The 400771-nt window shown below is 42.3% G+C and carries 364 protein-coding genes and 3 tRNA genes; 141 read left to right on the plus strand and 226 right to left on the minus strand.

Features of this window, described 5'->3' with window-relative positions:
* Positions 1–160 precede the first annotated feature (160 nt).
* The gene (locus ACFQZX_RS01480) at positions 161–697 is read left to right on the plus strand and encodes a pyridoxamine 5'-phosphate oxidase family protein (RefSeq protein ID WP_377110973.1); all 537 of its coding nucleotides are present in this window, start codon (positions 161–163) and stop codon (positions 695–697) included.
* 119 nt (positions 698–816) lie between these two features.
* On the opposite strand, the gene pyrF (ACFQZX_RS01485) is transcribed toward ACFQZX_RS01480, so the two are convergent.
* Positions 817–1650, minus strand: coding sequence for an orotidine-5'-phosphate decarboxylase (gene pyrF / locus ACFQZX_RS01485; protein ID WP_377110974.1), 834 nt, complete (start codon positions 1648–1650; stop codon positions 817–819).
* 247 nt (positions 1651–1897) lie between these two features.
* Between pyrF (ACFQZX_RS01485) and rho (ACFQZX_RS01490) the strand changes: the two genes are divergently transcribed.
* The 3 genes from rho (ACFQZX_RS01490) to purS (ACFQZX_RS01500) all read left to right on the plus strand — a co-directional run bounded on the left by rho (ACFQZX_RS01490) (position 1898) and on the right by purS (ACFQZX_RS01500) (position 4617).
* Entirely contained in the window at positions 1898–3505 is a 1608-nt protein-coding gene (rho, locus tag ACFQZX_RS01490) for a transcription termination factor Rho (RefSeq protein WP_377110975.1), read from the plus strand.
* Positions 3506–3596: 91 nt separating this feature from the next.
* A complete protein-coding gene (pssA, locus tag ACFQZX_RS01495; RefSeq protein WP_377110976.1) occupies positions 3597–4331 on the plus strand; it encodes a CDP-diacylglycerol--serine O-phosphatidyltransferase in 735 nt (244 codons plus the stop codon).
* A gap of 28 nt (positions 4332–4359) precedes the next feature.
* On the plus strand, positions 4360–4617 hold the full coding sequence (gene purS, locus ACFQZX_RS01500) for a phosphoribosylformylglycinamidine synthase subunit PurS (RefSeq protein WP_377110977.1): 258 nt from the start codon (positions 4360–4362) through the stop codon (positions 4615–4617).
* 188 nt (positions 4618–4805) lie between these two features.
* Here purS (ACFQZX_RS01500) and ACFQZX_RS01505 read toward each other — a convergent pair whose 3' ends face one another.
* A complete protein-coding gene (locus ACFQZX_RS01505) occupies positions 4806–5183 on the minus strand; it encodes an Hpt domain-containing protein (protein WP_377110978.1) in 378 nt (125 codons plus the stop codon).
* A 19-nt stretch (positions 5184–5202) separates the two neighbouring features.
* On the minus strand, positions 5203–5688 hold the full coding sequence (gene folK / locus ACFQZX_RS01510; RefSeq protein WP_377110979.1) for a 2-amino-4-hydroxy-6-hydroxymethyldihydropteridine diphosphokinase: 486 nt from the start codon (positions 5686–5688) through the stop codon (positions 5203–5205).
* Positions 5689–5768: 80 nt separating this feature from the next.
* Between folK (ACFQZX_RS01510) and sppA (ACFQZX_RS01515) the strand changes: the two genes are divergently transcribed.
* The 8 genes from sppA (ACFQZX_RS01515) to ACFQZX_RS01550 all read left to right on the plus strand — a co-directional run bounded on the left by sppA (ACFQZX_RS01515) (position 5769) and on the right by ACFQZX_RS01550 (position 13721).
* Positions 5769–7544 carry a signal peptide peptidase SppA gene (gene sppA / locus ACFQZX_RS01515; RefSeq protein ID WP_377110980.1) on the plus strand — a complete coding sequence of 592 codons (1776 nt, stop codon included), beginning with the start codon at positions 5769–5771 and terminating at the stop codon, positions 7542–7544.
* Positions 7545–7691: 147 nt separating this feature from the next.
* Positions 7692–9374 (plus strand): helix-hairpin-helix domain-containing protein, encoded by a 1683-nt coding sequence (locus ACFQZX_RS01520; protein ID WP_377110981.1) that lies wholly within the window; start codon positions 7692–7694, stop codon positions 9372–9374.
* 57 nt (positions 9375–9431) lie between these two features.
* The gene (gene rfaE1 / locus ACFQZX_RS01525; protein WP_377110982.1) at positions 9432–10412 is read left to right on the plus strand and encodes a D-glycero-beta-D-manno-heptose-7-phosphate kinase; all 981 of its coding nucleotides are present in this window, start codon (positions 9432–9434) and stop codon (positions 10410–10412) included.
* Between the two features lie 45 nt (positions 10413–10457).
* The gene (gmhA, locus tag ACFQZX_RS01530; RefSeq protein WP_377110983.1) at positions 10458–11012 is read left to right on the plus strand and encodes a D-sedoheptulose 7-phosphate isomerase; all 555 of its coding nucleotides are present in this window, start codon (positions 10458–10460) and stop codon (positions 11010–11012) included.
* Between the two features lie 13 nt (positions 11013–11025).
* Positions 11026–11529 carry a D-glycero-beta-D-manno-heptose 1-phosphate adenylyltransferase gene (rfaE2, locus tag ACFQZX_RS01535; protein WP_377110984.1) on the plus strand — a complete coding sequence of 168 codons (504 nt, stop codon included), beginning with the start codon at positions 11026–11028 and terminating at the stop codon, positions 11527–11529.
* A 1-nt stretch (position 11530) separates the two neighbouring features.
* Positions 11531–12496, plus strand: a complete 966-nt coding sequence (locus ACFQZX_RS01540; RefSeq protein WP_377110985.1) for a glycosyltransferase family 9 protein — start codon at positions 11531–11533, stop codon at positions 12494–12496.
* A gap of 53 nt (positions 12497–12549) precedes the next feature.
* Positions 12550–13179, plus strand: coding sequence for a porin family protein (locus tag ACFQZX_RS01545; RefSeq protein WP_377110986.1), 630 nt, complete (start codon positions 12550–12552; stop codon positions 13177–13179).
* 62 nt (positions 13180–13241) lie between these two features.
* The gene (locus tag ACFQZX_RS01550; protein WP_377110987.1) at positions 13242–13721 is read left to right on the plus strand and encodes a SixA phosphatase family protein; all 480 of its coding nucleotides are present in this window, start codon (positions 13242–13244) and stop codon (positions 13719–13721) included.
* On the opposite strand, the gene dprA (ACFQZX_RS01555) is transcribed toward ACFQZX_RS01550, so the two are convergent.
* The gene (dprA, locus tag ACFQZX_RS01555) at positions 13714–14814 is read right to left on the minus strand and encodes a DNA-processing protein DprA (RefSeq protein WP_377110988.1); all 1101 of its coding nucleotides are present in this window, start codon (positions 14812–14814) and stop codon (positions 13714–13716) included. The two genes, ACFQZX_RS01550 and dprA (ACFQZX_RS01555), sit on opposite strands and share 8 nt — an antisense overlap.
* A gap of 125 nt (positions 14815–14939) precedes the next feature.
* Here dprA (ACFQZX_RS01555) and ACFQZX_RS01560 point away from each other — a divergent pair, with 125 nt between their 5' ends.
* Together ACFQZX_RS01560 and ACFQZX_RS01565 are read left to right on the plus strand one after the other, a co-directional pair.
* The gene (locus ACFQZX_RS01560) at positions 14940–15317 is read left to right on the plus strand and encodes a BlaI/MecI/CopY family transcriptional regulator (RefSeq protein WP_377110989.1); all 378 of its coding nucleotides are present in this window, start codon (positions 14940–14942) and stop codon (positions 15315–15317) included.
* A complete protein-coding gene (locus ACFQZX_RS01565) occupies positions 15314–17578 on the plus strand; it encodes a M56 family metallopeptidase (protein ID WP_377110990.1) in 2265 nt (754 codons plus the stop codon). Before ACFQZX_RS01560 ends, ACFQZX_RS01565 begins: the two co-directional genes overlap by 4 nt.
* 8 nt (positions 17579–17586) lie before the next feature.
* On the opposite strand, the gene rsmG (ACFQZX_RS01570) is transcribed toward ACFQZX_RS01565, so the two are convergent.
* The 3 genes from rsmG (ACFQZX_RS01570) to ACFQZX_RS01580 are packed head-to-tail and all read right to left on the minus strand — an operon-like array spanning position 17587 to position 19917.
* Positions 17587–18213, minus strand: a complete 627-nt coding sequence (gene rsmG / locus ACFQZX_RS01570; protein ID WP_377110991.1) for a 16S rRNA (guanine(527)-N(7))-methyltransferase RsmG — start codon at positions 18211–18213, stop codon at positions 17587–17589.
* The gene (locus ACFQZX_RS01575; RefSeq protein ID WP_377110992.1) at positions 18203–18808 is read right to left on the minus strand and encodes an RNA polymerase sigma factor; all 606 of its coding nucleotides are present in this window, start codon (positions 18806–18808) and stop codon (positions 18203–18205) included. Before ACFQZX_RS01575 ends, rsmG (ACFQZX_RS01570) begins: the two co-directional genes overlap by 11 nt.
* Positions 18799–19917 carry a glycosyltransferase gene (locus ACFQZX_RS01580; protein ID WP_377110993.1) on the minus strand — a complete coding sequence of 373 codons (1119 nt, stop codon included), beginning with the start codon at positions 19915–19917 and terminating at the stop codon, positions 18799–18801. Before ACFQZX_RS01580 ends, ACFQZX_RS01575 begins: the two co-directional genes overlap by 10 nt.
* 170 nt (positions 19918–20087) lie before the next feature.
* Here ACFQZX_RS01580 and tgt (ACFQZX_RS01585) point away from each other — a divergent pair, with 170 nt between their 5' ends.
* The 4 genes from tgt (ACFQZX_RS01585) to ACFQZX_RS01600 all read left to right on the plus strand — a co-directional run bounded on the left by tgt (ACFQZX_RS01585) (position 20088) and on the right by ACFQZX_RS01600 (position 24345).
* A complete protein-coding gene (tgt, locus tag ACFQZX_RS01585; protein WP_377110994.1) occupies positions 20088–21218 on the plus strand; it encodes a tRNA guanosine(34) transglycosylase Tgt in 1131 nt (376 codons plus the stop codon).
* The gene (locus ACFQZX_RS01590) at positions 21219–22334 is read left to right on the plus strand and encodes an LptF/LptG family permease (RefSeq protein WP_377110995.1); all 1116 of its coding nucleotides are present in this window, start codon (positions 21219–21221) and stop codon (positions 22332–22334) included. It abuts the gene before it with no gap.
* Entirely contained in the window at positions 22334–23236 is a 903-nt protein-coding gene (locus tag ACFQZX_RS01595; protein WP_377110996.1) for a DMT family transporter, read from the plus strand. The genes ACFQZX_RS01590 and ACFQZX_RS01595 overlap by 1 nt, the downstream gene beginning before the upstream one ends.
* 830 nt (positions 23237–24066) lie before the next feature.
* Positions 24067–24345: a hypothetical protein gene (locus ACFQZX_RS01600; protein WP_377110997.1), complete on the plus strand. Its 279-nt coding sequence runs from the start codon at positions 24067–24069 to the stop codon at positions 24343–24345.
* Between the two features lie 205 nt (positions 24346–24550).
* Here the strand turns inward: ACFQZX_RS01600 and ispE (ACFQZX_RS01605) are convergent, their stop codons facing one another.
* Positions 24551–25357: a 4-(cytidine 5'-diphospho)-2-C-methyl-D-erythritol kinase gene (gene ispE / locus ACFQZX_RS01605; RefSeq protein WP_377110998.1), complete on the minus strand. Its 807-nt coding sequence runs from the start codon at positions 25355–25357 to the stop codon at positions 24551–24553.
* Between the two features lie 162 nt (positions 25358–25519).
* Between ispE (ACFQZX_RS01605) and ACFQZX_RS01610 the strand changes: the two genes are divergently transcribed.
* The 7 genes from ACFQZX_RS01610 to ACFQZX_RS01640 all read left to right on the plus strand — a co-directional run bounded on the left by ACFQZX_RS01610 (position 25520) and on the right by ACFQZX_RS01640 (position 32833).
* The gene (locus ACFQZX_RS01610; protein ID WP_377110999.1) at positions 25520–26341 is read left to right on the plus strand and encodes a thymidylate synthase; all 822 of its coding nucleotides are present in this window, start codon (positions 25520–25522) and stop codon (positions 26339–26341) included.
* 25 nt (positions 26342–26366) lie between these two features.
* On the plus strand, positions 26367–26555 hold the full coding sequence (locus tag ACFQZX_RS01615) for a hypothetical protein (RefSeq protein ID WP_377111000.1): 189 nt from the start codon (positions 26367–26369) through the stop codon (positions 26553–26555).
* Positions 26552–26923 carry a type II toxin-antitoxin system death-on-curing family toxin gene (locus ACFQZX_RS01620; protein ID WP_377111001.1) on the plus strand — a complete coding sequence of 124 codons (372 nt, stop codon included), beginning with the start codon at positions 26552–26554 and terminating at the stop codon, positions 26921–26923. Before ACFQZX_RS01615 ends, ACFQZX_RS01620 begins: the two co-directional genes overlap by 4 nt.
* Positions 26924–26927: 4 nt before the next feature.
* Entirely contained in the window at positions 26928–27410 is a 483-nt protein-coding gene (locus ACFQZX_RS01625; protein WP_377111002.1) for a dihydrofolate reductase, read from the plus strand.
* 116 nt (positions 27411–27526) lie between these two features.
* Positions 27527–30499 (plus strand): protein translocase subunit SecDF, encoded by a 2973-nt coding sequence (secDF, locus tag ACFQZX_RS01630; RefSeq protein WP_377111003.1) that lies wholly within the window; start codon positions 27527–27529, stop codon positions 30497–30499.
* Between the two features lie 162 nt (positions 30500–30661).
* Positions 30662–31975 carry an NAD(P)/FAD-dependent oxidoreductase gene (locus ACFQZX_RS01635; RefSeq protein ID WP_377111004.1) on the plus strand — a complete coding sequence of 438 codons (1314 nt, stop codon included), beginning with the start codon at positions 30662–30664 and terminating at the stop codon, positions 31973–31975.
* Positions 31976–32833, plus strand: coding sequence for a hydroxymethylglutaryl-CoA lyase (locus ACFQZX_RS01640; protein ID WP_377111005.1), 858 nt, complete (start codon positions 31976–31978; stop codon positions 32831–32833).
* Positions 32834–32835: 2 nt separating this feature from the next.
* Here ACFQZX_RS01640 and ACFQZX_RS01645 read toward each other — a convergent pair whose 3' ends face one another.
* The 4 genes from ACFQZX_RS01645 to fbaA (ACFQZX_RS01660) all read right to left on the minus strand — a co-directional run bounded on the left by ACFQZX_RS01645 (position 32836) and on the right by fbaA (ACFQZX_RS01660) (position 37355).
* Positions 32836–35214, minus strand: coding sequence for an ABC transporter permease (locus tag ACFQZX_RS01645; protein ID WP_377111006.1), 2379 nt, complete (start codon positions 35212–35214; stop codon positions 32836–32838).
* An 81-nt stretch (positions 35215–35295) separates the two neighbouring features.
* On the minus strand, positions 35296–35721 hold the full coding sequence (locus tag ACFQZX_RS01650; protein ID WP_377111007.1) for a GNAT family N-acetyltransferase: 426 nt from the start codon (positions 35719–35721) through the stop codon (positions 35296–35298).
* Positions 35687–36190 (minus strand): low affinity iron permease family protein, encoded by a 504-nt coding sequence (locus ACFQZX_RS01655; protein WP_377111008.1) that lies wholly within the window; start codon positions 36188–36190, stop codon positions 35687–35689. The genes ACFQZX_RS01650 and ACFQZX_RS01655 overlap by 35 nt, the downstream gene beginning before the upstream one ends.
* A gap of 85 nt (positions 36191–36275) precedes the next feature.
* On the minus strand, positions 36276–37355 hold the full coding sequence (fbaA, locus tag ACFQZX_RS01660) for a class II fructose-bisphosphate aldolase (protein ID WP_377111009.1): 1080 nt from the start codon (positions 37353–37355) through the stop codon (positions 36276–36278).
* A 233-nt stretch (positions 37356–37588) separates the two neighbouring features.
* Between fbaA (ACFQZX_RS01660) and accD (ACFQZX_RS01665) the strand changes: the two genes are divergently transcribed.
* Positions 37589–38488, plus strand: a complete 900-nt coding sequence (accD, locus tag ACFQZX_RS01665) for an acetyl-CoA carboxylase, carboxyltransferase subunit beta (RefSeq protein WP_377111277.1) — start codon at positions 37589–37591, stop codon at positions 38486–38488.
* Between the two features lie 131 nt (positions 38489–38619).
* Here accD (ACFQZX_RS01665) and ACFQZX_RS01670 read toward each other — a convergent pair whose 3' ends face one another.
* From ACFQZX_RS01670 to glmM (ACFQZX_RS01680), 3 genes are all read right to left on the minus strand, one after another.
* Positions 38620–39219, minus strand: a complete 600-nt coding sequence (locus ACFQZX_RS01670) for a hypothetical protein (RefSeq protein ID WP_377111010.1) — start codon at positions 39217–39219, stop codon at positions 38620–38622.
* Positions 39220–39290: 71 nt separating this feature from the next.
* Positions 39291–40427, minus strand: a complete 1137-nt coding sequence (locus tag ACFQZX_RS01675; protein WP_377111011.1) for a cysteine desulfurase family protein — start codon at positions 40425–40427, stop codon at positions 39291–39293.
* Positions 40428–40549: 122 nt separating this feature from the next.
* Positions 40550–41938, minus strand: a complete 1389-nt coding sequence (gene glmM / locus ACFQZX_RS01680; RefSeq protein WP_377111012.1) for a phosphoglucosamine mutase — start codon at positions 41936–41938, stop codon at positions 40550–40552.
* A 105-nt stretch (positions 41939–42043) separates the two neighbouring features.
* On the opposite strand from glmM (ACFQZX_RS01680), the gene ACFQZX_RS01685 reads away from it, so the two are divergent.
* Positions 42044–42613, plus strand: a complete 570-nt coding sequence (locus tag ACFQZX_RS01685; protein WP_377111013.1) for a phosphatase PAP2 family protein — start codon at positions 42044–42046, stop codon at positions 42611–42613.
* Between the two features lie 185 nt (positions 42614–42798).
* Here ACFQZX_RS01685 and ACFQZX_RS01690 read toward each other — a convergent pair whose 3' ends face one another.
* The 9 genes from ACFQZX_RS01690 to ACFQZX_RS01730 all read right to left on the minus strand — a co-directional run bounded on the left by ACFQZX_RS01690 (position 42799) and on the right by ACFQZX_RS01730 (position 48944).
* Positions 42799–43287, minus strand: coding sequence for a MarR family winged helix-turn-helix transcriptional regulator (locus tag ACFQZX_RS01690; protein ID WP_377111014.1), 489 nt, complete (start codon positions 43285–43287; stop codon positions 42799–42801).
* Between the two features lie 29 nt (positions 43288–43316).
* Positions 43317–43478 (minus strand): DUF5522 domain-containing protein, encoded by a 162-nt coding sequence (locus ACFQZX_RS01695; RefSeq protein WP_377111015.1) that lies wholly within the window; start codon positions 43476–43478, stop codon positions 43317–43319.
* Positions 43478–44416 carry an MBL fold metallo-hydrolase gene (locus ACFQZX_RS01700; RefSeq protein WP_377111016.1) on the minus strand — a complete coding sequence of 313 codons (939 nt, stop codon included), beginning with the start codon at positions 44414–44416 and terminating at the stop codon, positions 43478–43480. Before ACFQZX_RS01700 ends, ACFQZX_RS01695 begins: the two co-directional genes overlap by 1 nt.
* Complete coding sequence (coaE, locus tag ACFQZX_RS01705; RefSeq protein ID WP_377111017.1) at positions 44413–45012, minus strand: dephospho-CoA kinase; 600 nt, start codon at positions 45010–45012, stop codon at positions 44413–44415. Before coaE (ACFQZX_RS01705) ends, ACFQZX_RS01700 begins: the two co-directional genes overlap by 4 nt.
* Positions 45012–45959 carry a CdaR family protein gene (locus ACFQZX_RS01710; protein WP_377111018.1) on the minus strand — a complete coding sequence of 316 codons (948 nt, stop codon included), beginning with the start codon at positions 45957–45959 and terminating at the stop codon, positions 45012–45014. The genes coaE (ACFQZX_RS01705) and ACFQZX_RS01710 overlap by 1 nt, the downstream gene beginning before the upstream one ends.
* A 108-nt stretch (positions 45960–46067) precedes the next feature.
* A complete protein-coding gene (gene yajC / locus ACFQZX_RS01715; RefSeq protein ID WP_377111019.1) occupies positions 46068–46388 on the minus strand; it encodes a preprotein translocase subunit YajC in 321 nt (106 codons plus the stop codon).
* A 14-nt stretch (positions 46389–46402) separates the two neighbouring features.
* Complete coding sequence (locus ACFQZX_RS01720; RefSeq protein WP_377111020.1) at positions 46403–46837, minus strand: DUF1573 domain-containing protein; 435 nt, start codon at positions 46835–46837, stop codon at positions 46403–46405.
* Between the two features lie 4 nt (positions 46838–46841).
* Positions 46842–47789 carry a transcription antitermination factor NusB gene (gene nusB, locus ACFQZX_RS01725; protein ID WP_377111021.1) on the minus strand — a complete coding sequence of 316 codons (948 nt, stop codon included), beginning with the start codon at positions 47787–47789 and terminating at the stop codon, positions 46842–46844.
* A gap of 69 nt (positions 47790–47858) precedes the next feature.
* The gene (locus ACFQZX_RS01730) at positions 47859–48944 is read right to left on the minus strand and encodes a Glu/Leu/Phe/Val family dehydrogenase (protein ID WP_377111022.1); all 1086 of its coding nucleotides are present in this window, start codon (positions 48942–48944) and stop codon (positions 47859–47861) included.
* Positions 48945–49162: 218 nt separating this feature from the next.
* Here ACFQZX_RS01730 and ACFQZX_RS01735 point away from each other — a divergent pair, with 218 nt between their 5' ends.
* Both ACFQZX_RS01735 and ACFQZX_RS01740 read left to right on the plus strand, forming a co-directional pair.
* Positions 49163–50950: an ABC transporter ATP-binding protein gene (locus ACFQZX_RS01735; protein ID WP_377111023.1), complete on the plus strand. Its 1788-nt coding sequence runs from the start codon at positions 49163–49165 to the stop codon at positions 50948–50950.
* Between the two features lie 120 nt (positions 50951–51070).
* Complete coding sequence (locus ACFQZX_RS01740; RefSeq protein ID WP_377111024.1) at positions 51071–51394, plus strand: DUF3276 family protein; 324 nt, start codon at positions 51071–51073, stop codon at positions 51392–51394.
* Between the two features lie 59 nt (positions 51395–51453).
* On the opposite strand, the gene mgtE (ACFQZX_RS01745) is transcribed toward ACFQZX_RS01740, so the two are convergent.
* Entirely contained in the window at positions 51454–52824 is a 1371-nt protein-coding gene (mgtE, locus tag ACFQZX_RS01745) for a magnesium transporter (RefSeq protein WP_377111025.1), read from the minus strand.
* 216 nt (positions 52825–53040) lie between these two features.
* On the opposite strand from mgtE (ACFQZX_RS01745), the gene ychF (ACFQZX_RS01750) reads away from it, so the two are divergent.
* A complete protein-coding gene (ychF, locus tag ACFQZX_RS01750; protein ID WP_377111026.1) occupies positions 53041–54144 on the plus strand; it encodes a redox-regulated ATPase YchF in 1104 nt (367 codons plus the stop codon).
* 130 nt (positions 54145–54274) lie between these two features.
* Here the strand turns inward: ychF (ACFQZX_RS01750) and ACFQZX_RS01755 are convergent, their stop codons facing one another.
* Positions 54275–55129: an oxidoreductase gene (locus tag ACFQZX_RS01755; RefSeq protein WP_377111027.1), complete on the minus strand. Its 855-nt coding sequence runs from the start codon at positions 55127–55129 to the stop codon at positions 54275–54277.
* Between the two features lie 166 nt (positions 55130–55295).
* Here ACFQZX_RS01755 and msrA (ACFQZX_RS01760) point away from each other — a divergent pair, with 166 nt between their 5' ends.
* Positions 55296–55925: a peptide-methionine (S)-S-oxide reductase MsrA gene (gene msrA, locus ACFQZX_RS01760; protein ID WP_377111028.1), complete on the plus strand. Its 630-nt coding sequence runs from the start codon at positions 55296–55298 to the stop codon at positions 55923–55925.
* A complete protein-coding gene (gene msrB, locus ACFQZX_RS01765) occupies positions 55922–56440 on the plus strand; it encodes a peptide-methionine (R)-S-oxide reductase MsrB (RefSeq protein WP_377111029.1) in 519 nt (172 codons plus the stop codon). Before msrA (ACFQZX_RS01760) ends, msrB (ACFQZX_RS01765) begins: the two co-directional genes overlap by 4 nt.
* 102 nt (positions 56441–56542) lie before the next feature.
* Here msrB (ACFQZX_RS01765) and ACFQZX_RS01770 read toward each other — a convergent pair whose 3' ends face one another.
* The 3 genes from ACFQZX_RS01770 to ACFQZX_RS01780 form a co-directional block, all read right to left on the minus strand.
* A complete protein-coding gene (locus tag ACFQZX_RS01770) occupies positions 56543–56938 on the minus strand; it encodes a VOC family protein (protein ID WP_377111030.1) in 396 nt (131 codons plus the stop codon).
* A 153-nt stretch (positions 56939–57091) separates the two neighbouring features.
* Entirely contained in the window at positions 57092–59485 is a 2394-nt protein-coding gene (locus tag ACFQZX_RS01775; protein WP_377111031.1) for a M1 family metallopeptidase, read from the minus strand.
* Positions 59486–59514: 29 nt separating this feature from the next.
* The gene (locus ACFQZX_RS01780; RefSeq protein ID WP_377111032.1) at positions 59515–60093 is read right to left on the minus strand and encodes a HupE/UreJ family protein; all 579 of its coding nucleotides are present in this window, start codon (positions 60091–60093) and stop codon (positions 59515–59517) included.
* Positions 60094–60157: 64 nt separating this feature from the next.
* Between ACFQZX_RS01780 and ACFQZX_RS01785 the strand changes: the two genes are divergently transcribed.
* A complete protein-coding gene (locus ACFQZX_RS01785; RefSeq protein ID WP_377111033.1) occupies positions 60158–60670 on the plus strand; it encodes a DUF6702 family protein in 513 nt (170 codons plus the stop codon).
* A gap of 256 nt (positions 60671–60926) precedes the next feature.
* Here the strand turns inward: ACFQZX_RS01785 and ACFQZX_RS01790 are convergent, their stop codons facing one another.
* Both ACFQZX_RS01790 and ACFQZX_RS01795 read right to left on the minus strand, forming a co-directional pair.
* Positions 60927–62177, minus strand: a complete 1251-nt coding sequence (locus ACFQZX_RS01790; RefSeq protein ID WP_377111034.1) for a sensor histidine kinase — start codon at positions 62175–62177, stop codon at positions 60927–60929.
* A complete protein-coding gene (locus ACFQZX_RS01795) occupies positions 62174–62851 on the minus strand; it encodes a response regulator transcription factor (protein WP_377111035.1) in 678 nt (225 codons plus the stop codon). Before ACFQZX_RS01795 ends, ACFQZX_RS01790 begins: the two co-directional genes overlap by 4 nt.
* Before the next feature lie 115 nt (positions 62852–62966).
* On the opposite strand from ACFQZX_RS01795, the gene ACFQZX_RS01800 reads away from it, so the two are divergent.
* Positions 62967–63629 (plus strand): cytochrome b/b6 domain-containing protein, encoded by a 663-nt coding sequence (locus ACFQZX_RS01800; RefSeq protein ID WP_377111036.1) that lies wholly within the window; start codon positions 62967–62969, stop codon positions 63627–63629.
* A 4-nt stretch (positions 63630–63633) separates the two neighbouring features.
* Here ACFQZX_RS01800 and ACFQZX_RS01805 read toward each other — a convergent pair whose 3' ends face one another.
* The 15 genes from ACFQZX_RS01805 to eat (ACFQZX_RS01875) form a co-directional block, all read right to left on the minus strand.
* Positions 63634–64323, minus strand: coding sequence for a VIT1/CCC1 transporter family protein (locus ACFQZX_RS01805; RefSeq protein ID WP_377111037.1), 690 nt, complete (start codon positions 64321–64323; stop codon positions 63634–63636).
* A gap of 7 nt (positions 64324–64330) precedes the next feature.
* Positions 64331–65590: a DUF3570 domain-containing protein gene (locus tag ACFQZX_RS01810; protein WP_377111038.1), complete on the minus strand. Its 1260-nt coding sequence runs from the start codon at positions 65588–65590 to the stop codon at positions 64331–64333.
* Positions 65591–65612: 22 nt separating this feature from the next.
* Positions 65613–65837: a DUF4266 domain-containing protein gene (locus ACFQZX_RS01815; RefSeq protein ID WP_377111039.1), complete on the minus strand. Its 225-nt coding sequence runs from the start codon at positions 65835–65837 to the stop codon at positions 65613–65615.
* Between the two features lie 5 nt (positions 65838–65842).
* On the minus strand, positions 65843–66793 hold the full coding sequence (locus ACFQZX_RS01820; protein ID WP_377111040.1) for an FAD:protein FMN transferase: 951 nt from the start codon (positions 66791–66793) through the stop codon (positions 65843–65845).
* Positions 66780–67214: a thioredoxin family protein gene (locus tag ACFQZX_RS01825; RefSeq protein ID WP_377111041.1), complete on the minus strand. Its 435-nt coding sequence runs from the start codon at positions 67212–67214 to the stop codon at positions 66780–66782. Before ACFQZX_RS01825 ends, ACFQZX_RS01820 begins: the two co-directional genes overlap by 14 nt.
* Positions 67215–67418: 204 nt before the next feature.
* Positions 67419–67490: transfer RNA gene (locus tag ACFQZX_RS01830), tRNA-Arg, on the minus strand.
* A 236-nt stretch (positions 67491–67726) separates the two neighbouring features.
* Positions 67727–68170 carry a carboxymuconolactone decarboxylase family protein gene (locus ACFQZX_RS01835; RefSeq protein WP_377111042.1) on the minus strand — a complete coding sequence of 148 codons (444 nt, stop codon included), beginning with the start codon at positions 68168–68170 and terminating at the stop codon, positions 67727–67729.
* 159 nt (positions 68171–68329) lie between these two features.
* Complete coding sequence (locus ACFQZX_RS01840; protein WP_377111043.1) at positions 68330–68902, minus strand: Crp/Fnr family transcriptional regulator; 573 nt, start codon at positions 68900–68902, stop codon at positions 68330–68332.
* Positions 68902–69294 carry a hypothetical protein gene (locus ACFQZX_RS01845; protein ID WP_377111044.1) on the minus strand — a complete coding sequence of 131 codons (393 nt, stop codon included), beginning with the start codon at positions 69292–69294 and terminating at the stop codon, positions 68902–68904. The genes ACFQZX_RS01840 and ACFQZX_RS01845 overlap by 1 nt, the downstream gene beginning before the upstream one ends.
* An 82-nt stretch (positions 69295–69376) precedes the next feature.
* Positions 69377–70315, minus strand: a complete 939-nt coding sequence (locus ACFQZX_RS01850; protein WP_377111045.1) for a sugar phosphate isomerase/epimerase family protein — start codon at positions 70313–70315, stop codon at positions 69377–69379.
* 76 nt (positions 70316–70391) lie between these two features.
* Positions 70392–71594, minus strand: coding sequence for a GAF domain-containing sensor histidine kinase (locus ACFQZX_RS01855; protein ID WP_377111046.1), 1203 nt, complete (start codon positions 71592–71594; stop codon positions 70392–70394).
* Between the two features lie 123 nt (positions 71595–71717).
* Positions 71718–72479 (minus strand): ethanolamine ammonia-lyase subunit EutC, encoded by a 762-nt coding sequence (gene eutC / locus ACFQZX_RS01860; RefSeq protein WP_377111047.1) that lies wholly within the window; start codon positions 72477–72479, stop codon positions 71718–71720.
* Positions 72467–73855 (minus strand): ethanolamine ammonia-lyase subunit EutB, encoded by a 1389-nt coding sequence (locus ACFQZX_RS01865; protein ID WP_377111048.1) that lies wholly within the window; start codon positions 73853–73855, stop codon positions 72467–72469. The genes eutC (ACFQZX_RS01860) and ACFQZX_RS01865 overlap by 13 nt, the downstream gene beginning before the upstream one ends.
* A 134-nt stretch (positions 73856–73989) precedes the next feature.
* Positions 73990–74373, minus strand: coding sequence for a cupredoxin domain-containing protein (locus tag ACFQZX_RS01870; RefSeq protein ID WP_377111049.1), 384 nt, complete (start codon positions 74371–74373; stop codon positions 73990–73992).
* Positions 74374–74448: 75 nt separating this feature from the next.
* The gene (gene eat / locus ACFQZX_RS01875) at positions 74449–75828 is read right to left on the minus strand and encodes an ethanolamine permease (RefSeq protein ID WP_377111050.1); all 1380 of its coding nucleotides are present in this window, start codon (positions 75826–75828) and stop codon (positions 74449–74451) included.
* A 183-nt stretch (positions 75829–76011) separates the two neighbouring features.
* On the opposite strand from eat (ACFQZX_RS01875), the gene ACFQZX_RS01880 reads away from it, so the two are divergent.
* On the plus strand, positions 76012–76671 hold the full coding sequence (locus tag ACFQZX_RS01880; protein WP_377111051.1) for a phosphatase PAP2-related protein: 660 nt from the start codon (positions 76012–76014) through the stop codon (positions 76669–76671).
* Positions 76672–76782: 111 nt separating this feature from the next.
* Positions 76783–78342: an alpha,alpha-trehalase TreF gene (gene treF / locus ACFQZX_RS01885; RefSeq protein ID WP_377111052.1), complete on the plus strand. Its 1560-nt coding sequence runs from the start codon at positions 76783–76785 to the stop codon at positions 78340–78342.
* Positions 78343–78355: 13 nt separating this feature from the next.
* Here the strand turns inward: treF (ACFQZX_RS01885) and ACFQZX_RS01890 are convergent, their stop codons facing one another.
* The 4 genes from ACFQZX_RS01890 to ACFQZX_RS01905 all read right to left on the minus strand — a co-directional run bounded on the left by ACFQZX_RS01890 (position 78356) and on the right by ACFQZX_RS01905 (position 84104).
* A complete protein-coding gene (locus ACFQZX_RS01890; protein WP_377111053.1) occupies positions 78356–79702 on the minus strand; it encodes a M28 family metallopeptidase in 1347 nt (448 codons plus the stop codon).
* Positions 79703–79949: 247 nt separating this feature from the next.
* Positions 79950–80534, minus strand: coding sequence for a DUF416 family protein (locus ACFQZX_RS01895; protein ID WP_377111054.1), 585 nt, complete (start codon positions 80532–80534; stop codon positions 79950–79952).
* A 229-nt stretch (positions 80535–80763) separates the two neighbouring features.
* Positions 80764–82797, minus strand: coding sequence for a glycoside hydrolase family 65 protein (locus ACFQZX_RS01900; protein WP_377111055.1), 2034 nt, complete (start codon positions 82795–82797; stop codon positions 80764–80766).
* A gap of 11 nt (positions 82798–82808) precedes the next feature.
* Positions 82809–84104: a vanadium-dependent haloperoxidase gene (locus ACFQZX_RS01905; protein ID WP_377111056.1), complete on the minus strand. Its 1296-nt coding sequence runs from the start codon at positions 84102–84104 to the stop codon at positions 82809–82811.
* Between the two features lie 227 nt (positions 84105–84331).
* On the opposite strand from ACFQZX_RS01905, the gene ACFQZX_RS01910 reads away from it, so the two are divergent.
* Positions 84332–85267 carry a hypothetical protein gene (locus ACFQZX_RS01910; RefSeq protein ID WP_377111057.1) on the plus strand — a complete coding sequence of 312 codons (936 nt, stop codon included), beginning with the start codon at positions 84332–84334 and terminating at the stop codon, positions 85265–85267.
* Here ACFQZX_RS01910 and ACFQZX_RS01915 read toward each other — a convergent pair whose 3' ends face one another.
* The 8 genes from ACFQZX_RS01915 to ACFQZX_RS01950 all read right to left on the minus strand — a co-directional run bounded on the left by ACFQZX_RS01915 (position 85268) and on the right by ACFQZX_RS01950 (position 102874).
* Positions 85268–88624 carry an FG-GAP repeat domain-containing protein gene (locus ACFQZX_RS01915; RefSeq protein WP_377111058.1) on the minus strand — a complete coding sequence of 1119 codons (3357 nt, stop codon included), beginning with the start codon at positions 88622–88624 and terminating at the stop codon, positions 85268–85270.
* 4 nt (positions 88625–88628) lie between these two features.
* Positions 88629–91925 (minus strand): VCBS repeat-containing protein, encoded by a 3297-nt coding sequence (locus tag ACFQZX_RS01920; protein ID WP_377111059.1) that lies wholly within the window; start codon positions 91923–91925, stop codon positions 88629–88631.
* A gap of 88 nt (positions 91926–92013) precedes the next feature.
* Positions 92014–93588, minus strand: coding sequence for a RagB/SusD family nutrient uptake outer membrane protein (locus ACFQZX_RS01925; RefSeq protein WP_377111060.1), 1575 nt, complete (start codon positions 93586–93588; stop codon positions 92014–92016).
* Between the two features lie 11 nt (positions 93589–93599).
* Entirely contained in the window at positions 93600–96578 is a 2979-nt protein-coding gene (locus ACFQZX_RS01930; protein WP_377111061.1) for a SusC/RagA family TonB-linked outer membrane protein, read from the minus strand.
* A 451-nt stretch (positions 96579–97029) separates the two neighbouring features.
* Positions 97030–98649, minus strand: coding sequence for a DUF6377 domain-containing protein (locus ACFQZX_RS01935; protein WP_377111062.1), 1620 nt, complete (start codon positions 98647–98649; stop codon positions 97030–97032).
* Positions 98650–98835: 186 nt separating this feature from the next.
* Positions 98836–101298: a glycoside hydrolase family 31 protein gene (locus ACFQZX_RS01940; protein ID WP_377111063.1), complete on the minus strand. Its 2463-nt coding sequence runs from the start codon at positions 101296–101298 to the stop codon at positions 98836–98838.
* Between the two features lie 224 nt (positions 101299–101522).
* Entirely contained in the window at positions 101523–102050 is a 528-nt protein-coding gene (locus tag ACFQZX_RS01945; RefSeq protein WP_377111064.1) for an adenine phosphoribosyltransferase, read from the minus strand.
* Entirely contained in the window at positions 102047–102874 is an 828-nt protein-coding gene (locus ACFQZX_RS01950) for a ComEA family DNA-binding protein (RefSeq protein WP_377111065.1), read from the minus strand. The genes ACFQZX_RS01945 and ACFQZX_RS01950 overlap by 4 nt, the downstream gene beginning before the upstream one ends.
* 58 nt (positions 102875–102932) lie before the next feature.
* Here ACFQZX_RS01950 and ACFQZX_RS01955 point away from each other — a divergent pair, with 58 nt between their 5' ends.
* Positions 102933–104687: a lysophospholipid acyltransferase family protein gene (locus tag ACFQZX_RS01955; RefSeq protein ID WP_377111066.1), complete on the plus strand. Its 1755-nt coding sequence runs from the start codon at positions 102933–102935 to the stop codon at positions 104685–104687.
* Positions 104688–104980: 293 nt separating this feature from the next.
* Here ACFQZX_RS01955 and ACFQZX_RS01960 read toward each other — a convergent pair whose 3' ends face one another.
* Positions 104981–105160 (minus strand): hypothetical protein, encoded by a 180-nt coding sequence (locus ACFQZX_RS01960; RefSeq protein ID WP_377111067.1) that lies wholly within the window; start codon positions 105158–105160, stop codon positions 104981–104983.
* Between the two features lie 320 nt (positions 105161–105480).
* Between ACFQZX_RS01960 and ACFQZX_RS01965 the strand changes: the two genes are divergently transcribed.
* The 6 genes from ACFQZX_RS01965 (at position 105481) to ACFQZX_RS01990 (ending at position 111405) form a co-directional block, all read left to right on the plus strand.
* On the plus strand, positions 105481–105717 hold the full coding sequence (locus ACFQZX_RS01965) for a hypothetical protein (protein ID WP_377111068.1): 237 nt from the start codon (positions 105481–105483) through the stop codon (positions 105715–105717).
* A 157-nt stretch (positions 105718–105874) separates the two neighbouring features.
* Positions 105875–108274, plus strand: coding sequence for a phenylalanine--tRNA ligase subunit beta (gene pheT / locus ACFQZX_RS01970; protein WP_377111069.1), 2400 nt, complete (start codon positions 105875–105877; stop codon positions 108272–108274).
* 81 nt (positions 108275–108355) lie between these two features.
* Positions 108356–108646, plus strand: coding sequence for a hypothetical protein (locus tag ACFQZX_RS01975; RefSeq protein WP_377111070.1), 291 nt, complete (start codon positions 108356–108358; stop codon positions 108644–108646).
* Positions 108647–108667: 21 nt separating this feature from the next.
* Positions 108668–108961, plus strand: a complete 294-nt coding sequence (locus ACFQZX_RS01980) for a cell division protein ZapA (RefSeq protein ID WP_377111071.1) — start codon at positions 108668–108670, stop codon at positions 108959–108961.
* Positions 108962–109252: 291 nt separating this feature from the next.
* The gene (rny, locus tag ACFQZX_RS01985; protein ID WP_377111072.1) at positions 109253–110818 is read left to right on the plus strand and encodes a ribonuclease Y; all 1566 of its coding nucleotides are present in this window, start codon (positions 109253–109255) and stop codon (positions 110816–110818) included.
* Positions 110819–110874: 56 nt separating this feature from the next.
* A complete protein-coding gene (locus tag ACFQZX_RS01990) occupies positions 110875–111405 on the plus strand; it encodes an Mpo1 family 2-hydroxy fatty acid dioxygenase (RefSeq protein WP_377111073.1) in 531 nt (176 codons plus the stop codon).
* Positions 111406–111794: 389 nt separating this feature from the next.
* Here the strand turns inward: ACFQZX_RS01990 and radC (ACFQZX_RS01995) are convergent, their stop codons facing one another.
* A complete protein-coding gene (gene radC, locus ACFQZX_RS01995; protein ID WP_377111074.1) occupies positions 111795–112580 on the minus strand; it encodes a RadC family protein in 786 nt (261 codons plus the stop codon).
* A gap of 102 nt (positions 112581–112682) precedes the next feature.
* Positions 112683–112937, minus strand: coding sequence for a 30S ribosomal protein S20 (gene rpsT, locus ACFQZX_RS02000; protein WP_095703802.1), 255 nt, complete (start codon positions 112935–112937; stop codon positions 112683–112685).
* Positions 112938–113060: 123 nt separating this feature from the next.
* On the opposite strand from rpsT (ACFQZX_RS02000), the gene ACFQZX_RS02005 reads away from it, so the two are divergent.
* Together ACFQZX_RS02005 and ACFQZX_RS02010 are read left to right on the plus strand one after the other, a co-directional pair.
* Positions 113061–114035, plus strand: coding sequence for a zinc dependent phospholipase C family protein (locus ACFQZX_RS02005; RefSeq protein ID WP_377111075.1), 975 nt, complete (start codon positions 113061–113063; stop codon positions 114033–114035).
* Positions 114032–114445, plus strand: a complete 414-nt coding sequence (locus tag ACFQZX_RS02010; RefSeq protein ID WP_377111076.1) for a hypothetical protein — start codon at positions 114032–114034, stop codon at positions 114443–114445. Before ACFQZX_RS02005 ends, ACFQZX_RS02010 begins: the two co-directional genes overlap by 4 nt.
* 6 nt (positions 114446–114451) lie before the next feature.
* Here the strand turns inward: ACFQZX_RS02010 and ACFQZX_RS02015 are convergent, their stop codons facing one another.
* The 7 genes from ACFQZX_RS02015 to ACFQZX_RS02045 all read right to left on the minus strand — a co-directional run bounded on the left by ACFQZX_RS02015 (position 114452) and on the right by ACFQZX_RS02045 (position 122005).
* Entirely contained in the window at positions 114452–115114 is a 663-nt protein-coding gene (locus ACFQZX_RS02015; protein ID WP_377111077.1) for a DedA family protein, read from the minus strand.
* Positions 115115–115163: 49 nt separating this feature from the next.
* Positions 115164–115910 carry a DUF4397 domain-containing protein gene (locus ACFQZX_RS02020; RefSeq protein WP_377111078.1) on the minus strand — a complete coding sequence of 249 codons (747 nt, stop codon included), beginning with the start codon at positions 115908–115910 and terminating at the stop codon, positions 115164–115166.
* Positions 115911–115918: 8 nt separating this feature from the next.
* The gene (locus ACFQZX_RS02025) at positions 115919–116584 is read right to left on the minus strand and encodes a DUF4397 domain-containing protein (protein ID WP_377111079.1); all 666 of its coding nucleotides are present in this window, start codon (positions 116582–116584) and stop codon (positions 115919–115921) included.
* Between the two features lie 174 nt (positions 116585–116758).
* Positions 116759–117883 carry a DNA polymerase III subunit beta gene (gene dnaN / locus ACFQZX_RS02030; RefSeq protein ID WP_377111080.1) on the minus strand — a complete coding sequence of 375 codons (1125 nt, stop codon included), beginning with the start codon at positions 117881–117883 and terminating at the stop codon, positions 116759–116761.
* A gap of 35 nt (positions 117884–117918) precedes the next feature.
* Positions 117919–120327: a gliding motility-associated ABC transporter substrate-binding protein GldG gene (gene gldG / locus ACFQZX_RS02035; RefSeq protein ID WP_377111081.1), complete on the minus strand. Its 2409-nt coding sequence runs from the start codon at positions 120325–120327 to the stop codon at positions 117919–117921.
* Positions 120328–120465: 138 nt separating this feature from the next.
* On the minus strand, positions 120466–121011 hold the full coding sequence (locus ACFQZX_RS02040; protein WP_377111082.1) for an outer membrane beta-barrel protein: 546 nt from the start codon (positions 121009–121011) through the stop codon (positions 120466–120468).
* A 286-nt stretch (positions 121012–121297) separates the two neighbouring features.
* The gene (locus tag ACFQZX_RS02045; RefSeq protein WP_377111083.1) at positions 121298–122005 is read right to left on the minus strand and encodes an ATP-binding cassette domain-containing protein; all 708 of its coding nucleotides are present in this window, start codon (positions 122003–122005) and stop codon (positions 121298–121300) included.
* A 155-nt stretch (positions 122006–122160) separates the two neighbouring features.
* Between ACFQZX_RS02045 and ACFQZX_RS02050 the strand changes: the two genes are divergently transcribed.
* From ACFQZX_RS02050 to ACFQZX_RS02060, 3 genes are all read left to right on the plus strand, one after another.
* Positions 122161–123639, plus strand: a complete 1479-nt coding sequence (locus ACFQZX_RS02050; protein WP_377111084.1) for a glycine--tRNA ligase — start codon at positions 122161–122163, stop codon at positions 123637–123639.
* 164 nt (positions 123640–123803) lie between these two features.
* Entirely contained in the window at positions 123804–125930 is a 2127-nt protein-coding gene (locus tag ACFQZX_RS02055) for a tetratricopeptide repeat-containing sensor histidine kinase (protein WP_377111085.1), read from the plus strand.
* Between the two features lie 59 nt (positions 125931–125989).
* Positions 125990–127111: an AI-2E family transporter gene (locus tag ACFQZX_RS02060; protein WP_377111086.1), complete on the plus strand. Its 1122-nt coding sequence runs from the start codon at positions 125990–125992 to the stop codon at positions 127109–127111.
* A 135-nt stretch (positions 127112–127246) separates the two neighbouring features.
* Here the strand turns inward: ACFQZX_RS02060 and ACFQZX_RS02065 are convergent, their stop codons facing one another.
* The 5 genes from ACFQZX_RS02065 to namA (ACFQZX_RS02085) all read right to left on the minus strand — a co-directional run bounded on the left by ACFQZX_RS02065 (position 127247) and on the right by namA (ACFQZX_RS02085) (position 132291).
* Entirely contained in the window at positions 127247–128581 is a 1335-nt protein-coding gene (locus ACFQZX_RS02065) for a M16 family metallopeptidase (RefSeq protein WP_377111087.1), read from the minus strand.
* 14 nt (positions 128582–128595) lie between these two features.
* The gene (locus ACFQZX_RS02070) at positions 128596–129978 is read right to left on the minus strand and encodes a M16 family metallopeptidase (RefSeq protein ID WP_377111088.1); all 1383 of its coding nucleotides are present in this window, start codon (positions 129976–129978) and stop codon (positions 128596–128598) included.
* A 66-nt stretch (positions 129979–130044) separates the two neighbouring features.
* Complete coding sequence (locus ACFQZX_RS02075) at positions 130045–130635, minus strand: DUF4230 domain-containing protein (protein ID WP_377111089.1); 591 nt, start codon at positions 130633–130635, stop codon at positions 130045–130047.
* 75 nt (positions 130636–130710) lie between these two features.
* The gene (locus ACFQZX_RS02080) at positions 130711–131130 is read right to left on the minus strand and encodes an OsmC family protein (protein ID WP_377111090.1); all 420 of its coding nucleotides are present in this window, start codon (positions 131128–131130) and stop codon (positions 130711–130713) included.
* 93 nt (positions 131131–131223) lie between these two features.
* Positions 131224–132291 (minus strand): NADPH dehydrogenase NamA, encoded by a 1068-nt coding sequence (namA, locus tag ACFQZX_RS02085; protein WP_377111091.1) that lies wholly within the window; start codon positions 132289–132291, stop codon positions 131224–131226.
* A 147-nt stretch (positions 132292–132438) separates the two neighbouring features.
* On the opposite strand from namA (ACFQZX_RS02085), the gene ACFQZX_RS02090 reads away from it, so the two are divergent.
* Complete coding sequence (locus ACFQZX_RS02090) at positions 132439–133632, plus strand: cation:proton antiporter domain-containing protein (protein WP_377111092.1); 1194 nt, start codon at positions 132439–132441, stop codon at positions 133630–133632.
* On the opposite strand, the gene ACFQZX_RS02095 is transcribed toward ACFQZX_RS02090, so the two are convergent.
* The 5 genes from ACFQZX_RS02095 to ACFQZX_RS02115 all read right to left on the minus strand — a co-directional run bounded on the left by ACFQZX_RS02095 (position 133629) and on the right by ACFQZX_RS02115 (position 137819).
* Positions 133629–134333: an SDR family NAD(P)-dependent oxidoreductase gene (locus tag ACFQZX_RS02095; RefSeq protein ID WP_377111093.1), complete on the minus strand. Its 705-nt coding sequence runs from the start codon at positions 134331–134333 to the stop codon at positions 133629–133631. The genes ACFQZX_RS02090 and ACFQZX_RS02095 overlap by 4 nt on opposite strands.
* Positions 134330–134692: a type II toxin-antitoxin system VapC family toxin gene (locus ACFQZX_RS02100; RefSeq protein WP_377111094.1), complete on the minus strand. Its 363-nt coding sequence runs from the start codon at positions 134690–134692 to the stop codon at positions 134330–134332. Before ACFQZX_RS02100 ends, ACFQZX_RS02095 begins: the two co-directional genes overlap by 4 nt.
* On the minus strand, positions 134682–134930 hold the full coding sequence (locus ACFQZX_RS02105) for a hypothetical protein (RefSeq protein WP_377111095.1): 249 nt from the start codon (positions 134928–134930) through the stop codon (positions 134682–134684). Before ACFQZX_RS02105 ends, ACFQZX_RS02100 begins: the two co-directional genes overlap by 11 nt.
* Before the next feature lie 23 nt (positions 134931–134953).
* Positions 134954–136729, minus strand: coding sequence for an aromatic amino acid hydroxylase (locus ACFQZX_RS02110; RefSeq protein WP_377111096.1), 1776 nt, complete (start codon positions 136727–136729; stop codon positions 134954–134956).
* Positions 136730–136859: 130 nt separating this feature from the next.
* Positions 136860–137819, minus strand: a complete 960-nt coding sequence (locus ACFQZX_RS02115; protein ID WP_377111097.1) for a lysylphosphatidylglycerol synthase transmembrane domain-containing protein — start codon at positions 137817–137819, stop codon at positions 136860–136862.
* Between the two features lie 182 nt (positions 137820–138001).
* On the opposite strand from ACFQZX_RS02115, the gene ACFQZX_RS02120 reads away from it, so the two are divergent.
* On the plus strand, positions 138002–138871 hold the full coding sequence (locus ACFQZX_RS02120; protein ID WP_377111099.1) for a carbon-nitrogen hydrolase: 870 nt from the start codon (positions 138002–138004) through the stop codon (positions 138869–138871).
* Positions 138872–139280: 409 nt separating this feature from the next.
* Positions 139281–139817, plus strand: coding sequence for a pyridoxamine 5'-phosphate oxidase family protein (locus ACFQZX_RS02125; protein WP_377110973.1), 537 nt, complete (start codon positions 139281–139283; stop codon positions 139815–139817).
* 119 nt (positions 139818–139936) lie between these two features.
* On the opposite strand, the gene pyrF (ACFQZX_RS02130) is transcribed toward ACFQZX_RS02125, so the two are convergent.
* Positions 139937–140770, minus strand: a complete 834-nt coding sequence (pyrF, locus tag ACFQZX_RS02130) for an orotidine-5'-phosphate decarboxylase (protein WP_377110974.1) — start codon at positions 140768–140770, stop codon at positions 139937–139939.
* A 247-nt stretch (positions 140771–141017) separates the two neighbouring features.
* On the opposite strand from pyrF (ACFQZX_RS02130), the gene rho (ACFQZX_RS02135) reads away from it, so the two are divergent.
* The 3 genes from rho (ACFQZX_RS02135) to purS (ACFQZX_RS02145) all read left to right on the plus strand — a co-directional run bounded on the left by rho (ACFQZX_RS02135) (position 141018) and on the right by purS (ACFQZX_RS02145) (position 143737).
* Positions 141018–142625, plus strand: coding sequence for a transcription termination factor Rho (gene rho / locus ACFQZX_RS02135; protein ID WP_377110975.1), 1608 nt, complete (start codon positions 141018–141020; stop codon positions 142623–142625).
* 91 nt (positions 142626–142716) lie between these two features.
* Complete coding sequence (gene pssA / locus ACFQZX_RS02140; protein WP_377110976.1) at positions 142717–143451, plus strand: CDP-diacylglycerol--serine O-phosphatidyltransferase; 735 nt, start codon at positions 142717–142719, stop codon at positions 143449–143451.
* A gap of 28 nt (positions 143452–143479) precedes the next feature.
* On the plus strand, positions 143480–143737 hold the full coding sequence (gene purS / locus ACFQZX_RS02145; RefSeq protein ID WP_377110977.1) for a phosphoribosylformylglycinamidine synthase subunit PurS: 258 nt from the start codon (positions 143480–143482) through the stop codon (positions 143735–143737).
* A 188-nt stretch (positions 143738–143925) separates the two neighbouring features.
* On the opposite strand, the gene ACFQZX_RS02150 is transcribed toward purS (ACFQZX_RS02145), so the two are convergent.
* A complete protein-coding gene (locus ACFQZX_RS02150; RefSeq protein WP_377110978.1) occupies positions 143926–144303 on the minus strand; it encodes an Hpt domain-containing protein in 378 nt (125 codons plus the stop codon).
* A gap of 19 nt (positions 144304–144322) precedes the next feature.
* Positions 144323–144808: a 2-amino-4-hydroxy-6-hydroxymethyldihydropteridine diphosphokinase gene (gene folK, locus ACFQZX_RS02155; protein ID WP_377110979.1), complete on the minus strand. Its 486-nt coding sequence runs from the start codon at positions 144806–144808 to the stop codon at positions 144323–144325.
* Positions 144809–144888: 80 nt separating this feature from the next.
* Here folK (ACFQZX_RS02155) and sppA (ACFQZX_RS02160) point away from each other — a divergent pair, with 80 nt between their 5' ends.
* From sppA (ACFQZX_RS02160) to ACFQZX_RS02195, 8 genes are all read left to right on the plus strand, one after another.
* Positions 144889–146664: a signal peptide peptidase SppA gene (gene sppA, locus ACFQZX_RS02160; protein ID WP_377110980.1), complete on the plus strand. Its 1776-nt coding sequence runs from the start codon at positions 144889–144891 to the stop codon at positions 146662–146664.
* Between the two features lie 147 nt (positions 146665–146811).
* Complete coding sequence (locus ACFQZX_RS02165) at positions 146812–148494, plus strand: helix-hairpin-helix domain-containing protein (protein WP_377110981.1); 1683 nt, start codon at positions 146812–146814, stop codon at positions 148492–148494.
* Positions 148495–148551: 57 nt separating this feature from the next.
* Positions 148552–149532: a D-glycero-beta-D-manno-heptose-7-phosphate kinase gene (rfaE1, locus tag ACFQZX_RS02170; protein ID WP_377110982.1), complete on the plus strand. Its 981-nt coding sequence runs from the start codon at positions 148552–148554 to the stop codon at positions 149530–149532.
* Positions 149533–149577: 45 nt separating this feature from the next.
* A complete protein-coding gene (gene gmhA / locus ACFQZX_RS02175; protein ID WP_377110983.1) occupies positions 149578–150132 on the plus strand; it encodes a D-sedoheptulose 7-phosphate isomerase in 555 nt (184 codons plus the stop codon).
* Positions 150133–150145: 13 nt separating this feature from the next.
* Positions 150146–150649: a D-glycero-beta-D-manno-heptose 1-phosphate adenylyltransferase gene (rfaE2, locus tag ACFQZX_RS02180; protein ID WP_377110984.1), complete on the plus strand. Its 504-nt coding sequence runs from the start codon at positions 150146–150148 to the stop codon at positions 150647–150649.
* 1 nt (position 150650) lies between these two features.
* Positions 150651–151616 (plus strand): glycosyltransferase family 9 protein, encoded by a 966-nt coding sequence (locus tag ACFQZX_RS02185; RefSeq protein ID WP_377110985.1) that lies wholly within the window; start codon positions 150651–150653, stop codon positions 151614–151616.
* A gap of 53 nt (positions 151617–151669) precedes the next feature.
* On the plus strand, positions 151670–152299 hold the full coding sequence (locus ACFQZX_RS02190) for a porin family protein (protein ID WP_377110986.1): 630 nt from the start codon (positions 151670–151672) through the stop codon (positions 152297–152299).
* 62 nt (positions 152300–152361) lie between these two features.
* Positions 152362–152841, plus strand: coding sequence for a SixA phosphatase family protein (locus tag ACFQZX_RS02195; RefSeq protein WP_377110987.1), 480 nt, complete (start codon positions 152362–152364; stop codon positions 152839–152841).
* Here the strand turns inward: ACFQZX_RS02195 and dprA (ACFQZX_RS02200) are convergent.
* Positions 152834–153934: a DNA-processing protein DprA gene (dprA, locus tag ACFQZX_RS02200; protein ID WP_377110988.1), complete on the minus strand. Its 1101-nt coding sequence runs from the start codon at positions 153932–153934 to the stop codon at positions 152834–152836. The two genes, ACFQZX_RS02195 and dprA (ACFQZX_RS02200), sit on opposite strands and share 8 nt — an antisense overlap.
* Positions 153935–154059: 125 nt before the next feature.
* On the opposite strand from dprA (ACFQZX_RS02200), the gene ACFQZX_RS02205 reads away from it, so the two are divergent.
* Both ACFQZX_RS02205 and ACFQZX_RS02210 read left to right on the plus strand, forming a co-directional pair.
* A complete protein-coding gene (locus ACFQZX_RS02205) occupies positions 154060–154437 on the plus strand; it encodes a BlaI/MecI/CopY family transcriptional regulator (protein ID WP_377110989.1) in 378 nt (125 codons plus the stop codon).
* Entirely contained in the window at positions 154434–156698 is a 2265-nt protein-coding gene (locus tag ACFQZX_RS02210; RefSeq protein ID WP_377110990.1) for a M56 family metallopeptidase, read from the plus strand. The genes ACFQZX_RS02205 and ACFQZX_RS02210 overlap by 4 nt, the downstream gene beginning before the upstream one ends.
* Positions 156699–156706: 8 nt before the next feature.
* Here the strand turns inward: ACFQZX_RS02210 and rsmG (ACFQZX_RS02215) are convergent, their stop codons facing one another.
* Genes rsmG (ACFQZX_RS02215) through ACFQZX_RS02225 form a run of 3 tightly spaced genes read right to left on the minus strand, consistent with a single transcriptional unit; the run spans position 156707 to position 159037 of the window.
* Positions 156707–157333, minus strand: coding sequence for a 16S rRNA (guanine(527)-N(7))-methyltransferase RsmG (gene rsmG, locus ACFQZX_RS02215; protein ID WP_377110991.1), 627 nt, complete (start codon positions 157331–157333; stop codon positions 156707–156709).
* Positions 157323–157928 carry an RNA polymerase sigma factor gene (locus ACFQZX_RS02220; RefSeq protein ID WP_377110992.1) on the minus strand — a complete coding sequence of 202 codons (606 nt, stop codon included), beginning with the start codon at positions 157926–157928 and terminating at the stop codon, positions 157323–157325. Before ACFQZX_RS02220 ends, rsmG (ACFQZX_RS02215) begins: the two co-directional genes overlap by 11 nt.
* Positions 157919–159037 (minus strand): glycosyltransferase, encoded by a 1119-nt coding sequence (locus tag ACFQZX_RS02225; protein WP_377110993.1) that lies wholly within the window; start codon positions 159035–159037, stop codon positions 157919–157921. The genes ACFQZX_RS02220 and ACFQZX_RS02225 overlap by 10 nt, the downstream gene beginning before the upstream one ends.
* 170 nt (positions 159038–159207) lie before the next feature.
* Between ACFQZX_RS02225 and tgt (ACFQZX_RS02230) the strand changes: the two genes are divergently transcribed.
* The 4 genes from tgt (ACFQZX_RS02230) to ACFQZX_RS02245 all read left to right on the plus strand — a co-directional run bounded on the left by tgt (ACFQZX_RS02230) (position 159208) and on the right by ACFQZX_RS02245 (position 163465).
* Positions 159208–160338: a tRNA guanosine(34) transglycosylase Tgt gene (tgt, locus tag ACFQZX_RS02230; protein ID WP_377110994.1), complete on the plus strand. Its 1131-nt coding sequence runs from the start codon at positions 159208–159210 to the stop codon at positions 160336–160338.
* On the plus strand, positions 160339–161454 hold the full coding sequence (locus tag ACFQZX_RS02235) for an LptF/LptG family permease (RefSeq protein ID WP_377110995.1): 1116 nt from the start codon (positions 160339–160341) through the stop codon (positions 161452–161454).
* Positions 161454–162356 (plus strand): DMT family transporter, encoded by a 903-nt coding sequence (locus ACFQZX_RS02240; protein ID WP_377110996.1) that lies wholly within the window; start codon positions 161454–161456, stop codon positions 162354–162356. The genes ACFQZX_RS02235 and ACFQZX_RS02240 overlap by 1 nt, the downstream gene beginning before the upstream one ends.
* An 830-nt stretch (positions 162357–163186) precedes the next feature.
* Positions 163187–163465 carry a hypothetical protein gene (locus ACFQZX_RS02245; protein WP_377110997.1) on the plus strand — a complete coding sequence of 93 codons (279 nt, stop codon included), beginning with the start codon at positions 163187–163189 and terminating at the stop codon, positions 163463–163465.
* Positions 163466–163670: 205 nt separating this feature from the next.
* Here the strand turns inward: ACFQZX_RS02245 and ispE (ACFQZX_RS02250) are convergent, their stop codons facing one another.
* Complete coding sequence (gene ispE / locus ACFQZX_RS02250) at positions 163671–164477, minus strand: 4-(cytidine 5'-diphospho)-2-C-methyl-D-erythritol kinase (RefSeq protein WP_377110998.1); 807 nt, start codon at positions 164475–164477, stop codon at positions 163671–163673.
* 162 nt (positions 164478–164639) lie between these two features.
* On the opposite strand from ispE (ACFQZX_RS02250), the gene ACFQZX_RS02255 reads away from it, so the two are divergent.
* The 7 genes from ACFQZX_RS02255 (at position 164640) to ACFQZX_RS02285 (ending at position 171953) form a co-directional block, all read left to right on the plus strand.
* On the plus strand, positions 164640–165461 hold the full coding sequence (locus ACFQZX_RS02255; RefSeq protein WP_377110999.1) for a thymidylate synthase: 822 nt from the start codon (positions 164640–164642) through the stop codon (positions 165459–165461).
* Between the two features lie 25 nt (positions 165462–165486).
* Complete coding sequence (locus ACFQZX_RS02260) at positions 165487–165675, plus strand: hypothetical protein (protein ID WP_377111000.1); 189 nt, start codon at positions 165487–165489, stop codon at positions 165673–165675.
* Positions 165672–166043, plus strand: coding sequence for a type II toxin-antitoxin system death-on-curing family toxin (locus tag ACFQZX_RS02265; protein ID WP_377111001.1), 372 nt, complete (start codon positions 165672–165674; stop codon positions 166041–166043). The genes ACFQZX_RS02260 and ACFQZX_RS02265 overlap by 4 nt, the downstream gene beginning before the upstream one ends.
* Before the next feature lie 4 nt (positions 166044–166047).
* Positions 166048–166530 carry a dihydrofolate reductase gene (locus ACFQZX_RS02270; RefSeq protein ID WP_377111002.1) on the plus strand — a complete coding sequence of 161 codons (483 nt, stop codon included), beginning with the start codon at positions 166048–166050 and terminating at the stop codon, positions 166528–166530.
* Positions 166531–166646: 116 nt separating this feature from the next.
* Positions 166647–169619 carry a protein translocase subunit SecDF gene (gene secDF, locus ACFQZX_RS02275; protein WP_377111003.1) on the plus strand — a complete coding sequence of 991 codons (2973 nt, stop codon included), beginning with the start codon at positions 166647–166649 and terminating at the stop codon, positions 169617–169619.
* Positions 169620–169781: 162 nt separating this feature from the next.
* Positions 169782–171095 carry an NAD(P)/FAD-dependent oxidoreductase gene (locus ACFQZX_RS02280; protein ID WP_377111004.1) on the plus strand — a complete coding sequence of 438 codons (1314 nt, stop codon included), beginning with the start codon at positions 169782–169784 and terminating at the stop codon, positions 171093–171095.
* Positions 171096–171953, plus strand: coding sequence for a hydroxymethylglutaryl-CoA lyase (locus ACFQZX_RS02285; RefSeq protein ID WP_377111005.1), 858 nt, complete (start codon positions 171096–171098; stop codon positions 171951–171953).
* A 2-nt stretch (positions 171954–171955) separates the two neighbouring features.
* On the opposite strand, the gene ACFQZX_RS02290 is transcribed toward ACFQZX_RS02285, so the two are convergent.
* From ACFQZX_RS02290 to fbaA (ACFQZX_RS02305), 4 genes are all read right to left on the minus strand, one after another.
* Positions 171956–174334: an ABC transporter permease gene (locus ACFQZX_RS02290; RefSeq protein ID WP_377111006.1), complete on the minus strand. Its 2379-nt coding sequence runs from the start codon at positions 174332–174334 to the stop codon at positions 171956–171958.
* Positions 174335–174415: 81 nt separating this feature from the next.
* Complete coding sequence (locus tag ACFQZX_RS02295) at positions 174416–174841, minus strand: GNAT family N-acetyltransferase (RefSeq protein WP_377111007.1); 426 nt, start codon at positions 174839–174841, stop codon at positions 174416–174418.
* Entirely contained in the window at positions 174807–175310 is a 504-nt protein-coding gene (locus ACFQZX_RS02300) for a low affinity iron permease family protein (protein ID WP_377111008.1), read from the minus strand. Before ACFQZX_RS02300 ends, ACFQZX_RS02295 begins: the two co-directional genes overlap by 35 nt.
* A gap of 85 nt (positions 175311–175395) precedes the next feature.
* Entirely contained in the window at positions 175396–176475 is a 1080-nt protein-coding gene (gene fbaA, locus ACFQZX_RS02305; protein WP_377111009.1) for a class II fructose-bisphosphate aldolase, read from the minus strand.
* Positions 176476–176708: 233 nt separating this feature from the next.
* On the opposite strand from fbaA (ACFQZX_RS02305), the gene accD (ACFQZX_RS02310) reads away from it, so the two are divergent.
* The gene (gene accD / locus ACFQZX_RS02310) at positions 176709–177608 is read left to right on the plus strand and encodes an acetyl-CoA carboxylase, carboxyltransferase subunit beta (RefSeq protein WP_377111277.1); all 900 of its coding nucleotides are present in this window, start codon (positions 176709–176711) and stop codon (positions 177606–177608) included.
* Between the two features lie 131 nt (positions 177609–177739).
* Here the strand turns inward: accD (ACFQZX_RS02310) and ACFQZX_RS02315 are convergent, their stop codons facing one another.
* From ACFQZX_RS02315 to glmM (ACFQZX_RS02325), 3 genes are all read right to left on the minus strand, one after another.
* Complete coding sequence (locus tag ACFQZX_RS02315) at positions 177740–178339, minus strand: hypothetical protein (protein WP_377111010.1); 600 nt, start codon at positions 178337–178339, stop codon at positions 177740–177742.
* Positions 178340–178410: 71 nt separating this feature from the next.
* Positions 178411–179547: a cysteine desulfurase family protein gene (locus tag ACFQZX_RS02320; RefSeq protein WP_377111011.1), complete on the minus strand. Its 1137-nt coding sequence runs from the start codon at positions 179545–179547 to the stop codon at positions 178411–178413.
* Between the two features lie 122 nt (positions 179548–179669).
* On the minus strand, positions 179670–181058 hold the full coding sequence (gene glmM, locus ACFQZX_RS02325) for a phosphoglucosamine mutase (protein ID WP_377111012.1): 1389 nt from the start codon (positions 181056–181058) through the stop codon (positions 179670–179672).
* A gap of 105 nt (positions 181059–181163) precedes the next feature.
* Here glmM (ACFQZX_RS02325) and ACFQZX_RS02330 point away from each other — a divergent pair, with 105 nt between their 5' ends.
* Positions 181164–181733: a phosphatase PAP2 family protein gene (locus tag ACFQZX_RS02330; RefSeq protein WP_377111013.1), complete on the plus strand. Its 570-nt coding sequence runs from the start codon at positions 181164–181166 to the stop codon at positions 181731–181733.
* 185 nt (positions 181734–181918) lie between these two features.
* Here the strand turns inward: ACFQZX_RS02330 and ACFQZX_RS02335 are convergent, their stop codons facing one another.
* The 9 genes from ACFQZX_RS02335 to ACFQZX_RS02375 form a co-directional block, all read right to left on the minus strand.
* A complete protein-coding gene (locus ACFQZX_RS02335) occupies positions 181919–182407 on the minus strand; it encodes a MarR family winged helix-turn-helix transcriptional regulator (RefSeq protein WP_377111014.1) in 489 nt (162 codons plus the stop codon).
* Between the two features lie 29 nt (positions 182408–182436).
* A complete protein-coding gene (locus ACFQZX_RS02340; protein WP_377111015.1) occupies positions 182437–182598 on the minus strand; it encodes a DUF5522 domain-containing protein in 162 nt (53 codons plus the stop codon).
* Positions 182598–183536, minus strand: a complete 939-nt coding sequence (locus ACFQZX_RS02345; protein ID WP_377111016.1) for an MBL fold metallo-hydrolase — start codon at positions 183534–183536, stop codon at positions 182598–182600. Before ACFQZX_RS02345 ends, ACFQZX_RS02340 begins: the two co-directional genes overlap by 1 nt.
* Positions 183533–184132, minus strand: a complete 600-nt coding sequence (gene coaE / locus ACFQZX_RS02350; protein WP_377111017.1) for a dephospho-CoA kinase — start codon at positions 184130–184132, stop codon at positions 183533–183535. The genes ACFQZX_RS02345 and coaE (ACFQZX_RS02350) overlap by 4 nt, the downstream gene beginning before the upstream one ends.
* The gene (locus ACFQZX_RS02355; RefSeq protein WP_377111018.1) at positions 184132–185079 is read right to left on the minus strand and encodes a CdaR family protein; all 948 of its coding nucleotides are present in this window, start codon (positions 185077–185079) and stop codon (positions 184132–184134) included. The genes coaE (ACFQZX_RS02350) and ACFQZX_RS02355 overlap by 1 nt, the downstream gene beginning before the upstream one ends.
* A gap of 108 nt (positions 185080–185187) precedes the next feature.
* Positions 185188–185508 carry a preprotein translocase subunit YajC gene (gene yajC / locus ACFQZX_RS02360; RefSeq protein WP_377111019.1) on the minus strand — a complete coding sequence of 107 codons (321 nt, stop codon included), beginning with the start codon at positions 185506–185508 and terminating at the stop codon, positions 185188–185190.
* 14 nt (positions 185509–185522) lie between these two features.
* Positions 185523–185957, minus strand: coding sequence for a DUF1573 domain-containing protein (locus ACFQZX_RS02365; RefSeq protein ID WP_377111020.1), 435 nt, complete (start codon positions 185955–185957; stop codon positions 185523–185525).
* A 4-nt stretch (positions 185958–185961) separates the two neighbouring features.
* Positions 185962–186909 carry a transcription antitermination factor NusB gene (gene nusB / locus ACFQZX_RS02370; RefSeq protein WP_377111021.1) on the minus strand — a complete coding sequence of 316 codons (948 nt, stop codon included), beginning with the start codon at positions 186907–186909 and terminating at the stop codon, positions 185962–185964.
* Between the two features lie 69 nt (positions 186910–186978).
* Positions 186979–188064, minus strand: a complete 1086-nt coding sequence (locus ACFQZX_RS02375; protein WP_377111022.1) for a Glu/Leu/Phe/Val family dehydrogenase — start codon at positions 188062–188064, stop codon at positions 186979–186981.
* A 218-nt stretch (positions 188065–188282) separates the two neighbouring features.
* On the opposite strand from ACFQZX_RS02375, the gene ACFQZX_RS02380 reads away from it, so the two are divergent.
* Complete coding sequence (locus ACFQZX_RS02380) at positions 188283–190070, plus strand: ABC transporter ATP-binding protein (protein WP_377111023.1); 1788 nt, start codon at positions 188283–188285, stop codon at positions 190068–190070.
* A 120-nt stretch (positions 190071–190190) separates the two neighbouring features.
* A complete protein-coding gene (locus ACFQZX_RS02385; RefSeq protein WP_377111024.1) occupies positions 190191–190514 on the plus strand; it encodes a DUF3276 family protein in 324 nt (107 codons plus the stop codon).
* Positions 190515–190573: 59 nt separating this feature from the next.
* Here ACFQZX_RS02385 and mgtE (ACFQZX_RS02390) read toward each other — a convergent pair whose 3' ends face one another.
* Positions 190574–191944 (minus strand): magnesium transporter, encoded by a 1371-nt coding sequence (gene mgtE / locus ACFQZX_RS02390; RefSeq protein ID WP_377111025.1) that lies wholly within the window; start codon positions 191942–191944, stop codon positions 190574–190576.
* 216 nt (positions 191945–192160) lie between these two features.
* Between mgtE (ACFQZX_RS02390) and ychF (ACFQZX_RS02395) the strand changes: the two genes are divergently transcribed.
* Positions 192161–193264, plus strand: coding sequence for a redox-regulated ATPase YchF (gene ychF, locus ACFQZX_RS02395; RefSeq protein ID WP_377111026.1), 1104 nt, complete (start codon positions 192161–192163; stop codon positions 193262–193264).
* 130 nt (positions 193265–193394) lie between these two features.
* Here ychF (ACFQZX_RS02395) and ACFQZX_RS02400 read toward each other — a convergent pair whose 3' ends face one another.
* On the minus strand, positions 193395–194249 hold the full coding sequence (locus ACFQZX_RS02400) for an oxidoreductase (protein ID WP_377111027.1): 855 nt from the start codon (positions 194247–194249) through the stop codon (positions 193395–193397).
* Between the two features lie 166 nt (positions 194250–194415).
* On the opposite strand from ACFQZX_RS02400, the gene msrA (ACFQZX_RS02405) reads away from it, so the two are divergent.
* Both msrA (ACFQZX_RS02405) and msrB (ACFQZX_RS02410) read left to right on the plus strand, forming a co-directional pair.
* Positions 194416–195045 carry a peptide-methionine (S)-S-oxide reductase MsrA gene (msrA, locus tag ACFQZX_RS02405; RefSeq protein WP_377111028.1) on the plus strand — a complete coding sequence of 210 codons (630 nt, stop codon included), beginning with the start codon at positions 194416–194418 and terminating at the stop codon, positions 195043–195045.
* Positions 195042–195560 (plus strand): peptide-methionine (R)-S-oxide reductase MsrB, encoded by a 519-nt coding sequence (gene msrB / locus ACFQZX_RS02410; protein WP_377111029.1) that lies wholly within the window; start codon positions 195042–195044, stop codon positions 195558–195560. The genes msrA (ACFQZX_RS02405) and msrB (ACFQZX_RS02410) overlap by 4 nt, the downstream gene beginning before the upstream one ends.
* Positions 195561–195662: 102 nt before the next feature.
* Here the strand turns inward: msrB (ACFQZX_RS02410) and ACFQZX_RS02415 are convergent, their stop codons facing one another.
* The 3 genes from ACFQZX_RS02415 to ACFQZX_RS02425 form a co-directional block, all read right to left on the minus strand.
* Positions 195663–196058 carry a VOC family protein gene (locus ACFQZX_RS02415; RefSeq protein WP_377111030.1) on the minus strand — a complete coding sequence of 132 codons (396 nt, stop codon included), beginning with the start codon at positions 196056–196058 and terminating at the stop codon, positions 195663–195665.
* Between the two features lie 153 nt (positions 196059–196211).
* Entirely contained in the window at positions 196212–198605 is a 2394-nt protein-coding gene (locus tag ACFQZX_RS02420) for a M1 family metallopeptidase (RefSeq protein ID WP_377111031.1), read from the minus strand.
* A gap of 29 nt (positions 198606–198634) precedes the next feature.
* A complete protein-coding gene (locus ACFQZX_RS02425; protein WP_377111032.1) occupies positions 198635–199213 on the minus strand; it encodes a HupE/UreJ family protein in 579 nt (192 codons plus the stop codon).
* A 64-nt stretch (positions 199214–199277) separates the two neighbouring features.
* Between ACFQZX_RS02425 and ACFQZX_RS02430 the strand changes: the two genes are divergently transcribed.
* Positions 199278–199790: a DUF6702 family protein gene (locus ACFQZX_RS02430; protein WP_377111033.1), complete on the plus strand. Its 513-nt coding sequence runs from the start codon at positions 199278–199280 to the stop codon at positions 199788–199790.
* A 256-nt stretch (positions 199791–200046) separates the two neighbouring features.
* On the opposite strand, the gene ACFQZX_RS02435 is transcribed toward ACFQZX_RS02430, so the two are convergent.
* Both ACFQZX_RS02435 and ACFQZX_RS02440 read right to left on the minus strand, forming a co-directional pair.
* Positions 200047–201297, minus strand: coding sequence for a sensor histidine kinase (locus tag ACFQZX_RS02435; protein WP_377111034.1), 1251 nt, complete (start codon positions 201295–201297; stop codon positions 200047–200049).
* Complete coding sequence (locus ACFQZX_RS02440; protein ID WP_377111035.1) at positions 201294–201971, minus strand: response regulator transcription factor; 678 nt, start codon at positions 201969–201971, stop codon at positions 201294–201296. The genes ACFQZX_RS02435 and ACFQZX_RS02440 overlap by 4 nt, the downstream gene beginning before the upstream one ends.
* 115 nt (positions 201972–202086) lie before the next feature.
* Between ACFQZX_RS02440 and ACFQZX_RS02445 the strand changes: the two genes are divergently transcribed.
* Entirely contained in the window at positions 202087–202749 is a 663-nt protein-coding gene (locus ACFQZX_RS02445) for a cytochrome b/b6 domain-containing protein (protein WP_377111036.1), read from the plus strand.
* Positions 202750–202753: 4 nt separating this feature from the next.
* Here ACFQZX_RS02445 and ACFQZX_RS02450 read toward each other — a convergent pair whose 3' ends face one another.
* The 15 genes from ACFQZX_RS02450 to eat (ACFQZX_RS02520) form a co-directional block, all read right to left on the minus strand.
* Positions 202754–203443: a VIT1/CCC1 transporter family protein gene (locus ACFQZX_RS02450; protein ID WP_377111037.1), complete on the minus strand. Its 690-nt coding sequence runs from the start codon at positions 203441–203443 to the stop codon at positions 202754–202756.
* A 7-nt stretch (positions 203444–203450) separates the two neighbouring features.
* Positions 203451–204710 (minus strand): DUF3570 domain-containing protein, encoded by a 1260-nt coding sequence (locus ACFQZX_RS02455; protein ID WP_377111038.1) that lies wholly within the window; start codon positions 204708–204710, stop codon positions 203451–203453.
* A gap of 22 nt (positions 204711–204732) precedes the next feature.
* Entirely contained in the window at positions 204733–204957 is a 225-nt protein-coding gene (locus ACFQZX_RS02460) for a DUF4266 domain-containing protein (protein WP_377111039.1), read from the minus strand.
* A gap of 5 nt (positions 204958–204962) precedes the next feature.
* Positions 204963–205913 carry an FAD:protein FMN transferase gene (locus tag ACFQZX_RS02465; protein WP_377111040.1) on the minus strand — a complete coding sequence of 317 codons (951 nt, stop codon included), beginning with the start codon at positions 205911–205913 and terminating at the stop codon, positions 204963–204965.
* Complete coding sequence (locus ACFQZX_RS02470) at positions 205900–206334, minus strand: thioredoxin family protein (protein WP_377111041.1); 435 nt, start codon at positions 206332–206334, stop codon at positions 205900–205902. Before ACFQZX_RS02470 ends, ACFQZX_RS02465 begins: the two co-directional genes overlap by 14 nt.
* Before the next feature lie 204 nt (positions 206335–206538).
* A tRNA-Arg gene (locus ACFQZX_RS02475) sits at positions 206539–206610 on the minus strand.
* Between the two features lie 236 nt (positions 206611–206846).
* Entirely contained in the window at positions 206847–207290 is a 444-nt protein-coding gene (locus tag ACFQZX_RS02480) for a carboxymuconolactone decarboxylase family protein (protein ID WP_377111042.1), read from the minus strand.
* Positions 207291–207449: 159 nt separating this feature from the next.
* Complete coding sequence (locus ACFQZX_RS02485) at positions 207450–208022, minus strand: Crp/Fnr family transcriptional regulator (protein WP_377111043.1); 573 nt, start codon at positions 208020–208022, stop codon at positions 207450–207452.
* Positions 208022–208414: a hypothetical protein gene (locus tag ACFQZX_RS02490; protein WP_377111044.1), complete on the minus strand. Its 393-nt coding sequence runs from the start codon at positions 208412–208414 to the stop codon at positions 208022–208024. The genes ACFQZX_RS02485 and ACFQZX_RS02490 overlap by 1 nt, the downstream gene beginning before the upstream one ends.
* A gap of 82 nt (positions 208415–208496) precedes the next feature.
* Positions 208497–209435: a sugar phosphate isomerase/epimerase family protein gene (locus ACFQZX_RS02495; RefSeq protein WP_377111045.1), complete on the minus strand. Its 939-nt coding sequence runs from the start codon at positions 209433–209435 to the stop codon at positions 208497–208499.
* A 76-nt stretch (positions 209436–209511) separates the two neighbouring features.
* Complete coding sequence (locus ACFQZX_RS02500; RefSeq protein WP_377111046.1) at positions 209512–210714, minus strand: GAF domain-containing sensor histidine kinase; 1203 nt, start codon at positions 210712–210714, stop codon at positions 209512–209514.
* A 123-nt stretch (positions 210715–210837) separates the two neighbouring features.
* Positions 210838–211599 (minus strand): ethanolamine ammonia-lyase subunit EutC, encoded by a 762-nt coding sequence (gene eutC, locus ACFQZX_RS02505; RefSeq protein ID WP_377111047.1) that lies wholly within the window; start codon positions 211597–211599, stop codon positions 210838–210840.
* The gene (locus ACFQZX_RS02510) at positions 211587–212975 is read right to left on the minus strand and encodes an ethanolamine ammonia-lyase subunit EutB (protein ID WP_377111048.1); all 1389 of its coding nucleotides are present in this window, start codon (positions 212973–212975) and stop codon (positions 211587–211589) included. The genes eutC (ACFQZX_RS02505) and ACFQZX_RS02510 overlap by 13 nt, the downstream gene beginning before the upstream one ends.
* Before the next feature lie 134 nt (positions 212976–213109).
* Complete coding sequence (locus ACFQZX_RS02515) at positions 213110–213493, minus strand: cupredoxin domain-containing protein (RefSeq protein ID WP_377111049.1); 384 nt, start codon at positions 213491–213493, stop codon at positions 213110–213112.
* A 75-nt stretch (positions 213494–213568) separates the two neighbouring features.
* The gene (gene eat / locus ACFQZX_RS02520; RefSeq protein WP_377111050.1) at positions 213569–214948 is read right to left on the minus strand and encodes an ethanolamine permease; all 1380 of its coding nucleotides are present in this window, start codon (positions 214946–214948) and stop codon (positions 213569–213571) included.
* A gap of 183 nt (positions 214949–215131) precedes the next feature.
* Here eat (ACFQZX_RS02520) and ACFQZX_RS02525 point away from each other — a divergent pair, with 183 nt between their 5' ends.
* Positions 215132–215791, plus strand: coding sequence for a phosphatase PAP2-related protein (locus ACFQZX_RS02525; protein WP_377111051.1), 660 nt, complete (start codon positions 215132–215134; stop codon positions 215789–215791).
* Positions 215792–215902: 111 nt separating this feature from the next.
* Positions 215903–217462: an alpha,alpha-trehalase TreF gene (gene treF, locus ACFQZX_RS02530; protein WP_377111052.1), complete on the plus strand. Its 1560-nt coding sequence runs from the start codon at positions 215903–215905 to the stop codon at positions 217460–217462.
* A gap of 13 nt (positions 217463–217475) precedes the next feature.
* On the opposite strand, the gene ACFQZX_RS02535 is transcribed toward treF (ACFQZX_RS02530), so the two are convergent.
* From ACFQZX_RS02535 to ACFQZX_RS02550, 4 genes are all read right to left on the minus strand, one after another.
* Complete coding sequence (locus tag ACFQZX_RS02535; protein ID WP_377111053.1) at positions 217476–218822, minus strand: M28 family metallopeptidase; 1347 nt, start codon at positions 218820–218822, stop codon at positions 217476–217478.
* Between the two features lie 247 nt (positions 218823–219069).
* Positions 219070–219654, minus strand: coding sequence for a DUF416 family protein (locus ACFQZX_RS02540; RefSeq protein ID WP_377111054.1), 585 nt, complete (start codon positions 219652–219654; stop codon positions 219070–219072).
* Positions 219655–219883: 229 nt separating this feature from the next.
* Entirely contained in the window at positions 219884–221917 is a 2034-nt protein-coding gene (locus ACFQZX_RS02545; protein WP_377111055.1) for a glycoside hydrolase family 65 protein, read from the minus strand.
* 11 nt (positions 221918–221928) lie between these two features.
* Positions 221929–223224, minus strand: coding sequence for a vanadium-dependent haloperoxidase (locus ACFQZX_RS02550; RefSeq protein ID WP_377111056.1), 1296 nt, complete (start codon positions 223222–223224; stop codon positions 221929–221931).
* A gap of 227 nt (positions 223225–223451) precedes the next feature.
* Here ACFQZX_RS02550 and ACFQZX_RS02555 point away from each other — a divergent pair, with 227 nt between their 5' ends.
* Positions 223452–224387 carry a hypothetical protein gene (locus ACFQZX_RS02555; RefSeq protein ID WP_377111057.1) on the plus strand — a complete coding sequence of 312 codons (936 nt, stop codon included), beginning with the start codon at positions 223452–223454 and terminating at the stop codon, positions 224385–224387.
* Here the strand turns inward: ACFQZX_RS02555 and ACFQZX_RS02560 are convergent, their stop codons facing one another.
* From ACFQZX_RS02560 to ACFQZX_RS02595, 8 genes are all read right to left on the minus strand, one after another.
* Complete coding sequence (locus ACFQZX_RS02560) at positions 224388–227744, minus strand: FG-GAP repeat domain-containing protein (RefSeq protein WP_377111058.1); 3357 nt, start codon at positions 227742–227744, stop codon at positions 224388–224390.
* 4 nt (positions 227745–227748) lie between these two features.
* Positions 227749–231045 carry a VCBS repeat-containing protein gene (locus ACFQZX_RS02565; protein ID WP_377111059.1) on the minus strand — a complete coding sequence of 1099 codons (3297 nt, stop codon included), beginning with the start codon at positions 231043–231045 and terminating at the stop codon, positions 227749–227751.
* A gap of 88 nt (positions 231046–231133) precedes the next feature.
* Positions 231134–232708 (minus strand): RagB/SusD family nutrient uptake outer membrane protein, encoded by a 1575-nt coding sequence (locus tag ACFQZX_RS02570; protein WP_377111060.1) that lies wholly within the window; start codon positions 232706–232708, stop codon positions 231134–231136.
* A gap of 11 nt (positions 232709–232719) precedes the next feature.
* Entirely contained in the window at positions 232720–235698 is a 2979-nt protein-coding gene (locus tag ACFQZX_RS02575; protein WP_377111061.1) for a SusC/RagA family TonB-linked outer membrane protein, read from the minus strand.
* 451 nt (positions 235699–236149) lie between these two features.
* A complete protein-coding gene (locus ACFQZX_RS02580; RefSeq protein WP_377111062.1) occupies positions 236150–237769 on the minus strand; it encodes a DUF6377 domain-containing protein in 1620 nt (539 codons plus the stop codon).
* 186 nt (positions 237770–237955) lie between these two features.
* Positions 237956–240418, minus strand: coding sequence for a glycoside hydrolase family 31 protein (locus tag ACFQZX_RS02585; protein WP_377111063.1), 2463 nt, complete (start codon positions 240416–240418; stop codon positions 237956–237958).
* A gap of 224 nt (positions 240419–240642) precedes the next feature.
* The gene (locus ACFQZX_RS02590; protein ID WP_377111064.1) at positions 240643–241170 is read right to left on the minus strand and encodes an adenine phosphoribosyltransferase; all 528 of its coding nucleotides are present in this window, start codon (positions 241168–241170) and stop codon (positions 240643–240645) included.
* Positions 241167–241994 carry a ComEA family DNA-binding protein gene (locus ACFQZX_RS02595; RefSeq protein ID WP_377111065.1) on the minus strand — a complete coding sequence of 276 codons (828 nt, stop codon included), beginning with the start codon at positions 241992–241994 and terminating at the stop codon, positions 241167–241169. Before ACFQZX_RS02595 ends, ACFQZX_RS02590 begins: the two co-directional genes overlap by 4 nt.
* A gap of 58 nt (positions 241995–242052) precedes the next feature.
* On the opposite strand from ACFQZX_RS02595, the gene ACFQZX_RS02600 reads away from it, so the two are divergent.
* The gene (locus tag ACFQZX_RS02600) at positions 242053–243807 is read left to right on the plus strand and encodes a lysophospholipid acyltransferase family protein (RefSeq protein ID WP_377111066.1); all 1755 of its coding nucleotides are present in this window, start codon (positions 242053–242055) and stop codon (positions 243805–243807) included.
* Between the two features lie 293 nt (positions 243808–244100).
* Here the strand turns inward: ACFQZX_RS02600 and ACFQZX_RS02605 are convergent, their stop codons facing one another.
* Positions 244101–244280 carry a hypothetical protein gene (locus ACFQZX_RS02605; RefSeq protein ID WP_377111067.1) on the minus strand — a complete coding sequence of 60 codons (180 nt, stop codon included), beginning with the start codon at positions 244278–244280 and terminating at the stop codon, positions 244101–244103.
* A 320-nt stretch (positions 244281–244600) separates the two neighbouring features.
* Between ACFQZX_RS02605 and ACFQZX_RS02610 the strand changes: the two genes are divergently transcribed.
* The 6 genes from ACFQZX_RS02610 (at position 244601) to ACFQZX_RS02635 (ending at position 250525) form a co-directional block, all read left to right on the plus strand.
* Positions 244601–244837 carry a hypothetical protein gene (locus ACFQZX_RS02610; protein WP_377111068.1) on the plus strand — a complete coding sequence of 79 codons (237 nt, stop codon included), beginning with the start codon at positions 244601–244603 and terminating at the stop codon, positions 244835–244837.
* 157 nt (positions 244838–244994) lie between these two features.
* On the plus strand, positions 244995–247394 hold the full coding sequence (gene pheT, locus ACFQZX_RS02615) for a phenylalanine--tRNA ligase subunit beta (RefSeq protein ID WP_377111069.1): 2400 nt from the start codon (positions 244995–244997) through the stop codon (positions 247392–247394).
* 81 nt (positions 247395–247475) lie between these two features.
* Positions 247476–247766 carry a hypothetical protein gene (locus tag ACFQZX_RS02620; RefSeq protein WP_377111070.1) on the plus strand — a complete coding sequence of 97 codons (291 nt, stop codon included), beginning with the start codon at positions 247476–247478 and terminating at the stop codon, positions 247764–247766.
* A gap of 21 nt (positions 247767–247787) precedes the next feature.
* Positions 247788–248081, plus strand: coding sequence for a cell division protein ZapA (locus ACFQZX_RS02625; protein ID WP_377111071.1), 294 nt, complete (start codon positions 247788–247790; stop codon positions 248079–248081).
* Positions 248082–248372: 291 nt separating this feature from the next.
* Positions 248373–249938, plus strand: a complete 1566-nt coding sequence (rny, locus tag ACFQZX_RS02630) for a ribonuclease Y (protein WP_377111072.1) — start codon at positions 248373–248375, stop codon at positions 249936–249938.
* Positions 249939–249994: 56 nt separating this feature from the next.
* Entirely contained in the window at positions 249995–250525 is a 531-nt protein-coding gene (locus tag ACFQZX_RS02635; protein WP_377111073.1) for an Mpo1 family 2-hydroxy fatty acid dioxygenase, read from the plus strand.
* Between the two features lie 389 nt (positions 250526–250914).
* On the opposite strand, the gene radC (ACFQZX_RS02640) is transcribed toward ACFQZX_RS02635, so the two are convergent.
* On the minus strand, positions 250915–251700 hold the full coding sequence (gene radC, locus ACFQZX_RS02640; protein WP_377111074.1) for a RadC family protein: 786 nt from the start codon (positions 251698–251700) through the stop codon (positions 250915–250917).
* Positions 251701–251802: 102 nt separating this feature from the next.
* Positions 251803–252057 (minus strand): 30S ribosomal protein S20, encoded by a 255-nt coding sequence (gene rpsT / locus ACFQZX_RS02645; RefSeq protein WP_095703802.1) that lies wholly within the window; start codon positions 252055–252057, stop codon positions 251803–251805.
* Between the two features lie 123 nt (positions 252058–252180).
* Between rpsT (ACFQZX_RS02645) and ACFQZX_RS02650 the strand changes: the two genes are divergently transcribed.
* Complete coding sequence (locus tag ACFQZX_RS02650; protein WP_377111075.1) at positions 252181–253155, plus strand: zinc dependent phospholipase C family protein; 975 nt, start codon at positions 252181–252183, stop codon at positions 253153–253155.
* Complete coding sequence (locus ACFQZX_RS02655; RefSeq protein WP_377111076.1) at positions 253152–253565, plus strand: hypothetical protein; 414 nt, start codon at positions 253152–253154, stop codon at positions 253563–253565. Before ACFQZX_RS02650 ends, ACFQZX_RS02655 begins: the two co-directional genes overlap by 4 nt.
* Positions 253566–253571: 6 nt before the next feature.
* Here the strand turns inward: ACFQZX_RS02655 and ACFQZX_RS02660 are convergent, their stop codons facing one another.
* The 7 genes from ACFQZX_RS02660 to ACFQZX_RS02690 form a co-directional block, all read right to left on the minus strand.
* On the minus strand, positions 253572–254234 hold the full coding sequence (locus ACFQZX_RS02660; RefSeq protein ID WP_377111077.1) for a DedA family protein: 663 nt from the start codon (positions 254232–254234) through the stop codon (positions 253572–253574).
* Positions 254235–254283: 49 nt separating this feature from the next.
* Positions 254284–255030 (minus strand): DUF4397 domain-containing protein, encoded by a 747-nt coding sequence (locus ACFQZX_RS02665; protein ID WP_377111078.1) that lies wholly within the window; start codon positions 255028–255030, stop codon positions 254284–254286.
* 8 nt (positions 255031–255038) lie between these two features.
* Positions 255039–255704 (minus strand): DUF4397 domain-containing protein, encoded by a 666-nt coding sequence (locus ACFQZX_RS02670; protein ID WP_377111079.1) that lies wholly within the window; start codon positions 255702–255704, stop codon positions 255039–255041.
* 174 nt (positions 255705–255878) lie between these two features.
* Entirely contained in the window at positions 255879–257003 is a 1125-nt protein-coding gene (gene dnaN, locus ACFQZX_RS02675) for a DNA polymerase III subunit beta (protein WP_377111080.1), read from the minus strand.
* 35 nt (positions 257004–257038) lie between these two features.
* Positions 257039–259447: a gliding motility-associated ABC transporter substrate-binding protein GldG gene (gene gldG / locus ACFQZX_RS02680; protein WP_377111081.1), complete on the minus strand. Its 2409-nt coding sequence runs from the start codon at positions 259445–259447 to the stop codon at positions 257039–257041.
* Between the two features lie 138 nt (positions 259448–259585).
* Entirely contained in the window at positions 259586–260131 is a 546-nt protein-coding gene (locus ACFQZX_RS02685) for an outer membrane beta-barrel protein (RefSeq protein WP_377111082.1), read from the minus strand.
* A gap of 286 nt (positions 260132–260417) precedes the next feature.
* Positions 260418–261125 (minus strand): ATP-binding cassette domain-containing protein, encoded by a 708-nt coding sequence (locus tag ACFQZX_RS02690; RefSeq protein WP_377111083.1) that lies wholly within the window; start codon positions 261123–261125, stop codon positions 260418–260420.
* Between the two features lie 155 nt (positions 261126–261280).
* Between ACFQZX_RS02690 and ACFQZX_RS02695 the strand changes: the two genes are divergently transcribed.
* The 3 genes from ACFQZX_RS02695 (at position 261281) to ACFQZX_RS02705 (ending at position 266231) form a co-directional block, all read left to right on the plus strand.
* Positions 261281–262759 carry a glycine--tRNA ligase gene (locus ACFQZX_RS02695; protein ID WP_377111084.1) on the plus strand — a complete coding sequence of 493 codons (1479 nt, stop codon included), beginning with the start codon at positions 261281–261283 and terminating at the stop codon, positions 262757–262759.
* A gap of 164 nt (positions 262760–262923) precedes the next feature.
* Entirely contained in the window at positions 262924–265050 is a 2127-nt protein-coding gene (locus ACFQZX_RS02700; RefSeq protein ID WP_377111085.1) for a tetratricopeptide repeat-containing sensor histidine kinase, read from the plus strand.
* A gap of 59 nt (positions 265051–265109) precedes the next feature.
* Positions 265110–266231 carry an AI-2E family transporter gene (locus tag ACFQZX_RS02705; RefSeq protein ID WP_377111086.1) on the plus strand — a complete coding sequence of 374 codons (1122 nt, stop codon included), beginning with the start codon at positions 265110–265112 and terminating at the stop codon, positions 266229–266231.
* Between the two features lie 135 nt (positions 266232–266366).
* Here ACFQZX_RS02705 and ACFQZX_RS02710 read toward each other — a convergent pair whose 3' ends face one another.
* The 5 genes from ACFQZX_RS02710 to namA (ACFQZX_RS02730) form a co-directional block, all read right to left on the minus strand.
* Complete coding sequence (locus tag ACFQZX_RS02710) at positions 266367–267701, minus strand: M16 family metallopeptidase (protein ID WP_377111087.1); 1335 nt, start codon at positions 267699–267701, stop codon at positions 266367–266369.
* A gap of 14 nt (positions 267702–267715) precedes the next feature.
* Entirely contained in the window at positions 267716–269098 is a 1383-nt protein-coding gene (locus tag ACFQZX_RS02715) for a M16 family metallopeptidase (protein WP_377111088.1), read from the minus strand.
* A gap of 66 nt (positions 269099–269164) precedes the next feature.
* Entirely contained in the window at positions 269165–269755 is a 591-nt protein-coding gene (locus ACFQZX_RS02720; RefSeq protein WP_377111089.1) for a DUF4230 domain-containing protein, read from the minus strand.
* A gap of 75 nt (positions 269756–269830) precedes the next feature.
* Complete coding sequence (locus ACFQZX_RS02725) at positions 269831–270250, minus strand: OsmC family protein (RefSeq protein WP_377111090.1); 420 nt, start codon at positions 270248–270250, stop codon at positions 269831–269833.
* Between the two features lie 93 nt (positions 270251–270343).
* Entirely contained in the window at positions 270344–271411 is a 1068-nt protein-coding gene (gene namA, locus ACFQZX_RS02730) for an NADPH dehydrogenase NamA (protein ID WP_377111091.1), read from the minus strand.
* Between the two features lie 147 nt (positions 271412–271558).
* Between namA (ACFQZX_RS02730) and ACFQZX_RS02735 the strand changes: the two genes are divergently transcribed.
* On the plus strand, positions 271559–272752 hold the full coding sequence (locus ACFQZX_RS02735; RefSeq protein ID WP_377111092.1) for a cation:proton antiporter domain-containing protein: 1194 nt from the start codon (positions 271559–271561) through the stop codon (positions 272750–272752).
* On the opposite strand, the gene ACFQZX_RS02740 is transcribed toward ACFQZX_RS02735, so the two are convergent.
* The 5 genes from ACFQZX_RS02740 to ACFQZX_RS02760 all read right to left on the minus strand — a co-directional run bounded on the left by ACFQZX_RS02740 (position 272749) and on the right by ACFQZX_RS02760 (position 276939).
* Positions 272749–273453 carry an SDR family NAD(P)-dependent oxidoreductase gene (locus ACFQZX_RS02740; protein ID WP_377111093.1) on the minus strand — a complete coding sequence of 235 codons (705 nt, stop codon included), beginning with the start codon at positions 273451–273453 and terminating at the stop codon, positions 272749–272751. The two genes, ACFQZX_RS02735 and ACFQZX_RS02740, sit on opposite strands and share 4 nt — an antisense overlap.
* Positions 273450–273812, minus strand: coding sequence for a type II toxin-antitoxin system VapC family toxin (locus ACFQZX_RS02745; protein ID WP_377111094.1), 363 nt, complete (start codon positions 273810–273812; stop codon positions 273450–273452). The genes ACFQZX_RS02740 and ACFQZX_RS02745 overlap by 4 nt, the downstream gene beginning before the upstream one ends.
* Positions 273802–274050 (minus strand): hypothetical protein, encoded by a 249-nt coding sequence (locus ACFQZX_RS02750; protein ID WP_377111095.1) that lies wholly within the window; start codon positions 274048–274050, stop codon positions 273802–273804. The genes ACFQZX_RS02745 and ACFQZX_RS02750 overlap by 11 nt, the downstream gene beginning before the upstream one ends.
* Positions 274051–274073: 23 nt before the next feature.
* A complete protein-coding gene (locus tag ACFQZX_RS02755) occupies positions 274074–275849 on the minus strand; it encodes an aromatic amino acid hydroxylase (protein ID WP_377111096.1) in 1776 nt (591 codons plus the stop codon).
* Positions 275850–275979: 130 nt separating this feature from the next.
* Complete coding sequence (locus ACFQZX_RS02760) at positions 275980–276939, minus strand: lysylphosphatidylglycerol synthase transmembrane domain-containing protein (protein ID WP_377111097.1); 960 nt, start codon at positions 276937–276939, stop codon at positions 275980–275982.
* A 182-nt stretch (positions 276940–277121) separates the two neighbouring features.
* Here ACFQZX_RS02760 and ACFQZX_RS02765 point away from each other — a divergent pair, with 182 nt between their 5' ends.
* From ACFQZX_RS02765 to ACFQZX_RS02790, 6 genes are all read left to right on the plus strand, one after another.
* Positions 277122–277991: a carbon-nitrogen hydrolase gene (locus tag ACFQZX_RS02765; protein WP_377111099.1), complete on the plus strand. Its 870-nt coding sequence runs from the start codon at positions 277122–277124 to the stop codon at positions 277989–277991.
* Positions 277992–278113: 122 nt separating this feature from the next.
* On the plus strand, positions 278114–279169 hold the full coding sequence (locus ACFQZX_RS02770) for an agmatine deiminase family protein (RefSeq protein WP_377111103.1): 1056 nt from the start codon (positions 278114–278116) through the stop codon (positions 279167–279169).
* 129 nt (positions 279170–279298) lie between these two features.
* Positions 279299–280129 (plus strand): LiaF transmembrane domain-containing protein, encoded by an 831-nt coding sequence (locus ACFQZX_RS02775; RefSeq protein WP_377111104.1) that lies wholly within the window; start codon positions 279299–279301, stop codon positions 280127–280129.
* A gap of 32 nt (positions 280130–280161) precedes the next feature.
* Entirely contained in the window at positions 280162–280497 is a 336-nt protein-coding gene (locus ACFQZX_RS02780; RefSeq protein WP_377111106.1) for a DUF4288 domain-containing protein, read from the plus strand.
* Between the two features lie 26 nt (positions 280498–280523).
* Complete coding sequence (locus ACFQZX_RS02785; RefSeq protein ID WP_377111108.1) at positions 280524–281558, plus strand: sensor histidine kinase; 1035 nt, start codon at positions 280524–280526, stop codon at positions 281556–281558.
* The gene (locus ACFQZX_RS02790; RefSeq protein ID WP_377111109.1) at positions 281555–282301 is read left to right on the plus strand and encodes a LytR/AlgR family response regulator transcription factor; all 747 of its coding nucleotides are present in this window, start codon (positions 281555–281557) and stop codon (positions 282299–282301) included. The genes ACFQZX_RS02785 and ACFQZX_RS02790 overlap by 4 nt, the downstream gene beginning before the upstream one ends.
* Before the next feature lie 4 nt (positions 282302–282305).
* Here ACFQZX_RS02790 and ACFQZX_RS02795 read toward each other — a convergent pair whose 3' ends face one another.
* From ACFQZX_RS02795 to ACFQZX_RS02810, 4 genes are all read right to left on the minus strand, one after another.
* Positions 282306–283031, minus strand: a complete 726-nt coding sequence (locus tag ACFQZX_RS02795) for a DUF3891 family protein (protein ID WP_377111111.1) — start codon at positions 283029–283031, stop codon at positions 282306–282308.
* 39 nt (positions 283032–283070) lie between these two features.
* Positions 283071–284405, minus strand: coding sequence for an MBL fold metallo-hydrolase (locus ACFQZX_RS02800; protein ID WP_377111113.1), 1335 nt, complete (start codon positions 284403–284405; stop codon positions 283071–283073).
* A 118-nt stretch (positions 284406–284523) separates the two neighbouring features.
* Positions 284524–285210, minus strand: a complete 687-nt coding sequence (locus tag ACFQZX_RS02805; RefSeq protein WP_377111115.1) for an OmpW/AlkL family protein — start codon at positions 285208–285210, stop codon at positions 284524–284526.
* A 144-nt stretch (positions 285211–285354) separates the two neighbouring features.
* Entirely contained in the window at positions 285355–287424 is a 2070-nt protein-coding gene (locus tag ACFQZX_RS02810; RefSeq protein WP_377111117.1) for a M13 family metallopeptidase, read from the minus strand.
* 310 nt (positions 287425–287734) lie between these two features.
* Here ACFQZX_RS02810 and ACFQZX_RS02815 point away from each other — a divergent pair, with 310 nt between their 5' ends.
* On the plus strand, positions 287735–290422 hold the full coding sequence (locus ACFQZX_RS02815) for a valine--tRNA ligase (protein ID WP_377111119.1): 2688 nt from the start codon (positions 287735–287737) through the stop codon (positions 290420–290422).
* Between the two features lie 98 nt (positions 290423–290520).
* Positions 290521–292359 carry an ATP-binding protein gene (locus tag ACFQZX_RS02820; protein ID WP_377111121.1) on the plus strand — a complete coding sequence of 613 codons (1839 nt, stop codon included), beginning with the start codon at positions 290521–290523 and terminating at the stop codon, positions 292357–292359.
* On the opposite strand, the gene ACFQZX_RS02825 is transcribed toward ACFQZX_RS02820, so the two are convergent.
* Positions 292352–292804 carry a type I restriction enzyme HsdR N-terminal domain-containing protein gene (locus ACFQZX_RS02825; RefSeq protein ID WP_377111123.1) on the minus strand — a complete coding sequence of 151 codons (453 nt, stop codon included), beginning with the start codon at positions 292802–292804 and terminating at the stop codon, positions 292352–292354. The two genes, ACFQZX_RS02820 and ACFQZX_RS02825, sit on opposite strands and share 8 nt — an antisense overlap.
* A gap of 117 nt (positions 292805–292921) precedes the next feature.
* Here ACFQZX_RS02825 and holA point away from each other — a divergent pair, with 117 nt between their 5' ends.
* A complete protein-coding gene (gene holA, locus ACFQZX_RS02830; protein WP_377111125.1) occupies positions 292922–293938 on the plus strand; it encodes a DNA polymerase III subunit delta in 1017 nt (338 codons plus the stop codon).
* Here the strand turns inward: holA and ACFQZX_RS02835 are convergent.
* Positions 293935–294894 carry a PAS domain S-box protein gene (locus ACFQZX_RS02835; protein ID WP_377111127.1) on the minus strand — a complete coding sequence of 320 codons (960 nt, stop codon included), beginning with the start codon at positions 294892–294894 and terminating at the stop codon, positions 293935–293937. The genes holA and ACFQZX_RS02835 overlap by 4 nt on opposite strands.
* Positions 294895–295039: 145 nt before the next feature.
* On the opposite strand from ACFQZX_RS02835, the gene ACFQZX_RS02840 reads away from it, so the two are divergent.
* On the plus strand, positions 295040–295447 hold the full coding sequence (locus ACFQZX_RS02840; protein WP_377111128.1) for an EVE domain-containing protein: 408 nt from the start codon (positions 295040–295042) through the stop codon (positions 295445–295447).
* On the opposite strand, the gene ACFQZX_RS02845 is transcribed toward ACFQZX_RS02840, so the two are convergent.
* The 4 genes from ACFQZX_RS02845 to abc-f are packed head-to-tail and all read right to left on the minus strand — an operon-like array spanning position 295436 to position 299834.
* A complete protein-coding gene (locus ACFQZX_RS02845; protein WP_377111130.1) occupies positions 295436–295954 on the minus strand; it encodes an O-acetyl-ADP-ribose deacetylase in 519 nt (172 codons plus the stop codon). The genes ACFQZX_RS02840 and ACFQZX_RS02845 overlap by 12 nt on opposite strands.
* A gap of 38 nt (positions 295955–295992) precedes the next feature.
* A complete protein-coding gene (locus ACFQZX_RS02850; RefSeq protein WP_377111132.1) occupies positions 295993–296517 on the minus strand; it encodes an acyl-CoA thioesterase in 525 nt (174 codons plus the stop codon).
* A 30-nt stretch (positions 296518–296547) separates the two neighbouring features.
* Positions 296548–297921, minus strand: a complete 1374-nt coding sequence (locus ACFQZX_RS02855; protein ID WP_377111134.1) for a type IX secretion system plug protein — start codon at positions 297919–297921, stop codon at positions 296548–296550.
* The gene (abc-f, locus tag ACFQZX_RS02860) at positions 297921–299834 is read right to left on the minus strand and encodes a ribosomal protection-like ABC-F family protein (protein ID WP_377111136.1); all 1914 of its coding nucleotides are present in this window, start codon (positions 299832–299834) and stop codon (positions 297921–297923) included. Before abc-f ends, ACFQZX_RS02855 begins: the two co-directional genes overlap by 1 nt.
* 160 nt (positions 299835–299994) lie before the next feature.
* On the opposite strand from abc-f, the gene ACFQZX_RS02865 reads away from it, so the two are divergent.
* Together ACFQZX_RS02865 and ACFQZX_RS02870 are read left to right on the plus strand one after the other, a co-directional pair.
* Positions 299995–301035 (plus strand): quinone-dependent dihydroorotate dehydrogenase, encoded by a 1041-nt coding sequence (locus tag ACFQZX_RS02865; RefSeq protein ID WP_377111137.1) that lies wholly within the window; start codon positions 299995–299997, stop codon positions 301033–301035.
* Positions 301035–301385 (plus strand): hypothetical protein, encoded by a 351-nt coding sequence (locus ACFQZX_RS02870; protein WP_377111139.1) that lies wholly within the window; start codon positions 301035–301037, stop codon positions 301383–301385. Before ACFQZX_RS02865 ends, ACFQZX_RS02870 begins: the two co-directional genes overlap by 1 nt.
* Positions 301386–301454: 69 nt before the next feature.
* On the opposite strand, the gene ACFQZX_RS02875 is transcribed toward ACFQZX_RS02870, so the two are convergent.
* The 3 genes from ACFQZX_RS02875 to ACFQZX_RS02885 form a co-directional block, all read right to left on the minus strand.
* Positions 301455–301631 carry a spore protein gene (locus ACFQZX_RS02875; protein ID WP_377111141.1) on the minus strand — a complete coding sequence of 59 codons (177 nt, stop codon included), beginning with the start codon at positions 301629–301631 and terminating at the stop codon, positions 301455–301457.
* Positions 301632–301661: 30 nt separating this feature from the next.
* Positions 301662–301732, minus strand: a tRNA-Cys gene (locus ACFQZX_RS02880).
* A 46-nt stretch (positions 301733–301778) separates the two neighbouring features.
* Entirely contained in the window at positions 301779–302528 is a 750-nt protein-coding gene (locus ACFQZX_RS02885; RefSeq protein WP_377111143.1) for a TrmH family RNA methyltransferase, read from the minus strand.
* On the opposite strand from ACFQZX_RS02885, the gene tamL reads away from it, so the two are divergent.
* On the plus strand, positions 302519–304867 hold the full coding sequence (gene tamL, locus ACFQZX_RS02890; RefSeq protein WP_377111144.1) for a translocation and assembly module lipoprotein TamL: 2349 nt from the start codon (positions 302519–302521) through the stop codon (positions 304865–304867). The genes ACFQZX_RS02885 and tamL overlap by 10 nt on opposite strands.
* A 152-nt stretch (positions 304868–305019) precedes the next feature.
* On the opposite strand, the gene ACFQZX_RS02895 is transcribed toward tamL, so the two are convergent.
* From ACFQZX_RS02895 to ACFQZX_RS02910, 4 genes are all read right to left on the minus strand, one after another.
* Positions 305020–305562 (minus strand): hypothetical protein, encoded by a 543-nt coding sequence (locus tag ACFQZX_RS02895; RefSeq protein ID WP_377111146.1) that lies wholly within the window; start codon positions 305560–305562, stop codon positions 305020–305022.
* Between the two features lie 50 nt (positions 305563–305612).
* Entirely contained in the window at positions 305613–306110 is a 498-nt protein-coding gene (locus tag ACFQZX_RS02900) for a TspO/MBR family protein (RefSeq protein WP_377111148.1), read from the minus strand.
* 128 nt (positions 306111–306238) lie between these two features.
* Positions 306239–307363 carry a 4-hydroxyphenylpyruvate dioxygenase gene (gene hppD / locus ACFQZX_RS02905; RefSeq protein WP_377111150.1) on the minus strand — a complete coding sequence of 375 codons (1125 nt, stop codon included), beginning with the start codon at positions 307361–307363 and terminating at the stop codon, positions 306239–306241.
* An 89-nt stretch (positions 307364–307452) separates the two neighbouring features.
* Positions 307453–308610 (minus strand): homogentisate 1,2-dioxygenase, encoded by a 1158-nt coding sequence (locus tag ACFQZX_RS02910; protein ID WP_377111151.1) that lies wholly within the window; start codon positions 308608–308610, stop codon positions 307453–307455.
* A gap of 293 nt (positions 308611–308903) precedes the next feature.
* Between ACFQZX_RS02910 and ACFQZX_RS02915 the strand changes: the two genes are divergently transcribed.
* A complete protein-coding gene (locus tag ACFQZX_RS02915) occupies positions 308904–309899 on the plus strand; it encodes a fumarylacetoacetate hydrolase family protein (protein ID WP_377111152.1) in 996 nt (331 codons plus the stop codon).
* A gap of 11 nt (positions 309900–309910) precedes the next feature.
* On the opposite strand, the gene ACFQZX_RS02920 is transcribed toward ACFQZX_RS02915, so the two are convergent.
* Positions 309911–310465, minus strand: coding sequence for an arylesterase (locus ACFQZX_RS02920; RefSeq protein ID WP_377111154.1), 555 nt, complete (start codon positions 310463–310465; stop codon positions 309911–309913).
* 1 nt (position 310466) lies between these two features.
* On the minus strand, positions 310467–310811 hold the full coding sequence (locus tag ACFQZX_RS02925) for a hypothetical protein (protein WP_377111156.1): 345 nt from the start codon (positions 310809–310811) through the stop codon (positions 310467–310469).
* An 87-nt stretch (positions 310812–310898) separates the two neighbouring features.
* Between ACFQZX_RS02925 and ACFQZX_RS02930 the strand changes: the two genes are divergently transcribed.
* Complete coding sequence (locus tag ACFQZX_RS02930; RefSeq protein ID WP_377111157.1) at positions 310899–311177, plus strand: hypothetical protein; 279 nt, start codon at positions 310899–310901, stop codon at positions 311175–311177.
* Between the two features lie 118 nt (positions 311178–311295).
* On the opposite strand, the gene ACFQZX_RS02935 is transcribed toward ACFQZX_RS02930, so the two are convergent.
* From ACFQZX_RS02935 to ACFQZX_RS02945, 3 genes are all read right to left on the minus strand, one after another.
* Complete coding sequence (locus tag ACFQZX_RS02935; protein ID WP_377111159.1) at positions 311296–312810, minus strand: hypothetical protein; 1515 nt, start codon at positions 312808–312810, stop codon at positions 311296–311298.
* Between the two features lie 74 nt (positions 312811–312884).
* Entirely contained in the window at positions 312885–315662 is a 2778-nt protein-coding gene (locus ACFQZX_RS02940) for a TonB-dependent receptor (RefSeq protein ID WP_377111161.1), read from the minus strand.
* Positions 315663–315779: 117 nt separating this feature from the next.
* Positions 315780–316142: a helix-turn-helix domain-containing protein gene (locus ACFQZX_RS02945; protein ID WP_377111163.1), complete on the minus strand. Its 363-nt coding sequence runs from the start codon at positions 316140–316142 to the stop codon at positions 315780–315782.
* Between the two features lie 506 nt (positions 316143–316648).
* On the opposite strand from ACFQZX_RS02945, the gene pruA reads away from it, so the two are divergent.
* From pruA to ACFQZX_RS02960, 3 genes are all read left to right on the plus strand, one after another.
* The gene (pruA, locus tag ACFQZX_RS02950) at positions 316649–318280 is read left to right on the plus strand and encodes an L-glutamate gamma-semialdehyde dehydrogenase (protein ID WP_377111164.1); all 1632 of its coding nucleotides are present in this window, start codon (positions 316649–316651) and stop codon (positions 318278–318280) included.
* Positions 318281–318415: 135 nt separating this feature from the next.
* Positions 318416–319435 carry an LLM class flavin-dependent oxidoreductase gene (locus tag ACFQZX_RS02955; RefSeq protein WP_377111165.1) on the plus strand — a complete coding sequence of 340 codons (1020 nt, stop codon included), beginning with the start codon at positions 318416–318418 and terminating at the stop codon, positions 319433–319435.
* A 104-nt stretch (positions 319436–319539) separates the two neighbouring features.
* Positions 319540–320082, plus strand: a complete 543-nt coding sequence (locus ACFQZX_RS02960; RefSeq protein WP_377111166.1) for a hypothetical protein — start codon at positions 319540–319542, stop codon at positions 320080–320082.
* Positions 320083–320231: 149 nt separating this feature from the next.
* Here the strand turns inward: ACFQZX_RS02960 and ACFQZX_RS02965 are convergent, their stop codons facing one another.
* The 6 genes from ACFQZX_RS02965 to ACFQZX_RS02990 form a co-directional block, all read right to left on the minus strand.
* A complete protein-coding gene (locus tag ACFQZX_RS02965) occupies positions 320232–320582 on the minus strand; it encodes a HopJ type III effector protein (RefSeq protein WP_377111167.1) in 351 nt (116 codons plus the stop codon).
* 179 nt (positions 320583–320761) lie between these two features.
* Entirely contained in the window at positions 320762–321433 is a 672-nt protein-coding gene (gene can / locus ACFQZX_RS02970) for a carbonate dehydratase (RefSeq protein ID WP_377111169.1), read from the minus strand.
* Positions 321434–321610: 177 nt separating this feature from the next.
* The gene (locus tag ACFQZX_RS02975; protein ID WP_377111170.1) at positions 321611–321778 is read right to left on the minus strand and encodes a hypothetical protein; all 168 of its coding nucleotides are present in this window, start codon (positions 321776–321778) and stop codon (positions 321611–321613) included.
* A gap of 98 nt (positions 321779–321876) precedes the next feature.
* Positions 321877–322593, minus strand: coding sequence for a carbonate dehydratase (gene can / locus ACFQZX_RS02980; protein WP_377111172.1), 717 nt, complete (start codon positions 322591–322593; stop codon positions 321877–321879).
* Positions 322594–322605: 12 nt separating this feature from the next.
* Complete coding sequence (locus ACFQZX_RS02985) at positions 322606–324210, minus strand: SulP family inorganic anion transporter (RefSeq protein WP_377111173.1); 1605 nt, start codon at positions 324208–324210, stop codon at positions 322606–322608.
* 135 nt (positions 324211–324345) lie between these two features.
* On the minus strand, positions 324346–324678 hold the full coding sequence (locus ACFQZX_RS02990; protein ID WP_377111174.1) for a hypothetical protein: 333 nt from the start codon (positions 324676–324678) through the stop codon (positions 324346–324348).
* Between the two features lie 105 nt (positions 324679–324783).
* On the opposite strand from ACFQZX_RS02990, the gene ACFQZX_RS02995 reads away from it, so the two are divergent.
* The 6 genes from ACFQZX_RS02995 (at position 324784) to ACFQZX_RS03020 (ending at position 330814) form a co-directional block, all read left to right on the plus strand.
* A complete protein-coding gene (locus ACFQZX_RS02995; protein WP_377111175.1) occupies positions 324784–326325 on the plus strand; it encodes an acyl-CoA carboxylase subunit beta in 1542 nt (513 codons plus the stop codon).
* Between the two features lie 215 nt (positions 326326–326540).
* Positions 326541–326966, plus strand: coding sequence for an endonuclease domain-containing protein (locus tag ACFQZX_RS03000; RefSeq protein ID WP_377111176.1), 426 nt, complete (start codon positions 326541–326543; stop codon positions 326964–326966).
* A 278-nt stretch (positions 326967–327244) separates the two neighbouring features.
* Positions 327245–327658, plus strand: coding sequence for a GNAT family N-acetyltransferase (locus tag ACFQZX_RS03005; RefSeq protein ID WP_377111178.1), 414 nt, complete (start codon positions 327245–327247; stop codon positions 327656–327658).
* Between the two features lie 224 nt (positions 327659–327882).
* Positions 327883–329001: a M42 family metallopeptidase gene (locus tag ACFQZX_RS03010; protein ID WP_377111180.1), complete on the plus strand. Its 1119-nt coding sequence runs from the start codon at positions 327883–327885 to the stop codon at positions 328999–329001.
* Positions 329002–329057: 56 nt separating this feature from the next.
* A complete protein-coding gene (locus ACFQZX_RS03015; RefSeq protein WP_377111181.1) occupies positions 329058–329960 on the plus strand; it encodes a nucleotidyltransferase family protein in 903 nt (300 codons plus the stop codon).
* Positions 329961–330448: 488 nt separating this feature from the next.
* Positions 330449–330814, plus strand: a complete 366-nt coding sequence (locus tag ACFQZX_RS03020; protein ID WP_377111182.1) for a response regulator — start codon at positions 330449–330451, stop codon at positions 330812–330814.
* Here ACFQZX_RS03020 and ACFQZX_RS03025 read toward each other — a convergent pair.
* Complete coding sequence (locus ACFQZX_RS03025) at positions 330811–331917, minus strand: DUF922 domain-containing protein (protein WP_377111184.1); 1107 nt, start codon at positions 331915–331917, stop codon at positions 330811–330813. The genes ACFQZX_RS03020 and ACFQZX_RS03025 overlap by 4 nt on opposite strands.
* A gap of 244 nt (positions 331918–332161) precedes the next feature.
* On the opposite strand from ACFQZX_RS03025, the gene ACFQZX_RS03030 reads away from it, so the two are divergent.
* From ACFQZX_RS03030 to ACFQZX_RS03060, 7 genes are all read left to right on the plus strand, one after another.
* Positions 332162–335293, plus strand: a complete 3132-nt coding sequence (locus tag ACFQZX_RS03030; protein WP_377111185.1) for a tetratricopeptide repeat protein — start codon at positions 332162–332164, stop codon at positions 335291–335293.
* A gap of 17 nt (positions 335294–335310) precedes the next feature.
* Entirely contained in the window at positions 335311–337125 is a 1815-nt protein-coding gene (locus tag ACFQZX_RS03035) for a hypothetical protein (protein WP_377111187.1), read from the plus strand.
* A gap of 36 nt (positions 337126–337161) precedes the next feature.
* The gene (locus tag ACFQZX_RS03040; RefSeq protein WP_377111189.1) at positions 337162–338253 is read left to right on the plus strand and encodes an HU domain-containing protein; all 1092 of its coding nucleotides are present in this window, start codon (positions 337162–337164) and stop codon (positions 338251–338253) included.
* The gene (locus ACFQZX_RS03045; RefSeq protein ID WP_377111190.1) at positions 338250–338963 is read left to right on the plus strand and encodes a MotA/TolQ/ExbB proton channel family protein; all 714 of its coding nucleotides are present in this window, start codon (positions 338250–338252) and stop codon (positions 338961–338963) included. The genes ACFQZX_RS03040 and ACFQZX_RS03045 overlap by 4 nt, the downstream gene beginning before the upstream one ends.
* A complete protein-coding gene (locus tag ACFQZX_RS03050) occupies positions 338960–339364 on the plus strand; it encodes an ExbD/TolR family protein (RefSeq protein WP_377111192.1) in 405 nt (134 codons plus the stop codon). The genes ACFQZX_RS03045 and ACFQZX_RS03050 overlap by 4 nt, the downstream gene beginning before the upstream one ends.
* A 71-nt stretch (positions 339365–339435) precedes the next feature.
* A complete protein-coding gene (locus tag ACFQZX_RS03055; protein WP_377111193.1) occupies positions 339436–340242 on the plus strand; it encodes an energy transducer TonB in 807 nt (268 codons plus the stop codon).
* Positions 340243–340512: 270 nt separating this feature from the next.
* Positions 340513–341787, plus strand: coding sequence for a bifunctional folylpolyglutamate synthase/dihydrofolate synthase (locus ACFQZX_RS03060; RefSeq protein ID WP_377111194.1), 1275 nt, complete (start codon positions 340513–340515; stop codon positions 341785–341787).
* A 2-nt stretch (positions 341788–341789) separates the two neighbouring features.
* On the opposite strand, the gene ACFQZX_RS03065 is transcribed toward ACFQZX_RS03060, so the two are convergent.
* From ACFQZX_RS03065 to guaA, 3 genes are read right to left on the minus strand one after another with little or no spacing between them, the layout of a single operon-like run.
* Positions 341790–342977: an RsmB/NOP family class I SAM-dependent RNA methyltransferase gene (locus ACFQZX_RS03065; protein ID WP_377111195.1), complete on the minus strand. Its 1188-nt coding sequence runs from the start codon at positions 342975–342977 to the stop codon at positions 341790–341792.
* Positions 342974–344236 (minus strand): ABC transporter substrate-binding protein, encoded by a 1263-nt coding sequence (locus tag ACFQZX_RS03070; protein ID WP_377111196.1) that lies wholly within the window; start codon positions 344234–344236, stop codon positions 342974–342976. The genes ACFQZX_RS03065 and ACFQZX_RS03070 overlap by 4 nt, the downstream gene beginning before the upstream one ends.
* Positions 344193–345722: a glutamine-hydrolyzing GMP synthase gene (gene guaA, locus ACFQZX_RS03075; protein ID WP_377111198.1), complete on the minus strand. Its 1530-nt coding sequence runs from the start codon at positions 345720–345722 to the stop codon at positions 344193–344195. Before guaA ends, ACFQZX_RS03070 begins: the two co-directional genes overlap by 44 nt.
* A 94-nt stretch (positions 345723–345816) precedes the next feature.
* On the opposite strand from guaA, the gene ACFQZX_RS03080 reads away from it, so the two are divergent.
* The gene (locus ACFQZX_RS03080) at positions 345817–346596 is read left to right on the plus strand and encodes a hypothetical protein (protein WP_377111200.1); all 780 of its coding nucleotides are present in this window, start codon (positions 345817–345819) and stop codon (positions 346594–346596) included.
* Between the two features lie 17 nt (positions 346597–346613).
* Here ACFQZX_RS03080 and ACFQZX_RS03085 read toward each other — a convergent pair whose 3' ends face one another.
* A complete protein-coding gene (locus tag ACFQZX_RS03085) occupies positions 346614–349073 on the minus strand; it encodes a DUF5686 and carboxypeptidase regulatory-like domain-containing protein (RefSeq protein ID WP_377111201.1) in 2460 nt (819 codons plus the stop codon).
* A 125-nt stretch (positions 349074–349198) separates the two neighbouring features.
* A complete protein-coding gene (gene mgrA, locus ACFQZX_RS03090; RefSeq protein WP_377111203.1) occupies positions 349199–350188 on the minus strand; it encodes an L-glyceraldehyde 3-phosphate reductase in 990 nt (329 codons plus the stop codon).
* 146 nt (positions 350189–350334) lie between these two features.
* On the opposite strand from mgrA, the gene ACFQZX_RS03095 reads away from it, so the two are divergent.
* Complete coding sequence (locus ACFQZX_RS03095; protein WP_377111205.1) at positions 350335–352740, plus strand: ABC transporter permease; 2406 nt, start codon at positions 350335–350337, stop codon at positions 352738–352740.
* A gap of 88 nt (positions 352741–352828) precedes the next feature.
* Here the strand turns inward: ACFQZX_RS03095 and ACFQZX_RS03100 are convergent, their stop codons facing one another.
* The 12 genes from ACFQZX_RS03100 to fabG all read right to left on the minus strand — a co-directional run bounded on the left by ACFQZX_RS03100 (position 352829) and on the right by fabG (position 365807).
* Positions 352829–353398 carry a MarC family protein gene (locus tag ACFQZX_RS03100; protein WP_377111206.1) on the minus strand — a complete coding sequence of 190 codons (570 nt, stop codon included), beginning with the start codon at positions 353396–353398 and terminating at the stop codon, positions 352829–352831.
* Between the two features lie 3 nt (positions 353399–353401).
* On the minus strand, positions 353402–354571 hold the full coding sequence (locus ACFQZX_RS03105; protein WP_377111208.1) for an MFS transporter: 1170 nt from the start codon (positions 354569–354571) through the stop codon (positions 353402–353404).
* A gap of 72 nt (positions 354572–354643) precedes the next feature.
* A complete protein-coding gene (locus ACFQZX_RS03110) occupies positions 354644–356164 on the minus strand; it encodes an amino acid permease (protein WP_377111210.1) in 1521 nt (506 codons plus the stop codon).
* Between the two features lie 164 nt (positions 356165–356328).
* Positions 356329–356595, minus strand: a complete 267-nt coding sequence (locus tag ACFQZX_RS03115; protein ID WP_377111211.1) for a hypothetical protein — start codon at positions 356593–356595, stop codon at positions 356329–356331.
* Between the two features lie 4 nt (positions 356596–356599).
* Complete coding sequence (locus tag ACFQZX_RS03120) at positions 356600–357109, minus strand: hypothetical protein (RefSeq protein WP_377111213.1); 510 nt, start codon at positions 357107–357109, stop codon at positions 356600–356602.
* 33 nt (positions 357110–357142) lie between these two features.
* Entirely contained in the window at positions 357143–358117 is a 975-nt protein-coding gene (locus ACFQZX_RS03125) for a Gfo/Idh/MocA family protein (protein WP_377111215.1), read from the minus strand.
* 12 nt (positions 358118–358129) lie between these two features.
* Entirely contained in the window at positions 358130–360145 is a 2016-nt protein-coding gene (gene ligA / locus ACFQZX_RS03130; RefSeq protein WP_377111217.1) for an NAD-dependent DNA ligase LigA, read from the minus strand.
* Between the two features lie 117 nt (positions 360146–360262).
* Positions 360263–361108 (minus strand): endonuclease/exonuclease/phosphatase family protein, encoded by an 846-nt coding sequence (locus ACFQZX_RS03135; RefSeq protein WP_377111219.1) that lies wholly within the window; start codon positions 361106–361108, stop codon positions 360263–360265.
* Positions 361109–361179: 71 nt separating this feature from the next.
* The gene (locus ACFQZX_RS03140; protein WP_377111221.1) at positions 361180–363252 is read right to left on the minus strand and encodes a hypothetical protein; all 2073 of its coding nucleotides are present in this window, start codon (positions 363250–363252) and stop codon (positions 361180–361182) included.
* Between the two features lie 68 nt (positions 363253–363320).
* Positions 363321–363578, minus strand: a complete 258-nt coding sequence (locus ACFQZX_RS03145; RefSeq protein WP_377111222.1) for a DUF3253 domain-containing protein — start codon at positions 363576–363578, stop codon at positions 363321–363323.
* Positions 363579–364384: 806 nt separating this feature from the next.
* Complete coding sequence (locus ACFQZX_RS03150; RefSeq protein WP_377111224.1) at positions 364385–364726, minus strand: hypothetical protein; 342 nt, start codon at positions 364724–364726, stop codon at positions 364385–364387.
* A 337-nt stretch (positions 364727–365063) separates the two neighbouring features.
* Positions 365064–365807, minus strand: coding sequence for a 3-oxoacyl-[acyl-carrier-protein] reductase (gene fabG, locus ACFQZX_RS03155; protein ID WP_377111226.1), 744 nt, complete (start codon positions 365805–365807; stop codon positions 365064–365066).
* A gap of 150 nt (positions 365808–365957) precedes the next feature.
* On the opposite strand from fabG, the gene ACFQZX_RS03160 reads away from it, so the two are divergent.
* Positions 365958–366401, plus strand: coding sequence for a hypothetical protein (locus ACFQZX_RS03160; protein WP_377111227.1), 444 nt, complete (start codon positions 365958–365960; stop codon positions 366399–366401).
* A gap of 82 nt (positions 366402–366483) precedes the next feature.
* On the opposite strand, the gene ACFQZX_RS03165 is transcribed toward ACFQZX_RS03160, so the two are convergent.
* The 8 genes from ACFQZX_RS03165 to ACFQZX_RS03200 form a co-directional block, all read right to left on the minus strand.
* Positions 366484–366825 (minus strand): type II toxin-antitoxin system RelE/ParE family toxin, encoded by a 342-nt coding sequence (locus ACFQZX_RS03165; RefSeq protein ID WP_377111228.1) that lies wholly within the window; start codon positions 366823–366825, stop codon positions 366484–366486.
* Positions 366815–367027 carry a hypothetical protein gene (locus ACFQZX_RS03170; protein ID WP_377111230.1) on the minus strand — a complete coding sequence of 71 codons (213 nt, stop codon included), beginning with the start codon at positions 367025–367027 and terminating at the stop codon, positions 366815–366817. The genes ACFQZX_RS03165 and ACFQZX_RS03170 overlap by 11 nt, the downstream gene beginning before the upstream one ends.
* A 58-nt stretch (positions 367028–367085) precedes the next feature.
* The gene (locus ACFQZX_RS03175) at positions 367086–367292 is read right to left on the minus strand and encodes a cysteine-rich CWC family protein (RefSeq protein ID WP_377111232.1); all 207 of its coding nucleotides are present in this window, start codon (positions 367290–367292) and stop codon (positions 367086–367088) included.
* Between the two features lie 160 nt (positions 367293–367452).
* Positions 367453–369825 carry a ribonucleoside-diphosphate reductase subunit alpha gene (locus tag ACFQZX_RS03180; protein WP_377111234.1) on the minus strand — a complete coding sequence of 791 codons (2373 nt, stop codon included), beginning with the start codon at positions 369823–369825 and terminating at the stop codon, positions 367453–367455.
* 131 nt (positions 369826–369956) lie between these two features.
* On the minus strand, positions 369957–370928 hold the full coding sequence (locus tag ACFQZX_RS03185) for a ribonucleoside-diphosphate reductase small subunit (RefSeq protein WP_377111236.1): 972 nt from the start codon (positions 370926–370928) through the stop codon (positions 369957–369959).
* A 645-nt stretch (positions 370929–371573) separates the two neighbouring features.
* A complete protein-coding gene (locus ACFQZX_RS03190) occupies positions 371574–371948 on the minus strand; it encodes a methionine-R-sulfoxide reductase (protein ID WP_377111237.1) in 375 nt (124 codons plus the stop codon).
* A gap of 332 nt (positions 371949–372280) precedes the next feature.
* On the minus strand, positions 372281–373159 hold the full coding sequence (dapA, locus tag ACFQZX_RS03195) for a 4-hydroxy-tetrahydrodipicolinate synthase (protein ID WP_377111238.1): 879 nt from the start codon (positions 373157–373159) through the stop codon (positions 372281–372283).
* 135 nt (positions 373160–373294) lie between these two features.
* The gene (locus ACFQZX_RS03200) at positions 373295–375133 is read right to left on the minus strand and encodes a UbiD family decarboxylase (RefSeq protein ID WP_377111240.1); all 1839 of its coding nucleotides are present in this window, start codon (positions 375131–375133) and stop codon (positions 373295–373297) included.
* Positions 375134–375278: 145 nt separating this feature from the next.
* Here ACFQZX_RS03200 and ACFQZX_RS03205 point away from each other — a divergent pair, with 145 nt between their 5' ends.
* A complete protein-coding gene (locus ACFQZX_RS03205) occupies positions 375279–376118 on the plus strand; it encodes a sulfite exporter TauE/SafE family protein (RefSeq protein ID WP_377111241.1) in 840 nt (279 codons plus the stop codon).
* 168 nt (positions 376119–376286) lie between these two features.
* Positions 376287–377513 (plus strand): C4-dicarboxylate transporter DctA, encoded by a 1227-nt coding sequence (gene dctA, locus ACFQZX_RS03210; RefSeq protein WP_377111243.1) that lies wholly within the window; start codon positions 376287–376289, stop codon positions 377511–377513.
* 203 nt (positions 377514–377716) lie between these two features.
* Here dctA and ACFQZX_RS03215 read toward each other — a convergent pair whose 3' ends face one another.
* Entirely contained in the window at positions 377717–378442 is a 726-nt protein-coding gene (locus ACFQZX_RS03215; protein WP_377111245.1) for a carboxypeptidase-like regulatory domain-containing protein, read from the minus strand.
* 256 nt (positions 378443–378698) lie between these two features.
* Here ACFQZX_RS03215 and sucD point away from each other — a divergent pair, with 256 nt between their 5' ends.
* Positions 378699–379577 (plus strand): succinate--CoA ligase subunit alpha, encoded by an 879-nt coding sequence (gene sucD / locus ACFQZX_RS03220; protein WP_377111246.1) that lies wholly within the window; start codon positions 378699–378701, stop codon positions 379575–379577.
* Positions 379578–379733: 156 nt separating this feature from the next.
* Here the strand turns inward: sucD and ACFQZX_RS03225 are convergent, their stop codons facing one another.
* The 15 genes from ACFQZX_RS03225 to mraZ all read right to left on the minus strand — a co-directional run bounded on the left by ACFQZX_RS03225 (position 379734) and on the right by mraZ (position 397657).
* On the minus strand, positions 379734–379913 hold the full coding sequence (locus ACFQZX_RS03225; RefSeq protein ID WP_377111247.1) for a histone H1: 180 nt from the start codon (positions 379911–379913) through the stop codon (positions 379734–379736).
* A gap of 342 nt (positions 379914–380255) precedes the next feature.
* Positions 380256–381494: an aminotransferase class I/II-fold pyridoxal phosphate-dependent enzyme gene (locus tag ACFQZX_RS03230; RefSeq protein WP_377111249.1), complete on the minus strand. Its 1239-nt coding sequence runs from the start codon at positions 381492–381494 to the stop codon at positions 380256–380258.
* A gap of 114 nt (positions 381495–381608) precedes the next feature.
* Entirely contained in the window at positions 381609–383216 is a 1608-nt protein-coding gene (gene ftsZ / locus ACFQZX_RS03235) for a cell division protein FtsZ (RefSeq protein ID WP_377111250.1), read from the minus strand.
* 201 nt (positions 383217–383417) lie between these two features.
* Positions 383418–384767: a cell division protein FtsA gene (gene ftsA, locus ACFQZX_RS03240; RefSeq protein WP_377111252.1), complete on the minus strand. Its 1350-nt coding sequence runs from the start codon at positions 384765–384767 to the stop codon at positions 383418–383420.
* Between the two features lie 6 nt (positions 384768–384773).
* Positions 384774–385697 (minus strand): cell division protein FtsQ/DivIB, encoded by a 924-nt coding sequence (locus ACFQZX_RS03245; RefSeq protein WP_377111254.1) that lies wholly within the window; start codon positions 385695–385697, stop codon positions 384774–384776.
* Positions 385690–387045: a UDP-N-acetylmuramate--L-alanine ligase gene (gene murC, locus ACFQZX_RS03250; RefSeq protein WP_377111256.1), complete on the minus strand. Its 1356-nt coding sequence runs from the start codon at positions 387043–387045 to the stop codon at positions 385690–385692. The genes ACFQZX_RS03245 and murC overlap by 8 nt, the downstream gene beginning before the upstream one ends.
* A 169-nt stretch (positions 387046–387214) precedes the next feature.
* Positions 387215–388318, minus strand: a complete 1104-nt coding sequence (gene murG, locus ACFQZX_RS03255; protein ID WP_377111258.1) for an undecaprenyldiphospho-muramoylpentapeptide beta-N-acetylglucosaminyltransferase — start codon at positions 388316–388318, stop codon at positions 387215–387217.
* A gap of 91 nt (positions 388319–388409) precedes the next feature.
* Positions 388410–389561, minus strand: a complete 1152-nt coding sequence (locus tag ACFQZX_RS03260; protein WP_377111260.1) for an FtsW/RodA/SpoVE family cell cycle protein — start codon at positions 389559–389561, stop codon at positions 388410–388412.
* 100 nt (positions 389562–389661) lie between these two features.
* Entirely contained in the window at positions 389662–391005 is a 1344-nt protein-coding gene (gene murD, locus ACFQZX_RS03265) for a UDP-N-acetylmuramoyl-L-alanine--D-glutamate ligase (RefSeq protein ID WP_377111279.1), read from the minus strand.
* An 87-nt stretch (positions 391006–391092) separates the two neighbouring features.
* Entirely contained in the window at positions 391093–392334 is a 1242-nt protein-coding gene (gene mraY, locus ACFQZX_RS03270; protein WP_377111261.1) for a phospho-N-acetylmuramoyl-pentapeptide-transferase, read from the minus strand.
* Positions 392335–392343: 9 nt separating this feature from the next.
* A complete protein-coding gene (locus tag ACFQZX_RS03275) occupies positions 392344–393804 on the minus strand; it encodes a UDP-N-acetylmuramoyl-L-alanyl-D-glutamate--2,6-diaminopimelate ligase (RefSeq protein WP_377111263.1) in 1461 nt (486 codons plus the stop codon).
* The gene (locus tag ACFQZX_RS03280) at positions 393801–395891 is read right to left on the minus strand and encodes a penicillin-binding protein (RefSeq protein ID WP_377111264.1); all 2091 of its coding nucleotides are present in this window, start codon (positions 395889–395891) and stop codon (positions 393801–393803) included. The genes ACFQZX_RS03275 and ACFQZX_RS03280 overlap by 4 nt, the downstream gene beginning before the upstream one ends.
* A complete protein-coding gene (locus ACFQZX_RS03285; protein WP_377111266.1) occupies positions 395891–396301 on the minus strand; it encodes an FtsL-like putative cell division protein in 411 nt (136 codons plus the stop codon). The genes ACFQZX_RS03280 and ACFQZX_RS03285 overlap by 1 nt, the downstream gene beginning before the upstream one ends.
* Positions 396298–397200 carry a 16S rRNA (cytosine(1402)-N(4))-methyltransferase RsmH gene (gene rsmH / locus ACFQZX_RS03290; protein ID WP_377111268.1) on the minus strand — a complete coding sequence of 301 codons (903 nt, stop codon included), beginning with the start codon at positions 397198–397200 and terminating at the stop codon, positions 396298–396300. The genes ACFQZX_RS03285 and rsmH overlap by 4 nt, the downstream gene beginning before the upstream one ends.
* On the minus strand, positions 397193–397657 hold the full coding sequence (gene mraZ, locus ACFQZX_RS03295) for a division/cell wall cluster transcriptional repressor MraZ (RefSeq protein WP_377111269.1): 465 nt from the start codon (positions 397655–397657) through the stop codon (positions 397193–397195). The genes rsmH and mraZ overlap by 8 nt, the downstream gene beginning before the upstream one ends.
* A 322-nt stretch (positions 397658–397979) precedes the next feature.
* Between mraZ and ACFQZX_RS03300 the strand changes: the two genes are divergently transcribed.
* From ACFQZX_RS03300 to purU, 3 genes are read left to right on the plus strand one after another with little or no spacing between them, the layout of a single operon-like run.
* Positions 397980–398645: a DUF1349 domain-containing protein gene (locus ACFQZX_RS03300; RefSeq protein ID WP_377111270.1), complete on the plus strand. Its 666-nt coding sequence runs from the start codon at positions 397980–397982 to the stop codon at positions 398643–398645.
* Between the two features lie 24 nt (positions 398646–398669).
* Complete coding sequence (locus ACFQZX_RS03305; protein WP_377111271.1) at positions 398670–399764, plus strand: acyltransferase family protein; 1095 nt, start codon at positions 398670–398672, stop codon at positions 399762–399764.
* Between the two features lie 11 nt (positions 399765–399775).
* Positions 399776–400600 carry a formyltetrahydrofolate deformylase gene (purU, locus tag ACFQZX_RS03310; protein WP_377111272.1) on the plus strand — a complete coding sequence of 275 codons (825 nt, stop codon included), beginning with the start codon at positions 399776–399778 and terminating at the stop codon, positions 400598–400600.
* Positions 400601–400771: the final 171 nt, after the last annotated feature.

The following is a 400771-nucleotide window of genomic DNA, read 5'->3' on the forward strand; positions in this document are numbered from 1 at the left end:
TTCAGACTGACACATCAAAGAGTGTCATGGTGAGCCTGTCGAACCATTAGTAAAGCGTACACCTCATATTGACAACAATTTACTAATACAGCATTCTTATCCAAACAATTAATTTTCATCAAGGTTAATATCTTATCATTTAACTTATTGAAATATTACAATGGATAGCATTAATCAACAACAACCAGAAGATAACTTTCAGAACCTGCAAGGTAACGAGGCATGGAAAAAAATGAAGGAACTGGCAGAAGCCGCCTCAAGCTGCTTTTTCTGCAGCAACATTAAAACAGGCCTGCCTTTTTCTACCCGCCCTATGTCGCCGCAAAAAATTGACGACAATGGTGACCTTTGGTTTTTAAGCGCAGACGACAGCCACAAAAATAACGAAATAAGCCACGACCCATTCGTGCAACTGCTATTTCAGGGTTCTGCACACTCGGATTTTTTGAATATCTATGGTACGGCAGAGATCAGCAAAGACAAAGCTAAAATTGATGAACTTTGGGAGCCTATCTTAAAAACCTGGTTCACCGAAGGTAAAGACGATCCACGCATTACCGTTATAAAGGTATCTCCAACCCAGGGCTACTATTGGGATAATAAACACGGCAATGCCATCGCCTTTGTTAAACAACTGGTAGGCTCGGCCATAGGCCAAACGCTTGACGATTCTATCGAGGGAAAACTTGAAGCATAAATAAGACCTTGGATTCAAGAGTCAAGATTAAAGAATCAGGAATCAGGATTACTCCTGGCTCCTGGTTCTTGGCTCATGCTTCTTGCTTCTTGCTTCTTGACTCTTGACTCTTGACTCTCTTAAATAACTCCCGCTTTCTCCAGTTCCTGCTGCATTTGTTGTTGCAGTTTCAGGGCTTCAGCACGTGCGGCTTCGGCAAAATCCTCGCCGTTGCTGGCGTAAATAATGCCCCGCGAAGAGTTGACGATCAGCCCGCAATCTTTGGTCATACCATATTTACAAACATCTTCCAGGCTGCCACCCTGTGCTCCTACGCCCGGTACCAGTAAAAAGTTATCCGGTGCATGTTTGCGTATATCGGTAAACTCGGTGCTTTTAGTAGCGCCCACTACAAACATCAGCCTATCTGCGCCAGCCCAGGTGTTTGCCTTTTTAATTACTGTTTCATATAAAAAGCCCTCGCCTGTGTTAAGGTACTGAAAATCTTTGCTGCCTGCAGATGAGGTGAGCGCTAAGATAATTACCCATTTATCATCATACTTTAAATAAGGCGTAACACTATCATTACCCATATATGGTGTAACGGTTATGGCATCGAAATCCATACCTGAATTTTGCTGATCAAAAAAAGCACGGGCATAGTTATCTGATGTATTCCCTATATCGCCTCTTTTAGCGTCAATAATGTTCAGGCAATCTTTTGGCAGGTATTGCTGTGTGGCAATCAGGCTCAGAAGTCCCTTAACACCCCGCGCCTCATAAAAAGCGGCATTGGGCTTATAAGCGATACAAAGATCGCGGGTGGCATCAATTATTCGCTTGTTGAATTCAAAAACCGGATCAGGATATTCTTTCAAAAAGGCCGGTATCTTATCAATATCAGTGTCAAGGCCTATACACAGGAACGTTCTTTTTTGCTTTATCTGTTCAATCAGCTGGCTTCGCGATAGCATTTAACGGAATTTTAAGTAAGTAGGCAAAACTAAAAATTAATATACAACTCTTATTTTTTTTAATAAATTTGCAATTCGATATATTTTCAGTAAAATTGCAACGTTTCCTGATTTATTTCTTGTACTAAAGAAACAATTTTGATCTCCACGTTATTATTTATCTAATACTTACCTGGGCTTGATATTGCATAATCAGGGTTTCACAACAATCTTTCAATATAATTCCAATTGAACTATAATTCATAACATGTCTGAGACAACCGAATTGAACGACAAACTCGTATCTGAGTTGCGCGAAATTGCCAAAAGTTTAGGTATTGCAGAAGCCGACGACTACAGAAAAGCACAGCTGATAACTGCTATTGTTGAGCAGCAAAACCTGATAGAAACTGCACGCAACCAACAACAAATAACCAACAACAACTATACAGAAAAAACGGCCGCCCCCGCGGCAGCCGAGTCAACCGATAAGCCACGCAAGCGTACACGCACAATTAAAAGCAAAGAGCCACGTGTTGAAGTCCCTTTGGACGATACAAATTTATTTGATCAGCCCGACGAATCACAAACAGAAGCAGAAGAAGTAACAGCCGCAGCACCGGCTGCAGAGCAAAGCGCCCCTACCGAGCAGCAAAGCGCTCAGCCGGAAGCACCCGTTGCTGAAACGCGCCCGCAAAAGTTTGACCGCCGTAATAACCAGCAACAGCAAAAATCACAGGAACCTGCTATCAACCTTGATTTTGATAACGTTATTGTAAACGAGGGTGTGCTTGAAATTATGCCTGATGGTTACGGTTTCCTTCGCTCGTCTGATTATAATTACCTTACCTCGCCCGATGATATTTATGTTTCGCAATCGCAAATTAAATTATTCGGGTTAAAAACCGGTGATACCGTGCGTGGCAGCATACGCCCGCCAAAAGAGGGTGAAAAATACTTCCCGCTGGTAAGGGTTGAGGCCATTAACGGCCGTATACCTGCCGAGGTGCGAGACCGTGTACCTTTTGACCACCTTACACCACTTTTCCCGTCAGAAAAATTAAGCCTGTTTACCGATCCGGGTAACTACTCAACCCGTATCATGGACCTTTTTTCGCCCATTGGAAAAGGGCAGCGCGGGTTAATTGTAGCGCAGCCAAAAACGGGTAAAACCATGCTGCTTAAAGATGTGGCTAATGCTATAGCTAAAAACCACCCCGAGGTTTACCTTATCATCTTGTTGATAGATGAGCGCCCGGAGGAGGTTACCGATATGGCACGCAGCGTACGTGCCGAGGTAGTATCATCAACATTTGATGAGCCGGCCGAACGCCACGTAAAAATTGCGAACATCGTACTGGAAAAAGCAAAACGCATGGTTGAGTGCGGCCATGATGTAGTTATCCTGCTGGACTCGATAACCCGCCTGGCCCGTGCCTATAATACTGTAGCCCCTGCATCCGGCAAAATATTATCGGGCGGTGTTGATGCCAATGCATTGCACAAGCCTAAACGCTTTTTTGGCGCCGCGCGTAACATTGAGGATGGCGGCTCATTAACCATTATTGCTACGGCCCTTACAGAAACCGGCTCTAAAATGGACGAGGTGATCTTTGAAGAATTTAAAGGTACCGGTAACATGGAGCTTCAGCTGGATCGTAAGCTATCAAACAAACGCATTTTCCCTGCTATAGATATAACCGCATCAAGCACCCGCCGCGACGACCTGTTGCTTGACCGCGATACCCTGCAGCGTATATGGATATTGCGCAACCACCTTGCCGACATGAACTCGCAAGAATCGATGGAGTTTTTGCAGGCGCAGATACGCGGTACAAAAACTAACGAAGAGTTCTTAATATCAATGAATTCATAATATTTGCATACAAAAAGGAGTTATAGGTAACATAAGGTTAATTATAACTCCCTTTGCGTTTTTGTAAATTTTGTGATACCTTCATCATATTATGAGTCGACGGGTAAGAAAACATGTTCCGAATGCAATAACATGCGCAAACTTGTTCAGCGGATGCATCGGGATTGTTTTTACTTTTCAGGATAACTTAGTATTTGCCGCTTATGCCATCTTTCTGGCGGCCATATTTGATTTTTTTGACGGCTTTGCATCCCGTGTGCTTCAGTCCTTTTCGGGCATCGGTAAAGATCTGGATTCGTTGGCAGATATGGTAAGTTTTGGTGTGTTGCCTTCGGCAATTATGTATATGCTGATGCTGCAGGCGCCCCAGATACCGCATGTAAGTGAGTGGCTTAACTTCATTGCATTTCTTATACCGGTTTTCTCGGCATTAAGGCTGGCCAAATTCAACACAGATACCCGCCAGGCCGAAAGTTTTATTGGGTTGCCTACCCCGGCAAACGCTATATTAATTGCTTCGATACCTTTAATACTTATACAATACACCGGGGTTGCCAAGTATGTGCTTAACCCTTACCTGTTGTCGGTATTTATTATTGTGATGTGTGTATTACTGGTTGCAGAAATTCCGCTGATGTCATTAAAATTTAAAAACCGCGATTTCAATAAAAATTTTTACCGCTATTTGTTACTGCTGTTTTCGGCAATACTCATACTATTTTTTAAATTTGCGGCGGTTCCGGTGGTTATAGTAATGTATATCACCTTATCATTAATTCAACTTAAATTTGCTGATGATACAGTAATAAGCGGTTCAAAAAAATAGCTATGTACTGTATTTATATTAATTAAAAATGAAAAAATACCTGGCCGAAATTGATGTAATGCCGAAAAAAGAGATTCTTGACCCACAAGGGAAAGCCGTTACCGGCAGCATGAAAAACCTTGGATTATCTGAGATACAAAATATCAGGATAGGCAAGCACATTTCATTGGAAATTGAGGCCGACAGCGAAGCTACCGCAAGTGCAAAAGTGGATGAAGCCTGCAAAAACCTATTAGCCAACCTAATCATGGAAAGCTACAGCTTTAAACTGGAAGAAGTAGCTTAAGTAAGCGGAAAGACTAAAACTCAGAGAGTAAAGCTGATGGACTAAAGGTCTAAAGCTTTTAAATATTACCGTATAAAAAAAATAAGCAAGCCAATTGGCTTGCTTATTTTTTTTATAATCAGTTTGATGTTGCCTCATTTTCAGGCTATCTTATACTTTCAGCTTTAGCCTTTTTGCTTTCACCTCTATTACAGATTCGCTTCCTTTTCTGTCTTGATTTTTTTTAGCTCGGCCAGGTTGGCGGTAACTGTAGCTTTTACCCGGTTAAACTTCTCAATAACTTCTTCCGGGTTTGGCGCGCCTGCTTTGCAGGCCAGTTCAACCTCTTGTATGGTTGCCTGGCTTACAGGCATACCAAAAAAGCCAAGGTTGGGTTTTAACTTGTGCGATACGGCAGATGCCGTTTCCCAATCCTGTGCGTTTATAGCGTTGGTAATGGTTTCAAGCAACTGAGGGGTTTGTTCAAGAAACATACCTATCGAATCTACTATGAATTCATCGCTGCCATCAGCAATTTCGTACAAAAAAGAAAGGTCAAGGTCCTGGTTAGGTAATAAATCGGCCATTTATATTGGTTTATATAAATCAAAAATATAATTTTTTCACTATCAAGTTATCAGTCAGTTCATTTTTTAACTGTTTAATTGATTTATTTAATTGTGGGTGAGCAAGATCAGGTGCAAGCTCAAAAAGCGGCTCAATAGTAAACCTGCGGTTGTGTAATTGCGGATGAGGTACAATCAGATCTTTTTCATTGATGATCTCATCTCCGTAAAATAATATATCAATATCAATCACCCGCGATCCCCATTTTTCCTCGCGCACCCTTCCAAGCGCTGCTTCGATGCTTAACACCTTTTGTAAAACCTGTTGCGCGGATAAACGGGTTTGAAGCAACACTACCTGGTTAAGGTAGTCGGGCAGATCTGTTTTACCCCAGGATTGCGTTTCATAAACCGATGATAGTTGAATAACAGGCGCAATATCCCGCTCAATAAGCCTAATTGCCTTTCGCAAAAACAGTTGCCTATCCCCCAGATTACTTCCTAATAGTAAAAAAACATCAATCATGTTGTAACAAATATCAACGGTTTAGCTCTTAATACCATGCAATTGCTAAGTTTGCATAGATAAATGATTTATAATAGTTAATGAAACAATTCTTAAAATTTGTATTGGCTACCGTTGTTGGTATTACACTTGTTTTTATTGTTGGTTTTTTGATTTTGCTGGGTATTATTGGTGTTGCGGGCAGCGATAAAACGATCGAGGTCGATTCAAATTCTGTACTTTATATCAAATTTGATTATGCAATAACCGAACGTACTCCTAATAATCCTTTAAATAACCTGCCATTTTTAGGGTTGGATAAACCGCGCGATCTTGGGCTCAACGATATACTGGCGAGTATCAGAAAAGCTAAAAACGACGACCATATAAAGGGTATCTTTTTAGACGAAAGCTACATGATGAATGGCCAGGCAACTACCGAAGAGATACGCAACGCGCTGATAGATTTTAAAAAATCCGGCAAGTTCCTGGTTGCTTACTCTGAAATTTATACACAGGGTTTTTATTATCTGGCATCTGTAGCAGATAAAGTTTACATCAACCCCAAAGGTATATTTGAGTTCAGGGGTTTCAGTTCGGAAATTACCTTTTTAAAAGGGGCGCTTGATAAACTGGGCATCGAGGCCCAGGTAATCAAAGTAGGCACTTATAAAAGCGCTGTTGAGCCATTTGTACTCACCAAAATGAGCGATGCTAACCGTATGCAGGTTACCTCGTACCTCAATTCCATGTACGATCATTTTTTGACCGGTATCAGCAACGCGCGTCATATCAATAAGGATTCGCTATTTAACTACGCCAATACCGCACGTATTCAACAGCCCGAAGATGCGGTTAAATATGGCCTTGTTGATGGTTTAAAGTATAAAGATGAGATCATAGCCGATCTGAAACACCGAACAGGTGTTGATAAGAAAGATGACCTGGCCGGGGTTGAGATGGATGCTTATCTGAAAAGCAACACGCCTGAATCTGGTGACACCAAACAAACGGGCTCCAAAAACCGCATTGCCATAGTTTACGCCTCGGGCGAAATATCCGGCGGTGAGGGGGACGATAACAACATTGGCTCGGAAACCATATCAAAAGCGCTGCGTAAGGTACGTACAGATGATAAAGTTAAAGCTGTAGTGCTGCGGGTAAATTCTCCGGGCGGCAGTTCGCTGGCGTCTGATGTGATATGGCGCGAGGTGATGCTTACTAAAAAAGTAAAACCTATTATCGTATCCATGGGCGATGTTGCCGCTTCTGGCGGGTATTATATTGCTTGCGCGGCCGACTCGATCATAGCCGAACCCAATACCATTACAGGCTCGATAGGCATTTTCGCAGTATTGCCTAACATGCAAAAACTGTTTAATGATAAGCTGGGCGTTACCTTTGATGGTGTAAAAACCGGTAAGTATGCCGACTTGGGAGATGTTAGTCGCCCGTTAACGCCTGAAGAAAGGCTAATTTTACAAAACAGCGTAAACCGAGGGTACGACGATTTTACCAAAGCCGTTGCCCAAGGGCGTGGCAAAACCCAGGAATACATCAACAGCATTGGCCAGGGCCGGGTATGGACAGGCACCCAGGCCTTAAAGATAGGCTTGGTTGACAGGTTGGGAAATGTTAAAGACGCGGTAAGATCGGCCGCTAAGAAAGCCGGACTAAAAGATTATAAACTGGTAAGCTACCCGGAGCAAAAAAGCACCCTCGACAGATTTGGCGAAGGCCTTACATCTGAGGTAAAAGCGCATTTTGTAAAAGCCGAGCTTGGCGAAAACTACGGTATATATCAACAGATAAAAGGCGTTACCAAAATGATGCGCACCCCGCAAATGCGCATGCCTTATGATGTGGTTATAAAATAAGTTCCTGTGATACAAAGTTTTGGAGCCACCCCTTATGGGTGGCTTTTGTATTTACCTGTTAAAACATCTGTTTAGGTTAGCTGTTCAAGCATAAATGTATTTCGTACAGCAAGGCCAATTTTCTATTTTTACCGACTGATAAACTTTATGGAGAACAAGCAAATAGCCCGCACCTTCAGGCTGCTGTCGCAGTTGATGGAATTGCATGAGGTTAATCCTTTTAAGATAAAATCTATAGCTAACGCGGCTTTCAAAATAGATAAGCTGCCTTTTAATATAGATGGTAAGACACAGGATGAGCTTGAAAAAACAGAAGGAATTGGCAAAAGTACAGCAGCAAAAATTATAGAATTACTGCAAACAGGTACCATTACCGAGCTGGAGGATATGATTGCCAAAACCCCCGAGGGAATTGTTGAAATGATGGGCATTAAAGGTATCGGCCCAAAAAAAATAGCGATCATATGGAAGGAACTCGGCATAGAAAACCTTGGCGAACTTTATTATGCCTGTAATGAAAACCGACTGATAGAAGCAAAAGGCTTCGGTTTAAAAACGCAGGAGGAGATAAAAAAAGTCATTGAGTTCCGGATGGCCGGTAACGGCAAATTCCTGTATGCCCAGGTAGAGGAAGAAGCGCATGAGCTGATGGAAGAGATCCGCGCGGTATTTCCGGACGCCCTTAAACATTTTGCCGGGGAATTCCGTCGCCTTAGCGAGGTGATCAGCGAACTGGTGATCGTTATTGGCAGCATAGATCAGCAAATTGCCTATAACGCGCTGGTAAATTCTGATATTTTAAGTAACGTAAGCCTCAACGGCACCCATGTTTCGGGCGAGCTTAAGAGCGGGTTACTGGTTGATATTATATGTGTGCAAAGGTCGCAGTATTATAAAGAGTTGTTTATAAATACCGGCAGCGAAGAGCATGTGGATGCAGTTATGAAACGCATCAGTAACGAGCTTGAATCGCCCGCCAGTGAAGAACTTATTTACGAAAAGGCCAACCTGACCTGGATACAGCCCGAATTGCGCGAAGGCACTACCTTCATACAAAAAGCAAACAATAACCAACTGCCCACACTCATTACCTACCACGACCTGAAAGGCGCACTGCATAATCACAGTACCTGGAGCGATGGTGTAAATACGCTTGAAGAAATGGCTCTATACTGCCGCGACGAATTAAAGCTGCAATATTTGGGCATTTGCGACCACAGCAAGAGTGCTTTCTACGCTAAAGGGCTGAGCATTGAAAGGGTATTGCAGCAGCAGGAAGAAATTGACCACCTGAATAAAAGGCTCGAAGGCTTTCATATTTTCAAAGGCATCGAGTCGGATATTTTGAATGACGGCGCGCTTGACTACCCTGAAGAGATACTTCAGCGGTTTGATTTTATAGTAGCATCGGTACACTCCAACCTTAAAATGGATAAGGAAAAGGCTACTGCTCGTATCATTAAAGCTATTGAAAACCCTTATACTACCATTTTAGGCCACCCTACCGGCAGGCTTTTGCTTAGCCGCAGGGGGTACGAAATTGACTATGAAAAAGTGATCGACGCATGCGCAGCCAACAATGTCGTCATCGAGATAAATGCTAATCCGCTTAGGCTCGACCTCGACTGGCGATGGCACCACTACGCGCTTGAGAAGGGCGTAATGTTATCTATCAACCCCGATGCACATCGCACCAGCAGGCTGCAGGACATGAAATACGGTGTCTATATTGCCCGAAAAGGTGGTATAACTAAAGAACAATGCCTAAATGCATTACCTTTGGACGAAATAAAAAAGGTGTTTGAGAAGAAAAAAGCGGCCATGGTGTAGCAATTCGCTGCAAAACACAGTAATCAAAAACAACCCTATATCCGCCCAGTAACATTTATGTTATCACAAAAAGTACGCGAAAAACAACAAGCCGGCCTCAAGCCAAATATCCTGGTGATAGGCGATCTGATGATTGACCATTATATTATAGGTGATGCAAACCGGTTATCGCCCGAAGCACCCGTCCCCATAGTTAATGTGAACCGCGAATTTATAACACCCGGAGGCGCTGCCAATGTAGCCCAGAACCTGCTTGCACTTGGCGCCGAAATCACCCTCGGCGGTGTAACCGGAGATGATGCAGACGCGGTAAGACTGACCGAAGTACTGGAAAATGAAGGCGTTAATGCACAGGGAATATTTAAAGACAGCTCCCGCCCTACTACCATAAAAACACGTGTTATGGCAGGCAGCCATCAACTCGTACGGGTAGACCGTGAAGTTGCTACGCCGCTACCGTCGCATCTTCAACAAAGCTTTATTGATAATATCAAACAATACATTGCAAAGGCTGATGTAATTATATTATCAGATTATAATAAAGGCTTATTTTCGCCAGATTTGACTCAACAACTTATTGATGAGGCCAATGCCCAGGGTAAAAAAGTAATTATTGACCCCAAAGGCTTAAATTATTTAAAATACAAAGGGGCGTATATCATTAAGCCTAATCGTAAAGAACTTGCCGAGGCCGCCAAAGTGGAAAAAATAGGCAGCATTGAAGAAGTGCAGCAGGCAGCACAGATCATACTGAAACAGACTGGTGCCGAATATATTGTGGTTACCTTATCTGAACAGGGCATGGCCATTATAAGCCCGCTGGCTTATAAACTGTTGCCGGTAAAAGCTACCTCGGTGTTTGATGTTACCGGCGCTGGTGATACCGTAATAGCCACCATGGCCTACTTTATGGCCCAGGGCTTTAACATAGAAGAAGCGTGCGAACTGGCCAACCATGCAGCGGCTATCGTAATTAGGCAACCGGGCAGTGCAGTGACTACCGTAAATGAGATACTGCATGATATGGAAATCCGTTAACAACTATAAATTAAGGCAGCAATGCCCATCTGACGATACATTGAAATGGTAATTGAAGAATTATACGAACACCAAAACACCATACAAAAGGTAATTGAAACCCTTACCGGCGATATTGAATATGCCTGTAAGCTAATTACCGATGCCATAAACAACGGCAACAAGGTGCTTATAGCCGGTAACGGCGGCAGTGCTGCGGACGCCCAGCATATAGCAGCCGAGCTTAGCGGACGCTTTGTAAAAGAACGCCGCGCTTTGCCGGGCATTGCTTTAACGGTTGATACATCCGCGCTTACCGCAATAGCTAATGATTATGGCTATGAGCATGTGTTTTCGCGGCAGGTTGAGGCGCTGGCGCAACCAGGCGATCTGTTCATTGGTATATCCACCAGTGGTAACAGCCAGGGGATATTGAATGCTTTTAAGTCGGCAAGCCAGTTAGGGTGCAAAACCCTGGGCCTATCCGGCAGGGATGGCGGGAAAATGAATGGGATATGCGATTTAAACCTTGTAGTACCATCAAACATAACTGCCCGTATACAGGAAATGCACATACTTATAGGCCATATTTTGTGTAAGGCCGTTGACGAATTATTTTAATTTAACACCTTTTATGCGCCCTAATCTTGAACAAACACTGCTTGATAAGATCATATCCCTGCCTGCCCTTACAACTCAGATAGCCAACTGGAAGAAAGAGGATAAGCGGGTAGTTTTTACCAACGGCGTTTTTGATCTGCTGCATTTAGGGCATATTACTTACCTATCCAAGGCCGCAGAGTTAGGTGATAAACTGATCATCGGCCTTAACACGGATGCATCTGTTAAGCGGTTAAAGGGCGAAAGCCGACCGGTGAACGACCAAAATAACCGTGCGGCCTTATTGGCAGCCTTGTTTTTTGTGGATGCGGTTATCTTATTTGAAGATGATACCCCGCGCGACCTTATAGCGCACCTGCTGCCAGATATACTGGTTAAGGGAGCCGATTATACCGTTGACCAGATAGCCGGCGCTAAGGAAGTATTGGCCAATGGCGGCGAAGTAAAAACCATCAACCTGGTTGAGGGATATTCATCAACATCTATCATCAATAAAATAAGGGCGCAAACCACATAGCATGAAGGTACTGGTTATCCGTTTCAGCTCGATGGGTGATATAATTTATACTACACCCGTGGTACGCTGCCTTAAAAAGCAACTGCCCGATGCCGAAATACACTTTATAACCAAGCCCGCCTTTAAATATATATATGATAATAACCCCTATGTAGATAAGCTGCTGTTGTTAAAGCCAATATTGAATGAAACCATAGCCGAAATTAAATCTGAGCGATACGATTACCTCATCGACCTGCATAACAACCTTCGTACGGCTATCATCAAGATAAGGACAGGCATCAGATCATCTACCTACAGCAAACAGACTATCAGAAAATGGCTTAGTTTAAAGTTGCGTAAAAACCTTGTACCGCCATTGCACCTGGTGGACCGTTACATGAAAGCTGTACAGTTTTTAGGGGTAACAAATGACGGCCAACCTATTGATTATTATATCAAAGAAAACCACCAGCTGGCCAGTTTGCTGCCAGCATCGCACCAAAGTGGATATGTGGCGTTTGTAATAGGCGCAACGCACTTTACCAAGCGGATGCCTAATAAAAAAATCAGCAGCATTTGCGGTGATATTAATTTACCTATAGTATTACTGGGCGGCAACGATGTGACAGCAAACGGAGATGAAATTGCAGCGGCTGCAGGTGAAAAAGTATATAACTCATGCGGCAAAACCACTTTGGATGAATCGGTTTTTTTAGTTTCGCAGGCTAAAAGTGTTATAGGCTTTGATACCGGCCTTACCCATATTGCCGAAGCCTTTAAAAAGCCAATTGTATCTATCTGGGGCGGCACCATACCTGATCTGCTTGGTGTTCAACCCTATATGGTAAAAGAGTCATTGGTTTCGGGGATAGATCTGTATTGCCGCCCATGTTCTAAATTCGGGTTGGAAAAGTGCCCGCTCGGGCATTTTAAATGTATGTGGGATATGCCCGAGGCGCCTATTACAGATTTTGTAAACAGGTAGCTAATCTTCCGAAAAACTCTTTACCTTCGCCGCTCAAGCTAAATCAAAGCACAATGAAAAAAATTTTACTCTCAATTTGCTGCGCATTCGCAGTATCTGCAACTTTTGCACAAACCCCAACAGTGGGAATTAAAGGTGGTTTAAACCTTGCTTCGTTAACCAGTTCTTCTAACACCTCGTCCAGTAGCATTACTACCGGAACACTTACCTCTTTTTCTGCAGGTATTTTTGTTGACTTTAAAGCCGGGAGCAATTGGTCTGTACAGCCTGCATTACTTTACACGGGTAAGGGCGCTAAAGAGTCTGGCGAATTTGACGAAACCAATATCACTATTAAGGCAAAAATCAACTATCTGCAACTTCCATTAAACTTTGTTTACAATGTTAATTCAGTAGCAGGTACGTTTTACATCGGCGCCGGTCCGTATCTTGGATATGGTTTATCAGCAAAACTTGAAGGTAACAGCAATGGACAAAGTGAATCTGATGATATTGGATTTGGTGATGGCGAAGACCAATACAAAAGAATTGATGCTGGCGCTACAGCTCTTATTGGCTATAAATTTAAGCAAGGTGTATTATTGAATCTTAATTACGATTTGGGTTTAACAGATATATCAAACCAATCATCATCATCAACAAAAACGCGTGTCTTTGGCATTTCGGTAGGCTATGCTTTTTAATGCTAAGTTTTTTTAACAACTAAAGCGGGGCATTTGCTCCGCTTTTTTTATTTTTATAAACCATGAAAAAGCTGCTACTGATACGCCATGCCAAAGCCACCCACGAAAGCGGCTTCATAGATTTTGAGCGCCCACTGACAGATAAAGGTTTCCACCAGGCGGAGTTGATGGTTTCCAGATTAAATGCTGATCATATTAAACCGCAGATATTAATAGCAAGCCCTGCATTGCGAACACTCTCAACCGCAAACGTCTTTAGCCAGGCATTGGGCTTACCACAGGCTATCACCAACAGTAACATATATGATGCAAGCGAAAGCATGCTGTTAAAGGTGATTTATAACCTGCCTGATGAGCATGATTTTATTGCTTTGGTTGGGCACAACCCCGGTATAAGCCAGGTACTTTATTACCTGAGTAATGAAATTAAAGATGTGCCTACCTGTGCGATAGCACTAATAGAATTTGAAGTACAAAGCTGGATGGAACTATATGAGGGCGCCGGTAAACTTAGTTATTACAATACGCCAAAAATTAATTGATAGCATAGGTTTTCCCCGGTAGGGAGCGGATAAATCCCTGTAATTCCATATCAAGGAGTGTCATGGCTAACTGGCTTACAGGCATATCCGCCCTGAGAGAAAGATCATCTATTGCGAGCGGAGCTTTATTTAACTGAATTATTTCAAATACTTTACGCTCCTCTTCAGACAGATCTATAGGCAGTGTCAACTGATCGGGCATGCCTTTAGCTTCTGAATTCCTTTCCCACCCCAGGCTATAAGGCAGATCGGCGGTACAGGTTAATAATCCAGCCTTGTTATTGCGGATGAGGAAGTTACAGCCTTCAGAATATTCATCTCCCAGCCTTCCGGGGAAAGCAAACACATCGCGGTTATAACTATTGGCTATCTCGGCCGTTATCAAAGCACCACCTTTTATACTTGCCTCAACAACTATTGTGGCATCTGCCATGCCCGCTACAATGCGGTTGCGCTGCGGAAAATTATCTTTAGTAGGCACCGTTTCTGATGGGTACTCGGTAAGCAAACCACCATTTTGCTGCATCTTTTCGGCCAGCGAGCGGTTACCTGCCGGGTACATCCTGTCAAAGCCATGGCCCAATACGCCAACGGTAGGAATGTTTAACCGCAGGCTTTCCCTGTGCGCTGCCGTGTCTACACCTAAAGCCAGGCCGCTAACTACGAGTACATTATATTCCTGCAACTCTTCAATCAACTGCCTGCATAGGTTTCGGCCATAGTCGGTAGCATTACGGGTGCCAACAACGCTGATAACGCGCTGATTATTAAGATTGGCATTACCTTTTGAGTATAAAAGAAGGGGTGAGTCGTGGCAGCTTTTTAGCTTGCGCGGATAACGCGCATCCGTATAATATATAACATCTATGTTATTGCGCTCAATAAAATCCAGCTCACGTTCCGCCCGTTTCAGCGCTTCATCAAAATCAGTACTTACTAACGTTTTTGCCCCTACCCCTCTGGCTTTGGTCAGCGCATCTTTTGAAAGTTTAAATACCTGCTCGGCGCTCCCAAACTGGCTAATCATTGATTTTGCCAGCACAGGACCAATTTTTTTGAGAAAAGTTAAAGCTATTTGATGGTGTAACGACATAAGATTTAAGCGAGCACCAATATAACGCTTTAGCCTAAAATTATTAGCAAAAAATAAAACTACAAAAATAGTTTGCAAACTATAAAAATAGTTTTACCTTAGCCTAACTATAAAAATAGTTTGCAATGAAACACAAGGAACTCACCAAAGCCGAGGAACAGATTATGCAGATACTATGGCAGTTAAACGAAGCTATAGTAAAAGACATATTGGAGCAAATGCCCGACCCCAAACCAGCATACAATACCGTATCAACCGTAGTGCGGGTATTAGAAGGCAAAGGGTTTATTGATCATAAAGCCTATGGCAATTCACATGTGTATTTCCCGCTTATCAGCGAAGCTGAATATAAAAAGTATACCATTGATAAGCTGATGACCAACTACTTTGATAACTCTTATAAAAGCCTGGTATCCTTTATTGCCGATGAAAAAAAGCTTGGTGTTAAGGAGCTGGACGAATTAAGTGAACTGATTGAAAAACTTAAATCGCAAAAAAAATGAGCTGGCTACATTACCTTATAGAAGCGAATATATACCTGGGGGTATTTTATTTATGCTACCGCTTGCTGCTTGATAACAATACCCACTATACACTTGGCCGGGTGTATCTGATCTCAGCATGCATTTTGGCTTTTATAATTCCGCTTACACAGGTAAGTGCCTTAAAATCAGCACCTGCTCAAAGTATACAAACGGTTTCTGTGCGTACCTCTTATGTACCATTCACAAACATAGAGCAGCATACCGCTAAAACTGCACCATCTATTCAAATAACCCTTAATGATATATTGGCATACATTTATGCCGCCGGTGTATTAGTTGCATTTATTGTTTTCGTTATCAGGCTATGGCGTTTATATAATTTAACAAAAGCCGGTAAATCACAAGAAACCTCAGAATACCAACTTGTTAAGCTGACTGAAAGCCATACGGCCTTTTCATTTTTTAATTACCTGTATATAGGTACAGATCTGCAACAGCCCCATACCATTATAGCCCATGAAATGGTACATATCCGCCAAAAACACTCTGTAGACATCCTGTTTCTGGAGATTTTGAAAGTGGTCAACTGGTTCAGTCCTATAGTATATATGTTTCAGCAAAGCCTGAAAACGGTGCATGAATATATAGCCGACGAGCAAACCGCGGCCCTTGAAAATGACACGCTGGCTTATTCATCTTTCCTGCTTAGCAGCGCTTATGGACTGCCAGGTGCCTCCGTTACTCATTCATTTTTTAATAACAATCTTTTAAAAAGGAGAATAATCATGTTAAATCAAAAACGGTCGGGTAAGTTAGCAAGGCTAAAATACCTGGCAGCAGTACCACTTTGTGTGGGGATGCTTGGCGCATCAACACTGGTGTTTAGTAAGGATTACGGGCTAATAGATCTGTCTCCACGAAAGGCAATGCCTGTAGCTGCAAAAGCAGACAGCGCAAAATATACCCTTAAATTAACAGATATTGCCGCTAACATTTCTGGAATATCAGATAAGGTGGTTGTAGACAAAGAGGACGGTTTTAAGAGAGAGTACACTGTAGCAACACTAACCAAAGAGCAACAAACAGAAGCCAAGCAACATGGTTACCTAATAGAAATTGTACCGCGCGAATCACTCAAAGCCGATACTACGTTTGCTACGAAGCCACCTGCCATTATAAAAAACGGTAATATCATACAGGAAAGGGGCTATTTAATAGATGATAAAACCGAGTATTTTACTGTAACAGTTACAGATAACAATGGCAACGAAAAAACCTATAACAGTACAGATGCTACCGATGCCGAGCGCAAAATGCTGGCGGAAAAATACGGATACAAGTTTTTTAATTACGACATGAAAGGGTATCTGAAAAAGGTAAACGCCCCTGCATCCGTACAGCAAAAACAACGTAACCTTCCGCCTCCACCACCGCCGCCGACTGTAGTTAAGTCGCCTTTTGAAACGTTCGTAGACTACCTTTCTGCTACTGTAAAATATCCTGCGGAAGCTGTTAAAAGTAAACGAAGCGGAGGTACATTATTAAATTTCCATGTAGATGAAGGAGGGAATGTAACCAACGCGAATGTAATGGGCAAAGCCGGGCTTGGTTTGAATGAAGCCTTATTGCAATCGGTAAAAAGCTTTAAAGGCAAAATAAAATCCCCGGCAGGCGATTATAAACTGGGTATTAATTTCATGATGCTTGGAGATAATAATGTAAAGTTTCCGCCTCCGGTTGCTACTAAAGATGAAAACTACATAGGCGTAATTAACATTGTGGGGATGACAGATGCTCAGCAAAAAGGTCTAAAGAATATCCCGCCGCCACCGCCACCGGTTGTTAAAAAAAATGCAGCAGTTGCGCCACCAACAGCAGCCCAGATAAGCAAAAGGCCGCCGCCACCACCACCATTTGATGCCGCTTATAAAGATCTTATTACTTACCTGAAAAAACATACCCGTTATCCCACTGTGGCTTTTCAAAACAAAGTTAACGGGCATGTATTGTTATCTCTTGATATAAATAAAGACCACAAAGTAACAGGTGTAAAAGTTGATAAAGGATTTGATCCTGCGTGCGATGCCGAAGCTGCACGGGCCTTAAGTACTTACAGCCAAACTATTAATAAGGCACCCGGTACCTATAAACTGGCAGTTACTTTTATGCTGACCAACAGTGATGAATCACAGTATTATGCGCCAAAGCCATTAACTAATGATGTTATCAATCAAAAAAACTTTATAGGACAGGCAACGCTTATTTTCTCTACTAACTAAACCACACGCTATGCTTTTACATAGATAACCTGCTTGGTTTCAAAGAAATCCTCATCAAAATAATCCTTGAGGTAGAATTGCTGCACGGCTAAACCCGCGTCGGCAATTTCTTGCGTTAAGTCCCCTCCTTTTAAATAGAGTATCCCGTTAGCCAGTTTATTTTTTGATTGCTTATTGAATTTTCCCTTTACCCATGGGTAAAAATCTTTAAGCTGGGTTACCGCGCGCGACACCACAAAGTCGAATTTCTCCCTGATATCCTCGGCCCTTGAGTGTGATGCACGCAGGTTTTGAAGCCCTAAGGCCTGTGCGACTTCAGTTACTACCTTTACTTTTTTTCCTATGCTATCAACCAGGTGAAACTGTGTTTGCGGAAACATAATAGCCAATGGTATGCCGGGAAAGCCCCCGCCTGTACCTACATCAAGTACTGTTTCGCCGGGTAAAAAAGGCATTACTTTGGCTATGCCCAACGAGTGCAGCACGTGGCGCTCATACAACAGATCAATATCCTTACGCGATATCACATTGATCTGGTTGTTCCAAAAAGTATAAAGTTCCTGCAGGCGGCCAAATTGCTCCTGCTGCTGCGCAGTAATATCAGGAAAGTATTTCAACAGGATATCAGATGTCATCCTTTTTATAACGGTTTATGATGTTACCCAATAAATACCTGCCCCTAAATAGCTGAGCTTTGACCGTCCCCAAAGGTAAATCAAGCTGTTGGGCAATTTCTTCATATGACAGTTCATCGAAGTAACGTAAAATAATCAGGTTACGGTAACGCGGGGGCAAACTTTCTATTAGTAATTTTAATTCGGTAGTTTGTTGCTTTTTGATGGATGACTCTTCAGGGTTCAGCGAATCTGCCTTTATTTGCAGCGGTTTTTCATCACCCTCATCATCCAGCATTCCGTGTATAGATTGTGTATTTAATTTCTTTTTGCGGATAAAATCAATACAGTTATTGGTAGCCACCCTGAATAACCATGTACTAAAAGCAAATTCAGGTTGATATTTATCTAATTTTTCAAATGCTTTGGCAAAGGTTTCCACAGTCAGATCCATAGCATCCTCTTTATTATTTACCATCTTAAGCACCATAAAATAAATGGAATCCTTGTAACGGTGCATCAGGTCGGCATAAGCTCTTTGGTTGCCCTCCCTTGCTTTCACAACAAGATGAAAATCGTTTTTAGCGTTCTCTGTAAAGTTCTTATTTACTTCCATCGCGTTGTTTTAATAAAGGTACCAATCAATCCAAACACATTTAAATATATGTAATATACTATATCTAAAAAGGGTAACCACCATATCAGATCGCCGCACTGCAATTTGTTAAATATCTTTCGATAGATAAAAAACTGCAATATCGCCCTGAATATTAGAACACCCGCTGCAAATAATGGTTCAAAATTTAAAATAATGAACAAAATAAACAGAACATAAAACAGAAAACCGCTTACGGCATCCAGGCTAAGCATGCGCCGATGCTGGTTTTTATACAATTTCCCAACGCCCATGTGCCTCTTCTTTTGCCGGAACCAACCGCCTAATGTAGTTTTCGCGTCACTGTAAGTAAATGTATCCGGGTGTATCTCTATAGCCGTATTTGTTGCGTTTGCGTTTTGGTTGACAAACAGATCATCATCCCCGCTCATAACATGCATGTGCGAAGCGAAGCCTTTTGCCCCAAAAAACAGGCTTCTGGTGTAGGCCAGATTGCGTCCTATGCCCATATAAGCGTCACCTATAAGTGCTGCAGATAAGTAGTTAATAGCCGTTTTAAGCGTTTCAAAACGTATAAAAGGGCTCAGAAAATTAGTGGTTTTAGTATAGGGCGAGTACCCTAATACAATTTGTGTTGATGCATTGAAGTTAGCGGCCATACGGGTTACCCAATGCAGGGTAGCCGGTTTGCAATCGGCATCGGTAAATAAAAAATGGTTGTTTTTTGCTGCTTTTATACCCAGGGTAAGCGCAAATTTTTTGCCGGTTTTATACCGCTCGTGCTCGGTAACTGTTACAATTTTAAGGTGTGGAAATTCGCTTTGAATATCCATCAATATCACATCAGATCCGTCGGTAGAACAATCGTTTACCACCACTACCTCATAATCCGGGTATTTTTGCTGCAATATATAAGGCAGGTTTTGCCTTAAGTTATCAGCCTCGTTACGTGCACTTATAATAACTGAAACCGGCAGGTTAGTCTCCGGCAGCTCGGTACGAGGGTTATAACTTGCAAGCCTGCTGTGGTTAGCTAACAGATAATACAGTTGAACGATAAAACAAAGCTGAAATAAAATGAATAATGCCTCTTGAATATAAGCTTCCAAACCCTATATAATAAACAGCAAATTTGTTAAAAATCGCCGAGAAAACCGACTATTCTTTTAAGCTGATTATTAGCTGTATAATTCTGCATACCTATCAATCGCAACAATCTAACAATGCAGCAATTAAGCAACGGGCAATACAAACGGTTTTCGTAATTTTGCCAGAATAAATGAAATTCACTTTACAAGCACAAGATCCTCTTTCTAAAGCCCGGGCGGGCGAGTTGGTTACCGACCATGGTGTAATACAAACGCCTATTTTTATGCCTGTGGGCACAGCAGGTACGGTAAAAGCTGTACATCAGCGTGAGCTTAAAGATGATATTAAGGCGCAGATCATATTAGGCAATACCTACCATCTATATTTAAGGCCAGGTTTAAGCACGCTGGAACAAGCAGGCGGCCTGCATAAATTTAACGGCTGGGATGGCCCTATACTTACCGATAGCGGCGGTTACCAGGTGTATTCGCTTACCGAGGTACGCAAGATAAAGGAAGAAGGGGTAACATTCCGCTCTCATGTGGACGGCTCAAAACACCTTTTTACTCCCGAAAACGTGATGGATATTCAGCGCATCATAGGCGCGGATATCATTATGGCTTTTGATGAATGCACCCCCTATCCATGCGAGTATAACTATGCTAAACGCTCGATAGAGATGACCCATCGCTGGCTTAAACGCTGCTGCGACAGGTTTGATAATACCGAGCCGAAATATGGTTACAGCCAAACACTTTTTCCTATAGTTCAGGGGTCGGTTTACAAGGATCTGCGGGTGCGTTCCGCGGAAGTTATCGCCTCTTTTGAACGCGAAGGGAACGCCATTGGAGGCCTTTCTGTAGGTGAACCGGCAGAAGAAATGTATGCTATGACGGAGGTGGTTTGCGATATATTACCACAGCATAAACCCCGGTATTTAATGGGCGTAGGTACTCCTGTCAACATACTTGAAAACATTGCGCTGGGCATTGATATGTTTGATTGCGTTATGCCTACGCGTAACGCGCGCAACGGTATGCTTTTTACTAAAGATGGCATCATCAATATCAAGAACGAAAAGTGGAAAAACGACTTTTCGCCGATTGAAGCAGACAGTGATCTGTTTGCCGATAAGGTTTATACCAAAGCTTACCTGCGCCATTTGATACATAGCGGCGAAATGCTTGGCGCACAGATAGCCACCCTGCATAACCTGCACTTTTATTTGTGGCTGGTAACCCAGGCACGCAATAAAATCATCGCCGGAGAGTTTTACGACTGGAAGAACAAAATGGTGAACCGCTTAGGTACAAGACTATAAATGAAGGCTTTTTTTCGTAAATATCTCACTGTTATCGATAGGTACATCATGGGGAAATACCTGGGCACATTCGTGTTTACGCTCGGGATATTCCTGGTGATCTCCGTTATATTTGATGTATCTGAACATTTGGATAACTTTTTAAATAAAAAGTCATCTTTAAATGATATCATATTTAAGTATTACGCTGGTTTTATACCCTTTTATCTGATGCTTTTATCGCCGCTTATCAACTTCTTAGCGGTGATATTTTTTACGGCTAAAATGGCCAATCAAACAGAAATTGTTCCCATTTTAACAAGCAGGGCCAGCTTTTATCGTTTTTTGCGTCCTTACACGCTATCTGCAGCATTAATATTCGTGGTATCGCTTTTATTGAATTTGTACGTTATTCCGTATACAAACAAGCTAAAAGTTGACTTTGAAAGCGCCAATTTCTTTGCAAACGATGATCCATCCAAGAGTGAGGTACATATTCAATTGGATAAACACACCTATGTTTACCTTCAATCGTACGACCCTGATATGAAGACGGGATACCAGTTTATGATGGAAAAATTTGATGGCGATGTGCTTAAAGAAAAACTTACAGCCACCAGTATCAAGTATGATTCGGTTAAAAACCACTGGATAATTAACAACCCATATATTAGGTATGTAGATGGTTTAAAAGAAACTATCAGAAAGAATATACCATCTATAGATACGGTTTTGGATATGCGCCCGATAGACTTTGAAGCCCATGATAATGTGGTAAGCAATATTTACGGGGCCATGTCTTTAGCCACTTTAAACCAGGGTATCGAGAAGGAAAAAATACGCAGTACAGGCGCCGTTATAGATATGCAATTTGAAAAATATCGCCGCTTTGTAGAGCCTTTATCATCATTTGTACTGACTTGTATAGGCGTTGCCATAGCATCCAGAAAGGTACGCGGAGGGGTTGGATTACCCCTGGGCATCGGTATTTTTATATGTTTTACGTACATCGTGGTCAATAAATTTGCCTTTGTTTTTTCGATAAAAGGCGGCTTTAGCCCTATTATTTCAGTCTTTATCCCTAACGTTTTGTTCGGCATTCTGGGGTATGTCCTTATTGTTAAAGCACCAAAATAATGCTTCAAAACACCAACAATTCCGGCTTAAATAAGAACCTTTTACTACTGCATTTCACAGTTTTTATATGGGGTTTTACCGGAATTTTAGGTCAGCTGATATCAATTTCTGCCGTAAATTTGGTTTGGTACCGTGTGCTTATTGCGAGTGTTTCGCTGTTTTTATACTTTAAATTCAGCAAAAAAGCGTTTAAGATAAGCCCTAAAACGATGCTGAATTTCGCCCTTACCGGCGCGTTAGTAGGCGGGCACTGGATACTTTTTTTCGCTTCCATCAAGCTTTCAACTGTGCCGGTAACGCTGGTTTGCCTCTCATCCATCACACTTTTTACAGCGGTTTTTGAGCCGCTTATCAACAAAAAACGCATCTCTAAACTGGAGATCATCAGCGGTATTTTTATCATTATCGGCATATTTCTAATATTCAAATTTGAAACACAATACACTAAGGGCATCATAGCCGGGTTGGCAAGCGCTGTACTGGCAAGCCTTTTTGCTATCATAAACGGGCGCCATGTTAAAATATATGAAGCACCTGTTATAGCGTTTTATGAGTTATCAGGAGCGTTTATATGGATAACAATTTACCTTTTTATAACTGCAGGAAGCACTGGTTTTATTGTGCCTAAACCAACTGATATTGGTTACTTGGTGCTGCTTGGAACCGTTTGTACATCGCTTGCCTATGTAGCCGGCGTATCAGTTATGCGCGAACTTTCGGCTTTCAGGGTAGCACTTATAACCAACCTGGAGCCAGTTTATGGCATCATCATGTCTTTCCTTTTTTTCACAAATACCAGTACCATGACTACTGGTTTTTGGATAGGCGCCGCAATTATTTTATCTACTATTTTCCTGTTTCCTGTCGCCCAAAAACAAGTGGCCAGGCGCCGGAGCATCTAACCTTTTTCTTAAACTTTTCACTGCAATTTACGCCCTAACTAATGCAGGGTAGGGGAAAAGCGCGCTTAAATTTAAAGCCCTTTTTAGCCCATTTAAGACACTTTAATTTTTTGAGGCATTATTCCCGTTCCTTAGCAATTCGTTTAAACAGAGGCAAAATCAACTTTTAGATTAGTGTAATAAGTTCCAATTAACCCAAATCGGGCTGAATAAACTACATTATATCTTATTTCATCTTTAACAACTGTATTCTAAATTAATATTATCAACATAAATAAATAATAATCAATTATTTATTGAGATCAACTATTTTGATACATCAATTAAATAACTTATTATAACATCCCAATTACTAATATTTTTAGCAACACCATCTTTAATAAGTGATTTTTACATTTAATAAACTGATAATGAGTATAAATTAGTTATTTATTTAAATATATACTTACATCAAATAAAATTCGATTAAAGTGATGTTAAAGTGTATTGAGGTTATAATTACAACTTTGATAAAAACTGATTAGGTAACTCCTGCTTGTATACAGGAATCAATTTTGGTTGAAAATTCTTCAGAAAAAATCGTGTATTTGTAAGGCTGTTAAATTACTGTTGCATTTAAGCCAACGCCCCAAGGTGGAAATTTTAATTAGTAACGGATACATACTGCTTCGACTTTAAATAGCAAACTGATAAAAGTCTCAATTCTGTAAGTAGCAAATTTCAGAAAGGCCACAATTTAATATGCCAAATAGAGTATGCACAGTAGTGCGAGTCTGTTTCAAATTCAGGATAAAATCTGCATATTGTATAAACTTTATTTGCAACGAACCATGAGCATCAAAAATATCATTGCCCTTATTATTGTTGTACTGCTTACAGTAGTGATCATGCAAAATACCGACCAGGTAAAATTTACTGTTTTGTTCAGCACCATGTACATATCAAAGGTACCTATGCTAACTGCCGTATCTGTTGTGGCTTTTATTTTGGGGGTACTGGTTGGCCGCCCAAAAAACAAAAAGTATAATATCAGCGAGCATTACGACGACATCCATGGAAAAGAAGACTCCAATACACTAAGTGATGAAGATCGGGATTATATTAGTTGAGTGGTGAATGGTGAGTAGAGAGTAGTAAATGGAAATACGGAGGTAGTGGTAGACGAGTGGGGATGCAATAAGTGAAAAGCGCAGAACAATGAATCCGAAAGCAAAGGCCTCTAAAATATCATCGACAAAAATGCCGGTACTGCAAGCTACATCTTGACTTCAGACTCTCGACTTCCGACTTCCGACTCTTCACTCCCTGTCCACATCACATATTATAAAAAACTTGGCAGGTTTCCTCAAGATGCTGCAGAATTGGCGTTGATTCAAATATACCAAACACCGATGCGCCAGACCCGCTCATACTGGCGTATAAAGCGCCGCGCTCGTACAGTTCGGCTTTTACGCCACGTATAACCGGATGATCGTTGAATATATGGGCTTCAAAGTCATTCCGAATTTGCCTTTTCCAGGCCGTTACAGGCATTTTTACCAGGTCATATACAGTTTCATTAACCTGAGCTGGTTTAACGCCCCTGTAAGCCTCTGCAGTTGATACATGGGCATCAGGCATCACCAGTACGATAGCATAGGCAGAAAGGTCTAAATTTACCGGTTCAAACTCGTCGCCTTTTTCAAAAGCATACACCGGCTTGTTGTTAATAAAGAAAGCACAGTCGGCCCCGAGTTTGCGGGCATAGCCCATCATCGCTTCTTCATCAAGCCCAAGCTTAAATTGCTGGTTCATTAGTTTAATAAAAAACGCAGCATCGGCAGAGCCTCCTCCAAGCCCTGCTCCTATCGGAATATTTTTATGCAGGTGAATTTTTACCGGAGGCAGGTTGGGGAAATCGCGCTTCAGCAAATGATATCCTTTTATGCAAAGGTTATCCTCTTCCCTTCCGGGTATGCCAAGTCCGCTCGCCTCAAAGCTTAACTCCGTTGACTCTACAGCTTCCAGCACATCATAAATTTTCACCGGGTAGAAAACGGTTTCCAGATCATGATAACCGTCGGGGCGACGGGCGGTAATATTAAGTCCGATATTTATTTTGGCGTTGGGAAAAACGATCATTGAAAATTGATTAACACGGTTGCTATTTTTGCACAACCATAGGATACCAAAATTAGTTTATTTTTATTTGTGGTGGAATTGTTCAGTGGTTCATCAGTCCAATAGTTCATTGGTACCATTAAACCACTCACTTAATCAACCACTCACCCAATCAACCATAATATGAGACAGTACCTCGATTTGATGCGACACGTGATGGAAACCGGGGCGCAAAAGCATGACCGCACCGGGACAGGGACCCTTAGCGTGTTTGGATACCAGATGCGCTTTGATCTGAAAGAAGGCTTTCCGCTGATTACAACAAAAAAGCTGCACCTCAAATCCATCATCCATGAGCTGATCTGGTTTTTGAGCGGAGATACCAACATCAAATATCTTAAGGATAACGGCGTGCGCATTTGGGATGAATGGGCCGATGCCGAGGGCAACCTGGGGCCGGTATATGGTTACCAATGGCGTAGCTGGCCCACACCCGACGGTAAGCACATCGACCAGATAAGCCAGTTGGTAAACATGATCAAAAACAACCCCGATTCGCGCCGGCTGATCGTATCGGCCTGGAACGTGGCGGATGTTAACCAGATGGCGCTTCCGCCCTGCCATACGCTGTTCCAGTTTTATGTTGAGCCAGCCGACCCTTCAAAAGGTGAAACCAGAGGTAAACTATCCTGCCAGTTGTACCAGCGTAGTGCCGACATTTTTTTAGGCGTACCATTCAATATTGCTTCATACGCTTTGCTTACCATGATGGTGGCGCAGGTATGCGACCTGGATTACGGCGACTTTATCCACACCTTTGGCGACGCGCATATCTACAACAACCACCTGGAGCAGGCAGAGCTACAATTGAGCCGCGACCCAAGGCCTCTGCCAACCATGAAGATCAACCCGGAGGTTAAGGACATCTTCGGTTTTAAATTTGAAGATTTTACCCTGGAAAACTATGATCCGCATCCGCACATCAAAGGGGTAGTTGCGGTTTAGGCTGATTGTTTGTAAATTTGGTATTATGACCGTAATAGAAATCAAGGACGAGATCAAAAAGGTGCTTGACGAGGTGCCGGAAGAGAACCTACCCGATGTTTTAGTTCTTTTAAAAGAATTACAGTCGACTGCTACTGACAAGGCTAAACGCATTGCTCTTTTTCAAAAAATAGTTGAGGAGGACAAAGAGGTGTTTCAAAGACTTGCACAATGATCGATGTAAAAGAGGTAGAATACTATCACAACATTTTGATTGAACAATTTGGTGGTAGTAAAGGTATCCGTGATATGGCCGGATTACAAGCAGCACTGGCAAGGCCATACATGACTTTCGATAATCAAGATCTTTATCCTACCGCTGTTGAAAAGGCTACAGCCATATTTGAAAGCCTCATCATCAATCATCCATTTATTGATGGCAACAAAAGGATAGCTTATGCCTTACTTCGAATTATTTTAGCCGAAGCTGGCCTTACCATCAATGCCTCTCAAGAAGACAAGTATGAGATGGCGATATCTGCAAGCATGGGAACTATTAAATTTGACCAAATCAAAGATTGGGTCGCCTCAAAAATTATTTGACCCAATGACAATTTCTATCATAGTAGCCATCGCCGAAAATTACGCGATAGGCAAAAACAACCAGTTGCTTTGGCACATGCCGAATGACCTGAAGCATTTCAAAGAGATAACATCAGGCCGTACCATCATCATGGGTCGAAAAACTTTTGACTCTGTTGGAAAGCCTTTGCCCAAAAGGCGCAATATTGTGGTAACCCGGCAGGACATATCCTTACCAGGATGCGAAGTTGTAAAATCCATAGACGAAGGCCTGGCCCTCTGTGCTGGCGAGGATGAAGTATTTATTGGTGGCGGTGCGGAAATATACCGCCAGGCAATGGATATTACCGACAGGATTTACCTGACCATCATTCATCATGATTTTGATGCGGATACCTTTTTCCCGGAAATAGATTATCAGAGATGGAATGAAGTGAGCCGTGAATACCATGATGCAGACGAAAAAAATCCTTATCCCTACTCATTCATTACACTCAACCGGCGGTAACAAAAACAGATAATATTTTGTTTCAATTAAAAATTTCATGCTTGTGAAATTTTATTAGATTTGCCGTCTTATTTAAAAAAGCTTATAAACTAATTCAATACATATTATAATTCGCGATGCAAGGTAAAGGGGTTATTAAATTTTTCGCCATTCTGCTGGCTGTGGTATGTTTATACCAGCTATCATTTACGTGGGTGGCCCGTAAAGTTGAGAATGATGCGAAAGCATACGCCAAGGGTAATGCCGAAAAAGAAAGAGCGTATCTTGATTCTATTTCTACACAACCGGTATACCCGGTGCTTGGCCATACTTACCAGTATTGTGTTGACAGGGAGCTTGCCCTGGGTCTGGACTTAAAGGGCGGCATGAACGTTACCATGCAGATATCCCTGCGCGAACTGGTGACAGCCTTGTCAAACAACAATAAAGATGTTGTATTTAACCAGGCTTTGGCCAATGCGCAAACCAGGAGCGTAACCGAGCAAAAAGATTACATTACCCTTTTTGTTGATGAATACGAAAAGCTGAACCCTAATGGAAAGCTGGCCGCTATTTTTGCAAACAACAGCAACCAGGATAAATTAAAGTTCAACTCATCAAACAGCGATGTTGAAGCTTATTTGAAAGATCAGGCTAATACTGCAGTACAGCAATCATACACTGTACTGCACACCCGTATCGACCAGTTTGGCGTAACCCAGCCAAACATACAGCTGCAAAAAAGCACCAACCGTATACTGATTGAGCTGCCAGGTGTAAAAGAGCCTGAGCGTGTACGTAAATTATTATCTGGTACTGCCAAGCTGGAGTTTTATGAAACTTTTGACAATACCGAAGTATACGGCCTGTTAAACAACATTAACAGCATACTGGCTGCAAAAAGCAAAACAGTTAAGGATACCGCGAAAGCGGATACAGCAAAGGCTGCAGCTACAGCTAAAGCTGCTACCGCAAAAGATTCTGCGGCATCACTGTTAAGCAAATTAAAGAACAATCCCAATAAAGATTCGGCAAGCCTGACCAATAAAACACAGGCCGCAGCAAACCCGTTATTCGCTATCATGATGCCGGGTATATACCAGGGTCCGGATGGCCAGCCTCAGTTGGCTCCAGGCCCGGTGGTAGGTCGCGCTCAACAAAAAGATACCGCTAAAGTAAACAGCTATCTGCGAAGTGCGGATGTTAAAGCCGTATTGCCTCAAAACATCAAATTTTTATGGGGTGTAAAACCAGAGAAGGATACAAAAGTATTTGACCTGTATGCAATAAAACTTAGCGGTGCCGAAAACGGCCCCGTACTTTCGGGCGATGTTATTACCAACGCTAAAGATGATGTTGACCCTGTTAAAGGTGGCTATGAGGTTACCATGTACATGAACTCTCAGGGCGCCCAGAAATGGAAAAACATCACTGCCGAAGCATCTGCAGGGGTTAACAAAAAAGCTATTGCCATTGTGCTTGATGATAATGTTTACTCTGCCCCTAACGTTCAGAATGAGATCTCTGGCGGTGTATCATCAATATCAGGCGGTAACTTTAGCCAGGAAGATACCAAAGACTTGGCCAACGTGTTAAAAGCGGGCCGCCTGCCTGCACCGGCACGTATCATTGGCGAAGCGGTTGTTGGCCCGTCATTAGGCCAGGAAGCTATCAGCGCAGGTTTATTATCATGTGTTTTAGGCTTGGTGGTGATTTTGATATTCATGATCGCCTACTATAACCGTGCCGGTACGGTTGCAGTTATAGCAGTATTAGTGAACGTTTTCTTCCTGATGGGTGTATTGGTAAGTTTACGCGCCGTACTTACCCTGCCAGGTATCGCCGGTATATTACTAACGTTGGGTGTAGCTGTTGACGCTAACGTACTGGTTTATGAGCGTGTGCGCGAAGAGCTTGGCTTAGGCAAATCTATCCGCATAGCAATTGTGGATGGTTTTAAACATGCATTGCCTTCTATATTAGATGCTAACATCAGTACTTTCTTAACCGGTGTTATCCTCTTTGTATTTGGCTCGGGCCCAATACAAGGTTTCGCAACAACCTTAATGATCGGTATTATCACTACCCTGTTCTGCTCATTACTGATATCAAGGTTGATATTTGAGTTTATGCTTGAAAAAGGCTGGGATATCAAGTTTTCACGCCCATGGAGCTCACATACCTTTAAAAACGCTAATTATGCGTTCGTTAAAAACCGCTTTAAATTCTATGCTTTCTCTGGCATATTCATTATCGCGGGTTTAATATCCATGTTTACCCGTGGTTTTAACTACGGTGTTGACTTTGGCGGCGGGCGTACCTATGTAGTGAAATTCAACCCATCGGTTACTACCGAAGATGTACATAACGTGGTTGACCCTGTGCTTGGCCGTGGTACCGAAGTAAAAACTTACGGCTCTGATAAGATCAGCATTACTACCAACTACCTGATCAATGACAATGCAGAGAGCACTGATGCGAAGGTAGAGGCTACCTTAATTAAGGCTTTAGCTGCTAATCCGGCTACTACAATTACTTCTAAACAGATCCTTAGCCACCAAAAGGTTGAGGCTACTGTTGCCAACGAGGTTAAATCTTCGGCAAAATGGACCATCATTATTGCTATCATTGTAATCTCGGCTTATATCTTGATCCGTTTCCGTAAATGGCAATTCAGCCTTGGGGCGATGGTTGCAACAGCGCATGACTCATTACTGGTGCTTTCGTTCTTCTCATTGTTCAAAGGTGTTTTACCATTCTCTTTGGATATCGACCAGGCATTCATCGCAGCGCTGTTAACGGTAATAGGTTATTCCATCAACGATACGGTTGTGGTATTTGACCGTATCCGCGAGTTTCTTAATCATCATCACGCAAAAACAGACGATCCACAGGTAGTTATCAACGAGGCTATTAACAGTACCTTAAGCCGTACCATAATTACCGCCCTTACCGTGGTATTAATTCTGGTGGTATTATTCCTGTTTGGTGGCGATGTTATCCGTGGCTTTGCATTCGCATTGTTGATTGGTGTACTTTTCGGTACTTATTCATCAATTTGTGTGGCATCGCCGGTTATCGTCGACTTTGGAAAGAAAGATCTGAAATAATTAAATTGTGACATTATTTTGAAAGGCTCCAAAGAACATTTGGAGCCTTTTTTGTTTTACAACTATAAGCTTCTCCCACACCCTTCCCTAAAGGAAGGGCTTTATAAGTTTCTCCGTTACAGGAAGAGACAGAGGGGCTTTTAAAATTAAAATATTTGCTTCATGAACGGCACTGATCAATCAAAATTCCCGACAGTAGTTATAATAGGCGGCGGCTTTGGCGGCATACAGGTTGCCAAACAGCTAAAAGATAAACCTGTTGAGATTATTCTTATAGATAAACACAACTATCATACTTTTCAGCCATTATTATACCAGGTAGCAACAGGCAGCCTTGAAGCTGAATCAATCGCCTTTTCGCTGCGTAAAAATTTCGACGAGCAGAAGAATTTACGGTTCCGTAATACCGAAGTGCTGGGTATAAGCGCCGAAACTAACACTGTGCATACAGCTATTGGTGATATTGCTTATGATTACCTGGTAATTGCAACGGGGTCTACAACCAATTTCTTTGGCAATAAAGAGATTGAGCATTATGCTATGCCGATGAAATCTATACCAGAAGCCATGAACCTGCGCTACCTGGTATTACAAAACCTTGAGGAAGCCGTTTTAAAGCCCTCCAGGGAAGAAAGGGTTCCGTACCTGTCGTTTGTACTGGTAGGTGCCGGCCCTACCGGTGTAGAGCTTGCAGGGGCATTGGCAGAGTTGCGCAACCATGTACTTAATAAGGATTACCCCGAACTGGCCAAAGAAGAAATGAAAGTTTACCTGGTAGACTTTTTACCAAAAGTATTGGGCCCGTTCTCTGACGAAGGCTCCAAAGCCGCCGAAGGTTATTTGAAAGATATGGGCGTAGAGGTATTACTGGGCGTAAAGGTAGAAAGTTATGATGGCAACCAAATAAAGTTTGAAGGCGGTAAAAGCATACAAACTAAAAATGTGATATGGTCTGCCGGGGTAATGGGCGTGGTACCTGAAGGGGTTTCAAAAGATGTTATTGAACGTGGCAACCGTATTAAAGTTGATAATATATGCCGTGTGGTAGGTTCATCAAATATTTTTGCCATTGGCGATGTGGCAGCCATGATTACGCCCGAAACGCCTAAAGGCCATCCGGGTGTGGCGCAGGTAGCCATACAAATGGGCCAAACTACCGGTAAAAACATTTATAAAATTATAAAAGGCGAACAACCCGAGCCGTTTAAATATAACGACAAAGGATCATTAGCTACTATAGGCCGCAATAAAGCCATTGCAGATTTGGGCAAACTCAAGTTTCAGGGATTTTTTGCCTGGCTGATATGGATGTTTGTGCACCTGATATCCTTAATGGGCGGCCGCAATAAGGTGATTGTATTTATTAACTGGATAGCAAGCTATGTAACCTACAATGGAGGCAGCAGGCTGATCATCCGTAATTTTAAACGTGAAGAGCTGGTTGAAAAAGATGAACAAATATCTAAGCCAGACTAAATGACCGATCACATCAAAATCACCGAGTGCCCGCGCGATGCCATGCAGGGATTGCATGATTTCGTACCGACTAATATTAAAGCTGAATATATCAACCTGCTGTTGAAAGTTGGTTTTGATACCATAGATTTCGGAAGCTTTGTTTCTCCGAAAGCCATCCCGCAGATGCGCGACACAGCAGAGGTGTTAAGCCGGCTTGATATGGATAATACACGCTCAAAGCTTTTAGCCATTACAGCTAATTACAGGGGCGCAGAGCAAGCCGCAACTTTTGATGAGATAAGTTACCTCGGTTATCCTTTTTCTGTGTCTGAGACCTTTCAGTTGCGTAATACCAACACAACTATGGAGCAGGCCTTTGATGAGATAAAACGCATTAACGAATTATGTACCGCCCGGAAAAAAGATCTGCTAATTTATTTATCAATGGGATTTGGCAACCCTTATGAAGATAAATGGAGTGAGGAGATTGTGCTGCATTGGGCACAAATGATGATTAATGAGGGTATTGGCTATATTGCCCTGTCAGATACTATAGGTGTTGCACAGCCAGAGCAAATTAGCAGCCTGTATCCCGTCTTAAAAAAACTTTCGGATATTACTGAATTTGGGGTTCACCTGCACTCTACACCAGATACATGGCAGGAAAAAATCGCTGCAGCCTATGAAGCCGGCTGCAGCAAATTTGACGTTGCCCTTAAAGGGTACGGCGGCTGCCCTATGGCCAAAGACGACCTTACAGGTAACATTGCTACCGAAAATCTTGTGGCTTTTCTGTTACACCAGAATGTACCGCTTGACCTTGACCTGGATAAGCTGACTGAAGCGATGGAGTTTTCAGGCAAAGTGTTTGGTTAATATCAAACCTTTAACTTGGCTGCCGGATTAAACCTTACCGCTCTTACAACCTGTAAACAAACTGTAACGGTTACTATCAGTAATGATATTACCAGTGCCATTACAAATGGAAATATGGAGAGGTGTATACGGTAGGCAAAGGTTGCTAACCACTTATTTGCTATAATAAAAGATAACGGCCAGGCAATAATATTTGCAATGATTACAGTGTAAAAAAATGGCTTGCTTAAGGTGATCATCAATTGCCGGCCCATCGCGCCAAATACTTTCCGTATAGCTATTTCCTTCATACGAATGCGTATAGTATTAGCAGCCGAAGCAAAGATGCCTAACGATGCGATAAACACCGCTAACATTGAAAAAAAGAACAGCACACTCTGCAGTTGCTCCTGCTTTACAAAAAGCTGCCCGTAAAGCTCATCCAGAAAATGGTAGCTAAAAGTATCGCCATCAAGTTTATTGATATCACCCCATTGTCGGTTCAGAGTACTGAGCATGGCTGGTATGGCCTTACTTTCGGCACTTATCATGATCTGCAATTTAGTTAAACCGCAATGGTCGTTCATTACATAAACGGTTGGCTGTATGTTTTCTTCAAACCCGTAAGCTTTAACATCATTAGTAACACCAATTATCTTATATCTACCGCCGCAACCGCTAATAGTTGTGCCGATGGGATTTTTCAGGTTAATTGCTTTTGCCGCTGCCTGGTTGACAACAATACTTAAAGAGTCGGTGGAAAAGGATGGGTTAAACACCCTCCCCTGTTGCACACCGATATTTAAAGCCTCAAAATACTCATAATCTACCCCAATGGTGTTCATGGTAACCGCTTTGCTTTGCACAGTGTATTCGTTAGATACGGGCTTAATGCCACCCGGAACATTGGTAGCCACCGTTACATTTTTAACACCAGGTATGGCCTTTATACGGTTGCGTACAGGCTCAAACTTACCTGGACTGTTAAATATGGCAATGTTATCTACATAAACTACCTGCTTAGCGGTAAACCCGGCATCTTCGGTACGCATGAATTTAACTTGCTGGTTGATAACGACAAGGGTGATAACAAACACGATAGCGAAGGTAAACTGTAAAACAATCAGCGAATTTTTTACCCATGAGAGGTTTCCTCCGGTTGCAAGCTGATCGCCCCGTAAAACCACCGCCGGCTTAAAGCCTGCCATAACTAATGACGGATACAAACCAGCCAATAAAGTAAGCGTTATAAGCATACCTATAATTTGCGCTACTATAGTAAAGTTGATGCCTGAGATCAAAAGATCCGCCTTTAATAACTGATTAAAATAAGGCAAGCCGATAACAACCAGCACAAATGAAATAACCAGAGCAACAAGGCATTGAAAAAATATCTCCAGCATAAACTGAACAGCTATTTTACTTTTCTTTATCCCGTTTACCTTTTTAACCCCTACCTCTTTTGAACGTTTATTGGCCTGGGTTATATACAGATTGGTGAAATTAACACCGGTAACAATAAGTATGATAATAGCAAGCACAACCAGGCCACGTATGATCTGGTCGTTAACATGCGAGCCATAATGTGGCCTTAGGTGCAGGTTTTTTAAAGGATCTAAATATATAGCTGATGTGGAAGGACTTATCGATTCCCTTGCGGCCTGACTTGTATCGGCCAACGCTGCTTTTTTATATATTCCGTCTATCTTTTTTGACAGAAGGTTGATATCCGTATTTGGCTTTACCATTATATAAGTCTGAAATATCCGGCTGGCATAGCTTTGGTCTTTTCCCGAGGCGATATCAGCGGAAAAACCTATACAGTCAAATTTGAAATTGGTATTGCCGGGTATATCATCTACTACCCCAGCTACTGTAAAAGGCATGCCCGATCTGGACATCATGTTAACCGTTTTATTGATGATAGTGCTATGGCCAGGAAAAAGCACACGGGAGGTTTCCTTTGATAGCAGTGTAGTGGGCGTTTCGCTGTTTGGGTTGAGTTGGAAACCTTTGGGCTTAATGCCTAATATCTTGGCAATGGAGTAATCGGCACCGGCCCATTTATTTATTAAAAACCTACCGGACGATGTATAAAAAGGAATCTGAAACAGGGCTGTGTTGGTTCGGCCTGTTTCTTCCACCTCGGGGCACTGGCTTTTAATTGCAGCAGCTAAAGGTGCAGGGGTATAAGGCGATGGGCCGTTGGGCAGCTCCCTTTCAACCAAATAAACCCTGTCATAGTTTTTGTTCCAGGTATCGTAACTGGTTTCATGGTCAACGTAAAGTGTTACAAAAATAAATGCTGCCAGGCCAAGTGAAAGCCCTGTAATGTTTAAAACGTTATACCATTTAGCTTTTAAAAAGGTACGAAGGGCAATTTTAAAATCTAACCTATTCATGAATTAATGTTTTCGCCAAAATATTATTTTGATTTTAAACATCAAAATAAAATAATATTTTATCAAAACATTTATCACAAATCAGCTTTTCACCATCTTATAGTGCTGTATACCGGCTTCTTCAAACTGAGGGCCAGTCTTTTCAAAGCCAAATTTTCCGTACAAACCAACTGCTTGTATCTGCGCATGCAGGTAAACATAATTTGCTTCTGCAGGAAGATCAGCTAAAACAGCTTTTACAAGAGCTTGCGCTACCCCATGCCCTCTGAATTTTGAAAGTACGGCAAAACGCTCCAGTTTATAACCTTTATCTGTTTTGCGCCAGCGTGCCGCACCGGCAGGCTCGCCGTCAACTGTAGCTAAAAAATGGTTCGATTCATCTTCAAACTCCCATTCCAATTCGGGCGGGCAGTTTTGTTCGCCAACAAATACTTCGCGTCTTACGGCAAATACCTTTTCTAATTCAGCAGGGTCAGTTACTTTTTTTATTTCTGTTTTTAATGGCATCCTGGTAGTGCTTTTTTGACTTGAAGCCTGTTTGTTTGGTGTTATGATTTTCATTTGCAGCATCGATGGAATGCGTACAGGTGATATCATCTTCCTGCTCGGCTAATTTAGATAATCTTACATAAAATTTACTCAACTGGTCAAGTTCCTTTTCGGTCAGGTCTTCAATATTTACCATACGGTTACTTGCGCCCTGGTGCGATGCCAATAACTCATTCAGTTTCAGATGCACCGCTTTCGAATCCTTATTCTGGGATTTTTGTATCAGGAAAACCATTAAAAAGGTAACAATAGTGGTGCCTGTATTAATAACAAGCTGCCACGTATCAGAATAATGAAATAGAGGGCCGGATACTACCCAAATAATGATGACACTGGTAGCAGTGATAAATGCAGCTGAGCTTCCGGTTGCAATAGTGGCCCAGTTTGCAAACTTCTCAAACAGGTTCTTTTTTTTTGAGTTAGCCATGGATTCGGATTTTAATAAATGTTACAACTAAAAAAAAGCGCCAATGTTTAAAACACCGGCGCTTTTTACTCTTAACAGCTATATTTTACAACTTGCTATTTACATCCAGGCAATTTAAATCGCCAAATGCAGTAGTTAAGCGTTTAACAAAAGTTTCTTCGCCTTTGCGTAACCATACGCGTGGGTCGTAATATTTTTTGTTTGGAGAATCTTCACCCTCAGGGTTACCAATCTGCTCCTGCAGGTAAGCTTCTTTCGCCTTGTAATAATCTTTAATACCTTCCCAGAAAGCCCACTGCATATCGGTATCAATATTCATTTTAATGGCGCCGTAAGAGATAGCCTCGCGAATTTCCTCCTGGCTGGAACCTGAACCGCCGTGGAATACAAAATTGATGGGTTTCTCGGCATCCAAGTTATGTTTCTTTTTCAGGAACTCCTGAGAGTTGTGCAATATAACCGGCTGCAATTTTACATTACCTGGTTTGTAAACACCATGCACGTTACCAAATGCAGCAGCAATAGTAAAGCGATGGCTAACTTTAGATAATTCTTCGTAAGCGTAAGCCACTTCTTCAGGCTGGGTATATAAACGAGAGCTGTCTACGTCAGAGTTATCAACACCGTCTTCTTCGCCGCCGGTTACACCAAGCTCAATTTCAACGGTCATGTCCATTTTTGACATGCGCTCCAGGTATTTTGCAGATATCTCGATATTTTCTTCGATAGGCTCCTCAGAAAGGTCAAGCATGTGCGATGAAAACAACGGTTTGCCGGTTTCAGCATAAAACTTTTCGCCATGTTCCAATAAACCGTCTATCCATGGCAGCAATTTTTTTGCAGCATGGTCGGTATGTAATATAACTGCTACGCCGTAGTGCTCTGCCAGCAGATGCACGTGTTTGGCGGCAGATACAGCACCTAAAATGCAGGCCTGTAATTTTGAGTTATCTAACGATTTGCCCGCGTAAAACTGCGCGCCGCCATTTGATAACTGAATGATAACAGGAGAATTTACCGCCTTGGCAGTTTCCATTACAGCATTGATAGAGTTTGTGCCGATTACGTTGACCGCAGGCAATGCAAACTGATGCTTTTTTGCTGCTTCAAATAGTTCCTGCACTTGATCGCCGTGCAGAACACCTTTATAATTTTTTAAATCCATGAGCATTTGTTTGGCCCCGAAGTTATAAAATTTTAACGTTTTGGCTAATAATTATATCTAATTTTAAGCTTAAACCATTGAAAATCTTAATCAACCACACTGAGCAACAAGTTTCATACTGGCAGTCTCATCTTTGCAGTAAATTTCAATTGATGGTTAAGATATAGTTAACATTTAGAAACTTGTTATAATATTTTTCGTTTCTTTGCAGTACTTTGAAATATTTAGAAGATATGGCTTGGTTTAAGCGAGAAAGTAAAGGCATTATCACAACAACTGAAGAGAAGAAGGAAGCACCAGACGGGATATGGAATAAATGCCCCAATTGTAAGAAACCGCTTCATTATTCAGAACAAGTTGAAAATCAATATGTTTGCCACTACTGCGGTTTTCATTTGCGTATAGGGTCAAAAGAATACTTCTCGGTATTATTTGATGACAATCAGTTTACCGAGCTTTTTGGCAGTTTACACTCAGGCGATCCCCTGCATTTCACAGACAGTAAAAAATACAGTGACAGGCTTAAGGAAACAATCAACAAAACCGGCCTTACTGATGCTATACGCTCCGCTCATGGTAAAATGAATGGTGTTGATATAGTTATCGCCTGTATGGATTTTAACTTTATAGGTGGCTCAATGGGTTCTGTGGTAGGCGAAAAGATAGCACGATCTATAGATTATAGCATTGAGCATAAGGTGCCTTTTCTGATGATCTCAAAATCTGGCGGGGCGCGCATGATGGAAGCTGCATTCTCGCTGATGCAGATGGCTAAAACATCGGCCAAACTGGCGTTGTTAAGCCAGGCGAAGGTACCGTACATTTCTTTACTTACCGACCCGACTACGGGTGGTGTTACCGCATCATACGCCATGCTGGGCGATATCAATATTGCCGAACCGGGTGCGCTGATCGGCTTTGCCGGCCCAAGGGTAATTAAAGAAACCATCAAAAAAGACCTCCCTAAAGGCTTCCAGACCGCGGAGTTTGTTCAGGAACATGGTTTCCTTGATTTTATTGTAGACCGCCGCGAAATGAAAGAGAAACTTTCATCATTCCTTAAAATGCTGGCCCCTTATGGTGAAGCACCAAAAGCCATTAACGGTACAGCGATACTTAATGAGGAGAAATGATTTATAATATTGAGTATACAAAACAAAAAAGCAGCATTTAAAAATGCTGCTTTTTTGTTAAATGAACCCTATTGCGAATGAGACTTGCACTTCATCATTCATAATTCAGCGTTCAATATTTCATGTTAGGATTATATTCCTTCGGTACCCGGCTCGTGGCCTAACATACGGCCGGTTGTACGGCCAAGGTCCCGGCTGGCAAAGTCTGTTTTCGTAGCTGCACCTTCAGAAGGAAATTCATGCCTTTCCGGAGGAGTTACGTCAATTTGCTCGCTGAATGATGTATCAGCACCTTCACGTTGCTGGCTTTGTTCATCCTGTTGACTGTAACCTGTCCCCTCATTATCAGATTCGCCTTCCTCAGGTATTTCATTTTCATCGTAACCGGCATCAAGGTTGCCGCTATAGCTACCGTTTGCAGTACCGTCTAAATCGGTATCTTCTTCGAGGTCGGCATCAAGTTCTTCATCATCATCCAGATCGTCGTCTGCAAGTTCTTCGTCTTCAGGAATATCATCACCCGTTGCAAAATCGCTGTCGCCGCCACCTACACTATTAGGGCCGTTAAAACCTTCGTTAGAGGAGTAGCTCCCTGGTATGTTGCCACCGCCTTCAGTATCATCAAGTTTGCTTTCGTCTATACCGGTATTGGTGCTTCCGAACGAATTTGATCCGTAGCCTTGGTTCTGATCCAAATCATTATTCCAGGCATTTTCATTATTAGCTATCATAGGTTTTTGTTTTGATGTAACCTAAGAGTAGCAATATGCTTGCCAAATTTCTGCAAAAGAAATATTTTTAATTAAGCATTTACCATGCAAAGTTCGCGCAGCTTGGCCACGGTGTAGTCAACCTCGTCTTTGGTATTATATTTCGAAAATGAGAATCTAACAGAAGGCCTGTCAGGATTAGCGCCTATGGCTGTTAACACATGCGAGCCGATATCTGTACCCGAACTGCAGGCACTGCCACCCGATGCAGAGATACCTGCAATATCCAGGTTAAACAACAACATATCGGCCATTTCCATCTCCGGGAACGATACATTAAGCACTGTATACAGGCTTTTTGCGGAGTCGGTTTTACCATTGAATTTAACACCCGGAATGTCCTGCTCTAATTTAGCCTTCATGTACGATTTAATGTCCTGAATATAGGCCTGGTGACTATCCATTTCGGCATACGCCAGCTCAAGCGCTTTTGCTAAACCGGCAATACCATAAACATTTTCCGTACCGCCGCGCATATTACGCTCCTGAGAGCCTCCATAGATCATGGGGTTAATCTTGACCTTATGATTGATATGCAAAAAGCCCACTCCTTTTGGCCCGTGCAGTTTGTGCGCTGCGCAAACCATAAAGTGTAATTTAAGCTTACTAAGGTCGTGCTTGTAATGGCCAACAGTTTGTACCGTATCGCTGTGATAGAGCGCGTTATAGGCTTCGCACAGGTCACCAACACGCTCCAGATCGGTAATAGTACCCAGCTCATTATTGGCATGCATTAACGATACAAAGCTGCGTTCGTTATTTTGAAGTAATTTTTCCAGATGATCGTAATCTACCGTGCCCTTATCATCTACATCTGCATAGCTTAACTTAATTGAGCCTGCTTTTTCCATGGCTTGCAGGGTATGCAATACAGCATGATGCTCCAATTTCGTGGTAATGGCATGGGTAAGCTTATGGTCAATTATTCCGCATCGAATAGCGGTATTATCGGCCTCGGTACCGCCGCTTGTGAAAAATATCTCTGCAGGCGATGTATGCAATAGGTTAGCTATTGTTTTACGCGCCTTCTCGATAACTGTGCGTACCTCCCGGCCATGTGCATGAATAGAAGACGGATTGCCATACTGGCCTTCCATTACTTTATACATTTCCTTTAAAACCTCAGGATCAAGCGCGGTAGTAGCAGCATTATCAAAATAAACTCGCATGGTAATAATTTTGAAGGAGTGTTTTAAATTATCGAGTTATTGAATTAATGGATTATTAAGAGACGCAAAGTGTTGATTATGCCCTATTCAATAATTCATACCTTCAATAAGGTACTAACCCCTTAATTAAGTTGTAATATTTCTTTTATATCTGTAATAATCTTGTTGGCCAGGTTATCCGCAATGGTTTCAGAGTTCCCTTCAGAATAAATGCGGATAATCGGCTCCGTGTTTGACCGGCGCAGGTGAACCCACTCCTTATCAAACTCTATTTTTAACCCATCAATGGTTGAATGTGGCTGTTTTTGATATTTATCCTTAACCTTTGCCAGTAAGCCATCAATATCCATCTCGGGTGTAAGCGTTATTTTATTTTTAGAGATAAAATAATTTGGATAAGAGCCCCTGAGCACTGAAACAGATTTGCCAAACTTTGCCAGATGAGTAAGAAATAAAGCGATACCTACCAGCGCATCGCGGCCGTAATGCAATTCTGGGTAGATCACTCCGCCATTACCTTCGCCGCCTATAATTGCATTTACTTCTTTCATTTTGTTCACCACGTTTACCTCTCCCACCGCAGCAGCATGATACTCTGCACCTTGCTTTTCGGTAACATCGCGCAGGGCACGGGTTGATGACAGGTTAGATACCGTATTGCCTTTGGTATTGCTCAGTACATAATCGGCCACGGCAACCAGCGTATATTCTTCTCCAAACATGCTGCCATCCTCGCAAACAAAGCAAAGGCGATCAACATCCGGGTCTACCGCGATACCAATATCTGATTTTGTTTTTAACACTTCCTTTGACAGCGCTACCAGATTTTCTGGTAAAGGCTCGGGGTTGTGCGGAAAATGGCCATCAGGTTCGCAATATAATTCATGTACGGTTTGTACACCAAGCGCTTTTAGCAAGGCTGGTACAAATATCCCGCCTGTAGAGTTTACGCAATCTATAGCAATCTTAAAATCAGCCTTTTTTATGGCTTCAACATCTACCAGCGGTAATGCTAATACTTTATCTATATGCTTTTGCAGATAGCTGTCATCATGTATATGCTTCCCTAAATCGTTAACATCCGCGTAAATAAAATCGCTTCTTTCGGCTATATCAAGTACTTCTTTGCCGTCCGTATCATTTATAAATTCACCATTTTCATTTAGCAGTTTAAGGGCATTCCATTGTTTAGGATTATGGCTTGCCGTAAGGATGATACCACCTGCCGCCTGCTCATCGGGCACAGCTACTTCTACCGTTGGGGTTGTTGAAAGGCCAAGATCAATTACATCTATACCCAGGCCCTGCAAGGTACCAATAACCAGGTTGTTTACCATACTGCCCGAAATACGCGCATCACGGCCAACAACAATTTTTTTGATACCTGTTCTTTTTACTGCCCAACTGCCGTAGGCAGACGTGAACTTAACAATGTCTAAAGGGGTAAGGCCATTACCTGCTGCACCGCCTATAGTCCCCCTGATACCCGATATTGATTTTATTAGTGTCAAAACGTTTAGATGTTAAGCCGCAAAAATAGGAATATTTAAAAGATAGCGGTGTAAAAATGCTATATATTTGGCCTGTTAATCTGCGCATTTACATTACTAAGACCAATGCATGATTTTTTTCTTAACCTTGACCGGCATTTATTCTATCTGATTAATCACGAATGGGGGAACGCCGTTTTTGATGTGGTAATGCCGGTAATGCGCAATGCCAGGTTTTGGATACCTTTTTATGTTTTTTTAATCATATTCATAATCTGGCGGTATAAAAAGCATGGTGCTATACTGATTGTGTTTTTAGCCCTTTCTGCAGGCTTTGCCGATTATACCAGTGCCAGCATCATTAAACCTGCAGTGCAGCGCCTGCGCCCCTGCCGCGATCCTATTACTGCCAATACCGACATAAGCCGCGCTCCGTGCGGCACAGGTTACAGTTTTCCGTCAACCCATGCTACCGACCATTTTGCAATGGCTGTATTTTTAAGCTGTTTATTTTATAAATACGGGAAATGGATTGCACCTGCATTATTAATTTGGGCAGCAGTGATATGCTATGCACAAGTTTACGTTGGGGTACATTTCCCCATAGATGTTACCATTGGCGCCCTTTACGGTAGTTTGGTTGGATGGTTGTTTTCCTTAGCATTCAGGAAAACAGTGCATGGATTCAGCGTGTAGATTAACTCATGAGGACTTTTAGTATTCTCTTTCGCTTGTGAATTATTCTACTCACCCCGACTATGCTTCGCTGGTCGACCCTCTCTGCTGCGCAAAGAGGGTATGAAAAAACAACTTTTTTAATAACCCTCTTTTCGCTTGCGAAGCGAGGGTGGTCGAGCGGTAGTGATGACCGGGTGAGTCAGCTATTCGCAGCCATCTGAACCGCAGCTATCCGAAATGCAGCGGCCACGCATTTTGTCGAGCAGGTCGCTCAGTTGCCCTGCTTCTTCTTCAGTCAGATTTTGTTTAAACAGATCCCTGGTTTTGAAATCAACATCCATTTTTTTCAGGATGCTTAAGCCTTCCTCACTGATGCGGATGTCTACCGCGCGCCGGTCGCGGGAGTTGGTACAGCGCGATACCAGTCCTTTTTGCACCAGGCGGTCAACAATGCGCGATGCATCAGACATTTTATCGATCATCCTCTCCTTAAGCAGGTTTACAGTAGCCGGTTTTGGAAATTGCCCGCGTAAAATACGAAGTATGTTAAACTGTTGTTGAGTAAGATTGTGTTTTTCAAACTCGGGGCGCAGATAATTATTTATCCACCCGGAAGTATATGCAAGGTTAATTACCGCTTTATGGTAATTATCCTCAAAATTGGTACTCTTAATATCTTCCTCTATTCCCATAACTAAAAGAAAATGACTGCAAATATAACCTATTTATTGACAGATTGTTCTGCGGATTTAGAGCTGCCATAATGCCACGGACAATGGAGGCACTTATTTTTACAGCAATGCCCGCGCTTTAAATGGTACTCTTTTGTAAACACAAAATTTCCATCTTTATTGATGTAATAATCAACGTTTTCCTGCAGCATCAACTCAATATTTTTACAAAAATACGTTGATCATAGTAAGCTTTCAAGTGCCGTCCATCACCGTGCAGTGTCCATATCTGCTGCGGCTGCACCTGTTCTACGGTCTCTAATATATCATTCCAATCCACATGATCTGATATAAAAAGCGTGTCCTGGGCATTAGCCTGCAGATTGGCCCAGCCCGATGCAAAAAGTCTTTTTACACCCGTTGCACGCAAATAGCTGTCAAAGGTAAACGGTGGAACAATGTAGACATACTCTTTTTGTTCTTTCATTAGCTTACGGTTATATACCTGATGCTCGCCCAAATCGTATCCCAGCTTTTTATAAACCGCGTTAACAGGCATAATACGATGATGAACCAATACTGTTTTTTGCGGGGCATACCGGTTGATCATACTGATCAAACGCTGGCTTTTACCCAGGCTGTAGGCACCAAGTAAAATATTGATCTTTATATCGTTCAGCTTTTTTATTTCTTCTACTGGGTCGGGGTGTTGGGTATCAGGGTCGGCAAAAGTGCTTTCTGTTATCAGTACATCCGCCTTTACCCACTCTATTGGTTCGCAGGTATAGTCGGGCTGTAATTTATAATCACCGGTGTAAAGGTAACGTATGCCTTTGTATTCCATTAGAACCTGTGCCGACCCGGGCATATGGCCAGCCGGTATAAAGTTAAGCTGTACATCCCCTATGTTGAAAGGTTGGTTGTAGGGTATGGTGTAAGCTATCTTCGCGTAATTTTTTGCATAACGCAGCTGCATAAAAGCAAGCGTAGCTTCGGTGGCATACACATTTTTATTGCCGCTAACCGCGTGGTCTGCATGGGCGTGGGATATTATGGCATTAGTAACCGGTTGCTGAGGATCAAGGTAAAAATCGGCATAACGGCAATAAAGGCCATTGGCATTAAAAGCAATAAAATCGTCTAAGATCATTTATCTGCGGCAATAGAAAGATACAGTTTATGCAGCCTTAGCACCTGCGGAATAACAAGCTGTGTATCGTCATTTATAATTACGTCATCGGCCATTGTCAGCTTTTTTTCCTCACTCAACTGGCGGCTATCGCGGTTAATTACCTCTTGTGCCGTTACACCGTCGCGCTGCATAACACGCTGCACACGGTTTTCCAAAGGCGCTGAAACCAGTATGTTCCGGTCGCACATTTTGTAAGAACCACTCTCGAACAATATGGCAGTTTCCTTTAGCACATAAGGCGTATTTTTTTGTTGAATTACCCATTTATCAAACGCGCGGAAAACCGCGGGATGCACCAGGGCATTCAATTTTTCAAGTTGTTGCTGATTATTAAATACAATATCTGCAATGTGCTTTCGGTTAAGGCTTTGGTCAGCGGCATACGCCTCGTTACCGAACGCCTGCTTTATTCCGGCCACCAATTCTTTATCTTCAACCATTACAAGCTTAGCGTGCAGATCAGAATAAAACACAGGAATACCAAGCACCTCAAATACTTTGCACACGGTAGTTTTACCGCTACCTATATTACCCGTTATCCCTATCTTAAACATTATTTTTTTATAATAAAATCAATTACACCGGGTTGTATTTTAGTCACTTTACTATAGGAAGGCAGGCGGGTTACCTTTACGGGTAAGGCATTGTAACCGTTTTGCCGCCAAAGGTCAAGATCTGCCACGGCCTCAAAATCATCTTCGTTTATCTCTGGGTACCTGCTTAACGACGTAGTAAATGTCACCTTTACCTTTTGCGGAAAAACCTTTACCCTGTCGTAATTACGGTTGTTGATGATCTTAACCGGTATTTCCAGCGTTTTTTCTGTAAATTCATCAATAGGGATATTCACCGATACAGCCTTGGGTATAATATTTAAATTACCCTCTTTAGGTGGGCGTAAAGCTATCCGGCCATTATAATCTGTATTAATGTCGGCTGCGCGGATTGAGTCAGTTTTCCAGGTTTTGATTTTTGCAAGGATCTCAGCCGGGCCGCTAATCGTAACGTAGCGGGGCTTTATCAAAATATCATCAGATTGCGCGAATTGTTTTTGATACTTTATATCAGTAACTAACTCAACTGGTACCTTCTTAATAATTCGGTTACTAAAATCAAAATATAGCGTATCCGGGTTTACAGCAATTATTTCATGATCAATATCCTTACGGGCATTTATTTGCTTTAACTGACTGCCTATAACCACATAGTTTTTACTCTCCAGGGTGTGGAGGTCAATACTTATTGATTTTTTACTATAATCCATTTTAGAAAAAATCATTTGCCAGCCGGTGCCTTGTACAATAGCATTAACAGTATCAGACTGAAGCGGATAAAAAGCCCTTTTTTGTGGTAGGTTACGGAAAGTTACCACCTGCTTTACAGAAAATTTATAAGTGTTAGACAATGATGTAAACAACCATGCAAAGGCAGCAAAAATCAGGCAGGTTACAAAAACCGATAACCGCCGGCGCTCTATTGCAGATAGTTTTATTATTGCCATACTCTTGTTTAAAGCAGAAAGCGAAAAGCATAAAGCTATGCTGCTTTAAGTTTTCGCTCTGTTATAATTATTCATAAGCTTTTGGCTTATGTGCCTTTAGCTTTTTGCTTATTTTGTAGTAGCAGGAGGCGTGTTTAATGCTTTTGATGCTTCTAAAGATACGGCCGATTTATCGAAACGTATACGCGCGCCATTCTCAACTTCAATTAAAAAGGTAGTTTCGGCTACTTCATATATTCGGCCATGTATGCCTGCTGTTGTAACTACTTTATCGCCTTTTTTAAGCTCCTCTACGTACTTTTTTTGATCCTTTTGCTTTTTAACCTGCGGACGAATCATAAAGAAATAAAACACTACGGCAATTAAGCCAAACATGATCAATGGCTGTAAGCCCTGCCCCCCAACTTGTAATAAAACTGTTGCTATCATCTATATTAAATTAATTATTTGGTTGTTACTTCGCCAATAAGGTGCACCATTGTTTGCGGTGGGTTGGTATTGGCTGTAACGGTTATTTGCTTATCCTGTAAACCCATTTTTGCAGCGCTGTTAAACGTTACCTTAATTTCGCCATCGGCACCGGGCTGTATAGGTGTATTTGGCCATTCGGGTTTGGTACATCCGCAGGTAGCTACGGCATCTTTAATTATCAGCGGGGATTTACCGGTATTAGTAAACTTAAAAGCATAAGTAACCTTTTCGCCCTCCTTTATTTTCCCGAAATCATGCGTATCTTTTTCAAATTTCATTACCGGCGCGTTAGTAGCGCTTACGCTGGCAGTATCGGCAACGGCTGTTTTTGCCGATCCCTGGCTGGATTGGTTGCATGCGCTGAATAATAACCCCGCAGCAATTACACTTAAAAAAATATTTTTCATTTGATTACTCAATTAGTCCACGGCCTGTTTTACGTACTTTATTCTGTGCCTTAAGCTCAGCTAAAATCTTATCTAAGATACCGTTAATAAACGAATTACTTTTAGGCGTACTAAACTCCTTCGAGATCTCCAGGTATTCGTTTATAGTAACTTTGACCGGTATCGATGTAAAGTTAACAAATTCTACAATAGCCATCTTCATTAATAAAGTATCCATCATGGCTATACGGTCCGGCTCCCAGTTTTGGGTCTTTTCGGCAATAAGTTCCTGATATTGCGAGTCAAACCTGATGGTTTGCTCAAAAAGATTGATAATAAACTCGCGGTCCTCCACCCAGTTGGCACTTATATCAGCCAGTTGATTTTCTGCAAAGTTTTCTGAGGAAAAGTTTTTAAATGTTTTGGCAATAAGCGCCTGCAAGACCTCTTTATCAGTTGGCCAGTAAATAAACTTATCTTCAAAAACCTGCTCGGCTAATGACGATTTCAGGATAACTTTTTTGAAAATGAATTTAATGATATCCTTATCTGTCTGGATAGTATCATCTGTCTTAGCCAGGTATTCGGCGTATTCAGGAGAAGCTTTCAGGGTATTGAAAAGCGATTTGGCCAGTTCAGGATCAAAGGTCCAGTTAACTTTATATTTTCTTATACCGTTCAGGTAATCCTTATTATCTAATAAAGAAAGATAAAACCTGTTAGTAAGTATTTTTTGATTTACGTTAAGATCTTCTGCCGTTGGACGGTGCTTGTTGGCCCTTTCTTCTGCATCCCTTGAAGTATACTCTATAACTTCATTAATGAGCGATAGCATCCATATATACATTTCAAAAACCTGATCGATACTGTTTAACAGGTTTTTTTCATGCGATTTAATATCTTTTGTATTTGACTGATGAAACGCGTAAAGCGATTGTAACACTTTTACCCTAAGGTGCCTTCTGTTTAGCATTTTGTAAGAACGATTATAGTACCCTTTTTATGCGTACTGTTATGATAACTTTAATAGGTTGATTTTACTTTAATAGGTTGATTTTACTTTTTTTATATCTGCAATACGTTTTTCGGCAATTTTGTTTGCCGCTTCAATAGTAGAAATGTTTTCGAGCTTAGAAAGTTTTAAAACATTACGTGTGGCCTCATAAATATTTTCGGTAAGCTGCAATGTCCGTTTTTTGCTAAAGCCCATCAGTTCCGAATAGCAATTGATTATACCACCCGCATTAATTACATAGTCCGGCGCAAATAATATGCCTTTCTCCAGCAACATTTTACCATGCTCCTGCTCGTTACGCAACTGGTTATTGGCCGATCCGGCGATGATGCCGCATTTTAACTTCCCAATGGTTTCGGTATTAATGGTAGCACCTAATGCACATGGCGAATAAATATCAGCATCAATATCAAATATCGAGTTATTGGATACAGCTTCGGCGCCGTATTTTTTTGATACCTGGCGTGTGCGCTCGTCATTAATATCACTGATGTAAACCTTTGCGTTTTCATCGCGCAGCAGTTTCACCAGGTTTTCGCCTACATGGCCTATCCCTTGTACAATTACAGACCGTCCGGTGATATTATCGTTGCCATAAAGTTCTTTTACAGCTGCTTTTATACCCATAAACACGCCCTTTGCTGCCACGGGTGATGGGTCGCCGCTGCCGCCAAGGCTTTCAGGTATGCCGGTAACATGCTGTGTTTCCATACGGATGTACTCCATATCCCTGGGGTTAGTGCCTACATCCTCAGAGGTAATAAACTCACCGTTCAGGTTTTTTACATACCGCCCAAACTTGCGCATCATGGCTTCCGTCTTATCCCGGCGCGAATCGCCGATGATGACAGAGTAACCGCCCCCCATGTTAAGGCCTGCAATAGCACACTTATAGGTCATGCTTTTAGAAAGCCGCAGAACATCCTCAAGTGCATCCTGCTCCGAGCGGTAAGCCCACATCCTTGTACTGCCAAAAGCCGGCCCAAGCGTAGTATCATGTATAGCGATAATCGCCTTTAAACCAGTGTCCGGGTCGCCGCAAAAAACAACTTTTTGGTGCCCAAATGCATCAAGCTGATTAAATATACTATCGGTAGTTTGTTGTACGGGCATTTATTAGAAGTAAAATTACTCGGCACTGCAAAAGTATGTGTTTTTTTTATAGTGACAAGTATGTAAATTAAAGCTCTCCTAATCCTTTCCAACGGAGAGGCCTTTTATTAGCATCCTCTCTCCGCAGGATGGAAAGAGGGACGGCCCGAGGTAACGATGCCGGGGTGAGTAATCATGGTTGCTTTTAAATATAGCATACCGTACTTTTGGGCATTGCCATGAAAGAACTTGCCTACCTCAATAAATTTTTTTACAAATATAGCTGGCGATTAGTACCGGGTATATTGTTTGTAATAATATCCAACATTTTTGGGGTGCTGCCAGCACAGGTTATAAGGGTTGCTTTTGACCTGGTTACCGAAAATATAGGTGTTTATCAACTGTTTGCAGGTTTTAACAGGCAAAGCATGATCTATGATGTTTTTGGCTCAAGCTTACTATTATTCGGGATTTTAGTTTTGGTACTCGCCTTATTGCGCGGCCTGTTCCTGTTTTTTATGAGGCAAACTATTATCCTGATGTCTCGCCATATCGAGTTTGATCTTAAGAATGAGATCTACGCGCATTACCAGCTTCTTTCGCTTGCCTTTTACCGCCGCCACAACACCGGCGACCTGATGAACCGCGTAACCGAAGATGTAAGCCGTGTGCGCATGTATCTTGGGCCGGGCATTATGTATACCATTAACACGGTAATACTTTTTATTTTAGTGATATATGCCATGCTAACCGTTAATGTAAGGCTGGCTATATTTTCTGTTTTACCACTGCCGGTATTAGCGCTTATCATATTTTATGTAAACAACATTATTGAACACCGGAGCGAAAAGATCCAGCAGCGCTTATCCGGCCTTTCCAGTTTTGTACAGGAAAACTTTTCGGGCATCAGGGTAATCAGGTCTTACGTGCGCGAGGGCTTTGTGCGCAAAAAATTTGCAAACGAGAGCGACGATTATAAAACACAGAGCATGGCATTGGCCAGGGTACAGGCTGTATTTTTTCCGTCGATGCTTTTACTTATAGGGCTCAGCAACGTTATAACGCTTTATATTGGCGGCGTTGAAGTTATGAAAGGCAATATTACACCAGGTAACATCGCCGAGTTTATTGTTTACCTTAATATGCTTGCTTTCCCTGTAATATCGTTGGGCTGGGTAACATCTCTTATCCAGCGCGCCGCTGCTTCGCAAAAGCGCATTAACGAGTTTTTGCATCAAAAACCTGAGATCATATCACCCGTTGCACCAAACCATAAAGTTAATGGTAAAATTGCATTTGAGAACGTAACCTTTAAATACCCGGACACCGGTATCACCGCGTTAAAAAATGTATCTTTTTCTGTTAATCCGGGGGAAATGCTGGCCATCATAGGGCGCACAGGTTCGGGAAAATCAACCATCGCTAATTTAATTATGCGTATGTATGATGTAACCGGCGGGCAAATACTGGTTGATGATAAAACCATTCCATCTCTTAACCTGGATAATTATCGCTCACAAATTGGTTTTGTGCCCCAGGAAGTTTTCCTGTTTTCTGATAAAATATCACACAATATCGCGTTCAGCGCCGATGTACTGGATATGCCGCGCGTAGAACAAGCAGCTAAAGATGCCGCGGTTTACAATAACATCATTGAACTGGAAAATGGCTTTGATACCTTTATAGGTGAGAGAGGAGTAACCTTATCGGGCGGGCAAAAACAACGTGTAAGCATAGCAAGGGCTATAGTGAAACAACCACAGGTATTGATTTTTGACGACTGCCTTTCGGCAGTAGACACCCGTACTGAAGAGGAAATATTAAGTAACCTTGGCCGCATTATGTATGGAAAAACCAGTATCATAATTTCTCACAGGATATCTACTATCAAAAATGCCGATCAGATTTTAGTGCTTGATGAGGGCCAAATAATTGAACAGGGCACCCATGATAACCTGATGGATCTGAAGGGCGCTTATTATGACCTGTATGAAAAGCAACTGCTTGAAGAAGAGCAACAAATGTAACCACATACAACAATTACGCGTAAAAGTTTGAATAAAAGTTTAATTATTGCTAATAAATGCTTGCAATTGAAACACTTTTATATATATTTATGCCACCAAAACTATTACATCAGCAATTTTATGGGAGATTTTGATAACAGAGAGCGCGAAGAAGTTTACTCCAAGAAGGTTAGGGCCGGGAAGAGAACTTATTTTTTTGATGTTAAGGCTACCAGATCTAACGACTACTATGTGACTATCACAGAGAGTAAAAAGCGTTTGGAGGATGGCGTTTTCATTAAACACAAAATATTTTTATACAAAGAGGATTTTGAAAAATTTGCCGAAGGACTGAAAGACACGGTGGATTATATAAAAGAGCATCAGGATGTGGTTGAAAAGCGTTACGAGTTAACAGAAAGCGCTGATATTTCTACCAAGGCCGATGAAGATTTCTCTTTTTAATAAACAGATACACAACCTAAATTATACCTTATACCCGGCCTATCAGCCGGGTATTTTTTTTAAATCATTATATCTTTCAGCAGCACCATAGCTACGCTGAAATAAATGATAAGGCCGGTAACATCTACAAGCGTTGCCACAAACGGCGCTGAAGAAGCCGCAGGGTCGGCCCCCAGCTTTTTTAACACTAATGGCAACATAGAACCTGCCAGCGACCCCCAAAGCACCACCCCTACCAATGATATGCCTATGGTTATCCCTACCATCAGCCAGTGTATACCATAAATAGTAGTAAACATGCTGAACACAGCTATCCGCAAAAAACCGATTATGCCAAGTGTAACCCCAAGCATAAGGCCCGATATGATTTCCCGCCGCATTACCCGCCACCAATCGGCAATAGTTACTTCTCCCATTGCCATCGCCTGTATGATCAGGGTTGACGCCTGTGAGCCGCTGTTACCACCGCTTGAAATAATTAGTGGTATAAACAAGGCCAGTACAACCGCTTTCTCTATAGCATGCTCAAAAAAGCCCATGGCTGTTGCAGTAAGCATTTCCCCTAAAAATAATATGATCAGCCAGCCTACACGTTTTTTTACCAGCCTGAAAAGGTTGATATCCAGATAAGGCTCGTCTAAAGCCTCGGTACCCCCTATCTTCTGGATGTCCTCGGTATATTCTTCATTTGCCAACCAAAGTATATCATCTACTGTTACAATGCCCAGTAGTATATTTTCGCCATCAACTACCGGCAAAGCGGTACGGTTATTCATCCTGAAAACGTTTATCGCTTCCTCCTGAGGGTCATTAACATCCAGCGCTATCAGGCGGCCATCCATCAATTGGCTAACTTTAGTATCAGGGTCTACCAGTAATATATCTCGTATACGAATATCATCCAGCAACACACCATTGTCGCCAATTACGTAAATAACATCAATGGTTTCAGAGTTTTTGCCATACCTGCGAATATGAGACAGTACCCGGCTCACATCCCAGCTTTTACGAACGGTTACGTAATCGGGCGTCATCAAACGGCCTACGCTGTCTTCCTCATAACCTAATAACACCAATGCCTCTTTACGGTCGGCAGGTGATAAGTGAAGTATCAGCGTTTTAACAGCATCGCCATGCAGTTCGCTAAAAAAAGATGTGCGGTCGTCGGGTGGTAAACCAATTACTATCTCGCGTACCCGCTGGCCTGAAAGCTTTTTGATAATACGCTCCTGCGTAGGGAAATCAAGTATCCTGAAAACGTTTACGGCACGGTTAACAGAAAGGGTTTCTAAAAACAAAGGGCCATGTTCCGGAAGTTCGTCTATCAGTTCTTCAACGTCCGATATATTCAGGTTGTTCAAATATTCCTGCAACTGTTTGGGGTCATTCTGTTCCAGTAATAGTTCTATCTGCTCAACCATCTCTTCCATAAGCCTAAATGTTTACATGTTAATACTTGTTTTATGTGCGGATTTTCCGCTGGCAAAAGTCGTTTATTTTTTCAAATTACAAGGATTTTTTTGTGTTATCTTTGCGGCTTGAAAAAGACAGGTTGATTGAGTGCGTAGTTGATTGAGTGAATGGTTAAATTCATATATCAACATAACAACCGCCCTCCAGTCAGCTTAATCAACTAATAGCAAAACATGGGTTTACAATGTGGTATAGTGGGTTTGCCAAACGTAGGCAAGTCTACACTTTTTAACTGTTTATCAAATGCTAAGGCACAGGCGGCTAACTTCCCGTTTTGTACTATAGAGCCAAATGTAGGTGTAATTACCGTTCCGGATGAGCGCCTGACCAAACTTACCGAGATAGTAAATCCTAAAAACGTTGTACCGAACACTATTGAGATTGTTGACATTGCCGGTTTGGTAAAAGGTGCCAGCAAAGGCGAAGGCCTGGGTAACCAGTTTCTGGGAAACATCCGTGCTACAAATGCTATTATCCACGTACTGCGCTGCTTTGATAACGATAACGTGATACACGTTGATGGTTCTGTAGACCCGATACGCGACAAAGAGATCATCGACACCGAATTACAACTGAAAGATCTTGAATCGATAGATAAAAAGATACAGAAGGTTGAAAAGATGGCTAAAACCGGCGGTGATAAAGAAGCTAAAAAAGCTTATGAAATTGCACTCGTGTATAAAAACCATCTGTTAGCGGGCAAATCGGCACGTACTGCACCTGTTGCCGAAGAGGATAAAGAATATATAGCCGACCTGTACCTGCTTACCGCTAAACCGGTATTGTACGTATGTAACGTAGACGAAGCATCTGTTAACACAGGCAATGCTTATGTAGAAAAGGTGCGTGAGGCGGTTAAGGAAGAAAACGCAGAGGTTTTGATCATCTCCGCACAGATAGAGTCGGAAATATCACAGCTGGAAACTTACGAGGAGCGCCAGATGTTCCTGGATGATTTAGGCCTGACCGAATCGGGCGTTAACAAGCTGATTAAAGCCGCTTACAAATTGTTAAACCTGGCTACTTACTTCACAGCAGGTGTACAGGAAGTACGCGCGTGGACCATTACACAGGGCTTTACCGCACCGCAGGCAGCCGGCGTTATCCATACCGATTTTGAGAAAGGGTTTATCCGCGCTGAAGTAATTAAATACGAAGATTTTGTTAAGTATAACGGCTCTGAAGCTGCTATTAAAGAAGCCGGTAAAATGGGGGTAGAAGGTAAAACCTATGTGGTAGAAGATGGGGACATTATGCACTTTAGGTTTAATGTTTAATAACTTTATAATTAAAAATCGAATTATGAACGTCTAATTACAAATATTGAACAGAAAACCCTTCAAAATTTTACATTCGGGATTCATCATTCAATATTACATAAGAAAAGCCCCGATTGGGGCTTTTCTTTTATCGTTCATTTTCCGGGAAGTCTGCCCCGAAGGTCAAATCCTTATATTCTTCAAAATTTTGCTTAAGCATATCCAGCTTCTCGTTGGCCATATTGTAAGCCATCTCGCCAAGTAGCAACCTGAGTTTTGTATCACCAGATTCTACGGCATCAATTATAGCCTGTGAGCCGCGTACAGGGTCGCCAACCTGTTTACCGCTGCTTTCTAAACTGGCTGCCATGCGTTTGCCAATAGTTTCTTTATAATCATCTAACTGAGTCTCTGTCCGCGCGGTTGAACGGCCCGCCCAGTCGGTACGGAAAGGCCCGGGCTCTACTATCAGCACCTTAATACCTAAAGACGCCACTTCCTGCGATAGCGACTCGGATAGTCCCTCAACAGCAAATTTTGTAGCATGATAAAAACCGGTAGCCATAAAAGCGCGCAGCCCGCCAATGGATGAGAAATTAACAATGTGCCCCTTGCGGTTTTTGCGCATACCTGGCAGCACAGCCTGTGTCATAGCCACCAAACCAAAAAAGTTGGTTTCAAACTGTGCACGAATTTTCTCTTCCTCTCCCTCCTCTATACTGGTAAAATAGCCGTAGCCTGCGTTGTTTACCAGTACATCTATTTTACCAAACTTTTCCTCTGTCCGTTTAACAGCATCAGCTACTTGCGCTTTATCTGTAACGTCAAGTTGCAATACCAGGGAGTTGTCTTCATTTCCCTTTGCAAGGTCTTTGATCTTTTCTGTATCGCGGGCCGTGATAACTACATTATAATTTTTATCTAACAGCAGTTTAACCAGTTCGCGCCCAAACCCGGTAGAACATCCGGTTATAAACCAAACTGGTGTATTTGTATTTTCCATTTGTATTAACTTAGTGTTATCATAAAACCAGTTTTGCAATATAGAGTTTGCTTTTATCTGGTATGTTTTGTCAACCAAGTATCATAAACCCTATTATGTTATAACTTGTAAATTCTTTATGGCCTAAATCTCGTTAGTTATATATAAATCAAGGATATTAATAATCATGATAAGAAAATCAGTAACGTTTATATTAGGTGTAATTCTTTCTTTTTCGGCATTTGCCGGTACCGGGATAAAAGCATCAACCAAGCCTGCCAAGCTCGATACGGCAACATTTGCTACCGGTTGCTTTTGGTGTACCGAAGCCAAATTTCAGCAATTAAAAGGTGTTAAAAGTGTTACTTCCGGCTTTACGGGCGGTAATGTCGCCAACCCGTCTTACAGGTTGGTTTGCACAGGTACTACCGGCCATGCCGAGGCATGTAACATTGTCTACGATCCAGCAGTGATTAGCTATGACGAACTATTGGAAGCCTTTTTTGTGGCCCATGATCCTACTCAGCTTAACCGCCAGGGCAATGATGTTGGCACACAGTACCGCTCGGCCATATTTTATCATAACGCTACACAAAAGCAGAAAGCCGACTACTATATCAGTAAGTTAAACGCCGAAAAGGTCTACAAAAACAAAATAGTTACTCAGGTGGCACCCTTCAAGGTATTTTATAAGGCCGAAGATTACCACCAAAACTACTTTAACCAAAACGGCAGCCAACCCTATTGTAAATATGTAATACAACCCGAGCTGGAAAAATTTAAAAAAGTATTCAAGAACAAAATAAAAACTAAATGAAAAAGATAACACTGGTTGTTTCTTTAATTTTTGCGGTTACTACGGCATTTTCGCAGCAATTGAAGACAAATAAAGGCCATGCTAATAATCCATATTACTCCAATACAGATACCCGGCATTTGAATGTATCTAATGCAGAGTGGAAAAAGATTTTACCACCGGCTTTATATGCCACCGCACGCGAGCAGGCTACCGAGCGCCCTTTTACAGGGAAATTTTGGAATGCCAATGCAAAGGGTACTTATTACTGTGCTGTTTGCGGTAACAAGCTATTTCGCTCTGACGCTAAATTTGCAAGTGATTGTGGCTGGCCAAGCTTTTTTGAACCATCACGCAAAAATGCTGTGTTGTACAAGCAAGACCATTCTGTAGGGATGGATCGTATTGAAGTGATTTGCGCCCGTTGCGACTCGCACCTGGGACATATTTTTGACGATGGCCCGCCGCCTACAGGTAAAAGATATTGCATGAATTCCGTTTCGCTGGATTTTCAGCCGGATGGCTTTGGGAAATAACCAGTACTGAAAGGAAGGATTTTTTAATAACCCCTCTCCACCCTCTTTGCGTGTGCGGTAAGAGGGTGGTTTAGTGGAGGGAAGACCGGGTGAGTCAGTAAACTACATTTCTGTATCCGTTTCTTCTTTTGGCTCCCAAAGCTCTATCATGTTGCCTTCCGGATCAAGCACGTGTATGAATTTGCCATAATCATAATCCGCTATCTCATCAACAATGGTCACGTTTTCTTTTTTAAGCTCATCAACCAGTGCAGAAAGATTTTCCACACGGTAATTGATCATAAAAGGCTTGGTTGAAGGATTAAAGTATTTGGTATCCTGCGGGAATGTGCTCCAGGTTGTTGATCCTTTTCGCGACGGATTATCGGCTTCCCTCCACTCAAACGTTGTCCCATAATCGCTGGTTGGCAGCCCAAGGTTTTTAGCGTACCATTCGTTCATTGCTTTCGGGTTATCGCATTTAAAAAAAATGCCACCAAGGCCGGTTACCTTTTTCATATTTAATATTGTTGTAAGTTGAGATTGAAGTTATATAAATTAAATCATTATAAATGCCAGTTGCGATAGCATTTAAAATATTTTTTAGCTTTTCACTGGTACCAAATAAAAACGGCCGCAATTGCGGCCGTTTTTATTTGGGTTATATTTAAATTATTTAGAGGCTGAAACCTGCATTGGGTTAATACCACTTGACTGGCCACGCACCGGCCCGCCTGTTTTTTGTTTAAACAGTTGGAATTTTGATGGTTCGGGCATTTTACCCCAGTAATTGTTACTCTCATCAATATCGGCGGTCTCGCGCATTGGGTCGAGTTTGATAGAAGCTACTTCCTTATCGTGGATATAGAATTTTGAAGCTGTCTTCTCATTCAATCTCCATATCTGTACAGGTATACGGTCTACCCACTTGGTTCCGTCTTTAAAAGTAAACTCAACTATAATAGGCATCACCAAACCACCTTTGTTGGTAAAGTTCAACTCGTAAAAATATTTACTGTTATATTTAGCTTTATCGGCATCGTTCAATGGCTCTACATAAGCATCAGGTGCCGGCTGAGCTTTAACCATAGCTTCGAATTTAGCTGTATCTACCTTAACCATGCCCCTGTCATACTTCCAGTAAAAATCATGAGTTGCGGTATCAAGATCTGTTTCAAACCTGATATTTTTATCAGTACGGTTACGTACTTTAGATATATCCTCAAAATCGTTAACCGCAGGTGGTGCAACCTTAGCAGCGCCACGTTGCCTCATTGCAGGTAGTTTAGCGTCAACGTCAGCTTTGGCATATTTAACAGAGTCCAGAGAAATATCAACAGGGTCGGTACCGTAGAACCATCCTCTCCAGAACCAATCCAGGTCCTCACCACTGGCATCTTCCATAGTACGGAAAAGGTCGGCAGGTGTGGGATGTTTAAATGCCCAGCGGCGTGCATACTCTTTAAAGGCATAATCAAACAGTTTGCGGCCCATAATGGTCTCGCGCAGGATGTTTAAAGCTGTAGCAGGTTTAGAGTATGCGTTAGGGCCAAAGCGAACTATATTCTCAGAATTGGTCATGGTTGGCTCCAATTCGTTTTTTGGCAATTTCATATAGTCAACAATGGTATAGGCCGCTCCTTTTTTGCTTGGGAATTTGTTATCCCAACGCTCTTCGGTTAGGTATTCAACAAACGAGTTAAGGCCTTCGTCCATCCATGTCCACTGGCGTTCGTCGCTGTTAACAATCATCGGGAAGAAGTTGTGGCCAACTTCATGAATGATTACGCCGATCATACCATTTTTAGTGCTTTCACTGTAAGTCCCGTCCTTTTCGGTACGGCCGTAGTTAAAGCATATCATAGGATACTCCATACCGTTTGATGCCTCTACAGACTGTGCAACAGGGTATGGATAAGGGATAGAAAAATCTGAATAAGTTTTGATGGTATGCGCTACCAGGCGGGTTGAGTATTTGCTATACAGGTTATAAGCCTCTTTACCATAGTAACTCATACACATAGTATTGTGGCCGCCTACCTTTACGCCCATCGCATCCCAAACAAATTTACGGGATGATCCCCATGCAAAATCGCGAACATTGTTAGCCTGAAAAACCCAGGTTTTTTTAGCGGTAGCCGGTGCTTTTTCTGCCGCTTTGGCTTCTGCAAGGGTAACAATCTCAACCGGCGTTGCAGATGTTTTTGCTTTAGTATAGCGGGCCAGCTTTGCAGGGCTCAGCACAGCGCTGTAATTGATACATTCGCCGGTAGCGCCAACAACGTGGTCTGCAGGAACGGTCATTTGTACATGGAAGTTACCAAAGGTTAAGGCAAACTCTCCACGGCCTGTAAACTGATGGTTTTGCCACCCCTGAAAATCGCTGTAAACGCAAAGACGAGGGTACCATTGTGTCATGGTGAACAGGTAGTTACCATCCTCCGGGAAAAACTCATACCCTCCGCGACCGCCAACGGTCATACGGTCGGTTATTTTATAGTTCCAGTCAACATTAAATACAAACTGGGCACCTGGTTTTAATGGCGCAGGCAAATCTATACGCATCATGGTTTTGTTGATGGTATAGCTCAGTTTTTTACCAGTTGCATCGGTAAGACGGGTTATCACATCACCAAGGCCATTATCTGCATCTCCGTTACGGGCAGCATTTCTGTCTACATTTTGGGTGGTTGTGGCCCGAGGCATACCAGAGCTGCTTTGGTAACCGGAGTTATTAATGCTGCTATGCTCGTTCTCATCCAACTGCAGCCAGATATAGGTTAACGGGTCTGGCGAGTTATTATAGTAAGTAATTGTTTCAGAGCCGGTAAGCTTCAGGTTTTTTTCATCAAGTTCGCACTTGATGTTATAATCGGCACGTTGCTGCCAGTATTTAGCACCTGGGGCGCCGCTCGCAGTCCGCTGTTCATTGGGCGTACTTAAAATTGTGCCTAACTGCTCAAACTTGTTACCGTGGTTACTGCCCGGATTGTTTTGTATATTTTGTGCCAGGGCCGCACTACATATACTTGCTGAAAGAAGAAAGCTGGTAAAAATTCGCTTCATTTATATGTGGTTTAAAAATCAAATTTAAATTAATTTGGCAACCTTTCAAGCGCCATTTGTACAGATAACGCAAAAACACCTGCCGAAATAAAAAACACCCAATCGCGACGGGTTACACGCAGCATATTATTAAACAGCGAGGCCAGTAATAATACAATGGCAACTACTACAATCTGCCCTGCTTCGAGCCCCAGGTTAAAGCCAAAAAGCCCCCAGCCTATGGTTTGGTCTTGCGCTAACATGATACGTATACTGTTGGCAAACCCCATTCCGTGTATCAACCCAAAAAACAGGGCCAGCCAGTAATTTACATTTACGCCGCCGTTTTTTTCATTTACCCGCCAAAGGTTATTTATTGCCGTTATAAATATGGTGCATGGTATTAAAAATTCTACCCATTTGCCTGGAAACCTGATCACATCCAACACGCTTAAAGCCAGGGTAAGCGAGTGGCCAATGGTAAAGGCTGTTATCAATATCAACACCTGTTTAACATTTTTAAGTGTATAAACCGATGCAAGCGCGAGTATGAACAATTGATGGTCTAAAGCATCGGTACTGATAATGTGTTTCCATCCCAGTCCGAAATAAAAACCAATATCAGACATAATATTTATTTAATGAAAGCGTAAATTTAACAGCTTTTAGCTATAAATAAATTGTACAGCCGCTATGACTGCTTTTTTAAGTAAATCTCTATTATATTGTTACATTATTACCGGCCTTTTTACTGTAAAGCCTGTATTCCATCCTTTGCATGTCAGTACTACCGATGTAAGCTTTAACAGCAGCGACAAACAAATGGAAGTAATATGCACAATTTTTACTGATGATTTTGAAGATGCGCTTGAAAAACAATTTCATACCAAAGTTGATCTAAGCCGAGAGGATATGCACAAAGCAATGGATGTACTTGTAAAAAACTATATTAACAGCCACTTACAATTAAAAGCTAATACTGCCGCGCTGCCCTTGAATTACCTGGGTTTCGAGATCAACAGGGAGGCGGTTAATATTTATCTGGAATCGGCAAAAATAAATACACCCAAGAGCATTGATGCGCAGGTTACCTTACTACAGAGCCTTTATGCCGATCAATTGAACATTGTACACATGACGGTTAACGGCACCCGTAAAAGCACCCGGCTTGACGCCCCTGCAAAACAGGTTACTCAGAGTTTTTGATGCCTTAAACCTAAATTCAAATTATCGGCTTAATAATCCCTTAGACGTGCTGATTATTAATACCGCCTGAGATTACACCTGCAAAGTAATGCGCCTACTTTAAACAAGGGAACAACAAATTTTACCCGCCACCATAAAGCAGGTACCTGGCTTACGTCTGGACCCACGCGCTGTACTTACGGTAATACAAACCGGCACCGCATATTAAAGGTGGCATTAATTTAAAGGCAAAAAACAGTTTACGATTTTGAAAATTTCAATTGAACATTACTGAAAAAACATGCGTGTCAATTTCATATTCATAATTGACTGAATAACCGTAGTAGCTACAAATTTTACGTACCATGGCCAAACCCAGGCCGGTACCCTGTGATCCGCTCCCTTTTTTGAACCGCTCAAATAACTGTCGTTCATTAAGGTTTCCGCGTGGGCCGCTGTTCTTAATAATCAGATAATCCTTTGTAAGCTTAATAACTATATGACCATGAGCATGGTTATGGCGAATAGCGTTGCTTAAAAGGTTGTTCAGCATGATATCGATAAGATATTTACTGGCAATGATCTCGCAGTAAACCAGTTCATGTTGCAAACTGAGTTGCTTACTCTGCATAAGCTCCTGAAACTGGCTGATTTTCTGAAAAATCAGGGCTTCAAGATCAATTGACTCCTGCTCATTGATAAGCTGGTTTTCTAACTTGATCAATAATAAAAGAGATTGGTTAAGCCTTGCCGACCGGCTGATGGAGGTATAAATATCATTTATCTGTTCCAGTTGCACCGCGTTTAACGATTCGTCCTGTATCAGGATATCCAATTTGGTGGTCGCTACGGCAAGCGGGGTCATTAATTCATGTGAGGCGTTCTCGGTAAATTGTTTTAGGCTTTGGTAATCTTCTTTTACCCGTGCGGCCATTTCATAAATAGCCCGGTTAAGTTCGGCAAACTCATCTACTTTACTATCAATAATCTCGAAACGGGGCACTTCAGATACATTGAACATCTTTACTTGTTGCAACGTTTGAAAGAATGGACGCCATAAACCGGTAAGCACATATTTGTTGATCACAAAAAGGCTTATCACAAGGCAGGTAATCAATATCAACGTAATAATGCCGATGACACCAATCAATTCGTGCGTGCCTTCACGTGAATTTGTAATAGTAACCAGGTAATTTTGCCCGTTAACTTTAATGATATCCTGTACAGACCTTGCCGGCTCTGGCCTTTTTTCATACAGATTAAAATAGACCGTATCATAGTATCGCCTGGCAAACACAGCCTGGCCGGTACTTTCGAAAATAACGTGGTCTTTATCCTCATCATATTGCTGTGGAGATACGCCTGATCGTGCATACTCTTCGGCTTCATAAAGGGCTTGAGTAAGACTTTTATCCAGTTGTCTAACAGCTATATATTGAATTGCAAAGTAATAGATCACTCCCCCTATAAAAAGCACCATCAAACTGGTTAGTATACCAGCTTTATTATAATGTGCAGACAGTTTCATTTAGCGGTGAATTTGTAGCCTATACCGTAAACAGACCGCAGATAATCGTGGCAACTCGCATCTAAAAGTTTTTTACGCAGATTTTTGATATGGGTATAAATAAACTCATAATTATCATGCATATCCATTTCATCACCCCACAAGTGTTCAGCTATTGCGCCCTTAGAAATCACCCTGTCTTTGTTGGCTATAAAGTATAAAAGCATGTCAAATTCCTTTTTGGTTAGTATAACCACATTTTCATTAACGGCTACAGTGCGTGCCATCAGGTCTATACTTATTTCATTAAATGTCAACTGGTTATGGGTACTCATTAACTTTCTTCTGAAAACTGCCATTAAACGCGCTTTCATCTCCGCCAGATGAAAGGGTTTAGTAAGGTAATCGTCTGCTCCAAAGTTCAGCCCATTGATCTTATCATCCAGAGAATTACGCGCGGAAATGATAATTACCGATTCTTTTTTATTGTGTTTCTTCAGATAATCTAAAATTTCAAAACCTTCCCCATCTGGCAGGCCGATATCCAGCAGGATGCAGTCGTACTCGTAATTAGCCAGTTTATCTGTAGCGGCAGAAAGGTTGTTACTGCTCTCACAAATATTACCGTCCACATTTAAATAACCCGTGATATTTTCACGCAGTCCTTTTTCATCTTCAATTACCAGGATTTTCAACGGTGCTTTTTATCAAATATAACCATCAAATTTGAAGATAGTCTGTAGTAAAATAGGTGCTTCAGTTTTTCTTCAATATTACTGTATAACTTAGGTTTCAAATAGCATTCTGATTATGACCCTGATCGAGCCTATACGCCAAAACCCGCAGCATACCAAAAAATACTCTTCGCCGTTGCGTTTATGGCATTGGGGCAATGCCCTGGTTATTTGCGGATCGCTGATCACGGTGTTGATTAATTCTACGTTATCTGATCGCATTAACATTACGAAAGTAGTACAAAATGAGTTGAACCATGGCGGAATTACTGTTTCGGCCAAACAGGCCGGTTCAATTAGCCATACGCTGAGCGGCCAGGTTTGGAAAATACACGCTTATTTTGGCTATGCACTTGCCGGCTTGTTATTATTAAGGTTGGTAATGGAATTTTTCCAGCAGGCAGATCAAAAGTTGATACGCAAAATAAAAGCAGCTTATTACCATTATAAAGCAACAAAAGCAAACCGTAAACTTTACCAACACGAGCTAACGGTTAAAACAATCTATGCAGTATTTTACTTGCTGCTTATCATAATGGCAATTACCGGCTTGTTTCTGGCTTTTGAGGACTTACTGGCACCGTATAAGGCTATCCGCCATACTGTAAAAGAAATACATGGTTTTTGCATGTACTTCATCATCGCCTTTATTGTGATACACCTCATAGGTGTTTACCTGGCAGAACGAAGAGGCAGCGCTGGCATTGTATCAGACATGATCAACGGCGGTAAAGCCTGAACAGTTATTTACCGTTAATAAGTTTAGCCATTGTAAATGCCGCCCCGGCAGCCAAAGCACCAATAACCACTACTTTTAAGGCACCCGCAAATGCAGGCTGCCCCGTCATTCGGCTCTTAAAATAGCCAAAAATAAACAGGCAAAGCACCGTAACTATACATGAATATCCTAATGCAGTTTGCGCATTGCTGATGAAAAGGTAAGGAGATAGCGGAATAATGCCACCAATTATATAAGAAACGCCAATTGTAAACGCACTTCTGGTAGCACGGTTGGGGTTTGGCTCTTCAAGCCCTAATTCGTAGCGCATCATAAAATCTACCCACTGCTTTTTGTCCTTTGCCAGTTCGTCTGCTATCTGGTTTTGTAAATGTTCAGACAAACCAAAACCGGCAAATACCTCTCTCACTTCAATTTTCTCCTGCTCAGGCACACGCTCTATCTCTTCATACTCCCGCTTTAACTCCGACCGGTAATGGTCGGCCTCGGTTTTACCGGCCAGGTATCCGCCTAAACCCATAGCTATTGAGCCGGCAACAATCTCCGCAATACCAGCGGTTACAACCAGGCCTGAAGAACTGATGGCGCCGCTCAATCCCGCTGCCAACGCGAATGGGACGGTCAACCCATCAGACATACCGATAACGATATCTCTGATGATTTCTGAGCCGGTAACATGATGCTCAAGGTGCATATTCCAATTATTTAATTTTCATAGCTAAGGTAACAATATTGGAGTTTAACCCGTTAGACCTGGTATAGTGCCCCGCCCTTATTTCGAGCGAACTGAAATGCTGCCAGCCAAAAACGCCTTTAGGCGGCGAAAGCCGAATATTAGCACCAAAGAAATTACTGGAAAGGCTGGAAAGGTCGTAATCGCTTGTGTAATATTTTTCTTCTGGACTGTGCTGCCCGTAAGGCGCAAAATAGCGTGTTCCCTGCTGATCTGTAAACCTGTAGTAAGGGCTGACAGATACAAATGAGGTTAGTTTTACGGGCACTTCCAATTCGGCGGTGTTTGCCCTGATACCCCAGTTATCTGTATAATAACGGTAAAAAGCACGAATGATGAACCGATCATCAAGAAAGTAATTTAATCTTACCGCTATAGGCAATTTATAACGGCTGCCTGGCAAGATTTCTACCCGCTCATTAAAAATGTTGTTGGCTGGCCCTACACCGGTAGCAAAATTGCTGTTAAAATATACCCGCTGATATTGTGTAGCCAATAAACCCTTTTGGTACGAAGGCTCAATAATAATGGCGGCCTGCAGCCGTGTGCTAATTACCTGTGATAAAGAAAACAAAGTACTAAAGGAGTTCCGTGGCTTATGATTGATTGTACCGCTACCCCTGTCATCGCTTTCAGAGCCCGAGCCGTAATCTGCCGGCCGTAATTCAACAGGCAGAATCACTTTCCATGTATCAAAAAAAGCCTGCGCCTTAAAATCAAATTGGGTATTTTTATCTTTGGATAAACGTGTTAAGTTTATCGCAGCACCAAACGACTGGTAATCATATTCCCGCGAATACGAACCGGTTAGCCCGAAAGCATTTCCGGTTTTATCATTTGACATTGTCCAGTTGAACGACGGGTATATACGGGTATCCTGCATGGAAGCGGAGGATACGGTATAAGGGTCAATTTTATCGGAAGAGGCTGAGGTGTAGTGGTCTACTCCCAATTCAAATAAAAAGGTATGCTTTTTACCGCTTGCACCGTACTTAGACATTTGCAGGTCGAAGGTATTGGCAAAGTCCGTGAGCTTTTCGGTTCCTATTCCACCGGTAACGGCAGAGTTATTCCCATCCTGATGATAATACGCCGATACCACATTAATTTCGTCTAACTTTAGTTTACGGGCTTCGTAATTACTGCTATCTTTAAAAGTAGCTTGTGGCCGGGTTTGCGCATGCGATACCACTATGCCTAAATACAAAGCGGCGATGCATAAATACATTTTCCTCATGTTGCTCTCTTAATTAGTTACAACCACAGCCACCGCCACTTTTGCCACCATTGGCACCTGATGCGCCTTCGCGGTACAACTGGAAACTTTGCTCAAACTTTTGCGACTTACGGGCCGTAAGATCCATCTCTGTATCATTTAGGCGGTTCTTCTGATAAGCCTTAACAGACGTGCAGGAGGGCAGGATCAAAGCCAGGCCTAAAGCAGTGAGCAATGTCCTTATAGTGGGGTATTTCATCGTAATTATTTAATGTTAATATTTTTTGAACAGAAGGCCTGGTTATTATCATTTATGATAACGCAGCCCATATGTGGCAATTGATCAATAAGGTTGAGGCCCACCTTTACCCCCATAACCATAACCGGTGTTGCCATCGCATCGGCCAGTTCGGCACTGGGGCATATAATGGTTACGCTTTTGATACCGGTAACAGGTAATCCTGTTTTAGGATCTATCGTATGCGAATATTTCTTTCCGTTTATTACAGCATACTTTTCGTAATTGCCCGAGGTAGCTACCGCCATGTTGCTGATATTTAAAGTAGAGAATGGAGATTGGGTTTGATCAGGGTCTGCAATGCCGATGGTCCATTGACGGCTATTAGGCGGTGTGCCCCAGGTAACCAGGTCACCTGCAGCGTTAACAATGCCGCTAATTACACCCCGCTGCTGCAAAACCGCACGAGCCCTGTCGGCAGCATAGCCTTTCCCAATTCCGCCGAAACCAATACGCATACCCTTCTCTTTCAAGTAAACGGTACAATTGGCTGCATCCAGTAAAACGTTGTTATAATTGATCAGCTTAACCGAGCTTTTGGCGGTTTCCGTATCCGGCAAAGCCTTCATGTTTACATCAAAGTTCCACAGGCTCTTATCAATAGAACCATAGGTGATATCAAAAGCGCCCTGGGTAAGTTTTGATAATTTTAAGGAACGGCTGATCAGGTCAAACACCTCCTGGTCAATCTTAACAGGTGCAATGCCGGCATTCCGGTTGATAGCCTGGGTTTGGCTATATTCATTAAAAGTGGTCAGTAGCTTTTCAATCCGGCTTATTTCGGCAACGGCAGCATCTATATGATCGTTCGCTGCATTTTCATCATTATCAACCACGCTGATGCCGAAACGGTTGCCCATTAACTTTAAGCTGCACTGATAAAGCCTCCCATCCAGTGGTTTTTCAATGTTGTGCATGGATGAATGGATCTATCTGCGCAATAAAATTTGCGGTTGATACATTAGGGAAGCCGTCCCATTCTTTCAATACCCTGCCATTCTCATCAACCAACAATGTATAGGGGAATTTTCCATCGGCGTTATACTTATCGGCCAGTGCTTCGTTTCGTTTTACCTGAGCCTTATCTAACTGGTTTTTCTTTTGACGCGGAAAATCGGCACGTACCAATACAAGGTGCTCGGTCGCGTACTGATCAAATTCCGGGGTTTCCAATATCTCCTTACGCAAACGGATACATGGCCCGCACCAGTCGGATCCGGAAAAATTGATCAAAATGAGCTTATGCTCTTTTGCAGCCTGCGCTTTGGCAGCATTAAAATCTCCCAGCCAGCCTATATTTGCAAATGCAGCTAAAAGGATAAATGCTAATATTTTCATCTTTATATGATTAACTTTCACTGTCCTACCTGTAGAACGAAGACAAGTTAAAGCTCAAAACTGTATTAAAACTGAAGTTGAAGAGTTCTACCAAGTTTGCAAGCACTCATTAAAAGCTTACGTAGTGGTAGCTATCGTTAAGACTGTGAGGCGAAAACTTATATGATTCAAAACAAAAAAGGCTGCGAATACAGCCTTTGAAAGTGTTCCCGACGAGATTCGAACTCATATCAGCTGAACCGGAATCAGCCATTCTATCCATTGAACTACGGGAACTTTAGACAGCAAATATAAAGGAATTTCCAATGTGTCAATCTGTATTATGATAATAAGTTAATACAAACCGGACCCATAAACTAAAATTCGGGTATTCGGCTGCAGCTATCCTTTAACACAGCAATGACCGCCTTTTGTTATATGTTCAATCTCGGGAACACACGTATAAATAAAAACTGCCTGAATTAATATCAGGCGGTTTTATTTATGAGACTGATGATAAATCGCGAATAATATTACTTCTGCAATGCAGGCTGCAAGTGCGTAGTTATGGCGATGCGGTTCCAGCCGTTGATGGTGATGATAGCCATAAGCACTTGCCCCAGATAGTTTGCTCCCAACACATCTAAAGCCCTGTTATAAGTGTCATCACTTACGCCGCCTTTACTTATCAGGGTAGCTTCTTCGGTGAGCGCTAAAATGGCCTGTTCCTTTTCATCAAAAAAAGGCGTATCCCTCCAGGCGCTAATGGTGTATAGGCGTTGTTCAGTTTCGCCTAATTTGCGGGCGTCTCGGTTATGCATATCCAGGCAATAGGCACAGCCGTTTATTTGTGATGTACGGATCTTGATCAATTCTTTATGTACGGGCGCAAGTTCGGTGCTGTTAACATAAGCTTCAAGCGCGGCCATTGCTTTGTATGCTTCAGGTTGGGTCTGTAATAAATTAACTCTTTTCATGATGTTGTTTGTTTATTTGATATCACAAAATTGCATACAAACATCCCCTCAAAAAATGAACTGAGTTTAAGAAAAGTCCGGAAGTTCTTAGTCGGAAGTCCGAAGTCAAAGACTGACAATTAAACTCCAGATTTTGACTTAAGACCTGGAACTTGCTACTTACACCTTCTTTCCTCTTATCCTGCTTAAAAACTGCGGGGTAAAGCCCAGGTAAGAGGCCAGCATGTATTGGGGCACACGCTGTACAAAATCAGGAAACATGGCGGTAAAATAGCGATAGCGCTCTTCATCTGTTTGATTGAAGATAAAGCCAATGCGCCGCTGGGCCGCTACGTAGGCACGTTGCATCATTATCCTGAAGTAAGTTTCCAGTTTGGGAACCTGCTTTAACAAAGCATCCTTGTATTTTGCATGCAGCAACAGTACTTCAGAGGCTTCGATGGTTTGAATATAAGTAGTTGCCGGCACCTGATTGGCCAAACTGTCCTGATCGGCAATCCACCAGCTTTCAAGGGCAAACTGCACAATTTGCTCGTTCAGTTTGGCGTTAACATAATACTGCCGTAAAAGCCCTGTTAAAACAAAGTATTCCCCTTTGCAGTGTTTACCCGGCTCCAGTATGATTTCCTTCTTTTTGAATCTTTTAAACTCCATCGCGTCGCAAACAACTGTTTGCTCATCGGGCGTTAGCTGCACATGGCGCTGTATATGGTCAATAAGCTGATTATACATCAGGGCAGTTTAAATTTAAAACTGAAATGCACCTTTTTACCGGTTTGCGTTTGATCGGTAATCGTCTCGCCATCTACCTTGACATAAGTATGCAATTTACTTTGTGGCGTAGTTTGCGGCAGCTTCACATCTACAGTAAAAGTTAGCTCCTTGTCGCCTGGCATGGTATATAGTTTATTAAGCGTGCCGGTATATTTTTCCTCTATAAACTTATTGTTGGGGCCCATATACGTTATTTTTGCAGTAGTACCCACAGGCACCTCGGTTACATATTCAACCTGGTAACTATCTTTTTTGGGTTTTTGCAACAACCCACGGTTCATGTTATAAACGGTATAACTGCAACTGCTTAAAATAAATGCGATAAAAGGCAGGTAAAGAATCTTCTTCATGCAACTAAAGTATAAAAGCAGGGGCATTAAACAAACTGTAAAAAAATAACACCTGCTTTTTTAGGCAGGTGTTAAATACTTCTTACTTTAATGCCTCGGCTGCATAAGCCCGGCATTTTTTTACTTCTGCTACAGCGTCCGAGCCGCCGGGTATATTGTACTCTAACTCTATAGTTGCCGGAAACTTGTACCTGTTCTTTTTCATCAACTGCAGTACTTCTTTTATCGGTGTATCACCTTCGCCCCATGGCGCGTTAGGCCCGTCATGAAACTTACGGTCTTTAATGTGCATACTGGTGATACGGTCATGATATTTTTCAATAAAAGGAACAGGGCTGCTGCTTGTACCTGATGCGTAATGGCCAATATCCAGGTTAATGCCATTGTATTTTGATTGACTGAGCGCGGTGTCCCACAAAGTAGGGGTTGCCTGTGTATGCGCATGGTAACCCACCATCATTTTATGTTTTGCAGCCAGGTCACCCAGTCGCTTGGTTTGCGCTTCATCCGGCAATTCAACTGTTACATGGCTGCAGCCAAGCGCTTTGCCGGCATTAAAGGCGTACTCAATCTCGGCATCGGTATTTTTGGCGCCAAGCGCATTTGGTTTCCATGCATAAATGGTTACGCCCGCCTCGTTAAACATTTTGCGCAGTTGTTTAAATTTATCCATCGATACAGAGCCGCGCCATTCGGCCAGCTTAGGCGCAAATTCTGCCCATGCCTGGCTTCCCTCGCGTTTAGGAGCACCAGCGTAAGCTTCTGCAGGATCGCCCATCAACTCTATGGCATTAATATTACACTCAAGGCAGTATTTAAGCAGATCTTCAACCGTACCCGGCATACTACGAAACGAGTAAGTGATTACCCCTATTTGTACACCATTGATCAGCGAATTTGGTTTATCTGCATTATTGAAAAATGAAGATGCTACTGAGGCCTTTGATGCCAGCAACAAACCGGCAGAAGCTGCAGCGCTTATTCCAATAAACCTGCGCCTGGTTAAGTAGTGCTTTTCCATAAGTTATTTTGATTAATGAATTGGTTAAACCAAAGTTATCAAAATAACCTTCGTTACCAAGTGCCTATCAAAAGTGTTACTTATTCTGCTGCGGCAAGGTTACTTCAAAATTGGCACCGTTGCCCGGCTGTGAATATATAAGCAGGGTACCGTTTAACGAGTCGACCAGGTGTTTCACAAGGGCCAGGCCAAAACCATATCCCTGCTCGCCCGCCGTGCCGCCGGTTGTATTTGCTTTGCCGCTTAAAATAGCGTCTATAGTTGCCTTATCAAGCCCAACCCCGGTATCTGTTATGTTGATCTGCAAGGTATTGTGGCTCTCTTCTATTTTCAAACTCAGGTCTGCTGTAACCTTACCACCTGCAGGTGTAAATTTAATGGCATTTGAAATCAGATTACCCGTTATCTGCAATAGCTTATTTTTAGAAAAAGGTATAGTAGCCGAATTTACTGACGTATTTACAACAAAGTCGATGCTCTTATTACGGGCTTGCGGCAAATAAAGCTTTTCAAGTTTATCTTTTAAAACCAAAAGGTTAAACTCATCAGTCTTCAGTTCGTGTTTTGGCGCTTCAACACTTAGTATTTCATCAGCAAGTTCAAGTAACGACCGCCCGCTGCGTTGTATCAGATTGATAAACTCCAGCACCTCATCTATTTCATTTTCGTGCCCCTGCTCGCTTATTACCTGGGCAAGGCCAATAATACCGCCAAGCGGACCCCTTATATCATGTGCAACTCTTTTCTTGGTGTCGTCGGCTTCCTTTAACTTATTTTTAAGGCTGCCAATCAACTTATGAGCATTTAAACGGTTTATAATTTCATTGCCTATGATCTTCAATAACTCTACTTTTTCGGGCGATAGTGTTTTGATATCCTTATCAAGCACACATAAAGCACCTATATTATGGCCTTCCTGGGTTTTAAGGGGTACTCCCCAGTAATATCTAACATTCGGGTTGCCGGTTACATAAAATTTATCTTTAAAGCGCTCGTCGCTGGTCAGGTCACTTATTTCAAACGGCTGGTCGCCTGCAATGGTAAACTGGCAAACCGACTCCTCGCGCGGCATTTGCTCAATATCCAGCCCATGGTTAGTTATGCTCCATTGTGTAAATGAGTCGATCAAATTAACAAGAGATATTGAGGTACCGGCAACTTTCGCTGCCAATTTAGCCAGGTCCTTAAAGCTATCCTGGAAGCTGGTATAATCAAGGTCGTAATCAGAAAGGTTAATTACCCTTTCCATTTCATTATCAGGGATCGGATTGATATTCATATCGTAAAAGTAATAGTTTACAATCTCTGCTATAATGCAAACAAACTTAATTTTAACTAAAATTTATGGGTATGGTTTTGATATTCAAACAACCTTAAGTTGTCAAAATGTTTACTACACCGATTAGGGCAATAATAAACCTTCGTTATCCTTTAACGCGACACCTGATATCTGATGCCTGAATGCTTCCTGAATAAGGTAAAATATTTTTGTTGCTGCTGCGGCAAGAGATAAGCCGCCCAAACGGATATTTGATATGCAATTCCGGCTGTCATCCGTAAGGCCCGGGCGGGGGTTATAGGTCAGGTAAGCACCCATACTGTCTGCTGCGCTAAGACCGGGGCGTTCGCCAATAAATACGATACATAACCTTGCATTAAGCTCATAAGCAATATCATCACCTATGGCTACCCTACCCTGCTGTACCAGGCATACAGGCGAAAGCGTTAAGCCTGAATTGATAACCTTGGGAACAAGCAATTGTAAAAGCGGAATTACATTTTGATTGATAGCTATGGCCGATAAACCATCTGCAATGATAATGGCTATATCTCCGCCGCTTATCTGGTCTGCAAGCCGGTTCAGCGAGGCCTCGTCAGGTTTCCTGCCCCAATCCGGGCGCTGCAGATATTCGGCCCGGTTAGCCGCCCGGCTATGCAACTGCAAAACCGGGCGGTGAAATTGCGCTAATTCCTCTTCCAGCCTTTCTGTGTCCATAACCGCGTATACAGCATCGCGGGCGTGCGCATGTGCCATCTTAAATGCCAGCGAATGCCCGGTAGGTATGGCTGTACCTACGCTGCCTATACCAATACGGGCAGGTGTAAAATCACCCGGCCTGTTAATATGCGCTTCGTTACCATCAAATAACTTTAGCTTATCCATGCATTGCTCATTTTTTTTAGCAGATTATCCGCTTTTACCAGCCTGCGGCTGCCGTTCTCGTTAAATAACTCCTGTTTAATAAGCCAGGCTTCAAACTCCGGCGAAGGCCTTAAGCCAAGCACTTTTCGTAGATATAAGGCGTCATGAAAAGAGGTTGACTGGTAGTTCAGCATAATATCATCGCTCCCTGGTACGCCCATTATAAAATTACAACCGGCAACGCCAAGCAGGGTAAGCAGGTTATCCATATCATCCTGATCCGCCTCGGCATGATTAGTGTAACATACATCCATGCCCATGGGCAAGCCCATCAATTTCGCACAAAAATGGTCTTCCAGCGCGGCCCTAATGATCTGTTTACCATCGTACAGATATTCGGGGCCGATAAACCCTACCACTGAGTTAACTAAAAGCGGACTGAACTTTTTGGCAACAGCATAAGCCCTTGCCTCGCATGTTTGCTGATCGACGCCATGATGTGCGTTTGCAGATAGTGCGCTGCCCTGTCCGGTTTCAAAATACATCACATTACAGCCTACTGTACCTCTCTTTAGTGAAAGTGTGGCTTCATAAGCTTCCTGTAATAAACTCATGCTGATACCGAAACTTGTATTGGCTTTTTGAGTGCCCGCGACAGATTGAAAGCAAAGATCTACAGGTGCGCCCTCATTTATCAACTGCAAGGTAGTAGTAACATGGCTAAGTACGCATGATTGTGCCGGGATCTCGAATTGCTGCCTTAAATTGTCTATAAGCGTTAAAGCTTTTAACACAGCGGCCGGATTATCGGTGGCCGGGTTTACACCAATAACTGCATCGCCGCCCCCATAAAGCAAACCTTCGATCATGCTTGCCGCTATGCCAAGCGGATCATCTGTTGGGTGGTTTGGCTGCAAGCGGGTAGAGAAACGTCCCCTTAAGCCTATAGTATTACGAAAGCGGGTTACTACAAGGCATTTTTTTGCAACGGCAATCAAATCCTGGTTACGCATAATTTTTGAAACAGCTGCCAGCATCTCGGGCATCAATGCGGATGAAACGCTTTGAAGTACGGCTGTATCAGTTTCTTCCAGTAAGAGCCAGTCGCGCAGCTGGCCTATGGTAAAATGGCTTATCTGCTTAAAGCCATCGGCATCATGACCATCAATGATCAGGCGTGTAACCTCATCTTCTTCGTATGGAATAATGACCTCATTCAGAAAGTTTTTTAGTGGGACATCGGCAAGAGTTATCTGGGCGGCAACGCGCTCCTCATAGGTTTCGGCGCTGAGCCCTGCAAGCGCATCGCCTGTACGAAAAGGCGCGGCTTTGGCCAATAAGTCCTTTAAGGTGTTAAAACGGTAAGTCTTAGAGCCGATAATGTGCTGGTAAGGCATGCCGAAATTGTTTTATGTGCCTAAGATAGCTAAATATCGGCTTAAATGAAGCTTTGGTTTGTTTAAGCTTATGTTAAAAAAAACGGCCACCTTAGCAGGAGGCCGTTTGATCGCATTTATATATAACCCTAAACCTAATTAGTGACTACTACTTTAGCGTTAACCATATTACTATGAAAAGTGCAATGGTAAGTGTAGGTGCCTGCCGTTGTAAAGGCATGCTTGTAAGTGGCAGAAGTTGCCAGGCTTCCGCTGTCAAAAGCACCGCCATCATCAGTAGCTGTATGCGGTGCTGAATCGGCATTGGTCCAGGTTACGCTTTTACCGGCCTTTATAGTAACCGTAGCAGGAGAAAAGGCAAAGTTTTTAATCTCAACAGTAGCATCGCCGCCGGCAGTATTGCCCGGGTTATCAGGTTTTTGGGGTTCGGGAGAATCGCTGCCAGATTTTGAGCACGCTGCAAACGTAATTACAACAATCGCTATGATAAGCGAGATACCTAAAAAATACTTTTTCATATCAAAATGTTTGTGTGTCTTTTGATATGGTTACGCCACAACTATAGCTAATGGTTGCCCCGTAGTAAAATTATTTTAGATAAGCTCACTTATCCCGCCCGCTGTTTCATCAAGCAACGCATCATTTGTTATTTTAACTTTATGCTTGCCCAACATTACAAATATGGCTGCGGCCAGTATTAAGCCGGCAAAGAATATGAGGCTAATGGTAAAATTGTAATAGACGATGGCCACCATGCATACTACAGCAATAACCAAGGCTACCGCCGGAAACACCGGATAAAAAATTGCCGGAAAAGGCCGCTGCATTAACGGCTCTTTTTTACGCAGCACAAACAAGCTTATCATAGCCATTACATACATTACTACAGCACCTAATACCGATAAAATAATTATCTGACCGGTTGTACCTGTAAAAAGCGCAATAAAGCTGATAACCCCGCCTGCTAAGATTGCCCAATGGGGCGTTTTGAATTTTTTATTTACCGTTGATAACCCTTTAGGAAGATAACCTGCCCTGGCCATGGCAAATACCTGCCTTGATGATGCCAATATGGTACCATGAAAAGAGGCTATCAGCCCGAACAGCCCTATGCTGGCAAATACTTTTGTTAACCCGCTGGCCTTACCCAATACTATGCCAATTGCCTCTGGCAGCGGGTAATCTATACTGGTAAGCTTGCGCCAGTCGGTAATGCCGCCTGTTAATATCATTACACTTAAAGCAAGCAGTACAAGCGTTATCAACGCAGAAATATATCCTCTCGGGATGTTCTTTTTAGGATCTTTAACTTCCTCGGCCACCATGGCTACACCTTCTATAGCCAGGTAGAACCAAACTGCAAAAGGCAGGCCCGCAAATACACCGCTCCAGCCAAAAGGCATTGGGTTGGCTGTAAAGTTGTCTATTTTGAACGAGGGGCCAATAATGCCTATGTAAACCAACAATTCAAATACGGCCAAAATGGTAATAAATACAGAGAAGTTGGCCGATTCCTTTACTCCTGAAATATTGAGTATAATAAATACAACGTTAAAAAAAAGAGCTGAAGGCAATACCCCTATCTGCGGATGCAAAAAGTGCAGATAAGCGCCCAAAGAAAACGCGATAGCAGGGGTAGCAAACAAAAAATCTATCAGGGTGGCGTAACCGGCTATCAACCCTGCAAAGGGCCCCATTGCGCGGTATGCATAAGCAAATGCCCCCCCGGCATGGGGTATAGATGTGGTTAATTCTGTATAGCTGAAAATAAAGGTTACATACATTACGGTTACCAGTAACGTAGCGATCAGGAAGCCGATGGTACCTGCCGCCCCCCAGCCCAGGTTCCAGCCAAAATATTCGCCGGATATAACAAGCCCTACAGCAATTGCCCAAAGGTGCACCGGCTTTAAAACCTTTTTTAACTGCTGGCCGGCAGCGCCGTTTTCTGATATTTCCTGCGATTTTTCCATCGCTTTAAATTACTTATTAAAAATTCAGAAACTAAAACTTCTAAATTAAATCAAATTGATAAATAAGCATATAAAGCTTAACAGCATTATACATCATCTGCATTTCATAAAAATTTTAACTTTTATTAGCTATTACTTAATGTGAGCGGTTTTCGTATTTTTGCGCTCCTTTTAATTTATATAGTGACGGCTAAACGTAAACCATCTGTTAAACAAGTATGGGTAGCTGCTTTGCAGTCGCCCAAAAAGCGTGATAAACTGCTGATAGGCTCATTTATTATCACCATCATGCTTTCGGGGATGCCGTTCTTCTTTAATTATATCCAAAACAGGCAGGGTATTGTGTTGAACGACTGGCTGCTGGCCAAAATACCTCCGTACGATGTATCTATTGTTATTTTCGCACTTATATGGGGTATGGGGCTGCTTATACTGGCGCGCGCGTTATACAATCCGGTCATTTATATCAACTACGTATGGTCGCTTATTTTTGTTAATCTTGCCCGGATAATAAGCATACTTACTTTCTCACTCGACCCACCTAAAGGGCTTATTCATCTGATAGATCCTATTACAGGTGTTTTTTATGGCAATGTGGTCATCACCCGCGACCTGTTTTTCTCGGGCCACACATCAACTATGGTGCTTATTTTTTTATGCCTCGAAAAGCGTAACGATAAGATACTCGCCTTTATCAGCGCTATTGCTGTAATGGCGCTGCTATTGGTTCAGCATATACATTATACCATTGATGTTATTGCTGCCCCGCCTATGGTTTACCTGATATATGTTTTGGTTCGCCGGGCTTTAAAGCTTGATAAGCTTAAAAATAACGAGAACTGATCATCCTCGATTAAACCAAGCCGGTTTAAAGTAAGTCATATATATTATATTTATTAAAAAAAAGCATACTTGTAAACCGTTATGGCAGCATTTATGCTATGTTAGGTTACTGTGAAGATACTACAAAAAACACCACGTCAGCTATTCCCCGGATTGTTCGAGTCGGTACAGTCGTCGAACATATTTCCGGATAATAAGACCTTTGTTGATTGCGCGCCTAAACACAGCCCGGATGAAATAATGAAAGCTTATAACGAGCATTTCATTAGTCCTGATTTTGATTTAAAGGCATTTGTGCATGATCATTTTGAAGTACCCGAGGCACATACCATATTTCATACCCATTCAGGCAATAGCATCCGCAAACATATAGACATACTTTGGGGCGTTCTTCAGCGCAAACATGATATTGTTATCAGACCGTCCTCGCTGGCAGCGCTGCCACATCCGTATATAGTACCCGGCGGGCGATTTAGGGAGATATACTACTGGGATAGTTATTTCACCATGCTTGGCCTGCAGGAAGACAAGCAGTTTAAGGTTATTGAAAACATGGTGAATAACTTTGCTTATTTGATAGACACTTACGGTTTTATACCAAATGGTAACCGCTCATATTATCTTACCCGCTCGCAACCACCTTTTTTTGCGCTGATGGTCAACTTATTATCGCAAAGCCATGGCGAGGATGTTTTTATAAGATACCTGCCCCAGTTGCAAAAAGAATACGACTACTGGATGGATGGAAGCGAACAACTGGAACCCAACCAGGCAGCATGCTGTGTGGCGCGGATGGAAGACGGCGCCTTACTGAACCGGTATTGGGACGGCAGCGACCAGCCCCGCGAGGAAGCATATATTAAAGATATTGATGAGGCCGTAAACACTAAACAATCCCTCCCGGACTTTTTCAGGAACATACGGGCGGCTGCAGCATCGGGCTGGGACTTTAGCAGCCGGTGGTTTGATGGTTCAATGTCATTATGCCAAACACGCACAACAGATTACCTGCCGGTAGATTTGAACTGCCTGATGTACTACATGGAGTTATCCATTGCCCGGGGTTACCGTTTAAAGGGCGACGAAGATAAAAGCAATGAGTACCAGGACAAGGCCGGCATCCGCAAAAAGGCTATATTGAAATACTTTTGGGATGATAAAACCAATTGGTTTTACGATTATAATCGGGCAACTTTAAAACTATCGGGCGTGCAAACACTTGCTGCCGTGTATCCGCTTGATTTTAAAATAGCTACTGCCGACCAGGCAAAGCACATTGCGAACGGCCTTCAGGAAAAGTTTCTAAAGGCGGGTGGTTTGCTTACCAGCCTTAACTTTAGCGGGCAGCAATGGGATGCGCCAAACGGTTGGGCACCGCTGCAGTACATGGCCGTTACCGGGCTTGAGCAGTACGGCCATAGCGAACTTGCTAAAGCAATTGCCGACCGCTGGATACATCTCAATATTTGTGTTTTTGAACAAACAGGCAAACTGCTCGAAAAATACAATGTAATTGATCCTACTGCGACGGCAGGCGGCGGAGAATACGCGTTACAGGATGGTTTTGGCTGGACAAACGGCGTTTTATTGAAGCTGATGAACAAATACAATTACGATGGCAAGCCCGACGAAGCTGCCAAATGCGAGTTTCAAGTACCAGAAACAGTATAAGCGTTTGCATTAACTACCTTGCGGGTTTTGGAAAAACAGGCAGGCTTTCATGGCCATCGGCATCAACAGACTGCACGGCAAACAGGTAGTTATCCTTAGAGTACGCGATATCGGCACTGGTGCCGGTAACATAAAATTTCTTTTCCCAGTAAGGGCTGATGGTTTCGCGCATCAGCACGTAATAGCCAACCGGCGGTTTACCTGTTTTAGGCGCCTCCCATTTTAGTTGGGTTTTATTAGTAAGACCACTGGTTATGATGCCTACATTTTGTGGTTGCGCAGGCGCAAGGGCCAAATTAGCCAATACAGAAAGGTTCATGCGGGCTACTTTTTGCGTATAATTATAATCGGCAAAATCAGGCAGATCGCCGTAGTTTATACCATTTTCGGTACGTATATCCTGGTGCTGGCGGTTAAAATCCTCATTCATCTCGGTAATACGTATGGCCGTATACCCTTCTTTCGAAAACGGTGTATGATCACCGCCACGCAGGTACCTGTCGCGACGGTAAATCAGTTTTACATCCAGTTGATCTACGTACCGTTCGGCAACTTCTTTGGTGTAGCGGGCCAGCTCCCGTGCAGGGCTATCATTTTCGCCACCTACCGCATTGCGTATGGCAGCATCCTTCTCTGTTTCGGCAGCAGGTACGCCCTCACTGAATACACGCACGCTGCGGTTATCTTTCAGCCCGGTTTCCATGGCGTAAGTGTTGCCAACGATATCGTTATTCAGCATGGCGTCTATCTGCCAGCCTTCGGCTTTTGCGCGTTTGGCTACGTTTGCAGAGCCGTATAGCCCCTGCTCCTCGCCTACAACGGCCATAAAAATTATTGTCGACGGGAAAGATCGTTTGGCCATTACCCTTGCCAGCTCCATGGATACGGCCGTACCAGAGGCATCATCTACAGCACCCGGCGCGAATGATTTGATATTCATTACATCAGTAACCCTCGAGTCGTAATGCCCTGACACCATGTAAATGCGTTTATCTGCCGTGTCGGTACCTTTTAATATCGCCAGTACATTTTTCATGGGTGTCGGTTTATCAATCCTGCTACCCTTAGGCTGTATAAATTCGTCGAATATTACCTTCATTCTTCCGTTAGATGCCGCGGCGTATCTTTCATATTCGGCCTTTATCCAGTTACGGGCAGCGCCTATGCCTTCGGTTTTGCTTGTGGTATCACTAAGGGTATGCCGTGTTTTAAAGCTAACCAGTTTGCGTACAATGGCTTCAATATTTTTGGAAGACACCTCATCTACCATTTGCTTAACCACGGCGTCTTGCTTTATAGTAGTTTGTGCCGATACAGAACCAGCTAAAAACAGCAAGGAAAGAAGGAAGATGTATTTCATAAAGCAATTTATGAAATTGCCGGGTACAAGTAATTGATTGAGCTATTTTGTTACATAGAAAAGCCAGTATCGCTGCCGAGATATCCGCTGCGCTAATCTCTCGACATAGCATTATTCAAGCTTTCATCTTGCGTCAGCTGGAAGCTGACCTTAGATGTGGCACGAGCTTAAGCTCGCGCCAGCAATTGACGTTACCGTTATTTAAAAGATGTATTGTCGATTTCATTTTAGGAGATATTAAGATAATTTATTTCGCGCTATCATTGTTTTGCTGCAATGAGAGTAAGTGATAGATCTCCACGTTGGTAATTGCAGAAGCCTGTGTTAAATAGCTTATGATCTGCTTTTGTAGATTTAATTCCTTTTGCATCAGCGGATGATTTGAAATTGCTAACTCAAATTCTTCCCTGTTATGATAGTTATAATTCAAGTCTATCACATCCTGTACAAACATGTCAACCGTGTCAGTAGCAAGTGTCGAAACCGCAATTACTCTGTCAGGAGATTCATTTTCTATAAATTCAAGCGATTCGGCAATTGCCACACACGTATCCAAAGCGGCTGAACCCCACAGGTCGGGGAAATCTTCTGTGTGAGGCGCAATGTCTTCTACCACTGCAAGTAGTTTTTTTGCATTTTCATGATCAACCGATTTCAATCCTATTTGATCACGTATAAACGCAACCACATGTTTCAATAAGGTCGGATTGCCCCAGTTATGCTGTTCATAAAAGGTCTCATAGTTAGGCAGCAGTCGTTCGCAAATTAAGTAGCAAAATGTTAACTGTTTCTCAAATGCCAGGTTCTTTAATGTATCGAGTTCAATTTGCATTTTAATGTCAGATAAAATAACCCCCAATATATGCTTCTATCATACCTTTATAGACCTTAGATGCGGCACGAGCTTAAAGCTCGCGCCAGCAAATTAAGATTCAAATATCTCTTTGCTGTCGCGAGATTAACGTAGTATATCTCGTGACACGGCACGGTTCAAGCTTTCAGCTTGAACCAGCTGAAAGCTGACCTTATGCATGAAATGAGATATCGCGTCTCTACATTTATTATTTTACAGTATAGGTGACTTTATTTAGTCCCACACCGGTTATCTTCAACGATTTCCAGTTGGGCGGAAGCGTGCTCTTGATCTGAGTAATGCCGGTTGGCGTAATATCCAGCCCGCCGAAGCCCATCAGCATACTTTGTAAAATACCACCTGCGCCTGTGGCGAAATATGGATTGGTACCGCCTTTTGTTTCGGCAATCACCCTGAATGGCGGGTTTAAATTTGGTTCATAGGCATCCTTAAACCAGTGATATGCTTTTTGCCCGTTACCCAAACGTGCGTAAAGCAAAGCAAATACGCCTTGTGTCATGGCCGGGGTGCCTTCGTTAGGTACACGCGTTTCGTAATATTCCAAATCCTTTTTTATCTGCGCAGGGTCGGTTATGGTTTTAAGCGGATAGGCAAGCAGGTTTACATCTGCTTGTTTAATACCTTCGCCTTTATATTGTGCATGTTCCTGTGTAACACCGTTACTCATTTTAAGTATAGGTATGTTATTGGCTACATGCACCCAATCGGTGTCGGCCTGCATGCCTAATAATTGGGCCGCTGCAGTGGCGTTCATTAAATTGGCTTTTGCCGCGGCATTGGTAAAGGCATTATTATCAATATTTTCGGCCCACTCATCAGCAGCAACAACATTCTTGATATCATAATGACCCGGTCCGTTACGCTCTACCCTGCTCGCCCAAAAGTCGGCCGTGGCTGAGAGTATAGGCCAGCCTTTATCGCGCAGCCATTGTTTATCCTGCGTTACGCAGTAATAAGCCCAGGCAGCATTGGCAACATCGGCACTGATATGATGTTCAAACGGGCCACTTAGCGCCCAAACAGGGGTTTCCTCAACACCGCTGTCTGCACTTTCCCAGGGGTACATCGCCCCTTTATAGCCATGCGAAAAAGCGTTCTTACGGGCATTATCCAAACGCTCATACCGGTACTCTATCATTGATTTCGCAATCTCGGGGTGCAGCACCAACATCGCCGGGAACATCCATAGGTCTGTATCCCAAAAAACGTGTCCATTATACCCTAATCCCGATAACCCCATTGGCGATGGGGATAAAGCTGTTCCTGCACGGGAGAATGAATACAAGTGGTACAACATGCTATGCACATCCTGCTGCGCCTGTGCGTCGCCTTCTATTTGTATATCACTTTTCCAAAGCTCATCCCAAGCTTTGTTATGGAATTGTATTAGCCTGTCTTTCCCTTCCAGCTTGGCGAAAATGGTAAGGCGCTCGGCCTCGTTCAACGGGTCAGCATGATGTGCAGAGGTGATAGAAGAGCCTGTAACGCCATATTTATAAGTTTGCCCTGCTGAAATGCTTTTACTGAACTTCATGAGGTGCATATTATTGTCCCACATCTCGTGTATTACTCGTGGCTCTTTGCCATGCTCCTCGTTAAATAAAAAAGATGTCGACGCGCAAAGCTGCAGTTTCCCGGTAGGCGATTTCGCGGTTGATGTAAGCAGGCTGATGGTTACGTGCGGCCTGTCTATCTCGTTGTAGTAATTTTGTACCTCCTTTAAAGCATCGGGCGCTTCCATTACGCTTGCCGCAGTAATATTGATGGCCTTCTTTGCAGTCACGGTTACATCCATTAAAACGGTAAATGGCAACTGCCTTAATGAATAATAAGTATAGCTGATAGTTGCTTTGTCGCCATAGTCAAAGGTTGTGGTCATGGCAGCGTGCTGCATATCCAGTTGCTGGCGGTAGTTGCTTACCATTTTACCATCCAGGCGCCTGCCATCCACCTCCAGGTACATATTCAGCAAATTGAAGCTGTTAAGAAAATTGCTTACCCGGCCGCGGCCATACAAGTCATAAGCCCCGGCCAATACTACATTTTTAACTTTGAAAGGCTCGGGCGAAGAAACTATGCCTATCATACCATTAGCTACGGTAATGCCGTAATAGTTGTTAGGATCTATTTTGTCGGCTTTAATCACCCAGGGGCTAACGCCTTGCGCCCATGCGCCGGTTACTGTAACAATACTAAACAGTAAAGCAACTATATTTCTCATTAACGCTCGGGTTATTTGATTTTTAATTGTAATTTCTGGTTTACCAGGTCGCCAATTTTGCGGCCGGTTTGATTGCCAATGTCGCAGGCAATTTTATAATGTATACCACCATAAACCCGCGATATGGCGGCTTCCAGGGCGGCAGCCCTAAAAGATTTGAAAGAGCGGGGAGGTATGCCAAATTCTGCTTCGGACGAGTCGGTATACGCTTTGTTATCGCCAAAGCTTTTGGTAAGCGTTTCTGCCGCGGCTGCAGAAATTACCGCATGCCCGCTGATGTACTCGGGGAATGGGGGCGTTTGGATGTGCGTTTTCCAATCAGGATCAATAAATTTATTGATCACCGTTTCCGGCCTTACACTATTGGCTTTGTATTTTACATACCAGCAGTTAATAAAAGCATCAAACAACGCGATAGAGGCGGTAGTATAGGCCGCTACGGTTGTATTAAAATCTGCCTTGTTCATTTTAGAGCCAATGCCTGCAATATTCATCCAGTGCCCTGCAGGACCAAATTTTTTGGTAGCGAATGAGGCATGACCAATTACATTAAGTTTAAATGCGTTATCATCCCAAAAATCGGCCATGTGGGTTTGATCTTTGGTAAGGCTGTCAACCATGTTTTTCACCTGCATTACACTTTTATAAAACACACTGTTTTTATCGGTCATGTTATAGGGCGGCGGCTCGGGCGCGGGTATTTGCGATGCAGAATCTAATACCATTGGCCTTATTTCGCCCCAGTGAGGTTCAAGCGCCTGCGCATACATAGGTGGTGTAGGTATCCAGCGGCCATCCGTACGCGTTACAGTATACTTGCTTGCCGAGCGGGTTTGCGCGTAATTATCTTTCTTGCTCCATTTCAAGATATGCTTGGCAACAGTATCAGCATAGGCCACCGAGTTTTCAAATACATCTGACGGCATTCCGGCTGCTTTTGCTTTTTCTTTCAACTCGTCAACATACAATGACATACTTCCTTCCGGAAAGGTAACGGCATTTCCTACATGGCAAAAAGACAATAGTGAAGCAAACTGAAAATCGATATTTTTTTGTTTATCGGGCTGAGGGACGGCAGGCAGGTGCTTTATCTGGCCAGCCAAAGAGCGGTAATGTTTTGAGTCGCCGGCGGCAATTACTTCGTACGCCGCGATATTGGCGTAAACATAATTGCGTGATGCAATAACCGGCGGGAAATTATTTTCAAGGACGATATCGTTAAGCCGTTTAACAGTAACGCGGTAAAGTTCAGGGTCGTTAGTAACTTTTTTGTAATCGGCATTTTTGCATGATGCAAATAGTAACATTGCACATGCTAAACGTAACAGAACGCGGTTCATAGCTTAAATTATTGGTACAAAACCAAACCACATAAGCAGGATGGTTTATATTGGCTTTCTTGTATTTACAGGCTAAATATAAGCGTTTTTTGTTGATTAAACGAGCACTTTAAAGTTTGATTTTTAATGCCGTAAATAGTTACTTTTACGCCCTGATTGGTTAACCAGCCATATAAACCATTACTATTGCTTACATGAAAAAACCTGCTTTAATAATTCTGGGTATTTTACTTTTGGCTTTCATCAGCATCTATTTTATTATCCCTCAAAAAATACAAAAAACAAATATCATTGAAATTGATGCTAACGATATAAACGTAGCTAAATTCCTGGTTAATAAAAGAGCGTGGCCAAAATGGTGGCCCGGGAAATCCAACAGGTCCGATAGTAATAACTATGAATTTAACAATGCGGTTTATCAACTAAAAAACAACACCAACATTGATATATACATGCAGGTGAAGCACGAGAAGCTGTTGATTAACGATAAAGCTTCCTATCGTATAAGCGGCGACGGCGCCTGTAAAGTGATATGGGAAAGCGAGGTACAAAGCAGTATTAACCCTGTTAAGCGGATTGAAGAGTTTATATCGATGAACAGGCATTCAAATGATATCGACAACATTTTAATACACTTTAAAAAATTTATGCAGACAGATACCAATGTATATGGGATGACCATTAAGCTGACAAAGGTTAAAAACCCTATAGTACTGGCTGGCACCATCAATACTGCCGAATATCCTAAACCTGCGCCTATTTACCGGTTAATTAATGATCTGAAGAAGCAGATAAAGGCAGAAGGCGCCATACAATTAGATTCGCCGATGCTGAATGTCAATCCTGTTGATAAGGGCTACGAATCCATGGTTGCAATAACTATTAACAAGGATATTAAACCTGGCCAAAACATGGTGATCAACCACCTGGTTAAAAATGCCAACCTTTTAGGGGTACAGGTAAAAGGCGGCAAAAACACTATCTTAAACGCGTTTGAACAGTTAAAGCGCTATCAAAACGATCACAGGCTGATATCTCCGGCCATGCCCTATGAGGTACTAATCACCAATCGTTTAACCCAACCGGATACATCAAAATGGGTTACTAATATATATTGGCCTATATTTTAATCAGCGGGTAATCATTATCAGTTTGCCGTTATAGGTAGCGGCTATAAAACTATTACCAGTGGCTGTTTTGTATGGGTACAGGTGTGTTATCTGCTGCGAATTCAACAAGCTATTTATCCAGTATTCTGGCATCGAAAACTGTTTGGTTTGCTTGTTGTAATGTGTAGCAACCAAACCCAGCGCATCATACTTACCTTCATAAGGTACAACACCCCAAAAATTACCGCTCAGTAAAATATCGTGCTGCGCATTATTTATAGGCAGCATTTGAGTTATTGGCGCCTGCTGATATAAATATGGCAAAGTTACAATGTCTTTTGCCCCGGATACATTGCTTATAAACATACTGCTGAACTGATTGGCTTTCAGGCGGCCATTAGTGGTAATATTATTCTTAAATATCTCGTCGGTTGTTTTGTCTGCCATTTTCTGGAAACTTAAAAACTCCTTTTTCAGATAAGGTAATTCCTGCTCCAGATCGTTTTTCGGCCTGAAGGGATAATATTTACCGTCAACAAAGTAAGATAAGATCAGGTCGTTCTTTCCGTCTTTGTCAACATCGTTGTTATAAGCATAAAGCGGTTGTTTATCTGTAACGTTGTATTTATTGTTTAAACCCCAGTTGCCTGCAAGCAGGTCGGGTTTGCCATCGCCATCGGCATCTGTTATAAGGGCAGACTGCCACCAGCCTTTTTCATTATCCAGCACTGCCGACGATAGCTTCACCAGCTTTTTGTTTTTATTGAGAAATACCTGCACCGGCTGCCATTCAGCGCTTAGAATTATATCGGCTGAACCGTCGCTATCGGCATCGGCTACTGATATGTCGGTGATATGCTTTATTGAGGTAAACTCCTTATAAACATCATTGCCTGCTATTGAAAAATCACCGTTGCCTCTATTTAACATCATTAAAGATCCGGCTTCAGCAGTATAATCTTTAAATGATACAGAACCAGCTAAAAACAAATCCTGCAAACCATCGCCATTAAAATCATACATCAGTACCTTTCCTGGCAATGCCGTTATTTTGGGCAGTGCTTTACGCTCAAATTTAAAATCGCCTTTATTGATGTATAAGCGTGGTTGATTACGGTTTTCCGGCTCAATAAAAGGGTGACTTGCGCTCAGCACAATCAAATCAGGCAGGCCGTCGTTGTTAACATCCCCCCATGTGGCGTTCACATCGGCCATTTCTTTATCAGGCGAAAAAGCTTCCACCTTGATTTTGGCAAACGTACCCTGCCTGCTACCTGCAAATATATATTTTTCTTCTCCGGCTACTCCGCCAACATATATATCTTCAATTCCATCTTTGTTAACATCAGCTACGGCAACGGCAGGGGTATGCGGCTGGTAAGTATGCGGAATAAGATTATAATAGTTAAAATCCGGCGTTTCAAAAGGCGCAACAGTGGCCAATACGCTTGCCTTTACCGGGGCGTATGTAAATTGTTCTTTGTTGCTGATAAACCCATTAATCAATGCAGTTACATCATCCGCAGCCTGAGTTTTTTCTTTGTGGTACTTTATTACTGTTTTTTTATTCAGCGAAAAGCTTTTGATGACCTGGTAACTATTATCCGGCCATAGTACCAACAATTTTTCAGGTTTATCGCCTGGTAAAAATGTGAAAGTAGCACTGCTGCCCTGGGTGCTGGCATAAGCCGTGCTGGTTTGTATTTCCTGGTGATCTGCCTCTTTATCGGAGAGCAAAAATAACTTTGTGCCTATACCATTGCGGTTGCCTGTTGTGTAGTCGACAGAAACATTTAAATACGACTTTTTTTTATCCTTGCTGTTCTCCATCGTCATGTTCTGATAGATGTAAGCAGGCTCATCCATATTGTTTGTGATAAGCTCAAGGTCGCCGTCGTTATCAAGGTCGACAGCTACCGCGCCGGACGACATAGACGGGTCATTCATATCATTACCGGCTGATATATCATTAAATTTAAGCTTATCGCCGCCATGATACAGGTAATTATGAACGTGCCCATCAGGCATCAGGTTTATTTTTTCTTTATCAAAAAAACGACTGGTCTTAAAGTCTTTAATCACATTCGGATCGCCCAGGTATTTAAGGTAATCCATGTCATTCAAACGCTTTTTGATACCGTTTGAAAAAAACATGTCCTTACGGCCATCCATATCAAAATCCTGCACCAGTGGCGACCATGTCCAATCTGTAGCCGAAAGGCCCGAATAAAGTGCTATGTCTATGAATTTCTTTCCGTTTCCAACATTCAATTGCAAACAGTTTTTTGAATACTGATAGTAATATCCCGCGCTTACCTCCTGGTTATAAATATCAAGCGGTTCATCGTTGATTGTCGATTTAAGCGCCTTCATTTCACCCGGAAGCATATCCGTGCTGATCACATCCAGATAACCGTCCTTATTAACATCGCTGAGCGTGTTACCCATAGAGAAAAGGCTGGTATGCCCAAAGGCATTTTTCATTTCCTCTTTAAAAGTGCCGTTGTGTTGGTTAAGGTAATAGTAGTCCTGCTCAAAAAAATCGTTGCTTACATAAATATCATCCCAACCATCATTGTTCAAATCTCCAACGCTTACACCAAGCCCATATCCTATTGGCGCCGAATATATGCCCGAGCCATCAGTTACATCAACAAATTTATTATTATCGTTTCTGAACAGATGGTCGCCGGCATCATGACTTTTTCTGAAGCGCAGTGTAGAGTCTCCATAAGTATCATTGCTGTGTACCGAAGAAGTAAGCAAAAACATATCCAGATCCCCATCCTTGTCATAATCAAAGAATGATGCCTGGGTGGAAAATCCTGCAAAATCCAACCCATATTTAGCTGCCGACTCTGTGAAAGTTAAATCACCGTTATTAATGTAAAGCTGATTTTTGCCTTTAAAAGTTTTGAAATCAGATACCACACAAACGTAGATGTCCTTATAGCCATCGCCGTTGATGTCAACTACGGTTACGCCGGTTTTCCAGCTGCCGGTACCAGTAAGGCCTGCTTTTGAAGTTATATCCTCAAACTTTAAACCGCCTTTGTTAAGGTATAATTTGTTAGTGCCCTGGTTGGATATAAAATAAATATCCTCTAATCCATCGTTATTAAAATCGGCTGTGGCAACGCCTGCCCCGTTATAAAAGTAAAGGTAGTCAAGTATATTAACAGAATCTGTCGGGGAGTTTTTATTTACAAAATCGATGTTGGTTTGACTGGCCTTGAGCAGTTTAAATATTCCATCGCCACTTCTTTTAGGCTTGCAAGACGAATAAATAATTATGCCCATTACTATTATTGCACAAACAATAATAATCTGCCTGAATAATGGCTTCGATCCTTGCTTTTTTACCTTAGCTTTTGGCATTTTATTAACGTAATTTGTAGGCTTTAAGCTTATCGTCGTTTAACCCGAACATGAAGTATTTTTGTGCATTTGCATTTTTTAACACCACCGATGAGCGCACCTGTCCGCTAATTTTAATACCGCTTTTTGAAGGCGGATAATAAATGAACCCGTTATTTGTATACTTATATACTGTTCCGTAACTGGCATCTAACCGGCCTACCTCGGGCTTAAAGCCATAAAAATTACCGGCTAAAATTAAGTAAGGTGTGCCGCTGTTGTCAATGTCATCACAAATTATAGTGTTTACCGACGACAACTGGGCGTTATAGGGCAATTGCTTGCAATTGAACGTGCCATTACCCTGGTTTATAAATACGGCTGATGCAAGATAATTCATTTCATGCACTTCTGCACCCTGCAGCATTTCGTCGATAAATACCTCGTTAAAGCGTTTACCGGCAAAGTCGGTGTAATGCAGGTATTGTTTTTTTAGTATGGGCATCTGCCCTACCAGATCCGGTTTCATATGAAATACATAGGGCTCATGCTCGCGGTAAACAGATGTTATACACTCTTTGGTACCATTGCCATCAAAGTCTTTCACATATATCCGCATTGGCTCCTTTGAGGTAGCATGGAATTTAGAGTTCAGGCCGATGTTTCCCGCTACTATATCCATCTTACCATCGCCGTTGATGTCGGCAACCTGCAAACTGCTCCACCAGCCTTTGTATTTATCTAACTGGGGGTCATAGGTAAAATTACCTTTATAGTTCTTGTAGATTTTAATACCCATCCAGTTACCTGCAATAATTAAATCAGGGTAGCCATTGCCATCGATATCCGCCCATTGGGCGGCGGTTACCATACCGGGGTGAATATCGCCCAATACACGAGCGGAAACATCTGTGAAATTACCTTTGCCATCATTATGCAATATGTATGATTTTGGCGATACCGCATAAGTACCCGGCACACTGCGGCCACCTATAAACAGGTCTAAGGCACCATCCTTATCATAATCGCAAGCCATAATTACCGATGCATTTACTGCCGCATGAATTGCTTTTTGAGCATTACGATGCAGATTACCTTTTCCGTCATTTTCATAAAAGCGGGGATAGTAAATATTGGTACCGGCCTCGTCTGCATTACCACCTACGCCAATAATCAGGTCCTGGTCGCCATCGCCGTCAAAGTCGCCAAAGGCGGCGCCCGCATTTTCCAAATAAACCTGCCTTTCCAGGTCAGGCGGAACATAACGTTTAAAACGACCGTTTTTTTGCTGCACATAGATAGCTGCAGGGTTGTCTTTTGAGCTGCCAAAGTAAAAATCATCAAGGCCATCATTATTGATATCGCCTTTGGCCATATAAGGGTTCTCGGTAGATAACATTTGGAGCATTAAACGCTCATTATCAAAGTCGATAAAACCATCTTCGGTATGTTTAGGAACCGAATCAAACAACGTTTTTTCGGTTTCGGTAAACAAAGTTTTAACGGGTGGTTTAGCAAATTTATATACACCTGTAGCAGCCGATGCATTATAAGTATATGTTTTATTAACGGCCAGGTTTTTAACTGTTTGATATTTACCACCAGGCCAGATGATCTGCAGGGAATCAATTTTTTTGATTTTGCCTAAACCCAGGGTGATCTGGTTAGGCGAAGTACAGCTTTCAAAGCCACGCGTTGGCTGGTGGTAATGCAAAATTGATGTACCCTGTGCAAATACCTTTACCGTAGCGCCCACTCCAAAGCGGTTAAGTCCATCTCCGCGCAAACGCAGGTTCAAATAATTATTATGCAGTGTTTCGGTATTGTTTTTATACACAAACAGCGGCATGTTTACATTATTCACCACCAGGTCGTTATCACCGTCATTATCCAGATCGCCGTAGGCAGCGCCGTTGCTGAAAGAGAGCTGATCTAAGCCATACTCATGCGCTTTATTGGTAAATGTAAGGTCACGATTATTTTTAAAAGCATAGCTGCTAACAGGTGTTGATACCATTTTATCAGCAAAGTCTTTGTAATCAAAATTTCTTTTCTCGGCAATCTTCTCCATATTTTCACGGTTGCCTAAAAATTCGATATAATCCTGATCGGTGAGGTCCTTATAAATGCCATTTGATACAAAGATGTCTTTCCACCCATCATTATCCATATCAAAAAATAAGGCGCCCCAGCTCCAGTCTGTAGCGCTTACGCCCGCGTTAAATGCAATTTCAGAGAAAGTACCGTCGCCATTGTTTAACTGCAGGCAGTTTTGCATAAACTGGTTATAATACCCGTCATGCTGTTTTAGCTTGATCACATCAAACGATTCAAAAGAAGTTATCCGTTTTAGGCGTTTATCTCCTTCCGGAAGCATCTCTGTAGTAAAAATATCCAAATTACCATCGTTGTTGATATCAGCTACATCTGATCCCATTGAGGCCAGGCTAAGATGACCCGCTTCGTTTTGGACATCCTCTTTAAAAGTTCCGTTCTTTTGATTGATATACAGATAATCGCGTTCAAAAAAGTCGTTAGATACATAAAGGTCCGGGTATCCATCATTATTCACATCCGCTACAGATACACCCAAGCCAAAGCCAATATCGCTTGAAAATATTCCTGCCTGCCTGGTTATATTGGTAAAGTGCCCGCCATCGTTGCGGTACAGGTGCGCACCACCCAGGTCATCAACAACCTCACGTAAGTTCTTGCTAAAATCAAAAGAGCCGATAGGCCTGAATGAATTGTTGAGGATAAAACAATCCAGATCACCATCGTTATCCATATCAAAAAATACCGACTGGGTGGAAAGGCCCTTATCAGTCAGGCCATATTTTTCGGCCTCTTCTTTAAACGTGCCGTCGTGTTGATTAATAAAAAGCTCGTTCCCTTTTTTATCAATGATATTGCCGCTGTGGCAAACGTAAATATCCAGCCAGCCATCGCCGTTTACATCGGCCATAGTTACTCCGGTACTCCAGTATTTGGTGCCTTTAACGCCTGCCTTATCAGTTACATCCTCAAACTTCCAGTTACCTTTGTTGATATAGAGCTTATTATTACCCTGGTTGGCCGTAAGGTATATATCATTAAGGCCATCGTTATTAACATCGCCAATGGCTACTCCACCACCGTTATAGTAATTACGAAAGGTAAAGATGTTTGTTTCCTTATGGTCGGTAAGCTGATTGGTAAAATTTATGCCCAGATTATCGTTCTGCTGAATAGAAAACAGCGGGTTATCAACACCATTTTTATGACATGATAAACAAACGGCAGCAATAAAAACCAGGGGGAAAAGGGTTCTTTTTCTTAGCATCACAAGCACAAAAAACAAACGTAGCGAATTTCTTCGCTACGTTGTAAATCAAATATAACTAATTGGAAATTGCTTTTCAACTAATTTATTAATAACCCGGATTTTGTTTCAGGTTAGGGTTGGTGTCAACCGCACGTTGTGGTATCGGATACAAAGTGCGTGTTTTATCAGAAGCGTTAGGGCGCTGATCAACAGGATCGTTAAACTTACCGAAACGGATCAGGTCGTTTCTTCTCCAACCTTCCCAATAAAGCTCGTGGCCACGTTCCATAAGCATATCAGCTTCGTTCACTGCAGTAAGCGGCGCAATGCCACGAGGAGCTCGCACGCTGTTTACCAATGATAATGCAGTTGCACCTTCCGGATCTGTACCGCCTCGCATTATAGCTTCTGCTTTCATCAATACAACATCCGCATAACGTAAAATTACATAATCGTTAGGGTTGTGGTCTTCGTCTGTTTTCCAGATGTTATCCTTGTCATTATGAACAGGTTTTGGAAAGTATTTAAACACCCTGATACCTTGAGCTTCAGTAGAAAAGTTAAGATTTACGTTTTCAGTAAAAATCAATGGCTGGCCACCTCTTTGTTTCAAGTCAACCAAACCACCACCTACTTTAGGCCCTTTTTGCTGACCAACTGCAAAACCGGTTCTTATACCTATCAGTTCTGTTAAACCCGGATATGCTATACCGCGACGTTCGTCTTTTTCATCAAATGATTTGTAAAAATCAGCTAAAGTAGTAAAACCGTTCCATCCGTCAGGAGTCTGGTTATAGTGTGCACCCATTCTCCAGCGGTTGTTGGCATTTGCTACCACTCTTGTTTCAGAGTTTGCTATACCAAATATATTTTCGGTTGATTTTTCTGTATTGTCCCAGGCAAAATCCTGAAAATACTTATTTGCACCTTCAATAGTATAACCGGCAGCCTCTACAATGTTACAGTTTTCAATAACCTTATCCATGTCTGCTTTTTCAAAAGTAAACGGCCCACCAACCTGTGCTGCTGTATAAACAGCTTTGTTAAGGTAAACCTTAGCTAAAAGGGCTGCTGCAGCCGCTTTGCTTGCTATGCCTATGTTTGCAGATGCACCAAGGTTAGCCTTAGCAAACTCAAGATCCTGGATAATAAAATCGGTTGCTTCAGCACGGTTATAAACTTTTGGCAGATCATCAGGAGATGAAGCCGGATCGCGGAAAGGCGCCTGGCCGTACAAGTCAACAATCTGGAACATAAAGTAGGCCCTTAAAAAGCTCGCTTGTCCTTTTATTGAATTGTCAGTAGCGGTACTGATAACCTGTGTAGCACGGAAAACCCCGATATTTAACTGATCCCAGGTATCATTTATCTGGTTGTGCGTAGCATCCCAGCTATGGGTATGCAGCTTTCTCCAGGTACCAAAGTCGCCCCAGTCGGTACCGCGGGTTGGCCCCATCATCTCATCTGTTGAATGCTCTTGCAAAGCGTATGTGTTAGCTTGATCTGTCTGGCCGTTCAACTGCGCGTAAACACCATTTAAATCTGATGCTGATGCTGGCTTGGTAGCATCATATGCAGTCTTGGAACCATATAATTGTTCGTTAAGCTTGGTACAACTTAAAGCTGATACCGCTAGTAAGGTGCAAGCTGCTATGTTGATCTTTATATGTAATCTTTTCATATTATTATTTATTAAAAACCTGCGTTTAATCCTAAAGTAAATGTGCGTGCACTTGGGTAAGCTGTGTAATCTATACCACGTGACGGAACTTCGTTTCTGGCTTTATTGGTGTTGATCTCCGGATCAATACCGCTGTAGCCTGTGATAAGGGCAAGGTTCTGGCCTGCAAGGCTAACTCTTAAACTCTTAATAGCACTGTTAGCGCCCATGTTGAAGGTATAACCCAACGATACGTTAGATACTCTTAAGAAATCACCTTTTTCAAGGAAGCGGGTTGATACATCTCCAGAGTTTAATGGATTTTCGTTGCTGTTTGCTACTTCTCTTGTTACGTTACGACCGCTTAATAGGTTGCCTTTCAGAAAATAAGCGTTTGCAGTGTTGTTGTAAATATAGAAACCGGTCTGAGCATTTAGGAACACGCTTAAATTCCAGTTACCGTAGCTAAAATTATTGGTTAAACCAGCTGTAAATGTTGGTAACGCGCTACCTACTATAACTGTTTTATCAATAGCCGTAGGGTTGTTGTTGAAACCGTTTTCATCAAGGCCGGTGTAAGTACCTACTTTGAATGAGAATAATGGCTGATTGTTGGTTATAACCTGTGAATAAGCACCTGATAAACCCTGGCCATCAATGTTACCGGTAATTACGTTACCGTTGCCAAACTTAGTCATTCTGTTTTTCAGCAGGGTCATGTTATAGGCAACATTCCAGTTGAATTTGTTACCTCTGATAGCTTCGAAATTTAAACCAAGCTCAACACCGGTATTTTTTACGATACCTGGCAGGTTAACCCATCTTCTGGAAAATGCAGCAGGTTGCGCATAATCCTGGAAGAACAGAAGGTCTTTGGTAGATTTATTAAAGTAATCAATTGTACCACTTAACCTTCCATCAAGTACAGCGAAGTCTACACCCGCGCCATAAGCCGTTGTGGTTTCCCATCTTAAATTGGGGCTTGGCGGGTTAATAATAACTGTTGAGTTGTTATACTGTAACTGCTGAACTGCTATTGAAGCATAAGCAGGGAACTCCTGGTTACCGGTTTTACCCCAGTTTAAGCGAAGGCTCAGGTCACTGAAAATTCCTTTAGGCGCAAAGCTTTCATTCATTATTTTCCACTTGAATGAGGCTGCTGGGAAAGTAGCGTATTTGTTATTAGCACCAAATTTTGATGAACCGTCCCTACGTACGGTAACTGTGAACAAATATTTGTCTTTGAAAGAGTAAAATACACGCCCAAAGAATGACTGTAATTCAGTTTTTGTACTATCACCGGTTGGGTATGGCAAGCGCTCTGCAAAAGAATTAATATCTTTTACATATTTATCATTTACCAGGCCCCATGCTATATCATTAACACCATAGTTTCTGTAGCTATAGTATGAGTAACCTGCCAATGCAGTCAACTGACTATTGTCGCTCCACTTTTTATCATAGTTTAATGTGTGCTCAATGGTGAAGTTCTTTAATTTCTGGTCCTGATAGATAGCGCGACCATTACCTAATACGGCAGAAATCGTCTGGTTACGGTAGCCTGAGCTTCCGGTATAGCCCGGCAAATTAGGATCAAAGAATGTTTTTCTTTCACCTTTTGAATAGTCGTATCCGGCTGAAGCCTTGTAAGACAGGTTTTTTGTCAGGTTAAAGGTTGCAGTAAGATTAGTTAAATAACGATTGATATTATCTCTGTCGTCGATACCTTCAATTAAAGCAACAGGGTTACGGTATGATGATGAGAAACCGGCATTCCAACTACCGTCTTCATTGTAAACCGGCAAAGTAGGGTTAGCTTGCAAGGTTGCGCCTATCAAGCTACCCTCAAAACCTGCGTTGTTAGTTATCTGAGCGTATTTGTTTTTAACGTTTGATGCCAAGAAGTTCAGATCAAGCCTGATGAAATTGTTAAATAACGATTGGTTGGCATTTAAACGGCCGGTTAAACGCTTTAAGCCCGACTCCTTAATAGTACCATTTTGATTATCATAACCAACAGACGCGCGGTAGCTTGATTTATCGGTACCGCCGCCTAAGGCAACGTTATAGCTTTGGCTGATACCTGTACGGAAAATCTGATCCTGCCAGTTAGTATTTGCACCAGCATCTACTGCAGTAGCATCTGCACCTGTAGCAGCTACACCGGCTAAGAATTGATCGCGGTTTAACAAATCGTAACGTTTGGCTACATTAGATACACTTGTGTTGGCAGTGAACTGAATGCCCTGACCCTTGCGGCCTTTACGGGTAGTAATTAAAACTACACCATTAGCACCACGTGAACCATATATTGCCTGAGAAGACGCGTCTTTTAATACGCTGATATTTTCGATATCATTAGGGTTTAAGAAGGCCAGCGGGTTACGTGCGCTTGATGAACCTGCACCAGCGTCAAAACCGCCCGAAGTACCACTGTTATCCAATGGCACACCATCAATAACATAAAGCGGATCTGTACCTGCCCTGATAGAACTGGTACCACGAATGTTAATTGTTGCTGCTGCGCCTGGTTCGCCACTTGCCGAGCTTACCTGTACACCAGCGATACGCCCCTGTAGCAACTGGTCTGGAGTAGCAATAACCCCTCTGTTGAAATCTTTAGAACTTAAAGATGATACCGAACCGGTTGCATCCTTAACCCGTTGGGTACCATAACCTACCACAACAACTTCGCTAAGACTGGTACTTGCAGTTTGCAAACTTACATTAAGTGTTGTTTGGCCATTTAAAGGTACGGTTAGGGCATTGTACCCGATGTAAGAAAAATTAAGGCTGGTAACGCTTGCCGGTACAGACAGCCTGAATGTACCGTCAGCACCGGTTAGGGTACCAATGCCCCCGGCTGCGCCTACTGATACGCCAACAAGCGGCGAATTGTCTTTTTTGTCGGTTACCTTACCTGTAATTACTTTGTTCTGTGCCAGTACCGGCTGAACAAACAGGGAGGCCAAAGCAAAAAAACATAGGGTGAGTAAGTGTTTAAATTGCATAGTTTGTGGTTTAATTGATGAATTGGTTATATAAGGTCTTGTATAAAATTATAAAATACACGCATAACAAAGCTGTATTGCAAATCACATAAGTAACGCACTTACAGCCTCCACCCGGAACAACTTTCCGGAAAAATTTTAACTATATATTGGTCTTTATTGGTTTATAATGCTCTTATCAGGAGCTAAAATTAAATGTCTAAAAAGTAATCAACTTATTAAAACACCTTTTCTTTATACAAATATGTATGTCTTGAGTGTCATTAACTACTACTTTGCCTTATTTATTTAAAAATATAAGCTTTATAAATATTAAATAGCTACAAATCAGACACTTAAATATCAATCGTTATCTAAAAATATAAAGGCTTTACAAGCTTTTTTAACCCTTTTTTCTAAAAAATATATCTTAAATAGTTTTTAAAAAAATATAGGGTGATGTCAAATGATTTTATTCAATTATATCAACCGCTTTTATATCCATTATTCTTTGTTCAAAAATTTCCGGATTTTTCGCTTTTGCTTTTATCCGCATTTTGTATACATAAATAGTGTTTACAGAGTATTCCAGTATCTTAGCAATGGTTTCATTATCATTGATACCCATTCTTATTAAAGCAAAGATCCGAAGATCGGTATTTAACACCTCGTGCTCATGAGGCCATATCTGGTCTTTTTCTTCAAACTGTGAGTTGAATACCGAAATGAAATTGGGAAAGATCTTTAAAAAAATATGATCAAAGCTATGGTATAAAATTTCACGTTCCTTTTTAATATTGATCTCATTGATCATTACACGGATGTCATCATACTTTTTTATAGATAGCTTGGTGTCTACAGACATTTTCAGTTTTTCCAGCTTCAAAATATAGCCCGAAATGATCTTGAAAAACTGGCCGATATACTCTTCTTTAATGGTAGCATCTTCAACCAGTTTGTAATTAATATCCTTTAGCTGGATGTTTTTTTCTTCGATGATACGTTCCTTATGCTTTAACTTACCTAATTGCTTATATATCATTACCAGAAATATAATAACCAATGATGCAAGGGCTGTTATTGCGGCAAGGTAAATGAGTATCGTATTTTTTTCTTTTTCAGAATGGTTCAATTCTTCGGCGGCTACAGCGGGCAAAATAGCACCTATTTGTATTTTCCGCTGCCTGGCGCCATAAAAGTCGGCATCGGCTTTTGCCATTTGTATAAATGTGTACGCATCTTTAACATTACCTGTTTTATATAGCTGCTCGGCAAGCGTAAACATGGCTACGGTTTCTTTAGTGGACGATTTAATATCTGCAATAGCCGAATTGATAAGCAGGTTTATGCCCTGCCGCTGTGTGCCGCTGCTGATGTATATTTGCCCGAGCGAACAGGTTATCATGGCCCGTAAATGCATAGATACCGGCGCATCTGATGATATAAGCTTACCAAGCTCTTCAGATCCCTTTTGCAGATCGTTATTCCCGATATGTTTTAACCCTGTGTAATAAATATGTTCTACAGAGCCAGCCTGGGTCAGGCTGATAGCCGAGTCGATATACGCATTGCCCGCTTTAATATAGTCAGGTGTAAAATACCTATCATTATTGTACCTGGCCAGGTCGCTGTTACAGCGGTACATAATAAAATAGTATTCCTTCCGCATCGAGTCGTTCAGTACTTTTGGGTTAATCATACGCATACTGTCAAAGGTTTCTTTGAACATTCCGGATGACAGTAAAATAAACCCAAGCTTAATCTGGCTGTAATAAGCCCGGGACATGTCGTTCATTACAACGCTAAGGTCTTTCAGCTTATTAACATATACGTAGGCCGAATCATACTGGTAAGACTTGTACTCGTCATACAGCTTAACACATAGTTCATATTGCTTTGTATAATCGTTTGCAGGGGTAAGCTGTTGTTTGTTTTTTAACTGACGGATACGCGCCTGCTTTGCATTATCATAAACATGCTTGCGGTTAATTTCGTTTTTTAAAGCTGCTAATAAACTGTCTGTATCGTTACTATGTGATATACCCGGATAAATAACAAGTAGTGTAAACAGTACCCGCAACAACAGTTTCATATAATTGGTCTAAACAGGGGATGGTTAACAATTGCTGCCTGAGCTGCAATTTTCCCGAACGTAATATTAGCAATTATCCGCCGAATTAAACCCGTATCCATGTTTTTTATAAAAAACCTAATAAAAAAGCCTGCATCTTATAAAAAAGACACAGGCTTAAGTATACAGCAATAAAATTTTTAAACCTTAATAAGCTATACTTAGCTGGCTGCTGCTGTTTTTAAAAACAAGGCTTTTGATTTTTTCACCTTCTACAGGGTTTGATAATCCCGTAGGGTCAAAACGCGAAATGGGCACCATTAGCGCCTGGAAATCGTTTACAGCCTGCATCGCTTTGTTATTTACTTTGACACTTAGGCCTGCTTCGCCGAAACCATGCAGCATCAGTTTAATGTTACTGAATTTTGATTTGGCCGATCCGTCTACACTACTTAAGATGATCGTTTTTTTTGCGGGATTATAAGTAATTGTACGTTTGTAATAACCCCCTTTCTCATAATCAAAGCTTGCACCATCATCTTCGTAGTAAACAAATTTATTATTTACATCTCCTTTATAAACATGCAGGTACAAAGTATCAGCAGGGGTTTCTGTGGTGTTTTGTATCTGCGATTGCATAGGTATTATGCTACTTTCTTTAACATATACCGGCAATTTAGAAGTATACAGGTCGATGCCGGTTTTTTGGTTGCCCTGCTGTACGGCACCGGTATATAAATCATACCACTTACCTGCAGGAAAATACAACTTACCAAAGTTGGTTACACCATCAAACGGAAATACCAGGAAAGCTTTACCGAACATGTACTGATTATCATACTGCCCGCTATAAATATTTTCGTCATGCGTATAATCAATAGCCAGCGAGCGCATTATAGGGCTGCCGGTTTGTGTGGCTTCATAAAAGCTTGAGTATATGTATGGCAGCAAGCGGTAACGCAGGTTAATGTAATTACGGGTAATTTCCATTACCTCTTCGCCATAGGCCCATGGCTCAGATGCTTTTGAGTTGATACCGGAGTGGTTACGGAAATACGGGTTAAAGGCACCTATCTGCATCCAGCGTGCATAAAGCGACGGTGACGCGCCACCCGTAAAGCCCCCAACATCCATACCCGCAAAAGGCACACCGCTAAGGCCAAGGCTATTCATTAAACGCACGCCCAGCAGCATATGGTCATTTTCAGCACGGTTATCGCCTGTCCAGATGGCAGCATAACGCTGTAGGCCTGCGTAGCCGGAGCGGGTCAGGATAAAAGGGCGCTTGTTTTCACGCGCGGCCTTGTAGCCCTCATAACTGGCGCGTATCATCTCTAAACCATAAACGTTATGCACCTGCGGGTGTGCGGCCCCCTTACCCTCATAACTGAACAGGATATTATCCGGCACTTTCTGGCCCCAGGTGCTAAACTCATTCATATCATTCCAGATACCGCTAATACCTTCGGCCGCGTACTTTTTCAGCTCGTTACCCCAAAAAGCCCTACCCTTTGGATCTGTAAAATCCGGAAAGTGGCACCATCCCGGCCATACCTGCCCGGTATAGTATGTACCATCGGGGTATTTGGCAAAAATATCATCTTTAACACCGCGCTCATAGGTACCGTAACCTTTCTCAACCTTAATACCGGGGTCAACTATCAGTGTTACTTTAAAGCCCATGTCACCCAGTTTTTTGGTCATTCCGGCAGGGTCCGGGAAGCGGTCTGCATCCCAGGTAAATACTTTGTACTTATCCATGTAATGGATATCCAGGGTGATGCCGTCTGCCGGAATTCTTTTTTCGCGCAGGGTTTGTGCTATCCGGAACACCTCTGTTTGCGGATAGTAACTATAACGGTTTTGCTGGTAACCCAGGCTCCACAGGGGCGGTAACTTCATTAACCCGGTAAGGGAGGTGTATGATTTAATGATATCGGCAATATGCGTGTGATAAATAAAATAATAATTCATTTCGCCGCCCTTTGCGCCAAAGGAAGAGAAACGGTTATTGCTGGCACCGAAGTTAAAATCGCTTTGCCAGGTGTTATCAAAAAATATCCCGTAGTTAACGTTATGATGCACACCAATATAAAAAGGTATGGTAGAGTAGATAGGGTCCTGATTGGTGGTATAAGCGTAGGTATCGCTGTTCCAGTGGGTGTAAGCATTGCCTTTTCTGTCCAACGGCCCTGTCTTCTCGCCTAATCCTATAAAATGCTCGTTATCCTGCATGTGTTTATAGGTAGTGACCGATTCATTGACCCACGAGGTTGTTAAACCCGGCTCGTCTGCATTGATCACTTCACCATTTAGCGTGCTGAAAGTAACCTGGTATGGATTCTTTCTGATGTTAACTTTGAGCGAATCTGTGACAAGATTGATCTCATCATTGTTTTGCGTTACAGTTACCTTTGTTTTTACCGGTTTACCTATAACCGCATAAGAAAAATCGTCGGCCAGCTTTTGCTTATCCATACGCACCCTTACAATGTTAGGGCTATATACCGCAAGCTTTACAAAAGCATTTTGCGTAGTGATATCTATTTCCTGATCGTTTATGGTTGTAGCAGTTACGTTACCAGCCTGCTTTACTCCGTTTTGAGCATGTAAAAATCCGCTGCAGAGGGTGAAAAGCACTGCAAGGGCGAAGGCACTATTAAGTTTCATGGCGTTATTAAAAGGTTTATAAATGGTTGACCGGCGTGCTATGAGCTAACCCTTTTTCCGGGGGATGAAATTAAAACACATCAGCCGCTTAACCTATCAATATAAAGCCAATCGAATTTTTTATAACGCAAAAACCCTCTGATTTTAGTGTTCAGAGGGTTTTTAAGCGTTTACCGGGGTAAAAATATAAGATGAAATATCAACGCGAGGAGAAAAATTTGATGTCAATAATTGGCAAGGACCGTAATGTTATCGCTTATGGGTGATATTTTTTCACGACCGTTTAAAAAGCTTAATCCTACTACAAAGCTAAACCCGGACACGATACCACCCATTTCCTGTATAAGCTGGCTTGCGGCCGTTACGGTGCCCCCTGTAGCAAGCAGGTCGTCATGAATAAGGATATGATCTCCCGGTTTAAAAGCATCTGTATGTATCTCGATTGTGGCCGAGCCATATTCAAGCTCATAAATTTTCTGTTTTACTGTGTGTGGCAACTTCCCAGCTTTGCGTACCGGTATAAACGGTACTCCTAATTTAGTGGCCAGTGTTAACCCAAATAAAAAACCCCGGCTTTCTACACCGGCTACACCATCTATTTGTAAACCTTGCAATCTTGCAATAAAAACATCTATGATACTTTCGCATAACCCGGGGCTTTGCAATATCGGGGTGATATCTTTAAATACGATACCTGGTTTCGGAAAATCCGGTATATCACGAATGACTGTCTTTATCTGCTGCTCTATCATTTAAAAATTAAATAAGGTTCAATTTTACGCAAAATCTGCTCATCTATAATGGCAATATTTTTTAAGTCATCAACAGAGGTATAGCTGCCGTGCTGGTTACGGTATTCAATAACTGCATTCACCTGCTTATAGTTCAAATAAGGCATTAGCCTTAACTTATCAAAAGTAATGGTATTTATATCCAGCCGCCTGATCAGCCTGGGGTTTACCTTAACCTGGCCTTTGATTTCATCATATTTCAGCTCATCAAGCCCAAAAACTTCTTTCAATTGCTCTTTTGAAACAAAGCCACCTAACCTTTGCCGGTAGTAAATAATCCGTTTGGCAAACGCCGGGCCTACACCTTGTATCCTGGTAAGCGTAGCAGAATCAGCCGTGTTGATTTCAATAACTTCAACAACGGCTGGCTTATGATCCGGGATAATCATAAATGGCGCTAAACGTACATAATCTATCTTTGTCAAACCATAAATTTTCTGCAGATCTTCAGCTTTGCGGAATCTGCCACCCTTTGATACATAATTTTTGATTGTGGCAGCCTGCTTCGCGGTCAATCCCATTTTTTGCCAATCGGCAGTTGATGCGGTATTAGGGTTAAATTTATTAAGCTTGGCCGGTGCAATGTCTTTACCTGGCAAATTCGCCTTTTCCAACTCGGCAACGGCTTTATTAAATTCGTTAATATTAACTACTGTATCATCCTTGTATACCAAATTATGTAGGTAGGGCAACGTTAGTGTTAATGCTATAAGTGCCGACAGTACTACAAGACCGTTCCATTCTCTTTTTGTGATAGCCAGGTGCTCTTTTAATTGCGGTTTCAAATTAGAATGGATTTAAAAAGGGGTTAATTTAGTAAATTTGTGAACGTTATACACAGTTATGGAAATAATAAGCACCGAAGAGTTTGCTAAAGCAACCAAACTTGATAAGCTAAGAATGCCTGGCCTCGCTTCCCTGTTGATGGAACTAATGAAAATCAATCAGGTTAATAAGCTTTTTGCCCAGGCACAGCCAAAAGTGGGCCCCGAGTTTGTTGACGCCATACTTGAGGGCTGCGGAATAACCATTGATTTTGATGAGCAGGAACTTAAAAACCTACCCAAAGACGGTGCATTCATAGCCATAGCAAACCACCCGTACGGAGGCATAGAAGGCATGGTGCTGTTAAAGATACTGACCATGGCCCGGGACGATGCGAAGTTAATGGCCAACTTCATATTAAAAAAAATACCTAACCTGGCCGATTACTTCATTGCCGTAAACCCTTTTGAAAATGTTGAGCATTCCTCAAGCATAAGCGGGCTTAAAACCACATTGGAACTATTGGCAAACGGAACGCCTATAGGTATATTCCCGGCCGGAGAGGTTTCTACTTTTAAGGTAGAGAAACGTGAAATTACTGATCGCCTTTGGCACCCCGTGGTAGGTAAAATCATTGCAAAGGCAAAGGTGCCGGTGGTACCCATCTATTTTCATGGAAACAACGGGTTGTTGTTCAATCTGCTTAGCCTTATCCACCCAACATTGCGCACGGCTAAACTGCCCTCAGAGCTGTTTAACAAACATGGCCATACCATTAAGCTGCGCATTGGCAAGCCCATTAAGTTTGCTGATATACCTGACAATAATAACAGCGGAAAAATACTCAACTATCTGCGCGCTAAAACTTATGCTTTGGGAGCCGGGCTGGATGAAGAAAAAAGGCTTTTTAATCCACGCAATCTTTTTAAAATTAAAAAGCTCCCTACAGCCATAGTGCCCCAAACACCTGCGGATAGACTGGAAAAAGAGGTTGTGCCCCTGCGCGACAGCTACCGGGTTTGGGTAGAAAAAAATTATGAAGTTTTTATAACGCCAAGCTCAAAAATCCCATGTATCATACGCGAGATCGGCCGGCTGCGCGAATTGACCTTTCGAGAGGTGGGCGAAGGCACCAACAAGGAGATCGATTTGGACGAGTATGATATATATTATCACCACTTATTTATTTGGGATATGGAAGCCAAAGCCATTGTAGGCGCCTACCGCATAGGCCTGGGCGACGAGATATTTTACAGCGTAGGCAAAAAGGGATTTTACATTAATGAACTGTTTAAGCTTAAAGAACAGTTTACCCCTATCTTAAAGAAAAGCCTTGAGCTGGGCCGCTCCTGGATACGCAAGGAATATCAGCAAAAGCCATTGCCGCTATTTTTGTTATGGAAAGGTATTTTAAAATATGTTATTGATAACCCCCGCTACCGTTACCTGATAGGGCCTGTGAGTATCAGCAACTCTTTTTCCAAATTCAGCAAATCATTGATAGTGGATTATATCAACAGGAATCACTTTGACCACGAGTTGGCCCAATATGTTAAGCCGCGTAAAAAATTCAAGGTTAATTTTGAGAATATTGATACCGATGCCCTGCTTGCTGCCGGCGACTCTTTTAAAGGACTTGACGCGCTGATATCTGAGGTGGAAACGCATAGCATGAAGATACCTGTATTGCTGCGCCAATATATAGGCCTTAACGCCAAAATAATCAGCTTTAACATAGATCCCAAATTCGCCGATTGCCTCGATGGTTTCCTGGTGCTCGATCTGCAGAAGGTTCCGCAGGATATGCTGGAGAAACTGGGTAAGAACTTATAACCCGAAACGTCCTTTCGAGTAACGAAGCAATCTGCCAATGCCGCATTTTAGGAAGGTGGCGTTGGGTTCTTCAGGCTTGTTTTGTTTGAATTTAATACGCTCAACTATTATCCAAGAGCGGTGGGCCGACGAAAAACCGGGGCCGATGGGTGAGGCTGTGCGGAGGTAGGATTTTTTTGTCTTGAATTATTCGCTACGCTCATGAGAACGCTTCGCTTAGTCTTGCTTCCTTTTGTATCAAGACAAAAGAAGTAGCCCCCGCGGCAATGAGCGGACTAACGTTAACCAAAGCATTAACGATAACATTCGTGCTCCGTTAGGAATGGATGTGCTGTATCATCGTTGGTGGATGTTCTTTTTCTTTTGCCGGAAAAGAAAAAGAACGAAAAAGAAACCTCGCGGCCGCGCCAGCTTGCTTTGTAAGGCAGTAGTATGGCAGTGCCAGTGCTACCCGCAATCTGCCAATGCCGCATTTTAGAAGGGTGACGTTGGGTTCATCAGGCTTGCTTTGCTTTAATTTTTAATACGCTGAATTATTATTGAAGAGCGTTGGGCCGACGAAAAACCGGGGCCGATGGGCGAGGCTGTGCGGAGGTAGGATTTTTTCGTCTTGATTTTTTGCTTCCTTTTGTATCAAGACAAAAGAAGTAGCCGCCCGCGGCAATGAGCGGACTAACGTTAATCAAAGCATAAGCCATTGAGCTTATCGGCCCTTAATTTGAGAAGCTAATCAAACAACATTTATAACCCTGATGTTATAATCTTAAATCGTAACTCTAAAATCTAACTTAAAATGATAACTCCACCAGAAGAACAGGATGATATGCTGCAACAGGATGATCAGCTTGGCCAAACTGAAAACGAAGAACAAATGAGCCAGCAGGACTTACACAGTAACGGGTTCGATGATACCAATGAGGATATCGGCGAAACTGACGAAACACCTCAGGCTAACCAGGCCTATGACGCTGCAGAACCATCATACACGCTTAACCTTGATGAGGATAACCAAGCGCAGGAAAACGAGTAATATGCGCATCATTTAAAGGGATGAAGCAATCTTTTAGCAGGCTAAGGCATACAAGTTAAAAGATTGCTTCATTCTTTGATCGTAATTCTAAAATCGTACCTCGTAAATCCAAAGCTCCTTTCAGCTTTCCCCCTCAAATCATATCTTTGCCGTTGCAATGAAAATATCTTACAACTGGCTTAAAGAGTTTATTGATACCAACAAATCTCCAGAGGAGATATCACAAATACTTACAGGTACCGGCCTCGAGGTAGAGAGCCTTGAAAAAGTTCAGGCTATTCCCGGCGGGCTGGAAGGCCTTGTTATTGGCTACGTAAAAGAAACCACCCAGCATCCCAATGCCGATAGATTGAAAGTTACAAAGGTAGATGTGGGCGGCGGCGAGGACCTGCAGATTGTTTGCGGTGCCGCCAATGTTGTAGCAGGCCAAAAGGTTGTTGTAGCAACAGTAGGTACTATGGTGCACCCTACCACAGGAGAGCCTTTCAAGATCAACAAATCAAAAATTCGCGGCGAGGTATCTGAAGGTATGATCTGTGCCGAAGACGAAATAGGCCTTGGCCATAGCCACGAGGGTATAATGGTGCTGGATGCCGATGTACCCGTAGGTAAGCTGGCAAAGGAGCATTTTGAACTTAACGACGATTATCTGTACGAGATTGGCCTTACGCCAAACCGGGCTGATGCGGCCTCCCATCTGGGTACCGCCCGTGATGTTGCCGCTTTTTTAAAGCTCGCCGTTAATAAGCCTGACGTAAGCGCTTTTAAGGTTGATAGTAACGATAGCCCTATACAGGTAGTGGTTGAAAATGAAGATGCTGCGCCAAGATATTCGGGTTTAACCATCACTGATATAACGGTTGGCGAGTCGCCAAAGTGGTTAAAAGAACGTTTGGCGGTAATAGGTGTGCGCAGCATTAACAATGTGGTTGATATTACCAACTATGTATTACATGAGTTAGGCCAGCCCCTGCACGCGTTTGACGCCGATGCGATCACAGGTAATAAGGTGATTGTAAAAAACGTGGCTGAAGTCACCGTGTTTAAAACGCTGGACGAGGTAGATCGCAAACTAAGCGCTGCCGACCTGATGATATGCAATGCCGAGGAACCTATGTGTATCGCCGGTGTATTTGGCGGGGCAAAATCAGGTGTAACAGCTTCTACAAAAAGTATCTTCCTGGAAAGCGCTTATTTCAATTCGGTATCCGTACGTAAAACATCAAAAAGGCATGGCCTTAAAACGGATGCCTCTTTTCGTTTTGAGCGTGGTACCGACCCCGACATGACCGTGTTTGCACTAAAACGCGCTGCATTGCTGATACAGCAGGTTGCAGGTGGCAAGGTGTCGTCAGAGATATTTGACCATTACCCCAACCCGGTAGCGCCTTTTGATGTTGATGTTACCTATAAAAATATTGACAGGCTGATTGGTAAGGCTATCGGTAACGATACCATCAAAAGCATACTGACATCGCTTGATATCAGCATAGTTAATGAGACCGAAGAAGGCTTGTCGCTAAAAGTGCCGCCATACCGGGTTGATGTAACCCGCGAGGTAGACGTTATTGAGGAGATACTGCGTTTGTACGGTTATAACAACATTGAGATACCTACACAGATACGTGCATCACTTAATACATCCCAACGGCCGGAGAAGGATACGGTGCAGAATACCATATCAGATCTGCTTAGCGCTAATGGTTTCAACGAGATCATGGGCAACTCGCTTACTAAGCTGGCTTACTCGGACAATCCTGATGCAGCCGTAAAAATAGTAAACCCTTTGAGCAGCGACCTGGATGCCATGCGCCAAACCCTGTTGTACTCTGGCCTGGAGGCTATAGCTTATAACCAGAACCGCAGGAACGCCGACATCAAGTTTTATGAATTTGGTAAGGTTTACAGTACCAAAGAGGATAAGTACATCGAAACGCAGCGCTTCTCGATATTTATTACCGGCAACAATACGGATGAACAATGGAACCAAAAGCAACAACCGGTATCGTTTTATAACATCAAGGCTATTGTTGATGGCATTTTGCAGCGCCTTAATATAACCGATTTTGCAACTGAAGACAGCACCTGCAAAAAACTTGCTTACGGTTTACAGTATATGCTGAATGACAAGCAACTGGTGAAGTTTGGGCAGGTAGGTAAAAATGCCTTGAAAAAAGTGGACCTGGACAAAGAGGTATTTTATGCCGATTTTGATTTTGACCTGGTGTTGAAACAGGTGCGTAAAAATGTGATCGTGTACCAGGAAGTATCTAAGTTCCCGGCAGTACGCCGCGATTTAAGTATGCTGGTTGATACGGCCGTTACTTTCGGTCAGCTTAAGCAGATTGCCGCACGGGCGGATAAGAAGCTGTTAAAGGATGTAAATGTGTTTGATGTTTACCAGGGTGATAAGCTGCCTGCCGGTAAAAAGTCATACGCGCTAAGCTTTATATTGCAGGATACTGAAAAAACGCTTACCGATAAGGCGATAGACGCCATCATGCAAAAAATTATTTATAATTTAGGCAAAGAAGCAGGAGCCGAGATAAGAAAGTAATATAGTGAGTGGTTGACTGGGTGAGTAGTTAATAGTTAGATGAAACCCATTCACCCAATCAACACAATCAATAACCAAATAATGCCTTCAGTAGCAGAACAGTTAAGTAAAGTAGTAGAAAAAACGGAAAGGCTGATTGAGCTTTGCGCTGCTTTGCAGGAAGAGAACGACCTGCTTAAGCTGGAGAGCGAGGCTTTGAACGTGGCTTTAAAAGCCAGCACAAACAAGACAAAAGACCTGGAAGAAAAGCTTCGTGTATTGAAGTTGGCTAAGTCGTTTTCAGAAACAAATGAAAAAAGTGTTGACATTAAGCAAAAAATTAACGACTTTGTGCAGGAAATAGATAAGTGTATTGTATTGCTTAAAAAGTAATACAGAAAGTGAAAAGCTCAAATGGGAGAAATCTCAATAAAAATAAATATTGCTGACAGAGTTTACCCCTTAAAGGTAAACATGGAAGAAGAGGAAATAATAAGAAGGGCGGCAAAACTGATCAATGACCGTATAAAGGAATATCAGGAAAATTATGCGGTTAGAGATAAGCAGGATCTGTTATCAATGTGTGTGCTGCACTACGCAACATCATCACTAAAAGCAGATAAAAAGGTAAGCACCGAGGATAACGAGGTAGCCGACCGGGTTTATCAGTTAGATCATTTGCTGAACGATTTTTTTTCTAAACAATAACGTTCTTTAAAATAAGCGAAAAGCCGAAGCTAAAAGCAAAAAGCCATCCATAGCTTTCTGTTTTGGCCTTTTAGCTTTTAGCTGAATGAGCATTTTAAGATTTAACCGCAGTTAAATTTTAAGTTTCACTATTAAAAACTTAACGCTTCGATATCTCCGGGTCAAAATGGAGGCATGCGTTGATCGTGTATTTAACGGTAAGCCGTGATCCGATTAATCCCCGAATGGAAGTTTTAACAATACATGAACACTTAAAAATTAGTTGCGGTTTTTTTATTATATAACCTAAAAATGAACACTGTATTATACATCATCATCGGGCTGCTTGCCGGTGTCCCGACGGGAATAGTCATAGGGCGTTTCCTGCTCCGTAAATTATTTAAAGATCAGGAAATAGCAGCCCAAACTAAAGTAAAAAAGATTCTTAAGGACGCTGAAAATAACGCCGAAATACTTAAAAAGAATCGTTTGTTAGAGGCAAAAGAGAAGTTTTTGCAATTAAAGGCCGAGCACGAGCAGGAAGTAAATGCAAAAAACAACACTTTAAATCAGCGCGAAAACGGTATCAAGCAAAAGGAGCAATCCTATAATCAAAAGCTTGAGAATTTAAATCGCAAAGAGAACGAAATTGACGGCCTGCGTAAAAAACTGGAAGCCCAGCATGAAGTAGTAAACCGTAAGCAGGAAGAGGTTGAACACCTTAAAAGTCAGCATATTGCACAATTGGAAACCATTGCAGGTATTTCGGCGGAAGAAGCTAAAAACCAACTGGTGGATAACCTGCGCGAAGAAGCCCGAAGCAAAGCCATGGCCCAGATCAAGGATATTGTTGACGAGGCCAAGCTTACAGCTAACAAAGAGGCTAAAAAGATTGTTATACAAACCATACAGCGTACTGCTACAGAGGCAGCTATAGAAAATACAGTATCTATTTTTAATATAGAGAACGACGAGATAAAGGGCCGCATAATTGGCCGCGAGGGGCGTAACATACGTGCCCTGGAAGCTGCTACAGGTATAGAGATCATTGTAGATGATACCCCGGAGGCTATTATTCTTTCAGGCTTCGATCCTGTACGGCGTGAGATCGCACGATTAGCCATGCACCGTTTGGTGACAGACGGCCGTATACACCCTGCACGTATTGAGGAAGTGGTTGCCAAAACCAAAAAGCAGATAGAGGAAGAGATTGTTGAGATTGGTGAGCGTACTGTTATAGATTTGGGTATCAATGGGCTTCACCCTGAACTGATACGTATGGTTGGCCGTATGCGTTACCGTTCATCATACGGGCAAAACCTGTTGCAGCACTCGCGCGAGGTGGCTAACTTTTGCGCTACTATGGCCGCAGAACTTGGCCTTAACGTAAAGCTGGCCAAGCGTGCGGGCTTACTACATGATATTGGTAAAGTACCAGACGATAACCCTGAGCTGCCACACGCCATTTTGGGTATGCAGCTTGCAGAGAAATACAAGGAGCACCCTGAAGTTTGCAACGCCATTGGCGCACACCACGACGAGATAGAAATGACATCGATGCTATCGCCGATCATTCAGGTATGCGACGCTATTTCAGGCGCAAGGCCGGGCGCACGCCGCGAGGTGGTAGAAAGTTACATCAAACGCTTAAAAGAGCTTGAGGAGCTTGCTTTATCGTATCCTGGTGTAGAAAAAACTTTTGCTATACAGGCCGGCCGCGAGCTGCGCGTTGTAGTAGAAAGCGAAAAGATATCAGATGCGCAAAGTGAAGTGCTTGCAGCTGATATATCTAACCGTATACAAACTGAAATGACCTACCCGGGCCAGATAAAAGTTACCGTTATACGCGAAACCCGCTCGGTAGCGTTCGCAAAATAATTTAAGAGCCTCACCCAAACCCTCTCCTTAACCGGGGAGGGCTTTTTTATTTTCTGATGGGTAAAAAACATTTTAATACAACCACAAGCAAAAAAGAAGAACTTCGCCCTGTTGAGGTTTATTTTGCACGGCTTGATGCCAGTCATCAAAATCCCGCCAACAGGCTGCTGCATTACATCTGCGTGCCGCTGATGGTATTGGGTTTGCTGGGCATGGTTTGGGCCATTCCCTTTCCGCAAATAGGTTTTTTGAAGGCTTACCAGGGCTATTTCAACTGGGCATCGTTCCTGATCGCTATCACTATCTATTATTACCTTAAATTGTCTCCTTTGTTATCATATTTCATGCTGTTCCTGATGTTTGGGTTCAGCTACCTGATCATGCAGTTTGAAGTATGGGAAAAAGCCGGTGGCCCGCAATTGAGTGCTGTAAGTGTGGGTATATTGGTACTATCACTTTTAGGGCAGTACATTGGCGGTAAACTGGAGGGTAAAGAAGCATCATTTAATGATGATACCAGGCTTGTGCACCTAACGCCGCTTTGGGTGATCTACAGGCTTACACGCAGGCTAAAGCTAAGGTATTAACGAAGAAGCCTGACAAACCCAACGATGGTATTCTTAAATGCATTGGCAGATGATTGCGGGTAGCACGAACACTGCTAAAGCACTACCTTTCAAAGCAAGCTTGCGCAGTCGCAAAGTTTTCTTTGATTACTTTCTTTTGCGAAAAAAGAACGTAACATCTACTGACATTAATAAAGCACAGCCATTGCTAACTAAAAACTTTTGAGCGTTTGCTTCGTATCGCGAAGACAATGGTTTGTTACCTTCCTCAAAATTGGCAGTGACAGTGTTATGTCACCTGTATTTTCAGAGTTCTTATTATCAGCTATTTAGCTATGTTCACGATGTTCACCTGTGTGTTCGTGAACATAAGAGGATCGGGACTGCCTAATTCCCCGTGACGATGCCCTTTAAAGCAAGCCCTCATCCCCAAAGCTAAAGTAACCGTTATCAGTAATGATCAGATGATCAAGCACGTTGATATCCAGTAGCCTGCCTGCATCTGCAATTTTTTTTGTTAAGGTAAGGTCTTCCCGGCTTGGTTTCAAATTACCTGACGGATGGTTATGCACCATTATGATGGCGCTTGCCTGGTGCTGTAAGGCCATATTAAAGATTATTTTGGGGTCGGCCACGGTACCGCTAAGTCCACCCTTACTAACCAGTTCCTTGGCGATAACTTTTGACGAACGGCCAATCAGCATCAGCCAGAACTCCTCGTGATTTAGATCCATCAGGTGGCGGCGCATAATATTATAGCCGTCTTTGCTGCACTTTACTTCATCAGGCACTTTAGCCTCAATATCCCCGCGTCTGCGGCCAATTTCAAGGGCGGCTATGATAGAGATAGCTTTGGCTTCGCCTATGCCTTTAAACCTGCTCAATTCGCTTATAGAGGCTTTGCCCAACTTGTTGAGGTCATTATCATAATGATGCAGTATGCGCTTGCTTAATTCAACGGCGGTTTCGGTACGGCTGCCGCTGCCTATCAGTATGGCAATCAGTTCGGCATCCGTAAGTGCACGCCTGCCCTGCCCGCTTAATTTCTCTCTCGGGCGGTCTTCTTCGGCCCAGGCTTTTATGCTTATTTTGGTTTGATAGTGCTCCAATTGGTTAGGGATTATAGGGCCTAAAATACTGGAAAATCCGAATAAAATGCAATTGGCTCTGGAAACGCCTCTCCCAACTTTTTCCAAAGTAGAGGACTTGATAAGCGATAGCGTGAGTTAATCCGTGCGCAATAAAAAAGGGATAATGCAAAAGCACTATCCCTTTCATGAATATTATTGATCAAGCTGTTAGCTTAAGCCGTTAACAAATTTAGTAAGCTTCGATTTATTGTTAGAAGCTTTGTTTTTGTGAATAACGTTCTTTTTAGCTAAACGATCAAGCATAGAAATCACTTTAGCCAATAAAGGAGTAGCATCAGCTTTAGTAGTTGCACTTCTTAATTTTTTAACAGCGTTTCTGGTTGTTTTAGCCTGATACCTGTTACGCAGACGCTTCGCAGCATTTGCCCTGATTCTTTTGATTGATGATTTATGATTTGCCATTGTAGCTTGTTATTCTATTTTTAAGGCTGCAAATATAGTTACATAATTTTTATTGTGCAATAGTATAGCCCGAAATTTTATGCCGTAGATTAGATTTACTGAATATTTAAGCATATTTACCTCATGAAACGCCGCCTTATCATTCTTTTATCAGGGATGCTTGTGCTTGTAGTTTGCTCTTCCTGGGGATTTTTTGCACATTACCGCATCAACCGGCTGGCTGTTTTTACGCTCCCTAAGGGAATGTCGGACTTTTACAGGGCAAATATCGATTTCATTACAGAACATGCCGTAAGCGCCGACAAGAAGCGGTATGTTGACTCATCAGAGATCCCTCATCACTTTTTTGATGCCGACCACTACGGCAAGCAGCCATTCAAAGCAATGCCGCAACACTGGATTGATGCTGCTGCCAAATACTCGTCGGATACGTTAAACAAGTACGGCACTGTGCCCTGGGCAATCACCAGCAATTATTACTGGCTGGTAAAAGCTTTTAAAGCGCATGATACAACGGGCATTCTGATCACTTCGGCTAACCTGGCGCATTATATATCTGATGCACATACACCCTTACATTTAACCGAAAACTATGATGGGCAACTCACCAACCAAACCGGCGTACATGCCCTATGGGAAAGCCGCCTGCCCGAGCTATTCAGCAATAGCTATAATTATAACGTTGGCAAGGCAAAGTATATCAGCAATCCATTAGCTGAAGCTTTCAGGATATGTGCCAATTCCTATCAAAAAGTTGATACCGTTTTACGAATAGAAAGAGCGCTGAACAAAACTTTCCCGCCATTGCAAAAGTATGCCATGGAACAACGCGGCAGCCGAAAGGTTAAGGTATATTCTGTGGCTTACAGCAGAGCCTATCACAAATTACTAAGGGGTATGGTCAAACGGCAAATGCGCGCTTCTTTGCTTAGTGTTGGCAGTTTTTGGTTTTCGGCATGGGTAGATGCCGGGCAGCCTGACTTAAACAAACTTATATCAAAGCCATTACCAAAAGGTAAAAAGCAACAGATAGATCGTGAAGAAGCATTATATAAGGCAGGCAAAATAGTTATACAGAATTCAAATCAACACTTATGAAATACGTGGCTTTCCTGATTGTATCATTCATCTTCATACCAGTATTTACTTATTGTCAAGGTAAAGCTGCAATTAACAAAGTCGCTTCATTACCTGAAGTAAAAGAATTCATGCAACAGGCAGTAAAGTCTCATCCTAAAATGATGATTGCCCGTGAACCAGATAAAGATTTCCATTACTACTGGGTTAAAGTTGGCTTAGGAAACTTGGATATGTTTAGGACAAACTATGATTTTTATGTTGATTTAAAAACTAATAATGTTTTTTATACAGACTTTTATACCGAAAGCGTTGAACAGAAGTTGACCTTGAGTCAATGGAGACGGTGGCGGGTTTTACCAGGCTGGCAAAAATTACACTGCTATCATCGCGACAAAAAAAGGCTTTCTTTCCAGGCTTGCAAACTTTGATAAAGTTTACTCAACATTCACATCTTCCTTTTTAGTCATCCGGCTTTTAACATAGGCAAATATAGGCGGCAACAGTGATACAAGTATGATCACGATAGCCACCAGCGAAAAGTTCTTTTGTATGATAGGTACATTACCAAAAAGATAGCCGCCGTATAAAAAGATAATTATCCATGATAGCCCTCCTAAAACGTTATACAAGGTATAACGGCCTAAAGGCATGTGCCCTACCCCGGCTACAAAAGGAGCTATAGTACGTATAATTGGTACAAAACGGCTAAAGATAACCGCCTTGCCACCATGCTTATCAAAAAAAGCTTTGGTTTTTAAATAGTAGCTTAGTTTAAGTATTTTGTTTTCTTCTTTAAACACCTTATCGCCAAGGAATTTACCCAACAAATAATTCACAGTATTACCCAAAACGGCTGAAACCAGTAATATAATGAAGAGCAAATTAACATCCATTCCTGTAGCACCTCCGGCTATTAAAGCGCCGGCTGCAAATAACAGTGAATCGCCCGGTAAAAACGGCGTTACCACAAAGCCTGTTTCGGCAAAAATAATAATAAAAAGTATGAGGTAAGTCCAGCTTTGATATTGGCTGATTATCTGCGACAGGTGTTTATCAATGTGCAGAATAAAGTCGATAAGGCTATGTACTACTTCCAAAATTAATGAGTTTTTGCAAAGGTAACAAGATAATTACGACAGGCAACAGTTAATATGTTGTATTTGGGGGCAGCGTGTTGAGTATTATGCCCGAGCCATAACGGGCACTATCAGCCCTGTTAGAAAGGCCATAGGCATATATGGTATACAGCTTTCCGTCAAGTATGTTATAATTGGGGATACTCGTAAGCACAGTAGTAGGGGCGTTGGCAGCGGTAATATTTATATTATAACTACCTGCAGTTACTTCTATATAATCTGTAACAGATTTGTATGCCACATTTTTAAATGCCACAGTATCATTAAATGTAATCCTGAGGCCAGAGCTGCCGGGCATACCATTCACCAATCTTACCTTTCCACGACCTATCGCGGGTATAGCCCCTGTATCAACTGTTAATACCGATGTAAGGCTGCTGTCTGCTTTTAAACCGGTTATAAATAAAGTGTAAGGCACACGTGGCCTAATCGTATCTTCTATAGTTACCAGGTTGGTAGGATTAAGATCTGTTGCAGATTGCACATTTCTTATCTGAAAGGGCACATTAACAGTATTAAGTAAAAAATATCCTGAAGCGTTTGGATAAGTATATGTATTTGTGCTTACCCTTACATATTTAGCCAATAAATTAACAGGCTGTATATCAGGGCTAAGGTTTACTATCTGCAGCCTTGCATTTAATCCACTTGAGCTGATACTATCCTTGCTGCATGATGCCAGCACCGGGATGATCATCACTCCCATAACCAGCAACAAGAGGTAAAACAATACGCCGTTATGATATTTATTAACCATGTTTAAAATTATTTATTAATAACCAGCCCCGTGCCCGACGTTGTCCCGCCATCAGCGCTTAAACCGCTTTTAGTGAATAAAGTATAAGCCCTGTTAATTATTAGGGTACGTGTTTCATCACTAAGCAATTGTGTGGTGCATCCGGCTTTGTAAATCCTAATCCGTTTAATACCGGGCCGTATATGCATAAATTGTGACGTAGACTTGTAAGCCATGCCGTTAAATTTAACGGTATCTCCTACCCAAACATCTACGTTACCAGCATTTGGCGAAGTATGCACAAACCGTATAAGCGTGAGCGTATCCACTCCTTTCAAGGTATCCACATCAGTAAATACATTGTCAGGCGAATTACCGGTAAGATAAAAAGAGTATACATTATCTTCTTTTAAAGGCATCTGCAAACTGAACAATACATTTGGGTTACCGTATTTTTTCACCTGATAATTTTGTTCACCAATCGGTGTATTTAAGTAACCCGATGAACCCAGCGGATAAATGCTGTTGGTAATGTTTATGCGGCTTCCGTTAGCGTATACGTTTAAGGTATCGCCGGTTGTGTTAATATAATTAACACTTGTAGTTTGCGTCTCAGTAACACCATCAACTCCCTTTTTACAGGAAGATATAGCTATAATAGCCAGGCAAATAAATCCGAACGTTTTAAACTTCATTATCAGTAAGCAGATGCTATACAACTCAAATATGGATACAAATATTATATGGCGCATAAAAAAGTCCGGCTTTTATGCGCCGGACTTTTTTATGTAAAGGTTAAATAGTGAGTGGCTGATTGGTGAGTAGTTACATAAGGCACTATTCACCACCTAACAACTCACCGCTCACTATTACGCGTAGCTGTTAAGCATAACCGGCATAACCAGCATCAGTATATCTTCATTTTCGTCGCCGCCTTGTGGTAATAACAAACCGGCACGGTTAGGGGTCGACATTTCAAGTGATACTTCCTCGCAATTAAGGTTTTTAAGCATCTCTATTAAAAAGCGTGCGTTAAAACCAATCTCCAGATCGTCGCCCTCATACTGGCAACTTAAACGCTCATGAGCTTCATTAGAGAAATCAATATCTTCTGAGGAGATGTTCAGTTCGCTTCCGCTTATTTTTAACCTTACCTGGTGGGTGGTTTTGTTGGCATAAATAGCCACACGGTTTAACGAACCCAAAAACGCCTGGCGGTCAATAGCTAATTTATTAGGGTTTTCTTTCGGAATTACAGCTTCGTAATCCGGGTAACGTTCGTCAATTAAACGGCAAACCAGGTTGATGTTTCCAAATTTAAAGAAAGCGCTGGTGCTGTTATATTCTACAGAAACGTTTACATCATCAGAAGGTAATGCCGATTTTAAAAGTGTAAGCGCTTTTTTAGGCAAGATAAAAGAAGTAGTACCTTCTGCCCTTGCATCCTTACGGCGGTAACGTACCAGTTTATGCGCATCAGTAGCTACAAACGTTAACGACTGCGTAGTTAACTGGCAAAAAACACCTGTCATGGCAGGGCGAAGTTCATCATTACTTACCGCAAATATGGTTTTATTGATAGCCTCGGCTAAAACAGACGCCGGTACATTTACTGATGACGCATTTTCAACCACCGGGATCTTAGGGAAATCCTCGCCGTTCTCGCCGCTTAGTTTGTATTTACCGTCGCCGGCGCTTATTTCAATAGCAAAGGTATTGTCGTCTACAGAAAAGGCAACCGGTTGCTCTGGCAGCGATTTAAGTGTATCTAATAAAATGCGCGATGGTATTGCAATACGGCCATTCTCTTTAGCCTCTACTGCAAGCGACGTAGTCATGCTGGTTTGCAGGTCGGTAGCAGAAATGGTTAAGTTGCCGTCTTTAATCTCAAACAAAAAGTTTTCCAGTATCGGCAATACCGTGCTGTTGCTTAAGGCACCACTTACCGATTGTAACTGCTTTAACAGTGTTGATGTGGAAACAATAAATCTCATGATATATTAACGTTTATCTACCAAAAGTATAAAATTTAATGAGCATACTTTCGCTTACGGATATAATGTTGAAAAATAGCGAATATTAACACTATGCCAATAGGTACAATAGTATTTACAAGCTGCCAGAACAACTTTTCCTGCCGTATGCGCGCACGGTTGAGCAGGCGCATCTGTATCTCTTTAGACCGTAGCGATATAAGACCGGAGTCGTCTGTAAGATAATCGGCCATGTTAAGCAGCAGGTTTTTATTGCCGTAACTTTGGCGGGTATAACGGTCATACCCTAACGGGAACGGCGACCCATCGGCCCCTACCTGGTTACGCAAAATATCTCCATCGCTCAGCACTATCATTTTTGTTGGTTTTCCTTGCGCCAATACGTTAATTTTCTGATCAAAGCCTTCTGGTACCGGGCGGTTTTGAAAGTCAGACGTAAAATTACCCTCCAGCAATACACCGGTTATTTTAGGTGCGCTTTGAAATTCGCGCGGATCGGGCTCCTGCTCCAGGGCCTGCAGCGAGAGCATATAAGGGGTGCTTATTTTTTTGTTGTATGGCGATGTAGTAAGCAATACGGTTTCCCTTACATTTTTCACATTCAGCATATCAATACTACTGGCAAACTGGCTGCTGATGCCATCGAGGTTTTTAACCACCGGATGTTTTGAAAAAGGCAGATAAACAGGGTAAAACAACCATGGCAGCATTTGTATCTGCGCCTGCCCGCCTGCATCACCTGTGGTTACAGGTATTTGGGAGCAATTCATATCAGCGATCAAATCGTAATTAATGCGTACACCGTACCTGAAAAGCTGATCGTCCAAATTTAGTTGTTTATTAAAGGCGAGTTGCTGCCCCCCTTTACCTCGCAGACTGTCAAGCTCGGCGCTTACCTGGTCAATCGCCCAAAGCATTCGTCCGCCCCGCATAATGTATTGATCGAGCTTGAATTTCTCCAATTCAGTAAAGGCCTTATCGGGTTTGGGTACTATCAGCAAGCTTATTTTGGTAAGGCTGTCAAAAGGGATAGTAGCCAGGTTAACCCGCCCAACCAAGTAGCCGTCGCTAAGACTGCGCATGGCATCACTAAGCTGCAGATCGTTAAGTTCGTTATGGCCTTCTGTAAAACCTATGCGCTGCTTACCCCCACTGCTTGCTTTTTTTATGGCCGATGTAAATGCATACTCCAGGTTTTGTATAGAATTGTTCAGTACCTCATCGGGCGAAAGGTTAATATTGCTTTGGGTTTGCAACAATTTTACGGCTATATCCTTACCCTGATAGGTAACCAGCGCAAAGGGAAAAATGATTTTTTGAGATACGCCGTCGTCGGTTTTTACACTGAGATTTTGCGCTTCTATGCCTTTAGCTTCCAGGTCTGCATATTGTTGCTTTTGCTGTTCCTGCGAAAGGCCCTTTAATGGGTCGGTAAATTTAAATTGCAGTTCATCGTTATAAGCCTGCAAATCTGCCAGCAAATCTTTTACAGAGGTTTGCAAGCGTTTCATCCCTCCAGGAAAGTTATCCCCCTCAAGGTACACGGTAACTGTTACCGGCTTTTGCAAACCCTGCATAATGCTTCGGCTCACCGGGGAGATGGTGAAACGCTTCTCTTTTGTAAAATCAAACCGGGTAAAAATTTTGCCGGAGAGCACGGTAACAGCCAGCAACGAAAAAATAATACCTAACGAGCTCAAAAATGTAGTGCCAGCAAGCTTACGCCCCTGCTGTTTATGCAAAACATATAGGGTGAGCCAGATAAACAATGCATCTGCAACTAAAAAGTAAAACAGATCGCGCGTATCAAGCACTCCTCTGCTGATAGACTCATAATGCTCGGTGATCCCCAGGTTTTGCAGACCTAACGCCTGCAGTGAAAGAATTGAGCTTAACGAATTGAAGCCAGTGTAAAAAAAGAAACACAAAAAAACAGCTATAGTGAATGCAATAACCTGCGTTTTACTTACCGATGAAGCAAACAAACCAATAGCAGCAAAAACCGACCCCAGTAAAAATAAGCCTATGTAAGAGCCGATTACAGCGCCGGTATCTATATTACCCTGCGGGGTGCCTAAAGTTGATATGCTGAAATAATATACCAACGTAGGGATTAATGCAAAGAGTACTATTAAAACACTGGCAAGGTATTTACCTGAAACAATTTGCAAATTGGTTAAGGGGCGGGTGAGCAGCAATTCAAAAGTACCATCTTTACGCTCTTCGGCAAGTGAGCGCATGGTTACCGCAGGCACCAGGAACATAAACAGATACGGAGCGGTGCTAAAAAGGCTTTCCAAACCGGCATAGCCATAAGCTAATATACTGGTATCCGGAAACACCCACAAAAACAGCCCAAGTACCAACAAAAAAACACCAATGGTTATATACGCTACCAGCGAACTGAGATAAGTTACTATTTCTTTTTTTAGAATACTGATCACTTTATAGGCTTTGCTGTCAAAGAATGTAAAATTACAATTTGCCGAAATAACGCGGTGCGTTATTTGCAAATTTAAAGAAAAGCAAAAAACCCGCTGATTGCTCAGCGGGCTTTCCCCTTAATTAATGCTTAACTATTATTAGAATTTGTAAGCCAAACGAACACCAAGCTGACCAAGCGTGCCATTATTTGACCATCCTTCGTAACGTAAGCCCCCCTCAAAATTGTTGCTGAAGTTATAACCTACACCCGGAGAGTAAATAAATGACGTACCGCCGCCGCTTTGAGTATTGATCCCGGCACCTAATTGTGCCTCACCAAAAATCTTTTCGGCAAAGTAATATTTAGCGCCTACTTTGATTGGAATAATACCGAATGAGCCGCCGCCAAGACCATCAGTATCTATGCCAAGGTCTTCCAGATCTTCCATATCCTCGTCACTAAGCCCTGTATCAACGCTTTTCATCTTCACCCTTGAGTAACCAATTGAGCCGGTAAGGAACAAACCTTCCTGAATTGGATGCTCATACTTAAGCGAACCGCCGATGATAAAAGAATAACCTGAAGTTGTTGGAAGACCGGCCTCTAAACCGATACTGAATCTGCCGACTGCGTCGGATGTTTGTGCGAAAGTGGTAAGCGCTGCACTACAGAGCACCACCATTACAAGTGCGATTTTTTTCATTGTGATAATTGTTTAAGGTTAAGTACCGCAAATATATATTTAAAATATTATAAATCAATATCAAAATATTAACATTTGAGCACATACCTTGTAAGGCAACGAGTTAACAGATATCAAATATTATAATATTAAGATAATTGCGCCGGGTACACACAACGCTGTTATCCGGGTTTATAGACGGGTTAATAAATACTTACGTTACACACGATATTTGAATTATTTACAACCTGTTGTAAGCGAGCCGGTTATTTGTAAAACAAACAGGGCTTAACATAAAGTAATGCTTTTAGTTATTGGTTAATCCAATAAATATCTGCTCAAGCGACTGGTTATTGTTGCCAGAGCGCAGATTATTTAATGAATCGTTAGCTACTATATTGCCCTTGTTAATTATTATTACATGATTGCAAACCGCTTCAACCTCTTGCATAATATGCGTAGATAATATCACTGTTTTTGATTTGCCAAGGTTTGTTATCAATTGCCTGATACCAATAAGCTGATTAGGATCCAGGCCGGATGTAGGTTCATCAAGTATCAGCACCTCGGGGTTATGCAGAATGGCCTGCGCTAAGCCCACTCGCTGCCGGTATCCTTTGGATAGCTGCCCGATCTTTTTATGTTGCTCGGGCCCTAAACCGGTTTGTTCTATTACCTCTGCAATTCGTTTTACAGGCTCATGTATACCATGTAGGCCCGCTATAAATGCCAGCGCCTCTTTTACATACATATCCGTATACAGCGGGTTACTCTCCGGCAAATAACCAATGCTGCGCTTAACATCCAGCGGCTGCTTAATAATATCAAACCCGCAAACCGTAGCGGAGCCTGTAGTAGGTGGTAAAAAGCCGGTAAGCATTTTCATGGTAGTGCTTTTGCCTGCACCATTTGGGCCCAAAAAGCCAAGCACACCTTGCCCGGTATTAAAACTGATACCGTTTACTGCGTTTTGGTGCCCGTATAGCTTGGTTAAACCCTCTACCTGTATGCTCATGCGGTAAAGTTATTGATTAAGTAGGATGTCTGGAAGTCAGAAGTTCGAAAGTTAGAAACAAAGGCTTCAAAAATTTTTCGGTTTAAGCTTATCTTCCGGACTTACGGTCTACCGACTTTCGACTTTCACCTCTAAAAACTATCTTTGCTGTTACTATGAGCAAATCCACCGACGAACAATTTAAAAATGTAATATCACACGCCAAAGAATATGGCTTTGTTTTCCCGTCAAGCGAGATCTACGACGGGCTTAGTGCTGTTTATGATTACGGGCAAAACGGCTCGGAACTAAAAAACAACATCAAAACCTACTGGTGGAAAGCCATGGTGCAGATGAACGAAAATATTGTTGGTATTGATTCTGCTATATTTATGCACCCAACCATCTGGAAAGCCAGCGGCCACGTAGACGGCTTCAGCGACCCGATGATAGACAATAAAGACAGTAAAAAACGCTATCGTGCAGATCAGCTACTGGAAGACCGCATAGCCAAATACGATGAGGAAGGCAAAACCAGCGAGGCTGAAGAATTGCAGATAGAGATGGATAACGCCCTTAAAGCCGAAGACCTTCCGCGTTTACGGGAGCTCATCATTGAACATGATATCAAATGCCCTGTCAGCGGTACCGCGAACTGGACAGAAGTTCGCCAGTTTAACCTGATGTTCAGCACGCAAATAGGCGCCGTTGCTGATGATGCCGATGTGGTTTACCTGCGCCCCGAAACCGCACAGGGTATATTTGTAAACTACCTTAACGTGCAAAAATCCGGCAGGATGAAAATCCCTTTTGGTATAGCTCAAATTGGTAAAGCATTCCGTAACGAAGTCATTGCACGTCAGTTCATCATCCGCATGCGCGAGTTTGAGCAAATGGAAATGCAGTTTTTTGTACGCCCCGGCACGCAAAAAGAATGGTTTGATAAATGGAAAGAAACACGCCTTAAATGGCACCTGGCCTTAGGGACCGCACCTGAAAAATATCGTTACCACGAGCATACCAAGCTGGCCCACTATGCAGATGCTGCTTATGATATTGAGTATGAATTTCCGTTTGGATTTAAAGAGGTGGAAGGTATACACAGCCGTACCGATTTTGACCTGAGCCAGCATGAGAAGTTTTCCCGCAAGAAGATGCAGTATTTTGACCCGGAAGTTGACCCGGAAACAGGCAAGCCTTTTGGAAACTATATCCCTTACGTTATTGAAACCTCTATCGGTTTAGACAGGATGTTCCTGCTTACGCTGATCAATGCCTATGAGGAAGAAGACCTGAGCACTGACGAAAAACAGGATAGCCGTACCGTATTGCGCCTGCACCCTGTATTGGCGCCGGTTAAAGCCGCCATCTTCCCGCTTACCAAAAAAGATGGCCTGCCAGAGAAAGCACGCGAAATAATGGATAAACTTAAGCTTGATTTCAACCTGCAGTACGAGGAGAAGGACGCTATTGGCAAACGCTACCGCCGTCAGGATGCCATTGGTACTCCTTTCTGTATCACTGTTGACCATCAAACGTTGGAAGATAATACTGTAACCATACGCCACCGAGATACGATGGCCCAGGAGCGCGTAAACGCTGATGATCTTGACCGCATTATCGGCAACCTGGTTAGCTGGAAAAATGTGTTATAAGCAATATAACAACTATAAAACTGCTGCACCTGCCATTTGGGGGGCGTAGCAGTTTTATTAAATTATTATTACTCAAATTTCATCCGGTTAATCTTAATATCAATAACTTTATAGGCTGTATATACTTATCCTAATTGAAGCCTTTTTTACTATTAGTATTTTGTTTGTTTCTTATAACTCCCTTGCAGGCTATTCCATTGGTTAAGGAAACGGATAGCTTAAAGCGGCTTATATTTACATCAAAAGGCAATTTAAAAACAACTGACACTGCTACAATAAACCATTTAAATAAACTTGCTGAAAGTTACTACGAGTCAGCGCCAGATAGTACTGTATATTTTGCCAGTCTTGCTAAAAAGTCGTCACAAGCACTGGGTTATAAAACGGGTATTGCAGATGCAGATATCCAGCTGGGTGATGTACACTCATTTAAGGGTGAGTACCTTGAGGCTAATCTTAATTATACAGCCGCCCTAAACTTATACCAGGTAACCAAAAAAGATTTAGGCATAAGCAACGCCCTTATGGGACTTGGCCGTGTACAGGATTTTGTCGGAAATTACGCCAAAGCCATCTCTTATTTCCAAAAAGCGTTAAATATCCGTAAAAGGCTTAACAATCAGATTGAAATTGCTAATTGCCACGCTATTATAGGTATCACTTATGATAATATGGGCGACTTTAACAATGCGCTTGATCATTATTTTAAATCATTACTTATTGATATAAAACTGAATGACCAATTAGCAGCGGCAGACAACTACTGCAATATTGGTGTAGTTATGCAGCACCTTGAGCTTTACTCAAAAGCAATTGAATATTTTAACAAGGCGAATAAACTTTGGTTGAAGCTTGATGATAAGCAAGGCATCAGTACTATTTATCAGAATATTGGAGAAGTTTATTTAGCACAAAAGAAACTTAAGCAGGCTTTTGATAACTTTAAACAAGCTTCTGTTATGTATCATCAGTTAGGCGATGAGGAGGGGATCAGCCTGATATATTATAATTTTGGTTTATACTATAATCAAACAGGGCAAATTGATTCGGCTATTTATTATTTGAATAAATCTTTGGTATCTGCTACTCAAAATCAAATTCAATATAATAAGGCTTGTGCCCAAACCGGCCTCGCGTTGGTTTACAACACTGAAAAGAAATATTTCAAGGCTTTAAAATATGCTACACTTGCATTAAAAACTGCAGGTAACCTACAAAGCATCAATCTTAAGGCCGATGCCACTGAACAATTAAGTAAAGCATATGCCGGTCTTAAAGATTATCAAAGGGCATTTACTGCACATTTACGCTTTGTTAACCTTAAAGACAGCCTTAACCACAGTGAAAGCCTGCAAAAGCTGACCTCGTATAACACGGCATTACAATTTGAAAATGCACAACAAGCAGCCAGTAAAAAAGAGGCGCAGTTATTTAAAAAGCTTCAACAACAGCGGCGTGCAAGTATTATTTATACTGCTATAATTGTAGTGATAAGCCTTATGCTGTTATTTTATTATAACGCCAAACGAAAGCAACTTAAGGCTAATTCGCTCTTAAAAGACAGAAATAAAAAAATTGAACTACAGACAGAGAAACTTAACGAACTTAACCATTTAAAAGACAGGCTTATAAGCATACTTGCGCATGACCTGAGAGCCCCGCTTAGCACCTTGAGAGGAGCGTTTACTTTAATAATGGATGATGATATATCTCACGCCGAATTCATAAAAATGGTGCCGGTTGTATTTAGTAAACTTGAGCACACATCCGATTTTTTAGATACCCTTCTTTTTTGGATTAACAGCCAGGTAGATAATATTGAAGAGACTACGAAAAGCTTTTGTTTGCATGATGTAGTAAACGAGGAGCTTTATATACTTAATGAACAGTTTAAGCGAAAACGTATAACAGCGACAAATAAGGTAGATCCTGAATATATTGTATTGGGAGATCCGAAATCAATACGTATAGTTATACATAATTTTTTGACAAATGCTATAAAGTTTTCACATCCCGACAATAGTGTTGATATCACCGCAGTAAAAGTTAATGGCAGAATAAATTTTAGTATCACAGATCATGGCATTGGAATGAGCCCTGATCAATTAAACAGTCTTTTTATAGGAAAAGTAACCAGCCGAAGTGGCACGATGAATGAAAGCGGTACCGGTATGGGACTGATTTTTTGCAAAGACCTTATAGAAAAATATAATGGTAAAATATGGGCTAAGAGCCAGCCAGGCCAATATACAGAATTTGGATTTAGCCTTGAAGCAGGTATACACACCTAAATATTTATTAAACAAACAATTTGGGTCAACACTCCTTGTGCATATAGTAAGCTATCTGCATGTCAATTAAAATTAAAGACCAACCTTTTTATATACAGGCTACTGCCATTTTATTTGGCTTGATATTGCTTGTATATGTACTCAATATACTGGCGGATATTCTGGTGCCGCTGGCATTTGCCGCTTTTTTGGCTATCCTGCTTAACCCGCTTTGCAACCGCCTGCAGCGTAAAGGCGTTCCAAAGTTCCTCTCCATTATTATCGCAATGCTGATAATGATTATAGCAGTCACACTGGTTTTTTACTTCCTGTCTACGCAAATAGTACAGTTTGGTGATGCTATGCCGATGCTGCAAAAGAAATTTGAAAGTATAACTGCCGAACTTAAAAATTGGATACAAACCACCTTTGGTGTAGCGGTAACCAAACAGGAGCAGATGATTAAAGACGCTTTGAATAACAGCCAGGCTGTGGTTGGCAGGACACTTAACGGCGTGTTAGGGGTATTATCTGTTGTATTCCTGTTACCGGTTTACATTTTTCTGATGCTATTTTATAAAACATTGATCCTTAATTTCCTTTACGAGGTGTTTGCAGAGGAAAATTCTAAAAAGGTAAGTGAAGTACTCAGCGAAACAAAAACCGCTATACAAAGCTATATCGTAGGACTGCTGATAGAGATGATCATAGTAGCTGCTATGAATTCAACAGCGCTTGTGCTTTTAGGCGTTAAATATGGGATACTTATTGGTTGCATTGGTGCCATACTTAACCTGATACCATACCTGGGCGGAATTATAGCGATTGCCTTACCGGTGCTAATGGCCACAGTAACTAAAGACGGATACTCCACACAATTGGGTGTAATAGCTGCCTACATCGTCATACAGTTTATAGATAATAATATTCTGGTTCCACGCATCGTATCATCCAAGGTTCAGATCAATGCATTAATGTCTATTATCGTTGTATTATTAGGCAATCAGCTTTGGGGAATATCCGGGATGTTTTTATCTATCCCTTTTGTAGCGGTCATCAAAATAGTGTTCGACCGTATAGAGCCGCTTAAACCATGGGGTAAATTACTTGGTGATAACATCCCTACGCAGCAGATGGTAGATATCTGGCGTAACCGCCGCAAGCGTCGGGCAGTATTGCCCAAGAGGGAGGATAGTATTTAGTTCATAGTCGATAGTTCATAGATCATAATCGATAATTGAATAAAAGGCCCGGAACTTAATGTTCCGGACCTTTGCTTAATTGTTTGATATACAAACAAAAATACTATGGACTATCGACTACTATCTATTGACTTATCAATGCGTTACCGGGTTATCTGCATTATGCAATGTACCGTTGGTATATAGTATCGGGTTAACTTTTTTCTTATCTCCCTGGTACACCCAAACAATGTTGCCAATATACTTGCGGAAAGCATCGCTAACCTGGTTAGGGGTAAGTTTTTTCACATCCTCTGCCAGGGTTAAAGAGCGCCTCCAGTTGTTATGCAAAACTTCGTTAGACACGATGGATGCCGCCTGAGCGGTATTGGTTTCATTTTTATAATAAAACCCGGTAAGGTAAGTAACTTTCATATCTGCAACATCAGCAGCGCTAAACCCATCTTTCTTTAAACGATCAACCAGTTTATCAAATACGGCTATATATTTATCAGGTTCAGTTGTTGAAACAGAAAACTTGGCTACCGAAGTAGAGCCAACGCTGAACCAGGCCTGCGGCGCGTATGATAAGCCATTGTTTGTACGAACATCCAGGAAATGCTTATCAGCAAAAATACGCATAGCAACGTTAAATGCATCAAAATCAGGCGCGCCAGGGGCTGGTCCGCTGGTCACACCTTCAACATAGTTGGTAGCCAGCTCGCGGCCTTCTGCAGAGAAAGTATTTTTATAGGCTCTAAAAAAAGATTTTTTCAATTCAAACGGAGCGCCTTTTTTTATTGTGCCCAGCAAACCCTTTACTTTGGTTTCAATTTCTGCACGGTCAAGATCGGCCACTACAACAACCAACAAACGCGACTTGGTTAATACCGATTCGTAATATTTCTTCGTTTCTTCGGCAGTAAGGGCTTTCACAGTTTGGGGTGTACCGGCAGGGTTCTTTGCGTAATCGCGCCCGGCAAAGGCAAGGCTGTCTGCAAATTTGTCTATTGCATAGTCCGGGTTTGAGTCTTGTGATTTTAAGCCGGTCAACCTGTCCTGCTTAATACGATCAAACTCCTTTGCATCAAACTTAGGCATGGTAATAGCTTCAACATACAGCGGCCAGGCTACATCCAGGTCGCTTTTTATACAATTAAGCTTTATTACCGAATAGTTTTTTGTAGCACCGCCGTAAACTCCGGCGCTTATTTTATCCAGCTGATTTTTGAAACTATTCTTATCGTGCTTAAGGGTACCACACTCGGTAAGGGCCGTCATGGCCATTGCCTCAATCCCTTGTTTATTGGCCGGGTAGTTTTGCACGCCCCCCTTTATTACAGTTTGTATCTCCACAATATCGTTACCGCTTGGCTGTACAATCACTTTTACGCCATCAACCATCATTTCGTAGGCTTCCTTTTGTGCAAAAGCAGGTTTAGCGCCTGTTGTTGCCGCCGCAAGCAGCAGCAGGTATATATATTTTTTCATTTTTGATTCAGGTTTTAGTTTTTAGCTACAAAAAACGACGCTACATTAGCTGCCTTACTTGCCTCGGGTGTTAAAATTATGCCCGAAACCATTGGCTTGCCTACTACATAAGTATTAATGAATTTGGCAATATCGGCGCGTGTTACCTTTTGATAATTGTTGGTCAGATCAGTATAATAATCAAGCGAAGTGCTGCACCACTGATAGCTTAACTGCGAAGGTATAGATGATGGCTTTTCCATTTCGCGGCTATGGTTACGCAGCAGGATAGCCTTTGCATCGGCCAGTTGCTCATCGGTATAATAATCCGGCTTACCCCACTGGCTCATCTGGTTCTGGATCTCATCATAGCACTCCTTCAGTTTAGTAGGGTTAGGCATAACAAATAATGATACCGGGCCGATATAGTGGCTGGTATTATAGCTGAAGCCCACTGATGAAGCCAGGCCTTTATCAACGAGCGCCTGTTGCAATTTAGATGAATTAAGGTCCAATATAGTTGAGAAAACGTCTGCAGCAACGGTAGATGCTGAATCGGTCATGTAGGCAGGTCCTTGCCAGTCGAACATCATCATTGGAGTACGGGCGATTGACATTTCCTTTACTACAGCGACATTTTTTTCGACCGGCTTAAATGCAGGTATAGGGTATTTTTCATGCGGATTAAAGCCGCTGCTTTGCCAGTCGCCAAATATAGCTTCGGCTTTTTTAAAGCCATCTTCATGCTTTACGTCGCCACAGATGATCAGCAAGCTGTTATTAGGAAAGTAATATTTGTTTTTGATGACCATCATTTTTTCTGGCGTTGCCGAGTTGATCACCTCGTGGATACCAATAGGCATTTTACGAGTGATAAGGTCGCCCCAAAGCTTTTCGTTAATTGCATAATATAACTGAAAGCCAGGGCTGCTTTCGTTACGCTGAAATTCGCCGTCAACTACAGGTCGTTCCTTTTTCATATCCTCTTCGCGATAGATAGGAAACCGGACAGAAGCATTCATCAGTTTTAAACCGGCATCCAAGCTATCCTTGCCAATGGTAAAGTAATAGTTAACACGCTCTACGCTGGTTGTCCCGTTCCAGATAGCGCCAAGTTCCTGTGTACGCTTTAAGAATTTCTCTTGGGTAGGGTAATCTTTGTTAGCTTTAAAAAACATGTGCTCAAATAAGTGTGAAAGGCCGCTAAATTCAGGCCCTTCGGTATATGCACCGTTCTTTACAGCAATCTCAATAGTAGTTAATGGTACTTTGCTGTTTTCAATAACAACAACTTCCAGCCCATTGGGAAGTTTCTTCCAGAAATAACCTTCCGGAAGCCTTGGCTGGGCAACTGCACACAAAGAGCCAATAAGGCCGGCGGCAGTAAGGGTTAATAGTTTTGTAATTTTAAGGGTCATAGTATTAATTAGATTACAGACCCTTAAATATATTACATATAATTAAAACTTTAGTTAAAAGAAATCTTATTTAAATGTTATTACTACTTTTTTACCAGATACACTTTCTAAAAAAGGTTTAAATATGGTTTGGGCGTTTTCCCTGGCCTTACCAACAACATTTAACTGTTTGGCAGAAGCAAGCATTTTTTGCTCGGCAATTTTGTAAACATCCTCTACCATTTGCTTGCTTTTGTTGGCAAACCACACGCCCGAAACATCATACACTTTTGATTGCTGATGATCCAGCTTTACGTAGCATATCTCGGGTTGCGGCAGTGCAACAGTTACGCTATCGCCGCTTTGCAAAATATCGTCCTTTCTAACTTTAGTTAAGTCGATGCAGGCAGTCACCTCGCCTACCGCCACAAACAACACGCGTGAGTCGGGCAGTAACATGTGCAGTTCCTTTTTCTCTATCACATCTTTCATCGCATACTTAACCAATTCAAGTTTACCCATACTTACAATGCGCGAAACCATAATATCATCATTTACCTCGGAGTGTGTAGTGTTAAACTCATGCTTGATGTAAAAAAACAGGAATATTAAAAAGCCGGTAATAACCAGGGCAAAAGCTAAGGTCAGCGAAAAGCGCGAACGTAATGAATTAAACATACATAAGTTTAAAGTACCTACAAATTAAAACAGCGATGGTTTGGCCATCGCTGTCTATCATTAAGTGCTTATTAATTAAGCATATGTTACATTCAGCGTAATTGGCACGCTTAGAGCTTTAGATACAATGCAATTTGCTTTTGCGCCCTCAGCTACCTCTGTAAATTTTGCTTCGTCAACACCATCAATAACGGTTGCTTTAAGCTCCAGGTGGATGCCTTTAATTTCAAGCGCCTGCATATCCAGGTCAAGTATGGCATCTGTTGTTAAATCGCCCGGGGTTATGCCCTGCTGTGTAAGTGCGGCGCCAACCGCCATAGTAAAACATCCTGCATGTGCAGCAGCGATAAGTTCTTCGGGGTTTGTGCCAACTCCTTCGGCAAAACGGGTCTTAAATGAGTATTGCGTTTTGTTTAAAGTAGTACTTTGGGTTGTAATTTCGCCTTTACCTTCTTGTAAAGTGCCGTTCCAATGTGCATTTGCGGTACGTTTCATAGTTATATGGTTTGTGAGTTTATGCTAATTTAAGTGTTGTGTATGATTTCTAAAATAATAGAAGGTTATCATTGTGCACATAATTTTATATGATTACCATTTTGCACGCTCATACTGTACAGGCCAATTGATATCATGGCCTAACTCATGTGCTGCACGCAGCGGGAAATGGGTATCGCGCAGCATTTCGCGTGCAAGCAACACAACATCTGCCTGGCCGGTTTTAATTATTTCGTTAGCTTGTTTTGCAGTTGTTATCAGGCCAACGGCGCCGGTAAGTATATCACCGCTCTCCTTAACGGCTTCAGCAAACTCCACCTGGTAGCCCGGTTTAAGCGGTATACGAACACCTGCAACATTACCACCGCTGGAACAATCTATCAGATCGACACCTTTTTCTTTAAGCAATTTGGCCAGAGCTATAGAATCTTCAACTGTCCATCCGCCTTCAATCCATTCAGACGCAGATATCCTTACGAACAACGGCAGATCATCCGGCCACACCTCATTTACCGCGTCAACTATTTCTAAAGCAAACCTTACCCTGTTATCAAATGAACCGCCGTATTCATCCGTGCGTTTATTGCTTAAAGGCGATAAAAACTGATTGATAAGGTACCCATGCGCACCATGCAGTTCAATAACTTTAAAACCTGCCGCTAAAGCCCTTACAGCAGCGACTTTAAAATCGGCGATTATTTTATGTATGCCGGCTTTATCAAGCTCGTGGGGTGCTATTTCTGCATCGCTAAAAGGCACGGCGCTTGGCGCAACAGTATCCCATCCGTTTGCATCATCCGGCGGTATTTGTTTACCGCCATTCCAGGGTTCTGCATGGCTGGCTTTACGGCCCGCGTGGGCCAATTGCATACCGGGAATAGCGCCCTGTTGCTCAATAAAAGTGGTTATTTCTTTAAGTTTTTCAATATGCTCATCCTTCCAGATGCCCAGATCGGCAAATGATATGCGGCCTTCCGGAGATACCGCCGTTGCTTCTGTTATCAGTAAGGCAGCACCTCCAATGGCCATACTTCCTAAGTGTACCAAGTGCCAGTTATTCGCAAAACCATCCGTACTGGAGTATTGGCACATAGGCGATACCACAATCCGGTTTTTTAACTCGATGCTTTTTATTTTAAGAGGCGAAAATAAATGTGCCATAATTATTTGTTTGATGCAAATATGTATAAGTAACCGGCATTTACTACCATGGTTTTGTAAAATACCCACTAGCTCCTGCTTGTTTACCTTAATATGAACAATTAGTAGTATTTTGTGTTGCACCTGAAGCTATTTAAAACTATTAATTTGAGCACATACGCAACCCTGATCGTTTTGAGTGGGCTGGTAATATTTAGTTACCTGTTTGACCTGATAGCAGGCAAAACAAAAATCCCTTCTGTTATTTTATTGCTATTGCTTGGCATTGGTATACGATTAGGTGTTGACTATTTTCAGTTACCAATTATTAACCTCGGCAAAATATTACCTGCCCTGGGTACTTTAGGTTTAATACTTATTGTGTTTGAAGGCGCACTGGAGCTTAAGTATAGCCAAGATAAAAATACTGTCATCAAAAAATCGTTCGTTTCGGCGCTTTGTATTTTATTATTAACATCCTGCCTTATAACAGCAGCTTTTGTTTATATAAGCGGGCAAAGCATTTACCATTGCTTTATAAATGCTATTCCGTTTTGCGTTGTAAGCTCCGCCATTGCCATTCCATCGGCATCACACATCAGTAAAGACAAAAAAGAATTTATTATTTACGAGTCCTCTTTTTCGGATATACTCACAGTAGTACTTTTTAATTTCATGATAAGCAATAAACATATCTATGTGTCGTCATTTGCAAGGCTTGGCGCCGAATTGATATTGATATTGCTGGTAGCGTGTGGCTCCTGCCTGTTGCTATTATATTTAATAGGCAGGTTAACACATCATATCAAATCTTTCCTTATCATCTCCATACTGATCTTAGTTTACAGTATTGGCCAATCTTACCACTTGTCTTCATTAATAATTGTATTAGCCTTAGGCTTATTTTTAAATAATGCCGGCCAGATAAAAATAACGTGGTTTCGTAAAGTGTTTATTTACCCAACGCTTGGGCACGACATTAAACAACTATTCCAACTATCTGCAGAAAGCGCATTTATTATGCGTACGTTCTTTTTTATAGTATTTGGTTTCAGTATAAACATTTACCAGTTGGAGGATATTGCCACACTGGTAAACGGCGCTTTTGTGCTGATGTTGATTTACCTGGTAAGATTTGCATACCTTAAGCTGGTACTTAAAGGAAGCCTGATGCCAGAGTTGGTTATTATTCCGCGCGGATTGATAAGTGTATTGCTCTTTTACAATTTACCTGAAGACCTTAAAATACCCCAGGTTGGAACCGGTTTGTTGTTTTTGGTGATATTGGGTACCAGCGTTATCATGAGCCTGGGGCTGTTAAGTACTAAAAAACAAGCAAACCAGGAATTTAAGGATGTTTAAGGCGTAGTCAGCGCTACCGGAAGTATCCTGCCATTAAAAAACTTATGACCAGTTAAGGCAAAATCGGCAATGTATTTACCCATTTCAAAGGCCATAACCGGCGACTCATAACCCGGAAAAGCAGCCTCCAGCATTTCTGTTTGTGCAGAGCCAAGCGCCAGGCAGTTTACTTTTATGCCTTGTTCGTTCAGCTCCTGCGCAAGGCATTCTGTAAGCGTATGTAATGCCGCTTTACTTGCTGAGTAAGCCGATAAGCCAGGAAATTTAGCGCTTCCCTGGAAACCGCCCATACTACCTATGTTAACAATGTGTGATCCGCTCATCATAAATTGCAACAGGTTCTGAATAATGCGTACATGGCCCAGGTAGTTACTTTGCAGCATCTCTACAAAGTCCATTTCCTGTAACTTCATAAATGGCTTATTAACTAAAACGCCTGCATTATTGATCAGTACATCTACCCTGCCGTCCAAATTGGCATCGATGAATTGCTGTAAGCCGGTATAGTCATCATGAACAATATCAAACGCTATGGCGTACAGGATACAATCTGGGTTAAGGCTCTTAGATATTTCAAGCAGCTTCTCGAGTTTGGCTTGGGAGCGTGCCAGAGCTATTACCTTGTGTTTTCCGGAAGATGTCAATTCGATAACTGCCTCGAATCCTACGCCGCTGCTGGCGCCTGTTATTATAATGTTCATAAAGTAAACGGATCAATCAATTTCACTTTATCGCCAAGAGCTTTAAAGTCGGCAATATTGTTAGTTAAAAGCGGTTGATTTTGAACCAATGCAGTTGCATAAATGATTGCATCAGGAAGTTTAATGCGGTTATTCTTTCTTATTTCGATTGTTGTTGCAGCTATGTCGTCAGACAATGATAAAATGCTAAGTTCATTGCATAAATCAATAAGCAATTGTTGCTCTGCTTGATTTTTAAATGCATAGCCTAACGCTTCAATTTTAGTGATAACCGAAATTGATGCATGTTCTAAAAAAACTCTTTTTGGTGATAAAATGTATTTTGAAAGATAAATCAGGACATTCGTATCAAAAATCACGATCCCATTCCTTTCTTATCTCGCGTTGCCATTTGGATGGGTCTTTAATCTCATTAAACAAATTTTGTCCTTTTGCTTTATCCAAAATAGCAGTTATACGCTCATATTGAGTAGATGGCTCTTTAAAAAAAGTAGACTCATTTTCTTCCTCAACCTCGTGCACATACGGAATTTCACTCAGTATTCTTTTGAGTGATTCTGTACGTTCGTCATCAACTTTTACAATCAGCGTTGTCATAGCTCTAAATTAGCAAACAAATATCAAACCACCAATTTCTCTTCTACCGGATGCTTTATAAGGTACAAACCATCGTCTATCAGCTTTTTATACAGAAGCTCTTTTGCGGCTTTGTTTTCCAAAAACTGCCTTATTTCTTTTGCCAGTTCCGGTTCAGCGTTTTCATGCTCTAATATTTCAAGTATTTCCAGCGCACACAACCAATCATCATGGTGATGTTTTTGGAGCACCATCCATACATTACCTAAAAAACCAAAGTCGCCCTTATTTTGCCTGCGGTTACGTACCTGTTGGTACAATTGGTGCAACTCCTTGGTACGAGGATCATAATCGGGATGGTGCGTATTTGTGTTTGATTTTAAGGATATTTCTAAAAACGCGTCCTTATCTGCAGCACCGCAATATACAGAAACAATGCGTTCACCCACTGCCATATCATAAACGCCCCAGGATGGGTCAAAAAGCGTATGCTGTTGCTTATCTGTTACCGTACAATTTATAAAGCTGATAAGCTGGATCCTATCATCCATTAATGCAATACTTTTTACTTCACCTGATACAGTAATGCCCGAAGCAAACTCAAGCAGCGCGAGCTTACCTGCTTCTATGCCAGCATTTTGCAAATCTTCACTGGTATAATCTTCCAATGCTTTTTTACCGCTTCTTAATCTTCCTACCGGAGAACTGAACCCATCTTTATGATAATCTTTACCATGCCCGCTAAGCTGTTTATTGTTAAAAGCCAGCGCGGTCGGTCCGGTGGTTTTTACAAATACCGCATTGCCTTCATGCCCCTCAAACCCTGTAAATACGCCTGAAACCTGCAAACCGGAACTATAAACCGCTGTACAAACATTTTTACTGCCTACAGCCTTTTGCAGCCCATAAACTCCACCGCGCCGAAAGGCCATGGTATCTGCAAATTGCTCCAATACATCAATAAGGCTTTGAAAAGTTGGCGTTACAAAAAGCTGCGGCTGGGGCTTGGTGATATCATAAGGGTAGTTGACCGCATCAATCGTATAAGGTAACTTTTTTACATCAGGCTTCATACAACTGGCGCTTTCGCCAATAGACGATAGTAAACCCGCGCCATAAATTTTGGGATCTTCCGGCGTACCTATCAGGCCGTACTCCACCGTCCACCAGTGCAGGCGGCTCAGCAAGGCCATTTCTGATGGCTCACCCATGTTAGCTTGCTGCCAATCAACCCTATCTTCTGCTTTTTTGATAACAGCCTCATCTGCATCAGGCATTTCCTTTAAAATAGATAGCTGTCGTATAGCCTCATAAAGCTCAAAATCTTCTGCACTAAACATCGCTTTTGACCCTATTGAGCCAAAGTAGCTTAGGTACTCATGATAATCCTTATCAGCAATTATAGGCGCATGCCCGGCCGACTCATGTATGATATCCGGCGCAGGGGTATATTCTATATGATTAAGCTGGCGGATATCTGCCGCTATCACCAGCACGCGGTATGCCTGGTACTCCATAAACGCTGCAGGCGGTATAAAACCATCAACGGTTACAGCTCCCCAACCTATTTTACCCAAAGCATCATTCATTTCCTGCAGGTCGGGTATTTTTTCTATGGTGAGGCCGGCCTTCTGTAATCCCGGGATGTAAGGGTAATAGGCTACATCCTTTAAATAGCTGTAATTTTGCCGCATCACATACCGCCACACAGCCTGATCTACCGGCGTGTAATGCTCGTAGTGTTGATCTACAATAAATTGTTTTAAATGGCATGGCAACGCAGCAACCTGCGGATTGTTAAAATCATTGAATCGGCTCATTACGGTTTGTTGGTTTATAACAAAACGTAAAATTATTTATATTGGTTCATTATACCTGATAACAAGGTATGTTTAACATTTTATTAATCAATATTTTGTTAAACAAAATTTTTCAATATCTAATTCCGGTTTATAACTTGTTTTCAGAATTAAAATCGCCTTTATTTAAACCTTCTTCTAAGCGGCTGGGGCGTATTACATAGTACAAGCCCAACAAGGCAACCATTATGGAGATGATATAAAAAGTGCCTGGTAAAAAAACCGCCAGGCTTTTTTCCATCGGAAAAAATTTGGTAAGATAAGTAAAAACGGTTTCGCGCACGCCGGCACCGCCTATGCTTATAGGTATAACCGTTGCCAGGGCTGATACCAGGAAAGACAGCAGGTAGGGTGAAAATTTACCTGTGAAGTTTTGCCCTAACAGAATGCACACAATGGCAAGCACCTGTAAACCCTGCACCGCAACTGCCTTGGCATGCGCGGCAAAAAAATGACGGGTATACTCCCTGAAAAATTTATAGGCAACAAAGTAATAAATGATTGAACCGCCAATAAATATGGATAACGGAATACCAATATGTATATCTATCTGCGGTATCAGAAATATCAGCGCGACTATAATGAGCCCAATAGCCCAAAGCCCGCTAAGCCTGTCAAACATAATTGCCCAAAACACCTTTTTGGCCGGCAGCTTATAGTTTTTGTTCAGCAGGTAGATCTTGTATCCATCGCCCCCAATACCCCCCGGAAGCAGAAAGTTATAGAAAAGGCCAAGCAGGTATAGCCTGAAGTTAAATCGCGGATCGAGCTTAAGATCAATGGATTTGAAAAAGCTGGACAGCCGCCAGGAAGATATTACTATGGAGAAAAAGAAGCACAGTAAAGCGGCAAACATCCACCAGTAATTGGCATTGATAAGCCGTTCCTTTACCTCATTAAAATCAACCTTGCGGAACACAAAGTACAAAAGCACCGAGGTGACCGCAAACTTAAGCACTACTTTGGTTACGTTCCATAAAGTGTCTTTCCAGGTTTTAGGCTTCAGCGCCTTCTCCGTTTCTTCAACTTCGGTTTCTGCAATGTCTTTCATGCGGTTGCAAAGCTATGCATTTTTAATTGATGTTATAGTTCAGCTACTTTTTAACTGTATTAGGGCAGATTTGTTATATAAGATGAGTGTAATTTTAAGATCAATTCAATAAAATCAGGGTATTTAAATCGCTGTAATCCTCACAATAATTGCGTACTTTTGCGCCAAATTTTATAAACGCTATGGGTAAGGTAAAAGTAGGTTTAGTGCAGATGAGCTGCACTGCTAATAAGCAGGAAAATCTGGATAAAGCTATAGGCAAAGTGCGTGAGGCAGCTGCCAAAGGCGCCCAGATTATATGCTTGCAGGAGCTTTTTACATCACTTTATTTTTGCGATGTTGAGAATTACGACAATTTTAAACTGGCCGAGCCTATCCCCGGCCCGTCTACAGATGCTTTGTCGGCCGTTGCAGCCGAGCTGGGTGTTGTAATCATCGCCTCTTTGTTTGAGAAACGCGCGCAGGGCGTTTACCATAATACCACTGCTGTATTAGATGCAGATGGCGCTTACCTGGGTAAGTACCGCAAAATGCATATTCCTGACGACCCGGGCTTTTATGAAAAATTTTACTTTACCCCGGGCGATCTGGGCTATAAGGTTTTCAAAACCAAATTTGCTACAATAGGTGTATTGATCTGCTGGGACCAGTGGTATCCCGAAGCTGCCCGTATTACCGGGTTAATGGGTGCCGAAATTTTGTTTTACCCAACCGCCATAGGCTGGGCATCTACCCAGGATGATATCACCAACACAGAGCAATACAACGCATGGCAAACTATACAGCGCTCACACGCTATTGCAAATGGTGTGCATGTGGTAAGCGTTAACCGCTCTGGCGAAGAAGCCGGTTTACGTTTCTGGGGCGGTTCGTTTGTGTCTAATCCCTTTGGGACGGTAATGTATCAGGCGCCTCACCACGAAGAAGCCATCGAGGTGTTGGAACTGGATACTGATAAAAGCGACTACTACCGAAGTCACTGGCCGTTCCTGCGCGACAGACGCATTGACAGCTATCAGCCGATAACGAAACGCCTTTTAGATAACGATTAATAATAATATCATTACCCATGTCATTGCGAGCGATAGCGAAGCAATCTCATACGCATGCTTATCATATCTGCTGAGATTGCTTCGTCGTACCTCCTCGCAATGACATAATATATACTCGCATCATGAGCCAACCATCGACTATTGACTTACCTGCTTCAGCAGGGTTTACCTTCCNTCAGACTGACACATCAAAGAGTGTCATGGTGAGCCTGTCGAACCATTAGTAAAGCGTACAAGTCTTCGACAAGCTTCAGACTGACACATCAAAGAGTGTCATGGTGAGCCTGTCGAACCATTAGTAAAGCGTACACCTCATATTGACAACAATTTACTAATACAGCATTCTTATCCAAACAATTAATTTTCATCAAGGTTAATATCTTATCATTTAACTTATTGAAATATTACAATGGATAGCATTAATCAACAACAACCAGAAGATAACTTTCAGAACCTGCAAGGTAACGAGGCATGGAAAAAAATGAAGGAACTGGCAGAAGCCGCCTCAAGCTGCTTTTTCTGCAGCAACATTAAAACAGGCCTGCCTTTTTCTACCCGCCCTATGTCGCCGCAAAAAATTGACGACAATGGTGACCTTTGGTTTTTAAGCGCAGACGACAGCCACAAAAATAACGAAATAAGCCACGACCCATTCGTGCAACTGCTATTTCAGGGTTCTGCACACTCGGATTTTTTGAATATCTATGGTACGGCAGAGATCAGCAAAGACAAAGCTAAAATTGATGAACTTTGGGAGCCTATCTTAAAAACCTGGTTCACCGAAGGTAAAGACGATCCACGCATTACCGTTATAAAGGTATCTCCAACCCAGGGCTACTATTGGGATAATAAACACGGCAATGCCATCGCCTTTGTTAAACAACTGGTAGGCTCGGCCATAGGCCAAACGCTTGACGATTCTATCGAGGGAAAACTTGAAGCATAAATAAGACCTTGGATTCAAGAGTCAAGATTAAAGAATCAGGAATCAGGATTACTCCTGGCTCCTGGTTCTTGGCTCATGCTTCTTGCTTCTTGCTTCTTGACTCTTGACTCTTGACTCTCTTAAATAACTCCCGCTTTCTCCAGTTCCTGCTGCATTTGTTGTTGCAGTTTCAGGGCTTCAGCACGTGCGGCTTCGGCAAAATCCTCGCCGTTGCTGGCGTAAATAATGCCCCGCGAAGAGTTGACGATCAGCCCGCAATCTTTGGTCATACCATATTTACAAACATCTTCCAGGCTGCCACCCTGTGCTCCTACGCCCGGTACCAGTAAAAAGTTATCCGGTGCATGTTTGCGTATATCGGTAAACTCGGTGCTTTTAGTAGCGCCCACTACAAACATCAGCCTATCTGCGCCAGCCCAGGTGTTTGCCTTTTTAATTACTGTTTCATATAAAAAGCCCTCGCCTGTGTTAAGGTACTGAAAATCTTTGCTGCCTGCAGATGAGGTGAGCGCTAAGATAATTACCCATTTATCATCATACTTTAAATAAGGCGTAACACTATCATTACCCATATATGGTGTAACGGTTATGGCATCGAAATCCATACCTGAATTTTGCTGATCAAAAAAAGCACGGGCATAGTTATCTGATGTATTCCCTATATCGCCTCTTTTAGCGTCAATAATGTTCAGGCAATCTTTTGGCAGGTATTGCTGTGTGGCAATCAGGCTCAGAAGTCCCTTAACACCCCGCGCCTCATAAAAAGCGGCATTGGGCTTATAAGCGATACAAAGATCGCGGGTGGCATCAATTATTCGCTTGTTGAATTCAAAAACCGGATCAGGATATTCTTTCAAAAAGGCCGGTATCTTATCAATATCAGTGTCAAGGCCTATACACAGGAACGTTCTTTTTTGCTTTATCTGTTCAATCAGCTGGCTTCGCGATAGCATTTAACGGAATTTTAAGTAAGTAGGCAAAACTAAAAATTAATATACAACTCTTATTTTTTTTAATAAATTTGCAATTCGATATATTTTCAGTAAAATTGCAACGTTTCCTGATTTATTTCTTGTACTAAAGAAACAATTTTGATCTCCACGTTATTATTTATCTAATACTTACCTGGGCTTGATATTGCATAATCAGGGTTTCACAACAATCTTTCAATATAATTCCAATTGAACTATAATTCATAACATGTCTGAGACAACCGAATTGAACGACAAACTCGTATCTGAGTTGCGCGAAATTGCCAAAAGTTTAGGTATTGCAGAAGCCGACGACTACAGAAAAGCACAGCTGATAACTGCTATTGTTGAGCAGCAAAACCTGATAGAAACTGCACGCAACCAACAACAAATAACCAACAACAACTATACAGAAAAAACGGCCGCCCCCGCGGCAGCCGAGTCAACCGATAAGCCACGCAAGCGTACACGCACAATTAAAAGCAAAGAGCCACGTGTTGAAGTCCCTTTGGACGATACAAATTTATTTGATCAGCCCGACGAATCACAAACAGAAGCAGAAGAAGTAACAGCCGCAGCACCGGCTGCAGAGCAAAGCGCCCCTACCGAGCAGCAAAGCGCTCAGCCGGAAGCACCCGTTGCTGAAACGCGCCCGCAAAAGTTTGACCGCCGTAATAACCAGCAACAGCAAAAATCACAGGAACCTGCTATCAACCTTGATTTTGATAACGTTATTGTAAACGAGGGTGTGCTTGAAATTATGCCTGATGGTTACGGTTTCCTTCGCTCGTCTGATTATAATTACCTTACCTCGCCCGATGATATTTATGTTTCGCAATCGCAAATTAAATTATTCGGGTTAAAAACCGGTGATACCGTGCGTGGCAGCATACGCCCGCCAAAAGAGGGTGAAAAATACTTCCCGCTGGTAAGGGTTGAGGCCATTAACGGCCGTATACCTGCCGAGGTGCGAGACCGTGTACCTTTTGACCACCTTACACCACTTTTCCCGTCAGAAAAATTAAGCCTGTTTACCGATCCGGGTAACTACTCAACCCGTATCATGGACCTTTTTTCGCCCATTGGAAAAGGGCAGCGCGGGTTAATTGTAGCGCAGCCAAAAACGGGTAAAACCATGCTGCTTAAAGATGTGGCTAATGCTATAGCTAAAAACCACCCCGAGGTTTACCTTATCATCTTGTTGATAGATGAGCGCCCGGAGGAGGTTACCGATATGGCACGCAGCGTACGTGCCGAGGTAGTATCATCAACATTTGATGAGCCGGCCGAACGCCACGTAAAAATTGCGAACATCGTACTGGAAAAAGCAAAACGCATGGTTGAGTGCGGCCATGATGTAGTTATCCTGCTGGACTCGATAACCCGCCTGGCCCGTGCCTATAATACTGTAGCCCCTGCATCCGGCAAAATATTATCGGGCGGTGTTGATGCCAATGCATTGCACAAGCCTAAACGCTTTTTTGGCGCCGCGCGTAACATTGAGGATGGCGGCTCATTAACCATTATTGCTACGGCCCTTACAGAAACCGGCTCTAAAATGGACGAGGTGATCTTTGAAGAATTTAAAGGTACCGGTAACATGGAGCTTCAGCTGGATCGTAAGCTATCAAACAAACGCATTTTCCCTGCTATAGATATAACCGCATCAAGCACCCGCCGCGACGACCTGTTGCTTGACCGCGATACCCTGCAGCGTATATGGATATTGCGCAACCACCTTGCCGACATGAACTCGCAAGAATCGATGGAGTTTTTGCAGGCGCAGATACGCGGTACAAAAACTAACGAAGAGTTCTTAATATCAATGAATTCATAATATTTGCATACAAAAAGGAGTTATAGGTAACATAAGGTTAATTATAACTCCCTTTGCGTTTTTGTAAATTTTGTGATACCTTCATCATATTATGAGTCGACGGGTAAGAAAACATGTTCCGAATGCAATAACATGCGCAAACTTGTTCAGCGGATGCATCGGGATTGTTTTTACTTTTCAGGATAACTTAGTATTTGCCGCTTATGCCATCTTTCTGGCGGCCATATTTGATTTTTTTGACGGCTTTGCATCCCGTGTGCTTCAGTCCTTTTCGGGCATCGGTAAAGATCTGGATTCGTTGGCAGATATGGTAAGTTTTGGTGTGTTGCCTTCGGCAATTATGTATATGCTGATGCTGCAGGCGCCCCAGATACCGCATGTAAGTGAGTGGCTTAACTTCATTGCATTTCTTATACCGGTTTTCTCGGCATTAAGGCTGGCCAAATTCAACACAGATACCCGCCAGGCCGAAAGTTTTATTGGGTTGCCTACCCCGGCAAACGCTATATTAATTGCTTCGATACCTTTAATACTTATACAATACACCGGGGTTGCCAAGTATGTGCTTAACCCTTACCTGTTGTCGGTATTTATTATTGTGATGTGTGTATTACTGGTTGCAGAAATTCCGCTGATGTCATTAAAATTTAAAAACCGCGATTTCAATAAAAATTTTTACCGCTATTTGTTACTGCTGTTTTCGGCAATACTCATACTATTTTTTAAATTTGCGGCGGTTCCGGTGGTTATAGTAATGTATATCACCTTATCATTAATTCAACTTAAATTTGCTGATGATACAGTAATAAGCGGTTCAAAAAAATAGCTATGTACTGTATTTATATTAATTAAAAATGAAAAAATACCTGGCCGAAATTGATGTAATGCCGAAAAAAGAGATTCTTGACCCACAAGGGAAAGCCGTTACCGGCAGCATGAAAAACCTTGGATTATCTGAGATACAAAATATCAGGATAGGCAAGCACATTTCATTGGAAATTGAGGCCGACAGCGAAGCTACCGCAAGTGCAAAAGTGGATGAAGCCTGCAAAAACCTATTAGCCAACCTAATCATGGAAAGCTACAGCTTTAAACTGGAAGAAGTAGCTTAAGTAAGCGGAAAGACTAAAACTCAGAGAGTAAAGCTGATGGACTAAAGGTCTAAAGCTTTTAAATATTACCGTATAAAAAAAATAAGCAAGCCAATTGGCTTGCTTATTTTTTTTATAATCAGTTTGATGTTGCCTCATTTTCAGGCTATCTTATACTTTCAGCTTTAGCCTTTTTGCTTTCACCTCTATTACAGATTCGCTTCCTTTTCTGTCTTGATTTTTTTTAGCTCGGCCAGGTTGGCGGTAACTGTAGCTTTTACCCGGTTAAACTTCTCAATAACTTCTTCCGGGTTTGGCGCGCCTGCTTTGCAGGCCAGTTCAACCTCTTGTATGGTTGCCTGGCTTACAGGCATACCAAAAAAGCCAAGGTTGGGTTTTAACTTGTGCGATACGGCAGATGCCGTTTCCCAATCCTGTGCGTTTATAGCGTTGGTAATGGTTTCAAGCAACTGAGGGGTTTGTTCAAGAAACATACCTATCGAATCTACTATGAATTCATCGCTGCCATCAGCAATTTCGTACAAAAAAGAAAGGTCAAGGTCCTGGTTAGGTAATAAATCGGCCATTTATATTGGTTTATATAAATCAAAAATATAATTTTTTCACTATCAAGTTATCAGTCAGTTCATTTTTTAACTGTTTAATTGATTTATTTAATTGTGGGTGAGCAAGATCAGGTGCAAGCTCAAAAAGCGGCTCAATAGTAAACCTGCGGTTGTGTAATTGCGGATGAGGTACAATCAGATCTTTTTCATTGATGATCTCATCTCCGTAAAATAATATATCAATATCAATCACCCGCGATCCCCATTTTTCCTCGCGCACCCTTCCAAGCGCTGCTTCGATGCTTAACACCTTTTGTAAAACCTGTTGCGCGGATAAACGGGTTTGAAGCAACACTACCTGGTTAAGGTAGTCGGGCAGATCTGTTTTACCCCAGGATTGCGTTTCATAAACCGATGATAGTTGAATAACAGGCGCAATATCCCGCTCAATAAGCCTAATTGCCTTTCGCAAAAACAGTTGCCTATCCCCCAGATTACTTCCTAATAGTAAAAAAACATCAATCATGTTGTAACAAATATCAACGGTTTAGCTCTTAATACCATGCAATTGCTAAGTTTGCATAGATAAATGATTTATAATAGTTAATGAAACAATTCTTAAAATTTGTATTGGCTACCGTTGTTGGTATTACACTTGTTTTTATTGTTGGTTTTTTGATTTTGCTGGGTATTATTGGTGTTGCGGGCAGCGATAAAACGATCGAGGTCGATTCAAATTCTGTACTTTATATCAAATTTGATTATGCAATAACCGAACGTACTCCTAATAATCCTTTAAATAACCTGCCATTTTTAGGGTTGGATAAACCGCGCGATCTTGGGCTCAACGATATACTGGCGAGTATCAGAAAAGCTAAAAACGACGACCATATAAAGGGTATCTTTTTAGACGAAAGCTACATGATGAATGGCCAGGCAACTACCGAAGAGATACGCAACGCGCTGATAGATTTTAAAAAATCCGGCAAGTTCCTGGTTGCTTACTCTGAAATTTATACACAGGGTTTTTATTATCTGGCATCTGTAGCAGATAAAGTTTACATCAACCCCAAAGGTATATTTGAGTTCAGGGGTTTCAGTTCGGAAATTACCTTTTTAAAAGGGGCGCTTGATAAACTGGGCATCGAGGCCCAGGTAATCAAAGTAGGCACTTATAAAAGCGCTGTTGAGCCATTTGTACTCACCAAAATGAGCGATGCTAACCGTATGCAGGTTACCTCGTACCTCAATTCCATGTACGATCATTTTTTGACCGGTATCAGCAACGCGCGTCATATCAATAAGGATTCGCTATTTAACTACGCCAATACCGCACGTATTCAACAGCCCGAAGATGCGGTTAAATATGGCCTTGTTGATGGTTTAAAGTATAAAGATGAGATCATAGCCGATCTGAAACACCGAACAGGTGTTGATAAGAAAGATGACCTGGCCGGGGTTGAGATGGATGCTTATCTGAAAAGCAACACGCCTGAATCTGGTGACACCAAACAAACGGGCTCCAAAAACCGCATTGCCATAGTTTACGCCTCGGGCGAAATATCCGGCGGTGAGGGGGACGATAACAACATTGGCTCGGAAACCATATCAAAAGCGCTGCGTAAGGTACGTACAGATGATAAAGTTAAAGCTGTAGTGCTGCGGGTAAATTCTCCGGGCGGCAGTTCGCTGGCGTCTGATGTGATATGGCGCGAGGTGATGCTTACTAAAAAAGTAAAACCTATTATCGTATCCATGGGCGATGTTGCCGCTTCTGGCGGGTATTATATTGCTTGCGCGGCCGACTCGATCATAGCCGAACCCAATACCATTACAGGCTCGATAGGCATTTTCGCAGTATTGCCTAACATGCAAAAACTGTTTAATGATAAGCTGGGCGTTACCTTTGATGGTGTAAAAACCGGTAAGTATGCCGACTTGGGAGATGTTAGTCGCCCGTTAACGCCTGAAGAAAGGCTAATTTTACAAAACAGCGTAAACCGAGGGTACGACGATTTTACCAAAGCCGTTGCCCAAGGGCGTGGCAAAACCCAGGAATACATCAACAGCATTGGCCAGGGCCGGGTATGGACAGGCACCCAGGCCTTAAAGATAGGCTTGGTTGACAGGTTGGGAAATGTTAAAGACGCGGTAAGATCGGCCGCTAAGAAAGCCGGACTAAAAGATTATAAACTGGTAAGCTACCCGGAGCAAAAAAGCACCCTCGACAGATTTGGCGAAGGCCTTACATCTGAGGTAAAAGCGCATTTTGTAAAAGCCGAGCTTGGCGAAAACTACGGTATATATCAACAGATAAAAGGCGTTACCAAAATGATGCGCACCCCGCAAATGCGCATGCCTTATGATGTGGTTATAAAATAAGTTCCTGTGATACAAAGTTTTGGAGCCACCCCTTATGGGTGGCTTTTGTATTTACCTGTTAAAACATCTGTTTAGGTTAGCTGTTCAAGCATAAATGTATTTCGTACAGCAAGGCCAATTTTCTATTTTTACCGACTGATAAACTTTATGGAGAACAAGCAAATAGCCCGCACCTTCAGGCTGCTGTCGCAGTTGATGGAATTGCATGAGGTTAATCCTTTTAAGATAAAATCTATAGCTAACGCGGCTTTCAAAATAGATAAGCTGCCTTTTAATATAGATGGTAAGACACAGGATGAGCTTGAAAAAACAGAAGGAATTGGCAAAAGTACAGCAGCAAAAATTATAGAATTACTGCAAACAGGTACCATTACCGAGCTGGAGGATATGATTGCCAAAACCCCCGAGGGAATTGTTGAAATGATGGGCATTAAAGGTATCGGCCCAAAAAAAATAGCGATCATATGGAAGGAACTCGGCATAGAAAACCTTGGCGAACTTTATTATGCCTGTAATGAAAACCGACTGATAGAAGCAAAAGGCTTCGGTTTAAAAACGCAGGAGGAGATAAAAAAAGTCATTGAGTTCCGGATGGCCGGTAACGGCAAATTCCTGTATGCCCAGGTAGAGGAAGAAGCGCATGAGCTGATGGAAGAGATCCGCGCGGTATTTCCGGACGCCCTTAAACATTTTGCCGGGGAATTCCGTCGCCTTAGCGAGGTGATCAGCGAACTGGTGATCGTTATTGGCAGCATAGATCAGCAAATTGCCTATAACGCGCTGGTAAATTCTGATATTTTAAGTAACGTAAGCCTCAACGGCACCCATGTTTCGGGCGAGCTTAAGAGCGGGTTACTGGTTGATATTATATGTGTGCAAAGGTCGCAGTATTATAAAGAGTTGTTTATAAATACCGGCAGCGAAGAGCATGTGGATGCAGTTATGAAACGCATCAGTAACGAGCTTGAATCGCCCGCCAGTGAAGAACTTATTTACGAAAAGGCCAACCTGACCTGGATACAGCCCGAATTGCGCGAAGGCACTACCTTCATACAAAAAGCAAACAATAACCAACTGCCCACACTCATTACCTACCACGACCTGAAAGGCGCACTGCATAATCACAGTACCTGGAGCGATGGTGTAAATACGCTTGAAGAAATGGCTCTATACTGCCGCGACGAATTAAAGCTGCAATATTTGGGCATTTGCGACCACAGCAAGAGTGCTTTCTACGCTAAAGGGCTGAGCATTGAAAGGGTATTGCAGCAGCAGGAAGAAATTGACCACCTGAATAAAAGGCTCGAAGGCTTTCATATTTTCAAAGGCATCGAGTCGGATATTTTGAATGACGGCGCGCTTGACTACCCTGAAGAGATACTTCAGCGGTTTGATTTTATAGTAGCATCGGTACACTCCAACCTTAAAATGGATAAGGAAAAGGCTACTGCTCGTATCATTAAAGCTATTGAAAACCCTTATACTACCATTTTAGGCCACCCTACCGGCAGGCTTTTGCTTAGCCGCAGGGGGTACGAAATTGACTATGAAAAAGTGATCGACGCATGCGCAGCCAACAATGTCGTCATCGAGATAAATGCTAATCCGCTTAGGCTCGACCTCGACTGGCGATGGCACCACTACGCGCTTGAGAAGGGCGTAATGTTATCTATCAACCCCGATGCACATCGCACCAGCAGGCTGCAGGACATGAAATACGGTGTCTATATTGCCCGAAAAGGTGGTATAACTAAAGAACAATGCCTAAATGCATTACCTTTGGACGAAATAAAAAAGGTGTTTGAGAAGAAAAAAGCGGCCATGGTGTAGCAATTCGCTGCAAAACACAGTAATCAAAAACAACCCTATATCCGCCCAGTAACATTTATGTTATCACAAAAAGTACGCGAAAAACAACAAGCCGGCCTCAAGCCAAATATCCTGGTGATAGGCGATCTGATGATTGACCATTATATTATAGGTGATGCAAACCGGTTATCGCCCGAAGCACCCGTCCCCATAGTTAATGTGAACCGCGAATTTATAACACCCGGAGGCGCTGCCAATGTAGCCCAGAACCTGCTTGCACTTGGCGCCGAAATCACCCTCGGCGGTGTAACCGGAGATGATGCAGACGCGGTAAGACTGACCGAAGTACTGGAAAATGAAGGCGTTAATGCACAGGGAATATTTAAAGACAGCTCCCGCCCTACTACCATAAAAACACGTGTTATGGCAGGCAGCCATCAACTCGTACGGGTAGACCGTGAAGTTGCTACGCCGCTACCGTCGCATCTTCAACAAAGCTTTATTGATAATATCAAACAATACATTGCAAAGGCTGATGTAATTATATTATCAGATTATAATAAAGGCTTATTTTCGCCAGATTTGACTCAACAACTTATTGATGAGGCCAATGCCCAGGGTAAAAAAGTAATTATTGACCCCAAAGGCTTAAATTATTTAAAATACAAAGGGGCGTATATCATTAAGCCTAATCGTAAAGAACTTGCCGAGGCCGCCAAAGTGGAAAAAATAGGCAGCATTGAAGAAGTGCAGCAGGCAGCACAGATCATACTGAAACAGACTGGTGCCGAATATATTGTGGTTACCTTATCTGAACAGGGCATGGCCATTATAAGCCCGCTGGCTTATAAACTGTTGCCGGTAAAAGCTACCTCGGTGTTTGATGTTACCGGCGCTGGTGATACCGTAATAGCCACCATGGCCTACTTTATGGCCCAGGGCTTTAACATAGAAGAAGCGTGCGAACTGGCCAACCATGCAGCGGCTATCGTAATTAGGCAACCGGGCAGTGCAGTGACTACCGTAAATGAGATACTGCATGATATGGAAATCCGTTAACAACTATAAATTAAGGCAGCAATGCCCATCTGACGATACATTGAAATGGTAATTGAAGAATTATACGAACACCAAAACACCATACAAAAGGTAATTGAAACCCTTACCGGCGATATTGAATATGCCTGTAAGCTAATTACCGATGCCATAAACAACGGCAACAAGGTGCTTATAGCCGGTAACGGCGGCAGTGCTGCGGACGCCCAGCATATAGCAGCCGAGCTTAGCGGACGCTTTGTAAAAGAACGCCGCGCTTTGCCGGGCATTGCTTTAACGGTTGATACATCCGCGCTTACCGCAATAGCTAATGATTATGGCTATGAGCATGTGTTTTCGCGGCAGGTTGAGGCGCTGGCGCAACCAGGCGATCTGTTCATTGGTATATCCACCAGTGGTAACAGCCAGGGGATATTGAATGCTTTTAAGTCGGCAAGCCAGTTAGGGTGCAAAACCCTGGGCCTATCCGGCAGGGATGGCGGGAAAATGAATGGGATATGCGATTTAAACCTTGTAGTACCATCAAACATAACTGCCCGTATACAGGAAATGCACATACTTATAGGCCATATTTTGTGTAAGGCCGTTGACGAATTATTTTAATTTAACACCTTTTATGCGCCCTAATCTTGAACAAACACTGCTTGATAAGATCATATCCCTGCCTGCCCTTACAACTCAGATAGCCAACTGGAAGAAAGAGGATAAGCGGGTAGTTTTTACCAACGGCGTTTTTGATCTGCTGCATTTAGGGCATATTACTTACCTATCCAAGGCCGCAGAGTTAGGTGATAAACTGATCATCGGCCTTAACACGGATGCATCTGTTAAGCGGTTAAAGGGCGAAAGCCGACCGGTGAACGACCAAAATAACCGTGCGGCCTTATTGGCAGCCTTGTTTTTTGTGGATGCGGTTATCTTATTTGAAGATGATACCCCGCGCGACCTTATAGCGCACCTGCTGCCAGATATACTGGTTAAGGGAGCCGATTATACCGTTGACCAGATAGCCGGCGCTAAGGAAGTATTGGCCAATGGCGGCGAAGTAAAAACCATCAACCTGGTTGAGGGATATTCATCAACATCTATCATCAATAAAATAAGGGCGCAAACCACATAGCATGAAGGTACTGGTTATCCGTTTCAGCTCGATGGGTGATATAATTTATACTACACCCGTGGTACGCTGCCTTAAAAAGCAACTGCCCGATGCCGAAATACACTTTATAACCAAGCCCGCCTTTAAATATATATATGATAATAACCCCTATGTAGATAAGCTGCTGTTGTTAAAGCCAATATTGAATGAAACCATAGCCGAAATTAAATCTGAGCGATACGATTACCTCATCGACCTGCATAACAACCTTCGTACGGCTATCATCAAGATAAGGACAGGCATCAGATCATCTACCTACAGCAAACAGACTATCAGAAAATGGCTTAGTTTAAAGTTGCGTAAAAACCTTGTACCGCCATTGCACCTGGTGGACCGTTACATGAAAGCTGTACAGTTTTTAGGGGTAACAAATGACGGCCAACCTATTGATTATTATATCAAAGAAAACCACCAGCTGGCCAGTTTGCTGCCAGCATCGCACCAAAGTGGATATGTGGCGTTTGTAATAGGCGCAACGCACTTTACCAAGCGGATGCCTAATAAAAAAATCAGCAGCATTTGCGGTGATATTAATTTACCTATAGTATTACTGGGCGGCAACGATGTGACAGCAAACGGAGATGAAATTGCAGCGGCTGCAGGTGAAAAAGTATATAACTCATGCGGCAAAACCACTTTGGATGAATCGGTTTTTTTAGTTTCGCAGGCTAAAAGTGTTATAGGCTTTGATACCGGCCTTACCCATATTGCCGAAGCCTTTAAAAAGCCAATTGTATCTATCTGGGGCGGCACCATACCTGATCTGCTTGGTGTTCAACCCTATATGGTAAAAGAGTCATTGGTTTCGGGGATAGATCTGTATTGCCGCCCATGTTCTAAATTCGGGTTGGAAAAGTGCCCGCTCGGGCATTTTAAATGTATGTGGGATATGCCCGAGGCGCCTATTACAGATTTTGTAAACAGGTAGCTAATCTTCCGAAAAACTCTTTACCTTCGCCGCTCAAGCTAAATCAAAGCACAATGAAAAAAATTTTACTCTCAATTTGCTGCGCATTCGCAGTATCTGCAACTTTTGCACAAACCCCAACAGTGGGAATTAAAGGTGGTTTAAACCTTGCTTCGTTAACCAGTTCTTCTAACACCTCGTCCAGTAGCATTACTACCGGAACACTTACCTCTTTTTCTGCAGGTATTTTTGTTGACTTTAAAGCCGGGAGCAATTGGTCTGTACAGCCTGCATTACTTTACACGGGTAAGGGCGCTAAAGAGTCTGGCGAATTTGACGAAACCAATATCACTATTAAGGCAAAAATCAACTATCTGCAACTTCCATTAAACTTTGTTTACAATGTTAATTCAGTAGCAGGTACGTTTTACATCGGCGCCGGTCCGTATCTTGGATATGGTTTATCAGCAAAACTTGAAGGTAACAGCAATGGACAAAGTGAATCTGATGATATTGGATTTGGTGATGGCGAAGACCAATACAAAAGAATTGATGCTGGCGCTACAGCTCTTATTGGCTATAAATTTAAGCAAGGTGTATTATTGAATCTTAATTACGATTTGGGTTTAACAGATATATCAAACCAATCATCATCATCAACAAAAACGCGTGTCTTTGGCATTTCGGTAGGCTATGCTTTTTAATGCTAAGTTTTTTTAACAACTAAAGCGGGGCATTTGCTCCGCTTTTTTTATTTTTATAAACCATGAAAAAGCTGCTACTGATACGCCATGCCAAAGCCACCCACGAAAGCGGCTTCATAGATTTTGAGCGCCCACTGACAGATAAAGGTTTCCACCAGGCGGAGTTGATGGTTTCCAGATTAAATGCTGATCATATTAAACCGCAGATATTAATAGCAAGCCCTGCATTGCGAACACTCTCAACCGCAAACGTCTTTAGCCAGGCATTGGGCTTACCACAGGCTATCACCAACAGTAACATATATGATGCAAGCGAAAGCATGCTGTTAAAGGTGATTTATAACCTGCCTGATGAGCATGATTTTATTGCTTTGGTTGGGCACAACCCCGGTATAAGCCAGGTACTTTATTACCTGAGTAATGAAATTAAAGATGTGCCTACCTGTGCGATAGCACTAATAGAATTTGAAGTACAAAGCTGGATGGAACTATATGAGGGCGCCGGTAAACTTAGTTATTACAATACGCCAAAAATTAATTGATAGCATAGGTTTTCCCCGGTAGGGAGCGGATAAATCCCTGTAATTCCATATCAAGGAGTGTCATGGCTAACTGGCTTACAGGCATATCCGCCCTGAGAGAAAGATCATCTATTGCGAGCGGAGCTTTATTTAACTGAATTATTTCAAATACTTTACGCTCCTCTTCAGACAGATCTATAGGCAGTGTCAACTGATCGGGCATGCCTTTAGCTTCTGAATTCCTTTCCCACCCCAGGCTATAAGGCAGATCGGCGGTACAGGTTAATAATCCAGCCTTGTTATTGCGGATGAGGAAGTTACAGCCTTCAGAATATTCATCTCCCAGCCTTCCGGGGAAAGCAAACACATCGCGGTTATAACTATTGGCTATCTCGGCCGTTATCAAAGCACCACCTTTTATACTTGCCTCAACAACTATTGTGGCATCTGCCATGCCCGCTACAATGCGGTTGCGCTGCGGAAAATTATCTTTAGTAGGCACCGTTTCTGATGGGTACTCGGTAAGCAAACCACCATTTTGCTGCATCTTTTCGGCCAGCGAGCGGTTACCTGCCGGGTACATCCTGTCAAAGCCATGGCCCAATACGCCAACGGTAGGAATGTTTAACCGCAGGCTTTCCCTGTGCGCTGCCGTGTCTACACCTAAAGCCAGGCCGCTAACTACGAGTACATTATATTCCTGCAACTCTTCAATCAACTGCCTGCATAGGTTTCGGCCATAGTCGGTAGCATTACGGGTGCCAACAACGCTGATAACGCGCTGATTATTAAGATTGGCATTACCTTTTGAGTATAAAAGAAGGGGTGAGTCGTGGCAGCTTTTTAGCTTGCGCGGATAACGCGCATCCGTATAATATATAACATCTATGTTATTGCGCTCAATAAAATCCAGCTCACGTTCCGCCCGTTTCAGCGCTTCATCAAAATCAGTACTTACTAACGTTTTTGCCCCTACCCCTCTGGCTTTGGTCAGCGCATCTTTTGAAAGTTTAAATACCTGCTCGGCGCTCCCAAACTGGCTAATCATTGATTTTGCCAGCACAGGACCAATTTTTTTGAGAAAAGTTAAAGCTATTTGATGGTGTAACGACATAAGATTTAAGCGAGCACCAATATAACGCTTTAGCCTAAAATTATTAGCAAAAAATAAAACTACAAAAATAGTTTGCAAACTATAAAAATAGTTTTACCTTAGCCTAACTATAAAAATAGTTTGCAATGAAACACAAGGAACTCACCAAAGCCGAGGAACAGATTATGCAGATACTATGGCAGTTAAACGAAGCTATAGTAAAAGACATATTGGAGCAAATGCCCGACCCCAAACCAGCATACAATACCGTATCAACCGTAGTGCGGGTATTAGAAGGCAAAGGGTTTATTGATCATAAAGCCTATGGCAATTCACATGTGTATTTCCCGCTTATCAGCGAAGCTGAATATAAAAAGTATACCATTGATAAGCTGATGACCAACTACTTTGATAACTCTTATAAAAGCCTGGTATCCTTTATTGCCGATGAAAAAAAGCTTGGTGTTAAGGAGCTGGACGAATTAAGTGAACTGATTGAAAAACTTAAATCGCAAAAAAAATGAGCTGGCTACATTACCTTATAGAAGCGAATATATACCTGGGGGTATTTTATTTATGCTACCGCTTGCTGCTTGATAACAATACCCACTATACACTTGGCCGGGTGTATCTGATCTCAGCATGCATTTTGGCTTTTATAATTCCGCTTACACAGGTAAGTGCCTTAAAATCAGCACCTGCTCAAAGTATACAAACGGTTTCTGTGCGTACCTCTTATGTACCATTCACAAACATAGAGCAGCATACCGCTAAAACTGCACCATCTATTCAAATAACCCTTAATGATATATTGGCATACATTTATGCCGCCGGTGTATTAGTTGCATTTATTGTTTTCGTTATCAGGCTATGGCGTTTATATAATTTAACAAAAGCCGGTAAATCACAAGAAACCTCAGAATACCAACTTGTTAAGCTGACTGAAAGCCATACGGCCTTTTCATTTTTTAATTACCTGTATATAGGTACAGATCTGCAACAGCCCCATACCATTATAGCCCATGAAATGGTACATATCCGCCAAAAACACTCTGTAGACATCCTGTTTCTGGAGATTTTGAAAGTGGTCAACTGGTTCAGTCCTATAGTATATATGTTTCAGCAAAGCCTGAAAACGGTGCATGAATATATAGCCGACGAGCAAACCGCGGCCCTTGAAAATGACACGCTGGCTTATTCATCTTTCCTGCTTAGCAGCGCTTATGGACTGCCAGGTGCCTCCGTTACTCATTCATTTTTTAATAACAATCTTTTAAAAAGGAGAATAATCATGTTAAATCAAAAACGGTCGGGTAAGTTAGCAAGGCTAAAATACCTGGCAGCAGTACCACTTTGTGTGGGGATGCTTGGCGCATCAACACTGGTGTTTAGTAAGGATTACGGGCTAATAGATCTGTCTCCACGAAAGGCAATGCCTGTAGCTGCAAAAGCAGACAGCGCAAAATATACCCTTAAATTAACAGATATTGCCGCTAACATTTCTGGAATATCAGATAAGGTGGTTGTAGACAAAGAGGACGGTTTTAAGAGAGAGTACACTGTAGCAACACTAACCAAAGAGCAACAAACAGAAGCCAAGCAACATGGTTACCTAATAGAAATTGTACCGCGCGAATCACTCAAAGCCGATACTACGTTTGCTACGAAGCCACCTGCCATTATAAAAAACGGTAATATCATACAGGAAAGGGGCTATTTAATAGATGATAAAACCGAGTATTTTACTGTAACAGTTACAGATAACAATGGCAACGAAAAAACCTATAACAGTACAGATGCTACCGATGCCGAGCGCAAAATGCTGGCGGAAAAATACGGATACAAGTTTTTTAATTACGACATGAAAGGGTATCTGAAAAAGGTAAACGCCCCTGCATCCGTACAGCAAAAACAACGTAACCTTCCGCCTCCACCACCGCCGCCGACTGTAGTTAAGTCGCCTTTTGAAACGTTCGTAGACTACCTTTCTGCTACTGTAAAATATCCTGCGGAAGCTGTTAAAAGTAAACGAAGCGGAGGTACATTATTAAATTTCCATGTAGATGAAGGAGGGAATGTAACCAACGCGAATGTAATGGGCAAAGCCGGGCTTGGTTTGAATGAAGCCTTATTGCAATCGGTAAAAAGCTTTAAAGGCAAAATAAAATCCCCGGCAGGCGATTATAAACTGGGTATTAATTTCATGATGCTTGGAGATAATAATGTAAAGTTTCCGCCTCCGGTTGCTACTAAAGATGAAAACTACATAGGCGTAATTAACATTGTGGGGATGACAGATGCTCAGCAAAAAGGTCTAAAGAATATCCCGCCGCCACCGCCACCGGTTGTTAAAAAAAATGCAGCAGTTGCGCCACCAACAGCAGCCCAGATAAGCAAAAGGCCGCCGCCACCACCACCATTTGATGCCGCTTATAAAGATCTTATTACTTACCTGAAAAAACATACCCGTTATCCCACTGTGGCTTTTCAAAACAAAGTTAACGGGCATGTATTGTTATCTCTTGATATAAATAAAGACCACAAAGTAACAGGTGTAAAAGTTGATAAAGGATTTGATCCTGCGTGCGATGCCGAAGCTGCACGGGCCTTAAGTACTTACAGCCAAACTATTAATAAGGCACCCGGTACCTATAAACTGGCAGTTACTTTTATGCTGACCAACAGTGATGAATCACAGTATTATGCGCCAAAGCCATTAACTAATGATGTTATCAATCAAAAAAACTTTATAGGACAGGCAACGCTTATTTTCTCTACTAACTAAACCACACGCTATGCTTTTACATAGATAACCTGCTTGGTTTCAAAGAAATCCTCATCAAAATAATCCTTGAGGTAGAATTGCTGCACGGCTAAACCCGCGTCGGCAATTTCTTGCGTTAAGTCCCCTCCTTTTAAATAGAGTATCCCGTTAGCCAGTTTATTTTTTGATTGCTTATTGAATTTTCCCTTTACCCATGGGTAAAAATCTTTAAGCTGGGTTACCGCGCGCGACACCACAAAGTCGAATTTCTCCCTGATATCCTCGGCCCTTGAGTGTGATGCACGCAGGTTTTGAAGCCCTAAGGCCTGTGCGACTTCAGTTACTACCTTTACTTTTTTTCCTATGCTATCAACCAGGTGAAACTGTGTTTGCGGAAACATAATAGCCAATGGTATGCCGGGAAAGCCCCCGCCTGTACCTACATCAAGTACTGTTTCGCCGGGTAAAAAAGGCATTACTTTGGCTATGCCCAACGAGTGCAGCACGTGGCGCTCATACAACAGATCAATATCCTTACGCGATATCACATTGATCTGGTTGTTCCAAAAAGTATAAAGTTCCTGCAGGCGGCCAAATTGCTCCTGCTGCTGCGCAGTAATATCAGGAAAGTATTTCAACAGGATATCAGATGTCATCCTTTTTATAACGGTTTATGATGTTACCCAATAAATACCTGCCCCTAAATAGCTGAGCTTTGACCGTCCCCAAAGGTAAATCAAGCTGTTGGGCAATTTCTTCATATGACAGTTCATCGAAGTAACGTAAAATAATCAGGTTACGGTAACGCGGGGGCAAACTTTCTATTAGTAATTTTAATTCGGTAGTTTGTTGCTTTTTGATGGATGACTCTTCAGGGTTCAGCGAATCTGCCTTTATTTGCAGCGGTTTTTCATCACCCTCATCATCCAGCATTCCGTGTATAGATTGTGTATTTAATTTCTTTTTGCGGATAAAATCAATACAGTTATTGGTAGCCACCCTGAATAACCATGTACTAAAAGCAAATTCAGGTTGATATTTATCTAATTTTTCAAATGCTTTGGCAAAGGTTTCCACAGTCAGATCCATAGCATCCTCTTTATTATTTACCATCTTAAGCACCATAAAATAAATGGAATCCTTGTAACGGTGCATCAGGTCGGCATAAGCTCTTTGGTTGCCCTCCCTTGCTTTCACAACAAGATGAAAATCGTTTTTAGCGTTCTCTGTAAAGTTCTTATTTACTTCCATCGCGTTGTTTTAATAAAGGTACCAATCAATCCAAACACATTTAAATATATGTAATATACTATATCTAAAAAGGGTAACCACCATATCAGATCGCCGCACTGCAATTTGTTAAATATCTTTCGATAGATAAAAAACTGCAATATCGCCCTGAATATTAGAACACCCGCTGCAAATAATGGTTCAAAATTTAAAATAATGAACAAAATAAACAGAACATAAAACAGAAAACCGCTTACGGCATCCAGGCTAAGCATGCGCCGATGCTGGTTTTTATACAATTTCCCAACGCCCATGTGCCTCTTCTTTTGCCGGAACCAACCGCCTAATGTAGTTTTCGCGTCACTGTAAGTAAATGTATCCGGGTGTATCTCTATAGCCGTATTTGTTGCGTTTGCGTTTTGGTTGACAAACAGATCATCATCCCCGCTCATAACATGCATGTGCGAAGCGAAGCCTTTTGCCCCAAAAAACAGGCTTCTGGTGTAGGCCAGATTGCGTCCTATGCCCATATAAGCGTCACCTATAAGTGCTGCAGATAAGTAGTTAATAGCCGTTTTAAGCGTTTCAAAACGTATAAAAGGGCTCAGAAAATTAGTGGTTTTAGTATAGGGCGAGTACCCTAATACAATTTGTGTTGATGCATTGAAGTTAGCGGCCATACGGGTTACCCAATGCAGGGTAGCCGGTTTGCAATCGGCATCGGTAAATAAAAAATGGTTGTTTTTTGCTGCTTTTATACCCAGGGTAAGCGCAAATTTTTTGCCGGTTTTATACCGCTCGTGCTCGGTAACTGTTACAATTTTAAGGTGTGGAAATTCGCTTTGAATATCCATCAATATCACATCAGATCCGTCGGTAGAACAATCGTTTACCACCACTACCTCATAATCCGGGTATTTTTGCTGCAATATATAAGGCAGGTTTTGCCTTAAGTTATCAGCCTCGTTACGTGCACTTATAATAACTGAAACCGGCAGGTTAGTCTCCGGCAGCTCGGTACGAGGGTTATAACTTGCAAGCCTGCTGTGGTTAGCTAACAGATAATACAGTTGAACGATAAAACAAAGCTGAAATAAAATGAATAATGCCTCTTGAATATAAGCTTCCAAACCCTATATAATAAACAGCAAATTTGTTAAAAATCGCCGAGAAAACCGACTATTCTTTTAAGCTGATTATTAGCTGTATAATTCTGCATACCTATCAATCGCAACAATCTAACAATGCAGCAATTAAGCAACGGGCAATACAAACGGTTTTCGTAATTTTGCCAGAATAAATGAAATTCACTTTACAAGCACAAGATCCTCTTTCTAAAGCCCGGGCGGGCGAGTTGGTTACCGACCATGGTGTAATACAAACGCCTATTTTTATGCCTGTGGGCACAGCAGGTACGGTAAAAGCTGTACATCAGCGTGAGCTTAAAGATGATATTAAGGCGCAGATCATATTAGGCAATACCTACCATCTATATTTAAGGCCAGGTTTAAGCACGCTGGAACAAGCAGGCGGCCTGCATAAATTTAACGGCTGGGATGGCCCTATACTTACCGATAGCGGCGGTTACCAGGTGTATTCGCTTACCGAGGTACGCAAGATAAAGGAAGAAGGGGTAACATTCCGCTCTCATGTGGACGGCTCAAAACACCTTTTTACTCCCGAAAACGTGATGGATATTCAGCGCATCATAGGCGCGGATATCATTATGGCTTTTGATGAATGCACCCCCTATCCATGCGAGTATAACTATGCTAAACGCTCGATAGAGATGACCCATCGCTGGCTTAAACGCTGCTGCGACAGGTTTGATAATACCGAGCCGAAATATGGTTACAGCCAAACACTTTTTCCTATAGTTCAGGGGTCGGTTTACAAGGATCTGCGGGTGCGTTCCGCGGAAGTTATCGCCTCTTTTGAACGCGAAGGGAACGCCATTGGAGGCCTTTCTGTAGGTGAACCGGCAGAAGAAATGTATGCTATGACGGAGGTGGTTTGCGATATATTACCACAGCATAAACCCCGGTATTTAATGGGCGTAGGTACTCCTGTCAACATACTTGAAAACATTGCGCTGGGCATTGATATGTTTGATTGCGTTATGCCTACGCGTAACGCGCGCAACGGTATGCTTTTTACTAAAGATGGCATCATCAATATCAAGAACGAAAAGTGGAAAAACGACTTTTCGCCGATTGAAGCAGACAGTGATCTGTTTGCCGATAAGGTTTATACCAAAGCTTACCTGCGCCATTTGATACATAGCGGCGAAATGCTTGGCGCACAGATAGCCACCCTGCATAACCTGCACTTTTATTTGTGGCTGGTAACCCAGGCACGCAATAAAATCATCGCCGGAGAGTTTTACGACTGGAAGAACAAAATGGTGAACCGCTTAGGTACAAGACTATAAATGAAGGCTTTTTTTCGTAAATATCTCACTGTTATCGATAGGTACATCATGGGGAAATACCTGGGCACATTCGTGTTTACGCTCGGGATATTCCTGGTGATCTCCGTTATATTTGATGTATCTGAACATTTGGATAACTTTTTAAATAAAAAGTCATCTTTAAATGATATCATATTTAAGTATTACGCTGGTTTTATACCCTTTTATCTGATGCTTTTATCGCCGCTTATCAACTTCTTAGCGGTGATATTTTTTACGGCTAAAATGGCCAATCAAACAGAAATTGTTCCCATTTTAACAAGCAGGGCCAGCTTTTATCGTTTTTTGCGTCCTTACACGCTATCTGCAGCATTAATATTCGTGGTATCGCTTTTATTGAATTTGTACGTTATTCCGTATACAAACAAGCTAAAAGTTGACTTTGAAAGCGCCAATTTCTTTGCAAACGATGATCCATCCAAGAGTGAGGTACATATTCAATTGGATAAACACACCTATGTTTACCTTCAATCGTACGACCCTGATATGAAGACGGGATACCAGTTTATGATGGAAAAATTTGATGGCGATGTGCTTAAAGAAAAACTTACAGCCACCAGTATCAAGTATGATTCGGTTAAAAACCACTGGATAATTAACAACCCATATATTAGGTATGTAGATGGTTTAAAAGAAACTATCAGAAAGAATATACCATCTATAGATACGGTTTTGGATATGCGCCCGATAGACTTTGAAGCCCATGATAATGTGGTAAGCAATATTTACGGGGCCATGTCTTTAGCCACTTTAAACCAGGGTATCGAGAAGGAAAAAATACGCAGTACAGGCGCCGTTATAGATATGCAATTTGAAAAATATCGCCGCTTTGTAGAGCCTTTATCATCATTTGTACTGACTTGTATAGGCGTTGCCATAGCATCCAGAAAGGTACGCGGAGGGGTTGGATTACCCCTGGGCATCGGTATTTTTATATGTTTTACGTACATCGTGGTCAATAAATTTGCCTTTGTTTTTTCGATAAAAGGCGGCTTTAGCCCTATTATTTCAGTCTTTATCCCTAACGTTTTGTTCGGCATTCTGGGGTATGTCCTTATTGTTAAAGCACCAAAATAATGCTTCAAAACACCAACAATTCCGGCTTAAATAAGAACCTTTTACTACTGCATTTCACAGTTTTTATATGGGGTTTTACCGGAATTTTAGGTCAGCTGATATCAATTTCTGCCGTAAATTTGGTTTGGTACCGTGTGCTTATTGCGAGTGTTTCGCTGTTTTTATACTTTAAATTCAGCAAAAAAGCGTTTAAGATAAGCCCTAAAACGATGCTGAATTTCGCCCTTACCGGCGCGTTAGTAGGCGGGCACTGGATACTTTTTTTCGCTTCCATCAAGCTTTCAACTGTGCCGGTAACGCTGGTTTGCCTCTCATCCATCACACTTTTTACAGCGGTTTTTGAGCCGCTTATCAACAAAAAACGCATCTCTAAACTGGAGATCATCAGCGGTATTTTTATCATTATCGGCATATTTCTAATATTCAAATTTGAAACACAATACACTAAGGGCATCATAGCCGGGTTGGCAAGCGCTGTACTGGCAAGCCTTTTTGCTATCATAAACGGGCGCCATGTTAAAATATATGAAGCACCTGTTATAGCGTTTTATGAGTTATCAGGAGCGTTTATATGGATAACAATTTACCTTTTTATAACTGCAGGAAGCACTGGTTTTATTGTGCCTAAACCAACTGATATTGGTTACTTGGTGCTGCTTGGAACCGTTTGTACATCGCTTGCCTATGTAGCCGGCGTATCAGTTATGCGCGAACTTTCGGCTTTCAGGGTAGCACTTATAACCAACCTGGAGCCAGTTTATGGCATCATCATGTCTTTCCTTTTTTTCACAAATACCAGTACCATGACTACTGGTTTTTGGATAGGCGCCGCAATTATTTTATCTACTATTTTCCTGTTTCCTGTCGCCCAAAAACAAGTGGCCAGGCGCCGGAGCATCTAACCTTTTTCTTAAACTTTTCACTGCAATTTACGCCCTAACTAATGCAGGGTAGGGGAAAAGCGCGCTTAAATTTAAAGCCCTTTTTAGCCCATTTAAGACACTTTAATTTTTTGAGGCATTATTCCCGTTCCTTAGCAATTCGTTTAAACAGAGGCAAAATCAACTTTTAGATTAGTGTAATAAGTTCCAATTAACCCAAATCGGGCTGAATAAACTACATTATATCTTATTTCATCTTTAACAACTGTATTCTAAATTAATATTATCAACATAAATAAATAATAATCAATTATTTATTGAGATCAACTATTTTGATACATCAATTAAATAACTTATTATAACATCCCAATTACTAATATTTTTAGCAACACCATCTTTAATAAGTGATTTTTACATTTAATAAACTGATAATGAGTATAAATTAGTTATTTATTTAAATATATACTTACATCAAATAAAATTCGATTAAAGTGATGTTAAAGTGTATTGAGGTTATAATTACAACTTTGATAAAAACTGATTAGGTAACTCCTGCTTGTATACAGGAATCAATTTTGGTTGAAAATTCTTCAGAAAAAATCGTGTATTTGTAAGGCTGTTAAATTACTGTTGCATTTAAGCCAACGCCCCAAGGTGGAAATTTTAATTAGTAACGGATACATACTGCTTCGACTTTAAATAGCAAACTGATAAAAGTCTCAATTCTGTAAGTAGCAAATTTCAGAAAGGCCACAATTTAATATGCCAAATAGAGTATGCACAGTAGTGCGAGTCTGTTTCAAATTCAGGATAAAATCTGCATATTGTATAAACTTTATTTGCAACGAACCATGAGCATCAAAAATATCATTGCCCTTATTATTGTTGTACTGCTTACAGTAGTGATCATGCAAAATACCGACCAGGTAAAATTTACTGTTTTGTTCAGCACCATGTACATATCAAAGGTACCTATGCTAACTGCCGTATCTGTTGTGGCTTTTATTTTGGGGGTACTGGTTGGCCGCCCAAAAAACAAAAAGTATAATATCAGCGAGCATTACGACGACATCCATGGAAAAGAAGACTCCAATACACTAAGTGATGAAGATCGGGATTATATTAGTTGAGTGGTGAATGGTGAGTAGAGAGTAGTAAATGGAAATACGGAGGTAGTGGTAGACGAGTGGGGATGCAATAAGTGAAAAGCGCAGAACAATGAATCCGAAAGCAAAGGCCTCTAAAATATCATCGACAAAAATGCCGGTACTGCAAGCTACATCTTGACTTCAGACTCTCGACTTCCGACTTCCGACTCTTCACTCCCTGTCCACATCACATATTATAAAAAACTTGGCAGGTTTCCTCAAGATGCTGCAGAATTGGCGTTGATTCAAATATACCAAACACCGATGCGCCAGACCCGCTCATACTGGCGTATAAAGCGCCGCGCTCGTACAGTTCGGCTTTTACGCCACGTATAACCGGATGATCGTTGAATATATGGGCTTCAAAGTCATTCCGAATTTGCCTTTTCCAGGCCGTTACAGGCATTTTTACCAGGTCATATACAGTTTCATTAACCTGAGCTGGTTTAACGCCCCTGTAAGCCTCTGCAGTTGATACATGGGCATCAGGCATCACCAGTACGATAGCATAGGCAGAAAGGTCTAAATTTACCGGTTCAAACTCGTCGCCTTTTTCAAAAGCATACACCGGCTTGTTGTTAATAAAGAAAGCACAGTCGGCCCCGAGTTTGCGGGCATAGCCCATCATCGCTTCTTCATCAAGCCCAAGCTTAAATTGCTGGTTCATTAGTTTAATAAAAAACGCAGCATCGGCAGAGCCTCCTCCAAGCCCTGCTCCTATCGGAATATTTTTATGCAGGTGAATTTTTACCGGAGGCAGGTTGGGGAAATCGCGCTTCAGCAAATGATATCCTTTTATGCAAAGGTTATCCTCTTCCCTTCCGGGTATGCCAAGTCCGCTCGCCTCAAAGCTTAACTCCGTTGACTCTACAGCTTCCAGCACATCATAAATTTTCACCGGGTAGAAAACGGTTTCCAGATCATGATAACCGTCGGGGCGACGGGCGGTAATATTAAGTCCGATATTTATTTTGGCGTTGGGAAAAACGATCATTGAAAATTGATTAACACGGTTGCTATTTTTGCACAACCATAGGATACCAAAATTAGTTTATTTTTATTTGTGGTGGAATTGTTCAGTGGTTCATCAGTCCAATAGTTCATTGGTACCATTAAACCACTCACTTAATCAACCACTCACCCAATCAACCATAATATGAGACAGTACCTCGATTTGATGCGACACGTGATGGAAACCGGGGCGCAAAAGCATGACCGCACCGGGACAGGGACCCTTAGCGTGTTTGGATACCAGATGCGCTTTGATCTGAAAGAAGGCTTTCCGCTGATTACAACAAAAAAGCTGCACCTCAAATCCATCATCCATGAGCTGATCTGGTTTTTGAGCGGAGATACCAACATCAAATATCTTAAGGATAACGGCGTGCGCATTTGGGATGAATGGGCCGATGCCGAGGGCAACCTGGGGCCGGTATATGGTTACCAATGGCGTAGCTGGCCCACACCCGACGGTAAGCACATCGACCAGATAAGCCAGTTGGTAAACATGATCAAAAACAACCCCGATTCGCGCCGGCTGATCGTATCGGCCTGGAACGTGGCGGATGTTAACCAGATGGCGCTTCCGCCCTGCCATACGCTGTTCCAGTTTTATGTTGAGCCAGCCGACCCTTCAAAAGGTGAAACCAGAGGTAAACTATCCTGCCAGTTGTACCAGCGTAGTGCCGACATTTTTTTAGGCGTACCATTCAATATTGCTTCATACGCTTTGCTTACCATGATGGTGGCGCAGGTATGCGACCTGGATTACGGCGACTTTATCCACACCTTTGGCGACGCGCATATCTACAACAACCACCTGGAGCAGGCAGAGCTACAATTGAGCCGCGACCCAAGGCCTCTGCCAACCATGAAGATCAACCCGGAGGTTAAGGACATCTTCGGTTTTAAATTTGAAGATTTTACCCTGGAAAACTATGATCCGCATCCGCACATCAAAGGGGTAGTTGCGGTTTAGGCTGATTGTTTGTAAATTTGGTATTATGACCGTAATAGAAATCAAGGACGAGATCAAAAAGGTGCTTGACGAGGTGCCGGAAGAGAACCTACCCGATGTTTTAGTTCTTTTAAAAGAATTACAGTCGACTGCTACTGACAAGGCTAAACGCATTGCTCTTTTTCAAAAAATAGTTGAGGAGGACAAAGAGGTGTTTCAAAGACTTGCACAATGATCGATGTAAAAGAGGTAGAATACTATCACAACATTTTGATTGAACAATTTGGTGGTAGTAAAGGTATCCGTGATATGGCCGGATTACAAGCAGCACTGGCAAGGCCATACATGACTTTCGATAATCAAGATCTTTATCCTACCGCTGTTGAAAAGGCTACAGCCATATTTGAAAGCCTCATCATCAATCATCCATTTATTGATGGCAACAAAAGGATAGCTTATGCCTTACTTCGAATTATTTTAGCCGAAGCTGGCCTTACCATCAATGCCTCTCAAGAAGACAAGTATGAGATGGCGATATCTGCAAGCATGGGAACTATTAAATTTGACCAAATCAAAGATTGGGTCGCCTCAAAAATTATTTGACCCAATGACAATTTCTATCATAGTAGCCATCGCCGAAAATTACGCGATAGGCAAAAACAACCAGTTGCTTTGGCACATGCCGAATGACCTGAAGCATTTCAAAGAGATAACATCAGGCCGTACCATCATCATGGGTCGAAAAACTTTTGACTCTGTTGGAAAGCCTTTGCCCAAAAGGCGCAATATTGTGGTAACCCGGCAGGACATATCCTTACCAGGATGCGAAGTTGTAAAATCCATAGACGAAGGCCTGGCCCTCTGTGCTGGCGAGGATGAAGTATTTATTGGTGGCGGTGCGGAAATATACCGCCAGGCAATGGATATTACCGACAGGATTTACCTGACCATCATTCATCATGATTTTGATGCGGATACCTTTTTCCCGGAAATAGATTATCAGAGATGGAATGAAGTGAGCCGTGAATACCATGATGCAGACGAAAAAAATCCTTATCCCTACTCATTCATTACACTCAACCGGCGGTAACAAAAACAGATAATATTTTGTTTCAATTAAAAATTTCATGCTTGTGAAATTTTATTAGATTTGCCGTCTTATTTAAAAAAGCTTATAAACTAATTCAATACATATTATAATTCGCGATGCAAGGTAAAGGGGTTATTAAATTTTTCGCCATTCTGCTGGCTGTGGTATGTTTATACCAGCTATCATTTACGTGGGTGGCCCGTAAAGTTGAGAATGATGCGAAAGCATACGCCAAGGGTAATGCCGAAAAAGAAAGAGCGTATCTTGATTCTATTTCTACACAACCGGTATACCCGGTGCTTGGCCATACTTACCAGTATTGTGTTGACAGGGAGCTTGCCCTGGGTCTGGACTTAAAGGGCGGCATGAACGTTACCATGCAGATATCCCTGCGCGAACTGGTGACAGCCTTGTCAAACAACAATAAAGATGTTGTATTTAACCAGGCTTTGGCCAATGCGCAAACCAGGAGCGTAACCGAGCAAAAAGATTACATTACCCTTTTTGTTGATGAATACGAAAAGCTGAACCCTAATGGAAAGCTGGCCGCTATTTTTGCAAACAACAGCAACCAGGATAAATTAAAGTTCAACTCATCAAACAGCGATGTTGAAGCTTATTTGAAAGATCAGGCTAATACTGCAGTACAGCAATCATACACTGTACTGCACACCCGTATCGACCAGTTTGGCGTAACCCAGCCAAACATACAGCTGCAAAAAAGCACCAACCGTATACTGATTGAGCTGCCAGGTGTAAAAGAGCCTGAGCGTGTACGTAAATTATTATCTGGTACTGCCAAGCTGGAGTTTTATGAAACTTTTGACAATACCGAAGTATACGGCCTGTTAAACAACATTAACAGCATACTGGCTGCAAAAAGCAAAACAGTTAAGGATACCGCGAAAGCGGATACAGCAAAGGCTGCAGCTACAGCTAAAGCTGCTACCGCAAAAGATTCTGCGGCATCACTGTTAAGCAAATTAAAGAACAATCCCAATAAAGATTCGGCAAGCCTGACCAATAAAACACAGGCCGCAGCAAACCCGTTATTCGCTATCATGATGCCGGGTATATACCAGGGTCCGGATGGCCAGCCTCAGTTGGCTCCAGGCCCGGTGGTAGGTCGCGCTCAACAAAAAGATACCGCTAAAGTAAACAGCTATCTGCGAAGTGCGGATGTTAAAGCCGTATTGCCTCAAAACATCAAATTTTTATGGGGTGTAAAACCAGAGAAGGATACAAAAGTATTTGACCTGTATGCAATAAAACTTAGCGGTGCCGAAAACGGCCCCGTACTTTCGGGCGATGTTATTACCAACGCTAAAGATGATGTTGACCCTGTTAAAGGTGGCTATGAGGTTACCATGTACATGAACTCTCAGGGCGCCCAGAAATGGAAAAACATCACTGCCGAAGCATCTGCAGGGGTTAACAAAAAAGCTATTGCCATTGTGCTTGATGATAATGTTTACTCTGCCCCTAACGTTCAGAATGAGATCTCTGGCGGTGTATCATCAATATCAGGCGGTAACTTTAGCCAGGAAGATACCAAAGACTTGGCCAACGTGTTAAAAGCGGGCCGCCTGCCTGCACCGGCACGTATCATTGGCGAAGCGGTTGTTGGCCCGTCATTAGGCCAGGAAGCTATCAGCGCAGGTTTATTATCATGTGTTTTAGGCTTGGTGGTGATTTTGATATTCATGATCGCCTACTATAACCGTGCCGGTACGGTTGCAGTTATAGCAGTATTAGTGAACGTTTTCTTCCTGATGGGTGTATTGGTAAGTTTACGCGCCGTACTTACCCTGCCAGGTATCGCCGGTATATTACTAACGTTGGGTGTAGCTGTTGACGCTAACGTACTGGTTTATGAGCGTGTGCGCGAAGAGCTTGGCTTAGGCAAATCTATCCGCATAGCAATTGTGGATGGTTTTAAACATGCATTGCCTTCTATATTAGATGCTAACATCAGTACTTTCTTAACCGGTGTTATCCTCTTTGTATTTGGCTCGGGCCCAATACAAGGTTTCGCAACAACCTTAATGATCGGTATTATCACTACCCTGTTCTGCTCATTACTGATATCAAGGTTGATATTTGAGTTTATGCTTGAAAAAGGCTGGGATATCAAGTTTTCACGCCCATGGAGCTCACATACCTTTAAAAACGCTAATTATGCGTTCGTTAAAAACCGCTTTAAATTCTATGCTTTCTCTGGCATATTCATTATCGCGGGTTTAATATCCATGTTTACCCGTGGTTTTAACTACGGTGTTGACTTTGGCGGCGGGCGTACCTATGTAGTGAAATTCAACCCATCGGTTACTACCGAAGATGTACATAACGTGGTTGACCCTGTGCTTGGCCGTGGTACCGAAGTAAAAACTTACGGCTCTGATAAGATCAGCATTACTACCAACTACCTGATCAATGACAATGCAGAGAGCACTGATGCGAAGGTAGAGGCTACCTTAATTAAGGCTTTAGCTGCTAATCCGGCTACTACAATTACTTCTAAACAGATCCTTAGCCACCAAAAGGTTGAGGCTACTGTTGCCAACGAGGTTAAATCTTCGGCAAAATGGACCATCATTATTGCTATCATTGTAATCTCGGCTTATATCTTGATCCGTTTCCGTAAATGGCAATTCAGCCTTGGGGCGATGGTTGCAACAGCGCATGACTCATTACTGGTGCTTTCGTTCTTCTCATTGTTCAAAGGTGTTTTACCATTCTCTTTGGATATCGACCAGGCATTCATCGCAGCGCTGTTAACGGTAATAGGTTATTCCATCAACGATACGGTTGTGGTATTTGACCGTATCCGCGAGTTTCTTAATCATCATCACGCAAAAACAGACGATCCACAGGTAGTTATCAACGAGGCTATTAACAGTACCTTAAGCCGTACCATAATTACCGCCCTTACCGTGGTATTAATTCTGGTGGTATTATTCCTGTTTGGTGGCGATGTTATCCGTGGCTTTGCATTCGCATTGTTGATTGGTGTACTTTTCGGTACTTATTCATCAATTTGTGTGGCATCGCCGGTTATCGTCGACTTTGGAAAGAAAGATCTGAAATAATTAAATTGTGACATTATTTTGAAAGGCTCCAAAGAACATTTGGAGCCTTTTTTGTTTTACAACTATAAGCTTCTCCCACACCCTTCCCTAAAGGAAGGGCTTTATAAGTTTCTCCGTTACAGGAAGAGACAGAGGGGCTTTTAAAATTAAAATATTTGCTTCATGAACGGCACTGATCAATCAAAATTCCCGACAGTAGTTATAATAGGCGGCGGCTTTGGCGGCATACAGGTTGCCAAACAGCTAAAAGATAAACCTGTTGAGATTATTCTTATAGATAAACACAACTATCATACTTTTCAGCCATTATTATACCAGGTAGCAACAGGCAGCCTTGAAGCTGAATCAATCGCCTTTTCGCTGCGTAAAAATTTCGACGAGCAGAAGAATTTACGGTTCCGTAATACCGAAGTGCTGGGTATAAGCGCCGAAACTAACACTGTGCATACAGCTATTGGTGATATTGCTTATGATTACCTGGTAATTGCAACGGGGTCTACAACCAATTTCTTTGGCAATAAAGAGATTGAGCATTATGCTATGCCGATGAAATCTATACCAGAAGCCATGAACCTGCGCTACCTGGTATTACAAAACCTTGAGGAAGCCGTTTTAAAGCCCTCCAGGGAAGAAAGGGTTCCGTACCTGTCGTTTGTACTGGTAGGTGCCGGCCCTACCGGTGTAGAGCTTGCAGGGGCATTGGCAGAGTTGCGCAACCATGTACTTAATAAGGATTACCCCGAACTGGCCAAAGAAGAAATGAAAGTTTACCTGGTAGACTTTTTACCAAAAGTATTGGGCCCGTTCTCTGACGAAGGCTCCAAAGCCGCCGAAGGTTATTTGAAAGATATGGGCGTAGAGGTATTACTGGGCGTAAAGGTAGAAAGTTATGATGGCAACCAAATAAAGTTTGAAGGCGGTAAAAGCATACAAACTAAAAATGTGATATGGTCTGCCGGGGTAATGGGCGTGGTACCTGAAGGGGTTTCAAAAGATGTTATTGAACGTGGCAACCGTATTAAAGTTGATAATATATGCCGTGTGGTAGGTTCATCAAATATTTTTGCCATTGGCGATGTGGCAGCCATGATTACGCCCGAAACGCCTAAAGGCCATCCGGGTGTGGCGCAGGTAGCCATACAAATGGGCCAAACTACCGGTAAAAACATTTATAAAATTATAAAAGGCGAACAACCCGAGCCGTTTAAATATAACGACAAAGGATCATTAGCTACTATAGGCCGCAATAAAGCCATTGCAGATTTGGGCAAACTCAAGTTTCAGGGATTTTTTGCCTGGCTGATATGGATGTTTGTGCACCTGATATCCTTAATGGGCGGCCGCAATAAGGTGATTGTATTTATTAACTGGATAGCAAGCTATGTAACCTACAATGGAGGCAGCAGGCTGATCATCCGTAATTTTAAACGTGAAGAGCTGGTTGAAAAAGATGAACAAATATCTAAGCCAGACTAAATGACCGATCACATCAAAATCACCGAGTGCCCGCGCGATGCCATGCAGGGATTGCATGATTTCGTACCGACTAATATTAAAGCTGAATATATCAACCTGCTGTTGAAAGTTGGTTTTGATACCATAGATTTCGGAAGCTTTGTTTCTCCGAAAGCCATCCCGCAGATGCGCGACACAGCAGAGGTGTTAAGCCGGCTTGATATGGATAATACACGCTCAAAGCTTTTAGCCATTACAGCTAATTACAGGGGCGCAGAGCAAGCCGCAACTTTTGATGAGATAAGTTACCTCGGTTATCCTTTTTCTGTGTCTGAGACCTTTCAGTTGCGTAATACCAACACAACTATGGAGCAGGCCTTTGATGAGATAAAACGCATTAACGAATTATGTACCGCCCGGAAAAAAGATCTGCTAATTTATTTATCAATGGGATTTGGCAACCCTTATGAAGATAAATGGAGTGAGGAGATTGTGCTGCATTGGGCACAAATGATGATTAATGAGGGTATTGGCTATATTGCCCTGTCAGATACTATAGGTGTTGCACAGCCAGAGCAAATTAGCAGCCTGTATCCCGTCTTAAAAAAACTTTCGGATATTACTGAATTTGGGGTTCACCTGCACTCTACACCAGATACATGGCAGGAAAAAATCGCTGCAGCCTATGAAGCCGGCTGCAGCAAATTTGACGTTGCCCTTAAAGGGTACGGCGGCTGCCCTATGGCCAAAGACGACCTTACAGGTAACATTGCTACCGAAAATCTTGTGGCTTTTCTGTTACACCAGAATGTACCGCTTGACCTTGACCTGGATAAGCTGACTGAAGCGATGGAGTTTTCAGGCAAAGTGTTTGGTTAATATCAAACCTTTAACTTGGCTGCCGGATTAAACCTTACCGCTCTTACAACCTGTAAACAAACTGTAACGGTTACTATCAGTAATGATATTACCAGTGCCATTACAAATGGAAATATGGAGAGGTGTATACGGTAGGCAAAGGTTGCTAACCACTTATTTGCTATAATAAAAGATAACGGCCAGGCAATAATATTTGCAATGATTACAGTGTAAAAAAATGGCTTGCTTAAGGTGATCATCAATTGCCGGCCCATCGCGCCAAATACTTTCCGTATAGCTATTTCCTTCATACGAATGCGTATAGTATTAGCAGCCGAAGCAAAGATGCCTAACGATGCGATAAACACCGCTAACATTGAAAAAAAGAACAGCACACTCTGCAGTTGCTCCTGCTTTACAAAAAGCTGCCCGTAAAGCTCATCCAGAAAATGGTAGCTAAAAGTATCGCCATCAAGTTTATTGATATCACCCCATTGTCGGTTCAGAGTACTGAGCATGGCTGGTATGGCCTTACTTTCGGCACTTATCATGATCTGCAATTTAGTTAAACCGCAATGGTCGTTCATTACATAAACGGTTGGCTGTATGTTTTCTTCAAACCCGTAAGCTTTAACATCATTAGTAACACCAATTATCTTATATCTACCGCCGCAACCGCTAATAGTTGTGCCGATGGGATTTTTCAGGTTAATTGCTTTTGCCGCTGCCTGGTTGACAACAATACTTAAAGAGTCGGTGGAAAAGGATGGGTTAAACACCCTCCCCTGTTGCACACCGATATTTAAAGCCTCAAAATACTCATAATCTACCCCAATGGTGTTCATGGTAACCGCTTTGCTTTGCACAGTGTATTCGTTAGATACGGGCTTAATGCCACCCGGAACATTGGTAGCCACCGTTACATTTTTAACACCAGGTATGGCCTTTATACGGTTGCGTACAGGCTCAAACTTACCTGGACTGTTAAATATGGCAATGTTATCTACATAAACTACCTGCTTAGCGGTAAACCCGGCATCTTCGGTACGCATGAATTTAACTTGCTGGTTGATAACGACAAGGGTGATAACAAACACGATAGCGAAGGTAAACTGTAAAACAATCAGCGAATTTTTTACCCATGAGAGGTTTCCTCCGGTTGCAAGCTGATCGCCCCGTAAAACCACCGCCGGCTTAAAGCCTGCCATAACTAATGACGGATACAAACCAGCCAATAAAGTAAGCGTTATAAGCATACCTATAATTTGCGCTACTATAGTAAAGTTGATGCCTGAGATCAAAAGATCCGCCTTTAATAACTGATTAAAATAAGGCAAGCCGATAACAACCAGCACAAATGAAATAACCAGAGCAACAAGGCATTGAAAAAATATCTCCAGCATAAACTGAACAGCTATTTTACTTTTCTTTATCCCGTTTACCTTTTTAACCCCTACCTCTTTTGAACGTTTATTGGCCTGGGTTATATACAGATTGGTGAAATTAACACCGGTAACAATAAGTATGATAATAGCAAGCACAACCAGGCCACGTATGATCTGGTCGTTAACATGCGAGCCATAATGTGGCCTTAGGTGCAGGTTTTTTAAAGGATCTAAATATATAGCTGATGTGGAAGGACTTATCGATTCCCTTGCGGCCTGACTTGTATCGGCCAACGCTGCTTTTTTATATATTCCGTCTATCTTTTTTGACAGAAGGTTGATATCCGTATTTGGCTTTACCATTATATAAGTCTGAAATATCCGGCTGGCATAGCTTTGGTCTTTTCCCGAGGCGATATCAGCGGAAAAACCTATACAGTCAAATTTGAAATTGGTATTGCCGGGTATATCATCTACTACCCCAGCTACTGTAAAAGGCATGCCCGATCTGGACATCATGTTAACCGTTTTATTGATGATAGTGCTATGGCCAGGAAAAAGCACACGGGAGGTTTCCTTTGATAGCAGTGTAGTGGGCGTTTCGCTGTTTGGGTTGAGTTGGAAACCTTTGGGCTTAATGCCTAATATCTTGGCAATGGAGTAATCGGCACCGGCCCATTTATTTATTAAAAACCTACCGGACGATGTATAAAAAGGAATCTGAAACAGGGCTGTGTTGGTTCGGCCTGTTTCTTCCACCTCGGGGCACTGGCTTTTAATTGCAGCAGCTAAAGGTGCAGGGGTATAAGGCGATGGGCCGTTGGGCAGCTCCCTTTCAACCAAATAAACCCTGTCATAGTTTTTGTTCCAGGTATCGTAACTGGTTTCATGGTCAACGTAAAGTGTTACAAAAATAAATGCTGCCAGGCCAAGTGAAAGCCCTGTAATGTTTAAAACGTTATACCATTTAGCTTTTAAAAAGGTACGAAGGGCAATTTTAAAATCTAACCTATTCATGAATTAATGTTTTCGCCAAAATATTATTTTGATTTTAAACATCAAAATAAAATAATATTTTATCAAAACATTTATCACAAATCAGCTTTTCACCATCTTATAGTGCTGTATACCGGCTTCTTCAAACTGAGGGCCAGTCTTTTCAAAGCCAAATTTTCCGTACAAACCAACTGCTTGTATCTGCGCATGCAGGTAAACATAATTTGCTTCTGCAGGAAGATCAGCTAAAACAGCTTTTACAAGAGCTTGCGCTACCCCATGCCCTCTGAATTTTGAAAGTACGGCAAAACGCTCCAGTTTATAACCTTTATCTGTTTTGCGCCAGCGTGCCGCACCGGCAGGCTCGCCGTCAACTGTAGCTAAAAAATGGTTCGATTCATCTTCAAACTCCCATTCCAATTCGGGCGGGCAGTTTTGTTCGCCAACAAATACTTCGCGTCTTACGGCAAATACCTTTTCTAATTCAGCAGGGTCAGTTACTTTTTTTATTTCTGTTTTTAATGGCATCCTGGTAGTGCTTTTTTGACTTGAAGCCTGTTTGTTTGGTGTTATGATTTTCATTTGCAGCATCGATGGAATGCGTACAGGTGATATCATCTTCCTGCTCGGCTAATTTAGATAATCTTACATAAAATTTACTCAACTGGTCAAGTTCCTTTTCGGTCAGGTCTTCAATATTTACCATACGGTTACTTGCGCCCTGGTGCGATGCCAATAACTCATTCAGTTTCAGATGCACCGCTTTCGAATCCTTATTCTGGGATTTTTGTATCAGGAAAACCATTAAAAAGGTAACAATAGTGGTGCCTGTATTAATAACAAGCTGCCACGTATCAGAATAATGAAATAGAGGGCCGGATACTACCCAAATAATGATGACACTGGTAGCAGTGATAAATGCAGCTGAGCTTCCGGTTGCAATAGTGGCCCAGTTTGCAAACTTCTCAAACAGGTTCTTTTTTTTTGAGTTAGCCATGGATTCGGATTTTAATAAATGTTACAACTAAAAAAAAGCGCCAATGTTTAAAACACCGGCGCTTTTTACTCTTAACAGCTATATTTTACAACTTGCTATTTACATCCAGGCAATTTAAATCGCCAAATGCAGTAGTTAAGCGTTTAACAAAAGTTTCTTCGCCTTTGCGTAACCATACGCGTGGGTCGTAATATTTTTTGTTTGGAGAATCTTCACCCTCAGGGTTACCAATCTGCTCCTGCAGGTAAGCTTCTTTCGCCTTGTAATAATCTTTAATACCTTCCCAGAAAGCCCACTGCATATCGGTATCAATATTCATTTTAATGGCGCCGTAAGAGATAGCCTCGCGAATTTCCTCCTGGCTGGAACCTGAACCGCCGTGGAATACAAAATTGATGGGTTTCTCGGCATCCAAGTTATGTTTCTTTTTCAGGAACTCCTGAGAGTTGTGCAATATAACCGGCTGCAATTTTACATTACCTGGTTTGTAAACACCATGCACGTTACCAAATGCAGCAGCAATAGTAAAGCGATGGCTAACTTTAGATAATTCTTCGTAAGCGTAAGCCACTTCTTCAGGCTGGGTATATAAACGAGAGCTGTCTACGTCAGAGTTATCAACACCGTCTTCTTCGCCGCCGGTTACACCAAGCTCAATTTCAACGGTCATGTCCATTTTTGACATGCGCTCCAGGTATTTTGCAGATATCTCGATATTTTCTTCGATAGGCTCCTCAGAAAGGTCAAGCATGTGCGATGAAAACAACGGTTTGCCGGTTTCAGCATAAAACTTTTCGCCATGTTCCAATAAACCGTCTATCCATGGCAGCAATTTTTTTGCAGCATGGTCGGTATGTAATATAACTGCTACGCCGTAGTGCTCTGCCAGCAGATGCACGTGTTTGGCGGCAGATACAGCACCTAAAATGCAGGCCTGTAATTTTGAGTTATCTAACGATTTGCCCGCGTAAAACTGCGCGCCGCCATTTGATAACTGAATGATAACAGGAGAATTTACCGCCTTGGCAGTTTCCATTACAGCATTGATAGAGTTTGTGCCGATTACGTTGACCGCAGGCAATGCAAACTGATGCTTTTTTGCTGCTTCAAATAGTTCCTGCACTTGATCGCCGTGCAGAACACCTTTATAATTTTTTAAATCCATGAGCATTTGTTTGGCCCCGAAGTTATAAAATTTTAACGTTTTGGCTAATAATTATATCTAATTTTAAGCTTAAACCATTGAAAATCTTAATCAACCACACTGAGCAACAAGTTTCATACTGGCAGTCTCATCTTTGCAGTAAATTTCAATTGATGGTTAAGATATAGTTAACATTTAGAAACTTGTTATAATATTTTTCGTTTCTTTGCAGTACTTTGAAATATTTAGAAGATATGGCTTGGTTTAAGCGAGAAAGTAAAGGCATTATCACAACAACTGAAGAGAAGAAGGAAGCACCAGACGGGATATGGAATAAATGCCCCAATTGTAAGAAACCGCTTCATTATTCAGAACAAGTTGAAAATCAATATGTTTGCCACTACTGCGGTTTTCATTTGCGTATAGGGTCAAAAGAATACTTCTCGGTATTATTTGATGACAATCAGTTTACCGAGCTTTTTGGCAGTTTACACTCAGGCGATCCCCTGCATTTCACAGACAGTAAAAAATACAGTGACAGGCTTAAGGAAACAATCAACAAAACCGGCCTTACTGATGCTATACGCTCCGCTCATGGTAAAATGAATGGTGTTGATATAGTTATCGCCTGTATGGATTTTAACTTTATAGGTGGCTCAATGGGTTCTGTGGTAGGCGAAAAGATAGCACGATCTATAGATTATAGCATTGAGCATAAGGTGCCTTTTCTGATGATCTCAAAATCTGGCGGGGCGCGCATGATGGAAGCTGCATTCTCGCTGATGCAGATGGCTAAAACATCGGCCAAACTGGCGTTGTTAAGCCAGGCGAAGGTACCGTACATTTCTTTACTTACCGACCCGACTACGGGTGGTGTTACCGCATCATACGCCATGCTGGGCGATATCAATATTGCCGAACCGGGTGCGCTGATCGGCTTTGCCGGCCCAAGGGTAATTAAAGAAACCATCAAAAAAGACCTCCCTAAAGGCTTCCAGACCGCGGAGTTTGTTCAGGAACATGGTTTCCTTGATTTTATTGTAGACCGCCGCGAAATGAAAGAGAAACTTTCATCATTCCTTAAAATGCTGGCCCCTTATGGTGAAGCACCAAAAGCCATTAACGGTACAGCGATACTTAATGAGGAGAAATGATTTATAATATTGAGTATACAAAACAAAAAAGCAGCATTTAAAAATGCTGCTTTTTTGTTAAATGAACCCTATTGCGAATGAGACTTGCACTTCATCATTCATAATTCAGCGTTCAATATTTCATGTTAGGATTATATTCCTTCGGTACCCGGCTCGTGGCCTAACATACGGCCGGTTGTACGGCCAAGGTCCCGGCTGGCAAAGTCTGTTTTCGTAGCTGCACCTTCAGAAGGAAATTCATGCCTTTCCGGAGGAGTTACGTCAATTTGCTCGCTGAATGATGTATCAGCACCTTCACGTTGCTGGCTTTGTTCATCCTGTTGACTGTAACCTGTCCCCTCATTATCAGATTCGCCTTCCTCAGGTATTTCATTTTCATCGTAACCGGCATCAAGGTTGCCGCTATAGCTACCGTTTGCAGTACCGTCTAAATCGGTATCTTCTTCGAGGTCGGCATCAAGTTCTTCATCATCATCCAGATCGTCGTCTGCAAGTTCTTCGTCTTCAGGAATATCATCACCCGTTGCAAAATCGCTGTCGCCGCCACCTACACTATTAGGGCCGTTAAAACCTTCGTTAGAGGAGTAGCTCCCTGGTATGTTGCCACCGCCTTCAGTATCATCAAGTTTGCTTTCGTCTATACCGGTATTGGTGCTTCCGAACGAATTTGATCCGTAGCCTTGGTTCTGATCCAAATCATTATTCCAGGCATTTTCATTATTAGCTATCATAGGTTTTTGTTTTGATGTAACCTAAGAGTAGCAATATGCTTGCCAAATTTCTGCAAAAGAAATATTTTTAATTAAGCATTTACCATGCAAAGTTCGCGCAGCTTGGCCACGGTGTAGTCAACCTCGTCTTTGGTATTATATTTCGAAAATGAGAATCTAACAGAAGGCCTGTCAGGATTAGCGCCTATGGCTGTTAACACATGCGAGCCGATATCTGTACCCGAACTGCAGGCACTGCCACCCGATGCAGAGATACCTGCAATATCCAGGTTAAACAACAACATATCGGCCATTTCCATCTCCGGGAACGATACATTAAGCACTGTATACAGGCTTTTTGCGGAGTCGGTTTTACCATTGAATTTAACACCCGGAATGTCCTGCTCTAATTTAGCCTTCATGTACGATTTAATGTCCTGAATATAGGCCTGGTGACTATCCATTTCGGCATACGCCAGCTCAAGCGCTTTTGCTAAACCGGCAATACCATAAACATTTTCCGTACCGCCGCGCATATTACGCTCCTGAGAGCCTCCATAGATCATGGGGTTAATCTTGACCTTATGATTGATATGCAAAAAGCCCACTCCTTTTGGCCCGTGCAGTTTGTGCGCTGCGCAAACCATAAAGTGTAATTTAAGCTTACTAAGGTCGTGCTTGTAATGGCCAACAGTTTGTACCGTATCGCTGTGATAGAGCGCGTTATAGGCTTCGCACAGGTCACCAACACGCTCCAGATCGGTAATAGTACCCAGCTCATTATTGGCATGCATTAACGATACAAAGCTGCGTTCGTTATTTTGAAGTAATTTTTCCAGATGATCGTAATCTACCGTGCCCTTATCATCTACATCTGCATAGCTTAACTTAATTGAGCCTGCTTTTTCCATGGCTTGCAGGGTATGCAATACAGCATGATGCTCCAATTTCGTGGTAATGGCATGGGTAAGCTTATGGTCAATTATTCCGCATCGAATAGCGGTATTATCGGCCTCGGTACCGCCGCTTGTGAAAAATATCTCTGCAGGCGATGTATGCAATAGGTTAGCTATTGTTTTACGCGCCTTCTCGATAACTGTGCGTACCTCCCGGCCATGTGCATGAATAGAAGACGGATTGCCATACTGGCCTTCCATTACTTTATACATTTCCTTTAAAACCTCAGGATCAAGCGCGGTAGTAGCAGCATTATCAAAATAAACTCGCATGGTAATAATTTTGAAGGAGTGTTTTAAATTATCGAGTTATTGAATTAATGGATTATTAAGAGACGCAAAGTGTTGATTATGCCCTATTCAATAATTCATACCTTCAATAAGGTACTAACCCCTTAATTAAGTTGTAATATTTCTTTTATATCTGTAATAATCTTGTTGGCCAGGTTATCCGCAATGGTTTCAGAGTTCCCTTCAGAATAAATGCGGATAATCGGCTCCGTGTTTGACCGGCGCAGGTGAACCCACTCCTTATCAAACTCTATTTTTAACCCATCAATGGTTGAATGTGGCTGTTTTTGATATTTATCCTTAACCTTTGCCAGTAAGCCATCAATATCCATCTCGGGTGTAAGCGTTATTTTATTTTTAGAGATAAAATAATTTGGATAAGAGCCCCTGAGCACTGAAACAGATTTGCCAAACTTTGCCAGATGAGTAAGAAATAAAGCGATACCTACCAGCGCATCGCGGCCGTAATGCAATTCTGGGTAGATCACTCCGCCATTACCTTCGCCGCCTATAATTGCATTTACTTCTTTCATTTTGTTCACCACGTTTACCTCTCCCACCGCAGCAGCATGATACTCTGCACCTTGCTTTTCGGTAACATCGCGCAGGGCACGGGTTGATGACAGGTTAGATACCGTATTGCCTTTGGTATTGCTCAGTACATAATCGGCCACGGCAACCAGCGTATATTCTTCTCCAAACATGCTGCCATCCTCGCAAACAAAGCAAAGGCGATCAACATCCGGGTCTACCGCGATACCAATATCTGATTTTGTTTTTAACACTTCCTTTGACAGCGCTACCAGATTTTCTGGTAAAGGCTCGGGGTTGTGCGGAAAATGGCCATCAGGTTCGCAATATAATTCATGTACGGTTTGTACACCAAGCGCTTTTAGCAAGGCTGGTACAAATATCCCGCCTGTAGAGTTTACGCAATCTATAGCAATCTTAAAATCAGCCTTTTTTATGGCTTCAACATCTACCAGCGGTAATGCTAATACTTTATCTATATGCTTTTGCAGATAGCTGTCATCATGTATATGCTTCCCTAAATCGTTAACATCCGCGTAAATAAAATCGCTTCTTTCGGCTATATCAAGTACTTCTTTGCCGTCCGTATCATTTATAAATTCACCATTTTCATTTAGCAGTTTAAGGGCATTCCATTGTTTAGGATTATGGCTTGCCGTAAGGATGATACCACCTGCCGCCTGCTCATCGGGCACAGCTACTTCTACCGTTGGGGTTGTTGAAAGGCCAAGATCAATTACATCTATACCCAGGCCCTGCAAGGTACCAATAACCAGGTTGTTTACCATACTGCCCGAAATACGCGCATCACGGCCAACAACAATTTTTTTGATACCTGTTCTTTTTACTGCCCAACTGCCGTAGGCAGACGTGAACTTAACAATGTCTAAAGGGGTAAGGCCATTACCTGCTGCACCGCCTATAGTCCCCCTGATACCCGATATTGATTTTATTAGTGTCAAAACGTTTAGATGTTAAGCCGCAAAAATAGGAATATTTAAAAGATAGCGGTGTAAAAATGCTATATATTTGGCCTGTTAATCTGCGCATTTACATTACTAAGACCAATGCATGATTTTTTTCTTAACCTTGACCGGCATTTATTCTATCTGATTAATCACGAATGGGGGAACGCCGTTTTTGATGTGGTAATGCCGGTAATGCGCAATGCCAGGTTTTGGATACCTTTTTATGTTTTTTTAATCATATTCATAATCTGGCGGTATAAAAAGCATGGTGCTATACTGATTGTGTTTTTAGCCCTTTCTGCAGGCTTTGCCGATTATACCAGTGCCAGCATCATTAAACCTGCAGTGCAGCGCCTGCGCCCCTGCCGCGATCCTATTACTGCCAATACCGACATAAGCCGCGCTCCGTGCGGCACAGGTTACAGTTTTCCGTCAACCCATGCTACCGACCATTTTGCAATGGCTGTATTTTTAAGCTGTTTATTTTATAAATACGGGAAATGGATTGCACCTGCATTATTAATTTGGGCAGCAGTGATATGCTATGCACAAGTTTACGTTGGGGTACATTTCCCCATAGATGTTACCATTGGCGCCCTTTACGGTAGTTTGGTTGGATGGTTGTTTTCCTTAGCATTCAGGAAAACAGTGCATGGATTCAGCGTGTAGATTAACTCATGAGGACTTTTAGTATTCTCTTTCGCTTGTGAATTATTCTACTCACCCCGACTATGCTTCGCTGGTCGACCCTCTCTGCTGCGCAAAGAGGGTATGAAAAAACAACTTTTTTAATAACCCTCTTTTCGCTTGCGAAGCGAGGGTGGTCGAGCGGTAGTGATGACCGGGTGAGTCAGCTATTCGCAGCCATCTGAACCGCAGCTATCCGAAATGCAGCGGCCACGCATTTTGTCGAGCAGGTCGCTCAGTTGCCCTGCTTCTTCTTCAGTCAGATTTTGTTTAAACAGATCCCTGGTTTTGAAATCAACATCCATTTTTTTCAGGATGCTTAAGCCTTCCTCACTGATGCGGATGTCTACCGCGCGCCGGTCGCGGGAGTTGGTACAGCGCGATACCAGTCCTTTTTGCACCAGGCGGTCAACAATGCGCGATGCATCAGACATTTTATCGATCATCCTCTCCTTAAGCAGGTTTACAGTAGCCGGTTTTGGAAATTGCCCGCGTAAAATACGAAGTATGTTAAACTGTTGTTGAGTAAGATTGTGTTTTTCAAACTCGGGGCGCAGATAATTATTTATCCACCCGGAAGTATATGCAAGGTTAATTACCGCTTTATGGTAATTATCCTCAAAATTGGTACTCTTAATATCTTCCTCTATTCCCATAACTAAAAGAAAATGACTGCAAATATAACCTATTTATTGACAGATTGTTCTGCGGATTTAGAGCTGCCATAATGCCACGGACAATGGAGGCACTTATTTTTACAGCAATGCCCGCGCTTTAAATGGTACTCTTTTGTAAACACAAAATTTCCATCTTTATTGATGTAATAATCAACGTTTTCCTGCAGCATCAACTCAATATTTTTACAAAAATACGTTGATCATAGTAAGCTTTCAAGTGCCGTCCATCACCGTGCAGTGTCCATATCTGCTGCGGCTGCACCTGTTCTACGGTCTCTAATATATCATTCCAATCCACATGATCTGATATAAAAAGCGTGTCCTGGGCATTAGCCTGCAGATTGGCCCAGCCCGATGCAAAAAGTCTTTTTACACCCGTTGCACGCAAATAGCTGTCAAAGGTAAACGGTGGAACAATGTAGACATACTCTTTTTGTTCTTTCATTAGCTTACGGTTATATACCTGATGCTCGCCCAAATCGTATCCCAGCTTTTTATAAACCGCGTTAACAGGCATAATACGATGATGAACCAATACTGTTTTTTGCGGGGCATACCGGTTGATCATACTGATCAAACGCTGGCTTTTACCCAGGCTGTAGGCACCAAGTAAAATATTGATCTTTATATCGTTCAGCTTTTTTATTTCTTCTACTGGGTCGGGGTGTTGGGTATCAGGGTCGGCAAAAGTGCTTTCTGTTATCAGTACATCCGCCTTTACCCACTCTATTGGTTCGCAGGTATAGTCGGGCTGTAATTTATAATCACCGGTGTAAAGGTAACGTATGCCTTTGTATTCCATTAGAACCTGTGCCGACCCGGGCATATGGCCAGCCGGTATAAAGTTAAGCTGTACATCCCCTATGTTGAAAGGTTGGTTGTAGGGTATGGTGTAAGCTATCTTCGCGTAATTTTTTGCATAACGCAGCTGCATAAAAGCAAGCGTAGCTTCGGTGGCATACACATTTTTATTGCCGCTAACCGCGTGGTCTGCATGGGCGTGGGATATTATGGCATTAGTAACCGGTTGCTGAGGATCAAGGTAAAAATCGGCATAACGGCAATAAAGGCCATTGGCATTAAAAGCAATAAAATCGTCTAAGATCATTTATCTGCGGCAATAGAAAGATACAGTTTATGCAGCCTTAGCACCTGCGGAATAACAAGCTGTGTATCGTCATTTATAATTACGTCATCGGCCATTGTCAGCTTTTTTTCCTCACTCAACTGGCGGCTATCGCGGTTAATTACCTCTTGTGCCGTTACACCGTCGCGCTGCATAACACGCTGCACACGGTTTTCCAAAGGCGCTGAAACCAGTATGTTCCGGTCGCACATTTTGTAAGAACCACTCTCGAACAATATGGCAGTTTCCTTTAGCACATAAGGCGTATTTTTTTGTTGAATTACCCATTTATCAAACGCGCGGAAAACCGCGGGATGCACCAGGGCATTCAATTTTTCAAGTTGTTGCTGATTATTAAATACAATATCTGCAATGTGCTTTCGGTTAAGGCTTTGGTCAGCGGCATACGCCTCGTTACCGAACGCCTGCTTTATTCCGGCCACCAATTCTTTATCTTCAACCATTACAAGCTTAGCGTGCAGATCAGAATAAAACACAGGAATACCAAGCACCTCAAATACTTTGCACACGGTAGTTTTACCGCTACCTATATTACCCGTTATCCCTATCTTAAACATTATTTTTTTATAATAAAATCAATTACACCGGGTTGTATTTTAGTCACTTTACTATAGGAAGGCAGGCGGGTTACCTTTACGGGTAAGGCATTGTAACCGTTTTGCCGCCAAAGGTCAAGATCTGCCACGGCCTCAAAATCATCTTCGTTTATCTCTGGGTACCTGCTTAACGACGTAGTAAATGTCACCTTTACCTTTTGCGGAAAAACCTTTACCCTGTCGTAATTACGGTTGTTGATGATCTTAACCGGTATTTCCAGCGTTTTTTCTGTAAATTCATCAATAGGGATATTCACCGATACAGCCTTGGGTATAATATTTAAATTACCCTCTTTAGGTGGGCGTAAAGCTATCCGGCCATTATAATCTGTATTAATGTCGGCTGCGCGGATTGAGTCAGTTTTCCAGGTTTTGATTTTTGCAAGGATCTCAGCCGGGCCGCTAATCGTAACGTAGCGGGGCTTTATCAAAATATCATCAGATTGCGCGAATTGTTTTTGATACTTTATATCAGTAACTAACTCAACTGGTACCTTCTTAATAATTCGGTTACTAAAATCAAAATATAGCGTATCCGGGTTTACAGCAATTATTTCATGATCAATATCCTTACGGGCATTTATTTGCTTTAACTGACTGCCTATAACCACATAGTTTTTACTCTCCAGGGTGTGGAGGTCAATACTTATTGATTTTTTACTATAATCCATTTTAGAAAAAATCATTTGCCAGCCGGTGCCTTGTACAATAGCATTAACAGTATCAGACTGAAGCGGATAAAAAGCCCTTTTTTGTGGTAGGTTACGGAAAGTTACCACCTGCTTTACAGAAAATTTATAAGTGTTAGACAATGATGTAAACAACCATGCAAAGGCAGCAAAAATCAGGCAGGTTACAAAAACCGATAACCGCCGGCGCTCTATTGCAGATAGTTTTATTATTGCCATACTCTTGTTTAAAGCAGAAAGCGAAAAGCATAAAGCTATGCTGCTTTAAGTTTTCGCTCTGTTATAATTATTCATAAGCTTTTGGCTTATGTGCCTTTAGCTTTTTGCTTATTTTGTAGTAGCAGGAGGCGTGTTTAATGCTTTTGATGCTTCTAAAGATACGGCCGATTTATCGAAACGTATACGCGCGCCATTCTCAACTTCAATTAAAAAGGTAGTTTCGGCTACTTCATATATTCGGCCATGTATGCCTGCTGTTGTAACTACTTTATCGCCTTTTTTAAGCTCCTCTACGTACTTTTTTTGATCCTTTTGCTTTTTAACCTGCGGACGAATCATAAAGAAATAAAACACTACGGCAATTAAGCCAAACATGATCAATGGCTGTAAGCCCTGCCCCCCAACTTGTAATAAAACTGTTGCTATCATCTATATTAAATTAATTATTTGGTTGTTACTTCGCCAATAAGGTGCACCATTGTTTGCGGTGGGTTGGTATTGGCTGTAACGGTTATTTGCTTATCCTGTAAACCCATTTTTGCAGCGCTGTTAAACGTTACCTTAATTTCGCCATCGGCACCGGGCTGTATAGGTGTATTTGGCCATTCGGGTTTGGTACATCCGCAGGTAGCTACGGCATCTTTAATTATCAGCGGGGATTTACCGGTATTAGTAAACTTAAAAGCATAAGTAACCTTTTCGCCCTCCTTTATTTTCCCGAAATCATGCGTATCTTTTTCAAATTTCATTACCGGCGCGTTAGTAGCGCTTACGCTGGCAGTATCGGCAACGGCTGTTTTTGCCGATCCCTGGCTGGATTGGTTGCATGCGCTGAATAATAACCCCGCAGCAATTACACTTAAAAAAATATTTTTCATTTGATTACTCAATTAGTCCACGGCCTGTTTTACGTACTTTATTCTGTGCCTTAAGCTCAGCTAAAATCTTATCTAAGATACCGTTAATAAACGAATTACTTTTAGGCGTACTAAACTCCTTCGAGATCTCCAGGTATTCGTTTATAGTAACTTTGACCGGTATCGATGTAAAGTTAACAAATTCTACAATAGCCATCTTCATTAATAAAGTATCCATCATGGCTATACGGTCCGGCTCCCAGTTTTGGGTCTTTTCGGCAATAAGTTCCTGATATTGCGAGTCAAACCTGATGGTTTGCTCAAAAAGATTGATAATAAACTCGCGGTCCTCCACCCAGTTGGCACTTATATCAGCCAGTTGATTTTCTGCAAAGTTTTCTGAGGAAAAGTTTTTAAATGTTTTGGCAATAAGCGCCTGCAAGACCTCTTTATCAGTTGGCCAGTAAATAAACTTATCTTCAAAAACCTGCTCGGCTAATGACGATTTCAGGATAACTTTTTTGAAAATGAATTTAATGATATCCTTATCTGTCTGGATAGTATCATCTGTCTTAGCCAGGTATTCGGCGTATTCAGGAGAAGCTTTCAGGGTATTGAAAAGCGATTTGGCCAGTTCAGGATCAAAGGTCCAGTTAACTTTATATTTTCTTATACCGTTCAGGTAATCCTTATTATCTAATAAAGAAAGATAAAACCTGTTAGTAAGTATTTTTTGATTTACGTTAAGATCTTCTGCCGTTGGACGGTGCTTGTTGGCCCTTTCTTCTGCATCCCTTGAAGTATACTCTATAACTTCATTAATGAGCGATAGCATCCATATATACATTTCAAAAACCTGATCGATACTGTTTAACAGGTTTTTTTCATGCGATTTAATATCTTTTGTATTTGACTGATGAAACGCGTAAAGCGATTGTAACACTTTTACCCTAAGGTGCCTTCTGTTTAGCATTTTGTAAGAACGATTATAGTACCCTTTTTATGCGTACTGTTATGATAACTTTAATAGGTTGATTTTACTTTAATAGGTTGATTTTACTTTTTTTATATCTGCAATACGTTTTTCGGCAATTTTGTTTGCCGCTTCAATAGTAGAAATGTTTTCGAGCTTAGAAAGTTTTAAAACATTACGTGTGGCCTCATAAATATTTTCGGTAAGCTGCAATGTCCGTTTTTTGCTAAAGCCCATCAGTTCCGAATAGCAATTGATTATACCACCCGCATTAATTACATAGTCCGGCGCAAATAATATGCCTTTCTCCAGCAACATTTTACCATGCTCCTGCTCGTTACGCAACTGGTTATTGGCCGATCCGGCGATGATGCCGCATTTTAACTTCCCAATGGTTTCGGTATTAATGGTAGCACCTAATGCACATGGCGAATAAATATCAGCATCAATATCAAATATCGAGTTATTGGATACAGCTTCGGCGCCGTATTTTTTTGATACCTGGCGTGTGCGCTCGTCATTAATATCACTGATGTAAACCTTTGCGTTTTCATCGCGCAGCAGTTTCACCAGGTTTTCGCCTACATGGCCTATCCCTTGTACAATTACAGACCGTCCGGTGATATTATCGTTGCCATAAAGTTCTTTTACAGCTGCTTTTATACCCATAAACACGCCCTTTGCTGCCACGGGTGATGGGTCGCCGCTGCCGCCAAGGCTTTCAGGTATGCCGGTAACATGCTGTGTTTCCATACGGATGTACTCCATATCCCTGGGGTTAGTGCCTACATCCTCAGAGGTAATAAACTCACCGTTCAGGTTTTTTACATACCGCCCAAACTTGCGCATCATGGCTTCCGTCTTATCCCGGCGCGAATCGCCGATGATGACAGAGTAACCGCCCCCCATGTTAAGGCCTGCAATAGCACACTTATAGGTCATGCTTTTAGAAAGCCGCAGAACATCCTCAAGTGCATCCTGCTCCGAGCGGTAAGCCCACATCCTTGTACTGCCAAAAGCCGGCCCAAGCGTAGTATCATGTATAGCGATAATCGCCTTTAAACCAGTGTCCGGGTCGCCGCAAAAAACAACTTTTTGGTGCCCAAATGCATCAAGCTGATTAAATATACTATCGGTAGTTTGTTGTACGGGCATTTATTAGAAGTAAAATTACTCGGCACTGCAAAAGTATGTGTTTTTTTTATAGTGACAAGTATGTAAATTAAAGCTCTCCTAATCCTTTCCAACGGAGAGGCCTTTTATTAGCATCCTCTCTCCGCAGGATGGAAAGAGGGACGGCCCGAGGTAACGATGCCGGGGTGAGTAATCATGGTTGCTTTTAAATATAGCATACCGTACTTTTGGGCATTGCCATGAAAGAACTTGCCTACCTCAATAAATTTTTTTACAAATATAGCTGGCGATTAGTACCGGGTATATTGTTTGTAATAATATCCAACATTTTTGGGGTGCTGCCAGCACAGGTTATAAGGGTTGCTTTTGACCTGGTTACCGAAAATATAGGTGTTTATCAACTGTTTGCAGGTTTTAACAGGCAAAGCATGATCTATGATGTTTTTGGCTCAAGCTTACTATTATTCGGGATTTTAGTTTTGGTACTCGCCTTATTGCGCGGCCTGTTCCTGTTTTTTATGAGGCAAACTATTATCCTGATGTCTCGCCATATCGAGTTTGATCTTAAGAATGAGATCTACGCGCATTACCAGCTTCTTTCGCTTGCCTTTTACCGCCGCCACAACACCGGCGACCTGATGAACCGCGTAACCGAAGATGTAAGCCGTGTGCGCATGTATCTTGGGCCGGGCATTATGTATACCATTAACACGGTAATACTTTTTATTTTAGTGATATATGCCATGCTAACCGTTAATGTAAGGCTGGCTATATTTTCTGTTTTACCACTGCCGGTATTAGCGCTTATCATATTTTATGTAAACAACATTATTGAACACCGGAGCGAAAAGATCCAGCAGCGCTTATCCGGCCTTTCCAGTTTTGTACAGGAAAACTTTTCGGGCATCAGGGTAATCAGGTCTTACGTGCGCGAGGGCTTTGTGCGCAAAAAATTTGCAAACGAGAGCGACGATTATAAAACACAGAGCATGGCATTGGCCAGGGTACAGGCTGTATTTTTTCCGTCGATGCTTTTACTTATAGGGCTCAGCAACGTTATAACGCTTTATATTGGCGGCGTTGAAGTTATGAAAGGCAATATTACACCAGGTAACATCGCCGAGTTTATTGTTTACCTTAATATGCTTGCTTTCCCTGTAATATCGTTGGGCTGGGTAACATCTCTTATCCAGCGCGCCGCTGCTTCGCAAAAGCGCATTAACGAGTTTTTGCATCAAAAACCTGAGATCATATCACCCGTTGCACCAAACCATAAAGTTAATGGTAAAATTGCATTTGAGAACGTAACCTTTAAATACCCGGACACCGGTATCACCGCGTTAAAAAATGTATCTTTTTCTGTTAATCCGGGGGAAATGCTGGCCATCATAGGGCGCACAGGTTCGGGAAAATCAACCATCGCTAATTTAATTATGCGTATGTATGATGTAACCGGCGGGCAAATACTGGTTGATGATAAAACCATTCCATCTCTTAACCTGGATAATTATCGCTCACAAATTGGTTTTGTGCCCCAGGAAGTTTTCCTGTTTTCTGATAAAATATCACACAATATCGCGTTCAGCGCCGATGTACTGGATATGCCGCGCGTAGAACAAGCAGCTAAAGATGCCGCGGTTTACAATAACATCATTGAACTGGAAAATGGCTTTGATACCTTTATAGGTGAGAGAGGAGTAACCTTATCGGGCGGGCAAAAACAACGTGTAAGCATAGCAAGGGCTATAGTGAAACAACCACAGGTATTGATTTTTGACGACTGCCTTTCGGCAGTAGACACCCGTACTGAAGAGGAAATATTAAGTAACCTTGGCCGCATTATGTATGGAAAAACCAGTATCATAATTTCTCACAGGATATCTACTATCAAAAATGCCGATCAGATTTTAGTGCTTGATGAGGGCCAAATAATTGAACAGGGCACCCATGATAACCTGATGGATCTGAAGGGCGCTTATTATGACCTGTATGAAAAGCAACTGCTTGAAGAAGAGCAACAAATGTAACCACATACAACAATTACGCGTAAAAGTTTGAATAAAAGTTTAATTATTGCTAATAAATGCTTGCAATTGAAACACTTTTATATATATTTATGCCACCAAAACTATTACATCAGCAATTTTATGGGAGATTTTGATAACAGAGAGCGCGAAGAAGTTTACTCCAAGAAGGTTAGGGCCGGGAAGAGAACTTATTTTTTTGATGTTAAGGCTACCAGATCTAACGACTACTATGTGACTATCACAGAGAGTAAAAAGCGTTTGGAGGATGGCGTTTTCATTAAACACAAAATATTTTTATACAAAGAGGATTTTGAAAAATTTGCCGAAGGACTGAAAGACACGGTGGATTATATAAAAGAGCATCAGGATGTGGTTGAAAAGCGTTACGAGTTAACAGAAAGCGCTGATATTTCTACCAAGGCCGATGAAGATTTCTCTTTTTAATAAACAGATACACAACCTAAATTATACCTTATACCCGGCCTATCAGCCGGGTATTTTTTTTAAATCATTATATCTTTCAGCAGCACCATAGCTACGCTGAAATAAATGATAAGGCCGGTAACATCTACAAGCGTTGCCACAAACGGCGCTGAAGAAGCCGCAGGGTCGGCCCCCAGCTTTTTTAACACTAATGGCAACATAGAACCTGCCAGCGACCCCCAAAGCACCACCCCTACCAATGATATGCCTATGGTTATCCCTACCATCAGCCAGTGTATACCATAAATAGTAGTAAACATGCTGAACACAGCTATCCGCAAAAAACCGATTATGCCAAGTGTAACCCCAAGCATAAGGCCCGATATGATTTCCCGCCGCATTACCCGCCACCAATCGGCAATAGTTACTTCTCCCATTGCCATCGCCTGTATGATCAGGGTTGACGCCTGTGAGCCGCTGTTACCACCGCTTGAAATAATTAGTGGTATAAACAAGGCCAGTACAACCGCTTTCTCTATAGCATGCTCAAAAAAGCCCATGGCTGTTGCAGTAAGCATTTCCCCTAAAAATAATATGATCAGCCAGCCTACACGTTTTTTTACCAGCCTGAAAAGGTTGATATCCAGATAAGGCTCGTCTAAAGCCTCGGTACCCCCTATCTTCTGGATGTCCTCGGTATATTCTTCATTTGCCAACCAAAGTATATCATCTACTGTTACAATGCCCAGTAGTATATTTTCGCCATCAACTACCGGCAAAGCGGTACGGTTATTCATCCTGAAAACGTTTATCGCTTCCTCCTGAGGGTCATTAACATCCAGCGCTATCAGGCGGCCATCCATCAATTGGCTAACTTTAGTATCAGGGTCTACCAGTAATATATCTCGTATACGAATATCATCCAGCAACACACCATTGTCGCCAATTACGTAAATAACATCAATGGTTTCAGAGTTTTTGCCATACCTGCGAATATGAGACAGTACCCGGCTCACATCCCAGCTTTTACGAACGGTTACGTAATCGGGCGTCATCAAACGGCCTACGCTGTCTTCCTCATAACCTAATAACACCAATGCCTCTTTACGGTCGGCAGGTGATAAGTGAAGTATCAGCGTTTTAACAGCATCGCCATGCAGTTCGCTAAAAAAAGATGTGCGGTCGTCGGGTGGTAAACCAATTACTATCTCGCGTACCCGCTGGCCTGAAAGCTTTTTGATAATACGCTCCTGCGTAGGGAAATCAAGTATCCTGAAAACGTTTACGGCACGGTTAACAGAAAGGGTTTCTAAAAACAAAGGGCCATGTTCCGGAAGTTCGTCTATCAGTTCTTCAACGTCCGATATATTCAGGTTGTTCAAATATTCCTGCAACTGTTTGGGGTCATTCTGTTCCAGTAATAGTTCTATCTGCTCAACCATCTCTTCCATAAGCCTAAATGTTTACATGTTAATACTTGTTTTATGTGCGGATTTTCCGCTGGCAAAAGTCGTTTATTTTTTCAAATTACAAGGATTTTTTTGTGTTATCTTTGCGGCTTGAAAAAGACAGGTTGATTGAGTGCGTAGTTGATTGAGTGAATGGTTAAATTCATATATCAACATAACAACCGCCCTCCAGTCAGCTTAATCAACTAATAGCAAAACATGGGTTTACAATGTGGTATAGTGGGTTTGCCAAACGTAGGCAAGTCTACACTTTTTAACTGTTTATCAAATGCTAAGGCACAGGCGGCTAACTTCCCGTTTTGTACTATAGAGCCAAATGTAGGTGTAATTACCGTTCCGGATGAGCGCCTGACCAAACTTACCGAGATAGTAAATCCTAAAAACGTTGTACCGAACACTATTGAGATTGTTGACATTGCCGGTTTGGTAAAAGGTGCCAGCAAAGGCGAAGGCCTGGGTAACCAGTTTCTGGGAAACATCCGTGCTACAAATGCTATTATCCACGTACTGCGCTGCTTTGATAACGATAACGTGATACACGTTGATGGTTCTGTAGACCCGATACGCGACAAAGAGATCATCGACACCGAATTACAACTGAAAGATCTTGAATCGATAGATAAAAAGATACAGAAGGTTGAAAAGATGGCTAAAACCGGCGGTGATAAAGAAGCTAAAAAAGCTTATGAAATTGCACTCGTGTATAAAAACCATCTGTTAGCGGGCAAATCGGCACGTACTGCACCTGTTGCCGAAGAGGATAAAGAATATATAGCCGACCTGTACCTGCTTACCGCTAAACCGGTATTGTACGTATGTAACGTAGACGAAGCATCTGTTAACACAGGCAATGCTTATGTAGAAAAGGTGCGTGAGGCGGTTAAGGAAGAAAACGCAGAGGTTTTGATCATCTCCGCACAGATAGAGTCGGAAATATCACAGCTGGAAACTTACGAGGAGCGCCAGATGTTCCTGGATGATTTAGGCCTGACCGAATCGGGCGTTAACAAGCTGATTAAAGCCGCTTACAAATTGTTAAACCTGGCTACTTACTTCACAGCAGGTGTACAGGAAGTACGCGCGTGGACCATTACACAGGGCTTTACCGCACCGCAGGCAGCCGGCGTTATCCATACCGATTTTGAGAAAGGGTTTATCCGCGCTGAAGTAATTAAATACGAAGATTTTGTTAAGTATAACGGCTCTGAAGCTGCTATTAAAGAAGCCGGTAAAATGGGGGTAGAAGGTAAAACCTATGTGGTAGAAGATGGGGACATTATGCACTTTAGGTTTAATGTTTAATAACTTTATAATTAAAAATCGAATTATGAACGTCTAATTACAAATATTGAACAGAAAACCCTTCAAAATTTTACATTCGGGATTCATCATTCAATATTACATAAGAAAAGCCCCGATTGGGGCTTTTCTTTTATCGTTCATTTTCCGGGAAGTCTGCCCCGAAGGTCAAATCCTTATATTCTTCAAAATTTTGCTTAAGCATATCCAGCTTCTCGTTGGCCATATTGTAAGCCATCTCGCCAAGTAGCAACCTGAGTTTTGTATCACCAGATTCTACGGCATCAATTATAGCCTGTGAGCCGCGTACAGGGTCGCCAACCTGTTTACCGCTGCTTTCTAAACTGGCTGCCATGCGTTTGCCAATAGTTTCTTTATAATCATCTAACTGAGTCTCTGTCCGCGCGGTTGAACGGCCCGCCCAGTCGGTACGGAAAGGCCCGGGCTCTACTATCAGCACCTTAATACCTAAAGACGCCACTTCCTGCGATAGCGACTCGGATAGTCCCTCAACAGCAAATTTTGTAGCATGATAAAAACCGGTAGCCATAAAAGCGCGCAGCCCGCCAATGGATGAGAAATTAACAATGTGCCCCTTGCGGTTTTTGCGCATACCTGGCAGCACAGCCTGTGTCATAGCCACCAAACCAAAAAAGTTGGTTTCAAACTGTGCACGAATTTTCTCTTCCTCTCCCTCCTCTATACTGGTAAAATAGCCGTAGCCTGCGTTGTTTACCAGTACATCTATTTTACCAAACTTTTCCTCTGTCCGTTTAACAGCATCAGCTACTTGCGCTTTATCTGTAACGTCAAGTTGCAATACCAGGGAGTTGTCTTCATTTCCCTTTGCAAGGTCTTTGATCTTTTCTGTATCGCGGGCCGTGATAACTACATTATAATTTTTATCTAACAGCAGTTTAACCAGTTCGCGCCCAAACCCGGTAGAACATCCGGTTATAAACCAAACTGGTGTATTTGTATTTTCCATTTGTATTAACTTAGTGTTATCATAAAACCAGTTTTGCAATATAGAGTTTGCTTTTATCTGGTATGTTTTGTCAACCAAGTATCATAAACCCTATTATGTTATAACTTGTAAATTCTTTATGGCCTAAATCTCGTTAGTTATATATAAATCAAGGATATTAATAATCATGATAAGAAAATCAGTAACGTTTATATTAGGTGTAATTCTTTCTTTTTCGGCATTTGCCGGTACCGGGATAAAAGCATCAACCAAGCCTGCCAAGCTCGATACGGCAACATTTGCTACCGGTTGCTTTTGGTGTACCGAAGCCAAATTTCAGCAATTAAAAGGTGTTAAAAGTGTTACTTCCGGCTTTACGGGCGGTAATGTCGCCAACCCGTCTTACAGGTTGGTTTGCACAGGTACTACCGGCCATGCCGAGGCATGTAACATTGTCTACGATCCAGCAGTGATTAGCTATGACGAACTATTGGAAGCCTTTTTTGTGGCCCATGATCCTACTCAGCTTAACCGCCAGGGCAATGATGTTGGCACACAGTACCGCTCGGCCATATTTTATCATAACGCTACACAAAAGCAGAAAGCCGACTACTATATCAGTAAGTTAAACGCCGAAAAGGTCTACAAAAACAAAATAGTTACTCAGGTGGCACCCTTCAAGGTATTTTATAAGGCCGAAGATTACCACCAAAACTACTTTAACCAAAACGGCAGCCAACCCTATTGTAAATATGTAATACAACCCGAGCTGGAAAAATTTAAAAAAGTATTCAAGAACAAAATAAAAACTAAATGAAAAAGATAACACTGGTTGTTTCTTTAATTTTTGCGGTTACTACGGCATTTTCGCAGCAATTGAAGACAAATAAAGGCCATGCTAATAATCCATATTACTCCAATACAGATACCCGGCATTTGAATGTATCTAATGCAGAGTGGAAAAAGATTTTACCACCGGCTTTATATGCCACCGCACGCGAGCAGGCTACCGAGCGCCCTTTTACAGGGAAATTTTGGAATGCCAATGCAAAGGGTACTTATTACTGTGCTGTTTGCGGTAACAAGCTATTTCGCTCTGACGCTAAATTTGCAAGTGATTGTGGCTGGCCAAGCTTTTTTGAACCATCACGCAAAAATGCTGTGTTGTACAAGCAAGACCATTCTGTAGGGATGGATCGTATTGAAGTGATTTGCGCCCGTTGCGACTCGCACCTGGGACATATTTTTGACGATGGCCCGCCGCCTACAGGTAAAAGATATTGCATGAATTCCGTTTCGCTGGATTTTCAGCCGGATGGCTTTGGGAAATAACCAGTACTGAAAGGAAGGATTTTTTAATAACCCCTCTCCACCCTCTTTGCGTGTGCGGTAAGAGGGTGGTTTAGTGGAGGGAAGACCGGGTGAGTCAGTAAACTACATTTCTGTATCCGTTTCTTCTTTTGGCTCCCAAAGCTCTATCATGTTGCCTTCCGGATCAAGCACGTGTATGAATTTGCCATAATCATAATCCGCTATCTCATCAACAATGGTCACGTTTTCTTTTTTAAGCTCATCAACCAGTGCAGAAAGATTTTCCACACGGTAATTGATCATAAAAGGCTTGGTTGAAGGATTAAAGTATTTGGTATCCTGCGGGAATGTGCTCCAGGTTGTTGATCCTTTTCGCGACGGATTATCGGCTTCCCTCCACTCAAACGTTGTCCCATAATCGCTGGTTGGCAGCCCAAGGTTTTTAGCGTACCATTCGTTCATTGCTTTCGGGTTATCGCATTTAAAAAAAATGCCACCAAGGCCGGTTACCTTTTTCATATTTAATATTGTTGTAAGTTGAGATTGAAGTTATATAAATTAAATCATTATAAATGCCAGTTGCGATAGCATTTAAAATATTTTTTAGCTTTTCACTGGTACCAAATAAAAACGGCCGCAATTGCGGCCGTTTTTATTTGGGTTATATTTAAATTATTTAGAGGCTGAAACCTGCATTGGGTTAATACCACTTGACTGGCCACGCACCGGCCCGCCTGTTTTTTGTTTAAACAGTTGGAATTTTGATGGTTCGGGCATTTTACCCCAGTAATTGTTACTCTCATCAATATCGGCGGTCTCGCGCATTGGGTCGAGTTTGATAGAAGCTACTTCCTTATCGTGGATATAGAATTTTGAAGCTGTCTTCTCATTCAATCTCCATATCTGTACAGGTATACGGTCTACCCACTTGGTTCCGTCTTTAAAAGTAAACTCAACTATAATAGGCATCACCAAACCACCTTTGTTGGTAAAGTTCAACTCGTAAAAATATTTACTGTTATATTTAGCTTTATCGGCATCGTTCAATGGCTCTACATAAGCATCAGGTGCCGGCTGAGCTTTAACCATAGCTTCGAATTTAGCTGTATCTACCTTAACCATGCCCCTGTCATACTTCCAGTAAAAATCATGAGTTGCGGTATCAAGATCTGTTTCAAACCTGATATTTTTATCAGTACGGTTACGTACTTTAGATATATCCTCAAAATCGTTAACCGCAGGTGGTGCAACCTTAGCAGCGCCACGTTGCCTCATTGCAGGTAGTTTAGCGTCAACGTCAGCTTTGGCATATTTAACAGAGTCCAGAGAAATATCAACAGGGTCGGTACCGTAGAACCATCCTCTCCAGAACCAATCCAGGTCCTCACCACTGGCATCTTCCATAGTACGGAAAAGGTCGGCAGGTGTGGGATGTTTAAATGCCCAGCGGCGTGCATACTCTTTAAAGGCATAATCAAACAGTTTGCGGCCCATAATGGTCTCGCGCAGGATGTTTAAAGCTGTAGCAGGTTTAGAGTATGCGTTAGGGCCAAAGCGAACTATATTCTCAGAATTGGTCATGGTTGGCTCCAATTCGTTTTTTGGCAATTTCATATAGTCAACAATGGTATAGGCCGCTCCTTTTTTGCTTGGGAATTTGTTATCCCAACGCTCTTCGGTTAGGTATTCAACAAACGAGTTAAGGCCTTCGTCCATCCATGTCCACTGGCGTTCGTCGCTGTTAACAATCATCGGGAAGAAGTTGTGGCCAACTTCATGAATGATTACGCCGATCATACCATTTTTAGTGCTTTCACTGTAAGTCCCGTCCTTTTCGGTACGGCCGTAGTTAAAGCATATCATAGGATACTCCATACCGTTTGATGCCTCTACAGACTGTGCAACAGGGTATGGATAAGGGATAGAAAAATCTGAATAAGTTTTGATGGTATGCGCTACCAGGCGGGTTGAGTATTTGCTATACAGGTTATAAGCCTCTTTACCATAGTAACTCATACACATAGTATTGTGGCCGCCTACCTTTACGCCCATCGCATCCCAAACAAATTTACGGGATGATCCCCATGCAAAATCGCGAACATTGTTAGCCTGAAAAACCCAGGTTTTTTTAGCGGTAGCCGGTGCTTTTTCTGCCGCTTTGGCTTCTGCAAGGGTAACAATCTCAACCGGCGTTGCAGATGTTTTTGCTTTAGTATAGCGGGCCAGCTTTGCAGGGCTCAGCACAGCGCTGTAATTGATACATTCGCCGGTAGCGCCAACAACGTGGTCTGCAGGAACGGTCATTTGTACATGGAAGTTACCAAAGGTTAAGGCAAACTCTCCACGGCCTGTAAACTGATGGTTTTGCCACCCCTGAAAATCGCTGTAAACGCAAAGACGAGGGTACCATTGTGTCATGGTGAACAGGTAGTTACCATCCTCCGGGAAAAACTCATACCCTCCGCGACCGCCAACGGTCATACGGTCGGTTATTTTATAGTTCCAGTCAACATTAAATACAAACTGGGCACCTGGTTTTAATGGCGCAGGCAAATCTATACGCATCATGGTTTTGTTGATGGTATAGCTCAGTTTTTTACCAGTTGCATCGGTAAGACGGGTTATCACATCACCAAGGCCATTATCTGCATCTCCGTTACGGGCAGCATTTCTGTCTACATTTTGGGTGGTTGTGGCCCGAGGCATACCAGAGCTGCTTTGGTAACCGGAGTTATTAATGCTGCTATGCTCGTTCTCATCCAACTGCAGCCAGATATAGGTTAACGGGTCTGGCGAGTTATTATAGTAAGTAATTGTTTCAGAGCCGGTAAGCTTCAGGTTTTTTTCATCAAGTTCGCACTTGATGTTATAATCGGCACGTTGCTGCCAGTATTTAGCACCTGGGGCGCCGCTCGCAGTCCGCTGTTCATTGGGCGTACTTAAAATTGTGCCTAACTGCTCAAACTTGTTACCGTGGTTACTGCCCGGATTGTTTTGTATATTTTGTGCCAGGGCCGCACTACATATACTTGCTGAAAGAAGAAAGCTGGTAAAAATTCGCTTCATTTATATGTGGTTTAAAAATCAAATTTAAATTAATTTGGCAACCTTTCAAGCGCCATTTGTACAGATAACGCAAAAACACCTGCCGAAATAAAAAACACCCAATCGCGACGGGTTACACGCAGCATATTATTAAACAGCGAGGCCAGTAATAATACAATGGCAACTACTACAATCTGCCCTGCTTCGAGCCCCAGGTTAAAGCCAAAAAGCCCCCAGCCTATGGTTTGGTCTTGCGCTAACATGATACGTATACTGTTGGCAAACCCCATTCCGTGTATCAACCCAAAAAACAGGGCCAGCCAGTAATTTACATTTACGCCGCCGTTTTTTTCATTTACCCGCCAAAGGTTATTTATTGCCGTTATAAATATGGTGCATGGTATTAAAAATTCTACCCATTTGCCTGGAAACCTGATCACATCCAACACGCTTAAAGCCAGGGTAAGCGAGTGGCCAATGGTAAAGGCTGTTATCAATATCAACACCTGTTTAACATTTTTAAGTGTATAAACCGATGCAAGCGCGAGTATGAACAATTGATGGTCTAAAGCATCGGTACTGATAATGTGTTTCCATCCCAGTCCGAAATAAAAACCAATATCAGACATAATATTTATTTAATGAAAGCGTAAATTTAACAGCTTTTAGCTATAAATAAATTGTACAGCCGCTATGACTGCTTTTTTAAGTAAATCTCTATTATATTGTTACATTATTACCGGCCTTTTTACTGTAAAGCCTGTATTCCATCCTTTGCATGTCAGTACTACCGATGTAAGCTTTAACAGCAGCGACAAACAAATGGAAGTAATATGCACAATTTTTACTGATGATTTTGAAGATGCGCTTGAAAAACAATTTCATACCAAAGTTGATCTAAGCCGAGAGGATATGCACAAAGCAATGGATGTACTTGTAAAAAACTATATTAACAGCCACTTACAATTAAAAGCTAATACTGCCGCGCTGCCCTTGAATTACCTGGGTTTCGAGATCAACAGGGAGGCGGTTAATATTTATCTGGAATCGGCAAAAATAAATACACCCAAGAGCATTGATGCGCAGGTTACCTTACTACAGAGCCTTTATGCCGATCAATTGAACATTGTACACATGACGGTTAACGGCACCCGTAAAAGCACCCGGCTTGACGCCCCTGCAAAACAGGTTACTCAGAGTTTTTGATGCCTTAAACCTAAATTCAAATTATCGGCTTAATAATCCCTTAGACGTGCTGATTATTAATACCGCCTGAGATTACACCTGCAAAGTAATGCGCCTACTTTAAACAAGGGAACAACAAATTTTACCCGCCACCATAAAGCAGGTACCTGGCTTACGTCTGGACCCACGCGCTGTACTTACGGTAATACAAACCGGCACCGCATATTAAAGGTGGCATTAATTTAAAGGCAAAAAACAGTTTACGATTTTGAAAATTTCAATTGAACATTACTGAAAAAACATGCGTGTCAATTTCATATTCATAATTGACTGAATAACCGTAGTAGCTACAAATTTTACGTACCATGGCCAAACCCAGGCCGGTACCCTGTGATCCGCTCCCTTTTTTGAACCGCTCAAATAACTGTCGTTCATTAAGGTTTCCGCGTGGGCCGCTGTTCTTAATAATCAGATAATCCTTTGTAAGCTTAATAACTATATGACCATGAGCATGGTTATGGCGAATAGCGTTGCTTAAAAGGTTGTTCAGCATGATATCGATAAGATATTTACTGGCAATGATCTCGCAGTAAACCAGTTCATGTTGCAAACTGAGTTGCTTACTCTGCATAAGCTCCTGAAACTGGCTGATTTTCTGAAAAATCAGGGCTTCAAGATCAATTGACTCCTGCTCATTGATAAGCTGGTTTTCTAACTTGATCAATAATAAAAGAGATTGGTTAAGCCTTGCCGACCGGCTGATGGAGGTATAAATATCATTTATCTGTTCCAGTTGCACCGCGTTTAACGATTCGTCCTGTATCAGGATATCCAATTTGGTGGTCGCTACGGCAAGCGGGGTCATTAATTCATGTGAGGCGTTCTCGGTAAATTGTTTTAGGCTTTGGTAATCTTCTTTTACCCGTGCGGCCATTTCATAAATAGCCCGGTTAAGTTCGGCAAACTCATCTACTTTACTATCAATAATCTCGAAACGGGGCACTTCAGATACATTGAACATCTTTACTTGTTGCAACGTTTGAAAGAATGGACGCCATAAACCGGTAAGCACATATTTGTTGATCACAAAAAGGCTTATCACAAGGCAGGTAATCAATATCAACGTAATAATGCCGATGACACCAATCAATTCGTGCGTGCCTTCACGTGAATTTGTAATAGTAACCAGGTAATTTTGCCCGTTAACTTTAATGATATCCTGTACAGACCTTGCCGGCTCTGGCCTTTTTTCATACAGATTAAAATAGACCGTATCATAGTATCGCCTGGCAAACACAGCCTGGCCGGTACTTTCGAAAATAACGTGGTCTTTATCCTCATCATATTGCTGTGGAGATACGCCTGATCGTGCATACTCTTCGGCTTCATAAAGGGCTTGAGTAAGACTTTTATCCAGTTGTCTAACAGCTATATATTGAATTGCAAAGTAATAGATCACTCCCCCTATAAAAAGCACCATCAAACTGGTTAGTATACCAGCTTTATTATAATGTGCAGACAGTTTCATTTAGCGGTGAATTTGTAGCCTATACCGTAAACAGACCGCAGATAATCGTGGCAACTCGCATCTAAAAGTTTTTTACGCAGATTTTTGATATGGGTATAAATAAACTCATAATTATCATGCATATCCATTTCATCACCCCACAAGTGTTCAGCTATTGCGCCCTTAGAAATCACCCTGTCTTTGTTGGCTATAAAGTATAAAAGCATGTCAAATTCCTTTTTGGTTAGTATAACCACATTTTCATTAACGGCTACAGTGCGTGCCATCAGGTCTATACTTATTTCATTAAATGTCAACTGGTTATGGGTACTCATTAACTTTCTTCTGAAAACTGCCATTAAACGCGCTTTCATCTCCGCCAGATGAAAGGGTTTAGTAAGGTAATCGTCTGCTCCAAAGTTCAGCCCATTGATCTTATCATCCAGAGAATTACGCGCGGAAATGATAATTACCGATTCTTTTTTATTGTGTTTCTTCAGATAATCTAAAATTTCAAAACCTTCCCCATCTGGCAGGCCGATATCCAGCAGGATGCAGTCGTACTCGTAATTAGCCAGTTTATCTGTAGCGGCAGAAAGGTTGTTACTGCTCTCACAAATATTACCGTCCACATTTAAATAACCCGTGATATTTTCACGCAGTCCTTTTTCATCTTCAATTACCAGGATTTTCAACGGTGCTTTTTATCAAATATAACCATCAAATTTGAAGATAGTCTGTAGTAAAATAGGTGCTTCAGTTTTTCTTCAATATTACTGTATAACTTAGGTTTCAAATAGCATTCTGATTATGACCCTGATCGAGCCTATACGCCAAAACCCGCAGCATACCAAAAAATACTCTTCGCCGTTGCGTTTATGGCATTGGGGCAATGCCCTGGTTATTTGCGGATCGCTGATCACGGTGTTGATTAATTCTACGTTATCTGATCGCATTAACATTACGAAAGTAGTACAAAATGAGTTGAACCATGGCGGAATTACTGTTTCGGCCAAACAGGCCGGTTCAATTAGCCATACGCTGAGCGGCCAGGTTTGGAAAATACACGCTTATTTTGGCTATGCACTTGCCGGCTTGTTATTATTAAGGTTGGTAATGGAATTTTTCCAGCAGGCAGATCAAAAGTTGATACGCAAAATAAAAGCAGCTTATTACCATTATAAAGCAACAAAAGCAAACCGTAAACTTTACCAACACGAGCTAACGGTTAAAACAATCTATGCAGTATTTTACTTGCTGCTTATCATAATGGCAATTACCGGCTTGTTTCTGGCTTTTGAGGACTTACTGGCACCGTATAAGGCTATCCGCCATACTGTAAAAGAAATACATGGTTTTTGCATGTACTTCATCATCGCCTTTATTGTGATACACCTCATAGGTGTTTACCTGGCAGAACGAAGAGGCAGCGCTGGCATTGTATCAGACATGATCAACGGCGGTAAAGCCTGAACAGTTATTTACCGTTAATAAGTTTAGCCATTGTAAATGCCGCCCCGGCAGCCAAAGCACCAATAACCACTACTTTTAAGGCACCCGCAAATGCAGGCTGCCCCGTCATTCGGCTCTTAAAATAGCCAAAAATAAACAGGCAAAGCACCGTAACTATACATGAATATCCTAATGCAGTTTGCGCATTGCTGATGAAAAGGTAAGGAGATAGCGGAATAATGCCACCAATTATATAAGAAACGCCAATTGTAAACGCACTTCTGGTAGCACGGTTGGGGTTTGGCTCTTCAAGCCCTAATTCGTAGCGCATCATAAAATCTACCCACTGCTTTTTGTCCTTTGCCAGTTCGTCTGCTATCTGGTTTTGTAAATGTTCAGACAAACCAAAACCGGCAAATACCTCTCTCACTTCAATTTTCTCCTGCTCAGGCACACGCTCTATCTCTTCATACTCCCGCTTTAACTCCGACCGGTAATGGTCGGCCTCGGTTTTACCGGCCAGGTATCCGCCTAAACCCATAGCTATTGAGCCGGCAACAATCTCCGCAATACCAGCGGTTACAACCAGGCCTGAAGAACTGATGGCGCCGCTCAATCCCGCTGCCAACGCGAATGGGACGGTCAACCCATCAGACATACCGATAACGATATCTCTGATGATTTCTGAGCCGGTAACATGATGCTCAAGGTGCATATTCCAATTATTTAATTTTCATAGCTAAGGTAACAATATTGGAGTTTAACCCGTTAGACCTGGTATAGTGCCCCGCCCTTATTTCGAGCGAACTGAAATGCTGCCAGCCAAAAACGCCTTTAGGCGGCGAAAGCCGAATATTAGCACCAAAGAAATTACTGGAAAGGCTGGAAAGGTCGTAATCGCTTGTGTAATATTTTTCTTCTGGACTGTGCTGCCCGTAAGGCGCAAAATAGCGTGTTCCCTGCTGATCTGTAAACCTGTAGTAAGGGCTGACAGATACAAATGAGGTTAGTTTTACGGGCACTTCCAATTCGGCGGTGTTTGCCCTGATACCCCAGTTATCTGTATAATAACGGTAAAAAGCACGAATGATGAACCGATCATCAAGAAAGTAATTTAATCTTACCGCTATAGGCAATTTATAACGGCTGCCTGGCAAGATTTCTACCCGCTCATTAAAAATGTTGTTGGCTGGCCCTACACCGGTAGCAAAATTGCTGTTAAAATATACCCGCTGATATTGTGTAGCCAATAAACCCTTTTGGTACGAAGGCTCAATAATAATGGCGGCCTGCAGCCGTGTGCTAATTACCTGTGATAAAGAAAACAAAGTACTAAAGGAGTTCCGTGGCTTATGATTGATTGTACCGCTACCCCTGTCATCGCTTTCAGAGCCCGAGCCGTAATCTGCCGGCCGTAATTCAACAGGCAGAATCACTTTCCATGTATCAAAAAAAGCCTGCGCCTTAAAATCAAATTGGGTATTTTTATCTTTGGATAAACGTGTTAAGTTTATCGCAGCACCAAACGACTGGTAATCATATTCCCGCGAATACGAACCGGTTAGCCCGAAAGCATTTCCGGTTTTATCATTTGACATTGTCCAGTTGAACGACGGGTATATACGGGTATCCTGCATGGAAGCGGAGGATACGGTATAAGGGTCAATTTTATCGGAAGAGGCTGAGGTGTAGTGGTCTACTCCCAATTCAAATAAAAAGGTATGCTTTTTACCGCTTGCACCGTACTTAGACATTTGCAGGTCGAAGGTATTGGCAAAGTCCGTGAGCTTTTCGGTTCCTATTCCACCGGTAACGGCAGAGTTATTCCCATCCTGATGATAATACGCCGATACCACATTAATTTCGTCTAACTTTAGTTTACGGGCTTCGTAATTACTGCTATCTTTAAAAGTAGCTTGTGGCCGGGTTTGCGCATGCGATACCACTATGCCTAAATACAAAGCGGCGATGCATAAATACATTTTCCTCATGTTGCTCTCTTAATTAGTTACAACCACAGCCACCGCCACTTTTGCCACCATTGGCACCTGATGCGCCTTCGCGGTACAACTGGAAACTTTGCTCAAACTTTTGCGACTTACGGGCCGTAAGATCCATCTCTGTATCATTTAGGCGGTTCTTCTGATAAGCCTTAACAGACGTGCAGGAGGGCAGGATCAAAGCCAGGCCTAAAGCAGTGAGCAATGTCCTTATAGTGGGGTATTTCATCGTAATTATTTAATGTTAATATTTTTTGAACAGAAGGCCTGGTTATTATCATTTATGATAACGCAGCCCATATGTGGCAATTGATCAATAAGGTTGAGGCCCACCTTTACCCCCATAACCATAACCGGTGTTGCCATCGCATCGGCCAGTTCGGCACTGGGGCATATAATGGTTACGCTTTTGATACCGGTAACAGGTAATCCTGTTTTAGGATCTATCGTATGCGAATATTTCTTTCCGTTTATTACAGCATACTTTTCGTAATTGCCCGAGGTAGCTACCGCCATGTTGCTGATATTTAAAGTAGAGAATGGAGATTGGGTTTGATCAGGGTCTGCAATGCCGATGGTCCATTGACGGCTATTAGGCGGTGTGCCCCAGGTAACCAGGTCACCTGCAGCGTTAACAATGCCGCTAATTACACCCCGCTGCTGCAAAACCGCACGAGCCCTGTCGGCAGCATAGCCTTTCCCAATTCCGCCGAAACCAATACGCATACCCTTCTCTTTCAAGTAAACGGTACAATTGGCTGCATCCAGTAAAACGTTGTTATAATTGATCAGCTTAACCGAGCTTTTGGCGGTTTCCGTATCCGGCAAAGCCTTCATGTTTACATCAAAGTTCCACAGGCTCTTATCAATAGAACCATAGGTGATATCAAAAGCGCCCTGGGTAAGTTTTGATAATTTTAAGGAACGGCTGATCAGGTCAAACACCTCCTGGTCAATCTTAACAGGTGCAATGCCGGCATTCCGGTTGATAGCCTGGGTTTGGCTATATTCATTAAAAGTGGTCAGTAGCTTTTCAATCCGGCTTATTTCGGCAACGGCAGCATCTATATGATCGTTCGCTGCATTTTCATCATTATCAACCACGCTGATGCCGAAACGGTTGCCCATTAACTTTAAGCTGCACTGATAAAGCCTCCCATCCAGTGGTTTTTCAATGTTGTGCATGGATGAATGGATCTATCTGCGCAATAAAATTTGCGGTTGATACATTAGGGAAGCCGTCCCATTCTTTCAATACCCTGCCATTCTCATCAACCAACAATGTATAGGGGAATTTTCCATCGGCGTTATACTTATCGGCCAGTGCTTCGTTTCGTTTTACCTGAGCCTTATCTAACTGGTTTTTCTTTTGACGCGGAAAATCGGCACGTACCAATACAAGGTGCTCGGTCGCGTACTGATCAAATTCCGGGGTTTCCAATATCTCCTTACGCAAACGGATACATGGCCCGCACCAGTCGGATCCGGAAAAATTGATCAAAATGAGCTTATGCTCTTTTGCAGCCTGCGCTTTGGCAGCATTAAAATCTCCCAGCCAGCCTATATTTGCAAATGCAGCTAAAAGGATAAATGCTAATATTTTCATCTTTATATGATTAACTTTCACTGTCCTACCTGTAGAACGAAGACAAGTTAAAGCTCAAAACTGTATTAAAACTGAAGTTGAAGAGTTCTACCAAGTTTGCAAGCACTCATTAAAAGCTTACGTAGTGGTAGCTATCGTTAAGACTGTGAGGCGAAAACTTATATGATTCAAAACAAAAAAGGCTGCGAATACAGCCTTTGAAAGTGTTCCCGACGAGATTCGAACTCATATCAGCTGAACCGGAATCAGCCATTCTATCCATTGAACTACGGGAACTTTAGACAGCAAATATAAAGGAATTTCCAATGTGTCAATCTGTATTATGATAATAAGTTAATACAAACCGGACCCATAAACTAAAATTCGGGTATTCGGCTGCAGCTATCCTTTAACACAGCAATGACCGCCTTTTGTTATATGTTCAATCTCGGGAACACACGTATAAATAAAAACTGCCTGAATTAATATCAGGCGGTTTTATTTATGAGACTGATGATAAATCGCGAATAATATTACTTCTGCAATGCAGGCTGCAAGTGCGTAGTTATGGCGATGCGGTTCCAGCCGTTGATGGTGATGATAGCCATAAGCACTTGCCCCAGATAGTTTGCTCCCAACACATCTAAAGCCCTGTTATAAGTGTCATCACTTACGCCGCCTTTACTTATCAGGGTAGCTTCTTCGGTGAGCGCTAAAATGGCCTGTTCCTTTTCATCAAAAAAAGGCGTATCCCTCCAGGCGCTAATGGTGTATAGGCGTTGTTCAGTTTCGCCTAATTTGCGGGCGTCTCGGTTATGCATATCCAGGCAATAGGCACAGCCGTTTATTTGTGATGTACGGATCTTGATCAATTCTTTATGTACGGGCGCAAGTTCGGTGCTGTTAACATAAGCTTCAAGCGCGGCCATTGCTTTGTATGCTTCAGGTTGGGTCTGTAATAAATTAACTCTTTTCATGATGTTGTTTGTTTATTTGATATCACAAAATTGCATACAAACATCCCCTCAAAAAATGAACTGAGTTTAAGAAAAGTCCGGAAGTTCTTAGTCGGAAGTCCGAAGTCAAAGACTGACAATTAAACTCCAGATTTTGACTTAAGACCTGGAACTTGCTACTTACACCTTCTTTCCTCTTATCCTGCTTAAAAACTGCGGGGTAAAGCCCAGGTAAGAGGCCAGCATGTATTGGGGCACACGCTGTACAAAATCAGGAAACATGGCGGTAAAATAGCGATAGCGCTCTTCATCTGTTTGATTGAAGATAAAGCCAATGCGCCGCTGGGCCGCTACGTAGGCACGTTGCATCATTATCCTGAAGTAAGTTTCCAGTTTGGGAACCTGCTTTAACAAAGCATCCTTGTATTTTGCATGCAGCAACAGTACTTCAGAGGCTTCGATGGTTTGAATATAAGTAGTTGCCGGCACCTGATTGGCCAAACTGTCCTGATCGGCAATCCACCAGCTTTCAAGGGCAAACTGCACAATTTGCTCGTTCAGTTTGGCGTTAACATAATACTGCCGTAAAAGCCCTGTTAAAACAAAGTATTCCCCTTTGCAGTGTTTACCCGGCTCCAGTATGATTTCCTTCTTTTTGAATCTTTTAAACTCCATCGCGTCGCAAACAACTGTTTGCTCATCGGGCGTTAGCTGCACATGGCGCTGTATATGGTCAATAAGCTGATTATACATCAGGGCAGTTTAAATTTAAAACTGAAATGCACCTTTTTACCGGTTTGCGTTTGATCGGTAATCGTCTCGCCATCTACCTTGACATAAGTATGCAATTTACTTTGTGGCGTAGTTTGCGGCAGCTTCACATCTACAGTAAAAGTTAGCTCCTTGTCGCCTGGCATGGTATATAGTTTATTAAGCGTGCCGGTATATTTTTCCTCTATAAACTTATTGTTGGGGCCCATATACGTTATTTTTGCAGTAGTACCCACAGGCACCTCGGTTACATATTCAACCTGGTAACTATCTTTTTTGGGTTTTTGCAACAACCCACGGTTCATGTTATAAACGGTATAACTGCAACTGCTTAAAATAAATGCGATAAAAGGCAGGTAAAGAATCTTCTTCATGCAACTAAAGTATAAAAGCAGGGGCATTAAACAAACTGTAAAAAAATAACACCTGCTTTTTTAGGCAGGTGTTAAATACTTCTTACTTTAATGCCTCGGCTGCATAAGCCCGGCATTTTTTTACTTCTGCTACAGCGTCCGAGCCGCCGGGTATATTGTACTCTAACTCTATAGTTGCCGGAAACTTGTACCTGTTCTTTTTCATCAACTGCAGTACTTCTTTTATCGGTGTATCACCTTCGCCCCATGGCGCGTTAGGCCCGTCATGAAACTTACGGTCTTTAATGTGCATACTGGTGATACGGTCATGATATTTTTCAATAAAAGGAACAGGGCTGCTGCTTGTACCTGATGCGTAATGGCCAATATCCAGGTTAATGCCATTGTATTTTGATTGACTGAGCGCGGTGTCCCACAAAGTAGGGGTTGCCTGTGTATGCGCATGGTAACCCACCATCATTTTATGTTTTGCAGCCAGGTCACCCAGTCGCTTGGTTTGCGCTTCATCCGGCAATTCAACTGTTACATGGCTGCAGCCAAGCGCTTTGCCGGCATTAAAGGCGTACTCAATCTCGGCATCGGTATTTTTGGCGCCAAGCGCATTTGGTTTCCATGCATAAATGGTTACGCCCGCCTCGTTAAACATTTTGCGCAGTTGTTTAAATTTATCCATCGATACAGAGCCGCGCCATTCGGCCAGCTTAGGCGCAAATTCTGCCCATGCCTGGCTTCCCTCGCGTTTAGGAGCACCAGCGTAAGCTTCTGCAGGATCGCCCATCAACTCTATGGCATTAATATTACACTCAAGGCAGTATTTAAGCAGATCTTCAACCGTACCCGGCATACTACGAAACGAGTAAGTGATTACCCCTATTTGTACACCATTGATCAGCGAATTTGGTTTATCTGCATTATTGAAAAATGAAGATGCTACTGAGGCCTTTGATGCCAGCAACAAACCGGCAGAAGCTGCAGCGCTTATTCCAATAAACCTGCGCCTGGTTAAGTAGTGCTTTTCCATAAGTTATTTTGATTAATGAATTGGTTAAACCAAAGTTATCAAAATAACCTTCGTTACCAAGTGCCTATCAAAAGTGTTACTTATTCTGCTGCGGCAAGGTTACTTCAAAATTGGCACCGTTGCCCGGCTGTGAATATATAAGCAGGGTACCGTTTAACGAGTCGACCAGGTGTTTCACAAGGGCCAGGCCAAAACCATATCCCTGCTCGCCCGCCGTGCCGCCGGTTGTATTTGCTTTGCCGCTTAAAATAGCGTCTATAGTTGCCTTATCAAGCCCAACCCCGGTATCTGTTATGTTGATCTGCAAGGTATTGTGGCTCTCTTCTATTTTCAAACTCAGGTCTGCTGTAACCTTACCACCTGCAGGTGTAAATTTAATGGCATTTGAAATCAGATTACCCGTTATCTGCAATAGCTTATTTTTAGAAAAAGGTATAGTAGCCGAATTTACTGACGTATTTACAACAAAGTCGATGCTCTTATTACGGGCTTGCGGCAAATAAAGCTTTTCAAGTTTATCTTTTAAAACCAAAAGGTTAAACTCATCAGTCTTCAGTTCGTGTTTTGGCGCTTCAACACTTAGTATTTCATCAGCAAGTTCAAGTAACGACCGCCCGCTGCGTTGTATCAGATTGATAAACTCCAGCACCTCATCTATTTCATTTTCGTGCCCCTGCTCGCTTATTACCTGGGCAAGGCCAATAATACCGCCAAGCGGACCCCTTATATCATGTGCAACTCTTTTCTTGGTGTCGTCGGCTTCCTTTAACTTATTTTTAAGGCTGCCAATCAACTTATGAGCATTTAAACGGTTTATAATTTCATTGCCTATGATCTTCAATAACTCTACTTTTTCGGGCGATAGTGTTTTGATATCCTTATCAAGCACACATAAAGCACCTATATTATGGCCTTCCTGGGTTTTAAGGGGTACTCCCCAGTAATATCTAACATTCGGGTTGCCGGTTACATAAAATTTATCTTTAAAGCGCTCGTCGCTGGTCAGGTCACTTATTTCAAACGGCTGGTCGCCTGCAATGGTAAACTGGCAAACCGACTCCTCGCGCGGCATTTGCTCAATATCCAGCCCATGGTTAGTTATGCTCCATTGTGTAAATGAGTCGATCAAATTAACAAGAGATATTGAGGTACCGGCAACTTTCGCTGCCAATTTAGCCAGGTCCTTAAAGCTATCCTGGAAGCTGGTATAATCAAGGTCGTAATCAGAAAGGTTAATTACCCTTTCCATTTCATTATCAGGGATCGGATTGATATTCATATCGTAAAAGTAATAGTTTACAATCTCTGCTATAATGCAAACAAACTTAATTTTAACTAAAATTTATGGGTATGGTTTTGATATTCAAACAACCTTAAGTTGTCAAAATGTTTACTACACCGATTAGGGCAATAATAAACCTTCGTTATCCTTTAACGCGACACCTGATATCTGATGCCTGAATGCTTCCTGAATAAGGTAAAATATTTTTGTTGCTGCTGCGGCAAGAGATAAGCCGCCCAAACGGATATTTGATATGCAATTCCGGCTGTCATCCGTAAGGCCCGGGCGGGGGTTATAGGTCAGGTAAGCACCCATACTGTCTGCTGCGCTAAGACCGGGGCGTTCGCCAATAAATACGATACATAACCTTGCATTAAGCTCATAAGCAATATCATCACCTATGGCTACCCTACCCTGCTGTACCAGGCATACAGGCGAAAGCGTTAAGCCTGAATTGATAACCTTGGGAACAAGCAATTGTAAAAGCGGAATTACATTTTGATTGATAGCTATGGCCGATAAACCATCTGCAATGATAATGGCTATATCTCCGCCGCTTATCTGGTCTGCAAGCCGGTTCAGCGAGGCCTCGTCAGGTTTCCTGCCCCAATCCGGGCGCTGCAGATATTCGGCCCGGTTAGCCGCCCGGCTATGCAACTGCAAAACCGGGCGGTGAAATTGCGCTAATTCCTCTTCCAGCCTTTCTGTGTCCATAACCGCGTATACAGCATCGCGGGCGTGCGCATGTGCCATCTTAAATGCCAGCGAATGCCCGGTAGGTATGGCTGTACCTACGCTGCCTATACCAATACGGGCAGGTGTAAAATCACCCGGCCTGTTAATATGCGCTTCGTTACCATCAAATAACTTTAGCTTATCCATGCATTGCTCATTTTTTTTAGCAGATTATCCGCTTTTACCAGCCTGCGGCTGCCGTTCTCGTTAAATAACTCCTGTTTAATAAGCCAGGCTTCAAACTCCGGCGAAGGCCTTAAGCCAAGCACTTTTCGTAGATATAAGGCGTCATGAAAAGAGGTTGACTGGTAGTTCAGCATAATATCATCGCTCCCTGGTACGCCCATTATAAAATTACAACCGGCAACGCCAAGCAGGGTAAGCAGGTTATCCATATCATCCTGATCCGCCTCGGCATGATTAGTGTAACATACATCCATGCCCATGGGCAAGCCCATCAATTTCGCACAAAAATGGTCTTCCAGCGCGGCCCTAATGATCTGTTTACCATCGTACAGATATTCGGGGCCGATAAACCCTACCACTGAGTTAACTAAAAGCGGACTGAACTTTTTGGCAACAGCATAAGCCCTTGCCTCGCATGTTTGCTGATCGACGCCATGATGTGCGTTTGCAGATAGTGCGCTGCCCTGTCCGGTTTCAAAATACATCACATTACAGCCTACTGTACCTCTCTTTAGTGAAAGTGTGGCTTCATAAGCTTCCTGTAATAAACTCATGCTGATACCGAAACTTGTATTGGCTTTTTGAGTGCCCGCGACAGATTGAAAGCAAAGATCTACAGGTGCGCCCTCATTTATCAACTGCAAGGTAGTAGTAACATGGCTAAGTACGCATGATTGTGCCGGGATCTCGAATTGCTGCCTTAAATTGTCTATAAGCGTTAAAGCTTTTAACACAGCGGCCGGATTATCGGTGGCCGGGTTTACACCAATAACTGCATCGCCGCCCCCATAAAGCAAACCTTCGATCATGCTTGCCGCTATGCCAAGCGGATCATCTGTTGGGTGGTTTGGCTGCAAGCGGGTAGAGAAACGTCCCCTTAAGCCTATAGTATTACGAAAGCGGGTTACTACAAGGCATTTTTTTGCAACGGCAATCAAATCCTGGTTACGCATAATTTTTGAAACAGCTGCCAGCATCTCGGGCATCAATGCGGATGAAACGCTTTGAAGTACGGCTGTATCAGTTTCTTCCAGTAAGAGCCAGTCGCGCAGCTGGCCTATGGTAAAATGGCTTATCTGCTTAAAGCCATCGGCATCATGACCATCAATGATCAGGCGTGTAACCTCATCTTCTTCGTATGGAATAATGACCTCATTCAGAAAGTTTTTTAGTGGGACATCGGCAAGAGTTATCTGGGCGGCAACGCGCTCCTCATAGGTTTCGGCGCTGAGCCCTGCAAGCGCATCGCCTGTACGAAAAGGCGCGGCTTTGGCCAATAAGTCCTTTAAGGTGTTAAAACGGTAAGTCTTAGAGCCGATAATGTGCTGGTAAGGCATGCCGAAATTGTTTTATGTGCCTAAGATAGCTAAATATCGGCTTAAATGAAGCTTTGGTTTGTTTAAGCTTATGTTAAAAAAAACGGCCACCTTAGCAGGAGGCCGTTTGATCGCATTTATATATAACCCTAAACCTAATTAGTGACTACTACTTTAGCGTTAACCATATTACTATGAAAAGTGCAATGGTAAGTGTAGGTGCCTGCCGTTGTAAAGGCATGCTTGTAAGTGGCAGAAGTTGCCAGGCTTCCGCTGTCAAAAGCACCGCCATCATCAGTAGCTGTATGCGGTGCTGAATCGGCATTGGTCCAGGTTACGCTTTTACCGGCCTTTATAGTAACCGTAGCAGGAGAAAAGGCAAAGTTTTTAATCTCAACAGTAGCATCGCCGCCGGCAGTATTGCCCGGGTTATCAGGTTTTTGGGGTTCGGGAGAATCGCTGCCAGATTTTGAGCACGCTGCAAACGTAATTACAACAATCGCTATGATAAGCGAGATACCTAAAAAATACTTTTTCATATCAAAATGTTTGTGTGTCTTTTGATATGGTTACGCCACAACTATAGCTAATGGTTGCCCCGTAGTAAAATTATTTTAGATAAGCTCACTTATCCCGCCCGCTGTTTCATCAAGCAACGCATCATTTGTTATTTTAACTTTATGCTTGCCCAACATTACAAATATGGCTGCGGCCAGTATTAAGCCGGCAAAGAATATGAGGCTAATGGTAAAATTGTAATAGACGATGGCCACCATGCATACTACAGCAATAACCAAGGCTACCGCCGGAAACACCGGATAAAAAATTGCCGGAAAAGGCCGCTGCATTAACGGCTCTTTTTTACGCAGCACAAACAAGCTTATCATAGCCATTACATACATTACTACAGCACCTAATACCGATAAAATAATTATCTGACCGGTTGTACCTGTAAAAAGCGCAATAAAGCTGATAACCCCGCCTGCTAAGATTGCCCAATGGGGCGTTTTGAATTTTTTATTTACCGTTGATAACCCTTTAGGAAGATAACCTGCCCTGGCCATGGCAAATACCTGCCTTGATGATGCCAATATGGTACCATGAAAAGAGGCTATCAGCCCGAACAGCCCTATGCTGGCAAATACTTTTGTTAACCCGCTGGCCTTACCCAATACTATGCCAATTGCCTCTGGCAGCGGGTAATCTATACTGGTAAGCTTGCGCCAGTCGGTAATGCCGCCTGTTAATATCATTACACTTAAAGCAAGCAGTACAAGCGTTATCAACGCAGAAATATATCCTCTCGGGATGTTCTTTTTAGGATCTTTAACTTCCTCGGCCACCATGGCTACACCTTCTATAGCCAGGTAGAACCAAACTGCAAAAGGCAGGCCCGCAAATACACCGCTCCAGCCAAAAGGCATTGGGTTGGCTGTAAAGTTGTCTATTTTGAACGAGGGGCCAATAATGCCTATGTAAACCAACAATTCAAATACGGCCAAAATGGTAATAAATACAGAGAAGTTGGCCGATTCCTTTACTCCTGAAATATTGAGTATAATAAATACAACGTTAAAAAAAAGAGCTGAAGGCAATACCCCTATCTGCGGATGCAAAAAGTGCAGATAAGCGCCCAAAGAAAACGCGATAGCAGGGGTAGCAAACAAAAAATCTATCAGGGTGGCGTAACCGGCTATCAACCCTGCAAAGGGCCCCATTGCGCGGTATGCATAAGCAAATGCCCCCCCGGCATGGGGTATAGATGTGGTTAATTCTGTATAGCTGAAAATAAAGGTTACATACATTACGGTTACCAGTAACGTAGCGATCAGGAAGCCGATGGTACCTGCCGCCCCCCAGCCCAGGTTCCAGCCAAAATATTCGCCGGATATAACAAGCCCTACAGCAATTGCCCAAAGGTGCACCGGCTTTAAAACCTTTTTTAACTGCTGGCCGGCAGCGCCGTTTTCTGATATTTCCTGCGATTTTTCCATCGCTTTAAATTACTTATTAAAAATTCAGAAACTAAAACTTCTAAATTAAATCAAATTGATAAATAAGCATATAAAGCTTAACAGCATTATACATCATCTGCATTTCATAAAAATTTTAACTTTTATTAGCTATTACTTAATGTGAGCGGTTTTCGTATTTTTGCGCTCCTTTTAATTTATATAGTGACGGCTAAACGTAAACCATCTGTTAAACAAGTATGGGTAGCTGCTTTGCAGTCGCCCAAAAAGCGTGATAAACTGCTGATAGGCTCATTTATTATCACCATCATGCTTTCGGGGATGCCGTTCTTCTTTAATTATATCCAAAACAGGCAGGGTATTGTGTTGAACGACTGGCTGCTGGCCAAAATACCTCCGTACGATGTATCTATTGTTATTTTCGCACTTATATGGGGTATGGGGCTGCTTATACTGGCGCGCGCGTTATACAATCCGGTCATTTATATCAACTACGTATGGTCGCTTATTTTTGTTAATCTTGCCCGGATAATAAGCATACTTACTTTCTCACTCGACCCACCTAAAGGGCTTATTCATCTGATAGATCCTATTACAGGTGTTTTTTATGGCAATGTGGTCATCACCCGCGACCTGTTTTTCTCGGGCCACACATCAACTATGGTGCTTATTTTTTTATGCCTCGAAAAGCGTAACGATAAGATACTCGCCTTTATCAGCGCTATTGCTGTAATGGCGCTGCTATTGGTTCAGCATATACATTATACCATTGATGTTATTGCTGCCCCGCCTATGGTTTACCTGATATATGTTTTGGTTCGCCGGGCTTTAAAGCTTGATAAGCTTAAAAATAACGAGAACTGATCATCCTCGATTAAACCAAGCCGGTTTAAAGTAAGTCATATATATTATATTTATTAAAAAAAAGCATACTTGTAAACCGTTATGGCAGCATTTATGCTATGTTAGGTTACTGTGAAGATACTACAAAAAACACCACGTCAGCTATTCCCCGGATTGTTCGAGTCGGTACAGTCGTCGAACATATTTCCGGATAATAAGACCTTTGTTGATTGCGCGCCTAAACACAGCCCGGATGAAATAATGAAAGCTTATAACGAGCATTTCATTAGTCCTGATTTTGATTTAAAGGCATTTGTGCATGATCATTTTGAAGTACCCGAGGCACATACCATATTTCATACCCATTCAGGCAATAGCATCCGCAAACATATAGACATACTTTGGGGCGTTCTTCAGCGCAAACATGATATTGTTATCAGACCGTCCTCGCTGGCAGCGCTGCCACATCCGTATATAGTACCCGGCGGGCGATTTAGGGAGATATACTACTGGGATAGTTATTTCACCATGCTTGGCCTGCAGGAAGACAAGCAGTTTAAGGTTATTGAAAACATGGTGAATAACTTTGCTTATTTGATAGACACTTACGGTTTTATACCAAATGGTAACCGCTCATATTATCTTACCCGCTCGCAACCACCTTTTTTTGCGCTGATGGTCAACTTATTATCGCAAAGCCATGGCGAGGATGTTTTTATAAGATACCTGCCCCAGTTGCAAAAAGAATACGACTACTGGATGGATGGAAGCGAACAACTGGAACCCAACCAGGCAGCATGCTGTGTGGCGCGGATGGAAGACGGCGCCTTACTGAACCGGTATTGGGACGGCAGCGACCAGCCCCGCGAGGAAGCATATATTAAAGATATTGATGAGGCCGTAAACACTAAACAATCCCTCCCGGACTTTTTCAGGAACATACGGGCGGCTGCAGCATCGGGCTGGGACTTTAGCAGCCGGTGGTTTGATGGTTCAATGTCATTATGCCAAACACGCACAACAGATTACCTGCCGGTAGATTTGAACTGCCTGATGTACTACATGGAGTTATCCATTGCCCGGGGTTACCGTTTAAAGGGCGACGAAGATAAAAGCAATGAGTACCAGGACAAGGCCGGCATCCGCAAAAAGGCTATATTGAAATACTTTTGGGATGATAAAACCAATTGGTTTTACGATTATAATCGGGCAACTTTAAAACTATCGGGCGTGCAAACACTTGCTGCCGTGTATCCGCTTGATTTTAAAATAGCTACTGCCGACCAGGCAAAGCACATTGCGAACGGCCTTCAGGAAAAGTTTCTAAAGGCGGGTGGTTTGCTTACCAGCCTTAACTTTAGCGGGCAGCAATGGGATGCGCCAAACGGTTGGGCACCGCTGCAGTACATGGCCGTTACCGGGCTTGAGCAGTACGGCCATAGCGAACTTGCTAAAGCAATTGCCGACCGCTGGATACATCTCAATATTTGTGTTTTTGAACAAACAGGCAAACTGCTCGAAAAATACAATGTAATTGATCCTACTGCGACGGCAGGCGGCGGAGAATACGCGTTACAGGATGGTTTTGGCTGGACAAACGGCGTTTTATTGAAGCTGATGAACAAATACAATTACGATGGCAAGCCCGACGAAGCTGCCAAATGCGAGTTTCAAGTACCAGAAACAGTATAAGCGTTTGCATTAACTACCTTGCGGGTTTTGGAAAAACAGGCAGGCTTTCATGGCCATCGGCATCAACAGACTGCACGGCAAACAGGTAGTTATCCTTAGAGTACGCGATATCGGCACTGGTGCCGGTAACATAAAATTTCTTTTCCCAGTAAGGGCTGATGGTTTCGCGCATCAGCACGTAATAGCCAACCGGCGGTTTACCTGTTTTAGGCGCCTCCCATTTTAGTTGGGTTTTATTAGTAAGACCACTGGTTATGATGCCTACATTTTGTGGTTGCGCAGGCGCAAGGGCCAAATTAGCCAATACAGAAAGGTTCATGCGGGCTACTTTTTGCGTATAATTATAATCGGCAAAATCAGGCAGATCGCCGTAGTTTATACCATTTTCGGTACGTATATCCTGGTGCTGGCGGTTAAAATCCTCATTCATCTCGGTAATACGTATGGCCGTATACCCTTCTTTCGAAAACGGTGTATGATCACCGCCACGCAGGTACCTGTCGCGACGGTAAATCAGTTTTACATCCAGTTGATCTACGTACCGTTCGGCAACTTCTTTGGTGTAGCGGGCCAGCTCCCGTGCAGGGCTATCATTTTCGCCACCTACCGCATTGCGTATGGCAGCATCCTTCTCTGTTTCGGCAGCAGGTACGCCCTCACTGAATACACGCACGCTGCGGTTATCTTTCAGCCCGGTTTCCATGGCGTAAGTGTTGCCAACGATATCGTTATTCAGCATGGCGTCTATCTGCCAGCCTTCGGCTTTTGCGCGTTTGGCTACGTTTGCAGAGCCGTATAGCCCCTGCTCCTCGCCTACAACGGCCATAAAAATTATTGTCGACGGGAAAGATCGTTTGGCCATTACCCTTGCCAGCTCCATGGATACGGCCGTACCAGAGGCATCATCTACAGCACCCGGCGCGAATGATTTGATATTCATTACATCAGTAACCCTCGAGTCGTAATGCCCTGACACCATGTAAATGCGTTTATCTGCCGTGTCGGTACCTTTTAATATCGCCAGTACATTTTTCATGGGTGTCGGTTTATCAATCCTGCTACCCTTAGGCTGTATAAATTCGTCGAATATTACCTTCATTCTTCCGTTAGATGCCGCGGCGTATCTTTCATATTCGGCCTTTATCCAGTTACGGGCAGCGCCTATGCCTTCGGTTTTGCTTGTGGTATCACTAAGGGTATGCCGTGTTTTAAAGCTAACCAGTTTGCGTACAATGGCTTCAATATTTTTGGAAGACACCTCATCTACCATTTGCTTAACCACGGCGTCTTGCTTTATAGTAGTTTGTGCCGATACAGAACCAGCTAAAAACAGCAAGGAAAGAAGGAAGATGTATTTCATAAAGCAATTTATGAAATTGCCGGGTACAAGTAATTGATTGAGCTATTTTGTTACATAGAAAAGCCAGTATCGCTGCCGAGATATCCGCTGCGCTAATCTCTCGACATAGCATTATTCAAGCTTTCATCTTGCGTCAGCTGGAAGCTGACCTTAGATGTGGCACGAGCTTAAGCTCGCGCCAGCAATTGACGTTACCGTTATTTAAAAGATGTATTGTCGATTTCATTTTAGGAGATATTAAGATAATTTATTTCGCGCTATCATTGTTTTGCTGCAATGAGAGTAAGTGATAGATCTCCACGTTGGTAATTGCAGAAGCCTGTGTTAAATAGCTTATGATCTGCTTTTGTAGATTTAATTCCTTTTGCATCAGCGGATGATTTGAAATTGCTAACTCAAATTCTTCCCTGTTATGATAGTTATAATTCAAGTCTATCACATCCTGTACAAACATGTCAACCGTGTCAGTAGCAAGTGTCGAAACCGCAATTACTCTGTCAGGAGATTCATTTTCTATAAATTCAAGCGATTCGGCAATTGCCACACACGTATCCAAAGCGGCTGAACCCCACAGGTCGGGGAAATCTTCTGTGTGAGGCGCAATGTCTTCTACCACTGCAAGTAGTTTTTTTGCATTTTCATGATCAACCGATTTCAATCCTATTTGATCACGTATAAACGCAACCACATGTTTCAATAAGGTCGGATTGCCCCAGTTATGCTGTTCATAAAAGGTCTCATAGTTAGGCAGCAGTCGTTCGCAAATTAAGTAGCAAAATGTTAACTGTTTCTCAAATGCCAGGTTCTTTAATGTATCGAGTTCAATTTGCATTTTAATGTCAGATAAAATAACCCCCAATATATGCTTCTATCATACCTTTATAGACCTTAGATGCGGCACGAGCTTAAAGCTCGCGCCAGCAAATTAAGATTCAAATATCTCTTTGCTGTCGCGAGATTAACGTAGTATATCTCGTGACACGGCACGGTTCAAGCTTTCAGCTTGAACCAGCTGAAAGCTGACCTTATGCATGAAATGAGATATCGCGTCTCTACATTTATTATTTTACAGTATAGGTGACTTTATTTAGTCCCACACCGGTTATCTTCAACGATTTCCAGTTGGGCGGAAGCGTGCTCTTGATCTGAGTAATGCCGGTTGGCGTAATATCCAGCCCGCCGAAGCCCATCAGCATACTTTGTAAAATACCACCTGCGCCTGTGGCGAAATATGGATTGGTACCGCCTTTTGTTTCGGCAATCACCCTGAATGGCGGGTTTAAATTTGGTTCATAGGCATCCTTAAACCAGTGATATGCTTTTTGCCCGTTACCCAAACGTGCGTAAAGCAAAGCAAATACGCCTTGTGTCATGGCCGGGGTGCCTTCGTTAGGTACACGCGTTTCGTAATATTCCAAATCCTTTTTTATCTGCGCAGGGTCGGTTATGGTTTTAAGCGGATAGGCAAGCAGGTTTACATCTGCTTGTTTAATACCTTCGCCTTTATATTGTGCATGTTCCTGTGTAACACCGTTACTCATTTTAAGTATAGGTATGTTATTGGCTACATGCACCCAATCGGTGTCGGCCTGCATGCCTAATAATTGGGCCGCTGCAGTGGCGTTCATTAAATTGGCTTTTGCCGCGGCATTGGTAAAGGCATTATTATCAATATTTTCGGCCCACTCATCAGCAGCAACAACATTCTTGATATCATAATGACCCGGTCCGTTACGCTCTACCCTGCTCGCCCAAAAGTCGGCCGTGGCTGAGAGTATAGGCCAGCCTTTATCGCGCAGCCATTGTTTATCCTGCGTTACGCAGTAATAAGCCCAGGCAGCATTGGCAACATCGGCACTGATATGATGTTCAAACGGGCCACTTAGCGCCCAAACAGGGGTTTCCTCAACACCGCTGTCTGCACTTTCCCAGGGGTACATCGCCCCTTTATAGCCATGCGAAAAAGCGTTCTTACGGGCATTATCCAAACGCTCATACCGGTACTCTATCATTGATTTCGCAATCTCGGGGTGCAGCACCAACATCGCCGGGAACATCCATAGGTCTGTATCCCAAAAAACGTGTCCATTATACCCTAATCCCGATAACCCCATTGGCGATGGGGATAAAGCTGTTCCTGCACGGGAGAATGAATACAAGTGGTACAACATGCTATGCACATCCTGCTGCGCCTGTGCGTCGCCTTCTATTTGTATATCACTTTTCCAAAGCTCATCCCAAGCTTTGTTATGGAATTGTATTAGCCTGTCTTTCCCTTCCAGCTTGGCGAAAATGGTAAGGCGCTCGGCCTCGTTCAACGGGTCAGCATGATGTGCAGAGGTGATAGAAGAGCCTGTAACGCCATATTTATAAGTTTGCCCTGCTGAAATGCTTTTACTGAACTTCATGAGGTGCATATTATTGTCCCACATCTCGTGTATTACTCGTGGCTCTTTGCCATGCTCCTCGTTAAATAAAAAAGATGTCGACGCGCAAAGCTGCAGTTTCCCGGTAGGCGATTTCGCGGTTGATGTAAGCAGGCTGATGGTTACGTGCGGCCTGTCTATCTCGTTGTAGTAATTTTGTACCTCCTTTAAAGCATCGGGCGCTTCCATTACGCTTGCCGCAGTAATATTGATGGCCTTCTTTGCAGTCACGGTTACATCCATTAAAACGGTAAATGGCAACTGCCTTAATGAATAATAAGTATAGCTGATAGTTGCTTTGTCGCCATAGTCAAAGGTTGTGGTCATGGCAGCGTGCTGCATATCCAGTTGCTGGCGGTAGTTGCTTACCATTTTACCATCCAGGCGCCTGCCATCCACCTCCAGGTACATATTCAGCAAATTGAAGCTGTTAAGAAAATTGCTTACCCGGCCGCGGCCATACAAGTCATAAGCCCCGGCCAATACTACATTTTTAACTTTGAAAGGCTCGGGCGAAGAAACTATGCCTATCATACCATTAGCTACGGTAATGCCGTAATAGTTGTTAGGATCTATTTTGTCGGCTTTAATCACCCAGGGGCTAACGCCTTGCGCCCATGCGCCGGTTACTGTAACAATACTAAACAGTAAAGCAACTATATTTCTCATTAACGCTCGGGTTATTTGATTTTTAATTGTAATTTCTGGTTTACCAGGTCGCCAATTTTGCGGCCGGTTTGATTGCCAATGTCGCAGGCAATTTTATAATGTATACCACCATAAACCCGCGATATGGCGGCTTCCAGGGCGGCAGCCCTAAAAGATTTGAAAGAGCGGGGAGGTATGCCAAATTCTGCTTCGGACGAGTCGGTATACGCTTTGTTATCGCCAAAGCTTTTGGTAAGCGTTTCTGCCGCGGCTGCAGAAATTACCGCATGCCCGCTGATGTACTCGGGGAATGGGGGCGTTTGGATGTGCGTTTTCCAATCAGGATCAATAAATTTATTGATCACCGTTTCCGGCCTTACACTATTGGCTTTGTATTTTACATACCAGCAGTTAATAAAAGCATCAAACAACGCGATAGAGGCGGTAGTATAGGCCGCTACGGTTGTATTAAAATCTGCCTTGTTCATTTTAGAGCCAATGCCTGCAATATTCATCCAGTGCCCTGCAGGACCAAATTTTTTGGTAGCGAATGAGGCATGACCAATTACATTAAGTTTAAATGCGTTATCATCCCAAAAATCGGCCATGTGGGTTTGATCTTTGGTAAGGCTGTCAACCATGTTTTTCACCTGCATTACACTTTTATAAAACACACTGTTTTTATCGGTCATGTTATAGGGCGGCGGCTCGGGCGCGGGTATTTGCGATGCAGAATCTAATACCATTGGCCTTATTTCGCCCCAGTGAGGTTCAAGCGCCTGCGCATACATAGGTGGTGTAGGTATCCAGCGGCCATCCGTACGCGTTACAGTATACTTGCTTGCCGAGCGGGTTTGCGCGTAATTATCTTTCTTGCTCCATTTCAAGATATGCTTGGCAACAGTATCAGCATAGGCCACCGAGTTTTCAAATACATCTGACGGCATTCCGGCTGCTTTTGCTTTTTCTTTCAACTCGTCAACATACAATGACATACTTCCTTCCGGAAAGGTAACGGCATTTCCTACATGGCAAAAAGACAATAGTGAAGCAAACTGAAAATCGATATTTTTTTGTTTATCGGGCTGAGGGACGGCAGGCAGGTGCTTTATCTGGCCAGCCAAAGAGCGGTAATGTTTTGAGTCGCCGGCGGCAATTACTTCGTACGCCGCGATATTGGCGTAAACATAATTGCGTGATGCAATAACCGGCGGGAAATTATTTTCAAGGACGATATCGTTAAGCCGTTTAACAGTAACGCGGTAAAGTTCAGGGTCGTTAGTAACTTTTTTGTAATCGGCATTTTTGCATGATGCAAATAGTAACATTGCACATGCTAAACGTAACAGAACGCGGTTCATAGCTTAAATTATTGGTACAAAACCAAACCACATAAGCAGGATGGTTTATATTGGCTTTCTTGTATTTACAGGCTAAATATAAGCGTTTTTTGTTGATTAAACGAGCACTTTAAAGTTTGATTTTTAATGCCGTAAATAGTTACTTTTACGCCCTGATTGGTTAACCAGCCATATAAACCATTACTATTGCTTACATGAAAAAACCTGCTTTAATAATTCTGGGTATTTTACTTTTGGCTTTCATCAGCATCTATTTTATTATCCCTCAAAAAATACAAAAAACAAATATCATTGAAATTGATGCTAACGATATAAACGTAGCTAAATTCCTGGTTAATAAAAGAGCGTGGCCAAAATGGTGGCCCGGGAAATCCAACAGGTCCGATAGTAATAACTATGAATTTAACAATGCGGTTTATCAACTAAAAAACAACACCAACATTGATATATACATGCAGGTGAAGCACGAGAAGCTGTTGATTAACGATAAAGCTTCCTATCGTATAAGCGGCGACGGCGCCTGTAAAGTGATATGGGAAAGCGAGGTACAAAGCAGTATTAACCCTGTTAAGCGGATTGAAGAGTTTATATCGATGAACAGGCATTCAAATGATATCGACAACATTTTAATACACTTTAAAAAATTTATGCAGACAGATACCAATGTATATGGGATGACCATTAAGCTGACAAAGGTTAAAAACCCTATAGTACTGGCTGGCACCATCAATACTGCCGAATATCCTAAACCTGCGCCTATTTACCGGTTAATTAATGATCTGAAGAAGCAGATAAAGGCAGAAGGCGCCATACAATTAGATTCGCCGATGCTGAATGTCAATCCTGTTGATAAGGGCTACGAATCCATGGTTGCAATAACTATTAACAAGGATATTAAACCTGGCCAAAACATGGTGATCAACCACCTGGTTAAAAATGCCAACCTTTTAGGGGTACAGGTAAAAGGCGGCAAAAACACTATCTTAAACGCGTTTGAACAGTTAAAGCGCTATCAAAACGATCACAGGCTGATATCTCCGGCCATGCCCTATGAGGTACTAATCACCAATCGTTTAACCCAACCGGATACATCAAAATGGGTTACTAATATATATTGGCCTATATTTTAATCAGCGGGTAATCATTATCAGTTTGCCGTTATAGGTAGCGGCTATAAAACTATTACCAGTGGCTGTTTTGTATGGGTACAGGTGTGTTATCTGCTGCGAATTCAACAAGCTATTTATCCAGTATTCTGGCATCGAAAACTGTTTGGTTTGCTTGTTGTAATGTGTAGCAACCAAACCCAGCGCATCATACTTACCTTCATAAGGTACAACACCCCAAAAATTACCGCTCAGTAAAATATCGTGCTGCGCATTATTTATAGGCAGCATTTGAGTTATTGGCGCCTGCTGATATAAATATGGCAAAGTTACAATGTCTTTTGCCCCGGATACATTGCTTATAAACATACTGCTGAACTGATTGGCTTTCAGGCGGCCATTAGTGGTAATATTATTCTTAAATATCTCGTCGGTTGTTTTGTCTGCCATTTTCTGGAAACTTAAAAACTCCTTTTTCAGATAAGGTAATTCCTGCTCCAGATCGTTTTTCGGCCTGAAGGGATAATATTTACCGTCAACAAAGTAAGATAAGATCAGGTCGTTCTTTCCGTCTTTGTCAACATCGTTGTTATAAGCATAAAGCGGTTGTTTATCTGTAACGTTGTATTTATTGTTTAAACCCCAGTTGCCTGCAAGCAGGTCGGGTTTGCCATCGCCATCGGCATCTGTTATAAGGGCAGACTGCCACCAGCCTTTTTCATTATCCAGCACTGCCGACGATAGCTTCACCAGCTTTTTGTTTTTATTGAGAAATACCTGCACCGGCTGCCATTCAGCGCTTAGAATTATATCGGCTGAACCGTCGCTATCGGCATCGGCTACTGATATGTCGGTGATATGCTTTATTGAGGTAAACTCCTTATAAACATCATTGCCTGCTATTGAAAAATCACCGTTGCCTCTATTTAACATCATTAAAGATCCGGCTTCAGCAGTATAATCTTTAAATGATACAGAACCAGCTAAAAACAAATCCTGCAAACCATCGCCATTAAAATCATACATCAGTACCTTTCCTGGCAATGCCGTTATTTTGGGCAGTGCTTTACGCTCAAATTTAAAATCGCCTTTATTGATGTATAAGCGTGGTTGATTACGGTTTTCCGGCTCAATAAAAGGGTGACTTGCGCTCAGCACAATCAAATCAGGCAGGCCGTCGTTGTTAACATCCCCCCATGTGGCGTTCACATCGGCCATTTCTTTATCAGGCGAAAAAGCTTCCACCTTGATTTTGGCAAACGTACCCTGCCTGCTACCTGCAAATATATATTTTTCTTCTCCGGCTACTCCGCCAACATATATATCTTCAATTCCATCTTTGTTAACATCAGCTACGGCAACGGCAGGGGTATGCGGCTGGTAAGTATGCGGAATAAGATTATAATAGTTAAAATCCGGCGTTTCAAAAGGCGCAACAGTGGCCAATACGCTTGCCTTTACCGGGGCGTATGTAAATTGTTCTTTGTTGCTGATAAACCCATTAATCAATGCAGTTACATCATCCGCAGCCTGAGTTTTTTCTTTGTGGTACTTTATTACTGTTTTTTTATTCAGCGAAAAGCTTTTGATGACCTGGTAACTATTATCCGGCCATAGTACCAACAATTTTTCAGGTTTATCGCCTGGTAAAAATGTGAAAGTAGCACTGCTGCCCTGGGTGCTGGCATAAGCCGTGCTGGTTTGTATTTCCTGGTGATCTGCCTCTTTATCGGAGAGCAAAAATAACTTTGTGCCTATACCATTGCGGTTGCCTGTTGTGTAGTCGACAGAAACATTTAAATACGACTTTTTTTTATCCTTGCTGTTCTCCATCGTCATGTTCTGATAGATGTAAGCAGGCTCATCCATATTGTTTGTGATAAGCTCAAGGTCGCCGTCGTTATCAAGGTCGACAGCTACCGCGCCGGACGACATAGACGGGTCATTCATATCATTACCGGCTGATATATCATTAAATTTAAGCTTATCGCCGCCATGATACAGGTAATTATGAACGTGCCCATCAGGCATCAGGTTTATTTTTTCTTTATCAAAAAAACGACTGGTCTTAAAGTCTTTAATCACATTCGGATCGCCCAGGTATTTAAGGTAATCCATGTCATTCAAACGCTTTTTGATACCGTTTGAAAAAAACATGTCCTTACGGCCATCCATATCAAAATCCTGCACCAGTGGCGACCATGTCCAATCTGTAGCCGAAAGGCCCGAATAAAGTGCTATGTCTATGAATTTCTTTCCGTTTCCAACATTCAATTGCAAACAGTTTTTTGAATACTGATAGTAATATCCCGCGCTTACCTCCTGGTTATAAATATCAAGCGGTTCATCGTTGATTGTCGATTTAAGCGCCTTCATTTCACCCGGAAGCATATCCGTGCTGATCACATCCAGATAACCGTCCTTATTAACATCGCTGAGCGTGTTACCCATAGAGAAAAGGCTGGTATGCCCAAAGGCATTTTTCATTTCCTCTTTAAAAGTGCCGTTGTGTTGGTTAAGGTAATAGTAGTCCTGCTCAAAAAAATCGTTGCTTACATAAATATCATCCCAACCATCATTGTTCAAATCTCCAACGCTTACACCAAGCCCATATCCTATTGGCGCCGAATATATGCCCGAGCCATCAGTTACATCAACAAATTTATTATTATCGTTTCTGAACAGATGGTCGCCGGCATCATGACTTTTTCTGAAGCGCAGTGTAGAGTCTCCATAAGTATCATTGCTGTGTACCGAAGAAGTAAGCAAAAACATATCCAGATCCCCATCCTTGTCATAATCAAAGAATGATGCCTGGGTGGAAAATCCTGCAAAATCCAACCCATATTTAGCTGCCGACTCTGTGAAAGTTAAATCACCGTTATTAATGTAAAGCTGATTTTTGCCTTTAAAAGTTTTGAAATCAGATACCACACAAACGTAGATGTCCTTATAGCCATCGCCGTTGATGTCAACTACGGTTACGCCGGTTTTCCAGCTGCCGGTACCAGTAAGGCCTGCTTTTGAAGTTATATCCTCAAACTTTAAACCGCCTTTGTTAAGGTATAATTTGTTAGTGCCCTGGTTGGATATAAAATAAATATCCTCTAATCCATCGTTATTAAAATCGGCTGTGGCAACGCCTGCCCCGTTATAAAAGTAAAGGTAGTCAAGTATATTAACAGAATCTGTCGGGGAGTTTTTATTTACAAAATCGATGTTGGTTTGACTGGCCTTGAGCAGTTTAAATATTCCATCGCCACTTCTTTTAGGCTTGCAAGACGAATAAATAATTATGCCCATTACTATTATTGCACAAACAATAATAATCTGCCTGAATAATGGCTTCGATCCTTGCTTTTTTACCTTAGCTTTTGGCATTTTATTAACGTAATTTGTAGGCTTTAAGCTTATCGTCGTTTAACCCGAACATGAAGTATTTTTGTGCATTTGCATTTTTTAACACCACCGATGAGCGCACCTGTCCGCTAATTTTAATACCGCTTTTTGAAGGCGGATAATAAATGAACCCGTTATTTGTATACTTATATACTGTTCCGTAACTGGCATCTAACCGGCCTACCTCGGGCTTAAAGCCATAAAAATTACCGGCTAAAATTAAGTAAGGTGTGCCGCTGTTGTCAATGTCATCACAAATTATAGTGTTTACCGACGACAACTGGGCGTTATAGGGCAATTGCTTGCAATTGAACGTGCCATTACCCTGGTTTATAAATACGGCTGATGCAAGATAATTCATTTCATGCACTTCTGCACCCTGCAGCATTTCGTCGATAAATACCTCGTTAAAGCGTTTACCGGCAAAGTCGGTGTAATGCAGGTATTGTTTTTTTAGTATGGGCATCTGCCCTACCAGATCCGGTTTCATATGAAATACATAGGGCTCATGCTCGCGGTAAACAGATGTTATACACTCTTTGGTACCATTGCCATCAAAGTCTTTCACATATATCCGCATTGGCTCCTTTGAGGTAGCATGGAATTTAGAGTTCAGGCCGATGTTTCCCGCTACTATATCCATCTTACCATCGCCGTTGATGTCGGCAACCTGCAAACTGCTCCACCAGCCTTTGTATTTATCTAACTGGGGGTCATAGGTAAAATTACCTTTATAGTTCTTGTAGATTTTAATACCCATCCAGTTACCTGCAATAATTAAATCAGGGTAGCCATTGCCATCGATATCCGCCCATTGGGCGGCGGTTACCATACCGGGGTGAATATCGCCCAATACACGAGCGGAAACATCTGTGAAATTACCTTTGCCATCATTATGCAATATGTATGATTTTGGCGATACCGCATAAGTACCCGGCACACTGCGGCCACCTATAAACAGGTCTAAGGCACCATCCTTATCATAATCGCAAGCCATAATTACCGATGCATTTACTGCCGCATGAATTGCTTTTTGAGCATTACGATGCAGATTACCTTTTCCGTCATTTTCATAAAAGCGGGGATAGTAAATATTGGTACCGGCCTCGTCTGCATTACCACCTACGCCAATAATCAGGTCCTGGTCGCCATCGCCGTCAAAGTCGCCAAAGGCGGCGCCCGCATTTTCCAAATAAACCTGCCTTTCCAGGTCAGGCGGAACATAACGTTTAAAACGACCGTTTTTTTGCTGCACATAGATAGCTGCAGGGTTGTCTTTTGAGCTGCCAAAGTAAAAATCATCAAGGCCATCATTATTGATATCGCCTTTGGCCATATAAGGGTTCTCGGTAGATAACATTTGGAGCATTAAACGCTCATTATCAAAGTCGATAAAACCATCTTCGGTATGTTTAGGAACCGAATCAAACAACGTTTTTTCGGTTTCGGTAAACAAAGTTTTAACGGGTGGTTTAGCAAATTTATATACACCTGTAGCAGCCGATGCATTATAAGTATATGTTTTATTAACGGCCAGGTTTTTAACTGTTTGATATTTACCACCAGGCCAGATGATCTGCAGGGAATCAATTTTTTTGATTTTGCCTAAACCCAGGGTGATCTGGTTAGGCGAAGTACAGCTTTCAAAGCCACGCGTTGGCTGGTGGTAATGCAAAATTGATGTACCCTGTGCAAATACCTTTACCGTAGCGCCCACTCCAAAGCGGTTAAGTCCATCTCCGCGCAAACGCAGGTTCAAATAATTATTATGCAGTGTTTCGGTATTGTTTTTATACACAAACAGCGGCATGTTTACATTATTCACCACCAGGTCGTTATCACCGTCATTATCCAGATCGCCGTAGGCAGCGCCGTTGCTGAAAGAGAGCTGATCTAAGCCATACTCATGCGCTTTATTGGTAAATGTAAGGTCACGATTATTTTTAAAAGCATAGCTGCTAACAGGTGTTGATACCATTTTATCAGCAAAGTCTTTGTAATCAAAATTTCTTTTCTCGGCAATCTTCTCCATATTTTCACGGTTGCCTAAAAATTCGATATAATCCTGATCGGTGAGGTCCTTATAAATGCCATTTGATACAAAGATGTCTTTCCACCCATCATTATCCATATCAAAAAATAAGGCGCCCCAGCTCCAGTCTGTAGCGCTTACGCCCGCGTTAAATGCAATTTCAGAGAAAGTACCGTCGCCATTGTTTAACTGCAGGCAGTTTTGCATAAACTGGTTATAATACCCGTCATGCTGTTTTAGCTTGATCACATCAAACGATTCAAAAGAAGTTATCCGTTTTAGGCGTTTATCTCCTTCCGGAAGCATCTCTGTAGTAAAAATATCCAAATTACCATCGTTGTTGATATCAGCTACATCTGATCCCATTGAGGCCAGGCTAAGATGACCCGCTTCGTTTTGGACATCCTCTTTAAAAGTTCCGTTCTTTTGATTGATATACAGATAATCGCGTTCAAAAAAGTCGTTAGATACATAAAGGTCCGGGTATCCATCATTATTCACATCCGCTACAGATACACCCAAGCCAAAGCCAATATCGCTTGAAAATATTCCTGCCTGCCTGGTTATATTGGTAAAGTGCCCGCCATCGTTGCGGTACAGGTGCGCACCACCCAGGTCATCAACAACCTCACGTAAGTTCTTGCTAAAATCAAAAGAGCCGATAGGCCTGAATGAATTGTTGAGGATAAAACAATCCAGATCACCATCGTTATCCATATCAAAAAATACCGACTGGGTGGAAAGGCCCTTATCAGTCAGGCCATATTTTTCGGCCTCTTCTTTAAACGTGCCGTCGTGTTGATTAATAAAAAGCTCGTTCCCTTTTTTATCAATGATATTGCCGCTGTGGCAAACGTAAATATCCAGCCAGCCATCGCCGTTTACATCGGCCATAGTTACTCCGGTACTCCAGTATTTGGTGCCTTTAACGCCTGCCTTATCAGTTACATCCTCAAACTTCCAGTTACCTTTGTTGATATAGAGCTTATTATTACCCTGGTTGGCCGTAAGGTATATATCATTAAGGCCATCGTTATTAACATCGCCAATGGCTACTCCACCACCGTTATAGTAATTACGAAAGGTAAAGATGTTTGTTTCCTTATGGTCGGTAAGCTGATTGGTAAAATTTATGCCCAGATTATCGTTCTGCTGAATAGAAAACAGCGGGTTATCAACACCATTTTTATGACATGATAAACAAACGGCAGCAATAAAAACCAGGGGGAAAAGGGTTCTTTTTCTTAGCATCACAAGCACAAAAAACAAACGTAGCGAATTTCTTCGCTACGTTGTAAATCAAATATAACTAATTGGAAATTGCTTTTCAACTAATTTATTAATAACCCGGATTTTGTTTCAGGTTAGGGTTGGTGTCAACCGCACGTTGTGGTATCGGATACAAAGTGCGTGTTTTATCAGAAGCGTTAGGGCGCTGATCAACAGGATCGTTAAACTTACCGAAACGGATCAGGTCGTTTCTTCTCCAACCTTCCCAATAAAGCTCGTGGCCACGTTCCATAAGCATATCAGCTTCGTTCACTGCAGTAAGCGGCGCAATGCCACGAGGAGCTCGCACGCTGTTTACCAATGATAATGCAGTTGCACCTTCCGGATCTGTACCGCCTCGCATTATAGCTTCTGCTTTCATCAATACAACATCCGCATAACGTAAAATTACATAATCGTTAGGGTTGTGGTCTTCGTCTGTTTTCCAGATGTTATCCTTGTCATTATGAACAGGTTTTGGAAAGTATTTAAACACCCTGATACCTTGAGCTTCAGTAGAAAAGTTAAGATTTACGTTTTCAGTAAAAATCAATGGCTGGCCACCTCTTTGTTTCAAGTCAACCAAACCACCACCTACTTTAGGCCCTTTTTGCTGACCAACTGCAAAACCGGTTCTTATACCTATCAGTTCTGTTAAACCCGGATATGCTATACCGCGACGTTCGTCTTTTTCATCAAATGATTTGTAAAAATCAGCTAAAGTAGTAAAACCGTTCCATCCGTCAGGAGTCTGGTTATAGTGTGCACCCATTCTCCAGCGGTTGTTGGCATTTGCTACCACTCTTGTTTCAGAGTTTGCTATACCAAATATATTTTCGGTTGATTTTTCTGTATTGTCCCAGGCAAAATCCTGAAAATACTTATTTGCACCTTCAATAGTATAACCGGCAGCCTCTACAATGTTACAGTTTTCAATAACCTTATCCATGTCTGCTTTTTCAAAAGTAAACGGCCCACCAACCTGTGCTGCTGTATAAACAGCTTTGTTAAGGTAAACCTTAGCTAAAAGGGCTGCTGCAGCCGCTTTGCTTGCTATGCCTATGTTTGCAGATGCACCAAGGTTAGCCTTAGCAAACTCAAGATCCTGGATAATAAAATCGGTTGCTTCAGCACGGTTATAAACTTTTGGCAGATCATCAGGAGATGAAGCCGGATCGCGGAAAGGCGCCTGGCCGTACAAGTCAACAATCTGGAACATAAAGTAGGCCCTTAAAAAGCTCGCTTGTCCTTTTATTGAATTGTCAGTAGCGGTACTGATAACCTGTGTAGCACGGAAAACCCCGATATTTAACTGATCCCAGGTATCATTTATCTGGTTGTGCGTAGCATCCCAGCTATGGGTATGCAGCTTTCTCCAGGTACCAAAGTCGCCCCAGTCGGTACCGCGGGTTGGCCCCATCATCTCATCTGTTGAATGCTCTTGCAAAGCGTATGTGTTAGCTTGATCTGTCTGGCCGTTCAACTGCGCGTAAACACCATTTAAATCTGATGCTGATGCTGGCTTGGTAGCATCATATGCAGTCTTGGAACCATATAATTGTTCGTTAAGCTTGGTACAACTTAAAGCTGATACCGCTAGTAAGGTGCAAGCTGCTATGTTGATCTTTATATGTAATCTTTTCATATTATTATTTATTAAAAACCTGCGTTTAATCCTAAAGTAAATGTGCGTGCACTTGGGTAAGCTGTGTAATCTATACCACGTGACGGAACTTCGTTTCTGGCTTTATTGGTGTTGATCTCCGGATCAATACCGCTGTAGCCTGTGATAAGGGCAAGGTTCTGGCCTGCAAGGCTAACTCTTAAACTCTTAATAGCACTGTTAGCGCCCATGTTGAAGGTATAACCCAACGATACGTTAGATACTCTTAAGAAATCACCTTTTTCAAGGAAGCGGGTTGATACATCTCCAGAGTTTAATGGATTTTCGTTGCTGTTTGCTACTTCTCTTGTTACGTTACGACCGCTTAATAGGTTGCCTTTCAGAAAATAAGCGTTTGCAGTGTTGTTGTAAATATAGAAACCGGTCTGAGCATTTAGGAACACGCTTAAATTCCAGTTACCGTAGCTAAAATTATTGGTTAAACCAGCTGTAAATGTTGGTAACGCGCTACCTACTATAACTGTTTTATCAATAGCCGTAGGGTTGTTGTTGAAACCGTTTTCATCAAGGCCGGTGTAAGTACCTACTTTGAATGAGAATAATGGCTGATTGTTGGTTATAACCTGTGAATAAGCACCTGATAAACCCTGGCCATCAATGTTACCGGTAATTACGTTACCGTTGCCAAACTTAGTCATTCTGTTTTTCAGCAGGGTCATGTTATAGGCAACATTCCAGTTGAATTTGTTACCTCTGATAGCTTCGAAATTTAAACCAAGCTCAACACCGGTATTTTTTACGATACCTGGCAGGTTAACCCATCTTCTGGAAAATGCAGCAGGTTGCGCATAATCCTGGAAGAACAGAAGGTCTTTGGTAGATTTATTAAAGTAATCAATTGTACCACTTAACCTTCCATCAAGTACAGCGAAGTCTACACCCGCGCCATAAGCCGTTGTGGTTTCCCATCTTAAATTGGGGCTTGGCGGGTTAATAATAACTGTTGAGTTGTTATACTGTAACTGCTGAACTGCTATTGAAGCATAAGCAGGGAACTCCTGGTTACCGGTTTTACCCCAGTTTAAGCGAAGGCTCAGGTCACTGAAAATTCCTTTAGGCGCAAAGCTTTCATTCATTATTTTCCACTTGAATGAGGCTGCTGGGAAAGTAGCGTATTTGTTATTAGCACCAAATTTTGATGAACCGTCCCTACGTACGGTAACTGTGAACAAATATTTGTCTTTGAAAGAGTAAAATACACGCCCAAAGAATGACTGTAATTCAGTTTTTGTACTATCACCGGTTGGGTATGGCAAGCGCTCTGCAAAAGAATTAATATCTTTTACATATTTATCATTTACCAGGCCCCATGCTATATCATTAACACCATAGTTTCTGTAGCTATAGTATGAGTAACCTGCCAATGCAGTCAACTGACTATTGTCGCTCCACTTTTTATCATAGTTTAATGTGTGCTCAATGGTGAAGTTCTTTAATTTCTGGTCCTGATAGATAGCGCGACCATTACCTAATACGGCAGAAATCGTCTGGTTACGGTAGCCTGAGCTTCCGGTATAGCCCGGCAAATTAGGATCAAAGAATGTTTTTCTTTCACCTTTTGAATAGTCGTATCCGGCTGAAGCCTTGTAAGACAGGTTTTTTGTCAGGTTAAAGGTTGCAGTAAGATTAGTTAAATAACGATTGATATTATCTCTGTCGTCGATACCTTCAATTAAAGCAACAGGGTTACGGTATGATGATGAGAAACCGGCATTCCAACTACCGTCTTCATTGTAAACCGGCAAAGTAGGGTTAGCTTGCAAGGTTGCGCCTATCAAGCTACCCTCAAAACCTGCGTTGTTAGTTATCTGAGCGTATTTGTTTTTAACGTTTGATGCCAAGAAGTTCAGATCAAGCCTGATGAAATTGTTAAATAACGATTGGTTGGCATTTAAACGGCCGGTTAAACGCTTTAAGCCCGACTCCTTAATAGTACCATTTTGATTATCATAACCAACAGACGCGCGGTAGCTTGATTTATCGGTACCGCCGCCTAAGGCAACGTTATAGCTTTGGCTGATACCTGTACGGAAAATCTGATCCTGCCAGTTAGTATTTGCACCAGCATCTACTGCAGTAGCATCTGCACCTGTAGCAGCTACACCGGCTAAGAATTGATCGCGGTTTAACAAATCGTAACGTTTGGCTACATTAGATACACTTGTGTTGGCAGTGAACTGAATGCCCTGACCCTTGCGGCCTTTACGGGTAGTAATTAAAACTACACCATTAGCACCACGTGAACCATATATTGCCTGAGAAGACGCGTCTTTTAATACGCTGATATTTTCGATATCATTAGGGTTTAAGAAGGCCAGCGGGTTACGTGCGCTTGATGAACCTGCACCAGCGTCAAAACCGCCCGAAGTACCACTGTTATCCAATGGCACACCATCAATAACATAAAGCGGATCTGTACCTGCCCTGATAGAACTGGTACCACGAATGTTAATTGTTGCTGCTGCGCCTGGTTCGCCACTTGCCGAGCTTACCTGTACACCAGCGATACGCCCCTGTAGCAACTGGTCTGGAGTAGCAATAACCCCTCTGTTGAAATCTTTAGAACTTAAAGATGATACCGAACCGGTTGCATCCTTAACCCGTTGGGTACCATAACCTACCACAACAACTTCGCTAAGACTGGTACTTGCAGTTTGCAAACTTACATTAAGTGTTGTTTGGCCATTTAAAGGTACGGTTAGGGCATTGTACCCGATGTAAGAAAAATTAAGGCTGGTAACGCTTGCCGGTACAGACAGCCTGAATGTACCGTCAGCACCGGTTAGGGTACCAATGCCCCCGGCTGCGCCTACTGATACGCCAACAAGCGGCGAATTGTCTTTTTTGTCGGTTACCTTACCTGTAATTACTTTGTTCTGTGCCAGTACCGGCTGAACAAACAGGGAGGCCAAAGCAAAAAAACATAGGGTGAGTAAGTGTTTAAATTGCATAGTTTGTGGTTTAATTGATGAATTGGTTATATAAGGTCTTGTATAAAATTATAAAATACACGCATAACAAAGCTGTATTGCAAATCACATAAGTAACGCACTTACAGCCTCCACCCGGAACAACTTTCCGGAAAAATTTTAACTATATATTGGTCTTTATTGGTTTATAATGCTCTTATCAGGAGCTAAAATTAAATGTCTAAAAAGTAATCAACTTATTAAAACACCTTTTCTTTATACAAATATGTATGTCTTGAGTGTCATTAACTACTACTTTGCCTTATTTATTTAAAAATATAAGCTTTATAAATATTAAATAGCTACAAATCAGACACTTAAATATCAATCGTTATCTAAAAATATAAAGGCTTTACAAGCTTTTTTAACCCTTTTTTCTAAAAAATATATCTTAAATAGTTTTTAAAAAAATATAGGGTGATGTCAAATGATTTTATTCAATTATATCAACCGCTTTTATATCCATTATTCTTTGTTCAAAAATTTCCGGATTTTTCGCTTTTGCTTTTATCCGCATTTTGTATACATAAATAGTGTTTACAGAGTATTCCAGTATCTTAGCAATGGTTTCATTATCATTGATACCCATTCTTATTAAAGCAAAGATCCGAAGATCGGTATTTAACACCTCGTGCTCATGAGGCCATATCTGGTCTTTTTCTTCAAACTGTGAGTTGAATACCGAAATGAAATTGGGAAAGATCTTTAAAAAAATATGATCAAAGCTATGGTATAAAATTTCACGTTCCTTTTTAATATTGATCTCATTGATCATTACACGGATGTCATCATACTTTTTTATAGATAGCTTGGTGTCTACAGACATTTTCAGTTTTTCCAGCTTCAAAATATAGCCCGAAATGATCTTGAAAAACTGGCCGATATACTCTTCTTTAATGGTAGCATCTTCAACCAGTTTGTAATTAATATCCTTTAGCTGGATGTTTTTTTCTTCGATGATACGTTCCTTATGCTTTAACTTACCTAATTGCTTATATATCATTACCAGAAATATAATAACCAATGATGCAAGGGCTGTTATTGCGGCAAGGTAAATGAGTATCGTATTTTTTTCTTTTTCAGAATGGTTCAATTCTTCGGCGGCTACAGCGGGCAAAATAGCACCTATTTGTATTTTCCGCTGCCTGGCGCCATAAAAGTCGGCATCGGCTTTTGCCATTTGTATAAATGTGTACGCATCTTTAACATTACCTGTTTTATATAGCTGCTCGGCAAGCGTAAACATGGCTACGGTTTCTTTAGTGGACGATTTAATATCTGCAATAGCCGAATTGATAAGCAGGTTTATGCCCTGCCGCTGTGTGCCGCTGCTGATGTATATTTGCCCGAGCGAACAGGTTATCATGGCCCGTAAATGCATAGATACCGGCGCATCTGATGATATAAGCTTACCAAGCTCTTCAGATCCCTTTTGCAGATCGTTATTCCCGATATGTTTTAACCCTGTGTAATAAATATGTTCTACAGAGCCAGCCTGGGTCAGGCTGATAGCCGAGTCGATATACGCATTGCCCGCTTTAATATAGTCAGGTGTAAAATACCTATCATTATTGTACCTGGCCAGGTCGCTGTTACAGCGGTACATAATAAAATAGTATTCCTTCCGCATCGAGTCGTTCAGTACTTTTGGGTTAATCATACGCATACTGTCAAAGGTTTCTTTGAACATTCCGGATGACAGTAAAATAAACCCAAGCTTAATCTGGCTGTAATAAGCCCGGGACATGTCGTTCATTACAACGCTAAGGTCTTTCAGCTTATTAACATATACGTAGGCCGAATCATACTGGTAAGACTTGTACTCGTCATACAGCTTAACACATAGTTCATATTGCTTTGTATAATCGTTTGCAGGGGTAAGCTGTTGTTTGTTTTTTAACTGACGGATACGCGCCTGCTTTGCATTATCATAAACATGCTTGCGGTTAATTTCGTTTTTTAAAGCTGCTAATAAACTGTCTGTATCGTTACTATGTGATATACCCGGATAAATAACAAGTAGTGTAAACAGTACCCGCAACAACAGTTTCATATAATTGGTCTAAACAGGGGATGGTTAACAATTGCTGCCTGAGCTGCAATTTTCCCGAACGTAATATTAGCAATTATCCGCCGAATTAAACCCGTATCCATGTTTTTTATAAAAAACCTAATAAAAAAGCCTGCATCTTATAAAAAAGACACAGGCTTAAGTATACAGCAATAAAATTTTTAAACCTTAATAAGCTATACTTAGCTGGCTGCTGCTGTTTTTAAAAACAAGGCTTTTGATTTTTTCACCTTCTACAGGGTTTGATAATCCCGTAGGGTCAAAACGCGAAATGGGCACCATTAGCGCCTGGAAATCGTTTACAGCCTGCATCGCTTTGTTATTTACTTTGACACTTAGGCCTGCTTCGCCGAAACCATGCAGCATCAGTTTAATGTTACTGAATTTTGATTTGGCCGATCCGTCTACACTACTTAAGATGATCGTTTTTTTTGCGGGATTATAAGTAATTGTACGTTTGTAATAACCCCCTTTCTCATAATCAAAGCTTGCACCATCATCTTCGTAGTAAACAAATTTATTATTTACATCTCCTTTATAAACATGCAGGTACAAAGTATCAGCAGGGGTTTCTGTGGTGTTTTGTATCTGCGATTGCATAGGTATTATGCTACTTTCTTTAACATATACCGGCAATTTAGAAGTATACAGGTCGATGCCGGTTTTTTGGTTGCCCTGCTGTACGGCACCGGTATATAAATCATACCACTTACCTGCAGGAAAATACAACTTACCAAAGTTGGTTACACCATCAAACGGAAATACCAGGAAAGCTTTACCGAACATGTACTGATTATCATACTGCCCGCTATAAATATTTTCGTCATGCGTATAATCAATAGCCAGCGAGCGCATTATAGGGCTGCCGGTTTGTGTGGCTTCATAAAAGCTTGAGTATATGTATGGCAGCAAGCGGTAACGCAGGTTAATGTAATTACGGGTAATTTCCATTACCTCTTCGCCATAGGCCCATGGCTCAGATGCTTTTGAGTTGATACCGGAGTGGTTACGGAAATACGGGTTAAAGGCACCTATCTGCATCCAGCGTGCATAAAGCGACGGTGACGCGCCACCCGTAAAGCCCCCAACATCCATACCCGCAAAAGGCACACCGCTAAGGCCAAGGCTATTCATTAAACGCACGCCCAGCAGCATATGGTCATTTTCAGCACGGTTATCGCCTGTCCAGATGGCAGCATAACGCTGTAGGCCTGCGTAGCCGGAGCGGGTCAGGATAAAAGGGCGCTTGTTTTCACGCGCGGCCTTGTAGCCCTCATAACTGGCGCGTATCATCTCTAAACCATAAACGTTATGCACCTGCGGGTGTGCGGCCCCCTTACCCTCATAACTGAACAGGATATTATCCGGCACTTTCTGGCCCCAGGTGCTAAACTCATTCATATCATTCCAGATACCGCTAATACCTTCGGCCGCGTACTTTTTCAGCTCGTTACCCCAAAAAGCCCTACCCTTTGGATCTGTAAAATCCGGAAAGTGGCACCATCCCGGCCATACCTGCCCGGTATAGTATGTACCATCGGGGTATTTGGCAAAAATATCATCTTTAACACCGCGCTCATAGGTACCGTAACCTTTCTCAACCTTAATACCGGGGTCAACTATCAGTGTTACTTTAAAGCCCATGTCACCCAGTTTTTTGGTCATTCCGGCAGGGTCCGGGAAGCGGTCTGCATCCCAGGTAAATACTTTGTACTTATCCATGTAATGGATATCCAGGGTGATGCCGTCTGCCGGAATTCTTTTTTCGCGCAGGGTTTGTGCTATCCGGAACACCTCTGTTTGCGGATAGTAACTATAACGGTTTTGCTGGTAACCCAGGCTCCACAGGGGCGGTAACTTCATTAACCCGGTAAGGGAGGTGTATGATTTAATGATATCGGCAATATGCGTGTGATAAATAAAATAATAATTCATTTCGCCGCCCTTTGCGCCAAAGGAAGAGAAACGGTTATTGCTGGCACCGAAGTTAAAATCGCTTTGCCAGGTGTTATCAAAAAATATCCCGTAGTTAACGTTATGATGCACACCAATATAAAAAGGTATGGTAGAGTAGATAGGGTCCTGATTGGTGGTATAAGCGTAGGTATCGCTGTTCCAGTGGGTGTAAGCATTGCCTTTTCTGTCCAACGGCCCTGTCTTCTCGCCTAATCCTATAAAATGCTCGTTATCCTGCATGTGTTTATAGGTAGTGACCGATTCATTGACCCACGAGGTTGTTAAACCCGGCTCGTCTGCATTGATCACTTCACCATTTAGCGTGCTGAAAGTAACCTGGTATGGATTCTTTCTGATGTTAACTTTGAGCGAATCTGTGACAAGATTGATCTCATCATTGTTTTGCGTTACAGTTACCTTTGTTTTTACCGGTTTACCTATAACCGCATAAGAAAAATCGTCGGCCAGCTTTTGCTTATCCATACGCACCCTTACAATGTTAGGGCTATATACCGCAAGCTTTACAAAAGCATTTTGCGTAGTGATATCTATTTCCTGATCGTTTATGGTTGTAGCAGTTACGTTACCAGCCTGCTTTACTCCGTTTTGAGCATGTAAAAATCCGCTGCAGAGGGTGAAAAGCACTGCAAGGGCGAAGGCACTATTAAGTTTCATGGCGTTATTAAAAGGTTTATAAATGGTTGACCGGCGTGCTATGAGCTAACCCTTTTTCCGGGGGATGAAATTAAAACACATCAGCCGCTTAACCTATCAATATAAAGCCAATCGAATTTTTTATAACGCAAAAACCCTCTGATTTTAGTGTTCAGAGGGTTTTTAAGCGTTTACCGGGGTAAAAATATAAGATGAAATATCAACGCGAGGAGAAAAATTTGATGTCAATAATTGGCAAGGACCGTAATGTTATCGCTTATGGGTGATATTTTTTCACGACCGTTTAAAAAGCTTAATCCTACTACAAAGCTAAACCCGGACACGATACCACCCATTTCCTGTATAAGCTGGCTTGCGGCCGTTACGGTGCCCCCTGTAGCAAGCAGGTCGTCATGAATAAGGATATGATCTCCCGGTTTAAAAGCATCTGTATGTATCTCGATTGTGGCCGAGCCATATTCAAGCTCATAAATTTTCTGTTTTACTGTGTGTGGCAACTTCCCAGCTTTGCGTACCGGTATAAACGGTACTCCTAATTTAGTGGCCAGTGTTAACCCAAATAAAAAACCCCGGCTTTCTACACCGGCTACACCATCTATTTGTAAACCTTGCAATCTTGCAATAAAAACATCTATGATACTTTCGCATAACCCGGGGCTTTGCAATATCGGGGTGATATCTTTAAATACGATACCTGGTTTCGGAAAATCCGGTATATCACGAATGACTGTCTTTATCTGCTGCTCTATCATTTAAAAATTAAATAAGGTTCAATTTTACGCAAAATCTGCTCATCTATAATGGCAATATTTTTTAAGTCATCAACAGAGGTATAGCTGCCGTGCTGGTTACGGTATTCAATAACTGCATTCACCTGCTTATAGTTCAAATAAGGCATTAGCCTTAACTTATCAAAAGTAATGGTATTTATATCCAGCCGCCTGATCAGCCTGGGGTTTACCTTAACCTGGCCTTTGATTTCATCATATTTCAGCTCATCAAGCCCAAAAACTTCTTTCAATTGCTCTTTTGAAACAAAGCCACCTAACCTTTGCCGGTAGTAAATAATCCGTTTGGCAAACGCCGGGCCTACACCTTGTATCCTGGTAAGCGTAGCAGAATCAGCCGTGTTGATTTCAATAACTTCAACAACGGCTGGCTTATGATCCGGGATAATCATAAATGGCGCTAAACGTACATAATCTATCTTTGTCAAACCATAAATTTTCTGCAGATCTTCAGCTTTGCGGAATCTGCCACCCTTTGATACATAATTTTTGATTGTGGCAGCCTGCTTCGCGGTCAATCCCATTTTTTGCCAATCGGCAGTTGATGCGGTATTAGGGTTAAATTTATTAAGCTTGGCCGGTGCAATGTCTTTACCTGGCAAATTCGCCTTTTCCAACTCGGCAACGGCTTTATTAAATTCGTTAATATTAACTACTGTATCATCCTTGTATACCAAATTATGTAGGTAGGGCAACGTTAGTGTTAATGCTATAAGTGCCGACAGTACTACAAGACCGTTCCATTCTCTTTTTGTGATAGCCAGGTGCTCTTTTAATTGCGGTTTCAAATTAGAATGGATTTAAAAAGGGGTTAATTTAGTAAATTTGTGAACGTTATACACAGTTATGGAAATAATAAGCACCGAAGAGTTTGCTAAAGCAACCAAACTTGATAAGCTAAGAATGCCTGGCCTCGCTTCCCTGTTGATGGAACTAATGAAAATCAATCAGGTTAATAAGCTTTTTGCCCAGGCACAGCCAAAAGTGGGCCCCGAGTTTGTTGACGCCATACTTGAGGGCTGCGGAATAACCATTGATTTTGATGAGCAGGAACTTAAAAACCTACCCAAAGACGGTGCATTCATAGCCATAGCAAACCACCCGTACGGAGGCATAGAAGGCATGGTGCTGTTAAAGATACTGACCATGGCCCGGGACGATGCGAAGTTAATGGCCAACTTCATATTAAAAAAAATACCTAACCTGGCCGATTACTTCATTGCCGTAAACCCTTTTGAAAATGTTGAGCATTCCTCAAGCATAAGCGGGCTTAAAACCACATTGGAACTATTGGCAAACGGAACGCCTATAGGTATATTCCCGGCCGGAGAGGTTTCTACTTTTAAGGTAGAGAAACGTGAAATTACTGATCGCCTTTGGCACCCCGTGGTAGGTAAAATCATTGCAAAGGCAAAGGTGCCGGTGGTACCCATCTATTTTCATGGAAACAACGGGTTGTTGTTCAATCTGCTTAGCCTTATCCACCCAACATTGCGCACGGCTAAACTGCCCTCAGAGCTGTTTAACAAACATGGCCATACCATTAAGCTGCGCATTGGCAAGCCCATTAAGTTTGCTGATATACCTGACAATAATAACAGCGGAAAAATACTCAACTATCTGCGCGCTAAAACTTATGCTTTGGGAGCCGGGCTGGATGAAGAAAAAAGGCTTTTTAATCCACGCAATCTTTTTAAAATTAAAAAGCTCCCTACAGCCATAGTGCCCCAAACACCTGCGGATAGACTGGAAAAAGAGGTTGTGCCCCTGCGCGACAGCTACCGGGTTTGGGTAGAAAAAAATTATGAAGTTTTTATAACGCCAAGCTCAAAAATCCCATGTATCATACGCGAGATCGGCCGGCTGCGCGAATTGACCTTTCGAGAGGTGGGCGAAGGCACCAACAAGGAGATCGATTTGGACGAGTATGATATATATTATCACCACTTATTTATTTGGGATATGGAAGCCAAAGCCATTGTAGGCGCCTACCGCATAGGCCTGGGCGACGAGATATTTTACAGCGTAGGCAAAAAGGGATTTTACATTAATGAACTGTTTAAGCTTAAAGAACAGTTTACCCCTATCTTAAAGAAAAGCCTTGAGCTGGGCCGCTCCTGGATACGCAAGGAATATCAGCAAAAGCCATTGCCGCTATTTTTGTTATGGAAAGGTATTTTAAAATATGTTATTGATAACCCCCGCTACCGTTACCTGATAGGGCCTGTGAGTATCAGCAACTCTTTTTCCAAATTCAGCAAATCATTGATAGTGGATTATATCAACAGGAATCACTTTGACCACGAGTTGGCCCAATATGTTAAGCCGCGTAAAAAATTCAAGGTTAATTTTGAGAATATTGATACCGATGCCCTGCTTGCTGCCGGCGACTCTTTTAAAGGACTTGACGCGCTGATATCTGAGGTGGAAACGCATAGCATGAAGATACCTGTATTGCTGCGCCAATATATAGGCCTTAACGCCAAAATAATCAGCTTTAACATAGATCCCAAATTCGCCGATTGCCTCGATGGTTTCCTGGTGCTCGATCTGCAGAAGGTTCCGCAGGATATGCTGGAGAAACTGGGTAAGAACTTATAACCCGAAACGTCCTTTCGAGTAACGAAGCAATCTGCCAATGCCGCATTTTAGGAAGGTGGCGTTGGGTTCTTCAGGCTTGTTTTGTTTGAATTTAATACGCTCAACTATTATCCAAGAGCGGTGGGCCGACGAAAAACCGGGGCCGATGGGTGAGGCTGTGCGGAGGTAGGATTTTTTTGTCTTGAATTATTCGCTACGCTCATGAGAACGCTTCGCTTAGTCTTGCTTCCTTTTGTATCAAGACAAAAGAAGTAGCCCCCGCGGCAATGAGCGGACTAACGTTAACCAAAGCATTAACGATAACATTCGTGCTCCGTTAGGAATGGATGTGCTGTATCATCGTTGGTGGATGTTCTTTTTCTTTTGCCGGAAAAGAAAAAGAACGAAAAAGAAACCTCGCGGCCGCGCCAGCTTGCTTTGTAAGGCAGTAGTATGGCAGTGCCAGTGCTACCCGCAATCTGCCAATGCCGCATTTTAGAAGGGTGACGTTGGGTTCATCAGGCTTGCTTTGCTTTAATTTTTAATACGCTGAATTATTATTGAAGAGCGTTGGGCCGACGAAAAACCGGGGCCGATGGGCGAGGCTGTGCGGAGGTAGGATTTTTTCGTCTTGATTTTTTGCTTCCTTTTGTATCAAGACAAAAGAAGTAGCCGCCCGCGGCAATGAGCGGACTAACGTTAATCAAAGCATAAGCCATTGAGCTTATCGGCCCTTAATTTGAGAAGCTAATCAAACAACATTTATAACCCTGATGTTATAATCTTAAATCGTAACTCTAAAATCTAACTTAAAATGATAACTCCACCAGAAGAACAGGATGATATGCTGCAACAGGATGATCAGCTTGGCCAAACTGAAAACGAAGAACAAATGAGCCAGCAGGACTTACACAGTAACGGGTTCGATGATACCAATGAGGATATCGGCGAAACTGACGAAACACCTCAGGCTAACCAGGCCTATGACGCTGCAGAACCATCATACACGCTTAACCTTGATGAGGATAACCAAGCGCAGGAAAACGAGTAATATGCGCATCATTTAAAGGGATGAAGCAATCTTTTAGCAGGCTAAGGCATACAAGTTAAAAGATTGCTTCATTCTTTGATCGTAATTCTAAAATCGTACCTCGTAAATCCAAAGCTCCTTTCAGCTTTCCCCCTCAAATCATATCTTTGCCGTTGCAATGAAAATATCTTACAACTGGCTTAAAGAGTTTATTGATACCAACAAATCTCCAGAGGAGATATCACAAATACTTACAGGTACCGGCCTCGAGGTAGAGAGCCTTGAAAAAGTTCAGGCTATTCCCGGCGGGCTGGAAGGCCTTGTTATTGGCTACGTAAAAGAAACCACCCAGCATCCCAATGCCGATAGATTGAAAGTTACAAAGGTAGATGTGGGCGGCGGCGAGGACCTGCAGATTGTTTGCGGTGCCGCCAATGTTGTAGCAGGCCAAAAGGTTGTTGTAGCAACAGTAGGTACTATGGTGCACCCTACCACAGGAGAGCCTTTCAAGATCAACAAATCAAAAATTCGCGGCGAGGTATCTGAAGGTATGATCTGTGCCGAAGACGAAATAGGCCTTGGCCATAGCCACGAGGGTATAATGGTGCTGGATGCCGATGTACCCGTAGGTAAGCTGGCAAAGGAGCATTTTGAACTTAACGACGATTATCTGTACGAGATTGGCCTTACGCCAAACCGGGCTGATGCGGCCTCCCATCTGGGTACCGCCCGTGATGTTGCCGCTTTTTTAAAGCTCGCCGTTAATAAGCCTGACGTAAGCGCTTTTAAGGTTGATAGTAACGATAGCCCTATACAGGTAGTGGTTGAAAATGAAGATGCTGCGCCAAGATATTCGGGTTTAACCATCACTGATATAACGGTTGGCGAGTCGCCAAAGTGGTTAAAAGAACGTTTGGCGGTAATAGGTGTGCGCAGCATTAACAATGTGGTTGATATTACCAACTATGTATTACATGAGTTAGGCCAGCCCCTGCACGCGTTTGACGCCGATGCGATCACAGGTAATAAGGTGATTGTAAAAAACGTGGCTGAAGTCACCGTGTTTAAAACGCTGGACGAGGTAGATCGCAAACTAAGCGCTGCCGACCTGATGATATGCAATGCCGAGGAACCTATGTGTATCGCCGGTGTATTTGGCGGGGCAAAATCAGGTGTAACAGCTTCTACAAAAAGTATCTTCCTGGAAAGCGCTTATTTCAATTCGGTATCCGTACGTAAAACATCAAAAAGGCATGGCCTTAAAACGGATGCCTCTTTTCGTTTTGAGCGTGGTACCGACCCCGACATGACCGTGTTTGCACTAAAACGCGCTGCATTGCTGATACAGCAGGTTGCAGGTGGCAAGGTGTCGTCAGAGATATTTGACCATTACCCCAACCCGGTAGCGCCTTTTGATGTTGATGTTACCTATAAAAATATTGACAGGCTGATTGGTAAGGCTATCGGTAACGATACCATCAAAAGCATACTGACATCGCTTGATATCAGCATAGTTAATGAGACCGAAGAAGGCTTGTCGCTAAAAGTGCCGCCATACCGGGTTGATGTAACCCGCGAGGTAGACGTTATTGAGGAGATACTGCGTTTGTACGGTTATAACAACATTGAGATACCTACACAGATACGTGCATCACTTAATACATCCCAACGGCCGGAGAAGGATACGGTGCAGAATACCATATCAGATCTGCTTAGCGCTAATGGTTTCAACGAGATCATGGGCAACTCGCTTACTAAGCTGGCTTACTCGGACAATCCTGATGCAGCCGTAAAAATAGTAAACCCTTTGAGCAGCGACCTGGATGCCATGCGCCAAACCCTGTTGTACTCTGGCCTGGAGGCTATAGCTTATAACCAGAACCGCAGGAACGCCGACATCAAGTTTTATGAATTTGGTAAGGTTTACAGTACCAAAGAGGATAAGTACATCGAAACGCAGCGCTTCTCGATATTTATTACCGGCAACAATACGGATGAACAATGGAACCAAAAGCAACAACCGGTATCGTTTTATAACATCAAGGCTATTGTTGATGGCATTTTGCAGCGCCTTAATATAACCGATTTTGCAACTGAAGACAGCACCTGCAAAAAACTTGCTTACGGTTTACAGTATATGCTGAATGACAAGCAACTGGTGAAGTTTGGGCAGGTAGGTAAAAATGCCTTGAAAAAAGTGGACCTGGACAAAGAGGTATTTTATGCCGATTTTGATTTTGACCTGGTGTTGAAACAGGTGCGTAAAAATGTGATCGTGTACCAGGAAGTATCTAAGTTCCCGGCAGTACGCCGCGATTTAAGTATGCTGGTTGATACGGCCGTTACTTTCGGTCAGCTTAAGCAGATTGCCGCACGGGCGGATAAGAAGCTGTTAAAGGATGTAAATGTGTTTGATGTTTACCAGGGTGATAAGCTGCCTGCCGGTAAAAAGTCATACGCGCTAAGCTTTATATTGCAGGATACTGAAAAAACGCTTACCGATAAGGCGATAGACGCCATCATGCAAAAAATTATTTATAATTTAGGCAAAGAAGCAGGAGCCGAGATAAGAAAGTAATATAGTGAGTGGTTGACTGGGTGAGTAGTTAATAGTTAGATGAAACCCATTCACCCAATCAACACAATCAATAACCAAATAATGCCTTCAGTAGCAGAACAGTTAAGTAAAGTAGTAGAAAAAACGGAAAGGCTGATTGAGCTTTGCGCTGCTTTGCAGGAAGAGAACGACCTGCTTAAGCTGGAGAGCGAGGCTTTGAACGTGGCTTTAAAAGCCAGCACAAACAAGACAAAAGACCTGGAAGAAAAGCTTCGTGTATTGAAGTTGGCTAAGTCGTTTTCAGAAACAAATGAAAAAAGTGTTGACATTAAGCAAAAAATTAACGACTTTGTGCAGGAAATAGATAAGTGTATTGTATTGCTTAAAAAGTAATACAGAAAGTGAAAAGCTCAAATGGGAGAAATCTCAATAAAAATAAATATTGCTGACAGAGTTTACCCCTTAAAGGTAAACATGGAAGAAGAGGAAATAATAAGAAGGGCGGCAAAACTGATCAATGACCGTATAAAGGAATATCAGGAAAATTATGCGGTTAGAGATAAGCAGGATCTGTTATCAATGTGTGTGCTGCACTACGCAACATCATCACTAAAAGCAGATAAAAAGGTAAGCACCGAGGATAACGAGGTAGCCGACCGGGTTTATCAGTTAGATCATTTGCTGAACGATTTTTTTTCTAAACAATAACGTTCTTTAAAATAAGCGAAAAGCCGAAGCTAAAAGCAAAAAGCCATCCATAGCTTTCTGTTTTGGCCTTTTAGCTTTTAGCTGAATGAGCATTTTAAGATTTAACCGCAGTTAAATTTTAAGTTTCACTATTAAAAACTTAACGCTTCGATATCTCCGGGTCAAAATGGAGGCATGCGTTGATCGTGTATTTAACGGTAAGCCGTGATCCGATTAATCCCCGAATGGAAGTTTTAACAATACATGAACACTTAAAAATTAGTTGCGGTTTTTTTATTATATAACCTAAAAATGAACACTGTATTATACATCATCATCGGGCTGCTTGCCGGTGTCCCGACGGGAATAGTCATAGGGCGTTTCCTGCTCCGTAAATTATTTAAAGATCAGGAAATAGCAGCCCAAACTAAAGTAAAAAAGATTCTTAAGGACGCTGAAAATAACGCCGAAATACTTAAAAAGAATCGTTTGTTAGAGGCAAAAGAGAAGTTTTTGCAATTAAAGGCCGAGCACGAGCAGGAAGTAAATGCAAAAAACAACACTTTAAATCAGCGCGAAAACGGTATCAAGCAAAAGGAGCAATCCTATAATCAAAAGCTTGAGAATTTAAATCGCAAAGAGAACGAAATTGACGGCCTGCGTAAAAAACTGGAAGCCCAGCATGAAGTAGTAAACCGTAAGCAGGAAGAGGTTGAACACCTTAAAAGTCAGCATATTGCACAATTGGAAACCATTGCAGGTATTTCGGCGGAAGAAGCTAAAAACCAACTGGTGGATAACCTGCGCGAAGAAGCCCGAAGCAAAGCCATGGCCCAGATCAAGGATATTGTTGACGAGGCCAAGCTTACAGCTAACAAAGAGGCTAAAAAGATTGTTATACAAACCATACAGCGTACTGCTACAGAGGCAGCTATAGAAAATACAGTATCTATTTTTAATATAGAGAACGACGAGATAAAGGGCCGCATAATTGGCCGCGAGGGGCGTAACATACGTGCCCTGGAAGCTGCTACAGGTATAGAGATCATTGTAGATGATACCCCGGAGGCTATTATTCTTTCAGGCTTCGATCCTGTACGGCGTGAGATCGCACGATTAGCCATGCACCGTTTGGTGACAGACGGCCGTATACACCCTGCACGTATTGAGGAAGTGGTTGCCAAAACCAAAAAGCAGATAGAGGAAGAGATTGTTGAGATTGGTGAGCGTACTGTTATAGATTTGGGTATCAATGGGCTTCACCCTGAACTGATACGTATGGTTGGCCGTATGCGTTACCGTTCATCATACGGGCAAAACCTGTTGCAGCACTCGCGCGAGGTGGCTAACTTTTGCGCTACTATGGCCGCAGAACTTGGCCTTAACGTAAAGCTGGCCAAGCGTGCGGGCTTACTACATGATATTGGTAAAGTACCAGACGATAACCCTGAGCTGCCACACGCCATTTTGGGTATGCAGCTTGCAGAGAAATACAAGGAGCACCCTGAAGTTTGCAACGCCATTGGCGCACACCACGACGAGATAGAAATGACATCGATGCTATCGCCGATCATTCAGGTATGCGACGCTATTTCAGGCGCAAGGCCGGGCGCACGCCGCGAGGTGGTAGAAAGTTACATCAAACGCTTAAAAGAGCTTGAGGAGCTTGCTTTATCGTATCCTGGTGTAGAAAAAACTTTTGCTATACAGGCCGGCCGCGAGCTGCGCGTTGTAGTAGAAAGCGAAAAGATATCAGATGCGCAAAGTGAAGTGCTTGCAGCTGATATATCTAACCGTATACAAACTGAAATGACCTACCCGGGCCAGATAAAAGTTACCGTTATACGCGAAACCCGCTCGGTAGCGTTCGCAAAATAATTTAAGAGCCTCACCCAAACCCTCTCCTTAACCGGGGAGGGCTTTTTTATTTTCTGATGGGTAAAAAACATTTTAATACAACCACAAGCAAAAAAGAAGAACTTCGCCCTGTTGAGGTTTATTTTGCACGGCTTGATGCCAGTCATCAAAATCCCGCCAACAGGCTGCTGCATTACATCTGCGTGCCGCTGATGGTATTGGGTTTGCTGGGCATGGTTTGGGCCATTCCCTTTCCGCAAATAGGTTTTTTGAAGGCTTACCAGGGCTATTTCAACTGGGCATCGTTCCTGATCGCTATCACTATCTATTATTACCTTAAATTGTCTCCTTTGTTATCATATTTCATGCTGTTCCTGATGTTTGGGTTCAGCTACCTGATCATGCAGTTTGAAGTATGGGAAAAAGCCGGTGGCCCGCAATTGAGTGCTGTAAGTGTGGGTATATTGGTACTATCACTTTTAGGGCAGTACATTGGCGGTAAACTGGAGGGTAAAGAAGCATCATTTAATGATGATACCAGGCTTGTGCACCTAACGCCGCTTTGGGTGATCTACAGGCTTACACGCAGGCTAAAGCTAAGGTATTAACGAAGAAGCCTGACAAACCCAACGATGGTATTCTTAAATGCATTGGCAGATGATTGCGGGTAGCACGAACACTGCTAAAGCACTACCTTTCAAAGCAAGCTTGCGCAGTCGCAAAGTTTTCTTTGATTACTTTCTTTTGCGAAAAAAGAACGTAACATCTACTGACATTAATAAAGCACAGCCATTGCTAACTAAAAACTTTTGAGCGTTTGCTTCGTATCGCGAAGACAATGGTTTGTTACCTTCCTCAAAATTGGCAGTGACAGTGTTATGTCACCTGTATTTTCAGAGTTCTTATTATCAGCTATTTAGCTATGTTCACGATGTTCACCTGTGTGTTCGTGAACATAAGAGGATCGGGACTGCCTAATTCCCCGTGACGATGCCCTTTAAAGCAAGCCCTCATCCCCAAAGCTAAAGTAACCGTTATCAGTAATGATCAGATGATCAAGCACGTTGATATCCAGTAGCCTGCCTGCATCTGCAATTTTTTTTGTTAAGGTAAGGTCTTCCCGGCTTGGTTTCAAATTACCTGACGGATGGTTATGCACCATTATGATGGCGCTTGCCTGGTGCTGTAAGGCCATATTAAAGATTATTTTGGGGTCGGCCACGGTACCGCTAAGTCCACCCTTACTAACCAGTTCCTTGGCGATAACTTTTGACGAACGGCCAATCAGCATCAGCCAGAACTCCTCGTGATTTAGATCCATCAGGTGGCGGCGCATAATATTATAGCCGTCTTTGCTGCACTTTACTTCATCAGGCACTTTAGCCTCAATATCCCCGCGTCTGCGGCCAATTTCAAGGGCGGCTATGATAGAGATAGCTTTGGCTTCGCCTATGCCTTTAAACCTGCTCAATTCGCTTATAGAGGCTTTGCCCAACTTGTTGAGGTCATTATCATAATGATGCAGTATGCGCTTGCTTAATTCAACGGCGGTTTCGGTACGGCTGCCGCTGCCTATCAGTATGGCAATCAGTTCGGCATCCGTAAGTGCACGCCTGCCCTGCCCGCTTAATTTCTCTCTCGGGCGGTCTTCTTCGGCCCAGGCTTTTATGCTTATTTTGGTTTGATAGTGCTCCAATTGGTTAGGGATTATAGGGCCTAAAATACTGGAAAATCCGAATAAAATGCAATTGGCTCTGGAAACGCCTCTCCCAACTTTTTCCAAAGTAGAGGACTTGATAAGCGATAGCGTGAGTTAATCCGTGCGCAATAAAAAAGGGATAATGCAAAAGCACTATCCCTTTCATGAATATTATTGATCAAGCTGTTAGCTTAAGCCGTTAACAAATTTAGTAAGCTTCGATTTATTGTTAGAAGCTTTGTTTTTGTGAATAACGTTCTTTTTAGCTAAACGATCAAGCATAGAAATCACTTTAGCCAATAAAGGAGTAGCATCAGCTTTAGTAGTTGCACTTCTTAATTTTTTAACAGCGTTTCTGGTTGTTTTAGCCTGATACCTGTTACGCAGACGCTTCGCAGCATTTGCCCTGATTCTTTTGATTGATGATTTATGATTTGCCATTGTAGCTTGTTATTCTATTTTTAAGGCTGCAAATATAGTTACATAATTTTTATTGTGCAATAGTATAGCCCGAAATTTTATGCCGTAGATTAGATTTACTGAATATTTAAGCATATTTACCTCATGAAACGCCGCCTTATCATTCTTTTATCAGGGATGCTTGTGCTTGTAGTTTGCTCTTCCTGGGGATTTTTTGCACATTACCGCATCAACCGGCTGGCTGTTTTTACGCTCCCTAAGGGAATGTCGGACTTTTACAGGGCAAATATCGATTTCATTACAGAACATGCCGTAAGCGCCGACAAGAAGCGGTATGTTGACTCATCAGAGATCCCTCATCACTTTTTTGATGCCGACCACTACGGCAAGCAGCCATTCAAAGCAATGCCGCAACACTGGATTGATGCTGCTGCCAAATACTCGTCGGATACGTTAAACAAGTACGGCACTGTGCCCTGGGCAATCACCAGCAATTATTACTGGCTGGTAAAAGCTTTTAAAGCGCATGATACAACGGGCATTCTGATCACTTCGGCTAACCTGGCGCATTATATATCTGATGCACATACACCCTTACATTTAACCGAAAACTATGATGGGCAACTCACCAACCAAACCGGCGTACATGCCCTATGGGAAAGCCGCCTGCCCGAGCTATTCAGCAATAGCTATAATTATAACGTTGGCAAGGCAAAGTATATCAGCAATCCATTAGCTGAAGCTTTCAGGATATGTGCCAATTCCTATCAAAAAGTTGATACCGTTTTACGAATAGAAAGAGCGCTGAACAAAACTTTCCCGCCATTGCAAAAGTATGCCATGGAACAACGCGGCAGCCGAAAGGTTAAGGTATATTCTGTGGCTTACAGCAGAGCCTATCACAAATTACTAAGGGGTATGGTCAAACGGCAAATGCGCGCTTCTTTGCTTAGTGTTGGCAGTTTTTGGTTTTCGGCATGGGTAGATGCCGGGCAGCCTGACTTAAACAAACTTATATCAAAGCCATTACCAAAAGGTAAAAAGCAACAGATAGATCGTGAAGAAGCATTATATAAGGCAGGCAAAATAGTTATACAGAATTCAAATCAACACTTATGAAATACGTGGCTTTCCTGATTGTATCATTCATCTTCATACCAGTATTTACTTATTGTCAAGGTAAAGCTGCAATTAACAAAGTCGCTTCATTACCTGAAGTAAAAGAATTCATGCAACAGGCAGTAAAGTCTCATCCTAAAATGATGATTGCCCGTGAACCAGATAAAGATTTCCATTACTACTGGGTTAAAGTTGGCTTAGGAAACTTGGATATGTTTAGGACAAACTATGATTTTTATGTTGATTTAAAAACTAATAATGTTTTTTATACAGACTTTTATACCGAAAGCGTTGAACAGAAGTTGACCTTGAGTCAATGGAGACGGTGGCGGGTTTTACCAGGCTGGCAAAAATTACACTGCTATCATCGCGACAAAAAAAGGCTTTCTTTCCAGGCTTGCAAACTTTGATAAAGTTTACTCAACATTCACATCTTCCTTTTTAGTCATCCGGCTTTTAACATAGGCAAATATAGGCGGCAACAGTGATACAAGTATGATCACGATAGCCACCAGCGAAAAGTTCTTTTGTATGATAGGTACATTACCAAAAAGATAGCCGCCGTATAAAAAGATAATTATCCATGATAGCCCTCCTAAAACGTTATACAAGGTATAACGGCCTAAAGGCATGTGCCCTACCCCGGCTACAAAAGGAGCTATAGTACGTATAATTGGTACAAAACGGCTAAAGATAACCGCCTTGCCACCATGCTTATCAAAAAAAGCTTTGGTTTTTAAATAGTAGCTTAGTTTAAGTATTTTGTTTTCTTCTTTAAACACCTTATCGCCAAGGAATTTACCCAACAAATAATTCACAGTATTACCCAAAACGGCTGAAACCAGTAATATAATGAAGAGCAAATTAACATCCATTCCTGTAGCACCTCCGGCTATTAAAGCGCCGGCTGCAAATAACAGTGAATCGCCCGGTAAAAACGGCGTTACCACAAAGCCTGTTTCGGCAAAAATAATAATAAAAAGTATGAGGTAAGTCCAGCTTTGATATTGGCTGATTATCTGCGACAGGTGTTTATCAATGTGCAGAATAAAGTCGATAAGGCTATGTACTACTTCCAAAATTAATGAGTTTTTGCAAAGGTAACAAGATAATTACGACAGGCAACAGTTAATATGTTGTATTTGGGGGCAGCGTGTTGAGTATTATGCCCGAGCCATAACGGGCACTATCAGCCCTGTTAGAAAGGCCATAGGCATATATGGTATACAGCTTTCCGTCAAGTATGTTATAATTGGGGATACTCGTAAGCACAGTAGTAGGGGCGTTGGCAGCGGTAATATTTATATTATAACTACCTGCAGTTACTTCTATATAATCTGTAACAGATTTGTATGCCACATTTTTAAATGCCACAGTATCATTAAATGTAATCCTGAGGCCAGAGCTGCCGGGCATACCATTCACCAATCTTACCTTTCCACGACCTATCGCGGGTATAGCCCCTGTATCAACTGTTAATACCGATGTAAGGCTGCTGTCTGCTTTTAAACCGGTTATAAATAAAGTGTAAGGCACACGTGGCCTAATCGTATCTTCTATAGTTACCAGGTTGGTAGGATTAAGATCTGTTGCAGATTGCACATTTCTTATCTGAAAGGGCACATTAACAGTATTAAGTAAAAAATATCCTGAAGCGTTTGGATAAGTATATGTATTTGTGCTTACCCTTACATATTTAGCCAATAAATTAACAGGCTGTATATCAGGGCTAAGGTTTACTATCTGCAGCCTTGCATTTAATCCACTTGAGCTGATACTATCCTTGCTGCATGATGCCAGCACCGGGATGATCATCACTCCCATAACCAGCAACAAGAGGTAAAACAATACGCCGTTATGATATTTATTAACCATGTTTAAAATTATTTATTAATAACCAGCCCCGTGCCCGACGTTGTCCCGCCATCAGCGCTTAAACCGCTTTTAGTGAATAAAGTATAAGCCCTGTTAATTATTAGGGTACGTGTTTCATCACTAAGCAATTGTGTGGTGCATCCGGCTTTGTAAATCCTAATCCGTTTAATACCGGGCCGTATATGCATAAATTGTGACGTAGACTTGTAAGCCATGCCGTTAAATTTAACGGTATCTCCTACCCAAACATCTACGTTACCAGCATTTGGCGAAGTATGCACAAACCGTATAAGCGTGAGCGTATCCACTCCTTTCAAGGTATCCACATCAGTAAATACATTGTCAGGCGAATTACCGGTAAGATAAAAAGAGTATACATTATCTTCTTTTAAAGGCATCTGCAAACTGAACAATACATTTGGGTTACCGTATTTTTTCACCTGATAATTTTGTTCACCAATCGGTGTATTTAAGTAACCCGATGAACCCAGCGGATAAATGCTGTTGGTAATGTTTATGCGGCTTCCGTTAGCGTATACGTTTAAGGTATCGCCGGTTGTGTTAATATAATTAACACTTGTAGTTTGCGTCTCAGTAACACCATCAACTCCCTTTTTACAGGAAGATATAGCTATAATAGCCAGGCAAATAAATCCGAACGTTTTAAACTTCATTATCAGTAAGCAGATGCTATACAACTCAAATATGGATACAAATATTATATGGCGCATAAAAAAGTCCGGCTTTTATGCGCCGGACTTTTTTATGTAAAGGTTAAATAGTGAGTGGCTGATTGGTGAGTAGTTACATAAGGCACTATTCACCACCTAACAACTCACCGCTCACTATTACGCGTAGCTGTTAAGCATAACCGGCATAACCAGCATCAGTATATCTTCATTTTCGTCGCCGCCTTGTGGTAATAACAAACCGGCACGGTTAGGGGTCGACATTTCAAGTGATACTTCCTCGCAATTAAGGTTTTTAAGCATCTCTATTAAAAAGCGTGCGTTAAAACCAATCTCCAGATCGTCGCCCTCATACTGGCAACTTAAACGCTCATGAGCTTCATTAGAGAAATCAATATCTTCTGAGGAGATGTTCAGTTCGCTTCCGCTTATTTTTAACCTTACCTGGTGGGTGGTTTTGTTGGCATAAATAGCCACACGGTTTAACGAACCCAAAAACGCCTGGCGGTCAATAGCTAATTTATTAGGGTTTTCTTTCGGAATTACAGCTTCGTAATCCGGGTAACGTTCGTCAATTAAACGGCAAACCAGGTTGATGTTTCCAAATTTAAAGAAAGCGCTGGTGCTGTTATATTCTACAGAAACGTTTACATCATCAGAAGGTAATGCCGATTTTAAAAGTGTAAGCGCTTTTTTAGGCAAGATAAAAGAAGTAGTACCTTCTGCCCTTGCATCCTTACGGCGGTAACGTACCAGTTTATGCGCATCAGTAGCTACAAACGTTAACGACTGCGTAGTTAACTGGCAAAAAACACCTGTCATGGCAGGGCGAAGTTCATCATTACTTACCGCAAATATGGTTTTATTGATAGCCTCGGCTAAAACAGACGCCGGTACATTTACTGATGACGCATTTTCAACCACCGGGATCTTAGGGAAATCCTCGCCGTTCTCGCCGCTTAGTTTGTATTTACCGTCGCCGGCGCTTATTTCAATAGCAAAGGTATTGTCGTCTACAGAAAAGGCAACCGGTTGCTCTGGCAGCGATTTAAGTGTATCTAATAAAATGCGCGATGGTATTGCAATACGGCCATTCTCTTTAGCCTCTACTGCAAGCGACGTAGTCATGCTGGTTTGCAGGTCGGTAGCAGAAATGGTTAAGTTGCCGTCTTTAATCTCAAACAAAAAGTTTTCCAGTATCGGCAATACCGTGCTGTTGCTTAAGGCACCACTTACCGATTGTAACTGCTTTAACAGTGTTGATGTGGAAACAATAAATCTCATGATATATTAACGTTTATCTACCAAAAGTATAAAATTTAATGAGCATACTTTCGCTTACGGATATAATGTTGAAAAATAGCGAATATTAACACTATGCCAATAGGTACAATAGTATTTACAAGCTGCCAGAACAACTTTTCCTGCCGTATGCGCGCACGGTTGAGCAGGCGCATCTGTATCTCTTTAGACCGTAGCGATATAAGACCGGAGTCGTCTGTAAGATAATCGGCCATGTTAAGCAGCAGGTTTTTATTGCCGTAACTTTGGCGGGTATAACGGTCATACCCTAACGGGAACGGCGACCCATCGGCCCCTACCTGGTTACGCAAAATATCTCCATCGCTCAGCACTATCATTTTTGTTGGTTTTCCTTGCGCCAATACGTTAATTTTCTGATCAAAGCCTTCTGGTACCGGGCGGTTTTGAAAGTCAGACGTAAAATTACCCTCCAGCAATACACCGGTTATTTTAGGTGCGCTTTGAAATTCGCGCGGATCGGGCTCCTGCTCCAGGGCCTGCAGCGAGAGCATATAAGGGGTGCTTATTTTTTTGTTGTATGGCGATGTAGTAAGCAATACGGTTTCCCTTACATTTTTCACATTCAGCATATCAATACTACTGGCAAACTGGCTGCTGATGCCATCGAGGTTTTTAACCACCGGATGTTTTGAAAAAGGCAGATAAACAGGGTAAAACAACCATGGCAGCATTTGTATCTGCGCCTGCCCGCCTGCATCACCTGTGGTTACAGGTATTTGGGAGCAATTCATATCAGCGATCAAATCGTAATTAATGCGTACACCGTACCTGAAAAGCTGATCGTCCAAATTTAGTTGTTTATTAAAGGCGAGTTGCTGCCCCCCTTTACCTCGCAGACTGTCAAGCTCGGCGCTTACCTGGTCAATCGCCCAAAGCATTCGTCCGCCCCGCATAATGTATTGATCGAGCTTGAATTTCTCCAATTCAGTAAAGGCCTTATCGGGTTTGGGTACTATCAGCAAGCTTATTTTGGTAAGGCTGTCAAAAGGGATAGTAGCCAGGTTAACCCGCCCAACCAAGTAGCCGTCGCTAAGACTGCGCATGGCATCACTAAGCTGCAGATCGTTAAGTTCGTTATGGCCTTCTGTAAAACCTATGCGCTGCTTACCCCCACTGCTTGCTTTTTTTATGGCCGATGTAAATGCATACTCCAGGTTTTGTATAGAATTGTTCAGTACCTCATCGGGCGAAAGGTTAATATTGCTTTGGGTTTGCAACAATTTTACGGCTATATCCTTACCCTGATAGGTAACCAGCGCAAAGGGAAAAATGATTTTTTGAGATACGCCGTCGTCGGTTTTTACACTGAGATTTTGCGCTTCTATGCCTTTAGCTTCCAGGTCTGCATATTGTTGCTTTTGCTGTTCCTGCGAAAGGCCCTTTAATGGGTCGGTAAATTTAAATTGCAGTTCATCGTTATAAGCCTGCAAATCTGCCAGCAAATCTTTTACAGAGGTTTGCAAGCGTTTCATCCCTCCAGGAAAGTTATCCCCCTCAAGGTACACGGTAACTGTTACCGGCTTTTGCAAACCCTGCATAATGCTTCGGCTCACCGGGGAGATGGTGAAACGCTTCTCTTTTGTAAAATCAAACCGGGTAAAAATTTTGCCGGAGAGCACGGTAACAGCCAGCAACGAAAAAATAATACCTAACGAGCTCAAAAATGTAGTGCCAGCAAGCTTACGCCCCTGCTGTTTATGCAAAACATATAGGGTGAGCCAGATAAACAATGCATCTGCAACTAAAAAGTAAAACAGATCGCGCGTATCAAGCACTCCTCTGCTGATAGACTCATAATGCTCGGTGATCCCCAGGTTTTGCAGACCTAACGCCTGCAGTGAAAGAATTGAGCTTAACGAATTGAAGCCAGTGTAAAAAAAGAAACACAAAAAAACAGCTATAGTGAATGCAATAACCTGCGTTTTACTTACCGATGAAGCAAACAAACCAATAGCAGCAAAAACCGACCCCAGTAAAAATAAGCCTATGTAAGAGCCGATTACAGCGCCGGTATCTATATTACCCTGCGGGGTGCCTAAAGTTGATATGCTGAAATAATATACCAACGTAGGGATTAATGCAAAGAGTACTATTAAAACACTGGCAAGGTATTTACCTGAAACAATTTGCAAATTGGTTAAGGGGCGGGTGAGCAGCAATTCAAAAGTACCATCTTTACGCTCTTCGGCAAGTGAGCGCATGGTTACCGCAGGCACCAGGAACATAAACAGATACGGAGCGGTGCTAAAAAGGCTTTCCAAACCGGCATAGCCATAAGCTAATATACTGGTATCCGGAAACACCCACAAAAACAGCCCAAGTACCAACAAAAAAACACCAATGGTTATATACGCTACCAGCGAACTGAGATAAGTTACTATTTCTTTTTTTAGAATACTGATCACTTTATAGGCTTTGCTGTCAAAGAATGTAAAATTACAATTTGCCGAAATAACGCGGTGCGTTATTTGCAAATTTAAAGAAAAGCAAAAAACCCGCTGATTGCTCAGCGGGCTTTCCCCTTAATTAATGCTTAACTATTATTAGAATTTGTAAGCCAAACGAACACCAAGCTGACCAAGCGTGCCATTATTTGACCATCCTTCGTAACGTAAGCCCCCCTCAAAATTGTTGCTGAAGTTATAACCTACACCCGGAGAGTAAATAAATGACGTACCGCCGCCGCTTTGAGTATTGATCCCGGCACCTAATTGTGCCTCACCAAAAATCTTTTCGGCAAAGTAATATTTAGCGCCTACTTTGATTGGAATAATACCGAATGAGCCGCCGCCAAGACCATCAGTATCTATGCCAAGGTCTTCCAGATCTTCCATATCCTCGTCACTAAGCCCTGTATCAACGCTTTTCATCTTCACCCTTGAGTAACCAATTGAGCCGGTAAGGAACAAACCTTCCTGAATTGGATGCTCATACTTAAGCGAACCGCCGATGATAAAAGAATAACCTGAAGTTGTTGGAAGACCGGCCTCTAAACCGATACTGAATCTGCCGACTGCGTCGGATGTTTGTGCGAAAGTGGTAAGCGCTGCACTACAGAGCACCACCATTACAAGTGCGATTTTTTTCATTGTGATAATTGTTTAAGGTTAAGTACCGCAAATATATATTTAAAATATTATAAATCAATATCAAAATATTAACATTTGAGCACATACCTTGTAAGGCAACGAGTTAACAGATATCAAATATTATAATATTAAGATAATTGCGCCGGGTACACACAACGCTGTTATCCGGGTTTATAGACGGGTTAATAAATACTTACGTTACACACGATATTTGAATTATTTACAACCTGTTGTAAGCGAGCCGGTTATTTGTAAAACAAACAGGGCTTAACATAAAGTAATGCTTTTAGTTATTGGTTAATCCAATAAATATCTGCTCAAGCGACTGGTTATTGTTGCCAGAGCGCAGATTATTTAATGAATCGTTAGCTACTATATTGCCCTTGTTAATTATTATTACATGATTGCAAACCGCTTCAACCTCTTGCATAATATGCGTAGATAATATCACTGTTTTTGATTTGCCAAGGTTTGTTATCAATTGCCTGATACCAATAAGCTGATTAGGATCCAGGCCGGATGTAGGTTCATCAAGTATCAGCACCTCGGGGTTATGCAGAATGGCCTGCGCTAAGCCCACTCGCTGCCGGTATCCTTTGGATAGCTGCCCGATCTTTTTATGTTGCTCGGGCCCTAAACCGGTTTGTTCTATTACCTCTGCAATTCGTTTTACAGGCTCATGTATACCATGTAGGCCCGCTATAAATGCCAGCGCCTCTTTTACATACATATCCGTATACAGCGGGTTACTCTCCGGCAAATAACCAATGCTGCGCTTAACATCCAGCGGCTGCTTAATAATATCAAACCCGCAAACCGTAGCGGAGCCTGTAGTAGGTGGTAAAAAGCCGGTAAGCATTTTCATGGTAGTGCTTTTGCCTGCACCATTTGGGCCCAAAAAGCCAAGCACACCTTGCCCGGTATTAAAACTGATACCGTTTACTGCGTTTTGGTGCCCGTATAGCTTGGTTAAACCCTCTACCTGTATGCTCATGCGGTAAAGTTATTGATTAAGTAGGATGTCTGGAAGTCAGAAGTTCGAAAGTTAGAAACAAAGGCTTCAAAAATTTTTCGGTTTAAGCTTATCTTCCGGACTTACGGTCTACCGACTTTCGACTTTCACCTCTAAAAACTATCTTTGCTGTTACTATGAGCAAATCCACCGACGAACAATTTAAAAATGTAATATCACACGCCAAAGAATATGGCTTTGTTTTCCCGTCAAGCGAGATCTACGACGGGCTTAGTGCTGTTTATGATTACGGGCAAAACGGCTCGGAACTAAAAAACAACATCAAAACCTACTGGTGGAAAGCCATGGTGCAGATGAACGAAAATATTGTTGGTATTGATTCTGCTATATTTATGCACCCAACCATCTGGAAAGCCAGCGGCCACGTAGACGGCTTCAGCGACCCGATGATAGACAATAAAGACAGTAAAAAACGCTATCGTGCAGATCAGCTACTGGAAGACCGCATAGCCAAATACGATGAGGAAGGCAAAACCAGCGAGGCTGAAGAATTGCAGATAGAGATGGATAACGCCCTTAAAGCCGAAGACCTTCCGCGTTTACGGGAGCTCATCATTGAACATGATATCAAATGCCCTGTCAGCGGTACCGCGAACTGGACAGAAGTTCGCCAGTTTAACCTGATGTTCAGCACGCAAATAGGCGCCGTTGCTGATGATGCCGATGTGGTTTACCTGCGCCCCGAAACCGCACAGGGTATATTTGTAAACTACCTTAACGTGCAAAAATCCGGCAGGATGAAAATCCCTTTTGGTATAGCTCAAATTGGTAAAGCATTCCGTAACGAAGTCATTGCACGTCAGTTCATCATCCGCATGCGCGAGTTTGAGCAAATGGAAATGCAGTTTTTTGTACGCCCCGGCACGCAAAAAGAATGGTTTGATAAATGGAAAGAAACACGCCTTAAATGGCACCTGGCCTTAGGGACCGCACCTGAAAAATATCGTTACCACGAGCATACCAAGCTGGCCCACTATGCAGATGCTGCTTATGATATTGAGTATGAATTTCCGTTTGGATTTAAAGAGGTGGAAGGTATACACAGCCGTACCGATTTTGACCTGAGCCAGCATGAGAAGTTTTCCCGCAAGAAGATGCAGTATTTTGACCCGGAAGTTGACCCGGAAACAGGCAAGCCTTTTGGAAACTATATCCCTTACGTTATTGAAACCTCTATCGGTTTAGACAGGATGTTCCTGCTTACGCTGATCAATGCCTATGAGGAAGAAGACCTGAGCACTGACGAAAAACAGGATAGCCGTACCGTATTGCGCCTGCACCCTGTATTGGCGCCGGTTAAAGCCGCCATCTTCCCGCTTACCAAAAAAGATGGCCTGCCAGAGAAAGCACGCGAAATAATGGATAAACTTAAGCTTGATTTCAACCTGCAGTACGAGGAGAAGGACGCTATTGGCAAACGCTACCGCCGTCAGGATGCCATTGGTACTCCTTTCTGTATCACTGTTGACCATCAAACGTTGGAAGATAATACTGTAACCATACGCCACCGAGATACGATGGCCCAGGAGCGCGTAAACGCTGATGATCTTGACCGCATTATCGGCAACCTGGTTAGCTGGAAAAATGTGTTATAAGCAATATAACAACTATAAAACTGCTGCACCTGCCATTTGGGGGGCGTAGCAGTTTTATTAAATTATTATTACTCAAATTTCATCCGGTTAATCTTAATATCAATAACTTTATAGGCTGTATATACTTATCCTAATTGAAGCCTTTTTTACTATTAGTATTTTGTTTGTTTCTTATAACTCCCTTGCAGGCTATTCCATTGGTTAAGGAAACGGATAGCTTAAAGCGGCTTATATTTACATCAAAAGGCAATTTAAAAACAACTGACACTGCTACAATAAACCATTTAAATAAACTTGCTGAAAGTTACTACGAGTCAGCGCCAGATAGTACTGTATATTTTGCCAGTCTTGCTAAAAAGTCGTCACAAGCACTGGGTTATAAAACGGGTATTGCAGATGCAGATATCCAGCTGGGTGATGTACACTCATTTAAGGGTGAGTACCTTGAGGCTAATCTTAATTATACAGCCGCCCTAAACTTATACCAGGTAACCAAAAAAGATTTAGGCATAAGCAACGCCCTTATGGGACTTGGCCGTGTACAGGATTTTGTCGGAAATTACGCCAAAGCCATCTCTTATTTCCAAAAAGCGTTAAATATCCGTAAAAGGCTTAACAATCAGATTGAAATTGCTAATTGCCACGCTATTATAGGTATCACTTATGATAATATGGGCGACTTTAACAATGCGCTTGATCATTATTTTAAATCATTACTTATTGATATAAAACTGAATGACCAATTAGCAGCGGCAGACAACTACTGCAATATTGGTGTAGTTATGCAGCACCTTGAGCTTTACTCAAAAGCAATTGAATATTTTAACAAGGCGAATAAACTTTGGTTGAAGCTTGATGATAAGCAAGGCATCAGTACTATTTATCAGAATATTGGAGAAGTTTATTTAGCACAAAAGAAACTTAAGCAGGCTTTTGATAACTTTAAACAAGCTTCTGTTATGTATCATCAGTTAGGCGATGAGGAGGGGATCAGCCTGATATATTATAATTTTGGTTTATACTATAATCAAACAGGGCAAATTGATTCGGCTATTTATTATTTGAATAAATCTTTGGTATCTGCTACTCAAAATCAAATTCAATATAATAAGGCTTGTGCCCAAACCGGCCTCGCGTTGGTTTACAACACTGAAAAGAAATATTTCAAGGCTTTAAAATATGCTACACTTGCATTAAAAACTGCAGGTAACCTACAAAGCATCAATCTTAAGGCCGATGCCACTGAACAATTAAGTAAAGCATATGCCGGTCTTAAAGATTATCAAAGGGCATTTACTGCACATTTACGCTTTGTTAACCTTAAAGACAGCCTTAACCACAGTGAAAGCCTGCAAAAGCTGACCTCGTATAACACGGCATTACAATTTGAAAATGCACAACAAGCAGCCAGTAAAAAAGAGGCGCAGTTATTTAAAAAGCTTCAACAACAGCGGCGTGCAAGTATTATTTATACTGCTATAATTGTAGTGATAAGCCTTATGCTGTTATTTTATTATAACGCCAAACGAAAGCAACTTAAGGCTAATTCGCTCTTAAAAGACAGAAATAAAAAAATTGAACTACAGACAGAGAAACTTAACGAACTTAACCATTTAAAAGACAGGCTTATAAGCATACTTGCGCATGACCTGAGAGCCCCGCTTAGCACCTTGAGAGGAGCGTTTACTTTAATAATGGATGATGATATATCTCACGCCGAATTCATAAAAATGGTGCCGGTTGTATTTAGTAAACTTGAGCACACATCCGATTTTTTAGATACCCTTCTTTTTTGGATTAACAGCCAGGTAGATAATATTGAAGAGACTACGAAAAGCTTTTGTTTGCATGATGTAGTAAACGAGGAGCTTTATATACTTAATGAACAGTTTAAGCGAAAACGTATAACAGCGACAAATAAGGTAGATCCTGAATATATTGTATTGGGAGATCCGAAATCAATACGTATAGTTATACATAATTTTTTGACAAATGCTATAAAGTTTTCACATCCCGACAATAGTGTTGATATCACCGCAGTAAAAGTTAATGGCAGAATAAATTTTAGTATCACAGATCATGGCATTGGAATGAGCCCTGATCAATTAAACAGTCTTTTTATAGGAAAAGTAACCAGCCGAAGTGGCACGATGAATGAAAGCGGTACCGGTATGGGACTGATTTTTTGCAAAGACCTTATAGAAAAATATAATGGTAAAATATGGGCTAAGAGCCAGCCAGGCCAATATACAGAATTTGGATTTAGCCTTGAAGCAGGTATACACACCTAAATATTTATTAAACAAACAATTTGGGTCAACACTCCTTGTGCATATAGTAAGCTATCTGCATGTCAATTAAAATTAAAGACCAACCTTTTTATATACAGGCTACTGCCATTTTATTTGGCTTGATATTGCTTGTATATGTACTCAATATACTGGCGGATATTCTGGTGCCGCTGGCATTTGCCGCTTTTTTGGCTATCCTGCTTAACCCGCTTTGCAACCGCCTGCAGCGTAAAGGCGTTCCAAAGTTCCTCTCCATTATTATCGCAATGCTGATAATGATTATAGCAGTCACACTGGTTTTTTACTTCCTGTCTACGCAAATAGTACAGTTTGGTGATGCTATGCCGATGCTGCAAAAGAAATTTGAAAGTATAACTGCCGAACTTAAAAATTGGATACAAACCACCTTTGGTGTAGCGGTAACCAAACAGGAGCAGATGATTAAAGACGCTTTGAATAACAGCCAGGCTGTGGTTGGCAGGACACTTAACGGCGTGTTAGGGGTATTATCTGTTGTATTCCTGTTACCGGTTTACATTTTTCTGATGCTATTTTATAAAACATTGATCCTTAATTTCCTTTACGAGGTGTTTGCAGAGGAAAATTCTAAAAAGGTAAGTGAAGTACTCAGCGAAACAAAAACCGCTATACAAAGCTATATCGTAGGACTGCTGATAGAGATGATCATAGTAGCTGCTATGAATTCAACAGCGCTTGTGCTTTTAGGCGTTAAATATGGGATACTTATTGGTTGCATTGGTGCCATACTTAACCTGATACCATACCTGGGCGGAATTATAGCGATTGCCTTACCGGTGCTAATGGCCACAGTAACTAAAGACGGATACTCCACACAATTGGGTGTAATAGCTGCCTACATCGTCATACAGTTTATAGATAATAATATTCTGGTTCCACGCATCGTATCATCCAAGGTTCAGATCAATGCATTAATGTCTATTATCGTTGTATTATTAGGCAATCAGCTTTGGGGAATATCCGGGATGTTTTTATCTATCCCTTTTGTAGCGGTCATCAAAATAGTGTTCGACCGTATAGAGCCGCTTAAACCATGGGGTAAATTACTTGGTGATAACATCCCTACGCAGCAGATGGTAGATATCTGGCGTAACCGCCGCAAGCGTCGGGCAGTATTGCCCAAGAGGGAGGATAGTATTTAGTTCATAGTCGATAGTTCATAGATCATAATCGATAATTGAATAAAAGGCCCGGAACTTAATGTTCCGGACCTTTGCTTAATTGTTTGATATACAAACAAAAATACTATGGACTATCGACTACTATCTATTGACTTATCAATGCGTTACCGGGTTATCTGCATTATGCAATGTACCGTTGGTATATAGTATCGGGTTAACTTTTTTCTTATCTCCCTGGTACACCCAAACAATGTTGCCAATATACTTGCGGAAAGCATCGCTAACCTGGTTAGGGGTAAGTTTTTTCACATCCTCTGCCAGGGTTAAAGAGCGCCTCCAGTTGTTATGCAAAACTTCGTTAGACACGATGGATGCCGCCTGAGCGGTATTGGTTTCATTTTTATAATAAAACCCGGTAAGGTAAGTAACTTTCATATCTGCAACATCAGCAGCGCTAAACCCATCTTTCTTTAAACGATCAACCAGTTTATCAAATACGGCTATATATTTATCAGGTTCAGTTGTTGAAACAGAAAACTTGGCTACCGAAGTAGAGCCAACGCTGAACCAGGCCTGCGGCGCGTATGATAAGCCATTGTTTGTACGAACATCCAGGAAATGCTTATCAGCAAAAATACGCATAGCAACGTTAAATGCATCAAAATCAGGCGCGCCAGGGGCTGGTCCGCTGGTCACACCTTCAACATAGTTGGTAGCCAGCTCGCGGCCTTCTGCAGAGAAAGTATTTTTATAGGCTCTAAAAAAAGATTTTTTCAATTCAAACGGAGCGCCTTTTTTTATTGTGCCCAGCAAACCCTTTACTTTGGTTTCAATTTCTGCACGGTCAAGATCGGCCACTACAACAACCAACAAACGCGACTTGGTTAATACCGATTCGTAATATTTCTTCGTTTCTTCGGCAGTAAGGGCTTTCACAGTTTGGGGTGTACCGGCAGGGTTCTTTGCGTAATCGCGCCCGGCAAAGGCAAGGCTGTCTGCAAATTTGTCTATTGCATAGTCCGGGTTTGAGTCTTGTGATTTTAAGCCGGTCAACCTGTCCTGCTTAATACGATCAAACTCCTTTGCATCAAACTTAGGCATGGTAATAGCTTCAACATACAGCGGCCAGGCTACATCCAGGTCGCTTTTTATACAATTAAGCTTTATTACCGAATAGTTTTTTGTAGCACCGCCGTAAACTCCGGCGCTTATTTTATCCAGCTGATTTTTGAAACTATTCTTATCGTGCTTAAGGGTACCACACTCGGTAAGGGCCGTCATGGCCATTGCCTCAATCCCTTGTTTATTGGCCGGGTAGTTTTGCACGCCCCCCTTTATTACAGTTTGTATCTCCACAATATCGTTACCGCTTGGCTGTACAATCACTTTTACGCCATCAACCATCATTTCGTAGGCTTCCTTTTGTGCAAAAGCAGGTTTAGCGCCTGTTGTTGCCGCCGCAAGCAGCAGCAGGTATATATATTTTTTCATTTTTGATTCAGGTTTTAGTTTTTAGCTACAAAAAACGACGCTACATTAGCTGCCTTACTTGCCTCGGGTGTTAAAATTATGCCCGAAACCATTGGCTTGCCTACTACATAAGTATTAATGAATTTGGCAATATCGGCGCGTGTTACCTTTTGATAATTGTTGGTCAGATCAGTATAATAATCAAGCGAAGTGCTGCACCACTGATAGCTTAACTGCGAAGGTATAGATGATGGCTTTTCCATTTCGCGGCTATGGTTACGCAGCAGGATAGCCTTTGCATCGGCCAGTTGCTCATCGGTATAATAATCCGGCTTACCCCACTGGCTCATCTGGTTCTGGATCTCATCATAGCACTCCTTCAGTTTAGTAGGGTTAGGCATAACAAATAATGATACCGGGCCGATATAGTGGCTGGTATTATAGCTGAAGCCCACTGATGAAGCCAGGCCTTTATCAACGAGCGCCTGTTGCAATTTAGATGAATTAAGGTCCAATATAGTTGAGAAAACGTCTGCAGCAACGGTAGATGCTGAATCGGTCATGTAGGCAGGTCCTTGCCAGTCGAACATCATCATTGGAGTACGGGCGATTGACATTTCCTTTACTACAGCGACATTTTTTTCGACCGGCTTAAATGCAGGTATAGGGTATTTTTCATGCGGATTAAAGCCGCTGCTTTGCCAGTCGCCAAATATAGCTTCGGCTTTTTTAAAGCCATCTTCATGCTTTACGTCGCCACAGATGATCAGCAAGCTGTTATTAGGAAAGTAATATTTGTTTTTGATGACCATCATTTTTTCTGGCGTTGCCGAGTTGATCACCTCGTGGATACCAATAGGCATTTTACGAGTGATAAGGTCGCCCCAAAGCTTTTCGTTAATTGCATAATATAACTGAAAGCCAGGGCTGCTTTCGTTACGCTGAAATTCGCCGTCAACTACAGGTCGTTCCTTTTTCATATCCTCTTCGCGATAGATAGGAAACCGGACAGAAGCATTCATCAGTTTTAAACCGGCATCCAAGCTATCCTTGCCAATGGTAAAGTAATAGTTAACACGCTCTACGCTGGTTGTCCCGTTCCAGATAGCGCCAAGTTCCTGTGTACGCTTTAAGAATTTCTCTTGGGTAGGGTAATCTTTGTTAGCTTTAAAAAACATGTGCTCAAATAAGTGTGAAAGGCCGCTAAATTCAGGCCCTTCGGTATATGCACCGTTCTTTACAGCAATCTCAATAGTAGTTAATGGTACTTTGCTGTTTTCAATAACAACAACTTCCAGCCCATTGGGAAGTTTCTTCCAGAAATAACCTTCCGGAAGCCTTGGCTGGGCAACTGCACACAAAGAGCCAATAAGGCCGGCGGCAGTAAGGGTTAATAGTTTTGTAATTTTAAGGGTCATAGTATTAATTAGATTACAGACCCTTAAATATATTACATATAATTAAAACTTTAGTTAAAAGAAATCTTATTTAAATGTTATTACTACTTTTTTACCAGATACACTTTCTAAAAAAGGTTTAAATATGGTTTGGGCGTTTTCCCTGGCCTTACCAACAACATTTAACTGTTTGGCAGAAGCAAGCATTTTTTGCTCGGCAATTTTGTAAACATCCTCTACCATTTGCTTGCTTTTGTTGGCAAACCACACGCCCGAAACATCATACACTTTTGATTGCTGATGATCCAGCTTTACGTAGCATATCTCGGGTTGCGGCAGTGCAACAGTTACGCTATCGCCGCTTTGCAAAATATCGTCCTTTCTAACTTTAGTTAAGTCGATGCAGGCAGTCACCTCGCCTACCGCCACAAACAACACGCGTGAGTCGGGCAGTAACATGTGCAGTTCCTTTTTCTCTATCACATCTTTCATCGCATACTTAACCAATTCAAGTTTACCCATACTTACAATGCGCGAAACCATAATATCATCATTTACCTCGGAGTGTGTAGTGTTAAACTCATGCTTGATGTAAAAAAACAGGAATATTAAAAAGCCGGTAATAACCAGGGCAAAAGCTAAGGTCAGCGAAAAGCGCGAACGTAATGAATTAAACATACATAAGTTTAAAGTACCTACAAATTAAAACAGCGATGGTTTGGCCATCGCTGTCTATCATTAAGTGCTTATTAATTAAGCATATGTTACATTCAGCGTAATTGGCACGCTTAGAGCTTTAGATACAATGCAATTTGCTTTTGCGCCCTCAGCTACCTCTGTAAATTTTGCTTCGTCAACACCATCAATAACGGTTGCTTTAAGCTCCAGGTGGATGCCTTTAATTTCAAGCGCCTGCATATCCAGGTCAAGTATGGCATCTGTTGTTAAATCGCCCGGGGTTATGCCCTGCTGTGTAAGTGCGGCGCCAACCGCCATAGTAAAACATCCTGCATGTGCAGCAGCGATAAGTTCTTCGGGGTTTGTGCCAACTCCTTCGGCAAAACGGGTCTTAAATGAGTATTGCGTTTTGTTTAAAGTAGTACTTTGGGTTGTAATTTCGCCTTTACCTTCTTGTAAAGTGCCGTTCCAATGTGCATTTGCGGTACGTTTCATAGTTATATGGTTTGTGAGTTTATGCTAATTTAAGTGTTGTGTATGATTTCTAAAATAATAGAAGGTTATCATTGTGCACATAATTTTATATGATTACCATTTTGCACGCTCATACTGTACAGGCCAATTGATATCATGGCCTAACTCATGTGCTGCACGCAGCGGGAAATGGGTATCGCGCAGCATTTCGCGTGCAAGCAACACAACATCTGCCTGGCCGGTTTTAATTATTTCGTTAGCTTGTTTTGCAGTTGTTATCAGGCCAACGGCGCCGGTAAGTATATCACCGCTCTCCTTAACGGCTTCAGCAAACTCCACCTGGTAGCCCGGTTTAAGCGGTATACGAACACCTGCAACATTACCACCGCTGGAACAATCTATCAGATCGACACCTTTTTCTTTAAGCAATTTGGCCAGAGCTATAGAATCTTCAACTGTCCATCCGCCTTCAATCCATTCAGACGCAGATATCCTTACGAACAACGGCAGATCATCCGGCCACACCTCATTTACCGCGTCAACTATTTCTAAAGCAAACCTTACCCTGTTATCAAATGAACCGCCGTATTCATCCGTGCGTTTATTGCTTAAAGGCGATAAAAACTGATTGATAAGGTACCCATGCGCACCATGCAGTTCAATAACTTTAAAACCTGCCGCTAAAGCCCTTACAGCAGCGACTTTAAAATCGGCGATTATTTTATGTATGCCGGCTTTATCAAGCTCGTGGGGTGCTATTTCTGCATCGCTAAAAGGCACGGCGCTTGGCGCAACAGTATCCCATCCGTTTGCATCATCCGGCGGTATTTGTTTACCGCCATTCCAGGGTTCTGCATGGCTGGCTTTACGGCCCGCGTGGGCCAATTGCATACCGGGAATAGCGCCCTGTTGCTCAATAAAAGTGGTTATTTCTTTAAGTTTTTCAATATGCTCATCCTTCCAGATGCCCAGATCGGCAAATGATATGCGGCCTTCCGGAGATACCGCCGTTGCTTCTGTTATCAGTAAGGCAGCACCTCCAATGGCCATACTTCCTAAGTGTACCAAGTGCCAGTTATTCGCAAAACCATCCGTACTGGAGTATTGGCACATAGGCGATACCACAATCCGGTTTTTTAACTCGATGCTTTTTATTTTAAGAGGCGAAAATAAATGTGCCATAATTATTTGTTTGATGCAAATATGTATAAGTAACCGGCATTTACTACCATGGTTTTGTAAAATACCCACTAGCTCCTGCTTGTTTACCTTAATATGAACAATTAGTAGTATTTTGTGTTGCACCTGAAGCTATTTAAAACTATTAATTTGAGCACATACGCAACCCTGATCGTTTTGAGTGGGCTGGTAATATTTAGTTACCTGTTTGACCTGATAGCAGGCAAAACAAAAATCCCTTCTGTTATTTTATTGCTATTGCTTGGCATTGGTATACGATTAGGTGTTGACTATTTTCAGTTACCAATTATTAACCTCGGCAAAATATTACCTGCCCTGGGTACTTTAGGTTTAATACTTATTGTGTTTGAAGGCGCACTGGAGCTTAAGTATAGCCAAGATAAAAATACTGTCATCAAAAAATCGTTCGTTTCGGCGCTTTGTATTTTATTATTAACATCCTGCCTTATAACAGCAGCTTTTGTTTATATAAGCGGGCAAAGCATTTACCATTGCTTTATAAATGCTATTCCGTTTTGCGTTGTAAGCTCCGCCATTGCCATTCCATCGGCATCACACATCAGTAAAGACAAAAAAGAATTTATTATTTACGAGTCCTCTTTTTCGGATATACTCACAGTAGTACTTTTTAATTTCATGATAAGCAATAAACATATCTATGTGTCGTCATTTGCAAGGCTTGGCGCCGAATTGATATTGATATTGCTGGTAGCGTGTGGCTCCTGCCTGTTGCTATTATATTTAATAGGCAGGTTAACACATCATATCAAATCTTTCCTTATCATCTCCATACTGATCTTAGTTTACAGTATTGGCCAATCTTACCACTTGTCTTCATTAATAATTGTATTAGCCTTAGGCTTATTTTTAAATAATGCCGGCCAGATAAAAATAACGTGGTTTCGTAAAGTGTTTATTTACCCAACGCTTGGGCACGACATTAAACAACTATTCCAACTATCTGCAGAAAGCGCATTTATTATGCGTACGTTCTTTTTTATAGTATTTGGTTTCAGTATAAACATTTACCAGTTGGAGGATATTGCCACACTGGTAAACGGCGCTTTTGTGCTGATGTTGATTTACCTGGTAAGATTTGCATACCTTAAGCTGGTACTTAAAGGAAGCCTGATGCCAGAGTTGGTTATTATTCCGCGCGGATTGATAAGTGTATTGCTCTTTTACAATTTACCTGAAGACCTTAAAATACCCCAGGTTGGAACCGGTTTGTTGTTTTTGGTGATATTGGGTACCAGCGTTATCATGAGCCTGGGGCTGTTAAGTACTAAAAAACAAGCAAACCAGGAATTTAAGGATGTTTAAGGCGTAGTCAGCGCTACCGGAAGTATCCTGCCATTAAAAAACTTATGACCAGTTAAGGCAAAATCGGCAATGTATTTACCCATTTCAAAGGCCATAACCGGCGACTCATAACCCGGAAAAGCAGCCTCCAGCATTTCTGTTTGTGCAGAGCCAAGCGCCAGGCAGTTTACTTTTATGCCTTGTTCGTTCAGCTCCTGCGCAAGGCATTCTGTAAGCGTATGTAATGCCGCTTTACTTGCTGAGTAAGCCGATAAGCCAGGAAATTTAGCGCTTCCCTGGAAACCGCCCATACTACCTATGTTAACAATGTGTGATCCGCTCATCATAAATTGCAACAGGTTCTGAATAATGCGTACATGGCCCAGGTAGTTACTTTGCAGCATCTCTACAAAGTCCATTTCCTGTAACTTCATAAATGGCTTATTAACTAAAACGCCTGCATTATTGATCAGTACATCTACCCTGCCGTCCAAATTGGCATCGATGAATTGCTGTAAGCCGGTATAGTCATCATGAACAATATCAAACGCTATGGCGTACAGGATACAATCTGGGTTAAGGCTCTTAGATATTTCAAGCAGCTTCTCGAGTTTGGCTTGGGAGCGTGCCAGAGCTATTACCTTGTGTTTTCCGGAAGATGTCAATTCGATAACTGCCTCGAATCCTACGCCGCTGCTGGCGCCTGTTATTATAATGTTCATAAAGTAAACGGATCAATCAATTTCACTTTATCGCCAAGAGCTTTAAAGTCGGCAATATTGTTAGTTAAAAGCGGTTGATTTTGAACCAATGCAGTTGCATAAATGATTGCATCAGGAAGTTTAATGCGGTTATTCTTTCTTATTTCGATTGTTGTTGCAGCTATGTCGTCAGACAATGATAAAATGCTAAGTTCATTGCATAAATCAATAAGCAATTGTTGCTCTGCTTGATTTTTAAATGCATAGCCTAACGCTTCAATTTTAGTGATAACCGAAATTGATGCATGTTCTAAAAAAACTCTTTTTGGTGATAAAATGTATTTTGAAAGATAAATCAGGACATTCGTATCAAAAATCACGATCCCATTCCTTTCTTATCTCGCGTTGCCATTTGGATGGGTCTTTAATCTCATTAAACAAATTTTGTCCTTTTGCTTTATCCAAAATAGCAGTTATACGCTCATATTGAGTAGATGGCTCTTTAAAAAAAGTAGACTCATTTTCTTCCTCAACCTCGTGCACATACGGAATTTCACTCAGTATTCTTTTGAGTGATTCTGTACGTTCGTCATCAACTTTTACAATCAGCGTTGTCATAGCTCTAAATTAGCAAACAAATATCAAACCACCAATTTCTCTTCTACCGGATGCTTTATAAGGTACAAACCATCGTCTATCAGCTTTTTATACAGAAGCTCTTTTGCGGCTTTGTTTTCCAAAAACTGCCTTATTTCTTTTGCCAGTTCCGGTTCAGCGTTTTCATGCTCTAATATTTCAAGTATTTCCAGCGCACACAACCAATCATCATGGTGATGTTTTTGGAGCACCATCCATACATTACCTAAAAAACCAAAGTCGCCCTTATTTTGCCTGCGGTTACGTACCTGTTGGTACAATTGGTGCAACTCCTTGGTACGAGGATCATAATCGGGATGGTGCGTATTTGTGTTTGATTTTAAGGATATTTCTAAAAACGCGTCCTTATCTGCAGCACCGCAATATACAGAAACAATGCGTTCACCCACTGCCATATCATAAACGCCCCAGGATGGGTCAAAAAGCGTATGCTGTTGCTTATCTGTTACCGTACAATTTATAAAGCTGATAAGCTGGATCCTATCATCCATTAATGCAATACTTTTTACTTCACCTGATACAGTAATGCCCGAAGCAAACTCAAGCAGCGCGAGCTTACCTGCTTCTATGCCAGCATTTTGCAAATCTTCACTGGTATAATCTTCCAATGCTTTTTTACCGCTTCTTAATCTTCCTACCGGAGAACTGAACCCATCTTTATGATAATCTTTACCATGCCCGCTAAGCTGTTTATTGTTAAAAGCCAGCGCGGTCGGTCCGGTGGTTTTTACAAATACCGCATTGCCTTCATGCCCCTCAAACCCTGTAAATACGCCTGAAACCTGCAAACCGGAACTATAAACCGCTGTACAAACATTTTTACTGCCTACAGCCTTTTGCAGCCCATAAACTCCACCGCGCCGAAAGGCCATGGTATCTGCAAATTGCTCCAATACATCAATAAGGCTTTGAAAAGTTGGCGTTACAAAAAGCTGCGGCTGGGGCTTGGTGATATCATAAGGGTAGTTGACCGCATCAATCGTATAAGGTAACTTTTTTACATCAGGCTTCATACAACTGGCGCTTTCGCCAATAGACGATAGTAAACCCGCGCCATAAATTTTGGGATCTTCCGGCGTACCTATCAGGCCGTACTCCACCGTCCACCAGTGCAGGCGGCTCAGCAAGGCCATTTCTGATGGCTCACCCATGTTAGCTTGCTGCCAATCAACCCTATCTTCTGCTTTTTTGATAACAGCCTCATCTGCATCAGGCATTTCCTTTAAAATAGATAGCTGTCGTATAGCCTCATAAAGCTCAAAATCTTCTGCACTAAACATCGCTTTTGACCCTATTGAGCCAAAGTAGCTTAGGTACTCATGATAATCCTTATCAGCAATTATAGGCGCATGCCCGGCCGACTCATGTATGATATCCGGCGCAGGGGTATATTCTATATGATTAAGCTGGCGGATATCTGCCGCTATCACCAGCACGCGGTATGCCTGGTACTCCATAAACGCTGCAGGCGGTATAAAACCATCAACGGTTACAGCTCCCCAACCTATTTTACCCAAAGCATCATTCATTTCCTGCAGGTCGGGTATTTTTTCTATGGTGAGGCCGGCCTTCTGTAATCCCGGGATGTAAGGGTAATAGGCTACATCCTTTAAATAGCTGTAATTTTGCCGCATCACATACCGCCACACAGCCTGATCTACCGGCGTGTAATGCTCGTAGTGTTGATCTACAATAAATTGTTTTAAATGGCATGGCAACGCAGCAACCTGCGGATTGTTAAAATCATTGAATCGGCTCATTACGGTTTGTTGGTTTATAACAAAACGTAAAATTATTTATATTGGTTCATTATACCTGATAACAAGGTATGTTTAACATTTTATTAATCAATATTTTGTTAAACAAAATTTTTCAATATCTAATTCCGGTTTATAACTTGTTTTCAGAATTAAAATCGCCTTTATTTAAACCTTCTTCTAAGCGGCTGGGGCGTATTACATAGTACAAGCCCAACAAGGCAACCATTATGGAGATGATATAAAAAGTGCCTGGTAAAAAAACCGCCAGGCTTTTTTCCATCGGAAAAAATTTGGTAAGATAAGTAAAAACGGTTTCGCGCACGCCGGCACCGCCTATGCTTATAGGTATAACCGTTGCCAGGGCTGATACCAGGAAAGACAGCAGGTAGGGTGAAAATTTACCTGTGAAGTTTTGCCCTAACAGAATGCACACAATGGCAAGCACCTGTAAACCCTGCACCGCAACTGCCTTGGCATGCGCGGCAAAAAAATGACGGGTATACTCCCTGAAAAATTTATAGGCAACAAAGTAATAAATGATTGAACCGCCAATAAATATGGATAACGGAATACCAATATGTATATCTATCTGCGGTATCAGAAATATCAGCGCGACTATAATGAGCCCAATAGCCCAAAGCCCGCTAAGCCTGTCAAACATAATTGCCCAAAACACCTTTTTGGCCGGCAGCTTATAGTTTTTGTTCAGCAGGTAGATCTTGTATCCATCGCCCCCAATACCCCCCGGAAGCAGAAAGTTATAGAAAAGGCCAAGCAGGTATAGCCTGAAGTTAAATCGCGGATCGAGCTTAAGATCAATGGATTTGAAAAAGCTGGACAGCCGCCAGGAAGATATTACTATGGAGAAAAAGAAGCACAGTAAAGCGGCAAACATCCACCAGTAATTGGCATTGATAAGCCGTTCCTTTACCTCATTAAAATCAACCTTGCGGAACACAAAGTACAAAAGCACCGAGGTGACCGCAAACTTAAGCACTACTTTGGTTACGTTCCATAAAGTGTCTTTCCAGGTTTTAGGCTTCAGCGCCTTCTCCGTTTCTTCAACTTCGGTTTCTGCAATGTCTTTCATGCGGTTGCAAAGCTATGCATTTTTAATTGATGTTATAGTTCAGCTACTTTTTAACTGTATTAGGGCAGATTTGTTATATAAGATGAGTGTAATTTTAAGATCAATTCAATAAAATCAGGGTATTTAAATCGCTGTAATCCTCACAATAATTGCGTACTTTTGCGCCAAATTTTATAAACGCTATGGGTAAGGTAAAAGTAGGTTTAGTGCAGATGAGCTGCACTGCTAATAAGCAGGAAAATCTGGATAAAGCTATAGGCAAAGTGCGTGAGGCAGCTGCCAAAGGCGCCCAGATTATATGCTTGCAGGAGCTTTTTACATCACTTTATTTTTGCGATGTTGAGAATTACGACAATTTTAAACTGGCCGAGCCTATCCCCGGCCCGTCTACAGATGCTTTGTCGGCCGTTGCAGCCGAGCTGGGTGTTGTAATCATCGCCTCTTTGTTTGAGAAACGCGCGCAGGGCGTTTACCATAATACCACTGCTGTATTAGATGCAGATGGCGCTTACCTGGGTAAGTACCGCAAAATGCATATTCCTGACGACCCGGGCTTTTATGAAAAATTTTACTTTACCCCGGGCGATCTGGGCTATAAGGTTTTCAAAACCAAATTTGCTACAATAGGTGTATTGATCTGCTGGGACCAGTGGTATCCCGAAGCTGCCCGTATTACCGGGTTAATGGGTGCCGAAATTTTGTTTTACCCAACCGCCATAGGCTGGGCATCTACCCAGGATGATATCACCAACACAGAGCAATACAACGCATGGCAAACTATACAGCGCTCACACGCTATTGCAAATGGTGTGCATGTGGTAAGCGTTAACCGCTCTGGCGAAGAAGCCGGTTTACGTTTCTGGGGCGGTTCGTTTGTGTCTAATCCCTTTGGGACGGTAATGTATCAGGCGCCTCACCACGAAGAAGCCATCGAGGTGTTGGAACTGGATACTGATAAAAGCGACTACTACCGAAGTCACTGGCCGTTCCTGCGCGACAGACGCATTGACAGCTATCAGCCGATAACGAAACGCCTTTTAGATAACGATTAATAATAATATCATTACCCATGTCATTGCGAGCGATAGCGAAGCAATCTCATACGCATGCTTATCATGTATGCTGAGATTGCTTCGTCGTACCTCCTCGCAATGACATAATATATACTCGCATCATGAGCCAACCATCGACTATTGACTTACCTGCTTCAGCAGGGTTTACCTTCCCTGCCGAATGGGCGCAGCACACAGCCACCTGGCTGAGCTGGCCGCACAAGGAGGCTTCATGGCCTGGTAAACTGGGAATGATTTATGGCAAGTATGCCGAGTTTATCAAAGTACTTACCGAGGGCGAGATTGTGCGTATCAACGTGGTTGATGAGCAGATGCAAGCTTTTGCTAAGCAGCAGTTACAGCTTGTTGGCGCCGACCTGAGCAAGGTTGAGTTCTTTTTGTTCCCTACCAATGATGCCTGGTGCCGCGACCATGGCCCTGCATTTTTGGTGAACTACGCAGAAAAGAAAAAGGTGATTGTTGACTGGGGTTATAATGCCTGGGGCGATAAATACCCTCCGTATGATCTTGATGATGTAATACCAACTAAAATTGCGCAGCGCTTTAACCTGCCGGTTTATCATCCGGGCATTGTGATGGAAGGCGGTTCGGTTGACTTTAATGGCGCCGGTACCGTTTTAACTACTACTGCGTGCCTTTTAAATCAAAACCGTAACCCGCATTTAAACCAGCAGCAGATTGAAAGCTACCTCCAAAACTACTACGGCGTAAAACAGATACTTTGGCTGGGCGACGGTATTGTAGGCGACGATACGGACGGCCACATCGACGACATTACCCGTTTTGTAAACACCGATACCGTGGTTACTGTAGTTGAAGAGAATAAAAACGACGAAAACTATCATATACTGCAGGAAAACCTCCAAACGCTTAAAACAATGCGCTTGTTAAACGGCAAACAGCTTAACATTATTGAGCTACCCATGCCAGATCCGGTGATCTATGATGATCAGCGCCTGCCTGCATCTTATGCTAATTTTTACATAGGCAATTCTGCCGTGGTGGTACCCACCTATCGTTCAAAACAGGATGACAAGGCTTTAGACATCATCCAAGGCTGTTTCCCGGACAGAAAAGTTGTAGGTATCGATTCAACTGATATTATCTGGGGGCTGGGTAGTTTCCATTGCCTTAGTCAGCAGGAACCGGCGGTGTAAGTAACACCGCCTAATTTTTTACCGACAATTCTCCCGCGCTTACCGACATCTTTAATGATGTTGCCAATGTTGGGTTTGGTAATCTGTAATCTTCCATTACTTTTGGCTAACATTAAAATTAAGATAACCATGTCCAACAATATAAATATTCCCAACAAGACCCCTAAAACCAAAGTGATGTTTGGGGCTGTCTTGCTCATCATAGGTGTTTACCTGCTTTTAAGACAATTCGGCATACTTTTTATTCCAGACTCTATAGACCTTTGGCCGCTATGGCTTATTTTCTGGGGCGTGGTAGTTGGAGCCCGTAACAATTACCAAAAATCATCAGGCATTATATTAATAGGTCTGGGCGTTATCTTCATGATAACAGAGAACATTCATAATGCCGACAGCTTTGTTTGGCCAATAGCCATCATTGCCCTTGGCTTTTGGATCATGTCTAAAAAAAGCCATAAAACACCAGCTTTTGATAACAATTACTGGGACAAAAAATACCGTACCGATTTTCAGGCCGCTCCAGAAGCTCAGTCAACAGACTTCAACGATGCAACTTTTAACACTTCATCAACTGATGTTCCACCGGTACAGCCTGCAGGCTCAGTTCCTCCGCCATCCCAAGAAGACTTTTTAGATGCTACAGCCATTTTTGGCGGTGTAAATAAAACCATCCTTTCTAAAAACTTCCAGGGTGGCGATATCACTAACATCTTTGGTGGTGCCGAGCTTGATTTTACTCAGGCCGACATTAATGGACGGGTGGTGATTGATATTACACAGGTGTTTGGCGGCATTAAACTGATCGTTCCGGCTAACTGGCATGTGGTGCCTGATCTGGCAGCGGTTTTTGCCGGGGTAGACGACAGGCGTATCAAAACCACTAAACCTATCAATAACGATAAAGTATTGGTATTAAAAGGTGTATCTCTATTTGCTGGGGTAGATATCCGTAGTTATTAATAATTATAGATAACCATTGAAAGGAGCACGACATGAACTGGTATGTAGCTAAATTAGTTTTCAGGGTAATTAGTGGCAATGGCGACCACAGCGCACAGTTTGATGAGCAATTAAGGTTGATAAATGCCGATACCGAACAGCAGGCCTTTGAAAAGGCAAGCTTTATTGGGCACGCTAACCAGGATAGCTTCCTGAACGTGCAGAAACAAACAGTTAAATGGCAGTTTATTGATGTTGCAGAACTAAATGTTTTAAGCGACCTTAAAGATGGGACAGAACTTTACTACAACATACATGAAGCGCCAGACCCCGACCTTTACATTAAGTGGGCTCATCATAAAAGCGCCCTTTTAGGTACAAGAAATTAAATTCAATCAACACTAAATAAAAGGCTTTGGCTGCGTCTACATTATCACAATCAAAATTAATAGGAGCTTTTGCTACCTGTGGGTTGGTTTGGACTGCCCTGCAGATGTACATTATTCATAGCTTTGGCTTTGAATGGTTAACAGCAGGTGTTGATAGTGTGCTTAGCGCAATACTGCTTACTATAGCCTGCTGGCTCATTAATAACAATTTGCGTTACTATCAGCCAGATAGGGAAAGCTATATATTCCTTTTTATCTGGTGCGCTGCATTGGCGATAGCATGCGCTGCAGGCTGCCGTTACATACTACCGCTGTTTAACATGGGGCAGGTGTACTTTAACTTTCTGCAGCAATCACTTATCATCCGGTTTTTTACCTTGTTTTTAGCCATTGGGTGGATGGCCATGATCAGCGCTTTATGGTATACCCAACTGGATCATAAACGTACCGAGCAACGCAAAACCGAGGCCGAGAAACTTGCCCGCGATGCCGAGCTTTATAATCTGCGCCAGCAGTTACAACCACACTTTTTGTTCAACAGCCTTAACTCTATCAACGCGCTTATTGGTTTTAAGCCAGAGCTTGCCCGGAAGATGATCCATCAACTATCGGACTTTTTGAGGGGGACACTGAAAAAAGATGAACAGCTATTGGTACCACTCAACGATGAACTGGCGCACCTTAATCTTTACCTTGATATAGAAAAGGTACGCTTTGGCCATCGCCTGCAAACAGAGATCAGCTGCGACAAAGCCTGCGGCGAAGCCAATCTCCCGTCATTGCTGTTACAACCACTGGTGGAGAATGCCATAAAATTTGGTTTGTATGATACAACTGATGAGGTTACTATCAGCGTAAGGGCCGAAATGGAAGATCAGTACCTGGTCATCATGATACAAAATCCGTATGATCCAAAAACCTCACGCCCGCGTAAAGGCACCGGTTTTGGCTTAAGCGGGGTGCAGCGCCGGTTATATTTGATATTTGCGCGTAACGATTTGATGGAAACTCACGCAAATGATAATATATTTACAACCATTATAAAAGTACCGCAGTTATGATCAGCGCTTTAATTATTGATGACGAGCCTTTGGCACGCATGGTTGTACAGGAATATTTACTCGATTTTCCGCAGATTGAAGTTTTACAGGAATGTGGCGATGGCTTTGAAGGCTTAAAAGCCATACAGCAGCACCAGCCCGACCTGATATTTCTGGATGTACAGATGCCCAAGATAAACGGCTTTGAGATGCTGGAGCTGGTTGACCAGCCACCTGCGGTGATCTTTGCCACCGCATTTGATGAATATGCTATAAAGGCATTTGAAGCCCATGCGGTTGATTACCTGCTTAAGCCCTTTAGTAAAGAGCGTTTCCATAAGGCTATTGATAAGCTGCTGGCACAGGCACCAGCAGGGCCAACACCCGTAACTAAAACCAATCCCTTGTTAGAGGAAGCGGCACAATCCCCGGCACAAAACGAGCGTATTGTGGTTAAAACAGGCACCAAAGTAAAAATCATAGCCGTACAGGATGTAGAATACCTGCAAGCCGATGACGACTATGTAAGCGTGGTGACATCAGAGGGCGCATTCCTGAAAAACAAAACAATGGCCTTTTTCGAAAAGACGCTGGATCCAAGGCATTTTGTACGTGTTCACCGCTCATACATCGTAGCTATTGAGCAAATCACCCGCCTTGACCCTTATGAAAAAGACAGCCACCTGGCGATACTTAAATCAGGGGCAAAAATACCGGTCAGCAAAACTGGCTACGCCAAGTTAAAACAGGTGCTGGGTATATAAGCCTTCATCTTTCAAATTGCCAGATTTTTTCTGTTACCATAGCTTGCTGCAATTCTTTTTTGAATTGCCTGCATGAGTTGAATTGCAATCGTTTTAATAATCTGCACTCAAGGGAAAGTAAAAAAGAATCGTCTTCAAATGGCCAGGGGTTGATAGTCAACTTGCCATCGGGCTTTGTCATTAGTTTATATTGTTTATCATCCGGCCCGCGGCTTACTTCAATTACCCGGTGCTCGGGTTGCAGGTCATGCTGTGCAAGCAGCAATGAAAGCGCGTCGCACCATTCCATGAGTCCGTAAGACTTATTTGCTTCCTCAGCGGTAATTTTTAATTCTTTTAACCATTTAACCTGCAGTTTTTTCTCCTCCTCTAAAAAACGTTTGGCTGCAGGATTGCTTTCCGCCTCGGCCGAGTGCAGGAATGCCATGTGTATAGAAGTAAGCAAAGCAATGTAGCGGCTCTTGGATAATGAAAAATCATGCAGCCTGCGACAATGCTCCGCATCAAACTTTTTCATTTTAAAGTTTACCGGGCCGCCCTGTTCGGTAAGCAGATCATCAGCTTCTAATTCTGTTTGGGCATCATCATGGTCGGCAATGGCTATTATTGTTTCCACCCAGCGTTCGGGCCGTAAAGCCTTTTGCCAGTGAATGGCTATTTGGGCGGCAAGTAATCCGTGCGACCGCTGTAATACTATTTCCCAGCCCTGTTCGGTATAATTCACTATCATCCAAATGATAATGAACTATTATGAAAATTGTTTTTGCGCTTACTGCCAGTGTTTAATGTTATCGCTCAGATCATAAACCGGAACATCTTCAACAACTGAAGTGATAATACCTACGGCCGCGGCCGAACGGTAACCTGCCGCGCAATGCACAACAATTGGTTGATCAGTCGGAATTTCGCTCACCCGCTCCCTTAGTTCGGGCAATGGTATAGTAAGGGCATTATTGAAAAGTTTACCTGAGTTTATTTCGCCCCAATTGCGTACATCTACAATTGTATAGTTTTGAGGATTGGCTTTAAACGCTTCAACATCCAACTTTGCTGATTTTTCTACAGCTGTAGACGGCGTTAACACAGCAGCGCGTATGTTACCCTCATAACCGATTTTGGCGGCTTTAGCTATAGCAATGTCCAATGCCTCTGTATCGCTACCAATCAGGTAAAAAGCTTCTTCAGGACCTACGACCGAACCCAGCCATGTTTCAAATTTTTCACCGTCCTGCAGGTTTATAGAGCGTTTTACATGCCCGTTACGGTAATCTTCTTTAGGGCGGATATCAATAAACAAAGCGTCATTATCCAGGCTGATCTCTTCTACCGGTTTTGATACGTTGGCAATACTTTCGGCATAAGCCGGTGCGCCGGTCTTGTTAAGCTCCACATCATATCGAAAATATTTAGGCATAAAGGGCTGATCGGCCATTAGGATTTTAACAAAAGCCAGCTCATCCATCAACTGCAGCGCGTAATTTTCGCGCAGTTCTTTGCCTATGGTGGTTTGCAGATCGGGACTCATGCTTTTACCGCACAACGAGCCCGGGCCATGCGCGGGGTAAACGGTAACATCTGGCGGCAGTGTCATCAGTTTCTCGCGGGTAGAATGGTACATCTGCCTGGCAAGTTCTTCTTTTTTAGCTGTGATGTTTCCTGCTGTTTCACGCAGGTCCGGGCGACCTACATCCCCGGCAAAAAGCGTATCGCCGGTAAATATGGCACAATCCTTACCGCTTTCATTTTCTACCAAAATGCAAATAGAATCGGGTGAATGGCCGGGTGTGTTGATGGCTTTTAAGCTGATATCTTCCAGTTTAATCACATCCCCATCGTCAAAAGCCTCATGCGGGTACTCGGCACCTGCGAGTTTACTCACATAAATTGTAGCGCCGGTGGTTTGATGTATCTCCAGGTGGGCGCTCACAAAATCGGCGTGCGGATGGGTCTCTATAACGCCAACTATGCTTGCCTCATGTAATTCGGCAAAATCATAATAAGGCTGCGGGTTACGCGCCGGGTCAATAACAATCATCTTTCCGCTACGCACAATGGCATAAGATGCATGTGCCAGCCCTTTATCATAAAACTGGTGTATTATCATAATGTGTCAGTGCCGCAAAGATAGGATTTTAATACAGTGCATAATGCGTTCGGTAACTTGTTTACAATTGGCTTAAAAACAACGGCGCTTTGTACAAAGCGCCGTTGCAAACAACCAACTAAAAACGCTTACCCACACCAACAGCAATTATCCAGGGGTCTATTTTTACATGTGCCGGAATATTTTGTAATACCGGTGATAAAGACGGGTTACCAGCCGGAGTAAGGTTAGATGCATCTACAACTACATCTGTACGCAGGAACAACTTCTTAACATCAGCATTGATGAAAATGGTTTTTGAGATATCATAATCGAAACCTAACTGAGCCGCAAAGGAAAACTTGTTTTTATAATCAATGCCTTTCACTACAGGGCCTTCATCCGCATTATAAAATATCGTGTAGTTTACGCCTGCACCAACATAAGGTTTAAAGTTGCCTACAGGCAGGTGATATTGCAAGGTCAACGTTGGTGGCAACAGCCAAACTTTTCCCAGATTAACATCTGCAGATGAGCTTGCCCCTATGGCCGACAGATCTGAAGCTTTAGTACTTACTTTGTGCTTCGTGGTACCCAAAATCAGTTCGGCAGAGAAATTATCGGCAAAGAAATAGGTGAAGTCCAGTTCGGGTATAAAAGAATTGCTCAGGCTTGGCTTTCCGCCTATTACGCCTGCCGTTCCGCTTTCCTGCGGCACTACCGCAGCGGCGCGCAAACGGATATCCCACTCATTTTTATGCTGGGCTAAAACACTTAAGGATGAAAACAGAATAACGGACAGGGTTAAGATAAAATACTTTTTCATAACAATTTTATTAGTTGGTTCAAAAGTATTTGCCGGCAGGATTAACTATCCTGATGAAAGGCACCTGCTTATATGATTATGGTCATATAACAACAAAGCCCGGCATTAGCCGGGCTTCGTCATGAAATAGCTGATCGCGGTTGATTACCAAACCTTGATCCTGTCTTCAGGTTTTTTGTAAAGTTTATCTCCCGGTTTCACCTCAAATGCGGCATACCATGCATCCATATTGGTAACAGGCGCGTTGGTACGGAATTGCTCGGGCGAGTGTGGGTCAGTCAGTATCCGTTGCGCGGCGGCTTCCGGGCGCTGCGAGCCTCTCCAAACCTGTGCCCATGATAAAAAGAAACGCTGGTCGGGCGTAAAGCCATCGATCTTTGTGTTTGATTGCCCTTGTTTGGTTTTCTTGAAAGCTTCATAAGCAACATTTAAGCCACCTAAATCAGCCAGGTTTTCACCCAGTGTCAGTTTACCGTTTACATGCATGGTATCCAGTACGGTAAAAGCATTATACTGGTTTTCCACCAGTGTCGCTCGGCTCTGAAACTTCTCAGCATCCTCTTTAGTCCACCAATCGCGCAGGGTACCATCGGCATCATAGCGGCGGCCCTGGTCGTCAAAACCGTGGGTCATCTCGTGTCCTATGACTGCACCTATCCCGCCATAGTTTACAGCATCATCCGCCCCAAAATCAAAGAATGGAAACTGCAATATACCGGCGGGGAAAGCAATTTCGTTATTAGTTGGGCTATAGTAAGCGTTTACGGTTGGCGGCGTCATGCCCCAACGGGTCTTGTCAACCGGTCTACCTAAACGGGTAACATTGTAATTGTAGCGCCATATAGCAATGCGCTTAAGGTTACCGGCATAATCATTGCGGTCAATTACCACGCCGTCATATTTTTCCCAGTTATCCGGATAACCGATCTTAACGGTAAAAGCGTTCAGTTTGGCAAGGGCCTTAGCCTTTGTAGCATCGCTCATCCAGTCAAGGCGTTTAATTCGGTCGCCCAAGGTAACCTTAAGGTTATTCACCAGATCTATCATGTATTTTTTTGCCGCAGGCGTAAAATACTTCTCTACGTATAACTGGCCCAATAACTCGCCAAGGCTGCCATCTACCAAGCCGCTCATGCGTTCGTTGCGCGGTGTTTCTACCTGCTGGCCGCTCAAGGCGCTGCTGTAAGCAAAACTTGCTTTAACAAATGGAGAGCTTAATGATGAGGCTGAGTTCCTCAGTACATTCCATTTCAGATAAGTTTTCCAGTCTTCAACAGATGTTGAAGCCAACAATGCATCAATATCCTTAAAAAATGCCGGCTGGCCTACAAGTACGGTATCCTGGCCATTAACCTTTAACATGGGCAATAATTTAACCCAGTTAAGATGCGGGGTAGTTTTGCTGAAATCGGCTACCGAAAATTTGTTGTAGGTAACATTAGGGTCGCGCATGGCTACACGGCTCATTTGCGATTTAGCTAAAGTTTTCTCTAACTCAAACACTGTATTCGCGTTTTTTGAAGCAACATCAGCACTTGAGCCGGTTAGCGTGAACAATGAGGTTATGTAGGTTTTCAGCGCTTCCTGGATCTTTTTAGACCGCGCGTCATCCTTCAAATAATTGTCTCTGTCTGGCAGGCTGGTCCCCCCTTGCCTTAACTGCGTAATATAGGTATCTACATGCTTGGAATCCTGCCCCACGCCAAAGCCAAACAGCGGGCTGCCAACACCATTTACCCTATCATAGATCATTTCATTGATGACGCCCTTCAAGTCGGTGATCTTATCAATACGTGCCAGATCAGCTTTAATAGGTGTATAACTCTTCTTTTCAATAGTGAGGCTATCCATACCACTGGCATACAGGTCACCTACCCTTTGCTTAAGGCTGCCCTTTGGCTGCCCGGTAGTTTTGCTAACCTCGGTAAGCAATTTCAACAACCTGTCGGTATTTTCCTGTCTTAAAATGTTAAAGCTACCCCAGCGTGTTTCTTTAGCAGGAATGGCATTTTGTTTAATCCAGCTTCCATTGGCATATTCAAAAAAGTTGTCGCCCGGTTTTACCGAGAGGTCCATATTAGCGGGGTCAATAAACTTTTTCGGAGGATCATTTGGAGATTTTGCTTTAACAGGCTTGTCGCCGCCTGAGGCAAAAACATTAGCAGAGAGGCATAAAGCACCCATCAGCATTAAATTAGAAAACTTTAACTTCATAATTAAATCAGTAAAAAGCTAAAGTTAAAAATTTAACAGGGGTTGCAGCAAGTATCAGGACGTGTTTTGGCCTTATCTGTTAAACCAGTTGATGACTATTGATAACCGCGATACCCTGATTATAGCTGCCAGAAGGCGATTTACAGGCAATGTTTTCATTTATCTGCGTGCTTAATAATATATAAACGCCTGTATGTAAAAATATTGTTGCTAAGTAGTTATGCTATATTATTTGAAATAAATCCAGATAAGCAAAGGCAAGTGAAAGTTACTGTTCGGTATTACCATCAAATACTTATTTTTGCGGGCTATGAGTATTGCTAAAACATATTCGCCTAAACAAGCCGAAGAAAAATGGTACCAGTATTGGTTAGATCACAAATTTTTCCGTTCAGTACCCGACGGGCGTGAGCCGTACACTATTGTTATGCCCCCGCCAAACGTTACAGGCGTGTTGCACATGGGCCACATGTTAAACAATACCATACAGGATGTTTTGATACGGCGCGCCCGCATGAAAGGCAAAAACGCCTGCTGGGTGCCGGGTACAGACCATGCCAGCATCGCTACAGAAGCTAAAGTTGTTGCCATGCTTAAAGAACAAGGCATCAGTAAAAAAGACCTTACCCGCGACGAATTTTTAAAGCATGCCCACGATTGGAAAGATAAATATGGCGGCATCATACTGGACCAGCTAAAAAAACTTGGCGCATCATGCGACTGGGACCGTACCAAATTTACAATGGATGAGGATATGAGCGAAGCGGTTATTGACTACTTTGTTCACCTTCATAAACAGGGCCTTATTTATCGCGGTGTCAGGATGATCAACTGGGACCCACAGGGTAAAACCGCCGTGAGCGATGAAGAGGTACTTCGTAAAGAGGTAAATCAGAAGCTTTATTATATTAAGTATAAAGTCGTAAGTCAAAAGTCAGAAGCAGGACTTGGAAATTCTTCAGACTCAGAACTTGCGACTAAAGACTACTTAACCATCGCTACTACCCGCCCTGAAACCATTATGGCCGATGCGGCGATATGTATTAACCCTAACGACGAACGCTATACTCACCTGCATGGCAAAACAGTATATATCCCTTTAGTTAACCGCGAAATACCGGTGATACTGGATGATTATGTTACCATGGATTTTGGTACCGGCTGTTTAAAGGTTACCCCTGCACATGACCTTAACGACTATGAGCTTGGCCAACGGCATAATTTGCCTGTTATTGATATTTTGAACGATGATGGCTCATTAAATGAGCAGGCACAAATATTAGTGGGTGAAGACCGCTTTGCAGCACGTAAAAAAATTGCCGTACTGCTTGAAGAAGCAGGCGCACTGGAAAAAACTGAAGATTATACCTCACAAATAGGTGTATCTGAACGGACAAGCGCCGTTATCGAGCCGAAGCTTTCTATGCAGTGGTTCTGCAAAATGAAAGAGCTTGCACAGCCGGCTTTGGAATATGTATTGAATGGCGATGTAAAACTGATACCCGAAAAGTTTATCAACACCTATCGCCACTGGATGGAAAACGTACGCGACTGGAACATCAGCCGCCAGTTGTGGTGGGGCCAGCAAATACCTGCCTATTATTTACCAAACGGCCAATACGTAGTTGCTAAAACCAAAGAGGAGGCTTTAATTGAGGCTCAACAGATTGATGCCTCTGTAACCATTGATAAGCTTACACAGGATGAAGATGTACTGGATACCTGGTTCTCTTCAGGCTTATGGCCAATATCTGTGTTTGATGGTGTGCGCAACCCGGATAATGCCGAGATCAGTTACTATTACCCAACTAACGACCTGGTTACTGCACCCGAAATATTATTTTTCTGGGTGGCCAGGATGATCATGGCCGGGCACGAACTACGCGATCAGAAACCGTTTAACAATGTTTACTTAACGGGAATTGTAAGGGATAAGCTGGGCCGTAAAATGTCCAAATCGTTAGGCAATTCACCAGATCCTCTTGATCTGATAGACAAGTACAGCGCCGATGGCGTACGAGTGGGTATGCTTTTATGCTCACCTGCCGGTAATGATTTAATGTTTGATGAAAAGTACTGCGAACAGGGCAGCGCCTTTGGCAACAAAATATGGAACGCCTTTAAACTGGTTAAAGGATGGGAAGTTGATAACAGCATCCAGCCCAAAAACCAGGTAGCTATTGAATGGTTTGAAAGCCGCTTTAGCCAGGCCCTGGCCGAAATTGAAGATAACTTTAGCCAGTATCGCCTGTCTGAAGCCCTTATGGCCACTTATAAGCTCGTTTGGGACGATTTCTGTGCCTGGTACCTGGAAATGGTAAAGCCTGCTTACCAACAAGGCGTAGAAAAGCAGAAAATTGATGCCGAAACCTTTACGGCTACCGTTAATTTCTTTAGCAGTATACTCAAAGTGCTTCATCCGTTTATGCCGTTCCTTACCGAGGAGTTATGGCATGATGAACTGTTTGGTGAGCGTAGCTCTACCGACTGCTGCGTTGTTGCACAACTACCGACTATTGGGGCGGTAAATACACAACTGATCTTTGAAATAGAGGTTATACAACAGCTGATCACCAATATCCGCAATACCCGAAACAGTAAAGGATTATCACCCAAAGAAGTGCTTCCCCTGGCCGTTAAGGTTAACTCATCTATTGATTACAACAACTATGAGCCTATTATCAGGCATTTGGGTAATATAAGCGAACTGGACTTTGTGATTGAGGCAATAACCGGTGCAACCAGCTTTATTGCCGGTACAGATGAGTTTCACATCACTTTAAATGTAAATATTGACATTGATGCCGAAAAGGACCGTTTGACTAAAGAGCGTGATTACCTTGCCGGTTTCTTAAAATCCGTTAACGCCAAATTAAGTAACGAACGCTTTATGGCCAATGCCAAGCCAGAGATCATAGAAAATGAGCAAAAGAAAAAAGCGGATGCTGAAGCGAAACTTAAAATAGTAGAAGAAAACCTTAAAGGATTGGCAGGTTAATTGCAACAGGTTACCGTGCTGTTAACTAAATAGTAGTTATTGCTTATTATTAAGCTTTAATTAGTATTTTAGTTACCTCATTTATTGCCGGTTACCACGTGGATTTTTTTAACCTATCAATTAATAAACTACTTACAGGAGATGTGTCCTTTTTAGACAAGGCTCGCATTCGCTTACTGTATTATGGTTTTTTGTTGGCTATTGTAGGTTTAGGCGCTATGTTTTTAAGCGTATACCTGCAGGGGCTGCCGGTTATGAGCACTACCTCCGGGGTAGTTTTATTATCGCTGATAGCCCTGTTCAAATACCTTACTTATAAACCGCACTGGCGCACCATATCGCACATGGTGCTTGTGTTAGGCACACTGGTAAACCTGGCCGGCGTTTTTGTTATTTTACAGGATGTAAATATCATTACCATTCAACTGATCATACTGGTCATAGTATTCAGTTTTTACATGCTCGGGCAAAACTGGGGCATGTTTTATTCACTGCTAAACCTGTTGCCGGTGTTAATCTTTATGGTGATGAGGTACGATCATAATTACTTTATCGACTTTAAACCTGAGCGAACGGATGACTCAACAACCATTATAGCCATTTTTGCCAATTTCATACTGATCATATTTTTACACAGTCATTTTTACAGTGCCTTTTTAAAGAATATTAAACTGCTTAAAGAAACCGGTGAAGAGCAAAAAGCTCTTAATATCAAGTTTGAAAAAGCGATAGAAAAAGCCGAAAAATCTTCAAGAGCACAATCGGAGTTTTTATCTACCATGTCTCATGAAATACGCACACCGCTAAATGCGGTTATAGGGATGAGTAACCTGCTGCTGATGAATAACCCTCGGGCTGATCAGCATGAAAATCTTGAAATATTAAAGTTTTCGGCCAACAACCTTTTAGCTATTGTTAATGATGTGCTTGATTTTAACAAGATCGAATCGGGCAAAGTGGTTTTTGAAAAAATAAAGTTCAACCTGGTTGAATTGATGAACAATATCTGTGGCGGGCAAATTCTTAAGGCCGAGGAAAAAGGTTTACTGTTTAAACTTGATGTTGACAGCGTTTTAAAACAAAAAGTGGTATTTGGCGACCCTACACGCTTAACACAGATTATATTCAACCTTATAAGCAACGCCATCAAATTCACGGCGCATGGCAGTGTTTGGGTAAGGGCAACATGCCTGGAAGATCGGCATAATACTATAACGGTAAACTTTTCTGTAAAGGATACCGGTATAGGTATTAAAAAGGAAAATTTAGAAAGCATATTTGAACCATTCACCCAGGAGTCTATAACTACTACCCGCCAGTATGGCGGTACCGGCCTGGGCCTTGCCATTATTAAGCGCCTGTTAGAATTGCAAAATTTGCAGATGCATGTAAGCAGTGCGGTTGGCAAGGGCTCTGAGTTTTCATTCAATATGGAGTTCCCGGTATCTACAGAGGCGGCTCCTTTGCCAAAGAAAATGCCTGTTGAACCTGTAATGCCTGCTGCAGGGCTAACAGAAAAAGTGCAGGTTGCTAAATCTGAAGCCCCTGAAGCTTCAGGCCTAAGAATTTTGATAGCCGAAGATAACCCTGTAAACGTTATGCTGATGAAAAAGCTTTTCTCTAAATGGAGAATTGTGCCCACCATAGCCGAGAATGGCGAAAGAGCGGTAGAAATTATCCAATACGGCAATTTTGATATCATCTTGATGGATTTACAAATGCCAGTGATGAATGGCTTTGACGCAGCAATGGAAATACGTAAGATGCCTGATCCTGCTAAAGCGAATATCCCTATTATAGCCTTAACGGCATCGGCATTATTCGATATTCGTGAACAGGTAAGCAGCGCCGGCATGAATGATTATGTGGCCAAACCCTTTAAGCCCGATGAGTTGATGGAAAAGATACAAAACCTTGTTTCATCCACCGTTAAATAGCCTGATAGACGGGCAGATCTTCTAAAAACTGGTAACTGCCTGCTGCATGGTCTATACGGCAATAATAGTGCTGCAGCCCATTAGTAACTGCCATAAGCCCAACCTTATGCTTCATGTTATAACGGGCCGCCTGATCAAATACCGCCTGGGTGATACTCACCGACGGTGCCTTACACTCAACCAATAATATTTTAGCGCCAGAGGTATCAAAGGCTACAATATCAGTACGTTTGGCCATACCATGCAGTTTTAAGCCGCCCTCCAGCTTAATAAGTGCCCTGGGATAGCTCTTTTGCCTGATGAGGTATTGTACAAAGTGCTGGCGCACCCATTCTTCTGGTGTTAAAATAATGCTTTTCTTCCGTATCTCATCAAAAACACTAAGCTTTCCGTTATCATTGGTAAGCTTAAAGGGATAGGCCGGAAGATTCAAGGGTTGAAGCATTTTCAAACTAAAAGGCTAAAATTATAAATTCAATAGCATGTTTCGGGTAATCGTCCTTTTTTATTATTCAACATTACACTGCTTTTAGGTTTTTACTTTTATTTTTGACGTACTCGAATGACTGCTACGGATATTATAAAAGACCTCAAGAACCGCAAATTTAAGCCTTTGTATTTACTGCACGGCGATGAGCCTTACTATATTGACCTGATAGGTAATTTTATTGAAAACAATATACTTTCCGAGGCTGAGAGGGGTTTTAATCAAACCGTTTTATATGGTAAGGATACCGATATCATGACGGCTATAAACGCGGCCAAACGCTATCCAATGATGAGCGATTACCAGGTGGTACTCATCAAAGAGGCGCAGGATATGAAATGGGGGCGGGATGATGATGATAAAAAAGGCATTAACCCTGTGCTGGCTTATCTTGAAAACCCGCTGCCAAGTACCATTATGGTGTTCTGTTATAAATATGGCAAGTTTGATAAGCGTAAAAAAACCTATAAGGCCATTGAAAGAAACGGGATCGTTTTTGAATCGGCAGGTTTATATGATAACAAGATACCTGGCTGGATAGAAGGTTATATCAACGATAAAAAATATAAGATCAGCCAGCAGGCAAGCGCCATGCTGGCCGAGTACCTGGGCAATGATCTTTCTAAAATTGCGAATGAGCTGGATAAGTTGATGCTTAACATTAATCCTGGTGCCGAGATATCTTTAAAAGATATTCAGGATAACATCGGCATCAGCAAAGAGTATAACGTTTTTGAGCTGCAATCGGCACTGATAAAGAAAGATGCTTATAAAGTAAACCAGATAGTAAATTATTTTGAGGCCAACCCAAAAGCCAACCCTATTGTACTGGTATTAGGTAATCTTAATAATTTCTTCAGTAAAGTACTTGCTTATCACTACGTTAAAGATAAATCAAACGCGGCAAAAGAGCTGGGCGTTAGCCCTTACTTTTTAAAAGACTATGAATTAGCTGCACGTGGATATCAGCTTGCTAAAACTTTCCAGGTGATAAGTTATCTGCGCGAGTATGATCTTAAAAGCAAAGGTGTAGACTCTAACACCGATCATGGTGGGCTAATGCGCGAACTGATGTTCAAGATATTGCATTAATTATTGCTTTTCAGCTCGGCCATGTTATTGATATCTTTAATGATATGGTCGAGCTCAAGTGCACTTCTCTCCAGCATTTTTAACGATTGCCCAATACATTCGTTATGCTCTATTTCATCCATTGAGTTAATTATTCCTAATATATTTGCCAGCGGTTTACGTATTAAATGCGAGTTGATATAAGCGATCTGGTTAAGGCTTTCATTTTTTTTATTCAGCTCTTCTTCGCCACGCTTTTGCTGCGTCATATCCTGAAAATACACGGCCAGGCCTTCGCTACCGGGATAGATGGTAAAGCATATCCATTTATTTAATTGCGGTATAAATTCTTCAAACTTAGCGGTATCCTTATGCTTAAGCGAATAATGCAACTGTCTGAACACCTCTGATTTCAGGTAATAAGGATGTACCTGCCATAGCTGTTTATGTAGAATCTTTTCTTTAGATGTGCTTAAAATGCGCGTAGCTTCCTTATTCCAGTACGTTACCCTGAAAGTTCTGTCAAGCGTTATAAAACCGTCAGTAATACTCTCTAAGGTTTCGTTAATGCGATTTACGGCCTCGGTCAACTTAATATCTTTAACCTTTTGCTCGGTTACATCATGTATAATCACCATACGGCAATGCGCCCCATAGTAGTCAACCGTGTAAGATGTAAGGTTAACATAGATAACAGTTCCATCCTTTTTTACATGGGTCAGTTCTTTTTTAACAGTTTGCTTATGCTTTATCCGCCTTATTAGTTCCAGCATATCCTGCTGTTCATAATCAGGCCTGATGTTGGCCAGTGTAATTTCATTTATAAACTCGCTGCGGCTATAACCATAGTGCTGTACGGCTGCATTATTTACTTCCCTGAACTTAAGCGTATCCACTTCTACAATCCACATGGGATTAGGATTGTTATGAAACAAGGCGTCAAAGCTGGCATCGTCGTTATTAATCTGCAGCGCCATATTATAGGTATTATGAAGATGTATGCTATTATACTATTAAAGTTAGTTATAAACTAACATAAAGTATACACAATTTTTGCTTTACATAATCACTTAACTTATTGATCATATTTATTTATTTTGCGCTGTTAATACGAAATTAAGAATGAACCATTGGTTAGTAAAATCAGAACCTTTTAAATATAGCTGGGAAAAATTTAACCAGGAAGGCCATACTTTTTGGGATGGGGTACGTAACTATCAGGCACGTAACAACCTGCGCGGTATGCAGGTTGGCGACCTGGTGCTGTGGTACCATAGTAACGAGGGTAAAGAAATTGTGGGTATAGCCCGTGTAATAAAAGAAGCTTACCAGGACCCGACAACTGATGATACTAACTGGGTAGTAGTTGATATGGAGCCGGTTGAAAGTCTTAAAAAGCCGGTTACACTTGAGCAGATAAAAACCGACGAGCGCCTTAAAGATATCGGCCTGGTGCGCCAGGGCCGGCTGTCCGTAATGGCAGTTAAACCCCAGGAATTTGACAGGATATTAGAGCTTTCAACGCAATAACTCTTCATACAACCGGTAATTTTCATCGTCAAAGCAAATGAAAATTACCTTTTTCAGGCTTTCATTAGTTGCCAAAAACTCACTAACTGTAGTTACAGCTATTTCAGCAGCCTGGAGTTTTGGGAAATGGTAGATGCCTGTACTGATGTTGGGGAAGGCAATAGTTTTTATGCCATTGTCCACAGCCGTTTTCAGGCTGTTTGTATAACAATTAGCAAGCAGTTGTGCCTCGTTACGCTTGCCGCCATTCCACACCGGGCCAACCGTATGAATTACGTATTGTGCCGGCAGTTTGCCACCGGTAGTAATAACCGCTTCGCCTGTTGGGCAACCGCCCTGCTTATTGCGTATAGCTATACACTCATCCAGTATTTGCTTGCCGCCTGCCCTGTGTATTGCCCCATCAACGCCACCACCGCCTAAAAGGCTGCTGTTAGCAGCGTTTACAATGGCATCAACCTGCAGTTTGGTAATATCGCCTTTCTTGATCTCAATACGGGTATCCATGGCTTAATAACCACAAACTAAATACCTATGTTTTGCAATTATTGCTTTTGGGTATCAAAAAACAAGGCTTTAAGCTCGGTAGCATCGTCGGGCTTCATTTTACCACCAAGTATAAGCCTTAGCTGCCTGCGCCGTAAGGCGCCATTAAAAAGCTCCGTTTCCTCAGGCGTTTCCGGTATAAGTGGCGGAACTGAAACAGTGGCGCCATCGCCGTCTAAAGCCACAAACGTATAATAAGCATCATTACTTTTCACCTTGGTGCCCGATGGGACGTTTTCGGCATAAACGTCCATCCTCACTTCAACAGAAGTATTGAATGCGCGTGTTACGCGGGCCTCAATAGTAACTACGTCGCCAAGTTTTATCGGGTGATGAAAGGATACATTATCTACCGACGCGGTCACCACAATGCGATTGCAATGTTTTTGCGCGGATATGGCCGCGGCTATATCCATCCAGTGCAGCAAACGCCCTCCCATTAAGTTGTTGATCATATTGGTATCATTGGGTAATACCAACTCATTCATAACTGTGTACGATTCTTTCGGCGATTTTCCTTTCATCCCGCAAAGATACACTTTAGGCGCAACGTATCACTGTTTTGCGCTGTTCAATTCGCCATATCCTACCAACTGCTCATACCGAGAACCAACCTGCCTGTAATAAACCAGTAACTGGTATTCATTTTCGGTTTCAAAGTAATTCCCTTCCAGCAATATATCATCCGGCTTTTTAGTGATATTGCTTACCCAAACGTATTGATAGTCATACACCCCCTGTTTAAGCAGTATATCGGTATACCAGCGGCCGCGGCTGTCAAACTGCATCCTGCTTCGCTTATCTACCTTCCAATCGTTAAACTGGCCTACAATATATGGGGCTCCTTCATTAGCATTCTTGTTGGTAGCAAGGTTAAAGTAAACGTGCGCGTAGTCGGCATCACGCCGAGGGTCGCTGCCATCCTGGTTAAGGATAAAAAATTTACCATCGTTATCATACAATAAAGTATAATCAGGCAGGTTACGACTGGGGTCGCCCAATAGCATTACTGTGTTAGCGGTATCTTTATAAATTTTTGCTACCCGTTCAGAGTTAAGCTTAAGTGTTCGTAAATCAAAATGCCTGAACTCATTCCGGCCCGCAAAATCATTAATGTTTACATCATTATAAACTAACTGGCTGCCGCGTATGTAAGTAGGCACGGCATTCATAATTGCAGTCTCGGGCCGGGCGTTCTGCATTATTAACACCCTTACATCGGTGCGTGGGTTTTGCACTTGCAGACCGGAGCAATCTACCGTAAAATTTACCTTTTGATTGGTGCGCCTTAACGAAACGTTGTTGGATGAGGTAATGTTTGCAGCAACGGAAACCCTGCGTGTTACCACATATAAACGACGTGTAAGTATCAATTTAGACTGGTCGCCATCCTCATAAACTTTCAGGATATAATTCCCGGATATTTTAGGAATAATATTGCGGTTAGGCAGTTTAACTTGGTAATGGGTATATTTTTGAAATGTGGCCGACGAATAAGTATAGTCGTTTATGCGGTCGTCTGTAAAACTTTCCAGGTACTCGACAGGCGACAGGCGCGATGGGTTCCAGTTGGCATCGCAATGTTGCAGGGTATAGTTAAAAGTACGGCTGCCGCCACTCAAATCATCAAAGCCAAGGGTAACCGTTTCGTTACTGCCTAAGGTGATAATGGGGAACGATGATGGCTTTTCTGTTTTATAAAACTCAACGCTTTTGATCTCATGCCGGTAAACATTGTTTTGATAAGGTGGCGTTTGGGCAAAGGCACTGATAAACGGCAACAAAAAAGGCACTAAAAAACTCAAAGTTTTCAGTGCCTTTAATTTATTTACAGAAACGAAGCGATTCCCAATCAGTTTTAGAATATCTAAATGATATTTACCTCCTGAGATTGCTTCGTCCTTCGCAATGACATTTTGTTTATTCATTATCTTTCCAGCTCCATTATCTGCTCGGCCAAAGCTTCCCAACGGGCCTGCTGCTCACGCAACTCCAGTTTTTTAAGCTGATAAGTATCGGTTAATTGCTGCGCCTTTTCCGATTGGTTGTAAATGGTATTATCAGCCAGTTGCGCTTCAATCCCTTTAACTTCCTTTTCAAGGGCAGCTATTTGCTCTTCCATCTTACCAAGGTCCTGGTTAAGTTTCTTTAGCTGTTGCGATTTATTTTCAGTAGGCTGTTGCTTTACCGGCTCGGCCTTTTTCTCTTCTTTCTTAGGCTGGGGCGCTGATTTTGGCGCAAGTTTGCGATTAGAGTTCCATTCATCGTACTCAACATAAGTACCCGGATACTGCTTGATCTTTTGATCTTCTATGAACCATATTTTATTGGCTACATTATCAAGGAAGTACCTGTCGTGCGATACCACTATCAGCGTGCCTTCATACTGCTGCAGGGCCTGTATCAGGATGTTTACCGATTGCATATCAAGGTGGTTGGTAGGCTCATCCAGGATCAGGAAGTTAGCATCAGCGGTAAGTGCTTTTGCCAGGGCTACGCGTGATTTTTCGCCACCCGACAATACTTTTATCTTCTTGAATACGTCATCGCCGGTAAACAGAAACGAACCAAGGATGGTGCGTAATTCTGTTTCAGTATGTTTTGGTGCAAAAGCCTGCAACTCCTGAATGATCTGGTTTTCCAGGTGCAACGACTCCAATTGGTGCTGGGCAAAGAACGTGGTTGTTACATTATGCCCAGTTGTTGCAGTGCCAGCATAATCTTTATCGGCATTAGCTATGATGCGCAACAGTGTAGATTTACCCCTGCCGTTAGCACCTATCAAAGCAATTTTATCACCTTTTTCAATAACGGCCTCGGCATCTTCCAGGATATCTATTGTAGGATATTTTTTGGTGATATGCTCCAGTGTTACCACATGGCGGCCCGACTGTTTAGAGAAACGGAAGCTGAAGTTTACTGTAGGGTTATCGTCGTCCACATCATCAACACGCTCCATTTTATCAAGCATTTTAATGCGCGACTGGGCCATTTTTGCTTTAGATGCCTTGGCGCGAAAACGCTCGATCAAACGTTCCTCCTGCCGTATTTTAGCCTGCTGATTTTTAAACTCCCCACGCTGAATATCCTCACGCAGGGCCTTTTCCTCCAGATAGAAAGAATAGTTGCCTGCATAAACAGTGAGCTTACCCTTGCGCGATTCTACTGTTCGGTTGATTACCTTATCCAAAAACCACCTGTCGTGCGATACAATAACGATTGCACCCTCAAATGACTTCAGATAATCTTCCAGCCATTGGATAGATGGTAAGTCCAGGTGGTTGGTAGGCTCATCCAGTAGCAGGATATCCGGTGCCTGCAACAGTATTTTGGCCAGCATCACGCGCATACGCCATCCTCCCGAAAAGGTGCTAAGCTTGCGCTGGCAATCTTCCTCGCTGAAGCCCAAACCCGCTAAAATTTCGTGAGCTTTGTATTCTATATTATAACCGTCAAGCAATTCAAACTCGTGCTGTTTGTCGCTCAGTTTATTTAAAAGATCTTCGCTATAATCTGTTTCCAGTTTTTTAAGCAGGTTCTCAATTTCGTCATGTAATTGGTTTTGGCGCTCAAAGGCTTCCATGGCCACATGTACAATGTTCTTGTCAGACGAGTACGAAAGCAAGTCCTGATTGAGGTAACCCATAGTAAGGTCCTTAGCCATGGATATGGTGCCGGATGTAGGCGTATAATCGCCAACTATCAGTTTTAATAAGGTAGTTTTACCGGTACCGTTGGCACCAATCAAACCAATTTTTTCGCCTGGTTTTATATGCCAGTTAGCTTCATCATATAAGGCGCGCGCACCAATCTCAAACGTAAGGTTATTTATAGCGATCATTTGGCGGCAAAGATACGGTTTTGCGGGCAGAGGTAAAAGGTTAAGTAATAATGGCAAATAACGATTGTTGAATGTTGAATTGAATATCGAAGTGTGCATGTATTTCGTTATTCGATATTCAAAGTTTCGTGTTCGATATTCAATTAACTAACTTCGCGGCATGTATCAACTGATCAAACCCTTACTGTTTAAGTTTGACCCTGAAAAGGTGCATTACTTTGTAACACGCAACCTTAAGCGCTTTAACAAGTTCCCGGGCGGCACTGCAATCAGCAATGCCATCTGGACTGTAGAAGATAAACAACTGGAACGTGATGTGTTTGGATTGAAGTTTAAAAACCCGGTAGGCCTGGCAGCCGGCTTTGACAAAAATGCCGAAATGATCGCTGAAATGGGGGCCTTAGGCTTCGGGTTTGTTGAGGTTGGTACAGTTACACCTCTGCCACAGCCCGGTAACCCTAAGCCACGTATGTTTCGCCTGCCGGCGGATAGCGCTCTGATCAACCGCATGGGCTTTAACAACCTGGGGGTTGATGTAGCCGCGCAGCGTATAGCCGCCTATCGCAAAAGTTTAAAACCCGGTCAGCAGGCACTGATCATTGGGGGAAATATTGGTAAGAATAAAGTTACCCCGAATGAAGAAGCAGTAAGCGATTACATTAAATGCTTCGACCGTTTATTTGATGTGGTTGATTATTTTGTGGTTAATGTAAGTTCGCCAAATACACCCGGCCTGCGTGAACTACAGGAGAAGGAATCACTGATGAATATCTTAAATACTTTACAGCAGCGCAATAATAAAGCCGGCATTAGCAGGCCAATCCTGTTGAAGATAGCACCGGATTTGACCGATTCGCAGCTTGATGATATAGCGGATATTGTAAAGCAAACCGGCATTGCTGGTATTATAGCCACCAATACTACTATTAGCCGCGAAGGGCTTACCTCAAAACATAAAGATGAAACCGGCGGTTTAAGCGGCAAGCCCGTTACCAAACGTTCTACAGCGGTTATCCGTTATTTGCATAAAGCATCCGGCGGCGCCTTCCCTATCATAGGTGTAGGCGGTATCCATTCTCCCGAAGATGCCATTGAAAAACTGGAGGCAGGTGCCTCCCTTGTACAACTTTACACCGGTTTTATTTACGAGGGGCCGGGGTTGATAAAAAGAATTAATAAGGAAATATTGAAAAGGAAATAATGAGTGTAGAAGAATCGTTAAAAAAGGTTTGTAAAGCTTTAAAGATTGAATTTGACCCAAGCGACACCCAAGACTGGGGAATTGTAAATTCGGACCCAACGAGGGTAGCTGAGTTTATTAACTATTACAAGAGTGCCGACTTAGACGATGAAGCCAGGTTTCATGTATTTGAACTGGTGGTAGCGTCTTACAACGACGCTATCTTGGGCAGGCTTAATAAAGGCCAGGTAAAAGCTGATTTTGCCGAACTTGTAAAAGAATCGTACAACGTACCGAATCTTAAAATTGTGCGCGATTACTGGAAAGAGATTTATAATAAGGAGAACTTTCCGGTAGGAAAATTATTGTAAAGCAACAAAAAACTAAAAAGGCGTACTGGACACCCAGAACGCCTTATAAAATCCTTGTAAAAGAAGAAATTAGTTACTTGCAGCAGCTTTAGCTAATGCTTCGTTGTTTTTCTGGATCTGGTTCCCTTTTTTCTCTGCAGAACGGCTGCCTAATTCAATGTTGGTAGCCAGCTTCAAAAACTGAACTTCTAAACGAGAAGTAGTTTTGTTTCTTCTATCTTTTCTTTTTAAACGAGTAACACCCATGACTTTTATTTTAATATTTTGTAAACCCTGAGGTCGGAAGCGGATTCGAACCGCTGTAGGAGGTTTTGCAGACCTCTGCCTAGCCACTCGGCCATCCGACCATTTTTAAGGATTGCAAAAATAGTAATTATTTATTGGCAATCAATTTTATTTGTAGGTTTTTGAACTTATTTGTGCGCAACATATAGCGGTAGCTATGGCAACGTTCAAAGATTCGGCCTTACCAACCCGCGGAACAGTGATGGCTTGCGTTATTAATTGCTGTATATCAGGGCTTATTCCGTTACCCTCGTTACCCATAACTATTAATCCTTCAGTGCCAAAATCAGTTGTGTAAATATTCTGCCCATTTAATAATGTACCAAACACAGGGATACCACTCGCCAAAATAAATTTCTTTAAATCAACATAACTAACATTTATCCTTGCAAGCGAGCCCATTGTAGCCTGCACCACTTTGGGGTTATAGGCATCAACCGTATCATCAGAACAAATGATGTTGCTGATGCCAAACCAATCGGCCGTACGGATAATGGTACCCATATTACCGGGGTCCTGCACACCATCAAGCACTAAACTAAATTTATTTTTAATTGCAGCATACCCTAACACTGTGGAATGTGGCAATTTTAAGACACCAACAGCATCGGCGGGATTTTTCAGTGCACTGATTTTTTGAAGTTCGATTAAAGAAATCTCCTGAGAGTTTATTTTTTGGGATAAATTAAGCAATTTTGGGGCTACATCAGGCGTATGATATATGGTTTGGATGTGATATCCAGAGTCGGCAAATTCAATTATCGATTTATATCCTTCTACAACAAATAAACCATGTTTTCTGCGAAACTTTTTATGTTGTAATGAGTTTAGTAAACTGATCTGAGATTTTGAAAGCATATAACATACCCGGATCTATCCGTCATGCAATATTAAGTATTTTAGCGCTGATTATCGTTTCAGGCTGCAGTGTTACTCGCGGACTAAAGGATAATCAATCAATTGTACGCAAAATTACCATAAAGGGTGTTGATGATGAGTTTGCAGATATGGCTGTTAATTACGTTGATAAGGAACAGCAACCAAATAACTGGCTTAACCTGCAATTTTACTACACCTTTAGTAAAAATGGCAAAAAGCGCATTGGTGAGGCGCCTGCCGTGCTCGACAGCAACCTGGTTGAATTTTCCAGAGTACAAATAGAGCGCTTTTTGATTAACAAAGGATATTTAAAGGCTAAAGTTGCCGATTCAATAGTTATTAAAAAGCGTAAGGCCGAATTGATTTTCACCGCACAACAAGGCCCCTTATTTCATATCCGGAACTTTAAGGACAGTATTTATGATGAAAAGGTAAGAGACATATACCGCAAAACGCGTATGCAGTATACGCATGTAAAACCGGGCAGCCGTTTTGATACTGATAGCTTAGCGTATGATCGCGACCAGTTGTACCAGGTAATGAAACGCAACGGCTATTTTGACTTTTATCGCCAATACGTTACTTACGAGCCCGACTCCAACTATAATAGCAGTGTGGTTGATCTGACGATGATCATTGACAACCCTCCGGGCAAGGCAGAGCATCCTGTTTATAAAATAAATAACACCCTTATTACTATTGCCCGCAGTAACGGGCGCACTACTGGCAAGGCCGATACCATACAGGTTGACTCACAGTTTAGGTTTGTTGACTACTCGGGCAGGTTTAAGCCACGCACTGTTACCGATTATATTTTTCAAAAAAAAGGGGAGATCTATGATATAGATAAGCAAACGCTGACTACATCCCGCCTGTCTGAACTGAATGTTTTCAGGAATGTTCCTAACCCTACTTATGAGAAATTGCCGGATAGTACTAACCGATTGAATTCAAAAATTGACATTGTTCCGCTTAAACAAATGACTGACCGTGTAGAGGCTGAGTTTTTGTTTAGCGGAGGGCGCTATGGATATAACTTGGGTAATACCTTTACTAACCGTAACATATTTAAACAAGCTGCAGCCCTACAAATTAAATTTAACTGGAGCGTTTTGTTTGATAATGGTTCCGGCAACGGCACGGGTATTCAAAACCAGGATTTCAGGATAGGCGCAAGTTTGATATATCCGCGCCTGATACTTCCGTTTGATTTTCCTAATCTGGCCAAATTTGGTGTACCGCACACCACATTTTCAACCAACGCGCAGTTGTTTTACCAAAAGGGCCTTGTGGAGCGTAAAAGCTTTATCAACTCAATAACCTACGACTTTTTTGATACGCCTAAAAAGCAGCATTCTATTACCCCTATCAGCATTGAATTTTCCAGCGGTACTATTGATCCGGTTGCGAAGGCTGAGTTGCTTAGCCAAAACCGTTACTCTTATGTGTACCTCATAGGGCGTACAACATTTACATCAGGCAGCCAGTACACTTACCAGGTAAATGCCCGCGATTTAAATACTTACAAAAATTTCACTTATTTTAGAGGTAGCCTTGATATAGGTGGCAATACACTAAGCTTAATAAGTAAACTGGTGAATGCGCCGAAAGATACGCTTGGCCAGCGCACACTATTTGGGTATGCCTTTTCGCAATACGTTAAAACAGAACTTGACTATCGCTGGTATCGCAGCCTGGGTGGTGAGCGACAGTTCATCTTCCGTTTTAACCCTGGTATCGGTATTCCATATGGAAACAGCGATCAGTTGATTTTTGAAAAAAACTTTTATGCCGGCGGTGCCAATGATATGCGCGCCTGGCTGCCCCGCACTTTGGGCCCGGGGCAATTTAACCGGTCTGTTTACGGCAATGACACTACCACGCGTAACCGCCTCAAATACCTCGACCAGTTTGGCGAGATAAAAATGGTGGCCAATGCCGAGTATCGTTATAAACTCGCGGATGACTTTTTTGGAGCAAAGCTAAAGGGCGCATTTTTTATGGATGCCGGCAACGTTTGGCGCCTGCATGAACAGGAAGAAAACCCTAACGGAGCGTTTAAATTTAGCAATCTGTGGCAATCTACAGCCATTGGTATAGGCACAGGCCTTAGGTTTGATCTTAATTTCTTTATCTTCAGGCTTGATGCTGCATTTAAATTCAAAGACCCTCAGTTTACCGGTTCAGATCAATGGGTTTTGATTAAACATGCCGGTGAGTTGTTTGGCGGTGGCTCTTTCAAAGACAAATACCGACAAACCAACGGCGAAAACTATAACTTCATGCAGCTGAATTTTGGTATAGGGCTGCCTTTTTAAGTGTGAGGATTGGATGAGTGAAAATTCGATTAGTGAGTTACTGAATTATTAAATGGGTCAAATACACAACTGTTAATGATTTAATAACTGTTTGATACGCTAAGTAATTATTGCTTCAGTCCTTCTATCATTCCGTTATTAAGTTATTTGATTTACCCTCCGGCAAATATTCCTTTCAGTCCATCAATAATACTTTGAAAAAATGTAGGTATGCTTAAACCGTTACTATGGTTAAAGTACAGAAAGATGCAAAATATAATTATGGCTATGATTATAAACCTTTTGAACATGTAGCCTAACAGCACCAGGGCAACAGGTATAGCAACAAGTAACATCCAACTTATTTTAATTGGGCTAAGCTTACTATCATGCCGGTATACATAGTACAAGATAGAGTGAGTGCCTGCATCGTTACTGTGGCGCACATACACAAAGCTTGATTTTTCAATTTTATGACGGTAAAAGGCAGTGCCTTTATCAAACTTTAAAGCCTCGGTAAAACCGTTAACACTAAAAGTAAAAACCCCGCTTATCCCTTCTTTGATATTGCCTGCAGTATCAACCGCTACTATGGCTATCTCGTCTTTAGCAAACGGATTTTCTTTAACTACAAACTGGTTAATAATTACTGCATCGGCGTAAGATAAACTAAATACCGAAAACAGCAAGAAGATGGTAACAAGTGTTTTTTTCATAAGGCACATAAGTTTAATCAACTTAACTGCGCAATAAAAATAACACTTTTCTACTTGTTAAAAATATAAATACTAAGGTTTAATAAACTGGCAAAACCTACCCATAATAAATATGGCAAAAGTAATAATGCCGCTGTTTGGCTAAACCTGCCAAACCAGTTGATATTAAGTATAATTAAAACAAGTAATAATAAGATAATGATCAATGCAGCCAATATATGATGCATACCAAAAAACACAATGGACCACGAAAAGTTGAGCAACAATTGCAGCGAGTATATTACAACTGTTGTTTTAAAAGCTGCACTATTATCCCTAAGCCGCCAAACTAAATAGGCGGCAGTTGCTATCATTATATAAAGAATTGTCCATGCAACCGGGAAAAGCCACTTAGGAGGGGTAAAAGATGGCTTTTTAAGGTTTGCATACCAGCCAGCAATCTCAGGTCGGGTAAATAAGGATGCAACAATACCAATACCCAGGGTTATAAGTAAGCTTATAGCAAAGGGAATAATCTGAAATTTTGCTTCATGGTTCGGTGTATTCATAATTAGTATACCTTAACCGCATTTAAATGTTTCGATTAAAAACTGTATTACAAAAAGGCTCTTAAATAAGAAATTTACATCTTTTAAAATAACCGCACAAAGCAACTTTACTTTGTGCGGTTTAAAGGTTATAAGTTTCCCCGCAGCTCTTGTTCGCGCTCAATTGCTTCAAACAGGGCTTTGAAGTTTCCCGCTCCAAACGATTTTGCCCCTTTACGCTGAATGATCTCGAAAAACAATGTCGGGCGATCCTCTACCGGTTTGGTAAATATCTGCAGTAAATAACCCTCATCATCACGGTCTACCAAAATACCAAGCTTTTTTAGCGGTTCCAGGTCCTCATCTATATGCCCAACCCTACTGATCAGATCATCATAATAAGTGGTGGGGACGGTTAAAAACTCAACACCCCGGCTTTGCAGGTCAGTAACGGTTTTTACAATATCATTTGTAGCGAGTGCCAGATGCTGCACACCCTCTCCTTCATAAAATTCCAGGTACTCTTCAATCTGTGATTTCTTTTTCCCCTCTGCAGGCTCATTGATCGGGAACTTAACATAGCCGTTTCCATTACTCATTACCTTACTCATCAGCGCTGAATATTCTGTGGAGATTGTCTTATCATCAAAAGTCAGGATATTACGGAAACCCATTACATCTTCATAAAAATTAACCCACTGGTTCATTTTATGCCAGCCTACGTTGCCTACGCAGTGGTCTACATACAGCAGCCCGGTTTCTGTAGGGTTGTAAGCCGTTTTCATCTCTACGTATCCTGGCAAAAAAGCGCCATTGTAATTTTTACGTTCAATAAAAAGGTGTACCGTTTCTCCGTATAGTTTTATACCGCTCGTACGCACCTCTCCAAACTCATCGGTTATGGTTTGTGGCCGCAGGTATGGTTCGGCGCCACGGCTGGTAGTTTGTTCAAACGCACTGTATGCATCATCAACCCATAAAGCAAGCGCTTTAACACCGTCTCCATGTTTTTTAATATGTTCTGATATCGGATGATCAGAATGCAGCGGCGTAGTCAGCACAATACGAATCTTGCCTTGCTGCAGCACATAAGATGCGCGGTCGCGCACGCCGGTTTCCGGGCCGGCATAAGCCAGGTCCTGAAAGCCAAATGCGCTTTTGTAATAATGAGCAGCCTGCTTGGCGTTACCCACATAAAACTCCACATAGTCTGTACCGTTAAGCGGTAAAAAATCTGTTGTTGGTTGTTTTGTATCTATTGTTAGTGTTTGCATTTTTTTGAATTGTTAAAGGATTTAATTGGTTTAAGGCACCTATATCCGCTTCTATTTAAAGACCGCTTCATTCCCCGCATAACGTTTGGTTACATAATCCAGCTTTTATAGTAGTTTTCGTCTTCTATTTTTAAAGCGTCTTCCGTGAGCATCAACGGTCGGAAGGGATCTATCATTACCGCAAGTTCTTCTGTAAACTCCTTACCGATAGATTTTTCGACAGAACCAGGTGCAGGCCCATGTGGTATACCCCCAGGATGCAGGGTAATTTGCCCCTTAACCACGCTTTTACGGCTCATAAAATCCCCGTCTACATAGTACAGCACCTCATCACTATCCACATTACTATGGTTGTAAGGGGCGGGTATAGATAAAGGATGATAATCAAACTTGCGTGGGACAAAAGAGCAGATTACAAAGTTGTGTCCTTCAAAAGTTTGATGTACCGGAGGCGGCTGATGTACCCGGCCGGTTATGGGTTCAAAATCATGTATGGAAAAGGCCCATGGGTAATGAAACCCATCCCAGCCTATAAAATCAAACGGATGGGTACCGTAGATGTACGGATAGATCAGACCTTGTTTCTTTATCAGTATTTTAAAATTGCCTTTTTCATTATGCGTTTCCAGGTCAGTAGGCCGTTTAATATCACGCTCGCAGTACGGGGCATGTTCCATTAATTGTCCATACTGGTTACGGTAACGCTTGGGCGTCCGTATGGGGCTGAAGCTTTCTACAATGAACAGGCGGTTATCAGTGGTATCAAACTCCATCTGGTAAATTGTACCACGCGGAATAACCAGGTAATCGCCATACTGGAACCTGATCTTACCAAAGCCTGTTTTTAAAGTTCCTGAACCTACATGTACAAATATCACCTCATCAGCCTGGCTGTTCTTATAAAAGTAATCCGTCATGCTAAGGCGCGGTGCCGCTAAAGAAATATGCAGATCGCTGTTGACCAGTACCGGTTTGCGGCTCTGCAGGTAATCGTCGGCAGGCGCAATGTTAAAGCCAATAAGGCTGGTATGCTTCAAATGCTTTTCACGAGCTATTTTTGGCTCTACAGAATACGGCTCGCCCAGTTCTTTCACAATAGTTGGCGGGTAGGCATGATAAACCAGCGAATAAAGGCTGGAAAAACCTTCCGTAGATACCAGTTCTTCGGCATATAAACTACCATCCGGTTTGCGGAATTGGGTATGCCGCTTATGCGGGATACTCCCTAAAGTATGATAAATAGGCATGATAATAATTGGTTTATTCAGACGCTCAAAAAGGAAAAGGCCTTAATAAAGAGTACCGCTGTAAGAATTGATAAGCGGTAACAAAAGTGTTAGTATTGCGCTAATACAATTTTAGCAAGTACGGCATCCCTAAACATGGACGACCGGCTCATGGGAGGTGAGGCCCATCGAAAAATAAAAATGTTTTTGGATGCTCATAAGCCTAAATTAATACCTTTTTAATTAATATGCAAGCATAATATTAAACCACACTTTAATTGTTTAGTTTTGAAATAAGCTAACCCATTATACCTATGAAATTAGTATCCTATAAAACAGAAGACCGGGAACACCTGGGCGTTTATGTGAACGGACATATATATAACCTCAACTCCTGCGATAAACTTATTCCTGATAATATGAATGAGTTTTTATGTGGTGGCAATGAGTTGATGGAACATGCAAAGCGGGTTAACCAGGATATTGTTAACGGAAATATACAGGCTAAAGAAGAGCTGTTTTATGAATTGCTGGCCCCGGTACCACATCCAACCTCATGCCGCGACGGTTACGCTTTCAGGCAGCATGTGGCAACCGCCCGCAGAAACCGCAACGTGGATATGCTACCTGAGTTTGACCAGTATCCTATATTTTACTTTACCAATCATAACGCCATACAGGGCCCGGGCGAAATTGAATGTATGCCCGATCATTTTGAACAACTGGATTTTGAATTGGAAGTGGCCGTTGTGCTCAACAAAAAAGGGCGTAATATTAAAGCCGCAGATGCCGATAGCTATATTGCAGGGTACATGATTATGAACGATATGAGCGCGCGGACCCTGCAAATGGAAGAGATGCTGCTTAACCTGGGCCCGGCCAAAGGGAAGGATTTCTCGACAGTTATTGGCCCATGGCTGGTTACGCCAGATGAACTGGAGCCTTATAAAGCTGCGCCTAAGTCCGGCCATACCGGGGCTACCTATAACCTGGAAATGAAGTGTCTGATAAACGGCAAGCAGGTTAGCTACGGAAACATGGCTGATATGGACTGGACTTTTGCTGAAATAATTGAACGCTGCGCTTATGGCTGTGATGTGTTGCCCGGCGATGTCATAGGTTCGGGCACCGTAGGTTCGGGCTGCTTTTTGGAACTTAACGGTACGGGTTTGCTTGAGAACTCAAGCTATCAACCGCAATGGCTGCAGCCGAATGACCTGGTTGAAATGGAAATAACCGGTTTAGGAATATTGGGCAATATCATCAAAAAATCAGAAAGTGATTTTTCCATACTTGCCTTAAAAAAATAATCCTGATTATCTTATAATACTTCTTTTAAAACTGGCCAAACCGTTTCGGCCACAACTTTATAACCGGCTGCCGAGGGATGTAACCGGTCCCATAAGTTGAGGTGTTTTTGGCCTGCAACCCCTTTTAGTAAAAAAGGCACAAAGGCCATACCGTTAGCTTTAGCCAATGCCGGATAGATCATATTAAAGGCCCCGGCGAGTGGCCCGCCAAAAAATTCAGGTATCTCCATACCCAACAGTACCATTTTTGCAGCCGGATATTTGGTTTTCACTTTATTAATAATTGCCTGCAGATTTAAAGTAATGCTTTGCGGGGGGACACCATGCCGCAGATCATTTATGCCCAACTCCAATACAAATACATCAATCGGTTTACTCAGCCAGTAATCCAATCTGCCAAGGCCGCCTTTAGTGGTATCGCCGCTTACACCTGCATTTATTACCTGATAAGCCAAACCTTCAGCTTTCATCTTCTCTCCTATCAGCGCCGGGAAAGCTTCTGTTGCTGCATTAGCCAAACCATACCCGGCCGTAAGGCTGTCACCAAAAAATAAGATATTCTGCATGCTATTCTTCCAGTTGCCACATACCTGGATGATCGCGGTAATGACTGATATTCTCTATTATTTCTTCTATTTCCGTAGCAGTAAGCTCGTCCTTACCATCTGGTGTGTAAGAGAACATTCTGCCCGGCTCTTCAAACGTGATGTATCCGAGATAATTGGGGCTGAGTTTTTTATCCAGCAGCAGTTCTGCTTCCTGCTGCTGCTCTAAAGCCTCATCCTCATGCTCGCTGCGCAGGTAAATATTATAAGTATAAGTTAATACCGGATGCCCGTTTACCTGTGCCTGGGTGTTCGGAATAACTTTTATATGCTTATCTTCCCCTATAGTAAAATAAATTGGTAACATTTGCTATAACTGATGAAATAATTACAAATGTTTTGACAAATGGTTTGATGATAATTAATTGTTAAAGTAGCTTCACAACACATAGACATGCATTCGATACATCTTTACAATAATTTACGGCTCGAAGCTGAAAAGCATGGCAAAAAAGCACGCCTTGTACTTGCTGAAGGCGAAGTAGAGAAAGCTTGCCGAAAAGAAACTGCGTCCAGGTTGTACAGTTTCATTAAATCGGCCGATGGACTTATTTTTAAAGGGCGGTTACAGTTACATAAGCAGGGTAGTAATATAACCATACTATTTAAAGGCGAACCTGTAGGAGTTATCAGCGATGAATCATTTATCAACATAATAAACGCTCTGGATTAATATGGCTGATCAGACGGGTTTCCATTGAAAAAACGAGCATCCCTATAACAGATAAACACAATAAAAAAAGCGCTTTGCAATTGCAAAGCGCTCTATTAAATGTAAACCTTTATTTAATTTATTTTACTGCACCAGGTGTAGTATATGGCATTTTCTGAGCATCAAGGTTAGTCCAACCGGTAGTCCAGTCGGTAGCGCCAACAGCACCACGGAAAGTACCTGTTTTATCAAAGAATGCATCGTTCAGTTTTGCATCAGTATATAAAGCACCGGCAGCAGCAGCACCAATAGAGGTGAATACCGGGGTACCAGGATTAGAAAAATCTGACGCGTATTTAAATGGATCGGTTATTAAAGCTGTACCGTATTGGGCTGCATCAAATGTATTATCAGCCCTTAATTTAGCTTCAAATTTAGCTTTTTGAGTAGCATCATCACCTTTAACTTCGTTACCTTTTTTGTTGCAACCATAAATCAGGTTGTTTTTGATAACAAGGCTACCATTTGTAAAGTTAGTTGAAGTAGCGCCCGCTGTAGCAACTTTTGAATCGTCAATGTAAATACCTTCAGCATAACCTGTAAATATTGAGTTAAAGATGCTGATAGATGAGTTACGACGTATCTGGGCGGCATGCTGATGGTTAGCGTTCACGTTAGAAGTGTTTGCAGCAGCGTATGGGCCAATCATGGTCATGTTTGTGAATACCGCTGATGTTTTAGGAGTTTTGTCTGAACCATCTTTATCGTTATCAGACTCGAAACCGTTAGAACCAGAAACGTCAGCAACAGTTACATAACGCTGGGCTATACCGAACTGGATTTTACCAGAGAAACCGTTGTCAGTATCAAAATCGTCGTCTACGCTACCGATAGCTAATAAGTGTTTCGCGTTTACTGTACCTCCAAACCACTCAAATCCGTCGTCTCCGGAACGGAAAACTTCAACATAATCAATTGTTGTACCGGCGCCTACACCACCAAAAGTAATACCGTTGATCTCGTTATCTGGTGAAAAAGGGATACCAGCATATTCAACACGTACATATTTCAAAGTACCTGAATTATCGTTAGCATCAGAACCACCGTATTGAATGTATTTAGCCGGATCGCCTTTCGCATCCAAACCACCTTCAATTGAAACGTTATCACCAGCGTTAACAGGCGCTTTACCTAAAAGGATCAAACCACCCCAGTCGCCAGGCGCACGTGTACCTGCAGCAAATGAAGAAGTAAATACAATTGGTTTATCAGCAGTACCTTCTGCCATGATTTTTGCACCCCGGGTAATAGTTAAAGTACCCTTGCTTGCTTTATCACCTTTGATAATGGTACCTGGCTGGATAGTAAGTGTAGCACCGTTGGTTACATACACAAAGCCTTTAAGCGTGTAAATTTTGTCTGCAGTCCATGTAGTGTTGCTGCTGATATCGCCGCTAACATCTACAGTGGTTTCGGTGTTGCCGTTACCATTACCACCATCAACAGGAGGATCGATGTCGGCATCTTTTTTTGAGCAGGATGTTGCAAAAATAATTGCACTAAGCGCTAAAAATAATAATGATTTTTTCATTTTTTGTTTTTTCTTTTTTTCTGCGGATGAATGCCGGGGCTGCAGCGCCCGGTATTCATTCATTAATTTTACTTTAACAAAGTACGTTTACAAGTATTAAGCTTATGTTAAGCACCCTTTAACAAATTAAGTAATTGTTAAAAAGTATAATTAAATGATAGTGAGTAGTTTGATCCCATTTTAAATGCACGGTAAGTATAACCTTCGCCAGATGGTACATAAGGTTTGCCGTCCAGTTCATAAATAAAATTATACTTGGCATTTAGTACATCGCTACCGCTTAATTTAATTTCGCCGCGGCTTTTTAATACTTTATAGCCTACCTGAAAATCTAACACGTTACGTGGCTGCTCCCATACACTTGGGAAGGTTTGACCACCTACCAGGAATATACGCTTACCAAGGCGGTTAAACAGCACGTTAAGTGTAAGTTTGTTATCCAACTCGTTATGTTGTAAACCTGCATTTATTACGTATGGCGACTGCCCTACCAGCGGACGTGTTTTTTCCAGACGACCGGTGTTATCATCAAGGTTGGTTACTTTAGATCTATTGATAGACACGTTAGCATATGCCGTGGTATTCTTTAAAAACTTGCTTTCATCTATAAAGTCAAGCGTTTTACGCGCCTCCAACTCAAAGCCATATACATAGGCTGATGGTGAGTTAAAATAGCTGATGGTTGGCGATGAGGTCTGGTTATCTGTCAAAGGCTCTATAGCATTGTTAAAGTGCTTGTAGAAAGCCGATACGGAGAATATCTGACCGGCAGAAGGATAAAACTCATACCTTAAGTCAGCATTATCTATTTGTGTTCTTTTAAGGTTTGGCTGGCCTTGTACGGTTGCAAGTAATTCATAGTCATAATAAGCAAAGTTGGCAAGTTCCCTGAATTCGGGACGTGCAACAGTGCGGGAATATGAAGCCCTGAAGTTGGCTTTTGAGGTTAAGGCATAAGTAAAGTTGATTGATGGCAGGAAGTCCAGGTTATCCATGTTTACTTTCTTGGCTGTAGGATCTTTCGTTGCCAGGTCGAGGTCAAATTTCTCAACTCTTAAACCATAAACCACTCTTACCTTTTCTCCAAACTTACTATCCAACATGGCATATCCGCTGTTGGTAAAGCTGTTTGCATCGTACCTGTCGTTAAGGTTTTGTATCTCATCCAGGCCATATAAACCTGCGTTTATTGCATTTTGCCCAAATAAGGTTTGAACCGGGCGAAGACGTACAGCCTCTGAGTTTGGATCGTTACTGTTGATGATCAGGCCAAGGAAACGGGCATCGAAGTTCCTGTCGCGGTATTGAGAGCTGACCCCAACTTTAAACGTGCTTTGTTTGAACAGGTTTACCGGCATCGAGTAATCTATCTTACCAGAATAGATATTCTCGTTAAGATGAGAGAAAAGCCTTGCGTTCTCTTTAGTCAGGTTAGTTACCTGGGCTATATAGTCGCCGCCTTGTTCATATTGCGCGTAGTTAACTTTTCTCTGGTCAGGCTGATCATTAATAATATTGCTGTAGCCCAGGTTCCATTTAAGTTTCGCGTTCTTTTCTCCTATACCATGCTCACCCTCAAGTGTGGATTTGAATAACCCTTTTTCCAGCATATCATATGCATAAAAATGATTATCAACGGTTGACGTATTGGTATTGGCACCTGTACGATAAGTAAACTGATCGTCCAGTATACGGTTATAAAGGTTTTTTAAGGTTATTTTGGTTTTGCCAAAGCTATAGGCAAAGTTGGCCAATGCACCAATATTGGTTGAAAACTTATTTTGCTGGCTGTCGTAGTTATAAAAATCGTATTGCTGTATATAATCAGGAACTACGGTTTGCGAGTTTCGGTAGGTTAATGATATAGTTGTACCAAAACGGTTTTTGTTAGCACCTAACTCCTTTACATCGCCAATAGTAACCTGGTAGCTTTGTGTAGGCAATGCTTTCTGATTGTAAATATTGAAGTTATTGTTTAACGAACTGATAGATTGTATAGTTTGCTTTTGAGTAAGCTGTCTTAAAATGATCTGGTTGGTAGTTGGGAAGTTATTTGCCAGCTTGCGCGATGCATCATCAAACCCAAAGTAATCGCTTGTTGCGCGGTAACCACTTTTGAAATCTTTAAAGGTACTTTGGGTATTGTAACCTTCGCTGATGCCAACCGATACAAAGTTCTGGTCAGGGATGTCTTTAGTCAGGATCTGAACGTTACCACCCGCAAAATCACCCGGAAGATCAGGAGTAGCGGTTTTGCTAATAATAATATTGTCAATAAGGTTTGACGGAACGATATCAAAAGAAAACGCCTTACGGTTTGGCTCGGTACTTGGCAGCGGTGCGCCATCTAACGATGCCGTGTTATACCTGTCGCTCAAACCGCGCACAACAACAAACTTATTATCCTGAATGGTGGTACCGCTTACGCGTTTTAAAACGTCGCTGGTATTTTTGTCCGGCGATCTTTTGATCAATTCTGATGAAATACCATCAGATATGGATACGCTGTTTTTTTGCATGGCATACAACGCGCCAACAGTTTCCTGGCGGTAGGTTGCTTTAATTACAACCTCTTTAAGCGCGTTAGAATCCGACGGTACGGCCGCGATATCTAAAGTAGTTGCAGCTCCGGCTTTAACATCTACATCAGATATCACTTTGGTTTGGTAACCAATATACCTTACCATAATGGTATACTTACCTGGTTTCAATCCGCTTAGTGCATAATGTCCGTCCACATCGGTGGCTGCGCCGATAGTAGTGCCTTGGATACTAACGGTAGCGCCAATTAATGTTTCGCTTGTTTTCTGGTCGATAACCTTTCCGGTTATTTTACCGGTTGATTGTGCAAATACACTGTTAAAGGATAGTGTTACAATAATTAAGATTGTGATTGCGGAAACGATTTTTTTCACGTGTATTAATTTAATACCGCAAAATTATTACCGCGATGTTAGTTGAATGTTATGCGTTTATTACCATAACAAGCACTTAATATTAAGCATGTGTTAACAGGCGCAGGAAAGTTTTTGTTAGCCAGCCTGTTGTTTCTGGTTTGTACCGGCGCATTTTATTTCCTGCAATTCCAGCTCATAGGCACGCATACGGGCATGCAGAATATCAACCTCGGTGCGCAGCATCTGGATCTCGGTGATCAGTTTGGCCGAATCCTGCTTATGGATCATTTTATCACCTGTGCCCAGTATCAGCCACTCGGGCGAGTATTTGAGCTGAAAGCATAGCTTACGGATAAGGTAATAACTTACATCCTGCTTTTTGTTGATCACTTTGCTAATAAAACCCTGATCCACCCCAATAGCGTTGGCAAGGGCCAGCTGGCCGCCATGCTCCTTAACAATTACCTTTAATCGTTTTACTACCGCGTCGTCAGACATGCTGCAAGTATAAACATTTTTGGCAAAGTAGGCACATTTGCTTAAAACTTCTAACGGCTGCGACCAGTGTTCACGAACACACAGGTGAACACCGTGAACATCGACAATTACCTTATAATCAAGCCGTTTAATTTTTTGGTGACGTAGTGTAGTCAGTAATGGTGAAAACCGGGATTATTAGTGGCATTTCATCAAGTTAAGAAAATCAAAAGAGTGGATTATGCAAGGAAGACGTAGGTTAATGTGAAATATAATCAATATCAACCCCTCCCTAACCCTCCCAAGGGAGGGAACTCTTCTTTAGCTCTTCTCTATATATTTTATTAGTATAGGGCTGTGCGATTCCTTCCCTGGGGAAGGAGGAGGTAGGGGTCATCAGCGATTAAGGTTTACAGCAAGATGTATTACCCCTCCTATCACTCTCCTGTCACATTGTAATTTGCAGACCCGCACATTCGCACATCTATCCCAAAACCCGTATCTTTGCGGCACTAAATAAAACGTCTATGTTAAAAGGATTTTTTAACGTTCCTGTTCCTGTAAATGAGCCGGTTTTAAATTACGGCCCAAACAGCCCGGAGCGTGCAGCGCTTAAAGCTGCGCTTGAAAAAGCACGTGCCCGGCAAATTGATATACCCATGTACATCGGTGGCGAGGAAGTGCGCACCGGTAACCTTAAAGAGCTGCGCCCGCCGCATGATCATCAGCACCTGTTAGGTACTTTCCACTATGGCGATAAAAGCCATGTCACTGCCGCTATTGATGCTGCCCTGGCCGCTAAAGCCAACTGGGAAAACCTGCCATGGGAGCAGCGCGCCGCTATATTCCTGAAAGCTGCCGACCTGGTAGCCGGCCCGTACCGCGCTACTATCAATTCCGCTACCATGCTTGGCCAAAGCAAGAACGCTTATCAGGCCGAAATTGATTCTGCCTGCGAGTTTATCGACTTTTTGCGCTTTAACGTGCAATACATGACCGAGATTTACCAGCAACAACCACCGGTATCCGGCAAAGGTGTTTGGAACCGTGTTGAACAACGCCCTTTAGAAGGGTTTGTGTTTGCACTTACCCCTTTTAACTTTACTGCTATAGCAGGTAACCTGCCTGCATCAGCAGCTATGATGGGTAATGTGGTAGTTTGGAAACCTGCCGACACCCAGGTTTACGCTGCCAACGTTATCATGCAAATATTTAAAGAAGCCGGCCTGCCTGATGGTGTAATCAACCTGATCTACGCCGACGGTCCTGAAGTTGGCGATGTAGTATTCAGCCACCCCGATTTTGCAGGTATACACTTTACAGGTTCTACCAAAGTATTCCAGCACATCTGGCAAACTATCGGTACCAATATTCATAAGTTTAAAACCTACCCGCGCATTGTAGGCGAAACCGGTGGTAAAGACTTTGTGCTTGCCCACCCAAGCGCCGATGCCGATGTAGTTGCCGTTGCATTGCTGCGCGGAGCGTATGAGTACCAGGGCCAGAAATGTTCTGCTGCTTCACGTGCTTACATTCCTGCAAGCTTGTGGCCTGCGGTTAAAGAGCACATGGTGCGTGAGATGGCCACATTCAAAATGGGCCCTACCGAAGATTTTGAAAACTTTATTAACGCGGTTATCAGCGAGGCTTCATTTGATAAACTGGCTAAATACATTGATGCCGCCAAAGCCGATGCTGATGTGGAAGTGGTTGCCGGTGGTAATTATGATAAGAGCAAAGGCTGGTTTGTTGAGCCAACCCTGCTTAAAGTAAATGACCCGCGCTATATTACCATGTGCGAAGAGCTTTTTGGCCCGGTACTGACCGTTTATGTTTATGAGGACGATCAGTTTGAGCAGATAATGGACGTTATTGATACCACTTCAATTTACGCCCTTACCGGTTCTATCATCTCGCAGGACCGTTACGCTATTACCCAGGCTACACAACGCCTTCGTAATGCTGCGGGTAACTTCTATATTAATGATAAGCCAACAGGCGCCGTTGTAGGTCAGCAGCCATTTGGTGGTGCCAGAGGTTCTGGTACTAATGATAAGGCCGGTTCTATGATCAACCTGCTGCGCTGGGTATCTCCGCGTACAATCAAGGAAACCTTTGATCCACCAAAAGACTACAGGTATCCTTTCTTAGCTAAATAAGGAAGGCTTTACAATAATTAAGGCGAAAGGAGTTACCTTTCGCCTTTTTTGTTTGCGGCAATATCATTTACAAATCCGTGACCAGAATAATAAGTAAAATATTTGTTTAAACATATATTTTACTGAACTTGCAGTATGGAAATCGGAATAGACAGTTTTGCTTCTGCCCTGTATGGCTCTAATGAGCTTACACCCGTTACTGCAATGGAACAATTGCTTGAACGTATTGAACTGGCAGACCAGGTTGGGCTTGATGTATTCGGCATAGGCGAACATCACAAAAAGGAGTTTTTGGATTCGGCTACAGCGGTAATTCTGGCTGCAGCCGCCGCCCGTACCAAACGCATACGCTTAACCAGCGCGGTAACCGTGCTAAGCGCGGCCGATCCGGTACGCGTGTTTCAGAGCTTTGCCACACTTGATCTGATTTCAAAAGGGCGCGCGGAGCTGGTGGTTGGCAGGGGCTCATCGGTTGAAGCCTATCCCCTCTTTGGATTTAGTCTGAACGATTATGACACGCTGTTCTCAGAAAAACTTGACCTGTTGCTAAAGATACGTGAGCAGGAATTTGTTACCTGGTCGGGCAGGTTTCGTGCGGCGCTGAATAATCAACCGGTATACCCAAGGCCGGTGCAGGAAAAACTGCCTGTATGGTTAGGTGTTGGCGGCACACCCGAGTCTTTTATGAGGGCCGGTGCACTTGGCCTGCCATTAATGGTGGCTATTATTGGCGGTAATACATCCAGGTTTCGCCCGCTGGTTGATCTGTATCGCGAAGCTGGCGCACGCTCCGGCTTTTCGGCAGAGCAACTTACCGTTGGCCTGCACTCGCCGGGTTATGTGGCCGATAACAATGACAAGGCAGTTACAGAGTATTATCCCGGCTACGCCGAACTTTGGACAAAGCTGGGCCGCGAACGCGGATGGCCGCCGGTTACACGTCCACAATTCGATCATCTGATCGGGCCGCAAGGTGTATTGCTGGTAGGTGGCCCCGAGCGGGTGGCCGAAAAGTTGTTAAGGCATAGCGAATCTCTGGGCGGCATCAGCAGGTTTACCTTCCAGATGGATAACGCGGGCCTTACCCATCAACAATTAATGCACGCAATCGAACTGATAGGCACCAGGGTAATACCTTTGGTAAAAGCAGGTTAATGTCAATTTATTTAAATTCCCTAACTGATCATTGCTTGTCTAAAGGGAACGTATAGTCATAGTTGTGCGTTTTTTCTTTTTGAGATTAATAATAATTTAGGGCAATGAAAGCTTTATACCTATTAATCAATTTTTTCGATGGCATAATTATAAAAAGTCTTTTCATAAGTGTTCTATCGATCATGCTTGCAGGTAAGGTTTTAAAGACGGATACTCGCAATGCTTTTGGAGTCACGAGAATGCTAATTCTAATTTATGCCGGTTTGAATATTATTTTATATGTTACGGCTTACTTTTCGCCATCTGCAATGGCTGGCCTTTTGGGAAGAACTACGGACCTATACAGTTTCGTCTATTACTTTATGATTGTTTCGAATACCATCTTCCCTTTGATACTTTTATTTAAAAAGCTGGGCCATAATAAGTACGTGTTGTTGAGCTTATCGTTTTTAATGAATATTGGATGGCTAATGGAGTTATTAATTATTTACAATACAGATATGCACATAAATAATACGGCTACCCGGCCTTCAAATGACTATTTGTGGTTTATTCTAATAAATGGTATTTTTATTGGTTCTGTCATATATGCCATTGGCGGGGCATTCAAACATAAGCTACCTGATATTGATACTCCGGTATCTTAATCCATACATTCGAAAATAAACTCACCCTTAACAAAATCCGCACTAAATTATCCTACGAATTCTGGTTTATTGATGTGGGGGGTGAAAGAACACATCTATCAGGCCAGGCTAAGAGGCAATATTATTAAATAAGGTAATCGGTTTTCAATTTAATTTTGCGATTTAGGGATTAAAGCTGTTCCTTCAAAAACAATACCCGGCCAGCCATTTGCCATAAATTGCCTGATGTTCTGATGGTCAGTAGCATCCGGATGGGCAAGTACCGACTGATAATGCTCTGCAAACAGGTACAGTGTTTCTTCAGCACTCAGGTTATTTAATTGGGCAAAAGCAAACACCCTGGCACTGCCCTGGTTTTGTGTTGATTCGTTATACACATCGCCGTTTTTAAAAGCAGTTGGCTGATGTTCGTAGTAAGTATTTATAAAGGTAAGCACATCGCTAAAAGCAAGTGAGTTTGCTTTTAAAGCTTTAAGCAGATCGTTCAGCTGTTTTTCCATTCAGTGTTCAATAGGTTTGAGTCTTCAAAATTATAATAAAAGCCTGCGCTTTCTCAATAAAATCTGGATGAACAATGATTGCTATAGCAAGCTTACTTTACTACCATTATAAAATAAACAGGGCCAACGTATAATTGGCCCTGTATTTATATATCAGATAGAAAATGAATATCCCCAGTTTAAGAAGCAGATGGGGTAAACCTGAAAACTTCGTCCATTTTAAGGTTATTATCGGTACTCACCTTCATATCGTTGATTAAACCGGTATTCAGGCTGTATACCCATCCATGCACATGCAGCTCCTGCCCTTTTTCCCAGGCGTTCTGCACTATTGATGTTTTGCAAAGGTTGCTTACATTTTCAATAACGTTCAGTTCAACCAGCCGGTCGCCGCGCTTGGTTTCATCCTCAATAGCGTCAAGCTCCTGGGCGTGTACGCGGTATACATCTTTTATATGCCTTAGCCAGTTGTCAATCAATCCAAACTGCTTGTTGGTCATGCTGGCCAAAACGCCGCCACAGCCGTAGTGCCCGGTTACTATTACATGTTTAACCTGTAAAACGTTAACCGCGTAATCCAGCACGCTAAGCATGTTCATATCGGTATGGATCACCATATTGGCAATATTTCGGTGTACAAATATCTCGCCCGGGTTAGTACGGGTTATCTGGTTGGCTGGCACGCGGCTATCGGCGCAGCCTATCCACAAAACAGGCGGCTTTTGGCCGTTAGCAAGCGTAGTAAAAAACTCCGGGTCTTCTTTTAAAGCATCAGCCACAAATTGTTTGTTACCTTCTAAAAGGCTTTGGTAAGTAATATGGCTGGTGTCATGAATTAGTTGTGCGCACATAATTATATCTTTTTAGGTAATGATTTATTAGTATTTACTGAATTAAATAATTGATAGATCTTGTGATAAAAAACAGGTAAAGCATCCTAATACAAAATAGTAAGCAGTATAACCGGTACAAAATAAAACATGATCAGCCAGATACCAAAAATGATATGGAATTAAAATTCTGGTCGACTATGTTTTTGCCAGGTTGGCCACATGCCACGTAATATTAGATGTAAAGGCTAAAAGTGCAAGTAAACCGCAAACATCAGTAACACCGGCTACAAATGCCGTTGACGAGGCCAACATCCAATTGCGCTTTAGGGTACGTTTATCTTTAGGTTGTCTTAGCATTTTCATCCAATTAGGAATTTAACATTAAACTATTATTCCTGTTTTATGAAGGTAGATAACCCCGGCCATTTAAAAACCGGGGCTCTACAGATAATCAGGGGGATTTAATGTACTGCTTCTGTTAGTGCATTATCAAACTCATATACGTAACCAAGTTTGTTTGAGTTGTTGCTGCTAACGCCTAAATCTTTCACAAGGCCGGTGCTGATATCAACTACCCATCCATGCACTTCCAGATCGTGGCGCTGCTGCCATGCATTTTGTATGATAGATGTTTTGCAGATATTATACACCTGCTCGGTAACGTTAAGCTCCACCAGGCGATTAACCTTGGCTTTTTCGTCGGTTATACGGTCAAGCTCGTTGGCATGCAGGCGGTAAACATCTTTAATATGGCGCAGCCAGTTATCAATAATGCCAAACTGCTTATTGCCTAACGCCGCGGCCACACCTCCGCAACCGTAATGGCCTGCTACAATAACATGTTTTACTTTTAGCACGTTAACGGCATAGTCGAGCACGCTCAGCATGTTCATGTCAGAATGCACACAAACATTGGCAATATTGCGGTGAACAAAAACTTCGCCGGGCTTGGTGCCGGTAACCTCGTTTGCAGGTACACGACTGTCTGAGCAGCCTATCCACAGCACTTCGGGGCTTTGGCCCTGCGCAAGCTTGGTAAAAAAATCAGGGTCCTGGGCAATGCACTTAGCGGCCCAATCGCTGTTATTTTGCTTTAATTTGTTATAGCTGGACGCCTGTGCCAGTTTTATGCTATTGATATCAATACCGTTACTTCCGTTTTTATTTTCTGTATTCATTGATAGTAAAGTTTATTGGGGTTTATAAACCAGGTCTTTTAAAGGCGGTACATCATACCGGTCTTTTATGTCCTTTAGTTGTACAACAATGCCTTTGGTAAAGGCATTATGCTTGTAGTTATTAATTATCTCAAGTACGTCGGGGTCAATGTAGCGCGAGTTTGACCCATCTATAACCACATCGCTGTTTTTAGGCAGGCTGGTTAAAGTAACCTGTATAGCCGCCTTGTTCAAAAATGAAACCTCTTCGGCAAGTTTGATCTTTATAGTGTCCTTATCGCCGTTACGGCCAATGGTATAAAAATATGGGTTGCGCATATTGGTTCGCAGTATATAAAATACGCCTACCAGCATACCTATACCAACGCCTATTAAAAGGTCGGTCATTACCACGGCTATAATGGTTACCACAAAAGGGATAAACTGATTGAGCCCTTTATGCCACATGTGTTTGAAAAGGCTTATCCTTGCCAATTTATAGCCTACTGTTAACAATATGGCCGCCAAACATGATAGTGGTATTTTATTTAGCAAGGTAGGTATAGCCAACACGCAGATGATCAATAAAAAGCCATGGAAAATAGCGCTCATTTTTGTGCGTGCGCCGGCGCCAACGTTTGCAGATGAACGTACAATTACCGCCGTCATGGGCAAACCGCCCAGCAAGCCGCTCACCAAGTTGCCGGCACCCTGAGCAACCAGTTCGCGGTTTGTAGGCGATACCCGTTTTATCGGGTCAATTTTATCTACTGCTTCAAGGCTAAGCAAAGTTTCAAGGCTGGCTACTATGGCTATGGTAGCCGCGGTTATCCAAACCTGTTTATTGCCAATGCCGCCGAAATCGGGACTTTTAAATAAGGCAAAAAACTCACCAGAATTGTTTACAACCGGTATCTGCACATATTGCTTATCTAAAAGGGCAAAGCCTGTACCGGCAAATACCGAGGCCAGTATAGTACCTGCAACCACAACCAGTAACGGCGCCGGCACCAGGGCAAGCTTCTTGAATTTTGGCCAGTATATCATTATAGCAAGCGATACAAAAGCGATGATAACGGCGCCGTAATTGATTTTAGACAAAGCGTGCAGGATACCTGAGAACGTATTTTCAGAATCCATCTGTGTAAAACCCTCGTCGCCCTCATAATCCTTATCGTAGCCTACGGCATGCGGAAACTGTTTCATGATCAGGATAATACCTATCGCAGCCAACATCCCCTCTATTACAGAGGACGGAAAGTAGTTTGCAATAGTGCCTGCCTTGATCAACCCTAACACAATCTGCATGGCCCCGGCAATCACAATGCATAGCAAAAATGCCTCGAACGATCCCAGTTTTGTGATGGAGTTGAGTACAATAACCGTTAACCCGGCAGCAGGCCCGGCCACACTAAGTTGCGACCCGCTAAGCATACCCACTACTATCCCGCCGACAATACCCGCCAGCAGCCCCGAAAACAAGGGCGCTCCGGATGCCAGGGCAATACCCAAACACAATGGCAAAGCAACTAAAAATACCACCAGACCGGATGGTAGATCCTTTTTAAGATTCTTGCCTAAAAAATACTTCTTAATATTAAGATCGCCGGCGGTAACGCCGCCTTGCTTGATTTGCATATATGATAACGTTTAAAGAAATTTTAAGATAAACTGGTGTAAACAGCCCTGAAAAAGCTGAAGCAGTACATTATGCCACAGCTAAAATTAACTGTGCGGCATAGCCGCCGGATGTGATACCCGGCTAAAATTTAATTAAACGTTGGGAGGCGGCGTGGGGACAACAGGATGATATACCTGCTGATAGAGTGATCTTTCCTGGTTATGCAGGATATTGGTTTCGGCAATAAATGGGCGATAAATAGTCAGGTGGTTCAAGTCCTCATCAAAAACCTTTTTTTCTTTAAAAGCGTCCTTTTCAGGATCCTCCTTTTCGTTTTTGGTTTCATGCTCTAACTGCATGATAACCGCCCGTACCGTTTTATTGTCGAGGCATAAAAAAACAGGCGCAACAGAGATGACCATCTTTGCAACAAAGATGCCCAGGAATAACCCTGCTATTACGTTTTTTATAATCCTGCTTTTCATGCATTACAAATATATGATTTTTTGATAATGCAAGGTATCATCAGCTGCATTAAGGTTAATCTTACAATTTAATTACTAATTTTAACGCTTACCAATCATCGTACCGTGAATAAAAAATTGGAGCTACTACAACAAAAACGTAACCAGGCACTGGAGGGCGGCGGCGCCGCGCGTATAGAAAGTCAGCATAAAAAGGGTAAACTATCCTCCCGCGAACGCCTGCATTTTTTACTTGATGAGGGGTCCTTCCAGGAGATTGGCATGTTTGTAACCCATCGCTCTACCGATTTCGGGATGGAAAAAGAAAAATATCCCGGTGATGGGGTAGTTACAGGTTATGGCACCATAAACGGCCGTTTGGTTTATGTCTTTTCGCAGGATTTTACTGTTTTTGGCGGGTCGCTTTCCGAAACCCATGCCGAGAAGATCTGTAAAATAATGGACCTGGCCCTTAAAAACGGCGCGCCGGTAATAGGCCTTAACGACTCTGGCGGCGCACGCATACAGGAAGGTGTAGTATCACTTGGCGGTTATGCTGATATTTTCTACCGTAACACGATGGCCAGCGGCGTCGTTCCGCAGATATCGGCCATTATGGGGCCTTGTGCTGGCGGCGCGGTATACTCGCCCGCTATTACCGATTTTATATTAATGGTTGAACATACCTCTTATATGTTTGTAACCGGCCCAAACGTAGTTAAAACCGTTACGCATGAGCAGGTAACGTCTGAAGAGTTAGGCGGGGCGCATACCCATGCTACCAAAAGCGGGGTAACCCATTTTGCCTGCGCAAATGAGATCGAAGCGATACAGCATATCAAAAAGCTGCTAAGTTACATGCCTCAGAATTGTGAGGACCGTGCACCTTTGTTACCGTATGAGCCGAAAGATGAAAGCCGCCCTGCGTTAAATGATGTAATGCCTGAGAACGCTTCACAACCTTACGACATACGCGAGGTTATTGAGCAGGTGATTGACAGCGGCTCATTCCTGGAAGTGCATAAAGATTTTGCCGAGAATATCGTAGTTGGCTTTGCCCGTTTAGCCGGCCGAAGCATTGGGATAGTGGCTAATCAGCCAATGTTTTTAGCAGGCGTGCTTGATATTAACTCATCAACCAAAGGAGCCCGTTTTGTACGCTTTTGCGATAGTTTTAACATTCCGCTGCTGGTTTTTGAGGATGTACCTGGCTTTTTACCCGGTACCGACCAGGAATGGAATGCTATCATAACCAATGGCGCCAAATTGTTATACGCCTTTTGCGAAGCGACTGTTCCGCGTGTTACGGTGATTACCCGCAAGGCTTATGGCGGCGCTTATGACGTGATGAACTCCAAACACATTGGTGCCGACATGAACTATGCCTGGCCTACGGCCGAGATTGCCGTTATGGGTGCCAAGGGCGCGGCCGAGATCATTTTTAAACGAGAGATTTCTGCAGCAGAAGATCCGCAGGCTAAATGGCAGGAGAAGGAGCAACAGTATGCAGGTATATTTGCTAACCCCTACCGCGCTGCCGAACGTGGTTTTATAGATGAGGTTATCGAACCATCAGCAACCCGCAGTACACTTATCGCGGCCTTTAAGATGCTGGAAAATAAGGTAGTGAACAATCCCAGAAAAAAACACGGCAATATACCGTTGTAGAAAGCCTTAGTAAGTTAACTTAAAATAGTTACAATAATTCCCTCCCTTGGGAGGGTTAGGGAGGGGTTGACGTTCGATATATTACATAAACCCCTTCCTCCTCCTTCCCCGGGGAAGGAATCGTACTTGGCCCTTGCTTTTTTAGAGTAAGGCAAAAAAGAAAAATTCCCTCCCCCGGGAGGGTTAGGGAGGGGTTGAACAGAAAACAATCAGTCATGAGTAAAATCATTCCTTATAATTTCAAACTCAAAGCCTTAGCACGCAAGCTCAGGAAAGAGATGACATTTGGTGAAGTAGTATTATGGAACGAATTAAAACGCGATAAACTTTTTGGATTCGATTTTGACAGGCAGCGTTGCATAGATAATTATATCGTTGATTTTTATTGCAAAGAACTAATGCTGGTAATAGAAGTTGATGGCATGTCTCACCATCATCAGGAAGCTTTTGTTAAAGATGACTTACGACAACAAAAGCTGGAAAGTTTTGGAATCAAAATAATTCGTTTTAGCGAAGCTGAAGTAAAACATAACATGCTTAATGTTATTAGAAGCCTCGAAAGCGTTATCATAGAAATTCTTAAAAGTAACCCTGAAATTAAACTGCCATTGAGTTTCCCTACAGAAGTCTTGAATAATTAAAATGATGTTTCAACAGAACCCCTTCCTCCTCCTTCCCCAGGGAAGGAATCGCACAAGCCATTGCTTAAAGATATTACAATGACTGAAAAAATAAAATTTCCCTCCCACGGGAGGGTTAGGGAGGGGTCGAACTTGATATATTACATAAGCCCCTTCCTCCTCCTTCTCTGGGAAGGAATCTTGCTTGGCCCTTGCTTTATGATTATCAACAAGGGCTGAAATATAGAATTCCCTCCCCCCGGGAGGGTTAGGGAGGGGTTGACGCTAAACAAAAAGCTATGCTATCCATCGAACAAATAACACCGCATTTAACCTGGCAGCTACGCAGGGATGTGCTTTACCCTGGCGAGTATAAGTTTAATATGGAAATGCCCGAGGATGAGCATGGCTATCATTTCGGCGCATTTACCGATAATAGGCTTGTAGGTGTGGTATCGTTGTTTAATAATCAGCAGGACTGGCAGTTTAGAAAATTCGCTATCGATGCTGCCTATCAGGGCCGGGGTATCGGCGCGGAACTTTTAAACTATATTACAAAATTTGTGGTGCAGGAAAACGGCGAACGCTTATGGTGCAATGCCCGCCTTTCTGCAGTTGGCTTTTATATTAAATTCGGCTTTGCGCAAACCGGTGAGGTTTTTAACAAAAAGGGTATAAATTTTATACTAATGGAGAAATCATTAGCCGACTAAAATTAAAAAAGATCAGCCTGCCTTGCGCAAACTGACCTTTATACTAACTGACTAACTATGTTATCTTAAAATTAACACCGCAAAGGTGCGGTACGCATGTAAATTACACGTTAAGTAAAAAATAAGGTTTACATGCTTTTAAACTGTTTTTACGTCATTCTCAAAGGGTTTATTATATTTGCCTGTAGCTACTCCCCCCGGTAGTTTGTTATTTTATAATTCGCATGGCTAAAAAGAAAACAGAAGAAAATAAGCAGCAACCTGCTGTAGTAAATGAAACATCGTTAGCATTTTTTGAAAAATACATCAACAACCCTTCCCCTACAGGTTTTGAATGGAAAGGCCAGGAAATATGGCTGGATTATATTAAGCCTTATATAGATGACCATTATGTTGACAACTACGGTACAGCAGTTGGCATTATCAATCCTACTGCCGAGTATAAAGTAGTTATTGAGGCACATGCCGATGAAATTTCATGGTTTGTAAATTATATTACTAACGATGGGTTGATATATGTTATACGCAACGGAGGTAGCGACCACCAGATAGCCCCATCAAAACGTGTTGACATCCATACCGATAATGGCATAGTAAAAGCTGTTTTTGGATGGCCTGCTATACACACCCGCCTGGGTGGCGAAAAAGAGGAAGCCCCTACGCTAAAAAACATTTTTTTAGATTGCGGCTGCACCAGTAAAGATGAAGTTGAGGCATTAGGCATACACGTAGGTTGCGTAATTACCTATGAGGATGAGTTTATGGTTTTAAATAACCGCTACTATGTTGGGCGTGCGCTTGATAACCGTGCCGGTGGTTTCATGATAGCCGAGGTTGCCCGCTTGTTAAAAGAAAATAATATACAACTGCCTTTTGGCTTATACATAGTTAATGCCGTACAGGAAGAGATTGGCCTGCGTGGCGCCGAAATGATAGCCCACCGCATCAAGCCAAACGTGGCTATAGTAACCGATGTTACCCATGATACGGGTACGCCAATGATTAATAAAATAACCCAGGGCGATCTTGCATGCGGAAAAGGGCCGGTAATTTCTTATGCGCCGGCAGTTCAAAATAACCTGAACAAGCTGCTTATAGAGTCGGCCCAAAAAGCAAACATACCTTTTCAGCGCCAGGCATCTTCCAGGTCTACCGGTACTGATACCGATGCCTTTGCTTATTCTAATGACGGTGTGCCATCCGCTTTAATATCATTACCGCTGCGATATATGCACACCACGGTTGAAATGATACACAAAGAGGATGTAGACAACGTTATCCGCCTGATATACGAGTCGCTTTTGAATATTCAAAACGGGCAGGACTTCAGGTACATCAAATAATTAAAACCAACACATATCAATACTTGTGTATTAACTACTCACACCCTACTTATACCATGAAACCAACACTATTAATTTTGGCCGCAGGAATGGCCAGCCGTTACGGCAGTATGAAACAGGTTGACGGCTTTGGCCCAAATGGCGAAACCATTATCGATTACTCTATTTATGATGCGATCAAAGCAGGCTTCGGAAAAGTTAGCTTTATTATCCGTGAGGAGTTTGCTGAAAGCTTTAAAGAAAAGTTTGAGCCTAAACTAAAAGGCCGCGTTGAAACTGATTACGTGTTTCAAAACTTCGATCTGAAACCTTTTGGTATTGACGAAGAGATTGAGCGCGCTAAACCATGGGGAACCGCGCATGCTGTACTTGCCGCCCGTAACCAGGTAAAAGAGCCTTTTTGCGTTATCAATGCTGATGACTTTTATGGTTATGAAGCGTTTGAAAATATGGCGAAGTTTTTAACTACAGAAGCATCTGACGATACTTATTCATTGATAGGTTACCAGATCGACAAAACTTTGTCTGAAAACGGCACCGTATCCCGCGGCGTATGCGAGGTTGACGAAAACGGAAACATGACCGAAGTTAACGAACGTACAGAAGTTTACTTTAAAGAGGACGGAAGTGTAGCATATAAAGACACTACCGGCGAACACCCTTTAAAAAATGACACCCGTGTATCAATGAATTTCTGGGGTTTTACACCTGCTGTATTTGAGCAGAGTGAGCCAATGTTTAAAAGATTTGTTGAGGCAAACAAAGACAATCCTAAGGCCGAATTTTTTATTCCGCTTGTGGCCGATGAACTGATAAAAAGTGGCGTAGCTAAGTTTAAAGTTATACCAACCTCGGCAAAATGGTTTGGTGTTACTTACAAAGAAGATAAACCTATTGTTCAACAATCGATATCTGACCTGGTGAATAACGGCACTTATCCGGCAAAATTGTGGGAATAATCCTCATACACTATAAAGAAGAGGGAGCGTAATTTACGTTCCCTTTTTTGTTTTACTACGGCTGGCTTATATATACCTACTATTGGGTATTTGAAAAAAAAGTTAAATAATTGTTATTAAAGTTTAATAACTTTACAAAAACCAATTATAACGCTGAATAAAATCATTCAGCAAACCATAGTGTTGTTTCCATCGTAAATAGATGGATTTCTTGTTTTTTTAATTAATAACCAATTGAGCCGTACTACTAAATCCCCCGGTATGTACTGTCCAAAGTGTGGCAGTCCGTTTCATTTTCAAATGCACCGAAACTGGTTCGTAAAAAATTTACTATTCTTTTTACCTATCAGAAAATACTTTTGTGCCAAATGCAAAAAAGGCAGTTATGTAATAAAGCAAAATAAAACCGCCGACTGATTTTGGTATGAGTATTGCTAATAATATTAAAAATTTATTAGAATTATTTTCAGATACTTAAAATATATATTATGAGACGGATTTTAGCTGTGGATGATGATAACGATATATTAGAGATTCTGCAGTTTATACTTGAAGATTCGGGATATAAGGTAGACACATTATCAGATGGACGGCGCCTGATGGAAACCATCACCGAAAAAAATCCAGATCTGATTCTGCTTGACATTATGCTTGGCAGCGTAGATGGCCGGGAACTCTGCCGCGAATTAAAAAAACAAAATAACACACATGATATCCCGGTAATCATGATATCGGCCAGCCATAATGTAAGCAATAATTTAAACAAGGATGACGGCCCCAATGATTTTATAGCCAAACCATTTGATATTAATGTACTACTTAATTCAATAAAAAGGCAACTGGCTGCTGCTTAAATATTCTGGCGCTTTATACCGTAGCTTTCCAGCTCTTTATCTATTCTGATATTCCAGGCTTGTTGCTGATAAGTGTTACCGCTATGCTGGGTATCATCATCATAAGTTTTTTGCATAGTGTGCATCTCGCGCATCGCATCCAAATAAGCAACATTTATTTCCCCATCAAAATTATCAACAGGTAACTTCTGATTCAGCAAACGTTGTTTAAAGTGTTCTGCTGCAAGTTTGGCTATCTCAAAATGGCGCTGCTCGTGGTTAAGTGCATAATCAGTTTTGGTACCTGCAGTTACCCAGCAGGCGCTCTTGGCAGTCCAAACTTTTAAATCAAGTGTTACAGTAATAATCCCATTGTTAATCTGCGTGTCCTCATCATAGCCAAAACCGGCGAATATTTCGGCGCCAAACCTGCTGGTTTTAGCTGGCCGTGCTTTAAAATCGCTCCATGTTAAAGGGCGTTTTACCGAATAATAAATAGTATCATCTTCAGCAGGTTCATTGTAATCATTAAACATTAATCTCACTGCCCTGGCCAGTTTAAGGTTAGTAGCAGCCTGTTCATTCATCCAGTTGTTTAAATAAGTCACAGCGTTTGTTAAGGCATCACTTATCATAGGCTCTACCTGGGTTGCAGGCCCGCTTTTACGTTTATACTTTATGGTAGTATTGTAATTGGTCAGCGCAAGCGTATCAAAAGGGTGTATCAGATAATATTCTATATTAAGTTTGATAGCTCCTGTTACCGCTCCCTTTTCCGCATTTGCCTCTTCAACATTTAAATTTTTAAACTTAATCAGCACAGGCCGCATGCTTTTATCGGCAAAGGTAGATTCGTTTATGAAGGTTTTTACACCCTTAAATCCATCTTTTATATCTATACTGTAAGCTTGCCCCGGTTTACCGGCAGATAATACATAGGGTTGTAATTTACCAACAGACGATTTACCTGCCCTGTCATCTTCAATTGAGGCTATGAAGTACTCTTTGGGTTTAATTTGTGCAGCTTTGCTTTTAAGAGTTATATAAGTTATAGCCTGCCCCCGTGCAAATGCGCAAAAACAAACCATTGTTGTTAAAATAAAAATACTTGCTCTTTTAATCATGTTGTAAATCAAACGTTTAAAATAAGTGATTATTTTTTTCAACACCTATCAATTGCTTGCTAATGACATAGTATATTGCAAGGCCTTACACATGTTACTGTTTTATACTGATAAAGTTTTAAACAGTTATACCACAAGCATAATTGCAACCGTTTAAAAAAAGTGCTTTTCCACACTTGTTAATTACTAATGTGGATTGCATTTTTGCGATTAAGCTAATTTAGCATCATCATTATTGCGCTCTATGAATAAACTTAAATACGCCGCCTTAATTGCCCCGGTATTTTTATCCCTGCCAGCGCTTGCACAGCAAAACCCATCCTTTCATGTTAACCGTACTTATCAAAGTGCTAATAACTTATTGGCTATGGGTAAATATGCTGCCGCAGCCGAGCAATACCGTACAGTTGAACAATGGAGGCTTAAAACTACACAACAATCAAAATTCGAGTCGGAGTTATCACTTTTAAAAGAAAACTCACAATATTACGAAGCCGTTTGCGCCCTTGAGCTTGATAATGACGATGCCGAAAGCATGTTTACCCGCTTCATCAAAGAGCATCCCGAAAATCCGCTGGCTAAAGCCGCCTATTTTCAGGTTGGTAAATCATACTTTAAACAAGGCAAATATGATCAGGCGCTTGAGTGGTTCAATAAAGTTGATGCCGGAGACCTTACCGGCAGCCAGAATACCGAATACAAGTTTCGTAAAGGCTACGCCTATTTTGTAACTAATGATTATAAAAACGCGCAGTTACTATTCAGCGAAGTAAAAAATAAAAAGTCGCCTTATACGGATGACGCCACTTACTATTTTGCCTATATAGCTTATTTAAACAAAGACTATCATTTGGCGCTGGCTAATTTTGAACGTTTAAAAAACTCAAAAAAATATGAGGCCAGTTACCCGTACTATATCACCGCCGTTTACTTTTTAGATAAACGTTATGATGATGTATTGAATTACGCCATCCCTATCATTAACCGCACAAAGCAGCAGCACGAAACAGAGATGCTGCGCATTATTGGAGCCTCTTATTTTGCTAAAGGCAACTATGACAAAGCGGTTGAATATTATGGCCGCTTTGAAGACCAGGACCAGGGCCGTACGCAGAACACGCAGGATAGCTACCAGATTGGCTATGCTTACTATAAGGTAGGCAATTATGCAAAGGCGGCAACTGTGTTGGGCAAGTTGGTTGCACAAAACGACAATTACAGCCAAAGCGGAAGCTATACTTTGGGCGACGTTTTCCTGAAAATGAATAACAAGCAAAGCGCACGTAATGCCTTCTTTACTGCATCAAGGTTAAATTTTGACCCGCAGATACAAGAGGACGCCCTTTATGAGTACGCTAAGCTTTCTTATGAGCTTGACTTTAACGTAGAAGCGTTAAATGCTACACGCCTGTACCTTAAAAACTACCCCCGCTCTGCCCGCAAGGATGAAGTAAAAATATTGTTAGGCGAAGCTTTGCTTAATTCAAGAAATTACAAAGAGGCGGTTGAAATATTGGAGCCTATTCCAAACAAATCTCAAAGCGCTCAGATCGCCTATCAAAAGGTTACTTATTTCCGCGGGTTGGAGTTTTACAACGAGCGTGCTTTTGAAAATGCGATCGGCGTATTCCTGCGCTCATTGCAAAACCCGGTAGATACCAAAATTAAGGCTTTAACACTGTACTGGATGGCCGAGTCGATGTACGAGGTGCGCAAGTACACGGAGTCGGTTGAAACTTTCGAGCAGTTTTTGGCTATGCCTGAAGCTAAGGAAACTGAGGTTGCTAACTTTGCTAATTACGCGCTTGCTTATGCCGCTTTTTACGATGAGCAATACCGTAAAGCTGCCAATTATTTCGAAAAGTTTTTACGCGGCGACGTGAAAGATAAGAACACCGAGAACGATGCTATCAGTCGTTTGGGTGATAGTTATTTTGCACTCAAGAGTTATAGTACTGCCCTGCAGTATTATGACCGGATCATAGCGCAGCACAGCCAGGGCCAGGAATATGCTTTATTTCAGCGCGGTATTATTCAGGGTTTGCAGGGATCGTTCGATGCAAGGATAAGCACCCTGAACAGTTTATTATCGCAGTTTCCCAACTCCGATTATGCAGATGACGCTGCCTTTGAAATCGCGTATGCTTATTTCCTGAAAAATGATGGTGAGCGCGCCAAGACAGACCTGTACGCCATGATAGCTAAATACCCGCATAGCAGTTATGTGCCACGCGCATATACAACCATCGGCTTAATAGAATACAACGCCGGTAATGACGATGCGGCTACAGACGCCTTTAAACGAGTGGTGTCTGATTACTCATCCACCGATGAGGCTAAGCAGGCGCTTAAACAGGTAGAAAAGATATACACCGATAAGGGTGATGCACAAACCTTCCTGAATTACGCCAACTCTACCTCTATTGGTAACTATACAACATCTGAGCAGGAAAACCTGTTGATAACAGCTGCCAATAACCTTTACCTTAAAGGCGACTGGCAGGGAACCGTAAACGCGGTTAACGCTTACTTCGACAAATTTCCGACCAAGCAGATCTATGAAAAGCAGGCTCGCTTTTTAAGGGCGCAAGGCTTGGCCAACCTTGGAAAATACGACGAAGCCGTTGTTGATTACAATGTGATATTGAATGACTGGACAAGCGCCTACAGCGAAAAATCGCTTATTGCGATGGCTAAATTGTACATGAAGCAAAAGAAATACAACGACGCCATTGTGTTCCTGAAAAGGCTTGAAACCAACTCTGAGTACAAGGCAGATTACAGCTTTGCCATAAACAATCTGCTGTTTTGCTACGCCGAGATTAACATGCCAGACGATGTACTGAAGTATGTAAAGCTGGTACGCGATTACGAAAAAACCGCACAGGAAGATAAGTACCGTACCGGCCTGTATGCAGGCAGGGCTTACCTGCAGCGTGGCGATACTACCGCGGCAGTTAAAGAGCTTAACTATACCGTTACCAACACCAAAACAGTTGCAGCGGCAGAGGCCAAGTATAACATTGCCAACATAGAGTATTTGCAAGGCAAATACAAAGCATCACAAAAAACCTGCTTTGATCTGGTTAAAGAGCTTTCAAACTACGATTACTGGGTAGCTAAAACCTACATTTTACTTGCCGATAACTATGTTGCGCTGAAAGATAACTTCCAGGCAAAAGCTACCCTGCAAAGCGTGATAGATAACTATAAAGGCGACGATGATGTGTTACCTGCAGCAAAAGAAAAGCTGAACAAACTGGTGCCGCAAAAAGCCGGGCAAACACAACAGGCACAACCTGCCGCCGAAGAACAAAAAGCTGATGAGCAACCAGCAGCTACCGAACAAAACCAACAGGAGAACAAAGAACAATAGAACGGAGAGAAAAAGCAATGATATCAAAATATAAATTCGCACTGCTTAGCTTGTTAACGGTATTTTTCTTTGCCCCTGCCAGTGCACAAACAAAGAAAACCGCTGATAAAAAGCAGCCTGCCAAAACCACTAAGAAAACGGCTCCGGTACAAAAAGCCAGTGCAAAAAACCTGGGAGACGCAGCCGCAAAGGTAACTGCCGATACGACTAAAAAAGGCGGCGCAAACAACGCACCGGGCAATGGCGGCGGCCTTGCCGAAGAAATTGTGGTGACTACTTCTTACAAGCCCGTACTGGCCGAAGCGGTAAAAATAAGGCGCAACCCCGACCTGGAAGATAAAACACCCTATAAAGCCCCATTAAGCTATTCGCTGATGGATAAAAAGTTAACCCAGGATAACAACATCCGCCAGTTAGAAGCGATGAAAAGGCCGCCTGAGCAAGACTCGGCATTGCTTAATAACTATGCGCGCGTTGGCCTGGGTAGTATGAAAACCACTTTTGGCGAAGCTTACTTTGGTAATGGCCGCGATGAGGCTTTGCAGGTAGGCGGTTACTTAAAACACTTTGCACAATCTGGCAGCAGCATCAATAAACAAAATGATAGCCGCCAGGAAATTGGTGTTTTTGGCAAAAGCATCAACCAGGAGAACACACTTTCCGGCCGCCTGACCTATCAGCGCCATGGTACTTACTTTTATGGCTTTGACCAGGATGCCGTGGTACCTGTGCCAGAGTTCGACCCGCAAAAACAAACCTTTAACACTTTTGGTGCCGAAGGTGAAATTGCTAAAAACTACACCGACGAAGAGAACGCTTTTACCTACGCGGCCAAGTTTAAAGGTTATGTATTTAAAAATGCTTACAGTGCGCGCGAAAACAATATTGTGTTAAGCGGTTTCATGAACAAAACCGTTAAGCAGTTTTACGCAGGTCTTAGCGCGTCATTAGATCTTGGCACCCAAAAGGATAGCTTATACTCTTATAACAATAGTATTTTAAGGGCCAATCCTTACATCAAATTTCAGGGCGATAATTACAAAATTGAAGCAGGTATTAACCTGGCGAAAGAATTTGGCATGTCATCCCGCTTCTATATTTTCCCTGCAGCAAAGCTGGAGTTACAGGTTATACCAAAATATGTGCGCCTGTTTGCAGAAGCTACCGGCGATATCAATCGCGCCTCGATAAAAGGTTTTACAGATATTAATCCTTTCCTTGGCGAAAATATCAATCTTGTTAATTCTGTCGACCGTTTGGATATTAACCTGGGCCTAAAAGGTACGCTTGCTCCGGGCTTAGGCTTTAAAGCGGCTATTTTCCGCAACACGGTTAAAAACCTGCCAATGTTTGTCAACAATTTTGGTGAAGAAATTAATAAATACCAGGTGATATATGATAACGGGGACACGCGTGTTAGTGGCTTTAAAGGCGAGCTTGATTTTAAACCAGGTGAAACTTTCAATATTTACGGCCGTATAGAAATCAAAGACTACAAGATGGCCAGCGAAGCAGAGCCATGGAACCTGCCAAAATTTATTTTAACCGCAGGTACCGCTATCCATATAAGCGATAAGGTAGATATCAATGGTTCATTAATGTTCAGGGGCTCTGCAAAAGAGCGCTTAAGCCTTACCAACACAGCCGGAAATGAATATTACGCACCAATAAAATCTTTTGCCGATTTAAGCGGGGGCGCTACCTACAAAGTAAATAAACAGCTTTCGGTATTTATACAGGCCAACAACATACTTAATGCAAGCAGTAAAACATGGTATTATTACCCTAACTACGGGTTCAATATATTTGGCGGCGTAGGGTATGCATTTTAGTTTTTCTGATGTTTTAATAATCCGTACTTTTAGCGAATGGATGTAGGTAAACATATCAGCGAACTACTGGTGCTTAATACTGAAGTAAGCGTGCCGGGGTTAGGTTATTTTGCCCACACACGTATAAACGGGCACTACAACCAAACCGAAGGTACACTTTATCCGCCTGCTTATATTGTTCAGTTTGATCCTCAACTAATTGAAGATGAGGTTTTGGCCGAGTATGTTGCCGAAAAAAAGAACATTTCGCTGGCATCGGCCAAATATTTTACCGAAAAATACATCAATAACATAAAATTGCTGGCGCAAACGCAGGAAGCTGCTTTGGCAGATATCGGGTGGTTTTCTGCAGCAGGAAACAAATTATATTTTAAGCCCAACACAGCCTATAATACCCACCCCGGTCTTTTTGGCTATTCCCCTGTACAGATACAAAAAATTGGCGCTACGCCGCTACAGGATAATGTGAGCGCTAATATTGCGCCTGCAAAAGACACAAAACCGGTAGAGCTGAATGTTATGCCTCAAAACAACGCTATCTGGGCGGAAACCACTCATGAAGATGAGGAATATCTGATCAACCTTACTAAAAAGCGCAAAAGAGGTTTAACAGTTACCTTTATATTTTTAGGGCTCATATTTGCGGCGCTGATAGTATACCTGGCAGACAGGTATGATCCTACGATTTTTAACCTTGAGGCGCCAAAGCCAGAAGCAAGAGATAAAGGGACGGTTATAAATGCTAAAGTAGCGCCTGTTGAGGATACGGTTGCGAACGACACGCTTAAATCTGCTGTACAGGCAGACAGTTCATCGCAAAAAATAGCCCCGCTAAATGCAGATACCATAAAAACTTTACCTGCGGTAAAAGATTCTGTTGCCGGGCCACGTTATGAGGTAATGGGCGGATCTTTTAAAGATGCTAAAGAAGCAAATAAAGCTATCGCTAATTATAAAAAACTTAAGATAGAGGCACGTGTTGTTACCGATGCGCCAGGAAAAAGAGTTAACCTAACGTTGGGCACATTTAAAACACATGCCGAAGCTGAGGCTGCACGCAAAGCATTAATTGCAACAAAAAAAGTTAAAAAGGATATATACATTAAAGAAATCAAACCAAAACTATGACGTTATTATTGCAGGTTACAGATACCGCCGCAAAATTAATTGATACTGCACATCAAACTACTCAACAGCTATCACAGCAAATACCAGAAGAAGAACTACGTTTTGGCGACCTGCTTATAAAGGGCGGTTGGGTAATGGTACCAATAGGTATACTGGCTATACTGGGCCTTGTTATATTTTTTGAACGTTATTTTACTATCCGCAAAGCATCTAAAAACGAATCGCATATTATGACACAGGTTCGCGGCAGTATCATGTCTGGCAACCTGCAATCGGCCATAGCTATTTGCCGCAACAGTAACTCGCCGCTTGGCCGCATGCTCGAGAAAGGTTTACTGCGCATCGGTCGCCCTATTAAGGATATCGAAGGTGCTATTGAAAACGTGGGTAAGTTAGAGGTATCCAAGCTCGAAAAAAACATTGGCATCATCGGTATAGTTGCCGGTATTGCCCCAATGTTTGGTTTCCTGGGTACTATTGCCGGTGTGATCAAGATCTTTTATGATATATCAAAAACCGACAACATCAGCATGGGTGTTATATCCGGCGGTTTATATGTAAAAATGGTTACCTCAGCTGCCGGATTGTTTGTGGGTATCATTGCTTATGTATGCTACCACATACTTAATATGATGGTTGATAAAGTGATTTTGAAACTCGAAACAGATGCAATTGAATTTATTGACCTGTTAGAAGAACCAAGCAAATGAATTTAAGAAAAAGACAAAGGGGCGCATCGGCAGAGGTACATACCTCGGCCATGAACGATATTATGTTTTTTTTGCTGCTGTTCTTCCTGATAGCATCTACCGTTACCAACCCTAACGTGGTGAAACTGATGCTTCCGAAATCTTCAAGCGGGCAATCGGTTTCTAAAAAAACCATTAATGTTTCCATCGACAAAAACTTAAATTACACAGTTGATAAAAAGCAGGTACCGGTAGACCAGTTGCAGAATACGCTGCAATCATATAAAAGCCTGGCAACAGAACTGACTATTGTGTTATATGTAGACAGGACAGTTGCCATACAGGATGTGGTACAGGTAATGGATATAGCACAAAAATTAAATATTAAACTGGTACTGGCCACCGAGCCAAAAGCAAAGTAGAATCAAGTATCAAGTATCAAGGAATAGTGTTTTAATACTTGATACTCGATACTATATACTTGATACTAAAAATGAATTACAGGGAAGAAAATAATTATCCGAAAGCATTTGCCGCTACTGGTGTCATATTGGGCATTGTAATGGCGTTATGCTATTTTATTGTTTTCCAGATGCCGGTTAAAGAGGAAGATGGCACCGGCGGCATCCTTGTAAATTACGGAACTGTGGACGAAGGCATGGGCGATGATTATATGAGCATTGAAGAACCATCTGTTGCGGAGAAAGCCAATAACACCAAGCCCGATAAGGTTACCCCTGCCCCACCTACTGAACAAAAAGTAGAAGCCGACCAAAGCGATAAAAACGTTGTAACCCAAAGCAATGAGGATGCGCCTGAAGTTGCGGCCAACTCCAAAGCACCAAGCAGCACTGTTGCTACCACCCCTAAGAAAACGGAGGCCAAGCCAACCGTTAACCAAAACGCTCTTTACAAGGGCAAGACCAATAACGGCACCGGCGCGGGCGATGGAACCGGCAGCACACCCGGCAACCAGGGGAAACCAACCGGAACAACGTTAACCGATAGCTATGATGGAACAGGATCTGGCAATGGCGGTAATGCTTTAACTGCACGCAACTTTGTACGCCCTCCTGCTAAACCCGATGTTGCCAATTTTGAGGGCAAAGTAGTGATCGAGTTCAGGATTGATAAAAATGGCAATGTAGTATCTGCCAATGTGGCCCGCGGATCAACTACACTTGAGGGTGATGTGGTTAGTAAGTGCATCCAGGCTGTTTTAAACGCAAAGGTAAGCGCTTCTGCCGGGGCAAGTGATGTACAAACTTACACCCAAACATTTGTGTTCAAGCGGCACTAATAACCCCTCCCTAACCCTCCCAAGGGAGGAAACTATTGTTGTTCACTCACTATTCAAACCAAGGGCCATGTGCGATTCCTTCCTCGGGGAAGGAGGAGGATGGGGTCTGTATCAAGCGTTGCCCCCTTCCTAACCCTCCCAAGGGAGGGAGCTATTTCCTTTATATGAAAAAGGAAGAAGGATGAGGTTTTTTATCAAGCGTTGTCCCCAGCATAAAATTATCTTAAGTTTGCACTTGAGCCCATAGCTATCAACTATGGACTATGGACCATGGACTATAATCAGACCCTCGATTACTTATATACTCAGTTGCCCATGTTCACCCGGGATGGGGCATCGGCTTTTAAGAAAGACCTGATCAACACCATTGCGCTTTGCAAATTGCTGGATAACCCACAGAACAAGTTTAAAAGTATACACGTTGGCGGCACTAATGGCAAAGGTTCAACCTCGCATATGCTGGCCGCGATTTTGCAAACCGCAGGTTATAAAACCGGGTTGTATACTTCACCGCATTTAAGGGATTTCAGGGAGCGCATCCGTATCAACGGCCAAATGATACCTGAACAAACAGTAATTGACTTTGTGGCCGGAAATAGTGTAAACTTTGATCATATAAAACCGTCGTTCTTTGAAATGACTGTGGCCCTTGCATTTGATGTTTTTGCGAAACAGCAGGTAGACATTGCCGTGATTGAAGTTGGCTTAGGCGGCAGGCTCGATTCTACAAACATCATTACCCCCTTGCTTTCTGTTATCACCAATATTGGCTGGGACCATATGAATATGCTGGGCAATACGCTTGAGTTAATTGCAGGCGAAAAAGCTGGTATTATTAAGCCAAATATCCCGGTTATTGTGGGCGAGTATCAGCCGGAAGTAGCGGAGGTATTTGTAAATAAAGCTCAGGAACAACAAAGTGAACTAACCTTTGCATCGGAGGTAAAATCTGTAACAGTATCGGCGGATACATCTGAAAGCGCTTATATTGATATTAAAGCTGATAAATTATCACTGCAGCTTGATCTTACCGGTGTTTATCAGCTAAAAAACGTAAAAACTGTACTAACCGCGGTTGACGAGTTACGCAAACAAGGCTTTGATATTAAAGATGAGCACATTTGCACTGCCTTGAAACAGGTGCGCACGCTTACGGGCCTCCATGGCCGTTGGGAAACCATCAGCATGCAACCCCTTACGATATGCGATACCGGCCACAACCCCGACGGTATAAGCGAAGTTTTGAAAAACATAGCTGCGGTGAATTATAATAAACTGCACTTTGTTATAGGTATGGTAAACGATAAGGATATTACCAAAGTATTGGCTATGCTGCCAAAAGGTGCCATATACTACTTTTGCAAGCCGGATATACCTCGCGGATTAGAGGCAAAAATTTTACAGCTACAGGCAGCGGAATTCGGCTTAAATGGAAACGTTTACGCCGGTGTTAAGGATGCTTTAGCGGCCGCGCAGCGTGCAGCATCTGACAACGACCTGGTGTTTGTAGGAGGCAGCACTTTTGTTGTGGCGGAAATTATTTAAAGTTAAAGATTGCTTTCAGTTTGTGATACCGGTTTAATTAACCTGGCTATAAACATGGTATCGGCCTTGTTGTGGTAACCTGCCAGAACCTTCATTTCTTCCAGTTCCAGGCCTAACTCATTTTGGATAAATTCAACGGCATCTTCGTTTTCACCTTTAAATGCAGAGCAGGTAATATAAATAAGTGGCTTGCCAGGTTTTAAATGCTTGGCAACGTTTTGAGAAATGTTCTGCTGCAGGCGCTTAAAAAAATCAATTTTTTGGGCGTCAAACTGGCTGATCATCTCAGGAGTTCGCCCCCAGGTACCTGACCCACTGCAGGGTGCATCAAGTATGATACCGTCGAACTCATAGTTATATAGCAACTGGTCGTTATTCTGAGTCAGGTCGAGCAGCTTTTTTTGATATTTACGAATACCTGCCTGTTGAAAACGTTCGTCCAGATTAGAAAGGATTGATTCCCGGATATCTGAAACTACCAGTTTAATATCTGGTTCCAAACTGTGTAAAAGCAAAGATTTCCCCCCCGATGCTGCACAGGCATCCCACCAGCTTTCCCACCTGTTTGGATGAAAATAGTCGGCAGTACGTTGCGAAGAAAGGTCTTGAACTTCAAACCAATGCTGCTTGGGAAAAATGTTATCCAGCCGGGTACCATTAGGTAGCGACAAGCAATTATTACCTTCTTCTTTATAAATAATACCGGCTTTATTCAACTCAGCCTTTACCTGCTGCTCAAAACCCTTATTGAGCCTTATGAACAGGTCCGGCTGCACAAATAACGATTTTAAAAACGCTTTTTTGTCGATCCCTGCAGAAAGTTGATCTGTCCACGGGAATACATCATCAAGTTTAAAATCCGCGTGTGATGTTTTTATCAGCGCTATCTTTTCTTCAATATTAAACGAGATGCAGGCTGCCCACTCGGGTTTAAAGTGCTGCAAAAAAGAGTTGGTTTGGGTATTACATAAAAACTCGGCCACCATCAACCGGTCTTCCGGCGGCAGATTTGGCAATGCTTTGCCAAGCCTGAAGTAATTATAGATCAAACGCCCGGCTACCTTACGATCGGTAGATCCCATTTGTTGATTCTGTCGAAAAAAGCCCGGTAAAAATTTACTTAAAGGCACATCCGCAGGGTATTGTTCTAATATCCTGAGAAAGGTCTTCAATTGGTTAACCGCTTTCATTCCGTCTTTTTCAAATAGAAATTTTCGTACTTGAGGATATCTACATGTGAGTTCACCCAGCCTTCGCCACGTTTTTTTATGATATGAAAGCTGTTATGCAGCCCTCTAAAATCATCAAATTCCGGATGGGTCATATCTTCACCATCTGCAAGCAGTTTTGCAAAATATAAGCCCTCATCAAAGCCTTTTATTGCAAAATCTGTAGGCTCTGCCTGGTAAACCTTCCTGTAACTACGTAAAAAGTTAACAGTATTACCGTTTTTATATTCAACCTTGTCTGAAGATGTTATATGTGTATTTAAGCGCTGTAAAAGTGTTGCTTTTAAAAAAGCAAATTTCTCCCAGTTAGGATGTCCGTACAAAGTTACCGGATAGCTTTTTGCCAATGCATCCAGCGAACGTAGCGTAACCATCAAAAAAGCCTGTTTGGTAGACGGCACCACAAAAATATTCTGATCTGAAGTAGATAACTGTTTAACAAGCGGTGTAAGGTTTCCGCGAGATATGGTGGTGGTTATAACCTGTATCTTACGTTTACTAAGGCTATCAACAGTTTGTTTAAAAGGCGATGTATACTGCTTTTCTTCGCTGTAGCCGGATGTTAATATGAATATCTTTTTTGGCTTTTCTTCCTTAACAATGTAGGTGGCCGCTCCCTTGGCATGGTATTCAAGCGGAGGAATAATAGTTACCAGATCGGGGTTTTTGAAGGTAGCAGGTGCAGCAGGTGACAAGGGTGAAACTATTGGTTTTCCCCGTTTTCCTAATGTTGATGTAAATGCTTTGATATCCTCAGGAAAGATTGGGCCCACTATCAGGTCGCTAGCTTTTATCTGTGGGTTCAGGCCAAGGCTATGCGCCTGGGCAGCGTCATCTTTAGAATCATAGATATGCAGTTTGAAGTTAGCCCCTTCTTTAGCTACCGAATCAAGCGCCAGCTTAAAGCCCTGATAGTACTCAACAGACATGTTGGCTTTTTCCAAACCGGCACGGCTGAATTTCTGACCCGCTACAGAGTGATCTAAACCTAAGGGAAGGATCAATGAAATTACAGATGGCTTAGCCTCCGAATGCTTAGCTGAAGGCTTATTTACTGGTTTATCTTCAGGTTTTTTGTCGGGCTTTTCAGTTTTAGTTTTAGCTACAGGTTTAGATACCGGCTGCACTTTGGGCGAACAAGCGCCTATAACTGCAACTAAAACTAATATTAACCACTTATTCCCACTCAATTGTGGCCGGTGGTTTCGAACTGATATCATATACTACCCGGTTTATTCCTTTTACGTTGTTGATGATCTCGTTAGATATCTTGGCCAGCAGATCATAAGGCAGATGGCACCAATCGGCCGTCATACCATCTAACGATTCCACAGCGCGCAGGCATATCACATTTTCATATGTACGCTCATCGCCCATAACTCCTACCGAATGTACGGGGAGAAAGATAGCACCAGCCTGCCACACTTTATCGTAAACACCTGCAGCACGCAAATTGTTGATATAAATTGCATCTGCTTGTTGTAATATAGCAACTTTTTCGGGAGTTATATCACCTAATATCCTGATAGCCAGTCCCGGGCCAGGAAATGGATGGCGGCCAAGAATATTTTGATCTATGCCAAGAGCAGCACCTACCTTACGTACTTCGTCTTTAAACAAGGTATTTAGTGGCTCCACTACCTTAAGCTTCATAAAATCAGGCAAACCACCTACGTTATGGTGCGACTTAATGGTTGCCGAAGGCCCTTTAACAGAAACCGACTCGATAACATCAGGGTAAATAGTACCCTGGCCAAGCCAGCTTACCCCCTGTATCTCATGCGCGGCATCGTCAAATACTTCTATAAATACCCGGCCTATAGCTTTGCGCTTTTTCTCAGGGTCTGTCAGCCCGGCTAAGGCATCGTAAAAACGCTGTTTGGCATCAATACCACGTACGTTAAGCCCCATGTGTTTGTATGAGTCTAAAACTGACTCAAATTCGTCCTTGCGCAGCAAACCATTGTCAACAAAAATACAATGCAGGTTAGCGCCAATTGCATGGTGTAATAATACTGCTGCTACTGATGAATCTACCCCTCCTGACAAGCCCAATACCACCTTATCATCGCCTAATTTGGCTTTTAATTCAGCAATGGTAGTTTCTATGAATGAATCTGGCGTCCAATCCTGGCTGCACCCGCAAATGTCAACCAAAAAGTTTTGCAGCAGTTGCTTACCGTCAATACTATGGGTAACCTCGGGGTGAAACTGTATACCAAATGTTTGTGTGCCGGCAATATGATAAGCCGCTACCTTTACACTATCGGTGCTGGCAATTACTTCAAAATCATCTGCAATACGGGCAATGGTATCGCCATGCGACATCCAAACCTGCGAACCAAGCGGTACATCTTTAAACAGGATGGTATCCGGCTTAATGTAATCCAGATTTGCACGACCATACTCGCGGGTGCTGGAGGCAAGTACCTCGCCACCATGGAAATGAGCAACATACTGCGCGCCATAGCAAACTCCTAATATAGGCAGCGTTTTATGATGTTTGGCAAATTCAAAGTGAGGCGCATCGTCCTGACGAACTGAATAAGGACTGCCTGAAAGGATGATACCTTTTACGCTGCTGTCTACCTCAGGAAATTTATTGAACGGGTGGATCTCACAGTAAATATTGAGCTCCCTGACACGGCGCGCGATGAGTTGGGTGAATTGCGAGCCAAAGTCAAGAATAAGGATTTTTTCTTGCATGGGCAAAGATAGCCAATTGTACTGAGATGTGGGAATGGAGATTTGAGATTTTTAGATGTACTAAGAAATTACTTATATTTACCTAATCTTATCAATGTTTTCAGAACTTAAAAAATCAGTTAATTACATCATTTATGAACGAACTACGAGTCCATTTTGGGGGTCGTTTGTATTTAGTTGGTTAATTTGTAATTGGAAAATTATATTGACAATTTTTATTGTTAGTGAGGAAAACCTTGCTGTTAATAAAATACAATACATTTCGGATAATTTCATTGATTGGAAACCGATAGCACTTTACCCGTTTATTTCAACATTGATATTAGTCTCAATATTTCCTTTGCTAAGTAATGGTGCGTATTGGATAACTATCATTTATTCGAAATGGAGACTGGATAAAAGAAACGAAGTAGAGAAAAAGCAACTTCTATCAATAGAGCAGTCAATTGCAATAAGAGTCTCTAATACTCAGTTACAGGAAACATACAGTAAATTAGTTAGTGATAAAGAGGCGGAGATAACCGCTTTAAAAATTCAAATTGAAGAATTAAATCAAAAGCTTAGTGAGCCATCTCAAGTAATGATAGAAAATATTTCTAGAAATAGTAAAAAAATGGAAATTGAAGAATGGAATAGTGAGTATGAATTATTTAAAGACTCAGCCGCCTTTAATGACTTTCAAAAAATCTTGTACGACGTTAATAGCAACAGATCAATAACAAACTACAGTACTCCGCCCTCTTCGATGGTGTATTTCCAAAGCCTTGGTTTAATTAGGAGAAGTGAGTCTAGGGCTAGTCAAGAACTTACAGATAAAGGTTTGCATTTTTCTAAAATATTTAATAAAAATAAATTTGAGACCAAGCATATGTAGTCATCAATTTTTATACTTCAAAAACTTACCCCTATCCTAATCGCATGATTAGCCTTTACCACATCGTTATTAAAAGATGTGCCATACATAAGCCTTAAGCCCAAATTGGTTTGGAAACCAAAGCCCAGCTCGGTATAATTTTTCAATGCCGGCGTAGTAAGGTAATTTACGTCAATGATCTCCTGTAGTTTCAGTTTGCGGATAAGCGGTATTTTATTGGTAAACAGGCCGGAGAAATTATGCTCTAAATGCGCTTCCAGGTATTTATCGCCGGTGCTGAAACGGTAATAATCCAGCAGCAAAAACTTGCTGATACCAGCCTGGTAAAATAGTACCTGGTTACCCGAAAAATGCCGGTAATCCGTGTAATTGATATTTTTAGCTTCAAAGAACTTACCTGCACCTACATAAAAGGATGTTTTGCCATAGTAGCCCATAGGTATGTCCTCTTTAGAGATATCCGCCGAAATAAGATTATAATCAGCATCGGAACCAATTATATTTTTAAGCGCTCTTGTAAAGCTAATGCCTATCGTTGGATATTTAGATGGAAGGTAACGCCTGCCGGTTGGATAGGTTTCATATGCATTACTGAAATCATAAGTGGTACGGAAGCTTACCTTGAATGATTGATTGTCTGGAAACAACGGCACATCCGCGTCAGGCACTAAAGGGTTGTTTGACGTAAACTCATGGTCTTTGGGATGAAAAAAGCTGTAATCCGTAGTGTTCGACAACCATTTGCGGTTAGCCCATTCCACACCAGCGCTGGCTTGCCAGCCACCGTAAATTCGCTTTGATAAGCCAATAGACGCAAACTGCTTTTGATAAAGCTTTTCAAAATTTTGCCGGTTAAACAATGTGTAAACCGAGTTTAGAAAAGGCGATATGGGCTCCCAGTTGTTCAGATCTGTCACTGTTGACCCACCCGCAATGTTCAGACTAAAAGAACCGACAGGGAAGCTAACACCCGCGTTGGCATTAAGGAGTTTATTAGAGAACCCATAGCGCACGTTACCATAAACATTAAGGTATTTGTTATTGATGCTATCTATCTGTTTGGTAAATGAGCCGCCGTAGCTTAGCGCCAATCCCTCCACGGTATTATACTGTACGGCGCTTATTAATGAATTTAAATTAAAATATTCGTGTTTGTAACGGTTACGATGACGGTAACCGCCTATAGTGAGTTTAAGCAGATCAAGCTTGTTGTTTTCCCGGTCAAGCGAGTCGAGGTAAGCTTTTGATTCGCGTTTGGTGGCCAGCGCCTCTTTTTTCTTGTAATCTACCAGTTCTTCCTCGGTCAACGGGATTGGGCGTTGCCGGCTCCAGTAAGTTGAATCTTTTTTATTGATGCCTTTGGTAATGCGCAGCACTTCGGTAAATTGCTTTTTATCCAGTTTTAGGTCAATCTCGTAGTCCTTGTAAAGCGATATAAAGTAACCGCCCAGTTTAAAGCCAAATAAACCGCCGGTGAACTCAAATTTTAACGATGATGGCATCCAGACTTTACCCGTAACCGGCACAAATTGCTGGTCAATACGCAAGGTATCTACAAAGTTGATATTGGCTTTCTTGGTGATATACAACGACAAGCTTTGCAGCCGCCAGCTATCTTCCAGAATGTAAATGTAGCCACTGAAACAAGGGTTATTGTCGTTGCGAGGGGTGACCTGTATTTTGTTGATGGTTTCACCATTTTCTATGGTAGCGCCAATGAGTTTATACTTGTAATACGATAAGGCATTATCTGCAATAGGCGATATAACCGGCCGGTTGCTTATGCCTTCCCAGTTCTGTATACTTTCATAAAAGTTTACCTGCATATCGCTGGCCCTGTTAAAACTAAAAGCCTTGTTACTGCCAGATACCTTTGACGAAATCATTTCCTCATGTACCTTATCCGGCCGCATAAAGCTATACCGGGATTGCGATTCTGAGAGATAAATTATTCCTTTCCTGTTTGAGTCGAGTCCGTTCTCGCGTGCAAACTTTTGCACATCAAATCCTAAGAACTTTTTCGGCGCCGAAAGCAGCCTCTGCAAACCTTTTATATATACTTCACAGGTATATGCATTTACCTCGTTCAGATAAGTTTTGCGCTTTTTGATCGCATTGCGGATAATGGCATAAGCAGGGTCTTCCCCACCCGACCGAACAGACACCTCCTTTAATTCATACTGCTCTGCCTTTAAAACAACATTGATGGTTTGATTGGCTTGCAGGTTTACACTACGGCTCTCCTGCCTGTAACCTACCGCCTTATATTGAACATTGTACTCCCCTGCCTTAAGATTAAGGCTGTAACCGCCCTCGCTATTTGCCGACGTACCCTTTGTAGTGTTACGGATGTAAACCGTAGCAAAAGGCACCGCGTTACCGGCATCATCTGTCACTTTCCCGCTGAGCGTAAATTCTTGTGCAAATAATATTGATGAGCATAAAAGTAAGAGGACACTAAGGCAGGCTTGTTTCATTAAGAGTTAGTTTTCGCAAATATGTACGTATTCCAGTAAAGTTATTAGATGCCTAATGTTAATGTTTGTTAAACAAAAAAGGCGTATTTGTTCAGAATACGCCTTTATAAGCTCAATTTGATAGGTTATTTTAAGATATTCTCAATCCTTTCTAACTCTTCGGCAGAAAAATCAACATTTTCCAATGCCTTAAGCGAGTCGGCCAGTTGTTCAGGCTTGCTGGCGCCGATAAGTACAGATGTAACGCGGCTATCCTTTAGCAGCCAGGCCAATGCCATTTGAGCGAGTGTTTGCCCGCGCTGTTCTGCCAAGGTGTTCAGTTGCTTTATCTTAGCGATAACTTCATCAGTAACCTGGCTGGTTTGCAGGTAACCGGTTGATTTAGCTGCACGGGAATCTTCAGGTATACCATGCAGGTATTTATTGGTTAACAGGCCTTGTGCTAAAGGTGAGAACGGTATACAGCCAACGCCGTTTTCTTCCAATACATCCAGCAAGCCTTGCTCCGGCTCGCGCACAAACATCGAATATTTTGGCTGATGAATAAGGCAAGGTGTACCTAATTCCTTTAAAATAGCTACAGCTTTTGCCGCTTCTTCTGCCGGGTAGTTTGATATCCCTGCATACAGCGCTTTTCCCTGGCGTACTATCAGATCAAGCGCTGCCATGGTTTCTTCAAGCGGCGTTTCCGGGTCAGGGCGGTGGTGGTAAAAAATGTCCACATAGTCAAGCCCCATGCGTTTTAGGCTTTGATCCAGACTGGCAACCAGATACTTTTTAGAACCCCAGTCGCCATAGGGGCCGTCCCACATTGTATAGCCGGCTTTGGTAGAGATAATCATTTCATCGCGGTAGCCCCTAAAATCTTCTTTCAGGATCTTTCCAAAGTTTTCCTCGGCGCTTCCCGGCGGCGGGCCATAATTGTTGGCCAAATCAAAATGGGTTATGCCGCTGTCGAAAGCCAGGTGCAAGATCTTGCGGAAGGTTTCCATTACGTCCACATGGCCGAAGTTGTGCCACAGGCCAAGCGAAATTTCAGGCAGTTTAACACCGCTTTTACCGCAACGGCGATAACGCATTGTATGATATCTTTCAGCAGATGGTAAATAGGTCATAATTAATATTGGTAATGTTTTACGGTAAATGTAGTAAAGTAAAAGCAGTATGGTTAATCTTTTTAGCTAACCACACTTCGTTAAAATATGTTAAAGCCTCAACATCCTGTTTCGGAACCTTTTATATTCGTGAAAACCTTAAACTCATGTTGCAAAACTACTTTACCATTGCCTGGAGAAATATAATTAAACACAAGCTATTTTCGCTTATCAACATCTTTGGCCTGTCTGTAGGCATTGCTTTTACCCTGCTTATTGCCGCCTATGTTTGGCACGAAGTAAGTGTTAACCACGATCTACGTAATGCCGATAATCAATACATCATCCAAAGCAAGTGGAAAGATCCGAATATGGGCTACGAACTTACTGCCCTTGCACCCATGCCAAAAGCTTTAAAAAATGAATATCCTAACCTGGTAGCCAATTATTATCATTGGGATGGTGTTTCATCAACCGTCTCCAGAGGTGATAAGCATTTTAGGGAAAGCCTGCAAATAGGCGACAGCACCTTTACTACCATGTATGGTTTCAAGTTTCTTTATGGCGATTCAAAAACCGCTCTTAACCAACCCTTTACCGCTGTAATAACCCAGCAAAGCGCTATAAAATACTTTGGCAAAACAGATGTTGTAGGACAAACGGTTACCATAGACAGCTTTAACGGCGACAAGCGCGATTTTATGATAACCGGCGTACTTGAAAAACTGCCTAAAAACTCGGTGACTAACGTTATTGATGCCAGTAACAGTACCTTTTTTCTTCCTGCTTCGGCGGCAAAGTATATGGGCAGAAGCCTCGAAGGGTGGGATAACACTGTAGTATGCGGTTTGATTGAATTGAAAGACGGCGTAAAACCACAACAGTTGGATGCGCCTATGCGCAGTCTTATTAAAAGAAATGCATCTGAACAAATTGTGGCGAACCTTACACCGGTACTTGTCCCGCTCAAATCATTTCACCTTGATTTTGGCGACGGAGCGGTCAGGAAGATGCTTTACACATTGTCTTTCATCGCCTTATTTATTCTGTTGATGGCCATTATCAATTTTGTAAATATTTGCATCAGCAGGTCATCGCAACGGATGAAGGAAATGGGTATCCGTAAAGTACTTGGCGGGTTACGCAAGCAATTGATATGGCAATTCCTGGTAGAATCTGTTTTAATGGTTTTTATAGCGACGCTTTTTGCATTAGGTATTTACGCGCTTGCACGTCCGTATTTTGCCAATGTATTGTCAACAGATATCGGCGGCATATTTTCTTTCCCTTTGTACTTCTACATGGTCCCATTGCTGTTTGCAATATTGGTAGGCATAATAGCAGGGCTTTACCCGGCATTGGTATTGTCATCATTAAAATCGATTGATTCATTAAAGGGCAAGCTTGACAGGGTAAAAGACAATGTTATGTTTCGCAAGGGTTTAACTGCGTTTCAGTTTGTCACCGCATCCGTGGTATTGATATCTGCAATAATTATCTCTAAGCAGATCAATTTGTTTTTTGGCAAAAACCTGGGTTATAATAAAGACTACCTGATATACGCGCAGGTACCGCGCGATTGGAGCAAACCCGGCGTGCAAAAAATGGAAGATATACGTTACCGCTTATCTCAAATACCACAGGTAAAAAGTGTAAGCCTTTCCTGGGAGATTCCGGATGGTGGTGCCAGCGGCGGACTAAGCGCGTATAAAACGAGGGAAGAGCCGAGCCAGGCCTTTAACGCGCAATTAATGCTAACCGATAGCTATTATGCCGAAACCTATGGCATACCGCTTTTAGCAGGAAAATTCTTTGAGCCGCAATATATGCAGGCCGATTCAGACAAAGTGGTTATCAACGAAACACAGTCTAAAGCGCTTGGGTTTACCAACGCTAAAGACGCTGTTGGACAGCAATTCAATTCGGTAAACATGGCACCGCTTACCATCTCTGGCGTGGTTAAGGATTTTGTTTTTGGTGGTATGTCGGGTCGTATTATGCCTATGACTTTCATGAACGTTAACCGCAATCCTTATTACCGCTATTTTTCTATCAAATTAACATCCGGTAACCTTGAAGATAATATCGCGGCCGTACAAAAAAAATGGGCCGAGGTTATGCCGGGTGCACCGTTTGAGTATAATTTTATGGATGATGCTTTGGCAAAAATGTATAAAACAGAGCTGCAATTAAAAAAAGCATCATATATGGCTACTGGCTTAGCGCTTATAATTGTACTGTCAGGTGTATTGGGTTTGATATCCCTCAGCATTCAAAAACGCACAAAAGAAATTGGCATACGTAAAGTTTTGGGCTCATCGGTAAGCAATGTGATCCTGCTTTTCCTGAAAGATTTTTTGGGTGTACTAATAGTTGCCGGAATTATTGCCTGCCCCCTTGCCTATTGGATGATGCATAAGTGGCTTAATGGCTATGCCTATAAAATTCCGCTTACGCCTGTACCCTTTGCAATAGCGTTTGTTGCACTGGTTTTGGTTACCTCTGTTTTAATAACGCTACAAACGGTTAAGGCAGCTTTAGCTAACCCGGTTAAAAGTTTAAGAACGGAATAGAATAGAATCAGGATGTCAGGACTCAGAAAACAAGATATAATTTACATAGCTACATCTTGTTTCCTGATTCCTGATTTCGTGCACCTTTCTATAGTCCCGAGTTACTTCTGAACAGTTTAATCGCGATAGCTAAAAGGATAATACCAAAAGCTTTCCGCAGTATTAGCAGTCCCGTTTTACCTAAAAGCTTCTCCAGCCACTTCACATTTTTTAATACCAGGTAAACCACAAGGGTGTTGAGCACTATGCCAACCAAGATATTTTGTGTTTGATATTGTGATTTTAAAGAAAGCAGGGTGGTCATGGTGCCGGCGCCGGCAATCAGCGGGAAGGCAAGCGGTACAATAGAAGCTGCCTCGGGCGCTTCTTCTTTAAAAAAAGTAACGCCCAGCACCATTTCAAGCGCGATAATAAATATTACGATGGAACCGGCGATGGCAAAAGATGAAATATCCAGGCCTATTATAGCCAAAAGTTCATCCCCCACAAATAAAAATACCACCATCAGCACCAATACTGCGATACTTGCTTTTTCCGATTCGATATGGCCTACCTTTTGGCGCAGGTTGATAATGATGGGTATAGCGCCAAGGATATCAATAATAGCAAAGAGGATCATCGTTACAGACAATATCTCTTTAAAAACAAGTGGATGCATAGCTTAGGGTTGCTTTTCTTTTGAAATTAAGCGAAAACTAAACAAAAGTGCAATTAAAATATATAAGGAAGATAAAAAGAATACACTATGTATAGAAATTGCTGTTATTAAGCCCGCAGTAACCGGCCCTAACGTTTGCCCTATTGATGCATAGGCCTGGTTGACACCCATTACCTGCCCCCGTTCATGCTCATCGTTATGATCAGCTATAATAGCATTGAGCATAGGGTTGCGCAGGCCGTTAAACAAACCGTAAATGCCTATCGAAACAGCAAATAATACAAAAGCAGTGGCGAAACCGGCTAACGCCATCATACCTAAACAACATATGGTAGATATGGTTAAAATTATAGATTGTTTGGAAATGATTTTTTTGATAGCTGGTACCAGCATTTGCATCAGGATACCTGTAATACCAAAACCACCGTAAAACAAACCTATTTGAGTTGGATTTAATTTAAGCTGGTCTACACTAAATGTTTGAAAACCTATCAGCATAGTAAACTGGGCCATAGTGAGTAAAAAGCCGATGAACACAGCCGTACCAATAACGGGTTTCTTTAATACAGTTATCAAAGCCGCGAACGTGAAATTGCTTTTACCTGCAGGCTTATTGTTTTTATTTTTATTGGTTTCCTTTAAGAGCAATAATGACAACAGCACGCCTATAACAGCAATCCCGGCTGCAAAAAAGAACGGTACCTTAATGCCGAACTCGCTCAACAAGCCGCCAATTGCAGGGCCTATAACAAAGCCAAATCCAAAGGCAGAACCCAATATGCCGAAATTTTTTGCCCGTTCCTTTGGCGACGAAATATCTGATATCATGGCCTGCGCTACCGATATGTTACCGCCGGTAAGCCCATCAAGTATCCGGGCGGCAAAAAGCATGATTATACTGTTTGCCAAGCCAAAAAGCACAAATGATATGGCTGTACCTATCAAACTGAATATAAGCAACGGCTTGCGCCCCCACTTATCAGATAAAGCGCCTAATACCGGTGTGGCAAAAAATTGAGCGATAGAAAAGGCTGCGGTAAGCAACCCGATGGTTTGCTCGGTTACTCCAAATTTTTTGCCGTATGGGTAAAGTAAAGGTATAATGATACCAAAGCCCATAGAATTTATAACAGCAATTAATACAAGTACCCAGATTATACGATTAACTTTCATCCAATTACAAAAGGCTTAAAAGCAAAAAAGGTTCTGCATTTGCAGAACCTTTTAAATATTGTAATAGATAAATTACTGTTTTTCGAAATCAGAAGCGGTTGGCAGAATATCTCCGGCCGAACCCAGCTTACTGTTCTTTTTGCTATAACCGAAGTAAATTACCAAACCTATTACCATCCATCCTAAAGCACTTAGCTGCGTTTCATGTGGTAAGCCAACAATCATGCCTGCGCAAACTATTATACCCAATATAGGTACCAACGGCACAAGTGGAGTTTTGAAAGGCCTTGGCAGGTTAGGATCGGTTCTGCGTAAAAGAATTACGCCAACACATACCAGAATAAATGCAAACAAAGTGCCTATTGAGGTTAAATCTCCCGCAACGCTTCCAGGAACAAATGCCGCAAACGCACCTACAAAAACAAATAATATCATGTTGCTTTTATAAGGTGTTTTGAACTTTGGATGAAGATCAGAGAAGATTTTAGGTAATAAACCATCGGTTGACATGGTATAAAATACACGCGACTGCCCCATCAGCATCACCAGGATAACTGAAGAAAAGCCCGCTAATATGGCTACAGTAACCATGGTAGACAACCAACCGTAACCATGCATATAATTGCTGATAGCAAATGCTACGGAAGCTTCTTTACCCGACTTCATGAAATCGGTATAGGGAGCAACACCTGTTAACACCCATGAGAAAAGGATGTAAAGGATGGTACAAACTACTAATGACCCAAGGATACCAATAGGCATATCGCGTTTTGGGTTTTTAGCTTCTTGCGCAGCTGTTGATACCGCATCGAAACCAATAAACGCAAAGAACACTACACCCGCACCACTGATGATACCGCCCCAGCCGTGATTAAAGAACGGCAGGTAAGAGTACGTTTTTCCGTCCGCCAGCTTAATATCAGGCGCGTTTGCCGGAATGATATATGGGGTGTGGTTAGCAGGATTAATAAACTGCCAGCCAATGGCAATAAATACCAGTACGATAGCAACTTTAATAAAAACGATGATACCGTTTACAGTAGCCGATTCTTGGGTACCTTTTATTAACAGTAATGATAACACTACAAGTATTAACAAAGCAGGGAGGTTTGCAATACCATGTACGCTTTGCCCGTTTACTATTACAGATTCCATCGGAGAGTGGCACCATTCATAGGGGATCCCTCCTCCGAGGAGCTTATTGGCATATTCGCTCCAGCTAATGGAAACCGTCGCGGCTCCAAGCGCGTACTCAAGTATCAAAGCCCAGCCTATAACCCAGGCAACAATTTCGCCCATGGTAGCATAGGCATAAGTGTATGCACTACCGGCAATAGGGATGATAGAAGCAAATTCAGCGTAACATAAGCCAGCAAAAGCGCAGCCAATTGCAGCTACTATAAATGATAAGGTTACCGCCGGGCCGGCATGTTCACCGGCTGCTGCTGCAGTCCTTACAAATAAACCGGCACCGATAATAGCACCTATACCCAACGCAATAAGGCTGCCGGCGCCAAGCGTTCGCTTGAGGCTGCCTTCCCCATCCGTTGAGGCGGTTAATTGTTCAATAGATTTTTTTACAAATACCTTCATTGTTTAAATTAAAATAATAAGATCAGTTACAGTTTCCCCCAAACGTACTTAAAATTATTGAAAAGTTAAAGCACAGAATGTAACAACACTGTGAGCGGTTTTCACCGAATTAAAAGGAAGTACAACAAGCCTGTTAGTGTTGCTGCAATTAAGAGAATATTACCTTAGGGTAAGGCTTTCCAAATAAACAGCGGGGTTAAAATTATATTTAAGATTATAAGCACTATGCCAAACATCTTGTTAAAGGTACCGGTTTGTTTAGTTAATAGCCACCCAATAAATATCCCACCAACCAAAAGCATTGCAGCATCAAAATATAGCAGATAGTCAGACGTTGGAGGCTCTATATCAACCTTAAGCCAATCAAAAATATCAGGCAGATACAGATAGATATCATATACAGCCAAAAGATAAAGTATAACCTTCTTCATTATCCTATTCAAATGAAAAGCTATCTTTTACCCAGTTCAGCAGCCCGATATCCTTATCCATTTCAATAAGCCGCTCTACATCTTTATCATATTTATGGCCCGGCTCCATTTGGTACTTGGCAATAACCGCTTTTAAAGCATAAACGCTGGCCTCGTCCTTATCAAATTCATATTGATGAAGTATAGCGTATTTGCAGTAATGCGCAATGTAAATGAAACCTAATTGCGGGTTAGCGTCGGACAGGTCCATAATAGACTGCCTCAATTGGATAGTTACATTAGGTGTGCCCTGGGCCCAATCCAACACAAATTGCGAGGCTGCATCCAGCTTCTTATCCTTGGCTGACCAATGGGTGCGCTGTAACCAGTCCGTAGCCTTAATAACCTCCGGCTCAAATTCGCTAAAGTTGGTTTTACTGGTGAAGTGATACCTGGGAACATCGTACGTTTGTGCCAATGCGCTTATAGAAAAACACAGCAGCAATAAAAAAAGGGTCCCGTTTACTTTTTTCATCTTATGCACTGGTACTAAGATAATTGTATTTTTTTAAGAGTGTGTAAACGCATCCATAATTTTCATGAGCGTTACTGCTTCATCAATAGTGCAGGGATTAGGTCCTTCTCCCTTGAAATAAGATACTATCTTAGCTATCATGGGCTGTTGAATATGCTCGGGATGAGTAAACGTTTCAGTCTGCACACCAGCCTCTGTTTTGCAGGTTACAAAGTTCCCAAAAAACGGAAAAGTGATCTTTCCTTTTGTTCCCACTATCTCGCAGGTATCCACCGCTTCGCTTCCGGCAACGTTAAAACACCAGGAACCGTTTACAACCACTTTGTTTTTAAAAACTATCTGCCCGCATACATGGTCATCAGCAGGAGTTTTACCACTTTGATTAAGGCTATAACCGCTATATACTGCAGGTTCGCCAAAATAATACAACATCAGGTCTAACTGGTGCGGCGCCAGATCATGAAAGTAACCACCGCCTGATACATTAGGTTGCAGGCGCCAGTTATCAGCCGTATCATTGCTTTCGCCGATATGCGGATGTTTCCACATACGTATTTGTACCGTACGTATATCTCCAATTACATGATCGTCTATCAGCTGCTTTACATGCAAAAACATAGGTAACGCACGCCTGTAATGCGCCACTGTTAGCTTTGCACCTGCTTTATGCACCGCATCTGCCATTCGCCGGGCTTCGGCAGCATTAAGTGTTACCGGCTTTTCAACATAAACGGCAAGTCTTTTTTCAATAGCACGTAAAGCATACTCCAAGTGCGAGCTTGGCGGTGTAGCGATAGACACCGCATTAACTTCAGGGTCATCAAGCAGTTGTCCGGCATCGTCGTACCAGCGATCAACGTTGTGCCGTTGAGCATAGTCGGCCGCCTTTACGGCATCGCGGCGCATAACGGCAACTAATTTACTATCCCCAACCTTATTATAGGCCTGGCCGCTTTTCTTTTCGGTTACATTGCCGCAACCTATTATCCCCCATTTTATAGCCATCATGTTGTTATGTTATTAGTTGAGCATTGTCATCAATTCATCATCGCTGATGATGGGAATGTTCAGCTTATTGGCTTTTTCCAGCTTTGATGGGCCCATGTTTTCGCCGGCTACCAGGTAGTTAAGCTTTGCCGATATACTGCTTAATATTTTACCGCCATTTTGCTCGATGATATTCTTCAGTTCATCGCGTGAAAACTTTTCGAAAGTACCGGATATGATAAAGTTCTGACCGGCGAATTTATCGCTTGCCAGCACTATCTCTTTCTCCTCGGCAACAAACTGCAAACCTTGTGCGCGTAGCTTCTCAATTTCCTGCTGATGTATAGGACTATCAAAATACTCGATTATGCTTTCTGCTATGCGTGCACCTATTTCCTCGGCTGCAGTAAGTTCTTCAACTGATGCAGCCATCAGCTTGTCGATATTCTTAAAATGTGCTACAAGTTTCCTGGCCACTGTTTCGCCTACATACCTGATACCTAAACCGAACAGCACCTTTTCGAACGGTTGCTGTTTGGATTTTTCGATGCCATCCAGCATGTTATTAATGGACTTCTCCCCAAAGCGGCCTAATTGCTTCAACTGATCGGCGTGTAGATGCAGATCGTAAAGGTCGCTGATGTGGCGTATAAATTTCTGGTTGTAAAGGGTTACAATAGTTTCGTCGCCAAGCCCATCAATATCCATAGCCTTTCGACCAATGTAATGCTGTATCTTACCTACTATCTGCGGGGGGCAGCCATCATCATTTGGGCAGTACCATGCCGCCTCGCCCTCTGTACGCAGTAAAGGTGTATCACAGGCTGGGCAATGCGTTACATATTTTATAGGTTTGGCGCCGGGTTTGCGTTTATCCAGGTTAACGCTGATGATCTTAGGGATAATCTCCCCCCCTTTTTCTACGTAAACCGTGTCATGTTCGTGCAGTTTAAGGCGTTCGGTTATCTCATCGGCGTTATGCAGGGTCGCCCGCTTAACCGTTGTACCGGCAAGCAATACTGGTTTTAAATTGGCAACCGGGGTAACAGCCCCTGTGCGGCCTACCTGGTAAGTAACTGCTAATAGCTCCGTTTCTACCCGCTCAGCTTTAAATTTATAAGATATGGCCCAGCGCGGCGACTTTGATGTAAAGCCAAGTTCCTGCTGCTGTGAGTAGTTATTTACTTTTATTACGATGCCATCGATATCATAGCTCAAATCATGCCGCGCGGTATCCCAATGATTTATAAACTCCAGTACGCCATTGATATCGCTGCAAAGCCGGCTATGGTTATCTACGTTAAAGCCCCATTGCTTTACCGCCTGCAAACTTTCCCAGTGTGTTTTAAAGAGCTGTTTTTCTGTATATAAGCCATACAAAAAGCAATCCAGGGGGCGGCGTGCCACCTCTGCCGAGTCCTGCAGTTTTATAGTACCCGAAGCAAAATTGCGTGGGTTGGCATAAGGCACCTCACCGTTATCAATACGCTCTTTGTTGAGGCGCTCAAAGGCTTTAAGGTGCATAAAAACTTCACCGCGTATCTCAAACAGATCAGGGTAGTTACCCGGCGCCAGCTTTTTAGGTATGGTGTGTATGGTACGAACGTTGGTAGTCACTTCATCACCCTGTGTGCCATCGCCACGGGTAACTGCACGGGCCAGCTTACCATTCTCATAGGTAAGGCTCATAGAAAGGCCGTCAAATTTCAGTTCGCAAACATACTCGAAGTTATCGCCAATAGCTTTACGGATCCGCTGATCAAAATCTATCAGTTCCTGCTCGTTATAAGTATTACCAAGGGACAGCATCGGCCAGCGATGCTTTACGGTAACAAACTCTTTGGTTACCTCGCCACCAACGCGCTGGGTAGGCGAATCAGCATCTGCAAACTCAGGAAATCGCTTTTCAAGCTTGTTAAGTTCCTCAAGCTTTTTGTCAAAATCATAGTCGGAAATAGTAGGCATGGCCAGCACATAATAGTTGTAATTGTGCTGTTTAAGTTCGGCCGTTAATGCCTGTATCTTTTCTTTTGCTTCGGTAGGCGACATGAAGCGAAGATAGATTTTTTAGACCAAAATTATAGTTGATAGTTCATGGTTTCATAGTAAGAACTTCTCTATGAACCATGAACTATTGCCTATGATCTATTAACTATTGTCTATTTACTAATAACTTAATACTGCTTCTACCGGATAGTGGTCTGAGGGTACCCGGCCATGATAAGTATTGGTAAGAATGCCGTAACGTGTTACCTTAAAATCCTTGGTTACGAATATATGGTCGATACGTTTATCACCATCGGTATTTGCGTTAAAATCGTTAAAGCTGTTGCTTGGATCCAGCTTGATTGGCGATAGTACATAAGTATCTTTCAGTACGCCAGAATTATTGATGACCGCGTAGCTATCAGAAGTTTGATCAACATTAAAATCACCGGTTAAAATGGTTGGCGTATTTCCTGCCATTTCTTTGATTTTTTGCAACACCAGTTTAGCACTTTCCCTACGGGCAATTACACCAATGTGGTCCATGTGCAGGTTGAAAAAGTAAAAGGTAAAACCGGTTTTAATTTCTTTAAACTGCGCCCAGGTACAAATACGCGGCAATACTGCATCCCACCCTTTGTTTGGTTTATCAGTAACCGTAGACATCCAGAAGTCGCCGGTTCTAACCAGCTTAAACCGGTCGGCTTTGTAAAATATGGCAGAAAACTCTCCCGCTTTTTTACCATCATCGCGGCCAATGCCAACCCATTTGTAACCAGGCAAGCTATCAGTCAGATCGGTTATCTGATGATATTTTAGTTCCTGTGTGCCAAAAACATCAAAGTCCTGAAAACGGATAAGTTTGGCTGCCCATGGAAAACGCTGCCCCCATCCATTGCCAGCGGTAGAATCGCCCTTATTGGCATTACGCAGATTATATGTGCCGATGTTTAACTGGCGCTGCTGGGCATCTGTAATGGTAGCTGTACATACGAACAGCGTCAAAATAAGTAGTCGGATTTTCATAGTGCAGGTAAAATATATTGCAACAAATTAAAGCATTATTAAATTTGGAATATAGATGCTTGTCATAATTGTTACACTTCGCCTTCCCTTTTACGCAAAAACCACTCGGTACTTAAGAGCAGCAATAAAGCAAAAAACACCCATTTCAGGTCGATCAGATCACTGTAGTGCTTATCCTCGTACTCAATAGTTTTAACATTCTCATTTTGCCTGATAAGCTGAGCAAGGTGGCCGGCCTGTGAAGGGTAGAGCATTTTTCCGCCCGAGCCTTGTGCTATGCTACGTAACAACTGATGATTGGCAGCACTTTGTTTAGCCTCCAGGTTGAGTTGGGTAACAGTTAGCCTTCCGTTAGCTGTAAAACGCTGTTTGCCTAATGTGGTTGATGCGGTGTAAGTGTATTCGTCTACCGGCAATGGGCCTGCATTTAGCTGGTAACTGTTGCCGTTGCGGCTGAAAACAAAGCTATACTTTTTGCTGTCGGTGTTTTTTAACTCAATGCTTACATCGGGTGTATTTATCAGCTCAAGGGCATCATTATAAAGCTCAGCGTTAAGCAAGATGTCCTCACCTTCGTCAAATACATTCTTTGATGCATAAACCCTGAAACGCTGGCGATTAGCATTAGCTGTAAGGTACTGTATAGCTTGAGTCAGCAATTCTTCAGTAGCGTGATGATTGCAATACTCGCGGTATTCAGCCAGTTGCCAACGCCATAAGCCTTCGGCAGTAAGCACGGCCGCCTTTTTGCCGGTGTTGCCGCTAAAAGCCAATAACGGATAAGCAGTGCTTACATTACCTATTTTCTGCTTCAGCAGCACTAATGCATCGCCGTTGATCTCATAATTTCCAAACGCAGCCATCAATGGGGGCATTTTGGCCAGTTTGTTTTTGGTAGAATCGCTTAAAGTAAAAGCTGAAAATCCAGGTACAGGTTCTGCAAAAACTTCCTGACTTTCGGTGCGCCCGGCAGATACCCTGACCAATTTCTGAGCGTTATTAAATGCCTGCAGATCTGTTTGCGTACCTGCTATGAACCATACAGGTGTCGAGCTTTGCAGAATTGGATTTACCTTGTTATACCCATCAGCCGAAAGCTGGTACAAAATAATCGCACTATAATCGTTAACTTTCAAAGTTCCGGCATCTGCAGTAAGGCTGGTTTTTACCTCATAGTTTTTATTGCTTTCAATTGCTTGCTTAATAACACTTACATCGGGATGTGGGGCATCGTACAATAACAACACTTTTTGGCGGGCATCCAGCACCTCCACATAAATGGTTTCAGTATTGTTTTGCACCGACAATTCGTTTTTCACCGGCGCTACATTGATGGTGAATCTGCGTACGCCCTTCTTATCGGCATTAAGCTTTATGGGAATAACCTCTTTGTATGCGGATGAGTTAACCGTAATATTTTGAGAATAAACCTGGCGACCGTCTTCTGCAACCGTCAACCGCATTGTTTCGCCATTACTTTGATAAGCCTCGGCCAAAACTTCAATTATAAAATCGTTTCCTAAAAATGCGGTTTTGTTGTAGTTTACGTTGCTGATAAGCAGATCTCGCCGGGGAACAGTATCACCAAGAGCTATTGTATAAATTGCGCTTTTGAAATTCTTGGCTTCGTAAGATGGATCGGCGCCTACATTGTAAAGGCCATCTGTAGCTAATATAACGGCGCCTATGTTTCTATTAATATACCTGTCATTCAGTTGATGTAGTGCGTTTGAAATGTCCGTTTGCTTACCGCTAAAAGAAAAATCCAGGTTGTTGTGCAGGGTTTTGTCAAAATGGGATTCCTGTACCTCATATTTATCACCAAGCTGTTTTTGTAGTGAAGTTAAGGCATTTGTCCAGCTATTTGCAGATACTGAATCTTTAAATAATTTGATCGACTCTGAATTATCCTGCGCCACCAACACCAGCGGCTTTTGTGCTTGATAACTGGTTGATTTTATCAAAGGGGATACCAGCAGCAACGCAAGAATAGTAACAACAACTGCCCTAACAGCAAACAAGATATAGTGCAGCGTTTTGTTTAGCTGCACCGGTTGCCTGTACATCAACCATGCGTATAGCAAACCAACAACAGGGCATAATAGTGCCCACCAGCCGGAAACCGATCCCCAGGTAATTGACATCTGTTAATGAATTGCTTGTGATGAATTGTTAGACAGGCACATAAAACCCATACCCGCAAAATGCAAAATTATTGTGAGGTAACAGAACAAAACTTTATACGGATAGGTCCTTTAATGTGGTTCACGTCTACCGGTTCGCCTTTTTGAGTAATAATGATTTTTCCTTTTTCTTGCAATGTTATGGCTGCCGCACGTACCTCATCCATATGTTTACGCCAGTCTGCCGGGAACAATGCTCGCGCGATTTCGCTCGGGCAAACGGTCTTATCCGGTGCGCGCTCGGCAGCCATGGTAAGGACGGTATCAGAAATTGATGAATTGGGCATGTAGCTAACAAAGAAAAGGGGAAATAGCTTTAATATTGAGCATATACGTTTATGAATACCGCGTTTTGGGAGTTACGAGGCAATCTCTTCAGTTCTTAGTTAGGAACGGGTGTGCTTTATGAATCGTCAGTGGATGTTCATTTCTTTTTTTCCGCTAAAAAGAAACGAACCAAAGAAAAAACTCTGCGGCCGCGCCAGCTTGCTTTTAAAAGTTAATGCTTTGGCAGTGCCTGTACTACCCGCAATCTGCCAATGCCGCAATTTGGAAGGTATCGTTAGTTTTGTCTCCACGTCTTTGCGAAGAACGAAGCAATCTCTTCAGTTCTACGTTAGGAATGGGTGTGCTTTATGAATCGTCAGTGGATGTTCATTTCTTTTTTTCCGCTAAAAAGAAACGGATCAAAGAAAACTCTGCGGCCGCGCCAGCTTGCTTTTAAAAGTTAATGCTTTGGCAGTGCCTGTACTACCCGCAATCTGCCAATGCCGCAATTTGGAAGGTATTGTTAGTTTTGCCTCTACCACGTCTTTGCGAGGAACGAAGCAATCTCTTCAGTTCTTCGTTAGGATTCTTTGACTTGGTGGTAAAACTCAATTCAATCGAAGAGCGATGGGTCGACGAAAAACCGGGGCCGATGGTCGAGGTTGTGCGGAGGTAGGATTTTTTCGTCTTGATTTTTTGCTTCCTTTTGTATCAAGACAAAAGAAGTAGCCTCCGCGGCAATGAGCGGACGAACGTTAATTAAAGCACAAACGCTTAAAAACTCTTAGTTAGGAACGGGTGTGCTTTATGAATCGTCAGTGGATGTTCATTTCTTTTTTTCCGCTAAAAAGAAACGAACCAAAGAAAAAACTCTGCGGCCGCGCCAGCTTGCTATGAAAGGCAATGCTTTGGCAATGCCTGTACTACCCGCAATCTGCCAATGCCGCAATTTGAAAGGTATCGTTAGTTTTGTCAGGCCCAAAACTTCTTCACCACGTCTTTTCGAGGACCGAAGCAATCTCTTCAGTTCTTCGTTAGGTTTCTTTGACTTGGTGGTAAAATTCAAATCAATCGAAGAGCGTTGGGCCGACGAAAAACCGGGGCCGATGGGTGAGGCTGTGCGGGGGTAGGATTTTTTCGTCTTGAACTTTTGCTTCTTTTCTTTCAAGAGAAAAGAAGTAGCCTCCGCGGCAATGAGCGGGCGAACGTTAATTAAAGCACAAACGCTTAAAAATTCTTCGCTTAGAACGGATGTGCTTTATGAATCGTCTGTGGATGTACATTCCTTTTTTTCCGCAAAAAAGAAACGGATCAAAGAAAACTCTGCGGCTGCGCCAGCTTGCTTTGAAAGGCAATGCTTTGGCAGTGCCTGTACTACCCGCAATCTGCCAATGCCGCAATTTAAGACAGTGGCGTTAGGTTTGTCATGCTCATTTTAAAACAAAAAAGTCAAAAGCCGCTTTCACAACTTTTGACTTTTTAACTTTATACTTTCGGCTTAACCACTATAACATACCGCCATCAACAGGGATTACCTGGCCGGTAATGTATGCTGCCATGTCTGATGCCAGGAACACACAGGCGTTTGCTACATCTTCTACTTCACCTGCACGTTTAAGCGGGATAGCTGCTGCCCAACCCTCAACCACTTTAGGGTCTAACACATCGGTCATTTCCGTGCGGATAAAGCCCGGCGCTACCACGTTGGTACGAATGTTACGTGAACCCAATTCTTTGGCTACCGATTTAGAGAAACCTATAATCCCTGCTTTGGAAGCGGCATAGTTTGACTGACCGGCATTGCCTTGTACCCCTACTACCGAGCTCATGTTAATGAACACCCCCTTACGGTTCTTCATCATAATTTTTGAGGCGGCTTTGGTAACGTTGAATATCGATTTAAGGTTAACGTCAAGCACTTCGTCCCATTGCTCCTCGGTCATGCGCATTAACAGCCCGTCTTTGGTGATACCTGCGTTATTCACTACAATATCAACAGTGCCAAAATCGGCTACAATATTATTTATCAATTTATCAGCTTCATCAAATTTTGATGCGTCGCTGCGGTAACCTTTTACTTTGGTGCCGAAACTTTGTAACTCTTGCTCAAGCGCCTGGCCTTTCTCTACCGACGACAAGTAAGTGAACGCTACGTTTGCACCATGTTCAGCAAATTTTTCGGCAATTTTGCGGCCTATTCCTTTTGAAGCGCCTGTTACCAGCGCTGTTTTTCCTTCTAATAATTTCATAATTTAAGTATGAGTTTTCGAGTGCGTGAAGGTAAGGATTATGTGGGAAAGTCTGAAACCCGGAAGTCCAAAGTTCAGTACCTAACTATTGCAATATATTTAAAACGGCGGGCAACGCTTTTTGTTAGCAATATATAAGCAAGCTAAATAATGACAGTAGCCAAGATCATCCGCCATCGCCATAAGTACCATCATTACATGAACGACGACCTGAAAGAGGTAAAAGAGGAAACACATTTTAAAATCGTATTCTCCGACCCTGACGAGATGGACCTGTTTAAAGCCTGGATAGCCAAACACGAAGGTGAATACAATTACAACAAGGAGGAAAGCCGCCAGGAAGGCAAATTCCCTAAGGTGCCTATGTTTGACGACGAGATATGCTGGTGCGACATCATGACCTATTACCTGGTACATGTAGCCGGATACAACTTTTACTCGGTAATTGAGCCGTATAAGGGCGAGGTGTATGTAAAAGAAAATGCAGATCAATCAGCAACCACAATTGAAGCAAAGCCTGCAACAGCTAAAACGGCATCACCCAAACAGCAACTTACAGATAAGGATATGGAGTTTGTTGGAAATCCGTCGTAAAAAACAGTTATTTATATACCCGTTTTTTTGCAGTTTATAAATAATCAGCAAAAAAACATAATGTTGAAAATGATGACCATTCTCACCCTAAATCTAAAGAGCTTAGTATTTCTCTGATGTCATATTTGCTTATAGAAGCTTCCTCTGATTTATCAAAAATTGTAATAAGATAAATATCAGTACCCTCTGAGGTTTCTTGAATCACATAAGTTATTACTCTAAAACCACCACTTTTACCTTTGCCTTTAGATGAATCAGCAAGGCGAACTTTATATACATTACCACCATAACTATCACCACTGCGAGGATTTATAAGAAGCGATTCTTCGAGTTGCAACAAGCTTTGCTGTAAGGTGGAGTATTTTTTTAACAACCGCTTTGCTTTTCTAAGAAAGAAAGGCGTTAAATGGACCTTATTTTCCATTTAATAAATCAGACATTTTATAGGAAGCAGACTTTCCTTTTTGAATTTCTTTAACTTCTTTTAAACCAGCTTTAATTTCGGAAAGTACTTTTTCTTTTTTAAGAATACCCTTATCAGTAGAAACTGATAAAACTTCACCACCAAGTTCTTCAACAAACGCTGATAATTTACTTTTTGCTTTTCCCGGAACTTTTATCATCATTGTTGTCATAACTCAAATATAATCAATAGAGCTATAACTTAAATATCTATATTAATTTTTATAGTCCTTCCTGATACTCTTTCTGCAACTCCAATAAACAATTGGCACACAAGCATCCGTCGTACAATTCGCTAACGTATTGCACTTCGTTGATACTTAGCTGCACGGTGCTGCACTGGCATTTGGTATATGCATTGGCCTTGCACTCAAACGGTGCGCTACAGCGTTCGCAATGAAGTATCTCGTGTTTGGCGGAGGTGATCATTTTTTGAAGTCCGAAAGTTGGGAAGACCGTAAGTCCGGAAGATTAGCAATAAAAAATCCGAAAGCAAAGATGAGAAAACATCTTCAACTTTCGGACTTTTACGGACTTTCCTGACTTTCCGACTACTTTAAAACCGGCAAGTCATATATGTATAACGGTATTAGGCAGAGCAGGTAACGCAGCCTTCTTCCATTGAGCAGGTTGGGCCGGCTGGTATTTCATCGGCAACCTGGTTAACCACTTCTGGTATAACAGGCTCCATGTTTTTGCCGCCCTGGCTTTCAATTGTAAATTTAACCGCTTGTGATGCTGCCTGTGTACGCAGGTAATACATACCTGTTTTAAGGCCTTTCTTCCATGCGTAAAAATGCATTGAAGTAAGTTTAGAAGCATTTGGCGAACTAATAAACAAGTTAAGCGATTGCGACTGGCAGATATAAGCGCCCCTGTCGGCAGCCATATCTATAATGTTACGCATCTTGATTTCCCATACGGTTTTGTACAGTTCTTTAATATCGGCAGGTATCTCAGCGATATCCTGGATAGAACCGTTCGCGCTGATGATCCTGTCTTTCATGGCGTTTGTCCACAAGCCGCGGTCAACCAAATCGCGCAATAAGTGTTTGTTTACAATAACAAACTCACCACTCAATACACGGCGTGTATAAATATTTGAGGTATATGGCTCAAAGCACTCGTTGTTACCTAATATTTGCGATGTTGACGCAGTTGGCATCGGCGCAACCAGCAGCGAGTTACGCACGCCGTGGTTCATTACATCAAGGCGCAGGTTGTCCCAATCCCAACGGGTGCTGGCAGGTTTAACATCCCAAAGATCAAACTGGAATTTACCTTCGGACAGCGGCGAACCTTTAAAGGTTTCGTAAGCGCCATCTTTTATAGCCAGGTCTTTAGAAGCGGTCATGGCGGCAAAGTAGATAGTCTCGAATATCTCTTTGTTCAGTTGTTTAGCTTCATCACTTTCAAACGGTAAACGCAGCAGGATAAAAGCATCAGCCAAGCCCTGTACACCTAAACCTATAGGGCGATGGCGCAGGTTTGAGTAACGGGCTTCCTCTACAGGGTAATAGTTGTTATCAATTATCTTATTAAGGTTTAAAGTAGCCTGGTAAGTTACTTCATACAGTTTGTTATGGTCAAATTCGCCATTAATTACAAAACGAGGCAAGGCCAATGATGCCAGGTTACAAACCGCAACTTCTTTATCAGAAGTATACTCCATAATTTCGGTACAAAGGTTTGAGCTTTTTATAGTACCTAAATTTTGCTGGTTTGATTTTGAGTTGGCGGCGTCTTTATATAATAAATATGGCGTACCGGTTTCCACCTGTGCATCTAATACTGCAAACCAAAGTTCCTGCGCTTTGATGGTTTTACGTGCACGGCCTTCTTTTTCGTATTTGGTGTATAATGCTTCAAACTCTTCGCCAAAGCAATCGGCCAGGCCAGGTGCCTCATGCGGGCAAAACAGGCTCCAGTCTTCGTTAGCCTCAACACGTTTCATGAACAAATCTGATACCCAAAGAGCATAGAACAGGTCGCGGGCGCGCATTTCTTCTTTACCGTGGTTTTTACGCAGGTCAAGGAATTCAAAGATATCTGCATGCCATGGTTCCAGGTAGATAGCGAAAGCGCCTTTACGTTTACCGCCGCCCTGATCAACATAACGGGCAGTATCGTTAAACACACGCAGCATAGGGATAATACCGTTGCTGGTACCGTTTGTGCCGCTGATGTATGAACCTGTTGCACGTACATTATGTATGCTAAGGCCAATACCACCCGCACTTTGCGAAATTTTGGCGGTTTGCTTTAATGTATCGTAAATACCATCAATGCTGTCATCTTTCATAGTCAACAGGAAGCATGATGACATTTGAGGTTTTGGTGTGCCCGCATTAAACAAGGTTGGCGTAGCATGGGTGAACCAGCGTTCGCTCATCAGGTTATAGGTTTTGATGGCGCTTTCAACATCCTCTTTGTGGATACCTACTGATACGCGCATAAACAGGTGCTGAGGGCGTTCGGCTATTTTACCATCTATTTTTAACAGGTATGATTTTTCAAGCGTTTTAAAGCCGAAGTAATCAAAACCAAAGTCGCGGTCGTATATAATGCTGCTGTCTAAAAGCTCGGCATTTTTCTGAATGATCTCATAAACATCGTCAGCCAGCAGAGATGCGTTTTTGCCTGTTTTAGGGTCAACGTATTCGTACAGGCGTTTCATGGTTTCAGAGAACGACTTTACAGTGTTTTTATGAAGGTTTGACACTGCGATACGCGATGCAAGTAAAGCATAATCAGGGTGCTTGGTGGTTAACGATGCCGCTGTTTCTGCTGCAAGGTTATCCAGCTCTGAGGTGGTAACACCGTCAAACAAACCTTCAATTACTTTTTTTGCCACATCAATCGGGTCAACCAGTGTGAACCCGTAGCACAGCTTCTCTATGCGTGCTGTGATTTTGTCGAATTTAACCGACTCTCTTCTGCCGTCTCTTTTTACTACGAACATATTGTTTAAGTTTTAGTAGTGAGTAGTTAGTATCAAGTATCAAGACTTTTAACTAACAGATTTAAGTTATTATAAATATTGTAATTAGTACACACCAAGGTATCTTGCTACTTGATACCAGCTACCTGATACTAAAAGTCCTCATCTAATGAGAATGATTTACTTTCTGCGCCGTTCATTACGCCGCTTTTCTGGTAGTCGCCAACACGTTTTTCAAAAAAGTTGGTTTTACCCTGAAGGCTTATCATCTCCATAAAATCAAACGGATTGGTTGCGTTGTAAACTTTTGGATAACCCAGTTCAGACAGCCATCTGTCGGCCACAAACTCAATGTACTGGCTCATCAGTTTGGCGTTCATGCCTATCAGGTTAACCGGCAGTGCATCGGTCACAAATTCTTTTTCTATTTCTACCGCGTCAGTAATAATTTTTGTTACTGCTTCAGTTGAAAGCCTGTTTTCCAACATCTTGTAAAGCAGGCAGGCAAACTCACAGTGTGAACCCTCGTCACGGGATATCAACTCGTTACTAAAAGTAAGGCCCGGCATTAGGCCACGTTTCTTTAACCAGAATATAGAGCAGAAGCTACCCGAAAAGAATATGCCTTCTACCGCTGCAAAGGCAACCAAACGCTCTGCAAAGTTGCCGTTGTTTATCCAGCGCAATGCCCATTCTGCTTTTCTGCCTACACAAGGAACAGTTTCTATAGCGTGGAATAAACGGTCTTTTTCTATCGGGTCTTTTATATAAGTATCGATAAGCAAGGCATAGGTTTCTGAGTGAATGTTTTCCATCATGATCTGGAAGCCATAAAAGCAACGCGCTTCCGGCAACTGCACCTCGCTCATGAAGTTTACTGCCAGGTTTTCATTCACAATACCATCACTGGCAGCAAAAAACGCAAGTACATGCGATATAAAATGCTTTTCGCCCGAATTTAAGTTTTCCCAGTGTTTGATATCGTCGGAAAGGTCTATCTCTTCCGCCGTCCAAAAGCTGGCTTCTGCTTTCTTGTACATCTCCCATATTGCAGGGTATTTGATCGGTAAAATAACAAAGCGGTCTTTGTTCTCTTTCAGCAGTAATTCGGTTTCCTCTTGCATGCCTTTATATTATATTGTTAAAACTCGTTGTCCTGATTTTTTATGTTCATCTATGCCCCAATAATAGCCGACAAGCCTACCATGAGAGTATTTTTCACAAAAGCGAGACATCAATGCCGCGCTTATTTACTCACTTAATTTCACCCTCTCTAAACCCTCTTCTAAACTATTACTTGTTCATCGCCCCATGTATTGCGGAGGCTTATTCCTTTTTTACCGGTAGAAACCGGCAACATAGATGGCCTTAAAAAAATTAGGTACATCAAAGATACTCCATCCAATTATTGACTGTTAGCCTAAGTTTTTAACATCCCCTATAAGTTGTCCACACTTTAAAAGCTCGGGCGAAAATTATTTTATGATGACAAAAAATTCAAGCAGTTAGCAAAGAGACGTTTACAGTGATATTTAAAGTGTTTTAGCGCAAGTAAGAATAATTTTCAGAAAAATTTGCAGGATATAAACATGTTCTTAACATGCTCTAAATCATAAGGTGTGTTATAGGTAAAACGCTTTGAAAACAGTGTTTTTACAAGCGTTTGATGTGTCTTTTTTTGCCTTGAGTTCTCCTGAAATGTTATGTGGAAAAAGATAATCCCCGCCAAAAAATTGGACAGGGATTATTATAGTTTATTAAAAATGCTTTTACTTTTCTAACTCCTCAACCGGTACAAATTTCATTGAAATAGAATTAACGCAATGGCGGGTGTTCTTAGGTGTCATGTATTCGCCTTCAAAAACGTGCCCCAAATGGGCGCCGCAATTAGCACACAATATTTCTGTGCGACGGCCGTCGGCATCGGTTTCGCGCTTTACAGCTCCAGGTATCTCGTCGTCGAAGCTTGGCCAACCGCAAAACGATTCAAACTTATCTTCAGAGTTATACAGAGGCGCATCACAACGCTTACAAACATAAACGCCCTGCGCTTTATTATTTAACAGTTCACCGGTAAACGGCCTCTCTGTTCCTTTGTATAATATTACCCTTTCTTCATCGGGTGTTAATTGATTATATGCCATATTTAATGATTGAATTAATGAATGGTTGAACCAGTGAATAACTGTTCACCTGATCATAAATATACGACAAATAGCCCGGCTTCTTTGTTTGCTGGGCGGATGTTTACACGGAGTTGACTGTTTATCCTAACCCGGAATTAACGGATTTATGGGTTAACCGAATATATAGGGGGTTGTATTTGCTGTCGCGATCTCCCGTCCTTACAAGCATGATTTTCAGCTTCGCTGTCGCGGGCTTTCAGCCCGTAACACAGCATGATTTCAGCTGAACAGGAGGAATTATATAACACTTGTTGCTGCAAGCAATTACTTACAGCAACAAGCTATAGCAATTATCCAATCAGTTGGATCTGTTCTTTGATCTTTTCTTCTATAGCACTGCTTACATTCACCAGGGGCAGGCGCAGCGTGTCGCCGCATACACCCAGGGTTTTAAGCGCCGATTTTACACCTGCCGGGCTGCCTTCGGTAAACATCAGGCGGGTAAACTCTATCATGCTATAATGTGCTGCATGAGCCTTTTTGAAATCACCTTCAAGGCATTTTCTTATCATGTCAGAAAACTGCCTTGGCAAGGCATTACCCACAACAGATATAACGCCTACGCCACCCATTGCTACCATTTGCAGAGAAATAGGGTCATCGCCCGAAATTACCAGGAAGTCTTCAGGTTTGTCGCGAAACAACTGGTTCAACAGATCAAAGCTACCCGAAGCTTCTTTTATCCCGATGATGTTTTTAAACTCCTTTGCCAGCCTTACCGTAGTTTCGGCAGCTATAGATGAACCTGTGCGACTGGGTACGTTATATAATATAACAGGCAGTTTGGTTGCCTGGGCTATTGCTTTATAGTGCTGATAAATACCTTCCTGCGTTGGTTTATTATAATGCGGACTTGCCGACAGGATAGCATCATACCCTTCTACATCAAAAGCGGCAATTTCATTAACAGTTTCGTGAGTGTTATTACCACCAATACCGGCTACCAGGGCAACACGCTTATTAACATACTTTGCAGTGAACTCCCATACCTTCTTCTTTTCTTCCTTGCTCAATGTGGCGCTTTCGCCGGTTGTACCTAATGATACGAGGTACTCCACCCCACCATCAATCAGGTGATCTATCAGCTTTTCTAAAGCCGGATAGTCTACCTGTCCGTCTGCCTGAAAAGGGGTAACCATTGCAACCCCAGTTCCGTAAAATCTGTTCATGTGCGTATGTAATAAAGGGTGCTAAGATAGTAATTTAGTAAATGTGCAGATATGCAAATGTGCAGATATGCAGATGCAGACTGTATTAAAATTGTTTCAAATACGAAGAAAGGTTACAAATCAATAACAAGGCAGCTATATTATTTTATACAACTCACCGCCTTTAGCTCCCATTGCGTCAACAAGCTTCTCCACGGCCGGGTCGCGTTCCAGAACAGGTGCGTGATGTGGTTTAATGCGTGCATCTATAATCAGCGGCCCGCGGCAGCCCCAATGCTTGTGCTCGGTAAAGCTGTTTATGCCATAGATATCATGACTCGGGTTGCTTCGGGTAAAGGTCACCCAAACAAAGTTATTGATGCTGGCAGCAGTAAAGCCTGCATCATCACATAACACTATCAAAGGTAATCCGTTCAGATCCGCTTCACTTAATTGTTCGTCCAGTAACTCTAATATCAGCGGCAAATCGCTTTGCCGGATATTCTTAGGGACTTCTATAGCCAATACGCCCGGCATAACCATTTTGTAATTTATCAACGGTCGCGGTAAGCCAAAACTTTCCGGCAGCTCTGTCCACAATTCACGTTTGATGTCTCCGGCTACCGTAATAGCCACCTTGCTGCCGCTGTTCAGGCCCTCGCCGCTATAATCTAATGTATCTATGGTGGTACGGGTATGAAAGTGAAGGTCGCGTGTCCAGTCGGCACGTTGCAATATATGTTTCAGAAAATCGGCTATGTTATTCACATCCAGCTTCGGGTCATCTTCCTTTGCGGCGATAAACAGGTATTTGGCCAAACTCAATTGCCCCTTACCTAATATATGGTTGGCTATGGTGATGATCTCTGCCGGATGACGCTCTTTTACATAGGGCGTATAACGTTCACTGCCAATTGCAAACAGCAGCGGATGCACTCCGGCAGCATCAACGGCGTTAACAGCATGCAGGCCAGGTATCTCTTTTGGCAGGGCATTGCCGGTTATATTATGTATCAATGCGCCAAAGCTGGTATCCTCCTGCGGCGGGCGGCCAACCACCGTGAACGACCATACAGCATCCTTACGGTGATACACATTATGCACCTTCATCAGTGGGAACGGGTGTTTCAGGCTGTAGTAACCCAAATGATCGCCGAAGGGGCCCTCCGGTTTGTTTTCCATCGGCATAACGGTACCTGTAATTACAAAATCAGCATCGGCAGAAATGCAGAAGCCTTCATTATCATAAAAATACCTGAAACGGCGATTCCCCAGGGCTCCGGCGAAGGTCATTTCGCTTAGTCCCTCAGGTAAAGGCATCACGGCTGCTACCGGATGAGCGGGCGGCCCGCCTACAAATATGCTTACCTTTAAAGGTTGCCCTTTGGCATTTGCCTTTGTTTGATGCACGCCTATGCCCCGGTGCAACTGATAATGCAGGCCTATCTCGCTGTTTTGCAGATAATCGTTACCGGAAAGCTGTATACGGTACATGCCCAGGTTGGCGTTCATAATGCCCGGTTTATCTATATCCTCAGTATAAACCTGTGGCATGGTAACAAACGGGCCTCCATCCATTGGCCAGTTCACTATTTGTGGCAGTTCACTTATCTGTGTACGACCAAAGTTAACCGGCGCATTGCTACTTACTTTCATTGGCAAAGCGGATAAAGCTGTCAGTGCCGTGTTAGCATATTTAAACGGGTGCTTAACAGCTTTTATTGGGTCGTTCTTGATGTCAACCAGCGTTTTTATCTTATCCAGCGTGTCCCTGAAAATAAAGCGAGATCGCTCCAACGTACCAAAAAGGTTAGATACTGCCGGGAATTTACTGCCTTTAACATTTTCGAACAAAACAGCGGGCCCTTCATGTTCAAACACCCGCAGGTGTATGGCTGCCATTTGAAGGTAAGGGTCAACCTCCTGCTTTATACGGATGAGATGTCCGTTTTTTTCCAGATCGGTAATGCACTCCTGTAAACTTTTGTATCCCATTTGGCCCCAAAGATATTACACATTTTGCTGTTTTTACGATATTAATGATGTAACTGGTTTAATGGACTGCTTTCTGATGTGTATTAATTAAGGAACATCCATCCATATAAAACCTTACCTTTACCGTGATTATCATACATAGCCTATGTCTGTACTTGTATTTACTGCTATAATTTTGGTGGGGGCTTATGCTGCCGGATTATTAGGTTCCTTAACAGGGCTTGGCGGCGGTGTGGTTATTATCCCGCTGCTTACTATTCTGCTGGGTGTTGATATCCATTATGCCATTGGTGCGTCGCTCGTATCTGTGATTGCGACGTCATCTGGTTCCGCAGCGGCTTATGTTAAGGAAGGGATTACCAATATCAGACTGGGCATGTTCCTGGAAATTGCTACTACAATTGGCGCTTTAGTTGGCGCGCTGGTAGCGGTTTATATCCCTACACAATATATCGCCGTATTGTTCGGCATCATACTTATTTTCTCAGCATTGATGTCACTTCGTAAAAAGGCTGAGCGTTTCTTATCAAAGCCCACGTACCTGGCTGCTAAACTTAAATTGTATGGCAGCTATCCTGATGGCAGCGGGCAACAAGTTGAGTATGGAGTTACAAGGGTGGCGGGCGGTTTCTCTATGATGTTATTTGCCGGTGTAATATCAGGTTTGTTGGGAATAGGCTCCGGAGCTTTAAAGGTGATAGCCATGGATACTATTATGCGTATTCCTTTTAAGGTATCAACCACTACCAGCAATTTTATGATCGGCGTTACTGCCGCTGCAAGCGCCGTTGTTTACCTGCAGCGCGGATACATCGACCCGGGTATTTCTATGCCTGTAGTGATCGGTGTATTGCTTGGCGCCATGACAGGTTCAAAGATCTTAGTACATACTACATCATCGCGCTGGCTAAGGTGGGTATTTGCCATTGTAGTAACCTTTCTGGCAGGCCAGATGATCTACAACGGGATCACTGGGAAAATATAATGGTGAGTAGTGATTAGAGAGTGATAAATGGTTTACAGATAATAATACAAGTTGATAAAGTTTGTGAATGTTAGGTTATTATTATATTTAGCATTCATATAATATCATTTCAGTTAAAACCAACAACTCACTATTTACCATTAACAACTCCTGCTCCCGTTCACTAAAATGAAACGCCTTTTTACCAATCTTACTTTCCAGGTAATTGTAGCTATATTATTAGGTGTGCTGACGGGCTTGTATTTTAAGGATTTTGCGCCTACTGCACAGCTCATTAGCAAAACTTTCATCAGCCTGATCACCATGCTGATAGCGCCTATCATATTCTTTACCATAGTTTTAGGTATTGCCGGCATGAGTGATATGAAAAAAGTGGGGCGTGTAGGTGGCAAAGCCCTGCTTTATTTTGAACTGGTTACTACCCTGGCGCTAAGCATCGGCGTTGCGGTTGCCAATATCATTAAGCCCGGGGCCAATTTTATCAATACCCATGTTAAGGTGGATGCCTCTAAACTTGCGGCTTATGAAAAGGCTGCTTCGGAAATGAAATGGGGCGAATTCTTCGCTCATATTGTTCCGGGCAACCTGTTTAAAGCTTTTGCCGAGGGCGATATACTGCAAATACTTTTTTTCGCCATACTATTTGGCTTTGGCTTGAGCCGTATGGGGCAGGCAGGGCAATCTGTGATCAACTCGTTCGATAAGCTATCCAAAGTATTCTTCAACATCATGAAGATTGTTATGCGGGTTGCCCCGCTGGGTGCTTTCGGCGGGATGGCCTATACCATCAGCACCTACGGTATAAAAACGCTGCAGCCGCTGGCTATGCTCATGGGGTCAGTGTACCTGACCATGTTCCTGTTCATCTTTGTGGTGCTTAACATCATTGCCCGCCTGTATAAATTCAGCTTGTGGCAATATCTCAAACACATTAAGGAAGAGATACTTATTGTTTTGGGTACATCATCGTCAGAATCGGCCCTGCCCGGAATGATGGAGAAGCTGGAAAAATTTGGCTGCTCAAAATCAGTTGTAGGTTTGGTGATACCGGCCGGTTACTCTTTTAACTTGGATGGTACTACCATCTACCTCAGCATGTCGGTTATATTTTTGGCGCAGGTGTTCAAGATAGATCTTTCCATAGAGCAGCAGTTAACTATCATTGGCATATTGATGCTTACTTCAAAAGGTGCTGCCGGGGTTACCGGCAGTGGTTTTATTGTACTGACATCCACATTGGCGGCTATTAAGATCATTCCGGTTGAAGGCGTCGCCATTTTGTTAGGTGTAGACAGATTTATGAGCGAAGCCCGTGCTATCACCAATGTTATTGGCAATGGGGTGGCCACAATCGTAGTGGCGAAGAGTGAAAAAGAGTTTAATTCACATAACTAAACATGTAATATATGTTTGTTTTTTTGACTCTTCTAAAAGCTGCTTCAATTATTATTTTTTTTGTATTCGCAATAAAAAAAACAGTACCTGCTATGCGTAATGGCGATGGAAAGGCATTAAAAAAAATAGCATTATTATTTCTGGGTTTAATCCTATTTATTGTTTTACTGACAGTGTTTGAATTTGCGCTACTATAGAACCATTTAATTAATCTTAACGGTATCTTTTTTAAAATCAATTTGTGTGGGTGCCTGCGTTGGTTTACGTGTCTGAAACTTTTTATAGCTTTCCTTAATAAACGTTATAAGGTTGTAGTCGGTCATGGCATCAATTTGTGATTGCGGGGGCCGGTAATCCGTCATGAAGGTATTTAAAGAGTCGCCTTTAAGGCGGGTAACCTGGCTTACCAAACCCCGGTTAAAGCGCAGCGCAACATGATTATATTTTTCGCTATTGATCATGTATTGCTGCAGATGATATTGCGGTGTTTTCTTTTTGTTGATTGCTTTAAATATCGAAATAAGGTCCACATTAACAAAGGCAAAAGGAGCGTCGGTAGAACTATGGTGCATCATATCTGTTAATACAGGGCCTTTAAAAGCAAACTCTTTGGCAAACTGGCGCCGGTTATCTATCGAGTCCTGCAGGTAGCGTTTATAAGCTGATATGGTTACCTGGCTAAGGCGTATGCTCTGTGGTATCAGTTCGATCAGCTTGAGCCTGCCGCTAAAAGGGGTTACAGGTATATCCAAAGGCTTATACCCCATGGTTTTGATGTGCAAAGTATCGCTCACATTTTTAATTTGAATACTAAATGCCCCCTGTTCGCTTGTAAATACGTTTGTGCCAGTGGCTGATATCAATATATAAGGCATGGGCTTGTGCGTGTCCTTATCCACGATAGAGCCCGTGACAATTTGAGCGCTCACATTAATGCTTGTGCACAGTAAGCAAAATATAAAAAGGCTTTTCATGATAGCAGGTTGGCTTAGCGTAAAGTTAAACAGTAAAAAGTTATTTATACGTGGTTTAACAATGTTTAACAAATGCTAACCAAACCCTGTACCCTCTTTATGCATAGTTGATTTTTCAAAGTACTGAAAATGTAAATTTTCAAAAATTAGTAGTATGGGTAACTGAGCGAAAGATTTTTTTTTAGCTTTGCCATACAAAAATCAAAAGCCGATGAGCGTTCTCGTTAATAAAGACTCTAAAGTTATAGTGCAAGGTTTTACCGGTAACGAAGGTACTTACCATGCTTCGCAGATGATTGAATATGGTACACAGGTTGTTGGTGGTGTTACGCCTGGCAAAGGTGGCCAAACCCATTTAGACAAACCGGTTTTCAATACCGTAAAAGACGCGGTTGATCAAACCGGGGCCGATGTATCTATCATATTTGTACCGCCTGCATTTGCTGCCGACGCTATTATGGAAGCTGCAGAAGCTGGTATAAAAGTTATTGTCTGTATTACCGAAGGTATCCCTACAAAAGATATGATACAGGTAAAAGAGTATCTGACTGATAAAGACACCCGATTAATTGGCCCTAACTGCCCGGGTATCATTACAGCCGACGAAGCTAAGATTGGTATTATGCCTGGCTTTATCTTTAAAAAAGGTAACGTAGGTGTGGTATCAAAATCTGGTACTTTAACTTATGAAGCAGTTGACCAGGTTGTTAAAGCCGGATTGGGCATCACCACTGCTATTGGTATTGGCGGCGACCCTATTATCGGCACACCAACTAAAGAGGCGGTTGAACTTTTAATGAACGATCCTGATACCCATGGCATCATCATGATAGGTGAAATTGGCGGCGGCATGGAAGCTGAAGCTGCACGCTGGATAAAAGATAACGGAACTAAGCCTGTTGTTGGCTTTATCGCAGGCCAAACAGCTCCTCCGGGACGCCGTATGGGCCACGCCGGCGCAATTGTTGGCGGTGCAGATGATACTGCTGCCGCTAAAATGAAAATAATGCGCGAATGCGGTATCCGCGTGGTTGAGTCGCCGGCTGAAATTGGCGCTGCCATGGCCGAAGAGTTAGCTAAATTAGCATAGATAAAAACAAAGCGAAAGCCTTAATTAAATCAGATCCCGGTTAGCTAATATCCGGGATTTTTTTTGTTTAAAGAATATAATATTAGCTAACAAAAAATCCGGACAGTTAAACTGACCGGATTTTTTATTTAAAGTAAAAATATCTGCTGGATATAATTACTCACCTTTGTTTTTAGTATCCTGAATTTCAAGACGGATCGCTTGTGCTAAGTTCTTAAGGTCTTGCATACCTTTGCGAACGCGGGTACCAGCAGCGCTGTTTCCCTTGTTATAAAATTTGTCAGCATCTGCCTCTAATGATGCAACCAGTTCTTTTACTTCAGTAAATTTTTTCATTGTGACTACTCCTTTAAATTTGAGGTTTATTGTTTTAACTAAAGCTAATCTAAATGCTTTTATCCAAATAAAAAATTTTTTAAATATAAAAACAGTGGCTTAAAAGGGGTTTTTTTCCACATTTCAAGGCTTTTATAGCCTTAAAAGCAGCTCTGTTATAAATGCTTAAACAAGGCGATTACTTATGTTATTGCAGATTTATTTAACAATTTGCTTTTTTTTTATCTTTCGCTTAATTAAAAGGGCAAATAGTTATTAAAACTATATAAATCAGCCTTTTGATATTAAATTAAAAAAACCTGAACGTTAAGCACAGGTTATGAAGTTTCTTAACAAAAAATATCAGGAAGCAATAGCCATCTTGTAAGCACCATCCTTAAGCTTTGCAGCCACTTCAGTAAAAGCATCAAGCGTTTTTTGCACATCATCCAGTGTATGCATGGCTGTAGGTATCAGGCGCAGCATAATCAATCCTTTTGGGATGACCGGGTATACTACAATAGAGCAAAATATACTGTGATTTTCGCGCAGATCGCGGGTGAGGCTAGTAGCTTCTGCCAGGTCACCTTTCAGAAATACAGGGGTAACCATGCTGTTGGTTGCGCCTATATCGAAACCGGCTTCAACCAATCCTTTTTGCAGTGTGCGGGCAACCATCCAAAGATTTTCTCTGAACTGAGGGTTTGCCTTAAGCAGCTCAAAACGCTTTTTAAGCCCCATAACCATAGGCATTGGCAGCGCCTTGGCAAAAGTTTGCGAACGCATATTGTAGCGCAGGTAATTGATGATATTGGTATCTGCCGCTACAAAGGCCCCTATGCCAGCCATTGATTTAGCGAAGGTGCCAAAGTAAACATCTATATCTTTTATACAATCCTGCTCTTCATGTGTACCTGCACCCGTTTTGCCCATAGTACCAAAGCCGTGCGCATCATCAACCAGTACCCTGAACTTATACTTGCTTTTTAGCGCTATAATTTCTTTTAACTTACCCTGTGCGCCAGACATCCCGAAAACCCCTTCGGTAATTACCAGTATGCCGCCACCGGTTTGCATAGTTATACGTTCGGCACGCTGCAATTGCTTTTCAAAGCTTTCTATATCATTATGCTTGTAAACAAAGCGTTTGCCCATATGCAAGCGTACACCATCTATGATACAGGCATGCGATTCGGCATCGTAAACAATAACATCATTACGGTCAACCAGCGCATCTATAATTGATACCATACCCTGGTAGCCATAATTTAATAAAAAGGCAGCCTGTTTACCTACAAAACCGGCCAGGCTATTTTCCAGCTCCTCGTGATGCTTTGTATTGCCCGACATCATCCTTGCGCCCATAGGGTAAGCCATACCATAATCTGCAGCCGCCTTAGCGTCTGCTTCCCGTACTTCAGGGTGATTAGCTAATCCCAGGTAATTATTAAGGCTCCAAACCAAATGTTTTTTACCGTTGAAATACATGTGAGGATGAATCTCTCCCTCGAGCTTAGGAAATGAAAAGTAACCGTGCGACCACTTCTGGTGCTGGCCTATAGGCCCACCTACTGTTTTGTTGATTTTATCGAATAAGTCCAAAATAGTTTTCTCTTAATAAACGTTTGCAAATATACCAGTGGTACAACAGCTATCAAATTATAAACAAAAAAGCCCCTGCAATGTTGCGAGGGGCCTATATAGGGTTTTAATCAATTAGTCGACATTATCATGAAGAAAAGAGTTGTTGTTTCTGATCTCTGTTTTCCCTTCACTATCGGGCAATAAAGAGAACCTGGACACCTGGCTTTCGTCTGACGCAGGTGTTTGCTGAAGGGCAATTTCCTTACGTTTATAAGCAGGCACATTTTCCAGCTCCTGGATGTTACCATTACGCAGTTTCATGCTCAGATCTTTAAGGCGCATAATGCGCTCGCGCGATTTACGTAACTGCTCTTCAATAGATTCATCGGTTTTGCCTTCATCAGCATTTTGTACTTCAGGCTCCGGTTCGGGTTCGGGCTCCTGAACTTTTGCCGCAACCGGCTCAAAATTCATAACGGTTTCTGTCACCTTGAAAGTGAACTCTGTTGAATCGTTTTCTTCAACAGCAGGCTGTTCTTCATTAAGGTTATACTTAACAATGTTATTATCTTTTGCATCCTGCTCTTCGGCACGCGCAAACAAATCGAACAAACCGGTTTGTTTTGGCTCTTCTTTAGGAGTTTTCATGTAAGGCTGAGATACCAGGTCGGCATCGTTTTTAACCGGAGTGATAAACTCGTTTACAGGCTTAACAAGCGGCTCGTTCTCTGGCACCAGCATAGATACTATCTTTTTATTGCTGTTTTCTTTCTCGCGCTCATCTTTAGTTTGGAAACCGGTTGCGATGATAGTTACAGAAAGTTTGTCGCCCAAATTTTCGTCGCGGCAATTACCCCAAATCAGGTCGGCAGCCAAACCAGCTTCTTCCTGGATGTAATCGGTAATAACGCTTACCTCATCCATAGTAACCTCGTTATCGCCAGAACTGATGTTAAGCAGGATATAGCGCGCACCTTCAATCTCGTTATCTTTCAACAAAGGTGAAGCCAAAGCGCCTTCTACAGCTTTTAAAGCACGGTTTTCACCATCTGCCGAGCAACTGCCCATTATAGATACGCCACTGTCTTTCATTACAGTGCGCACATCTTTAAAGTCCACGTTGATATAACCAGGTAAGGTTATAATCTCTGCAATACCTTTGGCTGCTGTAGTTAATATGTTATCGGCCTGTGCAAATGCCGAGCTCATTGTAAGGTTGCCAAATATCTGGCGTAACCTGTCGTTTGAGATCACCAGGTAAGAGTCTACATATTTCTTTAACTCTTCCATTCCTTCCTCGGCCTGCATCTTACGGCGCTTACCTTCAAAAGAAAATGGAGTGGTAATGATACCTACGGTAAGGATATCCAACTCCCGTGCTGCCTTGGCAATAATAGGGCTTGCACCTGTACCGGTACCACCGCCCATACCAGCTGTAATAAACAGCATCTTGGTATTCGTGCCAAGCATTTGCTTAATGTCATCGATGTTTTCTATAGCCGAATTTTTTCCCACTTCAGGGATAGAGCCGGCGCCCATACCTTCGGTTAAGCTTGCACCTAACTGAACTTTGTTAGGGATAGGGCTTAGCTCAAGGGCCTGCGCATCAGTGTTGCAAATTATGAAATCAACACCGGTGATTCCCTGCCTGTACATATGGTTTACTGCGTTGCCGCCGCCACCGCCAACACCAATAACTTTGATGATTGACGATTTTTCCTTTAACATCTCAAACTGCATAATCCTTATTTTCAGCTATATGTATTTCGATGATTAGATAGATTTTCTTATCGTAATATTAATATTTTTTCCACAAGGTTTATCCACAAATGTCAATAATGTGGAAAAGTTTTCTTTTGTGAATAATTTGATAAACCCCAAGTATAGATTTAATCGCCTTGCCACCATCTCTGCTGTGCAAAGAGAGGTAAGGTTGATATCTTACTTCAGGAAATCCTCATCCTTTATATCATCCTTTATAAATTTTTTCCCCGACTCCAGTATTTTCGTCAATAAGCCAAACTTGCGCTCATCGGTATATTTTGCTTTTTCTGTTTTAACAGTTGCGGCAACAGGTGTTTGTACAATGCCTTCATACTCCATTTTCTGGATTCCCTTAATCAGCAGGCCAATGCCAGTTGCGAAGGTCGGGCTTTGCAGGTCTTCATAGGTGCCTTTAGGCAACACTTCGTTTTTAGCCAAATGCTCGTTTGGATAGCCTACTCGGCAATCCAGGCCGGTTACATATTCTATCAGTTGGGTAAGGTGCTTAAGCTGCGCGCCGCCACCGGTTACCACAATACCTGCAATTAGTTTTTTCTCGTAACCTGATGATTTGATCTCATAATATACATGCTCTATGATCTCTTCCATACGTGCCTGTATTACAAAAGCCAGGTTTTTAACCGAGATCTCCTTCGGCTCGCGGCCGCGCAAACCCGGAACACAAACTATTTCATTTTCCTTGTTTTCTTCAGCCAGCGCAGATCCAAACCTTACTTTTAATTGCTCGGCAATATTGCGCATAACAGAGCAGCCTTCGCGGATATCTTCGGTCACACTGTTGCCCCCAAACGGAATTACCGCAGTATGGCGGATAATACCTTCATGAAAGATAGCGACATCGGTAGTGCCACCACCGATATCAACCAGTACTACACCGGCTTCTTTCTCTTCGTCGCTTAAAACAGACTCTGATGACGCCAGTGGCTCCAGTATCAGTTCCTGGCTCTCCAGCTGAGCTTTGTTAACACATTTAACAATATTTTTGATGGCAGTAACCTGACCCGAAATGATATGGAAGTTGGCTTCGAGGCGCACGCCTGCCATACCGATAGGGTCTTTTATACCCGGCTCGTTGTCTACAGTAAACTCCTGTGGCAGCACATGGATAATTTCTTCCCCCGGAGGCATAACCAGGTTGTACATATCCTCAACCAGTTTATCAATATCTTTACGACTGATCTCAGAACTTAGATCCTTACGGGTTATAAGGCCCCTGTGCTGCAAACTTTTTATATGCTGACCGGCAATACCGACATTTACTACCCTTATCTCCACATTTGATTGCGACCCTGCTACATCAACCGCCTGGGTAATGCCCTGTACGGTTTTATCTATATTAGATACCATACCACGCGTAACCCCTGCCGACTCCGCCTTACCTATTCCTAAAACCTCTATCTTGCCGTTCCTGCTCCTACGGCCAACTATTGCGCAGATCTTGGTAGTACCAATATCAAGGCCTACCACTATTGGCGAACTCTTCTCATGTGTCGAACTTTTGTCCATATACTTTTAGTTTTTAATAGATGTCTTTTTATCTGCATTATCTATAACCGGCACATCATCTCCATTTACAGCTGAATCTCTCTTTGCTCTTAACATTGCTTTTTCAGCAGAATCGGCCATGAAAGCCTTGCGCCTTTTAAGCGAATCGAGCAATGTTTCGTTCTTTACACCAACTACCTGGTTATAATATTTTATATTGATCAATTTATAGGCATCCCAGCCAACCAAAGGCAGCGCCTGTTTATAAAATGCCTTCAGGTTATTGAATTTAACCTCTAATGAGTCGGCATTTCCTAACAAAATGCGCTGGTTGCCTACCCTTGGTACCAGTTCTATTTCGTGATCGGTATTTACATAAATCTGTGCTATCTGCGCATCCCATAAAGAATCCTTCCTGATGAAATCGGCAGTTTTATAAATATCTTTTGCCAGCGCGGTATGCAGCGAGTCTACCCGGTTGGCAAACAACTCGTCGATACTACCGTTGGCTACCAGCACCTTCGCTGTGAAGTTTGGCGACAGCGGCATTTTAAGCCCGTGCTCGTCAACGTAAAAGTCTTGGTCAAAACGGTTCATTATACGCAGCATAGTCTTACGCTGCACCACTTCTACCTCTAATGTGCCATCCATATCCTCATACACATTAGCATACTCTACAAACGGGTTACGCTTTAACCTTTTCTCCAGTTGTTGTATGTCGATATTTTTAAGCTTGCGGCCAACCAGGTTGTTGCTGCTTACCAGCAAAATATTATCAATTTCCTGCCTGTCTATAAAATACTGGTTGCCGGGAATGAAGATTTTTACTTTTTTACATGCCAGCTCATCCTTTTTAACTTCAATGAAACTCATAAGCACCACCAGGCCGGCCAGGCTTACCAGCCAGCCAAAACCTATTAAAAGTGGTTTCCATACGCGTTTCTTAAACATTTTGCAATGCGTTTTTAAATGGTTGAACCATAGCATCAATATCTCCTGCGCCTACTGTTAAAAGTAGCTCAGGTTTTTCAAAGCGCACAATATCAACGGCTTCTTGTTTTCCACATTTCCGTTTATTCAACATTTTCATTCTGCTGAGTATCATATCACTGTTTACGCCGTGTATAGGTAACTCGCGTGCCGGATAGATATCAAGCAATATTGTTTCATCAGCCATATCCAGCACTTCGGCAAACCCGTCGGCAAAATCACGCGTACGGGTGAATAAATGTGGCTGAAAGATCACCGTAAGCTTTTTATCAGGATATAACCTTTTTACTGATGTTATGGCTGCACGCAGCTCTTCCGGGTGGTGCGCATAATCATCAATAAACACTTGCTCTTTTGTTTTGATGATATACTCAAAACGGCGTTTGATACCTTTAAAAGAACCTAATGCTTCCCGTATAGCATCAGGCTCAACCTCTACATGTAAAGCTGCCTCTATGGCTGCCACAGCATTTTCAACATTGTGCAGGCCCGCAATTCCCATGCGTATGTTAGGGATACTTACCTTGCCGTCGGTAAAATCAAAAAAGAAGCTACCGTCTGCAATGCGCACATTAACAGCCATGGCCTGAGCCTCATCGTTAATAGCGTAGGTAAAGCCATTCCCTAATGGCAGCCCTTTATGATATATCAGTGTACCTCCCTGTTTTATTTGCGAAGCGAACAAACGAAATGATTCTTCCAGGCTTGAGTGATCTCCGTATATATCAAGATGGTCCGCATCCATAGATGTTACTATGGCAACATCCGGGTACAGGGTAAGGAAAGAACGATCATACTCATCGGCCTCAACCACTACAATATTGTTGCTGCCAAAAAGCACGTTGGTTTCATAATTGGAGGATATGCCTCCCAAAAAGGCAGAACAATCCTTACCAGAGTCTTTCAGGATATGTGCTATCATACCCGAGGTAGTAGTTTTACCATGCGTACCGGCCACCGCAATAGTGAACATACCTTTACTAATAATACCTAATACCTGGGAGCGCTTGTATACTTCGAAACCCTTATGTTTAAAGTAATTTAGTATAACGGAATCTTTTGGAATAGCCGGCGTATAAATAAGCAGGGTACCTTTATCAGGCTGCAAAAAGCTTATGGGTATTCCCTCAACCCTGTCCTCATAAATTATACAAATACCCTCGTTGTGCAACGCCTCTGTTAAAGGCGTGTGGGTTTTATCGTATCCGCAAACAACACAACCTAAGTGATGGAAATAGCGCGCAAGGCCGCTCATGCCTATGCCGCCAATCCCTACAAGGTATACCCGTTTTATGTTGTTTAGCTCCATATTGGTAAATGGTAAGTAAGTGAGTGGTGAGTGGTTTTACAATCACCCCAATCGCTTCCTAACACAATTTTATTTTATTATTAATCACTAATTAACTATTTCCAAAATCACACAATCAACTACTCACCACCAAAAAAGCCCCCTGCCCTGAAAGGCAGGGGCTTTTACTTTAATTGTTGTGTGTTATTTGGATAACCTCTTTCGCAATAACTTCATCTGCATCCGGGAGTGCCAGCTTGCCGATATTACTGCTTAATTTTTTTTGTAAATCAATATCATTTAAAAGCTCAAGAGCCTTGTCAACAAGTTTTGCTTCTGCATCGCGGTCGGCAACAAAAACGGCTGCCCGCTCCTGCACCAAAGCCAATGCATTTTTTGTTTGATGATCCTCAGCCACGTTTGGCGAGGGCACCAGTATAACCGGCTTTTTAATTACACACAACTCGGCTATGGTTCCCGCACCAGCACGAGATATTATTACATCTGCAGCCGCATAAGCCAGATCCATACGGTTAAGGAATTCAACTACGCATACGTCCGGGTGCCGGTTTTCGCCCAATTGCTCAATGATGCTCTTGTAATAAAACTTGCCGGTTTGCCATATCACTTGTACATCTGCTGCAATGATCTTATCCAGGCCGGCCAGTATGCTGTTGTTCAAAGTGCGTGCGCCAAGGCTACCGCCGGTAATCAATATCGTTTTTTTGAACGATGACAGCTTGTACAGTTCCAATGCCTGCATATGCTTGCCGGCAATATTCACCGATTCTTTACGGATTGGATTACCGGTTTTGATGATCTTATCAAAAGGAAAAAACTTTTCCATACCATCAAAAGCCACACATATTTTTTTCGCCTTTGCGCCCAGCCATTTGTTGGTAATACCTGCATAAGAATTTTGCTCCTGTATAAGTGTAGGTATACCTTTTAAAGATGCCGCATATAACAACGGACCAGATGCATAACCTCCAACACCAACAGCGGCATCTGGTTTAAAATCTTTTATGATACCTATAGCCTTGCGTACGCTTCGCAAAAGCTTTACCGGGAACATGACATTTTTCCACACTGAATTACGTTGGATGCCCTGTATATCCAGCCCGATTATTTTATAGCCGGCCGCCGGAACTTTTTCCATTTCCATGCGGCCATTGGCTCCTACAAACAATATTTCGGTATCGGGATCAAGCTTTTTTAACGCGTTGGCAATTGCCACAGCCGGGAATATATGCCCGCCTGTGCCACCTCCGCTTATAATGATCCTTTTAGCCATCTTTTGAAACTTTAAATTCTAAACTCTAAATCCTAATCACGCTCTTGCTTAAACACAAATCGTAATTCGTAACTCTTAAATCTATAATTCTTTATACTGCTACTTCTCTAATCTCTCCTACAACCACTTTGCGTGGTTCATCAATATCCTTGCTTACCGATAGTATGATACCAAAGGCTATACTCGTAAATAATATGGATGTACCCCCCATGCTTACCAGCGGTAGTGGTACACCAGTTACCGGCCCTAAGCCAACGGCAACAGCCATATTAGCAAACGCCTGGATAGTTAAACTGAAACTTAGGCCGCAAGCCAGTAGTGCACCGAATGCCTTAGGCGCTTTGGTCACAATTTTTATACATCTGTATAATAAAAACAGGTAAATAGCCACCAGTGCAAAGCCGCCAATTAAACCATATTCTTCTATTATTGTTGCATAAATAAAATCCGAATATGGGTGAGGCAAATAATTACGCTCGGTACTGTTACCCGGGCCTTTGCCAAAAAATCCGCCGGTAGCTATGGCTATCTTTGAATGGTCCGACTGGAATGATTTATCCGGATCGGCCGTTTCAGGATGCATAAATGCATGCACACGTGAAATATACGTGGCGCGGCGCGGACCTAAAAATATTACGCCAGCCAGTAATATTGCCCCTGCCAGGCATACCACCGAAATTTGCTTTATACTGATACGACCGATGATCAGTAGTAGAATGCTTACCCCAAACAGCATTAAAGCTGTAGAAAGGTTAGCAAGAGCAATCAGTATAAACACCACGCAAACCGAACCCATGATAGGGATAAACGATTGTTTAACATCCTTTATATTTTCCTGCTTGCGCGATAGGGTACGTGCTAAGTAAGTTATCAGGGCAAGCTTGGCTAAATCTGATGTCTGGAAGGTTAAACCTGTACCAGGTATAGCTATCCAGCGGCTTGCATCATTTACGTGGTTACCAAACACCAGTGTATATAACAAAAGGGGCAGCGTTACCACCATCAGTAGTTTGGATATACCGGCATAGTAGCGGTAATCCAGCAGGTGCGAAAAATACATCAATGCTAAACCACCGATAATCATAAACATGTGCTTCATCAGTATAAACTCCGTTGCTTTACCCTGTTTATATGCAAGCGTACCTGTTGAACTATATACCGCCAGCATAGACAGCACCGACAGCAATATGACTATCAGCCATATCCAGCGGTCTCCTTTTACGTTATTGAGTATTTGGTTCATTTGTTTAAGTCTATAGTCAATGGACCATTGTCCATAGTCGTTTTAACTGATATTTATCTAACTATCCATGGTCTATCGACTATCCGACCATGGACTAATCTTACAATTCCCTTACAGCAGCCTTAAACTGCCTGCCCCTGTCCTCGTAATTTTTAAATAGGTCGAAACTGGCGCAGGCCGGCGAAAGCAATACGGTATCTCCTTTTTCTGCCAGGTGATAAGCCACCTGCGCCGCTTCCTGCGCCGAGCCGGTGTTTACAATCACTTCTACATCGTCTTCAAAAGCATCATGTATGCGCTTGTTGTCTTTACCAAGGCATACAATTGCTTTTACCTTTTGCTTAACCAGGTCTTTCAGCATACCGTAATCGTTGCCTTTATCAACACCACCTAATATCAACACAACATCGGTTGTCATGCTTTCCAGTGCATACCAGGTAGAGTTTACGTTGGTTGCCTTAGAATCATTGATGAAGCTGATACCGGATACTTTGCCAACAGACTCGAGCCGGTGCTCGATATTGCGGAAATTACCCATGCTCTCTCTGATCGTTTCGTTGCGTAGCTCAAGCACCTTGGCAACTATACCAGAAGCCATAGAGTTGTAGATGTTGTGCTTTCCCTGCAGGGCCAGTTCGTTAATTGACATTGTAAAATGTTGTTTGTTGACGTTTATAATTAGTTTATCCTGATCGAGATATGCTCCCGTTTCAATTTGTTTTTCTATAGAAAATGGCAGTTGCTGCGCCGCCATCTGTTTTCCTTCAAGCACTTTCAGCGTTTCTGCGTCATCGGCGCAATAAATAAAATAGTCGGCCGCTGTCTGGTTCTGCGTTATCCTGAACTTAGATGCCGCGTAATTTTCCATTTTGTAATCGTACCTGTCCAGGTGATCCGGCGTGATGTTCAGCAATACCGCTACATCTGCCTTAAACCGGTACATGTTATCCAGCATAAAACTGCTTATCTCCAATACATACCAATCAAACCTCTCTGTTGCCACCTGGTAGGCAAAACTTTTGCCTATGTTGCCTGCAAGGCCTGCGTTCAAACCTGCATTCTTAAGGATATGATAAGTAAGGCTGGTAGTTGTAGTTTTACCGTTAGAACCTGTTATACATATCATTTTCGCATCTGTGTACCTCCCGGCGAATTCAATTTCAGAGATTACCGGAATACCTTTTTCAAGCAAGCTTTTGATCATCGGCGCCTTATCAGGTATTCCCGGGCTTTTAACTACTTCTGCCGCGTTCAGTATTTCGGCTTCCGTATGTCCGTTTTCTTCAAAGCGTATGTTCCAGTCCTGAAGTTGCTGTTTGTAATGATCGGCTATCGGCCCAAAGTCAGAAACAAAAACATCATAGCCCTGCTGTTGGGCAAGGTATGCCGCCCCAACGCCGCTTTCGCCTGCGCCGAGGATAGCTATTTTGTTATTTGTTCCCATTTCGTTCATAGTCCATGGTCAATAGACCATTATTAAATTTTCACTTTATTTTCTGCCATGGGCCATCAACTATGGCCAATGGGCTTTTTATCTTAACTTCAACGTTATCACTGTTATAATTGCCAGGAAGATGCAGATGATCCAAAAGCGTGTAACTATTTTAGATTCATGGAATCCCTTCTTCTGGTAATGGTGGTGCAACGGCGCCATCAGGAATATCCTTCGGCCTTCCCCGTATTTCTTTTTAGTATACTTGAACCAGCCTACCTGCATCATTACAGAGATATTCTCAACCAGGAAAATACCACACAATACCGGCACTAACAGTTCTTTCCGGATAATGATAGCAAATACGGCTATAATACCTCCTATGGCCAAACTGCCTGTATCGCCCATAAATACCTGCGCCGGATATGAGTTGTACCATAAAAAACCAACACATGCCCCCACAAACGCACCGGCAAAAATCACCAGCTCGCCCGAGTTAGGTATGTACATGATGTTGAGATAATCGGCCGTAATAATGTTACCTGATACATAAGCCAATATAGCCAGGGTAAGGCCAATAATAGCCGAAGTACCCGTCGCCAGCCCGTCTATACCATCGGTGATGTTTGCTCCGTTGGATACTGCAGTTATGATCACTATCACAAAAACCATAAATACCAGTAAGCCATAATGCTCATAGCCAGAGCCAATGAACTTTAAAACCTTTGCATAGTCAAACTCATTGTTTTTATAAAAAGGCATTGTGGTCTTTGTCGATTTAATATCCTGTGTATATACCGGTTTTTCGCCGCGCATGTGAAAATCAACCGGGGCATCATATTTAACCGGCAACTTAACTTCCTGGCGTATGGTTATCTGCGGATGGAAATACATTGTCCACCCTATAATTAGTGCCAGCCCAACCTGCCCGGTTATTTTGAACTTTCCGGCAAGGCCTTCTTTATTCCTTTTGAAAACTTTAATGTAATCATCTAAAAAGCCGATCAATCCGAGCCAAACGGTAGTTACCAGCATCATGATTATATAAATGTTATCCAATTTTGCAAATAACAGCGTTGGTACAAGTATGCCTAATATGATGATAACACCTCCCATTGTTGGGGTACCGGATTTTTGCATTTGCCCTTCAAGGCCCAGGTTCCTTACTGTTTCGCCAACCTGTTTAAAGCGCAAATAATCTATCAGCCTGCGGCCATACACCGTGGTAACCAGCAATGATACTATTACCGCCATAGCCATACGGAAAGTGATGTATTGGAACACACCAATCCCCGGGATGCTGTAATTTTTACTTAAGTAGTTAAACAGGTAGTATAGCATTGGCGTCGTTTAATCCAAATTTTTAAATTGTTCACTCAGCTCTTCCATATCGTCAAAATGGTTTTTAACGCCATTGATTTCCTGATACTTTTCATGGCCCTTACCAGCCAGCAGGATAATATCGCCTGGTTTGGCCAGCATACAAGCGGTTTTAATAGCCTCGCGCCTGTCGGCAATGCTTAGCGTGTGACGCTTAAAAGCCGGATCTACCCCTTCTTCCATATCCTTAATGATCTGCGATGGGTCTTCGGTTCTTGGATTGTCTGAGGTCAAAATCACCTTATCGCTCCATTCACAAGCTACTTTAGCCATTACCGGGCGCTTGGTTTTATCCCTGTCGCCACCACAACCAATCACGGTAATTACTTTTTCGTTACTGTTCCGGATATCATGTATAGTGCTCAGTACGTTCTGCACAGCGTCAGGCGTGTGGGCATAGTCTACTATACCAATCACTTTGTTCGGAGCCGTAATGTACTCAAACCTGCCTTCGGCGCCGGTAAGTTTGCTAAGGCTTACCAATACCTTAGCTTTATCCTGCTCTAAAAGCATTGCTGCCGAATACACTGCCAACAAGTTATAAGCATTGAAAGTGCCCACCAGTTTAAACCAAACTTCTTCCCCATCTATGTTAAGCAGCAAACCACTGAACTGATTTTCGATGATCCGCGCGCGATAGTCGGCCATGCTTTTAAGGCCATAGCTCTTTTTATGCGCAGAAGTGTTTTGCAGCATTACATTACCGTTCTTATCATCTACGTTTGTTAATGCAAATGCATTTTTAGGCAGTTTATCAAAAAAGGCCTTTTTAGCTTTTAAGTAACTGTCGAATGTTTTATGATAATCCAGGTGATCATGCGTCAGGTTAGAAAATATCGCTCCTGAAAACTTTAAACCTTCTATGCGGTGCTGTGAAACGGCATGAGAACTCACCTCCATAAAGCAATAATCGCAACCTTCATCAACCATATCGGCCAGCAGTTTGTTTAGAGCCACCGGATCGGGCGTGGTGTGTGTTGAGGGTATGATTTTGCCGTTGATCTGATTTTCCACAGTAGAAAGCAAACCGCACTTGTAACCGAGATCACTAAAAAGCTTATAAAGCAATGTAGCAATGGTGGTTTTACCATTGGTGCCCGTTACTCCAACCAACTTTAGGTTAGTAGATGGGTTTTCGTAAAAATTTGCGGCAATAGTACCCAGCGCTTTAGCGGAATCTGCAACCATCAGAAAGTCTACCGCTGCAGCTGTATGCGCTGGCAACTCTTCGCATACTATGGCAATGGCGCCATCTTTAATGGCCTGATCTATATAATCATGCCCATCAACAGCAGTTCCTTTTACAGCAACAAATAAACAACCGGATACTACTTTGCGCGAATCAAACACAACGGCAGATATTTCTACGTCGGCGCTTCCCTGCAGTTCGGTAAAGGCTACACCTTCTAATATATCGCTTAGGTATCTCATTGCAGTTCTATTTTTATTTTTGATCCTTTGGGTATTAAACTGCCGCCGGTAACAGATTGCGTAGTTACTGTGCCGCTCCCTTTTACAGATACTTTATAACCGGCATTACCTAAAGCAAATAATGCATCGCTCAAGCCCATGCCGGTTACATCCGGCACTGTGCCGGTTTTATATTTATTTTCCTCAAACGCGATGCCGTTACTGGTATCAATACCGCTAAGTGATGCCGACGCGTACAGCGGCTTTACGTTAAGCTTCTGGTACACCTTTTTAAGCGCGACAAGGTTTCCCTTTTTAAACTTTGGCAGCGTTGTGTTACCAACCAGATGTGTGGGCGACTGGTTAAGTGCCATATCACCCGCATAAATCTTGTCGGCAATTTCTCTGAAAGCCGGGCCTGCAACTGATGCAGCATAGTATCCATTTTTAGGATCGTTTATAACCACTATTAATGAATACTTAGGATGATCTGCCGGAAAGTAACCGCAAAACGATGCCTGGTATTGCTTCTTTGCTTTGTAACCTTTATTAGCGTCAGCAACCTGTGCTGTACCCGTTTTACCGGCTATTTTGTACAATGGGTTATAAACATACTCCCGGCCGCTGCCCTCTAACACTACACCTTCAAGCATTTCCTGCATTTTTTTCAAGGTAACGTCAGAGCATATCTTCTCATTTATAACGCGGGATTGGAAACGCTCAACAGTATTTCCTAACCTTCTTATCTCCTTAACAAATACAGGGGTTACCATTTTACCATTATTGGCAACGGCATTGTAAAAGCTCAGCATTTTTAGCGGGGTTAGCTGCATCTCGTAACCGTAAGCCATTTGCGGCAGGGTCATGTTTTTGTTCCAGCTACGGTTGCTTGGGTTTTTTACCACCGGCTGGGCTTCGCCCGGTATCTGCAGATGCATTTTTTCGTTCAGGTGCCAGTTATAAAGGTGATCGGTAAAGGCAGATTGATTATCCTTATAACTTGTATTAACAAGGTAAGCAACAGCTGCGTTTGATGATTTTTCAAAGGCTTTTTTTACCGTTACTCTGCCGATACTTCCATGAGAATCTTTAATTCTGTGCCCCGGTATTGGGTAATCACCAGTATTAACCATGGTGTTGGTGTCTACCTTATGATCTTCGAGCAAAGCCATGTATGATGCCAGCTTGAAGGTTGAACCCGGGTCTTGATTACCTGCAATAGCGTAGTTAAACTTCTCTTTGAAAGAGCCATCGGGCATGCGTGAGTAATTAGCCACGGCCCTTACTTCGCCTGTTGCTACTTCCATTAAAATAGCTGTACCATGATCAGCTTTGGTGATTATTAGTTGCTTTTCCAATGCGTTTTGCACCAGGTCCTGCATATTTATATCAATGGTAGATATGATATCAGCACCATCCTTTGGCGCTATCTCAAAATCATCATTAACGGGCATCCAAACCCCACCCGCCATACGGCGCTCCAGGCGCTTGCCGCTTTCACCATCAATAAACTCGGCATAGGCACCTTCAAGCCCAACGCCGTTTTTAACATTTGCATTTTTATAACCTATTGTACGCGCGGCCAATGAGCGGAAAGGCATAATGCGCTTATTCTGCTGCACGGCAATTAAGCCACCTTTATATTTACCCATATTAAAAATTGGGAAGGTACGCACTGTTTTAAGCTGAGTGTATGTTACACGGCGCTTAAGCAAATGATAGCGTGACTTTTCTTTTCGCGCATCGCGCAACAAGCGAGAATACTCACGCGCGGATTTATCTCCAAAAAAGCCAGACAATTTACGCGACAAAGAATCTACCTTGTCATCAAATATCTTTTCATCCTCTATCCCACCGGCCAGCATATCCATACGCAGCTCGTACTCAGGCACCGATGTAGCCAGTAAACTGCCATCTACCGAAAATATATTACCTCTCGCAGCTTCTACATTGCGCATACGCGTAGTAAGGCTGCGCGACATGGCTTTCCATTTTTCGCCCTGTACAATTTGTACCCTGCATAACTGAAAAAGTACCGCTGCAGCAAAAAGCAGGATCAACCCAAAAGCCAGGTAAACCCTAAGCAATATGTTAGTTCTGATACCCATTACTCTGCATCCTCCTTTACTGTTATTTTTTGCGGTGGTTCGTTTGGCTCCCTTATCCCTAATGTATCTGCCCGCTTAGCCACCTCTGTTAATGTACTTTTAAAGGCCAGATCTGCCTTGCTGCTTTTATATTCCCAGCTCAGTTCTTTTACTTCTTTACTTATTTTATCAATATCGCGTACGTTGTTTTCAGACAAGTGGCGGTTAGCTATATACAGCATTCCCAGGAAAGCTATATATATAATAAAGGGCAACGCCCGGGTGGCTTGCTCTGTAGAGATAACGCCCCTGGTAAGGAACTGCATGATAAAATTGTCAGAAAAATCCTTTGTTTTAGGTTTTTCCTCAACAATAAGCTCCTTTTCCAGCTCTTCTTCTTCCTGAATTTCTGTACGTAAACGATTGGTCATCTTTTTACAGCTATTCTAAGTTTCGCGCTTCGCGCCCTGTTATTATTCATTATTTCTTCGTCGGTAGCTGTAATAGCTCCCCGGCTAACCGCCTCTAACGGGCGGCTATCATTTCCATAAATATCTTTCTCCACCTCGCCGCTGAATTTTCCTTTGGCAATGAAATTTTTTACCAACCTGTCTTCCAGCGAATGGTATGACATCACCACCAGCCTGCCGCCGGCAGCCAACACATCGGCCGATTGCTGCAAAAAATCCTTCAAAGCTTCCAGCTCCTGGTTCACCTCTATCCGCAGCGCCTGGAAAACCTGTGCCAGGTACTTGTTTTCTTTACCACGCGGAATAAGTCCGGCAATAGCGTTTTTTAAATCCGCTATACTATTCAGCGAACTGTTAAGCCTTGCTGTAGCAATGGTTTTAGCCAGCGATCTGGCATTCTTTATTTCTCCGTACACCCCAAAAATGCGGTGAAGGTCGGCCTCACTATAAGTGTTCACCACCTCTTTTGCGGTTAAATCCGACGACTGGTTCATTCGCATATCCAACTCGGCATCAAAGCGAATAGAGAATCCCCGCTCAGCCTGGTCAAACTGGTAGGATGAAACCCCCAGATCAGCCAGTATTCCATCTACCGGCAAAGCATCGTGCAAACGCACAAAATTTTTCAGATACCTGAAATTTTGATCTACAAACGTAAAACGCTCGTCTTCAATTATATTCTGCTGCGCGTCGGCATCCTGGTCAAATGCCAGCAATCTGCCGCCATCACCCAGATGTTTCATTATTTCGCGGGAATGGCCGCCACCGCCAAAGGTTACGTCTACATAAGTACCGTTTGGCTTTATATTTAAAGCCTCAATACACTCCTGCAACATTACGGGTACATGATAATTACTCATTACGCCCCCTTCCTTTGTTAGCCATCACCTCTTCGGCCAGGTCGGCAAAATTCTCCGGCTCGTTATTGATCATTTCCTGATGAGCCTTTTTGTCCCAAACCTCTACTTTATTTAAAAGGCAGGTTAATACTACATCGCCGCTAATACCGGCATAATCCAGCAGATTTTTTGGCAAATTAACCCTTCCGGAAGCGTCGGGCTGCAAATGCGTAGCGCCACCGGTAAAATATCTCACAAACTGGATAGCCTTTCTGTCGTATTCATTAAGTTTGCTCAGCTCATCAAGCTTCTTGTCCCACTCGGTTTTTGTGTAAATAACAAGATACTTTTCAAGGCCGCGGTTGATCACAAGACCTTCAGACTCAGCTTCTGGAAGCTGTTTCTTAAGGCCTGCAGGGATCATCATCCGCCCCTTGGCATCAAGTTTACATTCAAATTCTCCGGTTAAGTAGGACATTATAGTTTGTCGGCAATTATTGTAACGTAAAATTAAATTACTTCTACCACTTTTCCCCACTTTCCCCCACTAAAAGTTTTCAACAATTTTTAGGTGTCCTTGTTTTTGATTTTTTTACTCCAAGACCATTAATCACAAACTGGTGGCTTCCATTACATTATTAATCAACAACCTATTTATCAGTTATTTATGTAAATGCTAATCAGCAACTGATCCTGTTAACTGCAAGGTGGTAGAAAATGGCATACATATTTGCGTTATGAACCGCCGATTGGAATAATTATAATTGTAGATAGAACTTTATACCTGAACATCTACCAACATGATTAAAACAAAAACTAAAAACCTGTTAATTGGAATGCTTGCCTTAGGTGCTGTTGATACAGCCATGGCCCAAAGTCTGGACAAAATGCAGTGGTTTAATGAACCGGAAAAGTGGGAGATCAGGAATAATAGCCTGACCATGACGGTTACCCCGCAAAGCGATTATTGGCGAATATCCCACTATGGCTTTACGGTTGATGATGCACCTTTTTATTATACTACCTACGGCGGCGAGTTTGAAGCTAAAGTTAAACTGACAGGTGGCTACAAAGCCAGGTTTGACCAAATGGGCCTAATGATACGTACAGACCATGAGAACTACATTAAAACAGGCGTTGAATTTGTTGACGGAAAATTTAACGTAAGCACTGTTGTAACTCACCACACCAGCGACTGGAGTGTAACTACCCTTGATAAAATACCCCCTTTTATCTGGATAAAAGTGATAAGGCGCCTTGATGCAGTAGAGGTATTTTACTCTTTTGATGATATTAATTACACCATGACACGTAACGCACCATTACAGGATAACAAGCCTGTTATGGTTGGATTAATGGCAGCATCGCCGGATGGCAAAGGCTTTGAAGCCAAATTTGAAAACTTTAAAGTAAAACACCTCCCGGATCAGCGCCGTTTGGAGTGGCTTAAAAAGAATGCTAATTAATCAAGTACTTACTCTTTATATTCCATGACCAACCAGACTACCAGCCTTAATCTCGCTGCCACTAAACAACACTTCGAAACTCTGGACGGATTAAGAGGAGTTGCTGCCATTTCTGTAGTTGTATTTCACTTTATGGAACTTGTGCAGCCCGATTATAAAAACAGTTTCATTGCTCATGCTTTTTTGGCGGTAGACTTTTTCTTTTGTCTTTCGGGCTTCGTAATAGCTTATGCGTATGATCAGAGGCTTTCAAAGATTGGCATTGGAAACTTTTTTAAGCTGAGGCTGATACGGCTGCATCCCCTGGTGATCATAGGGTCGGTTATTGGATTGCTGGCTTTTTTGTTTGATCCATGGAGCGATCTGTATCAAAAATATCAGGGTAACCTGGTGATGATGTTCGCGGCATCCTGCCTGATGATACCTTACGCCCTGGTCAGAGAAAGATACTTTAACCTTTTTCACTTAAACCCGCCTACCTGGTCGCTCTTTTTTGAATATATCGCCAATATTATTTATGCTTTTGTATTAGTAAGGGTGCGCAAACCGGTGCTATGGATATTAACTGTTATTGCTGCCATAGCCTTGTTGTGGGAAGCCCATGTATCCGGAAATTTGAGCCTTGGCTGGAGCGGCGATACCATGAGGGGCGGTTTGGCGCGTATGAGCTTCTCTTTTTTAGCCGGTATACTGGTTTACCGTTCCCAATGGATCATCAGATCAAAGGTCAGTTTCGCTGTAATTGCAGTTATGCTTTTTATAGTGTTCCTGATACCTTACAGAGATAGCTACAACGCTGTGGTTGAACCATTGATGGTGATATTATATTTCCCGTTTTTACTGGCATTGGGCGCGGGCATGCATGTATCCGGAAGTATAAAAAGCCTTTGTAATTTTTTAGGCAATATATCCTACCCGCTTTATATGGTACACTATCCTTTTATCTGGTGGTTTATGAGCTGGGTAGAAGCTAAAAAGCCATCAATGAGCGAAATGACTATGATTACTATTTTAGGCACTTTAGTACTTATTGGCTTCGCTTACCTTGTTATGGTTTTGCTTGATATACCGATAAGGCAACGACTGAAAACCGCTTTAATTAAAGAGAATCAGCATTAAAAATAGTAACAATGATAATAGTTATACAGTGCACGGACCGTGTAGGGCTTGTTGCAGCCATATCCGGCTTACTGGCCCGGCAAAACTATAATATTGTAAGCATGCAGGAACATGTTGACAATAATGAAAAACTGTTTTTTATGCGCCTGGAGGTTGATAAAGCTAATGGCGCTACCGAACTGGAGGAACTGCTTGTGGACTTATTACCCTACGGTGCCGTGGTAAAAGTGAATCCAGTTGCTCAAAAAAAGATAATTGTCTTAGTAACCAAAGAGTATCACTGCCTTGCAGATATACTTATCAGAAATTACTTTAACACCCTGGGAGCAGCAGTACAATGTGTTATAGGTAACCATGCTACACTGAGCGATATCTGCAGGCGTTTTGATATACCGTTTTACGAGGTACAGGCAGGTAACGACAAGGCCGGCTTTGAGGAAAAGCTCATCAACATTATCCAGCAGTACGGGTTTGATTACCTGGTACTGGCAAAATTCATGCGGATCTTATCGCCGGATTTTGTATGGCGCTTCCCGATGCAGATCATCAATATCCATCACTCGTTTTTGCCTGCATTTGCCGGTGCCAGCCCTTATCGGCAAGCGTATGAACGTGGTGTCAAACTAATTGGCGCAACAGCCCACTACGTTACCAACGAGCTGGACGAGGGGCCGATCATCGCCCAGCAGATCATTCCTGCCAACCACTCGCTTACGGTAGAGGATATGGTGAAAGCCGGAAAAGAAATTGAAACGGCAGTTTTAGCCAAAGCACTCAAATTGGTTTTGGACGACCGTGTATTTGTTTATAAGAATAAAACGGTTGTGCTGGAGTGATGAAAACTTAATGATATCATGCTTTAATTAAGAGAAACCTTATTAGGACCAGATACACCTAACATTACAAAAAGAAGCTGTCTCAAAAGGGCAGCTTCTTTTAGTTTCAGGTGTATTTTTTGTAACTTAAAGGCATGGGAGGCAAGGTAGTCTTTAAGGAATATGATCCTG

Source organism: Mucilaginibacter litoreus, assembly GCF_042676805.1.
GTDB lineage: Bacteria > Bacteroidota > Bacteroidia > Sphingobacteriales > Sphingobacteriaceae > Mucilaginibacter > Mucilaginibacter litoreus.

Bases quoted from the DNA above. Each gene is read 5' to 3' on its own strand.
- ACFQZX_RS01480 (WP_377110973.1), top strand. From the start codon at position 161: ATGGATAGCATTAATCAACAACAACCAGAAGATAACTTTCAGAACCTG.
- pyrF (WP_377110974.1), bottom strand. From the start codon at position 1,650: ATGCTATCGCGAAGCCAGCTGATTGAACAGATAAAGCAAAAAAGAACG.
- rho (WP_377110975.1), top strand. From the start codon at position 1,898: ATGTCTGAGACAACCGAATTGAACGACAAACTCGTATCTGAGTTGCGC.
- pssA (WP_377110976.1), top strand. From the start codon at position 3,597: ATGAGTCGACGGGTAAGAAAACATGTTCCGAATGCAATAACATGCGCA.
- purS (WP_377110977.1), top strand. From the start codon at position 4,360: ATGAAAAAATACCTGGCCGAAATTGATGTAATGCCGAAAAAAGAGATT.
- ACFQZX_RS01505 (WP_377110978.1), bottom strand. From the start codon at position 5,183: ATGGCCGATTTATTACCTAACCAGGACCTTGACCTTTCTTTTTTGTAC.
- folK (WP_377110979.1), bottom strand. From the start codon at position 5,688: ATGATTGATGTTTTTTTACTATTAGGAAGTAATCTGGGGGATAGGCAA.
- sppA (WP_377110980.1), top strand. From the start codon at position 5,769: ATGAAACAATTCTTAAAATTTGTATTGGCTACCGTTGTTGGTATTACA.
- ACFQZX_RS01520 (WP_377110981.1), top strand. From the start codon at position 7,692: ATGGAGAACAAGCAAATAGCCCGCACCTTCAGGCTGCTGTCGCAGTTG.
- rfaE1 (WP_377110982.1), top strand. From the start codon at position 9,432: ATGTTATCACAAAAAGTACGCGAAAAACAACAAGCCGGCCTCAAGCCA.
- gmhA (WP_377110983.1), top strand. From the start codon at position 10,458: ATGGTAATTGAAGAATTATACGAACACCAAAACACCATACAAAAGGTA.
- rfaE2 (WP_377110984.1), top strand. From the start codon at position 11,026: ATGCGCCCTAATCTTGAACAAACACTGCTTGATAAGATCATATCCCTG.
- ACFQZX_RS01540 (WP_377110985.1), top strand. From the start codon at position 11,531: ATGAAGGTACTGGTTATCCGTTTCAGCTCGATGGGTGATATAATTTAT.
- ACFQZX_RS01545 (WP_377110986.1), top strand. From the start codon at position 12,550: ATGAAAAAAATTTTACTCTCAATTTGCTGCGCATTCGCAGTATCTGCA.
- ACFQZX_RS01550 (WP_377110987.1), top strand. From the start codon at position 13,242: ATGAAAAAGCTGCTACTGATACGCCATGCCAAAGCCACCCACGAAAGC.
- dprA (WP_377110988.1), bottom strand. From the start codon at position 14,814: ATGTCGTTACACCATCAAATAGCTTTAACTTTTCTCAAAAAAATTGGT.
- ACFQZX_RS01560 (WP_377110989.1), top strand. From the start codon at position 14,940: ATGAAACACAAGGAACTCACCAAAGCCGAGGAACAGATTATGCAGATA.
- ACFQZX_RS01565 (WP_377110990.1), top strand. From the start codon at position 15,314: ATGAGCTGGCTACATTACCTTATAGAAGCGAATATATACCTGGGGGTA.
- rsmG (WP_377110991.1), bottom strand. From the start codon at position 18,213: ATGACATCTGATATCCTGTTGAAATACTTTCCTGATATTACTGCGCAG.
- ACFQZX_RS01575 (WP_377110992.1), bottom strand. From the start codon at position 18,808: ATGGAAGTAAATAAGAACTTTACAGAGAACGCTAAAAACGATTTTCAT.
- tgt (WP_377110994.1), top strand. From the start codon at position 20,088: ATGAAATTCACTTTACAAGCACAAGATCCTCTTTCTAAAGCCCGGGCG.
- ACFQZX_RS01590 (WP_377110995.1), top strand. From the start codon at position 21,219: ATGAAGGCTTTTTTTCGTAAATATCTCACTGTTATCGATAGGTACATC.
- ACFQZX_RS01595 (WP_377110996.1), top strand. From the start codon at position 22,334: ATGCTTCAAAACACCAACAATTCCGGCTTAAATAAGAACCTTTTACTA.
- ACFQZX_RS01600 (WP_377110997.1), top strand. From the start codon at position 24,067: ATGAGCATCAAAAATATCATTGCCCTTATTATTGTTGTACTGCTTACA.
- ispE (WP_377110998.1), bottom strand. From the start codon at position 25,357: ATGATCGTTTTTCCCAACGCCAAAATAAATATCGGACTTAATATTACC.
- ACFQZX_RS01610 (WP_377110999.1), top strand. From the start codon at position 25,520: ATGAGACAGTACCTCGATTTGATGCGACACGTGATGGAAACCGGGGCG.
- ACFQZX_RS01615 (WP_377111000.1), top strand. From the start codon at position 26,367: ATGACCGTAATAGAAATCAAGGACGAGATCAAAAAGGTGCTTGACGAG.
- ACFQZX_RS01620 (WP_377111001.1), top strand. From the start codon at position 26,552: ATGATCGATGTAAAAGAGGTAGAATACTATCACAACATTTTGATTGAA.
- ACFQZX_RS01625 (WP_377111002.1), top strand. From the start codon at position 26,928: ATGACAATTTCTATCATAGTAGCCATCGCCGAAAATTACGCGATAGGC.
- secDF (WP_377111003.1), top strand. From the start codon at position 27,527: ATGCAAGGTAAAGGGGTTATTAAATTTTTCGCCATTCTGCTGGCTGTG.
- ACFQZX_RS01635 (WP_377111004.1), top strand. From the start codon at position 30,662: ATGAACGGCACTGATCAATCAAAATTCCCGACAGTAGTTATAATAGGC.
- ACFQZX_RS01640 (WP_377111005.1), top strand. From the start codon at position 31,976: ATGACCGATCACATCAAAATCACCGAGTGCCCGCGCGATGCCATGCAG.
- ACFQZX_RS01645 (WP_377111006.1), bottom strand. From the start codon at position 35,214: ATGAATAGGTTAGATTTTAAAATTGCCCTTCGTACCTTTTTAAAAGCT.
- ACFQZX_RS01650 (WP_377111007.1), bottom strand. From the start codon at position 35,721: ATGCCATTAAAAACAGAAATAAAAAAAGTAACTGACCCTGCTGAATTA.
- ACFQZX_RS01655 (WP_377111008.1), bottom strand. From the start codon at position 36,190: ATGGCTAACTCAAAAAAAAAGAACCTGTTTGAGAAGTTTGCAAACTGG.
- fbaA (WP_377111009.1), bottom strand. From the start codon at position 37,355: ATGGATTTAAAAAATTATAAAGGTGTTCTGCACGGCGATCAAGTGCAG.
- accD (WP_377111277.1), top strand. From the start codon at position 37,589: ATGGCTTGGTTTAAGCGAGAAAGTAAAGGCATTATCACAACAACTGAA.
- ACFQZX_RS01670 (WP_377111010.1), bottom strand. From the start codon at position 39,219: ATGATAGCTAATAATGAAAATGCCTGGAATAATGATTTGGATCAGAAC.
- ACFQZX_RS01675 (WP_377111011.1), bottom strand. From the start codon at position 40,427: ATGCGAGTTTATTTTGATAATGCTGCTACTACCGCGCTTGATCCTGAG.
- ACFQZX_RS01685 (WP_377111013.1), top strand. From the start codon at position 42,044: ATGCATGATTTTTTTCTTAACCTTGACCGGCATTTATTCTATCTGATT.
- ACFQZX_RS01690 (WP_377111014.1), bottom strand. From the start codon at position 43,287: ATGGGAATAGAGGAAGATATTAAGAGTACCAATTTTGAGGATAATTAC.
- ACFQZX_RS01695 (WP_377111015.1), bottom strand. From the start codon at position 43,478: ATGCTGCAGGAAAACGTTGATTATTACATCAATAAAGATGGAAATTTT.
- ACFQZX_RS01700 (WP_377111016.1), bottom strand. From the start codon at position 44,416: ATGATCTTAGACGATTTTATTGCTTTTAATGCCAATGGCCTTTATTGC.
- coaE (WP_377111017.1), bottom strand. From the start codon at position 45,012: ATGTTTAAGATAGGGATAACGGGTAATATAGGTAGCGGTAAAACTACC.
- ACFQZX_RS01710 (WP_377111018.1), bottom strand. From the start codon at position 45,959: ATGGCAATAATAAAACTATCTGCAATAGAGCGCCGGCGGTTATCGGTT.
- yajC (WP_377111019.1), bottom strand. From the start codon at position 46,388: ATGATAGCAACAGTTTTATTACAAGTTGGGGGGCAGGGCTTACAGCCA.
- ACFQZX_RS01720 (WP_377111020.1), bottom strand. From the start codon at position 46,837: ATGAAAAATATTTTTTTAAGTGTAATTGCTGCGGGGTTATTATTCAGC.
- nusB (WP_377111021.1), bottom strand. From the start codon at position 47,789: ATGCTAAACAGAAGGCACCTTAGGGTAAAAGTGTTACAATCGCTTTAC.
- ACFQZX_RS01730 (WP_377111022.1), bottom strand. From the start codon at position 48,944: ATGCCCGTACAACAAACTACCGATAGTATATTTAATCAGCTTGATGCA.
- ACFQZX_RS01735 (WP_377111023.1), top strand. From the start codon at position 49,163: ATGAAAGAACTTGCCTACCTCAATAAATTTTTTTACAAATATAGCTGG.
- ACFQZX_RS01740 (WP_377111024.1), top strand. From the start codon at position 51,071: ATGGGAGATTTTGATAACAGAGAGCGCGAAGAAGTTTACTCCAAGAAG.
- mgtE (WP_377111025.1), bottom strand. From the start codon at position 52,824: ATGGAAGAGATGGTTGAGCAGATAGAACTATTACTGGAACAGAATGAC.
- ychF (WP_377111026.1), top strand. From the start codon at position 53,041: ATGGGTTTACAATGTGGTATAGTGGGTTTGCCAAACGTAGGCAAGTCT.
- ACFQZX_RS01755 (WP_377111027.1), bottom strand. From the start codon at position 55,129: ATGGAAAATACAAATACACCAGTTTGGTTTATAACCGGATGTTCTACC.
- msrA (WP_377111028.1), top strand. From the start codon at position 55,296: ATGATAAGAAAATCAGTAACGTTTATATTAGGTGTAATTCTTTCTTTT.
- msrB (WP_377111029.1), top strand. From the start codon at position 55,922: ATGAAAAAGATAACACTGGTTGTTTCTTTAATTTTTGCGGTTACTACG.
- ACFQZX_RS01770 (WP_377111030.1), bottom strand. From the start codon at position 56,938: ATGAAAAAGGTAACCGGCCTTGGTGGCATTTTTTTTAAATGCGATAAC.
- ACFQZX_RS01775 (WP_377111031.1), bottom strand. From the start codon at position 59,485: ATGAAGCGAATTTTTACCAGCTTTCTTCTTTCAGCAAGTATATGTAGT.
- ACFQZX_RS01780 (WP_377111032.1), bottom strand. From the start codon at position 60,093: ATGTCTGATATTGGTTTTTATTTCGGACTGGGATGGAAACACATTATC.
- ACFQZX_RS01785 (WP_377111033.1), top strand. From the start codon at position 60,158: ATGACTGCTTTTTTAAGTAAATCTCTATTATATTGTTACATTATTACC.
- ACFQZX_RS01790 (WP_377111034.1), bottom strand. From the start codon at position 62,177: ATGAAACTGTCTGCACATTATAATAAAGCTGGTATACTAACCAGTTTG.
- ACFQZX_RS01800 (WP_377111036.1), top strand. From the start codon at position 62,967: ATGACCCTGATCGAGCCTATACGCCAAAACCCGCAGCATACCAAAAAA.
- ACFQZX_RS01805 (WP_377111037.1), bottom strand. From the start codon at position 64,323: ATGCACCTTGAGCATCATGTTACCGGCTCAGAAATCATCAGAGATATC.
- ACFQZX_RS01810 (WP_377111038.1), bottom strand. From the start codon at position 65,590: ATGTATTTATGCATCGCCGCTTTGTATTTAGGCATAGTGGTATCGCAT.
- ACFQZX_RS01815 (WP_377111039.1), bottom strand. From the start codon at position 65,837: ATGAAATACCCCACTATAAGGACATTGCTCACTGCTTTAGGCCTGGCT.
- ACFQZX_RS01820 (WP_377111040.1), bottom strand. From the start codon at position 66,793: ATGCACAACATTGAAAAACCACTGGATGGGAGGCTTTATCAGTGCAGC.
- ACFQZX_RS01825 (WP_377111041.1), bottom strand. From the start codon at position 67,214: ATGAAAATATTAGCATTTATCCTTTTAGCTGCATTTGCAAATATAGGC.
- ACFQZX_RS01835 (WP_377111042.1), bottom strand. From the start codon at position 68,170: ATGAAAAGAGTTAATTTATTACAGACCCAACCTGAAGCATACAAAGCA.
- ACFQZX_RS01840 (WP_377111043.1), bottom strand. From the start codon at position 68,902: ATGTATAATCAGCTTATTGACCATATACAGCGCCATGTGCAGCTAACG.
- ACFQZX_RS01845 (WP_377111044.1), bottom strand. From the start codon at position 69,294: ATGAAGAAGATTCTTTACCTGCCTTTTATCGCATTTATTTTAAGCAGT.
- ACFQZX_RS01850 (WP_377111045.1), bottom strand. From the start codon at position 70,315: ATGGAAAAGCACTACTTAACCAGGCGCAGGTTTATTGGAATAAGCGCT.
- ACFQZX_RS01855 (WP_377111046.1), bottom strand. From the start codon at position 71,594: ATGAATATCAATCCGATCCCTGATAATGAAATGGAAAGGGTAATTAAC.
- eutC (WP_377111047.1), bottom strand. From the start codon at position 72,479: ATGGATAAGCTAAAGTTATTTGATGGTAACGAAGCGCATATTAACAGG.
- ACFQZX_RS01865 (WP_377111048.1), bottom strand. From the start codon at position 73,855: ATGCCTTACCAGCACATTATCGGCTCTAAGACTTACCGTTTTAACACC.
- ACFQZX_RS01870 (WP_377111049.1), bottom strand. From the start codon at position 74,373: ATGAAAAAGTATTTTTTAGGTATCTCGCTTATCATAGCGATTGTTGTA.
- eat (WP_377111050.1), bottom strand. From the start codon at position 75,828: ATGGAAAAATCGCAGGAAATATCAGAAAACGGCGCTGCCGGCCAGCAG.
- ACFQZX_RS01890 (WP_377111053.1), bottom strand. From the start codon at position 79,702: ATGAAATACATCTTCCTTCTTTCCTTGCTGTTTTTAGCTGGTTCTGTA.
- ACFQZX_RS01895 (WP_377111054.1), bottom strand. From the start codon at position 80,534: ATGCAAATTGAACTCGATACATTAAAGAACCTGGCATTTGAGAAACAG.
- ACFQZX_RS01900 (WP_377111055.1), bottom strand. From the start codon at position 82,797: ATGAGAAATATAGTTGCTTTACTGTTTAGTATTGTTACAGTAACCGGC.
- ACFQZX_RS01905 (WP_377111056.1), bottom strand. From the start codon at position 84,104: ATGTTACTATTTGCATCATGCAAAAATGCCGATTACAAAAAAGTTACT.
- ACFQZX_RS01910 (WP_377111057.1), top strand. From the start codon at position 84,332: ATGAAAAAACCTGCTTTAATAATTCTGGGTATTTTACTTTTGGCTTTC.
- ACFQZX_RS01915 (WP_377111058.1), bottom strand. From the start codon at position 88,624: ATGCCAAAAGCTAAGGTAAAAAAGCAAGGATCGAAGCCATTATTCAGG.
- ACFQZX_RS01920 (WP_377111059.1), bottom strand. From the start codon at position 91,925: ATGCTAAGAAAAAGAACCCTTTTCCCCCTGGTTTTTATTGCTGCCGTT.
- ACFQZX_RS01925 (WP_377111060.1), bottom strand. From the start codon at position 93,588: ATGAAAAGATTACATATAAAGATCAACATAGCAGCTTGCACCTTACTA.
- ACFQZX_RS01930 (WP_377111061.1), bottom strand. From the start codon at position 96,578: ATGCAATTTAAACACTTACTCACCCTATGTTTTTTTGCTTTGGCCTCC.
- ACFQZX_RS01935 (WP_377111062.1), bottom strand. From the start codon at position 98,649: ATGAAACTGTTGTTGCGGGTACTGTTTACACTACTTGTTATTTATCCG.
- ACFQZX_RS01940 (WP_377111063.1), bottom strand. From the start codon at position 101,298: ATGAAACTTAATAGTGCCTTCGCCCTTGCAGTGCTTTTCACCCTCTGC.
- ACFQZX_RS01945 (WP_377111064.1), bottom strand. From the start codon at position 102,050: ATGATAGAGCAGCAGATAAAGACAGTCATTCGTGATATACCGGATTTT.
- ACFQZX_RS01955 (WP_377111066.1), top strand. From the start codon at position 102,933: ATGGAAATAATAAGCACCGAAGAGTTTGCTAAAGCAACCAAACTTGAT.
- ACFQZX_RS01960 (WP_377111067.1), bottom strand. From the start codon at position 105,160: ATGCGGCATTGGCAGATTGCGGGTAGCACTGGCACTGCCATACTACTG.
- ACFQZX_RS01965 (WP_377111068.1), top strand. From the start codon at position 105,481: ATGATAACTCCACCAGAAGAACAGGATGATATGCTGCAACAGGATGAT.
- pheT (WP_377111069.1), top strand. From the start codon at position 105,875: ATGAAAATATCTTACAACTGGCTTAAAGAGTTTATTGATACCAACAAA.
- ACFQZX_RS01975 (WP_377111070.1), top strand. From the start codon at position 108,356: ATGCCTTCAGTAGCAGAACAGTTAAGTAAAGTAGTAGAAAAAACGGAA.
- ACFQZX_RS01980 (WP_377111071.1), top strand. From the start codon at position 108,668: ATGGGAGAAATCTCAATAAAAATAAATATTGCTGACAGAGTTTACCCC.
- rny (WP_377111072.1), top strand. From the start codon at position 109,253: ATGAACACTGTATTATACATCATCATCGGGCTGCTTGCCGGTGTCCCG.
- ACFQZX_RS01990 (WP_377111073.1), top strand. From the start codon at position 110,875: ATGGGTAAAAAACATTTTAATACAACCACAAGCAAAAAAGAAGAACTT.
- rpsT (WP_095703802.1), bottom strand. From the start codon at position 112,937: ATGGCAAATCATAAATCATCAATCAAAAGAATCAGGGCAAATGCTGCG.
- ACFQZX_RS02005 (WP_377111075.1), top strand. From the start codon at position 113,061: ATGAAACGCCGCCTTATCATTCTTTTATCAGGGATGCTTGTGCTTGTA.
- ACFQZX_RS02010 (WP_377111076.1), top strand. From the start codon at position 114,032: ATGAAATACGTGGCTTTCCTGATTGTATCATTCATCTTCATACCAGTA.
- ACFQZX_RS02020 (WP_377111078.1), bottom strand. From the start codon at position 115,910: ATGGTTAATAAATATCATAACGGCGTATTGTTTTACCTCTTGTTGCTG.
- ACFQZX_RS02025 (WP_377111079.1), bottom strand. From the start codon at position 116,584: ATGAAGTTTAAAACGTTCGGATTTATTTGCCTGGCTATTATAGCTATA.
- dnaN (WP_377111080.1), bottom strand. From the start codon at position 117,883: ATGAGATTTATTGTTTCCACATCAACACTGTTAAAGCAGTTACAATCG.
- ACFQZX_RS02040 (WP_377111082.1), bottom strand. From the start codon at position 121,011: ATGAAAAAAATCGCACTTGTAATGGTGGTGCTCTGTAGTGCAGCGCTT.
- ACFQZX_RS02045 (WP_377111083.1), bottom strand. From the start codon at position 122,005: ATGAGCATACAGGTAGAGGGTTTAACCAAGCTATACGGGCACCAAAAC.
- ACFQZX_RS02050 (WP_377111084.1), top strand. From the start codon at position 122,161: ATGAGCAAATCCACCGACGAACAATTTAAAAATGTAATATCACACGCC.
- ACFQZX_RS02060 (WP_377111086.1), top strand. From the start codon at position 125,990: ATGTCAATTAAAATTAAAGACCAACCTTTTTATATACAGGCTACTGCC.
- ACFQZX_RS02065 (WP_377111087.1), bottom strand. From the start codon at position 128,581: ATGAAAAAATATATATACCTGCTGCTGCTTGCGGCGGCAACAACAGGC.
- ACFQZX_RS02070 (WP_377111088.1), bottom strand. From the start codon at position 129,978: ATGACCCTTAAAATTACAAAACTATTAACCCTTACTGCCGCCGGCCTT.
- ACFQZX_RS02075 (WP_377111089.1), bottom strand. From the start codon at position 130,635: ATGTTTAATTCATTACGTTCGCGCTTTTCGCTGACCTTAGCTTTTGCC.
- ACFQZX_RS02080 (WP_377111090.1), bottom strand. From the start codon at position 131,130: ATGAAACGTACCGCAAATGCACATTGGAACGGCACTTTACAAGAAGGT.
- namA (WP_377111091.1), bottom strand. From the start codon at position 132,291: ATGGCACATTTATTTTCGCCTCTTAAAATAAAAAGCATCGAGTTAAAA.
- ACFQZX_RS02095 (WP_377111093.1), bottom strand. From the start codon at position 134,333: ATGAACATTATAATAACAGGCGCCAGCAGCGGCGTAGGATTCGAGGCA.
- ACFQZX_RS02105 (WP_377111095.1), bottom strand. From the start codon at position 134,930: ATGACAACGCTGATTGTAAAAGTTGATGACGAACGTACAGAATCACTC.
- ACFQZX_RS02110 (WP_377111096.1), bottom strand. From the start codon at position 136,729: ATGAGCCGATTCAATGATTTTAACAATCCGCAGGTTGCTGCGTTGCCA.
- ACFQZX_RS02115 (WP_377111097.1), bottom strand. From the start codon at position 137,819: ATGAAAGACATTGCAGAAACCGAAGTTGAAGAAACGGAGAAGGCGCTG.
- ACFQZX_RS02120 (WP_377111099.1), top strand. From the start codon at position 138,002: ATGGGTAAGGTAAAAGTAGGTTTAGTGCAGATGAGCTGCACTGCTAAT.
- ACFQZX_RS02125 (WP_377110973.1), top strand. From the start codon at position 139,281: ATGGATAGCATTAATCAACAACAACCAGAAGATAACTTTCAGAACCTG.
- pyrF (WP_377110974.1), bottom strand. From the start codon at position 140,770: ATGCTATCGCGAAGCCAGCTGATTGAACAGATAAAGCAAAAAAGAACG.
- rho (WP_377110975.1), top strand. From the start codon at position 141,018: ATGTCTGAGACAACCGAATTGAACGACAAACTCGTATCTGAGTTGCGC.
- pssA (WP_377110976.1), top strand. From the start codon at position 142,717: ATGAGTCGACGGGTAAGAAAACATGTTCCGAATGCAATAACATGCGCA.
- purS (WP_377110977.1), top strand. From the start codon at position 143,480: ATGAAAAAATACCTGGCCGAAATTGATGTAATGCCGAAAAAAGAGATT.
- ACFQZX_RS02150 (WP_377110978.1), bottom strand. From the start codon at position 144,303: ATGGCCGATTTATTACCTAACCAGGACCTTGACCTTTCTTTTTTGTAC.
- folK (WP_377110979.1), bottom strand. From the start codon at position 144,808: ATGATTGATGTTTTTTTACTATTAGGAAGTAATCTGGGGGATAGGCAA.
- sppA (WP_377110980.1), top strand. From the start codon at position 144,889: ATGAAACAATTCTTAAAATTTGTATTGGCTACCGTTGTTGGTATTACA.
- ACFQZX_RS02165 (WP_377110981.1), top strand. From the start codon at position 146,812: ATGGAGAACAAGCAAATAGCCCGCACCTTCAGGCTGCTGTCGCAGTTG.
- rfaE1 (WP_377110982.1), top strand. From the start codon at position 148,552: ATGTTATCACAAAAAGTACGCGAAAAACAACAAGCCGGCCTCAAGCCA.
- gmhA (WP_377110983.1), top strand. From the start codon at position 149,578: ATGGTAATTGAAGAATTATACGAACACCAAAACACCATACAAAAGGTA.
- rfaE2 (WP_377110984.1), top strand. From the start codon at position 150,146: ATGCGCCCTAATCTTGAACAAACACTGCTTGATAAGATCATATCCCTG.
- ACFQZX_RS02185 (WP_377110985.1), top strand. From the start codon at position 150,651: ATGAAGGTACTGGTTATCCGTTTCAGCTCGATGGGTGATATAATTTAT.
- ACFQZX_RS02190 (WP_377110986.1), top strand. From the start codon at position 151,670: ATGAAAAAAATTTTACTCTCAATTTGCTGCGCATTCGCAGTATCTGCA.
- ACFQZX_RS02195 (WP_377110987.1), top strand. From the start codon at position 152,362: ATGAAAAAGCTGCTACTGATACGCCATGCCAAAGCCACCCACGAAAGC.
- dprA (WP_377110988.1), bottom strand. From the start codon at position 153,934: ATGTCGTTACACCATCAAATAGCTTTAACTTTTCTCAAAAAAATTGGT.
- ACFQZX_RS02205 (WP_377110989.1), top strand. From the start codon at position 154,060: ATGAAACACAAGGAACTCACCAAAGCCGAGGAACAGATTATGCAGATA.
- ACFQZX_RS02210 (WP_377110990.1), top strand. From the start codon at position 154,434: ATGAGCTGGCTACATTACCTTATAGAAGCGAATATATACCTGGGGGTA.
- rsmG (WP_377110991.1), bottom strand. From the start codon at position 157,333: ATGACATCTGATATCCTGTTGAAATACTTTCCTGATATTACTGCGCAG.
- ACFQZX_RS02220 (WP_377110992.1), bottom strand. From the start codon at position 157,928: ATGGAAGTAAATAAGAACTTTACAGAGAACGCTAAAAACGATTTTCAT.
- tgt (WP_377110994.1), top strand. From the start codon at position 159,208: ATGAAATTCACTTTACAAGCACAAGATCCTCTTTCTAAAGCCCGGGCG.
- ACFQZX_RS02235 (WP_377110995.1), top strand. From the start codon at position 160,339: ATGAAGGCTTTTTTTCGTAAATATCTCACTGTTATCGATAGGTACATC.
- ACFQZX_RS02240 (WP_377110996.1), top strand. From the start codon at position 161,454: ATGCTTCAAAACACCAACAATTCCGGCTTAAATAAGAACCTTTTACTA.
- ACFQZX_RS02245 (WP_377110997.1), top strand. From the start codon at position 163,187: ATGAGCATCAAAAATATCATTGCCCTTATTATTGTTGTACTGCTTACA.
- ispE (WP_377110998.1), bottom strand. From the start codon at position 164,477: ATGATCGTTTTTCCCAACGCCAAAATAAATATCGGACTTAATATTACC.
- ACFQZX_RS02255 (WP_377110999.1), top strand. From the start codon at position 164,640: ATGAGACAGTACCTCGATTTGATGCGACACGTGATGGAAACCGGGGCG.
- ACFQZX_RS02260 (WP_377111000.1), top strand. From the start codon at position 165,487: ATGACCGTAATAGAAATCAAGGACGAGATCAAAAAGGTGCTTGACGAG.
- ACFQZX_RS02265 (WP_377111001.1), top strand. From the start codon at position 165,672: ATGATCGATGTAAAAGAGGTAGAATACTATCACAACATTTTGATTGAA.
- ACFQZX_RS02270 (WP_377111002.1), top strand. From the start codon at position 166,048: ATGACAATTTCTATCATAGTAGCCATCGCCGAAAATTACGCGATAGGC.
- secDF (WP_377111003.1), top strand. From the start codon at position 166,647: ATGCAAGGTAAAGGGGTTATTAAATTTTTCGCCATTCTGCTGGCTGTG.
- ACFQZX_RS02280 (WP_377111004.1), top strand. From the start codon at position 169,782: ATGAACGGCACTGATCAATCAAAATTCCCGACAGTAGTTATAATAGGC.
- ACFQZX_RS02285 (WP_377111005.1), top strand. From the start codon at position 171,096: ATGACCGATCACATCAAAATCACCGAGTGCCCGCGCGATGCCATGCAG.
- ACFQZX_RS02290 (WP_377111006.1), bottom strand. From the start codon at position 174,334: ATGAATAGGTTAGATTTTAAAATTGCCCTTCGTACCTTTTTAAAAGCT.
- ACFQZX_RS02295 (WP_377111007.1), bottom strand. From the start codon at position 174,841: ATGCCATTAAAAACAGAAATAAAAAAAGTAACTGACCCTGCTGAATTA.
- ACFQZX_RS02300 (WP_377111008.1), bottom strand. From the start codon at position 175,310: ATGGCTAACTCAAAAAAAAAGAACCTGTTTGAGAAGTTTGCAAACTGG.
- fbaA (WP_377111009.1), bottom strand. From the start codon at position 176,475: ATGGATTTAAAAAATTATAAAGGTGTTCTGCACGGCGATCAAGTGCAG.
- accD (WP_377111277.1), top strand. From the start codon at position 176,709: ATGGCTTGGTTTAAGCGAGAAAGTAAAGGCATTATCACAACAACTGAA.
- ACFQZX_RS02315 (WP_377111010.1), bottom strand. From the start codon at position 178,339: ATGATAGCTAATAATGAAAATGCCTGGAATAATGATTTGGATCAGAAC.
- ACFQZX_RS02320 (WP_377111011.1), bottom strand. From the start codon at position 179,547: ATGCGAGTTTATTTTGATAATGCTGCTACTACCGCGCTTGATCCTGAG.
- ACFQZX_RS02330 (WP_377111013.1), top strand. From the start codon at position 181,164: ATGCATGATTTTTTTCTTAACCTTGACCGGCATTTATTCTATCTGATT.
- ACFQZX_RS02335 (WP_377111014.1), bottom strand. From the start codon at position 182,407: ATGGGAATAGAGGAAGATATTAAGAGTACCAATTTTGAGGATAATTAC.
- ACFQZX_RS02340 (WP_377111015.1), bottom strand. From the start codon at position 182,598: ATGCTGCAGGAAAACGTTGATTATTACATCAATAAAGATGGAAATTTT.
- ACFQZX_RS02345 (WP_377111016.1), bottom strand. From the start codon at position 183,536: ATGATCTTAGACGATTTTATTGCTTTTAATGCCAATGGCCTTTATTGC.
- coaE (WP_377111017.1), bottom strand. From the start codon at position 184,132: ATGTTTAAGATAGGGATAACGGGTAATATAGGTAGCGGTAAAACTACC.
- ACFQZX_RS02355 (WP_377111018.1), bottom strand. From the start codon at position 185,079: ATGGCAATAATAAAACTATCTGCAATAGAGCGCCGGCGGTTATCGGTT.
- yajC (WP_377111019.1), bottom strand. From the start codon at position 185,508: ATGATAGCAACAGTTTTATTACAAGTTGGGGGGCAGGGCTTACAGCCA.
- ACFQZX_RS02365 (WP_377111020.1), bottom strand. From the start codon at position 185,957: ATGAAAAATATTTTTTTAAGTGTAATTGCTGCGGGGTTATTATTCAGC.
- nusB (WP_377111021.1), bottom strand. From the start codon at position 186,909: ATGCTAAACAGAAGGCACCTTAGGGTAAAAGTGTTACAATCGCTTTAC.
- ACFQZX_RS02375 (WP_377111022.1), bottom strand. From the start codon at position 188,064: ATGCCCGTACAACAAACTACCGATAGTATATTTAATCAGCTTGATGCA.
- ACFQZX_RS02380 (WP_377111023.1), top strand. From the start codon at position 188,283: ATGAAAGAACTTGCCTACCTCAATAAATTTTTTTACAAATATAGCTGG.
- ACFQZX_RS02385 (WP_377111024.1), top strand. From the start codon at position 190,191: ATGGGAGATTTTGATAACAGAGAGCGCGAAGAAGTTTACTCCAAGAAG.
- mgtE (WP_377111025.1), bottom strand. From the start codon at position 191,944: ATGGAAGAGATGGTTGAGCAGATAGAACTATTACTGGAACAGAATGAC.
- ychF (WP_377111026.1), top strand. From the start codon at position 192,161: ATGGGTTTACAATGTGGTATAGTGGGTTTGCCAAACGTAGGCAAGTCT.
- ACFQZX_RS02400 (WP_377111027.1), bottom strand. From the start codon at position 194,249: ATGGAAAATACAAATACACCAGTTTGGTTTATAACCGGATGTTCTACC.
- msrA (WP_377111028.1), top strand. From the start codon at position 194,416: ATGATAAGAAAATCAGTAACGTTTATATTAGGTGTAATTCTTTCTTTT.
- msrB (WP_377111029.1), top strand. From the start codon at position 195,042: ATGAAAAAGATAACACTGGTTGTTTCTTTAATTTTTGCGGTTACTACG.
- ACFQZX_RS02415 (WP_377111030.1), bottom strand. From the start codon at position 196,058: ATGAAAAAGGTAACCGGCCTTGGTGGCATTTTTTTTAAATGCGATAAC.
- ACFQZX_RS02420 (WP_377111031.1), bottom strand. From the start codon at position 198,605: ATGAAGCGAATTTTTACCAGCTTTCTTCTTTCAGCAAGTATATGTAGT.
- ACFQZX_RS02425 (WP_377111032.1), bottom strand. From the start codon at position 199,213: ATGTCTGATATTGGTTTTTATTTCGGACTGGGATGGAAACACATTATC.
- ACFQZX_RS02430 (WP_377111033.1), top strand. From the start codon at position 199,278: ATGACTGCTTTTTTAAGTAAATCTCTATTATATTGTTACATTATTACC.
- ACFQZX_RS02435 (WP_377111034.1), bottom strand. From the start codon at position 201,297: ATGAAACTGTCTGCACATTATAATAAAGCTGGTATACTAACCAGTTTG.
- ACFQZX_RS02445 (WP_377111036.1), top strand. From the start codon at position 202,087: ATGACCCTGATCGAGCCTATACGCCAAAACCCGCAGCATACCAAAAAA.
- ACFQZX_RS02450 (WP_377111037.1), bottom strand. From the start codon at position 203,443: ATGCACCTTGAGCATCATGTTACCGGCTCAGAAATCATCAGAGATATC.
- ACFQZX_RS02455 (WP_377111038.1), bottom strand. From the start codon at position 204,710: ATGTATTTATGCATCGCCGCTTTGTATTTAGGCATAGTGGTATCGCAT.
- ACFQZX_RS02460 (WP_377111039.1), bottom strand. From the start codon at position 204,957: ATGAAATACCCCACTATAAGGACATTGCTCACTGCTTTAGGCCTGGCT.
- ACFQZX_RS02465 (WP_377111040.1), bottom strand. From the start codon at position 205,913: ATGCACAACATTGAAAAACCACTGGATGGGAGGCTTTATCAGTGCAGC.
- ACFQZX_RS02470 (WP_377111041.1), bottom strand. From the start codon at position 206,334: ATGAAAATATTAGCATTTATCCTTTTAGCTGCATTTGCAAATATAGGC.
- ACFQZX_RS02480 (WP_377111042.1), bottom strand. From the start codon at position 207,290: ATGAAAAGAGTTAATTTATTACAGACCCAACCTGAAGCATACAAAGCA.
- ACFQZX_RS02485 (WP_377111043.1), bottom strand. From the start codon at position 208,022: ATGTATAATCAGCTTATTGACCATATACAGCGCCATGTGCAGCTAACG.
- ACFQZX_RS02490 (WP_377111044.1), bottom strand. From the start codon at position 208,414: ATGAAGAAGATTCTTTACCTGCCTTTTATCGCATTTATTTTAAGCAGT.
- ACFQZX_RS02495 (WP_377111045.1), bottom strand. From the start codon at position 209,435: ATGGAAAAGCACTACTTAACCAGGCGCAGGTTTATTGGAATAAGCGCT.
- ACFQZX_RS02500 (WP_377111046.1), bottom strand. From the start codon at position 210,714: ATGAATATCAATCCGATCCCTGATAATGAAATGGAAAGGGTAATTAAC.
- eutC (WP_377111047.1), bottom strand. From the start codon at position 211,599: ATGGATAAGCTAAAGTTATTTGATGGTAACGAAGCGCATATTAACAGG.
- ACFQZX_RS02510 (WP_377111048.1), bottom strand. From the start codon at position 212,975: ATGCCTTACCAGCACATTATCGGCTCTAAGACTTACCGTTTTAACACC.
- ACFQZX_RS02515 (WP_377111049.1), bottom strand. From the start codon at position 213,493: ATGAAAAAGTATTTTTTAGGTATCTCGCTTATCATAGCGATTGTTGTA.
- eat (WP_377111050.1), bottom strand. From the start codon at position 214,948: ATGGAAAAATCGCAGGAAATATCAGAAAACGGCGCTGCCGGCCAGCAG.
- ACFQZX_RS02535 (WP_377111053.1), bottom strand. From the start codon at position 218,822: ATGAAATACATCTTCCTTCTTTCCTTGCTGTTTTTAGCTGGTTCTGTA.
- ACFQZX_RS02540 (WP_377111054.1), bottom strand. From the start codon at position 219,654: ATGCAAATTGAACTCGATACATTAAAGAACCTGGCATTTGAGAAACAG.
- ACFQZX_RS02545 (WP_377111055.1), bottom strand. From the start codon at position 221,917: ATGAGAAATATAGTTGCTTTACTGTTTAGTATTGTTACAGTAACCGGC.
- ACFQZX_RS02550 (WP_377111056.1), bottom strand. From the start codon at position 223,224: ATGTTACTATTTGCATCATGCAAAAATGCCGATTACAAAAAAGTTACT.
- ACFQZX_RS02555 (WP_377111057.1), top strand. From the start codon at position 223,452: ATGAAAAAACCTGCTTTAATAATTCTGGGTATTTTACTTTTGGCTTTC.
- ACFQZX_RS02560 (WP_377111058.1), bottom strand. From the start codon at position 227,744: ATGCCAAAAGCTAAGGTAAAAAAGCAAGGATCGAAGCCATTATTCAGG.
- ACFQZX_RS02565 (WP_377111059.1), bottom strand. From the start codon at position 231,045: ATGCTAAGAAAAAGAACCCTTTTCCCCCTGGTTTTTATTGCTGCCGTT.
- ACFQZX_RS02570 (WP_377111060.1), bottom strand. From the start codon at position 232,708: ATGAAAAGATTACATATAAAGATCAACATAGCAGCTTGCACCTTACTA.
- ACFQZX_RS02575 (WP_377111061.1), bottom strand. From the start codon at position 235,698: ATGCAATTTAAACACTTACTCACCCTATGTTTTTTTGCTTTGGCCTCC.
- ACFQZX_RS02580 (WP_377111062.1), bottom strand. From the start codon at position 237,769: ATGAAACTGTTGTTGCGGGTACTGTTTACACTACTTGTTATTTATCCG.
- ACFQZX_RS02585 (WP_377111063.1), bottom strand. From the start codon at position 240,418: ATGAAACTTAATAGTGCCTTCGCCCTTGCAGTGCTTTTCACCCTCTGC.
- ACFQZX_RS02590 (WP_377111064.1), bottom strand. From the start codon at position 241,170: ATGATAGAGCAGCAGATAAAGACAGTCATTCGTGATATACCGGATTTT.
- ACFQZX_RS02600 (WP_377111066.1), top strand. From the start codon at position 242,053: ATGGAAATAATAAGCACCGAAGAGTTTGCTAAAGCAACCAAACTTGAT.
- ACFQZX_RS02605 (WP_377111067.1), bottom strand. From the start codon at position 244,280: ATGCGGCATTGGCAGATTGCGGGTAGCACTGGCACTGCCATACTACTG.
- ACFQZX_RS02610 (WP_377111068.1), top strand. From the start codon at position 244,601: ATGATAACTCCACCAGAAGAACAGGATGATATGCTGCAACAGGATGAT.
- pheT (WP_377111069.1), top strand. From the start codon at position 244,995: ATGAAAATATCTTACAACTGGCTTAAAGAGTTTATTGATACCAACAAA.
- ACFQZX_RS02620 (WP_377111070.1), top strand. From the start codon at position 247,476: ATGCCTTCAGTAGCAGAACAGTTAAGTAAAGTAGTAGAAAAAACGGAA.
- ACFQZX_RS02625 (WP_377111071.1), top strand. From the start codon at position 247,788: ATGGGAGAAATCTCAATAAAAATAAATATTGCTGACAGAGTTTACCCC.
- rny (WP_377111072.1), top strand. From the start codon at position 248,373: ATGAACACTGTATTATACATCATCATCGGGCTGCTTGCCGGTGTCCCG.
- ACFQZX_RS02635 (WP_377111073.1), top strand. From the start codon at position 249,995: ATGGGTAAAAAACATTTTAATACAACCACAAGCAAAAAAGAAGAACTT.
- rpsT (WP_095703802.1), bottom strand. From the start codon at position 252,057: ATGGCAAATCATAAATCATCAATCAAAAGAATCAGGGCAAATGCTGCG.
- ACFQZX_RS02650 (WP_377111075.1), top strand. From the start codon at position 252,181: ATGAAACGCCGCCTTATCATTCTTTTATCAGGGATGCTTGTGCTTGTA.
- ACFQZX_RS02655 (WP_377111076.1), top strand. From the start codon at position 253,152: ATGAAATACGTGGCTTTCCTGATTGTATCATTCATCTTCATACCAGTA.
- ACFQZX_RS02665 (WP_377111078.1), bottom strand. From the start codon at position 255,030: ATGGTTAATAAATATCATAACGGCGTATTGTTTTACCTCTTGTTGCTG.
- ACFQZX_RS02670 (WP_377111079.1), bottom strand. From the start codon at position 255,704: ATGAAGTTTAAAACGTTCGGATTTATTTGCCTGGCTATTATAGCTATA.
- dnaN (WP_377111080.1), bottom strand. From the start codon at position 257,003: ATGAGATTTATTGTTTCCACATCAACACTGTTAAAGCAGTTACAATCG.
- ACFQZX_RS02685 (WP_377111082.1), bottom strand. From the start codon at position 260,131: ATGAAAAAAATCGCACTTGTAATGGTGGTGCTCTGTAGTGCAGCGCTT.
- ACFQZX_RS02690 (WP_377111083.1), bottom strand. From the start codon at position 261,125: ATGAGCATACAGGTAGAGGGTTTAACCAAGCTATACGGGCACCAAAAC.
- ACFQZX_RS02695 (WP_377111084.1), top strand. From the start codon at position 261,281: ATGAGCAAATCCACCGACGAACAATTTAAAAATGTAATATCACACGCC.
- ACFQZX_RS02705 (WP_377111086.1), top strand. From the start codon at position 265,110: ATGTCAATTAAAATTAAAGACCAACCTTTTTATATACAGGCTACTGCC.
- ACFQZX_RS02710 (WP_377111087.1), bottom strand. From the start codon at position 267,701: ATGAAAAAATATATATACCTGCTGCTGCTTGCGGCGGCAACAACAGGC.
- ACFQZX_RS02715 (WP_377111088.1), bottom strand. From the start codon at position 269,098: ATGACCCTTAAAATTACAAAACTATTAACCCTTACTGCCGCCGGCCTT.
- ACFQZX_RS02720 (WP_377111089.1), bottom strand. From the start codon at position 269,755: ATGTTTAATTCATTACGTTCGCGCTTTTCGCTGACCTTAGCTTTTGCC.
- ACFQZX_RS02725 (WP_377111090.1), bottom strand. From the start codon at position 270,250: ATGAAACGTACCGCAAATGCACATTGGAACGGCACTTTACAAGAAGGT.
- namA (WP_377111091.1), bottom strand. From the start codon at position 271,411: ATGGCACATTTATTTTCGCCTCTTAAAATAAAAAGCATCGAGTTAAAA.
- ACFQZX_RS02740 (WP_377111093.1), bottom strand. From the start codon at position 273,453: ATGAACATTATAATAACAGGCGCCAGCAGCGGCGTAGGATTCGAGGCA.
- ACFQZX_RS02750 (WP_377111095.1), bottom strand. From the start codon at position 274,050: ATGACAACGCTGATTGTAAAAGTTGATGACGAACGTACAGAATCACTC.
- ACFQZX_RS02755 (WP_377111096.1), bottom strand. From the start codon at position 275,849: ATGAGCCGATTCAATGATTTTAACAATCCGCAGGTTGCTGCGTTGCCA.
- ACFQZX_RS02760 (WP_377111097.1), bottom strand. From the start codon at position 276,939: ATGAAAGACATTGCAGAAACCGAAGTTGAAGAAACGGAGAAGGCGCTG.
- ACFQZX_RS02765 (WP_377111099.1), top strand. From the start codon at position 277,122: ATGGGTAAGGTAAAAGTAGGTTTAGTGCAGATGAGCTGCACTGCTAAT.
- ACFQZX_RS02770 (WP_377111103.1), top strand. From the start codon at position 278,114: ATGAGCCAACCATCGACTATTGACTTACCTGCTTCAGCAGGGTTTACC.
- ACFQZX_RS02775 (WP_377111104.1), top strand. From the start codon at position 279,299: ATGTCCAACAATATAAATATTCCCAACAAGACCCCTAAAACCAAAGTG.
- ACFQZX_RS02780 (WP_377111106.1), top strand. From the start codon at position 280,162: ATGAACTGGTATGTAGCTAAATTAGTTTTCAGGGTAATTAGTGGCAAT.
- ACFQZX_RS02790 (WP_377111109.1), top strand. From the start codon at position 281,555: ATGATCAGCGCTTTAATTATTGATGACGAGCCTTTGGCACGCATGGTT.
- ACFQZX_RS02795 (WP_377111111.1), bottom strand. From the start codon at position 283,031: ATGATAGTGAATTATACCGAACAGGGCTGGGAAATAGTATTACAGCGG.
- ACFQZX_RS02800 (WP_377111113.1), bottom strand. From the start codon at position 284,405: ATGATAATACACCAGTTTTATGATAAAGGGCTGGCACATGCATCTTAT.
- ACFQZX_RS02805 (WP_377111115.1), bottom strand. From the start codon at position 285,210: ATGAAAAAGTATTTTATCTTAACCCTGTCCGTTATTCTGTTTTCATCC.
- ACFQZX_RS02810 (WP_377111117.1), bottom strand. From the start codon at position 287,424: ATGAAGTTAAAGTTTTCTAATTTAATGCTGATGGGTGCTTTATGCCTC.
- ACFQZX_RS02815 (WP_377111119.1), top strand. From the start codon at position 287,735: ATGAGTATTGCTAAAACATATTCGCCTAAACAAGCCGAAGAAAAATGG.
- ACFQZX_RS02825 (WP_377111123.1), bottom strand. From the start codon at position 292,804: ATGCTTCAACCCTTGAATCTTCCGGCCTATCCCTTTAAGCTTACCAAT.
- holA (WP_377111125.1), top strand. From the start codon at position 292,922: ATGACTGCTACGGATATTATAAAAGACCTCAAGAACCGCAAATTTAAG.
- ACFQZX_RS02835 (WP_377111127.1), bottom strand. From the start codon at position 294,894: ATGGCGCTGCAGATTAATAACGACGATGCCAGCTTTGACGCCTTGTTT.
- ACFQZX_RS02840 (WP_377111128.1), top strand. From the start codon at position 295,040: ATGAACCATTGGTTAGTAAAATCAGAACCTTTTAAATATAGCTGGGAA.
- ACFQZX_RS02845 (WP_377111130.1), bottom strand. From the start codon at position 295,954: ATGGATACCCGTATTGAGATCAAGAAAGGCGATATTACCAAACTGCAG.
- ACFQZX_RS02850 (WP_377111132.1), bottom strand. From the start codon at position 296,517: ATGAAAGGAAAATCGCCGAAAGAATCGTACACAGTTATGAATGAGTTG.
- ACFQZX_RS02855 (WP_377111134.1), bottom strand. From the start codon at position 297,921: ATGAATAAACAAAATGTCATTGCGAAGGACGAAGCAATCTCAGGAGGT.
- abc-f (WP_377111136.1), bottom strand. From the start codon at position 299,834: ATGATCGCTATAAATAACCTTACGTTTGAGATTGGTGCGCGCGCCTTA.
- ACFQZX_RS02865 (WP_377111137.1), top strand. From the start codon at position 299,995: ATGTATCAACTGATCAAACCCTTACTGTTTAAGTTTGACCCTGAAAAG.
- ACFQZX_RS02870 (WP_377111139.1), top strand. From the start codon at position 301,035: ATGAGTGTAGAAGAATCGTTAAAAAAGGTTTGTAAAGCTTTAAAGATT.
- ACFQZX_RS02875 (WP_377111141.1), bottom strand. From the start codon at position 301,631: ATGGGTGTTACTCGTTTAAAAAGAAAAGATAGAAGAAACAAAACTACT.
- ACFQZX_RS02885 (WP_377111143.1), bottom strand. From the start codon at position 302,528: ATGCTTTCAAAATCTCAGATCAGTTTACTAAACTCATTACAACATAAA.
- ACFQZX_RS02895 (WP_377111146.1), bottom strand. From the start codon at position 305,562: ATGAAAAAAACACTTGTTACCATCTTCTTGCTGTTTTCGGTATTTAGT.
- ACFQZX_RS02900 (WP_377111148.1), bottom strand. From the start codon at position 306,110: ATGAATACACCGAACCATGAAGCAAAATTTCAGATTATTCCCTTTGCT.
- hppD (WP_377111150.1), bottom strand. From the start codon at position 307,363: ATGCAAACACTAACAATAGATACAAAACAACCAACAACAGATTTTTTA.
- ACFQZX_RS02910 (WP_377111151.1), bottom strand. From the start codon at position 308,610: ATGCCTATTTATCATACTTTAGGGAGTATCCCGCATAAGCGGCATACC.
- ACFQZX_RS02915 (WP_377111152.1), top strand. From the start codon at position 308,904: ATGAAATTAGTATCCTATAAAACAGAAGACCGGGAACACCTGGGCGTT.
- ACFQZX_RS02920 (WP_377111154.1), bottom strand. From the start codon at position 310,465: ATGCAGAATATCTTATTTTTTGGTGACAGCCTTACGGCCGGGTATGGT.
- ACFQZX_RS02925 (WP_377111156.1), bottom strand. From the start codon at position 310,811: ATGTTACCAATTTATTTTACTATAGGGGAAGATAAGCATATAAAAGTT.
- ACFQZX_RS02930 (WP_377111157.1), top strand. From the start codon at position 310,899: ATGCATTCGATACATCTTTACAATAATTTACGGCTCGAAGCTGAAAAG.
- ACFQZX_RS02935 (WP_377111159.1), bottom strand. From the start codon at position 312,810: ATGAATGAATACCGGGCGCTGCAGCCCCGGCATTCATCCGCAGAAAAA.
- ACFQZX_RS02945 (WP_377111163.1), bottom strand. From the start codon at position 316,142: ATGTCTGACGACGCGGTAGTAAAACGATTAAAGGTAATTGTTAAGGAG.
- pruA (WP_377111164.1), top strand. From the start codon at position 316,649: ATGTTAAAAGGATTTTTTAACGTTCCTGTTCCTGTAAATGAGCCGGTT.
- ACFQZX_RS02955 (WP_377111165.1), top strand. From the start codon at position 318,416: ATGGAAATCGGAATAGACAGTTTTGCTTCTGCCCTGTATGGCTCTAAT.
- ACFQZX_RS02960 (WP_377111166.1), top strand. From the start codon at position 319,540: ATGAAAGCTTTATACCTATTAATCAATTTTTTCGATGGCATAATTATA.
- ACFQZX_RS02965 (WP_377111167.1), bottom strand. From the start codon at position 320,582: ATGGAAAAACAGCTGAACGATCTGCTTAAAGCTTTAAAAGCAAACTCA.
- can (WP_377111169.1), bottom strand. From the start codon at position 321,433: ATGTGCGCACAACTAATTCATGACACCAGCCATATTACTTACCAAAGC.
- ACFQZX_RS02975 (WP_377111170.1), bottom strand. From the start codon at position 321,778: ATGAAAATGCTAAGACAACCTAAAGATAAACGTACCCTAAAGCGCAAT.
- can (WP_377111172.1), bottom strand. From the start codon at position 322,593: ATGAATACAGAAAATAAAAACGGAAGTAACGGTATTGATATCAATAGC.
- ACFQZX_RS02985 (WP_377111173.1), bottom strand. From the start codon at position 324,210: ATGCAAATCAAGCAAGGCGGCGTTACCGCCGGCGATCTTAATATTAAG.
- ACFQZX_RS02990 (WP_377111174.1), bottom strand. From the start codon at position 324,678: ATGAAAAGCAGGATTATAAAAAACGTAATAGCAGGGTTATTCCTGGGC.
- ACFQZX_RS03000 (WP_377111176.1), top strand. From the start codon at position 326,541: ATGAGTAAAATCATTCCTTATAATTTCAAACTCAAAGCCTTAGCACGC.
- ACFQZX_RS03005 (WP_377111178.1), top strand. From the start codon at position 327,245: ATGCTATCCATCGAACAAATAACACCGCATTTAACCTGGCAGCTACGC.
- ACFQZX_RS03010 (WP_377111180.1), top strand. From the start codon at position 327,883: ATGGCTAAAAAGAAAACAGAAGAAAATAAGCAGCAACCTGCTGTAGTA.
- ACFQZX_RS03015 (WP_377111181.1), top strand. From the start codon at position 329,058: ATGAAACCAACACTATTAATTTTGGCCGCAGGAATGGCCAGCCGTTAC.
- ACFQZX_RS03020 (WP_377111182.1), top strand. From the start codon at position 330,449: ATGAGACGGATTTTAGCTGTGGATGATGATAACGATATATTAGAGATT.
- ACFQZX_RS03025 (WP_377111184.1), bottom strand. From the start codon at position 331,917: ATGATTAAAAGAGCAAGTATTTTTATTTTAACAACAATGGTTTGTTTT.
- ACFQZX_RS03030 (WP_377111185.1), top strand. From the start codon at position 332,162: ATGAATAAACTTAAATACGCCGCCTTAATTGCCCCGGTATTTTTATCC.
- ACFQZX_RS03035 (WP_377111187.1), top strand. From the start codon at position 335,311: ATGATATCAAAATATAAATTCGCACTGCTTAGCTTGTTAACGGTATTT.
- ACFQZX_RS03040 (WP_377111189.1), top strand. From the start codon at position 337,162: ATGGATGTAGGTAAACATATCAGCGAACTACTGGTGCTTAATACTGAA.
- ACFQZX_RS03045 (WP_377111190.1), top strand. From the start codon at position 338,250: ATGACGTTATTATTGCAGGTTACAGATACCGCCGCAAAATTAATTGAT.
- ACFQZX_RS03050 (WP_377111192.1), top strand. From the start codon at position 338,960: ATGAATTTAAGAAAAAGACAAAGGGGCGCATCGGCAGAGGTACATACC.
- ACFQZX_RS03055 (WP_377111193.1), top strand. From the start codon at position 339,436: ATGAATTACAGGGAAGAAAATAATTATCCGAAAGCATTTGCCGCTACT.
- ACFQZX_RS03060 (WP_377111194.1), top strand. From the start codon at position 340,513: ATGGACTATAATCAGACCCTCGATTACTTATATACTCAGTTGCCCATG.
- ACFQZX_RS03065 (WP_377111195.1), bottom strand. From the start codon at position 342,977: ATGAAAGCGGTTAACCAATTGAAGACCTTTCTCAGGATATTAGAACAA.
- ACFQZX_RS03070 (WP_377111196.1), bottom strand. From the start codon at position 344,236: ATGATATCAGTTCGAAACCACCGGCCACAATTGAGTGGGAATAAGTGG.
- guaA (WP_377111198.1), bottom strand. From the start codon at position 345,722: ATGCAAGAAAAAATCCTTATTCTTGACTTTGGCTCGCAATTCACCCAA.
- ACFQZX_RS03080 (WP_377111200.1), top strand. From the start codon at position 345,817: ATGTTTTCAGAACTTAAAAAATCAGTTAATTACATCATTTATGAACGA.
- ACFQZX_RS03085 (WP_377111201.1), bottom strand. From the start codon at position 349,073: ATGAAACAAGCCTGCCTTAGTGTCCTCTTACTTTTATGCTCATCAATA.
- mgrA (WP_377111203.1), bottom strand. From the start codon at position 350,188: ATGACCTATTTACCATCTGCTGAAAGATATCATACAATGCGTTATCGC.
- ACFQZX_RS03095 (WP_377111205.1), top strand. From the start codon at position 350,335: ATGTTGCAAAACTACTTTACCATTGCCTGGAGAAATATAATTAAACAC.
- ACFQZX_RS03100 (WP_377111206.1), bottom strand. From the start codon at position 353,398: ATGCATCCACTTGTTTTTAAAGAGATATTGTCTGTAACGATGATCCTC.
- ACFQZX_RS03105 (WP_377111208.1), bottom strand. From the start codon at position 354,571: ATGAAAGTTAATCGTATAATCTGGGTACTTGTATTAATTGCTGTTATA.
- ACFQZX_RS03110 (WP_377111210.1), bottom strand. From the start codon at position 356,164: ATGAAGGTATTTGTAAAAAAATCTATTGAACAATTAACCGCCTCAACG.
- ACFQZX_RS03115 (WP_377111211.1), bottom strand. From the start codon at position 356,595: ATGAAGAAGGTTATACTTTATCTTTTGGCTGTATATGATATCTATCTG.
- ACFQZX_RS03120 (WP_377111213.1), bottom strand. From the start codon at position 357,109: ATGAAAAAAGTAAACGGGACCCTTTTTTTATTGCTGCTGTGTTTTTCT.
- ACFQZX_RS03125 (WP_377111215.1), bottom strand. From the start codon at position 358,117: ATGATGGCTATAAAATGGGGGATAATAGGTTGCGGCAATGTAACCGAA.
- ligA (WP_377111217.1), bottom strand. From the start codon at position 360,145: ATGTCGCCTACCGAAGCAAAAGAAAAGATACAGGCATTAACGGCCGAA.
- ACFQZX_RS03135 (WP_377111219.1), bottom strand. From the start codon at position 361,108: ATGAAAATCCGACTACTTATTTTGACGCTGTTCGTATGTACAGCTACC.
- ACFQZX_RS03140 (WP_377111221.1), bottom strand. From the start codon at position 363,252: ATGTCAATTACCTGGGGATCGGTTTCCGGCTGGTGGGCACTATTATGC.
- ACFQZX_RS03145 (WP_377111222.1), bottom strand. From the start codon at position 363,578: ATGCCCAATTCATCAATTTCTGATACCGTCCTTACCATGGCTGCCGAG.
- fabG (WP_377111226.1), bottom strand. From the start codon at position 365,807: ATGAAATTATTAGAAGGAAAAACAGCGCTGGTAACAGGCGCTTCAAAA.
- ACFQZX_RS03160 (WP_377111227.1), top strand. From the start codon at position 365,958: ATGACAGTAGCCAAGATCATCCGCCATCGCCATAAGTACCATCATTAC.
- ACFQZX_RS03165 (WP_377111228.1), bottom strand. From the start codon at position 366,825: ATGGAAAATAAGGTCCATTTAACGCCTTTCTTTCTTAGAAAAGCAAAG.
- ACFQZX_RS03170 (WP_377111230.1), bottom strand. From the start codon at position 367,027: ATGATGATAAAAGTTCCGGGAAAAGCAAAAAGTAAATTATCAGCGTTT.
- ACFQZX_RS03175 (WP_377111232.1), bottom strand. From the start codon at position 367,292: ATGATCACCTCCGCCAAACACGAGATACTTCATTGCGAACGCTGTAGC.
- ACFQZX_RS03180 (WP_377111234.1), bottom strand. From the start codon at position 369,825: ATGTTCGTAGTAAAAAGAGACGGCAGAAGAGAGTCGGTTAAATTCGAC.
- ACFQZX_RS03185 (WP_377111236.1), bottom strand. From the start codon at position 370,928: ATGCAAGAGGAAACCGAATTACTGCTGAAAGAGAACAAAGACCGCTTT.
- ACFQZX_RS03190 (WP_377111237.1), bottom strand. From the start codon at position 371,948: ATGGCATATAATCAATTAACACCCGATGAAGAAAGGGTAATATTATAC.
- dapA (WP_377111238.1), bottom strand. From the start codon at position 373,159: ATGAACAGATTTTACGGAACTGGGGTTGCAATGGTTACCCCTTTTCAG.
- ACFQZX_RS03200 (WP_377111240.1), bottom strand. From the start codon at position 375,133: ATGGGATACAAAAGTTTACAGGAGTGCATTACCGATCTGGAAAAAAAC.
- ACFQZX_RS03205 (WP_377111241.1), top strand. From the start codon at position 375,279: ATGTCTGTACTTGTATTTACTGCTATAATTTTGGTGGGGGCTTATGCT.
- dctA (WP_377111243.1), top strand. From the start codon at position 376,287: ATGAAACGCCTTTTTACCAATCTTACTTTCCAGGTAATTGTAGCTATA.
- sucD (WP_377111246.1), top strand. From the start codon at position 378,699: ATGAGCGTTCTCGTTAATAAAGACTCTAAAGTTATAGTGCAAGGTTTT.
- ACFQZX_RS03225 (WP_377111247.1), bottom strand. From the start codon at position 379,913: ATGAAAAAATTTACTGAAGTAAAAGAACTGGTTGCATCATTAGAGGCA.
- ftsZ (WP_377111250.1), bottom strand. From the start codon at position 383,216: ATGCAGTTTGAGATGTTAAAGGAAAAATCGTCAATCATCAAAGTTATT.
- ftsA (WP_377111252.1), bottom strand. From the start codon at position 384,767: ATGGACAAAAGTTCGACACATGAGAAGAGTTCGCCAATAGTGGTAGGC.
- ACFQZX_RS03245 (WP_377111254.1), bottom strand. From the start codon at position 385,697: ATGTTTAAGAAACGCGTATGGAAACCACTTTTAATAGGTTTTGGCTGG.
- murC (WP_377111256.1), bottom strand. From the start codon at position 387,045: ATGGAGCTAAACAACATAAAACGGGTATACCTTGTAGGGATTGGCGGC.
- murG (WP_377111258.1), bottom strand. From the start codon at position 388,318: ATGGCTAAAAGGATCATTATAAGCGGAGGTGGCACAGGCGGGCATATA.
- ACFQZX_RS03260 (WP_377111260.1), bottom strand. From the start codon at position 389,561: ATGAACCAAATACTCAATAACGTAAAAGGAGACCGCTGGATATGGCTG.
- murD (WP_377111279.1), bottom strand. From the start codon at position 391,005: ATGGGAACAAATAACAAAATAGCTATCCTCGGCGCAGGCGAAAGCGGC.
- mraY (WP_377111261.1), bottom strand. From the start codon at position 392,334: ATGCTATACTACCTGTTTAACTACTTAAGTAAAAATTACAGCATCCCG.
- ACFQZX_RS03275 (WP_377111263.1), bottom strand. From the start codon at position 393,804: ATGAGATACCTAAGCGATATATTAGAAGGTGTAGCCTTTACCGAACTG.
- ACFQZX_RS03280 (WP_377111264.1), bottom strand. From the start codon at position 395,891: ATGGGTATCAGAACTAACATATTGCTTAGGGTTTACCTGGCTTTTGGG.
- ACFQZX_RS03285 (WP_377111266.1), bottom strand. From the start codon at position 396,301: ATGACCAATCGTTTACGTACAGAAATTCAGGAAGAAGAAGAGCTGGAA.
- rsmH (WP_377111268.1), bottom strand. From the start codon at position 397,200: ATGAGTAATTATCATGTACCCGTAATGTTGCAGGAGTGTATTGAGGCT.
- mraZ (WP_377111269.1), bottom strand. From the start codon at position 397,657: ATGTCCTACTTAACCGGAGAATTTGAATGTAAACTTGATGCCAAGGGG.
- ACFQZX_RS03300 (WP_377111270.1), top strand. From the start codon at position 397,980: ATGATTAAAACAAAAACTAAAAACCTGTTAATTGGAATGCTTGCCTTA.
- ACFQZX_RS03305 (WP_377111271.1), top strand. From the start codon at position 398,670: ATGACCAACCAGACTACCAGCCTTAATCTCGCTGCCACTAAACAACAC.
- purU (WP_377111272.1), top strand. From the start codon at position 399,776: ATGATAATAGTTATACAGTGCACGGACCGTGTAGGGCTTGTTGCAGCC.